This is a genomic window from Micromonospora sp. WMMD734 (assembly GCF_049178975.1).
In the GTDB taxonomy this organism is placed as follows: Bacteria; Actinomycetota; Actinomycetes; order Mycobacteriales; family Micromonosporaceae; genus Micromonospora; species Micromonospora wenchangensis.
Genome location: NZ_JBMHMK010000001.1, coordinates 1,319,961 through 1,781,333 on the forward strand (window position 1 = coordinate 1,319,961; position 461,373 = coordinate 1,781,333).

Below are 461,373 nucleotides of genomic sequence, written 5' to 3' on the forward strand. Positions count from 1 at the left end.
ACCTCATCGAGGTCGCCCGGGCGCACTACGGGAAGGGCGACAAGGAGACGACCGTGGCGACGCTCCGGCAGGCGTACGAGTCGGCCCCGGAGACGATCCGCTTCAACGGGTACGCCCGACAGATCACCCTGGACCTGCTCGACGGTCCACGTTCCACCCGCGATGAGGCCCGCGACCTGGCGGTGAAGGTCGGCCTCGTCCCGTGAACCGGGGGTAGGAACCCTACCCGTTCAGCACTGTCACCCTACGTAGCGTCTTCCGCGCGGGATGCGGCGGGCGGTGCGATTTCGCCTGGTCGCCGCGTCCCGCTCGGCATCGGGGCGAAGACTGCCCCGCTGATCCGGCGCGGCGGCCCTCCAGTACACCGTCGCGCCCTTTCCGAAGGGGACGCTCGTGGGTGACAAGGACAGTGATCGGGACGGAAGCCGGGGTGAGGAGATCCAGGCGGCGGAGCGGGAGGCGGCGCGGCAGCGGCTGCTCGCACAGGCCGAGGCGGACCGGATACCGGTGGAGGAGACGACCCGGGCGGTGCCGGATCGGCGGTGGCGTCGTGGACGGCAGTGAGGTGTTGCCGGTGGGTCGGCGGGTGGCGTACTGGCGGGGGCGGCGCAGGTTGTCGCAGCAGGTGTTCGCCGATCGGCTGGGCAAGTCGAAGAGCTGGGTGGACAAGGTGGAGCGGGGTGTCCGCACGTTGGACAAGGTGTCCACCCTCCAGGACATCGCCGGCGTCCTGCGGATCGACACGAGCGTGCTGCTCGGTCGGGACGTTCTGCCGGCCGAGGTGGCCGGGCAGGTCGAGGGGGTGGGGCGGGTCCGGGAGGCGTTGTCGACGTACGACGTCGTGGTGGGTCGGCCGGCGGCGCCGGGTCAGGCATCGTCAGCGGATCGGCTGGCGCGGGACGTCGCCCACGCCTGGGTGACGTTTCAGCATGCCCGCTATCTACAGGTGACCGGGATGCTCCCGGGCCTGTTGGTCGCCGCGCAGCGTGCCCATGCAGACGATCCGGTGGTGGGGCGGTCGGTATTGGTGCAGGCGTACCGGCTCACCGCGTCGTTGCTGGTCAAACTGGGTGAGGTGGATCTGGCGTGGTTGGCCGCCGACCGGGCGATGACCATCGCGGCCGGTGACGCGGTGCTGGTGGCCACCGCCACCGTGCAACTCGGCCAGGTGCTCCGAGCTTCGGGGCGGGCTCGGATGGCCAGGTCGACGGCGCTTGCTGCCGCGTACCGGATAGCCCCGCCCGACCTCGACGACGCGCCCGCTGCGGAGCTGTCGCTGTGCGGGACGCTTGTGGTGCAGGCGGCACTGGCCGCTGCCCGGGACGGCGACGATCGGGCCTCCGTCGACCTGCTCGACGAGGCCGCCGCGATGGCGGCCCGGGTCGGCGACGGGCACGACCACCATCGGACCGCGTTCGGGCCGGTCGCGGTGGATCTGGCCCGGGTCGCCGCCGCTCTCGACCTGGGCCACGCGGATGATGCGGTGGCGTGGCACGAGAAGACCGTCGCCCGTGACGCCTGGCGGTGGCTACCCGCCGAGCACCGCGCCGCGCACCTGCTCGACGCCGCCCGCGCCTACCTGCACGCCGGCGACCCGGGCAACGCCGCCCGCGCCCTGCTCGCCGCCGAGCGCACCGCACCCTACGAGGTACGCCACCGGCCCGCCGCCCGCGCGGTGCTCGCCCAACTCGTCCACGACCCGCACGCCCCCGCCACGATCGTCCAGCTCGCCGCCGCCCTCCGGGTGACCTGAGGATGACCGCCCCGTTGCTGTCGCTGGTCCAGATCCGCAACCGGCTGATCCTCCAGGCCCGCCACGCCGGGCGACTCACCGCCGAAGGGCGCTGCCCCCTGTGCGGGACGGTCAGGGACGGCGGCGCAGGGTCGGGTCGGTCAGGGCCGGCAGCCGGTAGCCGGCGTCGGCCGGGTTGACGTCGTGGCCGGGCCGGACCAGTTCGTCGATCCGGTCCAGCACGTCGGCCGGCAGCCCGGCCGGCTCCCCGGCGGGTAGTTGGCTGCGCAGCTGGGCGAGGGTACGCGGGCCGATGATGGCGCTGGTGACCGCCGGGTGGCTCAGCACGAAGCCGAGCGCCAGGTCGATCAGCGTCAGACCGCTCTCGTCGGCGAGGGTGGCCAGCTCGTCGACCAGGGCGAGCTTGCGGTCCCGGGCGGCGGCGTCGCGGAAGTCGAAGTGGTCGCCGTTGCGCCCGGCGCGGGAGTCCGCCGGTACGGCCGTCGACCGGTACTTGCCGGTCAGCCAGCCGCCGTTGAGCGGGCTGAACACCAGCACGCCGAGCCGGTACCGCTCGCTGGTGGGCAGAGCGGCGGCCTCGACACCCCGGGTGAGGACCGAGTAGCCGAGCTGTTCGGTGGTGAAGCGTTCCCGCTGCCGGCGTTCGGCCACCCACTGCGCCTCGACGAGCTGCTCGGCGGGGAACGCCGAGGTGCCGATCATCCGGACCTTGCCCTCCCGGACCAGGTCGGTCAGCGCGCCGAGGGTCTCGTCGACGTCGGTGAGCGGGTCGGGGCGGTGCACCTGGTAGAGGTCGATCCAGTCGGTGCCGAGCCGGCGCAGGCTGCCGTCGACCGCCTGCCGGATCCAGCGGCGGGAGTTGCCCCGGCGGTTGCGGTCGTCGCCCATCGGCTCGTGGAACTTGGTGGCCAGCACGACGTCGTCGCGCCGGCCGCGCAGCGCCCGGCCGAGGATCTCCTCGGACTCGCCGTGGGCGTACACGTCGGCGGTGTCGACCAGGTTGATCCCGGCGTCGAGCGCCTCGGCGACGATCCGGTGGCACTCCTGCTCGTCGGTGTTGCCCCAGGCGCCGAACATCATGGTGCCCAGGCAGAGGGTGCTCACCTCGACCCCGGTCCCACCCAGTCTGCGGTACTGCATGATCCGATCGTCCTCCCGTACGCGATGTGCCCCCACGCTGGCACGCGGGCCGGCCGACGGCACCGTCCCGGCGCGTCGAACCCGGCGTGCCGGCTTTGTGTCCCCGGCACATCGCCCCCGCCGGCAAAGAGTGAATAGGCTGGTGGACGCGATAGTGATGGACATTTCGGTACGGTGGAGGTAACAGTGGCGACCGGCCTGACCCAAGCCCGATGGACGCATGTGGCGTTGCCTACCGGCGACCTCGACAAGGCGATCTCGTTCTACACCACGCTCACCCCGCTGGTGGTGGTGGAGCGGTTCGCCGACGCCGACGGCGAGAGCGTCTGGCTCTCCAACGACAAGCAGGTCGAGACCCCGTTCGTGCTGGTGCTCGTCTCCTTCAACAAGGACAAGGGCGGCCAGCTCGGCCTGCTGCACCCGTTCGCGCACATCGGCATCGAGGTGCCGCAGCGTTCGGACGTCGACGAGATCGCCGGGCGGGCCCGCGAGCTGGGTTGCCTGCACTGGGAGCCGCGTCAGATGCCGCCGCCGGTCGGCTACATCTGCGCGCTGAAGGACCCCGACGGCAACGTCATCGAGATCTCCCACGACCAGCAGGTCTTCGACACCGTGCGGCGTCGGTGGGGGAGCTGACCGCAGCGTCCACCCGCGCCGCCGTGCAGCGGTACCTGGCGGCGCTGAACGCCCACGACGCCGATGCCGTGGCCGGCTGCGTGAGCGTCGACTTCGTCAACGAGCACACCGCCGCCCTCGGCCGGACGGTGGTCGGCCGGGCCCGCTACCGGGCCCGGCTCGACGGCTTCCTGGCCGAGTTCGTCGACCTGCGCTACGAGGTGGAGGAACTGCTCGCCGACGCCGACCGGGCGGCGGTGGCGTACCGGATGTCGTTCCGGCTGGCCTCGGCCGGCCGGGCCCCGGTGCGCATCCGTGGCGTGTTCCGGTTCCGGGTCGACGCCGACGGCCTGATCGCCCACCGGGTCGACTACTGGGACAGCGGCGAGGTGCACCGCCAGCTCGCAGGGGCACCCGAACCGCCGCCCGTCCCCGGTTCGGGGGCGGGCGGCCCGGCGTAGCCGGTTTCCGGATCCGGCGTGCGGTGGTGTCCGTGTCGCCGGATCCGGCCCGTGCTCGGTAGAGTTCGCCTTTCGGCGGACGGCGAGTGCGAGGTGGCGCGGTGACGGGCGGAGTCGACGAGTCGGCAGGTGACGCGCCGGCGATCCAGACCGTGCAGCGGGCCGCCACCATCCTCCAGGCGTTCTCCGTGGAGCGGCCCCGGCTCACCCTGGCCGAGCTGACCGCCGACCTGGCCGTCAGCCGGGCCACCGCGCACCGGTACGCCCGCGCGCTGCGGGCGGCCAACCTGCTGCGCTTCGACACGGCCACCGCCACCTACACGCTGGGTCCGCAGGTGCTGGCGATGGAGGCCGCCGCCCGCGCGGCGCTGCCCATCGTCACCGCCGCCGAACCGCACCTGGACCGGCTGACCCGGCTGACCAACCAGACCTCGGTGCTCAGCGTGTGGAACGGTGAGGCGCCCACGGTGGTCCGCTGCATGGACAACACCAGCGGCGACGTGCGGCTCAGTGTGCGCACCGGTTCGCCGTTGGATCTGTTGCGCTCGGCGCAGGGTCGGGTCTTCTGCGCCTACCTGTCGGCCGCCGAGGCGCCCGCGGTGGCCCGCCAGCTGCGGCTGTCGGCGGGCCTGCGGGCCGTCGTCGAGCAGGTCCGCCGGGACGGCTACGCGGCCAACTCGCCCGAGGATTTCGGGGTACGCGTGCTGGCCGCCCCGGTGTTCGAGCGGACCCAGGTGGTGGCCGCGCTGGCCGTGCTGGGCACCAGCACGGCGCTGTCCGGCGCGGTGGAGGCCGCGGCGGCGGACAGCCTGCGGCTGGTGGCCCGGGAGTTGTCCGAGGCGCTCGGCGCGGGCTGACCCCGACCGCCGGCCCGGTGACCCGACCGGCGTGCCGCGGTCGGGCTGCGGTGGCAGGTCAGCGGCTGCCGTTGCCGGCCGGGGGGTGCTGGCCGTTGCCGTTACCGGGCAGGTGGTGGCCGTTGCCGCCGCTGCCCAGTTCGGCGGTGACCAGGGCGGCGACGCGTTGCAGGGCGATGGCGAGTGTGCTGTCGGTGCCCTCGGGGACCGAGGTGGTGGTGCCGACGATGGCCATCGCGGCGATCAGGGTGCTGCCCCGGAAGATCGGCGCGGCGATGCTGCGGACCCCGTTGGCCGAGGGCGTGTTGGCCGAGATGCCGGTCCGTCGGATCTTCTCGACCTCCCGGCGCAGCTCGGCGGAGGCGGCGATCTCGTCGGCCAGCCCCGGCACGTCGGCCTCGGGGAGGAAGGCGCAGAACACCCGGCCCTGGGCGGATTCGGTGCGGGACAGCCGGGAGCCGGTCCGGACGCTGACCCGGATCACCCGGTCGGTGTTGTCGTCGGCGCGGACCACCACGGCGGTGTCGCCGTCCCAGACGCTGAGCACGACCGTCTCGTCGATCTCGCGGACCAGTTGCTGCATGCGCGGGCCGGCGATGCTGATCACCGGCATCGCCGCGCGGGCGGCGGCGGAGAGGGTCAGGATCTGCGGGCCGAGGGAGTAAAGTCCCTCCCGCTCGTCGTAGCGCAGCAGGTTGCTCTCCCGCAGCGCCTTGGTGTAGCGGTGCGCGGTGGCCTTGCTGGTGCCGAGGCTGGCGGTGAGTTCGTTGAGGCTCAGGCGCGGGCGGGCCGCGGTGAACGCATTGAGGATGACCGCCGCGCGCTGCACGGTCTGGATCGCCGGTGAGCTGGGGTCAGCGCTCTTGACCGGCGAAGGGGCATCGTCCGCCATCTGGATTCCTTTGTGCGCAGAGTGAGACAGTATCATGGCATATGACACGTCAGCCTGTCGATGCCTGCTGGTGGCGCACCGCGATGTCGGCGTACAACCGGGCGAAACGCACCAGTTCCGACAGGGCGTACCGGTCCCGTCGCGGGTCGGCCGGATCGGGCGGTAACGCCGGCGGACCCAGCCGTACGGTGGGCACCCCCCGGGCGCGCAGCACCACCCCGTCGGTCGACCCGGTCCACCCGCGCAGCGGCGCCGGTGGCCGGCCGTACGCGGCGAGCCAGGCGTCGCCGGCGTGCCGGCAGATCGGCGCGGTGGGCGGGGTGGCCGCGGACGGGTGGGCCGGATGTCCGGCCACGGCCAGCCCGCAGTCGGCCAGCGGGGTGTTGCGCAGCCGCCGGGTCAGGGTGGCCCGCAGCGCGTCGGTGATCTGCCGCGGATCGTCGCCGGGCACCGTGGTCAGGTAGAGGTGCAGGTCCAGCACCCCGGGCAGCAGGTCGGGCTTGCCCGGCTGGCCGGCGCGGACCGCCCCCAGGCCCAGTTCCGCCCCGACCTGGGCGTCCGGGTCGGCCCGCTGGGCCAGGTGGGCCCGGCGGAACTCCTCCAGCGCCTCGACCACCACGCCGAGGTGGGCGAGCAGCCCGCCGGGGGGTGTGGCGGTGTCCCGGAACAGCGCCGGGTGGAACCCGCTGGACAGGCGTACCCGCAGGAACATCGCCCCCGGTTCGGCGGTGAGGATGCCCGGTGGGCTGGTCTTGGCCACGATCGCGGCGGCCGGCCGTGGCCGCCCGCGCAGGTGGTGCAGGACCCCGCCGGTGGTGGGGGCCGGCGCGACGCCGTCCTCCGGGCCGGCGGTGAGGTCGTCGCGGTGGGTGCCGGTGGCGGCGAGCAGCAGGGTCAGCCGGTGCGGCCGGCCGGCGGCCCGCAGGGTCTCGGCAGCGGCGGCGTAGCCGACCAGGGCGGCGGCGGCCGCGGCCCGCGCCACCCCGAGGCCGAAGCCGCTGACCACCTCGTTGGCCGGGCCGGACAGTTCCAGCGCGGGGGCGGGGGTGCGCCGGCCGGTGATCGGGGCGTCGAAGTCGTTCCCGCCGGTCAGCGAGGTGTCCAGGTGCGAGTAGATCAACAGCTCGGGGTGGTCGCCCAGGTCGGTGCCGCCGACCAGGTTGGCGCTGTCGGGCGTGGTCGGGGTGCGCTCCAGCGGGTCGACCTGCCAGGACAGCTCCGGCCAGCGGGTGGCGGCCCAGTCGGCGACCCGCAGCGCGGTGGCCCGCTCCCGACCGTACGGGCTGGGCTGGGCGGTGAGCGCGGCCAGGGCGTCGACCAGGGTGGCCTCGTCGACCGCCCGCGCGGCGGCGTGGCGCAGGGGCGCCGGTACCTCGTCGTCCATCCGCTCCCTCTCGCCAGCGTGACTTCATTCAAGATGACGTCTCGTATGTTGACATACTCTGGGCCGGGTCTCTAGCGTGGCCTGACACCAAACGACATCGCCCCGCATCCGGCGACGTCGCGGAACGGGCCCGGCACCCGGATCGGCTGCCCGTCCGGACCTGCCGCTGCGGCGCGGATGCGGCCGGCCGACCGAACCGCAGGAGGACCGATGACCTACGTGGTCACCGACGAATGTGTGGACGTACAGGATCGGTCCTGCGTCGAGGAATGCCCGGTGGACTGCATCTACGAGGGCGACCGGATGATGTACATCAACCCGGACGAGTGCGTCGACTGCGGGCGCTGCGAGCCGGTCTGCCCGGTCACCTCGATCTTCCACCTCGACGACCTGCCCGCCGACCGCGCCCGGTTCGGGCCGATCAACGCCGAGTTCTTCACCGAGATCGGCACCCCGGGCGGCGCCCGCAAGATCGGCCGGGTCGGCCACGACCACCCGGCCATCGCGGAAAGCGCCGGCTGATGACCGAGCGGCACGAGGTCGACCTCGCGATCATCGGCGCCGGCCCGGCCGGCCTCTACGCCACCTACTACGCCGGCTTCCGCGGGATGAGCGTGGCGGTGATCGACTCGCTGCCCGAGGCCGGCGGGCAGATCGCCGCCCTCTACCCCGAGAAGGCGATCTACGACATCGCCGGGCTGCCCGCCGTCCGGGGCCAGGAACTCGTCGACGCCCTGCTCACCCAGGCCGCCACCGCCAAGCCGACGTTCCTGCTCGGGCAGAGCGCCATCGAGCTGACCTGCGCCGAGGACCACGTGCTCATCGGCACCGACAGCGGCACCCAGGTCCGGGCGGCGGCCGTGCTGCTGACCGCCGGCATCGGCACCTTCACCCCCCGGGAGCTGCCCGTCGGCAGCGACCACCTCGGCCGGGGCCTGCGCTACTTCGTCCCCCGGCTGGAGGAACTCGCCGGGCAGGACGTCGTCGTGGTCGGCGGTGGCGACTCCGCCGTCGACTGGGCGCTGGCCCTGGAGCCGTACGCCAGCAGCGTCACCCTGGTGCACCGGCGACCGCAGTTCCGCGCCCACGAACGCAGCGTCACCCAGCTGCACGAGTCGACCGTGCGGGTGCTCACCCCGTACGAGGTCAGCGGGATCGACGGGGAACAGCACGTCGAGGCGGTGCGGATCGCCGAGGTACGCGGCGAGGGCCGGCAGACCCTGCCCGCCCAGGCGGTGGTCGCCGCGCTCGGCTTCATCGCCGACCTGAGCGCGATGGAACGCTGGGGGCTGGAGATGCGTCGCCGCTACGTCGCCGTGGACCGGTCGATGCGGACCAACCTGCCCCGGGTCTTCGCCGCCGGCGACATCACCGACTACGACGGCAAGGTCCGGCTGATCTCGGTCGGCTTCGGTGAGGCCGCCGCCGCCGTCAACAACCTGGCCCCACTGGTCAACCCGGCGCTCGGCACCGTACCCGGCCACTCCTCGGACGCGGTATGACCGCCCCCGCGCCCACCGACGCGCACCTCGTCGTCACCCGGTACGGGCTGGGCCGGATCACCGGCGACGACGTCGAACTGCTCGACCTGCCCACCCCGGACGTGGCCGCCCTGCTGCGCGCCGGCCGGGGGTTCGCCCCCGCCGCCGAGGCCCGGGTCCGCCGCCGGCTACCGCTGGAGACCCTCGTCGGCGACCTGCGCCCGCCGCTGGCCGGGACCCGCGCGGTGTGGGGCGTCGGGCTGAACTACCACTGCAAGGCCCGCACCACCGGCCGGGCCCTGCCCACCCAGCCGGTGCTCTACCTGAAATCGCCGAGCGCCGGCTCCGGCCCCGGGGACACCGTGCCGCTGCCCGGCTCGGTGAGCAGCCAGCCCGACTACGAGGGCGAGGTCGCCCTGGTCGTCGGCGCCCGGATGCACCACACCCCGGCCGGGCAGGTCTGGGCGCACCTCGCCGCGATCACCGCCGCCAACGACCTGACCGCCCGGGACGTGATGGCCGCCACGGGCAATCCCACCCTGGCCAAGAGCTTCCCCGGGTTCGGTGCCCTGGGCGCCTCGGTGCTCGGCCTGGGCGCGGTCGCCGACCGCGACGCCATCGGCGTCCGCACCACGGTCAACGGCGAGCTGCGCCAGCAGGCCAGCACCGCCGACCTGATCTTCCCGGTGCCCGACCTGCTCGCCTGGATCACCAGGTACGTGGTGCTGGAGCCCGGTGACGTGGTGCTCACCGGCACCCCGACCGGCACCGGCCAGGACCGGGGTTGCTTCCTGCGCCCCGGCGACCAGGTGGAGGTGACCGTCGCCGGGGTGCTGCCCCTGCGTACCCGGTTCGGTGCCGAGAGCCCGGACCACCCCGCGCCGGCCGCCGTCGACGCGTCGACCCACTCGCTTCGCACAGAGAGCCCGATGTCATGAGTGAGAATTCCGAGCGGTACGACCTGGTGCTGGCCGGTGGCCAGGTGTTCGACGGTCAGACCGGAGCCAGCCAGGTCGCCGACGTCGCGGTGACCGGCGACCGGGTGGCCCGGATCGCGCCCGGCCTCGCCGCCGCCGCCGACCGGGTGGTCGACTGCGCCGGGCAGTACGTGCTGCCCGGCCTGGTCGAGGCGCACACCCACATCTTCGCCGAGGTCTCCAAGGTCGGGGCCCCGCCGGACGAGGCGCACCTGCACCGGGGCGTCGTCGCCGCCTGCGACGCCGGCACCGTCGGCGCGTCCACCTTCGCCGCGTTCGAGAAGTACGTCGCCGAGCCGGCCCGGATGCGGCTGGTGAACTTCCTCAACGTCTCGGTCCTCGGCCTGATCGACTTCCGGTTCGGTGAGCTGATCAACCCAGGCACGCTGGTCCCCGAGGACGCCCTGGCGGTGGCCGAGGCGAACCCGCACCGGGTGCGTGGGTTCAAGATCCGGCTCTCCGAGGACGTCGTCGGGCTGGACTGGCGTCCGCTGCTCAAGCGTTCCCTGGCGCTCGCCGCCGAGGCCGGCCTGCCGCTGATGATCCACATCGGGGAGACGCCGGAGCCGCTGCCGGTGATCCTGCCCCTGCTGCGCCCCGGCGACGTGGTGGCGCACTGCTACACCGGCAAGCCGTACGGCATCCTCAACGACGGCACCGTGCTGCCCGAGGTGTACGCCGCCCGCGAGCGCGGGGTGCTGTTCGAATCCGCCCACGGCAAGAGCAACCTCAGCTTTGCCGTCGCCCGTCCGGCGATCGAGCAGGGTTTCCTGCCCGACGTGGTCACCTCCGACACCAGCGCCCGCAACTGGCGCGGCCCGGTGTTCGACCTGGTCACCAGCATGGCCAAGCTGCGCGCGATGGGGATGACGCTGGAGCAGTTGGTGCCCCGGGTGACGACCGCGCCGGCCCGGCTGACCGGCCTGGACGCCGAGGGCTACGGCACCCTGGTCGAGGGCGGCCCGGCCCACGTCACCGTGCTGGCCGAGGCCGAGGAGGCGGTGCTCCCCGACGCCGCCGGCAACACGATCACCGCACCCCGGCTGGAGCCGAGCGTGGTGCTGCTCGGCGGCGAGCAGGTGCCGACCGTGCCGTGGCGCGGGCTGCCCGCCACCGGGGCGTGAGGCCCTGATGTCCGCCGTCGGGCCGGTGTCCGGCGAGCCGGGGCCGGCCCAGCCGACCCCGTCCACGTCCGTCGGGCAGACGCCGCCGACCTCCGTCGAGCCGACCCCGCCGGCCGGGGTGCACGGCCACCGCTCCCGGCTGCGGGCGACCCTGCGCGCCGGGGGTCAGCTCGCCGGCACCTTCGTCAAGCTGCCCGGCGGTGACGTGATCGCCCTGGCCGCCCGTTCCGGACTCGACTTCGTCGTGATCGACCTGGAGCACTCCGGCCTGGACGAGCGGATCGCCACCGACCAGCTCCGGCTCGCCGCCCTGGCCGGCCTGCCGGCGCTGGTCCGGGTGCCGGCCGTCGACCCCGGCCAGGTCAACCGGCTGCTGGAGGCCGGGGCCGTCGGGATCCAGCTGTCGACGGTGCGCCGCCGGGCCGACGTCGAGGCGCTGCGCTCGGCCAGCCGGTACGCCCCGCACGGGCGGCGCAGCATCAGCCTGGCGCACCCGTCGGCCGGGTACGGCGGCGACGGCCTGGACCGGTACCTCGCGGTGGAGGCCGAGCACCCGCCCGTACTGGTGGCCCAGATCGAGACGGCGACCACCGACGACCCGCTGCCCGCCCTGCTGGCCGGGGTGGACGTGGGTTTCGTCGGGACCACCGACCTGGCGGTGAGCCTGGGCCTGTCGACCACCGACGACCCGGGGCCGCTGCTGCGACGTACCGGGGACATCGCCGCCGCGGCCCGCACGACCGGGACCCACCTCGGCGGCTGGGTGCCCGAGCGGTCCGCCGCGGCGCTGGACCGCTGTGGCCTGACCGACGCGCGCTACCTGGTCGTCGGTTCGGACCTGCACCTGCTCGGCACCGGCCTGCGTCGGCTCGCCGCACCCCTCTGACCCGCCCGAGAAGGGACGCGTTCACATGCTCAACCCGCAGCTCTACCGCACCTCGGTCAACTGGGACGACATCCCGGCCACCGACGTCCGGCCCGGGGTGCGCCGCAAGGTGTACGCCACCGACGAGGTCCTCTTCGCCTGGCACGAACTGGCCGTCGGGATGGACCTCAACCCGCACCACCACGACGACTTCGACCAGCTGGTGCTGATCCTCGGCGGCCGGTGCAACTACTACGTCGACGGCGTGCCGCACCCGATGGGGCCGGGTTCGATGCTGCTGGTGCCGCGCGGCGCGGAGCACTACATCGAACCGACCGAGGGCCCGTGCATCAACGTGGACGTCTTCGCCCCGCCCCGGGCGGACTTCCTGCCGCACGCCTGGCGTCCCGGGCAGGGCTGACCGGCGATGACCGACATCGTGGTGGTGGGCAGCCTCAACGTGGACGTGGTGGTGCCGCTGCACGAGCTGCCCGCCCCCGGGCAGACGGTGCTCGGCGCGGCCGACCACCGGCGGGCCGGCGGCGGCAAGGGCGCCAACCAGGCCGTCGCCGCCGCCCGGCTGGGTCGCCGGGTGGCGATGGTCGGCGCGGTCGGCATCGACGCCGACGGCGACTGGCTGCTCGGGCTGATCGCCGCCGAGGGGGTGGCCACCGAGGCGGTGCTGCGCGCCCCCCGCCCGACCGGGCAGGCGATCGTGCTGGTCACCGCCGACGGCGACAGCACCATCGCGGTCAGTTCGGGGGCGAACATGTGGCTCGCCGCCGAGCATCTCGGCCCGCTGCGTGACCTGCTCGGGTCGGCGCGGGCGGTGCTGCTGCAACAGGAGGTCGACGCGGCGGTGGTGGCCGAGGCGGTCCGGCTGGCCGAGGGGCTGGTGGTGCTCAACCCGGCACCGGCCCGCCCGGTCGACCCGGCCACCCTGGCCCGGGTCGACGTGCTGGTGCCCAACCGGGGGGAGCTGGCCGCCCTGGCCGGCGCGCCACCGACGGACGCCGGGGCCGACGCGCTGGCCGCGATGGCCCGGTCGCTGGGCACCCGGGGGCCGGTGGTGGTGACCCTCGGCGGTGACGGCGCGCTGGTGGTGACCACCGACCGGCAGTGGCTGATCCCGGCGGAGCGGGTCGACGCGGTCGACGCCACCGGTGCCGGGGACACCTTCTGCGCCGCCCTGGCCGACGCGCTGCTCGACGGCGCGGCGATCGACGAGGCGGCCCGGTGGGCGAGCCGGGCGGCAGCGGTGACGGTCACCCGGCCCGGGGCGATGGAGGCCGCACCCCGTCGCGTCGAGGTGCCCGCCAGCGCCTGAACCCCACCCCGTCGGCCCGGCCGGGCAGCGCCACCCGGCCCGGCCGTCGCCGCCGCGGTCCCCGGTCCTGCCGCCCGTCGCATGCCGCCTGTCGGTGACGGTGCGGCCCGGCTCCGGCCGGCTGCGTCCGCTGCCCCCGGCCCGTCCCGGTCGGGGGCAGCGGCGTGGCGGCGACCCCTGCGCGCGTCGGTGCGCCGCCCGCCCCGGCCCGCGGCACACCGCCACGGGCCGGGACGCGTCGTCGGTCAGAAGTGGGCCGGGAAGTCGGCCTTGCGGATCAGGCAGTGGATGCCCTTCACCCCGTCGACGACCTGGCTCACCTCGAAGTCGGCGGCGGCGCTCAGGTAGGCCAGCGCGGTCTGCGGGGGCATGCCCTGGGTGCGGACGAGGAAGTCGACGGCGGCCCGGACGGCCCTCCGCATCGCCTCGTCGAGGTCGCCGTGCAGGCCGACCGGCAGCCAGTGGGTGGCGGTCTCGGCGAACGGCCCGTCGACGGCCCCGACCAGGCCACCGGCCTGTGCCCCGGGGATCACCGACAGCCGCAGGGTGGCCCGCAGTGGCGCCTCCAGGGCGGTCAGCGCCACCTCACCGTCGCCCTGGGCGTAGTGCGGGTCACCGGCGTAGAAGCCCGCCCCGGGCAGCTGCACCGGCAGGTAGAGGGTGGAGCCGACCTGGAGTTCGTTGATGTCGAGGTTGCCGCCGAACGCGCCGGGCGGCACCGAGTGCACCGGCTCGTCGGTGTCCACGGCGACGCCCATCAGGCCGAGGAAGGGGGCGAGCGGGAAGCGGGCCGCCCGGCCGTCGCCGTACGGCAGGGTGCCGAACAGCCGGCCGCCGTGGTGGATCACCTCGGTGAAGTGGCTGACGGTGCCGTACTCCCGGGGGCCGTCGCCCTCCGGGCCGGTGTCGGTGGGGGTGAGCGGGTACTCGCCGGGCAGCGCGCCGTAGCCGTGCCGGCTGCTGATGAAGCCGTACGGGGCGCGGACGAGCAGGTCGAGCACCTCGATCCGGAGCAGGTCGCCGGGTTCGGCTCCGGCCACCGTGATCGGGCCGGTGACCACGTGCGGGCCGTCGGCGTCGTAGTCGTGGGCGACGTCGGAGGCGGCCAGGTCGCGGGCGTCGGTGAGGACCCGGTCGGTGGGCACGTCGAACTGCTTGAGGAAGCCGACCGGGTCGCGGCCCTGGTCCTCCAGGATGCCCTCGTGGCTGAGCGTGTCGATGGTCACGGTCTCGCCGGAGTCGACCCGGAGCACGGGTTCGTGCCGCCGGTCGGGCAGCCGGCCCCACAGGCAGGTGTCCGGGGTGCTGGGCAGGTAGTGGGTTCCACCGATCGGGCCATCGTGCGGCTGGAGCATGACATCCTCCGGAAGGGGTGACACCGGCTGGCGGTGCGACGGGACGGCGCTGCCCGGTGCGGGTGGCCGGCGGCCGGCGACGGGATGCGCGGGCCGCGTCCAAGGGCCGGCGATCGGGGCGGGCGGATCGGCCGGGCCATGTCGGATGTAGGGGATCGTGACCGGCGAAGCAACAGTTGCGTGTTGCGTTCGTATTAACAGCGAGTAACCCGGTGTCGGAGTCTGCCCTGCTCTTGACAGTTGCCATGGCCGAGTAGCAGCATCGTGTAGCGAGATGCTGTCTCGCATGACGTAGAAGGCGGTGAGGTGATGGCGCAGCAGACGCCGGTACGTCCGCTCGGTGCAGCCGGCGCGATGATCGACGAGGACTGGGAGGCGCTGCGGTTCCGCGTGCACCGCTCGGCGTACCGCGACCCCGAGGTGTTCCGGACCGAGATCGACCGGATCTGGAATCACACCTGGCTCTATCTCGGCCACGAGACCGAGATCCCGAAGGCGGGTGACTTCAAGACCCGCACCCTCGGCGGTCGACCGCTGATCTTCTGCCGGGACGCCGGGGGCGAGGTGCGGGCCTTCTTCAACGCCTGCACCCACCGGGGCACCGTGCTGTGCCGGCACAGCGAGGGCAACACGAAGTTCTTCCAGTGCTTCTACCACGCCTGGGCGTTCAGCAACTCCGGCGAACTGGCCGCGCTGCCCGGCGACGACGCGTACCCCGACGACCCCGCCTTCCGGGCGTCGATGGCGCTGCGCCAGGTGCCCCGGCTCCAGATCCACGAGGGTTTCGTCTTCGTCGCCTTCGACGCGGACGTGCCCGACCTGCTGACCCACCTCGGACCGGCCGCGCACTACATGTCGCTGACCGCGAAGATCGGCGAGCACGGCATGACCACCCTGCCGGGCGTGCAGCTCTACAGCGTGAAGGGCAACTGGAAGCTCGCCGTCGAGAACGCGATGGACGGCTACCACTTCGCCCCCACCCACAACACCTTCGTCGGCTACCTGCGCGAGACCGGGTTCGCCGTCACCGACGACGACCAGTACGCCTACGACCTCGGCGGCGGCCACGGGCTGCTCGTGCTCACCGGGCACAACGGCCGGATCGGGATGGTCTGGGAGCCCCGCTTCGGCGACGAGGAGAAGACCCGCACCGTCGCCAAGCGCCGCGAGCTGGAGGCCCGTCTCGGCCCCGAACTCGCCGCCGAGGTGGCCGACGCCAGCCGCATCCTGTTCGTCTTCCCCAACCTGTTGCTGTTCGACCTGGAGGCGCTGACCATCAGGCAGCTCGAACCGGTCGCCGCCGACCGCACCGACGTGCGGGCGTGGCAGTTCGTCGAGGTCGGCGAGCCGGAGTCGGTCCGCGCGCTGCGGATCAAGACGATGGTCAGCTTCGTCGGGCCGGGCGGCCTGGCCACCCCCGACGACATCGAGGCGTACGAGGCGGTGCAGCGCGGCATCACCGCGACCGCCGACGCGGTCGACCCCGCCCACGACTGGAGCGACATGTCCCGGGGCATGGCCAACGAGAAGCAGGGCAACCAGGGCCGCTCGATCGACGAGGGCGCGATGCGCAGCTTCTGGCGACGCTGGGCCGAGAAGGTCGGGGCGAGCACCAGCGTGGCCGGCGACCCGCCGGCCGGTACGCCCGCCGCCGGACCCGCCGCGGGGGGTGCGGGCAAGTGAGCGTGTCGTCGACGACGGCCGGGAGCCGTGGGGGAGTGGTCAGTGTGGCATCGCGCGAGGTGACCCGGGCCGAGGTGGAGGAGTTCCTCTACCGGGAGGCCCAACTGCTCGACGAGTGGCGGCTCGACGAGTGGCTCACCCTGATCGAGCCGGGTGGCCGGTTGGAGGTCCCGACCACCGACTGGGCCGGCTGGGACGCCACCACCGCCGGGTACTTCGTGGCCGACGACTACGAGCTGATCCAGGCCCGGGTCAAGCGGCTCAAGAGCCGCAAGGCACACGCCGAGAACCCGCACTCGCGCACCCACCGGATGATCTCCAACGTGCTGCTGCTGGAGGCCGGCGCGGAGACCGTCTGGATCAGCGCCAACTTCATCATCCACCGCTACCGCGACAACGGCGCCTACACCTACGTCGGCCGCTACGAGCACGTGCTCAAGGTCGACCCGGACGGGCTGCGGTTCCGGCTGCGCCGGGCCGTGCCCGTGATGGAGTCGATGGACCCCGGCGCCCGACTCAGCTTCATCCTCTGAGCCGGCCGCCATGATCACCCACATGCTGGTCTTCCGGTTCCGCGACGACCTGCCGCCCGGCGCGGCCGAGTCCGTCCTGGCCGAGCTGGAGACCTTCCCGAGCCGGTATCCCGCGATGCGCAACTGGCGCAGCGGGGTCAACGTCAGCACCCGCGACACCAGCATGACCCACGGCTTCGTCGTGGAGTTCCCCACCGAGCAGGACCTGCTCGACTACCTGCACAGCGACTCGCACGAGCGGTTCGTCCGGGAACGCTGGCGGCCGGTCATCGAGCGTCAGGCCATCGTCAGTATCCCCACCGCCGGGGACGCCCAGCCCATCGAGAGGGGTCACAGATGACCACCGAGGCCACCGCCCGCCGCCGTGGGCCCTACGGCATGGAGTACGCCCGGATCGAGGTGCCCGACCTGGCCGCCTCCATCGAGTTCCTCCAGTACCACGTCGGGCTGCAACTGGAGCAGCACGACGACGAGTACGCGTTCCTGCGCGCCGACCTGGAACACCACAGCATCGAGCTGGTCGCCGCGCCGCAGCGTACCGAGTCGTGGACCACGGCGGTCGGGTTCAGCGTCGAGAACGACGCCGTCCTGGACGACCTGCGGGAGCGGGTCACCGCCGCCGGGCACGAGGTGTTCGAGCTGGCCGACCGGGTCAAGGGCCTGGTCCAGCGGGGCTTCGCCGTCCGCGACCCCAACGGGCTGATCGTCGAGCTGTTCACCGAGTTCCAGGAGTACGCCGAGCCGCCGCTGATCGAGCTGCGCCCGCTGGACCTGGTGCACCCGTTCCTCGCCACCGACAAGTACGACGAGACGCTGGCGTTCTACACCAAGGTGCTCGGCTTCCTGGAGTCCGACCACGTCGGCGACGTCACGGTCTTCCTGCGCAGCGAGGACCGCTACCACCACAGCCTGGCGATCCAGCGCAACAACGAGTTCTACGTCGCGCACCTGTGCTTCATGATGAAGAGCTTCGACCACGTGATGCGCGGCCGGGCACGGGCCCAGTACAAGCAGGTCCCGATCGCCTCCGACCTGGTCAACCACTCGGCGTCCACGTCGATCGCCTTCTACATGCACGACACCCGGCACGGGCCGCGCTACGAGCTGTGCGACAGGCACCGGGTGTTCACGCCGGAGGAGCACGAGACCCACCGGGCCCGCCGGATGGCGGTCGACCCGCGCAACATCGACGTGTGGCGGCCGGCTGCCGACGACTGGGCGCGTTTCTGACCCGCGCCCCCGTCAGGACCGGCCGGCGGACTGTCGTACCCGCCCGTCGGTGAGGGGCGCGAACGCGGGGTGGCCCGGTCAGGGGGCCACCCCGCCACCCCGTCCGGGCCCGGCACGTCCGGTGTCAGGTGTCCGGGCGTGTCCAGCCGCGTCCAGCATCCCCTTCCCGTCCCACTCCCCGTTGCGAGGATTGCCGTCCGGTCGGCCCATGGTCCGGCCGACGGATCCTCTCGTGATGGGAGTGGTGAATGTCAGAACGTGTCACCATCAGCCGGCCGGACAGGAAGAGACCGAGCCGTAGATCTCTGCTCGCCATGGCACTCGTCGCAGTGTCCTCGGTGGCCTTCGTCCCGACGGCCGCGGTGGCGGGTCCGGTCGACCGGCCCGCCGGCCCCGGGGGCGCGGCGGATCAGGCCCGCGCCGCCGGCCGGGCAACCCCGGCGTCCGCCGCTGCCGTCGCCGGGTCGGGCCGGGCGACCGGGGCGGCGGACATGGCCGCGGCGATCGCCGCACAGCGGGGCATCAGCCGCGACGCCGCCGAGAAGCTGCTGCGCGCCGAGGACGCCCACGTCCGGCTCGCCAACCGGTTGACCACCGAGCTGGGTGCCAGTTCGGGCGGGGCGTACCTGTCCGACGGCGCCCTCGTCGTCACCGTCACCGACGCCGCTGCCGCCGCGAAGGTGACCGCCGCCGGCGCGAAGGCGCGCCTCGTCGCCCGGGGCGAGCGGCAACTACGGACCATCCAGCGGACGCTGGAGGCCGCGGCGAGTGAACCCGGCACGACCTGGGGGGTGGACCCGGCGACCAACCAGGTGGTGGTGAGCCTGCCGACGGCGGGAGCGAAGAACGCCGTGCAACGCTCGGCGGCGCGCCGGTTCGGCACGGCGGTCCGGTTCGAGACCGGCGCCGGCCCGATCCAGCCGAACGTCGGGATCTCCAGCGGGGATTCGTTGGGTGGCTGCTCGGCCGGGTTCACCGCCACCGACTACACCTTCAACTACATCATCACCGCCGGCCACTGCACCCAGGGCTACCCGCACTGGACGCTGCCCAACGGGCAGGACGTCGGGCCGTCACTGGAGAGCAACTACCCGGAGAACGACTTCGGCCTCATCTGGATGAACGGTCCGTCGGTCTGGGCCACCGGCACCATCAACCTGTGGAACAACACCAGCCGCAGCATCCACGGCTGGGCGACGGCGGTGAGCGGACTGTCGGTCTGCAACTCGGGCCGGACCACCGGATTCCGGTGCGGTTCCGTGCTCAAGACCAACGTGACGGTCAACGGCGCGGGCGGCACCGTACGTCAGATGATCGAGACCAACATCTGCACCCTCGGCGGTGACAGTGGTGGGCCGCTCTTCGCCGGCAACACCGGGTACGGGCTGAACTCGCACGCCAACCGCAACGGCAACCAGTGCAACTCCTCGCCGCGCACCTGGCACCAGCCGGTGGGCGAGGCGATCACCACGTACCAGGTCGTCATCTACGGTGCGCCGTGACGTGCGGCGACGAGCAGAGGAGACAGCGATGAGAACCGCACTCACCCGGGCCGTACGCCTCACCGCCGCGGCCGTCACGGCGACGACGGTGGCCCTCACCGTGGCCGTCAGCCCCGCCCAGGCGGACCTCTGGCAGCACACGGACGGGTTCGAGAGCAACCCGGCGGCGGTGTGGGAGTTCCACCGCTCCGGTGCCGGCAGCGGAGCCTTCGAGCTGGGCGCGGGGAAGGCCCACTCCGGTGCGAACAACGCCATTCTCACGACGTCGGCCGGCGGCTGGTCCGGGGTGGGCAAGCTGCTCACCGTACGGCCGCGTACCGCCGGGCACAACACCACCTGCGGCGGCGGGTTCTTCGTCCAGGCGGTCAGCGGGCCGGCGGTGCTCAACGTCGAGGTGATCGATCCGGCGAGCTGGACGTACCTCGCGTTGCGTACCGTCCGGATCACCGACACCGTCTGGCGGCGGCACGACGTGGCCAGCTACGCCAACGGCCCGAGCCAGGTGTTCGTCCGGGTCTCCCTGCTCGGCGGCAGCGGCCCCGTACGGGTGGACGACATGGCGTTCCAGTGCACGTTCTTCAGTAACTGAGCAGGCCGACCATGGCGGGGCCGGCGCGCGTCGCGTCGGCCCCGCGACGTCCGCACGTCGCCGCGTACGCGATGACTTGACCTTGACATCAATGTCAGGGTTCTAGCATCGCCGGGTGCGTGAGGGGACCAGGGACATGCGGATCGGAGAACTCGCGCGCCGTTGCGGCGTCAGCACCCGCTCGGTGCGGTACTACGAGCAGCAGCACCTGATCGCCCCGGGCCGGGCCGCCAACGGCTATCGGGAGTACGACGAGTTGGCGGTGGTCAGGGTCCGGAACATCCACGAGCTGCTCGACTCCGGCCTCACCGTCGAGGACATTCGGCTCTCGATCGACAAGGGGTGCCTCGACGAGCCGTTGAGCACCCTGCCCCGGTGCCCCGACGCGCTGCGGATCGCCACCGACCGGCTCGGCGCCCTGGACCGACGGATCGCCGCTCTCCAGGACCTGCGCGGGCGGCTCGCCCGGCAGCTCCTGGCGACCAGGTCGGCGATGGCCCGCGCCGGGGAAACCGGGGCCGACGAGTGGCCACGATGAGATTCGGACTCTCCCTCGAGCCGCCGGTGTGGCCGGGCGACGCGGGTGCCGCCATGCTCCGGGCAGCGCGGGACGCCGAGCGGATCGGCCTGGATTACGTCCTGATGGCCAACCACGTGCTGAAGAACCCGCACGGCGCGGGCTTCGACCCGGTGGTCCTGCTGGCGGCGGTCGCCGGGGCGACGACCCACCTGGGGATCGCGACGAGCGTGCTTGTCCTGCCCTACTACCACCCGGTGGTGCTGGCCAACCAGCTTGCGACGCTGGACGTCGTGTCGGCGGGTCGACTGGCGGTCGCCGTCGGCACCGGATGGAACCCGCAGGAGTTCACCGCGCTGGGGGTGCCGCTCCGGTTACGTGGCCGGCGGACCGACGAGAGCCTGGAGGTCATGAAGGCACTGTGGGCCGGCACCACCGCAGACCTGGACGACCGGTTCGCCGGCCTGCGCGACGCCCGCATCGGCGTTCCCCCGTACCGGTCCGGAGGGCCACCGGTCTGGGTGGGTGGGCACAGCGACGCGGCGATCCGACGCGCGCTGCGGTTCGGCGTCGGCTGGCACGGCTCCGGCATCGACCACGAGGAGGCCCGCCACTTCCGGCGTCGGATCGAGGAACTGGCCGACGGCACGGGACGGGACCCGGCGACGATCGGGATCAGCACGGTCGGTTTCCTGGTGCCGCCGGGAATGTCGGCGGTCCGGCCCGCGCCGGGCCGGTTGCTCGGCGGCACCCACGCCAGCACCGAGGCGATCGTCGACGACCTGTGTCAGCTCGCCGACGCGGGGGTGGCGATGTGCTCGCTGTGGATGCCCATCGACGGTCGCCTGGTCGAGGCGGCGTTGGAGTGGCTCGCCGGCGAGATTCTGCCCCGGGTGCGGTGCCCGAGCGGGTCGGGCCCGCGCTAGCCGCCGCCCGGCGCAGGGGACCGGACGGCGGGCCCCGTCCGGCGTGCCGGGCCTCGTCGCCTCACGACAGCGGGACGACGTAGGAGTCGACCCGGGCGATCAGCCCGTCGCGGAAGGTGAACAGGTCGTTGAAGGCGAAGCGGAACGGCCCGTGGTCGACGCTGACTCCCCGGCCCTCGCCGGTGACGACGACGACCGGGCCGTCCTCGTGTACGCGGTGGACGTCGAGCGCCGGGCTGCCGGTGAACGCCGGGTTCTCGATCTCCCCGTCGAACTCCGCCCTGCCATGGGTGGTCCGGTGACCGTGGATGACCCACTCGACGTCGTCGGTGAGGGTCGCGAGGATGCGCGGGTGGTCGCTCGTCCGGAACCCGGCGAAGTATTCGGCGACGAGGTCACGTTGGGTCTGCGAGGTCATGGTTGCTCCGTCGTCACATGGTCTGGTGCAGGCGTCGGGCCGGGCTGGCGCAGGTGTGCGGCGAGGGCGTCGAGGATTGCGGCGAGCCCGTCGACCGCCCGGGCGGTGCGTAGCTCGGGGGGAAGTCGTCGCTGGTGGACGGTGAGGTCCGTACCGTCGGCGGTGGGGCGGAGGGTGACGATCGTGCGTAGGCCGGTGACCGGTTCGTCGAAGACGAGTTCGTGTGGTGCGGTGACGCGCACGTAGACGAACCGGAGCCGGTGGGTGCGGCCGTCCGGCGCGCGGGTGTCGAGCGCGAACTCTCCGCCGGGGCGCAGGTCGACGGTCACCGACCCGGACGGCACGGTGGCGTGCGAGCCGCCCCAGAAGGCAGTGATGCCGGCCGGCGAGGTGAACGCGGCCCAGACCCGCTCGGGCGGCGCGGCGAGCTGCCGTCGGGCGATCAGTTCGTCGCCCCGCAGGTGTGCGTCGGTCACCGGGCCGCCCCGTCGTCGGTGAGGTGGTGCTCCAGGGCGTCGAGCCGGTCGTTCCAGGTGCGCCGCTGCTCGTCGATCCAGGTGCCGAGCAGCGAGAGCTGATCCGTCCGGAGGCGGCAGGGGCGTCGGGTGCCCTCGCGTCGCTGCTCGACCAGGCCGCAGCGGCGCAGCACCCCGACGTGGTGCGAGATCGCCTGCGGGGTCAGCTCGAACGGCGCGGCGAGCTGTCCCACCGTGGCGTCCCCGTGGGCGAGGCGGGCCACCAGGGCGCGTCGGACCGGGTCGCCGAGCGCGGCGAAGGCCGCGTCGAGATCCGGACCGGGTGCCACGGGTATGGGGGCGGTGGACATGGCTCCACCATAATGCAAACGATGGCTTGCGCAAACGACTACTTGCTGATGGGTCGCCCGGGAGCAGCCGCGGGGACCCGGCGTCGTGTCGACCGGGCGAGCAGCAGCCCGACCGTGAGGACGGCGGCGGCGACCGGGAGACCCCAGGGCCGCCGGGTAGCCGCCACGGTGAACGCGAGCGGCCGACCGGGCGCCGCGATCCGGCCGTCCACCTCGTACCGGCCGTAGGGGGCCGCGCCGGTGGGCACCCGGACGTGGTACTCCCGGGTCTGCCCGGCGGCGATGCCGCCCAGCGTCGGGGCGGCCACGATGGTCCGGGCCCGTCCGGGCGGCCCGACGGTCAGCTCGAACGGCGGGTCGGTGACCTCCTCCTCGCCCGGGTTGTGCAGGGTGATGCGGACCGCGAGTTCACCCGGCAGGCCGAACCAGCCGCGCGGCCCGGAGCGGTCGTCGGCGTGCACCGCCACCAGGGTCAACCCGGCCGGGACGGCCGGCGCGACGGCCGGCGCGGTCACCCCGGCCAACGTCAGGTCGGCGACGGCGGTGGCCGTGCCCGTCGGCGTCCGGACCCGCAGCACGCACGGGCAGGCCACCGGCGGGGCGGCCACCAGCACCGGCAGGGTGGCCCGGCCGGACGGCGGCACCTGGCCGTGGGTGGCGGCCCCGGTCGCGCAGTCGAGCACGCCGCGCCGGGCGGCGTTGCCGCACACCTCGATCTGGACGGTGCCGGCGGGCCAGCCGTCGAGGCCGACCAGCACCCGCTGGCCGACCCGCAGCGTCCCTGCCGGCACGGTGACGCCGGGACCACCACCCGCCGGGGCGCCGGCCGCGACGCTCGCCCCCGGGGCCGGAGCCAGCGCGGCGGCTACCGCCAGCAGGGCGACGGCACGCAGCGGCCCGGTCACCGGGCGGGCGGGGCGTCGGGACGCGGGTCGACACCCGGAGCCGCCCCGGCGGCGGTAACCGGAGCCGGCCCGTCGGCGGCGGTGCCGGTCGCGGAGGTTGCGGCCGGTCGCGGGGTGTCGGCAGGGTCCGGGGTGGACGGTCGACCGGCGGCGGCAGCGGCCCGGCGTCGCCACCACCGTAGTCCGGCCCAGCCGGCCGCCCCGGCGAGCAGGGCCAGCAGCAGCCACGGCGGGGCCCACACCCCGGCGGTCCGGACCACCGGCGGCAGCGCGGTGTCCGTGGTGGTCGCCGCGATGTCGACCTCGGCGGTCAGCCGCAGCAGCGGAGGTACGCCGGTGATCCGTTCGGTGACCGTGAAGGTGGCCCCGGGCAGCAGTTCCGGCAGGTCGGTGGGGGAGGTGCGGGCCTGCTCCCGGCCGAAGGGCGCGCGCACGGTCACCGTGCCGCTGCCGCCGACCCGCACGTTGCCGTCGTTGCGCAGCCGGTAGCGGACCACCAGGTCGCCGCCGCCGAACGGGTTGACCGGGTTGTCGTAGGAGACGTCGACCGCCTCCACCGTGACGGCGGGCCGGACCGGGCCGGTGACCCGCAGGTAGACCCGGGCGGCGAGCCGCTGGTCGACCAGGACGCGCTGCCCGTCGGCGGTGGTCCGGATCCGGGCGACCGCACCGATCACCCCGCCGGTGTGGTCGCCCGGGGTGGCGTTGGCCGGCACGGTGAGCCGGAACGGGATGTCGACCCGCTTGCCCGCCGGAATCGTCCACTCGCGCCGTTCGACCCTGATCCAGGAGCCCACGTCGGTGGCCGGCCGGTCCGCCGGCAGCAGGGCGAACGCGCCGTCGGTGGAGGTGTAGGCGTCGGTGCCGTACACGTCGAAGGTGACCGGGCGGTCGCCGAGGTTGGTGATGCCGACGTGGTCGGTCAGGGTGCTGCCCGGGGCCAGGTCGTAGATGAAGTAGTTGCGCCCGGTCGGGCCCTTGGCGCTGGACGGTTGGACGGCCCAGCGCGCCGCTCCGGTCTGGCCGGCGGCGGCCGTCGGGCCGGGCGACGGGGCGGGCGCGGCGGGGGCCGGTGCTGGCGGGGCCATGGCCACGAGCAGCGTGACGGCGAGCACGGCGCTCGCCCGGGACAGGATGGTACGCAGGGACATGCCGGGCTCCGGGAACGTGATCGGGCCCGGTGGGGCGGGTGGCGAGCCCGCCCCACCGGGGTGGTGCCGGATCAGGAGAGGGTGAGGGTGAGCACCGCGCTGTAGTCGCCCGCCAGGGCGGACGCCGGAACCCCGAGTTGGAGTTCGGCGCCACAGGTGAAGGTGCCGTTGCTCGCGCCGGTCGCCGAGGTGCACAGCGCCCGAGCGGTGCCGAGACCGGCGCCGGGCGCGGCGGGCGCGCCCGGGGTGACCACGCCGGGGGTGCCGGCGAGGCCGTCGGTGCCGACGGTGGCGCTCGGCGTCCACCCGAGGTTGTCCGCGGCGATGGTGCCGCCGGTGGTCGAGGCGAAGTCGGAGACCTGCCCGACCAGGCTCCAGCCGGCGTTGGTGCCGCGCAGGTCGGCCACCGTGGCGGCGTTGAGCGCCCCGGTGGTGACCTGCCCGTTGCTGACCGCCGGCAGGGCGACCGTGGCGCCGGCCACGCCGAGGGTCAGCGCGCCACCGGTGACGGTGGCGGTGATCTGCTGGTCGGCGTCGCCGCCGCCGGCCGGCGTACGGGCGAAGGTCACCGGGGTGAAGGTGTCCTGGCTACGGTCGGCCGAGCCCCGGGCGGCAAAGGTGATCACGTAGCACTGCACGGCCGTGCAGTCGACCCGGGTGCCGGTGCGGTCGGTGTAGACCGCACTGATCGGCAGCGTGGTACGGAACGTGCCGTCGGCGTTGAGCCGGTCGCGGGCCTCCGTCGGCTCGTTCGTCTTGTTGACCCACTTGGTGACCTGCAGGACACCGGCGTTGGTCCAGTGCTCGTCGACCTTCGGGCCGAACGAGACGTAGATCCCCGCCGCCCCGTTGGCCTCCGGGTCGAAACCGCTGCCGCTGACCGTGATCGTCGCCCCGGCCGGGTCGAGCCCGGTGGCGGGGGTGACGCCGACGGCCGGTCCGGCCGGTTCGCCGCCGCCACCGGTGGAGAAGGTGAACGACAGCGGGTCGAGCGCGGTGCCGGCGGTGTAGAAGCCGTTGAACGCCGAGGCGCCCTCGGCGGTCAGCGTCGCCGCCAGGTCGGTCGCGGTCACCGTGCCGCCGCTGCCACCCGGGTTGTCGTCGCTTGTGGTGATGGTGGCGATGGTGGCCTGGCGGACCGAGACCGGCTCGGCCGCCGTGGTGGTGAGGTCGACGTCCGCCTTGACCGCGGCGGTGCCGCCGGTCACGACGATCGTCGGGTTGGCCAACGCGATGGTGAAGAAGTGCGCCGGGTACGAGAAGACGATCTTCCCGCCGTATGCGGCGTCGATGGCGTCGGTGTCGGCGTCGTACGTACCGCCCTTGGCGGGGAAGGTGAAGGTGCCGTCGCTGTTGATGCGGGCACCGTCGCTGGCGGCGATCGGCGGGTTGCCGTTGCCGGTGTTCACGTAGGCGCGGAAGGACGCCTTGAAACCCCAGGTCAGGCTGCCGGAGCTGAGCTCCGTCCCGGCGGCCTGGGCGGGGCTGACCCCGACGAGGACGGTCGACGCGCCGAGCAGGGCGACCGCCGCCCAGCGCAACGACCGCCACCGACCGGCATTGGTTCTGGATCTGACCATGGTGCTCCCTCTGTGGTGCCCAATACGGACAGTAGTTGAGGTTAGGCAAACCTAACCAACGAGGCACCCAGCGAGCGGCCGAAGATCTTGGGCCGAAGAACCCCTTGTGAACAGCAGATCAGTCGCTTAGGTTAGGCAAACCTTAACTACGGTCGGTGTGGCAGCCGGCCCGATCCGTCATGGGAGGAGCCTGATGCGGGCACTGCCTCGCGCCATCCTGGCCGCCGTAGCGGTCACTGTCAGTATCGGTGCGGCGTCGACACCGGCCCACGCCGGCACCGGCCGGGGCCCCGCCGGGCAGACCCTCACCGCCACCCCCAGCAGCGGGGTGTCCCGCACCGGGGCGACGGTGACCGTCAGCGGCAGCGGATACGACGTCACCAAGGGCATCTACGTCGCCTTCTGCGTGGACAACGGCGTCGGCGTCGCCCCCACCCCGTGCGGCGGCGGTGTCGACACCACCGGCAGCAGCGGCGCGTCGCACTGGATCTCGTCCAACCCACCCTCCTACGGGGAGGGACTGGCCGTCCCGTACGGCCCGGGCGGGTCATTCCGGGTGACCCTCACCGTGAGCCCCCGCATCGGTGACGTCGACTGCACCGTCCGCCGCTGTGTGGTCGCCTCCCGCGCCGACCACACCCGCACCGCCGACCGCTCCCAGGACGTCCGGGTGCCCGTCACCTTTGCCGCCGCCGCAGCGCCCGCACCGACCCGTACCCCGGCCGCCGCCCCGGCGACCACCGGCGGTGCCGCCCGGACCACCCCACCGGCGGCGACCCCGGCCGGCGCGTCCACCGGTGGCGCACCGGCGTCGGCCGCCACCGCGGTCGCCCCCGCCGGCACCGGTGGAACGGTCGGTCCGGCGGGCCCGGCCGATGCCGGTGACCAGGCGCAGGTGACCCGGGTCAGCACCGCCTCCGACACCGGCCGCTGGTGGCTCGTGGCGCTGGTCGTACCCCTGCTCGTCATGGCCCTGCTCGCCGGCCTGCGCCCGGCGTCGCCGACGCCGGGCCGCATCGTGACCCGGCGCGCGCTGCCGCTCGTCCTGGTGCTGCTCGCCGGGGCGCTGGTCGGCTGCACCGACCCGGCCGCCGAGGCCCGACCGGGCACACCGACCTCCTGTGGCCCGGTCACCGCCGCCGTGGGCGACACCGACGTCACCCCGCTGACCCCGCCGCCGGCCCCGGCCCTGCCGGCCACCGTCACCTCCACCGACGGCGTCGTCACCACGGTCACCGACGCCACCCGCATCCTGCCGGTCAACCTCTACGGGTCGATCGCCGAGATCGTGTTCAGCCTCGGCCTGGGCGGCAACGTCGTCGGCCGGGACACCTCCACCACCTTCCCGGCCGCCGCGCACCTGCCGGTGGTCACCCCGGCCGGGCACGACCTGTCCGCCGAGGCGGTGCTCGCGCTGGCCCCCACGGTGATCCTCGCCGACGACAGCATCGGTCCACCCGAGACGCTGCGGCAACTGCGCGCCGCCGGCATCCCGGTGGTCCTCGTCGCCGCCGAACAGCGCCTCGACGCCGTCCCCGGGCACGTACGGGCCATCGCGGCGGCGCTCGGTGTCGGCGCGGCCGGCGACCGGCTGGTCACCCGGATCGAGGCCGACATCGCCTCCGCCCGCGCCGGCGCGGGCGGAGGCACCGCCCCCCGGGTCGCCTTCCTCTACCTGCGCGGCACCGCCGGGGTCTACCTGATCGGCGGGCGGGGCGCCGGCAGCGACGCGATGATCGAGGCCGCCGGGGGAGTGGACGCCGGCAGCGCGATCGGCCTGGCGAAGTTCCGCCCGCTGACCAGCGAGGGCCTGATCAACGCCGCCCCGGACGTGATCCTGGTGATGAGCGGTGGGTTGGAGTCCGTCGGCGGCGTCGAGGGCCTGCTCAGGCTCCCCGGGGTGGGGCAGACCCCGGCCGGCGTCGCCCGCCGCGTCGTCGACATGGACGACGGCGTCCTGCTCAGCTTCGGCACCCGATCCGGGCAGGTGGTCCGGGCGCTCGCCGACGCGCTGCACTGCCGGGGCCCACAATGACCGTCACCGGCACCCGACCGGCCACCGGGGACACCGGAACCGGCCGCCCCCGCCGCACGCTCCGACGGGGGCCGGTCCTGCTCACCGGGCTCACCGTCGGGCTGCTGCTGGTCGCCCTGGTCGCCGCCGGCCGGGGACAGGTCGCCGTCGCCCCGACGGAGGTGCTCGGCTCGGTGCTGCACCGCCTCGGCCTGGACCTCGGCCCCCGGCCCGCCGCCGTGCACGGCGAGAGCGCACTGTGGCTGGTCCGCTTCCCCCGGGTCGCGCTCGCCGCCGTCGTCGGCGCGGCGCTCGGCTGCGCCGGTGCGGTCATGCAGGGGGTGTTCGGCAACCCGCTGGCCGAACCGGGCGTCATCGGCGTCTCGGCCGGCGCGGCGGTCGGTGCGGCGCTGGCCATCGTCACCGGCGTCACCGTCCTCGGTGGCTGGACGGTGCCCGCCGCCGCATTCGCCGGTGGCCTCGCCACGACCTGGCTGGTCTACCTGCTGGCCCGCTCCGGCGGCCGGACCGAGGTGGTGACCCTGGTCCTCACCGGGGTCGCGGTCAACGCCGTCGCCGGGGCCGCCATCGGGCTGCTGATGTTCGTCGCCGACGAGTCGGGCGTGCAGGCCATCGCCTTCTGGAACCTGGGCAGTCTGGCCCAGGCCAACTGGTCGGCGGTCGCGCTGGCCGCGCCCTGCCTCGCGGTGGGGCTGCTCGCCACCCTCGCCGACGCCCGCCGGCTCGACCTGCTCGCCCTGGGCGAGCGGTCCGCCCGGCACCTCGGGGTCGACGTGGAACGGCTGCGGGTCCGGATGATCGTGGTCACCGCGCTGCTCGGCGCGGCGGCGGTGGCCTTCACCGGCATCATCAGCTTCGTCGGCCTGGTCGTGCCGCACCTGGTCCGGATGGTCGCCGGCCCCGGACACCGGCTGCTGCTGCCGGCCAGCGCGCTCGGCGGGGCGATCGTCGTCGTCGCCGCCGACCTCGCCGCCCGAACCCTCGTCGACTACCAGGAGCTGCCGCTGGGAGTGCTCTCCGCGCTGGTCGGCGGCCCCGCCTTCTTCTGGCTGCTGCGCCGCACCCGGGACCGCGCCGGCGGTTGGGCGTGAGCGGCTCCGGCAACCCGACCCGCCCACCCGAGGGGAGACCGTGGTGAACGAACGTCGGCGACGGGGGCCGCTGCGGCTGCTCGGAGCCCGGCCGGCCCCCCGGGTGCCGACCGCTCCCGAGCCGGGCGGCACCCGGATCCGGGCCACCGGGGTCCGGGTCGAGCGCGCCGGCCGACCGGTCCTCGACCGGGTCGACCTCGCGGTCCGCGCCGGCGAACTGCACGCCCTGGTGGGGCCGAACGGCGCCGGCAAGTCCACCCTGCTGGCCGCCGTCAGCGGTGACCTGCCGCTCGCCGCCGGAACGGTCGAGGTCGACGGCCGGCCGCTGGCCGAGTGGTCGGCGGTGGAGCTGGCGATGCGCCGGGCGGTGCTGACCCAGCACAGTGTCCTGAGCTTCCCGTTCGGGGTGGTCGAGGTGGTCCGGATGGGTCGTTCTCCCTGGGCCGGTCGCCCGGAGGAGGCCCACGACGATGCGGTGGTCGCCGAGACCATGCGACGCTGTGACGTGATCCGGTTCGCCGCCCGTCCCTTCCCGTCGCTCTCCGGCGGCGAGCAGGCCCGGGTGGCGCTGGCCCGGGTGCTGGCCCAGCAGACCGGGGTACTGCTGCTCGACGAACCGACCGCCGCCCTCGACCTGCACCACCAGGAGTTGGTCATGCGTATCGCCCGGGAGCGGGCCGAGGCCGGCGACGCCGTCGTGGTGGTGCTGCACGACCTCGCCCTGGCCGGGGCGTACGCCGACCAGGTCACCCTGCTCGCCGACGGGCGGGTCCGGGCCGCCGGCCCTCCCGACACGGTGCTGACTGCGCCCCTGCTCAGCGAGGTCTACCGGCACGACATCGAGGTCGTGCCGCACCCCGACACCCGCCTGCCGCTGGTCGTGCCCCGCCGTCGGGGCCCGGCCCGCACCACCTGCGTCACGGAGGAATAGATGGACACCCCACCCCTGCCGTTCTCGGCCCGGCTGCGGGCCGCCACCGCGGGCGCGCACGCCGCCGCCGAGGGCCAGCGCTACGTCACCGCGCTGGTCGCCGGTGAGCTGGACCTCGCCGGTTACCTCGACCTGGTGGTCCAGCACCACGCCCTCTACCAGGCGTTGGAGTCGGCCGCCGAGGCGATGCGGGCAGACCCGGTCGCCGGGGATTTCGTCGACGACGCGTTGACCCGGCTGCCCGCCCTGGAGGCGGACCTCACCGAGCTGGCCGGGCCGGACTGGGCGCTGCACACCGCACCGCACCCGGCCACGGTGGCCTACGCCGAGCGCATCCGGGCGGTGGCCGGCACCTCCCCGGTCCACTTCGTCGCCCACCACTACACCCGCTATCTGGGCGACCTCTCCGGTGGCCTGTACATCGGCCGGGCGGTGGCCCGACGCTACGGGCTGACCGGGCAGGCGGGGACGGCCTTCTACACCTTCGCCCGGATCGACCGGCCGAAGGCGTACAAGGAGGCGTACCGGGCGCGGTTGGACGCACTGCGGCTGAGCCCGGCCGACGAGGCGGCGCTGCTCGACGAGGTGCTGCTGGCGTATCGGCACAACACGGCGGTGTTCGCGGCCCTGGCCCGGCACGTGCCGGACGGCCCGGAGATCACGGAGGCGGTGGCGTGACCGGGCAGCCGTTCGACGCCGACACGGTGGCGGCGGTCAGCCGGCACATGAACGACGATCACGCCGCCGACTCGCTGCTGATCTGCCGGACCCTCGGCGGCTGCCCGGACGCCACCCGGGCGCGGGTGACCGGGCTGGACGGCGACGGGATGGACTTCGCCGTCACCCTCGACGACATCGAGGTGCCGGTGCGGCTGCCGTTCGCCCACCGGCTCACCGAGCGGGCCGAGATCCGCCGCGAGGTGGTCCGGATGTACGAGCAGGCGTGCGCCGCGCTCGGCGTGCCACCGCGTCGCGCCGGCTGAACACCCGTCACGAGGGCCGGCCCCCGACGGGTCGGCCCCACGGGCGGGCCGATCCGGTCAGGTCGCGCCCAGGCGGGGCGGCCCCCTCGCGACGGGCGCGCAGGATGGGGATCGGCGCGGGTGCCTGACGGCTCAGGGGCGGGTCAACTGCTCCGGCAGCGGCTTGCGGTGCAGGATCACCAGCTCCCCGACGGCCCGGGTGAGGGCGACGTAGAGCCGGTTCATGCCCCGGGGTTCGGCGGCGACGATGTCGGCGGGTTCGACGAGCACCACCCGGTCGTACTCCAGGCCCTTGACCTGGCTGACCGGGACCGCGTGCAGGGCCTCGGCCAGGTGGTCGGGGGCGATGACGGTCCCGGTCTCCCCGGCCACGGCCCCGGCCAGGTCGTCGACCCGACGGATCTCCAACCTGCCGCCGGGCCGGAACGACCGGGTCGGTGCGATGCCGGGCGGCAGGGCCCGGGCCGCGAAGTCGGCGATGACCTCGGGCACCCGGTAACCGGTGGGCAGGTCCAGCGTCCGGGCGGTCCGCTTGCCGAGCCGCCGCACCAGCTCCGGCCACGAGCCGGCGGCGAGCGGATGGGTCGCCTGGCCGAGGTCGCCCACGATGGTCATCGAGGCGTACTCGGCCCGGCGGGCGATCATCCGGCACTCCATCGGCGACAGGTCCTGTGCCTCGTCGAGGATGACGTGCTGGTAGGCGTCCTCGACGGGCTCCTCGGCCTCGGCCACCGGCAGCGGCTCGGCCAGCACCGGAACGTAGCCCTCCTCGCCGTACGGGTCGACGCCGTCGATCCAGCCGACCACCTGGTGACCCTCGCGGAGGATGATCGCGGCGGCCCAGCGCTGGGCACCCCAGTGGCCGCTGTCCAGCGACTGCCCGGACTGCGCCATGGGGGTGGCCAGGCCGGGGGCGAAGAGCTGCCACCCGTCGGTGAGGCTCGGGCTCAGCACGAAGGTCTCCGCCAGCCGGACGCCGTTGCCCAGTTCCCGACGCTGCCACCCGGGTCGGACCTCGGCGACCTGTGGCGGCCGGCCCAGGATCGCGGCCAGCTCGTCGAGCAGCGGAACGTCGTCCACCGACCACTCGCCCCGCTGGGCGGGCAGGACGTCCTGCGGGGTCAGCGTCGGCCACCAGGCGGTCAGGAAGGCGTCGGGGACCTCCCGGCCGGGCAGCAGTTCCGCGAGCACCGTCGCGGCCTGCGGCCGGGCGGCGTTGGGGGTGATCCCGGCGGCCTCGCACCGGCGGCGGACCTCGCGGCGGGCCCGCGTCAGGTCGTCGGCGTCGAGACCCCACAGCCGGTCCGGCACGTTCGGCGGGGTGTCCCAGGCCAGGTCGGTCAGCACCCGCACCATCCGCAGGTCACCCTTGGTGCGGGCCACCTCGGCGCGGTCCCGCCGGGTCGCCACGACACCGTCGAACAGCTCACCGACGGCGCGCAGGTGGACGCTGTCCTCGCCGAGGCCGGGCAGCACCCGCCCGATGTACTCGGTGAACACGGTGGACGGGCCGACCACCAGCACCCGGCCGTCGGCGTACCTGCCCCGGTCGCGGTAGAGCAGGTAGGCCGCCCGGTGCAGGGCCACCTGCGTCTTGCCGGTCCCCGGACCGCCGGTGATCAGGGTGACGCCGTGGGTCGGCGCGCGGATCGCCTCGTCCTGCTCGCGTTGGATGGTCGAGACGATGTCGCGCATGTGTGCGCCGCGTTCCCGGGTCAGCGACGCGAGCAGGGCACCCTCGCCGACCACCCCGTCGACGGGCGTGGCCGACAACACCTCGTCGTCGAGGCCGACCACGGTACGCCCGGCGCAGGTGATCACGCGGCGACGGGTCACCCCGAGCGGCTCGCCGGGGGTGGCCCGGTAGAACGGGGCGGCGGCGGGGGCCCGCCAGTCCACCACCAGCGGTTCCCGGTCGGCGTCGCGGACCCCCAACCGACCGATGCGGTACGTCTCGTCGTCGTCGTAGTCGAGCCGGCCGAAGACGATCCCCTCCTCTTGGCCGTCGAGGTCGGACATCCGGGCGGCGGCGCCCAGCACCATGGCGTCCCGCTCGACCAGGCCGGTGGCCGGCCCGCCGCCGGCCCGCCGACGCCCCTCCTCGCCGAGCTGCCGGGCCTGCGCGCGCATGACCTCCAGGCGGGCGTACACCTGGTCGACCACCTGCTGTTCGATGGCGATCTGCCGGGTCGTCTCGGACACGGGCCCCCCGTTCCTCCCGCCGGGCCCCGCGGCCCGGACCGGTCGAGACTAGGCGCGGTACGGGGTGGCGAAAATCGTCATCCGGGACGATCCGGACGGCTTGCCCGGCCCATATGATGAAGGTGACGCACCCGGGAGGACGACGTCATCCGGTGCCGGTCGGGTCGGCACTCCGGCCGGACGGTCCTCCTCCCGGCCGGATTCCGTCCCCTACGCTCGCTCTCGCGCCGGACCTGGTGGCCGGGGAGCACACCTTGACCCGACGCGGGACGGCGTGCCGCCGCCCACCGTGGTCGCCGGCGGTCACGGGTACCGGGCGGGAGGCTGGGCATGGTGGTCACGGGTGGTCCGCAGGGCGGCGTGGCGGTGCCGGCGGGCACCCGCCGCAGCGGGGTGGCGGCCACCGTCGGCGCGGTGGTGGCGGTGCTGCTCCTGGTCGTGCTCGCCCTGGCGGTGGCGTTGGTCGGGATGTTCCTGCCGATGGCGGCCGACGGCTGCGGCACCGAGGGCACCGAGGGTCTGCTGATCTGCGGGCCCGCCGGTCAACTCGTGGTGCTGGTCGCTCCCACCGGGGGCGCCCTGCTCGGGGTGCTGCTCGCCCTGGTCGGTTTCCTGCCGATGCCGTTGCGGCGCCGGCGGGCCCTGTTCATCGGCGTCGGCTACCTGGTGGTGCTCGGCGGGCTGGGGGTGGCCTTCCTGGTGGCGTTCAGCGGGTGGTGACGGGTCACCGGGTCTTCTTCGTGGCCCGTTTGCGGGGCGGGGTCAGCAGGTCGGCGATCGCGGCGATGGTGGACGGCACCGTGCGGTAGTACGCCCAGACTCCCCGCTTCTCGCGTTCGATCAGCCCGGCCTCGGTGAGGATCCGCAGGTGGTGGCTCACCGTCGGCTGGGACAGCCCGAGCGGCGCGGTGAGGTCGGTGACGGACGCCTCGCCCTGCGGGGCGGACTGGATGAGACTGAGCAGTCGTAGGCGGGCAGGGTCGGCGAATGCCTTCAGCACTCCCGCGAGCCGTTCCGCATCGGCACGTTTGATCGGCTCACCGGTCAACGGTGAGACGGCAGGTGTATTCGTTTTCGCAGCTCCCACGTCCGCCATCATGGCAGCCGGAGTCAGGTCGGACCGGGGGATCGCCGATCGGCCGTGACGAATTTGGCGGATCGGGTGACAGCGGGCGGCGCGTCGGCCGACCCGCCGTGGCGGTGGGACGGCCGTCGGCGGGGCCGGTGGGCAGGATGCGCTCCCGCCCACCGGCCCCGCCGTTCGCCGTCGGGCCGGTGACCGGTCCGGGTCAGCGGGCGGTGCAGCTGGGGGTGAGCCCGGACCCGCTGCCGTTGCCCTGGAAACCGAACTCGGTGACCTGGCCGGGGGCGAGCTGACCGTTGTAGCTGACGTTGGTGAAGCGGACCGTCCCGGTGCTGCCGCTGGCGGTGGCGTTCCAGGTGTTGGTGACGCTCGCGCCGCCGGCCAGGGTGGTGCTGACCGTCCAGCCGGTGGTCCCGGCTGACCCGGCGGTCACCCGCAGGGAGGCGGTGAAGCCGCCGTTCCACTGGTTGACCGTCACGGTCGCGGTGCAGCCGCCACCGCCGGGCGGCGGCGTGGTCGGGGTCGCCGGGGGCGTGGTGGGCGTCGCGGGCGGGGTGGTGACCGGTGGCGTGGTGGTGGGGGGCGTGGTGCCGTCGAACTGGGTGAAGAAGCTCCACACCACCGGCCGGGTCCAGGACTTCTCGCCGGGCGCGTAGGGGTCGGCGGTGCCGTCCACGGCGTTGGGGGCGTGCCCGCCGTCGAACGGGGCCCAGGCGACCGGGTAGCCCGCCCGGCAGCCGGAGTAGTAGGTGACGGTGTGCGTCAGGCTGCCCTGCGCCGGCTCCGGGGGGTTCTGCGGGGTGCAGCCGTTGTTGCGGACGAACCGGTCGCGCAGCGACCGCCCGGTCGAGATGGGCAGCACGGTGTCCCGCAGGCCGTGGATGCCGATGTAGGCGATCGGCTGGGTGCCGCCGTTGCAGCCGCTGAGCTGGCCGCCGGAGTAGACGGCGACCGCGCGGAAGGCCGAGGCGCGGGCGCAGGCGATGGCGTAGCTCATCCCGCCGCCGTAGCTGAACCCCATGGCGAAGCGCTGGGTGGTCTCGACGCACAGGTCCGACTCGATCTGCCGCATCATGTCGTCGACGAAGGTCAGGTCCCGGTCGCCGGTGTTGGCCCAGCCGTTGCCGATGCCCTGTGGGGCGACGAAGATCGCGCTGTTGTTCGCCAGGGCGCGGATGCCGTAGTAGGACCAGGGATAGCCGCTCGTGCCGCCCGAGTCGACGTCGTTGGCGGTGCCGCCGTTCCAGTGGAACGCGAAGATCAACTTGTAGGGGCGGTTGCGGTCGTAGTTGTCGGGGATCCGCAGGATGAAGGTGCGGTTCTGGCCTCCGCTGGAGATCGTCCGGGTGCCGCTGGTCAGCGTCGGCGTCTTGCCGCACCCGGCGGTCGCCGCGAGCGGTCCGGCGTCCTTCGCCCAGGCGGCCGGCCCGGCCCCGGTGGTGATCGCGGCGCCGCCCAGCGCGAGGGCGAGCGTCGCCGTCGCCGCGACGACGCCGGCCACGAGTCGGTGTCTCGACATCAGGGGAACTCCTTCGACAGCAGCGTGGTGGTGGGGTGTGACCGGACGCCCGATTCCGGCCGCGACCCGGTGATCCCGGCCGTGCCGGCGGTTGCCACCGGCCGGGGCAGTTGATCAAATTCATCGATGATTACGAACGTAATCCGTATGACGTATGATGTCAACACATGGGCGGCCGCCGGTGCGTCCCGGAGGGGGTCCGGGCACGCCGGCCCGACCAGGGGAAACGCCGGGGTGCTCCACCGCAGGGGCCGGCGACGCGGAGCTGTCCGCGTCGCCGGCCCCTGCGCCGTTCGGTCCGCCAGGCGTCAGCCGTTCACCAGGTCAGCGGCAGGGTGTTGACGAACCGGGTGAGCGCGCCGGCGAGGAGCTGGTCGTCGCGGCGGGAGGGGTGCCAGTCGCAGCCGAGCTTGTCGAGCCCCAGCGCGTTGTCGTCGTAGTAGAGCGACCGGATCCGGGTGTCGCCCCGGCTGGCGCGGGTCTGCACGATCTGCTGCACGGAGCTGGCCAGCGCGGTGGTGGGGGACAGGTCGGGGTAGGTCAGCACGATGAACGTGTCGGGGCCGTACCGGCTGCGCAGCTTGTCGAGGAAGGCCAGGTAGGCGCTGCGGAAGTCGGCCGCGAGCTGGTCGACGGTGGCCCAGCGTTCGCCGGGGTTGAGCGCGGTGGAGAAGTCGTTGATGCCCAACCCGACCACCACCAGTTGCGGCTTCCAGGTGGCCGGTTTCTGCCACACCGTGCTGTTCCACAGGGCCTGCAGGTCGGTCTCGTAGTAGGTGCGGAAGTTGTCGGTGCCGCCACCGTTGTAGTTGCGCACCATGCCGAGGCCGGACCAGGCGGTGAGCTGGTAGTCGGCATTCAGGCTCTGTGCGGTGAGCGCGCCGAAGGTGACGTCGGCGTTGGAGTTGCGGGTGACCCCACCGTTGCCGGAACAGTCGCGGGTGGTCGACATGTTGCCGTAGCCGGCGGTCCACGAGTCGCCGATGAACTCGATCTGCCGGCTGCGCGGGGCGGGCCGGGTCAGGATCGCCCCGCCGGCGGCGGGGACGAGCCCACCGAACTCGCCGACGGCCCACGGGCTCTCGGTGCGCTTGACCAGTCGTACGGTGTGCTCGCGGTCGGCCAGGTTGCGCACCCAGTAGGTGGTCCGGCCCGGCGTGACCAGGGTGGCGACGGTCGCCCCGTCGACCTGCACGAGGTAGTCGTTCTGGGAGTCGTCGAGGACGATCCCGACCCCGGTGCCCCGGAACCGGCCCTCGAAGTAGATGCCGGGCCAGGTGTACTGCGCGCTGCTGCCGACCGCTCTGATCCGCCCCACCGTCGTCGTCTGGTCCAGCGCCCCGGTCCCCGGCGGCGGCGTGGTCGGGGGTGGGGTGGTGGGCGGTGGGGTGGTGGGCGGTGGCGTGGTCGGGGGTGCGGTGGTCGGCGGCGGCGTGGTGGTCGGTGGTGCGGTGGGCCCGGAGGTACGGCCGGTGCACGGCACCCCGTTGAGGGCGAAGTCGACGGGCGTCGGGTTCGCCACGTTGTTCCAGGACGCGCCGAAGCCGAACTGGGCGCTCGCCCCGGTGCCGAGGTTGCCGTTCCAGTCGACGTTGCCGACGGTGACCCGGCCGGCGGACTGGGTCGCCGTGCCGTTCCACCACTGGCTGATCACCTGCCCGGCGGTGAAGGTCCAGGTGAGCCGCCAGCCGGTGAGCGGGTCGCCGAGGTTGGTGACGTCGACGTTCGCGCCGAATCCGCCAGGCCACTGGCTCGTCACCGTGTAGGTGACCCGGCAGCCGGCCGCCGCCCGGGCGGGGACGGTGCCGGCGAGCGCGGCGGTGACGACGACGGTGGTGGCGGCGCACAGTGACACCGCCAGTCTGAACCGGGAACGCGTGGGTCCCATGGATGATCCTCCCGCAGGGGGTGGGGCGGCGACGACTGTCGGCCGCGTCGACGGGGCGGCTCCGCCGGCGGGAGGGATGGTCCCGCTCCGGGCGCTGATGGCCGCGCGGTGCTGAGGTGGGGTGCGGTGGACGGCGACACGCCGTCGGCCGACCCACCCCGGTCGTGTCGTACGGTGTCCCTCGGCCCGCAGCCAGCCCGGCTCCGCTGCGGATTATCTCTTCCGAATTTGACCTTCGTCAATTGGTTGGCTCGGACCCGGGGCGCACGCCGGGGGAATTCAATGACAATGTTCTATATTGACGTCCGGCGTCCAAGGGCGCAGGATCGCGGCACCACCACCGTGATCCGCCCTGGGAGGCGTCATGCCCCGTTCCCGCCGGCCGCTGTTGCGGACCGCCACCCGGATGCTCGCACTCGCCGCCGCCACCGCCGGTGTGCTCGGCGTCGCCGCGCCCGCCAGCGCCGCCGTCCCCACCGGACGCTACGTCGCACTCGGTGACTCGTACACGTCCGGCCCGCTGATCCCCACCCAGGTCGACCTGAACTGCCTGCGCTCCAACCGCAACTACCCGTCCCTGGTCGCCGCGTCCGCCGGCTCGTCCCCGTTGGTCGACGTGAGCTGCTCCGGGGCCACCACCGACGACATCCGCTACGGCGGCAACGGCTCGCTGGGCCGCCCGCTGCCCCCGCAACTCGACGCGGTCACCGCGGACACCGCCCTGGTGACGGTGCAGATCGGCGGCAACGACATCGGCTTCTCCAGCATCATCAGCGACTGCGCGCAGGCGAGCTTCAGCAGCCCGTTCGGCTCGCCGTGCAAGGACCTCTACACCGCCGGCGGCACCGACCAGTTGCAGGCCCGGATCACCGCCACCGCACCGAAGGTCGCCGCCGTGCTCCAGGGGGTCCGCCAGGCCGCGCCCGGCGCGCGGATCGTGGTGCTCGGCTATCCGGCGATCGTGCCGGACAGCGGATACGGCTGCTGGCCGCTGGTCCCGATCGCCTACCAGGACGTGCCCTACCTGCGGGGGGTCGCCAAGTCGCTCAACGCGATGCTGGCCGACGCCGCCGCGACGAACGACGCGGTCTACGCGGACGTCTACACCCCGTCGATCGGGCGGGACACCTGCAAGAGCAGCGGCACCCGGTGGGTGGAGGGCCTGGTGCCGGAGAACGCGGCGGCACCCTTCCACCCCAACGCCCGGGGCGAGCAGGGCATGGCCACCGCCGTGCTGGCCACGCTGGACAACTGACCCGACCTGGCGTGGCGGGGGACCCCCGGTCATGTCGCGTCCCGGTGCCGGGCCGATGTCATGACCGGGGGTCCCGTCGTTTCCGTGGGCCCGCTCAGGCCACCGTGCAGGTCTGGCCGTTGAGGGTGAACGCGGTCGGCTTGGCGTTGCTGCCGGACCAGCTGGAGAGGAACCCGAAGCCCACGCTTGCGCCGGGGCTGAGCAGGCCGTTCCAGCCGGCGCTGCTGGCGGTGACCTGCGCCCCGCTCTGGGTGTAGGTGACGCCCCACGACTGGCTGAGCTGCTGGCCGTTGGCGAACGACCAGCGCAGGCTCCAGCCGTTGACCGCCGTGGTGCCGGTGTTGCGGATCGTCACCTCGGCCTGGAACCCGTCCGGCCACTGGCTGGTGATCGCGTAGCTGACCTGGCAGGAGATGGCCGCCGGCGGCGGGGTGGTCGGGGCCGGGGTGGTCGACGTGGGCGTCGGGGTCGGCGGGGTGGTGGTCGGCGTCGGGGTGGGGGTGCTGGTCGTGCCGCTGACCCGGTAGACGACCGTCCCGTGGCCCGGCACGCTGGCCGAGATGGCCCCGGTGGTGGTGCTGGTCGTGTTGGTCCACGCGTCCCGCAGGGTGAACGAGCTGCCCGACAACCCGATGGCGGCGGCGGTGGTGGTGATGGTGGTGGTGGAGGTGCCTTGGTTGAACAGGGCGACGGCGACGTCGCCGTTGGTGAGTCGTTTGGCGAGGATGCGGCGGGTGCCGTCGAAGGAGATTTGGGTGGCTTGGAGGGCGAGGGGGTCTTGGCTGATGGTGATGAGGTTGGTGTTTTTGAGGATGGTTTGGGTGGCGGTGTTCATGTTTCGGAGGTCGTTGCCGGCGATGAGGGGTGAGGCGAGGATGGTCCAGAGGGCGAAGTGGGAGCGCATTTCGGTGTCGGTCATGCCGCCGCGGCCGACTTCCATCATGTCCATGTCGTTGAAGGCGCCGGGTTTGGCGCGGGCGGCGAGGGGGATGGTGACGTCGAGGATGTTTTGGATGCCCATGGGGTAGCCGTTGGTTTGGCCGCTGTTCCAGGTGTTGGTGATGTCTTCGGTGGTGCGCCACATGTTGGAGACGTCGCCCCAGTCGCGTTGGGGTCCGGTTTTGGAGTGGATGCTGTTGCTGTTGATGCTGAGGACGATGGGTCGGCCGGTGGCGGCGAGGCCGTCGCGCATTTTGGCGAAGGCGCGGGTTTGGTCGTCGATGGTGCCGGTGGGTGAGCACCAGTCGTATTTGAGGTAGTCGACGCCCCATGCGGCGAATTGGCGGGCGTCTTGGGCTTCGCGGCCTTGGCTGCCGGTGGCGCCGGGGTAGGAGTTGAAGTATTGGGCGCAGGTTTTGTCGAGGGGTGCTTGGTAGAGGCCGAATTTGAGGCCGCGGGCGTGGATGTAGTCGCCGAGGGCTTTCATGCCGGAGGGGAAGCGGGTGGGGTCGCCTTGGAGGTTGCCGGCGGAGTCGCGGTTGGGGTTCATCCAGCAGTCGTCGACGACGACGTATTGGTAGCCGGCGTCTTTCATGCCGGTGTTGACCATGGCGTCGGTCATCTGCCGGATCAGGGTTTCGTTGATGTTGCAGCCGAACGTGTTCCAGCTGTTCCAGCCCATCGGCGGCGTCCGCGCCACCCCATTGTCGAGGGCCAGTGCCGGGGAGGTCCGCAGCACCACCGCCGGGCCCGCCACCAGCAGCAGCCCCGCCGCCACGGCGGTCAGGAGCCGACGGCTACGGGTAGATGGTCTTCTCATGGTCTTCCGTCCGTTTCACTCGGGGATCGTGGGTGCCGGTCAGCTGGTGGTGCAGGTGAGGTTCGTCGGCGTGTTGTTGGTGCCGTTCACCGTGCCGATGAAGCCGAACGTGGTGGAGGCACCGGCGGCCAACGTCCCGTTGTAGTCGACGTTGCGGACCGTCACGTTCGCGCCGCTCTGGGTGTGTGACCCGCCCCAGATCTGGCTGATGGTCTGCCCGTTGGGGAACGTCCAGGACACCGTCCAACCACGGATCGCGGTCGCGCCGGCGGTCACCGTGACCTCCGCCTGGAAGCCACCCGACCACGAGCCCGTCACCGCGTACGTCGCCCGCGCCCCCGAGGGTGCGGGGGAGCTGGTGGTCGGCACCGGCGTCGTCGGGACCGGGGTCGTCGGCGCCGGCGTCGTCGGGGTCGGCGTGGGGGTGGCGGTGGGCGTGGCGGTCGGCGTCGGGGTCGGCGTCACGCCCGGCCGGGCCGCCCGGTAGGTGTGCCCGGCCTGGACGGCGAACTGGACGACGTCGGTCTCCGGACGGGTGGTGGCCGGCACGCTGCCGTCGGCGACATCGGTGATGGTGAAGCTGCCGGTGAACAGCCGGGACCGCACCCGCAGCGTGCCGTCGCGGTCGGCGCGGATGCCGATCTCGTCGGGCTGCCCGCTGCTCCACGCCACGCCGACGGTGTAGCCGCCGCGCCCGCGCAGACCCGCGACCTGCCCGGTGGGCCACGCGCTGGGCAGCGCGGGCAACACGTTCAGCTCACCGGTGTGGCTGTGCAGCAGCATCTCGGCGATGCCGGAGGTGGCGCCGAAGTTGCCGTCGATCTGGAACGGCGGGTGCAGGTCGAACATGTTCGGCGCGAGCCGGTCGGTGCGCACCAGGTCCTTGAACAGCTTGTGGGCGCGGGCACCGTCCTCCAGCCGGGCCCAGAAATTGATCTTCCAGGCGAGGGACCAGCCGGTCCCGTCGTCGCCCCGCAGCTCCAGGGTCTTGCGGGCGGCCTCGTACAGCGCCGGGGTGCCCCGCTTGGTGATCTGGTTGCTGGGGTGCAGGCCGTACAGGTGGGAGACGTGCCGGTGGTTCCGCTCGGTCTCCACCCAGTCGGCCAGCCACTCCTGCACGTTGCCCCGCGAGCCGACCCGGGTCGGGGGGAGCCGGTCCTTGGCGGTACGCACCTGCGACCGGAACGTGCTGTCCACATTCAGGATCTCGCTGGCACGGGCGGCGGCGTCGAAGAGGTCCCGCAGGATCTGGTTGTCCATCGTGGGGCCGGCGCAGACGCTGGCGTTCGAGTGGTGCGGCAGCTCCGGGGAGTTCGACGGGTTCGTCACCAGGTAGCCCAGTGACGGGTGGGCGACGAGCGTGTCGAGGAAGAACTGGGCGGCACCCTTGAGCGCCGGGTAGTTCGCCTGGAGGAAGCCCAGGTCGCCGGTGAACAGGTAGTGGTCCCAGATCAACGTGCCCAGCCACGCGCCGCCGGTCTGCCACATGCCCCACAGCGCCCCGTCCACCACCGATGCGCCCCGCCAGGCGTCGGTGTTGTGGTGGGTGACCCAGCCACCCGCGCCGTACTGCGCCTGGGCGACCCGGGCACCGGTCACCGTCAGGTCCTTGACCATGTCGAACACCGGCAGGAAACACTCGGACAGGTTGGTGGTGTCGGCCGGCCAGTAGTTCATCGGCAGGTTGGCGTTGATGGTGTATTTCGAGTCCCAGGACGGCGTCAGCGAGTCGTTCCAGATGCCCTGGAGGTTCGCCGGCTGGGTGCCCGGCCGCGAGGACGAGATCAGCAGGTACCTGCCGAACTGGAACAGCAGCGCGGCGAACTGCGGGTCGTTGCTGCTCGCGTGCTGCGCGATTCGCACGTCGGTGGGCTGGTCGGCCGCGGCCGTACGACCCAGGTTGATGTTCACCCGGTTGAACAGCGCCTGGTAGTCGGCCAGGTGCCGGCTGCGCAACTGCTCGATGGCCACACCCTTGGCGGCGTTGAGCCGGGTGCGGGCGATGCCCTGGTAGTCGCCGTTGACGGTGCGGTAGTTGACGTAGCTCGAGCCGATCGAGATCAGGATGGTGACGCTGGTGGCCCCGGAGACCCGCAGGGTGCCGCCGGAGCTGCTGACCGTGCCCCCGGTCGCGGCGGCGTTGGCCAGGGCCAGGAACCGCACCGAGCCGGTGACCCCCTCCTGGCTGCCGGAGATGCCGTCCAGCCCGATGGTGGCGGAGTCCGGGCTGGACACGGTGGTGCGCTGCGGACTGTCGAACGTGGCGGAGAACGTGATCGCGTTGGCCCGGTCGGCGGTCAACCGCACCACGATCACCTGGTCGGGTGCGCTGGCGAAGACCTCCCGCTGGTGCCGTACGCCATTGAGCACGTAGGTCGTGGTCACCGTGGCGGTGGTCAGGTCGAGGGTCCGGACGTACTGGCTGACCCCGCTGGCCGAGCCGAAGGCCAGCCGCAGGTTGCCCACCGTCTGGTACGCGAGCTGACCGCCCGGGTTGCCCATCATCGTCTGGTTGATCAGGTCCTGCGCCGAGGTCCACTGGTCGGCGAAGACCCGTCGTCGGATCTCGGCCAGGTTGGCCGCGCCCCGGGTGTTGGCCGAGTCGTACGGGCCTCCGGCCCAGACGGTGTCCTCGTTGAGCTGGAGGCGTTCGGTGTCGACGTTGCCGAACACCATCGCGCCGAGCCGGCCGTTACCGATCGGCAGCGCGCGCAACCAGTCGGTGCCGGCCCCTTCGTCGTACCACAGGGCCAGGTCGTTCGCGGCCAGCACCTGCGGTGGTGCGGCCGAACCGGCGCGGGCGGTGGCGGACCAGGCGACCGGAACCAGCGCGGCGCCGGCCCCCACCGCTCCGGCCTTGAGGACGTTCCTTCGGGTCACTTCAGACATGTTCTCTCCCAGGGGTGCGGATCAGAGCCGGGTACGGATGGGGGAGGGCGGCACTGGCGGCCGCCGCCGTGGACCCGGTGCCGGGGACACGGTCGACCGCCACCCGGCCCGGACCGGTGTTCCGGTCGGCCGCAGCGGAAACCCTGCTGTTATCGCTAACAGGCGCGGCCCGTCGCGCCCTGACGTCGGCATCCATGATTACCGTGACGGCGCGTCGAGCTCCCGGCGGCGCACCATCTCGCCACATATGGACTCTCGTGGATTCCTTGGGCTCCGTCAAGATATGACGGCCATGTTGCGCGAATGTTCCTGGCCCGGTCTGGAGGTCCGCGTCGTCGTCCGTCGGCTGCCCCGGGTGGTTGTCGGCGGGCGTCCGGAATGGTCCGACGGGCCGCCGTCCTAGTTCGGGTGTGCGGGCGGGATGCCAGCTCAGGACCGGTTCTCCGGCGGTGCCTGGCCACGGGGCGCAACGTCCGCGCGACCCTGGGCGGCGGTGCCGCCCTTGAATCGGCGGACGGCTTTCCGTAGCATCCGGGTTTGCGAAATGTTATCGCAAACATTTCTGGGCGCGGCAACCCGCCCCGGCGTCGTTCATCGTGCCTGTGCCTGTGCCGTCGAGGAGGTGCCGCGCGGTGTCCACCGGAGCGTCCTACCGCAACCCGGTCGTCCCCGGATTCCACCCCGACCCGAGCGTCTGCCGGGTCGGCGCGGACTACTACCTGGTCTGCTCCAGCTTCGAGTACTTCCCGGGCGTACCCCTGCTGCACAGCCGCGACCTGGTCACCTGGCGGCAGATCGGCAACATCCTGGACCGTCCCGGCCAGCTGGCGCTGCCCGCCGACACCGAGGCGTCCCGGGGCATCTTCGCGCCCACCCTGCGCCACCACGACGGCCGGTTCTGGCTGGTCACCACCAACGTCAGCCTGGGCCGGCACCTCATCGTCACCGCGCCGGAACCCACCGGCCCCTGGTCCGACCCGGTCTACCTCGACCTGCCGCACGTCGACCCCTCGCTGGCCTGGGACGACGACGGCACCTGCTGGCTGACCACCTCCGGCGTGGACGCCTACCGGATCGACCCGGAGGGCGGTCGGGTGCTGGAGGGGCCGATCCCCCTGTGGTCGGGCACCGGCGGCCAGTACCCGGAGGCCCCGCACCTCTACCGGATCGACGGCTGGTGGTACCTGCTGCTCTCCGAGGGCGGCACGCACACCGGCCACGCCGTCTCGGTCGCCCGCTCCCGCAGCCCGCGTGGCCCGTTCACCCCCGCGCCGGCCAACCCGATCCTCACCCACCGGGGCACCGACCTTCCGGTGCAGGCCACCGGGCACGGCGACCTGGTCCAGGCGCTCGACGGCAGCTGGTGGCTGGTCCTGCTCGGCATCCAGGCCCGGGGCCAGTGGCCGCCCTACCACGTCCTCGGCCGGGAGACCTTCCTCGCGCCGGTGCGCTGGGTCGACGGCTGGCCGGTCGTCGACCCGGTCCGGGAGGTCACCGCCGCGCCTCCCGGCAGCCCCCCGGCCGGTGCCGCCCCGGCCGGGCCGGACGCCTTCCACGACGACTTCGACGCGGCCGTCCTCGCGCCCGAGTGGATCTCGCCCCGCAGCCGCCCGGACGACTGCTGGTCGCTGACCGCCAGGCCGGGCTGGCTCACCCTGCACGCCGTGGGCGCGACCCTCGACCTCGCCGGTGCGACGATCGTGGCGCTGCGGCAGCGGTACCACGACAGCCGCACCAGCGTCCGGGTGGACCCGGGCACCGGTGTCGCCGGGCTCACCATCCGCATCGACGAGGCGCACCACTACGACCTGGAGGTTCGGGCCGGCACCGTCCGGGTGATCGGCCGGGTCGGGCCGTTCCGGCAGGTCTTCGCCACCCATGCCGTCCCGGACGGCCCGCTGGTGCTGACGGTCGCCACCCGTACCCACGACCTCTACCCGCCGACCGTGACCTCCGCCGCCGACCTGGCGGCCCGGACCGCGCCCCGGGGGGTACGCGCGGCGGGCTGCGACATGGTCACCTTCGAGGTGGCCGGCCCGGCCGGCCCCGTCGTACTGGCCGAACTCGACGGGCGCTACCTGTCCACCGAGGTCGCCGCCGGGTTCACCGGCCGGGTTATCGGCATGTACGTCACCGGGGGCAGCGCGGCGTTCGACTGGTTCAGCCACCGCCCGGCGGCACCGCCGCACTGAGCGGGAGCCGGTCCGGTCGGGGCCCTCGCCGGTGCGCCGGGCCGGGACGCCGGGACACGTAGACTTCCCTGCGTGATCGAGGAAGGTCGACGTCGCCGCTCCCGCAAGCCCCGGCGCGGCGACCTGCCCCTCGCCACGATCGCCGAACTCGCCGGGGTGTCCCCGCCGACGGTCTCCAAGGTGCTCAACGGCCGCCGGGGGGTGGGTGAGCAGACCCGGCAGCGGGTGGAGGCGTTGCTACGTGACCACGGCTACCGTCGCCGGCCGGCCGGAAGCTTCACGCCCTGCATCGAGGTGGTCTTCCACCAGATGCTCTCCTCGATCGCCATGCCGATCCTGCGCGGCGTCCAGGAGGTCGCCGGCCCCCGGGACCACACGGTCGGCTTCACCGACGTACGGCACTGGCTGCGGGCCGGGCAGCCCTGGGCGCAGGCGGTGCAGCTGCGCCAACCGGCCGCCGTGATCACGGTCTTCTCCCTGGTGACCGCCGAAGACGGGACGAGCTTCGCCGCCGCCGGCATACCGCTGGTGGCCGTCGACCCGGCCGACAACCTGTTCCCCGTCCCCGTCGTCGGGTCGGGCAACTGGAGCGGGGCGCTGTCGGCCACCCGCCATCTCGTCGACCTCGGCCACCGGCGGATCGGCGTGCTCACCGGCCCGGTCCGGGACCTGTCGGCGCGGGCCCGCCGCGACGGCTTCCGGGCCGCGCTGGACTATGCGGGCGTACCGTTCGACGAGCGCCTCGAACGCAGCGGCGTGTTCGCCTTCGAGGACGGCCTGCGGCTCGGTGGCGAGCTGCTCGCCGGGCCCGCGCCGCCCACCGCCGTGGTCTGCGGCAACGACCTTCAGGCGCTGGGTGTCTACGCGGCGGCCCGGGAGGCCGGCCTGCGGATTCCCGACGATCTCAGCGTCGTCGGCTTCGACGACGTCGACGAGGCGGCCTGGCTGGCGCCGCCGCTGACCACGGTGCGGCAGCCGTTCGGGGAGATCGGGGCCACCGCCGCCCGGCTGGCGCTGGCCCTGGCCGACGGCCAGCCGCTGGCGCAGGACCGGTACGAGCTCGGCACGTCGCTGGTGGTGCGGGGCAGCACCGCGCCACCCCGCCGCCGCTGAGCCCACCCGCCCACTCCCGTCACCATCCGGTCGCGCTGGGTGAGTCATGCGTCACCCAGGGGAGGGATGTCCGCCGCCACGCCGGCCGTAAACTTGATTTGCTCCAGAACAGCGGGCTAGGGTCGACCCATGACGGCCGAGCTCGAGGCACAGTTACGGGCGGCCTCGCTGCGCGTGACCCGGCCCCGACTCGCCGTGCTCGCCGCGCTGCGGGACCATCCGCACGTCGACACCGACACGGTGATCGCGCTGGTCCGGGCCGACCTGCCAACGGTTTCCCACCAGGCGGTCTACGACGTGCTGCGGGCGCTCACCGAGGCCGGCCTGGTGCGCCGCATCCAGCCGGGCCGGTCCACCGCGCGTTACGAGGCGCGGGTGGGGGACAACCACCACCACGTCGTCTGCCGTTCCTGCGGTGTGATCGCCGACGTCGACTGCGCCGTCGGTCACGTTCCGTGCCTCACCGCCTCCGACGACCACGGTTTCGTGGTCGACGAGGCGGAGGTCGTCTACTGGGGCACCTGCCCCGACTGCGCGGCCGACCGCATCTCCCAGTGATCCACCAGTTCGGAAGGAAGTACATGAGCGACACCCAGGACAACGCCCCCGCCAGCGCGCAGGGCGTGGACCAGAAGGCGGCGGCCGGCTGCCCGGTCGCGCACGACTCGGTCACCGCGCAGGGCAGCGAGAGCGAGAACCCGGCGATCGACTCGCCGACGCCGAAGACCGGCGGGCGTCCGCGTACCAACCGGGACTGGTGGCCCAACCAGCTCGACCTCTCGGTCCTGCACGCCCACTCGGCCAAGGGCAACCCGCTGGGGGAGGACTTCAGCTACGCCCGGGAGTTCGCCAAGCTCGACGTCGAGGCCCTCAAGCGGGACATCACCGAGGTGCTCACCACCTCGCAGGACTGGTGGCCGGCCGACTTCGGCCACTACGGCGGCCTGATGATCCGGATGAGCTGGCACGCCGCCGGCACGTACCGGATCGAGGACGGCCGTGGTGGCGCCGGCGACGGCGGGCAGCGGTTCGCGCCGCTGAACAGCTGGCCGGACAACGCCAACCTGGACAAGGCCCGCCGGCTGCTCTGGCCGGTCAAGCAGAAGTACGGCCAGCAGATCTCCTGGGCCGACCTGCTCGTGCTCGCCGGCAACGTGGCCCTGGAGTCGATGGGCTTCACGACCTTCGGCTTCGGCTTCGGCCGGCCGGACGTCTGGGAGCCCGAGGAGATCTTCTGGGGTCCGGAGGACACCTGGCTCGGCGACGAGCGCTACGCCTCGGAGACCGAGATGTCGGCCGGCGTCGGGGCGACCGAGATGGGCCTCATCTACGTCAACCCGGAGGGCCCGCGCGGCAACGCCGACCCGCTCGCGGCGGCGCACTTCATCCGGGAGACCTTCCGCCGGATGGCGATGAACGACGAGGAGACCGTCGCCCTCATCGCCGGCGGCCACACCTTCGGCAAGACCCACGGCGCGGGCGTCGCCGACGACCACGTCGGCCCCGAGCCCGAGGGCGCCCCGCTGGAGGCGCAGGGCCTGGGCTGGCTGAGCACCCACGGCAGCGGCAAGGGCGGCGACACCATCACCAGCGGTCTGGAGGTCACCTGGACCGACCGGCCGACGCAGTGGAGCAACCGCTTCTTCGAGATCCTCTTCGGCTACGAGTGGGAGCTGAGCACCAGCCCCGGCGGGGCCAAGCAGTGGGTCGCCAAGGACGCCGAGGCGATCATCCCGGACGCCCACGACCCGGCCAAGAAGCACAAGCCGACGATGCTCACCACCGACCTGTCGCTGCGCGTCGACCCGGCGTACGAGAAGATCTCGCGGCGCTTCCTGGAGCACCCCGACGAGTTCGCCCTGGCGTTCGCCAAGGCCTGGTACAAGCTGCTGCACCGCGACATGGGTCCGGTCAGCCGCTTCCTCGGCCCCTGGGTCGCCGAGCCGCAGCTCTGGCAGGACCCGGTGCCGGCCGTCGACCACGAGTTGGTGTCCGACGCCGACGTCGCCGCGCTCAAGGCGAAGGTGCTCGACTCCGGCCTGACCACCGCGCAGCTGGTCAGCACCGCCTGGGCCTCCGCCGCGAGCTTCCGGCACACCGACAAGCGCGGTGGCGCCAACGGCGCGCGGATCCGCCTCGAACCGCAGCGCAGCTGGGAGGTCAACCAGCCCGAGCAGCTCGCCACGGTGCTGGCGACCCTGGAGGGCATCCAGCGCGAGTTCAACGACGCCGGTGGGGCGAAGATCTCGCTGGCCGACCTGATCGTGCTGGCCGGCTCGGCCGCCGTCGAGCAGGCCGCCCGTGCCGCGGGTGTCGAGGTGACCGTGCCGTTCCGGCCGGGTCGCACCGACGCCAGCCAGGAGCAGACCGACGTCGAGTCGTTCGCCGTGCTGGAGCCGCGCGCCGACGGGTTCCGCAACTACCTGCGTCCGGGTGAGAAGACCCAGCCGGAGGTGCTGCTCGTCGACCGGGCGTACATGCTCAACCTGACCGCGCCGGAGATGACCGTCCTCGTCGGCGGCCTGCGGGCCCTCGGCAACAACGTGGGCGGCACGACGCACGGCGTGCTCACCGACCGGCCGGGCGTGCTCAGCAACGACTTCTTCGCCAACCTGCTGTCCCCGGGCACCCGGTGGAAGGCGTCGGAGTCCGAGGAGCACGTCTACGAGATCCGGGACCTGGCCACCGACGAGGTGAAGTGGACCGCCACCGCGGTCGACCTCATCTTCGGGTCCAACTCCCAGCTGCGCGCCCTCGCCGAGGTCTACGCCAGCCAGGACGCGGGCACCAAGTTCGTGACCGACTTCGTGGCGGCCTGGACGAAGGTCATGGAGCTGGACCGGTTCGACCTCTCCTGATCCGACCGTGCTGTGTGCGGGCCCCGGCCGACCGGCCGGGGCCCGCCCGGTTTCGGGAACGGGTGAACCCGGTTTCATATTGGACAAAAGCCACCAAAAGACCCTATAGTGTCGTCCGTGCATCTCCTGGCAGCCCTGGTCAGCCCGCTGTTGCTCGTGGGCGGTGTCGCACCGCCAGGCGCGGCGCCTGTCCCCCGTGTGCGGGCGATGGCGCTGGTGGTCGGGCTCGACATCACCGTGCCCCCTGCGGCGAGCCTCGGCGCGGGCCTGGTGGGGAGCACCCTCAGTGGTTCGTTGGGTACCGTCACCGTGACCGACACCCGGTCGGTCAACCCCAATACCTGGACGGCGACCGTGTCCGCCACGGCGTTCGTCACCGCCGGTGGTGGCGCGGGCAAGACCATCGCCACCGCGCAGGTCTCCTACTGGTCGGGCCCGGTGACCAAGCAGACCGGCGGCGGCACCAAGGTTCCGGGTCAGCTCACCGCCGCGCAGGCGGTGACGCTCACCGTGCCGCGGGTCGCGTTCACCAAGACCACGGGTAACGGGCACAACAGCGTGAGTTGGGCACCCACCCTCCGCGTGGCGATCCCGGTCGGGGTGGTGGTCGGCGTCTATTCCGGCACCATCACCCACTCTGTCGCCTAATGAGTGATTAGCGACGGATGAGAGATATGTGCTATTGCAGTGCTTAACGTGGTGGGCATGAAGAAGCCATTGCTCGCCCTGGCCGCCGGGGCAGCGGTGCTCGCCGTAGCATCGCCCGCCGCCGCCGCCCCGTCGGGCGACACCACCGTCACCTTCACCGTGTCGACCGCCAACCTGGACATCGCCGTCCCGCCGTCGGTGAACCTGGGCGCGTCCTTCGCCGGCTCCACCATCATCGGCTCGCTCGGCAACGTCACGGTCACCGACAGCCGGTCGGCGCTCTCGGCGACCTGGACCGCGTCGGTGACCAGCACCGCGTTCACCACCGGCGGAGGCTCCGGCGCGGAGACGATCCTGCCCAACCTGATGGACTACTGGTCCGGGCCGGCGCTGTCCACCACCGGCACCGGCACCTTCGTGCCCGGTCAGCCCACCGCGGCCGACGCGGTGACGCTGAACCTGCCCCGGACGGCGTTCTCCAAGACCTCCGGCAGCGGCAACAACTCGGCCACCTGGAATCCCACCCTCCGGATCACCATCCCGCCGTCGGCCGTCGGCGGCCTCTACACGGGGACGGTGACCCATTCGGTGGCCTGACCGACTCCGCGCTGCTGTCCTGGCCGTCACCGTCCTGGTGGCCGCCGGGACACCGGCGTCCGCCGCGTCGCCGTCGCCCCCGCCGAGCCCGAGTTTCAGCGGCCCGGCCGCCGCGGTGGGCATCCGGCTGCTCGACGCCCCGGTGAACCGGCGCGACGACAGCCGCGCGCACAAGTACATCGTCGACCACGTCCATCCCGGGACGACCGTCAAGCGGCGGATCGTGGTGGAGAACGTCTCGGAGATCGAGCGGAAGATCGCCGTCTACGCCGCCGCCGCCGAGGTCGACCGCACCGGCTTCGTCTTCGCGCCCGACCGGACGCCGAACGAGCTGAGCAGCTGGATCACCGTCGACCAGGGCGAGGTGGAGCTGGAGCCCGACGACGAGGCGGTGCTCACGGTGACGATCGCGGTGCCGGAGAAGGCGTCCGCCGGGGAGCGGTACGCGGTCATCTGGGCCGAGGTGTCCACCGTCGACGGCCAGAACGTGCGCAACATCGGCCGGGTCGGCATCCGGGTGTACCTGTCGGTCGGGCCGGGCGGCGAACCCCCGTCGGGCTTCGAGGTGACGGGGCTCGCCGGTCACCGGGAGGGCGACGGCGCGCCGGTGGTCACCGCCGAGGTGCGCAACACCGGGCGGCGGGCGCTCGACCTCGCCGGCCAGCTACGTCTCACCGACGGCCCGGGTGGGCTGTCGGTCGGGCCGGTCCGCGCCGAGGCCGACACGCTCGCCCTCGGTGCCACCACCACCGTGCGGGTGCTGCTGGACCCGAGGCTGCCCGACGGCCCGTGGAACGCCCGGCTCGACCTCGCCAGCGGCTGGACCAAGCGCACCGCGACCGGAACCGTCTCCTTCGGCGGGTCGACGGCCGCCGCCGCGACCAGTAGGGACCGTTCCGGGCTGGTGCTCACCGGCGGGCTCATCGCGTCGGCGTTGGTCCTGCTCCTGTTCACCGGGTTCGCCTTCCGTCGTCGGGGTCGTGCCCGGCATGCGCTGCCCGCCTGACCGGGCGCTGCGACAGCAAGAAAGTGCGTGGCACGTAATATTGCGTGCCACGCACTTTCGGCTATGCTGGGTGGGTGAGTGGGCTACGGGAGCGCAAGAAGGCCGAGACGCGGGCGGCGCTGAGCTGGGCGGCCATCCGGCTGACCGTCGCCCGGGGCTTCGACAACGTCCTGGTGGAGGACATCGCCCAGGCTGTAGGCGTGTCTCCGCGTACGTTCAACAACTACTTCTCCAGCAAGGCCGAGGCGATCGCCTTCCGCCACCTCGACCGCAGCCGGCAGGTGGCCGAGGAACTGCGCCGACGGCCGGCCGACGAACCCCTCTGGCCGGCGCTGATCGTGGCGACGCTGACCCGATTCGCCCCCGGCCCCGAGGTCACCGAGTCGCCGCCTCACCCACACGCCGAGTGGGTCGAGGGGCTCGCGGTGATGCTGGCCGAACCGGCGTTGCAGGGCGAGATGCTGCGCGCGGGCGCGATCGCCGAGGCCGACCTGGCCGCGGCCGTCGCCGAACGCACCGGCACCGACCCCGACCGCGACCTCTACCCCCACCTCGTGGCGGCCAGCGTGACCGCCGCCGTGAACGCGGCGATCCGGCACTACCTGCGTGCCGATCCGCCCGTTCCGATGCAGCGGTTGCTCCCCGACGCGCTGGCCCAACTCGCCGCCGGCCTGCCGGCGCCCACGCCGCGATGACCACATGTCCCCTGCGTCGCCCCGGCCGTGTCCCTGCCCTGTTCCCGTGCCGCCGCTTCCCGTGCCGCCGCTGACCGTGCATCCCTGACCGTGCATCCCTGACCGTGCGCCGGCTGGCCGGCCCGACCGCGCCGCCTGCCTCATCCGCGCACCGCGACGACCGCCGCGCTGAATCGCCTACGCCCGGCCCACCACGTCCACCCTCGCCCCCGTCGGGGGGTGTCCTGTCCTGCCCACGGTCCGCCGCCGCTGGCGAGCGGATCCACCCCATCCTGGAAAGGATCTTGCGATGATCGATGTCGTGATCGTCGGCGCCGGCCCGAACGGCCTCCTGCTCGCCACCGAACTGGCCCTGGCCGGCGTCCGACCCGTCGTGTGCGAGCGGCTGCCGGCACCCACCACCGAGCAGCGTGCCAACGGGCTGGTCGGGCAGGTGGTCCGGATGATCGACCGGCGGGGCCTGCACCACCGCCTCGTCGACGACCCGGCACCGCCGCAGCCCGCGCCCGGGTTCGTCTTCGGCGCGCTGCCGCTGGACCTGCGGGCTGTGCCGGACAACCCGCTGTACCTGCTCCAGGCCCCGCAGCGGCACCTGGAACGGGTACTCGCCGAACGGGCCGCCGAACTGGGCGTACAGGTCCGCCGGGGGCACGAGGTGACCGGGCTGACCCAGGAGGTCGACGACGTACGCGTGACGTTCTCCGACGGCACGACCCTGCGCTGCCGTTACCTGGTCGGCGCGGACGGCGGACACAGCATCGTCCGCCGGCTGGCCGGGATCGGCTTCCCCGGCGTGTCGACGGACCGCACCGTCTCCCGTACCGCCCAGGTCAGCCTGCCCGCGGAGCTGATCGACGCGGCGACCGGCGGCCTCGTGATCCCCGGGTACGGCACCGTCGCACCGTTCCAGCACACCCGTACCGAACGGGGACTGATCGCGTGGGCCCCCTTCACCGGGCGTCCGGCGGGCCTCAGCACGATCGAGTGGCCCGAGTCGACGCGGTTCGACGGGCCGCCGACCCTCGCCGAGTTGCGGGCCAGCGTCGCCCGGGTGCTCGGGGTCGACGTGCCGATCGACCCGCCGGCCGGCCCCGGGCCGCACCTGCTGCGCCGCCTGGTGGGTGGCAACACCCGGCTCGCCGAGCGGTACCGCGCCGGCCGGGTGCTGCTGCTCGGCGACGCCGCCCACGTGCACTCGGCGATCGGCGGGCCCGGACTCAACCTCGGCCTCCAGGACGCGGTGAACCTGGGCTGGAAGCTGGCCGCCCAGGTGCACGGCCGGGCCCCGGCCGGGCTGCTGGACTCCTACGAGGCGGAACGCCGGCCGGCCGCGCAGCGGGTCACCATGTCCACCCAGGCCCAGTCGGCGCTGATCGCCCCCGGCAGCGAGGTCACCGCGCTGCGGGTGCTCCTCGGTGAACTGCTCGACCGGCCGGAGAACGCGGCCCACGTCGCCGCCCTGCTGGCCGGGGCGGACGTCCGCTACCCGATGGGTGCCGCGGACGGGCCGCTGGTCGGCCGCTTCGCCCCCGACCTGGTGTGGCACACCGACGCCGGCCCGGTCCGGCTGGCCGAGCTGACCCGGACCGCCCGCCCGCTGCTGCTCGACCCCACCGGCGGTCACGCCGGAGCGGCCGGGCCGTGGCGGGACCGGGTCGACGTGCTCACCGGACGGTTCACGTCGGGCGGCGCGGCGGCCGACGCACCCGGCGACGACCTGCCGACCGCGCTGCTGCTGCGCCCGGACTGCCATGTGGCCTGGCAGTCCCCGACGGACCGGCCGGACGCCGACGGGTTGACCGCCGCGCTCGCCCGCTGGTTCGGCCCGCCGAGCGCCGACCGGGGGTGACGTGGTTCGGCCGGCCCGGCGGGGGAGGGGGCCGGGCCGGCCGACGCGGAGCGCGGGGTCAGTCCCGCTGGATGACCATCCCCGCGCCCACGGTGCGGTTGGTGGTCTCGTCGATGATGACGAAACCCCCTGTGGTGCGGTTGCGGTGGTAGTCGTCCACCAGCAACGGCACGGTGGTGCGCAGTCTGATCCGGCCGATCTCGTTGAGCGCGAGCGCGGTGCTGGTCTCGTCCCGGTGCAGGGTGTTGACGTCGAGCCGGTAGTGCAGCTCGCGGACGATGGCGCGTGCCGAACGGGTGGTGTGCTTGACGACGTACCGGCCGCCGATCTCCAGCGGGCGGGTCTCGTCCATCCAGCAGACCATCGCCTCGATGTCCTGGGCGACCGTGGGGGCGTTGTTCGGCCGGCAGATCATGTCGCCCCGGGAGACGTCGATCTCGTCGTCGAGGCGGACGGTGACCGACATCGGGGGGAACGCCTCGTCGACGGGGCCGTCGGCGGTGTCGATGGCGGCGATCCGGCTGGTGAACCCCGACGGCAGCACCATCACCTCGTCGCCGGGCTTGAGCACCCCGGAGGCGACCTGCCCGGCGTAACCCCGGTAGTCGGTCACCGTGGTCGACTGCGGGCGGATCACGTACTGCACCGGGAACCGGACGTCGACCAGGTTGCGGTCCGAGGCGATGTGCACGTGCTCCAGGTGGTGCAGCAGCGACGGGCCCTCATACCACGGCATGTTCTCCGACCGGGCGGCGATGTTGTCACCCTGGAGCGCCGACACCGGGATCACCGCGAGGTCGGGCACGTCGAGCTTGGCGGCGAAGGCGGTGAACTCGTCGGCGATGCGTTCGAAGACCTCCTGGGAGAAGTCGACCAGGTCCATCTTGTTGACGCACAGCACCAGGTGCGGCACCCGCAGCAGCGAGCACAGGAACGCGTGCCGCCGCGACTGCTCCACCAGCCCCTTACGGGCGTCCACCAGGACCAGGGTGAGGTCGGCGGTGGACGCGCCGGTGACCATGTTGCGGGTGTACTGGGTGTGCCCGGGGGTGTCGGCGATGATGAACTTCCGCCGGGGCGTGGCGAAGTAGCGGTACGCCACGTCGATGGTGATGCCCTGTTCCCGTTCGGCCCGCAGACCGTCGGTGAGCAACGCCAGGTTGGTGTACTCGTCGCCCCGGGCCGCGCTGACCGCCTCCACCGCGGCCAACTGGTCGGTGAACAACGACTTCGTGTCGTACAGCAGCCGCCCGATCAGGGTCGACTTCCCGTCGTCCACACTGCCCGCGGTGGCGAACCGCAACAGGTCCATCGGTCGGGCCTCGGCCGGGGAATCGGCCGGCGCCAGCATCTCGGTGCTCATCAGAAGTAGCCCTCCCGCTTGCGGTCCTCCATGGCGGCCTCGCTGACCCGGTCGTCGCCCCGGGTGGCACCCCGCTCGGTGATCCGGGTCGACGCGACCTCGTCGATCACCTTCTCCACCGTGTCCGCGTCGGAGCGGACGGCGGCGGTGCACGACGCGTCGCCGACGGTGCGGTAGCGCACCCTGGCGGTGAAGGGTTCCTCGCCCACGCGGGGGGTGAAGAACTCGTTGACGGCGTAGAGCATGCCGTCGCGTTCGATCACCTCGCGGTCGTGCGCGTAGTAGATCGACGGCAACGGCACCCGCTCCCGGGCGATGTAGTGCCAGATGTCCAACTCGGTCCAGTTCGACAACGGGAACACCCGGATCGACTCACCCGGATGATGCCGACCGTTGTACAACGACCACAACTCCGGCCGCTGGTTCTTCGGATCCCACTGCCCGAACTCGTCCCGGAACGAGAACACCCGCTCCTTCGCCCGCGCCTTCTCCTCGTCGCGCCGCGCCCCACCGAACAACGCGTCGAACCGGTGCTTCTCCACCGCGTCCAACAACACCGGCGTCTGGATCCGGTTGCGCATCCCGTCACCCGACTCACGGACCAGGCCCCGGGTCAGCGCCTCCGGCACGCTCGCCACGATCAGGTGCAGGTTCAGCTCGGTCACCCGCTGGTCGCGGTAGTCGAGCACCTCGGGGAAGTTGTGCCCGGTGTCCACGTGCATCACCGGGAACGGGATGCCGGCCGGGGCGAACGCCTTCTGCGCCAGCCGCAACATCACGATCGAGTCCTTGCCACCGGAGAAGAGCAGCACCGGCCGCTCCATCTCGGCGACCACCTCACGCATCACGAAGATGCTCTCCGCCTCCAACTCGTCGAGCTGGGAGACCTGGTACGCAGCCGATCCGCTGCTCATCGCGGGTCCTTTCCGGGGTGGGGGACGGGGGAACCGGAGGTGGCCGCCGTGCCGGCCAGTTGCCGCCGTAGCGCGGCGAGCAGCGGCGCGGCCAGCTCACCGCGACAGACCAGCAGGTCCGGCAGCCGGGGGTCGGCCTCGTTGTAGGTCAGCGCGGAGCCGTCGATGCGCGAGGCGTGGAAGCCGGCGGCGGTGGCCACCGCCACCGGTGCGGCGGAGTCCCACTCGTACTGGCCGCCCGCGTGGATGTAGGCGTCCACGTCACCGGTCACCACCGCCGCGATCTTCGCCCCCGCCGAACCCATCGGCACCAGTTCCGCGCCGACCTCGTCGGCCAGCGCGGCCAGGAAGGCGGGGGGACGGCTGCGGCTGGCCGCCAGCCGGATCACCCCGTCGGGCGGGGACGGCGCGACCGGTGGGGCGGTGGGGTCGTCGGTGCTCAGCACCCGGCTCTGCGCCGGCAACCCGACCGCACCGGCGACCAGGCCGTGCGGGGTCGCCGCGTCGCGGGCCCAGAGCGCCACGTGCACCGCCCAGTCGGCGCGCCCCTGCTCGGAGAACTCCCGGGTGCCGTCCAACGGGTCCACGATCCACACCCGGTCGGCGGTCCGCCGGGACACGCCCTCGCCGGTGTCCACCAACCGGGAACCGTCGTCCTCCTCGGAGAGCACCGCGTCGGCCGGCCGGCACCGGGCCAGCTCGGCCCGCAGGAAGTCGTGGGCGACCCGGTCGCCGGCGGCCTTCAGCGCGGCGGGATCGGCGTGACCGTGGTCGGCGCGTACCCGTAGCAGCAGTTCACCGGCGTGGGCGGCGAGCCGGCGGGCCAGCGCCACGTCGGATTCGGCGATGGTGGGGTCAACCATGGCAACTCCTCGACCTCTCGGATACGCGGGTGGTGCGGGTGCGGGTGGTCACTGGACGGCCCGGCGCGTGAAGCAGCGGACGCTGACCCAGGTCAGGACGACGGCCACCCCGGTCAGCACGGTCAGGCACACCCACGCCGACAGGTGCGGCACGTCGGGCAGCAACGCCCCGCGCACCCCCTCGGAGACGTAGGTCATCGGGTTGAGCGCGGTGACCACCTGGTACCAGGGCACCGACGACAGCCGGGGCCACGGGTAGTGGATGCAGCCGGTCCAGATGATCGGGGTGAGGATCACCGAGAAGGTCACGTTGATCCGCTGCACCGGCAGGGTGGTGGCCAGGCTCATCCCGATCGCCCCGCCGATCCACGCCCCGAGCAGCGCCACCACGAACGCCAGCGGCAGCCCCGCCGGCCGCCACGGCGCGGAACCGACCATCAGCGCGCCGAGCGGATAGATCAGCACGGCCGCGAGCAGCCCCCGGATGGTGGCGATCACCAGCTTGCCGATCGCCACGTACCCGGTCGGCAGCGGCGCCATCAGCCGGTCCTCGATCTCCATGGTGAAGCCGAACTCCTTCACCAGCGGCAGGGCCACGCTCTGCAACGCGGTGGTGAGGGCGGCCAGCGCGATGATGCCGGGCAGGAACACGTCGGCGAAGCCCCGCCCGACGAGGCCCTGGCTGCCCAGCACGGTGTCGAACACGAACAGCATGAACAGCGGTGTCAGCCCGACCTGGACCAGGATGACCCAGAGTTCCCGGCCGGTGACCATCAGGTCGCGGCGCAGCACCGCGGCGAACACCCGCCCGGTCCCGGGACGGGGGCGTGGCGCGGCCGTCGGGCGCAGCGGGGTCGGGGTGTCGAGAGCGGTCACCTCGGTTGCCTTCCGGTGAGTTCGATGAAGACGTCCTCCAGGCTGGGTTCGCCGACGTCGACGGCGTTGACCGCCGCCGAACGGGCGGCGAGCACGGTCACCGCCGGGCCGAGCAGCGTCGCGGGATCGCCGGCCAGGTGCAGGCGGATGCGCAGCCGACCGCGACCGCCGTTGCCGGCCGCCCCGCCGCCGCGCCCGAGCAGGCCCGCCCCGGCCAGGGCGGCCAGCCGGCCGGCACCGGGTGGCCCCCCGCCGGCGGCGAGCGCGGCGAGCATCCCGGCGCCGCCCGCCCCGACCCCGGCCAGCCCGGCCCCACCGAGGCCCGGCCGCCCACCGGCCGGCACGGTGGGCGTCGCCACCCGCTCCGCCTTGCGTACGCCGGGCAGCTCGCCCAGCGCGGCGCAGAGCGCGTCCGGGTCGTCCCCGCCGGCCGGGGTGACCGTGAGGTCGAGCAGCGCGTCCCCGGCGAGACCCCGGACCAGGGCGGTCGGGGTGTCCAGGGTGAGCAGCCGGCCGTGGTCGACGATGCCGACCCGGTCGACCACCCGGGCCGCCTCGTTCATCGCGTGGGTGGTCAGCACGATCGCCACCCCCCGCTGGCGCAGCTCGCGGAGCTGCCCCCAGATCAGCAGCCGGGTCTGCGGGTCGAGGGCGTTGGTCGGCTCGTCGAGGAAGAGCACCGCCGGCTCGTGGGTCAACGCGCGGGCGATCATCAACCGCTGCGCCATGCCCCCCGAGTACGCCTCGATCCGCCGGTCGGCCCGCTCGGTGAGGCCGAAGCGCTCCAGCAGCTCCGCCGCGCGGGCCTGCGCCTCCCGTCGCCGTACCCCGTGGTAGGTGGCGTGGTAGACGAGGTTCTGCCGGGGGGTCAGCGCCCGGTCCAGGTTGTTGTGCTGGGGCACCACGGCCAGGTGGGCGCGGGCGGCGGCCGGGTCCCGGCCCACGTCGACCCCGCAGACCACGGCCCGGCCCCCGGTGGCCCGCAGCCGGGTGGTCAGGATGCCGACGGTGGTGGACTTGCCGGCCCCGTTCGGCCCGAACAGCCCGAAGATCTCGCCCGGCGCGACGGTGAACGACAGTCCGTCGACCGCGTTGGTGTCGGCGCGGGGGTAGCGCTTGACGAGGTCGTCGACCTCGACCACGGCCGGCCCGTCTCTGCTGGGCATCTCAACTCCTGTCCTGAGGGGGTGCGCGGGTGCCGCCGGGGCCGGCGGCGGTGCCGTCAGCCGCCGGAAGGCTGGGGGTGCGCGGCGAAGAACCGCCAGATGGTGTCGGTGGCGTTCAGTGCGGTGGAGGGGGGATCGAGGTCGAGCAGCTTCTCCGCCCGGGGCGGGTTGGGTCGGCCGCCGGGCCACTGGTGTCCCGCGCCGGCGACGGTGATCAGCTCGACGGCGCGGCCCTGGGGGCAGCTCGCGGTGGACCTGGTGACCGGCCCGTCGGTGGTCACCTTCGGCGCGCCGCAGGAGTCGATGCTGCGCCACCGGGCGGCGAGCTCGGGGGTGGGCGGGCCGTCGATCTTCACCGGGTTACGTCCGGTGCCGCCGTTGTCGCGCCGGCCGGGCCCGCCGCCGTACGGCATGGTCTGGTCCTGCTGGCCGTGGATGTGCAGCACCGACACCGGTTTCGGGTCGGTGCACTGCCCGGTCAGCGTGCTCGCCACCGCCCCGATCGCGGCGAAGGTGGTGGTGTCGCAGACCAGCTTGTACGCCAGCAGCCCACCGTTGGAGATCCCGGTGACGTACCGGCGGGCCGGGTCGACCGGCAGCTCCCGACCGACGGTGGCGACCAGTTCGGTGATGAACCCGACGTCGTCGACACCGTCGCGGGCGGGGGCCCCGCAGCACTGTGGACCGATCGCCCAGGCCCGGTTCAGCCCGTCCGGGAAGAGCACCAGGAACCCGTCCCGGTCGGCCTGGCCGGTCCAGCCGTACGCCTGCTCGGCCTGCTCGCCGGTGCCGGCCGCGCCGTGCAGCATCACCACCAGCGGGACCCGCTTGCTCAGGTCGGCCGAGGCCGGCCGGTAGAGCCGGTAGCTGCGTTCCCGCCCGTCCACGGTGAGGGTGTGCGTGGAGCTGCCGACGGGCACGTCCGACGCCGGTCCCGCCGCGCCGGACGGTGCGCTGGCCGCCGGGCCGGTGGGGGAGCCGCTCTGGTCACGGCGGGGACTGCACCCGGCCGGGGCGGTCAGGGCGAGCAGCAGGGCGAGCGTTCCCGCGAGCCGGGCGGTGGACCGGCCGGTGCGGTGCCGCCCGACTTCAGGGCGAAAAACAGTAAAATGCATCATATCAATACTTTCGCCCGGTAATGTTCGAGCAACGTCAGGGACGCGCGAGGATTCGGCAAGGGGCACCCGGAACCGTCAGTGCCGGGACGGGGCGGGGCGGGGCAGGGCAGGCCGGGTCCGTCGGCCCGGCGACGACGCTGTCGCCGGGCCGACGTCCCCGCGCGCTCAGTAGCCCCGCAGCCGGATCAGCTCCCAACCACCCTCGGGCACGTCGTCCGTCGGGTCGGTCCGCAGGTTCATCGGGTTCGCCATGCCCAGGTACAGGGTCGGACCGTCGGCGACCATGTTGCGGATGCCGTAGTTCAGGTAGTTGCCCAACCCGGTGTTGTCCACCGTCGTCGCCGGCTTCGTCGGCGACGAGAAGGCGTACAGGTCACCGCCGTAGACCGCCTCCGGCAGGGCGCCCGCGCGCATCCCGGCCGCGTCCATCGGCGCGCGGGCCAGGTCGTCGGCCAGATCCGGCGACAGACCCAGCTCGGCGGCGGTCTCGTCGCCCAGCTCCTTGGCCAGGTAACTCCAGTCCATCGTGCCGACGTACAGCTTCCCGCCGGCCACCACCATCTTCCAGGTGTAGTTGTTGTACGGGTTGCCGAACCCGGGCGGCCCGAACTTCGGCGTCTGGTGCGTCGACTGCAACGCCCACGCCCCGGCCCCGCCGTTGGCCGCCGGGTCGTACGCCGGCAGCTCGGTCGCGCCGTACAGCAGCTCGACCTTCTCGAAGTGGGAACCGAAGTTACGGCCCCGGTAGATGCTGATCGACCGCTGGGTGTTCTGGATGGTGGCCTGGGCCGCCGCGTCGTCCGCCGGCGGGTACGTGGTCATGTGCAGGGTGGTCGCCTTCATCGGCACGTGCATCGTGCCCCAGTAGAGGAACCCGCCGTAGGAGGCCAGACCACCCAGGGCGTAGGCGCGGGCGACCACCGGGTCCGGCTCGTAGGACGACGCGCTCCACACCTGCTGCCAGCCGTCGGCGTCCTCCGGGTTCAGCCCCGGGGCCCCTGACGCCAGCAGCGGGCTCATCCACACCGCGGCGATGCTCGTGGTCGGCGCGGCGGCACCGGCGGTCGGTCCGGCCAGCTCGGCGTCCGAGCCCGGCCAGGTGGTCACGAACAAGCGCCCCTGGTGGACGGTGAGGTCGGCGGCCTGCGCCGGCAGGTTCGCCACCACCGTGAACGCGAACGGGTCGGACTTGCTCCCCGTCCAGCGCAGCACGTTGCCGCGCTCACCGCCGTTGGCCCCGACGCCCACCCCGGCGTACAGCGCGTCACCGGCCACCGTGAAGTGCCTGATGTTGCCGTACATCGGGAAGTTGCGGGAACCCAGGAACGCGCCGGTGTCGGTGTCGAAGGCGAACAGGTTGACGCTGGTGCCCAGCGCCGGGCCGCCCAGCAGGGCCACCCCGTTGAAGTTGCCCGCCGCCCGGATGCCCGCCGTGGTCTGCAACCGGTTCGCGTCGTCGGTGGAGGCCGCCTTCACCAGGTCGGTCTTCTCGGTCAGCCGGTTGGCGCGGGTGTCGTAGGTGTACAGCCGCGGCTGCCGGTGGTCGCCGAGGATGGGGGGCAGCTGCGGATTGCGCTTGGCCACCTGGCTCTCGCCGTACTCGCAGGCCCAGTCGTCGTTGACCGTCGGCGTGGTGTTGCGCAGGGCCCGTCCGCTGGTCAGGCAGTTGACGTTCGCTCCGGTGCCGAACCACAGCGTCTTGCCGGCCCGGGTCATCCCCCACAGGTACGCCTGGTTGACCTTGGCCTGGCCGGTGGCGCACGGCGGGCCGGCCGGATACGGCAGGCCGATCCCGGCGAAGCACTCGTCCGGCTGGGCCTTGGCGAGCAGTTGCGGGCTGGCCTGCTGCGCGCCGGCCACGCTGGCCGCGCTGCCGGGGTCGGCGGCGTCGAGTGGCGCGCCGAGCGCCGCCGAGGGTACCGCCAACACCGACCCGAGTCCGAGTACGGCGACGGCGGTCGACAACCGCCGTGCGGAGAACCGGAGTGGATTCACCAACAGTCTCTCTTTCGAAGGAAGGCGGACACCCGCCCCCGGGCCCGACGGAGGCGGACCCGGGGCGGGCAGGGACACACAGGGGCCGCTCAGACGGCGGCCGGCAACTTCCGGGAGGCCGGGGCGACGACCCGCGACGCCGTCCGCTCGGCCCACCCGGACGGGTCGGGGAAGTCCAGGAACCGGCCGAGGCCGGTCAGCTCGGCCACCGGGTCGGCGACCAGGTCCTCGTAGGACATCCGCAGCAGGTGATCCGGGGGCACGTCACGCAGCGCCTGGTCGGCCTGGCTGCTCATGAACGCGCACAACCCGAGGTAGCGGCGCAGGTCCGCACCCCGCTCGCGCAGCGCGTCGGGGGTCAGCCGGTCCGGCAGGTACGGCTTGAGGTCCTCCGGCACCGCCTGGTCGTCCTCGATCCGGAACGGGTCCAGGCCGCACTTGCCGAGGAACTCCACCCGCAGTTGCAGCAGCTGGAACGACGAGTGCCGGCTCATCGACCGGGCGGTGTCCTCCCAGCTGCGGGTCAGGTAGACGAACTTGCAGTCCGGAAAGCCCCGCAGCAGGTAGGGCGCCACGTGGCTGGAGCCGCCCGACCGCTCCACCCACCGGGTCTTGCCGGTCAGCACGGCGAGCAGGTCCAGGAAGTCGCGGTGGTGCTGGGTCACGGCCTGGTCGGGGAACTGCGGCACCCGCGCGGCGAGCTGGTCGAACAGCGCGTCCGGATCGGTGGTGAGCTTCGACAGGGTGATCGCCAGGATCCGGGGCAGCTCGGTCAGCCGGTCGCTCCAGCGGCCCGTCGCCGGGTAGCGGACCTCCTTCGGCGGCAGGCCGATCCGGAACAGGGTGGCCAGCTCCGCCTTGGGACTGGACAACACCTCCCAGTACTCGGCACCACTGATCACCTCGGCGCTGCGGGCCCACGGCGCCACCGACATGAAGAACTCCTGGGCCGACAGCGTGCCCGGCTCCTCGTGGATCAGGTCGGACAACAGCGTGGAACCGCACCGGCCGTTGCTGATGATGATCGACCGGCCGGTGATCGGGGTGTCCATCGGAAGACCTCCTGGATGTCGCGTCGTCATGCGGTGGTGGATTGGGTCACGTCGAGCGAGCAGGACTCGGCGAGCCAGGCGAAGACCAGCCGGCGGACCTCCTGCGGTTGGTCGATCAGCACCGTGTGCCGCTGGTCGGGCAGCACCTCGACCCGGGTCTGCGGCAGCAGGGCGCGGACCTCCGGGGCCAGCTCCACCACCGCCGAGTCACCGCCGTAGAGGCAGAGCACCGGGCAGCCGATCGCGGCCAACGCCTCGGCGGGCGGCAGCGGACTCGCCGGCAGTTCCTGCTCCAGCGTGGTGTCGGAGAGCATCCGGTGCGTCTCGGCGGCGCGTTGCGCGGCGACCCGACCCCGCCGCACCCCGATCTCGGTCACCGCCCCCTCGCGGGGCAGCCGGGCGGCGACACGGGCGAGCCGCTCGCGGACCCGACGCATCCACTGCGGGATCGGCGGCGCCGACTCGACAGTCACGATGCCGGCCACCCGCTCCGGGTGCCGGGCGGCGTACCCGAAGGCGATGGTGCCGCCGAACGAGTTGCCCAGCAACAGCAGCGGGCCGGTGACGTCCAGGGCGGCCAGCAGAGCCGTCAGGTCGTCGACGAAGTCGTCCAGGGCGTACCCGGTGGCGGGACGGTCGCTGCGCCCGTGACCGCGCAGGTCGTACAGCACGGTCGGGAAACCGGCCCGGGACAGCGGCTCGGCCAGGGTGAAGTACCAGCTCGCCATGGTGTCCGACGCCATCCCGTGGATCAGCACGGCGGTCGGCGTCGGCCCGGTCCGGCCGTCGACGGCCGGACCGGGGGGATCGAGCCGCTGCGTGTGCAGCGTGATCCCGTTCGCCCGGACCATGGTCACCGGCTGCCCGCCCCGACCTCGTCGGCCTGCGCCAGCGACTCGGCGATGTGGTTCACGAGCTGCCCGACCTTGAGTTCCCGGACGGTGTCCAGATCCAGCTTGGCGACGAAGTGGGCGAAGTTGACCGTGTCGCCGTAGCGGGTCTGGAGCCGGCCGGCGAGCGCGATGACGTCGATGCTCTCCATGCCCAGGTCCTCGGAGAACGTGGTGTCCATGGTGACCACCTGGTCGTCCGCGAAGTCGCCCAGCACGGCGTCGATCATCTCGGTGAGGTCGGCGAGGATGGTGTCCTGGGCCGAGGCCATGGGCGTTGCTCCTTCTGCTGATCGGATGGGTTGGGCGGTGCTGCGTGCCGGGTGCCGGCTCACGGCCGGGACACTCCGGGCGGGGTGGCGGGCGCGGGCTCCGGCCCCCAGGTCCAGGCGACGACGTACCGGCGCGGCGGCAGGTCCTCGGGGTTGGCGACGTCCCGGTGGCCGACCCGGTACGCCCGACCGCCGATCTCCACGGTCAGCCCCGAGTCGGTGGCCGAGTAGACCCGGAACCGGCGCGGCGAGCCGTCCAGTCCGGTGCCCTCGGCCTTGGCGACCGCCTCCTTGGCGGCCCAGAACCGGGTGAACCACAACCGTCGGGCCTCGACGTCCCCGCCGGCCAGCGAGGCCAGCAGGGTCAACTCGGCCGGGGTGAGGGCGAAGGTGAGGGTGCTCTCCGGGTGGTCGGTGACCTCCGCGACGTCGATGCCCACGCCGGGTCCCCCGGGCACCGCGTCGGGTGCCCGGCGCCTGGCGATCGCCACCCCGATCTCGGCGCAGTGCGCCAGGGAGACGTCGCAGTCGCCGAGCCCCCGGCCGGGCCGTCCGCGTACCCACGGCCGGCCGTTCGGGTCGTTGCCGACGGTCAGTTCGATCGGGTAGATGTCGGTGTGGCCGTCCTCCCACAGCCGGGCCCGCACCGCGTCCTTGGCGGCGATCCGGCCCAGCATCCACTGCTTGCGGGTCTTGGCCGGCTGCCGCTCGTAGTCGGCGTAGGCGGCCCCGCCGAGGATGCCCCGGGCGGCCATGCCCCGGGTGACCAGGTCGGTCCAGCAGTCGAACGCCATCGTCCAGCCCTCGGGCTGCAACAGCGACATCGGGTGCCGCTCGGGGAACCGCTCCGCCACCCGGGCCTGCGGGTGGCTGTCGAACCGGCGGTCCGTCGCGCCCTCGATCTCCGACCACACCCGCCCCTGGTAGCTGAGCTGGGTGTCGGCGACGAGTTTCCCGTCGTCGATGGCGCGGACCCGGGCGACGCACTCGAACGCCCGGCCGGCCGGCGGCGGCGGACCGTAGAACCGCACCTGGCCGAGCCCCACGGGCAACGCGACGGTGCGGAACGGCTGGGTGGTGATCAGCCAGTTGCCGATGAGCTGCAGGGCGTTGTCCAGCAGTGCCCCCGGTGGCACCGGCGCGGTGACGATGCCCCGTACGTGCATGTCGCCGAGCGCGTGCACCTCGGTCACGCCCTGGAACTGCGGGCCGTGGAACATCAGCCGCTCCGCGTACATCTCGGCGGCGCCGAGGGTCGGCGGGCGTTCGGTGGCCGGGTCGTGGGTCCAGACCGGCGGCGGCGGCGGGTACGCCGGGCCGACCTCGATCGTCGCCCGGGCGTACCCGGCGAAGGCGACCGCGTACCGGTTCTCCCCGGCGGTGCGGACCACGATCTCCACGTCGGTGGCCGGTTCGGCGATCAGCCATTTGTTGAACTTCGCGTCGTGCACCGCCACCACCGGGACGCCGGGCACGAGCTGCTCCACCGCCTCCATCATGTGTGCGACCAGGGCGGTCGCCGGCACCACCGGCCACCGGTCCTCCGGGTCCGGCCAGTCGTCGGGCTGCACGAAGAAGCAGTGGTCCAGCAGGTACGGCATGGTGTCCAGGGAGATCCGCCTGGTGATCCGGCCGACCTCCGTACCGGCCGCGCCGGTCGGGCGGACCGCCGTGGGCGGCGTCGCCGCCGGGGTGACGGTCGGCTTCGCCAACGGAGCGGTGGGGGTTGCCGCCCTGACGGGGGCGGCCGGCGTGGCGGGCCGGGCCGGGGTCGTGGTGCCGGCGGTGGCCGTGCCCCGGGTGTTCTCCTTCAGCAGGGCGGCGAGTTCGGCCGCCGCGCTGGAGCCGCCGGCGAGCCGGTGCAGCGCGTCCAGCGCGGCCGCCGGGTCGCCGGACGGCGCGGCGGCGGGCTTCGCCACGCCGGGCTGCCCGGCCGCCCGTGCGGCCGGCACCGACGCAGCGGCCGGCGGCGTGGCAGCCGGTGGCGCTGCGGCCGGTGGCGTCGTGGCCGGCACGCCGGTCGGCCCGGCGGCGGGCGTCGGCACGGTCGCCGCCCGGGTCACCGGGGGCGCTGCCGCGACCGGCGTCGACCCGGGCCGGCCGGGCCCGGCGACGACCGGCCGGGTGACGCCGTCGCCGGCGCCCGGCGTGGCCACCGAGCCGTCGGACACGGTGACCCCGAGCAGGCCGGCGGCGTCCGCGCCGAGGCGGACCAGCGGCCCACCGAGGTCGAGCTTCAACCGGGGGCCCTTGCGGACGCCGGCCTTCGCCGCGCCGTCGACACCACCCGTGGCCGGGGTACGGCCGGTCGGGGCCGCCGGTGCGGCGGTGGCCGGCGTGGACAGCGCGCCCAGGTCCGGTGCCGCCCCCTCAACCCACAGGGCGGTGGCGACCCGGCGCAACTGGTTGAGCCCGCTGCGGTGCGCGGTGTTCACCGGCATCGCCAGGTGCTCGCGTCCGCGCAGGTTGTCCCCGATCAGCGAGGCGAGCTGCCCCGCGCCGACCTGGAGGAACACCCGGAACCCGGCGGCGTACATGGCCTCGACGGTCTGCCGGAACCAGACCGGCTCCATCATGTGCCGCACGAAGATCCGGTTGACCTGCTCCTCGTCGGCGGGGAACGGCGCGTGCAGGGTCGCCGACCACACCGGCATCCGGGTCGGGTGCACCTCCCAGCGGCCCAGGGCGGCGCCGATCGAGGTGAGCCCGTCGGCGAAGGCGGGGGTGTGGAACGCCGACCGGAACGGCAGCTTCTGGCACAGGATGTTGCGGGTACGCAGCGCCTCGACGAGCCGGTCGACCTGCGGCTCCGGGCCGTTGACCACCGACTGCGCCGGGGCGTTGTCGTGTGACAGGACCACCCCCGGGTAGTCGCCGAGCAGCGGGGCGACCCGGTCCGCGCCGGCCCCGACGGCCGCGAAGACGTAGCCGGAGACCTCCACCGAGTCGGCGTTGAACAGGTCGAGGAACTCGTCCATGGCGGCGGTGCTGATCTGGCCGCTGACCGCGGCGGCGGTCCACTCGCCGATGCTGTGCCCGGCGACCGCGTCGGGTCGTACCTTGATCCGGGCCAGCGCCGTGTCGAGCAGCTTGCCCACCTCGATCAGGCCGGCGCCGTGCCGGCCCAGGTCGGCGGCGGACCACTCGCGGTCCGGCAGGCCGAAGTGGGCGGCCAGGTCGGCGGTGCGGGGGGCGAACTCCGCCTCCAGCCCGGGGAAGACGAAGGCGAGCTTGCCGGCCCCCGCGCCGAGCAGCGGCTGCGGGCTGAACCAGATGTCCCGCCCGCCCCGCCACGCCTGCCCCCGGGCCACCGTCTTGCGGGCCACCGCGAGCAGCTTGTCCGTCGGGTTGACGATGCCCAGCCGGGTCTGCGGCGGAGCCTCCCCGCCGGAGCGGGCGGCCAGCTCGACGCCGATGCGGCGTACCTCCTGGTCGTCGCGGTCCAGCAGGTCGGCGAGCCCGGCCGGGTCCGACGCGGCCAGCCAGAGCACCTGGTCCGGCTCGTCGACCACGGCCCGGCCGGCGGCCGGGGCGGTCAGCCCCACCACCGGCTCACCCACCGACACCGGGGCCTGCTCGATGATCAGGTGGGCGTTGATCCCGCCGAACCCGAACGCGTTGACCCCGGCCCGGCGCGGGCCGTCGCTCTCCCACGGGCGGGCGGTGTCGATCGGCGCGAACCGGGTCGCGGCCATCTCCTTGCGCGGCGTCTCGCAGTGCAGGGTGGGCGGGAGCACCCCCCGGTGCACCGCGAGCGCCGCCTTGATCAGGCCGGCCACCCCGGCGGCCGGCATGGTGTGCCCGATCATCGACTTCACCGAGCCGATCACCGGGCGCGGCCCGCCGGTGTACGGGCCGAACACCTGCGCCACCGTGGTCAGCTCGGCGGCGTCCCCGGTCGGGGTGCCGGTGCCGTGCGCCTCCAGCAGCCCCAGCGCGTCCGGGGCGGTCGGGTCGAGCCCGGCGGACTCCCAGGCCCGCCGGATCGCCAGCACCTGGCCGGAGACGGCCGGGTTGAACATGCTCGCCGACTTGCCGTCGCTGGACACCCCGCTGCCGCGGATCACCGCGTACACCCGGTCGCCGTCGCGCACCGCGTCGGCGTACCGCTTGAGCACCACCACGCCGGTGCCCTCGCCGATCAGCAGCCCGTCGGCGGCGGCGTCGAACGGCCGGATCTCGCCCCGCCGCGACAGCGCCCGGAGCTGGTTGAACACCGACCAGAAGCTGATGTCGTGCACGTGGTGCACGCCACCGGCGAGCACCGCGTCCAACCGGCCGTTGAGCAGTTCGGTGATGCCCTGGTCCACGGCGATCAGCGAGGAGGCGCAGGCGGCGTCGATGGTGTACGCCGGGCCGCGCAGGTCGAGCCGGTTGGCCACCCGGGAGGCGGCCAGGTTGGGCACCAGGCCGATCGTCCCCTCCGGCTGGTACGGCCCGAGCCGCTCGTCGAACTTCTTGCGCAGCAGCTCCAACCGGGCCGGGTCGACGTCGGGGATCAGCTCCCGCAGGATGCTGACCACCTGGCTGGACATCCGCACCCGCTGGGCGTAGCGGGCCTGGGCGGGGCTGAGGATGCCGCCCCGGCCGAGGATGACGCCGATCCGGTCGCGGGCCGGGAGCCGGTCCCCGCCGCCCGCGTCGTCGATCGCCGCGGCGGCCACCTCCAGCGTGATCAGCTGGTCCGGCTCGATGTCGCCCACCGAGGCGGGCATCACCCCGAACCGCAGCGGCTCGAAGGTGGCGAACTCGTCGACGAACCCGCCACGCCGGCAGTACATCCGGTCGGCCCGGTGGGACTGCTCCGGGTCGTAGAACTCCTCGTCCCAGCGGTGCGCGGGGACGTCGGTGATCGCGTCGACCCCGCCGATCAGGTTGCGCCAGTAGCTCTCCAGGTCACCGGCGGAGGGCATCAGGGCGGCCATCCCCACGATCGCGATCTGGCCGGGCGCAGCGGCGCCGTTGTTCATCGGTTCCTCCGACGGGTGGGGCGGGTGGGGGCGGGACGGCTCATCGACGCCCTCACCACCCGGAGGCGGTGTAGACGACCGAGGTGACCGACGCGTCGGCCCAGGCCAGCTCGCGCAGCAGGGCCAGCGCGCCCTCCTCCGGGTCGATCAGGCCGATGCCGCGCCGGGCGTACTCGCGGCTCAGTTCGGCGGTGACCATGCCGCCGTGGCCGGCACCGGGCGCCCACGGCCCCCAGTGGACGGTCACGGTGCGCACCCCGGTCCGGGCCGCGTAGCGGGTGCCGATGGCGTCCAGGGCGTCGTTGGCCGCCGCGTAGTCGGCCTGTCCCCGGTTGCCGTAGGCGGCGGCGATGCTGCCGAAGAAGACCAGGAACCGCGGCGCGCCGGGCAGCGCGTCGAGACCCGCCAGCAGCCCCCGGGCCCCGTCGACCTTGGTGTCGAAGACCCTGGTGAACGACGCCGGGTCCTTCTCGGCGATCAGCTTGTCCTCGATGATCCCGGCGGCGTAGACCACCCCGTCGAGGCGGCCGTACTCGGCGTGGATCGCGGCCAGCAGCGCGCGGGTCGCCGCCGCGTCCCGGACGTCCAAGGCGTGGTAGCGGACCTCGCCACCCAGCTCGGTCAGCTCGGCGATCGTGGCGGTCACCTCCCGGGCCGCCAGGACGGCCTGCGCGGTGCGGGAGATCTCGGCCGGCGAGGACAGCCCCCGCCGGGCCAGCACCCCGACCAGCGCGGCACGGTCGGTGGCGGCGGCCAGCTCCGGGTCCTCCGGGCCGGACGGCAGCGGGGTACGGCCGACCAGCTCGATGCGGCAGCCGCTGGCCGAGGCGAGCGCCCGGGCGAACCACGGGGTGATGCCCCGTGCCCCACCGATCAGCACCACCACCGAGTCGCGTTCCAACCCGATCGCGGCGGCCTCGGACACCCCGTCGCCGGCCGGTCCGGCACCGCCGGCGGCCAGCGCGCCCAGCTCGACCGGGACCAGGTCGGCGACGTAGCGACCGTCGCCACGCCTGGCGACCACCGGGGCGTCGGCGGCGGTGAGCAGTTCGTCGAGCAGTTGCCGGGCCAGCACCTCAGGCGTCGCCGCCGGGTCCACCGCCACGAACCGGGCGGTCAGCCCCGGGTATTCGCGGGCGATCGTGCGGAACAGGCCGGGCATGCCGTCGGCCGCGCCGGCGACGTCCTGCGCCCCGGCGGCGAGCAGCCAGCGCGGTCCGGCGGCCAGGGCCCGCTGCAACAGCGGGAACACGGCGGGCAGCAGCGGCTCGTCGAGGTTGGTCAACCCGTCGAGCACCAGCACCCCGTCGAAGCCCTGGTCGGCCTGCTCGCTGTCGAGCACGCCCAGCTGGCCGCCGGCGCCGTGCGCGCCGAGCAGCTCCGCCAGGTACGCCCCGACCGGTCCGCCCCCGGTGATCAGGAACCGCATCCCGGCGAGCGTGCCCGGGTCGACGCGTTGTCCGGGCTGGACGCTCTCCCGGGCGACCAGCCGCTTCGGCGCGATCCCCACCCCGACCTCGGTCGGTGCGGGCGACGCGGCGGGTGCGGCGGCCGGCGCGGCGACGCTCGCCGGCGGGGCGGCGGGCACGGCGGCCGGCGCGGCGACGGTCACCGTCGCGGTGACTGTCGTGTTCATCTTCTGGTCGAGCCAGGTGACCATGGCGCGGACGGTGCGGGCCTTGACGAGGTCTTCGAGTTCGCTTTCGTCGCCTTCGACGCTGAGGGAGAGGCGTTGGGCGACCTCGCCGGCGACTTCGGCGCGCTTGATGGAGTCGATGGAGAGGTCGGCTTCGAGGTCGAGGTCGAGTTCGATGAGGTCGACCGGGTAGCCGGTGCGCTCGCTGATCACGGTGAGGATGGCCTGCTGGAACTCCGCGAGGCTGGCCCCGGCGGGCGCGGCGGCCACGGCGGCGGGCACGGCGGCCACGGCCGGCGCGGCGGCCGGTGCCACCGTCGGGGCCGGGGCGAGCGCCAGCGGACCGGTCGTGCTGGCCGAGACGTGGACGGTGCCGCTCATCTTCTGGTCGAGCCAGGTGACCATGGCGCGGACGGTGCGGGCCTTGACGAGGTCTTCGAGTTCGCTTTCGTCGCCTTCGACGCTGAGGGAGAGGCGTTGGGCGACCTCGCCGGCGACTTCGGCGCGCTTGATGGAGTCGATGGAGAGGTCGGCTTCGAGGTCGAGGTCGGGCTCGATGAGGTCGACCGGGTAGCCGGTGCGCTCGCTGATCACCGCCAGGATCGCCTGTTGGAAGTCCGCTGCGGTGACGCCGATCTGGTCGCCCGACGGCAGCGCGGCGGTCAGCGTGGCGGTGGTGGTGACGGTGCCGCTCATCTTCTCGTCGAGCCAGGTGACCATGGCGCGGACGGTGCGGGCCTTGACGAGGTCTTCGAGTTCGCTTTCGTCGCCTTCGACGCTGAGGGAGAGGCGTTGGGCGACCTCGCCGGCGACTTCGGCGCGCTTGATGGAGTCGATGGAGAGGTCGGCTTCGAGGTCGAGGTCGAGTTCGATGAGGTCGACCGGGTAGCCGGTGCGCTCGCTGATCACCGCCAGGATCGCCTGCTGGAATTCGGCCATGCCCGGTCCGGCCGGTGCGGCGACCGGGGCGACGGGCGCGGCGACGGGAGCGGCGACGGGAGCGGCGACCGGCGCGGGGATCGCGACGGGACCGCCGACCGCGGGGGAGACCGGCATGACGTCCGGGGTGACCGGTCGGGGCCGGGCGACCGTCGGCGCGGGGGCGATGGCCAGCGCGGTGCCGCCGTTGGACCCGGCCACGGTGGGGGCCGGGGCGGGGCGCGGGGTGGCGGCGGGGGTCGGGGCCGGCGCGGGGGCGGCGGCGGGCAGCGACCGGGGGGCCGGGGCGGGCGTCGGCGTGGGTGCCGGCCCGGCGTACCCCTCGACCCGGTACGTCCCGGTGGGTTCCCCGGCGGGCCGGCTGCCCCCGTCCCCGGGGTCTCCGAGGAAGGCGAGCATCACGTCCCGCTGGGTGGCGATCATCTCCCGCGTGGTGCGCAGGTACTCGCTGAGCAGCTCGCCCCGGATGTCCCGGACGGTGGCCGGCGCGGGCTCGTCGACGGTCCGGACGTCCCGGACGGTCGACGGTGCGGGGCCGCTGACGGTGCCGGTGGCGGCGCCGGGGGTGGTGGCGGTGCCATTGGCAGGGGTCATCGACAACTCCTTGATCCGTCGGGGAGGGGTCATGCCACCGGGAAGACAGTTGCCGTGCTGGTCCCGGACGAGTTGGCCGTCGACCGTCCAGAGCGGACGACGGGTCGGTGCGGTGGTGGCGGTGCCGTCCGCGATCCGGCCGTGGAACAGCCAGTCGGTGCGGACCGGGGTGCCGGCGCAGGCCAGCTCGGCGACCGAGATCAGGAACCCGCGCAGGCCGTCGGCCGGGCCGCGTTCGCAGGCGACCGTCTGGTGCGGCCGGTCGCCGAGCACCGCCTGCACCAGCCGGCTGAGCACCTGGCCGGGGCCCACCTCGACGAACAGCCGGGCGCCCGCGGCGTACATTGCCTCGATCTGCTCGACGAAGCGCACCGGCGCGCCGATCTGCTCGGCGAGGTGGTGGCGGACCTGGCCGGCGTCGCCGGAGTACGGGGCGGCGGTCAGGTTCGACCAGACCGGGATGCGCGGCTCGCTGATCGACCTTTCGGCGAGCACCTCGGCGAAGGTCTCCACCGCGCCGGCCACCACCGGGCTGTGGAAGGCGCAGGCCACCGGGATGGCGCGGGCCGACAGGCCGGCCTCCTTGAGCGCGACCACCGCCGACTGCACCTTCGCCGTCGGGCCGGAGACCACCACCTGCTGCGGGGCGTTCCGGTTGGCCAGCACCACCTCGCTGGTCAGGCCGGCCCCGGCGAGCACCTGGGCGACCTGCTCGGCGCTGGCGGCGACCGCCGCCATGGTGCCCGGGTCCTCGCCGCAGGCGTCGAGGATGGCCGCCGCCCGCTGCCGGCTCAGGTCGAGCAGGGTGGCCGCGTCGAACGCCCCGGCGACGCAGAGCCCGACGAGTTCGCCGTAGCTGTGGCCGGCGGTCATGTCGGGTCGGACGCCGAGGCGGCGCAGCAGGTGGTCCACGGCGAGCCCACCGATGCCGAGCACGGGCTGGGCGGTCCGGGTGTCGCGTACCGCGTCCTCCTGGGCGCGGCGGGAGTCCGGGTCGAACGCGGCCGGCGGGAAGAGCAGCTCCGCGGCGGCCTTGTCGAGTTCGAGGTAGTGCCGCAGCTCGGGGAAGGTGACGAAGAGTTCCCCGAGGGCGCCGGGGCGTTGGCTGCCCTGGCCGGGGAAGAGGAACGCCACCTGGCCGGGCCCGACCGGGTCGACCCCGCTCGGCTGGACCAGGCCCCGGGCCGGGTCGTGCTCGCCGGCCAGCGCCCGGTGCAGCAGGGTCTCCAGTTCGGTCAGGTCACGGGCGACCACCGCGACCTGGGTCGTCCCGGGCCGGTTGGCGGCCTTGGCGGCGACCGAAGCGGCCAGCTCGGCCAGCCGTCCCGCCCGGTTGCCGGGCCCGTCGGCGGCCAGGCTCTCCAACAGCTGCCGGACGCCCTGGTGGGCGGCGGCCCGGTCGGTGCCCCGGAAGCAGAACAGTTCGGCCGGCCAGATCCGTTGCGCGTGCCGGGGTTCCGGCGCGTTGGCGTGGGCGCTGAGCACGACGTGGAAGTTGGTGCCGCCGAAGCCGAACGCGCTGACCCCGGCGATGCGCTCGGCGGCCGGCACCGGCCACGGGCGGGCCTCGGTGAAGAACGCGAACGGGCTCTGCTGCGGGTGCCAGGCCGGGTTGGGTCGTTCCAGGTGGATGGTGGGCGGCCGGATGCCGTGGTAGAGGGCGAGCGTCGCCTTGATCAGGCCGGCCAGCCCGGCGGCGCACTTGGTGTGCCCGATCTGGGACTTCACCGAGCCGAGCGCGCAGCTGCCCGGTTCGGCACCGGCCTCGACGAACATCTTGGTGAGCGTCTCCAGTTCGGTGCGGTCGCCGACCACCGTGCCGGTGCCGTGCGCCTCCACCAGCCCGACCTCCCGGGGGGAGATGCCGGTGCGGTGGTAGGCCCGGTCCAGGGCCCGCCGCTGCCCGTCGGGGCGCGGCGCGGTCAGGCCCAGGGCCCGCCCGTCGCTGGCCCCGCCGAGCCCCTTGATCACGCCGTAGATCCGGTCACCGTCGCGTTCGGCGTCGGCCAGCCGCTTGAGTACGACGCACGCGACGCCCTCACCGAGGGCGATCCCGTCACCGGTGCTGTCGAACGGGCGGGACCGTCCGGTGGGGGACAGCGCGTGCGCCGAGGTGAACATCAGGTAGTCGTTGACCCCGTTGTGCAGGTCGGCCCCGCCGCAGATCATCAGGTCGCTGTCACCGGCGACCAGTTCCTTGCAGGCGGCGTCCATCGCGGCCAGCGACGAGGCGCAGGCGGCGTCGATGGTGTAGTTCGGCCCGCCCAGGTCGAGCCGGTTGGCGACCCGGCCGGCGATCACGTTGGCCAGCACGCCGGGGAAGCTGTCCTCGGTGACCGTGGGCAGCAGCTCCTCCATCTGCTCGGGCACCTCGCCGAGGTACGCCGGCAGCATGGTGCGCAGGGTCTGCGCGTGGCCCATGTCGCTGCCGGCCTCCGCGCCGAACACGACGCCGGTGCGGGCGTGGTCCGCGCCGGGTGCGTCGTACGGGTAGCCGGCGTCGACCAGCGCCCGGTGGGAGACCTCCAGGGCGAGCAGCTGGGTCGGGTCGATGCTGCTCAACGCGGCCGGGGGGATGCCGTAGCCGATGGCGTCGAACGGGACCGGGTCGATGAACCCGCCCCACTTGGAGACGCTGATCCGGCCGGTCTGCCCCGGCCCGACCTCGGGGGCGTAGTAGTGCTCGGTGTCCCAACGTTGCGCCGGGACCTCGGTGACGGTGTCGACGCCGCTGAGCACCGTACGCCAGAAGCTGTCCAGGTCGGGGGAGCCGGGCAGCATGCAGGCCATCCCGACGATGGCGATGTCCAGCGGCGCGGGCGGCTCCGCGATCTCGACGGCCGGCGGCGTGAGCCGGGCCCGCAGCGCGTCGAGCCGGTCGGCGTGGAAGCCGCGGACCCGGGTGGTGACGTCGTCGTGCAGCTCGGCGACGGTGGTGGCGCGGTCGCGCAGCACGGCTACCTGGCCGGCCATGAACAGTCCCTCGCTGGCCTGGACGCTCTCGTCGACGGACTCGACGACGTCGCCCGAGCGGCGTAGGCCCTTGCTGGCGATCCGTAGCCGGCCGACGTTGAGCAGTTCCAGCTGCTCCCACACCTCGCGGTTCTCGGCCCCGGCACCTTCGAGCTGGGTGCGCAGCTGGTGGAAGTCGTCGACGAACGGGGTGTGCAGGCAGCGGGTGGCGTGTCCGGGGGCGGTCTCCAACAGCGCGGTGTGCTCTGCGGTGAGCGCCTCACGCTGGAACAACGGCTGGACCGCGCCGTGGGTCACGGCCTCGGCGGTGAACAGGTAGGCGGTGCCCATCAGCACGCCGATCCGGGCGCCCCGGCGGGCCAGCGGGGCGGCCATCGTGGCCACCATCGCCGCCGACCGGGCGTCGTGCACCCCACCGGCGAAGAAGATCTGCAGCTGGGCGCCGGCGGCGGGATCGGTGTCGAGGTACTCGTCGAGCACCGCCAGCTGGGCCTCCCACAGCGGGAAGCTCGCCCGGGGTCCGACGTGCCCGCCGCACTCGGCGCCCTCGAAGATGAACTTGCGGGCGCCGGAGCGCAGGAACTGGCGCAGCAGGCCGGGGGAGGGCACGTGCAGGAAGGTGCTGATCCCCTGCTCCTCCAGGGCGCGGGCCTGCGGCGGCCGGCCACCGGCGATGATCGCGCAGGCGGGCCGGATCTCCCGGATGACCTCCAGTTGGGCGGCGCGCAGCTCCTCGGGGGCGAAGCCGAGCACCCCGACGCCCCACGGGCGGTCGCCGAGCTGGGCGGCGGTCTCGGTGAGCATCCGGCGGCACTGGTCGGCCGAGTTGAGGGCGAGCGCGATGAACGGCAACGCGCCGCCGTCGGCGACGGCGGCGGCGAAGGACGCCTCGTCGCTGACCCGGGTCATCGGGCCCTGGGCGACGGGCACCCGTACCCCGAGGGCCTCGGCCAGGGGGGCGTGCGGCTGGAGCAGGTCGGCGGCGTCGGGGCCGTCGACGGCGTCGAGCATCGCCGCGCGCATGCCGCGTACGGCGGTGGCGGTGTCGGCCCAGCGGTCGGCGAAGGCCGCCGCCAGCCAGCCGTCCTGGCCGACCGGGAGCAGTTCGCTGTCGCCCTGGTGCGGGCCGCCCCGGCGGATGCCGCGTACGCCGTCGCGCAGCACGGTCTCCGAGCCGTCCATCCGCCTGATGACTGCCTGTACGTCGGCCGGCAGCTCCGATTCGGGCATCAGGGCGAGCTGGGTGTCCAGCACCACGCCGGCCGCGCCGCCGACCAGGCAGGCCCCGGCGGTCCGTGGGCCGATCCCGCCGGCCACCCAGACCGGCAGGTCCAGGGTGTCGTCGGCGACGAGCTGCTGGAGCAGGACGAAGGAGCTGAGTTCGCCGACCCGGCCGCCGCCCTCCATGCCGCGGGCGATCAGCCCGTGCGCGCCGGCCTGCGCCGCGGCGTGGGCCTCAGCCCGGCTGGTCACCTCCACCAGCACCCGGTGGTGGGCGGTGATGTCGGCCAGCGGCCACGGGCTCGTCGGCTCGACCACGATCAGGTCCACCCGGCCGTCGGCGGCGCGCTGCACCTCGGCGGGGGTGGCCCGGCAGCCGGCCGGGACCCGGACGCCGATCGGGGCGGACGACCAGCTGGCGGCGCGGGCGAGCGCCCGCAGCGACCAGTCGTCGCCGGTGGCCAGGTCGATGATGCCGCGCCCACCACCGGCTGCGGTGGCGGCCGTGATCCGTGGGCCGGGTTCCAGGACGCCGACGGGGTTGACGACCAGGATCAGGTCACGTGTGTACGGTGCGCTACTCATCGGGCTCCCACTTCGGTCGCGAAGGATCGCGTGCTGACTAGGGGATCTGCCGGCAGAGGGCCGGCGAGCGCGGTGCTGATTTGCCGCAGTCAATGTCGCGCTGCGTCACAATCTAACGGCTGCCAGTTACAGCCCGGTTAAATCCAACGATCATCGGGCTCTGGATGAAGATTTCCTACCAAGGCTACCGGATATGACGTCGGGTTAACCAGGGACGATGTTCTTCGATGTGACACCGCTGCCACCAGATCGTGGCACCGATGCTTGTCCAGTCATTTGCGGTTTTATTTCCAAACTGTTTTCTGCCAACGATGAAGTCCCTGGTAGTGGAAACCGATCCTTCCCGTATCCCACTATGTGGAACGGCCCTTGCCATCGATTGCGGTGTACATCAAAGATCCGTATTGGTATTCATGCCGTCATTGCCCATCGATTAGCTGTGGCATTCGTGAGGCGAGGTGGGATTGGTTTCCGATCTTTAGACTCCCTGGTGGGGCGCGGATAGGTCGCCGACCGTGCATCCGTCCCACCCGCCGCCGCTGACCTCGGCGGTGACCGCCGACCGGGCGACGAAGCCCCGCAGGCGTCACCGATAGCGGCTCTGGGCTGGCAAAACGCCACCCCATGACGACGGTTGACGTACTCCCTTAACGAACGTTTCACGCGCAGTCCGCCGGGTGGTCATACCTGCCCGCGGCGCGCGATCTGCGGGGGCGATTCCTCCGGCAGTACCGACCTCACACAGGCCGCGACCAGCCGGGACGGCCATCACCGCGACGATGGTCAGGCCCGGCGGGGCAGGCCTTCCCAATTCTCCTTCCGGATCGGCGGTAATTGTGCGTAGCCTGCTTCTTCTTGCCCTCGTCGGCCTCGGTGCGCAACTGGTCGACGGCAGTCTCGGGATGGCGTACGGCGTGACATCCACCACATTATTGCTGGCTCTCAACACAGGGGCGGCGAGCGCTTCGGCGACCGTCCACCTGGCTGAGATCGGCACCACCCTCGTCTCCGGCGCCGCCCACTGGCGGTTCGGCAACGTCGACTGGACGGTGGTCCGCCGGGTCGGCGTGCCGGGTGCGGTCGGGGCGTTCGCCGGGGCGACCTTCCTGTCCAGCCTCTCGACCGCGACCGCAGCCCCGATCATGTCGCTGATCCTGCTGGCCCTCGGCCTCTACGTGCTGATCCGGTTCACCGTCGCCGGCCTGCCCCGCGACCGGGTCGGCCTGCCCCTGCGCAAGCGCTTCCTCGGCCCGCTGGGACTCGTCGCCGGTTTCGTCGACGCCACCGGCGGCGGCGGTTGGGGGCCGGTCGGCACCCCGGCGATCCTGGCCAGCGGCCGACTGGAACCCCGCCGGGTGATCGGCTCGATCGACACCAGCGAGTTCCTGGTGGCGGTCGCCGCCAGCCTGGGCTTCCTGGTCGGCATCGGCTCGGAGAACATCAACTTCGGCTGGGTGGGCGCGCTGCTGCTCGGCGGCATGATCGCCGCGCCGATCGCCGCCTGGCTGGTGCGACTGGTCCCGCCCCGGGTGCTCGGCTCCGCCGTCGGCGGGGTCATCGTGCTGACCAACATCCGGACCCTGCTGCGCAGCGAGTGGATCGACGCTCCGGACGCCGTCCGGTACGCCTGCTACCTGGTCGTCGCGGTGCTCTGGGCGGCGTCGGTGACCTGGTCGCTGCGCCGGCACCTGGCCGACCGGCAGGCCACGCCGGTCGCCGTCGGGCCGGAGAACGGCACCGGGGAGCCCGCCACCGCGTCGAGTTGACAGCTCGGCCGACGGCTCCTCGACCTCCCGGCCCCCGGGCAGGTCGAGGAGCCGTCGGCGGCCCGCCCCGGGGGCAGCCGTGGCCTCAGCGCGCGGCGTGCTCGGTCCGGGGCCGGATCCGCCGGAGGACCTTCTCCGGACGGGTGTTCTGCGGAAAGCCGGTGAGGGGGACCATGCCGCGCGTGCCCCGGGTGGCCCTGCGGCACCGGGCCCGGCGGTGCCCGAACAGCCGGTCGCCGTCGGCAGGCCCGCGAGCGCCGGCGCACCCGTGGGTGGTGAGCGTCGTCGCCGTGCCGTCGGGCAGGATGGCGTGCACTGTCGTCAGTGGAGGGGGTGCCTGATGAAGCTGATGCGGGTCGGCCCGGCCGGCGCGGAACGGCCGGTGCTGTACGCCGACGGCCGGTACTTCGACCTGTCCGCACTCACCCCCGACATCGACGGCGCGTTCCTCGCCTCCGGTGGCCCGGACCGGATCCGGGCGGCCCGCGACCTGCCGGAGCTGGACGTCACCGGGCTGCGGGTCGGTCCGCCGGTGGCCCGCCCCGGCGTGGTGCTCTGCGTGGGGCAGAACTACGCCGCGCACGCCGCCGAGTCGGGCGTCGCTCCGCCCGGGACCCCGATCGTCTTCTACAAGGCGCCCAACACGGTGGTCGGCCCGTACGACGACGTGCTGGTGCCCCGGGGCGCCACCGCCACCGACTGGGAGGTGGAGCTGGCCGTGGTCATCGGCCGGCGGGCCCGCTACCTGGAGTCGCCCGCGCAGAGCCTGGCCCACGTCGCCGGCTACCTGGTCGCCAACGACGTGTCCGAACGCGACTTCCAACTGCGCGACTCCGGTGGCCAGTGGTCCAAGGGGAAGTCGTGCGAGACGTTCCAGCCGCTCGGCCCGTGGCTGGTCACCCCGGACGAGATCCCCGACGTGCAGGACCTCCGCCTGCGGTCCTGGGTCAACGGCGAGCCCCGGCAGGACTCGCGCACCGCAGACATGATCTTCGACGTGGCGTACCTGATCTGGCACCTGTCGCAGTACACGGTCCTCGACCCGGGCGACGTGGTCAACACCGGTACGCCGGAGGGGGTGGCCCTGTCCGGCCGGTTCCCCTACCTGCGCCCCGGTGACGTGGTGGAGGTCGAGGTGGAGGGCCTGGGCCGGCAGCGGGTCACCATGGCGGCGGCCTGACCGGCGACGGGTGAGCCGGCGGTCGGGACCCGGGGCCGCGGCCCCGGGTCAGCGGACCAGCCGCAGGCCGGACATGCCCCCGTCGACGGCCAGCGCGGTGCCGGTGGTCGCCCCGGAGACCGGGGAGGCCAGGAACGCCACCGCCTGGGCGACCTCGTCGGCGGTGACCAGCCGGCCGGTGGGCTGCCGGGCGGCCAGCCGTCGCTTCTCCGCCGCCGGGTCCTGCGCGTTGGCGAGCAGCCGGGCCACCCACGGGGTGTCCACCGTGCCCGGCGCCACCGTGCAGACCCGGATGCCGTCGCCCACCAGGTCGGCGGCCATCGCCAGGCTGAGCGCGTGCACCGCGCCCTTGGTGGCCGAGTAGACGGCCCGGTCGACCAGGCCCGCCGTCGCGGCGATCGAGGTGATGCTGACGATGGCGGCGCTGGTCGAGCGGCGCAGGTGCGGCAGGGCCGCCCGGCAGGCGCGGGCCACCCCGACGACGTTGACGTCCAGGCACCGGTGCCACTCGGCGTCGTCGGCGGCCTCCACCGCACCGACCGCGCTGACCGCCGCGCAGTTCACCAGCACGTCGAGACCGCCCAGGGTCGCCGCGACCCGGTCCATGGTCTGCTCCAGCGGGGCGGTGACGTCGGCGGTGAGCCGCAGGTGCGTCCCGCCGGTCCCGGGATCGCGGTCGAGCACAGCGACCCGGGCCCCGCGCGCGGCCAGCAGGTCGGCGACGGCCGCGCCGATGCCCGAACCACCCCCGGTCACGGCGGCCACCAGGCCGCGGAAATCCGTCATCTCGGCACCTCGTCGACGGGCGGTGGCGGCCGGGGGACGCCCACCCGCGCCCGACGCCCACCGGGCCGGCACGCCGCGACGGCCGCCGGGCCGCCGGCCCGCCCCCGCCGGTGCGCCAGGATGCCGCACCCCGCGCCGACTGCATAGATCATATAGAATCCGTCAATCACGTCCCGGGCTGGCGAGGGGGCGTGACGAGGGGGCACGGCGAGGAGGCAGGGCGAGGGGGCACGGTGCGCATCGCGTTGTTCGTCACCTGCCTCAACGATGCGTTCTTCCCCCGGGTCGGCATCGCCACCGTGACCCTGCTGGAGCGGCTCGGCCACACCGTCACCTTCCCCGTCGGGCAGAGCTGCTGCGGCCAGCTGCACGCCAACACCGGCCACCGCGCCCCGGCCCGTGACCTGGAACGGCACACCGAGGCGGCGTTCGCCGGACACGACGTCGTCGTCTCGCCGTCCGGCTCCTGCGTGGCGCACCTGCGGGCGCACACCCGGCTGCCGGTGCACGAGCTGTCCGAACTGCTGGTGGACGTGCTCGCGGTGACCGACGTGGGGGCCCGCTTCCCGCACCGGGTCACCTACCACCCGACCTGCCACGGGCTGCGGATGCTGCGGCTGGGCGACCGGCCGCTGCGGCTGCTCGCCGCCGTACGCGACCTGGAACTGCTGGCGCTGCCCGAACCGGAGCAGTGCTGCGGCTTCGGCGGCACCTTCGCGCTGAAGAACGCCGCCGTCTCCGCGGCGATGCTCGCCGACAAGTGCGCCCACGCGGTCGCCACCGGCGCCGACTACCTGGCCGCCGCCGACAGCTCCTGCCTGGCCCACATCGGCGGTGGCCTGGCCCGCCGCCCCGACGCCCCGCGACCCATCCACTACGCCGAGATCCTCGCCGCCACCGGGCCGGGGGTGACCGGATGACGCCCCCGGCCCGGCGGCGACTGCCCATCGTGGCGGCCACCCCGTTCCCCCGGGCGGCGGCCGGCGCGCTGCGCGACGCCCAGCTGCGGGCCACCCTGGGCCGGGCCACCCGCACCATCCGGGACAAGCGGGCCGCCGTGGTGGCCGAGGTGCCCGACTGGGAACGGCTGCGCGAGCGGGCCGCCCGGGTCAAGGACGACGTCATCGACCGGCTGCCCGAGCTGGTGGACCAGTTCGCGCGGGCGGCCACCGCCGCCGGGGCGAACGTGCACCACGCGGTGGACGCCACCGCCGCCAACGCGCTGGTCACCGAGCTGGTACGGGCACAGGGCGTCGACCGGGTGGTGAAGGTCAAGTCGATGGCGACCCAGGAGGTCGGCCTCAACGAGGCGCTCGCGGCGGTGGGTGTCACGGCGGTCGAGACCGACCTGGCCGAGCTGATCGTGCAACTCGCCGACGACACCCCGTCACACATCCTGGTTCCGGCGATCCACTACCACCGGGGGCAGATCCGCGAGCTGTTCGCCCGCCGGATGCCCGGCTTCACCGCCGACTCGGACGACCCGGCGGTGCTGGCCGGCGCCGCCCGGGAGTACCTGCGGCGTACCTTCCTGTCCGCCCGGGTCGCCATCTGCGGGGCCAACTTCGCGGTGGCGGAGACCGGCTCCCTGGTGGTCGTCGAGTCCGAGGGCAACGGGCGGATGTGCCTGACCCTGCCGGACACCCTGATCGCCGTGGTCGGGGTCGAGAAGCTGCTGCCCCGGTTCACCGACCTCGGCGACTTCCTGCGGCTGCTGCCACGCTCGTCGACAGGCGAGCGGATGAACCCGTACACCTCGATTTTCACCGGGGTGACGCCCGGCGACGGGCCGCGCCGGCTGCACGTCGTGCTGCTCGACAACGGTCGTCGCCGGATGGCGGCGGACCCGGTGGGTCGGGCGGCGTTGCGCTGCATCCGCTGCTCGGCCTGCCTGAACGTGTGCCCGGTGTACGAGCGGGTCGGCGGCCACGCCTACGGCTCGGTCTATCCCGGCCCGATCGGCGCGATCCTGTCGCCCCAGCTCACCGGGCAGGACGCCGGCCACAACGCGACCCTGCCCTACGCCTCGACGCTCTGCGGGGCCTGCTACGACGTCTGCCCCGTCAAGATCGACATTCCGGCGATCCTGGTGCACCTGCGCCAGACGGGGCCGAAGCCGGCAGCCGAACGCGCGGCGATGGCGTGGCTCGCCTGGACGATGCGCGACCGCCGACGGTGGCGGGCGGCGCTGCGCACGGCCCGCGCCGGTGGCCGGCCCCTGCGGGTGCTCAGCCGGCGGCACGGCGGGCGGCTGCGCCGGGCACCCTGGCCGCTGTCGGCCTGGACGGCGCACCGCGACGCCCCGCTGCCGGCCCCGGAGTCCTTCCGCGACTGGTGGCGTCGGACCCATGACTCCTGAGCTGGGTGCGCTCTTCGCCGCCCGCGCCGGTGACTACCGGGCCGGGGTGCACCGCTGCACCCCGACCGAGCTGCCCGACCTGCTCGCCACCCTGCTGGCCGGGGCCACCGCCGTGGTGCTGCCGCCCGCGACACCAGCGCAGTGGACCGCCCGGCTCGGCCCGCCCACCCTCCCCGGTGACCTGCTCACCGCCACCGAACTGGACGCGCCCGGCCTGGCCGTGCTCACCGGCTGCGCGCTCGCCGTCGCCGAGACCGGCACCCTGGTCCTCGACGGCGGCCCGGCGCAGGGCCGCCGGCTGCTCACCCTGGTCCCCGACCACCACGTCTGCGTGGTCCGGGCCGCGCAGATCGTGGCCGACGTGCCCGACCTGGTCGGCGCGCTGCCCGACCCCACCCGCCCGATCACGATGATCTCCGGCCCGTCCGCGACCAGCGACATCGAGCTGAGCCGGGTGGAGGGCGTGCACGGCCCGCGCCGCCTCGACATCGTCTGCCTGCCACCGGAGTAACCCACCCACCCGCCGGTCGGCCCGCCGTTGCGGCCGGGGTGCGCGCCCCGGCTACCCTCGCCGCCGTGGACGCTGTGGAGATCGAAGCACCCGTGGTCGCCGTGACCGTGTACCCGGACCGGGCCCGGGTCACCCGCCGGGCGAGCCTGCGGCTGGCCGCCGGTGAGCACCGGCTCCGGATCGCCCCGCTGCCGATGCGACTGCGCCGGGACTCGCTGCGCACCGGCGGCGCCGGCGCGGTCACCGTCCTCGGCGTGGAGGTGAGCACCTGGCGGCAGGCCCGCAGCACCGACGACCAGGTCGACGCGCTCACCCGGCGGGCCCGGGACCTGGCCGACGAACTCGCCGAGACCGACGACGCCGCCGAGGTCGAGACGCAGCGGCAACAGTTCCTCACCCGGCTGGCCGAGCGGGCCGGCGGCACGTACGCCCGCACGCTGGCCACCGGTGACACCGCCCCGACCGACGTGACGGCCTTCGCCGACGCGGTCGCCGCCCAGTTCACCGAATCCCACCGCCGCCGACGCGGGCTGGCCCGGCGGCGCACCGACCTGACCGAGGAGCTGTCGGCCGTGCAGCGGCAGCTGGCCGACGCGGGCGGCAAGCGGCAGCCGGACCGGCTGGCCGCCGACGTGACCGTGGCGGTGGACGCCGACGACACCACCGTGGACCTGGAGCTGACCTACCTGGTCGACGGGGCACGCTGGCAGTCCTCCTACGACCTGCGGCTGGTCGGGGACGCCATGACCGTCACCTGGTCGGCCCTGGTCACCCAGGACACCGGCGAGGACTGGCCGGAGTGCGCGCTGCAGCTCTCCACCGCCCGCCCGGCGGCGGCTGCCGGCGTACCGGAGTTGTCGCCCTGGTACCTCGACCGGGTCCGGCCGATGTCGGCGACGTCGGCGGCGGCGAGCTTCGGCGCGCCGCCACCGCCCGCGCCGGGCGTGGCCCCGGCCGGCGGCGGCGGGGTGGCCCGCGGGGGCGGGCCGCGCCCGGTGGTACGCGACAGCGTCGCCGAGATCGAGCAGGGCGTCACCGCCGCGACCTACCGGCCGGCCCGCCCGGTGGCGGTGCCCGCCGACGGCAGTGCCTACCGGGCCGTCATCGCCGTGCTGGACCTGCCGGTCCGTCTCGACCACGTGACCGTGCCGCTGCGGGCCGCCGAGGCGCACCTGCGGGCGACGGTCCGCAACACCTCCACGCACACCCTGCTGCCCGGCCCGGCGGCGGTGTTCCACGACGCCGACTTCGTCGCCACCACCAAGCTGCCGACCTGGGCGCCGGGCGAGGAGACCGAGGTGGCGCTCGGGGTGGACGACCGGGTCCGGGTGGAACGCGAGCTGACCCGGCGCTCCGACACCCGGGCCGCGCTCGGCTCCACCCGGCGGCGGGACGTGGAATACCGGATCAGCGTGGCCAACCACACCCCGCGACCGGCGACCGTGGAGGTCCACGACCAGCTGCCGGTCTCCCGCGACGAAGCGGTGACCGTCCGCGAGGCCACCGTCGTCCCGCCGCCGGACGAGCGCACCGAACTGGGCGAGCTGACCTGGCGGCTGCGGCTCGGGCCGGGGGAGGGTGGCGACATCACCCTCGGGTTCCGGGTCGAACTCGGCAAGGGCGTCGAGCTGGCCGGCTGGCGGGAGTGACCGTCGCTCACCCTGCGGCGGTCACCGCCAGGGTGGCGACCGACGGGTGGACGGGGCCCTCGGCGTCGTCGATCGCCACCGCCAACCCGCCGGTGGCCCCCGGCCCGGTGGGGGTGGGCACCCGCAGGGCCGGGCCGCCGTCGACCCGGGCCGCCGTCACGCCGTCGCGCACGGTGACCGTGACCCGGTGGCTGGCGGCCGGGTCCAGCGTGGCCTCGGCGACCACCCGGCCGGCACGCAGCACCGCCACCCGGCCATGGGTCACCCGGACCGACACCGTGGCGTCACCGTCCACCCCGACCAGCACTGTCACCGTGCCGCCGTCGGCGCGCAGGCCGCGCACCGTGGCGTCGGCCGTGTAGCCGGTCCAGTCCGCGCTGGCGTACGCGAGCAGGGTGCCGTAGGCACGGCGTGGGCTGTCGGCGGGGAACCGGCCGGCGGTCAGCGGGGACAGCTCGGTCATCGGCTCACCGTGCTGGTCACGCCAGTCCCAGGCGCGGGCGAACGGGTCGGTCACCACGGCGGGCACGGCCGTGCGTTCGACGACGGCGCTGACCAGTTCGGCGGCCGTGGTCCGGGCGTACACCTCGGCCCGCTCGACCTGCCCGTCGGCGGCCGACCGGCGGCTGCTCGGCTGCGGGGCGAGCGACTTGTTGGTCAGCGCGGCGACGAACCGCGTGGCGATCAGGTCGCGGCTGAACGCGGCGGCCTCCGGGTCGGTCGTCGCGTCGCCGATCTCGGAGAACGGGTACGCGAACAACTGCGGGCGGGGCAGCCGGTGGTCGGTGAACGCGGCGAACATCGCGTCGAAGTCGGCGGTCAACCGCTGCCGGTAACCGGCCAGGCTCTCCTGCGCCCCGGTGGCCGGTTCCCACCGTCGGTGGGTCAGCGGGGAGCCGAGCCGCCCCGGCGCGGTCTGCACCCGGGTGTGCAGGTCGTGCGTGTGCGCCTGGAAGTCCCACCGGCCGGAGCGCCGCATCCGGTCGATCTCGGCCCAGCTCAGGTAGTACGGCCGGTGGGTGCCCACCTGCCCGGTGATCAGGTAGGAGGCGGCCACCATCCGGTGTCGTTTCAGGATCGGGTCGGCGTACGACCACAGCCCCCGGGTGCCGTCGTCGAAGGTGAGGTAGACCGAGCGGGCCGGCACCTCGCCGCCGCGCAGGTAGTCGACGTACTGGGCCGAGGAGATCGTCCGGTAGCCGGCGGTGCGCAGGGCGGTGAGCTGGGCGTCGAACGCCTCCGGGGTGACCACGTAGTGCTCCCGGCCGGTCGGCCCGGTCGCCTCGGGGTCGTCGCCGTGCGGCCGGATGTCGTGGTACGCGACCACCACCGGCGCGGCCCGGTCCGGCAGCCGCCCGGCCGTCTCGGTGAAGCGGCTCAGGTCGGCGGGGTCGACCCGGGTGACCGGGGTGTCGTGCTGCCCGCTGACGTGGCGGCGCAGGTCGTCGAGGTACCAGGACACCCCGAAGGGCGCCGCCACCACCAGCAGGGTGACCAGCGACAGCAGCCCGCCGAGCGCGCGGGGCCACAGCCGGCTCACCGGAGCACCCCGCCCCGGGTGAACACCACCGCGTAGAGCAGCACCAGCGTCCCCGCTCCGGCGAGGGTGAGCGCGACCCGGGCCAGTCGGGTCAGCACCCGCCGCCCGGCGTTCACACCGTGCTCCGCGACCACACGCCACGCCGGATCGTCCCCACCGACCAGGGCAGCAGCCAGGACAACATGGTGGCGGACAGCACGCTCATCAACGGCCGGTACGCCCAGCGCGGGTCACCCGGGTTGTCCAGCCGGTAGGCCAGCCCCCACGCGGTGCCCTTGAGCAGCACCCCGCACAGGTAGAGCAACGGCACCGCCCACCAGCCGCGCAGCGGCGCCCAGACCAGGTGGGAGAAGGCCATCGCCGGGGCCAGCGCGACCCACAGCGCGTGCCCGTAGTAGAGCGCGGCCGGGCCGGCGCCCCGCCGCCACATGAACGTGCCGGTGAAGAAGAGGTTCCGCACGTAGCTCTTCTTCCAGCGGGTCTGCTGGCGCAGGAACGGCCGCAGCCGGGCCGGCACGGTGGTCCACACCTTCGCCGAGCGGACGTAGCCGACCCGCCAGGCGCGCGGCGGATGGTCCTCGTCGCGGACGAACGGCGAGTCGGCGAACCGCGCCTTGAGCCGGTCGCCGATCCAGCGTTGCCCCAGCACGTAGCCGGTGAGCTGCCGGTCGGTGGCGAACCGGAACTCGCCGCCGAGGAACCGGTCGGCCGCCCAGGCGGGCAGGTAGTTGAGCACCGCCTCCCGCCGGAACACCGCCAGCGGGCCGGAGACGCAGGTGACCGCGCCGAACGACGCCTCGGCCGCCTTGGAAACCCGGAACTGGCCCTCGTACCAGACATCCTGCACTCGGCTGAGCAGCGACTCGTCGGGGTTGAGCGCGCGGGCGTGGCCGCTGACCGCGCCGAGGTCCGGTCGCCGCAGCAGCGCCTCGACGCAGCGCCCCACCGCGTCCGGGGCGAGCACGCAGTCGGAGTCGGTGAAGGCGAGCACGTCGCCGGTGGCGTACCGGGCGGCGTGCACCAGGGCCCGCTTCTTGCCGACGTTGCGGGGCAGGTGCAGCACGGTGACCGGGAGTTCGGCGGCGAGCCGGTCGAGCACCTCGGCGGTGCCGTCGGTGGAGCCGTCGTCGACGACGATCACCTGCAACGGGCGGTGGTCGCTGCCGGTCATCGACCTGACGCACGCCTCGATGCCGTCGGCCTCGTCCTTGACGGCGACCAGCAGGCTGACCGTCGGGGCCGGCGGCAGCGGCGGGAACGCGGCGGCGTGCCGGGGCTGCGCCGGGGCCTCGGCGGGGTCGACGTAGCGGGCGTAGGCCAGGTAGAACACGGCGACGGTGGCGGTGAGCACGGCGAAGCCGTAGAACGCCAGCAGCGGGGCGTACGGCAGCTGGGGCAGCTGGCGGGCCAGCAGCACGATCAGCGGCAGCAGCGCGAGCACGGTGAGCAGCCGACGCAGGCCGCGCCGGACGGGGGCGGTCGCCGGCATCTCAGACGACCTCCCGCCGGGGCAGCCCGGCCAGCCGGTAGGTGGCGTCGAGCACCATCGGTTGCCCACGCAGCCACGCCTCGTCCAGGTCGGACTGGTGGGTGTGCACGACCACCAGGTCCCACTCCCGGTCGGCCGGGTCGGCCACCCGGTGCAGGGTGTGGCCGTCGGGGGTGCGGACGGTGTCGACGAGGTCGTCGACGAAGCCGACCTGCGCGCCGGCCCGGATCAGCTCACCGATGATCTCCAGCGCGGGGGACTCCCGGACGTCGGCGACCCCGGGCTTGTAGGTCACCCCGGCGAGCAGCACCCGGGCCCCGAGCAGGGGGCGGCCGGCCCCGGCGAGCAGTTCCCGGACCCGGTCGACGACCCGGCGGGGGCGGGCGGCGATCCCGCGCATCGCGGTCTCGATCAGTGGTGCCTCGCGGCGCTGGCCACGGACCTGCCAGAGCAGGTAGTGCGGGTCACACGGGATGCAGTGCCCGCCCACGCCGGGGCCGGGCTGGAAGGCCATGAAGCCGTACGGCTTGGTGTCCGCCCCGTCGATCACCTCGGTGACGTCCAGGTGCAGGTCCCGGCAGAGGTCGGCGAACTCGTTGGCCAGGGCGATGTTCACCGCCCGGAAGGTGTTCTCCAGCAGTTTGGTCATCTCGGCGGCCTCGGGTGAGCCGAGCCGGTGCACCAGCGGGGTGATCCGGGCCAGCGCGGCGGCGGCCCGCGCGGTGCACTCGCCGGTGGTGCCGCCGACCACCCGGGGGGTGAGTTCCTGCCGGTGCCGGTCGTTGCCGGGGTCGACCCGTTCCGGGGCGAACGCCACGAAGACCTCCTGCCCGACCCGCAGGCCCCGGGCGGCCAGCGGCTCGACCAGCAGTTCCCGGGTGGTGCCGACGTAGCTGGTGGAGGTGAGCACGATGGTCTGGCCGGGGCGGGCGTGGGCGACCACCGCCGCACAGGCCGTCCGCAACGCGGTGAGGTCGGGGGCGAGGTGCCGGTCCACCGGGGTGGGCACGCAGATCAGCACCGTGTCGGCGTCGGCGATCTCGGCGACCGCGGTGGTGAGGCGCAGCGCCGGGTCGGATGCCCGCAGCGTGTCGCGCAGCCGGTCCCGGTCGTCGTCGAGCAGGTCGGCCCGCCCGGCCCGGATGTCGTCGAGCCGGGCCGGGGAGATGTCCACCCCGGTGACCCGGGCACCGCCGGCGACCAGGGCCAGGCTGGTCGGCAGGCCCACGTAGCCGAGGCCCACCACGGCGGTACGCGCACCGGGTCCGGCGGCGACGGCGGCAGCCGGCTCCGGCGGGGCGACGGGGGAGGCGGGCGCGCTGGTCGGGAGGTCGGCCCGGGCGGCGGGCAGGAGCTGCGACATGGTCGGTGGCCCTCACGGAAGGTGAACAGTGGTGACCCCAGAGTGCCGACCCGGCCGCCCCGTCGACTGTCCGTCGAACAGCCGTCCGGCCGCGGAAAGGCTACGGTGGGTCACCGTCCGTTCGGTCAGTTTTCGGCGTCGCGGCAGCCCGGACGCGTGGTTGCCGCCCGGGTGTCCTGACTCGCGGTGGTCCCAGTCGCCCCACCAACCCCACAGGTCACGGTGCTGTCGGTGGTCGACGTCGAGTAAGAATCATCACTGGCGGTGAACCGCCGGCCGTGTTCCGCCGCCCTGCCCCGGCCGACGCGGCGGGCCGTTGTCGTGCCCCCGGCGGCCCCGGGGTGGTCCGTCGGTCGCGGTCCGCAAAGCCTTGCCGGTCGCGGGTGCGGACCGGTGCCGGGCGGGCGGGGTGGCGCGGTCCACCGGACACCTGCTGGCATGCCCATCGATGGTCACCGACGGTGAGGTCGTCGTGTCGTTGTCGGGGCCCCGCCGGGTGGCGGGACGACGCCCCGACTTTGTCGTCCGGGTGGGCTAGCCTCCGGTGTCTTCTTCCGTCGAGACGTGGGGAGTCCACATGGGATGGTCAGAGGTGTCGGGTGGCTACCAGGTCACTCTCCGCGACGGTGACGTCGTCGCCCGGAACGCCAAGGGGCGGGAACTGCGTTCCGTGCCGGCGTCCCTGCGCGACGATCCGACGGTGGTGGGGCTGCGGCAGCTCACCGAGTGGCTGACCCGGCACGAGACCCAGTGCCGCACCGACATCGAACGCTGGATGGTGCGCTCGCTGCCGGTGCCGGTCGCGGTCCTGACCGAGGTGTGGCCGGACGAGACGTGGCGCTCCGCGCTCACCGACCTGGTCGTCGCGGTGCTCGACGACGACGGCCGGCGCGACCCGGACGGCGTGGGGCTGCTCCGCGAGGTGGTCGACGGCCAGGTCGGTCTGGTCGACCTCGACGGCGACAGCGTCCGCCGCAGCGCGGACCGGGTGGTCATCCCCCACCCGGTCACCCTCGACGACCTCGACGACCTGCGGGAGTTCGCCGCGGAACTCCAGGTGCGACAGTCAGTCGACCAGCTCTTCCGGCAGACCTGGGTCCGGGGCGCGGACGTCGACGCGACGGCGACCCGCTACGGCGGCTACGCCGGCGGCCGGTACGACCAGCTCCGGCACCTGACCGCCCGCGCGACGTCGCTCGGCTACCCGGTACGCGGTGGCAACGCGGTGTGCCGGATCGTCGAGAACGGCGTCACCGTCGAGGCCCGGTCGTGGGTCGGCGCGGACGACCCCTACTACGAGACCGAGACCGGTGACCTCGTCTTCACCGACCGGCACGGCACCGCCCTACCGCTGGGCGCGGTCGGCCCGGTGGCCTGGTCGGAGGGAACCCGGATGGCCGCCGCGTTGTACGCCGGCCGGGTCGTGGCAGCAGAGCAGGAGGAGGACCGGTGAGCGTCGACGCGACGGACCTGTTGGAGGCGGGCGCCGTGCTGCCCGTCGGCACGGTGGTGGCCAAGGACGACACCACCGACACCCTGACCGCCCGCCGGTACACCCATCCCGTCCTCGCCGGACGGACCGTGGTCCGGCTGGTCAGCGACGCGCTGGGCGAGGCCGAGGACCTGTCCATGGAGTTCCTGGGCTTCGACCGGCCGCAGCGGGTGACCCCGGTCGGCGTGGTCCGCCAGCAGGCGCTCGGCTTCCCGGCCTGGGCCCTGGTCCACGACCCCGCCAACGGCCACCACGCGCTCGCCCTGGTCAAGGAGATCGAGCGGCTGGCCCGCATGGCGCGTTCCCGGGTCGGCCCGGCCAAGGACGGCTTCAACGCCCTCGGCGAGCGGCTGGCCCGGTCGGTGCCGCACTTCCTGCCGACGTTCTACGAGGAGGCCGGCCGGGCGTTCGTCGCCGCCGACAGCGTCACCCACGCGGCGACCATGTTCGGCAAGGCCCGCGACGCCGAACGCGCCTACGCCCTGACCATCGACGAGGACCGCCAGCACGCCGTGTTCCTGGAGTTCGCGCTGGCCGGGGCGTTGACCGCGAAGGCGCTCTCCGGCCATGCCCGGGACCTCGCGGCCCGGCGTACGCCCGCCGACGCGTACGCGATGTTCCTGCGGCTGTGCGTGGAGCGCACCCTGGGCGGCCTGCCGCCGTACGCGGCGATGCACACCGACCTGCGTCGACTGGCCCGCGCCGCGGGCCTCGACCCGGCCACCGAGGACGAGCGGGTGCTCGGCGAACTGCTGGCCGCGCCGGCCCTGCACCGGGCCCCGGAGGCGTTCTGGACGGCCTACCGGCAGCCACTGGCCCGGCTCGCCACGACCGACCCCGCGCTGCGCGGCCGGCTGCTCGGGCTCACCCCCCGCAACTGCGGCGACGACGTGTGGCTGGCGGTGCTGGAGGAGGCCGACGCCACCAGCGCGCTGACCGGGCCGGCTGGTGCCGTACCCGCCGAGGCCGAGTCGCCCGACGGGCCCGCCGGCTGGCTGCGCCGCTTCGACGAGCACCGGGAACGCCGCTCGTGGCGGGTCCGCAAGCGGCACCCCGGGCTGCTCGCCCTGGTGGAGCGGATGGCGGGACGACTCAAGGCCGACGGGGTGCCGGTCGCGCTCTGCCGCGCCCACGACGCCGTGGACCTCGACCTGCTCGACACCTGCCTCGCGCTGGGGGTGCCCGTCGCGGACCCGGCCGGCGACGTCCGGCACCGGCTGGACAACTGGTTCTCCGACGACACCGACGGCCGGCGTGACCTGGTCGCCGTCGCCGCCGACCCGCGGTTCCTGCCGGTGCTGGTCGAGGGCGTCGAACGGCGACTGCGCACCGGTGGGCGCGACCAGCACGACCCGACGCCCCGGGTACGCGAGATCGTCGCGGTGCCCGGCCTGCGGACCGCCCTGCGCAGCTGGCTGGACACCCTCGCCGACGCCGTCGGGCGACAGGGGCTGCCGACGCTCGACCAGCACCTCGACCGGGTCGGCACGGTCGCCTGCCCGACCGGCTTCGCCGTCAACCCCGACGCGGTACGCCGGCTCGTCGACCACGACCTCGGCCCGGTCCTCGGCCGTACGCTGCGCTCCGGTCTGCTCGACGAATACGGCTGGCCCGCCCTGGACACCGCCGCCGAACGGCTCACCGAGTCGACCGTGGACGTCGCGCTCACCGGGCAGTGGCCGTACCTGCTGCTGGTCACCGGCGACCTGGTGACGGTCGTCGGGCCGGACGGGGTGGAGCAGGAACACCTGATGCGGATCCCGGCCGGGGAGAACCGGTACCGCTGGCGGCTGGTGCTGCGCCACGTCGACGGGCAGCTGCTGGTCTGCTGGGACCGGGGCCGGGACCGGGCCGCCTACTGGAGCGGCACCCCGGACGACATCTTCACCCTCGCCGACGACGCCTTCACCACCTACCCGCAGCTGTCGCTGCCGCTGCCCGGCGGCGGGCGCACCATGGGCCGGCGTCCGTTGCGGGTCGGTGACCGGGCCGAGCGGACCGGCGGCCGGGTGATCAGCGACGGCGACACGTACTGGGTGCGCGCCGCCGACCACCCGATGGGCTGGCAGGAGTACGACCCCACGACGGGCGAGCGCGGACGGTTCTCCCGGCCGACGTTCTTCGAGGACGGCACCGTCGACGGTCGACCCCTCGACGTCGGGGCGTCCTGGCTGCGCCCCACCGGGTCGTCCGACAGCCCGCTGGGCCGCGCCGACGGGCTGGCCGGCTGGCGGGTCCGCCGCACGGCGGACGGCGGCTGGTCCGGTGAGGCCGTGAACGGGCGGTCCTTCGCCCTGCCGGCGGGTGCCGCCGACGGCAGGCTCGCGGCGGCGGTACGGTTCCCGGGCGCGGACACCACCTTCGGACTGCTGCACGGGGGCCGGGGCGCCAACGGCGAGCTGCTGATCGGCGCCGAGGACGGCTTCCTGCTCGGGCGCTACCAGTCCGGTGGTGAGCGGTCCGCCTTCGCCGCCGGCAGCCGGTTGGTGCCGCCGCCGGAGTACTGGCACTTCCTGCGCCCCCGCGACGAGGCCGGCTCGGCGGCGCTGCGCGGCGTCACCGACGCGCAGGCCGGCACCCTGCTGGCCGAGGCGGCCGGGCTGGACGCCGCCCAGGTACGTGCCCTGGTCGGCCGGCACCTGCCGCAGCTCACCGCACCCGCCCTCGTCGCCGGGGTCGCCGGGCTCGTCACCCGCGCCGCCGAGCAGGTGGCGCGGCTGCGCACGCTGGCCGCCGTGCTCGACGGCGAGCAGGACAACGCCCTGCCGGCGCAGGAGGCCCCGGCCGGGTCGCCGGCGGTCGACCGGCTGCTCTCCGAAGGGCTCGCCGGGCTGATCCGGTACTGCTACGCCGCCGAGGACAGCTCCCTGCGGCTGATCGCCAGCGCGGGTGCCGCGCTCACCGGCCCCGACCCGACGCCTGACGCCCGGATCCAACTCGACGGTGACCTCGACTGGTTCGACCTGCTGGGGGTGCTGCCGGCCGCGATGTACCGGGCGGTGGCCCCGATCTGTCTGTCCGAGGTCCGCGAGGCGCTGCTGACGATGCTGGAGGTGTGCGCCCGCTCCGGGCTCCTCGCCCCGGGCAGCCGGCTGCGGCGGGCCACCCTGGTCACCGACGCCCACCAGCCGGTCGACCAGGCCCGGGGGCAGGTGCTCACCGTGGACGGCCGGCGGCTGCTGGTGCTCGCCGTCGACACCGACGACCGGGAGGTCGACGTGCTCGACTGGACACCGACCGGACGGTTCTCGGCGGTGCCCGGCTTCCGGATCACCGAGGAGGAGATCCTGCCGACCGGTGACGTCACGCCGCAGCGGATCGACGCATTCGTCCGGCTCGCCCGGGCCAACGGGCCGCTGGAGTGGCAGCCCGAGTGGGCCCGCACCCTGTCCGACACGGCGGGCATGAGCCACGCCGAGGCGGTGCTGCTGCTGACGGGCCTGCCCCGGCTCGTGTGGGGGAAGGCCCCCGACGAACTGCTGACCATCCTCGAACTGCCCGACCCGGCGGCACCCGCCGCGGCGGCCCGGTTCTGGGGCACCGACGGTCGCGGTCGGCAGGCCTTCGGCAGGCTACTCGGGCAGCTGATCCCGCAGGACCCGGCGCAGCTGTGGGTCGACGGGCCCCGACAGGATCTGATCGTCGAGGAGTGGGTGCGGCGGCACGGGCCACGGCGGCCCGTGCCCGACGAGTTGATCGTCGCAGTGGACCGGGCCGAGGTGACCAGCCCGCTGCCGGCCTCGACGGTGCTCCACTGGGCCGCCAACGCGGCCACCGGCCGGTGGCTGGCCGGTGCCGGCACCGGCGTCGACGACGATGACGCGCTGATCGCGCTGACCAGGACACTGCCGTGGCTGGCGTACCACCTGGCCGTCGACGACCCGATCCGCTCGGCGCTGCCGGTCGCCGCCGACCTGGCCCGGCAGCGGCTGGCGGACCCCGACTTCACCCTCTTCATCGGGCACGTCGACGACGCCAGGCTGTCGGCGTTCACCGCCGCGTTCGGCCTGCCGGTGACGACCGGCCCGGCCGGCACCGAGGTCGGCCCGGTGCTGATCCCACCGACCGACCGCTGGCACCGCGTCCGGTTGTACCCGGCCCGGCTGTCCGGAACGGACGACCCGGCGCTGACCGTGCTGCGGGCCCGCCTCGACCACGTCAACGAGCAACTCCTCGCGGCCCTGGGGGCGTTGGTCGGCGGTCAGCTCACCGAGGTGGTGTCGCACGTCGTCCCGGCGATGGACGACGGCTTCGCACAGGACCCGACCCGGTCGGACCCGGACCTGGTCGCCACGGTCGCCTCGACGCTCGGGCTGGGCGGCGACGCCGCGGCGCTGTACCTGCAACTGCTCGCCCTGCCCGATCCGACCGACCGTAACGTGGCCCGGTGGACCGGCTGGAAGCCGGCCCGGCTCAAGGCCGCCCGCGCCGAGTTGGCCGCCACCGGGCACGTCGTGGCGGCGAAACGGCCCCGGGCCGGGCGGACGCTGTTCCTGCCCGGCGGCTGGTTGACGCTCAAGGCGCCGCTGCTGCCGCTGGAACGGTGGAAACTCCCGCTGCTGATCGGGGGCGAGGGCGGCGTGACCGCGCTGGGCATCGTCTCCCCGGTGGCTCCCCCGCCCCGGCTGTTCGCGCTCGCCTGGGCCCGGGTGTGCGCGGGCGACGCACCCCGCTTCGACGATCTCGTTACGGAAAGGCGCCGATGAGCACCACGACCACCCCGGCGGCCCGGCAGGTCCAGCCGGCCGAGCACGCCCACGCCGCCGAACTGGCGTTCCTCGCCGCGTACGACGACGGACCCCGGCCGCCGGGCTGGCGGTTGACCCCGCGCGCGGTCGTCACGTTCATCGTCGGCAGCGGCGGCGTCGCGCTGGAGCTGCCCCGGCAGGCCCGCCGCGACGAGCTGCCCCGCACGCTGACCGTGACCGCCAAGTTCGTCGGGGAACGGGCGTTGGTCGAACGCTGCGTCGTCACCCTCGCCGGGGAACGGGGCCTGCTGCTCGTCGGCGAACCGGGCACCGCGAAGTCGATGCTGTCGGAGCTGCTGTCCGCCGCGATCTGCGGCAGCAGCGAACTGGTCGTGCAGGGCACCGCCGGCACCACCGAGGACCAGCTCCGCTACGGCTGGAACTACGCGCTGCTGCTCGCGCACGGGCCGAGCGCCGCCGCGCTGGTGCCCTCGCCGATCCTGTCCGCGATGCGCACCGGCGCGGTGGCCCGGGTGGAGGAGATCACCCGCTGCCTGCCGGAGGTCCAGGACGCCCTGGTGTCCATCCTGTCCGACCGGCGGATCGCGGTGCCGGAGCTGTCCGGCACCGCCGACGCCACCGTCCCCGCCGCACCCGGGTTCACCCTGATCGCGACCGCCAACCTGCGCGACCGGGGAGTGTCGGAGATGTCGGCGGCGCTCAAGCGCCGGTTCAACTTCGAGACCGTCGGCCCGATCGGCGACCTGGCCCAGGAGATCGCCCTGGTGCAGCGGCAGGCCCGCGCCACGCTGGAGCGGGTGCACGCCCCGTTCGCCGTCGACGACGCCGTGCTGGAGGCGCTGGTCACCGCGTTCCGTGACCTGCGGGCCGGGCAGTCGGTCGAGGGTTGGGAGGTGGAGCGGCCGTCCACCGTGATGAGCACCGCCGAGGCGGTGGCGGTCGCGTCGTCGCTGGCGCTGGCGGCGGCCTACTTCCCCGGCGACCGGGACGTGGTGTCGCTGCTGCCCGGCCACCTGCTCGGGGTGGTCCGCAAGGACGACCCGGCCGACGGGGCCAAGCTGCTCGGCTACTGGGACGGCGCGGTGCGGCGGCGGGCCGAGGACGGCGCACGACTGTGGCGGCGGCTGTGGGAACTGCGCGATGTCCTCACCGACTGACCCGACCGCGCCCGCCGCCGGGGAGCCGACGGCGGTCGACCCCACGGTCGCGGTCGCCGCGCTGGCCGGGCACCGCCGGCCGTACCTGATCGGGGTACGGCACCACTCGCCCGCGCTGGCGGTGGCCCTGCCCCGGCTGCTGGCCGGATACCGCCCCGAGGTGCTGCTCCTGGAGCTCCCGCGGGAGCTGGGGCGGTGGCTGCCGTGGCTCGCCGACCCGGCGACCGCCGCCCCGGTGGCGCTGGCCGGGGTCCTCGGCGACGGCGGCGGGCCGGCGTTCTACCCGTTCGCCGACTTCTCCCCGGAGCTGGTCGCGGTGCGCTGGGCCGCCCGTAACGGGGTCCCGGTCGTACCGTGTGACCTGCCGCTGGCCGACCCGGCCTGGCGGCAGCGGGAGCCGGGTGCCGCCCCGACGCCGGGCCTGTCGTTCGCCGGCGCGCTGCGCGCCGCCGGCAGCGGGCGGGCCGACGAGGACCTGTGGGACCGGACGGTCGAGGCCCGCGCCCCGGGCGCCGACCCGGAGGCGGTACGCCGCGCGGCGCTCGCGGTCGGTTGGGCGCTGCGCGCCGACGCCGAGCGGGGGTCCGGGGTGTCCCCGCTCGATCTGCGCCGCGAGGCCCGGATGCGGCAGTGCCTGGCCGAGGCGGGACAGCGTCGGGTCGCCGCCCTGGTCGGCGCGTTCCACGCCCCGGCGTTGCTGGCCGGGGAGGAGGCCCCGGCCCCGGCCGACCCGACCGGGGCGTCGGAGGTGGTGACCTCGCTGGTGCCGTACACGTTCGGGCTGCTGGACGCCCGGTCGGGCTATCCGGCAGGCATCCGTGACCCGCAGTGGCAGCAGTCGGTCCTCACCGCCGACGGCGACCCGGCCGCCGTCGAGTCGGCGACGACGGACGCCGTGGTGGCGGTCTGCGCGGCGATCCGCCGGGCCGGTCACCCGGCCGGCCCGGGAGAGGCCCGGGAGGCCGTCCGGCTCGCGCTCGACCTGGCCCGGCTGCGCGGCCTGCCCGCGCCTGGCCGGGGCGAACTGGTCGAGGCGATCCAGAGCGTGCTGGCCCACGGCGAGGTGCTCGGCCGGGGCCGGGCGGTGGCCCACGCGATGGAACAGGTGCTCGTCGGGGACCGGCGCGGCGTGCTGGCCCCCGGCACCCCCCGCTCCGGGCTGGCCCCGGCGGTCCGTGAGCTGCTGGCCGGGCTGCGGCTGCCCGGTGCCGGCGACCCGGCCCGGGAGCTGCGGCTGGACCCGCTGCGCTCCGCCCTGGACCGGCGGCGGGAGGTCACCCTGCACCGGCTCCAGGTCTGCGACGTCGCGTACGCCGAACAGGTCGGCGGCACGGGCGTCGGCGGGGTCGACGCGGTCACCACCCGGTGGCGGGTGCAGTGGTCGCCCCGGACCGAGGCGACGATCGAGGTGGCCGGGCTGCGTGGGGTGACCCTCGGCCAGGCCGCCGAGGGCGCGCTGGTGCAGCGGCGACGGCGGGAACGCGCCGAGGACGGCCCGACCGTCGCCGCCGTGATCACCGGCCTGGCGGACGCCGCCCGGTGCGACCTGAGCGGGCTGGCGGCCCGCCGGCTCGCCGAGGTGGCGGTCACCGTGCCGGCCGAGGGCACCCTCGGTGAGCTGGTCACCGCGTTGGCGCTGCTCGACCGGCTGCGTCTCGGTCAGCTGCCGGGCGGTGCCGACTTGCCGCCGGACGAGCTGGGCCGGGTCGCCGAGGCGCTGGAGAGCGCGGCGGTCCGGCAGGTCGACGGGCTGACCGGCGCCCAGGACGTCGCTGACGCCGAGGCTTTGGCCACGCTCGCCCAGCGGGCCGACGCCGCCGGGGCGGGGCTGCGGCTGGCCGACTGCCTGGCCCGGCTCGCCGCCCGGGGCACCCCGCTGATGGCCGCCGCCGCCGGGGCGGTCCGGGTGCTGCTGGGCCTGCGGGAACCCGCCGCCTTCGGGCGACTCGTCGCGTCCTGGGTGGACACCGCGTCCACGCCCGCCGGCCGGCAGCAGCTCCAGGGCCACCTGACCGGGCTGCTGGTCGTCGCCGAACCGCTGCTGCGGGCCAGCGGCGAGGTGTTCGACGGGCTCCTGGAGCGGGTCGAGACCCTGCCCGACGAGGAGTTCCTCACCCGGTTGCCGGCGTTGCGCGCCGGCTTCCACGTGGTCAGCCCGGCCGGCCGGGACCGGCTGCTGGAGGTGGTCCGGGGGCGGCTCGACGACACCGGCCCGGACGCCGACATCGCGGTGCTCGACGATCCGGACGCCCTGCTGATCCGGTTGCGTGCCGACGCGGCGGGCCGCCTGGCGCTCCTGGCGCAGGGCCTGCTCGCCGCCGAGCCGCCGGACCCGTCGCCGGAGCCGCCGACGGCCGCCGACGCGACGCGCCCGGCCATCCGGTCCACCCCGGCCGGCGGGTTGTCGACGGTGGACCGGTGGCGACTGGTGCTCGGCCGGGAGTCGACTCGGGTCGGGCCGCGCGCCCGCCGGTACGCCACCGCCCTCGACGAGCTGTACGGGGCGGGCCGGGGCGAGGGGGCGGCGGCCGAGGCGGCCGGTCGCGCCGGTCGGGAGGCGTCCTTTCCCGGCGTACGGGAGTGGGCCGGGGAACTGTCCGCCCTGTTCGGCCCCGGGGTACGCGAGGAGGTGCTGGCCCGGGCGGTGGAGGCGGGCCGGCTGGACGCGGCCACCGAGCTGGACCCGGCGGCGGTCCGCCCGTCCGTCGAACTGCTCCGCGACCTGCTCACCCTCGCCGGTGGGCTGCCGGAGTCCACGGTGGCGCGGCTGCGCCCGCTGGTGGCCCGGATCGTGGCGGAGCTGACCCGGCAGTTGGCCGCCCGGCTGCGTCCGGCGCTGACCGGGTTGACCACCCCGCGTCCCACCTACCGGCCGGGCGGGCCGCTGGACCTGTCCCGGACGCTGCGGGCCAACCTGGCCACCGCCCGCCGTGACGGGCGGGGCCGGGTGACGCTGGTGCCGCAGCGGCCGGTGTTCCGCACCCGGGCCCGCCGGGGGGTGGACTGGCGGCTGGTGCTCGTCGTCGACGTCTCCGGGTCGATGGAGGAGTCGGTGATCTGGTCGGCGCTCACCGCCGCCGTGCTGGCCGGCGTTCCGGCGCTCAGCACCCACTTCGTCGCGTTCTCCACCGAGGTGGTGGACCTGACCGAGCGGGTCGACGACCCGTTGGCCCTGCTGCTGGAGGTCAGCGTCGGCGGGGGCACGCACATCGCGGCCGGGCTGCGTTACGCCCGGTCGCTGGTCACCGTTCCGCAGCGGACGATGGTGGTGGTGATCAGCGACTTCGAGGAGGGGTACCCGATGGGTGGTCTGCTGGCCGAGACCCGGGCACTGGTCGAGGCGGGCTGTCAGGTGCTGGGCTGCGCCAGCCTGGACGACACCGGCCGACCGCGGTACTCGGTGGCGGCGGCGGGTCAGCTGGTCGCGGCGGGGATGCCGGTGGCCGCGTTGAGCCCGTTGGAGCTGGCCCGGTGGGTCGGCGAGCAGGTGCGGCAGTGACCGGCCTGCCGCCGGTGACCGCCCCGGTGCTGGCCGAGGCGTTGGACGCGCTGCCCGCCCGGCTACGCCGCAAGGTCGACGACGCGGTCGTCCGGGCCGGCGGCTGGCCGGTGACCGGCATGGACGGCGGGGTGACGGTCCAGGTCGACGAGGCGACCACGGTAACCCTGGTGACGGTCGACGGGGTGGTGCGCCACGCCGCCGACGCCCGGTGCAGTTGTCTGCTCGCGCCGAACTGCCTGCACCGGATGGCGGTGCTCGCCCTGGCCCCGGTGGACGACGCGGCCCCGGTGCACGACGCGGCTCCGGTGCACGACGCGACCCCGGTGGATGACGCGGCTCCGGGGGAGGAGGCGGCTCCGGGGGACGGGGCGGCCCTGCCGCGGGCCGTCGACCCGGCCGCTGTCGACCCACCAACCGGGTCGACAGGTGCTGGGGTGCCGGCCGGTGCCGGGTCGCCGCCCGCACCCACCGGGCGGCAACGGGCCGCCGCCGACGGGTTGTGGCAGGTGGGCGTGGCGGTGCTCGCGGCGGGGACCGTCGGCTGCGGGGTGGTGCTGCGGACGGCCCTGCTGCGGGCGGTGCACGAGGCGCGGGCCAATGGCCTGCACCGCGCGGCGGCCTCCGGCACCCGGGTCGCGGCGGGGCTGCGGGCCGCCCGGGAGGGTGAACCCCAGCACCTGCTGGCCGATCTGACCGACGACCTGCGGGAGCTGCTGGCGGTGTCCCACCGGCTGCGTGGGGACGCGCCGGCCGGTGAGCTCGGCGCGTTGCTGGGCACCGCCCGGCGGGCCTACGACCCGCAGGCTGGCCTGCGACTGTACGGGCTCTGCACGGTCCCGGTGGTGGCCGATTCCGGGTACGCCGGGGTGGTCACCTACCTGGCCGACCGCGACTGTCGACTCTGGATGGTCGCTGACCTCGCCCCGGGGGACGTGGGCCGGGCCGCCGGTGCGGGTGACGCGACGGTGGCGGTGGGCGAGTCGGGGCTCAGCCACCGGCAGCTCACCCGGGCCGGGCTGGTGGTCTCCGGCGGCACCGCTTCGGAGTCGGGGCAGTTGGGTGCCGGCCGGGCGGTCCGCGCGGCCCGGGCCGCCGGGGTCGGCTGGGCCGACGAACCCCTCGCCGGGCTCTGGACGCAGCCCTTGCCCGACCAGGTCCGGCGGGCCTTCGGCGCGGTGGCCGTGCCGCTGCCGGAGCGGCCCGCCGGTGCCGACCTGCTCTTCCTGACCGTACGGGTGCTGGGCGGGCACGGGCACACCGTCCTGGTCGACACCGCCGACGGGGCGGTCCTCACGCTGACCGTCGCCGACGAGCACGCCGCCCTGCCGCACCGGGCCAACCTGCGCCTGCTGGGGCAGGCGGTGGGGGCGCGGCTGCGCCTGGTGGGTCGTCTGGATCCGACCCGCCGGGCGACCGTCCAGGCGCTCGCCGTGGGACCTGTCGACGGCGACGGGCCGGGGCTGGCCCTGCCGGAGAGCTGGGTGGGTCACGCCGACCTCGGCTACGACCGGCTGCACACGAGCCAGCTCAGGACGGCTGATGGCGCGGCGGCGGTGCCACCGCCCGACCGGCTTCCGGACGCTGCCGCTCCCCGTCCCCGGCTCGGCGATCCCGCCCTGGGGCTGCTGCGTCGGCAGGTGGAGCGGGTCGTCTCGGGTGGTCGGGCGATCCAGGCGTTGGCCGACCCGACGGAGCGGAGGCTGCGTTCGGCCCGCCTGGACCTGGGCGCGCACCTGCTCGCCGCGATGGGATCGGCGGCCCGGTCCCGGCCCCGGGACGCCTTCGGGCGGCTCACCGACGACGACGGGCAGGCGTTCGCCGAGTCCTGGCTGGCGTTGGCGGTCTACGAGGAGGCGGCGTCCCGGGCGTCGGCGGAGGCGTCCTGGCTGCCCTGACCGTCCGCGCCCGGGTGGCACACCGTCAGCGGGTGTCGACGCCCCGGCGCGGTGGAGCTGGCGGTCACCGGGTGCCCTGGCCGTGGTCCCCGGTGGGGTGAGGGCGTCCCTGAGGCCCGGCGGGACACCCTCACCCCGTCGGCCGGGGCGTCGCGCTCCATCGTCCGCGACGCCCCGGCCGGCTCAGGCCGGGCTGCCGGTGACCGTGCTCCCGGACTTCGTGATCCGGTACGTCTTCTGCGTGCCGCTCCAGAAGTGGAAGGTCAGCGTGACCTGGCCGTCGTTGACCTCGGCGAAGAACTCCGGCTTCAGCAGGATGGTGTTGGCGGTGTAGTCGGGCTGGAAGTGCGTCCAGAACTCCTTGTAGGAGGTCCAGTTGGCCGGTCCGGCGCCGCTGCCGTCGGCGTACTTGGCTTCCATGGTGGCGAGCTGGTCGCCCCGGAACTGGGTGGGGATGGCGAACGAGGCGGTCGTCCCGCTGGCCGCCGACTGGGTCGGCGGGTCGTAGGAGATGATGCTGATCTGCCAGGGCACGCCCTGGGAGAAGCGGGCCTCGATGGTGGCGTTGACCCCGGCGGCGCGGTTGCCGGCGAGCCGGGTCAGTGCCGACGCGGTCAGCGTCAGGGTGCTGCCGGAGACGGTGTAGTCGGTGCCGGCGACCAGGTTGGTGCTGCCCTGCCGCAGGCCCTGCAACGACGTGCCGTTGAGGTTGAGGGTGAGCGACTTGGCGGTGATGGTGCCGCTGCGCGGCAGGTAGACCTGGTCGGAGGAGGCGGTGGCCGAGCGGGTGGTCAGGTTCGCCTTCATCAGGTCGTAGATGCCCTGGTCCCGCCACTGCAACGTGGTGCGGTTGAGGAACGAGCCGGCGTCCCAGAGCATGGTGGTGAGGTTGCGGGTGCGGGCGTGGTAGCCGACCGCCTCGAAGAACTTCAGCAGTTCGCCGCGTTCGATGATGCCGGGCCGGGTGTAGTCGTAGCTGAGCAGCGCCCACTCCCCGATGATCACCGGGATGCCCCGGGCGACGAACGAGGCGCGGGCCCGCTCGAAGGTGCCGACCAGGTCCTGCTCGACGTTGCTGTCGTAGCGGGTGCCCCCGGCGATGTTCACGCTGAACGGCCAGTACCCGTAGAAGTGGATGGTCGCGGCGATGTTGGGGTCGTGCAGCTGGCTGATCGTGGTGTTCAGCGCGTCCATCCGGGCCTGCTCGCCGCTGGTGTGCAGGGTGGGCAGCACCAGCAGCCGGGTGGCGTTGCCGCCGCCGGACTGGCGGATCAGGCGGACGAACGCCAGGTGCAGCTCCCGCAGCACCTCGTCGCCCTGGGCGTCGTCGGCGGTGCCGTTGAACTGCGGCTCGTTGATGTTCTCGAACACCAGCTTGGCCGAGTGGTCGCGGAACGTGGTGGCGAGCTGGGTCCACAGCGCGGTGTACCTGTTCATGACCGTGGTGCGGTCGCCCGGGTAGCCGTTGAGCCACTGCCAGGAGTCGTGATGCAGGTTGATCATCACGTAGAAGCCCTCGGCCAGCGACCAGTCGACCACCTGGCGGACCCGGGCCAGCCAGACCGGGTCGATGGTGTACGTCGGGGCCGGCCCGGTGTGGTCGCTCCAGGTCACCGGCAGGCGGATGCTGCGGTAGCCCTGCGAGCGCACCTGCCGCAGCAGGGCCTGGGTGGTCAGCGGGTTGCCCCACGCGGTCTCGTCGGGGATCGCGTCGAGGGTGTTGCCCAGGTTCCAGCCGGGCTGCATCGCGGCCACCGCCGCCATCGGGTCGCCACCGGGTGACGGTGACGGCGAGGTCGTCGGCGAGACCGTCGGGGAGGGGGAGACCGTCGGGGACGGCGGCGCGGTGGTGCCGGTCGGCGTCGGCGTGCTCACGCTCCCGGTGCAGGCGACCCCGTTGAGGGTGAACGAGGTCGGTACCGGGTTGCTGCCCGTCCACGAACCGTTGAAGCCGAAGGAGACGGTGCCGTTGGTGGCGATCGTCGCGTTGTAGCTGAGGTTCTTCGCGGTGACCTGGTCGCCGGCGGCGGTGGTCGTCACGTTCCACGCCTGGGTGACGCGTTGGCCGGCCGGGAAGGTCCAGGCCAGGCTCCAACCGTTGACCGCGTCACCGAGGTTGGTGACCTGGACGTCGGCGGTGAAACCGCCCTGCCACTGGGCCGGCACGGTGTACGCCACCCGGCAGCCGGCGGCGGCCTGGGCGTTGCCGGCGACCATCAGGCCCGCCAGGAGCAGGGCGGCGAGGGTGCCGGCGAGCAGGCCGGCCCGCTGTCGCATTCGTCGGAGGTGCTGGGTACTCATCAGGGGAACTCCTCGCCGGGATGGCACACCTGTGGAGGGGGGTCGTCGAACGTCCGTCGGCCGGGCGGCCCGGCCGGAACGGAGCGGGTGCGGACGCTGCCCAGGACGTCCGCGATGAGTGGCGAGGCTCCCGCCTGGAAACGATCGGATGCTGATCCCGGAAAGTTTCCGCCGCAGACCTTACAAGTGTCGGTCGACGTGCGTCAATGACCGGGTCGGACCGTCCGCCAGGCCCGCCCGTCGGTCGTGACCTGCCGCTCTGTCCCGAGTGGACATCGAATGCTTTCCGTGGCCGATGGAAATTTTCCGCTCCGGTCCCGCCGCGCACCCGGAGGGCTGACGTCGGCGGTCGGGTTATCCTGGGCCCCCTGAACGATGCCGGCGGTCGGCGCGACGGTGCCGGCGGCCCGGTCGCGCGCAGCTGCCGGCGTGACCGGCAGCCACCGCCGGGGAGGAGGCCGGGTTGAGTCACGTCGAGTCGGGCGGTCCGGGCGGCGACCGGGCGTCGCTGGCCGTTCCCACCAGACCGGTGACGATCGCGGCGATCGCCGCGTCGGCCGGGGTGTCGGTGCCGACGGTGTCGAAAGTGATCAACGGCCGGTCCGGCGTCGCGGCGGACACCCGGGCCCGCGTCGAGGCGGCGATCAGCCGGCACGGCTACCGCAGGGCCACCCCGGTCACCCGCAGCAACATGCTGGAACTGGTCTTCGACGAGATCGAGGACATGTGGGGCCTGGAGATCATCCGGGGGGTCGAGCGGGTGGCCCGGCTACACCGCGTCGGAGTCGTCCTCACCGAGTTCGGGCCGCAGCGCAACGCGATCCGGTACTGGATCGACGACACTCTCGCCCGACGGCCGGACTGCCTGGTCATGGTGGCCCAACTCGACACGGAACAGCACCGGCTGCTGCGTGCCCGGGGCATCCCGTTCGTGGTCTTCGACCCCACCACCGAGCTGCCCGAGGACGTCCCGTTCGTCGGCGCGACGAACTGGGCCGGCGGCCGATCGGCCACCCGCCACCTGATCGGGCTCGGGCACCGGCGGATCGCGATGATCGCCGGGCCGGAACACGTCCTGTGCTGCCGGGCCCGGTTGGACGGCTACCGCTCCGCCCTGGAGGCCGCCGGGCTGCCGGTGGCGTCCGACCTGGTCCGGTACGCCGGCTTGACCGACGCCGAGGGCCGGGCCGCCGCCCTCGACCTGCTCCGTCGCCCCGACCGCCCGACGGCGGTGTGCACCGGCAACGACCTGCAGGCCGTCGGGGTCTACCAGGCCGCCCGCACGCTCGGGCTGCGGATCCCCGCCGACCTCAGCGTCGTCGGCTTCGACGACCTGCCGGTGGCCACCCTGGTCGACCCGGCGCTGACCACCGTGCACCAACCGCTGCGCGAGATGGCGGTCACCGCCACCGAACTGGCCCTCGCCCTCGGTCGGGGGGAACCGACCGGCCAGGTCCGTCTGGAACTGGCGACCACCCTCACCGTACGCCACAGCACCGCGCCACCGCCCGCCTGACCGGAGCCGGGTCGCCGCCGCCCGGGTCCACGACGGACCCCGGCCGGCGCGGGGCGTCACAGCCCGGCGCAGGGGCGCTCGTCGACCGTGCAGCCCTGCGGCGCCTTGGTGACCGGGTCGGCGGTGCGGACCTCGAAGCGGACGGCCTGCGTCCCGCCCGCCGCGACGGCCGGGCCGCTGAAGGTGACCGACTGCCCGTCCTGCCGCCAGTCGGCACCTGTCACCTCCGCCGCCGAACTGCCCGGGGGCAGCGTGACGACGACCGTCCACCCGGTGGCCCGCGTCCCGCCCGGGTTGGCGACCACCACCTCCCCGGTGTACCCGAAGACCCGGGTCGACACCGTCGCGTACCGGGCCTGCAACGGCTCCGCGACCGCCGGGGTCGGGGTGGGGGTGCGCGACGGGGTCGGTGACGGCGACCGGCCCGGCGTGGCGCTGCGCGACGGCGGGGTCGACGTCGGGCGTGCCGACGCGGCGGAGCGCGACGGTCCCGGCGTGGCGCTCGGACGTACCGACGGCGGCACCGGGGCCGCGACTGTCGGTTCCTCCCGATCCTGCGGCAGCAGGGCCCACCCGGCCAACCCGAGCGCCAGCACCGCCGCGCCCGACCCGACCACCACCCAGCCGGTGCGGCTCCGGGTCGACGGGCGGGCCACCTCGGCCATCAGCGCCACCGGCAGCACGGCCGTCGGCGCGGCGTTGTCCCGCCGCAGGTCGACCTCCCGGAAGGCCAGCCAGTCGAGCAGCGCGGGCAGGCGTCCGGCCAGCGCCTGCCGGTAACACTCCTCGCGGCGCGCGCCCTGCCCGACGGACCACCCGCCCTGCTGCACGGTCTCCCGGACGGTCACCCGGCAGCCCTCGCCGGTGGCGGTGACGACGCAGGTCAGCTCGGTGTGTCGGACCCCCTCGACACACCGTACGACGAGCAGTTCCGGCTCCCGCCGGCGAACGGCGGCGATCTCGACGTCGCCGTCGAAGCCGGGCAGCCCGGCGGTGCCCACCCGCCACCGGCCCGGCCGGTCGGGCACCGCCTCGGCCTCGGCGAACCAACGGGCCAGCAGCGCCGGATCGGTCACCGCGTGCCAGACCCGGTCAGCGGGGTGCAGCAGGTCGACCTGCGTGCCGATCTCGATCACGGCGAGAGACTCTACGGCCCGCCCGCTCCGCCGGTGAACCTGGTCGCCACGATCGACCCAGCTCACTGCGGTACGACTTGACGAAACACATGTTATCGCTCACAGTCGATGTCGAGGACCACCGCACCTGATGGCTCACCGGGCGAGCCGTGCTGGTCGAGCCTCGGATCGCGGCGTCCCCCCAGGGCATGTGGGACGTCGGGTCAGGACTTTCCATCAGCAGCTGCCGGCGACGGCGTGACCGACCCCGACCAGGGGTGGGGCGACTCCGTCGACGGCCGGCCCGGTCTCCTCGAAGGAGGATCATGGCGCCCTTTTCGGGAGGCGCTGCGCCGTTGCCCGCAGCCGGTGATCCTCGCGCCGACTTGGGCTGCGGCCCCGGCGTCGAGGTCACCGAGTTCGTCGGTCGGCACGGAACGCGACGCGGGCGTCACCGACGGTCCCTCGTCCGTGCCGGGTACGGCGGCCACGATGGTGCGTCCTGGCCGGCCGGACGGCGGACGCCGCAGGCCGGCACGGCCCACCGCACCGGGAACCGGGCACCTCAGCACCACCACCGCTGCACCCACCTCGAAAAGGATGCGACATGAGACCCAAGAGAGCCCTACTGGCCACGGCGACCCTCGCCGTGGCCGGCGCACTCACCGTCGGGATGACGTTGGCGATGGCCCCCGTGGCCAGCGCCGGGACGACCCTGCGGGCGGCGGCGGCCGAGAAGGGCCGCTACTTCGGCGCGGCTGTCGCGACGGGCAAGCTGTCCACCAGCACCTACACCACCGTGCTCAACCGTGAGTTCAACTCCGTCACGGCCGAGAACGAGATGAAGTGGGACGCCACCGAGCCGTCCCAGGGCCGGTTCAGCTACACCGGCGGCGACCGGCTGGTCAGTCACGCCCAGGCCAACGGCATGGGCGTGCGTGGCCACGCGCTGCTCTGGCACCAGCAGGAGCCGGGCTGGGCGCAGAGCATGTCGGGCAGCGCCCTGCGCAGCGCGATGATCAACCACGTCACCCAGGTGGCCACCCACTACCGGGGCAAGGTCTACGCCTGGGACGTGGTGAACGAGGCGTTCGCCGACGGTGGCAGCGGTGGGCGTCGTGACTCCAACCTGCAGCGCACCGGCAACGACTGGATCGAGGCGGCGTTCCGGGCCGCCCGCGCCGCCGACCCGGGCGCGAAGCTCTGCTACAACGACTACAACACCGACGGGATCAACGCGAAGTCGACCGGCATCTACAACATGGTGCGGGACTTCAAGTCCCGGGGCGTGCCGATCGACTGCGTCGGCTTCCAGTCCCACCTGGGCACCACGATCGCGGGCGACTACCAGGCCAACCTCCAGCGCTTCGCCGACCTGGGCGTGGACGTCCAGATCACCGAGCTGGACGTGATGACCGGCGGCAACCAGGCCAACATCTTCGGCACGGTCACCCGGGCCTGCATGGCCATCTCGCGGTGCACCAGCATCACCGTGTGGGGGGTGCGGGACTGCGACTCGTGGCGCGGCTCCGACAACGCCCTGCTGTTCGACTGCAACGGCAACAAGAAGCCGGCGTACGACTCGGTGCTGAACGCGCTCAACGCCGGTACGGGCATCCCGAACCCGACGACCACGCCGCCGAACCCGACCACGACGCCGCCGAACCCGACGACCACCCCACCGAACCCGACGACGCCGCCTCCGGGTGGGTCGGGGTGTTCGGCGTCGGTGTCGTTGAATTCGTGGACCGGTGGTTTCGTGGCCACGGTGAAGGTGACGGCGGGTTCGTCGGGTACGCGTGGGTGGACGGTGAGCATGACCCTGCCGGGTGGGTCGAGTGTGACCGGGACGTGGTCGGCGACGGCCAGTGGTAGTTCCGGGACGGTGCGGTTCACGAACGTGGACTACAACGGTGTGCTCGGTGCGGGTCAGTCGACCGAGTTCGGTTTCCAGGGCAACGGTAGCGGGGCGGGGATGACCCCCACCTGCACCGCCAGCTGAGCACCACCGCCAACTGAGTACCACCGCCGCCGGCCCGACCCGGGCGTACCGGGTCGGGCCGGCGGTGCATCACCACCACCCGCCGGCCGGCGCGTCGCGCCGCCGGACCATCGTCGGCCAGCCCCGGACCGGGCCAGTCCGGACCGCCGTCCCGCGCGTCGGAACAGCCCGCCGTCCGCCGCTGACCACCGATTCCGACAGAGGAACCGTCGATGAAACCCAGACTCGCACTGCTGGCCGCCGCGCTCGCCACCGCCCTGGCGACCGTCACGGCCGTGGTCACGGCCCCCAACCCGGCCTCGGCCGCGACGCTGACCCAGGTGACCAACTTCGGCACCAACCCGACCAACCTGCAGATGCACCTCTACGTGCCCGACCGGGTGGCCGCCCGGCCGGCGCTGCTGCTGGCCCTGCACTACTGCACCGGCAGCGGCCCGGCGCTGCACACCGGCTACGGGCTCAGCTCGCTGGCCGACCGCTACGGCTTCATCGTGATCTACCCGTCGGTGACCCGCAGCAGCAAGTGCTGGGACGTCTCCTCCCCGCAGGCGCTGCGGCGTAACGGCGGCAGCGACCCCGTCGGCCTCAAGTCGATGATCGACTACGTGCAGAGCCGCTACCCGGTCGACGCGAACCGGATCGGCGTCGCCGGGTTCTCCTCCGGCGCGATGATGACCAACGTGATGGCGGGGGTCTACCCGGACGTCTTCAACGCCGGCGTCAGCTCCTCCGGCGTCCCGTTCGGCTGCTTCGCCACCACCAACGGCTCGGAGTGGAACAGCGACTGCTCCGGCGGGCGGATCGTGAAGACTCCGCAACAGTGGGGTGACCTGGTCCGCAACGCCTACCCCGGCTACACCGGCAAGCGGCCCCGGATGCAGATCTGGCACGGCACCACCGACACCACGCTGAGCTACGTCAACTTCGGCGAGCAGGTCAAGCAGTGGACCAACGTGCTCGGTGTCTCGCAGACCCCCAGCTCCACCGACTACCCGCAGACCAGCGCCACCCGCACCCGCTACGGCGGCACCGGTGGCACGCCGCCGGTGGAGGCGATCAGCTTCCAGGGCTACGGCCACTCCATCCCGTTCGACGCCGCCCAGGCCGTCCGCTTCCTCGGCTTCGACAGCGCGAGCCCCACCACGCCGCCGCCGAACCCGACCACGACGCCGCCGAACCCGACGACGCCGCCGCCGAACCCGACCACGCCACCGCCGACGACTCCGCCGGCCACCGGCGGATGTTCGGCGTCGGTGTCGTTGAATTCGTGGACCGGTGGTTTCGTGGCCACGGTGAAGGTGACGGCGGGTTCGTCGGGTACGCGTGGGTGGACGGTGAGCATGACCCTGCCGGGTGGGTCGAGTGTGACCGGGACGTGGTCGGCGACGGCCAGTGGTAGTTCCGGGACGGTGCGGTTCACGAACGTGGACTACAACGGTGTGCTCGGTGCGGGTCAGTCGACCGAGTTCGGTTTCCAGGGCAACGGTAGCGGGGCGGGGATGACCCCCACCTGCACCGCCAGCTGACCGACGCGACCGACGGCTCCGGGCGGCGCACCCCCCGCAGAGGTGCCCGCCCGGAGCCCCGTCGCACCCGGAACACTCCGGGCGACCAGCGACAAGGCGCAGGGCCGGGGAGCGAACCCGACCCTGCGCCTCTGCTCACCGGCGCAGGCGTCCCTGCCGCGTCACACCGGCGTCCGTCGCCACTGCTGGTTGGCGCCGGTGCCGCAGGTCCACTGCACGACCTGCACCCCGTCGGTCAGCCCGGCGTTGAGCACGTCGAGACACTTGTTGCTGTGCCGGGCCACCAGCTGCACCCAGCCGTCACCGACGTCCTGGAGCCGCCACTGCTGGTTGGTGCCCCCGTTGCAGGTCCACTGCACCACCCGGGCGCCGTCGGCGGTCGTGCCGGCACCGCCGTAGACGTCGAGGCACTTTCCGCTGTTGACGCTGACCACCGTGGACCAGCCGCCGCCGACGTCGGAGAGCCGCCACCGCTGGTTGGCCTGACCGTTCGCGGCCCACTGCACGACGTTCGCGCCGTCGTTCGCGGCGGCGTTGCTGACGTCCAGCAGCTTCGCGCTGTGCCGGGCGGTCAACGTGGCGGTCGTCGGGGTCGGGGTGGTGGTCTGCGGGGTCAGCCGGTAGAGCCCGGCGCCGTGGGCGGGCAGCGAACGGCTGAACGTCCCCGTCGAGGTGCCCAGGGCCGCACCGGACCACAGATCGGTCGCGGTGGCCGAACCGATGCCCAGCTCGGCGAGGTTCAGCGACACGGTGGCCGTGGCACCCTCCCGGTTGAACAGTGCCACGTACCGGTCCGTGCTGTCCGGCACGTCGGCCACCCACACCTGCCGGGTGCCGCCGGTGAGCTGCCGGTTGTTGGCGCTGCGCTGGTCGACCGCCAGCACCGCGCTGTTGGTCATCAACGCCAGCTCCGCCGGCCGGTTCTCCACCAGGTTGCCGCCCCACATCAGCGGGGCCCGGTTGATCACCCACAGCGACATGAGGGTGCGCTGCTCGTCCGCGCTGAGGTTCGAGTAGCGCGGCGAGCCGACCGGGCCGTACTTCGACAGCCGGCCGATCGGGATCATGTCCGGATCGGGCCAGGCCCCCGTCCTGCGGTACGGCGTCCAGTTGCGCAACTGGTCGAACAGCGCGTCCACCGACGACCAGTTGTCCCACAGGTCGTTGACGATCCGCCACATGTGCGCGTTGCTCTGCACGTGCGGGCCGGCGGACAGTGGCGTCGCCCCCGGCGACAGGCTCAGCACCATCGGCCGGCCGCTGCGCCCGATCGCCGTCCGGTAGCCCTCGACCTCCGCCTGCCGGTACGTCGGCGCGGCGATGTCGTCGATCTTCACGAAGTCGACGCCCCACGCGGCCAGCAACTGGAACACCGAATCGAGGTACGCCTGCGCGCAGGGGTTGGCCATGTCCAGCCCCCACATCAGGTTGAGCCAGGCCGCGCTGTTGCCGGCGTCGATCTGGTTGGCCCGGCACGAGGTGCCCAGGATCGGCACGTTGTCGGCGACCGCCTGCCGGGGGATGCCCCGCATCAGGTGGACGCCGAACTTCAGCCCCTGGGCGTGCACGTGGTCGGCCAGCGGTTTGAACCCGTTGTCGCCGGCCGCCGACGGGAACCGGGTGGTGTCGGGCAGCAGCCGCCCGTTGGCGTCCATCCGCAGCCGGGGTTGCAGGTTGGCGTCCTGGTTGGGGCTGCCGTTGTGCTGCCCGGGGAAGTACCAGGCCCAGTCGACGACGATGTACTGCCAGCCGTACTGGCGCAGGTTCGCGCCCATGTAGTCGGCGTTGGCCCGGACGTCGGCCTCGGTGACGCTCCAGTTGAACGAGTCGTAGCTGTTCCACCCCATCGGCGGGGTGTCGGCCACGCCGTTGTCCCACGCCTGCGCCGGCCCGGGCCCGGTCGCGCCGACCAGGCCCGTCACGAGCAGGAGGGTGGTGGCGAGCAGGACGGCCACCCGTCGGGTCGCCGGAAGGACGACACGGTGCTGCATCGGACCTCCTCGACCATCGGGTCAGCGGTAGCCGGCGGCGGTGATGTTGGCCTGCACCGCGTTCTCGGTGGCGTCGGACGGGTAGCCGGCGACCATCGCCCCCTCGTAGAAGGTGCCGACGCTCTGGTTGGTGTTGTCGATGCAGCAGTCCCCGCCGCTGCCCAGGATGATCGCGCCCTGCTTGCGCATCGGGCTGTACCCGCGCGGCAGCGCGCCGTCGTAGAGGGTGTAGAGGCTGCCGGACTGGGCGTTGCTGCCCTTGATGGCGAACCGGGAGGTGCCGTTGTTCTTCAGGGTGGCGGTGACGAACTTGCTGGTGAAGGCCCGCTGGTTGGAGTTCCACGAGCTGCTGCCGCCGGGGTAGAGGCCGTACTCCAGGTCGGCCTGCACCCACGGGCCGGAGCCGGAGCAGCCGCCGAACCAGCAACTGGTGCCGAAGTAGATCGCGTCCATCGCACCCGCGCCGTCGGCCCGCCTGGTGGTCTCGCTGTTGCCGTAGTCGAAACAGCAGCCGCTGTTGACGTGGGTGCCACTGGTGACCATGTACATGCCCTCGGGCGCGGCACCGGTCGGCACCCCGGTCAGGTGCCCGTCACGCCAGTAGCTGCTCTTGCCGGGGATGTAGAGCGAGTAGACCTTGTCCCCGCCGACCGTCACCGACTCCTTGTTCGCGACCGCCGGCTGCACGGCGCCACCGACGCCGCCGGCACCCTGGTAACCGAGGTTGTTGCCGCGCCCGGACTGGTCGAAGATCATCGTGATGACGCAGGTGGTGTTCGCGCAGAAGCTGTCCTGGCTGGCGGCGTTGGCCCGCCCGCCCGGCGACAGCACCCCGATGTTGCGGGTGGTGTTGTCCGAGGACCGGCGCACCTGGTAGAGCGAGCCGTTGTAGGCAGCGTAGAGCGCCCGGGTGGTGCTGTGCGCCGCGATGCAGGCGGTGCCGCCGGCGGCGTAGATGTCACACGGTTGGCTGGTGGCGGGCGGCGGGGTGGTCGGTGGCGGGGTGGTGGGCGGCGGCGTCGTCGGCGGGGGCGTGGTCGGCGGGGGTCCGGTGGTCGGGTTCACCCCGCCGGTGCAGGTGGTGCCGTTGAGACTGAACGCGGTGGGGGCGGGGTTGCTGCCGGTCCACGCCCCGTTGAAGCCGAAGCTGGCACTGCCGTTGGTGGGGATCGCGCCGTTGTAGCTGGCGTTGGTGACGGTGACCTGGGCGCCGGCCTGGGTGTAACTGCCGTTCCAGAGCTGCGTGATCGTCTGCCCGGCGGCGTAGCTCCAGGTCAGCCGCCACCCGTCCACCGGGTCGCCGAGGTTGGTGATGGTGACGTTCGCGCCGAAGCCACCCTGCCACGACGAGCTGACGGTGTAGTTCACCTGGCAGCCGGCGGCGGCGGCCGAGGCCGAGGTCTGGGTGGCGGCGGCGGTGACGAGCAGGAGTGCGGTGGCGGTGGCGGCGACCAGCGCCGGCCGTCGGCGGAGGAATCGGTTTTCTCGCACGGGATCTCCTGGTGGTGGACGGATGGTGCGGTACGCCCCGGCGGCCGGGTCACCCTCCGCTGCCGCGCGGGGACGACGACGGGGTGACCCGGCCGTGGCGGGTCAGGCGGTCACGCAGGTCGCACCGTTGAGGGTGAACGTCGCGGGGGCGGCGGCGTTGCCGGTGTGGGTGGCCTGGAAGCCGATCGTCGTCGACGCCCCCGGGGCCAACGTGCCGTTGTAGCTGACGTTGGTGGCGGTGACCTGGCCGCTGCTCGGTGCGTAGCTGGCGTTCCAGCCGCCGGTGATGACCTGCCCGGCGGGCAGGGTGAACCCCAGGGACCAGCCGGTGAGCGTGGTGCTCGCGGTGTTGGTGATGGTGATGCTCGCGGTCAGCCCGTTGTTCCACGCGCTGATCGTGTCGCTGACCCGGCAGGCCCCCGACTGCGGCGACGACGTCGGCGTGGGCGTCGGCGTGGTGGTCGGCGTGGTGGTCGGGGTCGGCGTGGGTGTGGCCGTCGGCGTCGGGGTGGCCGTCGGCGTGGGGGTCACGGTGGGGGTGGGCGTCGGTGCGGTGCCGTCCAGGCCGAGGAAGGTGATGGCGTACCCGAGCTGGCCGGCCATCGGCAGTTGGTGACCCACCCCGGCGATGCTGATCCCCTCGACCGGGGACTGCGGGCCCGTCCCGCCGTACCGGGTGCGGGTCCAGGACGACTGTGGGCGGTCGGTGGCGGTGGGCGTGGTGCTCAACCCGTGCAGGTTGGTCCACTGCTTGATCTCTTCACCGAAGTTGGGGTACGCCAGGGTGGTGTCCGTGACGCCGTGCCACAGCTGCATCCGGGGATAGCGGCCGGTGTACCCGGGGTACATCGCGCGGGCCTGGTCGCCCCACTGCTGCGCCGTCTTGATCACGGTGCCACCGGAGCACCTGCTGTTCCACAGTGACCCGTCGGTGGTGGCGAAGCAGCCGGCCGGCACCCCGGAGAACGCCGACGCGGCGGAGAAGACGTCGGGGTACTGCGCGGCGAGCACGTTGGTCATCATCGCGCCGGAGGAGAAACCGGAGACCACGATCCGCGCCGGGTCGACGGCGTAGCGCTGGCGGGCGTACGCGACCATGGACATGATCCCGGTCGAGTCGCCGCCGCCGTTGCGGGTGAGCGCGGCGGGGGTGGAGACGTCGAAGCAGTTTCCGCTGCGGGTCGCCTCGGGCACCACGATGAGGTAGCCGTAGCGGTCGGCGGCGGTCACGTAGTCGTGCCCGTTGCCGTTGAAGATCCCGCTGGCCGAGCCGCCGCAGTAGTGCACCAGGAGCAGCAGCGCCGGTCGGGCCGCCAGGGTGTTCGGGGCGTACATGTACATGTTGAGGTTGGTGGGATTGTTGCCGAATCCCGTCACTCTGGTCAGGGTCGCCGCGCTCGCGGGCTGTGCGGTCACCAGGACGGTGGCTGCCGCGAGACCGAGGACGACGGCTGCCAGCGCTGCGCGCAGACTGCCCTTCATCGATGGCCTTTCTTCCAGGGTGGGAGCGCCGCGCCGGAGGTGTGCGGTACGGGCGTCACGCCGCCGTCGGCCGGACCCGGGATCGGAAGGAAGGTCACCGGGCGGTCCGAGGTCGTTCCCGAGAATTGACGATTGTCGTTACGTTAACGTTAACAGTGACCGCTGTCCATAGCTGGTGGGCGCGGTGCGGCGTCGGCCCGGTCGGGGCCGGAGGTGGCGGCGGTGACGACGGCGGCGCGGCCGACCGGTCACCCGGGTGGGGCGACGCTGTCCCGGGTGATCAGGGTAGGGGAGACGGTGCGCCGCAACCGATGGTCGACGCCCGCGTCGATCTGCGCGAGCAGCAGGTCGAGGCTGGCCTCCGCCACGGTGTCGAAGTCCGGCCGGACGGTGGTCAACGGCGGGATGAAGTATGCAGCGTCCGGCACGTCGTCGAAGCCGACCACGCTGACCTGCTCCGGCACCCGCCGGCCATGTTCGTGCAGCGCGTGCAGCACGCCCAGCGCGAGGTCGTCGTTGGCCGTGAAGATCGCGGTCACCTCCGGGGTCCGGGCCAGCATCTGCCCGCAGCGGTATCCCGAGGCGGCGGACCAGTCGGCCTGGAGCACCGGCGGGATCTCCGCGCCTGCCGCCTGCAGGGTCTCCCGCCACCCCACGATCCGCCCGGCACTGTCGAACCAGTCCGCCGGGCCCGACACGTGCCAGACCGTGCGGTGGCCCGCGTCGAGCAGGTGCCTGGTGGCCAGCCGGCCCCCCTCCACCTGGTCGATGGTGACCAGCGGCACCGGTCGCCGGGGATCACCGTCCACGGTGACCAGCGGAATGTCGGTGGGCAGGCACTCCAGCGCCTCACCGGCCGACTCGACCGGCGCGATCACCACGATCCCGGCGACCCGGTGGGCGAGGTGCCGCTCGACGACGGCGGTGATGGAGGTGCGGTCCAGGTTGCGCACGCTGCCCACACTGACCGCGAATCCCGCCTCGGCCGCGGCGAGTTCGAACGCGGACAGCAGGGAGGCCGGGCCGTAGAGTGTGGTGTTGAGCGCCACCACACCGAGCACCTGGGACCGCCCGGTGACCAGGGTGCGGGCCGCCCGGTTCGGCCGGTAGCCGAGTTCGCTGATCGCGGCCTGGACCCGCAGGCGGGTCTGTTCCCGTACGTGTGGATGGCCGTTGAGGACCCGCGACACGGTCTGGTGGGACACTCCGGCGAGGCGGGCCACGTCTCTCATCGCTGGAGCGCGCACAGTCATCCCACACCTCTCGGTCCGCCCCGCAGCCCGTTGCCGGCGCAGCGGCCCGGCCCGGCGTCCGGGCAGGGACGACGGACACGAGGCATGGGCGCACACGCCGTGGACAACGCTGGATCAGCGAGAGTCTACGCGGCGTGTCGCCCAGGAGGGGTCGGTGACGCGGCCGAGTGTCGTCCGCGTGCCGTGATATTCGTCATCACGGAACGCGGGCGGCGGGCGAACTGGCGGTGACGGCTGGCCTGGTCCCTCCCTGGGTCCTCGCGGGTGCCCGGCCCGCGTCGCGCCGGGCCGGGCGACCTGTGGTGCTGCGTGTCCTCGACAGGCGTGCCGGGGGCGCGTCGACGGTGCGCCACAGGTGGGGAAACCGCGCCCCGCCGACCTGCCGTATCGATCGGATCGGATGCTACTCGAAACCGTTCGGTAACGACAAGGACAGGTTTCTGCGATCCGCCCACGTCACCGGGCCGGCTCAGTTGCCGTGCGCGACGGCGGTGCTGTCCCGCACCACGAGCGTGGTCGCCAACTCCACCCGGGTCTGGGCGAGGCGCTCGTTGGCGGCCAGGGTCAGCACCATCCGGGCCGCGGCGGCGCCCATCTCGGTCAACGGCTGCCGCACCGAGGTCATCGGCGGCCCGCAGAACATGGTGTACGGGATGTCGTCGAAGCCCACCACGCTGAGGTCCCGGGGAATCCGTCGGCCGGCCAGCCGGGCCGCCTCGTAGACCCCGAGCGCCTGCAGGTCGTTGCCGCACACGATCGCGGTCGGCGCCGGGTCCTGCCGGAGCAGTTCCTGGCCGTGGTTGAGGCCGTCCTCGAAGGAGAACCAGTGGCCGTGGCGCAGCCAACGCGCGGGTAGTCCGACGCCGGCCGCCTCCAGGGCCGCCCGCGCGCCGTCCAGCCGGGCCTTGGCGCAGAGCCGTTCGGTCGGTCCGGAGATCACCCCGATCCGGCGGTGGCCGAGGTCGAGCAGGTGCCGGGCGGCCTCGAAGCCACCGCTCCAGTTGGTCGAGGTCACCGACGGGACGGCGTGCAGCGGCGGCTCTCCGGTGGGGTCGAGGACCACCAGCGGGATCGCGCTCGCCGCGAGCAGGGCGTGTTGTTCGGAGGTGAAGCCGAGGTGGACCGCGATCACCCCGGTCGGGCGGCGGGACAGCAGGTCACGGGCCCAGAACCGGCCCTCCGAGACCTGCCGGCGGGCGTCGGTGAAGCCGACGGCGAACCGGTGCGCCCCGGCCACCTGCTGCACGCCCTGCATGATGGTCACCGCCAGGTTGCTCTGCATGCCGTAGAAGACCACCTCGATGCTGGCGTGCGGGGTGCCCAGTTCCGGGCGGCGGTAGCCGTGCTCGCGCAACAGCGCCTCCACCCGGGCGCGGGTCTCCGCCGCGACCCCCGAGCGGCCGTTGAGGACCTTCGACACGGTGGGTGCCGACACGTCCGCCAGCTGGGCGATGGTGGTCAGCGTGGGTTCGCCCCGTCGGCGGCTGCGCCGCTGCGGCCCGGTCGCCCGACCTGTCACCGTGGTGGGGACGGGTACCGGGGCGTCGCGGGTGGGGTCGACGGGGACGGGCCGGGCGTCGCCGGCCGGGGTGGGCGGTGCCGGCGGACGCTCGTGTTGCCGCCGTACGGTGTCGAGCAGTCGACTGCGGACGGATTCGGCCTGCCGCGCGGCGGTCGGTCCGGCGGGCACCGTCTCGGTGAGGTGGCGTCGCCGCCCGGACACCGGATCGATGCCGGCGTACACCCGCACCCGCAGGGAGCCGCTGGGTAGCTCCTCGATCTCACCGCGGGCCCGTCGACCAGGTCTGGAGCCAAATGGCATGGAGCCATCGTATTCGATGTCAGGCGCGTCGATGGCTCCATGATGGCTCCATGACCACGGATGCCGCCGCAGTCTCCGTCCCGGCGGCGGAGCCGTGGGCCATGGATCGATCCATGGAAGCAGTTGAATACCTCGAAACGCTTCCGTAACATGAGGGGCCATTGTTAGCGCTCACACCGGGTGGTCGAGCGGACGGATTCCCGCGTCCCGCGCAGGCTCCGGCCGGGGCGGTGCCACTGATTGGAGACCTCGTGAAGCGATTCGTGCGGGCCCGGAACTGGGGGCGGGCGGCAGCGGCCGGCCTGCTCCTGGCGGGCGTCCTGGTGGGCGTACGCGCCCCGATGGCGCAGGCGTTGGACAACGGGGTGGCGCGGACGCCGCCGATGGGCTGGAACAGCTGGAACACGTTCGGCTGCAACATCAACGAAACCCTGATCCGGCAGATGACCGACGCCATGGTCAACACCGGCATGAAAGACGCCGGCTACCAATACGTCGTCGTCGACGACTGCTGGATGAACCCCAACCGCGACTCCGCCGGCAACCTCCAAGGCGACCCCACCCGCTTCCCCTCCGGCATGAAAGCCCTCGGCGACTACATCCACGCCCGCGGCCTCAAATTCGGCCTCTACCAAGCACCCCTCGACAAAACCTGCGCCCAATACTTCAACTCCTACCCCGGCGCCACCGGCAGCCAAGGCCGCGAAGCCCAAGACGCCCGCCAATTCGCCGCATGGGGCGTCGACTACCTCAAATACGACTGGTGCTCACCCACCGGCACCATCGACGACCAAACCCGCGCCTTCGCCAAAATGCGCGACGGCCTCGCCGCCACCGGCCGACCCATCGTCCTCAGCATCAACAGCAACAGCATCCACTCCAAAACCGGACCCCAACGCGACTGGGGCGACGTCTCCAACATGTGGCGCACCACCGAAGACATCACCAACACCTGGAACAGCGGCCAAACCAACGGCTACCCCATGGGCATCCAAAACATCCTCGACGTCACCATCCCCCTCGCCGCCCGCGCCAAACCCGGCGCCTTCAACGACATGGACATGATGGAAGTCGGCCGCGGCGGCATGACCGACACCGAAATGCGCTCCCACTTCGCCCTCTGGACCATCCTCGCCTCACCCCTCATCGCCGGCAACGACCTCCGAAACATGAACACGGCGACCCAGACGATCCTCAAGAACACCAACCTCATCGCCATCAGCCAAGACCCCCTCGCCCTCCAAGCCACCCAAATCTCCTTCGACGGCACCCGCCGCGTGCTGGCCAAACGACTCACCAACGGCGACGTCGCCGTCGCCCTGTTCAACCAAGGCACCTCAACCACCACCATCACCACCACCGCCGCCGCCATCGGCAAGTCCGGGTCCTCCTTCACCCTGGTCGACGCCTGGACCAATGCCAGCACCACCAGCACCGGCACCATCTCGGCCAGCGTGCCGTCGCACGGCACGGTGGTCTACCGGGTCAGCGGCGGTGGGACCGCCCCGCCGACGACGCCGCCGCCGTCCACGGCGAACGCGCTGTCCAGCGTCTCCTCGGGTCGCTGCCTGGACGTGCCGCAGAGCAACACCGCCAACGGCACCCAGCCGGTGATCTGGGACTGCAACGGGGCGGCCAACCAGCGCTGGACGGCCAACGGCCAGACCCTCCAGGCCCTCGGCAAGTGCCTGGACGCGCCGCTCAACGCGACCGCCGGCGCCAAGGCCCAGATCTGGGACTGCAACGGCGGCACCAACCAGCAGTGGACGTTCAACGCCAACGGCACGATCAGCAACGTGCAGTCCGGCCTGTGCCTCGACGTGAACAACAACGGCACGGCCAACGGCACCACCGTGCTCCTGTGGACCTGCACCGGAGCGTCCAACCAGCGGTGGAACCGGATCTGACCGGACGTCGTCGGCCACCCGGCACCCCGGGTGGCCGACGACCGGTGGTTGCCGGGCCCGGACGGTGTGGTGCGGGCACCGTCCGGGCCCGGTGCTCCGACGTCCCCCCGTCGAGGTGGCGGTGGGCGTCGGGTCCGCCCGGAAGGGACGACCGGGCGGTGGTCGGGAACCCTCAGCCGGTGGCGACGGGCGTGCCGACCGGGGTCAGCCCGGTGGCGGCCCGGTAGCGGACCGGGATCGGGTCGGTCAGCGCGCCGACGAACTCCCCGTCGACGTGGTCGAGGAACCCGATCAGGGACCAGTCGCCGGTGGGGCCGGCGACCAGCCGGGGCGCGTACAGGTGCGGGTGCGGGAACGGGCGGGCCGCGGCGACGTCCCACGGGCCGCGTACGTCGTGCCCCTCGACCGCCCAGATCCGGTGGCCGTCGCGGCGGGTGCCGGCGGCGTCGGTGGAGAACAGCAGCAGCGGTTGCCCGTCCACGACGGCGACCTGCGGTACCTCCAGGTGCCCGAACCCGGCGGGCACCGACAGCGGCGGCTGCACGGTCCAGTGCAGCAGGTCCGGTGAGGTGGCGTGCCCGACGACGCCCCGGGCCTCGGTCGGGCCGGTGTTCACCCGGGCGGTGATCAGCATGTGCCAGCCGTCGCCGTCCGGGTCGGGGAACACCCACGGGTCACGCCAGGCCTGCTCGTACCACAGCGTCCGGTCGAGCAGCTCGTACCAGGTGGGGTCGGCCTCGACCAGCGGTCCGGTGCCGTGCCGGTGCCAGGTGGTCAGGTCGTCGGAGACGGCCAGGCCGATCCGCTGCACCAGCCCGTCCTCGGCCCGACCGACCCCGGTGTAGAACAGGTACCACCGCCCGTCCGGGCCGCGCACCGTGCACCCCGTCCAGGTCGCGAGGTCGTCCCAGCTCGGCGCGTCGGCCGGCACGATCGCGTCGGCGACGAGCTGCCAGGTGCGCAGGTCCGTGGAGACGGCGTGGCCGATCGTGGCGCGGCGGTGCCGGCGGTGCGGGTCGTGCAGGGCGCGGGAGGCGCGCAGGAAGAACGCGTGCCACCGGTCGGTGTCGTCCCGGGCGTACCAGCTGTCCCACACCCAGTGGTCGGGTAGACGTAGCATGCCGGGGAAGCTAGCACTAAATCGTTTTAGCGGCCAGGTCGGCCCTCCTCCGACGACCCGCGCTGGCGTGGTCGACGGGCGGTGGGGGAGGGCTATCCGGCCGGGGCGGCCAGCGAGCGGCGGCGGCGCAGCGGCATGGGCACGAGCGACGGCGTGGCCCCGCCGCCGTCGAGCAGGATCTCGACCGCCCGCCGACCCATCTGCTCGTGCGGCAGCGCCGTGGTGGACAGGCCGGGCCGCAGCCAGGCGGCGATCGGGTCGTCGTCGAACGAGACCACCGAGATGTCGTCCGGGACGGTCAGCCCCGCCTCGGCGAGCGCCTGGTAGGCGCCGAAGGCCAGCCGGTCGTTCATGCAGATGATCGCGGTGGGCCGGGTCGGCCGGCCCAGCAGCGTCCGCATGGCGGCGTAACCGTGCTCGGGCAGCCACTCGGCGCAGAAGCACTCGGTCAGCAGGTCGGCCCCGGCGTCCTCCAGCGCCCGGTGGACGCCGCGCAGCCGGGCCCGCGCGGCGAGGGAGACCTCGGCGTCGTCCTCCTTGAGCCGGTTGCGGCCGATCAGTGCGATCCGGTCCCGGTGGCCGTGGTCGAGCAGGGCGGTGGCGACCGTACGGCCGGCCCGCTCGTCGTCGGGGAGCACACAGGGCAGGTCGTCGGGGCTGGTGGCGTTGAGCAGCACCACCGGGCCGCCGAGGATGGCCGGGGGCACGGTCAGCCGGCGGGTGGCCATCGCGGCGTAGATCACGCCGTCGACCTGCCGGTCGAGCATCGCCTCGATGGCGTACTGCTCGAAGGTGGCGTCGCCCTGCGTCTCGGTGATGAGCAGCACGTGGTCCCGCTCCCGGGCCGCGTCGAGCGCGCCCCGGATGAGGCCGCCGGCGAACCGGGTGGTGGCGACGATGTCGGAGACGAACGCGATGGTGGCGGTCTTGCGGGTACGCAGGCTGCGGGCCGCCAGGTTGGGCCGGTAGCCGAGTTCCTCGGCGGCGGCGAAGACGCGCTGGTGCGCCTCGGCCGACAGCCGGGTGCCCTCCCGGCCGTTGAGGACCATCGACGCGGCGGTCTTGGACAGCCCGGCCCGCCGCGCGACGTCGGCCAGGGTTGCTCTGTTGCGGCCCATCAGTCCTCCGAATCGCCGGCGGCATCGCGTCCGCCGCTCCCGCCCATCATGATGCGTGGTCCGACCCCGGCCCGGTGGCGGTGGTCACCCGGGGTGTGTGTCGGTCACCACCCGCGACGGCCGGTGGGGCGGGCGGCCGAGCGTGAACCGGATGTTTCCTGACCGTTGCCGTTTGCTTCTTGACAGCTCAGGTCGCCGCGCGCATGCTCTGCTAAATCAGTTTAGCGGCTACTTTTGGCAGGTCGGGTGGCACCCTCGGTGACCCTCGGCATGGTCATCGGTAACGACATCGCGTGCTGCGGCGGCACGCCGACGGCGACGTACTGTTGCGGCTGGTCACCCACCGTGACGGTCTGCCGACCCGGCCCGCACTGCCGCCGGGGCACGCACGGAAGAGTCGAGGAGTCCTCAATTGGCTACACCACTGGCAAGGTTCTCCCGCCGGACGGCGCTCCTGGCCCCCGTCCTGGCGTTGGGGCTGGCCGCGACGGCGTGCAGCGCCCCCGGGGCCGACGACGCGCCGAGCACCGGCGGCGACGCCACCGTCAGCACCGAGCTGGGCAGCGACCCGATCACCCTGGAGATGTACGCCGAGACCGGCTTCCCGCTGGCCAAGGCGCTGGCCGACGAGTTCACCAAGCAGCACCCGAACGTGAAGTTCAACATCCGCGAGGACCAGTTCACGGTGATCGTGGAGAACGCGCCCCGGGTGATGGCCTCGGACAACTCGCCCGACATCATCCGGCTCCCCACCATGGTCGACCTGGTCAAGGACGACCTGCTCAAGAACCTCGACCCGTACTTCGACGCGTACGGCTGGGACAAGTTCCCCGCCTCCCAGCTGGTGCAGCTGCGGGTCGGCGACGGCGGCACCACCCGGGGCACCGGGTCGCTGTGGGGGATGGGCCTCGGCTACAGCGTCACCGGGGTGTTCTACAACAAGAAGCTGGCCGAGCAGGTCGGGATGACCCAGCCGCCGGCCACCATCGCCGAGTTCGAGGAGCTGCTGGCCAAGGCCAAGTCCGCCGGGGTGCAGCCGATCATGCAGTTCAACAAGAACACCGCCGGCATCAACTTCCCGCACCAGGCGTTGCAGAACCAGTTCGGCGACCCGGCCCAGGTGGCCGACTGGATCTTCCAGAAGCCGGGCGCGACGTTCGACACCCCGGCCGCGCTCAAGGCCACCCAGACCATCCAGAAGTGGGCCCAGGCCGGCTACTTCCCGAAGGACGCCAACGCGCTGGACTACGCGAGCATGGTGGGCGAGTTCCAGAAGAACAACGGCCTGTTCATGTTCAACGGTGACTGGGAGTCGGCCAACCTCGACAAGACGATGCCGGGCAACGTCGGCTTCTTCCTGTTCCCGACCGAGTCGGCCGGCGGCAAGCACGTGGCGATGTCCGCCCCGAACACCTTCGGCATCGGCGCCAAGGCCAAGAACCCCGACGCCGCCGCGTACTTCCTGAACTGGGCGCACACCAACGCCACCGCCCGCGAGATCGCGGTCAAGATCGGCGGCTCCAGCCCCGGTGGCCCGAGCGACCTGCCCGTGCCCGCCGCCGCCCCCGGCACCGTGCTCGCCGAGACGCTCAAGGCCTCCCAGCAGCTCGGCGAGGAGAACGGCGCGGTGGACTTCACCGCCAACGCCACCGGTGGCATCTTCGCCGCGGCGATCACCCCCGAGATGCAGAAGCTGATCGCCGGTCAGCAGACCCCCGAGGGGTACGTGAAGGCGGTCCAGGCCGAGTACGCGAAGGAACTGTCCCGATGACGTCTGCCCTCGGCAGCGCACCGGCCGGGCGGGGCGGGCCGGTGTCCACACCGACCCGTCCCACCCGTCCCTCCGCCGCGCGGGCCCCCCGGAAACGGTGGGCCCGCGCGGGCGGGACGGGCTGGCTCTTCGTCCTGCCCGCCGTGCTGATGTACGCGGTGTTCGTGCTGCGCCCGCTCGCGCTCACCATCCAGTACTCGTTCTACAACTGGAACGGCATCGGGGTGGCCCGCTGGGCCGGGCTGGACAACTACCTCACCGTGTTCACCGACAGCGACCTGTTGAAGATCATCGGAAATGCGCTGGTCCTGATCGTCTTCTTCAGCTTCGTCCCGGTCGCGCTCGGCCTGCTGGTGGCCAGCCTGGTCCGCCGGATCACCACCGGCGCGTTCGGCACCGTCGTCCGCACGGTGCTGTTCCTGCCCCAGGTCATCCCGCTGGTCGCGGCGGGCATCGCGTGGAGCTGGCTGCTCTCGACGAACGGGCTGATCAACCAGGTGCTGCGTGCGGTCGGCCTGGGCGGGGTGGCCCGCGCCTGGCTCGGCGACTTCGACACCGCACTGCCCGCCGTCGGCGTGATCGGCGCCTGGGTCCTGCTCGGCCTCTGCACGATCCTGCTGGTCACCGGCATGAGCAAGATCGACCCCGCGCTGTACGAGGCGGCCCGCCTCGACGGTGCCGGCCCGGTCCGCGAGTTCTTCGCCGTCACCCTGCCCAGCCTGCGCCAGGAGATCGGCGTCTGCCTCACGGTGACCATCATCGCCGCCCTGGCCAGCTTCGACATCGTCTACATCTCGACCAGCGGCGGCCCCGGCCTGCAGACCACCGTGCCCGGCCTGGAGATCTACCGGCTGGCCTTCTCGCAGCGGCAGGTCGGTCTCGCCTCGGCGCTGGCCGTCGTGCTGATGCTGCTGGTGCTGCTCTGCGTGCTGCCGATCCAGCGACTGACCCGGGGGGACAAGTCATGAACCTGAGCCGGCGCGAGAACCTGACCGGCCGGGTCTTCCTGCTCGTCCTGGTCGTGGTCACCCTGCTGCCGTTCGTCAGCATGCTCTCCGCGGCGTTGCAGCCCCGGGGCACCGTGCCCAGCGGCCTGGCCTGGCCGTCGGACCCGCAGTGGAGCAACTTCGCCGACGCCTTCACGGTGGCGAACATGGGCGCGCTGCTGCGCTCCAGCCTGCTCATCGTGGCCGGGGTGGTGCCGGTCTCGGTGCTGATCGCCACCATGGCCGGCTTCGGGCTGGGCCAGCTCCGGGTCCCCGGCGGCCGGATCGTGTTCGCCCTGCTGCTGCTCGGCCTGACCCTGCCGTTCGAGGCGGTGGTCACCCCGCTGTACTACCAGATGCAGGATCTCGGCCTGCTCAACACCCGCTGGGCGATCATCCTGCCGTTGATCGGGCTCTACATGCCGTTCGCGGTGTTCTGGATGCGGGCCCACTTCAGCAACGTGCCGGTCGAGCTGTCCGAGGCGGCCCGGGTCGACGGCAGCACCACCTGGCAGCTGTTCTGGCGGGTCCAGGTGCCGCTCGCCCGGCCGGCCATCGCGTCGCTGACCATCCTGATGTTCCTCTGGACGTGGAACCAGTTCCTGCTGGCCATCGTCCTGGTCGACGACCCGGCCAAGCGGACGATGGCGGGTGCGCTCGGGGCGTTCCAGGGGCAGTGGGGCACCGACCTGGTGCTGCTGTGCGCCGGCTCGCTGCTGATCCTCACCCCGACCCTGATCGTCTTCCTGATCTTCCAGCGTCAGTTCATCAAGGCCCTGATCCAGGGCTCTCTGAAGGGATAGCAGTGGCCCCGCAGATCCACGGCGACGCCGACGAACGGTACGGGCGGGTGGCCGACGTCTTCCGCGAGAACTTCACCGACCGGGGGGAGGTCGGCGCGGCGGTCACCGTCTACGTCGGCGGCCGACGCGTCGTCGACCTGTACGGCGGGACCGCCGACCCGCGCACCGGCCGGCCCTGGACGGCCGACACCCCGGTCGTCGTCTACTCCTGCACCAAGGGCATCCTGGCGATCTGCGCCTACCTGCTGGTGCAGCAGGGCCGGCTCGACCTGGACGCGCCGGTCACCCGCTACTGGCCGGAGTTCGGCCAGCAGGGCAAGGCCGACATCCCGGTGCGCTGGCTGCTCACCCACCAGTCCGGCCTGCCCGCGCTCGACCGCCCGTTGACCCTCGACGAGGTGCTCGCCTGGGACCCGGTGATCACGGCGATCGAGGCCCAGGCCCCGCTGTGGGAGCCGGGCACCGCACACAGCTACCACCCGATGACCTACGGCTGGCTGATCGGCGAGGTGATCCACCGGATCACCGGCCAGCTTCCCGGCGCGTTCTTCCGGGACGCCCTGGCGACGCCGCTGGGCCTGCGCACCTGGCTCGGGCTGCCGGCCGCCGAACGCGACACGGTCGCCTGGAACATCGCCCCGCCGCCCGAGGCGGAGCCGTTCGTCGACCCGGTGGCCGACCGGGGGATCACCATGGGCGGCGCATTCGCCTTCCCCGCCGACGACGCCGGCCTGGTCAGCTTCAACGACCCCGCCATCCAGGCCGCCGGCATCCCGGGCGCGGGCGCGGTGAGCACCGCCGACGGGTTGGCCCGGCTCTACGCCGCCTGCGTGTCGCCGGTGGTGGGACCGCCCCTGCTCGACCCGGCGTCGATCGACGACGCGACCGTCGTACGGTCCCGGGGCCAGCAGCGGCACGGGCCGCCGGACACCGGCCAGCGCTGGGGCACCGGTTTCCTGCTGCACTCCCCGCCGGCCCGGCCGCTGCTGTCCGAGCGCAGCTTCGGCCACGACGGCGCGGGCGGCAACCTCGGCTTCGGCGACGACGCCCACCAGGTCGGCTTCGGCTACGTGGTGAACCAGATGCAGGGCATGGGTGACGAACGCGCCAACCGGCTGACCGCCGCCCTGCGGTCCTGCCTGGACGACTGACCGGCCGGACCCGACGCGTCGCGCCCCGGGCGTCCCGACGAGGGACACCCGGGGCGCGCTGCCGTCGGCCGCCGCGCCGGCTCAGCGGCCGGTGGGCGCCGGCTTGCGCTGGGCCAGCAGCCAGCGCAGGATGCGGCCGTCCTCGTAGGTGGGCCCGAACGCGGCGTGGTAGTCCGGGAGGGTGAACGCCGAGTCGGCGTACTCGGTGTAGCGGACCAGGTCGGCGATCTGCGCCGGGGTCCTGCCCCGGGACTCGTACGCCTGCCGCAGCGCGGTCGCGGAGTTGCGGGCGCCCGCGACGGGGAGCAGGTGGTCGTGCTCGCCGTGGGTGATCCAGACCGGTACCCCGGCGGCGGCGATCGCGGTGGCCTGGCCGGCGTCGACCGGGAAACCCCCGGTGACCAGCCCGCCGGCGAACAGGTCCGGCCGCTTGGCGAACGCCTCCCACAGCAGCTGCGAGCCGTACGACACGGTGGTCGCGTAGACCCGGCGGCGGTCCACGGCGTACTCGTCGACGAAGCTGTCGAGCAGCTTGACCAGCAGGTCGGCCTCGGCCACGCCGCCGACCCGCTGGTGCTGCGGGGCCAGCACGATCACGTCCTCGCGGCTGCCGGTCCAGCCCGGCTGCGACCAGGCGGTCGCCGGGATGTCGGCGGCGAGTTGGACGCCGAGGTTGTCGCCGTCCCAGCCCATCCCGTGACCGGGCAGGACGACCATCAGCGGGTAGCTGCGGCCCGGCCGGTAGTCGCGCGGCAGCCGGTAGTGGTAGGGCAGCACGGTGCCGGCGCTGACGAACGAGCCGGAGCGGAACGCGTCGACCTCGCGGTCGACAGGCGGCTCGGTGACCGGCCGGGACTCACCCGGGGTCGCCCTGGCCAGCACCGGGCCCCTGCCGAGGCCCCGGCCGGGCTGGGCGTGCACGTCCTTGCGCTGCACCACCCGGGTGGGCAGCTCGGGGTTGACCTTCACCGAGCAGAGGAACGTCGGGCACTTGGAGACGATGACCGTCCAGCCGCCGGGGTCGGCCGGGTCCAGCTCGACGATGACGTACCGGCCGGGGGCCGAGCGGTGGTCGGGGCGCAGGGCCGGCGCACTGTTGGTGTAGGTGCGGGTGACCGTGCGGTCGGCGAGCTTCGGCAGGTCCTCGATGGGGTTGAAGCGGAAGTTGTAGATCGTGTCGGCCACGGTGAAGGTGCCGTTGTCCAGGGTGCGGGGGTTGACCGTCGCGCCGTACTCGACGGCCACCGCGGAGACCTTCTGGCCGTAGGTGTAGACGGTGGTGATCGGGGTGATGCTGCGGATCGCGTCCCGGCCGCCGCGGTCGGCGTCGGGCGCGGCGTACGCGACGCCGGCGGGGGCGACCAGCACGAGTGTGGTGACGAGCGGGATCAGTCCGGTGCGCAGTCTCATCCGGGTCCTTTCCTGGGGACACGGCCGCCCGACGCCGGTTGGTCCGGCTCGCCGGTCGCCGGGTCGGGTCCGGCCCGGCGTCGACCGACTGTGCAGAAAGGACGGTCGCTAAACTGATTTAGCAGAGCATGGTCGTCGGCCCGCGTCGTGTCAATGGCGAGCCCGTAACAAGCCGGAAACCTGGCGTGACGATCGCGTCGACGTGCTCCGGCCCGGTGGCCGGCCTCCGGTGCGGGGTGCCGCGAACCGGTTCGCTGGCCAGGGCCCCGGCGGTCGGTCGGGCCCGGCGGACGGGTGATCCACGCGGTGTGCCCCGTTACGAGACCGTGACGTCCGGATTTCCGGGGGACTGTTGACGGCGGCGATGTGAGCGCTAACACTACCCCGAAAGGTGACAGGTGGTCCCCGCAGTCGGCGGGAGTTCCGGAGAGGAGAAACCTGTGCGCAGGAAATTCCTGGTCGCGCTCGGCGGCGCGGCACTGGCGTTCAGCCTGGCCGCGTGCAGCGGCGGGGGTGCCGGCAGCGGCGGTGACACCAGCGACAAGAAGCCCGCCGACCTGACCATCGGCGTCTCCATGCCGACCCAGACCTCGGAGCGGTGGATCGCCGACGGCAAGGCGGTCAAGGAGAAGCTGGAGGCCAAGGGCTACAAGGTCGACCTCCAGTACGCCGGCGACGACATCCCCACCCAGTCCCAGCAGGTCGACCAGATGATCACCCAGGGCGCGGACGTCCTGATCATCGCGGCGATCGACGGCACCGCGCTCAGCGGCCAGTTGGACGCCGCCGCCGCCGCGAAGATCCCGGTCATCTCCTACGACCGGCTGCTGCTGGGCAACAAGAACGTCGACTTCTACGTCAGCTTCGACAACTACAAGGTCGGCGTCGCCCAGGCGACCGCCCTGCTGGTCGGCCTCGGCCTGCAGACCAAGGACGGCGGCAAGGGCACCGCGACCGGCCCGTTCAACGTCGAGCTGTTCGCCGGCTCGCTGGACGACAACAACACCCAGTACTTCTGGGGCGGGGCGATGGACACCCTCAAGCCGTTCATGGACAACGGCACGCTGAAGGTCAAGTCCGGCCAGACCCGCATCGAGCAGGCGGCGATCCTGCGCTGGCAGCAGGAGACCGCGCAGAAGCGGATGGAGGACCTGCTCACCTCCGGCTACAACGACGGCACCGTGGTCAACGGGGTGCTGTCGCCGTACGACGGCATCTCCCGGGGCATCATCACCGCCCTGCAGAACGCCGGCTACGGCAAGGGTGCCAAGAAGCTGCCCGTGGTGACCGGTCAGGACGCCGAGATCGCCTCGGTCAAGCTGATCAACGACGGGGTGCAGAGCTCGACCGTCTTCAAGGACACCCGGCTGCTCGCCGAGCAGGCCGTCATCGCGGCCGAGGCGTTCCTGCAGGACAAGGAGCCGCAGGCCAACGACACCACGACCTACAACAACAAGGTCAAGGTCGTGCCGTCGTACCTGCTGCCGATCGAGACCGTCTACAAGGACGACATCACCAAGGTGCTCGTCGACTCCGGTTACTGGTCGGCCGACGAGGTCGCCGCCGGTCAGGCCAAGAAGTAAGTCGGTCGTCGGGCGCGGCGGTCACGGCCGCCGCGCCCGACGCATCGTGAGCCCGCCTCAGGCTTCGACGATCAGGACGCTGACCATGGACGACACCATCCTCGAGATGCGACGCATCACGAAGACCTTCCCCGGGGTGACCGCGCTGGCCGACGTCTCCCTCGCGGTGCGCCGGGGAGAGATCCACGCCATCTGCGGCGAGAACGGCGCCGGCAAGTCCACCCTGATGAAGGTGCTCTCCGGGGTGCACCCGACCGGGTCGTACGACGGCGAGATCGTGCTGGACGGCAAGCCGGTGCACTTCCGGGGCATCCGCGACAGCGAGTCCCAGGGCGTCGTCATCATCCACCAGGAACTCGCCCTGGTGCCGCACCTGTCGATCGCCGAGAACATCTTCCTCGGCAACGAGCGGCGCGGCCCGGGTGGCCTCATCGACTGGAACCGCGCCAACGCCGAGGCCGCCGAGCTGCTGGCCTCGGTGGGCCTGCACGAGAACCCGGTCACCCCGGTCATCCAGCTCGGCGTCGGCAAGCAGCAGTTGGTCGAGATCGCCAAGGCGCTGTCCAAGAAGGTCCGGCTGCTCATCCTGGACGAGCCGACCGCCGCGCTCAACGACATCGACTCCGCCCACCTGCTCGACCTGCTGCGCCGGCTGAAGGGTCAGGGCATCACCTGCATCCTGATCTCGCACAAGCTCAACGAGGTCACCGCGATCGCCGACGCGACCACGGTCATCCGGGACGGGCGCACCGTGGAGACCCTCTCGCTGGCCTCCGGGGAGGTCACCCAGGAGCGGATCATCCGGGGCATGGTCGGCCGGGACCTGGACAGCTTCTATCCCGACCGGGTCTCGTCACCGGGGGAGGAGGTGCTGCGCATCGAGAACTGGAGCGTGCGCCACCCCACCCAGGACCGGCTCGTCGTCGACGACGCCAGCCTGGACGTCCGCGCCGGTGAGGTGGTCGGCATCGCCGGGCTGATGGGCGCCGGGCGTACCGAGCTGGCGATGAGCGTGTTCGGCCGCTCGTACGGCCGGGACGTGCGGGGCCGGCTGTTCGTGCGGGGCCGGGAGGTCCGGGCGAACAGCGTCGCGGAGGCCATCGAGCACGGCATCGCCTACGTCACCGAGGACCGCAAACGGTTCGGTCTCAACCTCATCGACGACGTACGGCGCAACGTCTCCGCCGCCGCGCTGGGCCGGCTGGCCCGCCTCGGCTGGGTCAACGGCAACGAGGAGATCAAGGTCGCCGAGCAGAGCCGGCGCGACATGAACATCAAGACGACCAGCGTGATGGCCGTGGTGGGCAAGCTCTCCGGCGGCAACCAGCAGAAGGTCGTCCTGTCGAAGTGGCTGTTCACCAACCCCGACGTGCTGATCCTGGACGAGCCGACCCGGGGCATCGACGTCGGGGCGAAGTTCGAGATCTACACGATCGTCAACCGGCTCGTCGCCGAGGGCAAGGCGGTGATCCTGATCTCCTCGGAGCTGCCGGAGCTGCTCGGCATGTGCGACCGCATCTACACCCTCGCCGCCGGCCGGATCACCGGCCAGGTGCCGGTGGCCGAGGCGACCCAGGAGAACCTCATGGATCTGATGACGAAGGACAAGGAGCGCGTGGGATGACCAGCGTCAAGACCTCATCGCCGCCGTCCCCGCCGCCCACCGGGAAGAGCCCGGGCGTCGCCCTGCACGCCGGCACCAGCGACCTGCGGGCGCTGGTCATGAACAACCTGCGGCAGAGCGGCATCTACGTCGCCCTGGTCGTCATCGTCGGGCTCTTCGCCGTGCTCACCGACGGGGTGTCGCTGAGCCCCGGCAACATCACCAACATCGTGCTCCAGTACTCCTACATCCTGGTGCTGGCGATCGGCATGGTCATCATCATCATCGGCGGGCACATCGACCTGTCGGTGGGTTCGGTGGTGGCGTTGACCGGGGCGGTCTCCGCCGTACTGGTGATCCGGGAGGGCTTCCCCTGGTGGGTGGGCATCCTGGCCGCGGTGGCCGTCGGGGTCGCGGTCGGCGCGTGGCACGGCTTCTGGGTGGCGTACGCCGGCATCCCGGCCTTCATCGTGACGCTCGCCGGCATGCTGCTGTTCCGGGGCCTGACCCTGCGGGTGCTGGACAACATCTCGCTGTCCCCGTTCCCCGCCGACTACCAGCAGGTCGCGGCCGGGTTCCTCAACGGCCTGCTCGGCGGGGAGGGCTTCGACGCGTTCACCCTGCTGATCGGCGTGATCGCGGTGGCCGGTTACGCGGTGAGCGGCTTCCGGACCCGGGTGGCCCGGGTCCGCTACCAGCAGCCGGTGGAGTCGTTCCCGCTGTTCGTCGCCCGGGTGGTGCTGGTGGGCGCGGTCATCATGTACTTCGCCTGGCAGTTGGCGCACGCCCGGGGCCTGCCGATCGTCCTGATCATCCTGGCCGCGCTGGTGCTGGTCTACGGCCTGCTCACCCGGCGTACCGTCTTCGGCCGGCAGGTCTACGCGATCGGCGGCAACCTCTCGGCGGCGATGCTGTCCGGGGTCAAGGTGCGCACGGTCAACTTCTGGATGTTCGTCAACATGGGCTTCCTGGCGGCGGTGGCCGGGGTGATCTACTCCTCGCGCTCCAACGGCGCACAGCCCGCCGCCGGCAACATGTTCGAGCTCGACGCGATCGCCGCCGCGTTCATCGGCGGCGCGGCGGTCACCGGCGGGGTCGGCACCGTGGTCGGCGCGATGGTCGGCGGTCTGATCATGGCGGTGATGAGCAACGGGATGCAGCTCATGGGCATCGACCAGTCCATCCAGTCGGTGGTCAAGGGCCTTGTGCTGCTCGTCGCCGTGGCCTTCGACGTCTACAACAAGCGTCGCGCCGGCGCCTCCCGCTGACCGGTGCCGCGGCACCCGCCGCGTCGTACCCCCTCGCCCGGACATCCCGGGTCGGGTCGGACAGTTCCGACCCGACCCGGGATGTCGGCATTTGCGCTAGTCGATCGTGTCCGCGCTGTTTCAGCTTGACGAGCATCATGTTATCGCTCACAGTCTATGGATAGCTGAAGCCGTTCCCGCAGCGGCTGGTCGGCAGCCCCGACCCATCGCTGCGCCGCGTCGGGCGCCATCGCGGACGCGCCGCCGAGTGAACGTTGACATCGGCAGGCTTCGAACAATGCGACGACGGTGGCCCCGGGCCGGACCCGGGGCCACCGTCGATCGACCGTTGGTGAGGGAGGGTCATGGTAGCCATGGGACAGGTGCCGGTCACGGTCCGGCGACGGCGCGGCTGGTGGTCACGGGTCGTCGCCGCGCTGATGACGCTGCTGGTCGGCGGTGGGCTCGTCGTGGTCCAGTCGACCGGGGCGGCGGCGGCCACGGTGGACACCACCGCCTGGTACGTGCTGGTCAACCGCAACAGCGGCAAGGCGCTGGACGTGTACAACTTCGCCACCAACGACGGCGCGCGGATCACCCAGTGGACCCGTGGCGACGGCACCAACCAGCAGTGGCAGTTCGTCGACTCCGGCGGCGGCTACTACCGGTTGAAGTCGCGGCTGTCGGGCAAGGTCCTCGACGTCTACAACCTCTCCACCGCCGACGGCGCGTCGATCGTGCAGTGGACCGACGGCAACGGCACCAACCAGCAGTTCCGGCTGGCCGACTCGGCCGACGGCTACGTCCGGCTGCTCAACCGCAACAGCGGCAAGGCCGTCGAGGTGCAGAACGCCTCCACCGCCGACGGCGGCAACATCGTCCAGTACACCGACTGGGGCGGCACCAACCAACAGTGGCAGCTCGTCCGGGTCGACGGCGGCACCACCCCGACCACGCCGCCGCCCACCACACCCCCGGCGAGCGGCTCGTTCACCAACCCGGTGGTGTGGCAGGACTTCGCCGACGTCGACATCATCCGGGTCGGCGACGCGTTCTACCTGTCCGCCTCGACCATGCACTACTCGCCCGGCGCCCCGATCCTGCGCTCGTACGACCTGGTCAACTGGGAGTTCGCCGGTCACTCGGTGCCCAGGCTGGACTTCGGTGCCAAATATGACATGTCCGGCGCTCGGGCGTACGTCAACGGGATCTGGGCGTCGACGCTGAACTACCGCCCGAGCAACCGCACCTACTACTGGGCCGGCTGCATCGACTTCGCCAAGACCTACATCTACACCGCCACCGCCGTCGACGGGGCCTGGAACCAGCACTCCACCATCAACAAGTGCTACTACGACGCCGGCATGCTGGTCGACGACAACGACACCATGTACGTCGCCTACGGCAACACCCAGATCAGCGTGGCGCAGCTGTCGGCGGACGGCAAGAGCGAGGTCCGCAGCCAGCAGGTGTTCTCCACCCCGTCGAGCGTGGGCACCCTGGAGGGGGCCCGGTTCTACAAGCGCAACGGCAGCTACTACATCTGGCTCACCCGGCCGGCCAACGGGCAGTACGTGCTGAAGTCGTCGAGCCCGTTCGGCCCGTACGAGATGCGTCAGGTGCTGCTCAACATGCCGGGCCCGATCTCCGGCGGCGGCGTGCCGCACCAGGGCGGCCTGGTGCAGACCCCGGCCGGCCAGTGGTACTACATGTCGTTCGTCGACGCCTACCCCGGTGGGCGGGTACCGGCGCTGGCCCCGATCACCTGGACCGCCGACGGCTGGCCGCAGATCCAGACGGTCAACGGCGGCTGGGGCGCCTCGTACCCGAACCCGCTGCCGACCCGACCGGTCAAGCCGCTGACCGGCACCGACACCTTCAGCGGCAGCACCCTCGGCCCGCAGTGGGAGTGGAACCACAACCCGGACAACACCAAGTGGTCGGTCAACAACGGCCTGCGCCTGCAGACCGCCACCGTCACCAACGACCTGTACAGCGCCCGGAACACGGTCACCCACCGGATCCAGGGGCCGACCTCCACCGCCACCGTCGAACTCGACTACTCGGCGCTGCGCGACGGCGACCGGACCGGGCTGGCGGTGCTCCGCAACTCGTCGGCCTGGATCGGCGTCCGGCGCGACAACGGGGCCACCCGGGTGTCGATGACCAACAACCTCACCATGGACGGCAGTTGGCGGACCACCAACACCGGCACCGAGATAGCATCCGCCCCGGTCAGCGGAGGCCGGATCTGGCTGCGGGCCACCGCCGACATCCGTCCCGGCTCCGGTCGGCAGGCCCGGTTCTCCTACAGCACCGACGGGGTCACCTTCACCGCGCTGGGCAACGCGCTGACCCTCGACAGCACCTGGCAGTTCTTCATGGGCTACCGGTTCGCCCTGTTCAACCACGCCACCCAGGCCCTCGGCGGCACCAGCACGATCCGTCAGTTCCAGCTCAGCACCCCCTGACCCGACCCGGGGCGCGGCAGCGGAGCAACCGGGCCGCCCGTACCGTCGGCACCGCCACGCGGGCCGGTCGGTGCGGGTGGCCCGCCGCGTCGGGCCGTCGGCCGGCACGCACACGACGGGGCCGCCCCCTCGCAGGGGCGGCCCCGTCCGCTGCACCGCCGGTCCCGCACCGTCTCGCCAGCGGTGCGGGACCGGCGGTGGTCCCTACGGGTTGGCGACGAACCGCCAGCGGTTGTCCGCGCTGCCGTTGTCGGAGTCCTGCACGGCCTGCGCCCCCTGGGCGGTCGAGCCGTTGAGGATGCCGAGCAGCTTCCCGCTGTTGACGTTACGGATCTTGTAGGTGCCGTCACCCTGGCTCAGCAGGGTCCACCGGTGGTCGGCGGTGCCGTTGTCCGCCCACTGCAGCACGCGGGCGTTGTCGGCGGTGGACATGTTCTCCACGCCGAGGACCTTGCCGCTGTTGACGTTGCGGAACCGGACCGCGTCGCCGTCGGTCACCACCACCCAGTTGTGGTCGGCGGTGCCGGTGTCACCCCACTGCAGGGCCAGCCCGCCGTCGGCGGTGGACATGTTCTGGATGCCGAGAACCAGGCCACTGCCCACGTTGACGATCCGGGTGCTGCCGCCGGTGCTGCCGCCACTGGTGCTCCAGTAGACGGTGTAGTTGAAGCCGTGCGCGTCGTAGAACGGCCCGAGGTTGACCGTGGAGCCGTTCGCGGTGGCGGTGAACGCCAGGGTGCTGGTGCTCGTCCGGGTCACCGACGAGGTGTTCAACGACGGCAGGGCGCTCAGGCCGGTGTTGCCGTAGTTGCCGGCGAGCACCGCCGGGCCGTACGTGAGGGCCGCGACGTTGGCGTTGTCGTTGCTCGGCTGCACGACGACCTTCATCGGCAGCCGTACGGTGACGGTGTCCCCGGCCGCCCAGGTGCGGGTGACCGTGGCGTAGCTGCCGGGGGTGGTGGCGACGCCCTGCGTCTCGCCGTTGACGGCGATCGTCGCGCCGGTGGCCCAGGCCGGGATCCGGACCCGGATGCTCCACGAGCCGCTCATCGACCCGGAGAGGGTGAGCGTGCTGGTGTCGCTGGCCGGGTAGCTGGTGCTCTGGGTGACCGTGATCCCGCGCTGCGACCAGGTCAGCACCGACGGCACGAACAGGTTCACCGTCAACGTGGTGTCGTTGTAGAAGTAGATCGAGTCCATCAGCTTGGTGTTCGCCTCGATGCCGGTGCCCTGACAGCACCAGAACGAGTTGTAGTCGGTGCTCCAGGTGCCGCCGCCCCAGGCCGGGCCGACGCCCCGGCGGCCACCCGGCTTGAGCGGGGTGAAGTAGGTGACGTGGCCGTGGCCGTCGGCCGGGTTCTGCGCGCCGACGACGTGGTTGAGCAGGGCACGCTCGTAGAAGTCGAAGTACGCGACCCGGTTCGGGTCGAGCAGCCACAGCTCCCGGGTCAGCTTGAGCATGTTGTGGGTGTTGCAGTGCTCGCAGGTGTCGTTGGTCAGGTACCCGGCGATCGCGTTCGGCGGCCGGAAGTGCTCGGCCTGGCTGTTGCCGCCGATGACGTAGCTGTGCGCGTTGACGGTCATGTTCCACGCGTTGCCGGCGATGTCCCGGTACCGGGTGGTGCCGGTCGCCTTGAACTCCCGCGCCGCGCCGATCCACTTGGGCACCTGGGTGTTGGCGTGCTTGCCGTTGAGCTGGTCGGAGTTGCTGGCGAGCGGGTTGAACACGCCCGCGTGGTCGAACCGCTGGGCGACGGTGAGCCAGCGCCCGTCGCCGGTGTGCTGGTAGATGTCGGTCAGCGCCTCGTTCATGCCGCCGAACTCGGTCTCCAGCATCGCCTGCATCTGGTTGTAGCTCAGCCGCGACGTGCGGGTGTCGACCCAGCCGGCCAGCGCCAGCAGCACCGTGCGGGCCTGCGTGTTGCCGATGTAGCGCCACACGTCGAGCAACCCCATGAGGGTCTTGTGGATGCAGTAGTAGGGCACGTTGCCGTTGGACAGCGTCCGGGCCTCCAGCGCCGCGAAGTCCGACTCGGGGAAGCCGGACAGGTAACCCGCGGTGAACCCGGCCGCGCCGTTGTTGGCCTGACACTTCGCCAGCTCGGCCACCATGTAGTTGGCCTTGTCCCGGCAGGTGGTGTCGCCCAGCACCGCGTACGCCTGCGCCCAGGCGGTGAGGAAGTGCCCCTGCATGTGGGTGCGGAACGGGAAGGACGGCGCGTCCCAGCCCCCGTTGGTCGCGGCCCCGTTGGTGCCCAGCCGGTGGTTGGCCCGGAAGTTGTAGAGCATCCGGTCGACGTCGACGAACCGCAGGTAGCTCAGCGTCCGGTTCTGGTTGTCCAGCAGCCGGCCGGCGGTCAACCGGACCTGACCCAGCTCGAACGGGTACGCCGAGACGCCCAGGTCGGCGCGGACCGGGGGGACCACCAGTGCCGCACCGGCCGGCCCGGACCCGAGCAGGGTGCCACCTGCGGCGGAGGCGAGCGCGGTGGCGCCGGCGGCCTGGAGAAGCTGGCGTCGGTTGAGGGACGGGACGGACATGGGAACCTCCAGCGGACCGGATCACGGGCGAGCGCCCGTCCGGATGGTCGTACGGACGGTGGTGTCGGGTGGTGGGTGCCGGCCCGCCCCGGTGGGGCGGAGCGGGCCGGCGGAACGGTCAGCCGCGCGGCGGGGTCACGCGGGGGTACAGGTCAGGTCGGTCGGTGGCTGGTTGCTGCCGGTGGTCGAGCTGATGTAGCCGACGGTGGTGGAGCCACCCGCCCCGAGCTGCCCGTTGTAGGCGGCGTTGGTGACGGTCACCTGGTTGCCCTGCTGGGTCAGGGTGCCGTTCCACGCCTGGGCCACCGTCTGCCCGCTGGGCAGGGTGAACGACACCCGCCAGCCGGTGATCGGGGTGGACCCGTTGGTGATGGTCAGCTTGCCCTCGAAGCCGCCCTGCCAGGTGTTGACCACGGTGTTGGTGGCCGTGCAGGCCGTTCCGGAGGGGGTCGTCGGAGCCGGCGTCGTCGGGGCCGGGGTCGTCGGGGTGGGGGTGGGGGTCGCGGTGGGCGTCGTGGTGGGCGTCGTGGTCGGGGTGGGCGTCGGCGTGGTGCCACCGCCGCTGAACTGCCACCAGTTGACGTTGAACAGGGTGCCGCTGCCGCCGGTGAACCGCAGGTACATGTCGTGGGTGCCGGTCGCGCCGGACACCGGACAGGAGACGGTCTGCCAGTTCTGCCAGCCACCGGTGACCGGCACGGAGCAACTGGCCACCCGGGTGCCGGTGGCGCTGTCCAGCCGGACCTCGATGGTGCCGCCGCTGCCGGCCGAGGCCACCCGGGCGTTGAAGGACGTCGCGCCGGAGCCGAAGCCGACCCCCTTGACCTTGATGTAGTCGCCGTTCTCGATGAAGCCGACGTTCATCCCGCCCTCGCTGGACGCCTCCGTCTCGATCCCGGAGCCCCAGGCGATGGTCTCGGCCTCCTGCCGCACGTACGGGTTGAGGGTGCCGATCTGCGGCGCACCGGTGCTGGTCATGTTGATCGTCGGGATGGTGCCGTTGGCGCCGTAGCTGAACTTCTCCACCGCGACCGACCGGGTGTAGCCGCCACCGCCGGGCAGCGCGCCGTTGTGGTAGAAGAAGTACGACCCGCCGTTGAAGTCGACGATCCCGGCGTGGTTGGTGAAGCTGCCGCCCTGCCGGGGCATGACCGTGCCCCGGTAGGTCCACGGCCCGGTGGGTCCGGGCGCCGTGGAGTAGCCGATGAACTCCGAGCAGCACTCGGCGGCGAACACGTTGTAGTAGGTCCCGTTGCGCTTGAAGACCCAGGGGCCCTCCTCGTAGAGGGTGGGGCGGGTGGCGTTGCCGTTACGGGTGCCGTATCCGGCGGTGGTCAGCGGGATCTTGGTGACACTGCCGGAGTACGAGATCATGTCGGCGTTCAGCTTGACGTACCACAGGTTGGGGTTGCCCCAGTAGAGGTACGCCTGCCCGTCGTCGTCGATGAAGACGGTGGGGTCGATCTCGCCGTTGGCCGCCAGCGGCCGGCCGATGGCGTCCCGGAACGGGCCGGTGGGGCTGTCGCTGACCGCCACCCCGATGGCCATCGAGTTGGTCGACTTCGCGGTCACCGGCACGTACCAGTAGAACTTGCCGTTGCGGGCGATGACCTGGCCGGCCCAGGCGTCGGCCTTGGCCCAGCTGAAGGTAGCGACGTTGAGCGGCGAGCCGTGGTCGGTCCAGTTGACCATGTCGGCGGAGGACCAGACCCGCCACTCCTTCATGGTGAACCAGGTCGAGCCGTCCTCGTCGTGGCCGGTGTAGAGGTACACCCGTCCGTTGTGCACCAGCGGGGCCGGGTCGGCGGTGTAGATGTGCTGGACGATGGGGTTGTCGGCCTTGGCGGTGCCGGCCGGGAGCAGGGTCGAGACCAGGAGCAGGGCCGCCAGCCAGGCGAGGGTACGCCGAAGTCGGGTCAGCGGTGGCAGTGCGGGTTTCACCAGTACCTCCCAGTGTGGGCGATGCGTGTCGTGGGGCGTCACGCCTCGGTGGCCTCCCCGGACTCCGCCGACGCTCCGGCCCTGCGCCGGTGCTGTCGGAACTCGTCCGGGTTGCCCGCCGTGCGGGTACGCAGGTGTGGCGTCACGGTCGGCGATCGCGCTCCCGGCCGGCCGGCTACGGCACTGCGGTCGGCGCGCGGTCGCGTCAGGACCCCACGGTGGCGGTGGACGACGTGCGCCGGGGGATCCGGGTACGTCGAGGTGTCGATGCGACCCGGCGGCGTGCAGCGTCCACGGAGGTGCCCGGAGGTGTCCCACCGACGTCGCCCGTGCCCGCACTCCGCTCCGCCGCCCGGATTCCGGGGGTGGAGCGGGGGAGACGTGCCCTTCGCTCCCGCGGCCGACGGTATCTTGTTATCGTTAACACCCGCAAGCCATTGACGTTCGTTGGTTACCTCGGCGTCATCGCGGACGCCCCGCCGGGGCCGGTCCGCCGCAACGACGGGTTGGTCCACCCGCCGCCGGGGGTCAGCGCACCAGCCGCCCGGTGTCCGGCCCGCCGCGCCGGACCAGCCAGGCCTCGGTGATGTGGGTGACCATGGCCTCGGCCGCGCCGTCCGGGTCATGGGCCGCGATGCGCTCGTAGATCCGCCGGTGCCCCCGGTTGGACGCCACGCACAGCGCCCGCTCGGACCGGCCCATGTAGCGGGCGGTGTTGACCACCTGGCTCTCCAGCGACCGCACCACGCCCCGGGCGATCCGGTTGCCGGACGCCTGCATGATCACGTCGTGAAACGCCCGGTCGTGCTCGTGGTAGGCGACCTGGTCGTCGACGAGTTCGTCCATCCGGTCGACCAGGGCGCGCAGCCGGTCGACGGTCTCCTGGTCGGCCAGCCGGGCGGTGACGTTGGCCATGTCGGACTCCAGCACCCGCCGGGTGGCCACCAGGTCGTCGAGAATGGTCAGGCTGTCGTCCTCGGCGATGGTCGCGGCGAGCACGAGCTCGTCGAGCATGTCCCACATCGACGGCGGGGTGACGATGGTGCCGCTGCCCTGGCGGACCTGCACCAGGCCCTTCTCCTGGAGGATCTTGACCGCCTCCCGGACGACCGTGCGGCTGACCGAGAACGCCTCGCACAGCGCCGGCTCGGGAGGCAGCGGGGCGCCGGGCGGGTGAACTCCGCGTACGATGCGTTCCACCAGTTCCGCGGTGACCGCCGTGGCGAGGTTGGCCGGTCGTCGGGCCCAGCTCGGTGGCGTCGACGCGTTCAGGGTTGCCTCCCGTGCCGTCATGTCCCCTCCAGTGACTCCCGCGGACCGCGCCACGACCTGACTGCCGCGAATTCTACGTCCCACTGTTGACGTCATACGTCATACGAGTTACTTTCTCGTCAATTCATGCGTCTCGATCAGCGCAATCGACCGAGTTCGAAGGTGAGCAGCGATGAAGCAGCGAGCAGTGTGGTCGGCCGTCCTCGTCGCGGCGCTGGCGCTGGCCGGCTGCGGCAGCGCCGGCGGAACCCGATCCCCGTCCGGCGGGGCGGACGGGAAACTGGTGGTCTGGGACTGGAAGTCCGGCGAGGCGTCCTCAGCCGCGTACCTGCAGAAGGCGAAGGCCGACTTCGCCCGCAAGCACCCCGGCGTCACCGTCGAGTTCGTCGCCCAGCCCTTCGAGCAGTACTACACGCTGCTCGGCACGGCGATCCAGGCCGGCAAGGGTCCGGACGTGATCCTGTTCAACGGCGGTGGCCAGCTCCGGGACCGGGCCGACGCCCTGCTGCCCCTCGACGAATACCTGGCCGAGGACCGGCAGCGGCTCGCCGGCTGGGAGGCGTTCAGCAAGGACGGCAAGACCTACGCCGGCCCGGTCACGTTGCAGGGCCACCCGATCTACTACAACCGGACCCTCTACGCCAAGGCCGGCCTCGACCCCGCCAAGCCGGCCACCACCTGGCCGGAGTTCGTCGCCAACTGCGCCACCCTCACCCAGCGGACCGGCACGAAGTGCCTGGCCCTCGGCAACAAGGAGGGCTTCGGCATCCAGTTCTTCCTCTCCGCCTTCGGCACCGGCGTGCTCACCCCGCAGGAGCAGGACGCCTGGATCGCCGGCAAGCGGGACTGGACCTCCCCCCACGTCAAGCGGATCTTCGCGCTTTGGAAGGAGACCCAGGACGCGAAGCTGAACAGCGACGGGGCGAACTCGACGGCCATGTTCAACGACGCCTTCGCGATCTTCCAGGCCGCGAAGGCGGCCCACGTCATCGGCCTGATGTCGGACGTGGGGCACTGGAAGGACTTCAGCGAGTTCGTCCCGGCCGAGAATCTGGGCGTGATGCGCGCCCCGGTCGTCGAGCCCGGTGCCACCCCGAACCTGCCCTTCGACGGCGGCATCGGGTACGGCGTCGCCAGGTGGACGAAGGACCCGAAGGTCGCCGCCGACCTGGTGCGCTCGCTGACCTCGACCGACGCGCTGAAGTCGTTCTACGCCGACGCCGGTGCGATCGCCGCCGACACCACCATCGACGTGTCCCAGGGCGGCCCGGCGGTGGCCACCATCGTCGCCGACCTCAAGGCCGGCAAACCCGCCCTGCACGTGGCGCTGTCCTCGAAGACCCTGGACCTGATGGGCCGGCTCTCCCAGCAGCTGTTGAGCGGCTCGGTCACCGTCGACGAGGCGGTGAAGCAGCTGGCCGCCTCCGACCAGGCCGGCTGAACCGTGCCGGTCGACGAGGTGACACCGGCGCTCCGCCCGGCCCCCACCGGCCCGCCGCGACGGGCCGCGCCCGGGTCGCGGGCCACCCCGCCGCACGGTCGCGGCGGCCGACGTTCCGAGCGTCTCGCCCCCTACGTGCTGCTCGCCCCGGCCCTGCTGATCCTGCTGCTGCTGCGGTTCTGGCCGCTGCTGCTCGGGGTCAACTTCTCCTTCACCGGCGACGGCGACCGCGACGGGCTGGCGGTGGGGCTGGACAACTACCGGGAGCTGTTCGGGGATCCCCTGTTCCGGGGCGCGCTGCGCAACGTCGGGCTGCTCGTGCTGCTGCTGCCGGTGGCGGTGGCGATTCCCGGCCTGCTGGCCACCTTCATCTACCTGCGGGTCCCCGGGCACCGGCTGTACCGCAGCGTCTACTTCTTCCCGGCCGTGCTGTCGCCGGTCATCGTCGGGGCCATCTTCAACCTGCTGCTCGCCTTCGACGGCCCGCTCAACGCCGTGCTCGGCGGGGCCGGCCTCGGGCCGGTGGACTGGCTGGGCGACCCGGACGTGGCCATGTTCGTGGTGGTCGGGGTGCACGTCTGGGCGACCTTCGGGATGGCGCTGGTGGTGTTCCTCGCCGGCTTCGCCACCCTGGACGCCTCCCTGCTGGACGCCGCCCGGGTGGACGGCGCGTCACTGCCGCAGACCATCAGGCACGTGATCGTGCCCAGCCTCTCCCGCACCATCCAGTTCGTCGTCGTCACCACGATGATCGGGATGCTGACCTCCATGTTCGGCCTGCTCTACGTGATGACCAGCGGCGGCCCGGAGGGCTCCACCTACCTGCCGGAGTACTACATCTGGATCCAGCAGGGGCAGCTGAACCGGCCGGCGCTCGCCTCGGCCGCCTCGACGGTGCTCTTCCTCATCATGCTCGTGGTGGGGCTGTTGCAGATCAGCCTGCTCCGGCGGGCGGTGAGGGAGGCGTGATGTCCCATATGCGGTGGGGGCGGTGGCTGCTCGCCCTCCCGATGGCCGTGCTGGCCCTGGCGACCGTCTACCCGCTGGCGTTCACCCTCAACGTGGCCATGAAGACCCGCCGCGAGTACGTCCTCGACCGGTTCTCCCTGGCCGACGCCCTGCGCTTCGAGAACATCGGCGCGGCGTGGAACAGCGTGGGGATGGCCCGCTACCTGGCCAACTCGGTGGGCGTGGTGACGGCCTCGGTGCTCCTGCTGCTGCTGTTCGGCTCGATGGCCGGTTTCGCGTTGAGCCAGCTCCGGTTCCGGGGCTCGTCGGTGCTCTTCCTGTGCTGCCTCGCGGCGCTGTTCGTGCCGTTCCAGGTGATCATGGTGCCGCTGGCCCGGGTGATGGCCGACGCCGGCCTGGTCGACACCTACCCGGGGCTCGTGCTGGCCTACGTGGCGCAGTTCCTGCCGTTCACGATCTTTCTGATGACCAGCTACTACAAGACCATCCCGACCGAGATCATCGATGCGGCCCGGATCGACGGCAACAGCGTCTACGGGGTCTACCGGCGGATCATGCTGCCGCTGGGCACCCCGGCGCTGCTGTCGGTCGGCATCCTCGACGCCCTGTTCTGCTGGAACGACGTGCTGATCGCGTTGCTGCTGATGCCCTCGGCCGAACACCGCACGCTGATGGTCGGGGTCACCTCGCTGCGCGGCCAGTACTCCGACGACATCCCCACCTTCGCCTCCGGGGTGCTGATCGCCGCGGTGCCCGTCCTGGTGATCTACCTCTTCCTCCAGCGCCAGATCGCCGACGGTGTGGCCGCCGGCGCCACGAAGGGCTGACATGCGGATCACCGGATACCGGACCCTGACCACCGTGCAGGACTGGGGGCGGCCCGTCGGCGACGCCAACGGCGTGTTCGCCGACGGGGTGACCGCCGTGCCGATCGTCCTGGTCGAAACCGACGAGGGCATCACCGGCGTCGGCCTCGGACCGCACACCGACCTCGAACGGATCTTCGCCGCGATCGACGGGGAGGACCCCCGCGCGGTGACCACCCTCTACGACCGGATGCTGCGGCAGACCTTCAAGGCGGGCCACGCCGGCTCGGTGTTCGGCACCATCGGGGCGCTGGACACCGCGCTGTGGGACATCAAGGCCCAGGCGGCGGGGCAACCCCTGTGGCGGTTGCTCGGCGGGCGCGACCGGCGGGTGCCCGCCTACGCCTCCGGCCTGGACATCGGCCTGGACGACGACGCGCTCGCCGCCACCTACGAGCTGTACGCCCGGCACGGGCTGCGGGCCGCCAAGCTCAAGGGCGGCCTCGACATCGAACGGGACCGGCACCGGTTGCACGTGGTCCGGGAGGTGCTGACCGAGGCCGGCCGGGGGCAGCGGCCGGGCCTGATGCTCGACGTGAACGAGGCGTGGACCCGCAAGCAGGCCGTCCGGCACGTCGGCGAACTCGAACGCACCCTGGACCTCGTCTGGATCGAGGAACCCGTCCGCCGGTGGGACGCCGAGGGCCTGGCCGTGGTCGGGCGCGGGATCCGGGCGTCGGTGGCCACCGGGGAGAACCTCACCGGCCTGGAGCAGTACCGGCCGCTGATCGCCGCGGCGGCGGTCGACGTCGTACAGATGGCCGCGGTGTGGGGGGTCACCCACTTCCTGCGGGTGTCCGCCCTGGCGCACGCCTACGACCTGCCGGTCAGTCCGATCGGCAACCACCCCGTCGGCCTGCTGCACGCCGCCACGTCGGTGCCCAACCACATGGTCAGCGAGTTGCAGGACCTCCACCCGCCGGTCGGGATCACCCGCGACCTGCACGTCGAGGACGGCGCGTTCGTCCTCGGCGACACGCCGGGGCTGGGCGTCACGGTCTGCGAGGAGGAGATCGGCAGCTACCCGCGCCGCTCCGACGTACCGACGCCGGACGGTCCCAACGTACGGCCGGAACGGGCCGGCCGTCGGCTGCTGGCCGGGCCCGACCCGGCCGCCATCCCGGCCGGGCGGTACGGCACACCGCTGCCCGACGCCCCGACGCACCACCACGACGGCCTGCCGTCAGCCGTCCCGCACTGACCCGACCGCGAGGGAGCACGTATGAAGGCAGTGGTCTACCGCAGCGCCAGGCACCTGGAGGTGCAGCGACGCGCGCCGGAGCCACCGGGGCCGGGACAGCTGCGGATCGCGGTGGCCTACACCGGGATCTGCGGCACCGACCTGCACGTCTACCACGGGGACATGGATGCCCGGGTGGGCCCGCCGGCGGTGATCGGGCACGAGATGTCCGGCCGGGTGGCCGAGGTGGGTGAGGGCGTCACCGGCTTCGCCGTGGGCCAGCCCGTCACCGTGATGCCGACCCGGTTCTGCGGCCGGTGCGCCGCCTGCCGGCGGGGCACCGCGCACGTCTGCCACGCCATGGACTTCCTCGGGGTGGACTCGCCGGGCGCGATGCAGTCCTCCTGGACCGTCCCGGCCGACCTGGTGGTGCCGCTCCCCGACGACCTGCCGCTGGACCGGGCCGCCCTGGTCGAGCCGGTCGCGGTGGCCGTGCACGACGTGCGGCGGGGCCGGGTGACCGACGCCGACCAGGTGGTGGTCGTCGGCGGCGGGCCGATCGGTGTGCTCGTCGCCACCGTCGCCCGGCACCGGGGCGCGCGGGTCCTGCTCGTCGAACCGGACCCGTTCCGTAGGTCGGTGGCCGCCGGGATCGGGATCGACGCGGTCGACCCGGCCGGCACCGACGTGGTGGCGCTGGTCGACGAACGTACCGACGGCGCGGGCGCGGACGTGGCCTTCGAGGTGTCCGGGTCCGCCGCCGGGGTCGGCACCGCCGTCGACGTGCTGACCACCCGGGGCCGGCTGGTCATGGTGGCGATCCACCCGCAGCCCCGGCCGGTGAACCTGCACCGGGTCTTCTGGCGCGAGCTGGAACTGCTCGGCGCACGGCTCTACCAGCGCGAGGACATGGTGGAGGCGGTCCGGCTGGTCGCCTCCGCAGTGGTGCCGGCCGGGCAGCTCATCTCCCGGGTGGTGCCCGTCGAGGCGGCGGCCTCGGCGTTCACCGCCCTGGAAGAGGGCGGCGGCGTGCTGAAGGTGCTGCTCGACTGGCAGGAGGCCGACCGGTGAACGCCCTGTTCGACCTGTCCGGCCGCACGGCCGTGGTGACCGGCGCGCGCCGGGGCATCGGGCTGGCCATGGCCGAGGCGCTGGCCGTCGCCGGCGCCGACATCGTCGGCGTCTCGGCGAACATGGAGGCCACCGGCAGCGAGGTGGAGCAGCGGGTACGCGCGGCGGGCCGCTCGTTCACCGCGCTGCGTGCCGACCTGGCCGACCGGGCCGCGGTCCGCCGGCTCGTCGCCGACCTGCACGACCTCGGCCCGGTCGACATCCTGGTCAACAACGGCGGCACGATCGCCCGCACCCCGGCCGCCGAGCACTCCGACGAGATGTGGGACCACGTCATCGAGGTGAACCTGACCAGCCAGTTCGTGCTGAGTCGGGAGATCGGCCGGGCGATGGTGGCCCGGGGCCGGGGAAAGATCATTTTCACCGCGTCGCTGCTCAGCTTCCAGGGCGGCATCACCGTCCCCGGCTACGCCGCCGCGAAGTCCGGCCTCGCCGGGCTGACCAGGGCGCTGTCCAACGAGTGGGCGGCGCACGGGGTCAACGTCAACGCCATCGCCCCCGGCTACATCGCCACCGACAACACCCGGGCGCTACGCGAGGACCCGGAACGCGACCGGGCCATCCTGACCCGCATCCCGGCCGGCCGGTGGGGGGACGCCGACGACCTCGCCGGCGCGGCGGTGTTCCTGGCCGCCCCGGCCTCGGACTACGTCAACGGCATCGTCCTGCCCGTCGACGGCGGATGGCTGGGTCGATGAGCGCGCCACCGGGCACCGTCGACGCCCACCACCACCTCTGGGTCCGGGCCCGGCACCCGCAGCCCTGGATCGACCCGGCCACCATGGCCGCCATCGACGCCGACTTCACCCCGGACGACCTGGCGCGGGTCACCCGCGCCGCCGGGGTCACCGAGACCGTGCTGGTGCAGGCCAACTCCACCGAGGCCGAGACGGTGGACCTGCTCGGCATCGCCGCCGACCACCCGCTCGTCCGGGGGGTCGTCGGCTGGCTGGACGTCACGACGCCGGACGTCGCCGACCGGCTGGCCCGGCTGCGCGCGACCCGCGGCGGCCACCTGCTGGTCGGCGTCCGCTACAGCGTGCAGGACGAGCCCGACCCGGGGTTCCTCGACCGGGCCGACGTACGGCGGGGGATCACCGCGGTGGGTGCCGCCGGTCTCGCCTTCGACCTGCTGGTCCGGCAGCACCACCTGGGCGCGGCCGGCCGGCTGGCCCGCGACCTGCCCGAGGTGCGGTTCGTCCTGGACCATCTCGGCAAGCCCGCCCTCGGCGGGACGGACCTCGACGACTGGGCCCGCGACCTGCGCGCCCTGGCCGCCCCGGCCAACACCACGGCGAAACTCTCCGGCCTGGTCACCGAGGTGCACCGGGCACCCTGGACACCGCAGGACCTGCGCCCGGCCGTCGAACACGCCCTCGACGCGTTCGGCCCGGACCGGCTGATGTTCGGCTCCGACTGGCCGGTCTGCCTGCTCGCCAGCGGGTACGACAGGTGGGTCGACACGTTGGCCGAGCTGCTCGACCCGCTCGGCGACGATGAGCGGGCGGCGATCTGGCGGCACACCGCCCGGCGGGCCTACCGACTGGAGGAGCCGTCGTGAGGGCCCGCCCCCTGCCGCGCCGACCGGCGGTACGCCTCACCGGGCTGGGCTTCGGCGCGGCGCAGGCCGGCAACCTCTACCGGGCCACCAACGACGAGGAGTTCGCCGCCGCCGTCGACACCGCCTGGGCGGGTGGCCTGCGCTACTACGACACCGCGCCGCACTACGGGCTCGGGCTGTCCGAACGGCGCATCGGCGCGGCGCTGCGGACCCGGCCGCGCGACGAGTACGTGGTGTCGACGAAGGTCGGGCGGTTGCTCGTACCGTCGCCGCAGGACGCGCACCGGCGCGACCCGGAAGGCTTCGACGTGCCCGCCGACCACCGGCGGGTCTGGGACTTCAGCCGCGACGGCGTGCTGCGCTCGCTGGAGTCCAGCCTGGCCCGCACCGGCCTGGACCGGATCGACGTCGTCTACCTGCACGACCCGGACGACCACTGGGAACAGGCCGCCACCGAGGCGGTGCCCGCCCTGGTGGAGCTGCGCGACCAGGGCGTGGTGGGGGCCATCGGGGCCGGCATGAACCAGTCCCACCTGCTCACCCGGTTCGTCGAGGAGACCGACGTCGACGTGGTGATGTGCGCCGGCCGGTACACCCTGCTCGAACAGCCGGCGCTGGCCGACCTGCTGCCCGCCGCCCAACGCCGGGGCGTCGGCGTGGTGGTCGCCGGGGTCTACAACTCCGGGCTGCTGTCGCAGGACCGGCCCCCGGCCGACGCCACCTACAACTACCAGCAGGCCCCACCGGAGCTGATCGACCGGGCCCACCGGATCGCCGACGTCTGCCAGGCGTACGGCGTCACCCTGCCGCAGGCGGCGCTCGCCTTCGTCCGTTCCCATCCCGCGGTCGTCTCGACGGTCGTCGGCCTGCGTAACCGCGCGCAGGTCACGCAGACGCTGACCCGCGCGGACGCCGACGTCCCGGCGGCGCTGTGGCCGGCGCTGCGGGACGTCGGGCTGCTCACCCCGGCCGCCGCATGATTCCACCGCGACGCCGGGCACCCCACCACCCCACCACGATTGGAGTCCCACCCGTGTCCGTCCCGACACCACCCGCCCGGCGCGGGCCGGTGCTGGCCGGCCTGGCCGCCACGGCGCTCGCCGCCACGGTCGCCGTGCTCGCCCCGGCCGGTCCCGCCCTCGCCGCCACCACCACCCTCTACGCGTCCCCCGCCGGCAGCGGCACCGCCTGCTCCACCAGCCAGCCCTGCTCGCTGACCGAGGCGCAGAACGCGGTCCGGTCCCGCACCGCCGGGATGTCCGGCGACATCGTCGTCGAGCTGGCCGACGGCGTCTACCGGCTGGCCGCGCCGCTGCGGTTCACCGCCGCCGACTCCGGCACCAACGGCTACACCGTCACCTGGCGGGCCGCCGCGTCCGCCCGCCCGCAGATCAGCGGGGCGCGCGCCGTCACCGGCTGGTCGCAGGTCGACGCCGGCCGCAACATCTGGCGGGCGAACGTGCCCGCCGGGCTGGACAGCCGGCAGCTCTACGTCAACGGCGCGGTCGCCACCCGGGCCCGCACCGCCGTCAACCGGGCCGACTTCACGTTCACCACCAGCGGCATGCGGTTCAGCAACGGCGCGTTGAGCTACCTCAACAACCTGGGTAACCAGAACCGGGTCGAGGTGGAGAGCGTCGGCTCGTTCACCGACCGGTACTCACCGGTGCAGAGCATCAGCGGGAACTTCCTCACGATGCAGCAGCCGGCCTGGAACAACAACACCTTCGGCTTCGACACCCTCTCCAAGCCGCACCGCGCCGGCCCGTTCTACCTGGCCAACGCGTACGAGTTCCTGGACAGCCCGGGGGAGTGGTACCTGAACCCGGGCAGTGGGCAGCTCAACTACATCCCGCTGGCCGGGCAGAACATGAACAGCGTCAGCGTGGAGCTGCCGCAGTTGCAGTCCCTGGTCAACGTGGGCGGCACGTACGACGCCCCGGCGCACCACATCGCGTTCAGCGGGATCACCTTCACCGGCACGAGCTGGCTCGGCCCGAGCAGCAGCAACGGCTTCGCCGACCAGCAGACCGGCGCGCACATCACCGGCACCTGGGCCCGCCCGGCCGACGCGCTGACCTCCTGCCAGGAGGGCTGCCCGCTGTTCGAGGCGACCCGGCCGAACTGGAACCAGATGCCGGCCGCCGTGCAGGTCTCCGCCGCCAACACCATCACCTTCAGCGACTCCCAGTTCGTCAACCTCGGGCAGACCGCCATCGGCATCGGCAACGACGCCAACGCGCACGCCAGCGGGGTCGGCCTGGGGGCCAGCAACATCACCGTCACCCGTTCCGAGATCGCCCGCAGCTCGGCCGGCGGCGTGGTGGTCGGCGGGGTACGCGCCGACGCCCACCACCCGGGCGACCAGCGGATGGTCAACCGGAACATCACCATCAGCAACAACCGGGTGCACGACCTCGGTCTGGAGTACCGGGGCGTGGTGTCGATCCTGACCACGTACGTCAACACCTCGCTGGTGTCGCACAACGAGGTCTACAACATGCCGTACACCGGGCTGTCGGTCGGGTACGGCTGGGGCGCCAACGACGCGGGCGGCAGCAACCACTACGCCAACCGTGGGCTGTACAACTACCAGCCGCGCTACTCGACGGCCACCACTGCGGCCAACAACCAGGTCGTCGGCAACTACGTGCACGACGTGATGCAGCAGATGACCGACGGCGGCTGCATCTACACGCTGTCGGCCAACCCGGGTGGCAGCATCACCGAGAACCACTGCCTGCGGACCAACGGCTGGTTCGGGCTCTACTTCGACGAGGGCTCCCGCTACTACACCGCCCGCAGCAACGTGTTCGCCAGCACCGGCACCTGGGCCACCGCCAACTACTGGTACGCCGAGAACATGGGCAACTTCACCGTCACCAACAACTGGTCGACCAACAACAGCACCAACGTGACCAACGGTGACCGGGGCAACGTGGTCAACAACAACACGGTGGTCAGCAACAACAACTGGCCGTCGGGCGCGCAGACCGTCATCGCCAATGCGGGCGTGCAGGGCACGAGCAACCCGCCGGCGCAGGGTGTGCAGATCGTCGGCGGGCAGTCCGGCAGGTGCGCCGAGATCGGCGGTTCCAGCACGACCAACGGCACCCAGGCCCAGCTCTGGGACTGCACCGGCGCGGCCAACCAGCGGTTCACCCAGACCACCGGCCGGCAGCTCATGGTCTACGGCTCCAAGTGCCTGGACGCCTCCGGGCAGGGCACCGGCAACGGCACCCAGGTGGTGATCTGGGACTGCAACGGGCAGGCCAACCAGCAGTGGGCGGTCAACGCCAACGGCACGATCACCGGCGTGCAGTCCGGCCTGTGCCTGGACGCCAACGGCGCCGGCACGGCCAACGGCACCAAGTTGATCCTCTGGGCCTGCAACGGCGGCACCAACCAGCAGTGGAGCCTGCGCGGTTGAGCGTCGGCGGGGGTGCCGGGCCGCCCCGGCACCCCCGCCCCGGCGGGTCGGCCCGCCGGAGGGTCGCGGGGTCAGCCGGTACGGCGGCGGCAGCGGGTCAGTTCCGCGCGCAGTTCCCGGCGCAGCGACCGGTCCACGCCCGGCCGGGTGAGCGCGTCGGCGAAGTCCCGGGCGGCCTCGTCGAAGCGGCCGAGCCGGGCCAGCGCGGTGCCCCGGTTGTAGCGGGGCACCGGTGCCGTGGACAGCGCCACCGCCCGGTCCAGGTCGGTCACGGCGGCAGCGACCTCCCCCCGGTCGAACCGTACGGTGGCCCGGTTGGTCCACGCCTCGACCAGTTCCGGATCGCCGGCCAACGCGCGGCTGAACAGCTCCTCGGCCCCGGCCGGGTCACCGCGCTCGGAGCGGATCAGCCCGAGCGTGCACAGCAGGGCCGGCTCGTCCGGGGCCAGTGCCAGCCCGGCCCGCGCACCCGCCTCGGCGGCATCGGGCGCACCCTGCTCCAGATGCAGGTTGACCAGGGCGATCCGGGCGTCGAGGTGCCCGGGGTCGATGGCGAGCACCCGGCCCAGGTCGTCCCGGGCCCGTCCGGTGCGGCCCCGTTCCTGGTACAGCACCGCCCGGTTGTAGTACGCCTCCGGCAGGTGCGGGCCGAGCCGGATCGCGCTGCCGTGGTCCCTGATCGCGGCCCGGTGCCGTCCGGCCGCCCGGTGCAGGGCGGCCCGGTCCACGTAGTACTCGCAGTTGTCGGGATCGTGGCCGATCACCGTGTCGAGTTCGGCCAGGGCCCGTTGCGGGTCGCCCAGCGCCAGGTGGACCTGGGCCCGGTTGTGCCGTAGCCGGGCCACGTCCTGCGGGCGTTCCCCGGGGGCGAGCACCGCCGTCAGCCGGGACAGCCCGTCGTCGATCAGGCGCAGCGCGCGTTCCGGTTCGCCCTCCCGGCTGTCCAGCAGGGCCACGCCCTGCTCGTAGAAGACGGTGGACAGCACCCGCTGCCGGGGGTCGGGCAGCGTCCTGGCGAGCCGGAGCGCCTGCGCCAGCCAGTGTCGGGCCCGCGCCGGATCCTGCGCGTCGGCGGGCAGGTGCCTGGCGTACAACATGGCGGTGGCGTACGCGGCGGACATGGTGATCTTCGGATCGTCGGTGACGGTCCGGGTCTCGTGGTAGAGGTCGAGCGCCTCGGTCGCCCGGTCCAGCGCCGCCAGGGCGGTGGCCAGGCCGGTGGTGAACGCCCACCAGTGCCGCAGGTCGTCGTGCGGGGTGACCAGGGTGCGTCCGTGCCGGGCGGTGCGGGCCGCATGGTGGTAGAAGCCCGCGGCCAGGCTCTCGCCCAGCACGGTGCGTACGGCCTCCGGTCCGGGCTCGGCCGGTGCTCGGGCCGGGCCGTCGTCGCGCAGGTCCAGCCGTACCCGGTCGGTGTCGAGTCGTCCGGCCAGCGTGTCCAGGAGTTCCCTGGTGGTCTCGTCGGCCGCGCCGACGTGGCCGAACCGGAGGGTGACCGGCCGGCGCAGGGTGTCGGCCCAGTCCGCCACGAACTCGGTCGCGCCGTAGGCCAGGGCGGCGGTGCGCCGGGCGGGGTGGAACCGGATCGGTGCCTCGTCGGCGGCGGTGCGCCGGCCGGGGGCGCGTTGCGGCGCGATGGCCGCCAATTCGACCCGGTGCCGGGCGGCCAGCCGGCGGCGGTCGGCGGCGATCCGGCGGAGCAGGTCGGCGACCCCGGCGTACGGCCCGAGGTCGCGGTGGCAGTCGTAGCGTGGGGACCCGTCGCTCACGGGTGGCCCGTTCCCGCCGAGGGCGGGCGCCCGGGGGCGCCCGCCGGGCCGGCAGTTACCAGCACCACTCGATCCAGAGCCGGCGGGCGCCGGACACCAGGCGCAGGGCGCTCGTACGACGGACGGTCATCTTCTTCATGGGCACCTCCGTGGTCATCCACTCCGGACGGGGCAGAGCCTAGTGCCGATCTTCAAAAATGCGAAGGGTGCTCGTGAACGCGGGTCCGCGCCCAGCCGGCGGCGGGTCGGCGTCGCCACTAGGATCGGTACCGAGGTGAACGAGGCATGAGACTCGGACTGCACTACTGGAACTACTCGACCCCGACCGATCCGGCAGCGATCGCGCCGACCCTGATCGAGACGGCCACCGTCGCCGAGCAGGCCGGTGTCGCATCGTTCACGGTGATGGACCACTACTTCCAGATGGAGGCCATGGCCCCGGCCGAGGAGCCGATGCTGGAGGCGTACACGACGTTGGGTTTCGTCGCGGCGCGGACCTCGCGGATGACGCTCGGCGTGCTGGTCACCGGCGTGATGTACCGCTACCCGGGGCTGCTCGCCAAGATCGTGACCACCCTGGACGTGCTCTCCGGCGGCCGGGCCCGGCTCGGCATCGGCGCGTCCTGGTACGAGCGTGAACAGCGCGGCCTCGGGGTGCCGGTGGTGCCGGTGGCCGAGCGGTTCGAACGGCTTGAGGAGACGCTGCTGATCTGCCGGCAGATGTGGAGCGACGACAACGGGCCGTTCGAGGGCCGGCACTACCGGTTGGCCGAGACGCTCAACGCGCCGCAGCCGCTGCAACGGCCCCACCCGCCGGTCATGATCGGCGGCGGCGGCGAGAAGAAGACCCTGCTGCTGGTGGCCCGCTACGCCGATGCCTGCAACCTGTTCGGCAGCAGCCCGGCCGAGGTGGCACACAAGCTGGACGTGCTGCGTGGGCACTGCGCCGCCGAGGGCCGCGACTACGACACCATCGACAAGACGGTCGTCGTGATGCGACCGCCGCTGGACGACCCGGACGCGTTCCTCGCCGAGGTGGCCGAGTACGCCGCGCTCGGGGTGACCGAGGTCCAGGTCACCCCGGACCGGCACCCGGTGGAGTTCACCCAGCGGGTCGCCGCCGAGGTGCTGCCGCAACTGGCCGCCATCGGCTGACCGGCCGACCCGCACGTCGCCGTCCGCCCCGCCACCGGTCGGTGGCGGGGCGGACGGGCGACGGTCACTGGGCGAGCCGGGCCACCTCGTCGGCGGTGAGCCGCAGGCCGGCGGGGGCGGCGCTGCGGGCCGCCGGGGCCGCCGGCGGGTCGGCCGGCCGGCGCAGGTGCCAGTCGGTGACCGCCTGGTAGGCGGCGACCACCGACAACAACCGGTCCTCGCCGTACGGCAGGCCGCCGAGGATGGTGCCGACCGGCAGGCCCGCGCCGGTGAACCCGATCGGGAAGCCGATCTCCGGCAGGCCGAGGATGTCGAACGGCACCGGCCCGGTCTGCACCACCACGTCGCAGTGCGCGAAGAGCTGGTCCAGCACCCGTTCCATCAGCAGCAGCTTGGCCCGCTGGCCGGTGATGAACTCGCCACCGCCCAGCAGCGCCCCCTGCAACCAGCCGGTCACCGACACCCCGAAGCCCCGCAGGTCGGTACGCAGATAGGGCAGGAACGGCTCGGTGCGCTCCGGCAGCCGTACGTTGTTGAACGCGCTGCCGGTGAGCAGTTCCCACTCGTCGGGCAGTGGCACGTCGACCACTGTCGCGCCGGGGATCGCGGCGAGTTTCGCCAGGTACGCCTGCCGGGCCACGGCGGTCTCCGAGGTGCCGGCGGTGAAGCCGGGCAGCACCCCGATCCGGGTCTTCCACCGCAGCTTGAGCGTGCCGCCCTGGTAGGTCGGGGTGGCCGCGTCGATCAGCTTCGGCACCGCGGGCAGGCCCTGGCTGCGCGGGTCGGCCGGGTCCTCGCCGGCCATCGCGGTGAGCATGATGGCCGCGTCCTTGGCGTCGCGGGCCAGTGGACCGGGGTGGTCGCGGGTGTAGCTGAGCGGGATGATCCCGTGCAGCGACACCCGTCCCATGGTCGGCTTGAGCCCGGTGAGGTTCTGCGCGTTGGACGGCGCGGTGATCGAGCCGCCGGTCTGGGTGCCGGTGCCGCAGGTGGCGAGCCGTCCCGCCACGGCGGTGGCGGTTCCGGTGGACGACCCGCCGGGGTCGGTGGCGGGGTTGGTGGGGGTCCAGGCGTTGACCGTGGTGACCACGCCGGCGGGGGTGGTGGCCCGGGTGGTGGCCAGCGGGCCCATCTGCGTCTTGCCCAGCACGATCGCCCCGCCGCCGGTGACCAGCCGGGTCACCGCCGTGGCGTCGTACGGGGGCCGGAAGTCGGCGAACAGGTAGGAACTGGCGGTGGTCGGCACCCCAGCGGTGAAGTAGTTGTCCTTGATGGCCAACGGGATGCCGTGCAGCGCGCCCCGGCTCGGCTTGCGGGCCATCGCGCGGGCCGCCTTGACCGCCTGCTCGGCGAGCACCAGGTTGAACGCCTGGTAGGTCGCCTCGTAGCGGGAGATCCGGGCCAGGTACGCCTCGACCAGCTTCTCCGGGGTGAGCTTGCCGGCCCGGATCAGCCAGGCCGCCTCGGCGATGGTCAGTTCGGTCGGGTCGGCCACCGCCTCCGGGCGCGGCTTGACGTAGGCGTTGGGTACGGCCAGCGCCGGGTTGTAGCGGCCGGGCGGCGCGACCGCCACGCGGGTGACGCCGGCCGCCGAGGCGACGGCGGGCAGCGCGACGACGCCACCGACCGCCGAGGCGGTGGCCAGCGCGGCGGTCCGGGCGAGGAAGGCGCGACGGTCGACGCCGCGGTCGGCAGGTGCTGTGCTCATCACTTCCGCCATTCCGTGCTGATCGAGGGGTAGAGCATCGGCGCGGGCTGCTGGGACAGCGCCCGGGCCACGGCCGGGTCGGTGCCGGCCGGGGCGGGCGGCTGGTAGGCGGCGAGGGTGCCGACGGTGCCGCGGACGAAGGAGCGCAGCGAGGCCAACACGGAGTCCCGGCCGGGGGAGCCGGTCTGCGGGTCGGCGGCGGTGCCGGGGGGAAGCTGGTCGAGGTCGATGCCGAGCGACGCGAGCCGGGCGCGGATGAGGACGTCCAGTTCCGCGTCGGTCGGTGGGGTGGGGGCCATGACGCTCCTTGTGGGGTGGGCGACGATGACCCACTGTCGAGCCGGATCGTGTCGCGGGCGTGACAAGTTGATCTCGCCGTCGTGAAGCCACGCAGGTCAATGCCCCTGTATGGGCCGCGACAGTGGACGGCCGGGCCGGCACAGCGGGGCCACGACACCGGTCGACGTTGGCTAGGGTTCTCGGGTCGCGCGACCGCGTCCCGGAGGAGAACATGCTCGCCCCACTGCGGTACGCCGCCTTCCGCCGTCTGGCCGTCGGCCGGTTGGTCAACATGGTGGGCAACGCGGTCGCCCCGGTCGCGCTGGCCTTCGCCGTGCTCGACCTGACCGGTTCGGTCCGCGACCTGGGGCTGGTCGTCGGTGCCCGCTCGCTGATGAACGTGCTGTTCGTGCTCTTCGGCGGCGTGCTCGCCGACCGGGTGCCCCGCCGGCTGGTGCTGGTCGGCTCCAACCTGCTCGGTGCGGTGACCCAGGCGGCGGTGGCCGCCCTGGTGCTCACCGGCACGGCGACGATCCCGCTGCTGCTGGCGCTCGGCGCGGCCAACGGGGTGGTGAGCGCCCTGGCCCAGCCCGCCTCGGCCGCCGCGACCCCGCAGACCGTCCCGGCGGAGCTGATCCAGCCGGCCAACGCGATCATCCGGCTCGGGATGAACGCCGGCATGATCGGCGGTACGGCGCTCGGCGGCCTGCTGGTCGCCATGGTCGGCCCCGGCTGGGGGCTCGCCGTCGACGCGGTCACCTTCGCCGTCGCGGCCGTCGCCTTCGCCGGGGTCCGGGTGCCCGCCGCGCGCGGTGCCGCCGCCCGCACCGGCGTCGTCGCCGACCTGCGGGAGGGGTGGACCGAGTTCGTCGCCCGGACCTGGGTGTGGGTGGTGGTGCTCGGGTTCATGGTGCTCAACGCGGCCCTCGCCGGGGGATGAGCGTGCTCGGCCCGGCCGTCGCCGACGTGACGATCGGCCGCAGCGCCTGGGGCCTGGTGCTGGCGGCGCAGACCGTCGGGATGGTCGTCGGCGGCGTCGTCGCACTGCGGCTTCGGGTACGCCGGCTGCTGCTGCTCGGGGTGGTGTGCATGGTCGCCGAGTCGTTGCTGCTGCTGGCGCTGGCGCTGACCCCGACGCTGGTGGCGCTGCTGGCCGCCGCGCTGGTGGTCGGGATCGCCGTGGAACAGTTCGCGGTGGCCTGGGACACGTCGATCGCCCGGCACGTCCCGGCCGACCGGTTGGCCCGGGTCTACTCGTACGACATGTTGGGCTCGTTCGTGGCCATCCCGCTGGGACAGGTGGCGGTCGGGCCGGCCGCCGCGCTGGTCGGCACCCGCGACACCCTGCTGATCCTCGCGGCGCTGGTGGTGCTCTCCGTGCTCGGGATGGTGTCCAGCCGGGCGGTCCGCCGGCTGGAGGCGTCGACGCCCGGGGCCTGACCGTGCGGCGGCGCGGCCGGCGATGACGTCAGGCCCGCACGGGAGCTGGCCGGTGGACCGGCGCGTGGTCGGACGTTTCCCGCAGCCGGTGCCCGGCTGGACCGCTCCCCGGTGGCGTGCCACCTGCCCCGGCCGGGCGGCGGCGGCCGGGCGGGTGTCGGCGGCAGCGGGGCCAGTGCCGGTCGGCGGTACGCCGGACCGGGCACCACCGCGTGGTGGACCGGATCGTGCCGGCTCGACAGTTACGCAGCGCATTCCCGTTCGACTATGCGGAAAGGGCAGAACGTCAGATCAATTGCCCGCCGGAGTCGCCACGGCCACAATCGAACCGGCTGGCAACCGTCGGGTGGTGGGCCGTGCGCGCCGGTCGCCGCCCGCGTCGTGGGGCCGTGCGAGGACCACCGGGCGCGCGGGATCGGTGCGGACCCGGATACGGCCGGCGTGCTTGACCCCTCTGAAAGGGGAAACTAAACTCCGGCCGTTAACGTTCACAATTATCGAAGTCGATATGTTCTGTCGAAACGCCGACGGTGACGTCCAGGTCATCCCCGTGCCGGCGTAGCAGATCGGTGCCGACCGGCTTCGATGGAACCGGCAGGGCGCGTACCACCACCACCAGGAGGACGAAAGAAATGACGCAGGATCAGAATGGGCCGGCGGCCGGCGAGCGGAAAACACTGAGCCGTCGCGTAGTCCTGACCACGCTGGGCGCGCTGCCCGTCGCGGCGGCCACGGCGGCCCTGGGGGCCACGGAGGCCTCGGCCGCCCCGGCCAGCATCAACCTGTCGGCGTCCCGGCAGACGATCAAGGGCTACGGCGCGATGACCCACGCCGGCTGGATCGGCGACCTGACCGCCGCCCAGCGGGAGACGGCGTTCGGCACCGGCGAGGGCCGGCTCGGCTTCTCCGTGCTGCGCATCCCGGTCGGCGAGAGCCAGGCGGACTGGAGTCGTGACCTGGCCACGGCCAAGCGCGCGGCCGAACTCGGGGTGACCGTCTTCGCCTCGCCGTGGAACCCCCCGGCCAGCATGATCGAGACGTTCACCCGGGGCAGCCAGACCAACGCCAAGCGCCTGCGGGCCAGCTCCTACGCCGCGTACGCGCAGTACCTGAACGACTTCACCGTGTACATGCGCAACAACGGCGTCAACCTCTACGCCATCTCCGTGCAGAACGAGCCCGACTACGCCCACGACTGGACGTGGTGGACCTCCGCCGAGATCGTCAAGTTCCTCAAGGAGAACTCCGGGGTGATCAGCACCCGGGTGATGGCGCCGGAGTCCTTCCAGTACGTCAAGTCGATGTCGGACCCGATCCTCAACGACGCCACCGCGCTGGCCAACGTCGACATCATCGGGGCCCACCTCTACGGCACCTCGTACTCGAACTTTCCGTACCCGCTGTTCAAGCAGAAGGGCGCGGGCAAGGAACTGTGGATGACCGAGGTGTACTACCCGAACAGCAACGCGAACTCGGGTGACGCCTGGCCGGAGGCGCTCGACGTCGGCGAGCACATCCACCGGTCCATGGTCGACGCCGAGTTCCAGACGTACGTCTGGTGGTATCTGCGGCGCAGCTACGGCCCCATGCGCGAGGACGGCCAGATCAGCAAGCGGGGCGCGATCATGGCCCAGTACGCCCGGTTCGTGCGGCCCGGATACGTCCGGGTCGACGCCACGGCCAACCCGGCGTCGAACGTCTACGTCTCGGCCTACCGCAGCGGCAACACCGTGGTCATCGTCGCGGTCAACAAGAACACCTCGGCGGTGAGCCAGCAGTTCACCCTCTCCGGCACCACCGCGTCGGGCAGCGTGCAGAACTGGCTGACCGACGGCAGCCGCAACGTGGCCCCGCAGAGCGCGCTGACCATGTCCAACGGCTCGCTGACCGTCAACCTGCCGGCGCGCAGCGTGATGACGTTCGTGACCAGCATCAACGGCACCACGCCGACCCCCACCCCGACCGTGACGCCGACGGCCACCCCGACCCCGACCCCGACCCCGACGCCCACCCCGACCCCCACGGCGGGCGGCAGCGGACCCCGGGTCGGCTACACGATGAACAGCTGGGACTCCGGCTTCACCGCCAGCATCAGCATCACCAACACCGGCACCTCGACGATCGACGGCTGGACGTTGGTGTTCACCCTGCCGTCGGGCCAGTCCATCACGTCGGCCTGGAGCGCCACCATCTCGCCCACCAGCGGACAGGTGAGCGCCCGCAACGTCAGCTACAACGGCACGATCGCCCCCGGTGCCACCGTCGAGATCGGCTTCCAGGCCAACCACACCGGCAACACCGCCAAACCGACCGCGTTCACCCTCAACGGCATCCCCTGCACGGTCGTCTGACCGGTCGACCGGAGCAATCCCCGTACGGCCGCCGCGGACACCGCGGCGGCCGTACCCGTTGCGGATGCTTGCTCCTCACGCGGCGTGAGGGCCGATAGTCGGTGCCGTGGACGAACATCTGACCGTGGGACGGGTGGCGGAACTGGCCGGGGTCACCGTCCGGACGCTGCACCACTACGACGAGATCGGCCTGCTCACGCCGTCCGGGCGTACGGCGGCGGGACACCGCGCGTACTCGCCTGCCGACGTCCGGCGGCTGCGTGAGGTGCTCGGCTACCGGCGGCTCGGGTTCGGGCTCCGGCAGATCGCCGACCTGGTGGACGACCCGGCGACCGACCCCGTGGCGCACCTGTGCCGGCTGCGCGGTCTGCTGACCGACCAGCGCGACCGGGCCGCCGCCCTGGTCGCGGCGATCGACCGGGAGTTGCAGGCGCGGGCGCTGGGGATCGCCACCACGCCGGAGGAGCAGCTACGGGTCTTCGGCGGCCGGTTGTACGACACCATCGGCAGCGCCTACCCGGCGACCCGGCGCACCGACCCCCGGATCGCAGCCCGCATCCGGGCGGCGTTGGGTGACGCCCGGACCGTGCTCAACGTCGGGGCCGGCACCGGCTCCTACGAACCCGGCGACCGCGTGGTGACGGCGGTGGAACCCTCGGCGGTGATGCGGGCGCTGCGTCCGGCCGACGCCGCGCCGTGCGTGGCCGCCACGGCGGGGGACCTGCCGTTCGCCGACGGCTCCTTCGACGCGGCGATGGCGGTCAGCACCGTCCACCACTGGCCGGACCCGGTCGCCGGGCTGCGGGAGATGCGCCGGGTGGCCCGGCGGGTGGTGGTGTTCACCTACGACGCCGACGGCGTCGGCTGGCGGGAGCGGTTCTGGCTGACCCGCGACTACCTGCCGGAGTTCGCCGGCCTGCTGGTCGACTGGCCCCCGCTGGGTGAGCTGACCGCCGCGATCGGTGGTCGCGCCGAGCCGGTGGACGTCCCGTGGGACTGCGCCGACGGCCTGTTCGAGGCGTACTGGCGGCGGCCGGAGGCGTACCTGGACGAGCGGGTGCGGCGCGCGGTGTCGGTGTGGACCCGGGTCGGGCCGCAGGCGGAACGGCGGGCCGTCGGGATGCTGCGGGAGGATCTGGCCTCGGGCCGGTGGGCGCGACGCAACGGGGACCTGCTGCGCCGCGACACCGCGGAGCTGGGCCTGCGCCTGCTCGTGGCCTGAGCGGCCCGGCTGCTCGCCGTCGACCTGCGGCCCCCCGCCACGGTCAGTCCTGGCGGGTGGGTCGGATGGTCAGGTCACCGATCTCGACGTCGTCGGGCTGGTCGATGGCGAAGGCGATCGCGCGGGCGACCGCGCCGGGGTCGAGGCCGATCTCGGCCATGGTCTGCTGCACCTGCTCGCGGACCGTGGGGTCGTCGATGGCCTGGTCGACGAGCTCGGTGCGGACGTAACCGGGGGAGATCGAGGTCGTCCGCAGCGCTCCACCGGTGCTCTCCTGCCGCAGACCCTCCAGCAGGGTGCGCACCGCGTTCTTCGTCCCGGCGTACACCGCCTGGGTGGGAGTGATCTTCAGGCCGGAGGTCGACACGACCGTGACGAGGTGACCGCTGCCCTGCTGGGTGAAGACGGGCAGGGCGGCGGCGATCCCGTGCAGGATGCCCTTGACGTTCACGTCGACCATCGCCGACCAGCCCTCGACGTCCAGCTCGGCCAGGGTGCTGAGCCGGCTGATCCCGGCGTTGCCCACCAGGACGTCCAGTCGACCGAACCGCTCGACGGCGAGGTCGACCAGGGTCCGCAGGTCGTCCGGGGCGGTGACGTCCACCCGGGCGGCGACGGCCCTGCCGCCTGCGGTTTCGATCTCGGCGACCAGGTGGTCGAGCCGGTCGGTGCGGCGGGCGCCGAGGACGACGGATGCGCCGAGCGCGGCGAGGTGGCGGGCCGTCGCCGCGCCGATGCCACTGCTGGCGCCGGTGATCGCGACGACCTTTCCGGGGATGGTCATGCTGCTCCTCGGGTAGAGTGGACACATGTCCGGTTACTCCGACGAGCTTAGCGGACACGTGTCCGCTTCTGTCAAGGGCGCGGCGGCGTCTGCTGCCCAGGGCACGGCGGCGTCTGCTGCCCAGGGCACGGCGGCGGCCCGTGCCGACGCGCGGCGCAACCGCGACCGCATCCTGCGCGCGGCCCGCGACCTGGTGCACGAACCGGGCGAGCTGAAACTCAACGCGGTGGCGAAGGCCTGCGGCATCGGGCAGGGCACCCTGTACCGGCACTTCCCCACCCGGGAGGACCTGCTGGTCGAGGTGTACCGGCACGAGGTCGACGCCTTGGTCGCCGCGGCCCCGCAGCTGCTGGCCACCCACCCGCCGGTGGCGGCGTTGGCGGCCTGGTTCGACCGGGTGGCCGGCTACGCCCGGGTCAAACGGGACGTGTTCGCCGCCGTCGAGGCGGCGACCTGGCGTGACCTCGCCGCGCACAGTCTCGGCCCGATCGGCGAAGCGGTGGAACTGCTGCTCGCCGCCGGCCGCTCGGCCGGCAGCATCCGCGCCGACGCCGAGGCCCGGGACGTCATCGTGCTGATCAGTTGGCTGTCCCGACTGGACGACACCGAGCTGGACAGCCGGGGGCCGCGCCTGCTGGCCATCCTCGTCGACGGCCTCCGCGCCCCCGGTGGGATTGTCACCGGCAGCGGCTAGCCTGCCGGCATGGCGAGCGCTGAACTGGACGAGTTGATCGTCGCCGACGCGGGCGCGCTGCGTGCCTGGCTGTCGGCCCACCACGACACCTCACCCGGGGTGTGGCTCGCCCTGACCCGCAAGGGCGGCACGGTCACCACCCTGACCTGGCAGCAGGCGGTCGACGAGGGGCTGTGCTTCGGCTGGATCGACGGGCAGGCCCGCAAGCGGGACGAGGCGAGCTCCTGGATCAGGTTCACCCCCCGCCGGGCCCGCAGCATCTGGTCGCAACGCAACGTCGCCAATGTGGCCCGGCTGGAGCAGCAGGGCCGGATGCAGCCCCCGGGCCGGGCCGCGGTGGAGGCCGCCAAAGCGGACGGGCGGTGGGCCGCGGCCTACGCCCCGCCGTCGGAGGTCGAGGTGCCCGCCGACCTGCTCACCGCGGTCGCTGCCGATCCCGCCGCGCAGGCCATGTTCGACGTGCTCACCCGGACCAACCTGTTCGCGCTCGTGCACCGGCTCAACGCGGTGAAGCGGGCGCAGACCCGGGAGCGGAAGATCGTCGAGTTCGTCGCCATGCTGGCCCGTCACGAGACGCCCCACCCGCAGCGGGCCCGGCCACCACAGTCCCCGTGACCCGGGTGCCGCCCGACGGGCCTACCGGGACGGCGCGGGCCAGGCGTCGGCGCGCAGGGCGTAGGTGTAGCCGTCCACCCAGCCCCGTTCGGCGTGCCACGAGTCACCGACGCCGTGCTGTTCGCGGCGCATGCCGACCTTCTCCAGCACCCGGACCGAGGCGAGGTTGTCGGCGAAGCACCCGGCGGTGATCCGGCGAACGCCCAACCGGGTGAACGCGTGCGCCACCATCGCGGTGACCGCCTCGGTGGCGTAGCCCCGGCCACCGTGGGCCGGGTCGAAGATGTAGCCGAGGTGGGCCTCGGTGCGGGTCGGCATGCCCGGCTGCCCCATCCCGTCCAGCACGTCGAGCGAGACCGTGCCGATCACCAGACCGTCCAGGACGACCGCCCGGCTGTGGTCGTCGGGGTCGTCGGCCGCGCGCCGCCAGGCCGCCCGGAACGCCGCCGGCGCCACCTCGGTCCGCAGCAGCCAGTACGTCACCTCGGGCAGGTTGCGGTATTCGAGGATGCGGTCGACGTCGCCGTCCTGCACCGGGCGCAGACTCAGGCGGGACGTTCGCAGCGTGGTGCCGTCCATGCGGCCGGACTTTAACCCATCGGGTGCGCCGCGGTTCCTCGCCGTCGGCAGCCCGGGTGCCCGTCGGCTGGGCGACCCCTGAGCTGCGCGCCCGGCCGGGTCGGTGGCGGCCGGGCGTGTTTGGATGGTCCGGTGGAGCTGACTGTGACAGACGCGCCGGACCGGGAGCGGTTCGAGGCGCGCGACGAGACCGGGGCGCTGGCCGGGCTGGTCACCTACCAGTTGACCGGTGCCATCATCGCCTACACGCACACGGAGGTCGACCCGGCGTTCGAGGGGCGGGGCGTCGGCTCGACGCTGGCCCGTGCGGTCATGGACGACGCCCGCGCCCGGGGCCGTACGGTGGTGCCGATCTGCCCGTTCCTCGCCGACTGGCTGAGCCGGCACCCGGAGTACGCGGACATCGTGGCCCGCTCCACCCGCCGGATCAGGTAGCCCGGCGGCCCGGGGCGGCGGGCTCCCGGGAGGTGAGCGGGCGTGCGCGCAGCGCATCGGCGGACGACACATCCTTGACGGCGTCTGATTGTTGCGTTGACAATTCCAGCCTGTTAACGCTCACAACGCCGAGGAATCCCCCATGCCCTCCGCAGTTCCCCGGAACCCCCACCCCACCCCCCACCGCACCCGTACGGTCGTCGCCGCCACCGTGCTCACCCTCCTCGCCGCGCTGGCCCCCGCCACCGCGGCCCCGGCCGCCGCCGCCGACGTCACCGACGGGCTGCTGCTGCGCTACGACCTCGACCAGCGCACCGGTACCACCGTCGTCGACACCTCCGGCCACGGCAACGACGGCACCCTGGTCGGCGGCGGCACCTGGACCGGCACCGACGGGCTGCTGCTCGACGGCGTCGACGACCACGTCAAACTGCCTGACAACCTGCTGGCCGGCCGCTCCTCGCTCACCGTGGCGGTGGACGTCCTGGTCGACCCGGCCCAGCAGACCCCGTACTTCCTGTGGGGCCTGGGCAACCCGGCCACCTCCGCCACCGGCACCGGCTACCTGTTCGCCAGCGGCGACGCGTTCCGCGCCGGCATCACCACCACCAACTGGGCCGGCGAGAAGGTCACCGGCACCGGCGGCAACCTGACCCGGGGGGTGTGGAAGTCGGTCGTCTACACCCAGACCGGCACCACCGGCACCCTCTACGCCGACGGCGTGCAGGTGGCCCGCAACACCGCCGTCACCGTGCCGCCCAGCGCCGTCGGCAACGGCGTCACCACCGCCAACAACCTGGGCCGGTCGAACTACGCCACCGACCGGTTCCTCAAGGGACGGGTGGCGAACTTCCGGATCTACGACCGCGCCCTCACCGCCGCCGAGGTCGCGGTGGTCGCGCAACCCGGGGAGTCCGACCAGACCCGGGCCGAGGCGGCCGCCGCCGCGCTGACCCTGGTGCACGCCGACGACGTGCGTGGCAACCTGACCATGCCCACCACCGGGCGCTACGACGCGACGGTCCGCTGGCGTTCGGCCCGACCGGAGGTGGTCACCGCCGACGGCGTGGTGCGTCGTCCCGCGCACGGCGCGGGCGACACGACGGTGCCGGTGACCGCCACGGTCACCGTCGGCGCCGCCACCGTCGAGCGGACCATCACGCTGACCGTCCGTGAGCTGCCGGCCCCCGCGCCGTACGCCGGCTACGCGTTCAGCTACTTCACCGGCAACTCGATCGCCGGTGAGAAGATCTACTTCGCCGCCAGTCGGGGCAACAACGCCCTGCAGTGGACGGAGGTCAACGGCGGCCAGCCGAAACTGGAGTCCACCCACGGCACGCTGGGGCTGCGCGACCCGTTCCTGATCCGCAGCCCGGAGGGGGACCGGTTCTTCCTGATCGCCACCGACCTGTCGATCGGCCGTAACGGCGACTGGGACGCCGCCCAGCGCCGGGGCAGCCGCTACCTGGAGGTGTGGGAGTCCACCGACCTGGTCAACTGGTCGGCGCAGCGGCACGTCGAGGTCTCCCCGCCGACCGCCGGCAACACCTGGGCGCCGGAGGCGTACTGGGATGCCGAGCGCGGCGAGTACCTGGTCTTCTGGGCCTCGAAGCTGTTCGCGGAGAACGACCCGGACCACACCGGCAACACGTACAACCGGATGCTGGCCGCCACCACCCGCGACTTCGTCACGTTCAGCCCGGCGACCATCTGGCAGGACCGGGGCGAGTCGCGGATCGACTCCACGATGATTCGCGAGGGCGACACCTACTACCGGTTCACCAAGGACGAGGGCGGCGGCGGCACCGGCTGCTCCGACATCATCCAGGAGAAGTCCCCCTCGCTGACCGCCGTGGACCTGCCCGGAGAGCCTTCGTGGACGATGCTCGACTCGTGCATCGGCCGTGACGCCGGCACCTCCGCGGTGGAGGGACCCACCGTGTTCAAGGCCAACCCCGGCGACACCTCCGGCTCGCGGTACTACCTGTTCGTCGACGAGTACGGCGGCCGGGGCTACATCCCGCTGGGCACCGACGATCTGGCCAGGCCGAACTGGAAGGTGCCGGCGTCCTACCGGCTGCCGGCCAGCCCCCGGCACGGCACCGTCATCCCGGTCACCCGCGCCGAACTCGACGCGCTCACCGACGCCCCACCCCCGGTGGCGGCCAACGCCGACGGGGTGGTGGCCCACTACCGGCTCGACCAGGCCGGCGGCGGCACGGTCACCGACGACTCCGGCAACGGCCACCACGCCACCCTGGCCGGTGACGTCCGCTGGGACGCCGGCAGCCTCACCCTCGGCGGCACCAACGGCCACGTCGACCTGCCCGACAACATCATGTCCGGACTGGACGAGATCACCGTGTCGATGGACGTGAACATCGCCGCCGACCAGGCCACCCCGTACTTCGTGTGGGGGCTCGGCAACACCGACGCAGGCGGCGTCGGCAACGGCTACCTGTTCACCACCGGCAACGACTACCGCACCTCGATCAGCCTGGGCAACTGGACCGGCGAACAGGCCGTCACCGGCGGCCGGGCGCTGCCCCGAGGGGTGTGGAAGACCCTGACGTACACCCTGAACCGGGCCGGCACCGCCCGGATCTACCTGGACGGGGTGCGGGTGGCCGAGAAGACCGGGCTGACCGTCGCGCCCGGCGACATCGGCGGCGGCCGGACCACCGCCAACTACCTGGGCCGCTCCCAGTACGCCAGCGACCGCTACCTCAAGGGCCGCATCCGCGACTTCTCCCTCTACAACCGGGCGCTCAGCGACGCCGAGGTGGCCGCGTTGGGCAGCAACGGCACCAGCGTCGTCGCCGTCGAACTCGACAGCCTCAAGGTGCCGGCCATCGTGGACGCCGCCAGCGGCACAATCACCCTGCCGGTCCGGCCGGGCACCGACCTGACCAGCCTCGCCCCGCGCTACCTGGTCGCGCCCACCTCGACGGTCAGGCCCGCCGGGCCGCGTAACTACACCCGACCGGTGACGGTCACCGTCACCAGCGCCGCCGGGGCCAGCCGGGCCTGGACGGTGCGGGCGGTGCCGATGAACACCCCGGTGCTGCCCGGCTTCACCGCCGACCCGAACATCGTCCGGTTCGGCGACACCTACTACATCTACGGCACCACCGACGGCTTCCCCGGCTGGGGCAGCTCGACGTTCACCGTGTGGTCCAGCCGCAACCTGGTCGACTGGACCGGCCACGACACCATTCTCGACCTCGGGCCGGACGTCAGCTGGGCGGACACCAACGCCTGGGCGCCGGCCGCGATCGAGAAGAACGGGAAGTACTACCTGTACTTCTCGGCCCAGCAGAACATCGGCGTCGCGGTGGCCGACTCGCCACTCGGGCCGTTCGTCGACCCGCTCGGCCGGCCCCTGGTGAGCAAGGCCGACTACGGCAACGCCCAGCAGATCGACCCGGCCGTCTTCACCGACGACGACGGGAAGAGCTACCTGTACTGGGGCAACGGCACCCCGTACGTGGTCCCGCTCAACGACGACATGATCTCCTACGACGTCGCCCGGCGGGTCCGGCTGACCGGCCTCACCGACTTCCGCGAGGGCCTGTTCCTGCACAAGCGCAACGGGGTGTACTACCTCTCCTGGTCGATCGACGACACCGGCAGCGAGAACTACCGGGTCGGCTACGGCACCGGCGTCAGCCCGCTCGGGCCGTTCACCAGCCGGGGGGAGATCCTCGGCAAGGACCCGGCCCAGGGCATCCTGGGCACCGGGCACCACTCGATCGTCCAGGTGCCCGGCACCGACGACTGGTACGTGGCGTACCACCGGTTCGCCATCCCGGGTGGCGACGGCACCCACCGGGAGACCACCATCGACCGGTTGTACTTCGCCGCCGACGGCACCATCACGCCGGTGGTGCCCACGCTCAGCGGCGTCGAACCGCTGCGCTACCGGGGCGGGCAGCCCCGGCTGCGGATCACCGACCCGGGCACCGACGGCTGGTACGGCGCGAACGCCGCCCTCACCCTGGCCCACGGCGAACTGATCAGGCTGGTGGAGTACCAGATCGACGGGGGCGGCTGGTTCCCGTACCGGGAGCCGGTGGCCCTGCCGGCCGGCCGGCACACGATCGAGTACCGGGCCCAGGGGGTCAACCTGCTCTGGAGCACACCCTGGGCGACGTCGGTGCAGGTGGACGGGGTCGCCCCGACCGCCGGGGCGACGCTTGTCGACCGGACGCTCGTGGTCACCGGCCGGGACGCCGACTCCGGGGTGGCCCGGGTGGAGTACCGGCTCGACGGTGGGGAGTGGACCACCTGGACCGGGCCGGTGCCGCTGGACGACCTGGCCCACGGGGTCCGTTACCGCGCGGTCGACGTGGCCGGCAACGTCGGTGAGGTGGCCGTGCTGCGGGTGCCGGCGGTCCGGTAGCCGCGGCCGGACGCGCCGCCCGACCATGTGTCGGGCGGCGCGTCCGCGTCCCGGGGTCGCCGGTCCGCGGTCACCGCGATCCGGGGACCGGGGTCACTTGCGCTCTGCCGACCAGGTCCCGGTCTGGCCGGTGGGGGTGGACATGGTGCCCTTCATCGTGGTGCCGTCGACCGTGGCGAGGTAGGTGGCGGTGCCGATGAGCCAACTCGCGGTCGGCGGCGTGCTGGTGTACGGCCCGGAGATCACGTTCCCGTTGGAATCGGTGAGATAGACCCGCCCGTCGGTCTTGAACGTCCAGGGCTCGCTGACCTCGCAGGTGAAGTTCTTCCAGCAGTAGGTGACCTTCCAGACGCCCAGCGGGCTGGAGATGACCACGGGCAGGGACCAGGCCGGGTCGTCGGTGATCTTGTCGAACCACGTCCGGGGCGCCCAGTTCCAGGACGGCTGGGCGGGGAAACCCACCCCGTACGCGGTCAGGATGCGGTAGGTGTGGTCCATGCAGTTGTTGGTGGCCGCCGCGTAGCCGCCGCCGCTGACCGCGAGGGCCTCGGCCGCCGCGGCGGCCGGCTGCCGGCTGGCCACGGTGGTGCAGGTGTACTCGTCGTACCCGCGTGTCTTCATCGCGTTGACCATCGAGGTGAACGAGCCCGACTCCTTCCAGTAGCCGATGTCGCCGCCGGCCGGCACGTACGGGCTGCTGCTCGGGTTCTCGGTCGCCCCGTAGGTGTACGTCGTGGTCGACGACTGGTAGCCCCAGCCGGTGTGGCCCAACCCGTGGGCCCCGCTGACCCGGACGAACACGCACGCCTTGCCGGCCACCGCCGGAACGGGTGTCGCGGCGGCCGGCGTCACCGCCACCAGGGCCGCGCCCAGGGCCAGTACGAGGGCCGACAGCAGGGCCGCGCCCCGGGCGGGCCAGCCGCCGGGCCGCGCAGTCGATGGTCGCATCATCAGGTCTCCGTCCACAGGGGTGGGAATCGATGCGCCTGACCGTAGGCACGGGCGGCGGCGGGCACATCGGACCACGGGCCGCCCGCCGGGTCCGCCCACGGTACGAGGGGCCGCCCTACCGGGGTGGCGGCCGGCCGGCGACCAGCCCGTGTTCGTAGGCGAAGATGACCGCCTGGACCCGGTCGCGCAGCCCGAGCTTGGCGAAGATCGCGCCGATGTGGGTCTTGACGGTCCGCTCGCCGACCCGCAGCTCCCGCGCGAGCTCCGCGTTGGTCAGCCCGGCCGCCACCAGACCCAGTACCTGCCGTTCGCGGGGGGTCAACCGCGACAGCGCCGGCGGCGCCGGTCGGGCCCGGCCGAGCAGGTGGCCGAAACTGTCGATCAGACGACGGGTGACCTGCGGTGAGAGCACCGCCTCCCCGGCGGCGACGCTGCGGATCGCCCGGACGAGGTCCTCCGACGGGCCGTCCTTGAGCAGGAAGCCACTGGCCCCGGCGTGCAGTGCGGCGGCGACGTACTCGTCGAGCCCGAAGGTGCTCAGGATCAGCACCCGGGTCGTCGCCAGTTCCGGGAGCGCGGTGATCAGCCGGGTGGCCTCGATCCCGTCGACCCGGGGCATCCGGATGTCCATCACCAGCACGTCGGGGCGCAGCCGACGGGCCAGCAGCAGCGCGCCCGCACCGTCGTCCCCGGTGCCGACGACAGTGATGCCGGGCTCGGCGTCGAGCATCGCCGCGAAGGCGTCCCGCAGCAGCGGCTGGTCGTCGACGACGACGACCCGTACCGCCGCCGGCCCGCCGGCCTCCGGGTGGCCGTCAGCCATGGCCGGCGCTCCCGTCCGACGGGGTCGGCAGCGGCAGGTGGGCGACGACCTCGAAGCCCCCCGGCGGGGTCGGCCCGGCCCGCACCGTGCCGCCCAGCTGGGTCACCCGGTCCCGCATCCCGGCCAGTCCCCGTCCGGTGCCGGGGTCGGGCGGGAGCGGCCCGGGGACCGCCGGCTCGTCGACGACCCGGATGGTGAGCCGGCCCGGCTCGTACGCGAGGGTGAGCCCCACCCGGGCCTGCGGCCCGGCGTGCCGCAGCGTGTTGGTCAGCGCCTCTTGCACGACGCGGTAGGCCGGCGCGGCGACCGCGGGCGGCAGCGGAACCGGTACGCCGCGGGTGCGCAGGTCCACGCAGAGCCCGGCGGCCCGGGTCCGGTCGAGCAGGCCGGCGAGATCGGCGTCGAGCACCGGCTGCGGGGCCGGTTCCACGTCGATCACCGCGAGCATCCGCCGCATCTCCGTCATCGCCTGCCGGCCGGTGGCGCAGATCGACTCCAGGGTTCCCGCCGTCCGGGGCGACAGGGTCGACGCCTCCCCGCGCCGGGTGGTGTCCGCCTGCACCACCATCAGGGTGACGTGGTGCGAGACGACGTCGTGCAGGTCCCGGGCCAGCCGCAGGCGCTCCGCGGCGGCGGCCTCCCGGACCAGGCTCTCCCGCTGCTGGGTCAGCCGCGCCTCGCGCTCGCGGACGGTCGCGACGCGCGCCTCGGCGCCCCGCCGGTGCTGGTTGCCCAACGCCCAGACGATGGCGAACAACACGTAGTTGCGGAGCACCTCCTCGGGGTGGGCCACGTCGAGGCCGGGCAGCAGGGCGGTGGGCACCACCAGCAGGGCGACGCCGTTGGCGGTCCGGGCGACGGGTGCGGGAGACAGCGCGCCGACCGTCCACACGGCGATGAGGACCGCGAGGAAGTCGGGGACCGCGGTGCCGGTCAGCGGCCGGTGCAGCACCGTCACCAGCGAGACGACCGCCAGCACGGTCGCCGGCCGACGCCGCCGCAGGGCCAGGGGTACGGTGCCGGCGACGACCAGCAGCACGGCCACCGGGTCGGGTGGCCAGCGGGCGCCGACGCCGATGAAACCCAACCGGGGCACGGCCAGCGCCAACAGGAACAGGGCCAGGACCGTGTCGGTCACGTCGGGATGCCGGCCGAGCCACGCCCACCACCGTGTTGTCGACCTCGACAGCCGGGCCACGGTGACGGGCCGGCCCAGCGGTGTACGTCGCACCCGACCATGATGCGTCAGGAGCGTGGGGGTGTCGCCGCCCCGGGCGCGGTGCCCGCACCCGTCGTTCCGGGCCGGGGCACGATGCGACTTTGTCATCTCACATGCCGGTTGGCAGGGTGGACAGGCGTCCAGACACCTCCCGTTCGACAGATGTCGATGCGCCGGAAGTCCGTTCATGATGTCGGACCCGCGCCCGGTGGATCTCCTCCGCGCCGGCCACCCAGCGTGCCGCAGTCGTTAGGCCGGTGGCGTCCCCGGCGGCGTGGGGCCCGGGACCGTCGGCGTTGTGGGCAACCGGCTCCCCGGGGTGGCCCGGGGTCGGCCCGGCGGCGGCCGGATCGCGGCCGGCGAGCAGCCGCGACCACCTGTGGACCTGGCCGGCCCAGGAGTCACCAGCCGGCAGCAGGTGCAGGTGGAAGCGGGGGTGGCGGGTCAACCAGCCCCGGACCGCCGGGGCGTCGTGCACCGCCGGGTCGTCGGCGACCAGGTGCACCTCCAGGTCGACGGGCACCGCCCGGTCCACCGTCACCAGGAACCGCCGGTACGCCCCGGCGTGCCAGGGCCGGTCCGGGTCGGCCCCGGCGGTGGCCACGAGCTGCTCCGGCCGGGGCGCTGCGGGCACCGGCCGGTACCCCGGTGGCGGGCCGGCGGCCGGCGGCCCACCACCCCGATCGACCGGGTGGCCGGTCGCCGGCCGGTCGTCGCGGGGGGTGGCGCACAGCGCCAGGGTCCGCCCCGGATGCTGGCGGTAGAGCCCGACCAGGGCCACCACCCGGGCGACGAACCCCGGGTCGGTGGCCAGGGTCAGGCCGTCCTGGAGGTGGGGGCGCAGGTCGAACCGACGCCAGATCCGACCGACCGTGGACGCCGACAGCCCGCTGTACGTGGCCATCGATGCCCGGGACCAGCGTCGCGCCGGGGCGGGGGTGGCGTCGAGGGTGGCCGCGACCACCCCGTCCACCTGCTCCGGCCGGACCGAGCGGGGCCGGCCGGCACGCGGGTCGTCGGCGAGCCCCGGCAGCCGCGCGGCGGCGAACCGGGAACGCCATTTTCCGACCGTCGCTGGTGAAACGTTCAACCGGGTCGCGACCTCGATATTCGTGGCCCCCTCGGCGCAGGCCAAAACGATTCGGCAGCGAATGGCGAACGACTGTGTCGAGTGTGCCGCGCGGGCCCCCTTCGTGAGCTGTTCCCGTTCCTCGTCGGTGAGCACCAGCCTGGCCTTCGGTCGCCCCTTCCCCATGCCACGATCCTATCCGGATATGACATGGACTATTGGCGTGTGACGATGGTGGGAGCGCTTGCCGCCGATTGCCCGGACGCTTGCCCTGGACGGTTCACGACGCGACTGAGTATGGTCCCGACGAGTCCCGGACTTGGGGGAAGGGACCGCTACCGCAACGTTGCCGTGGCCCGTGTGGTGATCTGACATGGGGGGACCGCTTCAGTGACCACGACCGATCTGCACGAGAACATGACGTCGATCTGCGCCGAAGTCCTCCACCGGGCCACCGTCGGCCCTGACGACGACCTCGTCGAGCTCGGCATGGACTCGGTGGGCGCGGTGGAGATCGTGACCCGGGTCGAGGCGGCGTACGGGGTGGACGTGGTCGACGTCATCTTCGACACGCCCACGGTCAACCGGCTCTGCGCGGTCGTGGAATCCGCCGCCGTCCGCGACGAGTCGCATGCCTAGTCCGCTGGCCGAGCCGAACCTCACCGACACGGCGAACCTGCTGGACCTCGTCACCCAGGCCGCGGCGGCCTACGGCGACGACCCGTACCTGCTCCCGGCGGAACCCGGGGGCCGGGAGATCAGCTTCACCGACGTGCTGACCTTCACCCGGGGCTGCGCGGCGCTGCTCGACGAGCACCGGGTGCCGCCGGGCGGCCGGGTGGCCGTGGTGCTGCACAACTCGTCACTGGCCGCGCTGCTGTTCCTCGGCGTCATCGCCGCCGGGCGGATGCTGGTGCCGCTGAACCCGAAGTCCGGCCCGGCCGAACTGGACACCCTGCTCGCCCACGCCGACGTCGCGTTGGTGCTTGGCCCGTCGGCGACGGCCGCGAAGGCGTCGCCGGGCCGGCGCTGGCTGACCGTGGACGACGCGGAGGGGTTCCTCGCCACGGTCCTCGACCGGGGTGTCGCCTACCGGGGGGAACTGGTTGCGCCGCCGGACGGCGGGGCGGCCGACGCCGAGATCGTCTACACCTCGGGTTCCACCGGCGCGGCCAAGGGCGTCGTGCTGTCGCACCGCGCCCTGCTGGCCAACTCGCTGGCGATGGTGAAGTGGGCCGACGCGGGCCGCGACGACGTCTACCTCAACGTCATCCCGATGCTGCACGTCGGCGGGCAGGGCCTGCCCACGCTGACCCCGCTGTGGTCCGGCGGGCGCACGGTCTGCGTCCGCTCGGAGGTGGCGCTGGCCCGGTTCTGGAACTACGTGGACCGGCACCGCCCGACCTGGACCCTGGTGGTCAACGCCTACCTCGCACACCTGGTCGAGCGACCGCAGCGGCCGGCCGACAGCCGGCTCAAGGGCGTCCTCGCCGGGGGCTCGGCGCTCAGCCCCGACCTGATCCACCGGTTCGAGAGCACCTTCGGCATCCCGGTGTTCCAGGTGTACGGGATGACCGAGATGACCTCGCTGACCGTGGTGGAACCCCGGGACCGCCGGCCGGGGGACCGGCGCACCGCCGGCCTGCCGGTGCCGTTCGCCCAGGTCCGGGTCGTCGACGGGGACGGCCTGGACGTCGCGCCGGGGGAGAGCGGGGAGGTCCTGCTGCGCGGCCCGAGCATCTTCACCCGGTACGAGGCCGCGCCCGAGTTGACCGCCGGCCGGCTGGTCGACGGCTGGGTGCGCAGCGGCGACCTCGGCCACCTCGACGACCGTGGCGAACTGACCATCGTGGACCGGATGGACAGCATGGTCATCGTCAGCGGCGAGAACGTCTACCCGGCCGAGATCGAGAACGTCGTGCCGCAGCTCGCCGGGATCGCCGACGCGGTGGTCGCCGCGCTGCCGCACCCGGTGACCGGGGTGGAGCTGGTGCTGGTCTACACCCTGCTGCCCGGTGCGGTCGCCCGGGAGGACGAATGGCGTGCGCTGCTGCTCAAGCAGCTCAGCGCGTTCAAGGTGCCGCGCCGGTTCGTCCCGCTGGCGCAGCTCGGGGTCGACAGTTTTCCGCGTACCCCGCTCGGCAAGATCCAGCGGTCGGACGTGCGGGGGCTGGCGGTCAAGAACCTGACCTGAGTCACCGTCGGTGACGGACGAGGAGGAACGGGGGGATTTGCCAGGAGATCGGTCCACCGGGGGCACCTCCGGGTCCGTCGTCGTACCGGGTAAGTGTCGGTGCCCCCTTTTCCCTAATTTGCGGGTGTCAATGCCAACAGGAGGCGAGCTGCGTTATGCCGGTGGAGATCTTTGACGACGAAGAAGTGGTGGTACGTACCCCCGACGAGCTGAAGCGCATGCCCCGGGCCTACCAGAAGGCGCTGATCAGCCAGATCATGATCAACACGGAGGGTGAACTCTCCGGCGGAGACGACTACACCATGATGTTCCTGCCGCTGGCGCCCAACGCCGAGGAGCGTCAGGTGTGCGCGGAACGGGCCGCCGAGGAGTACGACCACTACAAGATCGGTAAGCGGGTGCTGGCCGAGATCGGCATCGACACCTCGCACATGGAGTCCCAGTCCATCGAGGAGCGTCGGCTCTTCGCCGACAAGCGGCTGCACCAGTGCACCACCTGGGCCGAGCGCGGGATCTACTCGTACATCGGCGAGGAGAGCGCGCTGATCATGATCAAGGAGTTCGCCCAGGGCAGCTACAAGCCGTGGGCGGACGCGGTCCGGACGATCATCCTGGACGAGAAGATCCACATCGCGCACGGGGCCCGGGTCTGCCGCAACCTCGCCGCCACCGAGGAGGGCCGCGAGCAGTTGCAGGCCGCGCTGGACCGGCTCTGGCCGGTCTTCCGCGACCTGTTCGGCACCCCGGAGTCCGAACGGTCCAAGCGGGCGGTCCGCTACGGCCTGCGGCGCACCACCAACGGTGAGGCGTTGCAGCAGTGGGAGAACACCGTCATCCCCCGGATCCACGCGCTGGGGCTCGTCGTCCCCGCCGTGACCACCTGAGAGGACGCCCCGCCCATGCCCACCCCCATCGCGATCAATCCCCGTCCGCTGTCCCGGCGGGAGGCCAAGGTCCGCCTGGCGTCCCTGCTGGCCGACCGGCCCGACCTGGCCGCGCGGTTGCAGGTCGTACGGGACATGGGCCGCCGGGTCAGCGCGACCGAGGTGCACCTCACCACCACCTGCAACATCCGGTGCAAGGGGTGCTGGTACTTCGAGGGCGGCTTCGACGCGGCCGTCCCGGAGACCTCCGACCCGGCGCTGATCTCCCGGTTCGTGGACTCGCTCGTGGCCCGGGGCGTCACCCAGGCGACCCTGATCGGCGGCGAGCCGACCCTGGTGCTGCCCCGGGTCGTGCCGTTCGTCGAGCGGCTGCCGTACGTGACCATCTCCACCAACGGCATCCGGCCGCTGCCCATGGTCGGCTTCGAGCAGGTCGCGGTCGCCATCAGCCTGTTCGGTGGCGGCCCGCTCGACGACGCGCTGCGCGGCTACCGGGTCAACGGCTCGTCGTTCTCCGGCCTCTTCGAGACCGCCCTCGGGCACTACCGCAACGACCCCCGGGTGATCTTCGTGTACGCCCTGTCGGAGGAGGGCCTGCAGTACGTCGAGCCGACCGTGCGGGCCATCCAGGACAACGGCAACCAGGTCACCTTCAACTTCTACTCCGCCCACGGCAGCGACCACGCCCTGCGGATCGAGAACGAGCAGCGCACCCTCGCCGAGGCGCTACGGGTCAAACAGGCGTACCCGGAGACGGTGGTCTGCCACCCGTACTTCATCGAGTCGCTGATCACCGGCCGCACCCACTGGGACGGCCAGTTCGGCTACGACGTCTGCCCCAGCATCAGCGTGGACCACCCGGACCACGCCGAGCGGATCCGCAACGGCAACCCGGTCCTGGACGGCTTCGCCGTCTACGGCGCCGACTACCAGACCCTCCAGTTCTGCTGCACCTCCGGCAACTGCGCGGACTGCCGGGACAGCCAGGGCGTCTACAGCTGGCTGCTGGTCAGCATGAACCGGTTCCTCGACGACACCGGCCGGCTGGAGACCTGGCTGGAGCTGGCCGAGAGCTACTGGCGTCAGTGGTACTGGGCGCAACGGCACCACACCAACTTCGCCCGCCGCGCCCCGTTGACGGCCTAGCCGATTCCCCTGCGAGACACAAGGAGCATCCGGATGACTTCTCCATCGACCGAGATCACCGCCCCCGCCGTCGAGGAGCGCCTGCGCGCCGAACTGATCGACCTCGGCGTCGAGGACGACGCGATCAGCACCGACGCCAAGTTCGACGCCCTGGACATCGACTCGCTCGACGTCGCCGACCTGATGGCCATGGTCGTCAAGGAGTACGGGGTGGAGATCCCGCGCAGCGAACTCGCGGACGTCACCATCGGTCAACTCGTCGAGCGGATCGTGGCGGGCGCGTCGAGTTGAGCTCGTTGCTGAGCCTGGACAAGCGCACCTACCTGGTCACCGGGGTCCTCAACAACGAGTCCATCGCCTGGCACGTGGCGGCGGCCCTGCAACGCGAGGGTTGCGAGGTCATCCTCACCTCGTACGGGCGGGTCGGCCGGATCACCCGCCGGGTGGCCGAGCTGCTGCCGTCCCGCCCCGAGGTGCTCGACCTGGACGTGATGTCCGACGCGAGCGTCGAGGAGCTGGCGGAGCGGATCGGCAGCCGATGGGGCCAGCTCGACGGGGTGCTGCACAGCATCGCCGCCGCCCCGCCGGACGCGTTGGGGGCCGGGTTCGTCACCGCTGCGGCCGGCGGGGTGCTCGACGGGTTCCGCGCCTCGGCGTACTCGTTCCAGCAGCTCACCACCGCGCTGTCGCCGCTGCTGAGCCAGGCCCCCGGCGGTGGCGCGGTGGTCGGGCTGACCGTCGACTCGACCCGGGCGCTGCCCGGATACGGGTGGATGGGGGTCTACAAGTCGGCGCTGGAGGCGGTCTGCCGCTACCTGGCGATGCACCTCGGCCCGACCGGGATCCGGGTCAACCTGGTCGCCGCCGGGCCGGTCGAGACCGTGTCGGCGCGCGGGGTACGCACCTTCTCCGCTCTGGCCGACCAGTACGAGCAGTGGGCACCGCTGGGCTGGGACCGGGCCGACCCGGCCCGGGTGGTCGGTGCGGTGCTGTTCCTGCTGTCGGACCTGTCCCGGTACACCACCGGGCAGGTGGTGCACGCCGACGGCGGCATGCACGCCGTCTTCGGCGGCGTCCCGGCCCCCGGCCCGGCTGCCACCCCCGGCCCCGCTGCGGAGCCGGGGCCGGGGCCGGACCCGGCTCCGGCGACACCGCCGCCACCAGACACCGCCGGCTGACACACACTGCGGGGAGGGACTGTGCGTCTCGTCATCAAGGGCACGGCCGAGCCACTCGTGGGCGAGTTCGACGTCCCGGCGTCGAAGTACCACGCGCACCGGGCGCTGATGCTCGCGTCGCTGGCCGACGGGACCAGTCGCATCCACGGGGCCTGCCACGCCGGCCACGTGCAGCACACCATCCGGGCGTTGCGGGACCTCGGCACGGCCGTCACCGTCGAGGACGACGCGTTCGTGGTCCGTGGCGGCCGGTACCGCCCGGTGCGTCCGGAGGTCTCCGTCGGCAGCTCGGGCACCACGCTCTACTTCCTGACCGGGCTCGCCGCCCTGGCCGAGACCCCGGTCGGCATCACCGGGCAGAAGTACTTCCGGCGGCGGCCGATCCGGCCGCTGCTCGACGCCCTCGCGGGCATCGGCGTGCAGATCACCTCCACCGGCGGGCTGCTGCCGATCCGGGTCGCCGCCCACCCGCCGACCGGTGGCCGGGTGCGGATCCCCGGCACGCTCTCCCAGTGGATCTCCAGCCTGCTGCTGGTCAGCCCGTTCGCCACCGGCCCCACCGTGGTCGAGGTGACGGGCGAGTTCAACGAACGGTCCTACGTCGACCTGACGGTGGCGATGATGCGCCAGTTCGGGCTGCACGTGCAGGTCAGCGCGGACGGCCGCCGGTACGACATCGAACCCGGTCAGCGGCCCACCCCGGCGGTGGTCCGGCTGCCGCCGGACGTCGGTGCCGCCGCGTTCGGCCTGGCCGCGACCGCCCTGCACCCGTCCGACGTGCTGTTCCGGGGGTTGCCGGCGGTCCCCGCCGACCAGCTGGACCACCCGGAGGCGCACCTGCTGGACAGCCTCACCACCATGGGCGTGCCGCTGACCCGCGACCCGGCGACCGGCTGGATCAGGGTGCGCCACGACGGGCTGCGGCTGGCCCCGGTGCGGGTGGACTGCCGAGCGGTGCCCGACATGCTGCCGGTGCTCAGCGTCCTCGGCTCCCACGCGCACGGCACCACGGTGCTCGACCACGTGGCCCACGTACGACTCAAGGAGTCCGACCGGGTCACCGCGATGTTGCAACTCAACCGGATGGGCGGCCGGCTGCGGCTCGACGGCGACCGGCTCGTCTGCGAGGGCGTCGGCCAGTTGCGCGAGGCCGACCTGTCCTCGTTCAACGACCACCGGGTGCTGATGGCGCTGGCGGTGGCCGCCTCCCGGGCCATCGGTGAGAGCCGGCTGACCTACCCGAACGCCCACCGGATCTCGTTCCCGCAGTTCCTCGACCAGATGAACGGCGTCGGCCTCAACATGTCGGTCGACCGGGCCCGCGCCCGCCGGCTGCCCCGGCCCACCGACCCGCGCCCCGCCGGTCGACGGGCGGCCGGCACGACCGGCACCCGTCCGTCGCCGGGCCGCTCCGCCGGCCCGGCCGTGCCGACGGCCGCCCCGCCGACGTCTGCCGAACTGCCCACGCCTGCCGAACTGGCCACGCCTGCCGAACTGGCCGCCATCCCGGTGGCCGAGCTGGTCCGTCGGCACGCGCAGGCACGCGGCGACGACGCGGCCGTGCTCGAGGCGGCCTCTCCCGGCCGGGCCGGGGTCACCACGAGCTGGCGCGACCTGGACCGGGCCGCCGACCGGGCCGCGTCGCTGCTGCGGGAGCTGGGCGTGGGCCCCGGCGACGTGGTCGCCTGGCAGCTGCCCAACTGGTCGGAGTTCGTGGTGCTCACGCTGGCCGCCACCCGGATCGGGGCGGTCTGCTGCCCGCTGATGCCGTTCTTCCGGGAACGGGAGGTGAGCCGGCTGCTACGCCGTTCCCGGGCCCGGGTGCTGGTGGTCCCCGACCGGTTCCGGGGTCGCGCGTACCTCGCCGAGACCGCGGCGATGCTGGCCGGCCCGGACGCCCCGGGCGTGGCCCACGTCCTCGTCGTCGCCGGCCACCCCACCCCGGACGGCCACCCCACCCCGGACGGCCACCCCACCTCGGACGGCCGAGCCCCGGTGGACGGCGCACCCACGCCGGCGGGCACCGCCGGCCTGCCGGCGGACACCACACGCCTACGGTGGCAGTGGTTCGGCCCGGCGCTGGCCCGGCAGCGGCCCGACGACGCGGCGGCCGCCGGCCGGCCCGACCCGGCGGCCCTGGCCCAGCTGATGTTCACCTCCGGCACGTCGGGCGAGCCGAAGGGCGTGCTGCACCGCGTCGACACGCTCACCCGGGCCGCCGCCATGCAGGCCCGGCACCTCGGCCTGACCGCCGCCGACCGGCTGTTCGTCCCGTCACCGCTGGCCCACCAGACCGGTTTCCTGTACGGCATGTGGCTGGGGTTCACCATCGGCGCGCCCGTGGTGCTGCAACCGATCTGGGACGGCCGGACCGCGCTGGAGACGTTGCACCACACCCGGGCCACCTTCGTCCAGGCGGCCACCCCCTTCCTCGCCGACCTCGTCGAGGCGGTGGAGACGGGCGGGCAGCCGCCGCCGGCGCTGCGGGTCTTCGTCGCCACCGGCGCGGCGGTGCCCCGTAACCTCGCCGAGCACGCCACCCGGACCCTCGGCGCGGCGGTCTGCGGGGCCTGGGGCTCGACCGAATCGTGCCTCGGCACGCTCAGCGCGCCGACCGACGCGCCCGCACACGCCTGGGGCACCGACGGACGGGCGCTGCAGGGGGTCCGGGTCAGGGTGACCGACGACGCCGGCACCGTGCTCGGCCCCGGCACGGAGGGCAACTTCGAGGTCGCCGGGGACTGCCTGTTCGCCGGGTACCTCGACCGCCCGGACCTGACCGCGGCGGCGCTCACCCCGGATGGCTGGTACCGCAGCGGCGACCTGGCCACCATCGACGACGCCGGCTACCTGCGGATCACCGGCCGGGTGACCGACGTGATCAACCGGGGCGGCGAGAAGATCCCGGTGGCCGAGGTGGAGCAGCTGCTGCACACCCACCCCGCCGTGCGTGAGGTGGCGATCGTGGCGATGCCCGACCCCCGCCTCGGCGAACGGGCCTGCGCGTTCGTGGTGACCCGCGCGGAACTCACCTTCGCCGGGATGCAGCGGTTCCTCGACGACCACAAGGTCGCCAAGCAGTACTGGCCCGAGCGGCTGGAGACGGTGGCCGCGCTGCCCCGCAACGTGGTCGGCAAGGTGCAGAAGTTCGTGTTGCGTGACCAGATCAGCGCAACGATCGGCGAGGAGGCAGAGTGACCCAGGCCGATGACACGTCGTTCGCGACGTTGGCCCGCGAGGTCGAGGCGTTCGTCCGGGGCCCCGGCGAGGAGTACGCGGCGGCGATCGAACGCGACCGCAACGTCCCCGCGCAGCTCTGGACGGACCTGCGCGACCGGGGCTACCTGCGGCTCGCCGCGCCGGTCGACTACGGCGGGGCCGGCCTGTCCTTCACCCAGTACCTGCACCTGCTCGAACTGTTCTCGATGTCGCACGCCTCGCTGCGGATGATCGTGCACGTCTGCAACGGGGTGTGGCGCTCCATCGACCAGTTCGCCTCCGACGAGCAGCGCAAGAAGTTCGTGCTGCCGCAGGTCGCCGGGGACCTGCGGGTCGCGTTCACGCTCACCGAACCCACCGCCGGCACCGGGGCCGACCTGCGCGCCAGCGTCGTACGCGACGGCGACACCTACCTGCTCAGCGGCGAGAAGCACCTGATCACCTTCGGGGTGAGCTGCGACTACTGGCTGCTGTTCGCCAGGCTGGACGGCAGCACCGGCAAGGACGGCACGGTGGCGCTGATGGTCGACCGGCACGTCGAGGGCGTCCGGGTCGAACCGATGCCCGACACCATGGGCGTACGCGGCACCGACCACGCGCACCTGATCTTCGACCGGGCGCCGGTGCCGGTGGCCAACCGGCTCGGCGGGGAGGGTGACGGATTGGCCGTCGCGCTCGGCGGCTTCCTCACCCCGAGCCGGATCGGCGTCGCGATGACCTGTGTGGGGCTGGCCCGCCGGGCGCAGGAGCTGGCGGTCGAGCACGCCCGCGACCGGGTCACCTTCGGCAAGCCGCTGACCGCCCGGCAGGCGGTGGCGTTCGCGCTCGCCGAGAACGCCGCCGACATCGAGGCCGCCCGGCAGCTCACCCTGCACGCCGCCCGCCGCTGGGAGGCCGGGGAGAGCGACGCCGGGGCGCTGTCCTCGATGGCCAAGCTGGTCGCGGTGGACATGCTGACCCGGGTCACCGACAAGGCGTTGCAGGCGCACGGCGGCATCGGCTACTGGGAGGGCAGCACCATCGAACGGGTCTACCGCGACGCCCGTGCGCAGCGCTTCGAAGAGGGCACCAACGAGATCCAGAAGACCGTGATCGCCCGGGAGATCCTGGCGGCCGGCCGGTGACCGCCTTCCAGGGCCGTACCGCGCTGATCACCGGCAGCTCCCGGGGCATCGGGCGGGCGCTGGCGCTCACCCTGGCCCGGGGCGGCGGCTCGGTGGTGGTCAACTACAAGAAGAACGCCGAACTGGCCGAGCAGGTCCGCAAGGAGATCACCCAGCTCGGCGGGCGGGCCGTCACCGTGGCCGCCGACATGGAGCAACCCGAGGAGATCGAACGGCTCTTCGCGGTGGCCGCGCAGGAGTTCGGCACCCTCGACTACTTCGTGTGCAACGCGGCGGCCAGCTCGTTCAAGAACATCATGGACCTCAAGCCGCACCACCTCGACCGGTCGTACGCGATGAACATGCGCTCGTTCGTGCTCGGCGCGCAGCAGGCGGTGCGGCTGATGCCCGACGGCGGCCGGATCGTCGCGCTGTCCAGCTACGGCAGCATCCGCGCCTACCCGACGTACGCGAACCTGGGCGCGGCCAAGGCGGCGATCGAGTCATGGGTGCGGTACATGGCCGTGGAGTTCGCCGGACGCGGCATCAACGTCAACGCGGTCAACGGCGGCATCATCGAGACCGAGTCGTCAGGCTACTTCTACGACGTGCCCGGGATGGCCCCGCTGTCCGGGGTGCTGCCGCTGATCCCCAAGCAGCGGATGGGCACCGCCCAGGAGGTCGCCGACGTGATCGCCTTCCTGCTCTCCCCGGCCGCCGAGTACGTCACCGGGCAGACCCTGGTGGTCGACGGTGGACTGTCGATCGTCTCACCGCCGTTCAGCCGGGACCTGAGTGGTCCGCTGACATGACGGCCGGACTGGAGCGGGTGCTGCGGCCCGGCCGGATCGGCCGGTTGGTGCTGCCGCACCGGATCGTGATGGGGGCGATGCACCTGGGCTGGGACCACCGCGACGACGGCGGCCGGTCACTGGCCGCGTTCTACCTGGCCCGGGTGCGCGGCGGCGCCGGGCTGATGGTCACCGGCGGCGCGGCGGTCGACCCGGCCGGCGTCGACGTGCCGAGCTCCGGGGTGCTCGACGACACCGCCTTCCGGGCCCGGCTGCGCCGGGTCGCGGGGGAGGTCGGCGCGGCCGGCGGTCTGCTCGCCCTCCAGCTCTTCCACGCCGGCCGGTACGCCCGGCCGGCCGCCGGCGGCCCGCACCCGGTCGCCCCGTCGGCGGTGCCCAGCCGGATCTCACCGCTCACCCCGGCCGCGCTGTCCACCGACGCGGTCGCCCGCATCGTCGAAGACTTCGCCCGGGGCGCGTCGCACGCGCGTGACCTCGGGTTCAGCGCCGTGGAGATCATGGGTTCCGAGGGGTACCTGATCGACCAGTTTCTCTCCCCGCTGACCAACCGGCGCGACGACGAGTGGGGCGGCGACCCGCAGCGCCGGATGCGGTTCGGGGTGGCCGTGGTGGCGGCGGTGCGGGCCGCCGTGGGCCCCGACTTCCCGGTCGTGATGCGGATGACCGGCGACGACCTGCTGCCCGGCGGCACGGACCGGGACACCGTGACGGCGTACGCCCGCGCGCTCGCCGCCGCCGGCGCCGACGCGCTCAACGTCGGGGTCGGCTGGCACGAGTCGCCGGTGCCGACGGTGCAGGCGCTGGTGCCGCCGGGGCACTGGGTGCCGGTCGCGGCTGCGGTCAAGGCGGCGGTGGGCGTGTTGCCCGTGCTGGCCAGCAACCGGATCAACCGGCTGGCCCAGGCCGAGGCGGTGCTCGCCGCCACCCCGCTGGACCTGATCTCGATGGCCCGGCCGTTCCTGGCCGACCCGGCCCTGGTCGAGCGCAGCCGCCACGGCCGGCCGGTGAACGTCTGCGTGGCCTGCAACCAGGCGTGCATCGACAGGTCGCTGGTGGGTGCGGCGGTGTCCTGCATGGTCAACCCGATCGTCGGCCGGGAGGCCGACCCGGTGCCGCCGGACGGGCCCCCACCGCGCGTCGACCCGGCGGTGCGGGCCGGGTCGACGCCGGTGGGCGGGCCCCGCACGGTGGCCGTGCTCGGTGCCGGCCCGGCCGGGCTGCGCGCCGCCCACGACCTGGCCCTGGCCGGGCACCGGGTCACGGTCTACGAGGCCGACGGGGAGCCCGGTGGCCAGTTCCGGTTGGCCTGCCGGGTGCCGGGCAAGGCCGACTACGCCGAGGCGATCCGGTTTCTCACCGCCGAGCTGACCCGGCTCGGCGGGCGGCTGCACACCGGCCGGCGGATCACCGACGCCGACGAGGACCTGCTGCGTCGTCACGACGGGGTGATCGTCGCCACCGGGGTGTTGCCGCGCCGCATCGACCTGCCCGGTGACGGGCTGCCGCACGTCCGCGACTACGGCTCGGCCTTCGCCGACGACGCGCTCGGGCGGCGGGTCGTCGTGATCGGCGGCGGCGGCATCGCCGTGGACCTCGCTCACCTGGCCAGCCAGCATCCGGACCGGCAGGTCACCGTCCTGCTGCGCGGCGGGCGGCTCGGCCCCCGGATGGGGCGTTCCACCCGCTGGGCGGTGCTGGCCGAGCTGCGCCACCGGGGGGTCCAGGTGGTGACGGGCGTGCGGGACCTGCGGATCGACCCCGACGCCGTACGCCTGGTCGACGGCACCGCAGCGGCCCGGTCCGTACCCGCCGACACGGTGGTGGTCGCCGCCGGCCAACTGCCCGCCGACGCCCTGGTGCACACCGTACGCCGGGCCGGCGTGTGGCACCGGGTGGTCGGCGGGGCCCGGGACACCACCGGGCTGGACGCGGTCCGGGCGTTCGCCGAGGGACACGACGCCGCGTTGGCGTTCCAGCGGGCCGTGCGGACCCGGCGGGTGGGGGAGCCGGCATGACCGAGGACGCGACGACGGCCGGCGTCGTGGCCGGGGTGGTCCGCCGGACCGCGGTGGACCGGTGGCGCATCGTCACCCTGCTGCCCCGGGCGGGCGTCCCGGCGGTGGCCGCCGCCGTACTGGTGAACCTGCTGCTCGCCGCCGCGCCTGTGCTGTTCGTCGTCGCGACGAGCCGGATGATCGGCTGGCTGCCGCAGGCGGTCCGCGACGGCGTCGAGTCACCGGCCTTCGGGCACCTGGTGACCGCCTTCGTGGTGGCCGCCGGGGCGCTCAGCGCCCAGCAGTTGCTGGCCCAGCTCCAGGTCACCACCGGCCTGCTGGTGCAGCGTCGGATCGACGGCGCGGTGGCCGACGAGCTGATGGCGGCCGCGCTGGGCAGCACCGGCACCGCCCCGCTGGAGGACCAGACGCTGCTCGAACAGCTCACCGAGGCGTCCCGCGAGGTCGAGCACGGCATCCAGAGCCCGGGGGCGGCGGGCGCCGGGATGCTGGCCCTGCTCGCCCGCTACGGGCAACTCCTCGGGTACGCGGTGGTCGTCGGGGCCGCCTTCGCCTGGCCGGCGGGGGTCGGTCTGCTCGTCGCCGTGCTCGCGTTCCGGCACGGCCAACGCGGCGGCCTGCGCCGCTACGCGGCGATCTACGGGTCGGTCGTGGCCCGGGTCCGCCGGTTGACCTACTTCCGGGGCGTGGCGATGGGCGGGCCGGCCGCCAAGGAGATCCGCATCTTCGGGTTGCTGCCGTGGCTGCGTGAGCAGTACCGGCAGGCGTACCTGGACTGGATGCGTCCGGTGTGGGCGCAACGGCGGCGGGTCTACCTGCGGCCGTACTTCCTCTACACGGCCGTCGGGTTGACGGTCCTCGTCGCGGTCCTCGCCGCGCTGGGGCTGGCCGGCGGGCAGGGCCAGGTGGGGCTGACCCGGCTGGCGCTGGTGATCCAGGCGGTACTGGCGGCGGTGCAGCTCGGCGAGTTCTATCCCGAGGCCGACGTGCAGACCCAGTTCGGCATGAACGCCTACCGGGCCGTCGGCGAGTTCCGGGCCGGGATGCGCGACCGGACGTCCCCCGACGACGGCCCGACCGACGACGATCCGGCCGACGCCGACCCGGAACCGGCGGCGGGTGCGGAGCGCGCCCCGGCGGCGGACATCCGGTTCGAGGGGGTGTCGTTCCGCTACCCGCACGGCGCGACGCCGGTCTTCACCGACCTGGATCTCACCCTGCCGGCGGGGGCCTGCACCGCCATCGTCGGGCTCAACGGAGCGGGCAAGACCACGCTGGTCAAGCTGCTGTCCCGGCTGGCGCTGCCGGACGCGGGCCGGATCACCGTGGGCGGCCGGCCGATCGACGCGCTCCCGGCGGCCCGCTGGCGACGCGACCTCGCCGTCATCTTCCAGGACTACCTGCGGTATGCCACGAGCGCGGCGGACAACATCGCGCTGGGGGCGGTCCGGCACGCCGACGACCGGGACGGCATCCGGGCCGCCGCCGAGGCCGCCGGCATTCTCGCCACCCTCGACGCGCTGCCGCGTGGGTTGGACACCCCGCTGAGCGGGCAGCTGCGCGACGGGGTGGACCTGTCCGGCGGGCAGTGGCAGCGGGTGGCCATCGCACGGGCGTTGTTCGCCCTCCGGCACGGCGCGTCGGTGCTGGTCCTCGACGAGCCGACAGCCAGTCTGGACGTCCGGGCCGAGGCCCGGTTCTTCGACGAGATCATCGCCGCCACCCCGGGGGTCACCACGATCCTGATCTCGCACCGGTTCGCCACCGTCCGCCGGGCGGACCACATCGTCGTGCTGGCCGAGGGGCGGGTGGCCGAGCAGGGCTCGCACGCGGAACTGCTCGACCGGGGCGGCCGGTACGCCAGGCTGTTCACCCTCCAGGCGGAACGCTTCGCCACCCCCGCCGCCGACACCCCGCCGCCGGACCGTTCCGACGCCGGCCCTGCGCCGGACGATCCCGGCACCGGTGCGCCGGTCGACGGACCGGACGGCGGCGCGGTGGACATCGGGTCGACGCGGAGCGTCAGGTGAACCGGGGCGTGCTCTCCGCCGGCTGGGCGCTGTGGCGCACGTCGCTGCGCCAGGACCGGCGCAAGGCGCTCACCGCGCTGGTCCTGGTCGTCGCGGGTGCGGTGGCGTGGCCGCTGGTGGCGGTGCTGCTGCGGGTGCTCTTCGACGCGGTCACCGCCGGCCGGTCGGTCGCCGCGAGTCTCGCCGGGGTGGGCGTGGCGGTCGGCCTGATCGCCGGGTTGACCCTCGGTCACTTCGCCCACATCGCCTACTTCGAACTCGCCGAACTCGACGTCCTGCACGTGCACCAGGAGTTGATGGACGCCACCAACGGCACGCCGGGGATGGCGCATTTCGAGCGGTCCGCGTTCGCCGACAAGATCACTGTGTTGGAGCAGGACGTCGAGCAGCTCCGGGTCGGCCTACAGGCCGTGCTGACCGGCGTCGGCCTGGCCGTGGCGATGGCATTGACGACGGTGGTGCTGGCCGTGCTCCATCCACTGTTGTTGCTGTTGCCGCTGGCCGCCGTGCCGCCGTTGCTGGCCGGGCGGTGGGCGGAGCGGACGGTGGACCGGGCCCGGGAGGCGGGAGCCGAGTCCACCCGCCGGGCGGCCGGGCTGTTCCGGCTGGCCACCGACGCCGCCGCCGGCAAGGAGCTGCGCATCTTCGGGCTCACCGGGGAGGTGCGGCGGCGGCACCGCGGGCACTGGCAGGACGCCACCCGACGGCTGTGGCGGGCCCAGCTGGTGGCGAGCCTGGTCCGGATGACCGGGCAGTTGGCGTTCGCCGCCGGTTACGTGCTGGCGGTGCTGCTGATCCTGCGCGACGCCGTCGCCGGCCGTCGCGGGGTGGGTGACGTGATCCTGGTCGTGACCATCGCCGCCCAGGTCAACCAGCAGGTCGCCGGAGCGGTGGGGGTGTTGCAGGACCTCCAGCGGCTGCGCAGCGTCTACCACCGGCTCGACGAGGTGCACGACCTGGTCCGCACCGCCGACCGGCACCCGACGCCCGGCGACCCGACGCCCGGTCACACCGCCGCCGGGCCGACCGTCGGTGCCGGGTCGACAGCCGCTCTCGGGTCGGTCGCCGCCGGTGCGCCGCCGGCCCGGCTGCGGGAGGGTATCCGGCTGGCCGGGGTCACGCTGTGCTACCCCGGCGGCGCGGAACCGGTGGTCGACGGTCTCGACCTGCATCTGCCGGCCGGTGCCACGGTCGCCGTGGTCGGCGAGAACGGCGCCGGCAAGACCACAGTGGTCAAGCTGCTCTGCGGCCTGCTGACGCCGACGTCCGGCCGGATCCTCGTCGACGGCGTCGAGCTGGCCGCGTTGTCCCTGCCGGCCTGGCGTGCGCGGATCGCCGCCGGCTTCCAGGACTTCGTCCGCTTCGAGCTGCCGGCCCGGCAGGCCGTGGGCGTCGGCGACCTGCCCCGCCGCGACGACGACCAGGCGGTCCGTACGGCGCTGGGCCGGGCCGGCACCGACGACCTGGTCGGGCAGCTCGACGAGGGACTCGACACCCCACTGGGCCGCAGCCACACCGACGGGGCGGAACTGTCCGGCGGCCAGTGGCAGAAGCTCGCCCTCGGCCGGGCGTTCATGCGCGACGACCCGCTGCTGGTGGTGCTGGACGAGCCGACCGCCGCGCTCGACGCGGAGGCCGAGTACGCCCTGTTCGCCCGCTACCGCGAGCAGGCGCGGGAGGTGGCCGCCCGGACCGGTGCGATCAGTGTGTTCGTGTCCCACCGGTTCTCCACCGTGCAACTGGCCGACCTGATCGTGGTGCTCGCCGACGGCGCTGTCGCCGAGGCCGGCAGCCACGCCGACCTGCTCGCCGCCGGGGGTCAGTATGCCGAGATGTTCGAGCTCCAGGCCAGGGCGTACCGGTGACCGGCCCCCAACGATTGCGGAGGACATGGCAGTGACCAGCGCGACACGGACCGACGAGTTCGACCCCTTCTCGCCCGAGTCCATGGATGACCCGTACCCCGCCTACGCCGAGCTGCTGCGCGCCGAGGAGCCGCTGTACCTGGCCCAGCGCGACATGTGGCTGGTGATCCGCTACGAGCACGTCCGGTTGGCGGCGAAGAACCACGCAGGCCTGTCCTCGGCCGACGGGATCGCCTACCACCGCTCCACGTTGCCCGTGCTGTTCGGGCTCGACCAGCCGGACCATACCCGGCTACGCGCCCTGATCCGGCACGACTTCTCCCCGCGCGGGGTGCAGTTCTGGCGGCCGTTCATCGAGCGGGTCTGCGGCGACCTGCTCGACGAGGCCGTGGCCACCGGCGACATCGACCTGGTCCAGCAGGCGATCATCCTGCAACCGGTGAAGGTCATCACCACCATCGTCGGGGTGCCCGACGACAACCTGGCCAAGCTCAAGCTCACCGCCGGTGTGCTGGAGAGCTTCATCGCCAACGCGAAGGTCGGCGAGGACGCCCCGCAGGACCCGGACGAGAACGCGTTGCGGTTGCAGGCCGCGAAGGCGGCGCTGTCATCGGTCGCCGGACTCTCCGGCTACCTGGGCAACCTGCTCACCCGGCGGCGCGACGAGCCGGCCCGCGACGACGTGGTGTCGAAGCTGTTCGCCGCCGCGGCCACCGGCGGGGTGACCGAGAACGAGATCCTCTGGCTGTGCCTCACCCTGCTGGTCGGCGGGCAGGAGACGATGACCCACTTCCTGGGCAACATGCTCGACGCGCTGCTCAACCACCCCGACCAGTTGCGCCTGGTCCGCGAGCGGCCGGAGCTGATCGGGCCGACGATCGAGGAGACCGCCCGGTTCTATCCGCCGGTGCAGAACGTCTTCCGCACCGCCACGACCGACGTGGTGGTCGGCAACACGACCATCCCGCAGGGCGCCCGGGTAGAGCTGTCGTTCGCCGCCGGCAACCGGGACCCGCGCAAGTTCCCCGACCCGAACGACTACCGGATCGACCGGGTGACCGACGGTCACCTCGGCTTCGGGGCGGGCATCCACACCTGCGTCGGCGCGCACCTGGCCCGCCTGCAGGCCACCACGTTCCTGCGGATGCTGCTCGACCGCACCGACGACATCGAACTCATCGGTGAGCTGGTCAAGGTCAAGAGCCCGGCGTTCCGCGGGCTCGACCACCTGCCGCTGCGGTTGACGCCGAGGTCGTCCGGCCCGTTCGCGCCGGCGGCGCGGGCGTAGTGGGCACCGGGGAGGGGGACGGGGTGACCGACAGCAGCACCGACACCAGCACCGACGCCGGCGCGTTCAGTCTGGCGTTCACCGGGGAAGGGGCCGGTGCCGGGCCGCTGACCTGGGCACAGAGCGTCATGTGGGGGCCGATGCAGTGGTTCGGCAAGGAGGCGAACCAGTTCAACATCGGCCGGGCCCTGGTGTTGCCCGCACCGGTCGCGCCGGACCGGTTGACCGTCGTCCTGCGGGACCTGGTCGAGACGCACCAGACCCTGCGGACCCGGTACGTCCAGCGGGCCGACGGGCCGCGCCAGGAGGTCGCCGCGAGTGGGGCGTACGACGTGGTGGTGGTCGACGACCAGGGCGACCCGGCCCGGGTCGGTGACGAGTTGGTCGCCACGCTGAGTGAGGCGGCGTTCGACCACGAGGCGCAGTGGCCGCTGCGGGTCGGCTGCGCCCGCGACCGGGCCGGGCGGATCAGCGCGGTCGCCCTCGTCGGATCCCACCTGGCGTTCGACGGCTGGGCTTTCACCACCCTCACCGGCCTGCTGCTCGACCGGCTCACCGGGCCGCCGTCGACCCCCGCCGCGCCGCCGTCGGGTCAGGCCGCGCCATCGCCGGCCCCCGCCGCGCCGCCGGCACCCCACCGGCCGGCCGGTGGGGTGCCACAGCCGTTGACGCAGGCCGCCTTCCAGCAGTCGCCGGCCGGGCAGCAGACCAGCCGGCTGGGGCTGCGGCACTGGGAGCAGGGGCTGTCGGTCGCGCCGGCCTCGATGTTCGACCTGCCGACCGCGCCGACGGGCGGCCAGCCCGTCGAACGGCACCTGCTGGACTCGGCGGCGGTCACCGCGGCGGCGACCGCGCTGGCCACCCGGACCCGCACGTCGTTCTCGACCGTGCTGCTCGCCCTGACCACCCTGATCCTGACCGCCTACAACGGGCACCACACCGCCGTGTTCAAGCTGATCGCCGGCAACCGGCTGGACCGCGACAGCCGCGACCTGATCGCCCTGAACACCCTGGACGCACTCCTGGTCCACCGGGTCGACGACGACGTCGACCTGCTCACCGCGATCCGGAACCTGCACCGGCCGGCGTTCGACGCGTACCGGCGGGCCCAGTGCGACCCGGCCGAGGTGCGCCGGGTGGTCGAGCGGGTCGGCCGGCGACGCGGGGTGGCGTTCGACCTGTCCGCCTACTTCAACAACGGGCACCGGGGCAGCGACTGGGCCACGACCGACCCGGACCCGGGGCCGGACCGGCTCGCCGTGCTGCGCCGCGACTCCCACTACTCCCGACTGGAGCCGCTGTCCAAGAGCGACATGAGGTTCTACGTCGCCGCCAGCAACCTGGGCGACGGCCGGTGCCGGCTCGGGCTGCTGGTCGACACGGCGTACCTGCCGGGGGCGCTCGGCGAGACCGTCATCCGGGGGATCGAGACGCTGCTGTGCGACGCGGTCGCCGAGGAGGTGCGGGTCGCCGAGATCGCCGGGCGGATCGGCCTGACCCCGGCCCGCCGGGGCAGCGACTGGGTGTCCACCCCGGCCGGTTGGGTCCGCCCGCAGGCGGTGGCGGACCTGGTCGGCGAGGTGGCCGGGGGCGTCCCCGCGGCGGCCCTCGTCGACCCGGCGGGCGACGGCGGGGTGACGGTGTACGTGGCCGCCTCCGAACGCTCGCCGCGGGAACTGCACCGGCGGGTCCTCGACGCGCTGCCCGGCCGACCCGGGGTGGCCGCGCCGGCCGGGTACGTGGTCTGCCGGTCCGTGCCGCCCGCCGGGGCCGGGCCGGACGCGTGGCGGGACGTGCCGGTGCTGGCCCGGGGATCGGGGCGCGATGCGTAGCGCGGCGGGCGGGTCACCGGATGCCGTGGACGGATGCCGGGCGTCGATGGTGACTGATAGTGTTCTATCGGTCGTTCGGTGGCGGGAGAACGGAGCCGGGGCGCGATGCTGGGGGGCGACGGCGAGATGATGACCGACGACGTCGTCATCACCGGGATCGGTGCCGTCACGCCGCTCGGCCTCGACCGCGACAGCACCTGGCAGGGTCTGCTCGCCGGCAAGTCCGGCGTCGGTCCGGTCACCGCCTTCGACGCGAGCGCGCTGCCCACCCGGATCGCCGCCGAGGTGCGCGGCTTCGAGCCGGCCGAACACTTCACCGGCAAGCAGCTGCGGCGGATGGCCCGGTTCAGCCAGTTCGCGGTGGTAGCCACCCGCGAGGCGGTCGCCGACGCCGGGCTCACCGTCGACGCCGGCAACGCCGCCCGGGTCGGCGTGGTGGTCAACGCCGCGGTCGCCGGCTTCGACACCGTCGAGGCCACCGTACGCGGACTGCTCGCCCCCGACCCGACCGCACCCCTGTCGCACTTCGTGCCGTCCTCGCTGACCAACATGCCGGCCTGCGAGGTCGCCATCGAGGTGGGCGCGCACGGGCCGGTCAACGCCAGCGCGCTGGCCTGCGCCAGTGGCGCGTACGCGCTGCTCGACGCCCGCCGGTTGATCCTGTCCGGGGAGGCCGACGTGGTCATCTGCGGCGGCACCGACGCGGCGGTCACCCCGGCCATGTTCGCCGGCCTGGTGAGCATGGGGGCGATGTCCCAGCGCAACGACGACCCGACCGGTGCGAGCCGGCCCTTCGCCGCCGACCGGGACGGCTTCGTCTTCGGCGAGGGCGCGGTGATCCTGGTGCTGGAGTCCGCCGCGCACGCCCGCCGCCGGGGCGTCACCCCGTACGCGACCGTCGCCGGTGGTGCGCTGACCAGCGACGCCTTCCACGTCAGCGCCCCCCGCCCCGGCGGGGTGTTCGCCGCCGAGGCGATCCGGCAGGCCCTCGACCGGTCCGGGGTCCACCCCGACGAGGTCGACTACATCTGCGCCCACGGCACCTCGACGAAGGCCAACGACCTGACCGAGACGGTCGCCATCCGGGCGGCCCTCGGGGCGGCGGCCGACCGGGTCGCGGTCAGCGCACCCAAGTCGATGCTCGGGCACCTGATCGGCGCGGCGGGCGCCCTCGGCGCGATGGTGTGCGCCCTGGCGATCCGTGAGGGCGTCGTCCCGCCGACGGTCAACCTGCACCAGCCCGATCCGGAGTGCGATCTGGACTACGTGCCCCACCAGGCCCGGGAGATGCCGGTACGGGCGGCGCTCACCAACGCCTTCGGCTTCGGCGGGCAGAACTGCGTCGTCGTGTTCACCGATACCCCGTCGCGAGGAGAGTCCGGATGACCGCGCAGTTCCCGCTGATCCCCACCGACCACCCCACCCCGCCGCAGACCCGGGAGGAGATCCTCGCCGACCCGGGTTTCGGCCGCTACTTCACCGATCACATGGCCACCGCGGTGTGGTCGCCCGACGCCGGCTGGCACGACCACCGGGTGGGCGCGCTGGAGCCGTTCACCATGCACCCCGGCGCGGCGGTCCTGCACTACGCGCAGGAGATCCTCGAGGGGCTCAAGGCGTTCCGGCACGCCGACGGCAGCGTCTGGCTGTTCCGCCCGGAACTCAACGCCCGCCGGTTCGCCGCGTCGGCCCGCCGGATGGTCCTGCCGGAGCTGGACGAGGAGACCTTCGTCGAGAGCGTGGCCGCGCTGGTCCGCGCCGACGAGGCGTGGGTCCCGCCGTACGGCGGTGAGCAGAGCCTCTACCTGCGCCCGTTCATGTTCGCCTCGGAGGCGTTCCTCGGGGTGCGTCCCGCCCAGCACGTCACCTACTGCGTGCTGGCCTGCCCGGCCGGGTCGTACTTCCCCAACGGGGTTACCGGCGTCACGCTCTGGGTCAGCACCACCTACAGCCGGGCCTCGATCGGCGGCACCGGCGCGGCCAAGTGCGGCGGCAACTACGCGGCCAGCCTCGCCCCGCAGCGGGAGGCCCTGGGCCACGGCTGCGAGCAGGTGCTCTACCTGGGCGGCGAGGGGCGACGCAGCATCGACGAGTCGGGCACCATGAACGTCTTCTTCGTCACCCGCGACCACCAGCTGCTCACCCCCGGCCTGGGCACCATCCTCGACGGGGTGACCCGCGACAGTGTGCTGACCCTCGCCGCCGAGCACGGCCTGGAGCCGGTGCAGCGCACCATCGACCTGGACGAGATGCGTGCCGGGTTCGCGGACGGGTCGATGACCGAGGCGTTCGCGGCCGGCACGGCGGCGGTGATCACGCCGATCGTCGGGCTCAAGAGCGACGACTTCGCCCTCACCATCGGCGACGGGGCACCGGGCAAGTACACCCAGCAGTTCCGGGATCGGCTGCTCGACATCCAGACCGGCCGGGCTGACGACCCCCACGGCTGGATGCGCCGGGTGCTGTAGTGCCCACCCCGATCGCGGTCGTCGGAATGGCGGTCCGCGCGCCCGGCGGGGTGTCGAGCCCCGACGCGTACTGGTCGGCGCTCGTCGCCGGCCGGGACCTCACCGGCGAGCTGCCCGACGACCGTCGGGCCGGGTTCGGCACGCAGTGGGACGGCATGGTCACCCGGGGCGGCTACCTCGACGCCGTGTTCGACTTCGACGCGAAGTTCTTCGGCATCTCGCCCCGGGAGGCCCGGGTCCTCGATCCGCAGCACCGGCTGCTGCTGGAGGTGGTCTGGGAGGCGTTCGAGGACGCCGCGATCCCGGTCGCCACCGTGGCCGCCGGCACCGGGGTCTTCGTCGGGGTGACCGGCCGGGACTACCGGCAGTGGCTGACCGGGGACCCGAACTCGTACTGGACGATCGGCAACGGGCACAGCTTCACCGCCGGGCGGGTCGCGTACACCCTGGGGTTGCAGGGGCCGGTGTTCGCGCTGGACACGGCCTGCTCGTCGTCGCTGGTGGCGGTGCACACGGCGGCGCGGGCGCTGGCGGCGGGTGACTGTGACGCGGCGGTCGCCGGCGGGGTCAACCTGATCCTCGCCCCGAGCACCACCCGGTCGGTGGCGCAGACCGGGGCGCTGTCGCCGGACGGCCGGTCGCGTCCGTTCGACGCCGGGGCCAACGGGTTCGTCAGGGGTGAGGGCTGCGCGATGCTGCTGCTCAAGCGGCTGGCCGACGCGCAGCGCGACGGTGACCGGGTGCTCGCGGTGCTGCGCGGCACCGGGATCAACCACGACGGCCGGACGGCGACGTTCACCACCCCGAACGTGGCGGCCCAGGCGGGGCTGATCGACACGGTGCTGGCCGCCGCCGGGATCGCCCCCGGTGAGGTCGGCTACCACGAGGCGCACGGCACCGGGACCCCGCTGGGTGACCCGGCCGAGATGTCGGCGGTCGCGGCGGCGCTCGGTCGCGCCGACGGCGCGCCGCTGCACGTGGGTTCGGTAAAGGGCAACATCGGCCACACCGAGTCCGCCGCCGGGGTGCTCGGGCTGGTGAAGGCGGTGCTCTGCCTGCATCGGCGCACGATCGTCCCGCAGGCCAACTTCCGTACCCTCAACCCGCGCATCGACCTCACCGGCACCGGCATCGAGATCCCGGTCGCCCCGCTCGCCTGGGACGACCGGTTCGGGGCCTGCGCGTCGACCAGTTCGTACGGGATGAGCGGCACGAACGCGTTCGCGGTGCTGTCGCCCGCGCCGCCGGTGCCGCCGGCCGTGCCGGCACCGGTGGACGGGTTCCCGGTGTCGGCGGCCACCGGGCCGGCGCTGGCCGAGCTGGCCCGCCGCTACGCCGACCGGCTGGCCGGGTTGCCGGCGGCGGACTTCCCGGCGTTCGCCGGCACCGCCGCGGCGGGACGGACCCGGCTGGCGCACGCGGTGTGGGTGCGGGCGTCCGGCCCGGTGCGGGCGGCCGAGGCGCTGACGGCGGTGGCCGCCGGCACCGCCCACCCGGACGTGCGGGTGCTCGGTGCGGACGATCCGCTGCCGACGCCGAAGCACCGGGTGGTGGCAGCGCTGCCGACCTACCCGTGGCAGCGGCGCACCCACGTGGTGGACCGCCCGGACTGAGCCGGGCCGGTGCCCCGGTCGCCTGGTGAACCGGCCGGCTTACGGTGGGTCAGCCGCCGGCCCGGACGGCGTGGTCGGCGCGCAGGGCTGCCCGGGTGGCCCGCGACGGCAGCGCGAAGTGCAGGGTGGACGCGGCCACCAGCGCGCCCCGGCGGTCGCTGGCGCGGGCGTCCACCACCGCCGACCGGCTGGCCAGCTTGATCACCTCGGCGGTGACCCGCAGTTCGCCGGGCTCGGCGGGTTCGAGGAAGCTGATGCTGCTGTGCGCCAGCACCATCGCCGGTGTCGGGCCGATCAGCACGGTGACCGCGACGAAGCCGGTGAGGTCCATCGCCCAGAACATGGCCGGCCCGGAGATCGTGCCGTCGAGGCGCAGTTCGAGGCAGTCGGGGCCGGTCACCGCGACGACCCGGTCGTCGTCGACCGACTCCAGGCGCAGGCGTTCGGCACCGGAAATGACCTCGGCGAGCCAGGCCCGCGCCTCATCGACCGACATCACAGCGCGGCTAGGCATGGACGCCACTATAGGCGATGACCGGGTAGCGCTCCGTCCTACGTGATCACCCTGGCGTACCGGATCCACCACCCGGACGCCCCGCCGGGCCACCCCGGGTGGGGTGGCCCGGCGGGCGGTGGTCACTCCAGCACGAACGTGGCCTCGGCGTTGCCGGTGGCGTCGGTGACGGTCCGCAGGTAGAGCAGCCCGTTGCTGTGCCGCAGGTACTGGCCGGGGTAGTTGACCGCCTCGAACGACACCCCGGCGGCGTTGGACAGGCCGGGCCGCTGCACGAAGCTGGCGTCGGCGCGGTACGTCGACGACGCGTCGTCCCGCTCGACCCACACCTCCCAGTTGCGGTGCCGCAGGTGGTAGCCCGGGAAGTTGGTGGACTCCAGGGAGACCGTGTTGCCCCCGGCCAGGCCGGGCACCAGGCGGAACTGCGAGTCGGCGAGGTTGGTCACGTTCGCCTCCAGTCGGGCCCGGTACTCCCAGTGCCGGACGAACCGGTCGGGCAGGTTGTCCGACCGCAGCCGGACCGGGGTGGCCCCGTCGGGCACCGGGATGCCGAAGTTCGGGGTGCCGTCGGCGTTCCAGTAGACCTTCTGGATGCGGGTCCGCCGATTGGGGTCGCGCAACGGGTCACCGCTGATGTCCCGGTAGTTGCGGTCGTGGTAGACGAGGATGTCGCTCTGCCCGTCCTCGGAGACGGTGAACGAGTTGTGCCCCGGCCCCCACTGGCCGGTCGCGGCGTTGCTGGTGAAGACCGGCTGCGGCGACTTCACCCAGGACGACGCCCGGAGCAGGTCGCTGCCCGCCGAGGCGGTCAACATACCGAGGCAGTAGTTGGCGTCGGTCGCGCTCGCCGAGTAGGTGAGGAAGATCCGGCCGTTGCGTTGCAGCACGGTCGGTCCCTCGTTGACCTTCACCCCGCCGCGCATCTCCCAGTCCAGGGTGGGCACGGCGATCCGGGTGGGGGAGCCGCTGAGCGTCCACGGGTTGGCCATCCGGGCGATGTAGAGGTTCGAGTTCGTGGCGATGCCCGGCTCGGCCTGCGCCCAGATCAGGTAGCGCACCCCGTTGCTGACGAACGTCGACGCGTCCAGCGCGAAGGTCTCCCAGGGGGTACGGATCTGCCCCTTCTCGGCCCAGCTCGCGGTCAGCGGGTTCGCCCCGGTGCCCTCCAGGACGTACATCCGGATCGCCCAGACGTTGTCGGTGGCACCGGCGGCGAAGTAGACGTACCAGCGGCCGTCGATGAAGTGGATCTCCGGGGCCCAGATGTGCGCGCCCATGATGCCGCTGGTGTGCCGCCACCAGATGACGGTTTCGGGGGCGGTGGACAGGCCCTGGAGGGTGGTGGCCCGGCGCAGCACGATCCGGTCGTATTCGGGGGCGGTGGCAGTCAGGTAGTAGTAGCCGTCGGTGTGCCTGACGATGTGCGGGTCGGCGCGCTGCGCGACCAGCGGGTTGGTGGCCCGTACGGCGGGGGCGGCCCCGGCCGGGGCGGCGGCGCTCAGCAGGCCGGCCAGCAGGGCCAGCACGAGCAGCGCCGCCGTCCGGGTCCGGCCGGGACGGCGGCCGGGCGGCGGGGCGGTGCGGGGTGCGGTGGTGGGCGGGACCGCCGACCGGGGGTCGGGTGAGGCGGACATGCGGTGCTCCTGTCGGGGTGGGGGATATGCCTCGCCGGCCGACCACGGGGGTGGTCGGCCGGCGAGGGGGACGGGTGTTACGACTTGGCCAGGTCGAACTTCCGGACGGTCACCGCGCCACCGAGGGAACTGGTGGCGTAGTTGAACATGGCGAACCGGTAGCCCATGAAGAACTGCCAGGCGTTGTTGAGGGTGAACGCCGGGCCGAGCGAGGTGAAGTTGACCCCGTCGGTGCTGTAGGAGAAGCGGGCCTGCCGGCCGGAGCCGGGGGAGATGTCCGCGCTGACCCGCAGCCAGATCCTGCCGCCGGAGATGCCGGCCCCGGCGACCTCGGTGCCGGTGCTGGTGGTGTTCCAGTTGCTGTCCATGGTCAGGTTGTTGACCATGGCGACCCGGGTCGCGCCGTTGTCACGGCGGACGCCGATCCAGGCCGACTGGTCGCGCAGCATCGCCAGGCCGCTGCGGTCACCGTCGCGCATGGTGGAGTAGTCGAGTTCGATGGTGGCGGTGGACCGGGGACCCTGGATCCGGTGGGTCAACGTGTTGCGCGCGTTGTACAGGTCGTTGGTCACCGTCGCGGTCTGCAACCGTAGCCCGTCGTTGACCGACCACTTGGTGTTGTCCGGGTTGTGGTTCCACTCGTACTGCGGGCCGAGTGTGGTGCCGGCGAAGGTGTCGGTCCCGATCATGGGTTTGACCTGGCGTGGTGGCCGGGGCACGTTCGGGTACGGGTACGACGCACCCCAGGTGTTGTTGACCAGCTGGAGGACGGGCCAGCCGCTGGAGTTCCAGGTGACCGGGGCGAGCACCGGCACCCGGCCACCGGGGTAGGCGTCCACGAACCCCATGTAGTACCAGTCCCCGTTCTGGGTCTGCACCATGCCGCCCTGGTGTGGCACGCCGCCGCCGGCGATCGGTCCGGGCAGGTTCAGCAGCACCTGCTGCATGGTGTACGGCCCCCACGGGCTGGACGCCTTGAGGATGTACTGACCGTTGGCCGGCCGGGTGAGGAAGATGTAGTAGCTGCCGTTGCGCTTGTAGAACCGGGCCCCCTCCAGGGTGCCCACGCTCGACGGGGTGGTGAACACCTGCTGCGAGCGGACCTGGGTCTTCCCGTCGGCGGAGAGCTGGGCGACGCTGATGTTCGTGTTGCCGTACGCCACGTACATGGTGTCGTTGTCGTCGACCAGCAGACCGGCGTCGTAGTAGCACTGGTCGAGCGTGGTGTGCCTGGTCCACGGTCCCTCGGCCGACGGCGCGGTGTAGATGTAGGTCTTGCTGAAGTCGATGCAGCCGCCCCAGTAGAACGTCTTGTTGCTCTTGCGGTAGCCCAGGAACGACGCCCAGATGCCCCGGACGTAGCCGCGCCCGGCGGTCATGTCGTACTTCTGGCCGAAGTCCAGCTTGGGCACCGAGTGCCCGGCGAACTCCCAGTTGACCATGTCGTAGGAGCGCAGCACGGGCGCGCCCGGGGAGTAGTGCATGGTCGACGCCGAGTAGTAGTAGGTGTCGTCGACCCGCAGGATGTCGATGTCGGCGAAGTCCTGCCAGAGCACCGGGTTGCTGAAGGTCGACGACGGCGGCCACTGGCCCGGCGGGGTGGTCGGCGGCGGCGTGGTGGGGGGCGGTGTGGTCGGCGGTGGGGTGGTGGGCGGCGGTGTGGTGGGGGGCGGCGTGGTCGGCGGTGGGGTGGTCGGTGGCGGCGTGGTGGGCGGCGGGGTGGTCGTGCCACCGGTGCAGGCGACGCCGTTGAGGGTGAAGCTCGTCGGCTTCGGGTTGCTGCCGTTCCACGAGCCGTTGAACCCGAACGACACGTTGGCGCCGGTGGCGATGGTGCCGTTGTAGCTGACGTTGCGGGCGGTCACCTGCGCCCCCGACTGGGTGACGGTGGCGTTCCACGCCTGGGTGACCTGTTGCCCGGCCGCGTACGACCAGGTCAGGGTCCAGCCGTCGATGGGGTCACCGAGATTGGTGATGGCCACGTTCGCACCGAAGCCACCACCCCACTCGGACGAGACGGTGTAGTCGACCGTGCAGCCGGCCGCTGCGGCCTCGGCCGGCAGGGCGACGGCTGTGCCGGCGGCGATCAGAGCGGCGGCCATGGCCAGCCGGGCCGGCAACTTTCTGTTCAATGGCATGCGGTACTCCTACTGGGGGTGGTGGGAGCCGGAGGTCGGAAGGCGTCCGGTGCCGGGGTGCGGGCACCCCGGCACCGGACGGCGGTCAGGCGACCGTGCAGGCGGTGCCGTTGAGCGTGAACGAGGACGGTCGGGCCGTGTCGCCGGTGTGGGTGGCCTGGAAGCCGATGTCGACCGAGGTGTTCGGCGCGATCGTGCCGTTGTAGGACACGTTGCGGGCGGTCACCGCCCCGCTGGTCGGGGTGTAGGTGGCGTTCCAGCCGCTGGTGATGGTCTGCCCACCGGGCAGGGTGAACGCCAGCGCCCAGCCGTTGACCGCCGTGCCGCTGGTGTTGGTGACGCTGATCGAGGCGGTGAGACCGGAGTTCCAGGAGTTCACCGTGTACGCGACCCGGCAACCCGCCGACGGCGGGGGCGTGGTCGGCGGGGGCGTGGTGGGTGGCGGCGTGGTCGGCGGGGGCGTGGTGGGCGGCGGGGTGGTCGGCGGGGTGGTCGGCGTGTTGCCGCCGAGGCTGCCGGGCACCGCCCGCAGGGCGTTGTACCAGGTGGTGGCCATCTTGCGGTAGCCGGTGGCGTTCGGGTGGATGCCGTCGGCCAGGTCGGCCGTGCCCACCGCGCTGAACATGTCCACCAGGTGCACCCGCTTGCCGGCGTTGACCTTGCTCTGCACGATCCCGGGGATCGCGGCGTTGAACGTGCGGACCGCCGACTCGGTGCCGTTGCGCGGGATGATCGTGGCGACGAAGACGTCCGCGTTCGGCGCGGTGCTGGTGATCTTGTCGATCAGGGTGGAGAGCCGGGTCGGCGCACCGGAGGCGTTGTACATGTCGTTGGTGCCGATGTGCAGCAGCACCGTGCGCGGAGTGGTGTTGCGCAGCCAGTTCACCACGTTGGCGTCGATCTGGGCGATGGTCCAGCCGGAGTGGCCCTCGTGGTCGTGGTCGCCCAGGTTGGACGGCCCGTTGAACATCGAGCCGACGAAGTCGACCCGGTAGCCGTCGGCGACCATCCGCTGCCACAGCTCGATGCGGTAGCCGCCGGGGACGTTGAAGCCGTCGGTGATCGAGTCGCCGAGGGGCATCACCCGTACCCCGCCGTTGGATTCGGCGCTGGCGGGTGCGGTCACCACCGACCCGGTGGCGACCGCGGCCACCAGGGCGGCGGTGGCCAGGCCCAGCAGACGCAGGCCGCGGCGCATGGTGGGCAGCCGTCGGCCGGTGGGTGCGGTACGGACAGGGTGGGGGTGGTCGGATCGGGGTGGCCCGGCGTTCGGGCAGCTCGTGCCGCTCATGGAAACTCCCTGGGGTGGCGCGCGGAGCGCGGTGCGGACGTGCAGCACGGCGACCGTCCCGGGATGTCGCCGTCTCGTCCGGCTCGTGGACAAGGGGTGTGCCGGCACGGGTGGCGGACGACCTCCACGCGAACGGACCGACCGCCGTGTCCCCGGCGGATTCCCTGGAGCTGACGGGCGGAGGTGCTGCCACGCGCGTCGACCGGGAACCCGGACCGCGTCACCGGCGGTGGACGCCATGTGTGCCGGTGGCCACCGACCCCCGCAGGTGGACGAACCCCAGCAGGTGGACGAACCGGTGACCACGGCCGAAGCGTGCCCTGCGCTCCCGCCGCGATGCACCATATCGTGTTATCGCTAACATCGGCAACAGATCGGTGCGCGACGATGCCCGGGTGAACTACCGGCCGGTCACCGCCCGGCGGTCACCGCGTCGCGTCGTCGGTGGCTGGGCGCAGCAGTGGGTCGAGCCAGCGCAGTTGCCGTTCGACCTGCCACGCCTCACCGCCCTCGTGGCCGTTGAACGGGTAGGTGTGCAGCTCCCGTGGCGGTGTCCCCTCCCGGCCGTTCGCCGCGCCGTACTGGTTGTAGGCGGCGAAGCCGGTGCTCGGCGGGCAGACGTTGTCACGCAGGCCGATGCCGAAGTGCGCGGGTGCGGTGGCGCGCCGGGCGAAGGTCACCCCGTCGACATAGGACAGCGTGTGCCGCACGGCCTCCTCGACCTGCCGGTGCACCGCCAGGTACCTGGCGATCTCGCCGTACGGGGCGGCGTCGGTCAGCTCGATCCCGCGTTGGACGTCACACAGGAACGGCGCGGTGCTCAGCAGCGCGGCGAGGTCGTCGCACAGGCCGGCCACGGCCAGGGCGAGCCCGCCACCCTGGCTGTTGCCGAGGGCGGCCACCCGGGCCGGGTCCACCCCGGGCAGTGCGCGGACGGCGTCGACCGCGCGGACCGCATCGGTGATCAGCCGGCGGTAGTGGTAGTCGTGCGGGGCGAGGATGCCCCAGGTGGCGGGCCACGGGCCGCCGGGTGCGCCGTGCGGGTCGGGGGTGTCGCCCGCGCCGTGCAGCCCGGACTGACCCCGGTTGTCCATCAGCAGGTGCGCGTACCCGGCTGCCGGCCAGGTCAGCCGCTCGTGCGGCAGGCCCCGGCCACGTCCGTAGCCGGCGTACTCGACCACGGCGGGCAGCACGGCGTCGACCCCGGCCGGGCGGGTGTACCAGGCCCGCACCGGGTCGCCGGCGAAGCCGGCGAAGGTGACGTCCCAGGTGTCGACCAGACGCAGGTCGGTCCGGTGCGGGCGGACGTCGACCAGCACCGGCCGGCCGCGCGCCGCGTCGAGCGTGTCCCGCCAGAACCGGTCGAAGTCGGCCGGTTCGACGACGGTCGGCGCGTAGCGCCGCAGGTCCTGGATGGATGCCATGGGTTCCTCGGGTGCTCAGGGACGGGTGGTGGCGGGTGGGGCGGTGCTCTCCCGGACGACCAGCTCGGTCACCAGGTCGATCCGGCTGGTCGCCACCGTCGCGCCCCGGGCCAGCTCCAGCAGCATCTGGGTGGCGGTGCCGGCCATGTCCCGCAGGGGCTGGTGCACGGTGGTCAGCGGCGGGTCGGTCCAGCCGGCGACCGGCAGGTCGTCGTACCCGATCACCGAGAGGTCGTCGGGGACCCGCAGGCCGAGCCGGCGGGCGGCCCGGAGCACGCCGATGGCCTGCAGGTCCGAGCCGGCGAAGATCGCGGTCGGCCGGTCGGGCCCGGCGAGCAACTCCAGGCCGTGGGCGTGCCCGCCGTCGACGTAGAAGCTGCCGTAGCGCACCAGGTCGACGTCCACGGGCAGGCCGATCTCGTCGTGGGCGGAGCGGAAGCCGGCGGCGCGGGCCTGGCTGCACAGCACGTCGCGGGGCCCGGAGATGACGGCGATCCGTCGGTGGCCCAGCTCCAGCAGGTGCCGGGTGGCCAGCAGGCCGCCGTTCCAGTTGTTGGAGCCGACCGTCGGCACCGACGCCGAGGTGGCGCTGTCGGTGTCGACGACCACGAACGGGATGCGGTGTTCGGTCAGCATGAGCTGCTGCGGCGGGGTCGGGTGGCAGAGCACGAAGAGCAGGCCCAGCGGACGCCTGGCGACCAGGGCGTCCAGCCGACGGGGCGCGGGCCGGTGTGCCCCGTCGAGCTGGGAGATGGCGATGCCCAGCCCGGCGGCGGAGGCCACCGCCTCGACCCCGCTCATGATCTCCATCGCCCAACCGGAGTTGAACTCGTGGAAGACCAGGTCGATCTGGTCGATCCCGGGCGACTGCCGGCGGATGCGGCGGCGGTAGCGGTGGCGCTCCAGGCTCTCCTCGACCCGCGCCCGGGTCTCGGCGGCGACGTCCGCCCGCCCGTTGAGCACCTTCGAGACGGTCGCCACGGAGACGCCGACCTCCTCGGCGATGGTGGCGATCGTGGCCGAGGCCTGTGGGGTGAGCGGGCGGGACGCGGTCATCGAAGCCTCACCAGGCACGTCCGAAAGTTTCGGAGAACTCTAGCACGTCCGGTTCGAAACCGGGATTCGACAGTGCCCGAAGATTTTGACGGGGGTGAATGTCCTTTCCGGGACCAGTGCGGTCAGATATCCCAATTGAGGACCTTGACATGCGCCAGCAATGCCTCCTAAGTTGCCCGAAAAAGGTAACGCGCTGTTTACGAAATTTTCGAACCCCCCGCCGTCGCGTGGTGCCTGTTCCGGCGGGCGCGGGTGGGGAGTGTCGAAGGTGAGGGGTGTGGCATGAGAAGTCAGGTGCCCGTCGACGACGGTCCGGCATCCCGCGGAACCCAACCGTGGCGGGACCCCCGACGCTCACCCGCGCAACGGGCCGACGCACTGGTTCCGCTCATGTCGCTGGAAGAGAAGATCGCCCAACTCGTCGGCGTCTGGGTCGGCGCGGAAGCCTCCGGCGAGGGGGTCGCCCCGCACCAGGCCGACATGATCGACGGCGCACCACCGTGGAGTGAGATCATCCGGCACGGGCTCGGCCAGCTGACCCGCCCGTTCGGCACCGCACCCGTCGACCCCGTGGCCGGGGCCCGCTCGCTGGCCGCCTCCCAGGCGCAGATCGCCGCCGCGAGCCGGTTCGGCATTCCGGCCCAGGTGCACGAGGAGTGCCTCACCGGCTTCGCCGCCTGGCGGGCCACGGTCTATCCCACCCCGCTGGGCTGGGGCGCCTCCTTCGACCCGGAACTGGTCGAGGAGATGGCCGGCCGGATCGGCCGTTCGATGCGGGCCGCCGGCGTCCACCAGGGACTCGCCCCGGTGCTCGACGTCACCCGCGACTACCGCTGGGGGCGTACCGAGGAGACCATCGGGGAGGACCCCTACCTGGTCGGGACCACCGGGGCGGCGTACGTGCGAGGGCTGGAACGCGCGGGTATCGTCGCCACCCTCAAACACTTCGCCGGCTACTCCGCCTCCCGGGGCGGCCGCAACCTCGCCCCGGTGTCGATGGGCCCCCGGGAACTGGCCGACGTCATCCTCCCGCCGTTCGAGATGGCCCTGCGCCTCGGCGGGGCCCGCTCGGTGATGAACTCGTACGCCGAGATCGACGGCCTGCCCGCCGCCGCCGACGAGGGACTGCTGACCGGGCTGCTGCGCGAGGAGTGGGGCTTCACCGGCACCGTCGTCGCCGACTACTTCGCGGTGCGCTTCCTGGAGACCCTGCACGGGGTGGCCGGCGACGCCGCCGACGCCGCCCGGCTCGCCCTGCGCGCCGGCATCGACGTGGAACTGCCCACCGTGGACGCGTTCGGCGAACCGCTGGTGGCCGCCGTGCGCTCCGGCGCGGTCGACGAGGCGCTGATCGACCGGGCGCTGCGCCGGGTGCTGATCCAGAAGATCGAACTCGGGCTGCTCGACGAGGACTGGCAGGAACTGCCCGAGGACGCGGCGAACCTGCGGCTCGACGACGAGACCAGCCGGGACGTCGCCCTGCGGCTGGCCCGTGAGTCGGTGGTGCTGTTGCGCAACGACGGCGTGCTGCCGCTGGCCCCCGGCCGGCGGGTCGCCCTGGTCGGCCCGGTCGCCGACGACCCGATGGCGCTGCTCGGCTGCTACTCCTTCCCCAACCACGTCGGGGTCCGCCACCCGGAGCACGGGCTGGGCCTGGAGATCCCCTCGCTGCGCGACGAACTCACCCGGCTGGTGCCCGGCCTCGTGCACGAGCCGGGCTGCGCGATCACCGGCGACGACACCTCGGGCATCGCGGCGGCGGTCACCGCCGCGGCGCAGGCCGACGTCTGCGTGCTCGCCGTCGGTGACCGCGCCGGCATGTTCGGCCGGGGCACCTCCGGCGAGGGCTGCGACGCGCCCGACCTGCGACTGCCCGGCGTCCAGGCCGACCTGGTCCGGGCCGTCCTCGACACCGGCACCCCGGTGGTGCTGGTGCTGATGACCGGCCGGCCCTACGCCCTCGGCCCCGACCACGAGCGCGCCGCGGCCGTCGTGCAGGCGTTCTTCCTCGGCCAGCGCGGCGGGCAGGCGCTCGCCGAGGTGCTCACCGGCGCGGTGAACCCGTCCGGCCGACTGCCGGTCAGCGTCCCGCGCGACGCCGGGGGCCTGCCCGGCACCTACCTGACCCCGCCGCTGGGCCGCCGCTCCGAGGTGTCCTCGATCGACCCCACCCCGGCGTACCCGTTCGGCCACGGGCTGGGCTACACCACCTTCGCGTGGTCCGACCCGGTGGTGTCCGACGCCGGGGAGACCGGCGGGCCGCCGGCCTGGCCGGTCGACGGCGAGACGACGGTACGGATCACCGTGCGCAACACCGGCGACCGGCCCGGCACCGAGGTGGTGCAGCTCTACCTGCACGACCCGGTGGCGCAGACCACCCGACCCGTGGTCCGGCTGGTCGGCTACGCCCGGGTGCCGCTGGACCCCGGCACGGCGGCGCGGGTCAGCTTCACCGTGCCCGCCGACGTCGCCTCGTTCACCGGGCGCGACGGCCGGCGCATCGTCGAACCCGGCGACGTCGAACTGCGCTTCGGCCGCTCCAGCGGCGACCCGGCGGCGACCCTGCCGCTGCGCCTGACCGGTGCCGAGCGGCAGGTCGGCGCGCGACGACACCTGCTCACCGCGGTACGGGTCGAGCCCGCCGGCACCGACCCGCAGGCCGGATAGGAGGCCGAGGATGACATCCCCGACGCTACGGCCGCCGCCACCGGCCACGGCGACACCCACCCCGGTCCGGCGTCGCCGGCATCCCTGGCGGCGGGCCCTGCGCCGGGACTGGCAGCTCTACTCGCTGGCCGTCCTGCCGCTGCTGTTCTTCCTGGTCTTCCGCTATCTGCCGATGATCGGCAACGTGATCGCGTTCCGCCGGTTCAGCCCCGGCGGCAGCGTCTTCGGCGAGTACTGGGTGGGCCTGCGGTACTTCCGGCTGTTCCTGGCCGACCCGACCTTCTGGCAGGTGTTCACCAACACCCTGGTGCTGGGAATGCTGACCCTGCTGTTCTGCTTCCCGCTGCCGATCGTGCTGGCGCTGCTGCTCAACGAGGTCCGGGCGCGTCGGCTCAAGCGGTTCGTCCAGTCGGTGTCCTACCTGCCGCACTTCCTGTCCATCGTGATCGTCGCGGCGATGGTGATGCAGCTGCTGTCGATGGACGGCTCGGTCAACCAGCTGGTCCGGGTGCTCGGCGGGGAGGGCGTGCCGTTCCTGCAGCAGCCGGGATGGTTCCGCGCCGTCTACGTCTCCTCGGAGGTCTGGCAGACCGTCGGCTGGGGGACGATCCTCTATCTGGCGGCGCTCACCACCATCGACGAGAACCTGTACGAGGCGGCCCGCATCGACGGGGCCAACCGCTGGCGGCAGACCTGGCACGTCACGCTGCCCGGGATCCGACCGACGATGGTGACGCTGCTGATCCTCAACATCGGCACCTTCATGGCCGTCGGGTTCGAGAAGATCCTGCTGCTGTACAACCCGCTGACGTACCCGACCGCCGACGTGATCTCCACGTACCTGTTCCGGTTGGGCTTCGAGTCCAGCAACTTCAGCTACGCCGCCGCGATCGGCCTGTTCGAGGCGGTGATCGGGTTGATCCTGGTGCTGGGTGCCAACACCATCTCCCGCCGTACGGTGGGGACGAGCCTGTGGTGACCGTGGCCCCCGGCACGGCCGGCCCGAAGACCCCGGCGGCCCGCCCTGCGTCGCGCCGCCGCCGGGGCATCCGCCCGACCCGGGGCTACCGGGTCTTCCAGGCGGTCAACGCCGTGGTGCTGACCCTCGTGGTGGTCGTGACGCTGTACCCGTTCGTCAACATCGTGGCCCGGTCGCTCAGCGACGAGGCGCCGATCATCGCGGGGAAGGTCAACCTCGTCCCGCAGGGCTTCAACCTCACCGCCTACCGGCTGGTGATGTCCGACCCGATGTTCTGGACGAACTACCGCAACACCGTGGTCTACACCGTCGTCGCCACCGCGATCTCGATCGTGCTGACCACCTGCTACGCGTATGTGCTGTCCAAGCACCAGCTCAAGGGGCGGGGGGTGCTCGTCGGGATCGCCGTGTTCACCATGTTCTTCTCCGGCGGGCTGATCCCCAACTACGTGCTGGTCACCAGCCTGGGCATGAAGAACAGCATCTGGGCGGTGGTGCTGCCCAACGCGATCAACGTGTTCAACCTGCTGGTGATGAAGGCGTTCTTCGAGAGCCTGCCGGTGGAGTTGGAGGAGGCCGCCGCCGTCGACGGGCTCAGCACGTACGCCACCCTGCTGCGGATCGTGCTGCCGCTGTCCAAGGCGATCATCGCCACGATGGTGCTGTTCTATGCGGTGTCCTTCTGGAACTCCTGGTTCACCGCGTTCCTCTACCTCGACCAGCAGGAGCTGTTCCCGGTCACGGTCTATCTGCGCAACCTCATCGCCGGGGCGACCGGGGCGCAGTCCGCCGGCGGGGTCGCCGAGTCCGACGCGGTGCAGGCGGCGGCGACCATCCAGGCCGTGACCATCGTGCTCACCACCCTGCCGATCCTCGCGGTCTACCCCTTCATCCAGCGGTTCTTCGTGTCCGGCGTGATGCTCGGCGCGGTCAAGGGGTAGCCCGGCCGACCGCTCCACCCCGCCCACCCCACCATCCGACCGAAAGGACGAGCCATGTTCCACAGGACGCGGCGCCGCGTGGCGATAGCCGCTGCCGGGCTGCTCACCCTCACCCTCGTCGGGGCCTGTTCCGACGACGCCCCGGACGCCAAGGACCTCGACGGCAACCGGGCCGGCGCGATGGCCGACTACGGGATCGACAAGCAGTTCACGGCCACCGAGCCGCTCTCCTTCCCCATCCTCTACAACAACCACCCGAACTATCCGCTCAAGGACGACTGGCTGTTCTGGTCGGAGCTGACCAAGCGGACGAACGTCAAGCTCGAACCGGTGGCCGTGCCGCTGAGCGACTACGAGCAGAAGCGCAGCCTGCTGATCGGTGCCGGCGACGCCCCGCTGATCATCCCGAAGACGTACCACCCGGCGGAGAACGCCTTCGTCTCCTCCGGCGCGATCCTGCCGGTGAGCGACTACCTGGACCTGATGCCCAACCTCAAGGACAAGATCGCCAAGTGGAACCTCCAACCGGAGTTCGACACGCTGCGACAGTCCGACGGTAAGTTCTACCTCCTGCCCGGCCTGCACGAGAAGCCGTGGGCGGAGTACTCGATCGCGATGCGCACCGACATCCTGGAGCAGCTCAACCTCCAGGTCCCCAAGACCTGGGATGAGCTGTACACGGTGCTCAAGGCGATGAAAGCGCGCTACCCCGACACCTACCCGTACTCGGACCGGTGGAGCAAGCCGAACCCGGGCGGGGAACTGCTGAGCATCGTCGGCGCCGCGCACGGCATCCGGACCGGCTGGAGCTGGAACCCCGCCACCTGGGACCCGGCGGCCAAGAAGTTCGTCTACACCGGTGCCACCGAGCAGTACAAGCAGGTGATCGTCTACCTCAACAAGCTGGTGGCCGAGAAGCTGCTCGACCCGGAGAGCTTCACCCAGACCGATGACCAGGCCCGGCAGAAGCTCGCCAACGGCAAGTCCTTCGTGATCGGCAGCAACGCCCAGACCCTGGTCAACGACTACCGCCCCGACCTGGCCAAGACCCTGCCGAACGCCAAGCTGACGAAGATCCCGCTGCCGGTCGGCCCGGCCGGCGAGATCAACCCGGCCAGCCGGTTGGAGAACGGCGTCATGATCTCCAAGAAGGCCCGGGACAGCAAGAACTTCGTGGCGATGATGCAGTTCATCGACTGGCTGTACTACTCCGACGCCGGTCAGGAGTTCGCCAAGTGGGGCGTTGAGGGCACCACCTTCAGCAAGGACGCCGCCGGCAAGTACACCCTCAACCCCGACGTCGACATGATCGGGCTCAACCCCAAGGGCAGCAAGCACCTGCAGAAGGACTTCGGCTTCGGCAACGGGGTGTTCGCCTACGGCGGCAAGCTCGACCTGGTGCAGTCGTTCTTCTCCCCGGAGGAGATGGAGTTCCAGAAGGTGATGAACGCCCGCACGCCGCTGCCGGTGGACCCGCCGGCCCCGCTCACCGACGAGGAGCGGGAGCAGGCGTCGCTGTGGGAGACCCCGCTGAAGGACCACGTCGTGCAGAACACGCTCAAGTTCATCCTCGGCCAGCGCCCCCTCACCGAGTGGGACGCCTACCTCGGCGAGCTGAAGGCCAAGAACGCCGACCAGTACATCGGCCTGGTCAACAAGGCACACGAGCGGTTCGAGAAGGACAACGGCTGACCGACCCGGCCCGCCGGGACCCGCAGCGGGTCCCGGCGGGCCGGGCACCGGACCGGCGAGCACCGGAGGACACCACGATGCGGATCACCGTTCCCGCCCGACCCGTGGGGCGGCTCACCGACGCCTGGCGGCGGTGTGTCGGCACCGGGCGATTCGAGTTGGCCCTGCGCCGCGACTACCAGGACTCGCTGGCCCTGATCCAGCAGGACATCGGGTTCCGGCACATCCGGGGGCACGGCCTGCTCAGCGACGGCGTCGGCGTCCACCGCCCCTACCGGCACGGCGGCGAACGTCTGGTGCACCACTCCTTCACCTACGTCGACCAGGTCGTCGACGCCTACCTCGGGTTGGGCATCCGACCCTTCGTGGAGCTGGGCTTCATGCCCGAGGCGTTGGCCTCCGGCGAGCAGACGGTGTTCTGGTGGCAGGGCAACGTCACCCCGCCCCGCTGCTGGTCGGAGTGGGCCGACCTGGTCCGCGCCACGGTGGCGCACCTGGTCGACAGGTACGGCCTCGACGAGGTGCGCAGCTGGCCGATCGAGGTGTGGAACGAGCCGAACCTGCCCGACTTCTGGCAGGGCGCCGACCGCGACGCCTACCACCGCCTCTACGAGGTCACCGCGCACGCGGTCAAGGAGGTCGACGCCGGGTTGCAGGTCGGCGGCCCGGCCATCTCACCCGGCGCGGACGACTGGTGGGCACCCTTCGCCGACTTCGTCACCACGCACGACGTGCCTGTCGACTTCGTCAGCCGGCACGCCTACACCTCCGGCCCCGCCCAGCACGTGCCGTTCGGCACCCACCAGACGCTGTCCCCGGCGTCGTCGCTGCTGGAACAGTTCGCCGCCCCGCGCCGGCACCTGTACGGCACCGCGCTGGCCGACCTGCCGGTACACATCACCGAGTTCAACTCCTCCTACCGGCCGGACAACCCGATCCACGACACGGCCTTCCACGCGGCCTACCTCGCCCCGGTGCTGGCGGCCGGCGGCGACCTGGTCGACTCCTTCTCGTACTGGACGTTCAGCGACGTGTTCGAGGAGGTGGGGGTGCCGACCGCGCTGTTCCACGGCGGGTTCGGCCTGCTCACCCACCGCCAGATCAAGAAACCCACCTACCACCTGTACGCGTTCCTGGCCCGGCTCGGGGGCGACGTGCTCGCCCGGGGCGCGGACCACCTGGTCACCCGGCACCCCGACGGACGGGTCGCCATCCTGGCCTGGGCGCCGGTGGACGTGACCGGCCTGCACCCGGTGCCCGACAGACATCCGCTGGCGCTGTCGGTGCCGGTGGCGTCGGCCACGACGACGGGCGGGGAGGCCACCTCGGCCTTCCTGCTCCGCTCCTCGGTCAGCGAGGACGCCGGCAACGCCTGGACGGCCTGGAGCGAGATGGGCCGCCCCCGGTCGCCCCGCCCCGGGCAGCTCGACACCCTGCGGGAGGCCGCCGAGCCGGCCCGCTCACACCGCGCCCTGCCGGTCACCGCCGGCCGGGTCGACCTCGACCTCGACCTGGCCCGGCACGAGGTCACCCTCGTCGAGTTGGCGGCGGTACGCGACGAGACCCCGCCGTGGTGGGACGGTGCCCGGCTGCTCGGCGGCCCGCCGTCGACCGACCGGGACGAGCGGCCGTGAGCGCGCAGACCTGGCGGGAGGTCGGCGACGGCCCGTTGTCGCGGGCCGCCGCCACGGTGTACACCGTGCTCGTCGTCGGGTCGCTGCTGATCCTCACCACTCTGCCCGGACTGGTCCCGGTGCTCCTGCTCAGCCGTGACGCGAGCAACCTGCCGCTGGTGGCGCTCTGCCTGCTCCCGGTCGGTCCGGCCGTCTCCGCCGCCCTGTACGCCCTGCACCACCAGCGCCCCGACCTGACCGACCTGCGGCCCGCCGCCCGGTTCCGGCAGGGCTACCGGGCCAACCTCGCGCAGGCGCTGCGGATCTGGGTGCCGCTGCTGCTCTGGCTGACCGTCATCGCGGTCAACCTCACCCACCTGCCGGTCGCCGCTGTCCCCACCGGATGGGCGGTGCCGCTGCTCGCGGTCGGGGTGGCGGTCACCCTGGTCGGCGGCAACGCGCTGGTGATCGCCTCGCTGTTCACCTTCCGCACCCGGGACGTGCTCCGGCTGGCGCTGTACTTCCTGGTCCGTACGCCCACCGTCACCGTCGGCACCGCCCTGCTGCTGGCCGCCGCCGGGGCGCTGACCGTGCTCGTCTCCGAGGCGCTGCCGGTGCTGCTGGCCGGCCCGTTCGTCCTGGCGTACCTGCGGGTCGCCACCCCGATGACCGACCTCGTGCGGAAGGAATTCACCCGATGACCAGCCCCGCCACCGCCCCTGTCACCGCGACCGACCCGGCGTCCCCGCCGCCGCACCCGGCGTGGCTGCCGCCGGAGGCGTTCCGGGCGATCGGCGCGCGTCGGGTGCTGGTGCACGGCGAGGGTCCGCCCGTCGACACGGTCCACGACGAGGTGGCCCGCGCCTGCGCCCGGTACGGCGGCCGGGTGGAGCGCACCGCCGCCGGGCCGGTCGACCTGGTGCTCGCCCTGCGCGACTCGGGACCACTGCCCGAGGTGGTGCCGCCCGCCGCGAGGACGGCCCCGGACCCCGACGGCGGGTCGCCGGGCGACGAGGGCTTCCTGCTGACCCGCTCCGACGGCGTCACGATCGTGCTGGCCGACGCCCCGGTCGGACTGCTCTACGGGCTGTTCCACCTGGTCCGCCTCGGCGAGGCCGCGTTCACCGGGGAGCAGCCGGCGCGCACCCACCGGCCCGCGCTGCGCCGCCGGATGCTCGACCACTGGGACAACGTGGCGGTGCATCCGGTGATGGGGCAGGTGGAGCGGGGCTACGCCGGCGGGTCGATCTTCTGGCGGGACGGCCGGCCGCGCGGCGACCGGGAACGGCTGCGGGCGTACGGGCGGCTGCTCGCCTCCACCGGGGTCAACGCGATCTCGGTGAACAACGTCAACGTCGGCCCCACCGAGGCGCTGCTGCTCACCGAGCGGCTCGACGACGTGGCCGAGATCGCCGACCTGCTGCGCCCGTACGGCGTCCGGGTGCACCTGTCGGTGACCTTCGCCGCCCCCGTGCTCCTCGGCGGCCTGTCCACCGCCGACCCGCTCGACGACGGGGTGCGCGACTGGTGGGAGAGCACCACCCGCCGGGTCTACGCGCGCATCCCCGACTTCGGCGGGTACGTGGTGAAGGCCGACTCGGAGGGGCAGCCCGGCCCGTTCAGCTACGGCCGCGACCACGCCGACGGGGCCAACCTGCTGGCCGCCGCGCTCGCCCCGCACGGGGGAGTGGTGCACTGGCGGGCGTTCGTCTACGACCACCGGCAGGACTGGCGGGACCGCACGACCGACCGGGCCCGCGCCGCGTACGACCACTTCGCCCCGCTGGACGGGCGGTTCGCCGACAACGTCGTGCTCCAGGTGAAGTTCGGCCCGGTCGACTTCCAGCCCCGCGAGCCGGTCTCGCCGGTGATCGCCGCCATGCCGGCCACCCGGCTGGCGGTGGAGTTGCAGGTGACCCAGGAGTACACCGGCCAGCAGTGGCACGCCTGCTACCTCGCCCCGTGGTGGCACGAGGTGCTGGCGTTCCGGCTTTGGGGGCCGGGGGAGCGCAGCGTCGCCGACGTGCTGGCCGACGTGCCCGGTCCGGGACCCCGCCGGGGCGGCGACCTGGTCGCCGTGGCCAACGTGGGCGACGACCCGTTCTGGTGCGGGCACCCGCTGGCCCAGGCCAACCTGTACGCCTTCGGCCGGCTGGCCTGGGACCCGCGGCTCGACCCGACGGCGCTCCTCGACGAGTGGATCGACCTGACCTTCCCGGCGTCGACGGTCGGTGACCCGACCCTGGTCCGCGAGACGCTGCACGCGGTGCTGGACGACTCGTGGCGCATCTACGAGCGGTACACCGCCCCGTTGGGTGTCGGCTTCATGGTCAACCCGGCCGGCCACTACGGGCCGGGGGTCGACGGCTACGAGTACAGCCGGTGGGGCACCTACCACTTCGCCGACCGCGACGGCGTCGGGGTGGACCGGACCCGGGCGACCGGCACCGGCATGACCGGCCAGTACCCGCCGCCCTGGTCGCAGGTGTACGAGTCGCTGGAGCAGTGCCCGGACGAGCTGCTGCTCTTCTTCCACCACGTGCCGTACTCCCACGTGCTGCACAGCGGCAGCACGGTCATCCAGCACATCTACGACACCCACTTCGCCGGGGTGGCGGAGGTGGAGGCGATGCGGGACCGGTGGGCCGGGCTGGCCGGGGTGATCGACCCGGCGGTGCACGAGCGGGTCACCGAGCGTCTCGCCGAGCAGCTACGTTGCGCGACCGAGTGGCGGGACCAGGTCAACACGTACTTCTTCCGCAAGTCCGGGGTGCCCGACGCCCGGGGCCGCCGCATCCACTGACCGCCCGCCGCGTCTCGTTCCGGCGTGGACCGACCCGCCGGGACGTGGCACGATCACGAGGGTGACCGGCAGATCCGCCTCCGACCAGCACCTGCGCGACCTGGCCCGGCTGCGTCGGGTGCGGGACCGGATCGACCGCGAGTACGCCAGGCCGTTGGACGTCGAGGCGCTCGCCCGGGGGGTGCACATGTCGGCGGGTCACCTGAGCCGGCAGTTCCGCCGCGCCTACGGCGAAGCACCCTACTCGTATCTGATGACCCGGCGGATCGAGCGGGCGATGGCGCTGCTGCGCCGGGGCGACCTGAGCGTGACCGAGGTCTGCTTCGCGGTCGGCTGCGCCTCCCTGGGCACCTTCAGCACCAGGTTCACCGAGCTGGTCGGCATGCCGCCGAGCAGCTACCGGGCGCTGGCGGCGCAGGGGTCGGCCCAGTTGCCGCCGTGCCTGACCAGACAGGTGGCCCGGCCGGTCAGGAATCGAGAAGCACCCGCCCCGGTCATCACCTAGCGTGAGCGGCATGGATCTCACCATCGACACCTGCGTCCTGCCGCACGACGACCCGGACGCCTCGCTGGCCTTCTACCGCGACATCCTCGGCTTCGAGGTCCGCAACGACGTCGGCGGGGGGAAGATGCGCTGGATCACCGTCGGGCCACCCGGCCAGCCCGGCACGTCGATCCTGCTGGCCCCGCCGGCGGTCGACCCCGGAATCACCGACGAGGAACGTCGGACCATTGCCGAGATGATGGCCAAGGGCACCTACGGCTGGCTCATGCTGGCCACCCCCGACCTCGACGCCACCTTCGACAAGGTGCAGGCCGGCGCCGCCGAGGTCGTCCAGGAGCCGATCGACCAGCCGTACGGGGTGCGCGACTGCGCCTTCCGCGACCCGGCCGGCAACCTGATCCGGGTCAAGGAGCTGCGCTGACCCCCGCCCGGCCGGTGGGGTGGCCGGTCAGCAGTAGGTCCAGTCGCCCCACTGGTCGGTCGGCACGTTGCAGGTGCTGCCGCGGGCCCAGGTCCCGTTCGAGTAGTAGAAGTTGACGGTCACGAACCCGCGCCACCACCACCCGTAGAGCTGACCGTAGCCGGACGAGTCGAGCGGGATCGAAGGGGAGTAGACCCAGTCGCCCGACTGGTTGTATCCCTCCAGGTAGACGAATCCGTAGGCCGGGCCGCTGTAGTTGAAGGCGATCTGCTGGCCGTTCGAGCCGGCCACCGCCGCCGGGGCGGCGGCCGTGACGGCGACCACCGTGACGGCCGTACCGACAGCGATCCTGCCGATTCTCGTCGGTATCCGCATGTTCACCTCTTCTGACCGGGGCGTCGACGTGGCTGGTGGCGACTGGAGGGACACGGGTCGGTCTCCTGCTGCCGGAGGGAGCGGCGGTCGCCGTCAGAAGCAGGAGGTCCAGTCCGAACCGCTCTGCTCGGTCGGTACCCAGCAGGTACGGCTGTCCCGGCTGGTCCCGTCGGCGTAGTAGAAGTGCACCGTGACCCACCCCTTCCACCACCAGTCGCTCAACGCCCCGTAGCCGGTGGCACCGAGGTAGATCGACGGGGAGGTCACGTACTGCCCGTTGTTGTTGGTGCCCTCAAGGGTGGCGCGGCCCCAGGCGGGACCCCAGTCGAAGTAGACCTGTTGCCCGTTCGAGCCGGCCCGGGCCGGCGTCGCGGCGGACAGGCCACCGGCCACACCGACCGCCATCGCGACGGTCGTGGCGAGGAGCCGGCCCGTCCGCGCCCGGCCCGCGGCGGTCCGTGCTGTCGTCATGGCATCAACCTCATTCCACCGTGTCCATCCGTGTACGTACGGTAGACCTTGGCGGGTCGGATGCCCAGACGTCCCGGCCCTTCCCGTGCTCACCAGGGGTGGACGGTGCCGTCCTCCAGCCGGTTGACCGGCAGGTACGCCGGGGCGTACGGGTAGCGGGCCGCCGCCTGTTCGTCGATGTCCACGCCGAGGCCGGGGGTCTCCGCCGGGTGCAGGTAGCCGTCGGCGTAGTGGTAGCCGTGCGGGAAGACCTCGTCGGTGGCGTCGGTGTGCCGCATGTACTCCTGGAGGCCGAAGTTGGGGATGGCCAGGTCGAGGTGGAGGGCGGCGGCCATGCAGACCGGGGAGAGGTCGGTGGCCCCGTGCGAGCCGCTGCGCACGTGGTGCAGCGCCGCCAGGTCGAAGATGCGCCGCAGGTGGGTGATGCCGCCGGCGTGCACCACCGTGGTGCGGATGTAGTCGATGAGCTGCTCCCGGATGAGCTGGGCGGCGTCCCAGACGGTGTTGAACACCTCGCCGACGGCGACCGGGGTGGTGGTGTGTTGGCGGATCAGCCGGAACCCCTCCGGCAGTTCGGCGGGGACCGGGTCCTCCATCCAGGTCAGCGCGTACGGTTCCAGGCTCTTGCCGAGCCGGGCGGCCTCGATCGGGCTGAGCCGGTGGTGCACGTCGTGCAGCAGCCGCAGGGTGGGGCCGAACTCGTCGCGTACCCGGGCGAAGACCGTCGGGACGTGCGCCAGGTAGCGCGCGGTCGACCAGGTGGCCTCGCTGGGCAGGGCCGCGTCGGCCGGCTCGTAGAACATCTTGTCGGCGCTGACCCCGTAGGTCTTCGGCAGGCCGGGCACGCCGCACTGCACCCGGACCGCCCGGTAGCCGAGGTCGACGTAGCGGGCGACCTCGGCCAGCACGTCCTCGACGGTCTCGCCGTTGGCGTGCCCGTAGACGGTGACCCCGTCGCGGGACCGGCCGCCGAGCAGCTGGTAGACCGGCAGGCCGGCGACCTTGCCCTTGATGTCCCACAGCGCGGTGTCCACGGCGGCGATCGCGCTCATCGTCACCGGTCCGCGCCGCCAGTAGGCGCCCTGGTAGAGGTACTGCCAGGTGTCCTCGATCCGGGCCGGGTCGCGCCCGATCAGCAGGGGCGCGACGTGGTCGCGCAGGTAGGACGCGACGGCCAGTTCCCGGCCGTTGAGGGTGGCGTCCCCGACGCCGGTGACGCCCTCGTCGGTGACGATCTTCAGGGTGACGAAGTTGCGGCCCGGACAGGTGACGATGACCCGGGCGTCGACGATCCTCATGCGGCCTCCTCCGGATGGCGACGAAGGCCGTCTGGTCCGTCTCGGGCGGACGAGGGCCGTGGTCCGTCGCGCGGGCACGGCAGGTGGGCGCGACGACGCCGGGGGACCGGTCGTCGCCGGTCCGGCCCGGCTCCGGGCCCGCGCGGTCGCCCCGAAGTCTGGAACCGCCCGCGCAGGCGTGTCAAGGGTCGGCCCGACCGAACGGATGTGACCGCTCACCTGTTCCGCGTATGTCGGCTGCTCGATGGCTGGTCGGAGCGGTGATCGTGGATGCCGTGCCGGGGCCGCTCAGGATGGTTACGGCAGTGTTACATGGATGCGCCTTGACGGATTCCATGTGAGCGCTAACACTTGCCCCCAACGATTGAACGGAGAACGGCATGGATGCAGGCGCGAAGCCGCAGGACCGGTACGTCGTCGGCGTCGACTACGGCACGCTGTCGGGTCGGGCGCTGGTGGTGCGGGTCGGCGACGGCGCCGAGCTGGGCACGGCGGTGCACGAGTACCGCCACGCGGTGATGGAGACGACGCTCGCCGTCGACGGCCAGCCCCTGCCGGCCGACTGGGCGTTGCAGGACCCGGACGACTACCGCGACGTGCTGCGTGAGGCGGTGCCCGCCGCGCTCGCCGCGAGCGGCGTCGACCCGGCCCAGGTGGTCGCCATCGGCATCGACTTCACCGCCTGCACCGTGCTGCCCACCCTGGCCGACGGCACGCCGCTGTGCGAGCTGCCCGACCTGCGTACCCGCCCGCACGCCTGGGTGAAGCTGTGGAAGCACCACGCCGCCCAGCCGCAGGCCGACCGGATCAACGAGCTGGCCCACTCCCGGGGCGAGTCCTGGATCGGCCGTTACGGCGGCAAGATCTCCGCCGAGTGGCAGTACGCCAAGGGGCTGCAACTGCTGGAGGAGGACCCGGAGGTCTACGCCCGCGCCGAGCGCTGGATCGAGGCCGCCGACTGGATCGTCTGGCAGCTGTGCGGCGTCGAGACCCGCAACGTCTGCACCGCCGGCTACAAGGGGCTGCTCCAGGACGGCCACTACCCGTCCCCGGCGTACCTGTCCGCGTTGAACCCCGGCTTCGCCGACTTCGTCGCCAAGATCGACGGACCGTTGGCGCAGCTCGGCGCGCGGGCCGGTGGGCTCACCGCGCAGGCCGCCGCCTGGACCGGGCTGCCGGAGGGGATCGCGGTCGCCGTCGGCAACGTCGACGCCCACGTCACCGCCGCCGCCGCGCAGGCGCTGACCCCCGGCCGGCTGGTCGCCATCATGGGCACCTCCACCTGCCACGTGGTCAACGGTACCGAGCGGGCCGAGGTGGCCGGCATGTGCGGCGTGGTCGACGGCGGGATCAGCGCCGGTTCCTGGGGCTACGAGGCCGGCCAGAGCGGCGTCGGCGACATCTTCGGCTGGTACGTCAAGCACGCCGCCCCCGCCGGCTTCGCCTCCCACGAGGAGCTGACCGCCGCCGCCGCGGCCCAGCCCGTCGGCGCACACGGCCTGGTCGCCCTGGACTGGTGGAACGGCAACCGCTCGCTGCTGGTCAACCACGACCTCAGCGGGGTGCTCGTCGGGCTCACCCTGGCCACCCGCCCGCCGGACGTCTACCGCGCGCTGCTGGAGTCCACCGCATACGGCACCCGCATGATCATCGAGGCGTTCGCCGAGGCGGGCGTCCCGGTCGACGAGCTGATCGTGGCCGGCGGGCTCACCAACAACAGCCTGCTGATGCAGATCTACGCCGACGTGACCCGGCGTCCGCTGGGCATCATCGGCTCGGCGCAGGGCCCGGCCCTCGGGTCGGCGATCCACGCGGCGGTCGCGGCCGGAGCGTACCCCGACGTGCCGACCGCCTCGGCGGCGATGGGCCGGGTCGACCGCGAGGTCTACCGGCCCGACCCGGAGCGCGCCGACGCCTACGACGCGCTCTACGCCGAGTACCGCCGGTTGCACGACCACTTCGGCCGGGGTGGCGACGACGTGCTGCTGCGGCTGCGGGCGATCCGCAACGCCGCCCGCCGTCCGTCCGTCGCGCCCACCACCGAACCGACCACCGACCCCCTGGAGGTGCCGGCATGACCCTCGACCTCGACGCCGAGGTGGCCCGGCTGCGCGAGCAGGTGGCCACCCTGCACGGCGAGCTGGTGCGCTACAACCTGGTGGCCTGGACGGCCGGCAACGTCTCGGCCCGGGTGCCCGGCCGGGAGCTGATGGTGATCAAGCCGAGCGGGGTGTCCTACGACGACCTGCGGCCCGACAACATGATCGTCTGCGACCTCGACGGCGTCGTGGTCGACGGCGACCTCTCGCCGTCCAGCGACACCGCCGCCCACGCCTACGTCTACCGGGCGATGCCCGAGGTCGGCGGCGTGGTGCACACCCACAGCGGGTACGCCACCGCCTGGGCCGCCTGCGGCGAGGCGATCCCGTGCAACCTCACCGCCCAGGCCGACGAGTTCGGCGGCGAGATCCCGGTCGGTCCGTTCGCGCTCATCGGCGGGGACGACATCGGCAAGGGCATCGTGGCGACCCTGTCCGGGCACCGCTCACCGGCGGTGCTGATGCGCAACCACGGCGTGTTCACCATCGGCCGGGACGCCCGCGCCGCGGTGAAGGCCGCCGTGATGTGCGAGGACGTGGCCCGCACCGCCCACCTGGCCCGGACGCTCGGCACCCCGGTGCCGATGGCCCAGGCCGACATCGATTCCCTCTACGACCGCTACCAGAACGTCTACGGGCAGTCGGGGCCGTAACGCCCGACCGTCCGTCCTCGCCACCGGCCCGCCCCGGCGGACCGGTCGATCCACCGCAACCCGATGCTCCACCCCTGGAAGGTCCGGTCCGTCCGGCGTGCCGTGCCGGCCGGTTCTTCCGCGCACGCACCATCCCCCACCTCATCCCCGTACAAGGAGTCTTCACATGGCGAAGACCGGTATTACCCTCACCCGGCGCGGCCTCGGCGCGATTCTCGCCGCCGGCCTGCTGGCCGGCGGCCTCGCCGCCTGCGGCAACAGCGACACCGGCGGTGACAGCGACTCTAGCGGCGGCGGCAGCGGCAAGCTGGTCATCGGCTTCTCGCAGGTCGGCGCGGAGAGCGGCTGGCGCACGGCGAACACCAACTCGATCAAGGAGTCGGCCACCGAGGCCGGCTACGAGCTGAAGTTCGACGACGCGCAGGGCAAGCAGGAGAACCAGATCAAGGCGATCCGCAACTTCATCCAGCAGAAGGTCGACGTGATCGCCTTCTCGCCGGTGGTGGAGTCGGGTTGGGACACCGTGCTCAAGGAGGCCAAGGACGCCAAGATCCCGGTGATCCTGACCGACCGGGCCGTGGACTCGGCCGACAAGAGCCTCTACAAGACCTTCATCGGCTCGGACTTCGTCAAGGAGGGCCGGCTCGCCGGCGAGTGGCTGGTCAAGGAGAAGGCGTCCGCGGCCGGCCCGGTGAACATCGTCGAGCTGCAGGGCACCACCGGTTCGGCCCCGGCCAACGACCGCAAGAAGGGCTTCGCCGAGGCGATCGCCGCCAACCCGAACCTGAAGGTCGTCGCGTCGCAGAGCGGTGACTTCACCCGGGCCGGCGGCAAGCAGGTCATGGAGCAGTTCCTCAAGGCCAACCCGAAGATCGACGTGCTCTTCGCGCACAACGACGACATGGGCCTGGGCGCGCTGGAGGCGATCACCGCGGCGGGCAAGACGCCCGGCAAGGACATCACCATCATCACCATCGACGCGGTCAAGGACGGCATGCAGGCGCTGGCCGACGGCAAGTTCAACTTCATCGCGGAGTGCAGCCCGCTGCTCGGCCCGCAGCTGATGGACCTGGCCAAGAAGGTCAAGGCCGGCGAGGAGGTCCCCGCCCGGGTCGAGACCGAGGAGACCACCTTCACCCAGGAGCAGGCCAAGGCGGCCCTGCCCAACCGGAAGTACTGATCCGACCGGAGGCCGCCGCGTTCGGCGCGGCGGCCTCCGCTTCCGACGAAAGGTTCGGTGGGATGTCGGAGAGGCATCCGGTCCTGACGATGACCGCGATCAGCAAGATATTCCCCGGGGTCCGCGCCCTCGACGGCGTCGACCTGCGGCTCTTCCCCGGTGAGGTGCACGCCCTGATGGGCGAGAACGGCGCCGGGAAGTCAACCCTCATCAAAGTGCTGACCGGCGTCTACGGCACCGATTCCGGCACCATCACCCTCGACGGCGCGGAGGTTTCCTTCTCCGGCCCGATGCAGGCCACCGCCGCCGGGGTGAGCACCGTCTACCAGGAGGTCAACCTCCTGCCCAACCTGTCGGTGGCGGAGAACATCTACATCGGCCGGGAGCCGCGCCGCCTCGGCGCGGTCAACTGGCGCGAGATGCGCCGCCGGGCCAGGGACCTGCTCGCCCGCATCGACCTGCACATCGACGTCACCGAACTGCTCGGCAACTACTCGCTGGCCGTGCAGCAGATGGTCGCTATCGCCCGCGCGGTCGACATCCGGGCCCGGGTGCTGATCCTCGACGAGCCGACCTCCAGCCTGGACGCCGACGAGGTGGCCCAGCTGATGCGGATCATGCGGCAGTTGCGTGACGACGGCATCGCGATCATCTTCGTCACCCACTTCCTCGACCAGGTCTACGCCATCGCCGACCGGATCACCGTGCTGCGCAACGGCCGGCTCGTCGGCGAGTACCTGACCAGCGAACTGCCGCAGATCGCGCTGGTGGAGAAGATGATCGGCAAGGAACTGGACGCCCTGGAACGCCTCGACGAGGCGACCAGCGGCGAGGACCGGGCGGCCCTGGAGTCGGGCACCCCGCTGGTGGCGGCCGACGGGCTCGGCCGATCCGGTTCCGTCGCCCCGTTCAGCCTCACCATCCACCAGGGCGAGGTGGTCGGCCTGGCCGGGCTGCTCGGCTCGGGGCGTACCGAGGTGGCCCGGCTGTTCTTCGGCGCGGACCGCGCCGACGCCGGCCGTCTCGCCGTGGACGGCACCCCGGTGACGATCCGTAACCCGGTGGCCGCCATCGACCGGGACATCGCGTTCTGCTCCGAGAACCGCCGCACCGAGGGTCTGGTCGGCGAGCTGTCGGTGCGGGAGAACATCATCCTGGCGATGCAGGCGGCCCGGGGCTGGCTGCGGCCGGTACCCCGCCGCCGGCAGGACGAACTGGTCCAGCACTGGATCACGGCGTTGAGCATCCGGCCGGCCGATCCGGAGATGCCGGTGCGCAACCTGTCCGGCGGCAACCAGCAGAAGGTGCTGCTGGCCCGCTGGCTGATCACCGAACCCCGGCTGCTGATCCTCGACGAACCGACCCGGGGCATCGACATCGGCGCCAAGACCGAGATCCAGCGCCTGGTGGCGCAGCTGTCCGACGGCGGGATGGCGGTGTTGTTCATCTCCGCCGAGCTGGAGGAGGTGCTGCGGCTCAGCCACAAGGTCGCCGTCATGCGGGACCGGCAGCTGGTCACCGAACTCACCAACGACGACACCCTCGATGCCGCCCGCGTCATGCAGGTCATCGCCAGCGGCAGCTCCCAGGAAGGGTCGGTGCCGGCATGAGCACCGTACGGGCCCGCGCTGCGGGCGTCACCGGCCACCGGCTGTTCTGGCCGCTCGTGGTGCTGGTGCTGCTGCTGGTGGCGAACGCGATCTACCGGCCGAGTTTCCTGTCGGTCGAGCTGAAGAACGGCCACCTCTACGGCAGCCTGATCGACATCGTCCGGCTCAGCGCGCCGCTGATCCTGGTCGCCCTGGGCATGTCCCTGGTGATCGCCACCGGCGGCATCGACCTGTCGGTGGGCGCGGTGGCGGCGGTCGCCGGCGCGGTCGCCTGCCTCTACATCAGCGAGCAGCCCGACCAGAACAGCCTGGGCGTGGTGCTCACCGCGGTGGCCCTCGGCTTCGGGGTGGCCCTGCTGCTCGGGGCCTGGAACGGCATCCTGGTCGCCGGCATCGGCATCCAACCGATCATCGCCACGCTGATCCTGATGGTGGCTGGCCGGGGCCTGGCCCAGCTGATCGCCGAGGGGCAGATCATCACCATCAACAGCGGGCCGTACAAGGTGATCGGGGTCGGTCACCTGCTGACCCTGCCGTTCGCCATCGTCATCGCCCTCGCGGTGACGGTGCTGGTGGCGGTGCTGACCCGGCGTACCGCGCTCGGCATGATCATCGAGTCGGTCGGCGGGAACGCCGAGGCCAGCCGGCTGGCCGGCATCCGCTCCCGCCGGATCACCTTCCTGGTGTACGTGGTGAGCGCCGCCTGCGCCGCCATCGCCGGGTTCATGATGACGGCCAACGTCTCCAGCGCCGACGGTAACGCGGTGGGCCTCTGGGTCGAGCTGGACGCCATCCTGGCCGTGGTCATCGGCGGCACCGCGCTGGCCGGCGGCCGGTTCTACCTCGGTGGCACCGTGGTCGGCGCGCTGCTCATCCAGACCCTGACCACCTCGGTCTACGCCATGAACATCGACCCGCAGACGTCCCTGCTGTTCAAGGCGGTCGTGGTGATCGTGGTCTGTCTCATCCAGGCCCCGGCCTTCCGGGCGCGGTTCCGCCGTCGGCGCAGCGTCCCGGTCACGCCGGTGGAGCCGGTCGGCACAGAGAAGGAGCAGGTTCCGGCATGACCACGACCCCGTTGGCCGCTTCTCCGGGCCGTGCCTGGTGGCGGGTGCCACCCCGGCACGTGCCGGTGCTCGCCACCGCAGCCCTGCTGCTGGTGATGTATTCCATCGGTGTTTCGCAGTACCAGGCGTTCTCCAACATCCAGGTCGTCTTCAACGTCTTCATCGACAACGGCTTCCTGCTGGTCGTCGCGGTCGGGATGACCTTCGTGATCCTCACCGGCGGCATCGACCTGTCGGTCGGGTCGGTGGTGGCGATGACCGCGATGGTGTCGGCCTCGTTGCTGGGCAACGGCCTGCACCCCGCCCTGGTGCTGGTGATCGCGCTGCTGATCGGCCCGGTCCTCGGGTTCGCGATGGGCTGCGTGATCCATTTCTTCGACATCCAACCCTTCATCGTCACGCTCGCCGGGATGTTCTTCGCCCGGGGCGTGTGCACCTGGATCAGCACCACCTCGATCCCGATCACCGACGGCTTCTGGACCAGCGCCGCCCAGCACCGCATCCACCTCGGCGAGAACTTCGTCTCGGTCGGCGCGTTGATCGCCGTTGCGGTGGTGGCCGTGGCGGCGGCCGTGCTGGCGTACACCCGGCTGGGCCGCAACGTGTACGCCGTCGGCGGCAACCAGCAGTCCGCGCTGCTGATGGGCCTGCCGGTGGGCCGTACGAAGATCGCGGTCTACACGATCAGCGGGCTCTGCTCGGCGATCGGCGGCATCCTGCTCTCCTTCTACACCCTCTCCGGCGCGCCGCTGATCGCGGTGGGCATGGAGCTGGACGTGATCGCGGCGGTCGTCATCGGCGGCACCCTGCTCACCGGCGGGTCCGGCTACATCTTCGGCACCCTGCTCGGGGTGCTGGTGCTCAGCATCATCCAGACGTTGATCACCTTCGACGGCACCCTCAACTCGTGGTGGACCAAGATCGTCATTGGTGGCCTGCTGTTCGTGTTCATCCTGCTCCAACGCCTCGTCGGCATCCGCACCAAGTAACCCTCGCCAGCCCCACCGGAAGGCAACGCCCATGACCAACCCATCCCCGGTCGCCGAGGTCTGGTTCCTCACCGGCAGCCAGGGCCTGTACGGCCCGGAGACCCTGCGCCAGGTGGCCGAGCAGTCCCGGCGGATCGCCGAACGACTCGACGCCGACCCGGCCGTCCCGGCCCGGGTGGTCTGGAAGCCGGTGCTGACCTCCAGCACCGAGATCCTCGCCGTCTGCCGCGACGCCGCCGTGCAGGGCGCGGTCGGGGTGATCGCCTGGATGCACACGTTCTCCCCGGCCAAGATGTGGATCTCCGGGCTGGACGCGCTGCGCACCCCGCTGCTGCACCTGCACACCCAGGCCAACGTGGAACTGCCCTGGTCCGAGATCGACATGGACTTCATGAACCTCAACCAGGCTGCCCACGGCGACCGGGAGTTCGGGTACGTCCAGACCCGGCTCGGCGTCGCCCGCAAGACCGTCGCCGGGCACGTCAGCGACCCCAAGGTGGCCGCCCGGATCGGCGCGTGGACCCGGGCCGCGATCGGGCACGCCGAGATGCGGTCGCTGCGGCTGGCCCGCTTCGGCGACAACATGCGCGACGTGGCGGTCACCGAGGGCGACAAGGTCGAGGCCGAGCTGCGCTTCGGTGTCTCGGTGAACACCTACGGGGTCAACGACCTGGTCGACGCCGTCGACGCGGTCGCCGACGCCCGCATCGACGACCTGGTCAAGGAGTACGACGACAGCTACCGGCTGGTCGACACGCTGCGCCCCGGCGGGGACCGGCACGACTCGCTGCGCTACGCCGCCCGGATCGAGGCGGGGCTGCGCGACTTCCTCGATGCCGGCGGGTTCCGCGCCTTCACCACCAACTTCGAGGACCTCGGCGGGCTGCGGCAGCTGCCCGGCCTCGCGGTGCAGCGGCTGATGGCCGACGGGTACGGCTTCGGCGGCGAGGGCGACTGGAAGACCTCGGTGCTGGTGCGCACGCTCAAGTCGATGGCCGTCGGCACCACCGGTGGCACCTCGTTCATGGAGGACTACACCTACGACCTGACCCCGGGCCGGGAACTGGTGCTCGGGGCGCACATGCTGGAGGTCTGCCCGACCATCGCGGCGGCCACCCCGAACGTCGAGATCCACCCGCTGGGCATCGGCGGCCGGGAGGACCCCGTCCGGATGGTCTTCGACGCCCAACCCGGCCCGGCGGTGGTGCTCGGCCTGGCCGACATGGGGGAGCGGTTCCGGCTGGTCGCCAACGAGATCGACGTGGTCGCCCCGCCGTACCCGCTGCCGAAGCTGCCGGTGGCGCGGGCGGTGTGGCGGCCCCGGCCGGACCTGGCCGCGTCGGCGGAGGCCTGGCTCACCGCCGGCGCCCCGCACCACACGGTGCTGTCCCAGGCCGTCGGGGTCGAGGAACTGCACGACCTCGCCGAGATGGTCAGCACCGAGTTGGTCGTCATCGACGCCGACACCACCCCCCGCCGGTTCGCCGACGAGCTGCGCTGGAACCAGGCCTACTACCGCCTGGCCCGGGGTTTCTGAGCCGCCATGGGCCAGCAACGGCCCGAACGCGCCGCGGTGATGAGCGACGTCGCGCAACTCGCCGGGGTGTCGCACCAGACCGTGTCCCGGGTGCTCAACAACCACCCGAGCGTTCGGCCGGAGACCCGGGAGCGGGTGCTGCGTGCCGTGCACCAGCTCAACTACCGGCCCAACGCCCTGGCCCGGGGGTTGGCCGGCAGGCGCTCCCGGGTCATCGGTGTGGTCAGCTTCGACACCATCCTGTTCGGCCCGGCGGCCACCCTGCTGGGCATCGAACGGGCGGCCCGCGCCGCCGGGTACGGCATCAGCATCGTCACCCTGGAACGGCTGGACCGGAGCGGGATGCGCTCGGCCATCGACGCGCTGACCGAGCAGTCGGTGGCCGGCGTCGTCGTCATCACCCCGATGATGACGGCGTCGGTCGCCGTGCACGGCCTGCCCACCGGGGTACCCGCCGTGGTGGTCGAGGCCAGCGGGGAGCGCGGTGAACTGCCGAGCATCTCCGTCGACCAGGTGGCCGGGGCCCGGCTGGCGGTGCGGCACCTGCTCGACCTCGGCCACGAGACGGTCTGGCACATCGCCGGCCCCCGGGACTGGCTGGAGGCCCGGGACCGGGTCGACGGGTGGCGGCAGACCCTGGAGCAGGCGGGCCGCCGCGTGCCCCCGGTCATCGTCGGCGACTGGAGCCCCCGGGCCGGCTACGAGCTGGGGCAGTCCCTGGTCGAGCGCCCCGACGTGACGGCGGTGTTCTGCGCCAACGACCACCAGGCACTCGGCCTGCTGCGTGCCCTGCACCAGCGGGGCGCGCGGATTCCCGAGGACGTCAGCGTCGTCGGCTTCGACGACATCCCCGAGGCCGAGTACCTCTCCCCGCCGCTGACCACCGTGCGGCAGGACTTCGACGAGGTCGGCCGCCGGTGCGTCGCGGCGCTGCTGGAACTCTTCGACGGCACCGGCGTGGGCACCCCCCGCCCCCAGGTCGAGCCGGAGCTCGTGGTCCGCGCGAGCAGCGGCAACCGCCGGCCCTGACCCGCCCGCCCGCCTGGGCGGGCCCCTTCGGCTGCGCGGTGCCGCCCCGCGACCCGTACCCGGTGGTGGCAGGCCGCCCCTGAGTCGGACCGGTGGGTCGTCCCGGTGGCGTCAACGGGCGGCGGCCCGGGTCTGCCCGCCGGTGACGGCGGGGTGACGTGCGCTGCGACAGGGTCGGACGGCGACGGCCGGTGCGGGTGCCGGCGGTCGGGACCCTCGTCTCGGGCAGGCCGTCAAGGGAGACCCCATGATCAGGACAATGCTCCGGGTCCGCGCGCGCCCCGGCGCCGAACAGCGCGTCCGGTCGGCATGGCGGACGGCCGCGGCGCAGATCGGCACGCTGCCCGGCAACCTGCGCCGGGAGCTGTTCCTCGACGCCAACGACCCGCACACGTTCGTGCTCGCCACCGAGTGGGTCGACGACGACGCCCTACACGACTACGAGAACGGCCCGGTGGCCGCCCGGCTCGCCGACGCGCTGCGCGACGGGTGTGAACCGGCCACCGCCGACGACCACCTGATGATGCGCGACGAGCCGGACGGGCACCCGACGATCCTGGTGGACGTCGAGGTCACTGTGCCCGCCGACCGGCTCGCCGAGTTCCACCGGGGCCACGCCGAGGTGACCGCCCGGATGGCCGCCGTCCCCGGCTACCTGCGTGAGGACCTGCTGCGCGAGCCCGACTCGGGCGTCCACCACATCTTCGCCGAGTGGCGTACCGAGGCGGAGTTCCACCGCTGGGTCGCCAACCCGGCCCACGCGCGGGAGGAGGCCGGGCCGATCGCGTCGTTCCTGCTCGACTTCCGCCGCCGACTGTTCCACCTCGCGACCCGTCCCGGCGACGACCGGGCAGCCAGCACCGGTAGGGAGACCGACGTGCACACGACAACTGACGTACTCATCGTCGGGGCGGGGCCGACCGGGCTGACCGCCGCCGTCGAGCTGGCCCGGCGCGGCATCGACTGCCGGGTGGTGGAGAAGTCGGTGGCCCCGCCCGGCCAGGCCGACAAGGCGATCGGGGTGCACTGCCGCACCATGGAGATCTGGGCGGAGCAGGGCATCGTGCGGGAGGCGATGGACGCCGGGATCTGGCTCACCGGCAACGTGGTGTTCGTCAACGGCACCCAGACCCACCGGATGAGCTGGGAACTGCCCGGCCTGCCGTACGCGCACCTGGGCCTGCCCCAGTACGAGACCGAGCGCATCCTCACCGAACGGCTGGCCACCCTCGGCGTCCGGCCGCAACGCGGCGCGGAGCTGACCGGGTTCACCCAGGGCTCGGACGGCGTGCTGGCCAGCCTCACCCTCGCCGACGGCAGCATCCGCACCGTCCGGGCGAAGTACCTGATCGGTGCCGACGGCGCGCACAGCCGGGTCCGTCACCTGCTCGGGTTGACGTTCTCCGGCGGGTTGGGCCGGTTCCCGCAGCTGTTCATGCTCGCCGACGTCGACGTGAACTGGGACATGCCGCCGGGGCACCTGCTGCGGTTCCTGCACGAGACCGACGGCCGGATGGACGGCATGCTGGTCTGCGTACCGCTGCGCGGAGCGGGCCGGTACCGGATCGCGACCCTCGCGCCGCCCCGGTTCTTCGCCCAGACCGGCGGCCGGGACGCCCCGCCCGGGTTCAGCGAGGAGTTGGCCGAGCCGACCCTCGACGACGTGCAGGCGGCGCTGGACCGGTTGGCCCCGCACGGTACCCGGGCGGCGAACCTGCGCTGGTCGTCGGTGTTCCGGATCAGTCACGGCATCGTCGACAGGTACGGCCACGGCCGGGTCTTCGTCGCCGGGGACGCGGCCCACCTGCACCCCCCGGCCGGCGGACAGGGGATGAACACCGGCATCCAGGACGCCTGGAACCTGGCCTGGAAGGTGGCGCTGGCGGTACGCGGGGTCGCCGCCCCCGGCCTGCTCGACAGCTACGAGGCCGAACGCCGCCCGGAGGGCGAGGAGATCGTCGGCCGCGCGGTACGGATGGCGTTCACCGACGAACTGGACCGCGCCGACCTGGAGCGGCAGTTCCTCCAGGAGATGTCGCTGCTCCTCAGCTATGCCGACAGTCCACTGGTCGGCGAGTGCGTCACCGATCCGGACGGGCTGCGCGCCGGCCCGCGCCCCGGCGACCGCGCACCCGACCTGGGCGGGTTGCGGCGGCAGGGGGTGGGGCACCCGTTGCGCCTGCGCGACCTGACCGCCGGCACCCGGCACACCCTGCTGCTCTACGCCGACGCCTCGGCCGATCCGGCGGCGGTGGCCGCCGTGCCGGGGCTCTGCGCCGACGTGCGCGCCCTGAGCCGGGGCGAGGTCGACGCCTACCTGCTGCTCAGCCCGGACGCCGACGATCCGGGACTGCTCGCGCCGCCGGTGGTGCGCGACGCCGGGGACGAGTTCCGTACCCGGTACGGGGTGACCGGTACCGCCCTGTACCTGATCCGCCCGGACGGGCACGTCGGCTTCCGCAGCCAGCCGTTCGACGCCGACGCCCTGCGCAAGAACCTGCACCTGGTCTTCGGTGGTACGCGATGAGGCCCGTACGCACGGTGCTCGCCATGCGTACCCGGGAGGGCTGCGCGGAGCGGTTCGAGGCGGAGTGGCTCTCGGCGGCGGAGCAGATCCGGCAACTCGACGGGTGCCTGCGCCAGGACCTCGTCCGGGACGCCGACGACCCGCGCAGCTACCTGGTCATCAGCGACTGGGCGGACCGGGAACGGCTCGACGCCTTCGGCCGCAGCGAGCACCGCGACCGGCTGCTGCGGGTGGTCCGCGACCTGCGGGAATCCGCCGAACGACACACCTACCAGGTGCTGCACAGCATGCCCAGCGCGCCCGAGGAGACCAGATGACCGAGCCGGTGCCCGCCGCACAGCTCTACACCGAGCAGTTCGCCGTCGACCCGTACCCGTCCTTCGCCCGGCTGCGCGCGGACGCGCCGGTCTGCCCGGTCAGCTCACCCCGGTTCGACTCGTACCTGCTGACCCGGTTCGACGACGCGCGCACGGCGTTGACCGACCCCCGGCTGTCCAAGGACCTCTACGGCCCCGGGCAGCACTACCTGCAACTCTTCGGGCCGAACTCCGAGGCGCTGAACCGCAACATGCTCAACTCGGACCCGCCGGAGCACACCCGGCTGCGCCGGTTGGTGTCGCAGGCGTTCGCGCCCCGCCGGATCGAGGCGCTGCGCCCCCGGGTACGGCAGATCGTCGACGACCTGATCGACGGGTTCGTCGCCCAGGGGCGGGCCGAGCTGATGCACGACTTCGCGATCCCGCTGCCGATGGTGGTGATCTGCGAACTGCTCGGGGTGCCCCGGACCGACCAGGAGCGGGTGCTGGACTGGACGCAGGTGATCCGTACCTCCGGGTCGTCGCGGCGACCGCCGGAGCAGGAGCGGGCGGCGGTCGGCGAGGCACAGGTGCGGCTGCACCACTACCTGGCGGAGCTGGTGGCCGCCAAGCGGACCACCCCGGCCGACGACATGATCAGCGCGTTGATCGACGCCTGCGACCAGGACGGCAGGCTGTCCGAGGCGGAGCTGGTCACCACCACCTTCCTGCTGTTGTTCGCCGGGCACCAGACCACCGCCGACTTCCTGGGCAACGCGACGGTGGCCCTGCTGACCCATCCCGACCAGCTCGACCTGCTGCGGAACACCCCGGAGCTGCTGCCCTCGGCGATCGAGGAGTTGCTGCGTTTCGACGGCCCGCTACCGGTGGCCAGTCCCCGGGTCGCCACCGAGGATGTCGAGTACGGCGGGGTGCGCATCCCGGCCGGGTCGATCGTCGGTGTCGTGCTCAACGCGGCCAACCACGATCCGGCGCACTTCGTCGACCCGGACCGGCTGGACCTGCGCCGGGTCCGGGGGCCGCACCTGGGTTTCGGCCACGGCGTGCACTACTGCCTCGGTGTCTCGCTGGCCCGGATGGAGGCCCAGCTCGGCCTGGCGGCGCTGCTGCGCCGGCTGCCCGGGTTGCGCCTGGCCGTGCCGCCGGCAGAGTTGCGCCGGTTGCCGGCGGCGTCGCCGTTCCGGGGTCTGTTGGAGCTGCCGGTCCGGTTCGCCGCGTCCGCCCCGCCGGTGTCACCTCCGCCGGCCAGTCGTCCCCGCCCCACCGAGCCGACCCGTACCGTCTGATCCCCGAGGAGTTCCGATGACCTTCCGCAACCTGATCGTCTGTCGCATGGTGCCGGGCAGCGAGCAGACCGTCGCCGACGTGTTCGGGTACTACGACCGGACCACCCGCCCGCAGGACCTGGGCGTGGTCGGGCGGACCCTGCTGTCCTTCCACGGCCTCTACCTCCACCTGATCGAGCGGAACGCGGACCCGAAGGTGACCGGGCAGACCCGGGGCCTGCCCGCCTTCCAGCAGATCGCCGAGCAGATCGCCCCGTACGTGACGCCCTACCCGAGGGACTGGAGGAACCCGTCGGACTCGGTGGCGAAGGAGTTCTACTCCTGGACGCCGGACGAGCCGCCGGCCGCCGGGGGTGAGCCGAGCCGGACGGTGATCGTGGCCCGGATCAAGCCCGGCGCGGAACCCACCGTGGCGCAGATCTTCGCCGAGTCCGACGCCGGTGAGCTGCCCACCCTGATGGGGGTCACCGGTCGGTGGCTGTACTCCATCGACGACGTCTACCTGCACGTGCTGGAGCGCACCGGGGAGGCGTTCGACGGGGCCGTGCGGCAGGGCCACGACCAGCCGGCGTTCGCCAAGATCATGGACGATCTCAGCCCGTACATCAGCCCGTTCGACCCGGACACCTGGGGCAGCCCGCTGGACGCGGTGGCGACGGAGTTCTACCGGTGGCGGGCCGAGGACTGAGCCGGTCGACCGGCGGGGGCCCGGTGGCGCGGGCCCCCGCCGGTGTGCCCGTCAGCCGGTGGGCAGGGTCGCCCAGCCCCGGTTGAAGGTCAGGCTGTCGTCGTCCGGCCGGTAGTTGCGTTCGATGTTGCCGGCGGCGTCCACCGAGAACCAGTGGATCTTGGTGCCGACCGGGACGGTCAACGTCTCGGCCCCCTCCCGGATACCCGCCGAGGCGTACAGGGTGGATGCGAACGTCGGCTTGCTGCCGTCGAGGGTGTAGAACACCGCCGCCGGCTCGCTGACGTCGAACCGGACGCTGACCGAGCCCTCGGTGGCGCTCGGCGTGACCGACAGGGTGCTGGTCGGCCGCTTCTTGTCCTTGTCGTAGTCCCGGGCCACCCGCAGCAGCTCGACCAGGCCGTTGCTGAACTCCATGGTCTCCTGGTGCGCCTCGTCCCAGGTGGGCTGGAAGCTGGTGCCGACCTCGAAGTTCCAGGCGTAGATGCCGTACTTGTACCAGAGCATGTCGCCGGAGTTACCCGCCGCCGAGTACAGCACGTCGGAGATCGGGCCGGTGCGGGCCGGGGTGACCGCCATGTTGCGGTGCCGCTTGATCGCGGTGAGGATGCGCGACGACGCGCCCCAGAAGAACGACTCCTCGGCCAGCGTCGGCCGGGGCGCGGAGATCCGGCCCGGGGTGGCGTACGCGCCCGGCGACCACATGAAGTAGTTGCCGGAGGAGTGCAGGTTCATCGAGAACTTCATGTTGGGCCGCTGGGCCAGCCAGTCGACGTTGCGGTTCTCCGGCTCGGACAGCTCGCTCGGCCCGGCGTAGGTGTCGCCGGTGCAGCTCGCCGACGCCCCCGAGTAGCCGTCGAAGAGGCTGTACTCGGTGTAGTTGCGGTTGTTGTCCACCCCCCACGAGTTGCGGGCCAGCGCGTCGGTGGCACCGCCCGGCGCGCAGTGGTTGGTCATGTTGCGCCGCTGCGAGGCGTAGTCGTAGAACGAGTAGTGCCCGCCGTCCGGGTTGATCGACGGCACGATCCAGATGTCCAGGGTGCGCAGCAGCTGCTTGGTGTTCTCGTCGGTGGCGTGGTTGCGCAGCAGCCGCTCGGCGGTCTCGACGGCCACCAGCGGCGGAACCCACTCCCGGGCGTGTTCCTGCGCGTAGGCCAGCACACCGGTGCGGGAGCCGTCGCGGTACTTGCCGATCCGGATGGCGTACACCGGGTGCGGGTCGCGGGAGACCCCGGCCGGCGCCTTGAGGTTGTCCGACAGCGGCGTCGGCGCGACCGGCGCGACCACCCCGGCACCCGCGTCCCCCCGATAGGTGTACGCGGTGACCAGCGCGCCCGCCTCGGCGGTCAGCGCCGCGGCGACCTGGGCGGCGGTGCTGGTCACCGCCCCGGCGGCGTCGGTGGCCAGGCTGACCCGGATCGCCTTGCCGGTCACCGTGACCGTGAGCGGCCGGTCGGCCGCGCCCGGGTCGGCCAGCTCGACGGTGATGTCGTTGCCGCCCTCGTGTCCCCAGGCGAGCGAGTCGACGGCGACCCGGGTGGCGGTGGTCCCACCGAGCACCACCTGCGCCTTACGCCGGTACCCGTTGGTCTGGTACGGCAGCTTCACCACCTCGGCGAGCTGCGGGTAGGCGTCGGCCAGCTGCTTGATCCGGTCGTACAGCTCGGTCGGGGTGAGGTAGCTGGTGACGAAGTCCTTCTGGTAGCCGGGGCCCTCCGGGCTGTCGGCCGGGATCGGCAGCCACTCGGCGACCTCGGCGACCGCCACGTCGCCGGTGGGGCTGGTGATCTGGATGCGCTGCGGCCGGGCGGTGACGGCGGCGGCGCCCCGGTGGTAGAGGTAGACCCCGGCGTCGACGAACCGGGAGATGGTCTGGGTCCCGCCGGAGCCGATCTCGGTGCCGGGGCCGCTGTCGCGGGCCACGGTCAACGTGCTGGTGGAGGTCTGCCCCTGGGCCCACTTCGCCTCCACCGAGAGCACCTGGTTGGTGCCGGAGGTGTAGTAGTCGGCCCGGATGATCTTCACGTCGGAGGCGGCGGCGCTGCGCTGCAGGGTCGCCGTGTACGCCCGGTTGTCGGCCCGGTGCGCGGCGATCGTCGCCTCGCGCTCGCTGATCCGCTGCGCGGAGTCGGCGGCGGCGTGCAGCACGGCACCGACCCGGTAGCCCATCCGCTTCAGCGCGGCGACCTCGGTCGGGGTGACCACGGCGTGCACCACGATGCCCGCCTCGGTCGGGGTGACGTGGTGGTCGAGGTCGACACCGGTGGCGACCAGCGCGTCGAGCTGGGCGGTGCCGGCGACGGTCACCTCCACCACGTCGGCCTGCTCGTCGGCGGAGCGTTCGAGCACGACCGGGGCGTCGGCCTCCCGGTCGGGCGGGGCTGCGGTGCCGGCCGTGGCCGGGCCGGCGAGCAGCAGCAACGCCACGCCGGCGGCCGTCGCGGCGGGTAACCGCCGCCAACGGTGGGGGAGCGCGGAACGGGACATCTCGGGCCACCTTTCCTGGGGGTACGAGCCGGGCCGACGGCGCGCGGCAGCGCCCGCCGTCGGGCGGGGTCGGGAACGGGGGAGGTCGGACGCCGACAGTCGGGCGACGGCGGGCGGCCGAGTCGCGACGTCGACCCGGCGACGTCGGGGGACACGTGGTGTCTCCCGGACGCGCGGGGCGACGGACCGGCGCCGATCCGGTCTGCGTGACGGGCGTGGGGCGTACCTGGTTACGGTCGGTCGTGGGGGCGTTGCCGATCGGTGCGCCCATCCTGGCCGTACCCGCTCGGATCTGTCAATGATCTGTCCCGACGGACACGGACTGTCACAACGGGTGTCCTCTCCCGACGGTCGACGCGATGCCCCCGCGCCGCCTCAGGACGCCGACCGGTAGTGGCCGGTGAGCCGGCCCAGCTTCATCGCCAGGTGCAGGCACAGCCGCTCGTTGCCGTCCTTGAGGTCGGTGCCGGCGAGCTGCTCGACCCGTTGCAGCCGGTAGTAGAGGGTGGTCCGGTGCAGCCGCAGCTTCTCGGCGGTGGCGTGGGCGTTGCCGGCCAGGTCGAGGTACGCCTCCAGGGTCTCCAACAGCACCTGGTGGGCGTCGTCGCGCAGCAGCCGCTCCAGCCCGGGATGCACCCCGGCGACGTCGAGGTGCCGGGCGTCGAGCTGGGACAACACCCGGTAGATGCCCAGGCCGGCCCAGGAGATCACCGGACCCAGCGCCGGCAGCTGCACCCCCACCCGGGCCGCCTGCACCGCCTCCCGGTAGGACTGCACCGCGTCGACCAGCCCCGGGCGGGCCTGACCGATCCCGGTCACCGTGCGCTCCACCGAGGACAACCCCCGGGTCGCCTGCCGTAGCGCCTCGTCGAGGTGCCCGGCGACGGCCTCCGGGCTGGGCCGGCCGGCGATCCGGCCGCCGCAGATCAGCAGCACCCCGTGGTCGGGCCAGACCATGTGCAGCGACTCCCGGACGCCGAGCCAGCGGCGGGTCGCCACCAGCGCCTGCTCCAGCGCGATCCGGGCCACCTCGTCGGGGTGCCGCCCGTCGGCGGGGGCGAGCTGGGCCACCACCGCCGTGGTGGGGCCGTCACCGGCGACGGTGCCCTCCTCCAGCAGCGCCCGGACGGCGTGCGCGCGGGCCTGCGGGCTCTGGACCAGCAGCGTCCGGGTGGCCTCGGACTCCCGCTGCGAGGCCAGCTCGCCGAGCAGGTTCTCCCGGTAGAGGGCCAGCGACAGGTCGGTGAAGGCACCGGTCGCGGTGGCGATGTCGGCGTCGGTCATCGACCCGTCGTCGTCGATGAACCAGACGAAGCCGAGCAGCAGGTCGTCGTGCCAGATCGGCACACAGACCCGGGGGAGCAGGTCGAGGTCGACGTCGGCCGGGGTACGCACCGGCTCACGGGCGGTGAGCACGCCCATCCGACGGAACCAGGCGATCACCTCAGGGGTGGTCTGCCGGCGCAGGATCGACATCCGGCGTACCTCGTCCATCGGACCGTCGTGTTCGCTGTAGACGACCACCCGCTGCCGCCGGTCCTCGATGAGGGCGGGACGACCCACCCGCGCGGCGACGGCGTCGACTATGCGTTGAAGCTCACCGTGCATGGATCTCCCCTGGTTGGCTGCGCGGCAGGGGTGCGACAGCCGGTGCCCTACCCTGTGCGGCCGGTGGGCCTGTGCGCAAGGTCCACCGGGGATCTACCGACAAAAGGACGGCCCCCACGGCGACTGTTCCGGCAATTGTCCGAAGCACCGTGATGATCGACGATCGTAAGGTTCCGGTGCGGTGGGCAGCGGGCCGCCGGCGCGCAGGAGGGAACGCCCGAGTGACAGCTGGTAGGCCCTGGCGGGGGGTGCTGGTCGCCATCACGACGCCGTTCCGCGACGACCTCGGCGTCGACTTCGACCGCCTCCAGGAACACGTGCGCTGGTTGGCCGGGACGGGCTGCCACGGGGTGACCCCGTGCGCGTCGGTGGGGGAGTACCGGGCCCTGTCCGACGACGAGCGGGCCGACGTGGTGCGGGCGACGGTGCAGGCCGCGCCGCCCGGCTGCGCGGTGCTGCCCGGGGTCGGCGGGTACGGCAGCCGGCAGTCCCGCCGCTGGGCGGAGCAGGCCGCCGCCGCCGGGGCGCACGGGGTGCTCGCCCCACCCCCGGACGGCTATCCCGCGGGCGACGCCGACGTGGTCGCCCACTACCGGGAGGTCACCGCCGTCGGTCTGCCGGTGGTGGCGCACAACGACCCGTACGACACCCGGGTGGACCTGACGCCGGAGCTGCTGGCCCGGGTGGCTGAGACCGACGGGATCGTCGCGGTCGAGGAGTTCTCCGGCGACGTGCGCCGGGTGCACCGGATCAGGGACCTCTGCCCGCACGTGGACGTGTTGGCCGGCGCGGACGACGTGCTGCTGGAACTGGTGCTGTGCGGGGCCCGGGGCTGGGTGTCCGGCCTGTCCAACGCGCTTCCCGGGCCGGCCCTGCGGCTGTACGACCTGTGCGCCGCCGGTGACCTGGCCCGCGCGTTGCCGCTCTACGCCGAGCTGCACCCGGCCTTCGGCTGGGGCTCCCGGCCGGAGGCGGTGCAGGCGATCAAACTGGCGATGGACTGCGCCGGGCGGTTCGGTGGCGGGTGCCGGCCGCCGCGCGGCCCACTGCCGCCGCCGGCCGCCGCCCGGCTGCGCCGGGACCTGGTCCGGGCCCTGTCGGTCGCCGTCGATCCGGTCACCGACGGTCGGCACCGCTGAACCCGGCGGCCGGACGTGACCCGTCGCGGGTCCTTCAGGTGTCGGAAGCCGCCGGGCCACCTGCCGACATCTGCACGGTGACCGGCCCCGGCCCGTCCTCCTAGATTCGCTGCGCGGCCCAGTGACAGGTGTCCCGGCAGCCACCCCCCGCCGACACCGGACCGGACGCCGTGTCCCTCCCGACGAGAGGTGAACCTGTGCACCGTGCTACCCGCAACAAACCCCGACTGAGGCGTTCCGTGTTGGCCGCGGTCCTGACCGGCACGCTCGTGGTGACCGGCGCGGCGCAGGCCGCCGCGGCCCCGGCCAACCCGGCCGGCGGCACCGCCCCGTTCCAGGTCCTCGACCCGCAGGCCTGGCAGAACCCCGACACCATGACCTGGGACGACTATCAGGCCGTGCCCGGCAAGAACTGGGCCGACCCGAGCGTGCGGGGCTCCATCCGCAACTTCAAGATCGCTCTGGTCGCGCTCGACTATCCGGACCAGACGTTCGCGGTCTCCCAGCGGGCCCGCTCGACGGTCTTCGGCAACCCCCAGTCGGTCGCGGCCAACATCCCCCGCGCCGACGTGCCGAAGTTCTACCAGGACTTCCTCAACACCCCGAACACCCTGAACAAGGGGCACACCCTGCACGAGTACTGGATGCAGGACTCCAACGGGCGCTACGGCGTGGACCTGGCCGGGTTCGGGCCGTACCAGATGCCGGCGAAGTCGTACCAGTACGGGCTGGACAACAGCTTCAACCCGGGCGCCTGCCCGAGCGGGGACGCCTGCAACAAGAACATCCGCACCGACGGGCTGGGCGCCTGGCGGGCGGCGGTCGGTGACGAGGTCGCCAACCAGTACGAGCTGGTCTTCATCCTCAGCGCCGGGCAGGACGAGTCGTCCACCTGGCAGGAGTTCGGGCAGATGATCTTCCAGAACAAGGAGGACGTGCCGGACTCCTGGGGCCCGCCGGACCCCAACCTGCCGAACTGGGCCAAGACCCGCTACGTCGAGTGGACCTCGTGGAAGGCGGCGGCGACCCTGTGGCCCAACGCCGGTTCCGGCTCCTCCACCCAGGGGGAGAGCTCCGGCATGGGGGTCTACGCCCACGAGCTGACCCACCTGCTCGGCATCGGCGACAACTACAACAACCCGTACGGCGAGCCGTTACGCCGGGCGTACACCGGCATCTGGAGCATGATGTCGCGCGGGTCGTTCAACGGACCCGGTGGCCCGCACACCCGCTGGCAGATCCCGCCGACCAACGGCGGCTCGATGGGCTCGCTGCACACCGTGCGGGACAAGCTCAAGATCGGCCTGCTCGGTGAGGAGCACGTGCTGCGGCTGTCCCGGGAGGCGCTGGCCTCGTCCGGAATGGTCACCGCCCAGGTGACCGCCCGCGCGGTCGACGCCGGCCCGAAGGGGCTGACCGGCGTGAACATCGCCCTGAACAAGGACCTCTCGCCGGCCTGCACGGTGGCCACGAACCCGCTGTGCGACGGCGGGAGCTTCAACAACTACACCGTCGAGGTCGTCGACCGGATGGGGGCGGACTCGTTCACCCCGGACCGGGGCGTGCTGCTGAGCAAGACCAAGAACGCCGACAGCGCGCCGTTCCAGTGGGTGGTGGACGCCAACCCGCAGGACATCGACATGATCGACTTCTACCGGCCGGACGGCACCCCGCAGAAGATCACCATGGGTGACTACCGGCAGCTCTCCGACGCGCTGTTCCACGCCGGGGCGGACACCGGCAGCCAGTACGAGTACGTCGACGAGGCCAACCGGCTGCACTTCTACGTCATCGACCTCAAGCGGGACGCGGCCGGCTCGCTGTCGTACACGGTGGCGGTGCGGTCGCTGGACGGCACCGGTGGCCCGAGCACCCACGGCGTGTCCCTGGGCAAGGGTGAGGTGACCAGCACCGGTAAGCCCACCAACCGGGGCGTGACCTGCTCGTTCGAGCTGACCAACAGCGGCACCTACTCCGCTGGCGGCCAGCAGCACCCGGAGGACGCCACCGCGTACCTGAAGTCGGACGTCTACCGGCTCTCGGCGGAGGTGGCCGGCAAGGGCTGGCGGACCTGGCTGCCCAACGCCCTGGCCACCGCCCAGTTCGGCAAGTCCACCACCGTCCGGGTGTCGGTGGGGGCCACCGCCGCCGCGGCGGACACCGGCTTCGTCAAGCTCACCGCGACCTCGGAGAGCGACCCGTCGAAGACGGTGACCAAGCAGTGCCGGGTGGAGAAGTCCTGACCGGAATCGACCGACGCCGTGGGTCCGTGGTGGCGCAGGCCGCCACGGACCCACGGCACGGGTGGGGAGGAGACCACGTGCGGCTGACCACGAGCGCCCGCCACGGCGTCGGCGCGCTGGCGATCCTGCTGCTGGCCGGGGCCGCCGGCTGCGGTGGTCCCGACACCGGCCCGGAGGCGGTCACCCCGACCACCGTCCGGGTGCTGGTGCGCGACATCAACATCCGGGCCGAGGGCGTGGACTGCGCCGGCACCGGACCGTACCTCTACTTCCACCACCGGGCGCCGTTCCGGGTGCTCGACCCCGACGGGGCGCCCCTGGTGACCGGGACGCTGCCGGCGGGCACGGCGGTCGCCGCGTTCGACGAGGACCTCGAGGTGGAACGGGTGCCGACGTACTGCGAGTTCGCGGTGCCGGTGCGGGTGCCGCAGCGGGCCGGCTACCGGCTGGAGGTGGCCGGCCGGCCCGCGCTCGACCTGACCCCGGACACCAGTGATGGTCCGGCGCTGGTCGCGGTGGTGCCGGCATGAGGCGGCTGCTCGCGTCGCTGCTGGCGGTGCTGGCGCTGGCCGGCTGCACCACCCGCCCGGTTGACGGGCCCGCCCCGGCGGCGCTCGCCGGGGGCGCCGCGACGCTGCCCGGACCGGTCCCCGCGGACCTGGCGCTGCGCCCGCCGCCCGGCGACGCGCCGGCCGCCCCGGCGTTCACCGGTGGGCTGACCGACGGCACCCCGCTCACCGCCGCCCGGCTCTGGGCCGACCGCCCGGTGGTGTTCACCTTCTTCAGCTCCTGGTGCACCACCTGCGCCGACCGGCAGGACGCGCTGAGCGAGCTGGCCCGGCGGTACCGGGACCGGGTGGTCTTCGTCGGCGTGGCCGGCGTCGACCAGGCCGACGAGTTGCAGGACTACCTGCGGACGCACCGGGTGGAGTATCCCGTCGTGGTGGACGAACAGCAGACCATCTGGCGGTCGTACGCGGTACGGGAGCCACCGGCCGTCGTGCTGGTCGCCAAGGGTGGCGCGGTGCTGCGCGGCTGGCCGGGCGGGCTGGACGCGGCGGCGCTGGAGCAGCGGCTCGGGGAACTGGTGCTGGCCGGTTCCGGGTAGCGCGGCGACGGACGGGTGTGCCGACCGGTGCCGTGCCCGGTACGGGACGGCCGGTGGGCGCGTGTCGGGCGTGCTGTCGATTCGATCGCGGGTCGACGGCGCGCCCCGCGTCGTGTCCGCCTGCCGGCGTCCGGGGCGTCGTCGGTGTTCGTGCTGGTGAGGGCTGGGGGGATCGACCGGAGAGCCGGGTCCGGGCGACCGTTCGGGCATCGGCTCCGACCGACAGGAACTTTTGTTCGCACGAACAAAAGTTTCTCCGTTGGAGGTCTATCTTTAGCCGTCAGCCACCGTTAGTGTCCGGTTCACAGACGTAACACGGTTGACATCCCCCCTTGACCGAGCAGTCATCCACCGGGCCACGCGTATTCGGCGGCGCAGGTCCTTCGACCCTCCCAGCAGGACTCGCACGTCTCAGTGGCCCGTCAGGGCCACCCTCGAAAGGTGGAATTTGTGAACGAGGATCAGCGCCGTATGGCCAACGACCCCCAGTACCGCACCCAGGTCACCCGCCGTCGGCTGCTGGCCGCGTCGGCCGGCGCCGCCGCCGTGCTCGGCGCGGCCGGCCTGCCGGTGCTCCAGACCAAGGGCCCGGCCCGCGCGGACGGCAAGTGGCAGGTCGACCCGCTCATCCCGGCGCAGAACCGGGGCATCATCCTCTACAGCGTCCGGGACCGGATCTCCGCCGCCCCCGACGACAGCGGCGTGCCCTACGGCTTCGAGCGGGTGCTGGCCAGCCTGGCCGAGATGGGCTACAAGGAGATCGAGTTCGCCGGCTACAACCAGCACACCTCGATCCTGGGCCGGCAGATCACCCCGACCGAGATCCGCAAGATCCTGGACGACAACGGGCTGGTCGCCAACGGCACCCACACGTCGATCAACGCGGCCACGTTCCAGCAGCAGCTGGACATCGCCGAGGAACTCGGCATGAAGAACATCGGCACCGGCAGCGACCCGACCAACAGCGCCTACCAGTCCGACTGGGACGCCGCGGCCGACCTGTGGAACGAGCTCGGCCGGCAGGCCAAGGAGCGCAAGATGCGCCTCTACACCCACAACCACGACGTGGCCTACTCGTTCCTGCTCGACAGCGGCCCGCTGGACGCCAACGGCAAGCCGACCCGCTCCTCCGGCGTGCGTCGCCTGGAGTACTTCTTCGCCAAGACCGACCCGAAGTACGTCTACTTCGAGTGCGACATCTACTGGGCGTACGTGGCCCGGTTCAAGCACACCAAATACACCAACTCGGCCGGCCAGCAGAAGACCTCGCTGTTCGACCCGATCCTGAACGTGGCCCGGCGCACCAAGCGGTTCCCGCTCTTCCACGCCAAGGACGGCAACCGCAACTCCGCGCTGGCCAACGGCTACGAGATGATCCCGCTCGGTGAGGGCGACATCAACTTCCAGCAGTTCTTCGAGACCATCGGCGAGTCCGACTTCCACCACGCCAACTGGGAGATGGACACCGCCCCCGGCGGCGCCGCCAACCCGGGCCAGTCGCTGGACTTCGCCCGGCTCAGCTACGCCAACATGGCCGACCTGACCATCTACCACCAGAGCTGACCCGACCGGCGGCCGGTAGCCGGCCGCACCCGGGCACCGACCGGCGGTCGCACCACCGCCGGCGGCACCGGTGGTGGCGGTCGCGTCCCCCGACGCGACCGCCGCCACCCGGGCCCGCCCCGAGGAGTCCGGGCCGCCAGGCGGCCCCGGACGCCACCGGGCGTACCGCCCCGGCGGGCCCCCCACCACGTGATCTCTTCCGACCCGTGACCCCGGGCCGCGCTGCCGCGCGCCCCCGGCACGGGCCCTGGCCGTACGCAGCTCTCCGGTCGGCGAACCGCACGGGGTCGGGACGGCGTCGTCCCGTCCCCACCGGAGAGCGAGACGCAGCACCGCACCACCCGGGTGGTCCCGGCACCCGCCCGGTACAGGCAGCACATCGTCCCCCACCGGAGGAACCAGATGGCAAGATCGGTACACCGATGGCTCGCCGCGCTCGCAGGGGTCGGGATCGTCGTCCCGCTCGCCGCGACCGCCCCGGCGTTGGCCCAGCCGGCCCAGGACCCGACAAGCGTCCTGGTGTTCACCAAGACCGACGGTGAGCGTCACCCGTCGATCGACAAGGGCGTCAACGCGATCCGCACCCTGGGCAAGGGCAACGGCTTCACCGTCGACGTCACCCAGAACTCGACCGCCTTCTCCGACGACAACCTGGCCAGCTACGGCGCGGTCGTCTTCCTCAACACCACAGGTGACGTGCTCAACGGCGGCCAGGAGGCGGCCTTCGAGCGCTACATCCGCAACGGCGGCGGCTACCTCGGCGTGCACGCCGCGGTCGAGGCCGAGCCGTCGTGGACGTTCTACCGCGACATCGTCGGCACCACCGCCGCCGGCACGGCGTCGAGCGGGGCGGCCAGCATCGACGTGGCCGACCGGGCGCACCCGGCGAGCAAGCCGCTCGCTCGGCAGCTCACCCTCGACGACCAGTGGTACAACTTCACCACCAACGTCCGGGGCACCGCGCACGTGCTGGCCACCGTGGACGAGAAGAGCTTCACCGGCGGCACCATGGGCTACGACCACCCGATCTCCTGGTGCAAGGACTTCCAGGGCGGCCGGTCGTTCTACACCGGACTCGGCGACTCCGCCGACACGTACGCCAACGGCGCGTTCCGCAAGCACCTGCTCGGCGCGATCCAGTGGTCGGCCGGCATGGTCGAGGGCGACTGCGGTGCCACCGTCAAGGCCAACTATGAGAAGGTCATCCTCAACGACGAGCCGGGCGAGCCGATGACCCTGTCGGTGCTGCCCGACGGTCGGGTGCTGCACAACACCCGGGCCGGCGAGATCCGGCTCTACGACCCGAAGACCGGTGCCAGCCCGGTCATCACCACCATCCCGGTGTACCAGCACGACGAGGACGGCCTCCAGTCGGTCACCGTCGGCCCGGACTTCGCCACCGACAAGTGGGTGTACGTCTACTACGCGCCCAAGCTCGACACCCCGATCACCGACGCGCCGGTGACCAGCACCGACCCGAGCGCCTGGGACGCCTACAAGGGGCACAACCAGCTCTCCCGGTTCAAGTGGGTCGAGGAGCCGACGCCGCACCTGGACCTGGCGAGCGAGCAGAAGATCATGAAGGTCGACACCGACCGGGGCGTCTGCTGCCACGTCGCCGGTGAGATCAAGTTCGACGGCAAGGGCCTGCTCTACCTGGTCACCGGGGACGACACCAACGCCGGTGGCTCGGACGGGTTCACCCCGATCAACGAGTCGCCGACCCAGGGGCCGGGCTACGACGCCCAGCGTTCCGCCGGCAACACCAACGACCTGCGGGGCAAGGTGCTGCGGATCAAGGTGAAGGCCGACGGGTCGTACAGCATCCCGGCCGGCAACCTGTTCCCCGAGGCCGAGGACCGGGATAACAAGACCCGCCCGGAGATCTTCCTGATGGGTCTGCGCAACCCGTTCCGCTTCGACGTGGACTCCCGGGGCTTCGTCTACATCGGTGACTACTCGCCGGACTCGCAGGTGCCGAACGCGGCCCGGGGGCCGGAGGGCACCGGCCGGTGGATCTCCACCAACAAGGCCGGCAACTACGGCTGGCCGTACTGCTACTCGCCGACCCTGCCGTACATCGACTACGACTTCGTCACCAAGCAGTCGAAGGGGGCGTTCAACTGCGCCGCACCGGTGAACGACTCGCCGCGCAACACCGGCCGGCAGGTTCTCCCGCCGGTGCAGGACCCGCAGCTCAACTACACCTTCCGGGCCACCACCACCTGCGCCGAGGCGTACCTGAGCACCCCGCCCGGCACCTGTGAGTTCCAGTGGCCGGTGCTCGGCACCGGTGGCGTCGGCCCGATGGGCGGCCCGGTCTACAAGTACGACGCCGCGCTGGCCTCGGACACCAAGTTCCCGGAGTACTACAACGACGCGGTCGTCTTCGGGGAGTTCACCCGGGACAAGATCTTCATGATGCGCACCAACGGCAGCGGCAAGCTGGTCGGGGTGGAGCAGTTCCTGCCGGGCTTCGTCTTCGACAACCCGATGGACATGGAGTTCGGCCCGGACGGCAACCTCTACCTGCTGGAGTACGGCGACGGCTTCTTCCGGGCCAACCCGGACGCCGCGCTGTCGGTGATCCGCTACGCCAAGGGCACCCGGGCACCGGTGGCCGAGCTGAAGGCCAGCCCGACCTCCGGCCAGGCGCCGCTGACCGTGCAGTTCTCCGCCGAGGGCTCCTACGACGCGGACCCGGGCGAGACCATCACCTACGCCTGGGACTTCGACGGCAACGGCACCACCGACTCGACCGACCGGGACGCGTCGCACACCTACACCACCAACGGGGTCTTCACCGCCAAGCTGACGGTCACCGACACCAGCGGCAAGACGGCGGTGCTCACCCGCGAGATCACCGTGGGCAACACCGCGCCCACCGTGAAGGTCACCTCGCCGCTGTCCGGCACCTTCTTCAACTGGGGTGACACCGTGCCGTGGACGGTCACCGTGACCGACCCCGAGGACGGCCCGATCGACTGCAGCCGGGTCACGGTCTCGTTCGTGCTCGGCCACGACACCCACGGTCACGGCATGAGCGACGCCAACGGCTGCTCGGGCTCGTTCGAGACCCCGGCCGACGGGGCCGACCACGCCGGTGGCTACCTGTACGGCGCGATCAGCGCCACCTACACCGACAAGGGTGCCAACGGCCAGCCGGCGCTGTCTGCGCTGGACCAGATCGTCCTGCAGACCTTCCGGCAGCAGGCCGAGTTCGCCCAGGTCCAGCAGGGCGTCACCCTGGCCAACACGACCGACGCCGGTGGCGGCCAGCACGTGGCCGGCATCGACAACGGTGACCACATCGCGCTCGACCCGATCAACCTGGGCGGGATCGACAAGATCACCTTCCGGTACGCCGGTGGCTCCACGGCCACCGTCGGAACCCCGCGCGGCATCGTCGAGCTGCGGCTCGACTCGCCGACCGGTGAGCTGGTGACCAGCGCGACGCTCAACGCGACCGCCGGCACCAGCGCCTGGGCCAGCCAGACCTTCCCGGTCAGCCAGGCGGCCGGCACGCACGCGCTCTACCTGGTCTTCAAGCCCGTCTCCGGCGGACCCACGACCAGTTTGTTCAACCTCAACTGGGTGGAGTTCGGCGGCCCGACCTCCTGACGTCACCCTCCGGTCGCCGGGAGGACGGAGACTCCGTCCTCCCGGCGTCGTATCGGCACCGGGTGGCCACCGTCGGTCGACCGGTCGACACCGTCGGTGTCCGGCCCGGCCGACGCCGTCGATGTCCGGCCAGGTCTGACTGACCGGCCAGTGGCCGACCGATCAACGATGATCTAGCGTCCCGTGCGCCGGGGGTCGCGCCACCGCCCCGGTGGTCAGCGAAAACGAGGGGGGACAGTGCCGTTCCGTAACGACGCCGCCGACCGGGGAGAGCAACTACGCCCCGACCGCTCGGGGCCGAGCCTGACCCGCCCGCCGGCCTGGCGTCCCCTGCGCGTGGCGATGATCGGCCAGAAGGGCGTGCCGGCCACCTACGGGGGGATCGAACGGCACGTCGAGGAGGTGGCCAGCCGGCTGGCCGGACTCGGCCACGAGGTGACCGTCTACTGCCGGGACAGCTACGGCGCGGTGGAGGCGATTCGGCACCGGGGCATCCGGCTGCGGCGGGCCCGCACCGTGCCCAGCAAGCACCTCGACGCCATCGTGCACTCGGCCACCTCCACCCTGGCGGCGCTGACCGAACGCCCCGACATCGTGCACTACCACGGTCTCGGCCCGGTGCTGACCGCGCCGCTGGCCCGCTACGCCTCCCGCGCCCGGGTGGTGCTCACCGTGCACGGGCTGGACAACCAGCGCGACAAGTGGGGCCGGGCGGCGCGGGCCGTGCTCGGCACCGCGTACCGGCTCAGCGGGCACCTGCCCGACGCCCGGGTGACCGTGTCCCGGGGCCTCGCGGAGCACTACACCACCCGGTTCGGCCGGCCCGCCCGCTACATCCCCAACGGGGTGGCCGCCCCCACCCACCGGCCGCCGGGCGAACTGTCCCGCTTCGGCCTGCGCCCCGGCGGCTACCTGCTGCTGGTCGGCCGGCTCGTCCCCGAGAAGGCCGCCGACCTGCTGGTGCGGGCCTTCCGACGACTCCCCACCGACCTGCGGCTGGCCATCGTCGGCGGCTCCGCGTTCACCGACGGCTACGTCGCCCGGCTCCGCGCGGCCGCCGGTGACGACCCGCGCATCGTGTTCACCGACTTCGTCTACGGCGACGTGCTCGCCGAGCTGTACTCGCACGCGGCGGCGTTCGTGCAGCCGTCCCGCCTGGAGGGGCTGCCGCTGACCCTGCTGGAGGCCGCCTCGTACGGGCTGCCGGTGGTGGCCAGCGACATCGAACCGCACCGCGAGGTGCTCGACCGCGACGGGCCGGGGCAGCGGCTGTTCCGCGACGGTGACGTCGACGACCTGCTGCGGGCGCTGGGCACGGTGACCGTCGACCTACCTGCCGAACGGGCCGGCGCGGCCCTGCTGCGCGACCGGGTGCTCGCCGAGTACAGCTGGGACGCCGCCGCCCGGGAGCTGGAAAAACTCTACTTCTCGCTGGCCCTGCGCGCCCCCCGCCCCGGGGAACCGGACGTTGGGTCGCCCACGGTCGGCGTAACGGCCCATGTCCCCCGACCTCGGCGACCGTTAGATTAGGCCGTTCTCCCGGCCGTCGGCGGCGACCGGCAACAGTTCCCTGGAAACGAGTGGTCGGCGAGCGGTGGACGGACAGCGACACGGCACGGAGGGTGACCTCGCCCTGCCCGGGGGCGGGCGACGACGGTGGGCCGCCGGTGATCCGACCGCCCGCCTGTTGACCGTCGGCGCGGCCCTGCTGTGCGCCGTGGTGGCGCTCGGCGTCGGCCTGACCGCCTCCGGTGGTGGCCGGGTCGGCGCGGTGCTGCCCCTGGTGGTCCTCGCCGGACTGGCCGTCGGGGTGCTCGCGCTCACCCGGTTCGCGGCGTACGTGCTGCTGATGCTGGCGGTCCGCTCCTGCGTCGACCTGTTCAAGCTCAGCGGCCCGACCGCCGGCCGGGCCGACGGTGCCGGGGCGACCCGGGCGATGGACCCGTCGACGATCCTCGCGGTGCTGTTCCTGCTCGCCGCCGGTCTCTGGCTCGCCGCCCAGCTCCGCCAGCGGGGCCGGCTGCGCGGCTCGCCGCTCGGCGTGGCGATGCTGCTGGTCGGGGCCACCTGCCTGGTCAGTGCGGCCGGGGCCGCCCAGCCGGTGCCCAGCGCCCTGGAGGCGCTGCGGATCGGCACCGTGGTGGTGATGTTCGTGGTCCTGGAGCAGTTGATGCCGGACCTGCCGGCCGTGCGCCGGGTGCTGCTCGCCGCGTACGTCTCGCTGGCGCTGGCGGTCGGCTACACCGCCGTGCTGTCCCTGCTCGGCCACCCCCCGGCCGAGATCAAGGGGGACTTCACCCGGATCAGCGGCCCGTTCAGCCAGTCCACCACGTTCGGCCGCTACCTGATGTTCATGGTGATCTTCGGGTTCGGCATCCACCGCTACCTGAGCCGCCGGTTGCGCCTCGGCCTCGGCGTGCTGCTCGCCGCGTCGCTGCTGTTCCTGCTGCTCACCAACACCCGCAGCGCGATCCTCGGGGCGGGGTTGGGCCTGCTGGTGGTGGCGGTGTTGCACCGCAGCCGGCGGATGCTGGTGGCGCTCTGCCTGGTCGCGGTGGCCGGGGTGGCGCTGCTGCCGAGCGTGGCGCACCGCTTCGGTCAGCTCGCCGACGACACCGCCGTCGGCGGCGGCCCGACCGGCAACACCCTCGCCTGGCGGGTCGGCTACTGGTCGGAGATCGTGTCGCTGGCCAACCGCAACCCGGTCACCGGGATCGGCCCCAACATGACCAAGTTCGAGGCCGACGAGGCGAAGAAGCCGCACAACGACTTCCTGCGCGCCTATGTCGAGACCGGGCTGGCCGGGCTGCTGGCGTACCTGGCGATGATGGCGCTGTGCCTGCACACCGGGCTCAACGCGCTGCGCCGCGCCCCACCGGGGAGCCTCGGCCGGGGGATCGCGGTCGGGTTCCTGGGCTGCGCGGTCGCCTTCGTCGCGGTCAGCGCGGCGTCCAACGTGATCTCGAACGTGGTCACCCTGTGGTATTTCGCGGCGTTCGCCGCGGCAGCCGGCGCGGTCGCCCGGGGGCTACCGGCCGAGCCGTCCCGGGCGGCGACGCCCCGACCGGTGACGACCGGGTGGCACAACAGATGAAGGATCAAGCAGTGGGGAGCAGCAGGGTGGAGATCGTCGACTATCTGCGGGTCGCGCGGCGTCGACTCTGGCTGCTGGTGGGCATTCCGCTGGTGGCCGGGGCGGCAGCCGCGCTGGTCGTCCTGCTCGGCCCGCAGCAGTACGCGGCCACCTCGTACGTCGCCGCGCCCGCCCTGGTCGGCGGCAGCGCGGCCCAGCAGTACACCGGCACGCAGGCGGCCAACCAGTTCGCGGCGGCCTTCGCCGCGGCGGTGACCTCCCCACAGGTGGTCGACCAGGTGGCCGCCGACACGGGGGTCTCCGCCGACGCGCTACGCGACGGCCTGGCAGTCAAGCAGGTCGGGGCGAGTAGTCAGCTCACCGTCACCTACACCGCCACCGACCGGTCCACCGTCGCCTCGGTGCTCGCCGCGACCGGCAAGCGGGCCCTGGCCTTCCTGTTCGCCAGCCAGGTCGGCATCGCCACCGACGAGGTGAAGACGGCCACCGACGAGCTGACCACCGCCACCCGGGCGATCAACGACTGGGAGAAGGCCAACAAGGTCAGCCAGCCCGACAAGCTCTACCAGTCGACCCTGCAGGAGATCGCCAGCCTGCGGCAGCAGCAGTTGCAGATGAAGGCGGTCGGCAACAGCCGGGGCGCCGACGCCGCCGCGGACTCGATCAGCGCCGGGCAGAAGCGGCTCGACGAACTCGGCCCGAAGCTGCCCGACTACCAGGCGTTGCTCGCCCAACGCGACAGCGCCACCAGCGCGTTGGCCTCGGCCCGGCAGGGGCTGCAACAGGCCCGCGCCCAGTCCCAGGCCGCCGACCCGGAGAAGGTGACGAGCGTCGGCGAGGTGCAGCCGGTCTCCCGGGTCAAGGCGCTCGTCGCCCTGGTGCTCCCGGTGTCCGGTGCCGGCCTGCTGCTGGCCGTGCTGCTGGTGGCGGTGCTGGAGTGGCTGCCGCGCAGCCGCCGGGCCGGTCAGCAGCCGGCGGTCGGCCGGGCCGCCCCGGCGCTGACCGGCGGGCGGCGCGGCGGCGACGACACGGTGGTGCTGCCGGTCGTCACCTCGACCGTGCCCGAGCAGCACCGACGCCGGTAGGTGGCGGTGGCGCACGCGTCCGCGCAGGGCGACAGGCACGTCCGGGGAATGGCCCGCGGCGGCGGGCTCAACCTGCTCGGCGCCCTGCTCAGCCAGGCGGCGGTCTTCCTGATCATGCTGCTGCTGGCCCGGCTGCTGGGCCTCCGGGAGGTCGGCCGGTACGCCCAGTGCTACGCGGTGCTGTCGCTGGCCGGGCTGCTGTCGCTGTCCGGGTTCCGGGCCGGCCTCACCCGGTTCGTGGCGGTGCACCTGGCCGACGACGACGCCCCGGCGCTGCGCGGCACCGTCCGGTTGGGACTGGCCGTCTCGGCCGGCTCGTCGGTCGTCCTGGCCGGGGCGCTGGCGGCCGGCGCACCCTGGCTGGCCGACCGGCTGCACGACCCGGGGCTGGTCACCGGGCTACGGCTGGTCGCGCTGACCCTGCCCGCCTCGACGGTCTGCGAGGCGGCCCTCGCGGCGACCCGGGGCTGGCGGACGCAGCGGCCGTACACCTTCATCGGCCAGCTCTACGAGCCGGGCACCCGGCTGCTGCTCACCGCGCTCGCCCTGGTCACCGGGGCCGGGCTGACCGGGGCGTTCTGGGCGCTGGTGGTGGCCGGCTGGTCGGCCGCCCTGCTCGCCCTGCTGGCCCTGGCCCGGCTGGTCCGCCGGGTGCCGTCGGCCCGCCCGGTGCACCGGCCGGGGGAGCTGTTCCGCTTCTCCACGGTCAGCTGGGTGTCGTCGCTGTCGTCGACCGGGCTGATCTGGGTCGACACCCTGCTGCTGGGTTTCTTCGCCAACCCGGACATCGGCGTCTACAACGTCGCCACCCGGCTGGTCACCGTGGCCATCTTCGTGCTCGCCCCGGTCAACGCGGCGTTCGGCCCGTACCTGGCGCACCTGCACCACCGGGGTGACCTCGACGACGTCCGCCGGGTCTACGCGGTGGCCACCGGCTGGGTGGTGCGGCTGTCGCTGCCGGCGTTCGTGGCGCTGCTGGTCCTCCCCGGCGACCTGCTGCGGGTCTTCGGCGGCGAGGTCGCCACCGGCGCGGCGGTCACCGTGATCCTCGCCCTCGGCCAGCTCGTCAACGCGGCCACCGGCCCGTGCGGCACGGTGCTGAACATGTCCGGCCGGGTGGCCCTCAACATGGCCGACAACCTGGTCGCCCTGGTGCTCAACGTGCTGCTCAACCTGTGGCTCATCCCCGCGTACGGGATCGTCGGCGCGGCGGCGGCGTGGAGCGCCTCGCTGATCGTGGTCAACATCGCCCGGGTGGTGCAGGTCCGCCACCTGACCGGCGCGCTGCCGTTCACCGTCGGGATGGCCAAGGGGCTCGCCGCCGGGGTGGCCGCGCTGGCCGCCGGGCTGCTGGTGCACTGGCTGGTGCCGGGCTGGCCGTGGCGGCCGGCCGCCGGACTGACCGCGATCGTCGCCGTCTACCTGGGAACCGTGCTGGCGCTGGGGCTCAGTCGGGAGGATCTGATGGTGCTGCGTACCCTGGCCCGCCGCCGCCGTGGCGGACCGGCCGCCGCCGGGGACGCCCCGCCGGCCGGCCCGTCCGACGACGGTCCGCTCCCCTCCGGGGCGGGCGGGGGCGGTCGGGACACCGCCGGCCGGGTGGTGTCGCGGTGAGCGCGGGGCCGCGCCGGGCCACCGTGGACCGGCTGCGCCGGCTGGTACGCGGCACCCGCGCCTGGTCCCGGGCGGCGCTGCCCGGTCGGGTCGGCGCGCTGCCCGACTTCCTGATCATCGGTGGGCAGCGGTGCGGCACCACCTCGCTGCACCACTACCTCGCCGCACATCCCGACGTGCGGGCCGCCACCGGCAAGGAACTCCAGTTCTTCAGCCTGCACTTCGGCCGGGGAACCCGCTGGTACCGGGCGCACTTCCCACCGGCCGCCCCGGGCCGGCGCAGCTTCGAGGCCAGCCCCTACTACCTGTTCCACCCCAGCGTCCCGGCCCGGGTGGCGGCGACGCTGCCCGACGCCCGGTTCGTGGCGCTGCTGCGCGACCCGGTCGAGCGGGCCTACTCGCACTACCTGCACACCCGCTCGTACGGGCTGGAGCCGTTGGGCTTCGCCGAGGCGCTCGCCGCCGAACCGGGGCGGCTGGCCGGGGCGCTGGCCGACGGGCCGGACACCCCGGCGGCGCACCACGCGCTGCGGAATTTCTCCTACGCCGCCCGGGGCCGCTACGCCGAGCAGCTCGACCGCTGGTACGCCCACCTGCCCGCCGAGCGGCTGCACGTGATCCGCAGCGAGGACCTGTACGCCGACCCGGCGGCCAGCTATGCGGGCGTGCTGCGGTTCCTCGGGCTGGCCCCGTACACCCCGGCGGAGTTCGCCCGGCACACCCGCCGGGCGGACACCGGCCCGTCGCAGCTCACCCCGGCGCTACGGGCCGAACTGGCCGCCGGGTTCGCCCCGCACAACGCCCGCCTCGCCGACCTGCTCGGCTGGCCCCGCACCTGGTGAGCGCGCGGGCCACGCCCGTCAACAGTCCGCAGCGGCGTGACGGGGGTGGCCCGCTTCGGCAGGACCAGGATCGATTCGACGTCCGGTTACCTGGTCAGCTGGTGACGGTTCGCTGGCTGGAGAGCCGGTGGGCAAGGTCGATGGCCATCTGCTCCTGTCGCCAGGTGCCCCAGATCCGGTGGTGGGCGGCCACCTCGGCGCGTACGTCGGCTGAGGCGTCATCGCGCGCCTTGGTGCAGTAGGCGACGTTGACCAGTCGGGACTCTTCGCCGATCCGGCGGGCTTCTGCCAAGCCGAGCAGGGCGATCCCGGTGACAGCGAGTGCTCTGATCTGATCGGTGGACAGGGCCGCAGCACTGGCATGTGGGCCGGCGGTGTGGATGGCGACGGCCAGTTCGCCCTGGGACAGCGCAGCCACCAGGGCTGCCTCATCGATGGCTGAGGCGGACGGATCAGAGGGAACGGTAGGCTGGACAGGCATCGTGGTCCTTTCGCAGAGGGTCGATGCAGCTGGCCTCGGCGGGCCGCAATCCCGTCGAGGCCTTCTTCTTTTACTCCCGCAACCGTCAGGCAGGGGAGGAACAGCAGTTCGAGGTGCCATCACGGTATGCAAGGGCACTTGCGTCGGTCAAGGCCCCTAGCGATGGGTTAGGCTTCGTGTCGTGTCGCCCGAACGAAGCGGCGAGCGGGAGATGCCTGTGAAGATCAGCCATTCCGGAGTAGCGCAGATCCGTGACCCGGGAGCGAGGGCACGCAAAGCCGGCGAGCTTATCGACGAGCACCAGGCGGCGGTCAACGAGTTGTCCAGGTTGCGCCGCGCGGCGCTGGACGAGATGGTGTCACAGGGCATGACCCATACCCAGATCGCCGAAGTCGTCGGTATGACCCGCGCTCGGGTGGGCCAACTCCTGTCCTCGGGACCGCGCCCGGAGCGGACGGTGCTCGGCACCGGAGAGTTGACCATCGCCGTAGGCGGTAAATTCGAGGCTGGCAAGAAGGATCCGTACGCTGTGGTCTCAGCCGAGATGCTCGCCGCGTACGAGAAGCTGTCCGCTCTTGCCCGGGGTCTTGGTCTGACGTCCGGGTACGAGGTGGTCCCTCCGCCTGGCATGGTCGACCTCAACCGTGCCAACCTCATCGTGATAGGCAGCCCTCGGATACTGCCGTTCGTCGGTCAGGTGGTCGCCGCCGACGCCATGTTCGGATTCTGCGCGGACGACGACGGTCATTACCTGGTGAATCACCGGACCGGTGAGGCGTTTCGCTCGCCGTCCGACTCCGGTGAACCAGTCGATTACGGCTACCTCGGTCGACTTCCCCGGCCTGACGGGCGCGGCACGTTCCTGTATCTCGCCGGCATTCACGCGATGGGCACTCTCGGTGTCGCCCACTACCTGCACGACCACCTCGACGAGTTGTACCGAGAGGTGAAGAACCGGCGCTTCTCCCTCCTGGTTGCCTGCACCTACGAACCGCGAAAGCGGACGATCGAGAAGGTCGAGGCCCTGACGCCGGTCCACCGGGTGGAAGGGGCACCGTGATGCGCGTCTGCGCCGCCTCGGAGGCAGGCGATCCGACGGTGCCCAACGAGGACTGGGCTCTCGCCGGAGAGAATCTGATCGTCGTGCTCGACGGGGCGACCGTCCGGACCGGCACCGGCTGCGAGCACAGCGTCACCTGGTACGCCGCGAAACTCGGCTCGGCGCTCGCCGGCCTCGCGGTGGATCGGGACACCCACCTGGTCGACGCCCTGGCCCAGGGCATCCGCGCCGTCGCCGACCAGCATCGGCATCGGTGCGACCTCGACCACCCGGGCACACCATCCGCCGCGACCGCGGTGCTGCGGCCCCGCGACGGCTCACTGGAGTTCCTGGTGCTCGGTGACGTGACCGTCGTCGTCGACACCGCCGACGGGATCCGGGTCGTCACGGACGACCGGGTGGACAGGACCGCGCGTGCCGAACGGGAGGAGGCGGACCGTCACCCGTTCGGCTCGGCGGCGAAGCGGGCCGCGCTGCTGCGGATGAAGCATGCTGAACTGGCTGCCCGAAACCGACCTGGGGGCTACTGGGTGGCGGCCGCCGACCCGGACGCCGCCAGCCATGCGATCACCGGCGGGGTGCCGCTCGACAGCGTACGGCGGTTGGCGGTGTTGACCGACGGTGCCGCCCGGTCGGTGGCGCTGTTCGGCCTGTCGACCTGGGTCGACGTTCTGGACGCCCTGGATCGGGACGGCCCGGTGGCGCTGATTCGTCGGGTGCGTGCCGTCGAGGCGGCGGATCCGTCGTGCCTGCGCTGGGCACGCAACAAGTGCAGCGACGACGCCACCGCCGTCTATGCCACCCGGACCGGTGACCCGCTCGGCTGGCCCGCACCTGATGAACGGCCGCCGGGCCACCGCCCAGCACCATGATCGGATGGCGTTCTGGTAGACGACACGCCGAGGATACTGCGCAAAACTGCAATCTGATCATGGTGCCCCCACGGTCACCACCCGCAGCCCGGCGAGCGACCGGCCCGGCGAGCGACTGGCCCGGCCCGCGCGGCGGGTGGGGGCAGATCAGCGGATCGGGGCGAGGACCGCGGCCGGGTCGCCCTTGGCCCGTAGCAGCACCGGGCTGGGGCCGATCGGCAGCGCGCCGGTGCGGGCGGCCGGGTCGGCACCGACCGGGCCACCGGTCACCCCGGCCGTGGCCGGCAGCGACACGGTGCCGGCGGAGGTCGACCAGACCACCAGGGTGCTCTCCGCACCCCGCCGGAACGCCACCCCGGTCAGTCCCTTGGCGTTCACCGGCTCGACCGTCGCGTCCCGGGCCGCCGCCGCCAGGGCGGCCATCATCGCGCCGGCCTGCCGCTGGGTGCCGTCCGGGTCGAGCAGCCCGTAGCGGACCTCCGCGCCGGCCCGGTTGTTCGGGTTGTACGCCAGCGGCAGCCAGAGCACCTCGCGGACGCCCCCGGCGACCAGCATGCTGACCACCTTGACCATCTCGTCGCCCCGGCCCGCCGCGTCGTCGCCGCCATCCTTCCAGAACTGGCCGACCTCCCACGCCTGCACCGGCACCCCGGCCGGGGTCTCCGCCCGCAGGTAGTCCAGCAGCGCCGGCACCCCGGAGAAGTGCTCGTAGAAGTGCAGCTGCCGGACGTCGACCACCCGGTCGTCGAGCAGCTTCTCGGTGACCGCGAGGTAGGCCAGGTTGCGGGAGTTCTGCGCGTTGTCCAACGCGGCACGCAGCGCCGTCGGGTCGTTCACCGCCGGGATCAGCCGCCCCCGGGTGCCGATCCGCCGCTGGAAGTACGCCTGGTAGGCGGCGACGGCCTGGTCGGGCTGACCGGCGCGCAGCAGCCGGTCGGCGACCCCCATCCCGTACGCCACACTGCTCATGCCGGAGTCGACCACCTTGGCCTTCGGGTCGGCCGACCGGATCGCCTCGGCGGCGGCGGTGACCAGCCGGCGGTAGTCCTCGGGGCTGCCCGCCCAGTACTGCTGGGCGTTGACCTCGTTCTCGATGGCGTACTCACCGACGCCGTACGGGGCGTACCGCTGCACCAGCGTACGGACGAAGTTCTGGTAGGCGGCCAGGTCCTGCGGCATCGCCGACTCGGTCTTGTTGGCCTGGCCCCTGGTGAACTTCGCCGTCCCGCCGGTCGCCCAGCACACCCCGGTACGGATCTTCAGGTGCAGGGTGATGCCGAGGGCGCGGCTGCGTTCGGCGATCTGGTCCACCGCCGCGAAGTCCGGGCTGCCCTGGGTCTTCTCGATGTCGCACCAGCTCAGCTCGTGGTACGTCGTCGAGCCGGTGAGCTTCTCCAGGTAGGGCACGAACTGGTCGTGCCGGGAGAAGTCCCAGTGCGCGCCGAACGGGTTGCGGACCGCCTCGCCCGCCGGCGGCGTACCGCTGGCACCGGCGGACGGGGCGGCCGACGGCGCGGTCGCCGACGGGGCCGGCCCGGGGGCGGGATCGTCCGAACAGGCCGCCGAAGCGACCAGGGCGAACAGCACCGCCCCGGCGACCAGCACCCGTCGCCCGGCCCGGCGGGCCACCGGCGACCCGGCCCGGCGGTTCACCGGTAGCCCAGTTCGCGCAGGGTGGCACCGGAGAAGACCCGGACCAGCACCCGCAGGAAGGGGTCCAGCTCCCGGCGGTAGGTGCCGACCCGGGAGCCGTAGATCGGCGCGTCGGTGCCGGCGGCGGCCCGCCGTCGCTCCGCCTCGGCGGTGTACTTGCCCGCCACGTCGTGCTGCTTGCCGTCGTAGTCGAGCACGCCAGCCTCCCAGGGTTCGCCGAGGAACTCGAACAGGCCCCGCATGGCCTTCTCCGGGTCGGTGACCGTCTCCTCGTAGCGCAGTTCGTGGTAGCGGTCGGCCGGCAGCCGGGCCCCGGCGGCGCGGGCGATCCTGATGTAGCGCGGCCACTTCACCACGCACTTGACCGCCGACCAGTAGCCGAACCGTTTGCGGTGCGACACCACCACGTCCCGGCCGTCCCGCACGACGTGCACGAACTGCGCGTCGGGGAAGACCTCGGCCAGGAAGTCGATGGAGAGCGCGTACAGCGGCGTCTTGTCGGCCCAGCGGGTCTTGCCCCGGGATTGGGCGTAGTCGGCCTGGATGCCGCCGAAGAAGTCGGCGATGCGACCCAGCCAGTATTCCCGGGGGAACCCGAAGCGGGACAGCCGCTCCCAGTCCCGCCCGACGATGCGTTGCATGTCGGCCAGGAACCGGGTCTCCGGGCCGCAGCTGACCCGGGAGTGCGAGTCGAGCACCAGCCGTAGCATGGTGGTACCGGAACGCTGGCAGCCGACCAGGAAGATCGGCCCCTGCGGGCGGCCCGGCCCGGGGGTGGGCGGCGTGGTCTGCGGGTCAGCCATGCTCCACCACCCCCTGCCGGCCGGCCAGCGCGTCCAACCGGCCGGTCAGCTCGGTGCACAACGCCCGCACCCGGGGGTCGATCTCCAGCCGGGGCCGCGCCGGGCTGCGCGCGCCGACGTGCGCGTGCAGCACCGGGTCGTACGGCAGGTCGAGGAAGGCGCACAGCCGCCGGGTGTACCCCGCCGGGTCGGCGACCAGCGCGTCGTACGAGCAGAGCAGGGTGTCCGGGCGGTCGGCCAGCCCGAGGGAGAAGTACAACGAGTTGCGCACGTACCAGAACAGGGCGGCGGCGGTGTGCGGGGTCATCCGGTCGTAGTCGAAGCCGGCGACCAGGTCCCGCGTCGGCGCGTCCAGACGCTGCCCCTGCCAGCGGTCGGAGATGGTGCCGTCGGCGACCGCCCGCAACGCCCGCAGGTTGGCGTCGCCGAACTTCGCCACCTCGGAGCGGGCCCGGTCGTCGACGTCGCGGTACGCCCACACCGCCCGCCCCGGCGTGACCCCGGGCAGGTCGAGCAGCTCGTCCACGCGGTGCGTGTCGCACAGCGGCTTGACCAGCACGTACCGGTGCCGGCTGCGGCGGATGACGGCGGTCAGCACCGGGTCGGGGCGTAACCGGAAGCGGTGGAACACGGCCCGGTCGTTCTCGTTGCGGACCTCCACCGACGGGTCGGCGTCCAGCCCCCGGGTGAGCATGTTGGTGCCGGAGCGTTGCAGGCCCACCAGGTAGACCGGGACGGCCCGGCCGGGCGGCCCGGGATGCGTCCGCCGCCACCGCCACTTGGCCAGCGCGGTGCGGGTCCGTTCGACCGGGTCGAGCCGGTCCTCCTCGATCAGCCGCCGGATGCCCTCGGTGCGTGCCCAGCGCAGGTGCCGGCGGACCCGACGGGCGGTGTACGCCAGCGCCGAGGGCTCGTCGGGGTGGGGCACCGGGTCCTCCTCGGGCACGTCGGGCGGGGTGGGGCACACGGTACCGGCAGATCATCGCGGCTGGCCACGTGGCCGTGTGGTCAGCCGGCGATGGGCCGTGTGGCTACTTGGGGATCATGAACTGGACTCACGACACCGGTGGCGCATACGGTGGGGCCCCTGGTCACCGCTGCTGTCCGGGGCGACCACCCCACCCCGCGACCCCCGACGGACCCCAGCAGCCACCTCCGGAGCAGGCCGATGCGTGTCCTCCACGTCAACAAGTTCCTCTACCGGCGCGGCGGCGCCGAGGGCTACCTGCTCGACGTCGCCGAGCTGCAACGGGGCGACGGCGACGAGGTGGCGTTCTTCGGCATGACCCACCCGGACAACGACGCCCCCACCCCGTACGCCAGGCACTTCCCGTCGCACGTGGAGCTGGACCCGACGCCGCGCGGCGCGGGCGCCCGGGCGGCGGTCGCGGCCCGGATGATCTGGTCGCCGGCCAGCCGGCGGGGCCTGGCCCGGGTGCTCGACGAGTTCCGGCCCGACGTGGTCCACCTGCACAACATCTACCACCAGCTCTCCCCGTCGGTGCTGGCCGCGGTACGGGCCGCCCGGGTGCCGGCGGTGATGACCCTGCACGACTACAAACTGGCCTGCCCCAGCTACCAGATGCTCGACCGGGGGACGGTCTGCGACGCGTGCGTCACCGGCGGCCCGCTGCGCGCGGCCCGCCGCCGCTGCAAGGACGGTTCGCTGGGGGCCAGCTCGCTGCTCGCCGTCGAGTCGTGGCTGCACCGCGCCACCCGGGCGTACGGGCCGGTGCAGGCGTTCGTCAGCCCCAGCCGGTTCCTGGCCGACGTGATGGGCCGGGCCGGGGTCTTCCCCGACCGGATGCACGTGGTGTCGCACTTCGTCGACGTCGCCGCGACGACGGTGAAGACGGCCCCCGGCGGGCCGGTGGTCTTCGCCGGTCGGCTGGCCGCCGAGAAGGGTGTCGACGTGCTGATCGAGGCGCTCACCCGGCTGCCCGACGACGTCGTGCTGGAGGTGGCCGGGGACGGTCCGGCCCGCGCCGGGCTGACCGAGCTGGCCCGGCGGCGGGCCCCCGGCCGGGTCCGCTTCCACGGCCGGCTGGACAAGGCCCGGCTGCACGAGCTGGTCCGCTCGGCCACGGTGGTGGCGGTGCCGTCGCGGTGGAACGAGAACCAGCCGATGGCGGTGCTGGAGGCGTACGGCTGCGGGGTGCCGGTGGTCGCCTCCGACCTGGGTGGCCTGCCGGAGCTGGTCACCGCCGGGGTGGATGGCGAGGTGGTGCCCGCCGACGATCCGGTGGCGCTGGCCGACGGGCTGCACCGGGTGCTGGCCGACCCGGCTCGGGCGTACCGGATGGGGCGGGCCGGGCGGGCGCGGGTGGAGCGGGACTTCTCCCCGCAGGCGCACCTGACCCGGTTGCGGGAGGTCTACGCGAGCGCCGCGCGGGCCGTGCGGGAGCCGGTGTGAACCCCCCGGTGCGGGTGCTCTACCTGGCCGGCAGCGGACGCAGCGGCAGCACCCTGGTCACCACGGTCCTCGGGCAGTACCCGGGGGTCTTCGCCGCCGGGGAGCTGCGCTACCTGTGGCAGCGCGGCGAGGTGGAGAACCGGCCCTGCGGCTGCGGCCGGCCGCTGCGGGACTGCCCGCTGTGGGGCGAGGTGCGCCGGGAGTTGCCGACCGACCGGGCCGCCGCGATCGCCGCCGGGCTGCGCGGCCGGCTGCGGATGCGCGGCCTGCCGGCGCTGCTGCGCCGGCACCGGCGCGGCGTCCGGCCGGTGCCCGCACACCCCGACGACGCGGCGCTGGCCGATTTGTACGCCGCCGTGGCCCGGCACACCGGGGCCCGGGTGGTGGTCGACTCGTCGAAGCTGCCCCCGTACGGCGCGTTGCTCGGCGCGCTGCCCGGCGTCGAGCTGCGGGTGCTGCACCTGGTCCGTGACCCCCGGGCCACCGCCTTCTCCTGGCGTCGCCGCCGGGGCCTGGACGGCGACACCGACCCCGAACTGATGAGCCGACCGCCGGTGTGGAAGGCCGCCCTGCTCTGGCTGGTCTGGAACACGGTGACCGTCCGGCTGTGGGCCGACCGCGCCCCGGCGGGCTACCTGCGGGTGCGCTACGAGGACCTGACCGCCGACCCGGAGCCGACGCTGCGCCGGATCCTCGGGTTCGCCGGGGTCGACGCCGACGGCGGCCCGTTCACCGGCCCGGCGACGGTCCGGCTCACGCCGACGCACTCGGTGGCCGGCAACCCGTCGCGGCACCGGACCGGCCCGGTGCCGGTCACCGCCGACGTGCAGTGGCGGCGCGACCTGTCCCGCTGGTCGTACGCGCTGGTCACCGTACTGACCGCGCCGGGGCTGCGCCGGTTCGGCTACCCGTGGCGGCGGGACGTCCCGGCGTCGACGGCGCCCGCCCGGATGACGGCGGCCGGAGCGCGGGCGGGGGCCGAGGGTTCTGTGGGCGTCGGGCGGGCGGGATCGACCGGGCACGAGGAGGGCTGAGCGATGTTGGCGGTGGTGGTGGGCACCGGGCGGTGCGGGTCGACGCTGGTGCAGGAGCTGCTGTCCCGGCACCCCGGGGTCGGGTTCGTCTCCGGGGTCGACGACAAGCTGTCCCGGCTCAACCTGGCCGGCCGGTTCAACGGCCCGCTGTACCGGCGTTCCGCGCCCCGCCCGGCGGGCATGACGTCGCTGCGGCACAGCCGCCGGCTGCTGGAGAAGGGCCGGCTGCGGGTCGCCCCGTCGGAGGCGTACCACCTGCTGGACCGGCACGTGGTGGCCGGTTTCTCCCGGCCGTGCCGGGACCTGACCGCCGACGACCTCACCCCCTACCTGCGGGGGCGGCTGCGGGCCTTCTTCGACGCCCGGATCGCCAGGCAGGGCTGCCGGCTGCTGCTGCACCACGTGACCGGCTGGCCGCGCACGGGTTTCCTCCGGGCCGGCTACCCGCAGCTGCGGGTGGTCAACGTGGTCCGCGACGGTCGGGCGGTGACCAACTCCTGGCTCCAGATGGGCTGGTGGGACGGCTGGCGTGGGCCGGAGAACTGGTTCCTCGGGCCACTGCCGACCGACCTTCGCCGGGAGTGGGAGGAGTACGACAGATCGTTCCCGGTGCTCGCCGCGCTGGGCTGGAAGCTGCTGATGGACTCCTTCGCCGAGGCCCGCGCCGCGCACCCCGAGGGGCAGTGGCTCGACGTGCGCTACGAGGACCTGCTCGCCGACCCGCGTGCCGAGGTGGCCCGGATGCTCGACTTCCTCGGCCTGGACTGGTCACCGGCGTTCGAGAAGGGTTTCGGGCGCTACCGGTTCCACGCCGGGCGGCAGGCCGCCTACCACGAGGAGTTGGGCGACGCGCAGCTCGCCGCCGTGGAGCGGGTGCTGGACAAGCCGCTGCGGCAGTGGGGTTACCGGGACTGACCGTCCCGTCGGCCGCCCCGCCCGCCCGGCCGGTGTCGTCGGGGCGGCCGGGGCAAAGTTCCTACAGGTGCAGGTGGTGGTGCCGGTCGGTCGGCCCATAACGTGCGCGGTCTCGGGAGATTCAAGGAGACCGCATGGCTGGATTGGGAACACCCCTTCGCGTCGGGGTGGCCGCACTGTCCGCGATGGTGCTCGCCGCCCTGGGCGCGGCACCACAGGCGCAGGCGGCGCAGGACGTACCGACGATCGTGGTCCAGGACGGGGTCACCCAGCCGGTGTTCGGCTACGGCGACGCCATCCGGGAGCGCCTGTTCATCGACTCCACCTTCGACAGCGACAACGACGGCCTGCGCGACATCATCGCGTTCGACCTGATGCGACCGGCGGCCACCGCGAACGGGCTCAAGGTGCCGGTGATCATGGACGCCAGCCCGTACTACTCGACGGTCTGCCGGGGCAACGAGTCCGAGTGCAAGGCCGACCTGGACGGTGACGGCCTGCTCGACAAGTGGCCGCTGTTCTACGACAACTACTTCGTGCCGCGCGGCTACGCGGTGATCCTGCTGGACATGGTGGGCACCAACAACTCCACCGGCTGCCCCACCACCAACGCCAACCAGGACAATCTCAGCGCCAAGCAGGCGATCAACTGGCTCAACGGCCGGGCCACCGCGCGTAACGCCGCCGGCCAGGTCGTCACCGCCGACTGGCACAACGGCAAGTCGGGCATGATCGGCAAGTCGTACGACGGCTCGCTGGCCATGGCGACGGCGGTGACCGGCGTCAAGGGCCTGACCACGGTGGTGCCGATCAGCGGCCCCACCGAGTACTACGACTACGTGCGCAGCAACGGGGTGGTCACCCGGGGCAACAGCTACGTGGCGTCGCTGGCCAACACGGTCACCAACCCGGAGCGGCGGGACTACTGCAAGCCGGTGCGCGATGCGATGGCCGCCGCCGACGGCGACGAGACCGGTGACTACACCGCCTTCTGGAACGAGCGCAGCTACGTCAAGAAGGTCCCCAACATGACCGCCAGCGTGCTGCTCTACCACGGTCTCAACGACGACAACGTCCGCGCGGACCACTTCAGCAAGTTCTGGTACGCCCTGGCGGAGAACAACATCCAGCGCAAGCTGTGGCTCTCCCAGGAGGGGCACGTCGACCCGTTCGACTCGCGGCGGGCGGTCTGGGTGTCCACCCTGCACCGGTGGTTCGACTTCTGGCTGCACGGGATCGCCAACGGCATCATGGACGAGCCCCGGGTGGACCTGGAGCGGGCCGCCGACGTGTGGGAGACCCACGCCGACTGGCCGATCCCCGGCAAGGCCGACACCGAGGTGTTCCTGCAGCCCGGCACCACCGGGGCGGGTGGCCTGAAGCTGGTGCCGACGGCCAAGCCGGCGACCGGCGCGTTCCAGGACAGCCGTACCCAGAGCCAGAACACCATGATCCTCAACCCGGACACGGTGCAGCCGAACCGGCTGGCGTTCCTGTCCGCGCCGCTGACCGCGCCCCTGCACATCTCGGGCACGCCGACGGTGCAGCTGCGGGCCTCGGCCGACCAGACCGACACCAACTTCGGGGCGATCCTGGTCGACTACGGCACCGACGAGCGGGTGGCGCACCGGGCGTCCGGTGAGGGCATCATCACCCTGACCACCGAGGACTGCTGGGGGCTGAACAGCCCGACCGACGACGGCTGCTACAAGCAGACCGCCAAGCGGGTCGCCACCGCCGACTACGAGCTGGTCACCAAGGGCATCATGGACGCCCAGAACCGGCAGTCGATCCGGACCGCCGTGCCGCTGGTGGTGGGGGAGTCGTACAACTTCACCTTCCCGCTGCTGCCGGAGGACTACGTGTTCAAGCCGGGTCACCGGATCGGCGTGATCATCGTGGCCAGCTACCCGCAGTACTCCAGCCAGGCGGACACCACCGCCGCGAACATCAAGGTCGCCCTGAAGAGCAGCAAGATCGTTCTTCCGGTGGTCGGCGGCACCGCCGCCGCGCACGCGGCCGGTTTCTGACCGACCCCCGGGTGGCCGCCGACGCAGCACCGCTGCGCCGACGGCCACCCGGCCCGGTCACCCCACGCTGCAGGGGGTGCCGTTGAGCACGAAACCGGTGGGCGGGACGTTCGGGCCGCTGTAGGCCCCGACGAAGCCGGCGGTGGTGCTGCCACCGGCGGCGATCCGCCGGTTGTCGTCGGTGCCGGCGACCGTCACGGTACGCCCGGTCTGGGTCCAGGTGGCGCTCCAGCCGCTGCTCACCTGCTGCCAACCGGTCGGCCAGGTGAAGGTCAACGTCCAGCCGTCGACGGGGTTCGCCCCGTTGTTGACGATCTCGACGTTGCCGACCCAGCCGTTGCCCCAGTCACTGGCGGTGGTGAGCCGGACGGTGCAGCCGCTGTCGGCCGGGCCGGCGGTGGTGAAGGTGACCGGCGACGACGACCACGACACCTTCCCGGCGGTGTCCCGGGTCAGCACGTTGAGCGTGTACCGGGTGCCGGGGACGAGGTTGTCCACGGTGAACGAGGTGCCGGCCGTCTCGCCGAGCTGCTCGCTGACCGTGCCGTTCTGCCGGTACACCTCGTACTTGGCGATCGGGGCGCCCTTCGGCGGGGCCGGCGACCAGGAGATCGTCGCCGACCGGTCGGTCACCCCGCTCGCCGTGGGCTGCCCCGGCGGTGCCGGGTGCGCGGTGACCGGGGACGAGGGCCGCAGCACCAGCGTGGTTAGCGAGTACGCCGGCAGCGTCGCGCTGCCCGCGCTGCCGGACTGCCCGGTGACCACGCCGGATGCCCCGTTGGTCAGCGAGTACGTGGTCGGCGCGGCAGCCGACGGGGTGAAGCCGGCGTAGTCGATGGTGACCGGACGGGCGTTGGCCGGGTCCTTGTTGACCAGCAGCACCGCGAGATCCCCGTCGGCCCGCCGCACGGCGTGCGCGGTGACCAGCGGCTCGTCGGTGGCGGCCCGGACGAACTGGTCACCCGGCCGGGCGAACAGGTTCATCATCGACAGCGCGTGGTACGGCGCGAACGGGGTGTTCAGCGGCGGCTCGCACACCGAGTTGTCGGCGGTGCACCCGCCGCTGGACAGCAGCCCGAAGTCGCCGTAGTCGGTCTGCCCGGCGACCTCGGTGACGGTGCCGATGCCGTTGTGCACGTTCCACCACTGGACCGTGAAGACGCCGTTCTCCAGCAGGTCGCTGTAGGCGTCGGCGAGGAACAGCGCGCCCGGCTGGGTGTTCTGCCCGGTGCCGACGTTGAGCTCGGTGAAGCTGATGCCGATCCGGGCGGCGTTCGGGCCGGCGTACCGGGCGAGCTGGTCGCGCAGCAGGTGGGCCGCCTCGTCGATGTGGGCCGTCCGGGAAAGCGACTCGGCGGCGGTGCCACCGGGGTACCAGTGCACGTCCACGAAGTCGATCTTCGGGCCGGCGATGGAGAGCACGGTCCGGTTCCACGGGCCCGGGTCACTGCCGGCGGTGATCCCGTCCGGCCAGTTCCCCGGCATGGTCAGCACCGCGCCGACCTTGACCGTCGGGTCGACCGCCTTCATCGCGTCGGCGTAGTCGACCACCAGCCGGGCGTACTGGCTGGCGCTCTTGTCGGGGTGGTCGTCGGCCTCCCAGGCGGAGCCGTAGTGGCCGTTGCCGTAGTTCTCGTTGCCGACCGTCCACCACTTCGCGCCGTACCCCTTGGTGACGTTGGCGTAGCGCACCCAGTCGGCGGCCTCGGCGGGGGTGCCGGTGCCGTAGTTCGCGATGATCATCGGTTGTGCGCCGACCCGCCGGGCGGCGGCCATGAAGGTGTCGAAATCGGTGTTCGGCGCGACGTACCCGCCGGGCGCGGTGTGGTCGCGCCAGTGGTAGATGTCGGCGTACGAGCCGCCCGGGTAGCGCATCATCCGCACCCCGGCGGCCTTGAGCAGGTCCGACGTCTCGTTCGTGCCGAGCTGGGAGTCCCAGATGGCGTGGTTGACGCCCAACGCGGTGTCCGGCACGGTGGCCAGCCCGGCGTTGGCGTTGACGGTCACCGCCACCGGGTCCGCCGCCGCGTCGGCGGGCGACGGGCCGGTCACGGCGAGCCCACCGGTGGCGAGCAGCAGGCTCGCGGCGAGCGCCGTCACGCGCCCCGGGCCGCGACGCGACGGGCGCGACGGTGGGGCGGAAGCTGTGTTCATACGGGATTCCTTCGTGGGTCACCACAGCACACCGCCCGGCCGGTCGGGGTTGCGTCGCCCACGAGGGCGTCGAGACGGCGGGCGGGACTGGTGGACGGGAGTGCTGGCGTCGTTCCGTCGTGCTCGTCGCCGTCCCCCGGAAACCCAGCGGCTCCCGGTTGCCCTGGACGACTGTCAGCCCCACGCGCGGCACGTCATCGACGCATCAGAATCCCACGACGATCGTGGCGAATTCAAGCGCTCCCCGCCCCGCCGGGTGCCGGTACGGCTCACCGCCGGGCGGCCACCCTCGCCGCGACCCCGGCAGCCCGCACCACCGCGGCCATCCGGCGGGGCCGGGAGACGACCGCCGGCCGGGTACGCAGGCAGTCGTGCACCACGTCGGCGGCCCGCTCCACGCTCAGCAGCATCGGCTTGACCGGCGACTTCGCCATCTTGGTGTCGACGAACCCGAACCGCACGACGGTCACCCGCACCCCGTGCGGGCGCAGCGCGCCCCGCAACCCCACCAGGTACGACGTCAACCCCGCCTTGGCGGCGGCATACCCGGGGGCCTGGGCCGACGGGGCGACGTCGGCGAGGCTGGACAGGCCGACGAGGTGACCGCCGCCCCCGGCCACCATCGCCGGCACGACCACCTCCACGGTGCGCGCCGCACCGATCAGGTTGACCTCCAGCGCCCTGGTCTGCGCCGCCAGGTCACCGAGGTCGAAGAACTCACCGACCCCCGCCGCGTAGACGCACACGTCCACCCCGCCGAGCCGGTCGACCGCCCCGGCCAGCACCGTGCGGTAGGTGTCGCCGGTGACGTCGGCGACGTGGTGGGTGTAGCCGGTGTCGGTCAGGTCGCTGGCGCTGCGGGACAGCCCGGCGACGGTCCAGCCGGCCGCCACCAGTTGCCGGGTGAGGGCCAGCCCGACTCCGTCGCTGTTGCCCACCACGATCGCCCGTCGCCCCTGCGTGTCCATGCCCCGGACCCTAGCCGCCACCGTCCGGCCCGGGGCTCCGCACCTCACCGTCCGCCCGGACCCGCACCTCACCGTCCGGCCCGGGACGCGACGCCGCCCCGCCCACCGGGTCGGTGGACGGGGCGGCGTCGCAGCGGCAGCCGTCAGGGCTGGCCCTGGTAGACCTCGTCGTCGGCGCCCCGGACGAACAGCCGGACCAGACCGCCGTAGACGCTTCCCGCCGGGGCGGAGATCGTCGCGCCGGGGCCGTCGATCGTGCTCCAGGCCGTCCACGCGCCGGAGTCCTGGAGGTACCAGGCGGTACGCAGGTCGTCGCCGCCGGTACGGACGAAGACGTGCAGCCCGCCACCGTAGACCAGGGCGGCCGGCGCGGACGCCGCACGTGCGGTGCCGGGCACGTCGCTCCACCCCGACCAGGCCCCGGTGGTCAGCGAGTACCGGTTGGTGCGCACGTTGCCGTTCGTGCCCCGGACGAAGACGTGCAGGTCACCGCCGTAGATGGCGGCGGACGGGGCCGAGTTGGCGCCGGTCGGGCCGGCGAGGGTGGCCCAGCCGGACCAGGTGGCGGTGCCCAACGTGTACCGGTTGGTACGGACCTTGCCGTTCGCGCCCCGGACGAACAGGTGCAGGTCACCGCCGTAGACGGCGGCGGACGGGGCCGACGACGCGGACGTGGTGCCACCGATCGTGCTCCAGCCGGACCAGGTTCCGGTGTCCAGGGCGTACCGGTTGGTGCGGACCTTCTGGTCGGACTGCACGAACACGTGCAGCTCCCCGCCGTAGACGGCGGTCGCCGGTGCCGAGGTCGCCATGGCGTCACCGGGGACGGTGGACCAGCCGGACCAGGCGTCGGTGTTGGTGTCGTACCTGTCGACCCGCACCTGCCCGTCCGGGCCCTGCACGAAGACGTGCAGGTCACCGCCGTAGGTGGCGGTGGCGGGCGCGGATTGGGCCTGCGCCGTGCCCGGCACCGGCGTCCAGCCCGCCGCGCGGGCGGCCGAGGGCCGGGCGGCCGCTGCGGCGGGGGCCGCCGGGTGGCTGGCCGCCGGCACGGCGACGGCCGGGGTGGCGACGAGCGTGACCGCGCCCAGGCCGAGAGCGAACGCGGGCAACCGGCGGCGTACCAGTTTCATCGATGGAGTCAGACGCATAACGCTCCCTTGTGGACGACCGGTGGTGACGACGGCGCGGTCGGCTTGCGGCTGGTCCACCGGGCTGCACACCCCGCCCGTTGCGGCGCGGCCGGCGACCCCGGCCCGCGACCCCAGCTGACCCCCCGTCGCGGTCACCCTATCGATCCGCCCGTACCCCCACATCCACCGAACCACCCCACCCCCACCCGTCCGCGCGGCAACCGGACCGGCCGGTCGGACAGGGCGGGGGAGCGGCGGTGATCAAGAGGTTGGCGTCACGAGAACCGATCAGGGTGACGCAAAGCTCTTGATCACCGCCAGTGGATGTCCGTCAGACGACCGCGCAGGGGGAGCCGTTGAGGGTGAAGAAGGCCGGCTTCGCGGTGTCGCCGGTGTGGTTGGCCTGGAAACCGATGGTGACCGAGCCGCCCGGCGGGATCGAGCCGTTGTAGGAGACGTTGGTGGCGGTGACCGCCCCACTGGTCGGCGAGTAGGTCGCGTTCCAGCCGCCGGTGATGGTCTGCCCGGCGGGCAGGGTGAACGCCAGGTTCCAGCCGGTGACCCCGGTGTCCCTGAGGGTGGTGATCGTGATCGAGGTGGTCAGGCCGGTGTTCCAGGCGTTCACGGTGTAGGCGATCCGGCACTCGGCCCCCGGGCCCGGCGTGGTGGGCGTGGGCGGGAACGGCGTCGGCGGCGTGGTCGTCGGCACCGGCGGCGTCGTCGTGGGCGGCGGAGTGGTCGGCGGCGGGGTGGTGGGCGGCGGGGTGGTGGGCGGCGGGGTGGTGGGCGGCGGGGTCGTGGTGGGGGGCGGGGTCGTGGTCGGCGGGGCGTCCAGGCCGAAGAAGCGGATCGCCTGGGCGGCGTCGACCGGCAGGTTGTGGGTGACGCCCTGCATGCTGATCGCCTCGACCGGCGCGGTGCCGCCGCTACCGCCGTACCGGGTGCGGGTGTAGCCGGCCTGCGGGGAGTCGGTGTACGTCGGCGTCTGGCCCAGCCCCTGGACGTTCGTCCACTGCTTGACCTCCTCGCCGAAGTTCGGGTAGCGCAGCGTCTCGTCGTTGGTGCCGTGCCACAACTGCATCCGGGGCCGCTTGCCGGTGTACCCCGGGTAGGCGTTGCGGACCAGGTCGCCCCACTGCTGTGCGGTCTTGGTGACCTGCCCGTTGGCGCACTGGCTGTTCCACTCCGAGCCGTCGGTGGTGGCGAAGCAGCCGAACGGCACCCCGGCGAAGGCCGCGCCCGCCGCGAACACGTCCGGGTAGTCACCGAGCAGCACGTTGGTCATCATCGCCCCGGACGAGGTGCCGGTGGCGAAGATCCGGTTCGGGTCGACGGGGTACCGGGCCCGGACGTAGTCGACCATCGACTTGATGCCCACCGGGTCGCTGCCCCCGTCGCGGCGCAGCGCCTGCGGGGAGGAGACGTCGAAGCACTTGCTGCTGCGGGTCACCGAGGGGTAGATGACGATGTAGCCGTACCGGTCGGCCAGCGCCGCGTACTGGGTGCCGGAGTAGAACGCCGGGCCGCTGCCGGTGCAGTAGTGCACCGCCACCAGCAGGCCCGGCCGGGCCGCCACGGTGTTCGGCACGTACAGGTACATCTGGAGGTTGCTCGGGTTGGCCCCGAAGTTGGTCACCTGGGTCAGCGTCGCCGCCGACGCGGGGGTGGGGGCGGCGATCGCGGCCAGCGCGGTGAGCGCGGCGGCGACCAGGGCGGTGCCGAACAGTTTGATCCTGGGTCTCACGGGTTCCTCCGGAAGATCGCGGATACGCAGCTCTGCCGATCGAGGCTGCCCGGCGCTCGATCATGTCCGGCTCAGGAACATCCATGAGTATCGTTAGCCCGCCGCCGGCTTGGCAAGGCGGCCCGTCCCACCGGAACTTCCGGTCCCCGGGCGGCGTGGACACCGGCGTCCGGCGGGGCCGGCCCGGTGGATAATGGCCCCCATGCGTGGTCCTGCGATGACGGACGTGGCCCGCCTCGCGGGAGTCTCCCACCAGACGGTCTCCCGGGTGCTCAACGACCACCCGAACGTGCGGGAACAGACCCGGGTCCGGGTCCGCGCGGCGATCGCCGAGCTGGGCTACCGACCGAACCGGGCGGCCCGGGCGCTGGTCACCGGCCGCTCCCAGCTGATCGGGGTGGTCGCCCAGAACAGCACCCTCTACGGGCCGGCGTCGCTGCTGGCCGCCCTGGAGCAGGCCGCCGCGTCGGCCGGCTTCGCGGTCAGCGTGGGCAGTGTCAGCACCCTCGACCGGCGGTCCATCTCCGCCGCCGTGGAGCGGCACCTCGACCACCGGGTCGCCGGCATCGTGGTGATCGCCCCGGTGGCCTCCGCCGACGAGGCGCTCGACCACCTGCCGCACGGGGTGCCGCTGGTCACCGTCGACGGCGATCCGGCCCGAGAGGCGGCGCTGGTCACCGTCGACCAGGCGGCCGGGGCCGGGCTGGCCACCCGGCACCTGCTGGACGCCGGGCACCGCACGGTGTGGCACGTCTCCGGCCCGGCGGACTGGTTCGACAGCGCCGGGCGGGTCGAGGGCTGGCGGTCGGCGCTGCGGGCGGCCGGCGCGGAGGTGCCGCCGGTGCTGTCGGCCGACTGGAGCGCGGCGTCCGGCTACCGCTGCGGGCAGATGCTGGCCCGGATGCCGGAGGTGACGGCGATCTTCGCGGCCAACGACCACCTTGCGCTCGGGGTGCTGCGGGCGTTGAGTGAGCGAGGGCGTCGGGTGCCGGACGAGATCAGCGTGGTCGGCTTCGACGACGTGCCGGAGGCGGCGTACTTCATCCCGCCGTTGACCACCGTGCGGCCGGACTTCGACGCGGTGGCCCGCGCCGGCCTGGCGATGCTGCTACGCCAGATCGAGGCCGGCCCGGGTGTGGTGGAGCGCCACACCATCGCCCCCACCCTGGTCCACCGAGCCAGCGTCGCCCCCCCACCCCCCACCTAACCCCCCGCCCACCCCCACCCCACCCCTCGCTTGCGTGGGTTGATCAAGAGGTTTGCGTCAGCCGGAAGATCATCGGTGACGCAAACCTCTTGATCGACAGGGTCGGCGCGGCGGACGCCGGGCGGGCACGGGGCAGGGGTGGGGTGGGGTGGGTCAGTTGTAGGGCATGGTGGGGAACCAGCCGACGCCGAAGATCGACGGCACCCGCAGGTCCCAGTAGACGACGGTGAACACGCCGAGCGCGACCAGCAGGGTCCCGGTCACCAGCGCCGAGCGGGCCGGATCGGTCATCCAGCGCAGGAAACCACCCCGGGTGACCAGCACGATGACGACGAAGAGCAGCGTGACCACGACGATGTTGCCCAGCGACTGGAGGGTGAACGCCGCCGCACCGTACACCGGGTTGCCGGTCTCCACCGCCCAGTGGAACAGCTTGTTGAACAGCGGATACGGCCGCCCGATCAGGAAACCGCCGATCAGCGCCCCGATCAGCACCACCCGGGCCACCGGCCGGCGGGCGAACACGTCGGGCACCAACCCGAGGGCGCTGAGCCCGAGCAGGGCCAGCACCAGGCCGATCACCCCGAACACCACCGACGACTGGATCAGCCGTACCGGCATGCCGCCGACCGTGTCGGTGGACAGTTGCGGCAGACCGTCGCCGATCAGCACCCCCACCGCGCCGTACGTGGCGGAGACCGCGACCATCCCCAGCGCCAACCAGCCCACCGGCCGCAGCAGCGACCGCAGGTGGTGACGCAGCTGGTTCGAGGTCCCCGCCTGGCTCAACGGCCCGACCGAGGCGACCATCGCGATGTTGCAGGCGGTGAAGGTGCCGGCGAACCCGGAGACGAAGGCGAACAGCAGGCCCGCTCCGGTGCCGCCGATCGCCGTCGCCTTCGCGTCGTGGCCGAGCAGGTTGTTGGCCACCGTGTCACCGATGACCGAGTCGACGAACTCGAACGACCAGAGCACCGCCAGCAGCACGCCGGCGACGGCACTGACCAGCGCGGCGGTGCCGTGCCGGGTGGGTGCCGGTGATGCCAGTCGCACCGGCGTCGGCGACCCCGGCAGGCTGGGGGACTCGGGATTTTCTCGTAGGGCCATCGTGCCTCGTCTCTGCCGATCCGGGCGGGTCCACGGTCAACCGCAGGCCACCCGACCGGGCCGATGACCCGACCGGGCCGGGCACCCGACCCGTGGGGTCCGCGGGCTCTGACGGGTGACGCCGTACCCGCCGGGCAGCGACCGCCGCCCGCTCACAGCATGCCGAGGTGTACCCCTGCGGTCTTATCCGTGCGTGCTGATTTCGGCGGGCCGGGGCAGCGCCCGGGAGCCGGTCAACACCCGCGCCACCACCGACGGGACGAGCAGCCGGTGCGGCGGGTCGACCAGGTTGAGCACCCGCAGGAACGCCGCGCCCAGCACCGGGTCGGCGGTGGCGGCGGCGTGCAGCCGGTGCACGTAGGCGTTGGTCAGCCGGACCTGCGGCGACCGTGGGCCGGGGACCCCGGGGAACCGCAGGTCGGTGCCGACCGCGATGGACCACGGCATGTCGATCACCCGGGCGGCGCGCCGGAAGAACCGCCGGGCCGGGGCGGACGGCCCGGCGGGCAGCAGCCGGGCCAGCTCGACCGCCTGCAACGCGGCGACCGTGATGCCCTGCCCGTAGATCGGGTTGAAGCTGCACAACGCGTCGCCGAAGACCAGGTATCCGGCGGGGAAGTCGCGCAGCCGCTCGTAGCGGCGGCGGACGCTGGCCGGGAAGCGCATCCGGGCCGGCGTGCCGAGCGGGCGGGCCTGCCGCAGCAGCGCGCCGATCTCCGGTGCCGGCAGGCTGTCGGCGTAGGCGAGCAGACCGGCGTCGTCGAGCGGCGGTTCCTCGCCGAACATCCCACTGAGCGCCACCGCGAACCGGTCCTGTTCCTGCACCGCCACGATCCCGCCCCGGGAGCGGCCGGGCACCGCGTTGGTGAGGACGCCGAGCAGCCCGTCGAGCTGCTGCGGTTGACGTTGGTAGAGCCTGGTGACGTAGGTCAGCCCGACCGGCACCTGTTCCTCCGGTGCGGGGCGGTAACCGAGTTCCGCCAGCCACACCGGGCTCCGGGTGCCCCGCCCCCCGGCGTCGACCACCAGTTCGGCGGAGAGCTCCCGGGTGGTGGAGGGGCCGTCGGCCCGGCGGTGCACGCGTACGCCGGTGACGCGTCGCCGGTCCGGCGTGGTGGTCAGGCCGGTGACCTCGTGGCCGGGCAGGACGGTCACCCCGGGCAACGCGGTCACCCGGTTGCGGATGACCTGCTCCAGCAGGGGGCGGCCCACCCCGACGGCCAGCAGCCCGGACGTCGCCTGCCGCATCCGGTAGCCGTCGTTGTACCAGCGCACCTGGCCGTGCAGGTCGACCAGAGGAGCGCCGAGCGCGGTCAGCTCCCCGGTGACCCCGGGCAGCAGCTCCTCCAGCACCTGTCGACCCCGGTCCAGCAGCACGTGCAGCTGCCGGCCCTGCGGCACCCCGCGGCGGCTGGCGGCCTGCTCGGGCAGGGGGTCCCGGTCGACCAGGGTGACCCGGCCGTAGGTCGCGCTGAGCACGCGGGCGGCCAGCAACCCGCCGATGCTCGCGCCGACCACCACCGCACCGTCGGTCGCCATGTTCTGACTCTAGGTGTACGGGTGCCGCCCTGTCGTCTCGTAACGTGCGCAACATCGACCATTGACGTGGTCTGGCTGCCGGGACCGCCCGGTCTACTACCGGGCCTACCGTGACCCGGCCGACCGGACGGCCGGCTACGAGTACTACCGCGCCTTCGACACCGACATCGCCGACAACCGGGCCCAGGCCCCGGCCAAACCGGTGACCCTGCCGGTGCTGGCGAGGGGTGCGGCGTTCTCCTTCGGCCCCGGGGTGGCCGCCTCCTACCGACAGGTCGGCACCGACGTGCGGCAGGTCGTCGTACCGGACTCGGGCCACTGGGTTCCGGAGGAGAATCCGCAGTTCCTCGTCGACTGCACCAGGCTGTTCCTCGGCCTGCCGGGTGCGCCCGCCCCGCCTCCGGCGCTCGCCGGCTGCGCCGCCTGAGCCACCGCCGCCTGAGCCACTGCCGGCCACGCCTGGTCCGTCGTCGGATGCCCCGTACCCCCCGCGGGGCACCCGGCGACGGGCCGCCCGGGTCAGGCCAGCGCGTCGAGCGCGGCCAGGTCCGCCGGGGTCAGCCGTAGCCGGGCGGCCGCCATGTTCTCCTCCAGGTGCCGTACCGAGCTGGTGCCGGGAATGACCAGCATCGTCGGCGAGTGGGCCAGCAGCCAGGCGATGGCGATCTGCGCGCGGGTGACGCCGTGCCGGTCGGCGACCCCGTCGACGGTACGCCGTTGCGCGGCGCTGAAGTCGGGCCCGAGCGGCAGCGGCGGCCGCCCGTGCCGGGCACCGAGCATCCCCGCCCCCAGCGGGAAGTACGGCACGAAGGCGATGTCCTCCTCGACGCACCGCCGCAGCACGTCGTGGCACTCCCGGTCGAGCAGGTGGAACCGGTTCTGCACGGCTGCGATCGGGATCGTCGCCCGCGCCTGGTCGAGCTGCCTGACGGTGACGCCGCTGAGCCCGACGGCGCCGATCAGGCCCTCGTCGCGCAGCCGCACCATCATCGCGAACGACTCGGAGAACCGGACGTCGCCCGGGCGCAGCAGCCCGTCCCCGCCGACGCGCAGGTAGACCAGTTCCAACCGGTCCCGGCCCAACCGGCGCAGGTTCTCCTGCACCTGCCGGCGCAGCTGGTCGGGCGCCCCGGCGGGCACGAAGTCGCCCCACCTGTCGCGCACCACCCCGATCTTGGTGCCGATCACCAGGTCGTCGGGGTACGGGTGCAGGGCCTCGCGGATCAGGTCGTTGGCCACGTGCGGGCCGTAGAAGTCGCTGGTGTCGAGGTAGTTGACCCCCAGCTCGACCGCCCGGCGCAGCACGGCCAGCGCGCCCGCGTGGTCGTCCGAGGGGCCGAAGGAGCCGGGGCCGGGCAGTTGCATGGTGCCGAAGCCCAACCGGTTGACGCTCAGCTCGTCGCCGAGCCGGAGCCGGCCGGCCTCCGGCGCGAGCCTGTCCGACAGTGTCACCCTTGCTCCCCTCGGGGGGACGCCGCACCCCGCGACGCCCGTGTGTGCGGGCTGCCCGCCCGGCGGGGGACACCCGCCGTCCGTCGGCCATCCTCGCGGACAACGAGGACGGCATCGCGCAGGTCGACGCAGCGTGTCGCCGCTCGGGTCACCCTGGGTGAGTGCGGGTGCGGTACGGGTGGCTCAGGTCAGCGCAGCGGGCGCGGTCCGAAGTCGAGTGCCCGGTCCACGCCGATGTGGAAGAACCAGCAGGCGGCCACGAGCGCCAGCGGCGTCCACCCGGCCGCGTCGAGGGCGTGCGCGAGGCCGTACCCGGCGAGCAGGACGAACGGGGCGACGTAGGTGTGCCCCAGGTTGTAGACGACCGCGCCGACGTGGTGGTCGACGGCGTAGCCGAGCATCGACAGGTCGAAGACGAGGAACAGGGCGAACAGCCACCACCAGGCGAAGCCGGTCAGCACGACGAGGACGACGGCCGCCACGGCGACGGCCGCACCCTCGACACGGTAGAGGACGGGCACCGGGGTGGCCGGTGGTGGGGTGCGGGCGGGCCCGGCCCTCATCGGCCCTTCCAGTTCTCCAGGGCGGACACGACGCTGTCGACGGCCCGTTCGTAGCTGCGTTCCAGGTCGGCGGAGAGCGCGAACGCACCGGCAGTCTCCAGACTGACGAAGCCGTGGATGACCGTGCGCAGCAGCCTGGTGGCGTCGACCGCGTCGTCGCCGAGCAGCCGGTAGCCGGCGAGCACCCGGTAGACCACCTGGACGGCGGCGTCGCTGACCTGCTGGTCCTCGGCGTCGGCGGGGTCCGGCGCCCGTACGGTCATCGGGTACTGCACCGGGTTCTGCCGCGCCCAGCTGCGGTAGGCGGTGGCGAGGCTGCGGACCGCGTCGTCGCGGGCCCGGCCGACGCACGCCTCGGCGAGCGTCGCGGACAGGTCCGCCTTGGCGCGGAGCATGATGCCCCGGCGGAGTCCCGGGAGGCCGTCGATGTGCTTGTAGAGCGACGGGACGCGGACGCCGAGGCTCTCGGCGAGCGCGGCGAGGGTCAGCTCGTCGTGCGGGCGCGCTTCGAGCAGGTACGCGCCGCGTGCGACGACCGCGTCGGTGGTGAGGCCGGCCCTAGGCACGGGTGCTGATCCGGGTGAGGAAGTCGAGCACCGCGCCGGTGGTCCGTTCGGGCTGCTGAGACTGCGGGTAGTGGCCGGCGTCGGGCACCATGACCACCTCGCCGTGCAGGGTCTCGCCGATCCATGCCGCCTCGGCCGCCGGGTCGGTGAAGTCGGGGTCGCGTTCACCCATGACGACCAGCACCGGGGTGTCCACCTCGGTGAGTCGTGCCTCGGCGGGCCGGTGGTCGGTCTGCCGCGCGGTGCGGGAGAACGCCGCGCCGTGGCCGGGCTGGCGGAGCTTGGCGACGACGGCCGCCCGGTACTCGGCGAAGTCGGCCGGTTTGGCACCGGCGTAGAGGGTGGGCAGGTAGGCCTTCCAGACGGCTGCCACCCAGAGCGGGGACGTCAACAGGTGGAACAGGGCCCGCATGCCGGGGGCCTGTCGGGGGTTTCGGACGAACGGCCCGATGAGCACGAGCCCGCGGACCTGCCCGGGGTGCTCGGCGGCGACGATGACCCCGGCGCCGGCGGCCAGCGAGTTGCCCACGATGACGGCCGGCCGGCCGAGCTCGTCGATCAGGGCGCTGACGTCGGAGGCGGTCTCGGGGTCGCCGTAGGAGGCGAAGGTGGTGTCGCTGTCGCCGTGGCCGCGCAGGTCGGTGGTGGCCACCGTGTAGCCGGCGGCGGCCAGGGCCGGGGCGAGGAACCGGTACGACGAGCGCAGCTCCGCCATGCCGGGGACGAGCACCACGAGGGGGCCGTCGCCCTGGAGGTCGTAGGCGATTCGGCCCTCGGGGCGGTGCAGGTAGCGGGTGGGTGGGCGGGCGCTGCTGCGGGCGTCGGTCATGACGCTAGCCTAGCTAGCTCAAAAGCTAATCGCAATAGCTTTCCCGGGTGGGGTGACCTCCGACGCCCGCTCCCACCAGGGGATCACGTCGCACCGGGCCGGCGTGCGGGAATCGGCGACCCCCGCACGCCCGCAGGCTCTCGAACCGGACCGACGGCACGACGACCACCGGACCCCCCGGACGGTCGGCGACGGGTCACAACCGGACCAGACCACCATCGGCCATGATCGTCTGCCCGGTGACGAAGGCGGCGTCGTCGCTGGCCAGGAAGGCCACCGTGCCGACCACGTCCTGCGCCTCACCGGGCCGCTTGATCGCCTGCATCGCCGCCACGTGCTCCTGCGCCGCGCCGGCCATCGGACTCTCCGCCAGCCCGGGGGTACGCGACAGCGTCGGCCCGACCGCGTTGACCGTGATGCCGTACGAGGCGACGTCGCTGGCGAGCGCCCGGGTGAACCCGATCACCCCCATCTTGCTGGCCATGTAGTGGGTGAACCCGGGTAGCGCCAGGCCGACCGAGTTGGAGGTGAGGTTGACGATCCGCCCCCACCGCACCCGGCACATGTGGTCCAGCACCGCCTTGGTCATCAGGAACTGTGAGTCGAGGTTGACCGCCAGCACCCGCCGCCACGCCTCGTACTCCAGCTTGAAGATGTTCTTGGCCGGATAGATGCCGGCGTTGTTGACCAGGACGTGGCAGCCGCCCATCCCCGCGGTGATCTCCGCGCCGATCCGGGCCACGTCGTCGGGGTCCGAGACGTCCCCGGTGATGCCGAGGGCCTTGCGCCCCTCACCCTCCACCAGCGCCACCGTCTCGACCGGGTCGGCCAGATCCACCGCCACCACGTCCATGCCCCGGCGGGCCAGGCCCTGACAGATCGCCTGCCCGATGCCCCGCCCCCCGCCGGTCACCACGGCGATCCGGGTATCCGTGTCGGCCATCAGCCCCACCCCTTCGCCGTGGCGTCCTGCTCGTCGACGACCGCCCGGGACCGCCCGGTGGCCAGCCGCAGCGCACCCGACGGGCAGAGGTCGACCGCGACCCGCGCCTGCCCGGCGTCGTCCGGTTGCCGGCGCAGCAGCACCCGGCCGTCCTCGCTCTGGTCGAACAGTTCCGGGGTGGACAGCACGCACTGCCCGGCGCCGATGCACAGGCCCCGGCTCACCACCAGCGTCGTCGGTTCCTCGGTGCCCACCTGGTCGCCCCCACTCACCGCAGCCTCCCTCACCAGGTCACCGGCAGCCGGTCCAGGCCGTAGATGTTCGACTCCTTGCGGAACGGCAGGCCGTCGAGCTCCTCGGCCAGCCGCAGCCCGGGGATCCGGGCGAACAGGGTACGGAACACGATCTCCAGCTCGGCGCGGGCCAGGTTCTGCCCGATGCACTGGTGGATGCCGTAGCCGAAGGCCATGTGGTGCCGGGCCCCCCGGCGGACGTCCAGCACCTCGGCGTCGGGGAACACGTCGCTGTCCCAGTTCGCCGAGGCGAACGACAACAGCAACCCGTCACCGGCCCGGACGGTCACCCCGCCGACCTCGATGTCGGCGGTCGCCACCCGGGGCAGCGCGTCCACGACCGTGAAGTAGCGCAGCAACTCCTCCACCGCCAGGCCCATCGCCGCCGGGTCACCGGTGACCTCGGCGAGCTGGTCGGGGTTCTCCAACAGTCCGGCCACCCCGAGGGAGATCATGCTGGCGGTGGTCTCGAAACCGGCCACCAGCAGCAGCATCGCCAACCCGACGAGCATGTCGTGGTCGAACAGCGGGGTCTGCCGGTTCTGCACCACCAGCCGACCCAGCAGGTCGTCGGTCGGCTCGGCCTCCTTCGCGCTGACCAGCCGGTCCACGTAGGCCCGCAACTCGCTGCTGGTCTGCTGCCGCTGCTCGGCGGAGACCGTCCGGCGCAACTGGGCGTCGGCGCTGCGGACGATCAGGTCGCGGTCCTCGTACGGCATGCCGAGCAGCTTGGTGATCATCGAGGCGGGGACCGGCAGCGCCAACGCGGCGACCAGGTCCACCGGTTTCGGCCCGGCCAGGATCGCGTCGATGCACTCGTCGACGGTGCGCTGGATGTGCGGACGCATCTCCTGCGCCCGGCGCAGCGTGAAGTCACCGATCAGCATCCGCCGCTGCGGGCCGTGCTCCGGCTGGTCGAGCCCGATCAGTGAGCGGCCGACCGCGGCGATGTTGCGTCGGGTCTGCGGGGTCACCGGCTCGGTCAACGGCAGGTTCGGGTGGAACCGGTTGGCGCTCACCCGCGGATCGGTCAACAACCGACGGACGTCGGCGTAGCGGGTGACCAGCCAGGCGAGCTGCCCGTCCGGCACCCGGACCCGGCTGACCGGCGCCTCGGCGCGCAATCCGACGTACTCGGGGGCGGGGGCGAACGGGCAGGTCCGGGGCATCGGGAAGTCGGGTGTCTCCCCGGTGGACGCCGCATCGGCGGCGTATGTGCTGTTGACGGTCATCACGGTCCTCTCGGTGTGTGGGTCGGTGGCCCCGGACGGCGGCCCGGCCCCCGGAACCGACCCGGAACCCGGCGTCGACCGGGGACGCGTCGGGGTGGCACGGGCCGGCTCATCCCGGGTGCCGGGCGAGGTGGGCGAGCAGCGCCGCGGAGAGCCGGTCCGGCACCTCCTCGGGCACCCAGTGCGACACCCCGTCGAAGGTGAGGAACTCGTACGGGCCCTTCACCCAGGCGCCGGTGCCGTGCGCGGCGACCGGGCCGACGCCGATGTCGTCGCTGCCCCAGACGTACAGCGTCGGCACCTCGACCGGCCCGGCCTCGACGTCCTCCGGCCGGGTCGCCCGGTACCAGTTCAGCGCGGCGGTCAACGCGCCGGGCGCGGTCAACCGGTCCAGGTACGTGGCCAGCTTCACCGGCCCCGCCGCGCCCAGCATCCGGCGCAGGAACGCGGCGTCGTCGGCCAGCAGCATCCCCTCGGCCTGCCCCGGCTGCCGGAACATCGCCAGGTACGCCGAGCGGCGCTGCTGGTCGACGTCGGTGGCCAGCGCGTCGGCGAACGGCCGGGGATGCGGCACCGACACGGCGGTGAAGGTGCGCAGCAGCTCCGGGTGCCGGTCGGCCACCGCCCAGCCGATCGCCGCCCCCCAGTCGTGCCCGACCAGGTCGAACCGGTCCCAGCCGAGCTGCCCGGCGAGCGCGACGACGTCGGCGACCAGGGTGTCCATCCGGTACGCGTCGACCTCGTCGGGGCGCACCCCGGGGGAGTAGCCGCGCTGGTCGGGCGCGACGGCGTGGTAACCGGCCGCACCCAGCGCCGCGAGCTGGTGCTCCCACTCGACGGCACCCTGCGGGAAACCGTGCAGCAGCAGCACCCCCCGGCCGTCGGCGGGACCGGCGCTCAACGCGTCGAAGGTGCCGGCGTCGGTGGTCAACCGCAGCGACCCGGTCATACCGGCCGCCCGGCCCGCGCGGCGGCCACGTCCCGGTACTGGTCGACCAACCGGTGCAGCGCCGGGACCAGGTCGTTCGGGGTGGGCAGGCCGGCCACCTGGGTCCGCAGCCGTTCGGCGTTCGCCTTGAACGACGGGTCCTTGAGTACCCGGGCCAGATCCTCGGCGAGGGCCTCGGAGGTGAGGTGGTCGGCGTCGGCGACGAACCGGCCGGCGCCCTGCTGTTGCAGGCCGTTGGCGTGGGCCAGCGGCCCCCACCACTGGAACCCCCAGTGCGTCCCCGGAATGATCAACTGCGGAACGGCCTGCTCGATGGCGGTGGCGAAGGTGCCCGCCCCGCCGTGGTGCACGATCGCCGCGCAGCTCGGCAGCAGCATCGCCAGCGGCACGAAGTCGACCACCCGGACGTTGTCCGGCAGCTTCGGGATCGTGGCGAGCTGCTTGGCGTTGAACGTGGCGATCACCTCGGCGTCCAGCCCGCTCACCGCGTCCAGCAGGTCGGCGGCCGGAGCCTCCGTGCCGCGCCCGTTGCGGTGCGACTCGCCGAGGGTGAGGCAGATCCGGGGCCGCTGCTGCGGCTCGCGCAACCAGTCGGGGATCCGGGCCGGCGGGTTCACCGCGATGTGCCGCACCGGCACCAGGTGCAACCCGTCGGGCTGGTACTGCCACGGCGGCATCGGGTCGATGGTGAAGTGCCCGACGGCGACGTCCTCGTCGAACCGGGTGCCGTAGCCGCCCAGCACCCGGTCCAGCCAGTCGCGCAACGGGTCACCCTGGTCCCGGGCGGCGCGGCGCAACTGGGTGATCCCGTCCGGGCCCATCATCATCCGGGCGTGCGGCACCCCGCAGACGGTGGCGGCGGCCGGCGCGGCGTACACCATGGAGTCCCAGACCACCAGGTCGGGCCGCCACGAGGCGATCAGCGCGACCAGGTCGGCGATCATCTCGTCGGTGGAGAACAACGCGAAACCCCAGGACGCCCGGGACAGCTTCTCCAGCGGATTGTCCCGGGGGAAGTCCTGCTGCAACGGCATCTCCTGGCGTTCACCGGGCGCCATCACCACCGGGGGCGCCTCGCCGGGGCGTACCCCGGGGTAGAAGGCCGGCATCTCCGTGCGCGTCCGACCCACCTCGACCGGGACGAACCCGGCCGCGATGATGGCGTCGGCGATCTCGGGCTGGCTGGCGACGCGGACGTCGTGTCCGGCCGTGCGCAGCGCCCACGCCAACGGCGTCATGATGTGCAGGTGCGCCTTGTTGGCGTGCGGCACGAAGAGCACTCTCATCCGGTCTCCTCAGCTCGGTGTGGCTCGGCAGGGCGGAGGGTGACCGGCACCCGGGCACGGTGCTGCGCCCCCCGTCGACCTCCTCCCCACCATGATCTCGGCCCCGGCGGGCCCGGACATCTCCATACATGCCCTTTCGTCGGCGGCGACCGGGCATCGTCGAAGTAGGCAACCCCCACTGAGCTGTCCATACTCGACGCACAGGCGGCCCCGTCCGACGCACCGGCCGCCCGCCGGTCGGATGCCCGACCCGCCGGTGTCGCCACCGTTGCGGTCACGCCGCACCCCGCCGCCCGGCCACCGCCCCGCCCGGCCCCTCCCTGCCCGTACGACGAAAGGGACACCCATGTTCGCCGACGCCGACCCCGCCCTGATGGAACCCCGCGACTTCGCCCGACTGGTCACCGCCACCCCGGTCGACGAACTGCGCCGGGTGATGGGCGGCCCGCACCGCCGCACCATCCTCGACGGCATCTTCGTCCGGATGCCGACCCTGTTCCGCGCCGACCGGGCCGGCAGCACCGAGGCCGTCCTGCACTGGAGCGTCGGCGACCGGCGCGAGGGCACGGTGGACACCTACGAGATGGTCATCGCCGGAGGTGAGTGCGTGCTGTCGGAGCGGCCGGACCGCGAACCCCGGCTCACCCTGACCCTCAGCGACATCGACTTCCTGAAACTGGTCAGCAGCAACGCCAACCCGGTCACCATGTTCGTGCTGGGCCGGATGAAGGCCAAGGGCGACCGGGGGCTGGCCATGCGCATCCCCACCCTGTTCGACATTCCGAAGCCCTGACCGGACACGGGGGCGGGGGCGCACCCGGTGCGCCCCCGCCCCCGTGTCACCCCCCACCCGCCCCCGTCGACGGGCGGCGGGTGGCCGGGCCGCCCCACCGGCCCGGCCGGTGGGTCAGCCGGCGAGCCGGCGGCCGACGTCCTCGCGGAGCTGCTTCTTGTTCACCTTGCCGACCGCCGTGAACGGCAGCTCGTCGACGGTCACCAGCAGCTCCGGCAGCTTGAACGCGGCCACCCCGGCCCGCTGCATCACCGCCCGTACGTCCTGCAGGGCCACCGTCCGGCCGGGCTGCGGCACCACGTAGAGGCAGACCCGCTCACCCAGCTCGGCGTCCGGCATGGCGACCGCGGCGGCCAGGCTCACCGTGTCGAGCTGGTAGGCGAAGTTCTCCACCTCCTCGGCGGAGATCTTCTCGCCACCCCGGTTGATCAGGTCCTTGTCCCGACCCTCGATGACCAGGTTCCCGTCGGGCCGCAGCCGGACGATGTCCCCGGTGTTGTACCAGCCGTCGACGAACGCGCGCGCGGTCAGCTCCGGCGACCGGTAGTAGCCGCGCGGCGTGTACGGCCCCCGGGTCAGCAGCACCCCCGGCTCGCCGGGCGGCACCGGCCGGCCCTCCTCGTCGACCAGCCGCAGCTCGTCGTCGGGGCAGATCGGCCGGCCCTGGCTGTGGCACACCACGTCCTGCGGGTCGTCCGGGCGGGTCAGGCAGAGCAGCCCCTCCGCCATGCCGTAGACCTGCTGGAGATCGCAGCCGAGCACCGGCGTCACCCGCTGGGCCACCTGGTCGGCCAACCGGGAGCCGGCGACCTGGACCCGGCGCAGCGAGCTGAGGTCCCGGTCCGGGTCCTTCTCCCGGTACTCCAGCCAGCGCTGCACCGCGGCGGGCACCAGCGAGGTGAAGGTGGCCCGTTCCCGCTGCACCGCCTCGAACGCCCGCTCCGGCGCGGGCGACGGCAGGATCACCACCCGGCCGCCGGCCAGCAGCGTGCCCAGGATGCCCGGCCCGGCCATCGGATAACCGTGCGCCAGCGGCAGCACCGCCAGGTAGACAGTCGTCGCGTCCACCTCGGACAGTTCGGCGGCACGACGCATCATGTAGCCGTAGTCGTCGTGGGTCCGGGCGATCAGCTTCGGCACCCCGGTGGTGCCGCCGGAGAGCAGGAACAGGGCGACCGCCGAACCGGCGGGCGCGGCGGCGTCGAGCGCCGACCGGGCCGCCGCCGGATCGTCCGCCGGCCGGCACAGCCGCCGCAGGTCGACACTGTCCGCGCGGACGTCCGCCCCGGCGACCAGCACGTGCCGCAGGGTCGGCGCGTCGGCGGCCACCCCGTGGGCCAGCGCCTGGTGGTCGAACTCCTTCAACACATCCGGTACGACCAGCGCCCGCGCCCCGGTCAACGCCACGATCGCGGCGATCTCCTGCCGCCGGTGCGCCGGCAGCGCCATCACCGGGACCGCGCCCAGCCGGAAACAGGCCACCGTCAGCACGACGAACTCCCAGCAGTTGGGCAGCTGCACCACCACCCGGTCGTCGGGACGTATCCCCAGGTCCCGCAGGCGCTCGGCGGCACCGTCGGCGCGGGCGGTCAGCTCGGCGAAGGTGAGGCGTACCGGGCCGTCGACCAGGCACGTGGCGGTGGGGTCGGCGTCGGCGGCGGCGTACAGGTACGCCCCGAGCGGCCGGCCCGCCCAGTAGCCCTGGTCGGTGTACCGCGCCACCAGCTCCGGCGGCCACGGCACGGTCCCGTCGAGGGTAGGTCGGGTCGCTTCTGCGGACATGTCGGGCCCTCCCGATCCGATCGGTCGACACGGCGCACCGGCGTCGGAGCCCGGGCGGCGCGACGCGAAATCGTGTGTCGAACTCGCGGGGAAACCGTACGGAGGCGTGCCGCCGAGTTCCTTCTCCCGCATTGCGCTATTGCCCGCCCCGGCATTAGCGGAGGTCACCGCCGGTCCTGCGGGCCGTCCGCCGGCCGGGACGATCGCACTCAGGAAGGTGCCCCCCCGATCGGCCAAGGAACAGGATGTTTCGCAGTTGAGGTCAGCGTCCGGACCTGACCGTCACCGCGACATTTCCGAAGGACAGCGACCACCGCATCCGGCTGTGTTCCGGATGCGGTCGGCGATGTGGAGAGGAGCCTGGACGTGAGCCAGGATGGGGAATTTTCTGACGCCGTGGCCATTGTCGGAATGAGCTGCCGGTTCGCCCCTGACCTTGACTCGTTGGAGAAGTTCTGGGCATTTCTCATCGGTGGTCGACATGCCGTGAGCGCCATGCCCGACAAGCGGTGGGAACCGTACGCCTCGACCAGCCCCCAGGCCACCGCGATCCTGCGGAAGACGACCCGGCTGGGCTCATTCCTCGACGACATCGAGGGATTCGACGCGGACTTCTTCGGCATCTCTCCCCGGGAGGCGGACTTCCTCGACCCGCAGCAGCGGATCGTGTTGGAGTTGGCCTGGGAGGCGCTGGGCAACGCGGGTGTGCCGCCGTTGTCGCTGCGCGGTTCGGACGCCGGTGTCTTCGTGGCGGCCAATTCCAACGACTACGGCCGTCGGCTGCTGGAGGACATCCCGCGCACCGGCGCCTGGGCGGTCAACGGCACCACCTACTACGGCATCGCCAACCGCATCTCGTACTTCCTGGACCTGCGCGGGCCCAGCATGGCGGTGGACACCGCCTGCGCCGGTTCGCTCACCGCGCTGCACCTGGCCTGCCAGAGCCTGCGCGAGGGCGAGATCCCGTTGGCCGTCGTCGGTGGGGTCAACATCATGGCCAGCCCGACCCTGTTCGTCGCCCTGGACGCGGCCGGGGCGACCGCCCCGGACGGGCGCAGCAAGGCGTTCGCCGCCGACGCCGACGGCTACGGCCGGGGTGAGGGTGCCGGCGTGGTGGTGCTCAAGCGGCTGGCCGACGCCCGCCGCGACGGCGACGAGGTGCTCGCGCTGATCCCCGGCAGCGGGGTGTTCCAGGACGGCCGTTCCGACGGCATGATGGCGCCCAACGGCTCGGCCCAGGAGCACATGCTCCGGGTGGCCTACGAGCGGGCCGGCATCGACCCGGGGTCGGTGCACTACGTCGAGGCGCACGGCACCGGCACCCCGGTCGGCGACCGGGAGGAGGCCAAGGCGCTGGCCGCCGTCTTCGGCGCCGGGCGGCCCGCCGACGAGCCGTGCCTGGTCGGCTCGGTGAAACCCAACATCGGTCACGTCGAGGCGGGCTCGGGCATCGCCGGTGTGATCAAGGCGGTGCTGGCGCTGCGGCACGCGGAGATCCCGCCGAGCCTGCACCGCGAGCCGAACCCGGACTTCGACTGGGCCGGTTCCGGGCTGCGCCTGATCGGTGAGCGGTCGCCCTGGCCGGCCGGTGACGGTCCGCGTCGGGCCGGCGTGTCCAGCTACGGCGTCGGCGGCTCCATCTCGCACGTCATCCTCCAGGAGGCGCCGCCCGCCCCGACCGCCGCCGCCGGGGCCACGGCCACCGACGCGGCGGCCGGCACGGTGTCGGTCGAGACCACCGCCGGCACCCGGGCGTCGGTGTACCCGCTCTCGGCGATGTCCGAGGCCGGGGTGGCGGCGCTGGCGGCGCGGACCGCCGACTGGCTGACGGAGCACCCGGGGGCGTCCCTGCCGTCGGTGGGGCACACCCTGGCGCACCGCCGCTCGCACCTGCCGCAGCGGACCGCCGTGCTGGCCGCCTCGCCCGGGGAACTCGTCGAGCGGCTGCGGGAGGTGGCCGACGGCCGTACCACCCCGCAGGTCGCCCGGGGCCGGACGGTGGCCGACCCGGCCCCGGTGGTCTGGGTCTTCTCCGGGCACGGCGCGCAGTGGACGGGCATGGGCCGGCAGTTGCTGCGCGACGAGCCGGTCTTCGCCGCCGCCGTGGACGCGCTGGCCGAGGTGTTCCGCGAGGAACTCGGCTGGACCCCGCGCGAGGCGCTCACCGCCGGTGGGCCGTGGACCGGCGTCGAGGTGCAGGCGTTGACCTTCGCCACCCAGGTCGCCCTGGCGCAGACCTGGCGGTCCCGGGGGCTCACCCCGGCCGCCGTGATCGGGCACTCGGTGGGGGAGATCGCCGCCGCGGCCGTCGCCGGCAGCCTGGACGTGCTGGCCGCCGCCCGGTTCGCCTGCCGGCGGGCGCGCGCCCTGGAGCGCCTTCAGGGCCAGGGCGGGATGGCCATGGTCGGGCTCGGCTTCGACGAGGCCCGGCAGCGGCTCGCCGGTCAGGTCGGCGTGGTCGCCGCCATCTCGGCCAGCCCCACCTCCACCGTGCTCTCCGGGGACCGGGAGGCCGTCGAGCAGATCGTGACGCACTGGCGCGAGGAGGGGGTGGCGGTGTGGCGGGTCGACACCGACATCGCATTCCACAGCCCGCACGTGGACGCGGCGGTGGCCGAGGTCGCCGCGGCGGCCGGCGCGCTGCACCCCGAGACGCCCCGCACCCCCCTCTACAGCACCGCGCTGACCGACCCCCGGTCGACCGCGGCGCGCGACGGCGCGTACTGGGTGGCGAACCTGCGTGAGCCGGTGCGCTTCACCGCCGCGGTGACGGCGGCGGTCACCGACGGGTACCGGGTCTTCCTGGAGGTCTCCACCCACCCGGTGGTCACCCACTCCATCGGGGAGACCCTCGCCCACCTCGGTGTCGAGGACGCCACCGTCGTGCACAGCCTGCGCCGTGACACCGACGAGGACAACGCCCTGCTGGCCGGCCTGGCCCGGCTGTACTGCGCGGGCGCGGCGGTGGACTGGGCGCGGCTGCACCCGACCGGCTCGCTGCTGCCGATGCCCTCGGTGGCCTGGCAGCACCGGCCGTACTGGATCTTCCCGGAGGCCCGGGTCGAGTCCGGTCCCGGCGGTGGGCACGACCCGGAACGGCACAGCCTGCTCGGCGGCCGGATGACGGTCTCCGGCGCACCGCCCCGGCAGGTCTGGCAGACCTACCTGGACATGTCCTCGCGGCCCTACCCGCTCGACCACGAGGTGGTCGACGTCGAGATCACCCCGGCCGCCGTGCTGATCAACAGCTTCGCCCTGGCCGCCGGGGAGGACGGCCGACTGCCCGCGCTGGCCGACATCGTGCTGCGGACGCCGCTGGCCGTCGCGCCGCCCCGGGTGGTGCAGATCGTGCTGTCGGAGAACACCGCCCGGCTGGCCACCCGGGTCGCCCCGCAGGACGGCGCCCCCGTCGTCGACGACGAGGAGTACGAGTGGATCACCCACTCGACGGCGACCATCGACTGGAGCACCGAACTGGTCGACGGCCGGGTGGACGCCGACGAGGTGCGGGCCCGGTGCCCGCAGGAGTGGTCCTGGCAGCGGGTCGACGAAATGTTCCGCCGGATGGGCGTCGGTGGCTACGCGTTCCCCTGGGACGTGGTGGAGTTGCGCCGCAACGACGAGGAGCAACTCGCCGACATCGTCATCGTGCCGCCGCCGGCGCAGACCGCCACCAGTTGGGCGCACGTCATCGACGGCGCGCTGACCATCAGCGCGGTGCTGGTCACCCCGGAGTACGCCAGGCACCAGTGGATGTCCTCGCACATCGAGTCGGTGGTCTTCAAGGGGGAACCACCGGCCCACATCACCGTCCACTCGGTGCGCTCCCCGCGCTCGCCGCAGGACACCGTCGACGTGCAGGTGGCCAACGAGCACGGCGAGGTCGTCTGCCAGGTGCGCGGCCTGCGGTTCTCCGCCATCTCGGACACCGACAGCGCGGTGGCCGCCCCCCGCGAGCTGGTGCACGAGGCGGTCTGGCGGCCGCTGGACCTCGACGTCGACGGCACCGCCACCGACCTGTCCCGGGTGGTCGTCGTCGGTGACGACGCCGCCGCCGGTGACCTGGCCGGGGCGCTGGCCGACGCCGGGCTGCCGACGGTGCGGGTGGACGGCCCGGACGAGCTGGCCACGGTCGGTCTCACCCCGCGCGACGCGGTCCTGGTCGCGCCGGGCGTCGGTACCGCCGACGAGTCGGCCGAGCAGGCCGCCGAGCGGTGCGGCTGGACGTTGATCCGCAGCGCCCAGGTGTTGATCGAGGTGCAGGCGGCCGGGGGTGACCCGGCGGCGCCGCAGCCCCGGCTGTGGTGCCTGACCCGGGGTGTCCGGCAGGCGGTGGGGGAGCGGTCGCTGGCCCACGCGCCGCTGTGGGGCATCGCGCGGATCTTCGCCGGGGAGCACCCGGACCTGTGGGGCGGGGTCGTCGACCTCGCCGACGACGCCGACGTCCCCGCCGCCGTGGTCGCGACGGTGCTGCGCCGGCTCACCGGCGACGAGGACATCGTCTCCGTCGACGGTGGCGGTGCGGTGGCGGTGCAGCGGCTCGCCCAGGTCGAGCGGCCCGCCGACGGCACCGCGTTGCAGTGCCGGCCGACCGACACCTACCTGATCACCGGTGGGCTCGGCGCGCTCGGGCTGATGGTGGCCCGGTGGCTGGCCGACCGGGGGGCGAGGCGCATCCTGCTCGCCGGCCGCCGGGGTCTGCCGCCGCGCGCCGACTGGGACGGCGACCACGACGTGCGGACCCGCCGGCAGATCGACGGGGTGCTGGAACTGGAGGCGCTCGGGGTGACCGTCCGGACCCTGGCGTTGGACATCACCGACCCGGTGGAGGTCGCGGCGGCGCTCGACCCGGCCTCGCACGGCATGCCTGCGGTACGCGGCATCGTGCACGCCGCCGGCGTGGTGCGCGACGCGATGGTGGACAAGGTGGACCGCGAGGGGCTGCACGACGTCCTCGGGCCCAAGGTGAACGGGGCGATGGTGCTGCACCGCCTCTTCCCCCCGGGCACGCTGGACTTCTTCGTGATGTTCTCGTCCTGCGGGCAGTTCACCAGGCTGACCGGGCAGACCACCTACGCGGCGGCCAACTCGTTCCTGGACGCCCTCGCGGCGCACCGGCACGCCGACGGCCACACCGAGACGACCAGCCTCGGCTGGACGTCCTGGCGCGGGGTGGGCATGTCCGAGTCGATCTCGTCGACCATGCTGGAGGCCAACTCGCGCGGCCTGGACGCGATCTCGGTGACCGAGGCGTTCCGGGCCTGGGCCTTCGCCGACCGGTTCCACAGCCCGTACCATGCGGTCCTGCGGGTGCTGGCGCCGACGACCAACGCCCCCCGGCTGCCGATGCTGCGGGAGCTGACCGCGACCCGTTCGACCACCGAGGCCGGCACCGGCCAGACGTTCAGCGTCGACTGGGCCGACACCCCGGAGCAGGAGCTGCGCGAACTGGTCACCGCCGACGTGCGGGAGCAGGCCGCCGCCGAGCTGAGCCTGGCCGCCGAGGACCTGGAGCTGCGTCGGCCGCTGGTCGAGCTGGGGGTGGACTCGGTGATGACGGTGGCGCTGCGGGTGCGTCTGCAGGGCCGCTACGGCCTGGAACTGCCGCCGAACATCCTGTGGAACAAGCCGACCATCGCCGCCCTGGCCGACCACATCGTCGACAGTCTGCGCCCCGCGGAGCCGGCCGACGACGACCCGGCCGACGACCCGGCCGCGCTGCGGGTGGGCTGACCCCCACCTGCGGCGATCCCGCCGTACCCCGGCCGGTGCACCCACCGGCCGGGGTACGGCATTCCCCTGTCCGGCCGACGGAAACGGATTCTCGGAAACGGTCTTCGACATCGCAATCGGGGAGATGTCAGCGCTGTCGCACCGCCGGAGGATAGGGGACGGACGGACCGTTCGGGGGTGAATGTGTCCACTGTCCGCAGTAGTCACAGGAGAGGAAGCGACCACGATGTCCACTGGTACCCAGGTGGCTCCGGCCATTGACGGAGAAAAGGCGCTCGACGCGTATTACGGGTCGTTCACCAGCGCTCAGGAAAAGGAGGTCCTCACCGTTCCGTTGCGGCTGGTTGAGGCCTGGTCCCGCAACGACGCCGCCGGGGTGGCGAATGCGTTCACCGAGGACGGCGTGATGATCCTGCCCGGGGACGTGTTCAAGAAGGGCCGCGACGAGATCCGCGCGTTCATGGCCGCCGCGTACGCCGGGCCGTTCAAGGGCACCGGCGTCACCGGCCGGCCGGTCGACGTGCGGATCATCGCCGACGACGCCGCCCTGATCCGTACCCACGGTGGCATCCTCGCCGCCGGCCAGACGGAGATCGCGGAGGAGTTGGCCGTGCGCTCCACCTGGGTCGTCGTCAAGCGGGACGGCCAGTGGCAGCTCGCCGGCTACCAGAACAGCCCGCGCGGCGCCGGCGCGACGCTGCGCTGGTGACCGGGCATCCACTCGGACAGGAGGAGGCAGCATGAGCACCGAGGGCGCGTCGCTCGTGGCCGGCGCCAAGCAGTGGGCCTCGTACTACGGTGACTTCCCCAACGGGGTGGAAGGGGCGGTGCTGACCGCGCCGCTGCGCTGCCGGGCGGCGTGGGACGCCAACGACGCCGAGGGGTTCGCCTCCCTCTTCATCGACAACGGCAGCATGCTCGTCGGCGACAACCAGCTGATGAGCCGCGACGAGATCCGGACGTACCTCGGCGAGCTGTTCGCCGGACCGTACAAGGGCTCCCGGCTGACCCTGGAGTTCAGCGAGATCCAGGTCGTCTCGGAGTCGATGGCGCTGGCCGTCAGCGTCGGCGGGGTCGTCTACGCCGACGCCGACGCCCTCGCTCCGGCCGACAACCTCCGGATCATGTGGGTCGTCGTCAAGCGGGACGGCGACTGGCGGATCGCCTCCTACCAGAGCAGCCCGATCACCGGCTGAACCCGGCTCCGGCCAGAGCCGGAGCGGGCAGCGGGCCGGCCAGGGCCGGAACGACGAAGGGGTCGTTCCGGCCCTGGACGACGAGAGGAGAAGAGGGACCGATGACCACGACCATGGCACCCTGGGGGGACGCCTCGGCGCTGCTGGCCGCCGCCGGCGTCCCCGAGGACCCGTCCTACTACCGGGGGTACACCGACGCCGACGAGCGGGCGGTGTTGACGGTGGCCATGCGCATCCAGGCGGCCTGGGCGGCCAACGACGCCGACATGTTCGCCGACGTGTTCACCGACAACGGCAGCCTGTTGATGCGCGACGAGCAGCTCACCAGCCGGGAGGAGATCCGGGCGTACATGTCCCGGGGCTTCGCCGGGCCGCTGCGGGGCGCCCGGGTGAAGGGTTGGCCGGTCGAGGTCACCTTCCTCACCGACGACGTCGCCCTGGTGGTGACCGAGGGCGGCATCATCATGGCCGGCCAGGACGACATCGCGCCGGAGAACTTCATCCGGGCCACCTGGGTGATGCTGCGCCAACCCGACGGCCAGCTCCGGCTGGTCTCGCACCAGAGCAGCCCGATCAGGGGCTGACGCCGGCGCGGTCGACGACGACCGCCCGACCGCCGGGGTCGTGGTGACGACGGGATGCCGATCACGGTCACCACGGCCTCGGGGCACGCCCGGTGGGGACCGCCCGGTCCCCGCCGGTGGCGCGGTGACCCGCGACGACAACCGAGAACCTGACCTTGGAGGGTGCAGTGGTGTACGACTACGTCATCGTCGGCGCGGGATCAGCGGGGTGTGTCCTGGCCGCCCGGCTCACCGAGGACCCCGACGTCACGGTGTGCCTGATCGAGGCGGGTCCCCGGGACACCGCCGACAACATCCACGTCCCGGTGGCCTTCGGCACCCTGTTCCGCACCGCCCTGGACTGGGACTACGACACCCACGAGGAGCCGGCGCTGGGCCGGCGGCGGGTCTACCTGCCCCGGGGCCGGGTGCTGGGCGGCACCAGTTCGATCAACACGATGGTCTACATCCGGGGCGCGCGTGGCGACTTCGACGGCTGGGCGCAGCCCGGCTGGGACTTCGACGACCTGCTGCCGTACTTCAAGCGGTCCGAGGACAACGAGCGTGGGGCGTCGGTCTACCACGGGGTCGACGGGCCGTTGGCGGTCTCCGAGGGGCGGGCCAACAACCCGATGTCGTCGGCGTTCGTCCAGGCGGCCACCGAGGCCGGCTACGCGGTCAACGACGACTTCAACGGCGCCACCCAGGAGGGCTTCGGCTTCTTCCAGCTCACCCAGCGCGACGGCCGTCGGGAGAGCACCGCGACCGCGTTCCTGCACCCCGTCCTGGACCGGCCCAACCTGACCGTGGAGACCAACGTCCACGTGCACCGGGTGCTGATCGAGAACGGCCGGGCGGTCGGGGTGACCGGCACCCGGCTGGACGACACGCTGACCGTCAGTGCGTCGCGGGAGGTCATCCTCGCTGCCGGGGCGTACAACTCGCCGCAGCTGCTGATGCTCTCCGGGGTCGGCCCGGCCCCGCTGCTCGGCGCGCTCGGCGTGCCGGTGCTGCTGGACCAACCGCAGGTGGGGCAGAACCTCCAGGACCACGCGCTGATCCCGCTGGTCTACACCCACTCGCAGCCGATCAGCCTGCTCGCCGCCAACCAGCCCGAGCACCTGCAGCGCTTCATGGCCGAGGGCCGTGGCCCGATGACGGCCAACGGGCCGGAGGCCGGCGGCTTCGTGCGGACCCGCGACGACCTGACCGCCCCGGACGCGGAGTTCCTGGCCGCGCCGGTGATGTTCGCCGACAGCGGGCTGGGCACCCCCACCCACCACTCGATCTCGTACGGCCCGTCGATGATCGCCCCGCGCAGCCGGGGGTACGTGCTGCTCGCCTCGGCCGACCCGACCGCCAAGCCGAAGATCGTGCACAACTACTTCCAGGACGAGCGCGACCTCGACGACGCGGTGGCGGCGACCCGGATCGGCATCCGGATCGCGCAGCAGAAGGCGCTGGCCCCGTACACCGAGGGGCAGTTCGCCCCGCCGGCCTCGGACTCCGACGAGGACCTGCGGCACTACGTCAGGCAGTACGCGCACTCGATCTTCCACCCGGCGGGCACCTGCGCGATGGGCACCGTGGTCGACGAGCAGTTGCGGGTCAACGGGCTGGAGGGGCTGCGGGTGGTCGACGCCAGCGTCATGCCCACCCTGGTCCGGGGCAACCCGAACGCCGCCGTGATCGCCATCGCGGAGAAGGCGGCGGACCTGATCGCCGGGGTCGCGCCGCTGCCCCGGCAGGCCGAGGCGGTCGCCCGGTGACCGCCTGCCCCGTTGTTCGTCCCGGTGGACGGCGTCCCGTCCGTCGACCGTACCCGTGCACAGGAGGAGTGAGATGACCAGCGCGACCGAGGCCCCCCCGAGGGACGAACTGGTACGCCGCGCCAGCGGGCTGGTGCCGCTGCTGCGCCAGCACGCGAGCTGGCAGGAGGAGAACCGGCGGCTGCACGACGAGACGGTCGAGGCGTTGGCCGACGCCGGCCTGTTCCGGATGCGGGTGCCGCGCCGCTACGGCGGGTACGAGTCGGACACCCGCACCCTGCACGAGGTGATGGTGGAGTTGGGCCGGGGCGACGGGTCGGTGGCCTGGACGGCGTCGGTGTGGGCGATCCCCGGCTGGATGGTCGGGATGTTCCCCGACGCGGTGCAGGACGAGGTCTACGCCACCCCCGACGTGCGGATCTGCGGGACGTTGAGCCCGTCGGCCAGCGGCACCCCGAAGCCCGGCGGCGGGATGGTGCTCAACGGCAGCTGGAGTTTCATCAGCGGCGCCCTGCACAGCCACTGGCAGGAGGTCATCGCGATGGCCCCCGCCCCGGACGGGGTGAACCAGTGGCCGGTGATGGCCCTGGTGCCGCTGTCCGACCTGGAGATCGTCGACGACTGGTACACCGCCGGCCTGCAGGGCTCGGGCAGCATCACCACGGTGGCCCGGGACGTGTTCGTGCCGCAGGAGCGGATCGTGCCGATGCCCGCGGTGCTCCAGGGGCAGAGCGCCTCGGCGCTCAACCGGGACCTGCCGATGTACCGTAACCCGCTGCTCGGGGTGGCGAACGCCTCCTCGGCCGGCACGGTGATCGGGCTGGCCCGGGCGGCCCGGGAGTTCTTCCTGGAGCGGCTGGACCGCAAGATCACCTACACCGACTACGCGACGCAGCGGGAGGCTCCGGTCACCCACCTCCAGCTCGCCGAGGCGACCATGAAGATCGACGAGGCCGAGTTCCACGCCCAGCGGATCACCGACCTGGTCGACACCAAGGGCGTCAGCGGTGAGCCGTGGACGCTGGAGGAGCGGGCCCGCACCCGGGCCGACATCGGGGCGATCTGCCAGCTCGGCCGGGCCGCGGTGGACCTGCTCGGGATGGCCAGTGGTGGCTCGTCGATCCTGCGCCAGGCCCCGATGCAGCGGGTGGTCCGGGACATGTACGCGGTCAACCTGCACGCGCTGATGGTCCCGTCGACGAACCTCGAACTCTACGGGCGGGTGCTCTGCGGGCTGGAGCCCAACTCGCCGTACATCTGAGTGTTGTCCGCCGGACGCGGCGGACGGTGGGAAGAAACGGACCCGCGGCACCGACCGGTGCCGCGGGTCCGCCCGCATGTGCGGTTCGTCACATGTCGGGGCCACCGGCGCCGAGCACCGGACGGACCTCGACCAGGCCGAAGTTGGCCTCCGGGATCCGGGCGGCGTGCCCGACCGCCTGCTCGATGGTGTCGCACTCGATCAGGTAGATCCCGGCGACGTACTCCTTGACCTCGGGGAACGGGCCGTCGGTGGTGCTGATCTTGCCGTCGCGGACCAGGACCTTCTTGGCCTGACCCTGGTCGGCCAGGGCCTCGGAGACGATCAGCTCGCCCGACTCGGCCAGATCCTCCACCAGCGACATGTGCGCCTTGAAGCCCATCTCCCGCTCGGTGTCGGACATGTTCTGCCAGGCGTCCCGGGTCTGCTGGTTGTGGCTGATCATGATCAGGTACTTCATGGGTGCCTCCTGAAGGCTCGAACTATTTGCTTACCCGTATGTCGAAACCAACGAGCCAGCTTCGACATCCAGGCAGAAGCGCACGTGACGTGCGCCGATGTCGAGGAGGGCACCATGAGCACCGGTACCACACCGAGTTCGGACGAGGCGCTGGACGCGTCCGCGGACCGGCCGGACCCCCGTCGGTGGAAGGCGCTGGCGCTGCTCGGCTTCGTCCAGTTCATGTTCGTCATCGACATGACCGTGGTCAGCGTCGCGCTGCCGCGCATCCAGGGCGAGCTCGACATGTCCCGGACCGGGTTGGCCTGGGTCGTCAACGGCTACGTGCTGATGGCCGGCGGGCTGCTGCTGTTCGGCGGCCGGCTCGCCGACCTGTTCGGCCGGCGGCGGATCTTCGTCACCGGCGTGGTCATCTTCGCCATCGCCTCGGTCATCTCCGGGGCCGCGATGACCCCCGAGATGCTCATCTACAGCCGTTTCCTCCAGGGCATCGGTGAGGCGCTGGCCGCCCCGGCCGCGCTCGGCATCGTCTTCCTGCTCTTCTCGGCACCGGCCGACCGGGTCAAGGCGGTCGGCATCTGGGGTGGCCTGTCCGGCCTGGCCGGCACCCTCGGCCCGGTCGTCGGCGGGCTCATCGTCGCCGACGCCAGCTGGCGCTGGATCTTCTACGTCAACGTCCCGGTCGCGGTGATCGCGCTGGCCCTGGTGGGTCGGCTGGTCGGCGAGAGCCGGATGGAGCGCACCGGGCAGAAGTTCAACTTCGCCGGCGTGCTGACCGCCACGGCGGGTCTGGTGGCCATCGTCTACGGCCTGCTCCAGGCCGCCGAGCGGTCCTGGCTCTCGCCGCAGGTGCTGCTGCCGCTCCTCGGCGGGCTGGTGCTGATCGGGCTGATGCTGCTGATCGAGTCGCGGGCCGCCGCGCCGCTGATCCCGCTGCGCTTCTTCACCAACCGCACCCGCGCGGTGGGCTACCTGGTCGGCCTGACCCTCTCCTGCGCCTTCTTCGGCTTCACCTTCCTGACCACCCTCTTCGAGCAGCAGGTGCTCGGCTACTCGCCGCTCAAGGGCGGCCTCTCCTTCATCCCGGTGGGCCTGGGCATCGCCTTCGGCGTCGGGCTGTCCACCGGCATGATCCCGAAGTTCGGTGTCAAGCCGGTGATCATCGTGGGTCTGCTCGGCGTGACCGCCGGTCTGCTGCTGCTCAGCGGGATCTCCGTGGACACCCACTACGCCAGCGGCATCCTGCCCGGCATGGTGGTGCTGGGCCTGTTCTTCGGCCTGGCGATGCCCGGCACCGCCAACACCGCCCTCTACAAGGTGGGCACCCAGGACACCGGGCTCGCCTCCGCCATGCAGAACGTGATGCAGCAGGTCGGTGGCGCGCTCGGCCTGTCGGTCCTGGTGGCGCTGGCCCTGCGGCTCGGTGGGGACCGGCTCGCCGAGGGGGTGGAGGCGAGGGCCGCCGCCACCGAGGGCTACGTGCTGTCGTACCGGGTGTCGGCGGTGCTGCTCGTGGTCGTCGCCGTCACCGTGCTCCTGCTGCTGGACAAGATCGGCCTGCAGGGCGACTGGGCGGAGCCGGCCGCCCAGACCGACGCCGGGTCGGCCACCGCTGACACCCCGTCGGATGACCCCGGTGCCGTCGGCACCTCCGTCGACGACCGGTCCAGCGCCCCGCACAAACGCTGACCGGTCGGCGTCCGGGCCGTTGCCGCAGCCCGGACGTCGTATCCGTCCCGACCTGACCCACCCCCCAGGGTCTGTGCGGGACGTGCCGGCCGGCCCTCCCTCGGGCCGGCCGGCACCCGGGGCGGTCGGCCCGCCCCGGCGCGCCACCCGGACCGTCCCCCCGGTCCGGGCCGGAGAAGCCTGCCGTCCCCCCGGCAGGCGTCAGCCCCGCCGGATCCCCCTTCCGGCGGGGCTGACTCGGCCCGCGCGACCAGCACGTCGCGCGGCCCGGCGAGCGTGGGGCGCAGGTCAGCGGGCGGCAGCCTGCGGCACGGCCGCCTCGGTGGCCGGCTTCTCGTCCCGGCGGCGTCGTCGGCCGTTGAGCAGGGCACCGATGAACGTGTACCGGACCAGGTAGCGGTAACTGAGCAGGGTGACCGGGTAGGTGACCAACAGGATGGCCGGGAACTTGACGAACCACGGCACCGCCACCTGCGACACCGCCGCCTGCAGCGCCATCACCAGCGGGAGGTGGACGACATAGACCCAGTACGACGCGTCGGCCACGTACCGGATCGACGGGTTCGGCCGGGACAGGTGCCGCATCGCCGCCCCGATCAGGCCCATCGTCCAGGCCCAGACGGCGAGCGTGTAGACCACCGCGTAGCCGACCTTGTGCCAGCCCAGCGCCTCGGGCTCGGTGTCCGGGGTGAGCCCGACCATCGCCAGCGCCACGCCGGTCAGCACGACCGCCGCCACCAGGTTGCGGGGGTACCGCCGTTCCCACACCCGGATCACGTCCACCTGGCGGTTGAGCAGCCAGCCGAAACCGAACGCGCATCCGTAGGCGACCAGACCCACCGGGTTGGGGATCAGCCCGTTCTCGGCCGGCGGCACGCCGTACCAGAGCAGCCAGTCCTGCTTGAGCAGGAAGGCGACGCAGAGCGGGGCACCGACGACCAGCGGGGTGAGGTCACGGGCGACGACGCCCCGGACGATCGGGTCGACCAGCCCGCTGCGCCGGCTGCCGTCCGGGTCGACCAGGTTGACCACCGCGCGGACGGCCAGCGCCAGTACGTAGAGGACCAGCAGCCAGTAGAGGAACCACAGATGGGTCAGCGGGAACGTGCTCGGGGTCATCGGGGTGGCCCCCGGGACCTCCTCACCGGCCAGGTTCGCCGCGATGATGATCGCCACCACGGTGGAGAACATCACCACCGGCCAGAAGATCGCCAGCGGGGCGAGGATGCGCACGGCCCGGTTGCGGACGAACCCGCCGGTGCCACGCCGGTGCAGCAGCAACCGGGCGAAGAAGCCGGCGATCAGGAAGAACAGCGTCATCCGGAACACGTGGATGACGAAGTAGGTGCCGTTCATCACCGGGCTCGTCGACACGTCCCCCACCACCCAGGTGCGGGGCTCCAGGAAGGACAGTGTCGTGTGCAGGACGACGCCGAGGAGCAGGGCTCCGGCGCGTACCGCGTCGAGGGCGTGCAGTCGTTCGGAGGCGCTCGTGGCGGCGCCGGGGACAGGGGTCGAGGGGATGGCCATCTTCTGCTCTCCACTACCCGCGGTCTCGGGTCCGTCCCGATTCCGCGCGTTCGTCGGGCGTCGGGAATGGGCGGCGCCGGCCGGTCCGGACATGGTGGTGCGCGTACCGGCCCGACCGGCCGGACGGCACTGAGGGAGTTGCCGTCGACCGCTACCTGGAGGCTATAAAAAATAGACGAGCATGGTCATCCGCACTTGCGGCGAAATTGTTTCATCCTTTGGTTGCCGGCATCGGCCTTTCGGCCTTCCCGGCTGATTTGTCGTTGTCGCAAGTCGATTCCGACGGGCTGTGCGGGCATTGCGCCCCACCATTTGTCGGCGGATCAGGAGCGCTGGGTGGCGCGCAGCCGCAGGAACCGTTGCTCGGGGACGCTGAGGGTGGACCGGGCGGCCAGCAGGTAGTACCGCCGGGCCTCGTCCCGGTCGCCGAGCAGGTCGAGCAGGTGCGCCCGGACCACGTGCACCCGGTGGTTGCCGGCCAGCACCGGGTCGGCCTCGGCGGCGGCCAGCTCGGCGAGCGCGGCCCGCGGTCCGTCCACCATGGCGACCGCCACGATCCGGTTGAGCGCGACCATCGGACCGGGCGCGATGCGGCGCAGGAGGTTGTAGAGGCCGAGGATCTGCGGCCAGTCGGTCTCCTCGGCCCGGGCCGCCTCGTCGTGCACCGCGGCGATCGCCGCCTGCACCTGGTACGGGCCGACCGGTGCGCTGGCCAGGGTCCGGGTGATCAGCGCGACCCCCTCGGCGATCGCCCGCCCGTCCCATCGGGACCTGTCCTGCTCGGCCAGCGGGATCAGCGCTCCGTCCGACGCCGTCCGGGCCGGCCGGCGGGCGTCGGTGAGCAGCATCAACGCCAGTAGCCCGGTGACCTCCGGGTCGTCGGGCAGGTGTTCGTGCAACTGGCGGGTCAGCCGGATCGCCTCGGCGGTCAGCTCGATCCGGTTGAGTGCCGGCCCCGAGCTGGCCGTGTAGCCCTCGTTGAAGATCAGGTAGAGGACCTCCATCACGGCGGCCACCCGCGCCGGGCGTTCCTGCGGGGCGGGCATCCGGAACTCGATGCCGCTGGCCCGGATGCGCTGCTTGGCCCGACTGATCCGCTGCGCGACGGTGGACTCCGGCACCAGGAAGGCGCGGGCGATCTCGGCGGTGCTCAGCCCGCCGACCGCCCGCAGGGTGAGCGCCACCTGGGAGGCCCGGGTCAGCGCCGGATGGCAGCAGAGCATCAGCAGGGTCAGCGTGTCGTCGACAGCGGAGACCGGGCCGGGCTCCGGGCCGGTCAGCGCCGCCACCGCCCGTTCCCGGCGACGGCGGGCGGCGTCGTTGCGCCACAGTTCCGTCCAGCGGCGGGACGCCACAGTGGTCAGCCAGCCCCGGGGGTTGGCCGGCAGCCCCTCCTCGGGCCACTGCACGGCCGCCGCGAGCAGCGCCTCCTGCACGGCGTCCTCGCAGGTGTCGAAGCCGCCGTGCAGACGTACCAGGGTGGAGAGCACCTGCGGCGCGTGTTCGCGCAGCAGGTCCTCGACCTCCGTGGTAACTGTCACGCGTCCGCCCGGGGGGCGTCGAGGACCGGGCGCACCTCGACCAGGCCGAGCTGCGCCTCGGGAATCCGGGCCGCGTGCGCCACCGCCTGCTCGATGCTTGCGCACTCCACCAGGTAGAAGCCGGCCAGGTACTCCTTCACCTCGGGGAAGGGGCCGTCGGTGGCCGTCGTGCGGCCGCGCTCGACCCGGACCCGCCGGGCGGTGGACGGGTCGGCCAACGCCTCGGAGACGATGAGCTCACCGGTCGCGGCCAGCTCGTCGACGAGGGCGGTGTGCGCCTTGACGCCCAACTCCCGTTCGGCGTCGGACATGCCCTGCCACGCGTCACGAGCCTGTTCGTTGTGGCTGATCAGGATCAGATACTTCACCGCACCTCCAAGGTCGGAGATGATTGTCCCACCAGTGGGTCGAAACGGCACCGCCGCTTCGACACAATACAGAACCGCAGCTCAGGGTGGGTAGTTCGGCGCGGCGGCCGGTTGCCGCGTCGCTTTTGTCGGTGGGCTCGTGGCATCGGGTCGGGCGGGTCGGTGGCCGACGAAATGGAATTCGTCTTTGCGACATCGGGTGTTTCCCGACGCTCACCCCCGGTCGGCGACGAACTCCACGATCGACGTTCCGACATAGTCGATCATCTCATCGGTGAGCGCCGGGTAGACGCCGACCCACAGCGTCTGCTCGGTGACGATGTCGCTGTTGGTCAGGTCGCCCACCACCCGGTAGTGCTGGTTCAGGTAGGCCGGGTGCCGGGTCAGGTTGCCGGCGAACAGCTGCCGGGTGCCGATCCGCCGGTCCTCCAGGAACGCCACCAGCTCGGACCGGCTGAACGGCGCGCCCGGCTCGACGGTGATGACGAACCCGAACCAGCTCGGCTCGCTGTTCTCGGTGGCCTCGGGCAGCAGCAGGTGCGGCACCCCGTCGAGCCGCTCGCGCAGCCGACGCCAGTTGCGCCGGCGCAGCGCGGTGAACTCGTCCAGCTTGGCCAGCTGGGTCAGCCCCAGCGCGGCCTGCAGGTCGGTGGCCTTCAGGTTGTACCCGACGTGCGAGTAGATGTACTTGTGGTCGTAGCCCTGGGGGAGCGTGCCGAGCTGGTACTTGAACCGCTTCAGGCAGGTGTTCGACTCGCCGGGCGGGCACCAGCAGTCCCGACCCCAGTCGCGCAGCGACTCGACGATCCGGGCCAGCGCCAGGTTCGAGGTGAGCACGCAGCCGCCCTCGCCCATGGTCAGGTGGTGGGCGGGATAGAAGCTGACCGTGGACAGGTCGCCGAACGTGCCGGTCAGCGCACCGTCGTAGGTGGAGCCCACCGCGTCACAGTTGTCCTCCACGAAGAACAGGTCGTGCGCGTCGGCCAGCTCGGCCATCTCCCGCGCCGGATACGGGTTGCCCAGCGTGTGGGCCAGGATGATCGCGCGGGTCTTCGGGCCGATCGCCGCGGCGACCCGCTCCACCGTGGTGTTGTAGGTGCCCAGGTCGATGTCGACGAAGACCGGCACCAGCCCGTTCTGCAGGATCGGGTTGACCGTGGTGGGGAACCCGGCGGCCACCGTGACCACCTCGTCGCCGGGGCGCAGCTGCCGGTCCTCCAACAGGTCCGAGGTGAGCGCGCTGACCGCCAGCAGGTTCGCCGACGAGCCGGAGTTGGTCAGGTGGGCCTTGCGGCGGTGCAGCTTGCGGGCGAACTCCGACTCGAACCTGCGGGCCAGCGGGCCGGCCGCAATCCGCATGTCCAGCGCGGCCTCCACCAGCGCCACCCGGTCCTCGGCGTCGAGCAGCGCCCCGGAGGGCCAGATCTCGGTCACCCCCGGGATGAACGGCTGGTTGGGCTGCCCGTCCTGGTGGAACTTGCGGACCTCGTCGAGCAGCAGCGCTCTACGGTCACTCATGCCCCGATTCCTCCTCATGATCGCGACAGGTGTGCGTACCGGTGGCGGGGCCGGACCGTCCGTGGCCCGCGCCGGTGACCACCGGGGACGCGTGCTGGCGGGCGGTGCTCACGGCCGCCACCGGACGGATGACCCGCCGACCGCCGCCGGCGTGGGCGGTGTTCCGCCGACCAGCCGTTCCAACGCTTCGACGGTCTCGGCCGGCGACGGCTGTGCCGCGACCTCCCGGGCCACCGCCGCGGCCGCGGCCGCGAACCGGGCCTGGCCCAGTACCAGGTCCGCCGCGTCGGCCACCGCTCGCGGGGTCGCCACGTCCAGCCGGACGGCCACCCCCACGCCGGCGGCGGCGATCGCCTCCGCGTTCTCCAGCGCGTCGTCGAACTTGGGCAGCACGATCTGTGGGCAGCCCGCGGCCAGCGCGGTCAGGGCCGAACCCTGCCCGCCGTGGTGGATCAGCAGTCGGCACGTCGCCACCAGCTCCGACAACGGAATCCGGCCGGCGTGGCGGACCGCCGCCGGCAGCGGCGGCAGCTCCCGGGCGGCCTCGTCGTCGATGGCGAGGACCAGCTCGGCGTCGAGGGTGGCCAGCTCCTCGACCAGGCCGGTGAGCAGGCCACCCATCCCGCCGCCGGTCAGCTGCGGCAGGACGGTGCCCATGGTCAGCCCGATCCGGGGCCGCGACGACGGGTCGAGCAGCCACGTCGGCACCCGGGCGGCGCCGTTGTAGGGCACCGGCCGCAGCCCGAGGTGCGCCCGCGCGTGCGGCAGTCGCAGGCTGGGCGGCCACGGATCGAGCACCAGGTCGGCCCGGGGCAGCCGGGTCAACCCGAGCCGGTGCAGGTCACCCCGGAGCACCGTCTCGGCGGCGGCCCGGTACTCGACGAGTTCCGCGACCCCCCAGTGCAGCTCGACGTACGGGACGCCCTCGGCACGGGCGGCCACCGGACCGGCGTACTCGGAGCGCTCGGCGAGCACCAGGTCCGGTCGCCAGGACCGGACGGTGGCCAGGGTGCCGGCGAGGTTCCGCGACGCCATTGTCGCGAAAACCTCGCCGTGTCCGTAGGGGTCGTCCTCGATGCCGTGCGGCGAATCCGGCCGCATCAGGTCACGGACGTCCATCCCCGGCCCGCTGGAGACCGCCGGCAGGCCCGCCTGGGTCACCGTCGGCACGAAGTGCTCGGTGCACGCGACCAGCACCTCGTGCCCCGCCGCCCGCAACGCCCAGGCGAGCGGCACGAGCGGGAAGAGATGACCGTGCATCGGTGCGCTGGTGATCAGCACGCGCATCTGCGGCTCCGACGGCTATGGCGCCGCCGGAATGCGCGGCGACGGATACCGGCACTGACTGTTACCAATAGCGGTACTGCCTATGACCAATTGATCGTTGCAGAGGCGGGGGAGGCGGACACCTCCGAGCGTGCCGTCTGGCCGCTCAGCCGGCCGGCCGGACCGTCACCACGCTCGGCAGGCCGTTGTCCGCCGCCGCCTCCAACGGGGCGACCCGGGAGCCGGTCACCGCGATGCCGTCCATCCGGACCACCGGGGCGAACCAGGCCAGTTCGGTCAGCCGGGCCACCGCCTGCTGGAACAGCCCCGCCTGGGTGGCCGGGTCCGGCTCGGCGATCGCCCGGTCCAACGCCTGCCGCAGCTGGGCGTCGTCGGTGGCGTACGGGTTGAACGGGTTGGCGACCGGGCGCATGAAGTCCAGCGAGGACAGATAGGTCGGCAGGTTGCCGTAGCCGAACGCGGTGACCGGGAACTTGCGCGACATCACGTGCTCCAGCCACTGCGGCACCTGGGTGTCGGTGGTCAGCTCCACGGTCACCCCGATCTTCTTCCACTGCCCGGCCACCACCTGCGCCACGGCGGCGATGCCCGGGGTGTGCGCCTCCGCCTTGACGGTGAAGCCGTTCGGGTAACCCGCCTCGGCGAGCAGCGCCTTGGCCCGGTCCGGGTCGTACGGGTAGCGGTCGTCCAGGGCCGCCTGGTAGCCGTCGAAGCCGGGGGCGGCGATCTGGCTGGTCGGGTGGGCGAACTCGCCGAAGATCGTCGTGGCGATCGTGGCCCGGTCGATGGCGTGGTTCAACGCCTGACGCACCCGCACGTCGCGCAGCGGCGCGGCGACCGTGCCGTCGCGGTCGGCGAGCACCATGCCGAGCACCGCCACGCTGGCCGTGATGTGCTTGAGCCCGGCGGCGGCGACCGCCGGTCCGGCGTCGGCGTTCAGCGCGGCGTAGTCGATCTGGCCCGCCTGGATGGCCTGCACGGTGGCGTTCGCGTCCGGCAGCACCCGGACCACGACCTTCTTCCAGTGCTGCCCCTCCTTGTTCCAGTACCGGGGGTTGGGCAGGTAGGTGTAGTGGTCGCCGGCCACGGTGCCGGCCGGGTCGAGCTGGTAGGGGCCGGCGCCGAAGGTGCGCTGGGCGAGCTGCCCCGGGTCGGTCAGCCCGGCGGGGGAGACCACCGAACCGGAGAGGATCGCCTGGCTGAACAGCTGCCGCATGACCGGGTTCGGACTGCTGTTGGTGACCACCACGGTGGCCGCGTCGGGCGCGGTGATGCTGGCGATGGTGGCCGCCCAGGTCTTCGCCTTCGGGCTGACCGTCCGCATGTACTCCAACGACCTGACCACCGCCGGGGCGTCCAGCGGGGTGCCGTCGGCGAAGGTCAGCCCCGGGCGCAGCTTGAGCTGGAAGACCTTGTTCTGCCGGTCGACGTAGCCGAACGACTCGGCCAGCTCGCCGGTGAACGTCCGGTCGGCGTTCATCCGGATCAGCGGGGCGTACGCCAGCGCCACTGTCGGAATGTTGTTCAGGTCGATGTTGGCCTTGTACGGGTCGAGCGTCGGCGGGGCCGCCACCGCCATGGTCAGGACGGCGTCGTCACCGCCGCCCCCCTCCTCGGCGGTGCCGGAACAGGCGGTCAGCGAGCCGACCGTGAGCAGCGCGGCGGCGACCAGGAGACGTACCTGGTGGACGCTCCGGCGCGGACGATGCGCGAACATGGCCATCCTTTCCCGGCGGGTGCCGGTGTCGAGGGGGTGCGGGTGTGGACGGTGCGAGATGCGGTCAGGGTGGCGGTGAGACGCCCGCCGGGGCCGCCGGCGCGGGGTGTGCCGCCGACGCCAGGTCGGCGTGCCGCAGGCAGGCGCTCAGCGCGCCGGTGGCCGTCGGTGCCAGCGGCGGGCGCTGCCGGGTGCAGGCGTCGATCCGGTACGGGCAGCGGGCCGCGAACCGGCACCCGCCGTCCCCGCCCACCCCGGCGTCGGACGTCGGGCCGGCCGGCTGTTGCCGGCCGGCGGCGGCGAGCGCGGCGCGGGCCGGACCCGGGTCCGGCACCGGCGCGGCGGCCAGCAGGGCCCGGGTGTACGGGTGCGCGGGCCGCCGGTACACCGCGTCGGCGGGGCCGGACTCGACGACCTGCCCCCGGTAGAGCACCACGATCCGGTGCGACAGGTGCCGCACCACCGCCAGGTCGTGGGCGATGAACAGGTGCCCGAACCCGAGGTCGGCCTGCAGGTCGGCGAGCAGGTTGATGATCTGCGCCCGGACGGACAGGTCCAACGCGGACACCGGCTCGTCGGTGACCAGCAGGCGGGGGGTGCCGACCAGCGCCCGCGCCAGGGCGATGCGCTGCCGCTGCCCGCCGGAGAACTGGCCGGGGTAGCGGTGCGCCGCCTCCGCCGGCAGGCCCACCCGCAGCAGCGCCTCGACGACCAGCGCCCGACGCCGGGCCGGGTCGAGACCCCGCCGGTTGAGCAGCGGCTCGACCAGGCAGTCGCCGATCCGGCGGGCCGGGTTGAGCGAGCTGAACGGGTCCTGGAACACCAGCTGCACGTCGTGGCTGAGCGCCCGCCGCTGCCGCCGCCCGGCGTGCGTGACGTCCACCCCGTCGACGCCGATCCGGCCGTCGGTCACCGGGGTCAGGCCCAGGATCGCGCGGGCGATCGTCGACTTGCCCGAGCCGGACTCCCCGACCAGGCCGACCGTCTCACCGGCGGCCACCGTCAGGCTCACCCCGTCCACCACCCGCGTCGCCGACCGGCGGCGTCCGAGGTCGACCACCAGGTCGTCCACCGTCAGCAACGGCCGCCCGGTCACGCCGCCACCCGGCTCTCGTCGGGCCGTACGCAGCGCACGGCGTGCGCCGGTGCGGTCCGGTCCAGCGGCACCGGGGCCCGCCGGCAGGGCTCGACGGCCAGCGGGCAGCGCGGCGCGAACCGGCACCCCGTCGGCCAGTTCCCGGGGGCCGGGACCGTGCCGGCGATGGTGGGCAGCCGGCCCGCCCCGGACGCCCGGTGCGGATCGGCCGCCAGCAGCCCCCTGGTGTACGGGTGCCGGGGACGGGCGAACAGCTCGGTCACCGGGCAGGACTCGACGACCTGACCGGCGTACATCACCACCGCCCGGTCGCACAGCGCCGCCACCACCCCCAGGTCGTGGGTCACCAGCAGCACGGCGAGCCGCCGTTCCCGGCTGGTCCGGGCCAGCAGGGCCAGGATCTCGGCCTGCCGGGTGACGTCCAGCGCGGTGGTCGGCTCGTCGGCGATCAGCAGTTCCGGGTCGCCGGCCAGGGCGAAGGCGATCGCCACCCGCTGGGCCATCCCCCCGGACAACTGGTGCGGATACCGACGCGCGGTGCTATCCGGCTCGGGCAGGCCGACGTCGCGCAGCAGCGCCACCACCCGTTCGCGGGCGGCCCGTCGGCCCGCGCCGGTGTGCCGCCGGACCGCCTCGGCGAGTTGGACCCCGACGCGCAGGGTCGGGTCCAGGCTGACCATCGGGTCCTGGGCGACGTAACCGATCCGCCGGCCCCGCACGGTGCGCCACTGCCGGTCGGTGGCCCGCACCAGGTCGAGGCCGGCGAAGTGGCAGCTGCCGGTGACCCGGCCGTCGCCCGGCGGCAGCCCGAGCACGCTCAGCGCGGTGACCGTCTTGCCGCAGCCCGACTCGCCGACCAGACCGACGATCTCCCCGGGGGCGATGTCGAGGTCGACGTCGCTGACCACGGTGGTGCCGTCCGGGGTGGCCGCGTCGGGACGGCCGGGGAGCCGGACCGACAACCCGCGTACCGACAGCAGGGCGTCGGGGGCGGGTGACGCCGGGACGGCCGTAGGCGCGGCCGGGGTGACGCCCACCCGGTGCCGGCCGGTCCGACCGGGGCGCCGCCGTCGGCGGGCCAGCTTCGTCGTCGACCAGGCGGCGGTCGTGCCGTCGCGGGCGGCATCGCCGAGTAGCACGAAGGAGAGTACGGTCAACGCGACCGCCAGCCCCGGCGGGACCAGGGCCCACGGATGCCGGACGATCACCATCCGCGCCTCGTCGATCATGCCGCCCCAGCTCGGCTCCGGCGGCGGTGGGCCGAAGCCGAGGAACGCCAGGCTCGCCTGCATCACCAGGGCGACCGCCGCGACCAGGGACGCCTGGACGATGACCAGGCCGCGCAGCCGGGGCAGCACGTGCCGGCGCAGGATCTGCGGGGCGGAGAGCCCGGCCAGCCGGGCCGCCGCGATGAACAGTTCCTCCCGGGTGGACCGGGTGGCGGCCCGGACCACCCGGATCAGGCCGGAGGAGAGCAACAGCCCGAAGGTCAGCATGGCGATCGTGACGTCACCCGGGAAGACGGCCACCACCACCAGCAGGATCACGATGGCCGGCAACGAGAACAGCAGGTCGGCCAGCCGGCCGACCAGGGCGTCGACCAGCCCGCCGAGGTAGCCGGCGAGCAGGCCCAGGCCCACCCCGACCACGGTGGCCGTCAGCACCGCCACCAGCACCCCCCACAGGGTGCCCGCCGCGCCGTACGCGAGCCGGCTGAGCAGGTCCTGGCCGAGCCGGTCGGTGCCCAGCGGGTGCGCGGCCGACGGCCCACCCAGGGCGGCCGGCAGGTCCTGCTCGACCGGGTCGCGGCCGGTGACCAGCTCGGGGTGCAGCGCGCAGGCCAGCGCCAGCAGCAGCCACAGCACGGCGAGCAGCACCAGCGGCCGCCGCAGCAACCGCGTCGCCAGCGCCGCCGGCCGGCTCACCGGGCCCCCACCCGGGGGTCCAGCCACGCCTGCGCCAGATCGGCGAGCAGCCCGATGACCACGACGATCAGGGTGTAGCAGACCACCGCCCCCTGGAGCACCGGAATGTCGTGCTGGGCGGCGGCGAGCGCGGCTCCGGAGCCCAGGCCGGGCAGGCCGAAGATGTTCTCGATCAGCACGGTCGCGCCGAGCAGACTGGCGGAGATCACCCCGAGCAGCGCGACCACCGGCACCGCCGCGGTGCGCAACGCGTGCCGGTAGACGATCGACCGGGTGGACAACCCGTTGGCCTGCATCACCCGGACGAAGTCGCGGCTCAGCACGTCCAGCATGGAGTCGCGGGTCTGTTTGGCCACCGCGGTGACCGCCGCCAGCGACGTCGCGGCCACCGGCAACGCCAGCGACTGCAGCCACTGCACCGGGGACTCCCCGAACGGCGCGTAGCCGGTGGCCGGGAAGAGCCGCCACCGCACCGCCAGCCAGGTGATCAGCACCAGGGCCAGCCAGAATCCGGGTACGGCGAGCCCCACCACCGAGGCCACGTCGACCAGCCGCCCGAGCGGTCCACCCCGGACGGCGCTGAGCACGCCGAGGGCGGTGCCGAGCACGCCGACGGTCAGCGTGGCCAGCAGGATCAGTGACAGCGTCGGCGCCAACCGGCTGGCGATCAGCGGGCCGACCGCCGTGCCGGTGCCCACCGACCGGCCCAGGTCGCCGTGCACGGCGTCGGTCAGCCAGCTGAGGTACTGCACGGTCAGCGGGCGGTCCAGCCCCATCTGCCGGTGCAGGGCCTCGACCTGCTCGGGCGGGGCCAGCGGGCCGAGCACCGTACGGGCCGGGTCACCGGGCACCAACGAGATCAGCAGGAAGCACAGGACCGACACGACGAACAGCAGTGGCCCGGTCCAGGCCAGGCGGCGCAGGACTAGCCGGACCATGGCCGCCGGTGGCCGTCCGCACCGACGCCTCGACGGACGCCGATCCCCCCTGTGGTCGTACGGCCGGCCGGGTCGCCGGCGTCGTCGAGTCTGATGGCGTCACGCTCCAGCCGTCGGTGGTCAGGGACGACCCGCCGACGTCCGTGATCAGCGGCGCGTCAGGGGCCGTGTCCACGCTGGCAGAGCGGAGGTACCGTTGTCTTCCGCAGACGTGCTCACCCGGTGGGCTTCCCGGCACCGCCACCGGTGTGCGATAGAACTTCCATCACGAGCATGTCCCAGGTGGCGCGGGGCGGCATCTGGTGGCCCACCCCCTGCAACGGCAACAGCCGGGCGACGGGCAGTTCGGCGGCCAACGCCTCCCCGTGCCCGTACGGGAAGAGCGGGTCCTCGGTGCCGTGCACCACCAGGGCCGGCACGGTGATGCCGGGCAGCGCGTCACGGTACTCCGCCCCGCCGTCGATCGACCAGTGGTTGGCCAGGCTGGCCCGGATGTCGACGGTACGCGCCACCGCCCGTGCCACGAGTTCCCGCAGCTCCGCTCCGGCCAGTGGGACGCTGCCCGTCAACGGTCGCTGGCCGGCGGCGATGTGCTCCACGACGGAGTCCGGGTCGGCCCAGTCCGGGTCGGGCCGGGACTTCCCGAAGCTCGCCATCAGCGCCTGCGTCATCGGCGGCAGGTCGGGGTAGGGGCGCTTGCCGATCCGTAGGGCGGGGCTGGTCGAACTCAACGTCAGCGAGGCGACCCGATCCTGGTGCTCCACGGCGAGCCGCTGGGCGATCGCGCCGCCCATCGAGATGCCCCAGACGTGGGCCGCCCCGAGGTCGAGCCGGTCGATCAGGGCGGCGGCGTCGGCGACCAGGTCGTCGAAGTGGTAGTCGGGGGCGCCGGCCGGCCAGCCGGTGGACCGGCCGGTGTCGCGGTGGTCGTAGCGCACCACGTACCGGCCGCCGTCGGCGAGTCGCCGGCACAGCCCGTCGGCCCACCAGTCCATCGAGTTCGACGCCCCGCTGACCAGCAGCAACGCCGGATGTCCCGGCGAGCCGAAGGTGTCGACGCAGATCCGCACGCCGTTGGCGGGGACGTGTCGTTCCGTCCCCGCCAACAGGTCCTCGTCGCCAACGGTCCGATGTGTACTCAAGACGGTCTCCTCATGCCCTCGGACCACGCGCGGGAATTCCGCGACCACCGCCGGTCACCATGCGGGATGATTATCCGCCCCACCGCCTGAGCAAACCGCGTAAAACGCCGGCTATGCCACGAGATGTTCCACCGAGTGGAGAAGCTCGTCGAGGTCGTCGGTGACCACCCTCCCGTCCCGCCAGCGGGCCAACGGGTCCGTCCGTACCGCCGCCCGCAGCCGCTCGGCCCGCTGCACCGTCGGCTCCGGGTCCGCCCCGTCCCCGGCCCGGTGGGCCAGCGCCGCGTCGATCCGGTCCAACCGCGCCCCGGCGGTCTCCCACACCGCCTCCGCCGCCGTGACCACCTCGGCGACCCCCCGGAACAGCTCGTCCATCCGGGCCACCGCCGCCGCCACGGTCAACTCCACTCGGCCGTCGTCAGTGATCCGCCGCCGCGCCAGCGGCGGCGGCGGGCCGGTGACCACCACCGACGCCTGGTCGAGCAGGGCACTGACCCGGGCCAGCTCCGCCCCGGACGGCTGCCCGGGGCCGGCGAACGGCCGGACCACCTCGTCGACCACCGCCGAGTAGGCGTGGTAGACCGTCCACAACTGCGCCAGATCCGCCCGCGCGGCGGCCCACCGACGGGCCGACTCCCCGGTCAGCTCGGCGGCGGCCAACAGATGCCGGTCCAGGTGCCGTTCCAGGTCCACCAGGTTGGCCTGGATGGCGTCCCGGTCGGTGACCGCCGCCGCCACCGCCGCCCCGGCCTGCGGCGGGGACAGCACGTCGACGGTGGCGGTGGCCAGCAGCGGAGCCCGCAGCAGCGCCGGTGGTCGCGGCGTCGGCCGCCGTCGCCGGGCCAGCGCGGCGTCCACCCGGGCGGCGAGCGGCTGCTCGACCAGCCGGTGGCTGAGCGTGGCCAGCAGCACCGCGCCGAGCAGGGTCACCGTCTCGAGCTCCCAGAACCCGGCCGTGCCGTACAACTCGCGGATCGGGCGGACGGCACCGCTGAACACGGCCCCCGGCTGGAGGTAGAAGTGCATCACCGCGAAGTGCCACAGGTAGACGCCGTAGGAGACCTTGCCGAGGTGGACCACCGGGCGGGCGGTCAGCACCGCGTCCACCATCCGGGTCCGGGCCGCGCCCGGCGACACCAGCGGCAGCGACGCGAACAACCCGAACAGGGCCACCATCAGGTACGTCATGAACAGGCCACTGGTCGAGTAGATCGCGTCCATTCCGATCACACTGAACGGACGGGCGCAGTTGACCAGGTAGACCGCGACCGCGGCGACCCAGAACAGCCCCGGGCGCAGCGCGGCGAGCCGCAGCAGCCGGGGCGTGTCCCCGGGCGACACCTGCGACAACGCCAGCAGCACGGCCAGCCCGAGGCCGATGCCGATGGTCGGCGCGAACCCCTGCGGCCACCAGAACACCATCCGGTTGTCCCAGCCGTTGCCCTTGACGAAGAACAGCCAGCCGATCCCGATGGCGATCAGCACCGGCACCGGGAGCAGCAGCCGCCGGGCCCGCGCCACCGGGGTCGCGCCCCGGGCGGCGAAGCGGTGGCTCGCCCAGGCGATCAGCGGCAGCGCCAGGTACCACTGCACCATGCTCGGCACCGTCCAGCTGACCTCCATCCCGTTGATGAAGTGCGGCGCGAACGGGCTCGGCGAGTAGATCTGCAACAGCAGCAGCGGACGCAGCACGTACCAGGGGCCGTCGATGGCGTCCCGGTTCAACGCCACCAGCACCACCAGGTACATCAGGTAGTACGCCGGCAGCAGCCGCATCAGCCGACGGACCATCGTCGCGCCCTGCGGCGGGCGCGGCCGGCCCGCGATGATCGCCCGGGCCAGCGGCAGGTACAGGTAGAGCGCGGGCAGGACGAAGAACACCCCGATGAACGAGGGCAGCCCGCTGACGAAGAACCCGCCGAGGAAGTTGCTCGGCGGTCGGGGCGCACCCAGCGCCTTGGTGCCCAGCAGCCCGGAGAACATCGCCACGTGCACGGTCAGCAGCGCCAACGCCGCCAACCCGCGGATGCCGAAGATCGCCGGGTCCCGGTCACCGCCCGTACGGCCCGTGGCGGCCGTGGCCCCGCCGCTGTCCCTGGTCGTCACGCTCACGTACTCGTCCTTTCGGTCCGGCCGGCGGTGCGCCGACCGGGATCCGGCCGGGACCCACGGCACGCGGGATGGTCGTCGCCGGCGTCCTGCGGGCCGGGAGGTCAGCGGATGACGGACCGCACGAACCGCAGCGTCGTACGCACCTCGGGGCTCTCCGCCAACTCCACCGCCCGCTTCAGCTCAGGCACCCGGTCGAGGACCAGGTCCCGCAGCCGGCGCAGCTCGGCGGAGTTGATGCTGAAGGTCGTGGTCCCGTCCTCGTTCTCGGTCACCTGCGGCACGTGTCCGCCTCCTCGTCTCGGCCGTCCGCGCGGCGCCGGGTGCCGGCACCGCGCCGTCGGGGCCGCGGCTGTCGGCGGCACCCGTCGTACCCGGTTCGAGGATGGAACCGCCGAGGTGGGGGGTCATCTCCGAGCGTGCTCAGCCCGCTCGGGCCGACCCCGCCGGCCGGCCGACCCGCGCCGCGCCGACCGGCCGCGCCGCCCGTGGGCCGGTGACCGTCCGCATTGGGCACGTTCGAGGACGTGCCGCCCCCTCGTCCTCTGCTTCCATGGGCAGCACACCTGGCGAGCCGCACGCCCGGCGGTGTGCGTGGCGGGGCGCTACCCGTCCCCGCCCCGCGTGGGCCGCCGACCGAGTTCAGGGAGGCACCGCAGATGGGCGACCACGTCGCAGCGAGCAGTACCGCGCGAAGCGGTGGGGTGATCGACCGGCTACGCGCCGCCTTCGGCGGCGGGCCACAGGCCCCGGTGACGCCCCGCATCCTGGGCGACCGGGCGGTGGTGGCCGGCGGCAGCATCGCCGGCACGCTGGCCGCCCGGGTGCTGTCCGACTGGTACCGGGAGGTCGTCGTGGTGGACCGCGACGAGGTGCTCGGGGTCACCGGGATGCGCAAGGGCGCGTCGCACGCCGTGCACGCGCACGGGCTGCACGCCCGGGGTTACCTGATCCTGTCCGATCTCTTCCCCGGCCTGCTCGACGACGCCAAGGAGCTGGGCCTGCCGGTCCGCGACTTCGGGCTGATGCGGTGGTACTTCAACGCCCGCCCGATCGCCCGTACCGAGACCGGGCTGCTCTCCGTGGCCGGCAACCGGCCGGTGCTGGAGAACTACCTGCGTTCCCGGGTGGCCGGGCTGCCCAACGTGACCTACCGGCAGCACACCGACGTGCTGGGTCTGGTGGCCACCGCGGACCGGGGCCGGGTCACCGGGGTCCGCATCCAGCAGCGCACCCCGGGCAGCCCCGAGGAGCGAATCGACGCCGACCTGGTGGTCGACGCCACCGGCCGGGGCTCCCGGCTGCCCGTCTGGCTGGCCGAGCTGGGCTACGAACGGCCGGTCGAGGAGCGGATGACGATCGGGCTGGCGTACACCACCCGCACCTACCGGCGGCGGCCCGGCACCTTCGACGGGCCGGTCGCGATCAACCCGGTGGCCTCGCCCGAGCACCCCCGGGGGGCGTTCTTCGGGCAGACCGCCACCGGTGACTTCCGGCTCAGCCTCACCGGCATTCTCGGCGACCACCCGCCGACCGACCCGGCGGGCTTCGAGGAGTACGTCCGGACCCTGCCGGTGGCCGACATCCACCAGGCGGTCCGCGACGCCGACCCGACCGGCGACGCGGTGTCGTTCACCTTCCCGGCCAGCGTCTGGCGGCACTACGAGCGGCTGTCCCGGTTCCCCGCCGGGCTGGCCGTGCTCGGCGACGCGGTGTGCAGCTTCAACCCGGTCTACGGCCAGGGGATGACCGCCGCGGCGATGCAGGTGACCGCGCTGCGCCGGTTCCTCGACCGGCAGCCCGGCGTCGACGGCCGCTCCTACCTGCGGGACGTGGCCCGGCTGATGCGCCACCCGTGGCAGCTGTCCACCCGTACCGACCTGGACTTCCCCGGGGTGGGGCCGCGGTCGCTGCCGATCCGGCTGCACAACGCCTACCTGGTCCGCCTCCAGTACGCGATGACCAAGGACCCCGAGGTGACCCGGGCCTACATGCGGGTCGCCGGCCTGGTCGACCCGCCGCGCATGCTGTGGCGGCTACCGCTGGTGCTCAGGGTGCTCCGGCTGGCCCGGGACATGCCGGCCACCTCGCCGGTCCCCGAGCCCGCCCCCACCCCCGCCGCCGGGCCGGTCCCGACGCCCGCGCCGGCCGCCGCGCCGGCCTCCGGGGTGGGGGACGAGCCGGCGGGCCCGGTGGACGCCGGGCAGCGCTCCGGGTCCTGACCGGACTCGGACTGACCGGCGGCGGGGCGTAACGACCTGCCGGGGTCCACCCGGGCGTCGGCGTCGCCGTGGCACGCCGGGACGGTCACCGCGCCGACCGGCACGGGGGCGCGGTTTGACCCGGCCCGTTCTGCCCGGGCGGCAGCCGCCGGGCCGGCTGCCGGCCCGGCCGATGAGGGCGGAGCCCGGGGACACCGCGCGGACCGGAGCCCGGGACGGCAGCCGGAGCCGGCGCGGGAACCGGCTCCGGCTGCGCCCCGCCGATGCTCCGGGCCTCGTCGCCCGGCGGGGTCTGCCGCTGCGCCGGGTGGACCGCGTGGTCGCGTGCCGTGGTGCTGGCGCTGATGCGAGGGAGAATGCCGGCGCGGTGGCCGCGAGCAGCGGCGTGCCGGGCGTCGGCACCCGGAACCGCACCCCGGCGGGGCGGCGGGAAGCCCGCAGCGGGAGCGTCCTGTACGGAGGTGTCGTGCCCCGCAGGCATAGCGGTGACCGCTGGGCATACGGCTGCCGGAGAAACCGTCACCCGGCCGGCTTCCGCACCGGTCCGCGTGGGGCCACCCGCATCCTGCGCGGGGTCGGGCCCGCATCCTGCGCGGGGTCGGGGCCGGGGGGAAGGCCGGCGGGCGACGAGGCGACGGGACCGGGCCCCGGTCAGCCGGTCGGCTCCATCGCGTCCGGGACGCCGGCCAGCGCGGGGCCGTAGCGGCGGGCCGCCGTCAGGGCCGCCCAGGCGGTGACCGCGACCAGGGCGTCGTCACCGGGATGGTGCGCCCGGAAGTCCGCCACCACGGCGTCGGTCACCTGGTAGGAGGCGAACGCCGTGAGCAGGGCGAGCCGTCCCGCCGGGCGGTGCGCCGGGGACAGCGCGGTGACCGCGTCGTCCACCCAGGGGCGGGCGCTGACGCCGGTCGGGCCCTCCTGCGGGTCGGCACAACGGGCGACGACCAGCTCCCGTACCCCGGCGGGCACCACCTGCCGGCCGGCGTCCCCGATCGCGGCGTAGCTGCGCGCCATCGCCTCGGCGAGCACCGTCGGGCCCGCCCAGGCCAGGTCGGCCGGCGGCGCGACCTCGGGCAGCAGCGCCAACGCCGCCCCCGGCGGGCGGGGACGGCGGGCCAGCGCGCCCATCACCCGGGCCGCCGTGCGGTGCACCATGCCCCGGGCCACCGACGGGGTGTCGGGCAGCGGTGAGTCCCGCAGGAAGACGTTGACCATCCGGTTGAGGTAGTGGAAGACCACCGCCACCCCGACCAGCTCCGGCAGTTGCTCAGGCGGCGCCGGTGGCGGCCCGGCCGGCCCGTGCGGGGAGGGCCGCCGCGCCCACCGCGACAGCGGACCCCACTCGCCGTCGTCGAGCCGGTCCACCGCCGGGCCGGCCCCGTCGAGTGTCGGCAGCAGGCCGATCAGGGTCGCCCCGTGCACGTCGACGCAGTACGGGCAGCGGTTCGCCATGGACACCGCCGCCGCCACCGCCTCCTTCGCCGGCCGCCCCGCCGCACCGGTGGCCACCAGGGTCTCCCGCAGCATCGCCCAGCTCGCCGCCAGCACCTGCGGGGCGGGGGAGTGCAGCGCCACCGGTGGCGCGAGCATGCCGAAATCCTGCTCCACCTGGGCGTACACCCGGGCGACGAGGCCCTCCGCGCGGTACGGGTCGACCGGGCGAACGTGCCGTACGTGGGCGAGGACGGTGCGCCGGGTGGCGCGGGCCAACAGGGTCCCCACGGTCATCCCCTTCCAGGTCAGGGCGGTCCCCCGGCCGGATGCCGGGGGACCGTGGTCGGGGTCAGCGAGCCTGGAGCACGGCGCGTCGGCCGGCGGTCGCGCCGTCCGGCGCGGGTGCGCCGTAGGTGACGGCGATCCCGCGTTCCCGGGCGGCCCGGACGATGCCCGGCACGGCCCGTTCGGCCAGCGCGCTGATCGTCAGGGCCGGGTTGACGGTGAGCGCGCCGGGCACCGCCGACCCGTCGGTGACGAAGATGCCCGGGTGCCCGCGCAGCTCGTGCCGGTCGTCCAGGGCGGAGGTCGCCGGGTCGTCACCGATGCGGCACGACGCCAGCGGGTGCACGGTGTACGCGCCCACCAGGTCGTTGGTCCACGGCATCACCTTCGCCAGGCCGTCACGTTCGACGATGTCCTTGACGTCGGCGTCGGAGAGGTTCCAGCCCCGCCAGGTGTTGGCGGTGGGCTGGTAGCGCAGCGGGCCGTGCCCCAGCATCTGCTGGGAGAACCGGTGCGCGTTGCCGGTCTCCGGCGGCGGCCCGAACACGCCCTCGTTGTCGTCCTCGGACATGGTGAAGACGGTCAGCCAGGACTTGAAGTGCCGCATCAGCTCCTTCTTCTCCACCCCGAACCAGCTCGGCCCGGTCGCGTCGGGCACCTGGGCGAGGATGGTGCCCAGGCCGGGCGGGAAGTAGAGCTGCTCCAGCGAGTACCGCTCGTACTCGGGCAGGCTGGCGTCGAGCTTGTCCCAGCTGGCGACCGTCGGGCCCCGGCCGATCTGGTACGCCTCGTAGGCGACGCCGTCACCCCGGTCCAGGCCCAGCACCTCACGGACCCGGTCCTCGTCGAACACGGCGGTGTTGAGCCGTTCCCCGTTGCCGGAGAAGTAGCGGCCGACGGCCCTCGGCATCGGGCCCAGCGTCGGCTCGGACCGTTGCAGGATGACCGGGGTGGCCCCGGCGCCGGCCGCGACGATGACGATCTTGGCATCGATGGTTCCGGTGTCGTGCAGGACCCGGTAGTCCTCGTCGTCGACGATCCGGTAGTGCACCCGGTAGCCGCCGTCGTCGGTGCGGGACAGGTGCTGCACCTCGTGCAGCGGCCGGATCGTCGCCCCGTGGGCCAGCGCCGCCGGCAGGTAGTTCAACAGCAGCGACCGTTTGGCGTCGAAGCGGCAGCCGGCCATCATCCAGTTGCAGTTGGTGCACTTGTCCAGGTCGATGGCCGACGGCACCGGGTTGGCCGTGCGGCCGGCGTGGGCGCACGCCGCCGCCCACAACCCACCGGGGTACGGCACCTGGTCCCAGCTCTGGCTGGTCACCGGCAACGCCTCGACCACCCGGTCGTACCACGGGTCGAGGGTGTCCCGGTTGATCGCGGCCGGCCACATGCGCCGGCCGATCGAGCCGTGCCGTTCGAAGACGAACCGGGGCGCCCGGGGCATGGTGGCGAAGTAGACGACGCTGCCGCCGCCCACGCAGTTGCCGCTGAGCACGCTCATCCCGTCCCCGACGACGAAGTCGAACGCCCGGGTGTACGACGAGCCCAGCTCGAAGTCGTGGTCGAACTCCTGGCTGGACAGCCACGGCCCGCGTTCCAGGATCACCACCTTCGCGCCTCCGGCGGCCAGGTGGTAGGCGGTGATCGCGCCACCGAAACCACTGCCGATGATCAGGACGTCGGTGCTCTCGGTGCTGCTCATGCCGGGCTCCCGGTGGGGGTCGTGTCGGGGTGCAGGGGGGCCAGGGGACGGCCGTAGGAGTAGTTCGGGTAGCGCCACAACCCGTCGACGTCGGGCCGGTGGTAGCCGAGGTGCAGCAGGCCGGGGTGCCCGTCGGCGAGCGCCGCCACGGTGGGCAGGTGCGCCGCGCTGTCGAAGGCCATGTTGCTGAACAGCGCCAGGCCGACCCACATCTGCTTCTCCGGGTGCTCCGGGTCGGTCAGCCGGCGGACCAGTTCGGTGCGGTGCTCGAACGGCAGGGCCACGAACGCCGGCAGCGTCGGGTCCAGCGCGACGCCCTGCTCGGCGGCGTACTCACCGGCGTGCATGTCGAGGGTGACGGCCAGCCCGTCGAGCGAGTCGGCCAGGCCGCCGGCCGGCAGTTCCAGCAGCTCCAGCGCCCCGGCGGCGACCGCGCCGCCACCGGGGGCGGCACCCGCCACGACCCGGTCGTCCGGGCTTCTCTTCTCGCCCGGGACAATGGTGTCGGCGAAGGCCTCGATGGTCATTGTCCGCGCTACGTCTGCGTCGGTGGTATCGGACTGCACGACGCCTCCTGTCCGGTGCGAAATTGTTCCGGGAGAAACTGCGGTGATGCGTTCACCGTGGGTCGCGCGAATGTCGGTGCCACCCGGTGGCGGTGGCATCCGGGCACCGTTGCTGCACGATTCCGTTGCCGCACATCGTGCACGCACCGGGCCCACCGAAACACCTTCCGAAGTGCGCTGGCCACCCCGTCGTGACCCCGGCCGCCGCCGGGCGGCCGGTGGAGGCGGCCCGGCGGCGGCCGGTGGCGGTCAACCCGGTGGACGCACCTGCGCACGCCCGGAGAAGCGGGAGCGCCACCGTGGCCCGGACGATGGGTGGACCCGTGACCGGCGTGCGCCCGCAGGTGCCCCGGCGGGTCCCCGCCCGTTGCCCGACGGCACCGACCGTCAGGCGTCCCCCCAGGGAGATGGCCATGCCGACCACCCTCGGTTCGCTCCGCAGGCTGCTGCTCACCCCGTCCCTGGCCGAGGTGACCTTCGCCCGGCGCGGCTTCCCCGTCGTCGATTCGGCGGCCACCCGGCGTCTGGAGGCCATCCCGCAGACGGTGATCTGCGGTTTCGAGTGGGCGATCGACGCCCGCGACCAGTGGGAGGTGGAACGACGCCTGGAACTGGTCGACGTCGAGCTGCGCGGGTTCGCCTACGAGGGGGCCACGATGGCCTTCACGGTCCGTGACGCGATGGCCGGTGGACGCGGCCACCGGACCCGGGACCTGCTGCGCGGGCGGGCCGAACGGCACACCTTCCTCACCTACATCGGGATCGGCTTCGCGATGGCCAGGCTGCCCCGTCCCCTGTGGCGGCGGGTCCTGCCCGACCTGACCGGCATGCGGTACTACCCGACGATGAGCTGGCTGGCCGTCGACGGGTACGGCTTCGACCGGGCCTACTTCGACACCGACCAGTGGGTACGGCAGCAGTACCGCCCCGCGGCGTACCCCTGGCAGGGGCATCCCGACTACTTCGCGCGCGCCTGCGACCAGGGTGTCGGTCGGGCCCTGTGGTTCATCCACGGTGCCCAGCCGGCCCAGGTGGCGAGCGCCGTGGAGCGGTTCGACAGGTCCCGGCGTCCCGACCTGTGGAGCGGCGTCGGACTGGCGGCCACGTTCGCCGGGGGCTGCGACGCGGCCGGCCTGGCCACGTTGGCTCGGCTCAGCGGCGTCGACCGTCCGCACCTCGGCCAGGGGGCGGTGTTCGCCGCGAAGGCCCGCGACTACTCGGGTCACATCCCCGGGCACACCGGGGTGGCCCTGCACGCCCTCGCCGGAATGTCGGTGGAGCACGCCTCCGTACTGGCCGACGACGTGGCGGTGGACACCGCCGCCGGGCCGGACCTGCCGGCGTACGAGCTGTGGCGGGCCCGGGTGCGCGACCGGGTGCCGGTCGCCGACCCGGCGACCCCGGCCTGAACCGGTCGGCGGACAGCCGGCGGCCCCCGTCCCGCTCCGGGACGGGGGCCGCCGACCGTCACGCCGCGACGCTGTCGAACTGGCCAGGGGTGCGGCCGGGACCGGCCGGGCCGCGGTAGGCCTGCGCCAGGTCCAGCCAGCGGTCGGCCTCCGCCCCGACGGCGGTCAGCGCCAGGTCGGCGCGGTGCCGGCGGCGGGTGACCAGCAGGCACAGGTCGGCCGCCGGGCCGGTGATCCGCTCGGTCGCGTCCGCCGGGCCGAACTCCCAGACCTCCCCGCCGGAGGGCGCGGTGATCTCGAACCGCAGCGCGACGTCCGGGGTGTCCAACCCCCGGGCCTGGTAGCCGAAGTCCCAGGTGCGGACGGCGAAGTCGACCAGGTGCCGCAGCCGGTCGGTACGTTCGGGGCGGATCCCGAGCGCGTCGGCGATGTCCTGGCCGTGGCCGAACAGCTCCATCATGCCGGCGGCGGCCAGCACCGGCGCGGGCAGCGGCCGGACCAGCCAGGGCACCGTCTGCCCGGCCGGCACCGCGGCCAGGGCCTGCTCGGCGGTGGCCCGTTCCTCGCGCCATTTGGCCAGCAGCGCCGGTGGCGCAGCGGACAGGTACGGCGAGAGCGCGGTACGGACGTTGCGGTTGAAGTCGGGCCCGAACTGCTGGGCGAGTGCGAGGAACCCCGCCGGGTCCGCCGCGGCCAGGCCGGCGAGCCGGAAGGTGGCCGCCAGATGGGCGATCTGGTGGGCGATGGTCCACTCCGGCGCGGGGGTGTCCAGCGCCCACTGTGCGTCGTCGAGGCCGGCCACCATCCGGTCGACGGCGTCACCCTCCAGGGTCAGGTCGACGAAGACGTCGTTTCGTGCGCTCACGCGTCTGTCCTCTCGCTCGTCAGCAGGGGCGAGCGTGGCCCGGCGCGTCCGAGGGCACCGGTTGCCACGCACGACGCCGATCCCGTCGCCGCCTGACGCGCGGGGCGGCAGGTGGCCGGGCCCACGTCGACGGCGTCACGTCAGCACCAGCAGCATGCGGGCCGGGCGCGGGCGCTGTCTTCTCTCGTCATGCGCTGGCGGCCCACCACCGTCGTGGGTTGCGCACCGTGGAAGAACCGTCGACCGGGCCGACCGGCGCATGCTGACCACGATGGGCCCGGCCGTCGACGTCCGGCGAACCCCGGCAGGTACGCGGGCCCGCCAGGGGGAGAGCTCATGGTCGCCGCACGGGTCGCGTCCTCGGTGGTACGCCGGCAGGTCAGGTACGTCACGCCGGTGCCGGCCGGGACCGCCCGGGGACTGGTGGCCGACGTCTACGCCCAGGCGGAGCGGGAACAGAAACTGGTGGTGCCGCCCGTGCTGCTGCACTCCCCGGCGCCACCGGTGCTCGCCGCGTACTGGATGTTGATGCGGGAGCCGCTCGTGGCGGGACGGACGGTGGACCGCCGCACCAAGGAGGCGGTGGCCGCCGGGGTCTCGGTGGCGAACACCTGCCCGTACTGCGTGGACATGCACAGCATCAGCCTGTACGACCTGGCCACCGAGGACGACGCGGAGGCCGTCGCCGACGACCGGATCGTGGACCTGCGGGACCCGGCGGTCCGGGCGGTGGCCGGCTGGGCCCGGCACGCCCACGCCACCGCCACCGCGCCCCCGTTCCCGGCGGCGCACGCCCCGGAGTTGGTCGGCGTGGTGGTCGCCTTCCACTACCTGGCCCGGGTGGTCAACGTGTTCCTGCCCGACCACCTGCTGCCGGCCGGGCTGACCGGTGCGGCCCGACGCCGGTTCAAGCGGGCCGTCGGCCGGCTGCTGCGGCCCACCCTGCGGGGCGCGCCCCGGCCGGGACGGTCACTGGCGCTGCTGCCGGCGGCGACGCTGCCGGACGACGCCGGATGGGCCGCCGCCGACCCGGTGATCGCCGGTGCGGTGGCCCGCGCCTACCGGGCGTTCGACCGGGCCGGCGAGGAGGCGGTGCCGGCGGCGGTCCGGGCCCTGCTGCGCGAGCGGCTCGACCGGTGGGACGGGTCGTCACCGGGCCCCGGCCGGGACTGGTACGACGACGCCTGCGCCGGGCTGCCCGGGCCGGACCGGGCGGCGGGCCGGCTGGCGTTGCTGACCGCGTTCGCCTCCTACCGGGTCGACGACGAGGTGGTCGGCGCGTTCCGGGGCACCGCGCCGACCGACCGGGCGCTGGTGCAGGCGGTCGCCTGGGCGGCGTACGTGGCGGCCCGGGAGGTCGGCCGGCGCTGCCTGCGCCCGGCTGCCCGGTGAACCAGCCGGTCAATTACCGGGCCCGGTGGGTAATGCACCGGTGGCGCACCTTAGAAGTAGACGATCTGTTTCGCCGCTGAAAACATAACTTCGGGAGGCATCCCTCCTGACGTGCGAGAAGATAGGGGGACGCCCGGTGTCGAATCCATTCCTGAGACTGCGGCGACGCATTATCACGCCATCGTCGTCGGAGACCAAAGTCGACGTTCGCGGTTTCCACCGAAAGAATCCGGCAGCCGTCGAACTGTTGGAAACCGTCGGCGAGTCATTTCTGACCGGGTACGCCGCGGCCGCCGAGGCGCGGACCCCCGCCGACGCGGAGCCGGCGCTGGAGACGGTGCGTCCGCAGTTCCGGGGCTTCGCCTACGAGGGGGCCGCGATGGCCCTCGCCGTGCTGGACGCCCTGCCCGGCGGCCGGTCGGACCGGGTGCAGACGTTCCTGGCCGGCCGGGGTGCCGACCACGTCTACATGGCCTACGTGGGGGTCGGCTGGGCGATGGCCCGGTTGCCCCGGTTCCGCTGGTCGAAGCTGTACGCCCCGGACCCGTTGCTGCGCTGGCTGGTGCTCGACGGCTACGGTTTCCACCAGGCGTACTTCCACACCCGCCGGTACGTGCACGAGCAGTACCAGGAGCAGGACTTCCCGTGGCCGGCCGACGGCCCCCGCTGGTACGCCCGCCGCGCCATCGACCAGGGCATCGGCCGGGCGATGTGGTTCGTCGGCGGCACCGACGCCGGGGTGGTCGCCGACCTGATCGACCGGTTCCCGGCCGAGCGTCGCAGCGACCTGTACGGCGGCGCTGGCCTCGCGGCCACGTACGCCGGGGGCGCCGACGCCGACGAACTGCGCCTCTTCCTCGACCGGGCCGGCAAGCACCGCGCCGAGGTCGCCCAGGGCAGCGCGTTCGCCGCGACCGCCCGGCTCACCGCCGGCCTGGAGACCCCGCACACCGGCCTGGCCACCTCGGTGCTGGCCGGTGCCACCCCGGTGGAAGCGAACCGGATCTGCGACGAGCAGCGGCCGACCGGCGACAGCCCGTTGGAGCCCGGCTACGAGATCTGGCGTCGGGCCATCGCCGACGAACTGCGGATACGCGGAAGGCGCTGACGGGACGTCCTGTCCCCATCCCTCCCGTCCCGCCGATCGCCGGGTGGTCCCGGCGCAGCCTCCCTCCCCACACCTGCCCACGCCTCGGCAGGCGCCTCGCCACGCCCGTGGCGACCCGAACGGTAAGGAGATCGTGCCCGCATGACCAGGATCGCCATCGTTGGCATGGCGTGCCGATACCCGGACGCCACCTCGCCCCGAGAACTGTGGGAGAACGCCCTCGCCGGTCGCCGGGCCTTCCGCGCGCTGCCCGACGTCCGCATGCGGTTGGCGGACTACTGGGACGCGGACCCGAGCGCCCCGGACCGGTTCTACGCCCGCACCGCCGCCGTCATCGAGGGGTACGAGTTCGACCGGCTCGCCTACAAGATCGCCGGCAGCACGTACCGCTCCACCGACCTGACCCACTGGCTCGCCCTGGACATGGCCGCCAAGGCGTTGGGCGACGCCGGCTTCCCGGCGGGGGAGGGGCTGCCGCGTGACCGCACCGGTGTGGTCGTGGGCAACACCCTCACCGGGGAGTTCGCCCGCGCCAACGTGCTGCGGCTGCGCTGGCCGTTCGTCCGTCGTACGGTCGCCACCGCGCTGCACCAGCAGGGCTGGGAGGACGACCGGTTGGCGACCTTCCTCGACGAGCTGGAGGACCGCTACAAGGCGCCCTTCCCGGAGATCGACGAGGACACCCTCGCCGGCGGCCTGTCCAACACCATCGCCGGGCGGATCTGCAACTACTTCGACCTCAACGGCGGCGGGTACACCGTCGACGGCGCCTGCTCGTCGTCGTTGCTGTCGGTCGCCACCGCCTGCCGGGCCCTGCTCGACAACGACCTCGACGTCGCGGTGGCCGGCGGGGTGGACCTGTCGATCGACCCGTTCGAGATCGTCGGCTTCGCCAAGACCGGCGCGTTGGCCCGCGACGAGATGCGGGTCTACGACAGGCACTCCAACGGCTTCTGGCCGGGGGAGGGGTGCGGGATGGTGGTGCTGATGCGGGAGGCCGACGCGCTCGCCGCCGGCCACCGCAGCTACGCCACCATCGCCGGCTGGGGCATCTCCTCCGACGGCAAGGGCGGCATCACCCGTCCCGAGGTCAACGGCTACCAGCTCGCCCTGCGCCGGGCGTACGAGCGGGCCGGGTTCGGCATCGAGTCGGTGCCGCTGTTCGAGGGGCACGGCACCGGCACGGCGGTCGGGGACGCCACCGAGCTGACCGCCCTGTCGCAGGCCCGCCGGGAGGCCGACCCGACCGCACCGCCCGCCGTGATCAGCTCCATCAAGGGCATGATCGGGCACACCAAGGCAGCGGCCGGGGTGGCCGGCCTGATCAAGGCGGCGCTGGCCGTGCACCACCAGGTGCTGCCGCCCGCGCTCGGCTGTGTCGACCCGCACGAACTGCTCACCCGCGACGACGCGACGCTGCGGGTGCTGCGGACGGCCGAACCGTGGCCGGACGGCCAGCCGGTACGCGCCGGCATCACCGCGATGGGGTTCGGCGGCATCAACACCCACGTGGTGCTGGACCAGGCCGGCACCGCCCGCCGGGTCGCCTTCGACACCCGGACCGCCCGGCTCGCCACCTCCGTGCAGGACGCTGAGCTGTTCCTGGTCGACGGTGCGTCCCGCGACGAGGTGCGCCAGCGGCTCCAGGAACTGCTCGACTACGTGCCGACCCTGGCCCAGGGGCAGCTCGCCGACGTGGCGGCCACCCTGCACGACCAGCTCGCCGACCGGCCGTACCGGGCGGCGGTGGTGGTGTCCTCGCCGACCGACGCGCAGCAGCGGCTGCGGCGGCTGTGCGAGCTGATCGACTCCGGTGAGACCCGGCTGGTCGACGGCGACGGGCGCAGCTTCCTCGGTCACGTCGGCGGCGTCGGCCGGATCGGCTACCTCTTCCCCGGCCAGGGTGCCGGCCGGGGCACCAGCGGCGGGGCGCTGCGTCGCCGGCTCGCCGAGGTGGACCAGGTGTTCCGCCGGGCCGACCTGCCCGTGGCCGGGGACATGGTGGCCACCGCGCTGGCCCAGCCGCGCATCGTCACCGGCTCCCGGGCCGGCCTGGCCGCCCTGGATCTGCTGGGGTTGGACGCGACCGTCGCGGTCGGGCACAGCCTCGGTGAGCTGTCCGCCCTGCACTGGGCCGGCGCGATCGACGACGAGACGCTGCTGCGGGTGACCCGGGCGCGAGGCGCGACGATGACCGAGCACAGCTCCTCCGGGGTGATGGCCAGCGTCAACGCCGGACCGGAACGGGTCTCCGCGCTGGTGGCCGGCGTACCCGTGGTGATCGCCGGCTACAACGGCCCGGAACAGACGGTGGTGGCCGGCACCGAGGAGGCGGTCCGGGCGGCGCTCGACCTGGCTGCCGGGGCGGGCCTCGGCGCGTCCCTGCTGCGGGTCTCGCACGCCTTCCACTCGCCGCTGGTGGCGCCGGCGGCGGACGCGTTCGCCGGGCACCTGGCCCGGGAGTCCTTCGGCCCGGTCCGCCGGCGGGTGGTCTCCACGGTGACCGGCGAGACCCTGCCCGCCGAGACGGACCTGCGGGCGCTGCTGCACCGCCAGATCACCGACCCGGTGCTGTTCGCCCAGGCGGTGGCACTGGCCGCCAAGGACATCGACCTCTTCGTGGAGGTCGGTCCGGGTCGCATCCTCAGTGGCCTGGCCGGGGCGATCACCGACGTGCCGGCGGTGGCCCTGGACACCGACGACGAGTCGCTGCGCGGGCTGCTGCGGGTGGCCGCCGCCGCGTTCGTGGTGGGTGCCGCGCACGACTATCCGGCGCTGTTCGACGACCGGCTGCGCCGACCGCTGCACCTCGGGGCCGAGCAGCACTTCTTCGCCAGCCCCTGCGAGCAGGCCCCGCTGGTGGACCTGCCGGAGGCGACCCGGGCGGAACGCCCCGCCCCGACCGACGCCGACGGGCCGGTCGACGGCGAGTCCACGGTGCAGATGCTGCGCCGGCTGGCCGCCGAGCGGGCCGAACTGCCGCTGACCATGGTGCACGGCGAGAGCCGGCTCCTCGACGACCTGCACCTCAGCTCGATCACCGTCGGGCAGATCATCAACGAGGCGTCCCGGCTGGTGAACGTGCCACCGGCGCAGGCCCCGACGAACTTCGCCACCGCCACCGTCGCGGAACTCGCGGTGGCGCTCGACGAGCTGTCCGCGACCGGCCAGGCCGGTGACCACGACCGGACGCCCGCCGTCACCGGCGCGGCGGCCTGGACCCGCGCCTTCGCCGTCGACGGTGAGCCGGCCGGGCCGCCGGTTCCGACCGGCGGTGGCGTCCCCGGCCGGTGGCAGGTCTTCGCCCCCGACGGGCACCCGTTGGCCGCGCCGCTGCGGCACGCCCTGGAACGGGCCGCCGTCGACTCCGGCGTGCTGGTGTGCCTGCCGGCCGAGTGCGCCGAGGAGCACCTCGAACTGGCCCTGGCCGGCGCGAAGGAGGCCCTGGCCGGGCCGGCCGGCACCCGCTTCGTGCTGGTCCAGCGGGGGCGGGGCGCGACCGGGGTGGCCAAGACCCTGCGCCTGGAGGCCCCGCAGCTGCGGGTGACCGTGGTGGACACCCCGGCCGGGCCGGAGGCCGTCGACCGGGTCGTCGCCGAGGTCGGCGCGACCACCGGATACCAGGAGAGCCACTACGACGACGCCGGGGCCCGGCGACTGCCGGTGCTGCGGGCGCTGCCGGTACGCGCGGCACAGCCCCACCCGCCCCTGGACGACACCGACGTGCTGCTGGTCACCGGGGGTGGCAAGGGCATCACCGCCGAGTGCGCCCTGGCCGTGGCGCAGCGGACCGGTGCCGCGTTGGGGCTGCTCGGGCGTTCCGACCCGGCGCAGGACACCGAACTGGCGGACAACCTGCGCCGGATGACCGCCCACGGGGTACGCGTGCACTACGCCCGCGCCGACGTCACCGACGCCGCCCAGGTCGCCGACGCGGTCGCCGGGGTGCGGGCGGCGCTGGGCCCGGTGACCGCGGTGCTGCACGGCGCGGGCCGCAACGAGCCGGCCGCGCTGACCGCCCTGGACGCGGCGGCGCTGCGGCGGACCTTCGCCCCGAAGCTGGACGGCCTGCGCGCGGTGCTCGCCGCGGTCGACCCGGGGCAGCTGCGTCTGCTGGTCACCTTCGGCAGCATCATCGGCCGGGCCGGCCTGCGCGGCGAGGCGCATTACGCCACCGCCAACGACTGGCTGGCCGGGCTCACCGAGGAGACCGGCCGCCGGTTCCCGAACTGCCGGGCGCTGTGCCTGGAGTGGTCGGTCTGGTCCGGGGTGGGGATGGGCGAACGACTGTCGGTGGTGGAGTCACTGAGCCGCGAGGGGGTCGTCCCGATCAGCCCCGACCAGGGCGTCGAGGTGCTGCTGCGGCTGCTCGACGACCCGGACGTGCCGCCCGTGGTGGTGGTCAGCGGCCGGGCCGAGGGGATGGACACCCTGCGCTACGACCGGCCGCCGCTGCCGCTGCTGCGCTTCGTGGACAAGCCGCTGGCGTACTACCCGGGGGTGGAACTGGTCTGCGAGGTCGAGCTGACCGCCGGCGCCGACCGGTACCTCGCCGACCACCTGCTCGACGGGAACCTGCTCTTCCCGGCGGTGTTCGGGATGGAGGCGATGACGCAGGTCGCGGTCGCGGTCACCGGCCGCTCCACGGTGCCGGTGGTCGAGCAGGTGGAGTTCCCCCGGCCGATCGTGGTGCCGCCCGACGGCAGCACCGTCATCCGGGTGGCGGCCACCGTCACCGACGACGCCGTCGTCCAGGTGGCGATCCGCAGCGCCGAGACCGGGTACGCCACCGACCACTTCCGGGCCCGGCTGCGGTTCACCGACACCGTCGTCCCCGACGGCCCGCCCGGACGCACCGACCCGGGTCTGCCGCAGGTGCCGCTGGCACCCGAGCGGGACCTGTACGGCGAGTGGCTGTTCCAGGGCGGCCGGTTCCAGCGGCTGCGCCGGTTCCACCGGGCCGCCGCCCGCGACGTCGACGCCGAGGTGGCCGTCGGTGGCGGCGACGCCTGGTTCGCCGGCTTCCTCCCCGCCGACCTGCTGCTCGGCGACCCGGGCACCCGGGACGCATTCATGCACGGCAACCAGGTCTGCGTACCCGACGCCACCCTGCTGCCGGTGGGCGTGGAGCGGATCTGGCCGGCCGGGGCGCGGATGTCCGGCACCGGCACGGTGCGCTGCTGCGCCACCGAACGCAGCCGCGACGGCGACACCTACGTCTACGACATCGCGGTCCGCGACGAGTCCGGGGCGGTCGTCGAACGCTGGGAGGGCCTGCGGTTGCAGGCGGTCCGGCACCGGGGGGGCCGCGGGCCGTGGCTGCCGGTGCTGCTCGGCTCGCACCTGGAGCGGGGGCTCGGCGACGTGCTCGGTGCCCGGGTCGCGGTCACCGTGGAACCCGACGGGCCGGGGGAGACCCCCCGCCGGGAGCGGACCGCCGTCGCCGTCGGCCGGGCCCTCGGCGCCCCCCACGAGGTGCGGTACCGCCCGGACGGCCGGCCGGAGGTCGACGGCGACCGGGCCGTCTCGGCGGCGCACGGCGCGGGGGTGACCCTGGCCGTCGCGGCCACCGGGACGGTCGGCTGCGACGTCGAGCCGGTGGCCGACCGGTCGACGGCGGACTGGGCGGGCCTGCTGGGCGTCCACGCCGGACTGGCCGCGCTGATCGCCGGGGACCGGGACGAGAGCGCGCACACCGCGGCGACCCGGGTGTGGGGCGCGGTGGAGTGCCTGCGCAAGGTGGGCCTGCCGGCGGACTCGCCGCTGACCCTGACGCCCGGCGGTCCCGACGGCTGGGTGGTCCTGGCCTCGGGTCCGCTGCGCGTCGCCACGTTCGCCACGAGCCTGGTGGACATCCCGCAACCGGTGGTGTTCACCGTGCTCACCGACGGGTGGAGTTGAGCATGGACAAGTACTTCGAGTACCCGCACACGGTGGGTTTCGAGGAGACCAACATCGTCGGCAACGTCTACTACGTCAACTACCTGCGCTGGCAGGGACGGTGCCGGGAGATGTTCCTCAAGCAGCACGCCCCGGACGTGCTGGCCGACCTCCAGGACGACCTGAAGCTGTTCACCCTGAAGGTCGACTGCGAGTTCTTCGCCGAGATCACCGCCTTCGACGAGTTGTCGATCCGGATGCGCCTGGTCGACCTGGTGCAGACCCAGCTGGAGTTCAGCTTCGACTACGTACGCCTCGACCCGGGCGGCGGCGAGACGCTGGTCGCCCGGGGGCGGCAGCGGGTGGCCTGTATGCGCGGGCCGAACAACCGGACCGCGCCGACCCGGGTGCCGGAGGCGCTGACCCGGGCGTTGGCGCCCTACACGGCCACCGTCCGGGCCCAGTGACGGCGAGGAGACCACCATGGACAAGCCCCTTGGCGACGACGAGCCGGCGGTCGACCCGGCGGCGCTGCGGCGGGCCTTCGCCGCCTTCGCCACCGGCGTCACCGTGGTCACCGTCGGGGGTCGATCCCCGCACGGGATGACCGCGAACGCCTTCACCTCGGTGTCGCTGGACCCGCCGCTGCTGCTGGTCTGCGTGGACCGGGAGGCGGTCATGCACCGGCACCTGGTGGCCGCCGGCAGCTTCGCCGTGTCGGTGCTCGCCGCCGACCAGGAGCACGTGGCGCGGCACTTCGCCGACCGCCGCCGGCCGCTCGGTGCCGCCCAGTTCGACGTCGTCGACTGGCAGCCCGGCCGGTTGACCGGAGCGCCGCTGATCACCGGGGCGCTGGCCTCCTTCGAGTGCGCCCTGTGGCGCGACTACGAGGGCGGCGACCACACCATCTTCGTCGGCCGGCTGCTGTCGGCCGAGAAACGTCACGAGGAGGACGCGGTGCTGTTCCTGCACGGTCGGTTCCGGCAGATCACCCCGATGCCCAGCGGAGTGGTCCGATGACCACCGTCGCGCCCCGGGTCGTCCCCCGGGGGCCGACCGGGGTGGCGATGCTGGGCACCCTGTGGAAGCTCGGCCGGGACCGGCTCGGGCTGATGCGCTCCGCCGCCGAGACCTACGGCGACGCGGTGCGCCTCGGCCCGGGGCGGGGGCTGCACTTCTTCAACCACCCCGACCACGCCAAGCACGTGCTGGCCGACAACAGCCAGAATTACCACAAGGGCATCGGGCTGATGCACGCCCGCCGGGCGCTCGGCGACGGGCTGCTGACCAGCGAGGGTGAGCTGTGGCGGGAGCAGCGCCGGGTGATCCAGCCGGTGTTCCAGGCCCGCCGCATCGCCCAGCAGGCCGGGATCGTCGCCGAGGAGGCCGCGCGGCTGGTCGACCGGCTGGAGACGTACGACGGCGGCGAGCCGGTCGACATCCTGCGGGAGATGACCGGGCTCACCCTGGGGGTGCTCGGGCGGACCCTGCTCGACGCCGACCTGAGCGGCTTCCGGTCCCTCGGGGCGGCCTTCGAGTCCATGCAGGACCAGGCGATGTTCGAGATGGCGTCGATGAACCTGGTGCCGATGTGGGTGCCGCTGCCGCAGCAGATGCGGTTCCGGCGGGCCCGTCGGGAACTGGCGGGGATCGTCGACGAGTTGGCCGTGCGGCGGCGGTCCCGGCCGGGCCACGAGGACCAGGACGACGCGTTGTCGCGGTTGCTGGCCTCGACCCGGCGGGAGACCGACCCGGCGGTGGGCCGGCGGCGGCTGCGCGACGAGCTGACCACCCTGCTGCTGGCCGGGCACGAGACCACCGCCAGCACCCTCGGCTGGACCTTCCACCTGCTCGACCGGCACCCGCAGGTCTGGGACCGGGTGCGGGCCGAGGCGCTGGAGGTGCTGGGTGACCGGTCGCCGACCTACGAGGACCTGCCCCGGATGACGTACACCTCGATGGTGCTCAGTGAGGCGATGCGCCTCTACCCTCCGGTGTGGATGCTGTCCCGCCGGGCGCAGGAGGCCGACGAGGTCGGCGGCTACGCGGTGCCCGCCGGCACCGACGTGCTGATCTGCCCGTACACCCTGCACCGGCACCGGGCCTACTGGGACGACCCGGACCGGTTCGACCCGGAGCGGTTCTCGCCGTCGGCGTCGGCCGACCGGCCGCGCTACGCGTACGTGCCGTTCGGCGCGGGGCCGCGGTTCTGCGTCGGCAACCACCTCGGGTTGATGGAGGCGGTCTTCGTGGTGGCGATGGTGAGCCGCCGGCTGCGGCTGCACACCCCGGCCGGGCACCGGGTGGTGCCCGAGCCCATGCTGTCGCTGCGGATCCGCGGCGGCCTGCCGATGACGGTACGGGCCCTGACGTGACCCCCGGACCCCAGGCACGAAGCGGGGTTCAGCAACATCGAATAACCTGCGAGCAGGCCGCACTGGTTACTATTGCGCTGAGCAACTCTCAGGTTGCTCATCGTGCTGGGGGAGGTGCGATGAGTCCCGGATGCGCGGCGACCACCCCGGCCGGTACGGCCCGAGGTGCCCGCCCTGCCCATGGAGCCGCCGTCGTGCCGACGGGTGGTTCCGCAGCCGTCATCGCGGATGCGCCGACGGCCTTCACCCGCCGTGCTGCCCGGCGTCCGCTGTCCACGGCGGTGCCACCGCCGTTACGTTCGGGCCGACCGCAGCCGGGCGGCGGAGCCCCGCCGCAGACGGCGTCCGGCGGTGGCCACCGGGACCCTGGGGGGACGGATGCGCATCTCAGATCTGGCCAGGATCAGTGGTGTTCCACTTCCGACGATCAAGTTCTACATCCGGGAGCGCCTGCTGCCACCGGGTCGGCCCACCGCACGTAACCAGGCGGAGTACGGCGAGGAGCACCTCGCCCGGCTCCAGCTGATCCGGGTGCTGGCCGGCATCGGGCGACTGAGCCTGTCCTCGGTACGCCGGGTGCTGGCCGCCCTCGACGACAAGGGACTGGCGTTGGGCGCGCAGTGCCGGGCCACCATCTGGGCGCTCTTTCCCGACCAGCCCGAGGAGGACGACGCGCCCGACGTCGGCCCGGCCCGGGTCCAGGTCGATGCGTTCATCGACCGGCTCGGCTGGGAGGTCGACGTCGCCTCGCCGGGCCGCGACACCCTGGCCCACGTGCTGACCGCGTTGCAGCGGTTGGACGCCGACTGCGACATCGACGTGTTCAGCGAGCACGCCGAGAGCGCGCAGCGGATCGTGACGCACGAGTTCCAGCACGAGTCGGCGCACTCCGCCACCGCGATGGCGGTCTGGAACGTGCTGTCCGAGGTGGCCTTCGAGGCGATGCGCCGGATGGCCCAGGAGAGTCACCTGGCGCGCTGCTGCGCCACGTCGGCGGAGCGGCCGGCCGGCGCCTGAGCACCCGCTCAAGGTAGATCCGGCACGTTCGAAGACGACAACCACCGCTGCGGGTTCCAGCCTGGAGGGACGGCGTGCTGCCGTCCCCCGGCCCGCTGCGGTGCCGGTGTCCGTCGACCGATGGGGGAGACCACCCGACATGTCGAACCAAGCCGTATCCCACCAGCCCCGATCGGGCCCGCTCGGCCTGCTCAACGGCCCCTATCACCGGATGGCGCTGAACCTGTACATGCTCGTGGTGCTGGCACACTGGGCCGAGCACCTCGCCCAGGCGTTCCAGATCTGGGTGCTGGGCTGGCCGGTCCCGCAGTCGCGCGGGGTGCTGGGGATGGCCGTGCCGTGGCTGGTCACCTCCGAGTGGCTGCACTACGGGTACGCCATCGTGATGCTGATCGGGCTGGCCCTGCTGCGTCCCGGCTTCGTCGGCCGGGCCCGCACCTGGTGGACGGTCGCCCTGGTGATCCAGTTCTGGCACCACATCGAGCACCTGCTGCTGCTGCTCCAGGCGCAGACGGGCAACTTCCTGTTCGACCGTCCGGCACCGACCAGCATTCTCCAGCTGGTCGTGCCCCGGGTCGAGCTGCACCTGTTCTACAACACGGTCGTCTTCCTGCCGATGGTGGTCGCGATGTACCTGCACCTGCGACCGAACGCCGCCGAGCGGGCCACGATGGCCTGCACCTGCGCTCCCCGTTCGGTCAGGGCGCTCACGCCGGCATGACCACCGCCGGACAGGACGGCCGCCGTCGTGGCTTCTTCGGGCCGCGTACGGCGGCCGTCGCCGTGGTGCTGGTGACCGTGGCCACCGCGCTGTGGCTGCGTTCGCCGTCCACCCCCGGGCCGGCCGAGACGGTCGACGCCGTGGTGGTGCCGGCGGACGGCAGCCGACTGGCCACCGGGCCGACCGAGGTACGGCTGCGGCTGCCCGGTCCTCCGGACCCGGACGAGGCACACGTGTCGTTGACCCCGGCGCAGGGCCCGCAGGTGGCCACCGGCGCGTCCCGGCGCGACGGGACCGAGCTGGTGGTGTCGGTGCCCGCCCTGCCGCAGGGCAGCTACACGGTCGCCTACCACGTGTGGCTCGCCGACGGGCGGCAGAGCACCGGGCGTAGCGTGTTCGCCGTCGGCGCCGCGCCGTTGCTGCCGCCGGCGGACGTCGCGCCCGCCACCGGACACCAGCATGTCGGCACCGACCCCCTGGACGGTCTGCTGCTGGTGCTGGACCTGGGGCTGCTGGTCGCCCTGTCGGTGATCCTGCTGCGTCGGCCGAAGGTCGCCTCCGATCCGGAGGACCCGCCGGAGCACTGACCCGTCCGGACGCGTTGCGGGGCACGGACCCGTCCCGCCGCCGGCCCCGCCCGATCCCCGGGCGGGGCCGGCCCGTCCGGAGGGCATCCTTCCCGTGGCCCGTGGCCCGTGGCCCGTGGCCCGTGGCCCGTGGCCCGTGGCCTGCCGGCTGCCCGTCGCCGCCGCCTGTCGCCCGGTGGTTCGGGCCGGCGGGACCTGGCGGTCGCCCGGGGGACACCGGCCGACCCGGCCGGGCGGCGGACACGACGGGGCGGCGTACCCCACCCGCTGGTGGGGTACGCCGCCGTCCGTGTGGTGTGGGCCGGGTCAGGCCGCCTCGACCCGGTAGCCGACCTGGTCGAGCGCCATCCGGCGGATGTCGAGCAGGGCGAGCAGCACCGGCGGGTCGATGGAGCGGGCCGGCTTGAGGTGCATGTCGATCGGGGGGACCACCTGGTCGCGGCGGACGACGATCGGCCCGTGCGAGCCGACGAAGATGTGGTCGGGGTCCAGGTCGTGGGCGTCGGTCAGGGAGCCGTCGGGGCGTACCGACTGCACGAGCAGGTACCAGTGGCCCTCCGGGACCGTCTCCAACTCGAACGCGCCGGCGCCGTTGAGCACCGCGCACCGGACGGGCCGCCCCTCGGGCAGCGGGTCGGGGAAGAGCCCGACGAAGACGAAACCGAGATCCTCCTGATCGGGGCCGGCCACGGTGCCCCGGATGGTCGAGGTGCGTCCCCCCGAGGCACCCCTGGTCTCGTCCTGCGGAATGCGCGTGCTGAAGCCCCGGTAGCGCCGGTAGGCGGTGGGGGACATGCCGACGCTGCGGGTGAACCGTGAGCTGAACGTGCCGACGCTGTTGTAGCCGACGCGCAGGCTGATGTCGGCGACGTTCAGGGTGGTGGAGACCAGCAGGTGCTTGGCCTCCTGGAGGCGGATGGCGGAGAGGAAGCGACCGGGCGAGACGCCGGTGACCCGGCGGAAGATCCTTGAGAAGTGGAACTTGCTGAACATCGCGGCACGGGCCATGTCGTCGATGGTGATCGGCTCGGCGATGTTGTCCCGCATCGTGACGATGGCTCGCTCCACCGCCCGTTCAATGACGTCTTCCACGGTCTCCCCCAGGGTGCTCGATTCGTCGGCCGCTGGCATCCTCCGGGCACGGCTGTGGCGACTGCGTGCGTACGGTGTCTATGCCGGCTGATTGATGGAGCCTTTAGTCTCGATCAATGCATAAACGCGGATGCGGCCGTCGAAATTGCCTCTGGCCGTTGTGGCCGAGTTGATGCTAGCGCGACCAAAGATAGGCGGCAATGAGCGGCGGGGCCGGCAACATGGATAGTCGTGCTATCGATCCCTCCCCTATTTGCCAGTGGAGATCCTCGCTATCCGTCGGGTGGTCCTCGGCCTCATCGGCGCAGCGTGCGGCCTTTTTTCGGGGGAGGTGACGGTTGGTGACCGGGGTGTTGCGCGGTGATTCGTCCGATCTGGCAGGTGGGCCGGGCGTGCCCGGCTCTGCGGGGAAGAAAGACGGCAAAGACCATTAAGCGGTAGCTATCACCACGGCTGAGGCCAGGTCAGGTGAGGGTTCAGGAGAGCAAAGTCAGAGAACTTTGACGCATCGCGACCGCTGCCGGACGCGCTGTGACGGTGTGATCGATGTGCCGACGGCTGCCCCGCAGTGGGTGGAGAGCAAGCCATGAGAAGACTCCATTCGGCTTCTGGCTGACGATGTTCGTGGCCCCTGAAAGGGCGAGAGTCATCTGATCGGTGGCTTAAGAGTTGGTTATTCACCCCGCCGCGGAGGGTGGTAATCATCAGTATCTCCAGCCGTTCGGTGGCGCTTCCGAGTGACCAGTCAACGGGCGAACGACGCGCCCACGAAATCGTAGGGGGACTGTTGCCGTCTCAATCTGCCGGCTTCCTTCGCCGCGCAACTCCCGCAGCCTTTGTGCTCGTTCTGCTGAGCATTCTCTTCGTCGTGGCACAGCGCCCGGAGGCGTCCGCAGCCGAGCGGTCGGAGCTGGCCGCACGGTTCCAGTTCGCCGAACTGCCCATCGCGCTGCCACCCGCACCCACCGCCCGCGCGGTCCGCGAGGTGAACCCGGAGTACGAGCACATCAAGTCCTGGGTCTCCTCGGTCGGGGCGGCGATCGCCCTCAACGACCTGGACGGCAACGGCGTGGCCGACGACCTGTGCCTGGTCGACACCCGCAGCGACACCGCCGTGGTGACCCCGGCGCCTGACAGCGGGGACCGTTACCAGCCCTTCGTCCTCGACCCCCGCCCGCTGCCCACCGACACCACGATGGCGCCGATGGGGTGCGTGCCCGGCGACTACAACCTCGACGGCCGCACCGACCTGCTGGTCTACTACTGGGGCCGGACCCCGGTGCTGTTCCTGCACCGGGCCAGCGCCACCGACCTGCGGCTGGGCAGCTACGCGCCGACCGAGCTCATCCCCACCCAGCCCGGTCCGGGCAACCGCTACCAGGGCGCGCTGTGGAACACCAACGCGGTGGCGGTCGCCGACTTCGACGGCGACGGCCGCCCGGACATCGGCGTGTTCAACTACTTCCCCGACACCCAGGTGCTCGACCCGGACGGGCAGCCGAACGTCCAGATGAACGCCTCCATGTCGCACGCGCGCAACGCCGGCGGGGCGCACATGCTGCGGTGGGACGCGGCCACCGGCGGTGACCAGCCGTCGATCCGGTACGTCGAGCAGAAGGCGGTCCCCGGGCCGGCCTCCACCGGCTGGACCCTCGGGGCGGGCTCCGCCGACATCGACGGTGACCTGCTGCCCGAGCTGTACCTGGCCAACGATTTCGGCCACGACCACCTGCTGCACAACGTCTCGACCCCGGGCCGGATCAGGTTCGCCGAGGTCCACGGCCGCCGGGGCGCGTTCACCCCGAAGTCGATGGTGCTCGGTCAGGACTCCTTCAAGGGCATGTCGATCGACTTCGGTGACCTCGACAACCGGGGCAGGTTCGACATGTTCGTCAGCAACATCACCAGCTCCTGGGGCCTGGAGGAGAGCAACTTCGTCTGGATGAACAACGCCGGCAGCCCGCAGGACGCACGGGACAAGCTCACCCGCGGGGTGGCCCCGTACGACAACAAGGCGTCCAAGCTGAACATGGCCTGGACCGGCTGGGGCTGGGACGCCAAGATGGCCGACTTCGACAACAACGGCTCCCTGGAGGTGGTGCAGGCCGACGGATTCGTCAAGGGCACCACCAGCCGGTGGGCCTGGCTCCAGGAGTTGGCGATGTCCAACGACCTGATGCTGCGCAACCCGGCGATGTGGCCGAAGGCGGAGCCGGGCGACGACATCGCCGGCAACGACAAGCTGGCGTTCTGGGTGCGGCAGGGCAAGACGTTCGTCAACCTCAACGCCGAACTCGGCCTCGACGTGCCCATCCCGACCCGGGGCGTCGCGGTGGCCGACACCAACGCCGACGGTGTGCAGGACTTCGCGGTCGCCCGCCAGTGGGGACCGCCGGCCTTCTACCGCAACACCGCCTCGTCCCCCGGCGGTTTCCTCGGGCTGCGCCTGCACCGGCCGACGGTCGGCGGCGCGGCCGACGCCCGGACGCCCGCCTACGGCGCCCAGGTCAAGATCCGTACCGCCGACGGGCTCACCCAGATCGCCCAGCTCGACGGCGGCGGTGGTCACTCGGGCAAGCGCAGCTTCGACGTCTTCTTCGGGCTGGGCTCCGCCGGGGACCGTCCGGTGTCGGCCGAGGTGTGCTGGCGTGACCTGACCGGTGCGACCCACAAGCAGACCCTCTCGCTCACCTCCGGTTGGCACGACCTGATGCTGACCGCCGACGCCCAGGAGATCACCCGATGACTGACGTCAGACAGGAAGACGTGACCGACGCCGCGGTGCGTACGGTCCCGGGCGGGGTCCGGTCCGTCGACCCGGCGGCCCCGCCCACGGCCCGACCGGCGGTGCCCCGGGTGGACGCGAAGGACCCGCGCTACCTGGCGCTGCGCAACTTCGCCATGTCGATGTCGATCTTCAACATCATCGGCTACACCCTGCTCGGTTTCGAACAGCCGTGGACCTGGCCGTTCTTCGCCCTGCTGGTCGGCTACACCGCCGAGATCGGAATCGAGATGGTGTCGGCGTGGGCCGGCAAGCGGCGGCCCGCGTTCAGTGGCAACGGGGTCTGGGGGATGTACACCTTCCTGCTGCCCACCCACATCACCGCGCTGGCGGCGAACATGCTGCTCTACGCCAACGACCGGTTCTGGCCGGTGGCGTTCGCCGTGGTCGTCGCGATCGGGGCCAAGACCGCCCTGCGGGCACCGGTCAACGGCCGGATGCGGCACTTCATGAACCCGTCGAACTTCGGGATCACGGTGACGCTGCTGGCCTTCTCCTGGGTCAACATCGCGCCGCCCTACCAGTTCACCGAGAACGTGCCGGACGCGATCAGCATCATGGTCCCGCTGGTCATCATCACCGCCGGCACGGTGCTCAACGCCATGCTGACCCGCAAGGTGCTGCTGATCGTCGGCTGGCTCGGCGGGTTCGTCATCCAGGCGGTGGTCCGCGCGCTGGTGCTGGACGTGGCGATCTGGGCGGCGCTGGTGCCGATGACCGGGGTGGCCTTCGTCCTGTTCACCAACTACATGATCACCGACCCGGGCACGACGCCGTCGCGGGGCCGCAACCAGTTCATGTTCGGTTCGGCGGTGGCCGGGGTCTACGGGGTGCTGGTCGCGTTCAACGTGGTCTACACGCTGTTCTTCGCCGTGACCATCGTCTGTGCCGTCCGGGGCCTGATGTGGTGGGGCATCTGGTGGCGCGACCGCGGTCGCGAGCGTCGTCGGGAGTCGGTGCCGGTCAGTCCGGCGGCACCGGCGCTTGCCCGCTGACCTGGTCCACGACCACGTGGGGCCGTCCCGTCGGGGCGGCCCCACGCCCGTGTCCGGTGTCGCGGGTGCGCCGCGCCGGTCTCCGGGACGCCGTCGGTCGGTGCGCCGGTCAGCCGGTGCGCAGCAGTGCCGGCAGCCCGGCGGCGTGCACCACGGGCGGATCGAAGGTGCGCATGGGGCGCAGGGTGAGGTCGGCCCGGACCGACCGGGAGTGCCCGCCGACCGTCACCGGGCCGTGGTGCCCGACCAGCAGCGGGCGGGTGCCGGTGGCCAACCGGCGGCGGTACACCGCGTGGGCCAGGACGAACCAGGTGCCCGGGGGCACCGGCCCCAGCAGGTACGGTCCGGGGCCGGGCAGCACCGTGGAGCTGACCGGCCTGCCCTGCTGGATGCGTTCCGGGAACAGCCCCACGAAGATCCAGTCGGGCGCCTCCCCGGGCAGCGCCCGGACCTGCCCGCGTACCGTCGGCCCGGTGGTGTCGGCCGGGTCGGGGCGGATCGGGCACAGCGCCCGGTACGGGTCCTCCCGTCCCGGGCTGCGGCCGAGGCGGCGGTAGGTGGAGGGGGAGAGGCCGACGCTGGAGCTGAACCGGGCGCTGAACGTGCCGACACTGGTATAGCCGACGTGGTGACTGATGTCGGTGACGCTCCACGAGGTGGCCAGCAACAGGTGCTTGGCGCGCTGGAATCGGATCGCCGAGAGAAAGCGTCCCGGTGACACTCCGGTTACCCTGTGGAACACCCGGCAGAAGTGGTACTTGCTCAGCAGGGCGGTCCGCGCCATCTCGTCCACGCTGAATTGCTTACCTAGATTCTGGTGCATTTCGGCGATGACCCGCCGGACCGCCCTGCTGCTGTGGTCTTCCATCGTGCCCCCGGCGAGCGTAATGGTGGGTGCTGGTCTCCTACGACGTGAATCGCCTGTCTGGGCTGCGACGATGCAGCGTCGTTCCGGCTCCGCGACGTCCCCCGGGGCGGCACCGGCAACTGGTGGATTGATGGCAGGAAAAGTGCTTTGTCGGTTTTGTCGAATCAGCTGACCTCAATGCTAGGGCACCCTCAATGCATGGTCAACGGCGCGCAATCCGAATGGCGCTAACAGCTGCCTTTTCCGGATGCGTACCCCTCGTCTAGCCGGTGATGATTGCGGCCATGGCCCGATGCGCCCGGGTCGGGGAATGATGTCGGAAAAGCGATACCCACGGTTCACCCGTCGCCGGACGTCGATTCGACCGTTGACCTGGGCAACGACGAAGATGCGCCCGGCCCGCCGCCGGGGTCACGATGGGAGGCGTCCCGGAATGGGGAACACGATGGCCGACAACGCCGACGACGACGAGGCCCGCCCCGGGCCCGGACGCCCCCGTACCACCCGGCCGGCCGGCGTGGCCGCGACGCCCTCCGCCCTGGATGCCTGGGGACGGGCGAACCGGCGTGGGCAGTGCGACTGGTCGGAGCCGGACACCGAGCCGCACCTCATCCGCGGACTCGACTGAACCGGCCCGACCGCCGCGGCGGCCTCGACGGCCGGAGGAGGGAAGGACCCGTGAAGGGGATCGTCCTGGCGGGAGGGTCGGGCACCCGGCTGTACCCGATGACCGTGCCGGTGTCCAAACAGCTCCTGCCCGTCGGCGACAAGCCCATGATCTACTACCCGTTGTCGGTGCTCATGCTGGCCGGTATCCGGGACATCCTGGTCATCGCCAAGCCGGCCGACCTGCCGCAGTTCCGGCTGCTGCTCGGCGACGGCTCCCGGCTCGGCCTGGCCATCTCCTACGCCGCGCAACCCGAGCCACGCGGCATCGCCGAGGCGTTCCTGATCGGCGCGGACCACGTCGCCGGCCACCCCAGCGCGCTGATCCTGGGCGACAACATCTTCCACGGCACCGCGTTCTCCCGGCTGCTGCGCGAGGAGACCGCCGCGGTCAGCGGCTGCACCCTGTTCGGCTACCCGGTCCACGACCCGCAGCGCTACGGCGTCGGCGTCACCGGCCCCGACGGCACCCTGCGCGACATCCAGGAGAAACCGTCCCGCCCGCACTCCAACCGCGCCATCACCGGCCTGTACCTCTACGACCACGAGGTCGTCGACATCGCCAAGAACATCAGGCCGTCCCGACGGGGAGAACTGGAGATCACCGACGTCAACCGGGTCTACGTCGACCGGGGCCGGGCCCGCCTGGTCGACCTCGGGCGCGGCTTCGCCTGGCTGGACACCGGCACCCCGGAGTCACTGCTACAGGCCAGCGTCTACGTGCAGACCATGCAGGAACGCCAGGGCGTCCGGATCGCCTGCCTGGAGGAGACGGCGCTGCGGATGGGCTACATCGACGCGGCGGCCTGCCACCGGCTCGGCGCCGCCATGGCCGGCTCCGACTACGGCCGCTACGTGATGGACATCGCCGAGGAGTTCGGCGCCTGACCCGTGCGGTGCCGCCCGTGCGGTCCGCCGTCGCGCCGCAGGCCCGCCGCGCGCCGCCGTCAGCCGGTGGCCAACGGCAGCCGGACGACGAACCGGCAGCCCTCGGCGACGTTGTGCACGTCCACCCGGCCGCCGTGCGCCTCGACCAGCCCGCGCACGATGGCCAGCCCCAACCCGCCGGACCCGGCCAGCGGCCCGCTGCCCGCGTGCGGGGTGCGCGCCGGCTCGCCCCGGAACGCCACGTCGAACAGCCGGGGCAGGTCGGCCTCCGGGATGCCGCCGCAGGTGTCGGCGACGGCCAGCCAGGCGACGTCACCGTCGCGCCCGGCGTTGACCCGTACCGTGCCGTCGGCCGGCGTGTACCGCACCGCGTTGAGCAGCAGGTTGCCCACCACCCGGCTCAACTCGCGCTCGCTGGCGGCCACCGTCGGCCAGCCCGAGGCGGCGGACACCAGCCGGATGCGGCGGGCGGCGGCCAGCGGCGCGGTGCCGGCCAGCGCGTCGGAGACCACGTCACCCAGCGGCACCGCCGACAGCGACAGCCGCAGCGCCCCGGCGTTGATCCGGGACAGTTCGAACAGGTCGTCGACCAGCCGGGTCATCCGGTCGGTCTCCACCCGGATGCGGCGGTGGTACTCGTCGACCGTGTCCGGGTCGGCGACCACCCGGTCCTCCAGCGCCTCCGCCATCGCCCGCAGCCCGGCCAGCGGGGTCCGCAGGTCGTGCGAGACCCAGGCGACCAGGTCCCGCCGCCCCTTCTCGATCCGCCGTTCCCGGGCCCGCGCCTGGTCGGCCCAGACCGCCGCCGAGGCGAGTCGCCTGGCGAACAGCCAGCCGACCGCGAGGCTGACCAGGGCCGCCGCCGAGACGGTGATCAACACCACCTCCAGGTCGTGCGGGGAGAGGAACATCGCCTCGGCGATCACCGCCACCCCGGCCACCACCGCGCCCACCGTCATCGCCAGCAGCACCGTGACGTGCACGGTGATGGACCGGCCGCGCAGCAGCCGCAGCACCCCGGCACCGAGCAGCCCCACCCCGCCCGCCGCGACCAGCGCCGCCCCGAAGATCAGCGCCAGGTCAGTCATCGACCGGCTCGTACCGGTAGCCGACACCCCAGACCGTGACGATGCGGCGCGGGTTGGCCGGGTCGTCCTCGATCTTCTCCCGCAGCCGGCGCACGTGCACGGTCACCGTGGACTGGTCGCCGAACCGCCACCCCCAGACCCGTTCCAGCAGCTCGGCCCGGGACAGCGCCCGGGTGGGATGCTGCATGAGGTGGGCGAGCAGGTCGAACTCGCGCAGGGTCAGGGCCAGCTCCCGCCCGTGCAGCCGGGCCACCCGGGGGCCGGTCGCCACGGTCAACCCGCCGTCGTCGAGCACCCGCGCCGCCGCCGTGACCGGCTCACCGCCGGCCCGGCGCAGCACCGATCGGACCCGCAGCACCAGCTCCCGGGGGGAGAACGGCTTGCTCAGGTAGTCGTCCGCGCCCAGTTGCAGGCCGAGGATCCGGTCCGCCTCGTCGCCCCGGGCGGTCAACATCACGATGGGTACGCCGTCCGGCCGCTGCCGCAGCCGCCGGCACACCTCCAACCCGTCGAGCACCGGCAGCATCACGTCCAGGACCACCAGCTGCGGCGGCGCGGCGGCCACGGCGGCCAGCGCGGCGGCCCCGTCCCCGACGTGGTCCACCTGGTAGCCGGCGTGCTCCAGATAGCGGCACACCACGTCGCTGACCGTCCGGTCGTCGTCGACCACCAGCACCCGCTGCGCCACCGGCACCTCCCTGTCGTGCCGGTCAGCGTAGCCCCGCGCACCCCGGCCCGGCCCGCCGCAAACCTTGCCAGAGGCTTACGGTCGGCGCGGCTCAGGCCGCCCGGCGGTCCCGGGCCTGCGCACCGTACGGCTGCGCCGCGACCGGGCGGGCCTCGTCGAGGTCGTCGAGCCGCAACCGCCACCGGGACCGCCCGGTGCGCCGCCCCTGCGGCGGGCCGGCCGGACGCGGACCCAGCCGGTACAACAGCACCGTGATCAGGTAGCCACCGACCAGGAACCCGTGACTGACCAGCCGGGGCACCGCCACCTGCGCGGTGACCAGATCGTTGATCGACAGCAGGACCAGGGTGGCGACAAAGGCGCTGAGCATCGGCAACAACCCGGCCGGCGGGGTACGCCGCAGCGCGACGAACAGGAAACCGGCGCCCACCGCCACGTTCCACGCCGCCGACTCGTGCCACAGGTGCTGCCCCGCCGGGTGCAGGTGCTCGGCGTTGACACCCTGACCCACCTGGGCCAACCCGAGGGCGAGCTGGACCGCGCCGAGCAGGCCCAGCGCCGTCCGCAACCCGGTGACCAGCCCACCGCGCCACCGCACGACGCGCCGGGGCGTCGGTGGCGGCACGGCGGCGAGGATCGCCCCGGTCAGGTCCGGTGCCGTCGTCACCACCCGGGTCCGGGCCCGCCGGGTCACCATCGCGGCGACCCCGTGCCAGGCACGGCAGTCCGCGCAGCCGTCGAGGTGCGCCTGCACCGCCACCCGCTCCTCGGCGGTCTCCTCCCCGTCGAGCTGGGCCGACAGGATCTCCCGCCACGATGCGCACCCCATCGGGCGATTGTCGCTCATCCCGGCACCCCGCCGGCGCAGCGCTCCGACAGGGCGTACCGCGTCAGCACCACGTCGCCGATCTGGCGTACCTCGGCGACCCGGGCCCGCCGGCCCGGATGCCACGGGAACGCGCCGTCACCGACGAACCGGGGGGCCCGTCGGTCGCCGACGAAGAACGGGGCGACCACGAGGTGCAGCTCGTCAGCGAGGCCGGCGGTCAGGAACTGGGCGTGCACCGCCGCGCCGCCCTCCACCATCAACCGCCCCACCCCCCGGCCGGCCAGGTCGGCCAGCACCCGGGCCGGGTCCAACGGGTCACCGGCGTCGACCACCGTGGCCAGCCCGGCCAGCAGCTCGGTGGTCGTGTCCACCGCCGGTGAGGCGCAGTAGACGACCTTCTCGGCGTCCCCGACGGTGAAGAAGCGGGCCTGCGGGTCCAGCAGCCCCCGGGCGGTCATCGTCACCTTCACCGGCGACGGCGGCAACCCGGCGGCCTGCCGGGCGGCCCGCAGCCGCGCCGAGCGGACCACCAGCCGGGGATCGTCGGCCCGGATCGTGCCCGCCCCGACCAGGATCGCGTCACAACCGGCCCGGACGGCGTCGATGCGCTCCATGTCCTCGGCATTGGACAGCAGCAGCCGCTCCTGCGTGGCGTCGTCGATGTAGCCGTCGATCGACGTGGCGCAGCTCAACAGCACGTACGGCCGCCCGGTCGACGCCGGCACGGCGGTGGCTGTTGTCGCCGGCACGGCGGTGGCCGCCGTCCCGGCCGGTACGACACCCATCTCAGTTCAACGACGGCAGGTCGACGGCCCGGGCGGCGGCCCGGCTGGCCTTCGCCGCCAGGTAGTCGGCGTTGGCGGGGGAGAGGAACACCCCGGTCGGCACCACCTCGGCGACCGTCACCCCCAGCCGGGTCAACTGCTCGGCCTTGTCCGGGTTGCTGCTCAGCAGCACCAGCTCCGGCACCTCCAGCACCGCCAGCATCTGTGCGGCGGCCCGGTAGTCCCGTTCGTCCTCGTCGTGCCCGAGCGCCACGTTCGCCTCGTAGGTGTCCAACCCGGCGTCCTGCAGGGCGTACGCGTCCAGCTTCGGGTAGAGGCCGATGCCGCGCCCCTCCTGCCGCAGGTAGAGCAGGAAACCCCCGGCGTCGGAGATCCGCTGGACCGCCTCGCGCAGTTGCGGGCCGCAGTCGCAGCGCTGGCTGCCGAAGACGTCCCCGGTCAGGCACTCGCTGTGCGGGCGGACCAGCGGCGCCGCCCCGCCCGCCGCGTGCCGGCGCAGCGCGCCCGCCCAGTCGCCCAGCCCGAACGCCAGGTGCTCCCGCCCGTCCACCAGCCCGTCGAAGGAGAAGACCCGGGCCGTGGTGGCGTACCCGTCGGGGAACCGCAGCGGGACGGTGACCTGTGTCCGGACCGTCGCGGCCGGCAGTGCGTCGTACATGTGTCTCCTCTGTCAGGCGCTGCCGGCGAGCCCGGCAGCGGGTACCGGTGAGGAACCACCCTGGCTTCCCACCGTACGGTCACCCGGTCGTCCACGCAGCGCGGACGGGCGACCCCGCAGCACCAGCACGGCGGCGCCCGGCAGGGCCGCCACCAGCACCAGTGCTCCGTACACCAGGGCGGTCGCCACCCCCTCGGCGGCACCGAGGCCGGCGGCCCCGAACGCCCAGGCGGCGACGCCCTCGCGCGGGCCGAAACCCGCCATGTTGGCGGGCAGGCCCATCGCCAACAATGCCAGCAGGGTCAGCGGCACCAGCACCGACAACGGCGCGGTGACCCCCGCCACCCGGGCCGCGAGCACGAACGTGCCCAGGTGGCAGCCCACCACCACGGTCGAGGTCAGCAGCACCCCCGGCCCGGTCCGCCGGCCCAGCAGCCCGGCCCGCACGTCGGCGACGGCGGCGCGCACCGCGCGGGCCCGCCGCGACGGCCCCGACCGGGGCAGCGCCCGCACCAGCACCACCAGCACCAGGCCCACCGCCACCGCCACCGCCGTCACCGTCGGCAGGTACGGCCGCACCGGCGACGGCAACGCCAGCAGCAGCGCCACCGCCAGCACCACCTGGACCAGCTGCCCGGCGGTCCGTTCCCAGACCACCGCCCGCACCGCCCGGCCCAGGTCACCGGCCTCCCGGCCGTGCCGTACCGCCCGGTGCACGTCGCCGAGCACCCCGCCGGGCAGCGTCGCGTTGAGGAAGACCGCCCGGTAGCAGTCGGCCACCGCCGTGCCCAGCGGCAGCCGGACGCCGAGCGCCTCGGCGACCAGCCGCCACCGCCACGCGCAACCGACCGCGGCCAGCGCGCCCAGGGCCAGCGCGGCCAGCACCGCCGGGGCGTCGATCCGGCGCAACCCGGCCAGGGCCGGGCCGGTGCCCAGCCACCACAGCAGCGCGCCGACCAGGGCCACCCCGCCCAGATTGCTCACCCAGGCCCAGGCCGTACGGGCACGGGCGGGTGACGTGCCGGTGGCATCGGATGACACGCGGTTCCTCCTCCGGAGATCCTGTCCCTTCTCACGTACCGGCCGGCGAACCGGTTCATTCCACCCCGGCGAGCAGGTCCTCGTGGCCGACGGTGACGGTGAGCCGACCGGCCGCCGCCTCGGCCCGCCGCCACCTGGCGTACCCGGCGGTCCGGTCGGCCAGGTCGGGGCGCTGCTCGACGGCCGCCTCCAGCCAGCCGTCGAACCACTCCACGATCAGCTCCGCCTGCCCCGGCCCGAGCCGCCACGGGGTCTCCCGCACGGTCACCGGCATCCCGTGCCCGGCGAACTCGGCGACGGTCGCCCCGGCGGCGTCCGGGCCGAGCAGCACCCGGCCGTCGACCGTACGCCGCTGGTGGGCGTCGAAGGCGGCGGCGATCTCGGCGTCCAGCGGGTCGGCGGGGTCGAACCGGACCCGACCGACCACCGAGAGTACGAACAGGCTCGGGCAGCCGACCCCGACGCAGGCGGCCACGATCCGGGCGATCTCGTCGGCGGTGAGCATGTCCAGCAGCGCCGACGCGGTGACCAGGTCCGCGTCGGCCAGGTCGGCGGCGGTCAGCCGGGTGATGTCGCCCCGCCGGGTGGTCACCTCCACCGGGCTGCCGTCGGCGGCCACCGGCACCACCGCGCCGGCCCGCTCCAGCAGCCCCGGGTCCCGGTCGTGCAGCACCCAACGCTGCGGGCCGGGCAGCAGCGGGGCCAGCCAGCGCAGCATCGACCCGGTGCCGCTGCCCAGGTCGTGCACCACCCACGGCCGGTCCCCACGCAGCGCCGTGACGGACCCGACGCCGGCCACCAGCATCCCGGGCCTGCCCTCACCGGCCGGCGACAGGTCCGACGCCCCGGCACCGGCGGCCGGTCCGGTGCCGGTGAGCCGGGCGCGGAGCAGGTCGACCAGCTCCCCGCTGCGGGCGTCGGCGTCGGCGGGTTCCCGCAGCCGCAGCCAGTCGGCGAACGGTTCGGTGGCGTACGCGGTCATGTCCTCACTCCGTCCAGCACCTGGCAGATCGTCGTCACGGTGCCCGGCCACCCGGGCAGGTCGGCCCGCCGGCCCCGGGCCGCGTGGCGCAGCCGGTCCCGCAGGTCGGCCGAGTGCAGCCAGCGGCGCAGGGCGCCGGCCAGGGCCACCGGGTCGCCCGGCGGCACCAGCACGCCGGGCGCGGTGCCGTCACCGGCCCGGCCCAGCGCCTCCGGCACCCCGCCGACCGTGCTGCCCAGCACCGGGATCCCCCGGGCCAGGGCCTCGACCACCACCATCCCGTAGGTCTCGGCCCGCGACGGCAGGACCAGCAGATCCGCCCCGGCGTACGCCGCGTTCAACGCCGGCCCGGTCAGCGGGCCGTGCCAGCGCACCCGTCCGGTGAGCCCCTCCCGGTCCACCCGCTGCCGCAACCCGGCCACGAAGGCCGGGTCACGGTCCAGCGCGCCGACGCAGTCCAGCGTCCACGGCCGGTCGACCAGCCCGGTCAGCGCGTCGAGCAGCACGTCGTGCCCCTTGACCGGGGTGACCGCCGCGACGCAGAGCAGCGCCGTGCCGGCGGCCGTGCCGGGGGCGACGTCGGCCGGGTCGACCCCGGGGACCGCCACCGTCACCCGGTCCGGCGAAACCGGATGCCTGGCCAGCAGCAACTCCCGGGTCCAGCCGCTGGTGGTGACGAGCGCATCGGCCAGCGGCAGGGCGCGGGCCTCGGCGTCGTCGCCGAGCGGCATGTGCACCAGCACCACCTGACGCAGCCGGCCCGCCTGCGCCGCCAGCAGCTCCGGCACGGTCGAGGCGACCAGCCCGTCGTAGAGCACCGCAGCCCCGTCGGGCAGGGCCGCGAGCAGCCCGGCCAGCCGCGCCCGCGCCGCCTCGTCGGGGTGCGGCCAGTTCCCGGGTACGCCGTGCTCGCGCACCGTCCAGCCGGCCGCCGCCAGCCCGGCGCAGACCCGCCTGTCGTACGCGTTGCCGCCGCTGGGGGTGGCCGGGTCGTCGATGTCGCCGGGCAGGACGACGTGCACCGCCCGCACGGGCTACAACGACCGCTCGTAGCTGGCCCAGGCGATGTGCGACTCGTGCAGGGTGACCGTGAGCCCGGCCAGCTCCCGGGCACCCGCGCCGAGCCCACCGGCGTGTACCCGGTCGGCGAGCCGGTCGGCGATGGCCCGGCACAGCACCTCGGTGGTGGTGTTCTGCCCGGCGAACGCCGGCTCGTCGTCGAGGTTGCGGTACGTCAGGTCGGCCAGCACCGCCTTCAGCTCGTCGGTCGCCCGGCCGATGTCCACCACGATGCCGTCGTCGTCGAGTTCGGTGCGGCGGAAGGTGGCGTCGACGACGAAGGTCGCCCCGTGCAGCTTCTGCGCCGGCCCGAACACCTCCCCCCGGAAGCTGTGGGCGATCATGATGTGGTCCCGTACGGTCACGCTGAACACGGCGTCTCCTCGTCGTAGGTGATCAGATGGCACAGCGCGGGGAGGTCCCCCGAGGCCAGCCGGGGAAGCACCGCCGGCAGCTCCGCGAAGCGGGACCGCCCGGTCAGCAGCGCGTCGAACACCGGGTCGGCGAGCAGCTCCAGGGCCAGGGTCAGCCGGTCGGCGAAGCTCCGCCGGGACGCCCGCGCGGGGGACACCGTGCCGACCTGGCTGCTGCGGACCGTCAACCGGCCGGCGTGGAACGCCCCACCGAGTGACAGCTCCACCGGCCGGTCGCCGTACCAGCTCAGCTCGACCACGGTGCCCTCCGGGGCGAGCAGGTCCAGGCTGCGTTGCAACCCGGCGGCGGTGGCGCTGGCGTGCACCACCAGGTCCCGGCCCCCGGTCGCCGTCGCAGGCAGGGCGAAGTCGACGCCCAGCGCCGCGGCGACCGCCGCCCGCGCCGGATCGGCGTCGACCAGTTCCACCCGTACCCCGGGGAAGCGGGCCAGCAGGGCCGCCACGCTGCACCCCACCATGCCGCCGCCGACCACGCTGACCCGGTCGCCGACCAGCGGGGCGGCGTCCCACAGCGCGTTGACCGCCGTCTCCACCGTGCCGGCGAGCACCGCGCGGGCCGCCGGCACGTCGTCCGGCACCGGGGTCACCGCCGACGCCGGCACCACGTACGCGCTCTGGTGCGGATGCAGGCAGAACACCGTCCGGCCGCGCAGTGCCGCCGGGCCGGCCTCGACCACCCCGACGCTGAGGTAGCCGTACTTGACCGGGGCGGGAAAGTCGCCCTCCTGGAACGGGGCGCGCATCGCCGTGTACTGGCTCGGTGGCACACTGCCGGTGAACACCAGCGTCTCGGTGCCGCGACTCACCCCGGAGTAGCGGCTGCGGACCAGCACCTCGTCGGGGCCGGGCGTGGGCAGGGTCACCGGCCGCAGCTCACCGACGCCGGGGGAGCGGAGCCAGAAGGCCCGGGCATCGTGGATCACGCGGGTTTTCTCCTCTTCTGCCGGCGGAACCGAACGAAACGGCCGCGTCCTGCGTACCCACTGCCGAGGTCGTCGATCATAAACACGGAGGCAGGGTGTCCAGGGTTCGAACCGGTCCGGTGCTCGGCCTGACCGCACAGACCGTCCTGCTGGCCGGGCTGGCCGCGACCGTCGGGCTCGACGTCGCCGGCTGGCTGGCCGGCCTCGGCTACGGCGTGGTCACCTGCGTCGCGTTGCAGCGCGGCCTGCGCCACCGGGTCGTCGACCGGCTCGGGCCGGCCGACCGGGTGACGCTCACCCGGGGGGTGCTGGTCGGCGGGGTGACCGCCCTGGTCGTCACCGGGTTCTCCGGTCCGACCCCGCTGTCGGTGCTGGTGCCGATGACGGCGGTGGCGCTGGCCCTGGACGCGGTGGACGGCTGGGTGGCCCGGCGCACCGGCACGGCCAGCGCGCTCGGCGCGCGCTTCGACATGGAGGTCGACGCGTTCCTGATCCTGGTGCTCAGCGTCCAGGTGACGCCGGTGGTGGGGCCGTGGGTGCTCGCCATCGGCGGCCTGCGCTACGCCTTCGTCGTCGCCGGCTGGCTGCTGCCCTGGATGCGGGGGACGCTGCCGCCCCGTTTCTGGCGCAAGGTGGTCGCCGCCACCCAGGGGGTGCTGCTGCTCGTCGTCGCCGCCGACGTGCTGGCCCGGCCGGTGACCGCCGTGCTGGCCGCGGTGGCGTTGGCGCTGCTGGTCGAGTCGTTCGGCCACGACGTCGGCTGGCTGTGGTGGCACCGGTCGACCCGGCCCGCCCGGGTCGCCGCGCCGACGCCGGTCGCGGCACTGCCGGGCGTCGCGCCGCTGCCGGCTGTCGCGGCGCTGCCGTCCGTACCATCGGTGCGGCCCCGGGTCGATTCGATCACCGACCGGTCGTTCGTCGCCCACCAGCCGGTCTGAGCCGGCCCGCCGACCCGGCCGCGCGCCGGGACCCTCCCCAGGAAGGACCATCCGGAGTGTCGTTGTTGTCACGCCTGCGTCGCCCGAGCACGGCAGCCGAGCCCACCGGCCCTTCCGGGTCCGACGCGCCTGCCGGGCCCGCCGACGGGGCCGACGCCGCCGGCCCGCCGCCGCCGGCCGGGGCGGGCCGGGGACGGTGGCGTACGGTCGCCGGGCGGGTGACCACCGTGCTGGCCGGGCTGCTGGTCCTGGCGGTGCTGACCGCGCCGGGCCGGTTCGACCAGCTCACCCCGATGGCGTTCCTGCGGGTGCCGGTCGAGGCGCTGGTCGCCGCCGCCCTGCTGCTGGCGCTGCCCGGCCGGGCCCGGCGACCGGTCGCGGTGGCGGTCGGGGTGGCGCTGGGGCTGGTGGCCGTCGTCAAGGTGCTCGACCTGGGCATGTCGGCCAGCTTCGCCCGCCCGTTCGACCTGGTCCTCGACTGGGTGCTGCTCGACGACGGCTACGCCTTCGTCACCGACTCGGTGGGCTCCGGCGGCGCGGTCGCCGCCGCCGTCGGCCTGGTCGCCCTGGTGGTGGCCCTGCTGGTGCTCACCACCCGGTCGGTGCTGCGGCTGACCCGGCTGACGACCGGGCACCGCCGGACCGCCGTACGGGTGGTGGCCGGGCTGACCGCCGTCTGGGTGGCCGCCGCGACGCTCGGGGTGCCGGTCGCCGACTCGGGCACGGCGACCCTGGTCGGGCAGCACGTCGGCCAGGCCGGTGCGGGCCTGCGGGACCGGCGGGAGTTCGCCGACCAGGTGGCCCGGGACGCCTACCGGGACACCCCGGGCGACCAGCTGCTCACCGCGCTGCGCGGCAAGGACGTGCTGCTGGCCTTCGTGGAGAGCTACGGCCGCGACGCCGTCGAGGACCCGGAGTTCGCCGGTGGGGTCGGCGCGGTGCTCGACGGGGGCACGAAGCGGCTGGCCAAAGCCGGGTTCACCGCCCGCAGCGGCTTCCTCACCTCGCCCACCTTCGGCGGGGGGAGCTGGCTGGCCCACGACACGCTGCTGTCCGGGCTGTGGATCGACAACCAGCAGCGCCACGACAGCCTGCTGGCCAGCGACCGGCTGACCCTCAACAAGGCGTTCCGGCGGGCCGGCTGGCAGACCGTCGGGGTGATGCCGGCGGCCACCTCACCCTGGCCGGAGGGGGCGTTCTTCGGCTACGACCGCTACCACGACGCGGCGGGGCTGGACTACCGGGGCCCGCAGTTCAGCTACGCCCCGATGCCCGACCAGTACACCCTGGCGACGTTCCAGCGCCGGGAGCGGACCCCGGGCCACGCCCCGATCATGGCGCAGATCCCGCTGGTCTCCAGCCACTCCCCGTGGGGGGCGATCCCCCGGATGCTCGACTGGGAGCACGTCGGTGACGGCTCGATCTACCGCCGGCCGACGTCGGTGGCGTTCAACCCGAAGGACGTGGTGGGGCGCAGCACCACCGAGGTGCGCACCGGCTACCGGCGGGCCGTCGAGTACTCGCTGAACAGCCTGATCTCCTACGTCGAGACGTACGGCGACGACGACACGGTGCTGGTCTTCCTCGGTGACCACCAGCCGTCCCCGCTGGTCACCGGCCCGAACGCGAGCCGGGACGTGCCGATCACCGTGCTCGCCCGCGACCCGGCGGTGCTGGCCCGGGTGTCCGGCTGGGGCTGGCAGGAGGGACTGCGTCCCGGCCCGGACGCCCCGGTGTGGCCGATGGACACGTTCCGCGACCGGTTCCTCGCCGCGTTCGGCCCACAGCCGCCCGCCCACGTCGCCGCGCCGCGCTGAGGTCCCGCGCTGACCGTCCGGTGACGCCGGACGGTCAGCGTTTCGCGGCCAACCGCACCGCGTTGCACACGTCGACCACGCCGGGCACCTGCCAGGCCACCTGGCCGGCGAGCTGCCGGGCGTCGACGTCGGGGGCGATCCCGCCGAGGATCGCCACCCGGTTCTGCACGGTGACGGTGATCCGCCGGGCCCGCAGGCCGACCCCGCTGACGATCCGGTACGCCACCTCGGCGGCCAGCCGGACGTCCTCGCCGGGCGGGCCGGGCGGGTCGGGCTGCGGACGGAACCAGCTCTCGTCGGGCAGCGGCCACGGCATCACCACGCCGTGCTCCTCTCCCGGGGCCGTTCGGTCGCGTCGGACCGGGACCAGTCCACCGCCGCCCGGCGGGTGTCGAAGACCGGGAACACCCGGTCCAGCCGCATGGTGTGCAGCACGGTGCGGACAAACCGGGACGGCCCGGCGAGGCTGAGTTGCCGGTCCCGCTGCCGGGCGTCCTGCCGGGCCCGGACCAGTTCCCCGAGCGCGGTGGAGTCGATCAGGTGCACCCGGGCCAGGTCCACCACCACGTGCCGGTCGGCCCCGACGGCCTCGGTCAGCGCGCCGTGCAGGGCATCGCCGGTGGCGAGGTCCAGGTCACCGGCGGCGGTGACGACCGCGACCTCGTCGAGGTGCTCGACGCCCAGCACGCCGAGCGGGTCGCCGCGGCGCGGGGCACGCGTGGGTGCCGGGCCCGGTTCGGGGGCCAGGTCGCAGCGGGGGCAGCGGTGCGGCCCGGTGGCGAACGGCGAACCCGTCCAGCCCTGCTCGGCCACGAACGTCCAGACCACCTCGGCGTCGGGCAGGACGCAGGCCGGGCCGCTCGCCACCGCCCCGCAGCTGTCACAGATCAGCGTCATCAGCGGTTCGTCAGGTACGACGGTCATCGGATCTCCTCCTCGAGGATGGCCGTGGCTCTCCGGTGGTCGTGGCCCGGTGCGCGGTGGTCGACCGGAGACCCCGCGCGCCGGACCACGACCGGTTCCGGTGGGTCAGGGCTCGGTCCGGCCGCCGGCGGTGCCGACGACCAGCGCCACGGCGACCCCGGCCAGGCCGACCTGCACGATCAGCTGTCGGAGCGTGAAACCGTCGCTGTCGATGCCCACCAGCCGGCTGACGATGGTGCCGAGCAGCGCGGCGACCAGGCCGACGGCGAGGGTGAGCCAGAGCGGGACCTGCGTACGGCCACCGGCGACGAGCCGGCCCAGCGCGCCGATGACGAGCCCGACGACGACGGCGGCGACGATCCCGGGCACGCTCACCGGCTGTGCTCCCGGACCCGGCGTGGGGCGGGCTGCCGGTGGGCGGCGGACGGGACCGGCCCGCCGTCCACCCGCGGGGCCCGTGGGGTGGTGACCATCGGCAGCACCCGGGACACCCGGGCGGCGCTGAGCACGCGCAACGCCCGGGCGCTCGGGTCGCGCAGGGTCAGCACGCCGCCGTGGCGGGCCAGTTCCCGGTGCACGTCGAGCAGTAGCCCGATCGCGGCGGCGTCGAGATGCCGGCACTCGGACAGGTCCACCACCACGTGGGCCGGGCGCAACGCGACGAGCCGGTCGAAGACCTGCCGGGACCGGGCCAGCGCGGCCAGGTCCAGGTCGTCGGTGACGCACACCTCCACCAGCGGTACGGTGCATTCCGGGCGGGACGCTCCCACGACTCGTCCTCCTTCCACGCTCGCTGTCCGGCCCCAGCCTCCGGGGCGAGGTTGGCGACCGCCGCGCGGACGTATGTCAGTTGCGTGACAAATCCCGCGTTGGCCGTGCCCGGTTCGTCATCGTCGCCGCCCACCGGGCACGATTTCCCGATGGCGGGCGTACTGGTGATCGAGGACGACGACCGGATCCGTCTGGCGCTGCTGCTGGCCCTGGAGGACGAGGGCTACCTGGCGCGCGGGGCGGCCACGGCCGAGGAGGGGTTGCGGGCGCAGCGGCAGGACACCGCCGACTACGTGCTGGTCGACCTGATGTTGCCCGGCCTGGACGGGTTCGAGTGCATCAGGCAGTTGCGCCGCGACGACGACGTGCCGATCGTGGTGGTCAGCGCCCGCGACGACACCCACGACATCGTCGCCGCGTTGGAGGCGGGTGCGGACGACTACCTGGTCAAGCCGGTGGCCATCAAGGAACTCTCGGCCCGGTTGCGGGCGCTGCGCCGCCGGGGCCGGACCGCCGTCGTGCCGTCGGCGGCGGTGCCGGTGCTGGTCTTCGGCGCGTTGGAGATCAGCCCGGAGGCCGGCGAGGTGCGCCGGTCGGGACGGCCGGTGCCGGTGACCCGCACCGAGTTCCGGTTGCTCTGCGAGCTGGCCGAGCACGCCGGCCGGGTGCTGTCCCGCCAGCAGCTGCTCAGCCGGGTGTGGGGCTACGAGACCGGCGACGAGCGGCTGGTCGACGTGCACGTGGGCCGGCTGCGGCAGAAGATCGAGGCCGATCCGGCGAACCCCCGGCACCTGGTCACCCTGCGGGGCCTCGGCTACAAGCTGCAACGATGAGGCGGCTCGGCCTGCGGGCCCGGGTCACCGCCGCGTTCGCGATCGGGGCGTTGCTGCTGTCGGCGCTGATGGCGCTGATCTCGTACGAGCTGGTGCGCCGCTCGCTGCTCGACGAGCGGGAGCGTACGGCGCTGCGGGCGGCGTACTTCGACGCGGCGGTGGTCCGCGCCGGCCTGGACACCGACACCCCGGACGTCTACGAGGTGCTGCGCACCCTGGACACCGGGGGCAGCCGCCGGGCCCTGGTGCACCGCGACGGCCGCTGGTACGCCCGCACCGCCGACGAGGGGCCCTCCGGTGCGGTGCCGGCCGGGCTGATGGCGATGGTCGCCGACGGTGAACCGGCGGTGCAGCGGGTCCGCGTCGACGGGCAGCCGGCGCTGCTGGTCGGGGTGCCGCTGGCCGACGCGACCGGCTACTACGAGATCACCTCGCTGCGGGAGCTGGAGCAGACCTTCCAGGTGCTGGCGTTGGCGCTGACCGTGGTGGCGGTCACCGTCGCCGGCTCCGGCGCGGCGCTGGGCTGGTACGCCACCCGGCACGGGCTGCGGCCGTTGACGGCGGTGGCCGACGCCGCCGAGAAGATCGCGGCGGGGGACGTGACCGCCCGGCTCGCCCCCGGCACCGACCCGGACCTGGCCCGGCTGTCCACCTCGTTCAACCGGATGGTCGACCAGGTGGCGGTCCGCATCGAACGGGACCGGCGGTTCGCCGCCGACGTCGCCCACGAGCTGCGGTCGCCGTTGCAGACGCTGGCGGCGGCGGCGAGCGTGCTGTCCCGGCGGCGCGAGGGCCTGGACGACCGGACGGCCACCGCCGCCGGCCTGGTCAGCGAGGAGATCACCCGGTTCCAGCAGTTGGTCAACGACCTGATCGAGCTGGCCCGCAGTGACCGGCCGGCGCAGCGCGAGGAGGTCGACGTGGTGGCGCTGGCCCGGGACGTGTGCCGGGGGCGGGGCCTGCCCGGTTCCCTGGTGGAGGCCGGGCCGCCCGCCCCGGGACACTGGTCGGTCGACCCCCGCCGGCTGGAGCAGTTGCTGGTCAACCTGCTGGACAACGCGGTCCGTTACGGCGGCGGCCCGGTCGCGGTGCGGCTGTGGCTCTCCGACGGCACCGGGGTGGTCGAGGTCGACGACGCCGGCCCGGGGGTGCCGGTGGCCGACCGGGAGGTGGTCTTCGACCGGTTCGTCCGGGGGCGGGCCGCGCACGACCGGGCCGGCGGCGACGGGACCGGCCTGGGCCTGGCACTGGTCGCCCAGCACGCCGCCGCCCACGGCGGCCGGGCCAGCGTGTCCGACCGGCCGGGCGGCGGCGCCCGGTTCCGGGTGGAGCTGCCGGGGAGCCGGCCGTGACCCGCCGGATAGCGTCGACGCTGCTGGTGGCACTGCTGCTCGCCGGCTGCGGGGTGCCGGCCGATGAGCGGCCCCGGGCGGTCCAACCGCCGTTCGGTCCGCCAGCCGCACCGGCCGCGAGCAGTGCCCCGGGCCGGGTGGAGCAGGCGTTCTGCCTGGTCCGTGGTGGTCAACTGGTGCGTACGGTCCGGCAGGTCGACGCGGCCGGCGGGGTGGACGGGCACCTGCGCCGCCTGCTGGAAGGCCCCACCCGGGCCGAACGGGCGGTCGGCCTGGGCACCGCCCTGCCCGGCGCGGTGCACGTGCTCGGCGTCCGGGTGGTCGACGGGCGGGCCCAGGTGGAGGTGGAGCCACCGGGGGAGGAATCCGGTCGCAGCGACGAGGTGCTCGCCTACGGGCAGATCGTCTGCACCCTGGACAGCCGTTCCGACGTCGCCGGGGTGTCGTTCCTACTCCGCGGCCGGCCGCTGGAGGTGCCCCGCGCCGACGGCTCGCTGTCGGCCGGGCCGCTGACCGCCGCCGACTACCCGGCGCTCACCGGCCCGGACTGACGCCCACGCCGGGCCCGGGGCACCACCAGCGGGGTGCCCGTCTCCGGGTCCTCGACGATCCGGCAGGGCAGCCCGAACACCTCCTCGACGAGGGCGGCGGTGACCACCTCACGCGGGTCGCCCTGGGCCACCACCCGGCCGTCGCGCATGGCGATCAGGTGGGTGGCCCAGCGCGCGGCGTGGTGCAGGTCGTGCAGCACCGCGACCAGGGTCCGGCCCTGTTCCTCGTGCAGCCGGGCGCACAGGTCGAGCACCTCGATCTGGTGCGCGACGTCCAGGTAGGTGGTGGGTTCGTCGAGCAGCAGCAGGGAGGTCTGCTGGGCCAGCGCCATCGCGATCCAGACCCGCTGCCGCTGCCCGCCGGAGAGTTCGTCGACGGGCCGCGCGGCCAGCTCGGTGACGCCGGTGGCGGCCATCGACTCGGCCACCACCCGCTCGTCCTCGGTCGACCACTGCCGCAGCAGCCCCTGGTGCGGGTAGCGGCCCCGGGCGACCAGGTCGGCCACGGTGATGCCCTCCGGCGCGACCGACGTCTGCGGCAGCAGGCCGAGGGTGCGGGCCACCTCCCGGGACCGCATCGTGTGGATGTCCCGGCCGTCGAGCAGCACCGTGCCGGCGGTCGGCCGCAGCGTCCGTGCCAGGGCCCGCAGCAGGGTGGACTTGCCGCAGGCGTTGGGGCCGATCACCACCGTGAACGACCGGTCCGGCACGGCCACCGTCAGGTCCCGGGCCACCACCCGCCGCTCGTAGGCCAGGGTCATCCCGACCCCGCCGAGTCGACTCGTCACCGTGTCCTCCTCAGATCCGTGCCGCGCGACGGCGCGCGGCGAGCAGCCACACCAGGTAGGCCCCGCCGATCAACCCGGTGACCACCCCGACGGGCAGTTGGTGGCCCTCGATGGTCCGCTGGGCGGCCAGGTCGGCGGCGAGCAGCAGCACCGCCCCGGTGCCGGTGGCGGCTGCCAGGTTCGGTCCGGGCGTCCGGGTGAGCCGGCGGGCCAGGTGCGGCGCGACCAGGGCCACGAAGGACACCGGTCCGGCGGCGGCCGCCGCCCCGGCGGCGAGCAGCACCGCCGCGCCGAGCAGCAGTTGCCGTACCAGCGACACCGGCACGCCGAGCGCGGTGGCGGTGTCGTCTCCCAGTTCGATCAGGTTCAGTGCGCGGGCGGTGCCGGCCACCACCGGCGTGAGTAGCGCCAGCAGGCCGAGCAGCGGGACGGCCTGCGCCCAGTCCCGCCCGTCGAGGCTGCCGGTGAGCCAGAGCACGGCGCGGGCCGCGTCCATCAGCGGGGCCCGGGTGAGCAGCCACCCGTTGACGCCGGTGAGGATCGCCGTGGTGCCGATGCCGACCAGCACCAGCCGGTAGCCGTGCACGCCGTGCCGGCCGGCCACCGTCCACAGCAGCAGGCCGGTGGCGAGGCCGCCGAGCAGCGCCGCGCCGGACAGCAGCAGGGTGCCGCCCCCGGTCACCACCACGATCAGCGCGCCGGTCGACGCGCCCTGGGTGACACCGAGCACGTCGGGGCTGCCCAGCGGGTTGCGGACCAGTGACTGGAGGATCGCGCCGGACAGCGCCAGCGCCGCGCCGACGCCGAGCGCGGTCACCAGCCGGGGCAGCCGCAGCTCGCCGACGATGAAGTTCTCGGCGACGGTGCCGCCGCCGGTCAGGGTACGCAGCACATCGGCGGTGCCCATCGGGTAGTCGCCGCCGCCGATCGCGAGCACCCCGAGGACGACGGTCAGGGCGGCGGTGCCCAGCCCGACGGCCACGCTGCGGCCGCGCCAGCGTACCGAGCGGGTGCCGATCCGCACCGCCCGGGCCAGTGGCCGGGCCGGTGCGGCGGCGGGGCGGGTGTGGCTCACCTGCGGGCCACCAGACGCAGGAACAGCGGCCCGCCGAGCACGGCGGTGACCAGGCCGACCTGGAGTTCCCCGGGTCGGCCGAGGACCCGGCCGAGCACGTCGGCGCCGAGTAGCAGCACCGGGGCGAGCACCGCCGCGTAGGGCAGCAGCCAGCGCAGGTCGGGGCCGGTCAGCGCGCGGACCAGGTGGGGGACGAGCAGCCCGACGAAGACGATCGGTCCGCAGGCGGCGGTGGCCGCGCCGCAGAGCAGGGTGACCGCGGTGACCGTGCCGGCCCTGATCAGTGCGGGGCTGGCGCCCAGCGCGCGGGCCGCGTCGTCGCCGAGGGCCAGGGCGTTGAGCGGGCGGGCCCCGGCCACCCCGACCAGCAGGCCGGCCAGGATGAACGGGGCCACCGTGGCGACGGTGGTGAAATCGGCGGTGGCCAGCGAGCCGACCGTCCAGAACCGCAGCCGGTCCAGCGAGGCCGCGTCGAGCAGCATGACGGCGCTGACGAACGAGTAGAGCACCGCGTTGAGGGCGGCCCCGGCCAGCGCGAGCCGTTCCGGGGTGGCCTGTCGGCCGCCGCCGACGGCGTGCACCGCCACCGTGACGATCACCGCGCCGAGCAGGGCGAACCAGATCCAGCCGCGGACGGTGGCGATGCCGAGCAGGGCGGTGGCGGTGGCCACGGCGGCGGACGCGCCGGCGTTGATGCCGAGCAGGCCGGGGTCGGCGAGCGGGTTGCGGGTGAGCGCCTGCATCAGCGCGCCGGCCACCCCGAGGGCGGCCCCGGCGAGCAGCCCGAGCAGGGTACGCGGCAGCCGCATCTGCTGCACCACCGCGTGTTCGGGGGCGTCGGGGGAGAACAGGCCGTGCCACACCTCGACGAGGGTGAGCTGTTTCGCGCCGACGGCGATGCTGAGCACCGTCACGGCGACGAGCAGCAGCAGGCCGGTGCCGAGTCCGGCGGCCCGGACGCCGATGCGCCGGCGGGTCGGTGTCCGGGCCGCCGCGGCGGTGGGTGAGGATAGGGTGGCGGACAGTGTCGGCTCCAGGGGCGAAGAGCGGCGTGCACCGGGTTGACAGTGATTTAGGTTAGGTTAGCCTAACTGGGCTGTCGCGGATCGTCACGGTCCGCACCGGATCGAAAGACATCGCATGTTGCCTTCCTCGTCCTCACCCCGTCTCTCCCGCCGGGGGCTGCTCGCCGCCGGTGGGGGTGCAGCCCTGACCGCGCTCCTCGCCGCCTGCGGCGGGGGCGACGACCCGGCGGAGCCCGCCGGCAACGGCCCGGCCGGCCCGTGGAGTTTCACCGACGACCGCCAGCGCAAGGTCGAGACGGCCAGCACGCCGACCCGGGTGGTCGCCTTCACCGGGGTGGCCGCCGCGCTGGTCGACTTCGGACTCGACTCCGCGCTCGTCGGGGTGTTCGGCGAGACCACCCGCACCGACGGCTCCCGCGAGCCGCAGGCCGGTGACCTCGACGTCGACAAGGTCACCGTGCTGGGCAACGTCTGGGGTGAGTTCAACGTGGAGAAGTACGCCGCGCTGCGCCCCGAACTGCTGGTCACCCACATGTACGACCCGGACGCCCTGTGGTACGTCCCCGACGAGAGCCGCGACAAGATCCTCCAGCTCGCGCCCAGCGTGGCGATCGCCACCGCGCGTACCCCGATGACCCGCCCGATCGAGCGGTACGCCGAACTGGCCCGCTCGCTCGGCGCGGACCTGTCCGCCGCGAAGGTCACCACGGCCAAGGCCCGCTTCGAGGCCGCCGCCGAGCAGGTGCGGGCGGCGGTCAAGGCCAACCCGGGCATCCGGGTGATGGCCTCCTCGGGCAGCCCCGACCTGTTCTACGTCTCCAACCCGAAGGTCAGCACCGACCTGATGTACTTCGCCGAGCTGGGCGTGGACATCGTGGTGCCCACCAAGCTGGAGGCCGGCGACTACTTCGAGGCGCTGAGCTGGGAGAACGCCGGCAAGTTCCCGGCCGACCTGATCCTGCTGGACAACCGTTCCACCGCGTTGCAGCCCAGGGACCTCGCGGCCAAGCCCACCTGGGCGCAGCTGCCGGCGGTCCGGGCCAACCAGGTGACCCCGTGGGACGCGGTGCCCCGGTTCTCGTACGCGGGGGCGGCCCCGCTGCTGGAGAACCTGGCCGCCGCGATCCGTTCCGCCAAGCGCCTCGGCTGACTGCCGGCCGGCGGCCGTCCAGATCGGACCGGAGTCCGGCGGGCCGCAGCCGGCAGGACACGCCGGGTCCCCCTCACCGGTCCGGTGCGCCAGCCGCCGGGGGCGAGGGGGACGGCGATCGACGGTTCAGGCCGCCTCGACGGTACGCGCGCGGCGCGCGGGTCGGCCGGGCTGCTCCCGTACGGTGCGCCTGTCGTCGACGACGCCTGTCGTCACGTCGCCGGCCATGGTCAGCGCCCGGTGGGCGTTGCGGGCGGCGTCGCAGGGCCACTCCTGGTGTTCGCAGAGCAGGTTGTCGCACCGCCCGGACTGGTCGGGGTGGTGCGCGTCGATCACGTCGAGGGCCATCCGCCACAGGAGCGGATCGGTGACCCCGGCGGGAACGGCGGCTCGGGTATGTCGCTGCGGGCGGTCGGTGTCGGGCACGGTCTCCCCCTTTGTCGGTACCGAAGAAGAGTCTCCACCCCGCGCGCAAGCGAAACCAACCGCCCCGGGTGGGGATGACCACCGCCACGCTGCGGATCTGTCCGACAGCGTGACCGTTCGTGCCCCCATTCCGGGTAAGTCCGTGCGTTGCGTTCGCGGGAAAAGACGGTGGGTGCGGGCGGGCCGGCCGGGGGAGGATGCCGGCATGCTGTTGATCGTCCCGGCCGACCCGCTGCGTCCCCGTCGACCGGACCCGCACTTCGCGGCGGAGGCGCAGGCGGCCCGGGAGGCCGGGCACCCGGTCGCCGTCGTCGACCACGACGCCCTCGCGGCGGGGCGGGACGTCACCCGGGCGGTCGCCGGGGTGCCCGCCGCCGACGACGCGGTCTACCGGGGCTGGATGCTCTCCGCCACCCGGTACGCCGGCTTCGCCGAGGCGCTGCGCGCCCGGCAGGTCACCCTGCGCACCGACCCCGACCGGTACCGCCGCGCCCACGAGCTGCCCGGGTGGTACGCCACGGCGGCGGCGCTCACCCCGGAGTCCCGCTGGACGGTCGGCGTCGACCGGGCCGACTTCGACCGGGTCCGCACGGCGCTGGGCAGCGGCCCGGCGGTGCTGCGGGACTGGACCAAATCCGCCAAGCACCACTGGCACGAGGCGTGTTTCGTGCCGGAGCTGACCGACGGTGACGCCGCCTGGCGGGTCGCGACCCGGCTGCGCGAACTGCGCGACGACGACGTCGCCGGTGGTTTCGTGCTGCGCCGCTTCGAACCCCTGGCCGGCGTCGAGATCCGCACCTGGTGGGTCGACGGCCGCTGCGTGCTCACTGGACCGCACCCGGACACCCCGACGGAGCTGCCCGACGTGCCGGCGGACCTCGGGCCGCTGGCTGCCGTGGTGGCGGCGCTCGACCTGCCCTTCGTCACCGCCGACCTGGCATGGCGGGCCGACGGCCGGTGGCGGCTGGTGGAGATCGGCGACGGTCAGGTCAGCGACCGCCCGTCCACGATGGCCCCGCAGGCACTGATCGCCGCCCTCGGCTGAGCCGGGGCGGCCCGACCCGGCGGCCCGCCCAGCCGGTGGTGATCAACAGCAGGGCCGCGAGGTAGGTGGTCATCACCCACAGCCCGTGGCCGGGCAGCCGGACGCCCGTCGCCTCGACCCCGATCAGCAGGTCGGACAGGAGGAACAGCGCGCCCCCGGCGGCCACCCGCCGGGACACCCCCCAGCCGGCGGCGGCCATCAGGGTCAACGCCAGGCTGTAGCCGAGCACCGGTAGCCGCAGGTCGCCCAGCCGGCCCCCGAGCAGCGCGTTCGCCGCCGCCCACAGGGCCAGGTAGCCGGCGACGGCCGGCGCGGGTGGCCGCCGGTGCCGCAGGAACGCGGTCAGGAACGCCAGCTGGGTGCCGAGGAAGCACCCCATCCCGAGCAGGAACGCGGTGCTGCCGGGTACCAGCAGCGCCACGTCACCGGCGGTCGCGCAGACCAGCCCGGTCGCCACCGGGTCCCACCGCCGGCTGACGGCGAGCAGCCAGCCGAGCAGCAGCGGGGCGAGCAGCGGCTTGGCCGCCCACTGCACGGCCGGCGCGTCGAGGGCGACCCCCATCAGCTCGACGGCGGCGGCCAGCCCGAACGACCCGAGCCACCACCGGCCGACCACGCCGGACGCCGGCCGGCCCAGGCCGGCGCGGGTGCTGTTCATCGGGTGGGCTGCCAGCCGGGGCGGCCGAGAACGTGCCCGAGCCGGTGCCGCCACGAACCGGCCCGCCGGACGTCGGCCCAGATCGCGGCGTACTCGTGGGTGGCCACCCGCAGCGGGTTGTAGGTGCCGATGTTCGTCGTCAGCCCGTACCGGACTGCGGTGTCCTCCGGGGCGAAGCTGCCGAAGAGGCGGTCCCAGACGATCAGGATGCCGCCGTAGTTGCGGTCCAGGTACTCGCGGTTCGCGCCGTGGTGCACCCGGTGGTGCGACGGGGTGTTGAAGAACCACTCCACCGGCCGGGGCAGCCGGTCGATCCGCTCGGTGTGCAGGAAGAACTGGTAGAGCAGGCTGACCGACTGCTGGAGGAAGATCATCCAGGGTGGGATGCCGAGCAGCGCCAGCGGCAGCCAGAACGGCAGCGAGGTCATCGGCGTCCAGCTCTGCCGCAGCGCGGTGGAGAGGTTGAAGTGGGTGCTGGAGTGGTGCACCACGTGACTGGCCCAGAACAGGCGTACCTCGTGGTGGGTGCGGTGGAACCAGTAGTAGGCCAGGTCGTCGGCGACGAACAGCAGCACCCAGGTCCCGACGCTGGTGGGGGAGAGCTGCACCGGCGCGACCGTCCACAGCGCGACGTAGAGGCCGACGGTGAGCAGTTTCCACGGGAAGCCGATCAGTTGGCTGCCGGCGCCCATGGTGAGGCTGGTGGTGGTGTCCCGCCGCTCGTAGCCGCGTTCGTCGTCGTCCGGCGCGAACCGGTACGACCACGCCTCGACGGCGATGAGCAGCAGGAACGCCGGTACGGCGTAGAGCACGGCGGGGATCATGTGCGACGTTCCCTTCCGGGGGACGGGCGACGGGGGTGGACGCCCGGGACGGGTCGGCGGGTGGGGTGGTGCGGGTCAACCGGTGGGGGATGCCCGCCGGTCAGCCGGTCGGGCTGGTGAGGGACGCGGTGAGCAGGGTGTGCGCCTCGGTGGCGGCGTCGTCGCCCCGGCCCTCGGCGATCGCGGCGGCCAGCCGGCGGTGCCCGGCGACGTCCAGCAGTTCGGCCGCGCGTCGGGCCGGCGGCACCTCGCCGACGGCCAGCGCCCCGGCCACCAGGCTGTTGAACGAGAGCAGGTAGGCAGTGTTGCCGCTGCCGGTGACGATGTGCCGCCACAGCGCGATGTTCGCCTCGGCCATCGCGGACAGGTCGGGGGCGAGCGCGGCGAACCCCTCGACGGTGTCGACCACGACCCGGCGTACCGCTGCGGGGGCCCGCACCGCGCAGCGTCGGGCCGCGTCGACCCCGACGCAGGCGCGCATCTCGAGCATGTCCCGGACCAGGTGCTCCACCGGCAGCACGTCGCCGGACTGGGCGAGGGACAGGGCGAGGTCGAGGCCGGCGTGCACCCGCCAGTCCAGCACCCGGGTGACGCCGCCCTGGCTGACCCGCAGCAGCCCGAGCTGCTGGAGCCGACGCAACGCCTCCCGGACGGCGTGCCGGTTGACCGCGAACGCGGTGGCGAGTTCGCGTTCCCCCGGCAGCGGGTCACCCGGGGCGTGCCGCCCGCTGACGATGGCGTCACGGAGCTGGCCGAAGACGTGGTCGGAGACGGAGCTGCGGGGTGCGGGGACGAAGGTCACGGCAGCAGTCTGGCGGCACACCGGTCAACCCGTCAACTGGTTGGACCAGTTGCGTCGGAAAAAGACGGCGGCCGGGTCGGGTGACCCGGCCGCCGTCCGACGGACCCACCGTGACCCCCGCCGGAGTGCGCCCGGCAGCGGCCGTCCGGACCTCAGCCCCGGCCGCGCTCCCGGCGGTAGCGGCGGATCAGCGCGGCGGTGGAGGAGTCCACGTCGGCCAGGTCCGGCGCGTCACCGGTCAGCTTCGGGGCGAGCTGGTTGGCCATCACCTTGCCCAGCTCCACCCCCCACTGGTCGAACGGGTTGATGTCCCACACCACGCCGCAGGTGAACACGATGTGCTCGTAGAGCGCGATGAGCTGGCCCAGCGTCGACGGGGTGAGCTTCGGCGCGATGATCGAGGTGGTCGGGTGGTTGCCCGGCATCACCCGGTGCGGCACCACGTCGGCGGCCGTCCCCTCCGCCTCGACCTGCTCCTTGGTCCGGCCGAAGGCCAGCGCGGCGGTCTGCGCGAAGAAGTTCGACATGAACAGGTCGTGCATCTCGCCCAGGTCGTGGTTGGGCTGGCTGAACGCGATGAAGTCCGCCGGGATCAGCACGGTGCCCTGGTGGATGAGCTGGTAGAAGGCGTGCTGGCCGTTGGTGCCCGGCTCGCCCCAGAAGATCTCCCCGGTCGGGTGGTCCACCGGAGTGCCGTCCAGGGTCACCGACTTGCCGTTGCTCTCCATGGTGAGCTGTTGCAGGTACGCCGGGAACCGGTGCAGGTACTGCGAGTAGGGCAGCACGGCGTGGGTCTGCGCGCCGAGGAAGTCGACGTACCAGACGTTGAGCAGGCCCAGCAGCGCCGGTAGGTTCCGCTCCACCGGCGTGGTGCGGAAGTGCTCGTCGACGGCGTGGTAGCCGGCCAGCAGCTCGCGGAACCGGTCCGGCCCGACCGACAGCATCACCGACAGCCCGACCGCCGACGGCAGCGAGTACCGGCCACCCACCCAGTCCCAGAAGCCGAACATGTTCTCCGGGTCGATGCCGAAGTCGGCCACCCGGCCCGCGTTGGTGCTCACCGCCACGAAGTGCTTCGCGATCGCCGCGTCGTCGTCGGCGTCCAAGCCCGACAGCAGCCACGTCTTGGCCTGCTCGGCGTTGGCCAGCGTCTCCTGCGTGGAGAAGGTCTTCGACACCACCACGAACAGGGTGCTCGCCGGGTCCAGGTCGTGGGTCTTGTCGTGGATGTCGGTCGGGTCGATGTTGGAGACGAACCGGCAGGCGATCCCGCCGTCCCGGTACGCCTTGAGCGCCTCGTACGCCATTACCGGCCCGAGGTCGGAACCGCCGATGCCGATGTTGACCACCGTGCTGATCCGCTCGCCGGTGTGCCCGCGCCACTGCCCGGAGCGGACCCGGTCGCTGAACGCGGCCATCCGGTCCAGCACCCGGTGCACGTCGGCGACCACGTCCTGACCGTCGACGGTCAACGCGGCGTCGCGCGGCAGCCGCAGCGCGGTGTGCAGCACGGCCCGGTCCTCGGTGGAGTTGATGTGTTCCCCGGCGAACATGGCGGCGATCCGGTCGGTCAGCCCGACCCGCCCGGCCAGCGCGGTGAGCAGCCCGAACGTCTCGTCGGTGACGAGGTTCTTGCTGTAGTCGACGTGCAGGTCGGCGACCTCGCCGGTGAGCCGCTCACCCCGTTGCCGGTCGGCCGCGAACAGCTCCCGCAGGTGGGTGCCGCGCATCGTCTCGGCGTGCTTGCGCAGCGCCTGCCATTCGTCGGTGGTGGTCACACTCGCAGCCATCGGGTCGATCTTCTCCTTCACGACGGTCGTCGGCGCGTGGTGCCGCCGACGGTTCGCGTCCCAGCCTGCCACCCGGGGCGCGGTCACGCGACGCGACCCGGCGCGGCGGGCGGCGCGGCGTGCCCCGCGACACGCCAATGCGACAGGTGTACGACACGCCGCCACGGCGAGACAGCCCGCCGTCGCCGACAGTAGGCTCGCCCCTGCCCCGCCCCCTTCGGTCCGGGAGGAACCATGGCGACGGTGACCGGTCCCCGCCGGGCGGCCGGCGCGGACGAGCCCGCCGAGCATGACGCCGCCGACGCCGGGCTCGACCTGCCGGAGCTGGCCGACGGCGCCTGGATGCACCACGCCACCACGTTCGCGCACACCAGCTTCCGCGCGGTGGCCCGCCGGCTGCCCCGGCTGGTGCGCGAGGCCGTCGCCCTGGGCTGGGCCACCAGCCGGCGCGACACCCTCGCCGCGATCGGGCTGAACCTGGCCGCCGGGGTGATGACCACCCTCGGCCTGCTCGCCACCACCGGCGTCCTGCGGGAGTTGTTCGCCGCCGGCCCGACGCCGGACCGGGTCCGGGCCGCGCTGCCCGCGCTGGCGCTGGCCGCGGCGGCGGTGGCCGCCAAGGGCACCCTGACCGTCACCGCCGGCTGGGCGCAGGCCCGGCTGATCCCGCAGATCACCTACGCGGTGGAGCTGCGGCTGTTCGAGACCACCACGGCGGTCGAGCTGGCCGCCTTCGACGACGCCGGCTTCGCCGAGGAGATGGACCGGGTCCGCGACCGGGGCACGGCCGAGGCGGCGTCCATCGTCGACCATACGGTCAACCTGCTCACCGGGGTGGTGGGCGTGCTGGCCACCGCCGCCGCGGTGACCGTGATCCAGCCGTTGCTGCTGCCGTGCCTGCTGCTCGCCGCGGTGCCCGAGGCGGTCACCGCGGTCCGGATGGCCCGCCGGCAGTACCTGGACATGCTGGCCCGGATCAACCGGCGTCGCCGGATGTGGATGCTGGCCAACCTGATGGCCAACCGGCACACCGCCGCCGAGGTGCGGGCCTACCAGATGCGCGACTTCCTGCTCACCGAGTTCCGCCGGATGATGAGCGCCGAGACGGCCGCGCTGCTGCGGTTGGCCCGCGCGCAGAGCCGGACCCGGGCCGTCGGGATGTCCGTCGGCGGGGTCGCCGCCTTCGCGGTCTACGCCGTGCTCGGTGGGTTGCTGCTCGCCGGCCTGGTTGCGTTGGCCGCGGCGGCGACCGCGCTGCTCGCCCTCCAGTCGGCCCGCAGCAGCCTCGCCCTCGCCGTCTTCGCCACCAACAACCTCTACGAGGACGCCCTCTACTACCAGGACTACCGGGACTTCCTCGACCGGGCCGAGGGCCGGACCGCCACCGGGCCGCAGCGACCCGCCACCGGCTTCGACACCATCGAGCTGGACCGGGTGAGCCTGCGCTACCCGGACACCGACTCCCCGGCCGTCGACGAGGTCAGTCTCACCGTCCGGCGGGGCGAGGTGGTCGCGCTGGTCGGGGAGAACGGCTCCGGCAAGACCACCCTGGCCAAGTTGATCGCCGGCCTCTACCGGCCCACCGGCGGGGCGATCCGCTGGGACGGCGTCGACGTGGCCGAGCTGGACCCGGCGTCGACCGCCGCCCAGGTGGCGGTGATGACCCAGGAGTGGTGGAAGTTCCCGTTCACCGCCGCGCAGAACATCCGCATCGGCCGGTACGACCGGGCCCCGGACGAGGCCGGGCCCACCGTCGAGGACGCCGCCCGGTCGGCCGCCGCGCACGACATGATCGCCGGCCTGCCGTTCGGCTACGACACCCTGCTGGCGCGGGAGTTCAAGAACGGCCACGACCTCTCCGGCGGGCAGTGGCAGCGGCTGGTGGCCGCGCGTGGCCTCTACCGGAACGCCCGCCTGCTGATCTGCGACGAACCGTCGGCCGCCCTCGACGCCCGCGCCGAACACGCGCTCTTCGAGCAGCTGCGGCGGCGGCCCGACCGCACGGTCGTGCTGATCACCCACCGGCTGGCCAACGTCCGGCACGCCGACCAGATCTTCGTGATGGACCGTGGCCGGCTGGTGCAGCAGGGCGACCACGACACGTTGATGGCCGCCGACGGGCCCTACCGGGAGCTGTTCGCGTTGCAGGCCAGCGGCTACCTCGCCGCCACCGACTAGCGGCGGCTCCGGCGAGGACGCGACCAAGGCATCGACGTTCGTTGAACTCTTGGAGATGTTTCGATAGCGTCACCCGGGTAACCGCTGGACCTCGGCGGTGGCGGCTGGGCGACGACGCGGGCGGGTGTGGCCTCCGGGCGACCACACCGCCTCCCCGGGCCGGCCACCGCACTCGGGCGAAAGGTCGGACGGTGCACCCCCACCGTCGTGAAAGGCTTCTGCCATGACACGTGTGTCCGCCCGCGGCAGCGGGCGTCGGACGACACCACCGCGGCTGCGTGCCGCACTGCTCTCGATCGCCACCGGCGTGGTCGCCGTCGGCACCACCGTCGCCCTCGCCGCCAGTGCCAGCGCCGGCACCACCCTCGGTGCCGCCGCCGCCGAGACGGGCCGCTACTTCGGCGCCGCGGTGGCGGTGAACAGGCTCTCCGACGCCGTCTACGTCGGCATCCTGAACCGTGAGTTCACCTCGGTGACCGCCGAGAACGAGATGAAGTGGGACGCCACCGAGCCCAGCCCGAACCAGTTCACCTACGCCGGCGGCGACAAGCTGGTCAGCCACGCCGAGGCCAACGGGATGCGGGTCCGTGGCCACACGCTGGCCTGGCACCAGCAGCAACCACGCTGGACGGCGGTCCTGTCCGGCACCGCGCTGCGCAACGCCATGCTCAACCACGTCACCCAGGTCGCCACCCATTACCGGGGCAGGATCGACGCGTGGAACGTGGTGAACGAGGCGTTCGCCGACGGTGGCAGCGGTGGGCGTCGTGACTCCAACCTGCAGCGCACCGGCAACGACTGGATCGAGGCGGCGTTCCGGGCCGCCCGCGCCGCCGACCCGGGCGCGACGCTCTGCTACAACGACTACAACACCGACGGGCAGAACCCGAAGAGCAACGCCGTGTACGCCATGGTCCAGGACTTCAGGGCCCGGGGCGTGCCGATCGACTGCGTCGGCTTCCAGTCCCACGTCACCGCCCAGTCGCCGGTGCCGTCGGACTACCAGGCCAACCTCCAGCGTTTCGTCGACCTCGGCGTCGAGGTGCAGATCACCGAGCTGGACGTCGAGGGCTCCGGCAGTGCCCAGGCCGACAGCTACTCCCGCGTGGTCAGGGCCTGCCTGGCGATCTCCCGCTGCACCGGCATCACCGTCTCCGGCATCCGGGACACCGACTCGTGGCGGGCCAGCGTCACCCCGCTGCTCTTCGACGGCAACGGCAACAGGAAGGCCGCGTACACCTCCACGCTGGACGCGCTCAACGCGGGCGGCACCACCGTCCCGCCGACCACCCCGCCGCCGACCACGACCCCGCCGCCTCCTACCACGAGCCCGCCGCCCGGTGGTGACTGCGCCGCGTCGGTGTCGGTGAACGCCTGGTCCGGCGGCTTCGTGGCCACCGTCACGGTCACCGCCGGTCCGGCCGGGCTCGACGGGTGGGTGGTCGACCTGGCCCTGCCGTCGGGCGTCACCGTCACCAACGCGTGGAGCGCGCAGAACGCCGGCACCTCCGGTGACGTCAGCTTCCGCAACGTCAGCTACAACAGCGCCGTCGGCGCGGGGGCCGGCACCGAGTTCGGTTTCCAGGGCACCGGCAACGGTCCCATCGGCACGGCGACCTGCGCCCGCGCCTGAGCGGACCCCACCCCGGCGCGACGGCGACGACCGTCGCGCCGGGGTGGTCCGGCCGCCCGTCGCACCCGGGCGGCCGAGGTCGCGTGGCCGCTTCGCGGGTGGAGAAGTTGGGGTCGGGCGTCCGGCGGGTGATCGGGATCTCCGGTGGTCAGACGGCGGGTACGCCGAGGCGGTCGAGCAGCCGGCGACGCAACGCGCCGAAGGCGGGCTGTTCCGGGGAGCGGGCGGGGCGGTCGGCGGCGTGCCCGGCGGGGCCGAGGTCGACGACGATCTCCTCGGCGATGACGCCCCCGTCGAGCAGCAGGATGCGGTCGGCGAGCAGCAGCGCCTCCTCGACGTCGTGGGTGACCAGCAGTGCGGCGAAGCCGTGCTCGGCGCGCAGCCGCCGCAGCAGGGACTGCATCCGCAGCCGGGTCAGCGCGTCGAGCGCCCCGAACGGCTCGTCGAGCAGCAGCAGGTCCGGCTCGCGGACGAGCGCGCGGGCCACCGCGACCCGCTGCGCCTGACCGCCGGACAGTTCCGCCGGCCAGGCCCGGCGGCGGTCGGCCAGCCCCACCTCGGTCAGCGCCCGGTCCACCCGGGCGCGCACGTCGGGGCCGGTCAGCCCCAGCGCGACGTTGTCGCCGACCCGCTTCCAGGGCAGCAGCCGGTGTTCCTGGAAGACCACGGCGGCGGTGCCCCGCACCCGGGTCTCGCCGGTGGCGTCGGCGTCCAGGCCGGCGAGGATCCGCAGCAGGGTGCTCTTGCCGGAGCCGCTGCCGCCGAGCAGCGCCACCACCTCACCGGCGGCGATGGCCAGGTCGATCCCGGCGAGCACCGGCCGGCCGTCGAAGGCCCGCCGCACCGCGCGGGCGGTGAGCACCGCCGCCGCGCCGGCCGGGCCGGTCGTCCCGCCGGTCACCGCGTCGTACGGGCCGGTCACCGCGCGTGCGGCGTCGTCCGCCCCGCCGGTCAGGTCGCGCGCAGGCCGCGTCGCCATGTCAGGGTCCTCCTCTCCAGGATCCGCAGGGCGAGGTCGGACAGCAGCCCGAGCAGCGCATAGATGACCAGACCGAGCACCACCACGTCGGTCTGGCTGAACTCCCGGGCCTCCATCATCAGGAAACCGACGCCGGTCTGGGCGTTGACCTGCTCGCCGACGACGAGGCTGAGCCAGGCCGCCCCGATCGCCAGCCGCAGCCCGAGGAACAGCGACGGCAACGCCCCGGGCAGCACCACGTGCCGCAGCCGCGCGGCCGGTCCCAGGCCGCAGGTGCGGGCCGCCTCGACGAGCCGTTCGTCGATGTCCCGGATGCCGGCGTAGGTGTTGAAGTAGATCGGGAAGAACACCCCGAGCGCGACCAGGGTGATCTTCAACGACTCGCCGATCCCCACCCAGATGATCAGCAGTGGGACGAGCCCCAGGTGGGGCAGCATCCGGGCCATCTGCACCGGCGGGTCGACCAGGTCGTCACCGAGCCGGAGCAGGCCGGCGGCGGCACCGAGCACCAGCGCCAGCATCCCGCCGAGCAGCAGCCCGATGCCGGCCCGGGTGAGCGAGTCGAGCAGGTGGACGCCGAGGGTCCCGTCGCCGGCCAGCCGTACGCCGGTGGTGAGCACCCGGCTCGGTGCGGGCAGCTTGTCCTCGGCGAGCAGCCCGGCGCGGGCGGCGGCCTCCCACCCGGCGACGAGCAGGACCGGGCTGACCAGTCGCCACCAGCGCCGCCCGGCCCGACGGCGCGGGCCGGCGTCGGGTGGGGCCGGGACGGCGGCCGGTGGCGCGGTGACCACCACGGTGGTGCTCACTGGAACACCGCGCTGAACCGGTCGTCCACCCGACCGGCGATGTCGACCGGGCCGGGGACGAGGTCGAGGGTCGTGAAGCCGTCCGCGATGGCCTGGAGTTCGACGCCGACGGCGGGGGTGACCGGGGCCAGCGGGCGGGCGCTGCGGGCCAGCGCCCGGGTGGTGACGTCCAGCGGGATCTTCAGCTCGGGGGCGAGCACCGTGGCGCGTTCGGCCGGGTTGGCGATGCCCCAGTCGGTGACCTTCCGGTACGCGGTGAGGAAGGCGCGGACGTCGTCGGTGCGGTCCCGGACCACCTCGGGGGAGGCCAGCACGTACTCCCGGTTGCTGGCCAGGCCGGTGGCGTCGGCGAGGACCTTCACCCCGGGCTGTTCGGCGAGGGCGAAGTACGGGTCCCAGATGATCCAGGCGTCGACCTGGCCGTTGTCGAAAGCGGGTCGTCCCTCAGCCGGCTTGAGGTACTTGACGTTGATGTCCTTCAGCGTCATGTTGTTCGCCGCCAGTAGCCGGACCAGCAGCCAGTGCACGTTGCTGCCCTTGTTCAGCGCCACGGTCCGGCCGCGCAGGTCGGCGAAGGTCCTCAGGCCGCTGTTCTGCTTGACCAGCACCGCCTCGCCCTGCGGGATCGGGGCCGAGGTGCCGATCACCGAGAAGGGGATCTTCGCGGCGGCGGCGAAGACCGGGGGTGCCTCGCCGACCTGTCCGATGTCGATCGCGCCGGCCTTGAGCGCCTCGGTCAGGGCCGGGCCGCTCTCGAACAGCGACCACTGCGCGTCGGGTGCGGCGTTGCGGGCCTTGACCAGGCTCAGGCCGCCGAAGCGTTGGTAGCCGATGCGCAGCGGGCCCTTGCCGGCCTGCGCGTCGGCGGCGTCGTCGGCGCAGCCGGTGACCCCGCCGACGGCGACCAGGGACAGGGCGGTGAACAGGGTGGTGGCCAGCCGGCGCAGGCTCCTCGGCGGGGTGGGCATGTCGGCTCCTCGGGAGTGGACGGTGTGCTCGCGACGCCGCAGGTCGGCGGCGCGCAGTAACCTACCAAGCCGATAGGTTTTATGGGTAGCCTGTCGTGGTCGTCGTCCCATCCCTCAGGAGGACCCCCGATGTCGCTGACCTTCCACTGGTTCCTGCCCACCTACGGCGACAGCCGCGACATCGTCGGCGGCGGCCACGGCGTCGCGGTCGGCACCGCCGGTGGGGCCCGCCCCGCCACCGTCGCCTACCTCGGGCAGATCGCCCGCAGCGCCGAGCAGCTCGGCTTCGTCGGTGCGCTCACCCCGACCGGGGCGTGGTGCGAGGACGCCTGGCTGGCCACCGCCATGCTGGCCGAGGTCACCGAACGGCTGAAGTTCCTGGTCGCGTTCCGCCCCGGGCTGCTCTCACCCACCCTCGCCGCCCAGATGGCCGCCACCTTCCAGCGCCTGTCCGGCGGCCGGCTGCTGCTCAACGTGGTCACCGGTGGGGAATCCACCGAGCAGCGCGCCTACGGCGACTTCCTCGACAAGGACGCCCGATACGCCCGCACCGACGAGTTCCTGCACGTCGTGCGGTCACTGTGGCGGGGCGAGACCGTCGACCACGCCGGGGAACACCTGCGGGTCGAGGGTGCCCGGCTGGCCCGGCTGCCCGACCCGGTGCCCCCGGTCTACTTCGGTGGCTCGTCCACCGCCGCCGGCCCGGTGGCTGTCCGGCACAGCGACGTCTACCTGACCTGGGGCGAGCCGCCCGCCCAGGTGGCCGGCAAACTCGACCGGATCCGCGCCCTCGCCGCCGACGCCGGCCGGTCACCGCGCTTCGGTATCCGCCTGCACGTCATCGCGAGGGACACCGCCGAGGCGGCGTGGGCGCAGGCCGGGCGGCTGCTCGACGGTATCGACGAGGCTGACATCCGGGCCGCCCAGGAGGGGCTGCGGCGCAGCGAGTCCGAGGGGCAGCGCCGGATGCTCGCCCTGCACGGCGGCAGCCGCGACGGGCTGCAGGTCGCCCCGAACCTCTGGGCCGGGGTGGGGCTGGTCCGGGGCGGGGCCGGCACCGCCCTGGTGGGCAGCCACACCGAGGTCGCCGACCGGATCGCCGAGTACCACGCGCTCGGCATCGACGAGTTCATCCTCTCCGGCCACCCGCACCTGGAGGAGGCGTACTGGTTCGGCGAGGGGGTGCTGCCGATCCTGCGGGCCCGGGGCCTGTGGCGGCATCCGGCGGGCGACCCGGTGACCGAGGCGACGGCGAGCATCCCGTTCGCCCCCCAGCCGGCCCGCGTCTGACCCGACCCGCCGTCTGACCCGACCCGCCGTCTGACCCGACGCCGCCGGCTGATCCGACCCGCCGGCCGGCCGGGCGCGTCGGGTCGGTGCCGGCCGGCGAGGAGGGGGGCGTTCCGCCCGCGTGGCGGTCAGGACCCGGTCGTCGCGGCGCGCTCGCGGTTGGCGCGGATCTCGTCGTGGTGGTCGGCGGCCCAGCCGATCAGCGAGGTGACGATCTCGTGCAGGCCGCGGCCCAGCGGGGCGAGGGCGTACTCGACGCGCGGCGGGACCTCGGCGTAGGCGGTGCGGGTGATCAGGCCGTCCTGCCCGAGCTGGCGAAGGGTGAGGCTGAGCATGCGCTGTGAAATGCCGGGGACCTGCCGTTGCAGGTCGGTGTAGCGCAGCGGTCCGGACTCCAGGACCGCGATGATCAGCAGGCTCCACTTGTCGCCGACGCGGTCGAGGGTCTGGCGGATGAAGTCCATGTGCTCGGCAGGGATGGCCGCGCAGGGCCCGATCGCCGCCGCCCCCGCCGTCGCCTCTGTTCCGTCGGCCAACTCCATGACGCACATTCCTCTCCGGCACGCACACCGGTGTGCCTTTTGTACCGCCTCCCATGCTGGCCTACCGTTGCGCTACGCACAACTCGTAGGAAAAGGAGGTACGCGATGAAAGTGGATATTTGGTCCGAGGTGACCTGCCCCTGGTGCGGCCTCGGGAACCACCGGGTGACCAAGGCCGTCGAGCGGTTCGAGCATGCGGACGAGGTGGAACTGGTCCACCACTCGTTCCCGCTCAGCGGCAGCTTCCCCGAGGGGGAGACCTTCCCCGTCCGCGAGGCCCTGCTCCGCCGGCACGGTGTCGGCGGCAGCCAGGCCGAGACCTCGACCCGGCGGATCGAGAAGCTCGCCGCGAGCGAGGGGCTGACCCCGTACCAGGTGCTGGACAACACGGTGGGCAACACCGACCTGGCGCACGAGTTCCTCGCCCACGCCAGCGCCCAGGGCAGGAACCGCGAGGCCTGGGACGCGGTCTTCACCGCCTACTTCGGCCGGGCCGAGCCGGTCTTCTCCTCCGACGACCTACTGGGGCTGGCCGACGAACTCGGCCTGGACCGCGAGCAGACCCGCCAGGCCCTCACCGACCGCCGCTACCGCCGGCAGGTCCGCGACGACGCAGCCCGCGCCCGACGCCTGGGGGCGACCGGCGCGCCGTTCATCGTCGTCGACGACCGCTACGGCGTGTCTGGTGCCCAGGACAGCGACAGCCTCCTTGAACTGCTGCGCACGGTCTGGAACGACAGTCACCCCCGCACCGGTCGCGCCGGTGACGATCCGGTCTGCGGATCGGACGGCTGCGCCGTCCCCCAGCGCGCCTGATCCCGGCTGCCCCACCGCGCGGGCTCTGCCCTGACCGGTCGACCGACCGCCTGACCCACCCGGAACCGAGCGAAAGGCATCTGATCACCATGAGCACGAACCTCCTGGTCCTCGGCGGCAGCGGCCGCACCGGCGCTCACGTGCTGGCGTACGCGGCTGGGCGCGGCCACCGCGTCCGCGCGCTCGTCCGCGACCCCGACCGGGTGCAGGCACCGGCCGGCGTCGAGCTGATCCGGGGCACCCCGGCGGCCATCGACGACATCCGCCGGGCCGCCGAGGGCGTCGAGGGGGTGATCAGCGTGCTGAACAACGCCCGCGCCTCCGACAACCCGTGGGCCAGGCCGGTCAGCCCGCCGATGTTCATGACCACCGCCGCCCGCCACACCCTCACCGTCATGGGCGAGCAGGGCATCCGCCGGATCGTGTTGACGTCCACGCAGGGCGCGGGCGACGACTGGGCCCGGCTCAACCCGCTGGTCAGGGCGTTCATCAGGCTGTCGAACATCAGGACGGGCTTCGAGGACCACACCGGTGTCGAGCGGGTCGTCCGCGCCGCGTCCTGCATCGACTGGACCCTGGCCCGCGCCGTGACCCTGACCGACAAGCCTGCCGGTGGTCCCGTACGGGCCGCCGAGGCCGGCACCGAGAAGCCCGGCGCGCGGATCAACCGCGCCGACCTCGCCCGGTTCCTCGTCCGGACGATCGAGGACGACGCGTGGATCCGCGCAGCGCCCCTGGTCTGGAACACCCCCGGCTGACCCGTCCCGTCAGGATGCGGGTGGTCCCGCCATCAGCCGGGGCGCTCCGCCTCAGGTGCTGGCCAGGAAGTCGGCCAGCACCCGGGTGTGGGTGGAGAAGGCCAGCTCGACCGGCTCGGTGAGGACCAGCCACTCGGTGGCCTCCTCGGTCGGGGTCGACGGGGGGAGCTGCGCGGCCGGCCGCTCCGGCAGCACCCCGAAGATCATCATGGTGCCGCCGTGCGGGGCGCCGTGCACCGCGAACAGCCGGGCCCGCTGCGCCTCGTCGACCAGCCCCGTCTCCTCACGCAGCTCCCGGACCAGCGCCTCGGACCACTCCTCGCCGTACTCGACGAAGCCGCCGGGCAGGGCGAGTTGCCCCCGGGCCGGTTCGATGTCCCGGCGTACCACCACCAGGCCGAGCCCGGCGTCGGTGCGGACCGGCAGCAGCGCCACCGCGACCGGGGTGGGGTTGCGCCACACCGTCTGGCCGCAGGCCACGCAGAGCCGGGGCCAGCCGGCGTCCGGCGGGTAGGCCGCCCCGCAGTAGTGACAGTGCGCGTACGGCAGGACGGTCATGCCGCCGCACGTTACCGCCCCCGGGCCGCCCGGCTCAGGGCAGGTCCGCTGTCGACCCGGCGGGCCGCCCGGGGTCGGACGGCCGCTCGTCGCGCAGCATCTCCCGGGCCTCCATCAGGGCGAACCCGAGCAGGTTGAGCCCACGCCAGCGGGCCGGGTCCTCGGCGCGCGGGTCGTCGGGAGCCAGCCCGACCCCCCACACCCGGTCGACCGGGCTGGCCTCCACCAGCACCCGGTCCCCGGTGCCCAGCAGGTACGCCCGCAGGTCGGCGTGCTGGCCGAACTTGGCCAGGCTGCCGGCCAGCACGACGGCGTACCGCTCGGCCTCCCACACCGCCTGGTCGAACCCGCGCACCTGGCGGCCGACCGCCTTGGCCTGCTGCGGGTGGCCGGCGGCGAGCACCCGCTCGCCGGCCTCGGCGTCGTCGAACAGCAGCGCCTTGCGCCACATCATCCAGTGCTCGGCGGTGGCGAAGCGCCGCCCGTCGACGGTGAACGACGCCGGCCACCACTGGCTCAGGCAGCTGCGGCCCACGCTGCCGTCCCGCTGCGGCCGGTGCCCCCAGAAGCAGAGGTAGCGCACCCGCCGCCCGGCGCGGTGCAGGGCGAGGACGTCTTCGGCGCGGCGCATCGACATACCGCCCAGTCTGACCGCCGGCACCGGCAGCACGCACCTGGGTTACGCCGGGCCGGGCGACCCGGCGCGACCCGTACCGTCAGGCCGGCGGCGCGCCGGTGTACGCGGCGATGGTGCGGGCGGCGGCGGCCCGGGCGGCCTGCGGGTCGGTGCCGGCGGCGATGTCGGCCTCGGCCCACGCCTCGCCGCTGAGCGTCATGAAGCGTCGCCCGTCCTCGGAGCCGATCCACTCGGCGGCCTGGTCGGGGGTGACGCCGCCACCGTCGGCGTCGAGGTGGCTGGCCAGACCGAGCAGGCCGGAGTCCCAGCCGACGCCGACCGCGCCGGGGCCGTACTCGGTCCACCGGACGTCGTCGACGTGGGCGACGTGTTCCAGGGTGAACCGGGTCCGCTCGTCGGCCTCCGGGGTGAGGTGGACCTCGATCCAGCTGATCTCGTCGCCCATCTCCCAGGTGGCGGCGAAGCTCTTCGGCGGGTCGCAGCGCTGCACCACGCCACCGGCGTTGCCCTCGAACTGGTAACGGCCGTGCAGCCGCAGGTCGCCCGAGATCGGTAGGAACCAGCGCGGGATGCGGTCGGCGTTGGTGCAGGCGTCCCAGAGGTCGTCCAGCGTCGTCGGGTACGTCTGGCTGATGGTCAGCACCCGCGCCTCACCCGCTTCGAGGCTGCGGCTGCCCACGGTGCGTCGTACGGCGCTGATCTGGTGGCTGGTCTCGATCATGAAGTGCTCCGGTGCTCGGTCGGGTCGTCGGTCGTGGTGTGCGCCCGCCGTTCGCGCCGACCCCGGGCGATCTCGGTGGCCAGGGCGTCCAGGGCCGGCGTCCAGAACCGGCGGAACCCCTCCAGCCACCTGTCGACCTCCCGCAGCGGGGCGGGATCGACCGCGTAGAGCCGACGGGCGCCCTGCGGGCGGACCGTGGCGAACCCGTTGTCCCGCAACACCTTGAGGTGCTGCGAGACGGCGGGCTGGGTGATCCCGAACTCCTCCTGGATGACCGCGCAGACCCCACCGGCGCTCCGCTCGCCCTGCGCGAGCAGTTCGAGGATGCGCCGGCGCACCGGGTCGCCGAGGACGTCGAAGGCGTGCACGGTCCCCTTTGTATCAGGCATCACTTATATAAGCAATCAGCCAAGTCGAGCGGCGACCGCGGAGCGTAGCTCGGGCAGCCGGTCGTGCAGCAGTCCAGGGCACTGGGTGCTGGCGAAGTCCTTGTGGCCGTAGATCTGGCTGGCCGGGATGCCGTACTGCTGGCAGGTGAACGCGCAGAACACCACCAGGCTGTCCCACAGCGCCTGCGGCGGCTGCACGTCGACGTAGATCCCGTCGTTCTCGATCCCGATGGCCTGGCTGTTCTGCCCCACGCAGTGCGCGCCCTGCACCATGGTCTGCCCGTGCAGCAGCGCGTACAGGCTGCCGTGCCGGCCCTCGGTGAGGTGGCCGCCCCGGCTGTTGGTGAAGTGCTGCCCGGAATCCAACCAGCCGTTGCCGTCCATGTGCAGGTCCTGGATCTCCCGCGAGTTGGCGTACGCGTGGGCCAGGCTGTAGTCGGTCGAGTTCGGGAACGCGGTGTGGTGCACGATGATCTTGTTGGGTCGGCTGCCGACCACGCTCACCGGCGACGACGGCGGCCGGGCCCCCCAGGTCGCGCAGTTGGCGATCACCGGCTGGTCCACCCGACCGAGGGTGACCCGGCCGCCGGCCGACGTGCCGCCGGTGGTCAGGGTCGGGTCGACGGGGGAGCGGCCCACCGTGGCGGCGCTTGCGGCGGATCCGCCGAACGGGGTCGGCGCGAACGCCCCGGCGGTGCCGAGCAGGACCGCGCCGCGCAGCACGCTGCGCCGGGACACGGGTACGGACATGGCAGGCTCCTCGGGTGCTCCGGGGGTGGGCGGGGTCAGCAGGGGCCGTTGCAGGCCAGCACCCGGAGCCGGTCGAGGGTGCCGTTCCAGACGTTCTGGTCGCCCGGGAAGACGCCCGACGACGCCCACTGCCAGAAGGAGTACGTGGCCCAGCCGGCCGGCAGGGTGCCCACCGTGCCGGCGTACCGGGCGAGCCAGAGCGGGTTGGTGGCGGCGAACCCGCTGTAGTTGCCGGTGCAGGTGGTCCACCAGTCGGTGGTGGTGTAGATCGTCGCCCAGCGCCCGGTGCGGGCGTAGTACTGGTTGACGAAGGAGGTGATCCAGCTGCGCATCGCGCTCTGGCTCAGCCCGTAGCAGGTCGCGCCGTAGGGGTTGTACTCGATGTCGAGCGCGCCGGGCAGTGTCCGGCCGTCCTTCGACCAGCCGCCGCCGTGGTCGACGAAGTAGTTGGCCTGGGCGGCGCCGGTCGAGGTGTCCGGCCGGGCGAAGTGGTACGAACCCCGGATCATCCCGACGGTGTACGACCCGTTGTACTGCTGGGCAAAGTACGGGTTGGTGTAGTAGGTGCCCTCGGTGGCCTTCACGTAGGCGAACCGGGCACCGTTGTTCCAGGCGGCGGACCAGTTGACGTTGCCCTGATAGCTGGAGACGTCCATGCCGGGCAGGCCGGCCGGGGCGGCGGCGGCCGGGGTGGCGACGCCGAGGGTGGCGGCGGCGACCATGGTGGCGGTCGCCAGCAGCGTGCCCGTGACCGTACGGAGACGGTTCATCCTTCCTCCCTGGGGGATGCCGCATGGTTACGGCGGGAGCGACGAAAGGAACTGTCAGGTATTAGGTCATGACCGGAGATAGTTTTCAATAGATTGAATCAAGATTATCTATTCCTGCACGTGCCGTTGCCGGCTGCGCTCCCGACAATCCGGTTCGGGCGGGCCGACCGGTCCCCGGGTCAGGCGGCATGGTGGGCGAGGACCTCGGCCGCCGCCCGTTCGCCGGCCAGCACCGCGCCCTCCAGGTAACCGGCCCAGCGGGTCGCCGTCTCGGTGCCCGCCCAGTACACCCGCCCCACCGGCCGGCGCAGCTCGGGACCGTTGTCCCGCCACGGCCGGCCCTGCGCGGCCGAAGGGAACGTGGTCAGCCCGTGCTCGGCCACCAGGGCGGCCATCCGTTCCTGGGTCGGGCCGATCCACTGCGCGCCCAGGTCCAGCGCCGTGCCGTCGTCCAGCCGTCGGGTCGCCACTCGCCCCCCGACCCGGTCCCGCGCCTCCAGCACCACCACCCGCGCCCCACCCCGGCACAACGCCGCCGCCGCGGCGAGCCCCGAGAACCCCGCACCGACCACCACCACCCGCACGACCGGACATACCCTGCCCCCGACCCGCTACGCCCAGCCCAGCCCAGCCCAGCCCAGCCCAGCCCAGCCCAGCCCAGCCCAGCCCAGCCCAGCCCAGCCCAGCCCAGCCCAGCCCAGCCCAGCCCAGCCCAGCCCAGCCCAGCCCAGCCCAGCCCAGCCCATGATCAAATTGCCGAAATGCAGACGACACGCCGGGGAGAGTGCAACAAATCGCAATACGATCTTGGGACTCCATAGCAGGGTTCCGATGGACCTGGGGGTTGTCCACAAGGGGGGTCGGCGTCCACAGGGAGAGGGTGGAAGGTGGAGGTGGTGCGGGTCGGGAGGGCAGCCTCGGGACATGAACCCGGTCCTGCGATCCCTCGTCGAGCAGGGCGGTGGCGTGCTGACCCGACGAGCGGCGGTGCAGGTGGTTCCACCCTGGGTGCTCGCCCACGCTGATCGCGTCGGCCAACTCCGACAGGTCCTGCCCGGCGTCTACGTCGACGCCGCCGTCGTTCCCGCCGCTGCCCACCCGGCTGGTGGTTCGACCTTTCCACTGCTCGACGTGGCCCATCGCATCCGTGCGGCGCTCGCCTGGGCGCAGGGGCGCGCGGCGCTGGGTAGCCTCACCGCGCTGGCCGCGTGGGGTGTGCGCGGCCAGCCGGCCGGGGAACCGGTGTGCCTGAACGTGGTCGCCGGCTCCGGGCTCCGCACCCGGGCGCACCTGAAGATCCACCATCGAGAGGGTTTCGCCCTGGTCCCACCCCAGGTGCTGATTCGGGGTGGTCGTCCGGTGGTGCGGTTGGAGCGGGCGTTGGTCGACGCCTGGCCGCTGCTGCCCGTGCCGGATCGCCCCGCCCCGGTGATCAGGGCCGTCAACGACCGGCTCACCACCCCGGCACGGATCGCGTCGGCGCTCGCCGCCGTGCCGAGGCTGACCGGCCGTGCGCAGCTGCGTACCCTGCTCGACCGACTCGCCGCCGGATGCCGCAGTCCGCTGGAGATCTGGGGACACGACCACGTCTTCACCGGCCCCGGGATGCCCGCGTTCCGCAGGCAGGCCCGGATCGTCGTCGGCCGCCGCACCATGTACCTCGACGTGTACGCCGAGCGGGAGCGGGTGGACATCGAACTCGACGGCGCGACGACCCACGGCGATCCCCGCCAACGCGAGATCGACCTGCGCCGGGACGCCCTGCTGGCCACCGTCGGCATCCTGGTGGTGCGCTTCGCCCGCCACCGCCTGATCCACGAGCCCGACGCGGTCCGCCACGAGGTACGCGCCATCCTCGCCACCCGCCGCGATGCGGCTGCTAGGTGACCGGCGCGCCGGCCGATGACTCACGCGTCGCCGGGCCAGCCCGCGCCGCCGCTGGTCGGCGGACCGGCCCCGACTCCCTGGCCCGCGGGCTCCCGGATCGCGGGCCCTCCCCCAGCATCCGACATGCGGGGAACCTGGTCGAGCTGCCGGCCGAGTAGCGGCCGAAGCGCGAGTCGGGCAGGGCTGGGCCAGGCAGGGCGGGGTCGGCCGCTACTCGGGCTGGGCTGGGTCGGCCGGGCTGGATCGGCAGGGCTGGGCCGGGTGGGGCTGGGTCGGCCGCCACTTGGTCGGGCAGGGTCGGTGGGCCGGGTCGAGCTGGGCAGGGCGTGTCGGGGTCGGGTGGAGCGGGTGACGCGGGGCGCAGTCAGTCGCGCAGGGTGCGCAGGATGCGGGTGAGGTCGGCGTGGTCGGTGAGGGAGAGGTGACCGAAGAAGCGTTCCGCTTCGGCGCTGCGGGCCGTCCGGATGGCCGCGCCGACCCGGGTTCCCTCGTCGGTCGGCGCGACCAGGGTCGCCCGCCGGTCGGCCGGGTCGGGGTGGCGCGCGACGAGCCCGCGTTCCTCCAGGCCGTCGACGACCTCGGTGGTGGAGCGGGGCGCGATGTGCAGGTGCTCGGCGAGCGCGCTGAGCCGCATCGCGCCGTGCCGGGTCAGCACCGCGAGGGCGCGGGCGTGGCCGGGGTTGACGTCCCAGGGTTCGAGGGTACGTCGGGACTGGTGACGCAGCCGACGGGCCACCGCCCAGAACAGCTCGGCCAGGCTCTCCTCGGCCGGGTCGGTCGGTGGCCCGGCGCAGCGTGCGGCCGGATCGGTTGGCGGGTCGGATGTCGCGCCGGTCACCGGAATACGGTAGCAGGAGTCGCTGTTGTTCCCTCATGATGAGGTAACCTCAGTAAACATCCCCGGACGGAAGAAGGACCCCCTTGGACACCACGCCAACCCACCGGGAGGGCCGCGGCGGCGCCCCCCGGACCGTCAGTGCCGCCGAGAAGTCCCAGGCCCGCAACGTCTCGCTGCGCCGCATCGGCCGGCTGTTCACCGCGTACCGTGGTCAGTTGGCCGTGGTCACCGCGATCATCGTGGTGTCGTCGGTGGTCGCGATGGCCTCGCCGTTCCTGCTGCGGGCGGTGATCGACCGGGCCCTGCCGGAGCGCGACCTGACCCTGCTGGTCTGGCTGGTCGCCGGCATGATCGCCGTGGCCGCGGTGACCGCCGTGCTCGGCGTGGCGCAGACCTGGATCTCCACCCGGGTCGGGCAGTTGGTGATGCACCGGCTGCGCACCGACGTCTTCGCCCACCTGCACCGGCAGTCGATCGCGTTCTTCACCCGCACCCGCACCGGTGAGGTGCAGTCGCGGATCACCAACGACATCGGCGGCATGCAGACCGTGGTCACCTCCACCGCCACCTCGATCGCGTCCAACCTGACCACGGTGGTCGCCACGCTGGTCGCCATGGTGGCGCTGTCCTGGCGGCTCACCCTCGTCTCGCTGGTGGTGCTGCCGCCGGCCATCTGGCTCACCCGCCGGGTCGCCGCGATGCGCCGCGAGATCACCGCGCAGCGCCAGCGGGAGTTGGCCGACCTCAACGTCACCATCGAGGAGGGGCTGTCGATCAGCGGCGTGCAGCTCAGCAAGACCCTCGGCGCGGGTGGCACGCTGATCGACCGGTTCACCGCCAGCTCGGCCCGGCTGGTCGACCTGGAGCTGCGCTCGGAGCTGGCCGGCCGGTGGCGGATGGCCACCATGACGATCATCTTCGCCGCCATCCCGGCGGTCATCTATCTCGGCGCGGGGCTGCCCGGCACCGCCGGCACGCTCAGCATCGGCACCCTGGTCGCCTTCACCGCCCTGCAGGGCGGGCTGTTCCGGCCGCTGATGGGGCTGCTCAACGTGGGCGTCACGCTGACCGCCTCGCTGGCGCTGTTCGCCCGGATCTTCGAATACCTCGACCTGCCGGTGGAGGTGGACGATCCGGCCCGGCCGGTGCCCATCGACCCGGCCCGGGTGCGCGGTCACCTGCGCGTCGAGGACGTCACCTTCAGCTACCCGGGCAGCGACACCGCCGCCGTCGCCGGGATCAGCCTCGACGTCCCGGCCGGCACCAGCCTCGCCCTGGTCGGCGAGACCGGCTCCGGCAAGAGCACCCTCGCCGCCCTGGTCAGCCGGCTGCACGACCCCGACGCCGGCCGGATCACCATCGACGGCGTCGACCTGCGCGACCTGCGGCTGACCGACCTGGCCGCCGTCGTGGGCGTGGTCAGCCAGGAGACCTACCTGCTGCACACCACGATCCGGGAAAACCTGCGGTACGCGCGCCCCGACGCCACCGACGCCCAGCTGGAAGAGGCCGCCCGCGCCGCGCAGATCCACGACCTGATCGCCGCCCTGCCCGACGGGTACGACACGGTCGTCGGCTCCCGGGGCCACCGCTTCTCCGGCGGCGAGAAACAGCGCCTGGCGATCGCTCGTACGCTGCTGCGCGACCCCCGGGTGCTGGTGCTCGACGAGGCGACCAGCGCGCTGGACACCGAGACCGAACGGGCCGTGCAACGGGCCTTCGACACCCTCGCCGAGGGTCGTACGGTGATCACCATCGCGCACCGGCTCTCCACGGTGCGCCACGCCGACCAGATCGCGGTGCTCGACCACGGCCGGATCGTCGAGTCCGGCACCCACGAGACGCTGCTGGCCCGCGCCGGCCGGTACGCCACCCTGGCCGGCTGACCCGGGCGGGCAGGGCCGTGACCAGGAGCGGCCCGGTGGGGTAGAGAAACCCGATCTGCAAGACGCGAGTCGCCGATCATCGGTGACTAGAGTGACGCTGTGCAAAATGGTGTGCGGGCCCAGGTGCCGGTGCTGTACGTGGCGGACGCCGACGCGGCCCGACAGTTCTACGAGAACTTCGGCTACACCGAGATCCGGGCCGGCGGCGACGGTGGATCGCGCTGGTCGTACCTGCGGTGCGGGGAGTTGACGCTGCTCCTGGCGGCGGTCACCCCGCGCCTGGTCACCGTGGAGTTGCCGCTGCTGGTCTACCTGTACGTCGACGACCTGACGGCGACCGCCGAACGGCTCACCGCCGCCGGGCACCATGTCGAGAAGGCCGGCTACCCGCGGCACGCGCCGGGCGGCGAGTGCCGGGTCACCGACCCCGACGGCAACGTGGTCGCCTTCGGGCAGCGGCAGGCCGTACCGCAGCAGGAGCGTGACCCGCAGGCGGGCGGCGAGGCGCGGTTCTCGCTGATCCGGGAGGCCGCCGAGGCGGTCGGCCGGCGCGGCGGCGCACCCGCCCGCTGCCAGATCGGCGGCCGGCGCGGCGAGCCCTGCCCCGAACCGGCCGAGGTCAAGCTCGCCGACTCGTGGGGCGACACGGCGTGGGGCTGCATGGCACATGCCGACGAGACGCTGCTGACGGCGCGCGGCGCGTTCCTGGCCACCGAGGACGGAATGGGCCTGGGCCCGTTCCTGCGCGCCCGCCAGGGTCAGCCGGAACGGTATCCTGCCGAGGACGCGGCCGACGCCTGACCGCCGGATGCCGACCAGGGGAGTGCCCGCCGGAGAGCCGCCCTCACCGACGGGCCCCGTCGGGCCCGGCCGCCTGGCGGTCGGCGCGCCTGCCGACGCCCGGTGGGCCGGCGGTGTGTCGAGCGGCGTGGGTCTGTGGTGCCACAGCGCGTCGCCCCACCCCGGTCACCGATGGGGGTGAGCCAGTGGTGCGTCGACCGCCCCGGGGTGGTGATGTCGTGGCGGCGGGCCGCAGGCCGGCGAGTCGGACGAAGACCTCCCGTTTGGCGGTGGCCTCGCCGCGCCGGTCGAGCACGTAGCCGGTGAGCCAGACCCATCCGTCGTAGGTCGGCCGGTCGGACACCGACACCACCCGCAGCCGCAGGGCACGTTCCCCGGCGAACTGCACCGAGGCGGCCCGGTCGACGATCAGCAGGTCGCCGGGGCGGGGCGTTCGTTCACCAGTGCCCGCCGTTCGTGGGCGGGCAGTCCCGCGCGTGCCGGCTCTGCCAGTCGCGCAGGGCCCGCTTGAGCCGGTCGTTCTCCTGGGCGAGGGCGCGGATCTCCTGGTGCAGGGCGGCCAGTTCGTCGGCCAGCCGGGACTGGAACCGGCGTACCTCGGCGGGGTCGACACCGCGTCGGCGGGGCGGGAACTCGTGGGTGCGTACCTCGTGGGGGGTCAGTAGGGCCGGGTGACCGGTCCCGTAGGGCTGGCCACCGCGATACACCTGGGCCACGGGGGTCCTTTCCGGTGCTGGAGGGCGGAGGGGTCCTTTCGGCGGTGCTGGAGGGCGGGTCGTCCGCAGCCGGCTGCGGACGACCCGCCCGCTCGGCGGTCGCAGCCCACTTCGGCGGTACGACGACAGGGCAGCCGGACGGGGTCGGGGCGGGCGCACACCCGCCCCGACCGGGGGAAACCCCTCTCTCGTTGCCACGCGAGGGGAGAGGCATGAATCAACTTAGCTGTCCCAGTCATCTGAGTCAAACATAGAGTTGTTGGAGGGTGTCCTTGCGTGATCGAATTGGCGTGCCACGCAGGGGGAGTCATGCCGATCACCGCCGACTACATCCGCATCGCCGATGAGATCGTCGCCGACGTGAGAGCGAAGAAGCTCGCGCCGGGGGAGAAGCTGCCCTCGATCTCGGAGCTTGCCGTGCTGTACAAGGTCAGTCCGTCGACGGTCAAACAGGTCTACGTCCGGCTGGAAGCGCTGCGGGTGATCTGGCGGCACCAGGGCAAGGGCGTCTTCGTCAACGACCCGAAGCTCTGGATGCGCGAACCCTGACCCGCCTCCCTGGCCCGCCGCCCTGCTCCGCTCCGCCCGATTCGATCTGCCCGGGTGATCAAGAAGTTTGTGTCAATTCTGATCTCCCTGATGACGCGAACCTCTTGATCGCCGGGCGCATGGCGGGTTCGCGCGCCCTGTAAGTCGTCCACGCCTCACTTTCACCTGGCGGCGCTTGCCCGCCCCGGGCGGCGTGCCCGGTGATCAAGAAACTTGCGTCGTTCGGGAGGTCGAGCTTGATCGCACGGCCTCCACGTGTCGCCCCCGTGGACGCCACCCCCTTTGTGGGCAGGCCCCACGTGCTCCGGGGCTCTGCCACGAAGCGCCAAGATCGTATTGCGATTTGTCGCACCCTGCTCGGCGTGTCGTCTGCATTTCGGCAACTTGATCATGGGTGGGGCTGGTTGAGCTGTGCAGGCGTCTTGATCAGCGGGGCGGAGTCGAGAAGGAGTCGGGAAAGTGGGGGGAGCCGTGGGGGGTCTGGGGGCGTCCAAGGGGTATGACGAGTTTTCGAGGTGTGTGGGTGGCGGTCGTGCCGGTGCTTCTGCTCACTGCTGCCTGTGCGGGGCAGGACGGGGCGGGCGTCGCGCCCGATGCGGCCCCGACTTCTCTTCCCGCCAACGTGCCGGTGCTGCGGATCGACCAGACGGGCGGCTTCGTGCGGCCCGAGACGAACGTGACCCGACTGCCGTCCGTCAGCGTCTACGCCGACGGACGGGTGATCACGCAGGGGCCGACCGTCCTCAGTTATCCGGGACCGGCGCTGCCCAACGTCCAGGTCCGTACGGTCAGCACGGCCGAGGTGGCGAAGCTGGTCGAGCAGGCCCGCGCGGCCGGGGTGGGCAGTGCGGTCGACGTGGGCACGCCGAAGATCACCGACGTGACCACCACCCGGTTCACCATCCGGGGAACGGTCGGCAGCGAGCAGCTGGAGGTCTACGCCCTGGGCGAGGCGACCGGTCCCGAGGCCGGCCTGACCCCCGCCCAGCAGGCCGCCCGGGAGAAACTGCGGACCTTCGCCGACAAGCTGACCGACCCGGGGAACGCGGCGACGCAGCCGTACCAGCCGATCGCCATCGCGGCGGTGGCCGGGCCGTGGGTCGCCACACCGGAGACCGCGAAGCAGCCCAGGATGGAGTGGCCCGGCCCGGTGCTGCCCGGGGCCAGCCTCGGCGAGGGTCTCGACCTGGGTTGTGTGACGGTCACCGGTGCTGCCGTGCAGCAGTTGATCGCCACCGCCGGCAAGGCCAACGCCGCTACCCCGTGGACCTCCGGTGGGAAGCCGTGGACGGTCACCCTCCGCCCGCTGCTGCCCGACGAGACCGACTGCGCCAGCCTCACCGCCGACCGCTGAACCACGCCCGGCCGGTCGACCTGACGACGCGTCCGACCGGCCGGGCGTGGACTGCGGACGATCCGTCGTCGGTGACGCCCGGTGGTCGTCGCCGTGCTCGGCCGGGCACTTGTTTCCATAGGCAACCATCACTACATTGGGTTCGGGTGCCGCTGGGTTGCCGGGCGGCTGTTTGGCCTGAGCCGGGCTGTTGTCCACGCGCCGACACGGCGCGTCGACGCGCGAGCGACGTCACTGCTCCCGCGCCGTCGGTCCACACCGACGGCCAGCCGGAAGGACCCCTGTGAGGATCTCCCGTACCCGTATCACCGCCGTCGTGGCCGCCACCGCCACGGTGGCCGCGGCCGTCACCACCGTGCTCGCCGGCACCGCCTCGGCGGCCCAGGGCTGCCGGATCGACTACCAGCCCAACGAGTGGAGCGGCGGCTTCACCGCCAACGTCCGGGTCTCCCCGGGCGACACCGCCCTGAGCGGTTGGACCGTCACCTGGTCCTACCCGGGCGGGCAGCGGATCACCGGTGGCTGGAACGCCACGGTCAGCCAGGCCGGCACGACGGTCACCGCCCGCAACGCCGCCTGGAACGGCAGCGTCCCGGCCGGTGGTTCCACCGAGTTCGGCGTCCAGGGCACCAGCACCTCGGGTTCCGCCGCGCCGACCGGGTTCACGCTCAACGGCGTACCGTGCAACGGCGCTCCGCCGCCGACCACCACGCCTCCGCCCACCACGCCGCCGCCCACGACCCCGCCGCCCACGACGCCTCCGCCCACGACCCCGCCGCCGACCACGCCTCCGCCGACTACGCCTCCGCCCACCACCCCGCCCCCCACGACCCCGCCGCCGACCACGCCGCCGCCGGCCGGGTGTGCCGGTGCGGTGCTCTGTGACGGCTTCGAGAACCAGACCGGCTCGACGCCGTCCGGCGACTGGAGCGTGGTCAACCCGGACTGCTCCGGGACGGGACGGGCCTCGGTGGACACGGCGACCACGCACAGCGGCAGCCGCTCGCTGCGCATCGACGGCGCGCAGGGCTACTGCAACCACGTCTTCGTGCGCTCCACCAAGGATCTCAGCGCGGTCGGCACCGTCCGGTACGGCCGGATCTGGCTGCGCCACACCACCGCCCTGCCGACCCAGCACGTCACCATGATGGCGATGACCGACGCCGCCGACGGCAACAAGGACCTGCGGATGGGCGGCCAGAACGCCGCGTTGCAGTGGAACCGGGCCTCCGACGACGCGACCCTGCCCGAGCAGAGCCCGTCCGGGGTGGCGCTGAGCGTGCCGCTGCCCACCGGCCGGTGGACGTGCCTGGAATTCATGGTCGACGGCAACCAGGGGCAGTTGCGCACCTGGCTGGACGGGGTCGCCGTCACCGGGCTGACCGCCGACGGGACGCCCACCCACGACATCGACAGCCAGTGGTACAACCGCACCTGGCGTCCCCGGCTGACCGACCTGAAGCTGGGTTGGGAAAGCTACGGCGAGGGCGCGGACACCCTCTGGTACGACGACGTCGCCCTGGGGGCCAGCCGGATCGGCTGCTGACCCGACCGGGACCGGGTGGCCGACCGGGCCGCCCGGTCCCGCGTGCACCGGGCATTTCAGCCGGCGGTGGCGTGCCGATCATGGTGCGTTCATCCACGGTTGCCAGGCTGACCTCTGGTCGGCGGGGCTCGCCTCCCGCCAGAATGTGGCTGATCGGGACAACCATTTCGATCGATGCATTCCTGTCGGCCCCCGCGACCCGGAGGACCCGTTGAGCACTCCCGCGAACCCCGTCACCCCCGCCACCGCCCCGACCCCGCGCCGCCGCGCCCGCCGTCTGCCGGGCATCCTCGCGCTGCTGACCGCCCTGGTCGCCACGCTGCTCGTCGGACCGTCCGTGGTGACTCCGAGGCTGACCGACTCCGCGTCGGCGGCGGTCTACGGCTCCTGCACGATGTCCCGCTGCGCGGACGCCCGTACCGCCCGCTCCGGCTGGTCGGCCAAGGGATTCCCGACCAGCCGGGGCTGGTACAGCTGGAGCGGCGGCCTGTCGAACTTCGCCGGCGGCCAGTTCTACAACTACGAGGGGCAGCTGCCCGCCGGTGCCACCTACTACGAGTACGACGTCTACCCGCGGGTCTCCGGCGCGGCGCGCGACGCGTACCGCATCGTGGTGAACAAGAGCAGCGGGGCGACCTGGTTCTCTCCCGACCACTACGCGAACTTCTACCGGATCTGACCGAGGACCACCCGGGGCGGGCCGGTCCGCCGGCCCGCCCCGTCGAGCAGGAGGATGCACCATGACCGGACAGCGCCAGCCGGGCTGGCTACGGGTGACCGACGAGGCCCGGCCGTCGGGGCATCCGACGCCGTCGGTCACCGTGGCCGGGGCGGCGGCCCGTACCCGCCCCGCGCTGTTCGACGCGCTCGCCGACGTGCTCGACCTGCCCGGCTACTTCGGTCGTACCTGGGATGCGCTCGCCGACGTGCTGGCCGACCGGCTCGACGCCGGACCGCTCACCCTGGAGGTGACCGACGCCGGCCTGCTGCTGGCCGACGAGCCGCCCGGTCAGCTCGGGACGCTGCTCGACGTGGTCGGCGGGGTGTCGGCCGGTGCCCGGGAGCCGGTCTGCCTGCTGCTGCGTGACACCCCGCAGCGACTGCCCGAGCTGCGGCACCGGCTGCACGCCGTCCTCGGTGGCGGCGGGGTGGCCGTCCCACCCGGCGGCGCGGTGCGCTGAGCGTCCGTGCCGCCACCCGGCCCGCCGTCGCGTCCACCCGTCGTCGCGGCCCCGCCCCCGGCCCGGCGTCACCGGTCCACCGTCGCGACGGGGCGGGGTCAGTTGGGCTGGTCGAGGATTGCGCTGAACCGCTCCTCGGCCAGGTCGAGCTGGGCGAAGATGTGCCGTTTCACCGGTGCCGACAGCGGGGTGTCCGGCCTGGCGATCAGCTCCCGGTAGACCGGCACCAGCGGCCGGTACTTCGCCGCCGAGCGGGCCACCTTCGGTCCGACGGCGTAGACCACGCCCACCCCGTTGTCGGTGAAGTCGGAGATCTTGATGACCCGGGCCCAGGGTTCCCGGTCCAGGCTGGCCGCCACGTGCTCGCGGTACTGCACGTGCGGGTCCCGCTCCGGGTCGTACACCGGGTTGGTGACCGCGGCGACCAGCCGGGCCACCCGGTCGCCGAACCGGCCGGCCAGCGCGGCCAGCGCCGCCGCCGTCGGGTCGGCCGCGCCCGCGCCGGCCAGTTCGCCCGGGTGGTCCTCCACCGCGTCGTGCAGCAGTCCGGCGACGATCACGTCGGGGTCGCGCACCTGGTAGTGGTGCATCATCCGGATCGCCACCCGCAGCAGGTGGTTGAGGTACGGCTCGCGGGACCGCCGGTCGTCGCGGTGCAGCTCGGCGGCCAGGTCGAGGGCTTCGACCAGCCGCTCCCGGTCGGCCGTGGCGAAGGCCGGCAACTCCAGCCGGAACCGGGCCAGCAGGCCCGGTTCGCCGTGCAGCTCGGTGATCGCGTGCATCGGCATGGTGGCGAGGTACGGCGGGAACTCCATCGCCTACTTATAGCCGATCTTCACTGTCGGTCCGACCCCGTCGTCGGGCATGTGACGGCCTCATTGCCGGCCGGAAAGGTGCTTGACCAGGCGAACTGTCGTCCCGTCGGGGCCGCCGTCGAGCTGTGCCTCGTCCATCAAGCGGGTCATGATCAGTCGTCCCCGGCCCCGGTCGCGTCCCTGCGACGGGCCCGCGCGCCAGCCGCCGGCGTCGTGGATCTCGACCTCCAGCCGCCCGGCGCGCAGCCGGGCCGACACGGTGACGCTCGTCCCGGGCGCGAACCGGCAGCCGTGCTCGATGGCGTTGGCGCACGCCTCCCCGACGGCGATCAGCACCACCTCCACGTCGGCCTCGTCGACCCCGGCCCCGGTGAGCCACGCCCGCAGCGCCTCGCGGGCGGGGGAGAGCTGGGCCGGATCGGCGGCCAGTGTCGTCCGGAACGCCGACGGCGCGCCGTCGGCGGTGATACCGGCCGACGCTGCCGGGTCGACGTGCGGTGCCGGGCCGGCCGCCGGATCGGGCCGGTCCGCCCCGACGTCGCGTCCACCGGCCACCCGGGTCCACCTCCCGCTGATCATCGTCGTCCGGGGTCGGCAGCCCGACCGTACCCGGGCCATTCTCCCTGTCCCGGCCCGCCGCCGGGCACCGCCCCTGGGCGCAACGCCCGGCGGCGGGGCTAGGAGGCCAGCCGCTCGCCGGGGCCGGGCACGACGAGCCCGGTGTCGGACTGGTTGATCTCCGACCAGACGGCGTCGAGGGAGAGGCCGAGGACGTCGGCGAGCACCGCGATGGTCGGGAACGCGGGGGTGGCCACCCGGCCGGACTCGATCTTCCGCAGGGTCTCCGGTGACAGCCCGGCGGCCAGCGCGGTGCCGAGCATCGACCGTTGTCCCCGGGCGCGACGCAGCAGGGCGCCGAGGCGTCGCCCGCGGGCGACCTCTGCGGGGGTGAGCGGCAGCCTGACCATGGCTGCGATTCTAGTACCGGGATAACATGGCCGGGATAATTATTGGTGGTCCACGGAAGGCGCCGCATGATCGAGATCCTGAGCCCCACCGACGTGCGGCGCGCACGGGACACCGGCGCGCTGGTCGCCGAGATCCTCCAGACACTCAGGAGCCGCAGCGTGGTCGGCACCAACCTGCTGGAGATCGACGCCTGGGCGCAGCGCATGATCGTCGACGCCGGGGCGACGTCCTGCTACGTCGACTATGCGCCGTCCTTCGGCCGCGGACCCTTCGGCCACTACATCTGCACCTCGGTCAACGACGCGGTGTTGCACGGGCTGCCGTACGACTACCACCTCGCCGACGGCGACCTGCTCTCCCTCGACCTCGCCGTCTCCCTCGGCGGGGTGGTCGCCGACTCGGCGATCAGCTTCCTGGTGGGCGACATCCGCCCCCCGGAGAGCGTCGCGCTGATCGACGCCACCGAGCGGGCGCTGCGCGCCGGGATCGCCGCCGCCGGCCCCGGCGCACGCGTCGGTGACCTCTCGCACGCCATCGGCACGGTCCTGCACGCGGCGGGATACCCGGTCAACACCGAGTTCGGCGGACACGGCGTCGGGTCGACCATGCACCAGGACCCGCACGTGTCGAACTCCGGCCGGCCCGGTCGCGGCTACCGGCTGCGTCCCGGGCTGCTGCTGGCCCTGGAACCCTGGATCATGGCCGACACCGCCACCCTCGTCACCGACGCCGACGGCTGGACGCTGCGCAGCGCCACCGGCTGCCGCACGGCGCACAGCGAACACACCATCGCCATCACCCCCGAGGGCGCGGAGGTGCTCACCCTGCCGAGGTGACCCCGGTCGGACCGCGCCGACGGACGGCGCGGCCCGACGCAGGCTGCTCACAACGGCAGTCGGCCGGCCCCGACGAACGGCCCCACCACCAGCGGCACCAGCGGCGCGGGCACCGGCTGCGCCGCGCGCAGGGTCGGCGTCCACCCGGCGTCGCCGCCCAGGTCCGGGTCGTGGGTCACGTTGTACGCGGCCACCAGGTCGACCGGACGGGGCAGCGCGCCGTGCGCGTCCACCCAGTTGCCCCGGGTGGTGACGGCGGTGCCACCCCAGTCGTAGAGCAGGTTGCCGGGGGCGATGCCGGCACCGAGGGTGAAGAAGTTGTTCTCCACGTACGCGGCGGACTGCACGCCCACCCCGATCGCGTACACGAAGTCGTCGCCGGCCAGCCGGTACCAGTTGTTGTAGACGTCGACCTGACCGAAGCGGACCCGGGGCAGCCGCTGGAGCACCCGGTCGAACAGGTTGTGGTGCAGCGTCACCTTCAACCTGCCGACGTCCGGCCCGACGGTGTTGGACGAGCCGATCAGCATCAGCTTGTCCCGCCCGGAGAACCGGTTGTACGAGGCGGTCACCAGGCTGGCCGTGTGGGTGACGTCCAACGACCCGTCGTGCACCTGGTAGGGCCGGCCGAAGTACACCGGCTGGGCGCTGTCCGGGTTGTCGCCGTCGGTGAAGGTGTTGTGGTCGACCCAGACGTGCTCGCTGCGGCGTACCGAGATCTGGTCGTACTGGGAGTTCCAGTTGCCGGTCGCGCCGTCGGTGGGGGACCAGGCCGGGAAGCAGTCCCGGGCGTCGTCGAAGGTCAGGTTGCGGACGATCACGTTGCTCGCCCCGTCGATCATCAGGGTCAGCCCGGTGAGGACCGCCCCGCGCCGCCCCACGATGGTGGTGTTGGGGCCGACGTTGATCTGCGTCTGCCGGGTCTGGTTGGCCACCGACCGCACCCGGGCCGCCTCCAACGCCCCGGTCGGCGGCACCATCCCCCACACCGCCGGGTCGTACGCGGCCAGGTAGGCGGGCAGGCTGTACTCCGGGTCGGCCAGGTCGGCGCAGCCGAGCAGGTGACCGTCGTCGGCGGCGAACCCGTCGACGGTGCCGTCGACGACGATCACCTTCGGGGTGGCGTTGCTCTTGTTGGTGGCGTTGTCGCCGCCCAGCGCCCGGACCAGGTCGGCCCGGCTGCGCACCAGGTGGACCTGATCCGGGGCGGCCGTCGCGCCGCCGGTGGTGCCGGGGCCCTCGGCCGCCCAGCCGTCGCCGGCCGGCAGGGTCTGCCTGGCGATCCGTTCGACCGCCCGGGGTGGCCCGTCGGGTGGCGCGGCGGACGCGGCGGTCCCCGAACTCAGCAGGAGGGTGAGGGCGACCAGGGCCGCCCCGGTGGTGCGTGGACGCATGGGACTCTCCCGAAGGGTGGTGGTGGGTGGCGGGTCAGTCGTCCTGGGCCGCCAGGGGGATACGCGCCGGCGGCACCGCCCACGGCACCGCCAGTTCCGACAGCAGCGCCCCCTGCCCGGCGGCCCGGCGCAGCGCCGCGTTGATCCCGGGCACCGTCACCACCCGTTCCGGCCCGCTGCCGGTGACCGTGACCAGGTCACCGTCGAGCAGGGTCGGCTCGGGGGCGCGTTGCACCTGTTCCAGCACGGCGGTGAACGGCGCGGTGCGGGCCAGCGGGGCGATCAGCGGGGTGCCGGTCGGGTCGGCGCGGTGGGCGAGCAGGTTCTCCAGCAGCCCCCGCCGCCCCGGCACCTGCCGGGGGTGCGGGTCGCCGGGCAGCAGCAGCCGGTCGGTGGGGTACTCCAGCACCGCCCGCCCGGCGGTGCCGGTCACGATCACCTCACCGGCGACGAAGTCCTCCCCGGCCAGGGTCACCGCCGCCACGATCGGCGGCCCGTCCGGGGTGACGATGCGCAGGGTGGCGGTGTCGTCCACCTCGATCGGCCGGACCCGGTAGCGCTCCAGCTCGATGCGGGACGGCCGGACCGGCCCGCCGGTCACCGTCTGGGCGACCGCCAGGCACTGCATCACCGCGTGCGCCAGCGGATTGGCCAGCGCCCCGTCGAGCACCGGCCGGCCGTGCAGGCTGCGCCGGCCGGCCCACGGCGAGCGGGCGTAGTAGCCGTCGGGACGTTGCCAGCAGGCGACCGTGCCGATGCCGGTGACGGTGCCCAGCCGGCCCTGCCCGAGGGCGGCCGACAGCTGCGCCAGCGCCATCGAGCCGAGCGCCTGGAAGCCGACCTGGCAGGCCCGGCCGGTCGCGGCCAGCTCCCCGGCCAGCGTGCGGTGTTCGGCGGTGGACAGCACCGGCGGCTTCTCCAGCAGCAGGTCCGCGTCGGCGGCGAGCACGTCCAGGGCGATCGGCAGGTGGGTGTGCGGCGGGGTGCAGACGATCACCACGTCGGGGCGGGCGGCGGTGAGCATCTCCCGGTGGTCGGTGTGCACCGTGGTTCCGGGCGGCACCGGCGCGGCCGGCTCGTCCTCGATCGGCCGCACGTCCACCAGCGCCACCAGCCGCAGCCGTCCCGCCGCGTGCAGCGGGGCGACACTGCGCCGGTGCCAGCGGCCGTGGCCGTTCGCGCCGACGATCGCCACCCGGGGCACGGCCGTGGCGTCGGGCCCGGCCGGGCTGGCCGACGGGGCCCCGGTCGGGGTGGCCGGCATGCCCCGGGCGGCGGCGGGCCCGTCGACGGCGGCCGGCGGCACCGGGGCGGTCACGCCGCACCGGCCAGGACCGCCGCCACCGGGTGGGTACGCAACGCGCCCAACCAACCGGCGACGTCGGCGCGGAACCCGTCGTCGTCGGCGAGCACGGCCGGGAAGACCTCGGACAGGGCGAACACCGCCCCGACCGTGCCGGCGGGGGTGCCGTCGGCGGCGGCGAGCGCGGCGGTGATCCGCCCGGCCAGCGGGTCGTCCAGCGGCAGCACCGTGCCGTCGTCGGCCCGCCCGTCGAGGAACCGCAGCCAGGCTGCCACGACCAGCGCCGACCAGTACGCCGGCCGGCCCTGCGCGCGCAGGTCGGCGGCGGTGTGCAGGACCCGCTGCGGCAGCTTCTGCGAGCCGTCCATGGCCACCTGGAGGGTGCGGTGCCGGATCGCCGGGTTGGCGAACCGGGCCAGCACCTCGTCGCCGTAGTCGGTGACCCGTACCCCCTCGGGTGGGGTGAAGCTTTCGGCCACGTCGTCGGCGACGAACCGGCGCAGCACGTCGGTCAGGCCGGGCAGCGCCAGCGCGTCCGCGATCGTCTCGTGGCCGGCCACCGCCCCCAGGTAGGCCACCGCCGAGTGGACGCCGTTGAGGCCGCGCAGCTTCAGCCGCTCCCACGGGCCGGCGTCGGTGGTGAGCACCGCGCCGGCCTGCTCCCACCGGGGCCGGCCGCCGGGGAAGTCGTCCTCGACGACCCACTTCAGGTACGGCTCGGCGGCCACCGCCGCCAGGTCGGTGACCCCCAGCGCGGCGCGGGCCACCGCCAGCGTCGCGTCGGTGCTGGCCGGAACGATCCGGTCCACCATCGTGCCGGGGAAGCTGACCTGCCCGGCGAGGGCGTCCTGGACGGCGTCCGGGACCCCGGCCAGGGCGAGTGACTGCTGCACCAGGCCGCGCAGCCGACGCCCGTTGGACGGCAGGTTGTCGCAGCTGACCAGCGCGATCGGCCCCGCCTGGGCGGTGGCGCGGGCGAGCAGACCACGGACCAGCAGACCGGGCACGGTGACCGGGGGCCGGTCGGTGGTCAGGTCGAGGGTCAGCTCGTCGTCGGCGCGCAACACGCCGGAGACCGGGTCGAGCCGGTACGCCTTCTCGGTCACCGTCAGCGTCACCACCCGGATCGCCGGGTCGGCGAGCAACGCGACCACCGCCGCCGGGTCGCTGGCGGCGTGCCGGACCCCGGCCAGCGCGCCGACCACCCGGGTGGCCGACCGGTCGGCGGCCAGCGTGGTGACGCTGAACAGGGCGTCCTGCGCGGCGAGCGCCTCGACCAGCGTGGTGCTGCGCGGGGCGACGCCGACGATGCCCCAGTCACCGCCGGCCGCGTCGATCGCCGCCTCGGTGCAGACCGCCTGGTGGGCCCGGTGGAACGCGCCGAGTCCCAGGTGGACGATGCCGGCCGGCACGGTGCCCGGCCGGACCAGCGGTCGGCTCTGCTCGGGCAGCCGGTGCAGGGTGGCCAGGCCCAGCCGGTCGGTGTCCACGGTCACCGCCACACCGGGCCGTCCGGGAAGCGGAACCGCGCGACCGACTCGGGGCGCATGGTGGCGCTGTAGCCGGGGGCGGTGGGCAGCAGGTACCGGCCGCCCCGGGTGCGGACCGGGTCGACGAAGTGCTCGTGCAGGTGGTCGACGTACTCGACCATCCGTCCGTCCAGGCTGGTGCCGACCCGCAGGTAGTCGAAGATCGCCAGGTGCTGTACGTACTCGCAGAGGCCGACACCGCCGGCGTGCGGGCAGACCGGCACCCCGAACTTCGCCGCCAGCAGGATCTCGGCCAGCACCTCGTTGACCCCGGCGACCCGGCAGGCGTCGATCTGCATCACGCCGATCGCCTCGGCCTGGAGCAGCTGCTTGAAGATCACCCGGTTGGCGGCCACCTCGCCGGTGGCGACCCGGCACCGGCCGTCGGTCAGCCCGGTCACCGCGCGGGCGATCCGGGCGTGGCCGAGGATGTCGTCGGCGTGCGTCGGCTCCTCGATCCAGTACGGGTCGACCTCGGCCAGCGCGGTCATGTTGGTGATCGCCTCGTCGACGTCCCAGACCTGGTTGGCGTCCATCATCAGCAGCGCGTCCGGGCCGATCTCGGCCCGGATGATCCTTGCCCGGCGCAGGTCGTCGGCGGGCGGGCCGCCGACCTTCATCTTCATCGCCCGCCACCCCTGGGCGTACGCCTCGCGGGTCAGCGCCCGCACCTTGTCGTCCGGATACCCCAGCCACCCCACCGACGTGGTGTACGACGGGAAACCGTCCTGCTCCAGCACGGCGAGCCGGTCCGCCGCCCCGACCAGCCCCTTGTCGAGCAGAGTGGCCGCCTCGTCGGGGGTGAGCGCGTCGGTGATGTGGTGGAAGTCGATGTTGGCGACCAGCTCGTCGGTGGACAGCTCGGCGAGGTAGCGCCACATCGGCTTGCCGGCGAGCTTGGCCCGTAGGTCCCAGACCGCGTTGACCAGCGCGCCGGCGGCCATGTGGATGACCCCCTTCTCCGGCCCCAGCCAGCGCAGCTGCACGTCGGCGGTGAGCGACCGCCAGAACGCCACCGGTTCGGCGGCGATCTCGGCGACGGTGCGTCCCCGGACGTGGTGGGCGAGGGCCTCGATCGCCGCGCAGGTGATCTCGTTGCCCCGGCCGTTGGTGAAGGTGAACCCGGCGCCCGTCGGCCCGTCGTCGGTGCGCAGCTCGACGTAGCTGGCCGAGTAGTCACCCCGGTTGATCGCGTCGGAGCCGTCGCCGGCCGCCGCCGTCGGGAACCGGACGTCGTGCACGTCGACGTCGGTGATCCTGGTGCTCATGCGGACTCCCCGAACTTGAAGACCTTCTTGGGCAACCGGTACGCCAGGTCGACGACCGTCTCGGCGGCCTCGTCCTCGCTCAGCCGGTGCTCGGCGACGAGGCGGGCCAGGAAACCGGCGTCGATCCGGCGGGCCACGTCGTGGCGGACCGGGATGGAGCAGAACGCGCGGGTGTCGTCGACGAACCCGGCGGTGTTGTAGAACCCGGCGGACTCGGTGACCGCCTCCCGGAACCGGCGCAGCACCTCCGGGGAGTCCAGGAACCACCAGGGTGCGCCGAGGTAGAGCGCGGCGTAGCCGCCGGCCAGCGGGGCCAGTTCCCGGGTGAACGTGTACTCGTCGAGGGTGTAGAGCACCACCCGCAGGCGGGGGTCGTTGCCGTACGCGTCGAGCAGCGGGGCCAGCGCGTGCACGTACTCGGTGGCGTGCGGGACGTCCCCGCCGACGTCGCGGCCGTGGGTGGCGTACAGCTTGCGGTTGTGGTTGCGCACCGCGCCGGGGTGCAGTTGCAGCACCAGCCCGTCGTCGAGGGACATCCGGGCGAACTCCACCAGCATGTGCGCCCGGAACGCCTCGGCGTCGGCGGCGTCGGCCAGGCCGCGCCGGCCCCGGTCGTAGAGCCGCGCGGCCTCGTCGGCGTCGAGCATGAGCGTCCGGGCGGTGGGGTGGCCGTGGTCGGAGGAGGTCGCGCCGGCCGCGACGAACGCCGCCCGACGGGCCCGCAGCGCGTCCAGGTAGCCGGCGTACGTGCCGGTGTCGACGCCGGCCACCTCGCCGAGCCGGGCCACGTTGTCGGCCCAGCCGTCGAACTCCATGTCCACGACGTTGTCGGGGCGGAACGTGGTGACCACCCGGCCGCCCGGACCGCCCCAGCCGTCGGCGGCGAGCTTGGCATGCGCGGCGAGGTCGTCCAGCGGGGACTCGGTGGTGGCGAGCACCTCGATGCGGAACCGGGTGAACAGCGCCCGGGGCCGGAACTGCGGCTCGGCGAGCCGGGCGGCCAGCGCGTCGTAGACGGTGTCGGCGGTGGCCGGGCTGAGCGCGGTGTCCACCCCGAACACGTCGGTGAAGGTGCGTTCCAGCCACAGCCGCGACGGGGTGCCCCGGAACAGGTGCCAGTGGTCGGCGAAGCGCCGCCAGATGGTCCGGCCGTCGGTCTCCACCGGGCTGCCGTCGACGCTGGGCACCCCCAGCTCGGCCGGCGGCACCCCCTGGCTGAGCAGCATCCGGGTGAGGTAGTGGTCGGGCACGATCAGCAGCCGGGCCGGGTCCGGGAAGGGGCGGTCCTCGGCCAGCAGCGCCGGGTCGACGTGCCCGTGCGGCGAGATGATCGGCTGCGGGCCGGCGAGGGCGTACAGCTCGCGGGCGATGGCCCGGACGCCCGGGTCGGTCGGCAGGAGCAGGTCGGGAGAGGTCGGCACGTCGGGGGACTCCTCGGGTGCGGGCGGAGGGTCGGCGGTTCGGGGGGCGGGGCCGGCCCGGTCAGGGCAGGGTGAGCAGGTCGGCGACGCGGACCGGTGCGCCGGTGTCGAAGGAGCGGTTGGCGGCCAGCCCGGTGAGCAGGGCCAGCGCCCCGTCGCGGGCGGTGGCGGCCCGGCCCAGCGGGTCCGGCTCGCCGCCGAAGATCACCCGGGTCATCCGGACGTCCGCGCCGCCGTGGCCCTGCCGGGTGTAGCCCTCGACCGGGATCCGGGTGGGCGGGGCCCAGAACGGGCGCAGGGTGAGGGTGGCCTCGCCGTTCTCGGCGGCGGCCTCGTCGCCGTGCAGGGCGGCGCCCTTGAGCGCCCCGGCGGCGGCCGGGCTGACGAAGTCGCTCTCGGTGACCTCCAGTTCGAGCCGGCCCCGGCTGCCGTTGACCATCACCCGGTAGCCCTCCCAGGGGGCGTACGCGGTGAGGTGGTAGGTCATCGTCGCGCCGGTGGAGTAGCGGGCCAGCACCGCCATGTCGTCCTCGATGCTCACCCCGGGGGCGAAGACGTTCTGGTCGCGGTGGTAGCCGTCCTCGGCCTCGGCGTCGAGGTACAGCTCCCGCAGCCGGGGGTGTTCGGCCATCCGTAGGGCGAACGGGTCGTCGTCGGCGGCGGGGGAGTCGTGCGCCCGGTCGTAGTCGCGGGCGTAGCCGTGCCGGCGGCCCGCGTCGCCGTAGAAGAACAGCCGGCCGGCGGCGTACACCTCGACGGGGGTGGCGTCGAGCCACCAGTTGACCAGGTCGAAGTGGTGGCTGGCCTTGTGCACCATCAGCCCGCCGGAGCTGGCCTTGTCCCGGTGCCAGCGGCGGAAGTAGTCCGCGCCGTGCCGTACGTCGAGCAGCCACTCGAAGTGCACCGAGCCGATCTCGCCGACCGCGCCGTCGGCGAGCAGCCTTCTGACCTGCTCGTGCAGCGGGTTGTAGCGGTAGTTGAAGGCGACGGTGACCTGCCGGCCGGTCTCGGCGACCGCGTCGAGGATGCGCCGGCAGCGGGCCGCGTCGACGGTCATCGGTTTCTCGGTGACCACGTCGCAACCGGCGCGCAGGGCCGCCACGATGTACTCGTCGTGGGTGACGTCCACGCTGGTCACCAGCACCACGTCGACGCGTTCCTTGGCGAGCATGGCGGTGAAGTCGGCGGCCGGGTACGTCGGCACGGCCGGCTGGCCCAGCTCGGTCAGCCACCGGTTGTGGGCGTCCATCCGGGTCTGGTTGACGTCGGCGAAGGCGACCAGCTCGGCGGTGTCGGCGTGCGCGGTGACCAGGGCCCGGACGAACATCTCCGCCCGCGCCCCGGTGCCGACGAGGGCGTGCCGTCGACGCGGCGTGGCTGGTGGTGACATCCGTGGACCTCCCGTGGCTGCAAAGGTTTGCAGTGAAGAAACCACGCCGATGAAGAGCACGTCAACGATCGATGCCAATCCCGTGGCATAGATACCGTTTCATGCGCTTAAGGGGGCATGGCAGGAGCCCTCCTGCAATCGACCTGTAACAAACTCCCGTTGACAGTGGAGCAACCGTTTGCATTAATTGGCGACACCCACGTGACCCCGACCACACCATCGACGAGAGGGCCGCCCGTGCCAGCCACCATCCGCGACGTCGCGCGGGCCTCGGGCGTGCACATCTCCACGGTGTCCCGCACCTTCTCGGCGCCGCACCTGGTCAACCCGGAGACCCGGGGCCGGGTGCTGGCCTGCGCCGAGGACCTCGGCTACCGGCCCAACCGGGCCGCCCGCGCCCTGATCACCGGCCGCACCCACAACATCGGTCTGATCATCGCGGACATCGCCAACCCGTTCTTCCCGCCGCTGATCAAGGCGGCCGAGGGGCAGGCCCGGCACCGCGACTACCACGTCTTCGTGGCCGACACCAACGAGGACCCGGCCGCCGAGGAGGAGTTGGTCCACGCGCTGGCCAAGCAGGTCGACGGGGTGCTGCTGTGCAGCCCCCGGATGAGCAACGGCCTGATCGAGCAGGTCAGCCGGGAGGTGCCGGTGGTGGTGATAAACCGGCAGGTCACCGGCCTGCCCTGCGTGATGATGGACGTCGGCCAGGGGGCGCGCACGGCGATCGAGCACCTGCTCGGCCTCGGCCACCGGCGGCTCGCCCTGCTCGGCGGGCCGCGCGGCTCCTGGACCAACCAGCAGATGCGCCGGGCGGCCGGTGCCGCCGCCCGCTCCGGCGGGGCCGAGCTGACCGTGCTCGGGCCCAACCCGCCCACCGAGACCGGCGGCGGCGCACTGGCCGCCCAGGTACGCGACAGCGGCGTCACCGCCGTGCTCGCCTACAACGACCTGATGGCGATCGGGTTGATCGAGGGGCTCGACCACCTCGGCATCCGGGTGCCGCAGGACGTCAGCGTGGTCGGCGTCGACGACATCACGCTGAGCCGACTCACCCGCCCCAAGTTGACGACGGTGGCCACGCCAACCGCGGCCGCCGGCCGGACGGCCGTCGACATGCTGCTGCAACACGACTCCGACCCGCGCCCGCGCGGCGCGGGTCGGGCAGCGGCCGTCGGCGACCGTCGTACCACCGCACAGGTAATGCTCCAGACCGAACTGGTCATTCGCGACTCGACCGGACCCGTACCCGGTCGATCCCGTCCCGGATCCGTTCCGGATGGCCCGGGCCCGCATCGCCTTGCGGACCCGGGCGGCCCGACCGTGACCACCGGTGGCGTCGTCGCCTCCTAGCCCGAGGAGTGAGCGCATGCACCCCGCAACGTCCCCCACCGCCGGCACGCCGGCCGAACCGCACCACCGTACCCCCGTGCCCCGTCGTCGATTCCTGCGCGGCCTGGTCGCCACCGCCGTCGCCGTACCGCTGATGTTCGGCGCGGCGGCCTGCGGCGACGACGACGCCGGCGCCGACGGCCAGGTCAAGCTCTCCGTCTTCTGGTGGGGCGGTGAGGCGCGGGCCAAGCTCACCGAGGACGCCCTCGCCCTCTACACCAAGAAGCACCCGAACGTGACGTTCGAGAAGACCTGGCAGGCCAACCAGGGCTACTTCGACAAGCTGGCCACCCTCACCGCCGGCGGCAACCCGCCCGACCTGTTCCAGATCGACGACAACTACCTGGCCGAGTACGCCGGCCGCAGCACCGTGCTCGACCTCAAGAGCTACCAGGACTCCGGCAAGCTCGACGTGTCGAAGTTCCCCAAGAGCCTGCTGGAGTACGGCGTCGTCGACGGCAAGCTGGCCGGGGTGGCCGCCGGCGAGAACACCCAGGGCCTGGTCTACAACAAGACCCTGCTGGCCAAGAACGCCCTGCCCGAGCCGACCACCGGCCAGAGCTGGGAGGAGCACATCGCCTGGGCCGAGCAGGTGGCCAAGAAGGCCAAGGTCCCCGGCACCCAGGACCCGAGCGCCGACTACAAGGCGTTCTGGGTGTGGCTGCGCCAGCAGGGCAAGGACCTCTACAACGGCAACGACCTCGGCTTCACCGCCGAGGACGTGACGACGTGGTTCGAGCTGTGGAAGGGTGCCCGGGACCGGGGTGCCACCCCCACCCCCGACGTGATCCATGAGGGCAACGCCAGCGACGTGACCAAGCAGCTGGTGGTCACCGGCAAGGCCGCGACCTCCTGGGTTTGGGTCAACCAGATGCCTGACCTGAAGAAGAACACCAAGGACGAACTGGGTGTGGTGGCGTACCCGGGTGACCCGAGCGCCCAGTGGGCCCGCGCCTCGATGTACTGGTCGGTGTTCAAGGGCAGCAAGCACCGGGACACCGCCGTCGACGTGATCAACTTCCTGGCCAACGATCCGGAGGCGGCGGCGCTGCTCGGCACCGACCGGGGGCTGCCGTCGAACATGGACCTGCGGGCCACGGTCAGCGAGACGGTGACCGACCCGGCGATGAAGCAGTCCATCCAGGTCGAGACCGAGCTGGCGCAGAAGTTCGGCCAGTCGCCGCAGGTGCCCATCAAGGGACACAGCAAGGTCAAGTCCGAGCTGGTCAAGGCCGCCGAGAACGTCCAGTACCAGCGGGCCAGCCCGGCGCAGGCGGCGGAGCAGTTCATCGCCGCCTGCAAGTCCGCGATCGCCTGACCGACCCGTCGCGGACGACGAAAGGAGCCGGCCCGTGGCCCTCACCACGGCGCCCGGCCGGACCGGACGCACCGGTTCCGCCCGCCCCCGCGCCAACCGGCGTCGGGGCGGGCGGGACCGGCACGCCGAAGGACTGGCGGGCTACGTATTCCTCTCGCCCTGGCTCATCGGACTGATGGGCGTCACGGCGATCCCCATGCTGCTCTCGCTCTGGCTGAGCTTCACCAACTACGACATCCTCACCCCGCTGTCCGAGGTGCAGTGGGTGGGGCTGGCCAACTACGAGCGGATGTTCACCGCCGACCCGTCGTACTGGCACGCGGTCCGGGTCACGGTGACCTTCGCCCTGGTGGCCGTCCCGCTGAAGCTGGCCACAGCCCTCGGGGTGGCGCTGCTGCTCAACAAGGCGTGGCGCGGGGTGGGCCTGTTCCGGGCGCTGTTCTACCTGCCGTCGCTGCTCGGTGGCAGCGTCGCGCTGGCCATCGTCTGGGTCAACATGTTCAACCGGGACGGCGCGTTCAACTCGTTCCTCGCGCTGTTCGGCATCGAGGGACTGCCCTGGGTCAGTGACCCGGACTGGGCGTTGCAGACCCTGATGGTGCTGGCCATCTGGCAGTTCGGCGCGCCCATGGTGATCTTCCTGGCCGGGCTCAAGCAGGTGCCCACCGAACTGTACGAGGCCGCCTCCGTCGACGGCGCCGGCCGGTGGTCGCAGTTCTGGCACGTCACCCTGCCGATGCTCTCCCCGGTCATCTTCTTCAACCTGGTGCTGGAGACCATCAACGGGTTCCAGGGTTTCACCGCCGCCTTCGTGCTCAGCAACGGCACCGGCGGGCCGGTCGACTCCACCCTGATGTACACCCTGAAGCTCTACATCTCGGGCTTCACCGACCTGGAGATGGGCTACGCCTCCGCGATGGCCTGGGTGTTCCTGATCGCGATCGGCCTGATCACCGTGGTCTTCTTCAGCACCGGGCGGTTCTGGGTGCACTACTCCGACGGGGAGAAGTGATGGTGGCGGTGACCTCGACGGCGCGGCGGCCCGGCCGTCGCCGGCAGGGCGGCCGGCAGGCCGTACGGCTGCTGGTGCTGATCGTGATCGTGGCGGTGGTGCTCTACCCGCTGCTGTGGATGCTGGGCACCTCGGTCAAGTCGCAGGAAGAGATCGTCAACAACATCGGCCTGCTGCCCGAGCGGTTCACCCCGGGCAACTACACCGCCGGCTGGGGCAACTTCGACCTCAGCTTCGGCACGTTCTTCCTCAACAGCGCCATGGTCAGCCTGTTGACCGTGGTCGGCAACGCGGTCTCCTGCCTGCTCGCCGCGTACGCCCTGGCCCGGTTGCGGTTCCGGCTGCGGGGGGTCTGGTTCGCCGTCATGATCGGCACCCTGCTGCTCCCCGGCCACGTGCTGATCGTGCCGCAGTACATCCTGTTCCGCAGCCTCGGCCTGGTCGGCGGGGAATGGCCGTACCTGCCGCTGCTCATCCCGCAGTTCCTGGCCACCGAGGCGTTCTTCGTGTTCCTGATGGTGCAGTTCATGCGGGGCATCCCGCGCGAACTCGACGAGGCCGCCAAGATCGACGGGGCCAGCCCGTACGGCATCTTCCGGCACGTCATCCTGCCGCTGAGCCGCCCCGCGCTGGTCACCACCGCGATCTTCTCGTTCATCTGGACCTGGAACGACTTCTTCCGGCAACTGGTCTTCCTGTCCAGCCTGGACGACTACACCGTGCCCGTCGCGCTGACCCTGTTCATCGACTCCACCAGCCAGAGCGCGGTCGGCCCGATGTTCGCCATGTCGGTGCTGTCGCTGCTGCCGGTGTTCCTGTTCTTCCTGGCCTTCCAGCGGATGCTGGTCGAGGGCATCAACACCAGCGGACTGAAGGGATGACCGCCGCCCCGCTGGCACAGCAGGACGCCGTACCGGCCCGCCGGGACTGGCGCGACACCCTGCGCGACGCCACCGACCTGGCGCTGCTCGGGTTCGCGGTGACGCTGGCCGCGCTGCCGGTGCTCACCCTCGCGCCGGCCCTGGCCACCGCCAGCGCCGCCGTGCACGACCGGTTGACCCTCGGTGGCTGGCCGGACCTGCGCACCACGCTGGCCCGGTTCGGCCGGGCCCTGCCCTCCGGGCTGGCCGCCAGCGCCGTCGGGCTGGCCGTCGCCGCCGCGCTCGGCGTCGACCTGGTCGCGCTGGCCACCGGTCGGGTGCCCGGAGGCGGCGTCGCGCTGGCCGGCACCGCCGTGGTCACCGCCGCCCTGGCCGGGTACGCCGGGCTGACCGTGGTGGCGATCGGTCGTACCGGCGGGCGGGGCTGGCGGGGCGCCGCCCGGGTCGCCGCCCGGACCGGCCTGGCCCGGCCGGGGACCTGGGCGGCGGCCGGCGGGGTCTGCGCGGTGGCCGCTCTGTTGGGGATACTGGTCACCCCGGTGGCGGTGCCGATCCTGGCCGGCTACGCGCTGGCCGCCCTGCACGCGGTCGCCGCCCGCCGGCCCACCGCCCGGATGGAGGCACCGTGACCGGTCACCCCCACCCCGCCCCGACCGGTCCCGGCCCGGCCCCGACCCGCGCCGCCCCGGACCCGGCCGGCGGCGATCCCCGGTCGCACGTCGACGGCGATCCCCGGCTGCACGTTGGCGACGTCGAGGTGGCCCGGTACGTGCTGCGTCCCGACCTGGACCCCCGGCACGGCCCCCGGCCCTACCTGCACCCGGTACGGACACTGGCCGGCACCCCGGTCACCGACGCCCTGCCCGCCGACCACGTCTGGCACCTCGGGGCGTCGCTCGCCGTGCAGGACGTCGACGGCACCAACCTGTGGGGCGGCCGGACGTACGTCCGGGACGCCGGCTACACCTGGCGCGACGACCATGGCGTCATCGCGCACACGCACTGGCGGGAGCGCGCACCGGACCGGCTGGCACACGTGTTGCAGTGGCGCGACCGCGACGGCGGGGTGCTGCTCACCGAGCACCGCCGGCTCGCCGCGACCCCGGTGACCGCGGACGCCTGGGCGCTCGACGTCGACTACACCCTCACCGCCCCGGCCGGGCGTGACGTCCACCTGGGCAGCCCCGCCACCAACGGTCGGCCCGGCGGGGCCGGCTACGGCGGCTTCTTCTGGCGGGCCGTCGCCGACGGCGAGTCGGTCACGTTCACCGCCGACGCCGACGGCGAGCAGGCCGCCAACGGCAGCGCCGCCCGCTGGGTCGCGCTCACCGGCGTCGCGCCGGGCGGTGGGGCGTACACCCTGGTCTTCACCGGGCTGGGGCTCGGCGACAGGTGGTTCGTGCGGACGGCGATGTACCCGGGTGTCTGCGTGGCCTTCGCCTTCGACCGCCCGGCGGTGGTGCCCGGCGACGGCCGGCGGACCGGCCGGCACCGGGTGCTGGTCGCCGACGGGGTACGCGACCGGGCCGGCGTCACCGCCCTGCTCGCCGCCGCGGAGCCGGGGTGACCGGCGCGACGCCGCCCGGCCCGGAGGTGGCCACCGTCGGCGAGTCGATGGTGGTGCTCGGCCCCGACCCGACGGGGCCGCTGGACCGGGCCGACCGGCTGGGTGTCTCGGTCGGCGGCGCGGAGTCCAACGTGGCCTGCGCGCTCGCCGCGCTCGGCCACCGGACGGCCTGGGTCAGCCGGGTCGGCGACGACCCGTTCGGCCGGCGGGTCCGGCGGCACGTCGCCGCCACCGGGGTGGACACCAGCCTGGTCACCGTCGACCCGGCCGCCCCGACCGGCGTCTACCTCAAGGACCCGACGCCCGACGGCACCGCCGTGCACTACTACCGCTCCGGGTCGGCGGCCTCCCGCCTGCACCCGGGGGTGCTGGACGAGCCGGCGCTGGCCGGGGTCCGGCTGCTGCACCTGTCCGGGGTGACCGCCGCCCTCTCGCCGTCCTGCGCGGCCCTGGTCCGCCGGGCGGTCACCGACCGGCCGCTGCCTGCCGCCCGGGTCACCTTCGACGTCAACCACCGGGCCCGGCTCTGGTCGGCGGCGACCGCCGCACCGGTGCTGCGCGGGCTCGCCGACGCCGCCGACGTGGTCCTGGTCGGCCTCGACGAGGCGCACACCCTGTGGGGCGTCACCGAGCCGGCCGCCGTGCGCGACCTGCTGCCCGGCCCGGAGTTGGTGGTGGTCAAGGACGCCGCCGTCGGGGCCACCGCGTTGCCCCGCGGCGCGGCGGCCGTCTTCGTACCGGCACTGCGGGTGCCGGTGCACGAGCCGGTCGGGGCCGGCGACGCCTTCGCCGCCGGCCTGCTGTCGGGGCTGCTGCGTGGCCTCGACCTGGACCGCTGCCTGCGGCTCGGGCATCTCTGCGCGGCCCCCGCCCTGACCGTCGCCGGGGACACCGCCCCGCCGCCGCGGCGGGCGGTGGCCGATCGGCTCCTCGCGCTGCCGGCGTCGGACTGGGCGAGCCTGGACCTGGTCGCCGCCGGCCTGCTCCCCACCCCCGCCACCGGAAGGAACGGTCGATGACCGCGCACGACTTCGCACCCCTGTTCGGCACCGCACGGGTGATGGTGATCCTGCGGGACCTGCCGCCGACGGAGACCGTCCGGCTCGCCGAACGGGCCTGGAACCTCGGCATCGACGTGGTCGAGGTGCCGATCCGCACCCCGGACGCCATCCTGTCCCTGCGGGCTGCGGTGGAGGCCGGCAAGGACCGGGGCCGCCGGGTCGGGGCCGGCACGGTGCGCACCCCGGCCCAGGTACGGCAGGCCGCCAGCGCCGGCGCGGCGTTCACCGTCGCCCCCGGGCTGGACCTGGCGGTGGCCGACGCGGCGGTCAGCTACGGCATCCCGCACCTGCCCGGGGTGGCCACCCCCACCGAGGCGCAGCTCGCGCTCGACCACGGGCTGATCTGGCTCAAGGCGTTCCCGGCGGTCAGTCTCGGTCCCCGGTGGTTTACGGCGATGGCCGGCCCGCTGCCGGAACTACGGTTCGTGGCGACCGGGGGGATCGACGCGGGCAACGCCGCCGACTTCCTCGCCGCCGGGGTGCGGGTGGTGGCGGTGGGGTCGGCGCTGTCCGACCCCCGGCAGATCGACCGGCTCGCCGAGCTGGCCGCCACGCCGGCCTGAGCTGCGGCGTGCCGGCCCTCGACCCGCGACGGGCCGCAGGGGCGACGAGGCGCGACGTCGTGCCGGGGGCCGCCGGTCAGGCCGGGGCGGGGCCGAGGCTGTCCCGGACGACCAGGGTGGCCGGCAGCACCTCGACCCGGGACCGGTCGGCAGGCGGCCCCAGGGCCAGGGTCATCGCCCGCGCGCCCAGCTCCACCAGCGGCAGCCGGACGGTGGTCAGCGCGGGGGTGACGTCGGCGGCGACCGGCATGTCGTCGAAGCCCACCACCGAGACCTGGCCGGGGACCGACACGTCGCGGGCGCGCAGCAGGGTCAGCGCGCCGACGGCCATCGAGTCGTTCAACGCCACCAGGGCGGTCAGTCCGGGGACGGCGTCGAGCAGTTCACCGGCCGCGCGGGCACCCCCGTCACGGTCGAAGTCGGCGTAGCGGATCCGATCCTCGGGCAGCGGGTGGCCGCCCTCGGCGAGCGCGGCACGCAGCCCGTCGAGCCGGTCGGTGATCGTGGTCAGCACCTGTGGGCCGGCGACCACGCCGATCCGGGTGTGCCCCCGGCGCAGCAGTTCCGCGCCGAGCAGCCGGCCGCCCTCGGTGTTGGCCGGCATCACCGCGTCTCCGGGGTGCTCGTGCCGGCCGACGACCGCCACCCGGCCGCCGGTGGCCTCGTAGGCGGCCAGCTTCTCGGCGAGCCGGGCGGTGAAGGTGGCGTCGTGGTAGCCGGAGCCGGCCAGCACGATCGCGGCGACCTGCTGGGCGCGCAGCAGCTCCACGTACTCCAGCTCGCGTTCCGGGTCGCGGTAGCTGTTGCAGATGATGACCAGCCGGCCGTGGTCGGTGGCGACCCGTTGCAGCCCCCGGGTCAGCTCGGCGAAGTACGGGTCGGAGACGTCGTGTACCACCACGCCGACCACGCTGCGCTGCGGCCGGGCCAGCAGTTGGGCGTGTGCGTTGGGCACGTAGCGCAGGTCGGCGACGGCCCGCAGCACCCGTTCGCGCAGCTCGTCGGCGACCGGCTTGCTGCTGCCGTTGATCACCCGGGAGGCGGTGGCGGGGGAGACCCCGGCGCGGCGGGCGACATCGGCCAGCGTCGCCATGGGCACCCCCGAAAGTGTCCGGGCCCGGTCGGGGCCGCGCGGTAGCGGACAGGTTACCGCAACGGGCGACGGCGGCCTCTTGCCCGTGGTGGAGCGGCCACCTAGGCTGCTAGGAAAGCGCTTACCTATGTGATGTGCAAAGGGGAAGGACGACCATGACCCGAAGGTCGATCGGCATCATCGTCAACGGCGTCACCGGTCGGATGGGCTACCGCCAGCACCTGGTCCGCTCCCTGCTCGCCCTGCGCGAACAGGGCGGCCTGGCGCTGGGCGACGGCACCCGGATCTGGCCCGAGCCGATCCTGGTCGGCCGGGACGAGACCCGGCTCCGGGCGGTCGCGCAACGGCACGGCCTCACCGACTGGACCACCGACCTCGCCGCCGCCCTCGCCCGCGAGGACGTGGAGATCTACTTCGACGCCCAGGTGACCCAGCAGCGGGAGAAGGCCATCCGCCAGGCCATCGACGCCGGCAAGCACATCTACACCGAGAAGCCGCTCGCCGAGTCCAGCGCCGCCGCGTGGGAACTGGTCCGCGCCGCCGACGCCGCAGGCATCCGCACCGGCGTCGTCCAGGACAAACTCTTCCTCCCCGGGCTGCGCAAACTCAAGCGGCTGATCGACGGCGGGTTCTTCGGCCGCATCCTGTCCGTGCGCGGCGAGTTCGGCTACTGGGTCTTCGAGGGGGACTGGCAGCCCGCCCAACGCCCCTCCTGGAACTACCGCGCCGAGGACGGCGGCGGCATCGTGATGGACATGTTCCCGCACTGGCAGTACGTGCTGGAGGAACTGTTCGCCCCGGTCCGGGCGGTCACCTGCGTGGCCGCCACGCACGTCCCGCAGCGCGTCGACGAGGCCGGCCGGCCCTACCCCGCCACCGCCGACGACGCCGCGTACGGGATCTTCGAACTCGACGGCGGGATCATCGCCGCGCTCAACTCGTCGTGGACCACCCGGGTGCACCGCGACGAACTGGTCGAGTTCCACGTCGACGGCACCGAGGGCAGCGCCGTCGCCGGCCTGCGCCGCTGCCGGATCCAACACCGGGCGGTCACCCCCAAACCGGTGTGGAACCCCGACCTGCCCGCCACCGAGGACTTCCGGGCCCAGTGGACCGAGGTGCCCGACAACGAGGAGTTCGACAACGGCTTCAAGGTGCAGTGGGAGGCGTTCCTGCGGCACGTCGTCACCGGCTCCCCGTTCAGCTGGGACTTCCTGGCCGGCGCACGCGGCGTGCAACTGGCCGAGCTGGGGCTGCGCTCGGCCCGGGAGGGCCGCCGGGTCGAGGTGCCGGAGCTGTCCCGGTGACCGCCGTCGTCCGGCTGCCCGACGGCGGCACCCACCGGCTGCGCGGGGGCGCGGGCCACGAGCGCCCCGCCGGCCCATCAACCACCCGGATGGCGTACGCCGCCGCGCACGTCGTCGCCGACCCGCGTGCGGAGAACGTCCCGGGCGCCCCGGCCGCCGTCGACTGGGACACCACCCTCGCCTTCCGCCGGCACCTCTGGTCGTACGGGCTGGGGGTGGCCGAGGCGATGGACACCGCCCAGCGCGGCGCGGGCCTGGACTACCCGGCCACCCGGGAGCTGATCCGGCGCAGCGCCGCCGAGGCCGGTGCGGTCGGCGGCCGGATCGTCGCCGGGGTCGCCACCGACCAGCTCCCACCCGGCCCGGCCACGGTGGACCAGGTGACCCGGGCGTACGCCGAACAGCTCGCCGACGTCACCGCCGCCGACGCCCGCCCGGTGCTGATGTGCAGCCGTCACCTGGCCGCCGCCGCCACCGGCCCCGACGACTACCTGCGGGTGTACGACGACCTGCTCACCGCCGCCGACCAGCCGGTGGTGCTGCACTGGCTCGGCGACATGTTCGACCCGGCGCTGGCCGGCTACTGGGGCTCGACCGACCTCGACGAGGCCACCGAGACGGTGCTGCACCTGATCAAACAGCACCAGCGCAGGGTCGACGGGATCAAGGTGTCCCTGCTCGACGCCGACCGGGAGGTCGCGCTGCGCCGCCGCCTGCCCGCCGGGGTACGCCTCTACACCGGCGACGACTTCCACTACCCGGAGCTGATCCGGGGCGACGGGCAGGGCCACTCCGACGCCCTGCTCGGGGTCTTCGCCGCCATCGCGCCGGCCGCCGCCGCCGCGCTCGCCGCCCTCGACGCCGGTGACCTGGACCGTTACGACGCGGCGTTCGCCCCGACCCTGCCGCTGGCCCGGCACCTGTTCGCCGCGCCGACCTGGTTCTACAAGACCGGCATCGTGTTCCTGGCCTGGCTGGCCGGGCACCAGGAGCACTTCACCATGCTGGCCGGGCAGCAGTCCGGCCGGTCCCCGGCCCACCTGGCCCGGCTGCTCGTCCTCGCCGACGCCGCCGGGCTGCTGCCCGACGCCGACCTGGCCGCCGCGCGGGCCCGGGCCTATTTCACCGTGGCCGGGGTGGCCCAGTGACCGCCGCCCGCACGCCGTCCGACGACCCGGCCCGGGTGGTGGTGACGCCGGGGTTGGAACGGTTCTCGTTCAACCAGGCCACCGCCCAGCACTGGCCGCTGCGGGAGGCCGTCGCCGGCTGCGTGGCGGCCGGGGTGCCCGGCATCGGCCTGTGGCGGGAACCCGTCCAGGAGTACGGGGTCGACCGGGCCGCCCGGCTGGTCCGCGCCGCCGGGCTGACCGTCACCTCACTGTGCCGGGGCGGGTTCTTCACCGCACCCGACTGGTGGGACGAGAACCGGCGGGCGATCGAGGAGGCGGCCACCCTCGGCACCCGCGAGCTGGTGCTGGTCTCCGGTGGGCTGCCGTCGGGCAGTCGTGACGTCGACGGGGCCCGCCGGCAGGTCGCCGACGCCGTCGCTGCGCTCGCCGACGAGGCCGCGGCGGCCGGGGTACGGCTCGCCATCGAACCGCTGCACCCGATGTTCAGCGCCGACAGGTGCGTCATCGCCACCCTCGGCCAGGCGCTCGACATCGCCGAACGGTTCGACCCCGCCGTGGTCGGCGTGGTGGTGGACACCTACCACGTCTGGTGGGACGACACGGTCTACGCACAGATCGCCCGCGCCGGCAAAAGGATCGCCGCGTTCCAGGCGGCGGACTGGGTGACCCCGCTGCCGGAGGGGGTGCTGCTCGGCCGGGCGCTGCCCGGGGCGGGCTGTGTGGAGCTGCGCCGGCTGCGCGAGGCGGTCGACGCCGCCGGGTACGCCGGGCCGGTCGAGGTCGAGGTGTTCCAGGCGGCGCTCTGGTCCCGCCCCGGCCCGGACATCCTCGCCGCCACCATCGATGCCTACCGGGGGCACGTGTCCTGAGCGGGCCTCCGGTGGACCCTGAGCGGGCCCGCCGTGGGGTCCCGTCGGCCTGCCGGACGGAGGGAAGGCGATACCGCGGTGGACTGATATGCCTGTCCGTCATGAATATGACGGACAGGCATATCAGTCGGTGGCACATCATGTCCCACCCCGCCGCAGCCCAGCGGCGCGACCAGCCGGCGGCCGGGCCGAGTCACCGGACGGTGGCGGTGGCGCGGACGGCCTTGACGACGGCGGGGATGGAGCCGACCAGCAGGACCAGGCCCCAGACGAGGGCCACGACGGCGAAGACCAGCGCGCCGACGTCGTCGAGGATGCTGACCAGGATCACCGGGACCAGCCGGTGCAGGAACTCCAGCAGCACCGTGCAGACCAGGGTGGTCAGCGCCAGCAGGACGAGTCCCTTGTTCTGCAGGAACCGGGGCTGGGCGAGCAGCAGCAGCCCGGCCCAGACCAGCTTCAACGCCAGCACCAGGCCGAGCAGCAGGCTGGCCTCGCCGACCGGGAAGAATCCCCACAGCGCCAGGTAGGCCAGCGTGCCGAAGGGCACGGCCAGCAACAGCGACACCATCACCGTCAGCTCGACGAAGACGGTCACCAGCAGCACCAGCGACGCCAGGATCAGCAGGACGGCGAAGACCAGGGTGGCCACCCCCTGCACCCGGCCCTGCACCCGGTCGGAGAGCAGCAGGCTCAGGCAGAACAGGCCGGTCGTCCAGAGCGCCACCACGTCGACCAGCGCCAGATAGCCGGTGCCCCGGCCGGAGGGCTCACTGATCCGCCCCACCTCGCCGACGTCCACACCCAGGTCCCGGGCACCGCTGAGCAGCGCCCCGCCCGCGTCGCCGCCGCCGGTGAGCAGCGACGAACCCCACTCCAGTCCCACCACCAGCGTTATCGCCAGCAGCGCCAACAGCAGGAACGGTTTACGCAGCTCACCCATGCCGGGTCACCTCCCGGCCCGGCGTCACCGCGAACCGGGGCACCGACCGACGGCGGGTCACGAGGTGGCGATGGTGACGGTGCACGAGACACCTCCCGGGCAGCCCAGGCCGACCTCGGTGGCCCGGTCGACGGCGATCGTCGCGACGGCGTCACCCCCGTCGGCGGGCGTGACGTCGTCGCGGATGGTCAGGTCGGCGTCGCTCGGCGCGGGGGCGGTGACCGCGAAGGCCGCCCCGCTGCGCAGCACCAGGGTGCGCAGCCCGCCGGGGTCGTCCACCCGCAGCGCGCAGCCGCCGACGAAGGAGAGCACGTCGCCGGTACGGTCGCAGTCGGCCCGTACCGTCGCCGGGTCCACGGTGGCGCCGTTCCCACCGAGCCGGCCCAGCCAGCCCGGCGCACCGGGGTCGGCCGGATCACCGCGACCGGCGTGACCCAGCCCGAGCGCGCCGACGAACCCGGCGACCAGCAGCACGGCGACCATCACCAGCAGCAGTTTCTGCCGGCCGGTCACGGCCGGCCCGTCGGCTCGGGCAGCTCGGTGAACCGGACCCGGTCCACCCCGGCGAAGTACCGCTCGGTGCCCTGGGTCCGGCCGACCGCGATCAGGGTCAGGGTGTGCGTGCCCCGGCCGAGCCGTACCGTGCCGACCTCCTCGACGTCGCGCAGCGCGGGCTGCTTCGAGAAGCCGAGGAAGGTACCGCCCACCTGTATGCCGTCGATCTGCCAGATGGTGTTGGCGTAGTCCGCCGAGGTGGTCCGGGACGCGGCGAACGACCAGGTGGCGTCCACCGGCAGGGTGACGGTGAGACTGACCCGGTCACCCGCCGCCAGCCCCTGGAGGAACAGTTGCCGGCCACCGGAGAAGGCCAGCCCGCAGCAGTCGGGCTGCTCCACCACCTTCACCGCGGCGCCCGCCGGTGACTCCGTCTTCGCCCCGGCCAACAGGGTCTCCGCCTCCACCGTCACCACCCGGGCGGCGGCCGGTGGTGGGGCGGCGTCCGGGCGGCTGAGCAGGTAACCGACCACCGCGCCGACCAGCACCACCAGCGCCACCGCCGCCGCGATCCACGGCCACGGGGCCCGCCGGGGCGGGGCGACCGCCCTGACCTCGTACGTCACCCGGCCGCTGGCCCGGGAGCTCTCCTCCGGCGCGGTGTTCGCCGAGTAGGCGAAGCCGGTCATGTCGTACCGGCGGGGTGCGGTGCCGGCCGGGACCGCCAGGCGGACCAGGAACGACACCGAGTTCTGCCCCGGCACCACCCGTTGCGGTTCGGCCACCGTGAACCAGCCCCGTTGGCTGCCCTCGCCCGGCGCGACGTCGAAGACCACGGTGTCCGGCGCGCCGCCGGGATTGGAGACGGTGAAGGTCAGCTCGCCCCGGTTGGCCGGGTCGAGGGTGAACTGCTCGGCGGCGGCGACGACGGCCCATTCGGTGGTCATGACGGCTCCTCAGACGACGGTCCGGGCGGGGGAGGGGAACCCGGGGCGGAGCCGTCGGCGAGGACGACCTCGGCGGTCACCGCCGCCGGTTTCTCCGCCGCGACGATCCGGGTCACCACGGTCAGCAGCCCGGCCGCCGCCTGCGGCACCCGGACGACCAGGTGGAACGGCCGGTCGGCCGGCTCGTCCAGGACGAACCCGGTGACCCCGGTGGCCAGTTCCAGCGCGGTCCGCATCCCGTACGGGGTGCCCCGCCAGCGGGCCAGCAGCGCGCCGTGCGCGACCAGGTCGCGTAGCCGGCCCACGGGCAGCGGCGGCGGGGCGTCCGGCCGGGGCGGGCCGAGCACGTGGTCCATCGCCACCCAGCGGGTCAGGTAGCCGGCGAACCCGGCCGGCGTGCGGTACGGGTCGAACAGCACGTCCACGTCGGCGAGCAGCGCCTCGTCCGGGGCGTGCAGCGTCTCCATCACGTCCAGCAGGGCGGCCAGGACGCTGCCCGGCCCGGCGGCCCGCTGGTAGGCCGCCGGCAGCAGCCGTTCAATCGCGGCCCGGCGCATCGTGCCCCACCACCTCGATGTCGTGCCCGCCGGAGCAGAGCAGCCAGGTGTCGGGGACGGTCACCACGTCGGCGGTGGCCTGGTTGGCGCTGGGTGTCCAGTCGACGGCGTCGCCGCTGCGGTACACCCCGCGTTCGCCGCCGGCCAGGATCAACCGGGCGCCGCCGGTACCGGTGGCGCTGCCGGCGATCGCGTCCACCGGCACGAACCGGGTCCGGTCGCGCAGCGGCAGGCCGCAGTTGACCACCACCGGCTGCCACTGCGGCTGCGCGGCCAGGGTGTCGAGGCGGACCACCCCGCCGCTCTGCGTGGCCGCCACCGCCAGGGTGCCGACGAAGGCGAGGTCCCGGCAGGTGCCGCCGACCCAGCCGGCCTGCACCTGCTGCCACTTCACGTCGGACTCGAACAGCCGGGTACGGTGGCAGCCCTGCCCCGGTTTCTTCGGGTCCGGTTCGCCCGCGCCCGCCCACAGCAGGGTGGCCGGGCCGTCGTACTGCACGGCGAGCACCCGGTTGTCCACGTTGGCCAGGCCGACGTGGGTGAAGCTGCCGGGGCGGCCACCGGCGGTGGACAGGTAGACGCCGAAACCCGCCTGCGCCGCGACCGCCACCCCCGGCGCGCCCCGCTCCGAGACGAACGCGCGGACGGCGTAGAAGCCCCGGTCGGCGTCGGCCGGGTCGACCAGGATCTGCAACGGCACCGCCCCGGGCAGCAGCGACACCTCGTACAGGCCGGTGTCGGTGGCCAGCAGCAGCGCGCCCGCACCGTCCCGGTCGATCCAGGCCAGGTCGGTGATCCGGGAGTCCAGGCCGGTCAACGCCGACCAGGTCTCGCCGAGGTCGGTGCTCAGGTGCACCCGGGAGCCGCCTGCGGCCCGGGTGGTCACCACCGCCACCGCGCCGGGTCGGGCCAGCACCCCGGGACGCACCGGAGCCGGGGCGGGGGCGACCCGCAGCACCGTCTCGTCGTCGTCGAACCGGCCCGCCGGTTCCCAGCCCACCCCCGCGTTGGACGAGCGGAACAGCACCGGGCCCCGGCCGGCGTACCAGGTGCCGGGCTGGTACTGGTCGACGGCGACGGCGCGGACCTGCGCGTCGGGTGCCTCGTCCACCACGAACCGGACCGACTCGACGTAGCGCACCCCCGGCTCGGCGTGCTCCAGCATCCGGTACACGTTGGACGCGCGGAGCGGCTCACCGAACGCCCAGCCGGTCGGGTTCAGCGCGGTGGGCAGCGGGCTGAGCGTCTGGTGCAGCCGGTCGTGGATGCGCCGGCGGACCGCCTCGACGTCCTCCTCCGGCCGGACCACCACCCGGGCCCGGATCGACACCGCCTTGTAGCGGGCCCAGCCGGCCCGGCAGCTGGTGCCCAACGCCCGCCGTCGGTCCAGGTCCGCCTCCACCCGGCGGCGGGACTCCTCCACCTCGTGCGCGCGCAGCACCGTCACCGGCAGCCGGCCACCTGGCCGGGCCTCGTCCGGCACGTACGGCACCAGCACCACCTCGACCTCACCGGGGCGGGCGAAGCTGTACACCGCCGACCGGGTGAACGCCCGCGCCCGGGACACCCCGCCGGAGCCGGCGGCGAGGATCTCGAAGTCCCGGGCGGTGACCGCGCGTTGCTGGGCGAAGAACTCGTACGGGCCCCGGACCAGCGCCGATTCGAGGCTCTCCAGCTCCCGTCCGCCACCTGCCGGTGCCGGGTTCTCCGTCCGTACCCCGGGCAGCGGGTCCCGCAGGGTGGTCAGGGTGCCGGCGGCGACGTTGCCGGTCCGGCCACCGCCGGCCCGGTACCACAGCCGTATCCGCGCCCCGGCCGGCGGCACCGCCGCGACGGTGACCGGCCCACCGCCCGCCCGTGTGCCGGCGGGCCCCGGGACGCCCGGTCCCACGTCGGCCGGTGCCGGGCCGGGCGGGTCGGCGGCGGGTGGGCGCAGGTCCAGCGCCGGGGCGAAGGTGACCAGCCCCGAGCAGCGGTCCACCAGGTAGACCTTGGCCTGCGGGCCGACCCCGGCGAAGCTGTCCACCGGCCGCCACACCTCGTACGTGGCCCCCTCGTGTTCCCGGGCCACCGCGCCCAGCTCCACCGAGCCGGCCGGCACCTCCACCCCGAGCAGCAGGTCCCGCGGCTCGGCGGTACGCGCCAGCGGCGACCGGGCGGCCCGCAGCGCCTGCCCCGGCTGGCCGGTGCCGACGCCCAGCAGTTCCGCCTCGACCGGTTCACAGTGGTGCATCCGGACGGTCACCTCGTCGGCGTCCGCCGGCAGCAGCGCCGGCTCGGTGGTGACGAAGACGACGGGCCTGGGGTCGACGCCCCGGGCCGCGGCGACCCGGGTGCCCGCCGGGATCCGCACCGCCGCCCGGTCACCGCCGGTCCGGACGAACCGGACGTCGGCCCAGGCCGCCGTCGGGGCGTGCCGGGTGACCCCGAGCAGGTTCAGGAACTGCACGTACGCCTTCTCCGGCAACTGGTTCAGCCGGAAGATCATCACCTCGGTGAGGTGCGCGAACGCCTCCACCAGGGCGATGCCCGGATCGTGTGCGGACAGGTCGGTCCAACCGGGGCAGGACTGCCGGATGCGGTCCCGGGCCTCGGTGACCAGATCGAGGAAGGTGCGGTCGTCGAGGTGCGGCACGGGCAGCGTCATGACCCGTCCCCCTCGGTCGGCCGACCGGCGGCCCGGTGCGCGGGCGGGTCGGCGTCGGCGGGGAGCAGGTCGACGGAGAGGACCAGCTGACCGGGGGAGAGGCTGGCCCGCACCCGGTAGTCCAACCTGATCACCAGCCGCCACGGGTCGTCCGGGTCGGGGCCGGCGTCCACGTCGATCACCTCGATCCGGGGCTCCCACCGGCGGATCGCCTGCCGTACGTAGTGGATGGCCAGCCCGGCGGTGGTCTCGTCGTTCGGCGCGAACACCAGCCGGTGCAGCCGGGAGCCGTACCCGGGGCGCATCAGCCGCTCGCCCGGCGTGGTGGACAGCAGCAGGTACAACGCCTGGCGTACCGTCTCGTCGCCGTCGGTCACGGCGAGCCCGCCGGTCGCGGTCAGTGCCAGGCCCCCGGCGCGGCCGGCGTCGAAGCCGGCCCCGACGAACCGCAACGCCCTCATCGGTCGGCCTCCACCAGGCGCTGCCGGGCGTCGTGCACGGTGTGCCGGACCAGGTTCGGCGGGGTGCCGTCGGTGAACCCGGCCAGGTGCGACAGCACGATCCGCCGCCCGTCGACCCGCAGCCAGCCGCTGTAGCCGACCCGCACCGCGAGGGTCTTCGCGCACGGTTTGACCGTCGGCCCGTAGTTGGGGCAGGCCACGATGTCCCGCCCCACCGGGTCGTCGTCGACCAGCACCGGCGTCCCGGCGACGGTCAGCCAGCCCTGCGACGCCCGGTTGGTGACCCGGCCGTCGTGGTCGCAGGCGATCAGCGAGTCGAGGGTGATCCAGCGCATCAGGCACCTCCGGAGTGGGCGCGGGCGAGCGTGCCGGCCTGTTGCCTGGCGGTCGCCGCGTCCTCGGTCGCGTCGGCGTGCAGGAAGTCGACGCTGCGGGCCCGCACCACCAGCGCCCGGCCCGGCGCGGAGAGCACCAGGTCGGTCGCGGCGTGCAGGGTGGTCAACTCGGGGGTCAGCTCCAGGAAACTGCCGACGTCGGTGGCCAGCCGCAGCGTGCGCGCCGCGTCGTCGACCACGATGGTCTGACCGCTGCCGGTCCGCACCGACCAGCGGCCCGCCCGTCCGTCGGCCACCCCCGCGTCGTACGGGGTGACGGTGCCGAACAGCGAGCCCAGCACCACCCCGGCGACCGGGTCACCACCCGGCAGGGCCAGCAGCACCGTGTCGTCCGGGTCGGGCAACGCCACGATGCCCTTGTCCCGTCCGGCCCCCGGGCAGAGCACGGCCAGCCAGCCGGCGTCCAGGTCGCCGTACCCGGGCAGCCGCACCCGGACCCGGCCGAGCCGCTGCGGGTCGTCGACGGCGGTGACCACCCCGAGGGTGACCACCGCCCCGCCGGCCGTGACGTGCGGCGGGGCGGGCGGCGGGGCGGTGGCGAACCGGGTGAGGTGGCCGCTGCCGTCGACGGTGTGCACCACCTCGGTGAGGACGTACACCCCGGCCAGGTCGTCGGCCACCCCGCCCAGCGTGACCCGCCGGCCGGGACGCAACGCCGGGTCACCCGCGGCGACGCCCTCGGCGGTGACCAGCGCGGCCACCCGGTCGTCCAGGCCGGCCTGGGCGAGCGCGGCCAACTCGTCGTCGCTGCGGCCGGGCTGGTCCAGCAGGGTCCGTACGCCGTCCGCGCCGACCGCCGCCGGATCCGGGCGCAACGGCACCCGCCGGCCGCTGCGCGCGGCGTCGACCCGGTGGCCGAGCGGCTCGGCCCGCTGCGGATGCCAGCCCAGCGCGGCGCTGCCCCCGGCGGCCCGGTCCAGGTTGGCGGCCAACCGCACCGAGTGCAGCGTCCGGCCCAGGGTCAGCGGCACCGGCTGGCCGTGCCCGTCCAGGGTGACCAGCCGTACCCGGTCACCGTCGACGGCCAGGTGCAGACCGGCCCGGCCGGCCACCTCCCGCAGCAGCTCCAGGTCGCTGTGCCGGTGCTGGAGCAGCCGGTCCAGCCGGGGCCCGTCGACCTCGGCATCGACGGCGAGTCCCACCGCGCCACACAGCTCCCGGGCCAGGTCGGCGGCGGTGACCGCCTCGAAGACCCGTAACTGCTGCCGCTTGCGCAGCCGGTGCAGCAGGTCGTAGCCGCGCCAGCGGGACAGGGCGGTGCCGTCGGCGGCGTACTCCACCTCGACGCAGGTGACCTCCCCGGTGAACAGCAGGTCGTCGCCGAGCCGGACGGTGAGCGTCGCGCCGGTCGGCACCGCCGGACCGGGACCGGGACCCCGCGCCCCCGGGCCGGGGTCGGCGGCGTACACCACCTCGCACTGGGTGGGCTGGTCGAGGCGGGCGGCCACCCGCACCGACCGGATCCGGCGGTCCGCCGCGCCGCCCAGCGGCACGCCGTCGAGGGACACCGACGGGCGGGCGCTCACCGCAGACCCCCGTCGGCCGGCGCCGGGCCGGTCCCGCCCGCGCCTGCCACCGCCGGTGCCGGGGCGGGCTGCGGCGCGGTGGGCGGGGGCACCGCGAGGGCGGTCCCGGCCGGCACACCGAACGGGTCGGTGATCCGGTTGTGCTCGGCGAGCAGCCGCCAGCGCAGCGGCGAGCCGAGCGCGTCGTGGGCGAGCAGGTCGAAGCGCACCCCGGAGTAGCCGGGCGTGGCCGTACCGTCCCCGGCCGCCACCACCGCCTGCCCGGGGGGTGTCCCGGGCGGGGTGGCGGCGGCCAACTCCTCGGCGAAGCCCTGCTGCGCCTCGTCGGCCGACTCGGCCACCCGCAGCAGCTTCATCCGCAGCCACGAGCGGCGGGGCGAACCGGTACGGGTGAACACGTCGAACCGTTCGGCGACGGCCACCACCACCCCGGGCACGTTCCACGTCTTGCCCCAGACCAGCCGGACCAGCGGCGGGCGCTGCCAGCCGTGTGCCACGGCGGAGTTCTCGGCCAGCATCCACAGTGGCCGGGTAAGGATCCGCACGTCCCCGGGCCGGGTCGGCCCCTCCACCAGGTCGGTGTCGAAGAGCAGGTCCAGCACCAGTTCGGTACGACCGCCGCCGGTGAAGGCCAGTGGGTCGTCGGCCAGCCCGATCCCGGTGAGCCGCCCCTCGGCGCTGCCCTGCGGCCGTACCCCGGCGATCCGGGTGACCTGAACGGTCTGCGGGTTGAGCAGGCAGTCGATCCGTACACCTGAGTCGTCGACCAGGAAGGCGACCCGTTCCATCAGTACCCCCGCTGTTCGGCGTCGAGCCTGGCGTCCCGGGCGTCGTCCCGGGCGGTCCCCGTCGGCCGTCGCCACGGCCCGTCGTCGGGCAGGGCCGGCCACGGGTCACCGGCCGGGACCGGCACGTCCTGCGGCCACCGGGTCGCGGTGGCCCGCCGGGTCACGGTGCCGCGCCCGGTTGCGCCGCCGGCGGGGCCCGGGTGGGTCCCGCCACCGCGCCAGCCGCCGGGGTCCGGGTCACCCGTCCGGCCGGGGTCCGGGCGGCCCCAGCCGGCCGGGCGGCCGGGTGCCGCGTCGCCGGCCGCCGCCACCGCGTCGGTCCGTCGACCGTCGACCGGCCGTCGCCCGGTGCTGGTTGCGGCCTCCGCCGCCCGACCGGGTTCGGGGCGGTCCGGCCACCCCCGACCGGGGGCCGGCGACGGTACGTCCGGGGTCCGGTACCGCCCGCCGCCCGGTAGGGGCGTACCCCGGTCGACGTCGGAAGGCGGACGGTGCCCCGCCCACCCGCGTGGATCAGACGCCTGCGCCCCGGGTGCGGCGGCCCACCCCGGGTCGCGTCCCGTCCCCGACCTCGGGCCGATCTCCGTCACCGGCTGCGGACCGGCCCCCGTCGCCAGTTCCGCACCGGCCCCCGTCGTCGGCTCCGGGCGGGGTCGTGTCGTCGGGGGGCGGGGCGGGGTGGTCCGTCGCCGGCCGGGTCGGCGCAGCCACCCGAGCCCGGCACGTGCCGTCCACTCCGGACCGGGTGGCGTCGCCACCCCGGTGGGCCGCGCTTGCGGGCTTGGCCGGGCCGTCGCCGCCGGATCCGGGTCGTGCGCCGTCGCCGGGTCCGGGTCGTGCCCCGGAGGCTGATGCACAGGGTGCGCCGTCGTCGGATGCGCCGTCGCCGGGTCCGGGTCGTGCACCATCGGCGGGTGCACGCGGTGGCCCGCCGATCCGATGGTCGGGGTGGCCGCCGTCGGGCCGCCGGATCGGGGGAGGTGGGTGCCGGTCACCGGGCTCGGCACCGGCGACGACCCCCACGGCGCGGTAGGCGGGGCGGGGGCGGGCGGCGGCACCGCGACGGGCGGGTGTGCGGGGTGCCGGTCGGCGGTGGGGGCACCGGGGTCGGGCGGGGGCTCGGCGGACGCCGGGGTGGGCTGTCCGCGTACCCCCGGATGGGATGCGGGCCACGGGCCGGCGGCCGACGGCGGGCCCGGCGGGTCGGCGGCCGGCCCGACCAGGTCGTGCAGCAGGCCGGGGGCGTGCGCGGCGACCGTCCGCAGCCAGTGGTCCGGTGGCTGCCCCGGCCCGCGCGGCAACCAGTGGTCCGGTGGCCGGGCCGGCCCGCCCGGCACCGGGGCCGGCCCGGCCCACCGGGCGGCGGGGTCGGTGCCGGTGAACGGCGTGGCCGGGGCGGTCGGCTGGGCGGCCGGTGCGGGGGCCACCGCGTCGGCGGCGGCCCGCAGCCGGGTGGCCAGCCAGTCACGCGGTCGTGGACGCCGCGGCACTGCCGTCCTCCAACTCCAGCCCCTCGTACGCCAGGGTCAGCGCCACGATCGCGATCTCCTGGGACAGGGTGTGCAGGTGGGCACCCCGCCACCGCATCGGCCACGCGTTGATCAGGTTCCAGCGCAGCACCTCGGCGGTGCCGGCGGCGTCCAGCAGCACCACGGACACGTTGCGGCGGCTCACCGTCCCGGTCGCCGCGCCGTGCACCCAGTCCCACAGCTCACGCGAGGGGGTGAGGCCGAAGTGCAGGGTCACCGGCGCGTAGTCGACCTGCCCCGGGACCGACCGGACCCGGTCGTTGCCGGCCTCCCGGTAGGACAGCCGGCCGATCGTCATCTCCAGGCCGCTGACCTCGGTGAAGTGCCCGTTGGTGATGCCGTTGATGAGCAGTTTGAAGTGGTACGCCCGGTACGGGTCGACCGGGGCGCCGGGTTGCGGGGTGGCCGGGGTCGGCATGTCAGCCTCCGATCGTCTCGGTGTCGGTGCCGCCGGCCCACTGGCTCAGCTTGAACACCACGAACTCCGCCGGCTTGACCACCGCGATGCCGATGTGCGCGACCACCATCCCGGCGTCGCGGACGTCGACCGGGTTGGTCTCCTCGTCGCACTTGACGAAGAACGCCTCCTCGGGGGTACGCCCGAGCAGCGCCCCGTCGCGCCACACCCGGGTCAGGAACGCGCCGATGTCGCGGCGGATGGACCGCCACAGCGAGTAGTCGTTGGGCTCGAACACCATCCACCTGGTGCCGTTGGCGATCGCCTGCTCGATGGAGATCGACAACCTGCGGACGTTGAGGTAGCGCCACTCGCTGGCCTCGGCGGCCAGGGTCCGGGCCCCCCACACCCGGATGCCCTCCCCGGCGAAGTACCTGATCACGTTGACCCCCCTGGGATTGAGCACGTCGTGCTCCGCACGGGTGACCAGGTACTCCAGGTCGACCGCGCCGCGGACCGGCTCGTTGGCGGGGGCCTTGTGCACGCCGCGCAGCGCGTCGGTACGGGCCCAGATGCCGGCCATGTGACCGCTCGGCGGGGTGAGCACCAGCTCGCCGGTGAGCGGGTCACGCACCCGCAGCCAGGGGAAGTAGTAGGTGCCGTAGTCGGACTGCCGGGCCCGGTGGGCGGTGCCGGTGTCGGCGTCGGCCGGCTCGCCGGCCTTGCCGTCGGCCGGTTTTCCGTCGCCGGGCTTGCCGGCGCGCGCGGGGGTGGCCACCCGGGTCAGCGTCGAGATGTCCTCGATGCCGGGCGGCGGGTCGCAGATCGCCACCATGGTGCGCAACCGCTCGGCCATGCTCAGCAGCGCCTCGTGCGACACCGGGTCGTGGAAGCCGGGCGCGGCGAGGATGGCCACCTCGTCGATGGCCTCCACCAGTTGCAGCCCGGTGCGCCGCTGCCCGGTGCCGGTGAGTCGGCCGTCGACGCCGACGTTGACCACCCAGCAGCGGCTGCCGCCGTTGTCGAGGAAACCGAAGACCGCCCGGGCCAGCGGGGTGCTCTCCAGGTCGTCACCGGCGGCGTACAGCCGCACGAACTCCGACCAGCTGGTGACGGCCAGTGCCCGGTCGACGTGCGCGCCCCGGTCGGGAGCGACCCCGACGAACGCGGCGACGGCCATCCCGACCGGCCCGATCGGCCGGGCGGCGCTGGGCACCTCCTCGACGTAGATGCCGGGGGAGAAGTAGTGGGGCATCGGTCCTCCTGTACGCCGGGCCGGCTCAGCGGGCCGGGGGTTCGCAGACGATGACGATGTCCGCGTCGGCCGGGTCGACCTCGGCGGTGAGGGTGCGGCCCCGGCCGACCAGGCGCAGCCGGACCGGACGGCCGGGATGCTCCGGGTCGTGCGGGACCCCGGCGAGCCGGAACCGTCCGCCGGAGTCGGTGTGGGTGGCGTACGGGGTGCCGGCCAGTTCCACCCGCAGCGCCGCCAGGGGCTGCCGCTGCGGGCCGACCACCCGGCCGACGAGGTCACGCAGGGCCAGCCGGTGCAGCCGCAGCGGGTGCAGCACCGGTGGCGCGACCGGCGGCGTGGCGGTCACCTGGGCCGGCACGTCGACCAGCAGCGCCGGCCGGGGGGCGACGCCCAGCGTCACCCACAGCGCCGGGTCGCCGGCCTCCAGCACCAGTTCCGGTTCGCCGGCCGTGGCGGCGGCGGTCAGCACCCGGTCCAGCCCGGCCAGCGCGGCCGGGCCGGCGGCGGCGACCAGGTAGCGGATCGTGAACCGGTACGGCGCGGGCGTGCCGGTTCCCCGGGTCTGCCGGGCCGGCCGCAGGGCCAGCGGCCACAGGGTCAGCCCGACGCCCCCGTCGGCGGGCGGGCCGACCGGGACGTCCTGCCCGGCGGCCCCGGCCAGCCAGGCGGCCAGCTCGGCGGTGGCCGTCTCGACCGGCCCCGGCCCGTCGCCGGTCATCGCGGCGGCGTCCCCTGGACGCGGTACGCGATGGCCTCGTTCCACACGTGCGGGTAGACGCCGATCTCGAAGTACCTGGTGAACCGGTTGATCGGGGCGTTGGCGTGGTCGTGCCAGAGCAGCCACACCGGGGCGATGGTGAACAGCACGTAGTTGAGCGCGACCAGCGGCAGGTAGAGCGGGCCGAGCAGCCGGGCCTGCAGGATGTGCACGTCCTCGTGGCGTTGGATGCCGGGGCCGGAACCGGCGCAGACCGTGCCGATGGTGGTGGCGTACCGGGGGGACACTCCCTCGACCAGGTTGACCCGGCAGCTGTGCTGCGAGGTGGGCCGGTCCAACGAATGGCCGACGACCAGGTGCAGGGCGAGGTAGAGCGCCCCGGCGGCGGTGTTCGGCAGGCTCCAGGTGTGGTCGACGACGAACAGCGCCACCCCCCGGGCGTCCGGGCCGTACACCCGGGCGGCGGCGACCGACCAGCCGAACGGGACGCCGACCAGCAGGCCGACGACCGCGCCGACCAGCAGCCCCACCGGGCCACCGACGGCCAGCCCGAGCGCCGCCCCGCCCAGGACGTGGACGGCGGCGCTGACGATTCCGTAGACCATGACGCGCCTCCTCAGACCCAGGAACGGACGAATCGGGGCTGCCGGCCCTGGGCGAGCTGGCCGCCGGTGGCCTGGGTGGGCTGCCGGTTGCCGGGCGGTAGCTGGTTGACGCCCAGCGCGGCGGAGAAGATGACCAGGCCGTTGAAGAACGCGATCAGCCACTTCTCGCCGCCCGCGTCGGTGGCGAACGCCGCGGTGGCGTACGACAGGAGCAGCGCCACGCCCAGGGCGATCCACTTGCGGGCCTTGTCGCTGTTCGGGCCGAGCAGGCCGCCGATGACGTTGGCGGTGAGCAGGGTGGCGGCGCTGGCACCGGCCACGGTGCCGAGGGCGGCCCAGCTGAAGAGATCGTTCACGGCGATCCCCCTTCGGGTGGTGCGGGACGGGTGGGGGCGGGCGGGGTGGCGGCGGTGCCGCCCCGACGGCGCAGCAGGACGGCGGTGACCCCGCCGGCCAGCAGGAGCAGGACCAGGACCCCCACGGACACCGGCAGCCACGGGAAGCCACCCGGGTCGTCCGTGCCGCCCGCGGCGGCCGGGCTGGCCGACGGGGTGGGGCGCGGCGGGGCCTCGGCGATCGCCCGCAGTTCGGCCGGTTTGGGCTCGTTGGCGACGACCTTCCAGGTGACCGAGCGCCCGGTGAGGGTGCCGTTGGAATCGATCACCCGACCGGGAAAGGTCACCGAGATCTCGAACGACATGAGATCCAGGAACCGCTGCTGGTTCTGGGGATCCTGTTCGGCCACCTTCCCGCCGTATTTCTTGGGGTCGAGTGGCAGGCTGAACCGGTAGAGATCGCCGTCGCGGCCGAGCTTCACGCTCTCGCTCGTGAAGCTTTTCAGCGGGGTGCGCCGATAAGTGATCTGGGCGCCGTAGAAACGATCGTCCTCGTAGACGGTCTCTTCGCCGGCGGGCAGGGCGGGGATGTTCTCCCGCAGTTCGGCGTAGGCGACCGCGAGGTTCTTGTTGCGGCTGCTGAGCACCGACTTTTCGGCGGTGAGCAGCAGCTGCCCGTCGACGGTGTCGTCGGCGTTGACGGTCAGCCCCAGGTTGAGCTGCATACATCCGGCGAGCAGGGTCAGCAGGGCCAGGCACACCGTGAGCCGTACCGCCCTGCCGTGTCCGCGTCCGGTTCTCATGGGCACATTGTGTGTGATCCACTTCACACCGGGCAGTCGGCGATCGGTCAGATGGCTGTCTCCGATCTTACCGATCCGCTTATCGGTCCGGCCGGTACGGAATGCGCCGACACTCGATATTCTGGACGGTCGACGTCCATTGTCGACCATTGTGGACGTCTGTCACGTCCCATTTCCGGGCCCGCTAGATCTGCGTTAAATCTCGGCGGCGACGGAAAACGAACACGCCGGCGGCAGCCTGGGGACATGCATGCCGACGCCGAACAGGCAAGCCCGACCGAACGCAGCCGCCATGACCCACGATGGCCCGCTGCCACTCCCGCCCGACCCCGAGCCGCCGCCGACCGCACCCCCACCCCGGGTGCGACGCCGGGCATCCTCGCCACCGGTGCCTGCCTGCCCGAGCAGGTGGTGACCAACGCGTCGCTGGCCGCGGCGCTCGGCGTCACGGCCGACTGGATCGTCGACCGGACCGGGGTCCACGAACGGCGGGCCGCCGCGCCCGGGGAGGCCACCTCCGACCTGGCCACCCACGCCGCCCGGCAGGCCCTCGACCGGGCCGGCGTCGACGCCGCCGAGGTCGGCCTGATCATCCTGGGCACCTCCACCCCGGACCTGCCGCTGCCCGCCACCGCCTGCCGGGTGCAGGCCAACCTCGGCGCGTGGGGCGCGTACGCGATGGACCTGGACGCCGTCTGCACCGGCTTCGTCTACGCCCTGGACGTCGCCCACAAGATCATGCGGTGCGACCCGACCATCAGGTACGCCGTGGTGATCGGCGCGGACACCTACTCGCGCATCCTCGACTACACCGACCGGCGCACCTCGGTGCTCTTCGGCGACGGCGCGGGCGCGGTGGTGCTGGGCCGCTCGGCCGACGCCGCCGGCATCGCGTACACCCGGCTGGGCAGCGACGGCCGGCAGCACGACCTGGTCCGGATCCCCGCCGGTGGCAGCCGCGCCCCGGCCAGCACCGCCACCGTCGCCCACGGCGGGCACCACTTCACGATGGACGGCCGGGCGGTGCGCGCGTTCGCCGAACGCAAGCTGCCGGAACTCGTCGCCGACGCCACCGCCGCCTGCGGGCTGACCGTCGCCGACCTCGACCTGCTCGTCCCGCACCAGGCCAACGTGCGGCTGCTGCGCGAGGTGACCAAGGAACTCGGCTTCGTCGCCGACCAGGTGGCGATCAGCGGCACCCACTACGGCAACACCGGTGCCGCGTCCGTGCCGGTCACCCTCGACGCGGCGATCGACGCCGGCCGGGTCCGCCCCGGGGCCCGGGTCCTACTCGCCGCCTTCGGCGGGGGGATGACCTGGGGCAGCGCCCTGATCACCTGGCCCGGCGGTACGGCCGGCCAGCCGACCCACGAGGAGCCACCGGCATGAGCATCCTGTCCGACTACGCCAAGCGCACCCCCGGCTCGAAGGAACACTTCGCCCGGGCCGGCGCGATGATCCCGGCCGGGGCGACCCGCAGCCTCAACTCCTGGCCGCCGTACCCGGTCTACCTGGACCGGGGGGTCGGCGGCACGGTCTGGGACGTCGACGGCAACGTCTACCGCGACTTCCTGGCCAACTACACCGGCCTGCCGCTGGGCTACGCCGACCCGGACGTCACCGCCGCCATCCGGGAGCAGCTGCCGCACGGCACCTCGCACTCGTTCTCCCGCACCCTGGAGGCCGAGCTGGCGGCGCTGCTGGTGGCGCGGGTGCCGAGCCTGGAGCGGGTCCGGTTCACCGGCTCCGGCACCGAGGCGGTGATGTTCGCGCTGCGCCTGGCGCGGGCGTTCACCGGCCGCCCGCTGGTCGCCAAGGCCGAGGGCGGCTACCACGGCACCACCGACGACGTGATGATCAGCGTACGGCCACCGGCCGACCTCGCCGGTGACGTCAGGTCACCCGCCTCCGTGCCGGAGATGCGCGGCATCCCCGCCTCCCGCACCCGGGAGACCCTGGTGGTGCCGTTCAACGACGTCACCGCGTCGCAGCAGGTCCTGCGCGCCCACGCCGACCGGGTGGCGGCGCTGGTGCTGGAACCGGTGCTCGGCGTCGGCGGGATGATCCCGGCCACCGCCGAGTACCTGACCGCGATGCGGGCCACCTGCGACGAACTGGGCATCCTGCTGGTCTTCGACGAGGTGATCACGCTGCGGCTGGCGTACGGCGGCGCGCAGCAGGCGTACGGCGTCACCCCCGACCTGACCACCATGGGCAAGATCATCGGCGGTGGTCTGCCGATCGGCGCGTACGGCGGCCGGGCCGACATCATGGGGCTGCTCGAACCCCAGGGCGGCACCGACGTGTACGACTCCCGCTCCGGCGGCCCGGCGCTCTACCAGGGCGGCACGTTCACCGGCAACGCGCTCAGCGTCGCCGCCGGCATCGTCACCCTCGGCAAGCTCGACGCGGCCACCATCGACGCGCTCAACCGCACCGGCGACCTGCTGCGCCGCGAACTGACCGGGGTGTTCGCCGATGCGTCGGTCGACGCCGTCGTCACCGGCGTCGGGTCCCTGTTCAACATCCACGTCGGCCCGCGCCGGGTCGAGGTGTTCCGGGACGTCCGCGCCGTCGACGCCGCCCGCCAACAGGCCTTCTTCCTGGGCCTGCTCAACCACGGCGTGATCATCGCCCCCCGGGGCATGGGCTGCGTCACCACCTGCACCACCGGAGACGACGTCGCGGCCTTCACCGCCGCCGTCCGGCTCACCCTGCACGACATCACCGAGGCCGGCTGAGAGGGCACGACGATGCAGATCACCTGGACGCAGGAGCAACACGCCCGCCGGGAACGGTTCCGCCGCTTCGCCGCGACGACCGTCGCCCCCGGCACCGCCGAGCGCGACCGCGCCGGGGTCTTCGACACCAAGTCCTGGCAGGCGCTGGCCGACGAGGGATTCTGGACCGCCCACCTGCCCCGCGAGCACGGCGGCGACGGGGGCACCCTGTGGGACTTCCTGGCCGGCCTGGAAGGGCTCGCCCAGGGCGCCGACGACTCCGGTTTCGTACTGTCCGCCGTCGCCCACGCCGGCCTGCTGCACGTACTGTGCGAACACGGCACCCCCGAACAGCGCCGCCGGCTGCTCCCGGCGCTGGCCGGCGGCGCGGTGGGCGCCACCGCCGCCACCGAACCGGCCGGCGGCTCCCACGTCGCCGCCGTCGGCACCCGGGCCAGCGTGCACGGCGTCGACGACTGGCGGCTCACCGGGCACAAGGCACACATCACCAACGCGCCCGTCGCCGACCACCTGCTGATCGTCGGCCGGCTCGACGGCATCGGCAGCCGGGACATCACCCTGTTCGTGCTGGACCGCGACCGGCCCGGTGTCGACACCGGAGCAGCCGAGGACCTGCTCGGCCAGCGGACGAGCCCCACCGGGCCGATCATCCTGGACGGGGTGCCGGTCGGCCCGGCCGACGTCGTCGGGCCACCCGGCGACGGGCTCGCCACCCTCTACTCGTTCCTGGCCTTCGACCGTCTCATGTACGGCGTCGTTGTCGCCGCCCAACTGGAGGCACTGCTCCCCGTGGTGCTGCGCCGCTGTGCCGAACGCCGGGCGTTCGGCGTCCCCATCGGCGAGCACGAGTTCATCCAGGACAAGGTCGTCGGCATCCGGACCACCATCGAGTCGGCCCGGCACCTCGCCTACGCCGCCGCCGACGCGCTGGTCCGCGGCGACGACTCCTACAGCGCGCTCGCCTCCTGCGCCAAGCTGGCCGCCTCCGAGGGCGCGGTCCGGTCCACCGTGGAACTGGTGCAGATCTTCGGGCACGCCGGCTACGACCGTACCGGCGGCATCGAGCGGCACCTGCGCGACGCCGTGGCCATCCGGATCGCCGGCGGCACCACCGAGATGCAGAAGAAGAACATCTACAAGGACGTGGTACGCCGCTACGCCGCCCCGCTCGACGTACCGGTGGTGCCGGCGTGACCGCCCCGACGGGCCCCGGCCGGGTGACCGGGCCCGACGCCGCTGGCGCGACGGGCGCTGCCGGTGCGGGGGAGGGGCGTCGGGTCGAGGGGGAGCGGACCCGGGTGGTCCGCGAGGAGGACTGCGCCACCCGGTGGGGCAACGAGGGCCTGCTGGTCCTGTCCACCCCGGCCATGCTGGGCCTGATGGAACAGACCTGCGTGGAGGTGCTCGCACCGGTGCTGGCGGCCGGCGAGATGACCGTGGGCGTCGGCGTGACCCTGACCCACGCGGCGGCGGCCGGCTGTGGCGAGCCGGTCACCTACCGGGTCGCCCTCACCGTCGCGGGCCGTGACGTCGACGTCGACTTCACCGTGGTCGGCCCGACCGGGACGGTCCTCGGTCACGGCTCCCACCGACGTCGGGTCGTCGACCGGGACGCCTTCCTCCGCCGACTGGCACCCCCCAACAGCTAGCCCCCGAGACCCAGGCGCGTCCCCACCGACCCCGCGCCCGTCCCCGCCCCCTTGCTCGCGTGATCAAGAGGTTTGCGTCACCGCCCCGGCATTTCCTGACGTAAACCTCTTGATCACGCGGGCGGTTCGATCATGCGGGCGCGGGGGGGATGGTGGGGTAACGGAGGTGGTGGTGGTGACTACTGTTCGTCTCTGGTGGACGGCGCTGTGGAAGGGCGGGTCGGTGGCGACGTCGCAGGTGGACCTCTCGGGTCGGGCCGGCACACCCCTGCGGGCGATCCTGCGTTCGCCGGGTTGGGTGGGCTGGGCGGTCGCCACCTTCGGGGCCCGGCTGCCGGTGGCGATGGCCCCGCTGGCGCTGGTCTTCGCCGGCCGGGCGCTCAGCGACGGCTACCTGCTCAGCGGCCTGCTGGTCGGCGCGCACACCATCGGTGAGGCGGTCGCGGCACCGGCTGCCGGGGCATTGATCGACAGGTGGGACCCGCGTCGCGTCCTGGCCGGGTGCCTGGCCGCCGAGGCGCTGCTCTTCCTGGCCGCCGCCGTGGTGGTCGGCACCGGTGGCGGCACGGCGCTGCTGGTCGTCCTCGTCGCGTTGGCCGGTGCGGTGCCGGCCGGCGCCCCGGGCGGCCTGCGGTCGATGCTCACCCACCTGGTCGACGCGGCCGTGCTGCCCCGGGCGCTGTCCCTGGACACGGTGCTCAACCAGGTCTGCTGGGGACTCGGGCCGGTGCTGGTCGGGGTGACCGTCGCCGCCGTCTCGCCCGCCGCCGGTGTGGGCCTGACCGCGTTGCCCGCCGCGATCGCCGCCGGGGCGGCCCTGCGCCTGCCCGACCCGACGTCGGCCCGGCCCGCCACCGGGCGCAGCCGGGTCCTGCCGGTGCTGCGCCTGCTGGCCCGCACCCTGGCGTTGACCGCCGCGCTGCGGGTCCTGCTCGGGGTGCTGACGGTCGCGGCGGTACCGCTGTTCAGCGGTAGCGGGCAGGCGTCGCTCGCCGGGCTGGCCCTCGCCGCGTACGCGATCGGGACCGGCCTCGGCAGCGTCCTCTACAGCCTGCGCGGCTGGCCGGGCGGGTACCAGCGGCAGGCCGACGTCGCCCTGTTGGTGCTGGGTCTGGTGGTCGCGCTCGCGGTGGTCGCGCGACCGCACGCCGTCGCGCTGCTCGCCCTGTACGCCGTCGCCGGGTTCTTCGAGGGGCCGACCGTGCTGGCCCGGTCGCTGCACCTGGAACGGGTCCTGCCGGCGGACCGCCGGGCCACCGGTTTCTCCCTCCAGTACGCGGCGATCGGTTGGGGTTTCGCCGTGGGCAGCATGCTGCTGGCGCCCCTGTTGACCCGCTGGGGTGCGGCGACGGTGGTCACCGGGGCAGGGTTGGCGGTGGCGGCGCTCGCCCTCGCGGCGACGCTGCTGCCGTCGCGCCCCGACCGGGGCCGGTGACCCCTTCACCGGTACGTCGACCCTTCACCGGTACGCCGACCCGGACCATCCGGCCACGGCGGACCGGCGGACCGGCGGCTCGCTGAGCGCCGGGTCGCCGTCGAGCACCTGCCGGTGCAGCCGCTGCAACTCCGGCCCCGGCTCGATGCCCACGCCGTCGGCCAGGGTCTGGCGCAGGTCGCGGTACACCGCGAGGGCGTCGGCCCGGCGGCCGACCTGGCACAGCGCCCGCATCTGCATGTCGCGCAGGCGTTCCCGCTCGGGGTGGAGGGTGACCAGCGCGGCCAACTCCTCGACGGCCTCGTCGTACCAGCCGAGACGCAGGTAGGCGTCGGCCCGCATCTCGATGGCGAGCAGCCGCCGCTCACCCAGCCGCCGGGTCTCGGCCAGGATCGAGGGAGACGGGTCGACGTCGGCGAGCGGGTCCCCCCGCCAGGCGGCCAACGCCTCCGACAGGGCCCGTACCGCCTCGTCGAGCCGGCCCGCCGCGAAGGCGGCACGACCCCGTACCACGTTGGCGTCGAAGAGATGACTGTCGACGTCGCCGCGCGCCAACCGTAGTTTGTAGCCACCCGGGCCGGTGACGATGGCCCGCCCCACCGACGGGGGCAGACTGCGCCGGAGGCGGAAGACGTACTGCCGGATCAGATTGCTGGCCGAGGCGGGTGGTTCGTCGGGCCACACCTCCCGGGCCAGGCGTTCCACCGGGATGAGCACATTTCCGTTGACTGTCAGAACCGCCATCAGATTGCGTTGCTTGGGAGCATTTATGCAGTAGTTCTGCCCGGGAAGTATCACATATGTTCCGAGTATGCCGAACTTCACGAATCCCCCACGATGCGCATGCCCCCGTACCGTCATTCCCCGTTGGTAATTGAAGCTAGTCGATCAATAATGACGGTGCCGCGCCATCTCCGTTCGGCTGCGCCGCCGGGGTAAGGAGCACATCGCGCTTGTGGCCGTGACGAAAGCGGTGTGAGATCAGCGGTGGGACGTCCGGCCCGGACGGGACACACCGGGCCCGGGAAAACGGCCACACCAGGAAAGCGACCCCAGGGGAAGAGGACCGCGCGCCGTGAACGCCGCCACCGAGAACCGAACCGTCGCACCCCGGGTGGTACGGGCCGCCCGTACCGGGGTCGCGGTGGTCTTCGCCCTCAACGGCCTCGCCGTGGCGACCTGGTTCTCCCGGGTCCCGGCGGTCCGCGACGCGCTCGGCCTCAGCGCCGGCCGGCTCGGCCTGCTGCTGCTGGCCATGTCCGGCGGCGCGGTGCTGGCGCTGACCAGCGCCGGCCTGGTGACCCAGCGGCTCGGCCCGGCCCGCACCGTCGTCGCCTCGACCGTGCTGGTGGCGGTGGGGCTGGCCGGGGTGGGGGTCGCCGCCCCGCTCGGCTCGCTGCCCGGCGTCGCGGTCGGCCTGTTCGCCCTCGGCTACGGCTCCGGCACCTGCGACGTGGGGATGAACGTCGAGGGCGCGGCGGTGGAGAAACGGCTCGGCCGCACCATCCTGCCCCGCTTCCACGCCGCCTGGAGCCTCGGTTCGGTGGCCGGTGCCGGGCTGGGCGCGGGCGCGGCTCGGCTCGGTGTGCCGATCACCGTACATCTGACGGTGCTGGCGGTGGTGGTGTTCGGCGGCACCGTGCTCGGTGCGCGCAACTTCCTGCCCACCCCGGCCGCCTCGACCGCCGACGGTGCCGCGTCGACCCGCCGGAGTGGCCTGCTCGCGGCCTGGCGGGAGCCGCGCACCCTGCTCATCGGCGCGCTGGTGCTGGTGATGGCATTCACCGAGGGCAGCGCCAACGACTGGCTGGCGGTCGCCTTCGTCGACGGTTACGGGGTCAGCGAGGCCGCCGGGGCCGCCGTCTTCGGGGTCTTCGTCGCCGGCATGACCATCGGCCGGACCGTCGGCACCGTGGCCATCGACCGCTGGGGCCGGGTGCCGGTGCTGATCGGCACGATCCTGCTGGCCGCCGCCGGCTCCCTGCTGGCGGTGCTGGCCGGCTCCGGTCCGCTCGCCGTCGTCGGGGTGGTCCTCTGGGGACTCGGCGCGTCGCTCGGCTTCCCGGTCGGGATGAGCGCCGCCGCCGACGACGAGGAACACGCCCCCGCCCGGGTCAGCGTCGTCGCGGTGCTCGGCTACACGTCGTTCCTGGCCAGCCCGCCGCTGCTCGGCCTGCTCGGCGACCACGTCGGCATCCTGCACGCGCTGCTGGTGGTGCCGCTGCTGCTGATCCCGACGCTAGGCCTGGTGCCGGCGACCCGTCCACCGGCCGGTGTCGGACCGTCGGCACCCACCGGTCCAGTACAGAAAAACTAACAGTCCCCGACCCGTTCCGGTATCGGGTGCGCGGCCGTTACGCCGGGCCGCCGCCGCTGGCTAGGGTCGCCGGATGCCAACCGAGATCACCGCCGCAGCGGCGGGCCGCTGGACCCTGGGCGACCGCACCGTGCACCGGATGGGCTTCGGCTCGATGCGGCTCACCGCCCACCCCGACCGGGAGCGGGCGCTGCGGGTGCTGCGCCGGGCCGTCGAGCTGGGGATCGACCACATCGACACCGCCGCCTTCTACGTCTCGCCGGGCGGCACCCTCAAGGTCGGCACCGGCCCCGCCCGGTACGCCACCGAGCTGATCCGCGCCGCGCTCGCCCCGTACCCGCAGGGGTTGGTCATCGCCACCAAGGTCGGCTTCCGGGACGACCCGACGACCGGGACACACGAGGAGGCCGGCCCGGCGCAGTTGCGCGCCCAGGTGGAGGAGAACCTGCGCCGGCTGGGTCGCGACCACCTCGACCTGGTCAACCTGCGGATCGTCAAACGACCCGCGCCGGACTCCGTGGCCGAACGCTTCGGTGCGCTGGCCGAGTTGCGCGACGCCGGCCTGATCCGGCACCTGGGTCTGTCCAACGTCCGCCTCGACCACCTCGACGAGGCGCAGACCATCGCCCCGGTGGTCTGCGTGCAGAACAACTACGCCCTGGACAACCGCGGCGACCAGGACGCCATGGTCCGCGAGTGCGCTGCCCGGGGGATCGCCTACGTGCCGTTCTTCTCCCTGACCGGTGGCAACCGCGAAGGTGGGGCCCGCACCGACCACGGTGCGGCGGTACGCGCCGTCGCCCGTGCCCACGACGCCACCCCGCAACAGGTACGCCTCGCCTGGACGCTGCACCAGGGCCCGCACGTGCTGGCCATCCCCGGCACCGGCGACCCGGCCCACCTGGCCGAGAACGTCGCCGCCGGGGCGCTGCGGCTCACCCCCGACGAGCTGGCCGCCCTCGACCGGGCGTGAACGGGCCGCTCAGCCGGCTGTCACCGGGTTCGCAGCGCCCTTCCAGGTGGGGGTGGTCCACTGGAGGGACGCCGAGGAGAGGAACGGGCAGATGGGCTGGTTCAGCCGACGGACCCGGGCTGACGAGGGCATCCCGACCAAGCTCGACCGGGAGGCCACCCGGGACGACCTGACCGCGTTGGCGGACTTCGTGGCCGCCCACCGGGGGGTGGAGTTCTATCTCGAACCCGAGACGACCGCCACCGACACCACCGTGGTGGCGATCGCGCACGACGGGGAGTGGATCCGCCGCCGCACCGGCTCCCCGCGGACGGCGGCGAAGCTGGCCCACCGGCACGCGGTGCCCCTGTACGAGGCGGCCAAGACCGGGTACCCGGAGCGGATGCGGGCCTGGAACCGGGCCCACCCCGAGCGCCGCCTGCGCTGACTGTCCACCAGCCGTGCGTGGGGTGCGGCGGGGTCGTGGGGTGCGGCGGGGTCGTGGGGGTGCTGCGGGTCCGTGGGGTGCGGCCAGGGTGGCGACGGCCTGTGCTGGCCGCGTGCGCCGGCCTGCGGTCCGCCGGCCACTCGGTGTGGGTATGTCGATGCGGGTCCTTTCGAGCTGATGACGATGACGGATCGGGGCCTGCCGGGTGTGCCGACCCGCACCGCCGTGACGGGATGGCCGGCGGTGTCGGTGCGGGGTGACGCAGCGTCGGGACGGGGTGACCGGTGGCGTCGGAGCGGCGCGGCCCGAGGCATCGGGCCGGGGCCGCGCTGCGGCGGCGGTGGGGTGGCCGGGGCTATCCGCCCGACCACCGTCCGGTCGGACCCGACCATGCCGGTCCGAGTCGTTGACGTCATCAGCTCGACAGCGTGTGAAAGAGGTATCCCGACCGCCAGGGGCCGGCCAGCCACCGGGGACGATCCACCGGGGACGGGCCGTCTGGGTGCGGGCCGTCCGGGTGCGGGCCGCGCCCCGTTGGACGAGCGCGAACCATCGCCGTCGGCCTCACCATGGGGGCCGACCGGTGCCGTCGTGGGGCCGGTGGCCGCCGTTGACCTCGGGGTGAGGAGTGTGGCAGCATTCGCGGCCTGACGGCAGTGAAGGAAGTCGGTGCGATTCCGACGCGGTCCCGCCACTGTCACCGGGGAGCGATCCCCCCTCGTGGGTCACGACCGTGCGTGCACGGTTGGAAGGCCGGGGGTGAGCGTCGATCCGGGAGCCAGGATACTTCGGCCGTCGGAGAACCCCAGGGCGTGGACACCCGAGGAGGACCCGATGACGCGCAGCGTCACTGCCGACCCGATCACGGTCGGTGATTTCCGCATCACTGTCGAGCCCGCGCCGCCGCGTGCTCCCGCCGCTCCCACCGTCGCCGGCCGTCGCCGGGGCGGTCGGCCTGCCACGTACCGCTGACGGCCGGTCCGGGTGCCCCGCCGTCGGCGGGGTCGTCGACCTCCGCCGCCGCTGACCGGCGTCCCTCCCGCCCCGCTCGGCCCGGCCCCGTGGTCGAGCCGGACGTCACTCTCCGGAGCTGCACGTGCGCATCCTGCTGCTGTCCACCGCCGACACCGATCTGCTCGCCGCCCGCGCCAGTGCCGCCGACTACCGCCTCGCCAACCCCACCCGGGTCGACGTGGCCGCCGTACCGGCCCTGCTCGACGGGGTCGACCTGGCCGTCGTACGGCTGCTCGGCGGGCGGCAGGCGTGGCCGGACGGCCTCGCGGCGGTGCTCGGCTCAGGGGTCCCCACGATCGTGCTCGGCGGCGAGGCGGTGCCTGACGCGGAGCTGATGGCGGCGTCCACGGTGGCCTCCGGGGTGGCCACCGAAGCGCTGTCCTACCTGGTGGAGGGAGGCGCGGAGAACCTCGCCCAGCTGGCGCGGTTCCTGTCCGACACGGTCCTGCTCACCGGGGAGGGCTTCGACCCGCCCACCCCCACCCCGCCGTACGGCATCCTCGACCGGCGCCGCCCGACCGCCCACGCAGACCCGACCGCCCAGTCAGACCCGACCGACCAGGCGGATCAGGCGGCCGGACCGGACGGGCGGCAGGGCGGCGGTGGGCGGCCCACGGTGGGGATCGTGTTCTACCGGGCGCACGCGTTGGCCGGCAACACCGGTTTCGTGCAGACCCTGGCCGACGCGGTCGACACGGCCGGCGGCGAACCGCTGCCGATCTTCTGCGGCTCGCTGCGCGGGCTCACCCCGGGCGACGGGCCGCTGGACCTCTTCGCCCGCTGCGACGCGCTCGTCGTCACCGTCCTCGCCGCCGGCGGGACGGTCGCCGCCGACGCCTCCGGCGGGGGCGACGAGGACGCCTGGGACGTCGGCGCGCTCGCCGCCCTCGACGTGCCGGTGATCCAGGCGCTCTGCCTGACCAGCACCCGGGAGCAGTGGGCGGCAAGCGACGCCGGGCTGTCCCCGCTGGACGCGGCCATGCAGGTGGCCATCCCCGAGTTCGACGGCCGGATCGTCACCGTGCCGTTCTCGTTCAAACGCATCGACGCCGACGGGCTGTCGGTCTACGCCGCCGACGCCGAGCGGGCCGCCCGGGTCGCCGGGATCGCCGTCCGGCAGGCCCGGCTGCGCCACCTGCCCAACGCCGACAAGCGGGTGGCGATCGTGCTCAGCTCCTACCCGACGAAGCACTCCCGGGTCGGTAACGCCGTCGGCCTGGACACCCCCGCCTCGGCGGTCCGCCTGCTCGCCGCCCTCGCCGCCGAGGGGTACCACCTCGGCGACGCGCCACCACCCACCGACGGGGACGCGCTGATCCACGCGCTGATCGCCGCCGGGGGCCACGACGTCGAGTGGCTCACCCCGGAACAGTTGTCCGCGGCCGAGGCCCGGGTGCCGGGGGAGACCTACCGGCGCTGGTTCGACCAGGTGCCGGCCGACCTGCGGGACCGGATGCGGGAACACTGGGGTGAGCCACCCGGTCAGCTCTACACCGACGACGGGGACATCGTCCTGGCCGGGCTGCGGTTCGGCAACGTCACCCTGCTGATCCAGCCGCCGCGCGGCTTCGGCGAGAACCCGATCGCCATCTACCACGACCCCGACCTGCCGCCCAGCCACCACTATCTCGCCGCGTACCGGTGGCTGGCCGCGCCGGTCGACGACGGCGGCTTCGGCGCGGACGCGGTGGTGCACCTCGGCAAGCACGGCACCCTGGAGTGGCTGCCCGGCAAGGGCCTCGGCCTGGCTGCCGACTGCGCCCCCGACGCCGTCCTCGGTGACCTGCCGCTGGTCTACCCGTTCATCGTCAACGACCCCGGCGAGGGCACCCAGGCCAAGCGGCGGGCGCACGCCGTCGTCGTCGACCACCTGGTGCCCCCGATGGCCCGCGCCGAGACCTACGGCGAGCTGGCGAAACTCGAACAACTGCTGGACGAGTACGCCACCGTGCAGGCGCTCGACCCGGCGAAGGTGCCGGTGGTCCGGGGGCAGATCTGGGAGCTGGTGCGCGCCGCCGAACTCCACCACGACCTGCACACCGAGGCGATGCCGGCCGCCGACGACTTCGACGACTTCGTGCTGCACCTCGACGGCTACCTGTGCGAGGTCAAGGACGTGCAGATCCGCGACGGGCTGCACGTCCTGGCCGGGGTGCCCACCGGTGAGGCCCGGGTCAACCTCGTCCTGGCCGTGCTGCGCGCCCCGCAGGTGTGGGGCGGCAGCCGGGCCCTGCCCGGCCTGCGGCAGGCCCTCGCCGCCGGCTACGGCCTCGACGAGCAGGCGTTGCTCGCCGAGCCCGGGGCCCGGGTGGCGGTGCCGGCGGCGCTGACCGACGTCGTCGACGGGCCGGCGGTCACCGCTGCCGACGCGGTGGACCTGATCGAGGCGCTGGCCCGGCGGCTCGTCCTGGGCATGGAGACCCTCGGCTGGGACGCCGACCGGGCCGACGCGGTGGTCACCGAGGTGACCGGTGACGGCTGCCCCGACGCCGTCGAGGTGCTCCGGTTCGCCGCCCGCGAGGTGGTGCCCCGGCTGGACCGCACCACCGACGAGATCACCCACACCCTCGGCGCGCTCGCCGGCCGGTTCGTGCCGCCCGGACCGTCCGGGTCGCCCACCCGGGGCCTGGTCAACGTGCTGCCCACCGGCCGAAACTTCTACTCCGTCGACCCGAAGGCGATCCCCAGCCGCAACGCCTGGGACGTCGGGGTGGCGCTGGCCGACTCGCTGCTCGCCCGCTACCTCGCCGACACCGGGGAGTATCCGCGGTCGGTCGGGCTGACCGTGTGGGGCACCAGCGCCATGCGTACCCAGGGCGACGACATCGCCGAGGTGCTGGCTCTGCTCGGCTGCCGTCCGGTGTGGGACGACAGGTCGCGGCGGGTCACCGGCGTCGAGGTCGTGCCGGTGGCGGAACTGGGCCGGCCCCGGGTCGACGTCACGGTCCGCATCTCCGGCTTCTTCCGCGACGCGTTCCCGCACGTCGTCGCCCTCCTCGACGACGCGGTACGGCTGGTCGCCGCCCTCGACGAGCCGGCCGGGGACAACTACCTGCGCGCGCACGTGGCCGCCGACCTCGCCACCCACGGCGACGAGCGGCGGGCCACCGCCCGGATCTTCGGCTCCAAGCCCGGGGCGTACGGGGCGGGGCTGCTGCCACTGATCGACGCCCGCAACTGGCGCACCGACGCCGACCTCGCCGAGGTGTACGCCGTCTGGGGCGGCTACGCCTACGGCCGGGGCCTGGACGGGCGGGAGGCGCGGGCCGACATGGAACGCTCCTTCGCCCGGATCGCGGTGGCGGCGAAGAACCAGGACACCCGCGAGCACGACATCGTCGACTCCGACGACTACTTCCAGTACCACGGTGGGATGGTGGCGATGGTGCGGCACCTCACCGGGGCCGCTCCGGCCGCGTACGTGGGCGACTCGGCGATGCCGCACGACGTGCGTACCCGCACCCTCGGTGAGGAGACCCGGCGGGTGTTCCGGGCCCGGGTGGTCAACCCGAAGTGGATCGCGGCGATGCGCCGGCACGGCTACAAGGGCGCGTTCGAGCTGGCCGCCACCGTGGACTACCTGTTCGGCTACGACGCCACCGCCGGGGTCGTCGACGACTGGATGTACGAGCGCCTCGCCGAGGCGTACCTGTTCGACGGGCAGACCCGCGAGTTCCTGGAGCGGTCCAACCCGTGGGCGCTGCGCGGCATCACCGAACGGCTCCTGGAGGCCGCCGACCGGGGCCTGTGGGCGGCTCCCGAGCCCGCCACCCTGGACCGGCTGCGGGAGACGTACCTGGCCACCGAGGGCGACCTGGAGGAGCGACAGTGAGCGCGAGGAGTGAGCCGGGTCTGCGAGCCCCGCAGTCGCGAACCGAGGCCAGCTCAGTGAGCGGGTTTCCCTTCTCGGCCGTGCTCGGCATGGACGACATGCGGCTGGCGCTGCTGCTCAACGCGGTCAGCCCGGCGATCGGCGGGGTGCTGGTGCGGGGCGAGAAGGGCACCGCCAAGTCGACCGCCGTGCGGGCGTTGGCCGCGTTGCTCCCGCCGGTGGACCGGGTCGCCGGGTGCCGGTTCGGCTGTGACCCGGCCGCCCCCGACCCGACCTGCCCGGACGGCCCGCACCCGGGTGCGGGCGGGCACGAGGATCCGGCCGCCGGGCCGGTCGAGCGCCGCCCGGCCCGGCTGGTGGAACTGCCGGTCGGCGCCGCCGAGGACCGGGTGGTCGGCTCGCTCGACCTGGAGAAGGCCCTCGCCGAGGGGGTACGTGCCTTCGAGCCGGGCCTGCTCGCCGCCGCCCACCGGGGGGTGCTCTACGTCGACGAGGTGAACCTGCTCCACGACCACCTGGTCGACCTGCTCCTGGACGCCGCCGCGATGGGCCGCTGCCACGTCGAACGGGAGGGTGTGTCGGTCAGTCACGCCGCCCGGTTCCTGCTGGTGGGCACGATGAACCCGGAGGAGGGTGAGCTGCGTCCGCAGCTGCTCGACCGGTTCGGGCTGACCGTCGAGGTGGCGGCCAGCCGGGACCCGGCCGTCCGGGTGGAGGTGGTGCGCCGTCGGCTCGCCGCCGACGCCGACCCGGTCGGGTTCGCCGCCCGGTGGGCCGCCGCCGACGCCGAGGTCGCCGCCCGGGTGGCCGCCGCCCGGGGCCGGCTCGACGGGGTGCTGCTGCCCGACGCCGCGTTGCGGCAGATCGCCGAGGTCTGCGCCGCGTTCGACGTGGACGGGATGCGCGCCGACATCGTCACCGCCCGGACCGCCGTCGCGCACGCGGCCTGGCAGGGCCGGGACCGGGTGACCGCCGACGACGTCCGGGTCGCCGCCCGGCTCGCTCTGCCGCACCGCCGTCGCCGTGACCCGTTCGACACCCCGGGCCTGGACGAGAAGCGCCTCGATGAGGCGTTGCAGCGGGCCCGCGACGAGCATCCCGACGACGATCCGCCGGACACCGGGCCGGCCGGTCCGGGTGACCCGACCGGCGGGCCGGACGGTGCCGGCCCCGGTGGGTCGGGCGGCCCCTCGGCGGGCGGCCCCGGCGACGGGTCGGGCCCGCAGTCACCCGACGACGCCGGTGGGCCGCAGGATGACACCGGCGGGCCGCAGGACGCCGATGGTCCGCCGGGCCACGACGAGCATTCGCGCGCCCGGACCGGTCCGGCCTTCCCACAGTCCGGGGACGACCGGTGGCCGGACCGCATCGACGACGGCGGGCCGGACGACGACGGCGGGCCCCGCGCCGACGGCCGGTCGGGACGCCCCGACGACGGGTCGGCCGAGCACGCCGGCACCCGTCCCGGGCGACCCGACCAGGGCGGCACCACCAACCCGGGTGACCCGGCGGGCGTCGGCTCGGTGGCCGTACCGCAGCGGGGGTTGACGGCCCGGTTGTTCACCGCGCCGGGGGTGGGTGACGGGGTGCCCGGCCGGCGTTCCCGGGCGCGGACCGGGCGCGGGCGGACCACCGGGGCCCGGGTGCCCACCGGTCGGCCGGCGGCGGTGCACCTGCCGGCGACCCTGCGCGCCGCCGCCCCGCACCAGGCCGGGCGGGGCCGGTGCGGCGGCCCGCTGCTGCTGCGCCCCGACGACCTGCGGGAGGCGGTCCGGGAGGGCCGCGAGGGCAACCTGGTGCTGTTCGTCGTCGACGCCAGCGGCTCGATGGGCGCGCGGCAGCGGATGTCGGCGGTCAAGGGTGCGGTGCTGGCCCTGCTCACCGACGCCTACCAGCGGCGGGACACGGTGGCGGTGGTCGCCTTCCGGGGTACCGGGGCGCAGGTGCTGCTGCCGGCGACCTCGTCGGTGCTGGCCGCGTCGGCCCGGCTGGCCGAGTTGCCCACCGGCGGGCGTACCCCGCTGGCGGAGGGGCTGCTCGCCGCCGCCGACCTGCTGCGGGTGCAGCGGCTGCGGGACCCGCGACGGCGTCCGCTGGTGCTGGTCGTCACCGACGGCCGGGCCACCGCCGGGCACCGGCCGCTGGACCGGTCGGCACGCGCGGCGGCCGTGCTCGCGGCCACCGGCGCGCCCTGCGTCGTGGTGGACTGTGAGTCCGGCCCGGTCCGGCTGCACCTGGCCCACCGGCTGGCCGGTCAGCTGGGCGCGGCCCACCACCGCCTGGACACGGTCACCGCCGACCCGCTGGCCGGGCTCGCCACCGTCGGAGCGAATCGGAGCGTGCGCTGATGCCGCAGGGAAAGCCGGAACACGTCCCCGCCGACGGGTTGACCACCCGGCAGCGACGGCACCGCCCGTTGACCATCGTGCACACCGGGCAGATGAAGGGGAAGTCGACGGCCGCGTTCGGGTTGGCGCTGCGGGCCTGGACGGCCGGGCTGCCGATCGGGGTGTTCCAGTTCGTCAAGAGCGCCAAGTGGCGGGTCGGCGAGGAGAACGCCTTCCGGGCCCTGGGCCAGGTGCACGCCGACACCGGGCAGGGTGCGCCGGTGGCCTGGCACAAGATGGGCGAGGGCTGGTCGTGGATCCAGCGCGGCGGCGACGCCGACCACGCCGCCGACGCCCTGGAGGGCTGGCGGCAGATCCAGCGCGACCTGGCCACCCAGCGCTACGGCTTGTACGTCCTGGACGAGTTCACCTACCCGATGAAGTGGGGCTGGGTGGACGTCGACGAGGTGGTCGACACCCTCACCCACCGGCCCGGCTTCCAACACGTGGTGATCACCGGCCGGGACGCCGACCCGCGGCTGGTCGAGGCGGCCGACCTGGTCGCCGAGCTGACCAAGGTCAAGCACCCGATGGACGCCGGCCAGAAGGGCCAGAAGGGCATCGAGTGGTGACCGGACCGAGCCGCCGCACCGACCAGCGCCGCCCGCCGGGCAACGCGCCGGCCGGTCACCCGGGTGGCACCGCGCCCGGCGTGCCGCCGTCGGCCCCACCGACCGGCCCGTGGGTGCTGCCCCGGCTGGTGGTCGCCGCCCCGGCCAGCGGGCACGGCAAGACCACGGTCGCCACCGGGCTGCTCGCCGCGCTGCGCCGTCGGGGTCTCACGGTCAGCCCGCACAAGGTCGGCCCCGACTACATCGACCCCGGCTACCATGCGCTCGCCGCCGGCCGTCCCGGCCGCAACCTCGACCCGTGGCTGGTCGGGGAAGAGCTGATCGCCCCGCTGCTGCGGCACGGCGCGAGCGTCCCCACCCCCGCCGACGTCGCCGTGGTCGAAGGGGTGATGGGGCTGCACGACGGGGCGGTCGGCCGGGGCGGCTACGCCTCCACGGCGCACGTCGCCACGCTGATCGACGCGCCGGTGCTGCTGGTCCTGGACACCACCGCGCAGGGCCGCTCGGCCGCCGCGCTGGTGCTCGGCATGCGCGCCTTCGACCCGGCGGTACGCGTCGGCGGGGTGATCCTCAACCGGGTCGGCTCGCCCCGGCACGAGTCCCTGTTGCGCGACGCGCTCGCCGAGGTGGGCGTACCGGTGCTGGGGGCGGTGACCCGGGCCGTCGAGGTGGCCGCGCCGGCCCGGCACCTGGGGCTGGTGCCGGTCGCCGAACGGGCACCGGAGTCACTGGCCGTCGTCGACGCGCTCGCCGGGCTCGTCGCGTCCACCGTCGACCTCGACGCCGTGCTCGACCTGGCCCGCAGCGCCCCACCGTTGACCGTGGACGCCTGGGACCCGGGCACCGCCGTCGGCGGCCCGGCCGGCGGGGGCCGTCCGGTCGTCGCGGTCGCCGCCGGAGCGGCCTTCACCTTCTCGTACGCCGAGACGGCCGAACTGCTCACCGCCGCCGGCGCGACCGTGGCCCCGTTCGACCCGCTGCGTGACCCGGTCCTGCCCGCCGGCACCCGGGCGGTGGTCATCGGTGGCGGCTTCCCCGAGGTGCACGTCGAGGCGTTGAGCGCCAACACCGGGCTCCGTGCCGAGCTGGCCGGCTTCACCGGGCCGGTGGTCGCCGAGTGCGCCGGGCTGCTCTACCTCGGCCGATCCCTGGACGGGGTGCCGATGTGCGGGCGGCTCGACCACCACGCCCGGATGTCCGGCCGGCTCACCCTCGGCTACCGCGACGCGGTCGCCGCCACCGACTCCCCGGTCCACGCCGCCGGCGACCGGGTACGCGGCCACGAGTTCCACCGCACCGTCACCGACCCCGGGCACGGCGACCGGCCCGCCTGGCACTGGGACGACACCGCCCACGGGTTCGTCACCGGGCAGGTGCACGCCTCCTACCTGCACACCCACTGGGCGGGTCACCCCCGGGCCGCCCGCCGGCTGGTCGAGGCGGCGGCCCGGTGACCGGCCTCGGTGCGGACCACCCGCCCGTCGCCGCCACGGGCCGGGACGCGCCGGCCGGCCCCGCCACGCTGACCGGGGTGGGGGTCGGACCGGGGGACCCGGAACTGCTCACCCTCAAGGCGGTGCGGGTGCTGGCCGAGGCCGACCTGGTGGTCGTACCGGTGCTGGACCGGCTGGCGGCGGACCCGGCGACGCCCCCCGGCCGGGCCGAGACGACGGTCCGTGCGCACGTGCCGGCGGACCGGCTGCGCCGACTGCCGTTCGCCCTGGAGGACCGGGGCGGGGTGACCGCGCGCCGGGAGGCCGCCTGGGACGCCGCCGCCCGCGCCGTCGTCGACGCGTTCGACGCCGGGGCCCGCTCGGTCGCGTTCGCCACCATCGGCGACCCCAACGTCTACTCCACCTTCACCTACCTGGCCGACGGGGTCCGCGCGCTACGGCCGGCGGTGGGGCTGCGCACGGTGCCCGGGGTGACCGCCATGCAGGAGCTGGCCGCGCGCAGCGGCGTCCCGCTGTGCCAGGGGCGGGAGCCGCTGACCCTGCTGCCGGCCACCGCCGGCGCGGCACCGGTCGCCGACGCCCTCGCCGGGCCCGGCACCGTGGTGGTCTACAAGGGCTGGCGACGGCACCGGGAACTCGTCGACGAGCTGCGCCGGTACGACCGGCTCGACGACGCGGTGCTCGGCTGCGGCCTCGGCCTGCCCGACGAGCGGATCGGGCCGGTCGGCCCGGACGACGAGCTGCCCTACCTGTCGACGCTGCTGGTCCCGGCCCGCCGGGACCGGCGGGGAGGAAAACTGTGACGTCCACCGGAAAGGTGTGGTTCGTGGGGGCCGGGCCCGGCGCCGCCGACCTGCTCACCCTGCGCGCCGCCCGGGTGATCGCCGACGCCGACGTGGTGATCTGGGCGGCCAGCCTGGTGCACGCCGACGTGCTGGCCCACGCCCGCCCCGACGCCGAGATCGTCGACTCGTCGCAGCTGCCCATCGAGGGGGTGCTGCCGCTGTACCGGCGGGCCGCCGCCGACGGGCTCACCGTGGCCCGGATCCATTCGGGCGACCCGGCGCTGTGGGGTGCCGTGCAGGAGCAGCTCGACCTGTGCCGGGCCCTCGACCTGGCCGTGGAGATCGTCCCCGGGGTGTCCTCGTTCACCGCCGTCGCCGCCATCGTCGGCCGGGAACTGACCATCCCCGAGGTGGCCCAGTCGGTGATCCTCACCCGGCTGGAGGGCGGCAAGACGCCGATGCCGGCGGGGGAGCGGGTCCGCGACTTCGCCCGGCACGGCACCACCATGGCGCTGTTCCTGTCCGCCGCCCGCGCCGGGCAGGCCCAGACCGAACTGCTCGCCGGCGGCTACCCGGCCGACACCCCGGTCGTGGTGGCCTACCAGGCGACCTGGCCGGACGAACTGGTGGTGCGGTGCGCCCTCGGCGACCTGGCGGCCACCGTCAAGGAACACCGGTTGTGGAAGCACACCCTGTTCCTGGTCGGGCCGGCGCTGGCCGCCACCGGCACCCGGTCGCACCTCTACCACCCCGGGCACTTCCACACCTTCCGCCGGGCCGAGCCGGCCGCCCGCGCCGAGCTGCGCCGGTCCCGCGCCGCCGTGGAGGACGCCACCCCGTGACGTACGCCGAGCCGCCGCTGCGCGAGCCGGACCTGCCGCGTACCGCGAAGGTCCGGCCGGTGGCGTTGCGTACCGGCTGGACCACCGGCGCGTGCGCGACGGCGGCGGCGAAGGCGGCGGTGACCGCCCTGGTCACCGGCGTGCCCCCGGGGGAGGTGGAGATCGGGCTGCCCGCCGGCCGGCGGGTGACCTTCGCGGTGGCCCGCTGCGACCTGACCGCCCGGCCCGAACCGACGGCGGAGGCGGTGGTGGTCAAGGACGCCGGGGACGACCCGGACGTCACCCACGGCGCGCACCTCACCGCGACCGTCGGTTGGCGGCCCCGGCCCGGCCTGGAACTCGCCGGTGGGGACGGCGTCGGCACCGTCACCCGCCCCGGGCTCGGCCTCGCCGTCGGCGGCCCGGCCATCAACGACACCCCCCGCCGGATGATCGGCCAGGCCGTCGCCGAGGTGGTCGACCTGGCGGAGGTGGGTGTCCGGGTGGTGATCAGCGTGCCGGGCGGTGAGGTGATGGCCCGCAAGACCACCAACCGGCGGCTCGGCATCGTCGGCGGCATCTCGATCCTCGGCACCACCGGCGTCGTCAGGCCGTTCTCCACCGCCTCCTGGCGGGCCAGCGTGGTGCAGGCGGTGCACGTGATGGCCGCCCAGGGGCAGCGGACCGTGGTGCTGTGCACCGGCGGGCGCACCGAACGGGCCGCCCGCGCGTTGCTGCCGGAGCTGCCCGAGGTGTGTTTCGTCGAGGTCGGCGACTTCACCGGCGCGGCCGTCACCGCCGCCGTGGGCGACGCGATGACCGGGGTGGTCTTCGTCGGGATGGCCGGCAAGCTGGCCAAACTCGCCGCCGGCATCCTGATGACCCACTACACCCGGTCGAAGGTGGACCTGTCGCTGCTCGGCGCGGTCACCGCCGAGGCCGGTGGCGACGCCGACCTGGTGGCGGCGGTGACGGCGGCGAACACCGGCCGGCACGCCTACGAGCTGTGGGAGGCCGCCGGGCTGCTGCGCCCCGCCGGTGACCTGCTCTGCGCCCGGGTCCGCCAGGTGCTGCGCCGCTTCGCCGGGCCGACGCTCACCGTCGACGTGGCGATGGTCGACTTCACCGGCGAGCGCCTGGTCGCTTCCTCCGGCCGGTGGCCGGCGTGACGCGCCCGCAGCCGCTCCCCGGCCCGGCCCCGGTCGTCGGGGTGCCGGAGCCGGTCGTGGTGCTGGGGATGGACGCGGCCGGCCGGCCACTGCCGCCACCGGCGCTCGCCGCCCTGGCCGGGGCCGGGCTGGTCGTCGGGGCGGCCCGGCACCTGGCCGCCGTGCCGGTGCCGGCCGGCGTCGACACCGTCACCCTCGGCCCGCTCGCCCCGGCGCTGGCGCGACTCGCCGCCGCGCAGGCCGCCGGGGTTGCGGCCGTGGTGCTGGCCAGCGGCGACCCCGGCCTGTTCGGCGTGGTACGCCGGCTGCGCGCCGCCGGGCTGCCGGTCCGGGTGCTGCCGGCGGTGTCCAGCGTGGCCGCCGCGTTCGCCCGCGCCGGGCTCGACTGGGACGGCGCGGTGGTGGTCACCGCCCACGGCCGGGAGTTGGGCCCCGCGCTGAATGCCTGCCGGGCACTGCCCGCCGTCGCCGTGCTGACCGCGCCGGACGCCGGGGCCGCCGAGCTCGGGGCCGGGCTGGCCGGCTGGTCCCGCCACCTGCTGGTGGCCGAGCACCTCGGCACCCCCACCGAGCGGGTCACCCGGGTCACCCCGGAGCAGGCCGCCGGCCGCCGCTGGGCCGACCCGCACGTCGTGCTCAGCCTCGCCGCTGCGGCCGACGACGCCGGTACGACGCCTGCCGGCGCGGCCGACGATCCCGGTGCGACGCCCGCCGGTGCGGGTGGTGCGGCCGGGTGCGGTGGCACTGTCGGGCCGGTGCGCCGCGACAACCAGCCGGCCGCCGCGCCCGCCGGGGGCTGGGCGCTGCCCGAGTCCGCGTACCGGCACCGGGACTCGATGATCACGAAGGCCGAGGTGCGGGCGCTGGCCGTCGCCCGGTTGCGGCCCCGGCTCGGTCGACTGGTCTGGGACGTCGGCGCGGGCAGCGGCTCGGTCGGCATCGAGTGCGCGCTGCTCGGCGCGGCGGTGATCGCCGTGGAACGGGATCCCACCGCACCGGTCGCCGGCAACGCCGCCCGGCACGGCGTCGACGTCCGGGTGGTGACCGGTGACGCGCCGGCCGTCCTGGCCGGGTTGCCCGATCCGGACGCCGTCTTCGTCGGCGGTGGCGGGACCGACGTGCTGACCGCCGTCGCCGACCGCCACCCCGACCGGGTGGTGGTCACCCTGGCCGCCCTGGACCGGGTGGCCCCGGCCGTGCACCTGCTGCGCGCCGCCGGCTACACGGTGACCGGCAGCCAGCTCGCCGCCGCCCGCCTCGCCGACCTGCCCGGCGGGTCCGTCCGACTCGCGGCCACCAACCCGGTGGTCGTCCTCACCGGGGAGCGCCCGTGACCACCACCGCACCACACCGGCACCGGGACACCCCCGGCACCGGCCCGCACCGGGTCGGGCTCGTCGCGGCCACCGCCGCCGGCCGCCGGCACGCCCGGACCCTGGCCGCCGCCTGGCCGCACGCCCGGCTGGTCGAGGCCGACGGGGTCGCCGACGCGCTGCGGACCGCCTGGACGACGTGCGACGCGGTGGTGGTGTTCCTGGCCACCGGCGCGGTGGTCCGGGTGCTGGCGCCGCTGCTCGGCGACAAGCGCACCGATCCGGCGGTGGTGGTGGTCGACGAGGCCGCCCGGCACGCCGTCGCCCTGCTCGGCGGACACGCCGGGGGCGCGAACCCGCTCGCCGCCGAGGTGGCCGCGCTGCTCGACGCCCGGCCGGTGGTCACCACCGCCACCGACGCGGTCGACCTGCCCGGCCTGGACACCCTCGGCTGGCCGGTCGAGGGTGCGGTGGCCGCGGTGTCCCGGGCGATCCTCGACGGCGAGCCGGTCCGGCTGGTCGCCGACGCGGTGTGGCCGTTGCCCGCCCTGCCGCCCAACGTCCACCCCGGACCGCCCACCGGGGAACACCCGCAGGACGGGTACCGGGTGCTGGTGACCGACCGCATCGTGCCGGTCGACGACCGGACCGTCGTGCTGCGACCCCCGTCCCTGGTCGCCGGGGTCGGCTCCAGCCGGGGGGTGGCCGCCGCCGAGGTCGACGCGCTGCTGCACCGGGCGCTCGCCGATGCCGGGTTGAGCCCGGCCAGCCTGCGCTGCCTGGCCAGCGTCGACGTGAAGGCCGACGAGGAGGGCATCCGGGCCACCGCCGACGCGCTCGGCGTACCGCTGCGGACCTGGCCGGCGGCGGAGCTTTCGGCGGTGGACGTGCCGCACCCCAGCGAGGTCGTCCGGGCCGCCGTCGGCACGCCCAGCGTCGCCGAGGCGGCGGCGTTGCGCGACGGCGGCACCCTGCTGGTGCCCAAGACCGCCTCGGCGATGGCCACCGTCGCGGTCGCCCGGCACACCCCGCGTGGCCGGCTGGCGATCGTCGGCCTGGGCCCCGGCGCGGCCGACCTGCGTACCCCGCGCGCCGTGGCCGAGTTGCGCCGGGCCGCCGTGGTCGTCGGTCTCGACCAGTACGTCGACCAGGTCCGTGACCTGCTGCGACCGGGCACCCGGGTGCTCGCCAGCGGGCTCGGCGCGGAGGAGGAACGGGCCCGTAGCGCCGTCGCCGAGGCCACCGCCGGGCACGCCGTCGCGCTGGTCGGTTCCGGCGACGCCGGGGTGTACGCGATGGCCAGCCCCGCCCTGGAGTACGCCGACGAGCGGATCGACGTGGTCGGGGTGCCCGGGGTGACCGCCGCGCTGGCCGCCGCCGCCCTGCTCGGTGCGCCGATCGGCCACGACCACGTCTACCTGAGCCTGTCCGACCTGCACACCCCGTGGGCGGTGATCGAACGGCGGGTCGCCGCCGCCGCCGAGGCGGACCTGGTGGCGCTGCTCTACAACCCGCGTAGCCGGGCCCGGGACTGGCAGCTCGGCGCGGTGCTGGCGACGTTCGCCGCGCACCGCCCGCCGCAGACCCCGGTCGGGGTGGTCCGCAACGCCAGCCGCCCCGACGAGCAGGTCCACCTGGCCACCCTGGCCACCTTCGACCCGAGCGTGGTCGACATGTACGGGCTGGTGGTGGTGGGCAGCTCGCAGACCCGGCTGGTCGGTGGCCGGATGGTCACCCCCCGGGGCTACCGGTGGCGCGGATGACCCCCGCGGTGCCGGTGCCCGCCCCGGTCGGGGTGCTGCCGCCGGTGGTGATCGACGCCTGCCAGGGCTGCGGGGCCTGCCTGCTGACCTGCCCCACCCACGCGATCCGCCCGGTGCCCGGGGGCCTGACCGTCCGGGCCGACCGCTGCACCGGCTGCCTGGAGTGCCTGGAGATCTGCCCGGTGGACGCGATCCGGGTCGCCACCGACCGTCGAGGAGCACCATGACCAGCATCCACCCGGCCAGCCGCCGGCCCACCCCGGGAGGTGCGCGGTGAGCCGGGTCGTCCACCCCATCGAACAGCAGTCGTACCGGATCCTGCGGGAACGGGTCGACCTGGGCGGCCTGCCGCCGCTGACCCGGGCGGTCGTCGAGCGGGTGGTGCACGCCAGCGCCGACCTCGACTACGTCACCGACCTGGTCTGCGACGAGGCGGCGTTGGCCGGCGGGCTGGCCGCGCTGCGGTCCGGGGCACCGATCGTCACCGACGTGGCGATGGTGGCCGCCGGGATCACCGCCGCCGGCCGGGAGATCGTCTGCCCGGTCGCCGAACCGGCCGCCGCCGCGCTGGCCCGGCAGACGGGTCTGACCCGGTCGGCGGCGGCGGTGCGGATCGCGCTGGACCGGGTCGGTCCGGGTGCGGTCTGGGTGGTCGGCTGCGCGCCGACGGCACTGGTCGAACTGATCGGCGTGGCCGCCGACCCGGCGCTGGTGGTCGGGTTGCCGGTGGGCTTCGTCGGGGCCGCCGAGTCCAAGGCGGCGTTGCGGGCCAGTGGCCTGCCCGCCGTGTCCAACATCGGCGAGAAGGGTGGCTCGGCGGTCGCCGCCGCCGCCCTCAACGCCCTGCTCTACCTGGAGGAAACATGACCGCACTGGTCATCGTCGGGCACGGTACGCGCAGCGCGGCCGGGGTCGACCAATTCGCCGCGCTCGTCGAGCGGGTGCGGGACCGGGCGGGGGCCGCCGTCGGCGACGTCGAGGGCGGGTTCATCGAGCTGTCCCGCCCGCCGCTGACCGACGCGGTGACCGCGCTGGTCGCGAAGGGTCACCGGGCGCTCGTCGCGTTGCCGCTGGTGCTCACGGCCGCCGGTCACGGCAAGGGGGACATCCCGGCCGCGATGGCCCGCGAGCAGGAGCGCCACACCGGTCTGACCTACCGGTACGGGCGACCGCTCGGCCCGCATCCGCTGCTGCACAGCGTGCTGGAGGAACGGATCGACGCGGCGCTGGCCGGGGCCGACCGGGCCGGCACCTCGGTGGCGCTGATCGGGCGGGGCGCGACCGACCCGGACGCCAACGCCGAGGTGGCGAAGGTGGCCCGGCTGCTGTGGGAGGGGCGCGGCTACGCCGGCGTGGAACCGGGGTTCATCTCGCTGGCCGAGCCCTCCGTGCCGGCGGTGCTCGACCGGTTGCGCCGGCTCGGCGCCCGCCGGATCGTGGTCGCCCCGTACTTCCTGTTCGCCGGAGTGCTGCCGGACCGGATCGTGGCCCAGTCGCAGGCGTACGCGGCCGACCATCCCGACCTCGACGTCCGGGTCGCCGACCTGATCGGCGACTGCGACGCCCTGGCCGACCTGGTGCTGGAGCGGCACGCCGAGGCGGTGCGGGGGGACATCCGGATGAACTGCGACACCTGCGCGTACCGGGTGCTGATGCCGGGCTTCGCCGACAAGGTGGGCCGCCCGCAGACCCCGCACGACCACCCCGACGACCCGGTCGACGGCCACGGCCACCACCATCACGGCCACGGCGGGCACGGCCACGGCGGGCACGGCGGCCACGGCGGGCACGGCGGCCACGGCCACGACGGCCACGACCACGACCACGTGCCCGGTCCGGGGCGGGCCGCGACCCCGGTCCGCTGAGGGGGCCGCCGGTCAGCCGGTCAGCGCGCCGGTCAGGGCGAAGCCGAGCGTCGCCGCGCCCAGCCCGGCGAGCACGCTGACCAGGACGTTGGCCAGCGCGTACCGGCGGTCGCCGGCCCGGGCCAGGCGTACCGTCTCGTAGCCGAAGGTGGACCAGGTGGTCAGCGCGCCGCAGAAGCCGGTGCCGACCAGCGCGGTCACCGTCGGTCCGGCGGGCACCCCGGCCACCGCGCCGAGCAGCAGCGACCCGGCGACGTTGACGGTCAGCGTCCCCCACGGGAACCGGGAGTCGTGCCGGGCCTGCACGGCCCGGTCGGTGAGGTAGCGCAGCGGCGCGCCCAGCGCCGCGCCGAGCGCGATCAGCAGCACGGTCACCGGGCCTCCCGCCGGCCGGTCCGCCCCGCCGCCGGGCCGCCCGGCCCGCCGCCGGGGCGGCGTCGGTCGGCGCGGTCCAGCAGCCGGCCCGCCAGGGCGTCACCGGCGGCGACGGCCGTGAGCCCACCGACCAGGGTGGCGGCCAGGTAGGCCAGCGCCGTCGTGGCGGCCCCGGCGGCCAGCGCCAGGTGCACGTCCATGGCGTACGCGGAGAAGGTGGTGAACCCGCCGAGCACGCCCACCCCGAGCAGCGGCCGGACCAGCGGGCCGGCCCGCCGTCGGCCGAGCACCGCCATCAGCGCCCCGATCAGCAGGCACCCGGTGACGTTGACGGTGAAGGTGGACCAGGGGAAACCGGTCGGGGAGTGCGGCAGGGCGGCCTGCACCCCGGCGCGGGCGAGCGCCCCGAGCGCCCCACCTGCGGCGACCACGCCCAGCACGGCGGCCGGGTGCGCGGCCAGCTCGCCCCGGTCGGCCGGGACCCGCAGGTCGACGTCGGGATCGACGCGCCGCGACGACGGTGACGTCACCGGGACCTCCCACCAGTTCGGGAGCACTGGCAGGGACCGTTGGCGCGTCCGCGCGGTTCTCCCGGTCGGGCCGGGACGGCGGGCCCCACCGCCGACTCGTCCGTGAGCATAGCCCGGCCGGCCCGGGTGCCGTGGCGGGTGCCCGCCGACGGCGTACGGTCGGCGGGGCGGCCGGTGGTCGTCGTGCCCCGATCGTCAGCGGCGCGACGGTCGGCGTGCCCCGATCGTCAGCGTGCCCCGACCGTCTCAGGAGGAGCAGTGCCGGAGCGTAGCCCGTACCCCCGTGAAGCGGACCTCGCCGGGGGGACCGACGGCGCTGCGGTGCCGCCGGCCCGGACCGCGGCCCACGACATGTTCGACGCCGACGTGGCGTCCCGGGGGCTCGGCATCGAGTTGGTCCATGCCGCCGACGGCACGGCGGTGGCCCGGATGCGGGTGACCGCCGGGATGCTCAACGGTCACCGCATCGGCCACGGCGGGTTCGTCTTCCTGCTCGCCGACACCGCCTTCGCGCTGGCCTGCAACACGCACGGCCCGGCCACCGTCGCGGCCGGCGGCGAGATCAGCTTCCTGCGCCCGGTCCGCGAGGGCGACCTGCTGACCGCGTCCGCCACCGAACGCGTCAGCTACGGCCGCAGCGGCATCTACGACGTCACCGTCACCCGTGACGGCGAGGTGGTGGCCGAGTTCCGGGGGCGCAGCCGCACCCTCGCCCGCCCCGCGACGACTGACGGGGTTTGCCGGGCGTCCGACGGGAAACAGGGTCGGTAGGGGACGGTCCGCTGTGCACCGTCCATGCACGACGGCCGCCGATCGCAGTGATTTCCGGTATTTCGCCCTGCTTTGGCTGGTTTTTATTGACATCGCCCTGCCCGGCGGAGAAGACTCGCCCTTCTGATCTGCCAGGCGACGAAGGGTGACCGAGTCCATGACCAGATCGACGATCGTCGCGGCGGTGCTCGCCGTCGCCCTGACCGCGCTGGCCGGCTGCGACGCCGGTGAGAGCGTCGACGTCGACGGCGGGTCCACCGCCGGAGGATCGACGGGCGGCACGCTCACCGCCGCCATCGGCGGCGAACCCGACCAGCTCGACCCGCACAAGACGTCGGCCTACCACAGCTTCCAGGTGCTGGAGAACGTCTACGACACCCTGGTCGAGCCGGACGCCGACCTGAAGATGGGGCCCGCGCTGGCCACGAAGTGGACCACCAGCAGCGACCAGCTCACCTGGACGTTCACCCTCCGCGAGGGGGTGCGGTTCTCCGACGGGTCGCCACTGACCGCGCAGGACGTCGTCTACTCCTACCGGCGGATCATCGACGAGAAGCTGAACGCGGCGTACCGGTTCACCACCGTCAAGACCGTGACCGCACCCGACCCGGCCACCGTGGTGCTCACGCTGACCGCGCCCACCCCCAACCTGCTGGCCAACCTCGGCGGCTTCAAGGCCGTCGCGATCGTCCAGAAGTCCAACGTGGAGTCGGGTGCGATCACGACCCGGCCGGTGGGCAGCGGCCCGTTCGCCGTCGCCGCCTACACCTCCGGCGACACCATCAAACTGACCCGCAACGACGCCTACTGGGGGCCGAAACCGAAGCTCGACGGGGTCACCTTCACCTTCGTCAAGGACCCGACGGTGGCCCTGCAGAACCTGCGCGGCGGCGAGGTGCAGTGGACCGACAACCTGCCGCCCCAGCAGGTGCCTGCCCTCAAGGAGGACGGCGCGGTGACCGTCGCCACCACCCCCTCGACCGACTACTGGTACCTGGCCCTCAACGAGGCACGCAAGCCGTACGACGACGTGAACGTGCGCCGTGCCGTCGCGTTCGCCCTGGACCGGGAGGCGATCACCAAGGCCGCCAAGTTCGGCCAGGCCACCGCCAACCAGACCGCCATCCCCAAGGGCAGCGCCTGGTACTACGACTACGCGCCGTACCGGCACGACCCGCAGCAGGCCCGGCAACTGCTCGGCGGGGCCGGCGTCACCGGCCGCACCATGGACCTGATGGTCACCAGCGAGTACCCGGAGACGGTCACCGCCGCCCAGGTGATCGCCGCCCAGCTCGCCGAGGTCGGGATCAACGTCAAGATCCGTACCCTGGACTTCGCCCAGTGGCTCGACGAGCAGGGCAAGGGCAACTTCGACGCGTTCCTGCTCGGCTGGCTGGGCAACCTCGACCCGGACGAGTTCTACTACGCCCAGCACCGCACCGGCGGCACGTTCAACTTCCACAAGTACAGCAACCCCGCCGTCGACAC

General features: G+C 73.4%; 380 protein-coding genes, 1 pseudogene and 1 riboswitch (2 of these 382 running past the window's edge). Of the genes and pseudogenes, 212 read left to right on the forward strand and 169 right to left on the reverse strand.

The window, feature by feature from the left end; genetic code table 11:
• The 3 genes from ACN267_RS05445 to ACN267_RS05455 form a co-directional block, all read left to right on the forward strand.
• Positions 1–206, forward strand: the 3' end of a protein-coding gene (locus tag ACN267_RS05445) for a helix-turn-helix domain-containing protein (RefSeq protein ID WP_421488089.1). Its footprint begins 1,006 nt before the window's first position; the window shows 206 of its 1,212 coding nt (coding positions 1,007–1,212); the start codon falls outside the window, past its left edge; it ends in the stop codon at positions 204–206.
• Positions 207–393: 187 nt separating this feature from the next.
• The gene (locus ACN267_RS05450) at positions 394–564 is read left to right on the forward strand and encodes a hypothetical protein (RefSeq protein ID WP_421488090.1); all 171 of its coding nucleotides are present in this window, start codon (positions 394–396) and stop codon (positions 562–564) included.
• Positions 551–1,753: a helix-turn-helix domain-containing protein gene (locus ACN267_RS05455; RefSeq protein ID WP_421488091.1), complete on the forward strand. Its 1,203-nt coding sequence runs from the start codon at positions 551–553 to the stop codon at positions 1,751–1,753. The genes ACN267_RS05450 and ACN267_RS05455 overlap by 14 nt, the downstream gene beginning before the upstream one ends.
• Positions 1,754–1,864: 111 nt before the next feature.
• Here ACN267_RS05455 and ACN267_RS05460 read toward each other — a convergent pair whose 3' ends face one another.
• On the reverse strand, positions 1,865–2,893 hold the full coding sequence (locus tag ACN267_RS05460; RefSeq protein ID WP_421488092.1) for an aldo/keto reductase: 1,029 nt from the start codon (positions 2,891–2,893) through the stop codon (positions 1,865–1,867).
• A gap of 222 nt (positions 2,894–3,115) precedes the next feature.
• Between ACN267_RS05460 and ACN267_RS05465 the strand changes: the two genes are divergently transcribed.
• From ACN267_RS05465 to ACN267_RS05475, 3 genes are all read left to right on the forward strand, one after another.
• Positions 3,116–3,529 carry a VOC family protein gene (locus ACN267_RS05465; RefSeq protein ID WP_240762839.1) on the forward strand — a complete coding sequence of 138 codons (414 nt, stop codon included), beginning with the start codon at positions 3,116–3,118 and terminating at the stop codon, positions 3,527–3,529.
• Entirely contained in the window at positions 3,517–3,969 is a 453-nt protein-coding gene (locus ACN267_RS05470) for a nuclear transport factor 2 family protein (protein WP_245855058.1), read from the forward strand. Before ACN267_RS05465 ends, ACN267_RS05470 begins: the two co-directional genes overlap by 13 nt.
• 101 nt (positions 3,970–4,070) lie before the next feature.
• On the forward strand, positions 4,071–4,826 hold the full coding sequence (locus ACN267_RS05475; RefSeq protein ID WP_204961601.1) for an IclR family transcriptional regulator: 756 nt from the start codon (positions 4,071–4,073) through the stop codon (positions 4,824–4,826).
• A 58-nt stretch (positions 4,827–4,884) separates the two neighbouring features.
• On the opposite strand, the gene ACN267_RS05480 is transcribed toward ACN267_RS05475, so the two are convergent.
• Positions 4,885–5,718, reverse strand: coding sequence for an IclR family transcriptional regulator (locus ACN267_RS05480; RefSeq protein WP_421488093.1), 834 nt, complete (start codon positions 5,716–5,718; stop codon positions 4,885–4,887).
• Positions 5,719–5,767: 49 nt separating this feature from the next.
• Positions 5,768–7,102, reverse strand: coding sequence for a hypothetical protein (locus tag ACN267_RS05485; RefSeq protein WP_421488094.1), 1,335 nt, complete (start codon positions 7,100–7,102; stop codon positions 5,768–5,770).
• A gap of 210 nt (positions 7,103–7,312) precedes the next feature.
• On the opposite strand from ACN267_RS05485, the gene fdxA reads away from it, so the two are divergent.
• Genes fdxA through ACN267_RS05520 form a run of 7 tightly spaced genes read left to right on the forward strand, consistent with a single transcriptional unit; the run spans position 7,313 to position 12,876 of the window.
• Positions 7,313–7,624 carry a ferredoxin gene (gene fdxA, locus ACN267_RS05490; protein WP_067309107.1) on the forward strand — a complete coding sequence of 104 codons (312 nt, stop codon included), beginning with the start codon at positions 7,313–7,315 and terminating at the stop codon, positions 7,622–7,624.
• Positions 7,624–8,604: an NAD(P)/FAD-dependent oxidoreductase gene (locus tag ACN267_RS05495; RefSeq protein ID WP_204961605.1), complete on the forward strand. Its 981-nt coding sequence runs from the start codon at positions 7,624–7,626 to the stop codon at positions 8,602–8,604. Before fdxA ends, ACN267_RS05495 begins: the two co-directional genes overlap by 1 nt.
• Complete coding sequence (locus ACN267_RS05500) at positions 8,601–9,521, forward strand: fumarylacetoacetate hydrolase family protein (RefSeq protein WP_204961606.1); 921 nt, start codon at positions 8,601–8,603, stop codon at positions 9,519–9,521. The genes ACN267_RS05495 and ACN267_RS05500 overlap by 4 nt, the downstream gene beginning before the upstream one ends.
• Positions 9,518–10,684, forward strand: coding sequence for a hypothetical protein (locus ACN267_RS05505; protein ID WP_204961607.1), 1,167 nt, complete (start codon positions 9,518–9,520; stop codon positions 10,682–10,684). The genes ACN267_RS05500 and ACN267_RS05505 overlap by 4 nt, the downstream gene beginning before the upstream one ends.
• A 7-nt stretch (positions 10,685–10,691) precedes the next feature.
• The gene (locus ACN267_RS05510; protein ID WP_421488095.1) at positions 10,692–11,570 is read left to right on the forward strand and encodes an HpcH/HpaI aldolase family protein; all 879 of its coding nucleotides are present in this window, start codon (positions 10,692–10,694) and stop codon (positions 11,568–11,570) included.
• A gap of 25 nt (positions 11,571–11,595) precedes the next feature.
• Positions 11,596–11,970 (forward strand): cupin domain-containing protein, encoded by a 375-nt coding sequence (locus tag ACN267_RS05515; RefSeq protein ID WP_088647236.1) that lies wholly within the window; start codon positions 11,596–11,598, stop codon positions 11,968–11,970.
• A gap of 6 nt (positions 11,971–11,976) precedes the next feature.
• Positions 11,977–12,876, forward strand: coding sequence for a ribokinase (locus ACN267_RS05520; protein ID WP_281896536.1), 900 nt, complete (start codon positions 11,977–11,979; stop codon positions 12,874–12,876).
• A 245-nt stretch (positions 12,877–13,121) separates the two neighbouring features.
• Here the strand turns inward: ACN267_RS05520 and ACN267_RS05525 are convergent, their stop codons facing one another.
• A complete protein-coding gene (locus ACN267_RS05525; RefSeq protein WP_421488096.1) occupies positions 13,122–14,231 on the reverse strand; it encodes an acetamidase/formamidase family protein in 1,110 nt (369 codons plus the stop codon).
• Positions 14,232–14,540: 309 nt separating this feature from the next.
• On the opposite strand from ACN267_RS05525, the gene ACN267_RS05530 reads away from it, so the two are divergent.
• The 8 genes from ACN267_RS05530 to ACN267_RS05565 all read left to right on the forward strand — a co-directional run bounded on the left by ACN267_RS05530 (position 14,541) and on the right by ACN267_RS05565 (position 21,211).
• Positions 14,541–15,914 (forward strand): aromatic ring-hydroxylating oxygenase subunit alpha, encoded by a 1,374-nt coding sequence (locus ACN267_RS05530; protein WP_281896541.1) that lies wholly within the window; start codon positions 14,541–14,543, stop codon positions 15,912–15,914.
• Between the two features lie 44 nt (positions 15,915–15,958).
• A complete protein-coding gene (locus ACN267_RS05535; protein ID WP_204961612.1) occupies positions 15,959–16,447 on the forward strand; it encodes an aromatic-ring-hydroxylating dioxygenase subunit beta in 489 nt (162 codons plus the stop codon).
• A 10-nt stretch (positions 16,448–16,457) separates the two neighbouring features.
• Positions 16,458–16,787 carry a Dabb family protein gene (locus tag ACN267_RS05540; protein WP_145919475.1) on the forward strand — a complete coding sequence of 110 codons (330 nt, stop codon included), beginning with the start codon at positions 16,458–16,460 and terminating at the stop codon, positions 16,785–16,787.
• Positions 16,784–17,677 carry a VOC family protein gene (locus ACN267_RS05545; protein ID WP_088647651.1) on the forward strand — a complete coding sequence of 298 codons (894 nt, stop codon included), beginning with the start codon at positions 16,784–16,786 and terminating at the stop codon, positions 17,675–17,677. The genes ACN267_RS05540 and ACN267_RS05545 overlap by 4 nt, the downstream gene beginning before the upstream one ends.
• A gap of 314 nt (positions 17,678–17,991) precedes the next feature.
• Positions 17,992–19,179: a S1 family peptidase gene (locus ACN267_RS05550; RefSeq protein WP_421488097.1), complete on the forward strand. Its 1,188-nt coding sequence runs from the start codon at positions 17,992–17,994 to the stop codon at positions 19,177–19,179.
• 28 nt (positions 19,180–19,207) lie between these two features.
• Positions 19,208–19,768, forward strand: coding sequence for a hypothetical protein (locus ACN267_RS05555; RefSeq protein ID WP_421488098.1), 561 nt, complete (start codon positions 19,208–19,210; stop codon positions 19,766–19,768).
• A 115-nt stretch (positions 19,769–19,883) separates the two neighbouring features.
• The gene (locus ACN267_RS05560; RefSeq protein ID WP_421488099.1) at positions 19,884–20,306 is read left to right on the forward strand and encodes a MerR family transcriptional regulator; all 423 of its coding nucleotides are present in this window, start codon (positions 19,884–19,886) and stop codon (positions 20,304–20,306) included.
• 53 nt (positions 20,307–20,359) lie between these two features.
• Positions 20,360–21,211, forward strand: coding sequence for a TIGR03619 family F420-dependent LLM class oxidoreductase (locus ACN267_RS05565; protein ID WP_421488100.1), 852 nt, complete (start codon positions 20,360–20,362; stop codon positions 21,209–21,211).
• Between the two features lie 61 nt (positions 21,212–21,272).
• Here ACN267_RS05565 and ACN267_RS05570 read toward each other — a convergent pair whose 3' ends face one another.
• The 6 genes from ACN267_RS05570 to ACN267_RS05595 form a co-directional block, all read right to left on the reverse strand.
• Positions 21,273–21,629 (reverse strand): nuclear transport factor 2 family protein, encoded by a 357-nt coding sequence (locus tag ACN267_RS05570; RefSeq protein WP_421488101.1) that lies wholly within the window; start codon positions 21,627–21,629, stop codon positions 21,273–21,275.
• On the reverse strand, positions 21,626–22,105 hold the full coding sequence (locus tag ACN267_RS05575; RefSeq protein WP_421488102.1) for an SRPBCC family protein: 480 nt from the start codon (positions 22,103–22,105) through the stop codon (positions 21,626–21,628). The genes ACN267_RS05570 and ACN267_RS05575 overlap by 4 nt, the downstream gene beginning before the upstream one ends.
• On the reverse strand, positions 22,102–22,455 hold the full coding sequence (locus ACN267_RS05580; protein WP_421488103.1) for an ArsR/SmtB family transcription factor: 354 nt from the start codon (positions 22,453–22,455) through the stop codon (positions 22,102–22,104). The genes ACN267_RS05575 and ACN267_RS05580 overlap by 4 nt, the downstream gene beginning before the upstream one ends.
• Before the next feature lie 38 nt (positions 22,456–22,493).
• Positions 22,494–23,360, reverse strand: a complete 867-nt coding sequence (locus tag ACN267_RS05585; RefSeq protein ID WP_421488104.1) for a hypothetical protein — start codon at positions 23,358–23,360, stop codon at positions 22,494–22,496.
• A complete protein-coding gene (locus ACN267_RS05590) occupies positions 23,357–24,511 on the reverse strand; it encodes a WxL protein peptidoglycan domain-containing protein (RefSeq protein WP_421488105.1) in 1,155 nt (384 codons plus the stop codon). Before ACN267_RS05590 ends, ACN267_RS05585 begins: the two co-directional genes overlap by 4 nt.
• Positions 24,512–24,582: 71 nt before the next feature.
• The gene (locus ACN267_RS05595) at positions 24,583–26,091 is read right to left on the reverse strand and encodes an HtaA domain-containing protein (RefSeq protein WP_421488106.1); all 1,509 of its coding nucleotides are present in this window, start codon (positions 26,089–26,091) and stop codon (positions 24,583–24,585) included.
• Between the two features lie 193 nt (positions 26,092–26,284).
• On the opposite strand from ACN267_RS05595, the gene ACN267_RS05600 reads away from it, so the two are divergent.
• From ACN267_RS05600 to ACN267_RS05620, 5 genes are read left to right on the forward strand one after another with little or no spacing between them, the layout of a single operon-like run.
• A complete protein-coding gene (locus ACN267_RS05600; protein ID WP_421488107.1) occupies positions 26,285–28,126 on the forward strand; it encodes a heme/hemin ABC transporter substrate-binding protein in 1,842 nt (613 codons plus the stop codon).
• Entirely contained in the window at positions 28,123–29,217 is a 1,095-nt protein-coding gene (locus tag ACN267_RS05605) for a FecCD family ABC transporter permease (protein ID WP_281896566.1), read from the forward strand. The genes ACN267_RS05600 and ACN267_RS05605 overlap by 4 nt, the downstream gene beginning before the upstream one ends.
• A 43-nt stretch (positions 29,218–29,260) precedes the next feature.
• Positions 29,261–30,148, forward strand: a complete 888-nt coding sequence (locus ACN267_RS05610; RefSeq protein WP_281896568.1) for a heme ABC transporter ATP-binding protein — start codon at positions 29,261–29,263, stop codon at positions 30,146–30,148.
• The gene (locus ACN267_RS05615; RefSeq protein ID WP_239486332.1) at positions 30,149–30,826 is read left to right on the forward strand and encodes a heme oxygenase (biliverdin-producing); all 678 of its coding nucleotides are present in this window, start codon (positions 30,149–30,151) and stop codon (positions 30,824–30,826) included.
• The gene (locus tag ACN267_RS05620; RefSeq protein ID WP_281896572.1) at positions 30,823–31,131 is read left to right on the forward strand and encodes a DUF2470 domain-containing protein; all 309 of its coding nucleotides are present in this window, start codon (positions 30,823–30,825) and stop codon (positions 31,129–31,131) included. Before ACN267_RS05615 ends, ACN267_RS05620 begins: the two co-directional genes overlap by 4 nt.
• Positions 31,132–31,263: 132 nt before the next feature.
• On the opposite strand, the gene ACN267_RS05625 is transcribed toward ACN267_RS05620, so the two are convergent.
• Positions 31,264–33,333: a HelD family protein gene (locus tag ACN267_RS05625; protein WP_421488108.1), complete on the reverse strand. Its 2,070-nt coding sequence runs from the start codon at positions 33,331–33,333 to the stop codon at positions 31,264–31,266.
• Positions 33,334–33,663: 330 nt separating this feature from the next.
• Between ACN267_RS05625 and ACN267_RS05630 the strand changes: the two genes are divergently transcribed.
• Positions 33,664–34,053, forward strand: coding sequence for a hypothetical protein (locus ACN267_RS05630; RefSeq protein ID WP_421488109.1), 390 nt, complete (start codon positions 33,664–33,666; stop codon positions 34,051–34,053).
• A 4-nt stretch (positions 34,054–34,057) separates the two neighbouring features.
• Here the strand turns inward: ACN267_RS05630 and ACN267_RS05635 are convergent, their stop codons facing one another.
• The 3 genes from ACN267_RS05635 to ACN267_RS05645 form a co-directional block, all read right to left on the reverse strand.
• Positions 34,058–34,429 (reverse strand): ArsR/SmtB family transcription factor, encoded by a 372-nt coding sequence (locus ACN267_RS05635; protein WP_088647720.1) that lies wholly within the window; start codon positions 34,427–34,429, stop codon positions 34,058–34,060.
• 193 nt (positions 34,430–34,622) lie between these two features.
• Complete coding sequence (locus ACN267_RS05640) at positions 34,623–35,936, reverse strand: cellulose binding domain-containing protein (protein WP_204961624.1); 1,314 nt, start codon at positions 35,934–35,936, stop codon at positions 34,623–34,625.
• A gap of 316 nt (positions 35,937–36,252) precedes the next feature.
• The gene (locus tag ACN267_RS05645) at positions 36,253–37,824 is read right to left on the reverse strand and encodes a cellulose binding domain-containing protein (RefSeq protein WP_421488110.1); all 1,572 of its coding nucleotides are present in this window, start codon (positions 37,822–37,824) and stop codon (positions 36,253–36,255) included.
• Between the two features lie 364 nt (positions 37,825–38,188).
• Here ACN267_RS05645 and ACN267_RS05650 point away from each other — a divergent pair, with 364 nt between their 5' ends.
• The gene (locus ACN267_RS05650) at positions 38,189–39,079 is read left to right on the forward strand and encodes an SGNH/GDSL hydrolase family protein (RefSeq protein WP_204961626.1); all 891 of its coding nucleotides are present in this window, start codon (positions 38,189–38,191) and stop codon (positions 39,077–39,079) included.
• 94 nt (positions 39,080–39,173) lie between these two features.
• Here ACN267_RS05650 and ACN267_RS05655 read toward each other — a convergent pair whose 3' ends face one another.
• The gene (locus ACN267_RS05655) at positions 39,174–40,838 is read right to left on the reverse strand and encodes a cellulose binding domain-containing protein (protein ID WP_421488111.1); all 1,665 of its coding nucleotides are present in this window, start codon (positions 40,836–40,838) and stop codon (positions 39,174–39,176) included.
• Positions 40,839–40,877: 39 nt separating this feature from the next.
• Complete coding sequence (locus ACN267_RS05660) at positions 40,878–43,727, reverse strand: glycosyl hydrolase family 95 catalytic domain-containing protein (protein WP_421488112.1); 2,850 nt, start codon at positions 43,725–43,727, stop codon at positions 40,878–40,880.
• Between the two features lie 632 nt (positions 43,728–44,359).
• Here ACN267_RS05660 and ACN267_RS05665 point away from each other — a divergent pair.
• From ACN267_RS05665 to ACN267_RS05705, 9 genes are all read left to right on the forward strand, one after another.
• Positions 44,360–45,919 carry a glycoside hydrolase family 43 protein gene (locus ACN267_RS05665; protein ID WP_421488113.1) on the forward strand — a complete coding sequence of 520 codons (1,560 nt, stop codon included), beginning with the start codon at positions 44,360–44,362 and terminating at the stop codon, positions 45,917–45,919.
• Between the two features lie 72 nt (positions 45,920–45,991).
• Positions 45,992–47,032, forward strand: coding sequence for a LacI family DNA-binding transcriptional regulator (locus ACN267_RS05670; RefSeq protein WP_281896590.1), 1,041 nt, complete (start codon positions 45,992–45,994; stop codon positions 47,030–47,032).
• 129 nt (positions 47,033–47,161) lie between these two features.
• Positions 47,162–47,590, forward strand: a complete 429-nt coding sequence (locus tag ACN267_RS05675; protein WP_204962147.1) for a Fur family transcriptional regulator — start codon at positions 47,162–47,164, stop codon at positions 47,588–47,590.
• A 23-nt stretch (positions 47,591–47,613) separates the two neighbouring features.
• Positions 47,614–49,890 (forward strand): catalase/peroxidase HPI, encoded by a 2,277-nt coding sequence (gene katG, locus ACN267_RS05680; RefSeq protein WP_421488114.1) that lies wholly within the window; start codon positions 47,614–47,616, stop codon positions 49,888–49,890.
• Between the two features lie 117 nt (positions 49,891–50,007).
• Entirely contained in the window at positions 50,008–50,538 is a 531-nt protein-coding gene (locus tag ACN267_RS05685; protein ID WP_421488115.1) for a hypothetical protein, read from the forward strand.
• Positions 50,539–50,595: 57 nt separating this feature from the next.
• Positions 50,596–51,135: a hypothetical protein gene (locus tag ACN267_RS05690; protein ID WP_421488116.1), complete on the forward strand. Its 540-nt coding sequence runs from the start codon at positions 50,596–50,598 to the stop codon at positions 51,133–51,135.
• 37 nt (positions 51,136–51,172) lie between these two features.
• Complete coding sequence (locus ACN267_RS05695; RefSeq protein WP_421488117.1) at positions 51,173–52,141, forward strand: hypothetical protein; 969 nt, start codon at positions 51,173–51,175, stop codon at positions 52,139–52,141.
• 74 nt (positions 52,142–52,215) lie between these two features.
• A complete protein-coding gene (locus ACN267_RS05700; protein WP_421488118.1) occupies positions 52,216–52,836 on the forward strand; it encodes a TetR family transcriptional regulator in 621 nt (206 codons plus the stop codon).
• 289 nt (positions 52,837–53,125) lie between these two features.
• Entirely contained in the window at positions 53,126–54,685 is a 1,560-nt protein-coding gene (locus ACN267_RS05705; RefSeq protein WP_421488119.1) for an FAD-dependent monooxygenase, read from the forward strand.
• A gap of 58 nt (positions 54,686–54,743) precedes the next feature.
• Here ACN267_RS05705 and ACN267_RS05710 read toward each other — a convergent pair whose 3' ends face one another.
• The 12 genes from ACN267_RS05710 to ACN267_RS05765 all read right to left on the reverse strand — a co-directional run bounded on the left by ACN267_RS05710 (position 54,744) and on the right by ACN267_RS05765 (position 78,112).
• A complete protein-coding gene (locus tag ACN267_RS05710) occupies positions 54,744–56,048 on the reverse strand; it encodes a sulfate adenylyltransferase subunit 1 (RefSeq protein ID WP_281896604.1) in 1,305 nt (434 codons plus the stop codon).
• Positions 56,048–56,962 (reverse strand): sulfate adenylyltransferase subunit CysD, encoded by a 915-nt coding sequence (gene cysD / locus ACN267_RS05715; RefSeq protein WP_421488120.1) that lies wholly within the window; start codon positions 56,960–56,962, stop codon positions 56,048–56,050. The genes ACN267_RS05710 and cysD overlap by 1 nt, the downstream gene beginning before the upstream one ends.
• Positions 56,959–57,825 carry a 3'(2'),5'-bisphosphate nucleotidase CysQ gene (locus ACN267_RS05720; protein ID WP_421488121.1) on the reverse strand — a complete coding sequence of 289 codons (867 nt, stop codon included), beginning with the start codon at positions 57,823–57,825 and terminating at the stop codon, positions 56,959–56,961. Before ACN267_RS05720 ends, cysD begins: the two co-directional genes overlap by 4 nt.
• Positions 57,826–57,873: 48 nt before the next feature.
• Entirely contained in the window at positions 57,874–58,701 is an 828-nt protein-coding gene (locus ACN267_RS05725; RefSeq protein WP_281896609.1) for an ABC transporter permease, read from the reverse strand.
• On the reverse strand, positions 58,698–59,867 hold the full coding sequence (locus tag ACN267_RS05730) for an ABC transporter ATP-binding protein (protein ID WP_281896610.1): 1,170 nt from the start codon (positions 59,865–59,867) through the stop codon (positions 58,698–58,700). The genes ACN267_RS05725 and ACN267_RS05730 overlap by 4 nt, the downstream gene beginning before the upstream one ends.
• Before the next feature lie 56 nt (positions 59,868–59,923).
• Entirely contained in the window at positions 59,924–60,982 is a 1,059-nt protein-coding gene (locus ACN267_RS05735; protein ID WP_239486487.1) for an alpha/beta hydrolase family esterase, read from the reverse strand.
• Positions 60,983–61,150: 168 nt separating this feature from the next.
• Complete coding sequence (locus tag ACN267_RS05740; RefSeq protein ID WP_307821496.1) at positions 61,151–62,980, reverse strand: hypothetical protein; 1,830 nt, start codon at positions 62,978–62,980, stop codon at positions 61,151–61,153.
• 89 nt (positions 62,981–63,069) lie between these two features.
• Positions 63,070–64,032 carry a sulfotransferase domain-containing protein gene (locus ACN267_RS05745; protein ID WP_204961990.1) on the reverse strand — a complete coding sequence of 321 codons (963 nt, stop codon included), beginning with the start codon at positions 64,030–64,032 and terminating at the stop codon, positions 63,070–63,072.
• A 26-nt stretch (positions 64,033–64,058) separates the two neighbouring features.
• Positions 64,059–64,883: an alpha/beta fold hydrolase gene (locus ACN267_RS05750; protein ID WP_239486494.1), complete on the reverse strand. Its 825-nt coding sequence runs from the start codon at positions 64,881–64,883 to the stop codon at positions 64,059–64,061.
• A 2-nt stretch (positions 64,884–64,885) separates the two neighbouring features.
• Entirely contained in the window at positions 64,886–65,194 is a 309-nt protein-coding gene (locus ACN267_RS05755) for an acyl carrier protein (RefSeq protein WP_088647663.1), read from the reverse strand.
• A gap of 59 nt (positions 65,195–65,253) precedes the next feature.
• Positions 65,254–70,164 carry a beta-ketoacyl synthase N-terminal-like domain-containing protein gene (locus tag ACN267_RS05760; RefSeq protein ID WP_421488122.1) on the reverse strand — a complete coding sequence of 1,637 codons (4,911 nt, stop codon included), beginning with the start codon at positions 70,162–70,164 and terminating at the stop codon, positions 65,254–65,256.
• Positions 70,165–70,216: 52 nt separating this feature from the next.
• Positions 70,217–78,112 (reverse strand): SDR family NAD(P)-dependent oxidoreductase, encoded by a 7,896-nt coding sequence (locus ACN267_RS05765; protein ID WP_421488123.1) that lies wholly within the window; start codon positions 78,110–78,112, stop codon positions 70,217–70,219.
• Between the two features lie 836 nt (positions 78,113–78,948).
• Here ACN267_RS05765 and ACN267_RS05770 point away from each other — a divergent pair.
• Complete coding sequence (locus tag ACN267_RS05770) at positions 78,949–79,878, forward strand: sulfite exporter TauE/SafE family protein (RefSeq protein ID WP_204961987.1); 930 nt, start codon at positions 78,949–78,951, stop codon at positions 79,876–79,878.
• Positions 79,879–80,218: 340 nt separating this feature from the next.
• Entirely contained in the window at positions 80,219–81,058 is an 840-nt protein-coding gene (locus ACN267_RS05775; protein ID WP_204961986.1) for a fumarylacetoacetate hydrolase family protein, read from the forward strand.
• 48 nt (positions 81,059–81,106) lie between these two features.
• Here ACN267_RS05775 and ACN267_RS05780 read toward each other — a convergent pair whose 3' ends face one another.
• Positions 81,107–81,844: an SDR family NAD(P)-dependent oxidoreductase gene (locus tag ACN267_RS05780; RefSeq protein ID WP_421488124.1), complete on the reverse strand. Its 738-nt coding sequence runs from the start codon at positions 81,842–81,844 to the stop codon at positions 81,107–81,109.
• A 233-nt stretch (positions 81,845–82,077) separates the two neighbouring features.
• Here ACN267_RS05780 and ACN267_RS05785 point away from each other — a divergent pair, with 233 nt between their 5' ends.
• The 4 genes from ACN267_RS05785 to ACN267_RS05800 all read left to right on the forward strand — a co-directional run bounded on the left by ACN267_RS05785 (position 82,078) and on the right by ACN267_RS05800 (position 86,363).
• Complete coding sequence (locus ACN267_RS05785) at positions 82,078–82,764, forward strand: (Fe-S)-binding protein (protein WP_204961984.1); 687 nt, start codon at positions 82,078–82,080, stop codon at positions 82,762–82,764.
• Complete coding sequence (locus ACN267_RS05790) at positions 82,761–84,203, forward strand: lactate utilization protein B (RefSeq protein ID WP_421488125.1); 1,443 nt, start codon at positions 82,761–82,763, stop codon at positions 84,201–84,203. Before ACN267_RS05785 ends, ACN267_RS05790 begins: the two co-directional genes overlap by 4 nt.
• Positions 84,193–84,714 (forward strand): LutC/YkgG family protein, encoded by a 522-nt coding sequence (locus ACN267_RS05795; RefSeq protein WP_204961982.1) that lies wholly within the window; start codon positions 84,193–84,195, stop codon positions 84,712–84,714. The genes ACN267_RS05790 and ACN267_RS05795 overlap by 11 nt, the downstream gene beginning before the upstream one ends.
• Positions 84,715–84,779: 65 nt before the next feature.
• A complete protein-coding gene (locus ACN267_RS05800) occupies positions 84,780–86,363 on the forward strand; it encodes a DUF4139 domain-containing protein (RefSeq protein WP_421488126.1) in 1,584 nt (527 codons plus the stop codon).
• Between the two features lie 7 nt (positions 86,364–86,370).
• On the opposite strand, the gene ACN267_RS05805 is transcribed toward ACN267_RS05800, so the two are convergent.
• From ACN267_RS05805 to ACN267_RS05815, 3 genes are all read right to left on the reverse strand, one after another.
• Positions 86,371–87,903 carry a polysaccharide deacetylase family protein gene (locus ACN267_RS05805; RefSeq protein ID WP_281896628.1) on the reverse strand — a complete coding sequence of 511 codons (1,533 nt, stop codon included), beginning with the start codon at positions 87,901–87,903 and terminating at the stop codon, positions 86,371–86,373.
• Between the two features lie 112 nt (positions 87,904–88,015).
• On the reverse strand, positions 88,016–89,392 hold the full coding sequence (locus tag ACN267_RS05810; RefSeq protein ID WP_204961979.1) for a glycosyltransferase family 2 protein: 1,377 nt from the start codon (positions 89,390–89,392) through the stop codon (positions 88,016–88,018).
• A 1-nt stretch (position 89,393) separates the two neighbouring features.
• On the reverse strand, positions 89,394–90,755 hold the full coding sequence (locus tag ACN267_RS05815) for a nucleotide sugar dehydrogenase (RefSeq protein ID WP_204961978.1): 1,362 nt from the start codon (positions 90,753–90,755) through the stop codon (positions 89,394–89,396).
• Between the two features lie 577 nt (positions 90,756–91,332).
• On the opposite strand from ACN267_RS05815, the gene ACN267_RS05820 reads away from it, so the two are divergent.
• From ACN267_RS05820 to ACN267_RS05840, 5 genes are read left to right on the forward strand one after another with little or no spacing between them, the layout of a single operon-like run.
• A complete protein-coding gene (locus ACN267_RS05820) occupies positions 91,333–92,208 on the forward strand; it encodes a DUF4132 domain-containing protein (protein WP_204961977.1) in 876 nt (291 codons plus the stop codon).
• Entirely contained in the window at positions 92,205–96,953 is a 4,749-nt protein-coding gene (locus ACN267_RS05825; protein WP_421488127.1) for a hypothetical protein, read from the forward strand. The genes ACN267_RS05820 and ACN267_RS05825 overlap by 4 nt, the downstream gene beginning before the upstream one ends.
• Positions 96,950–98,113 carry an ATP-binding protein gene (locus tag ACN267_RS05830; RefSeq protein ID WP_421488128.1) on the forward strand — a complete coding sequence of 388 codons (1,164 nt, stop codon included), beginning with the start codon at positions 96,950–96,952 and terminating at the stop codon, positions 98,111–98,113. Before ACN267_RS05825 ends, ACN267_RS05830 begins: the two co-directional genes overlap by 4 nt.
• Positions 98,097–101,612, forward strand: coding sequence for a vWA domain-containing protein (locus ACN267_RS05835; RefSeq protein WP_421488129.1), 3,516 nt, complete (start codon positions 98,097–98,099; stop codon positions 101,610–101,612). Before ACN267_RS05830 ends, ACN267_RS05835 begins: the two co-directional genes overlap by 17 nt.
• Positions 101,609–103,510 carry a hypothetical protein gene (locus tag ACN267_RS05840; RefSeq protein WP_421488130.1) on the forward strand — a complete coding sequence of 634 codons (1,902 nt, stop codon included), beginning with the start codon at positions 101,609–101,611 and terminating at the stop codon, positions 103,508–103,510. The genes ACN267_RS05835 and ACN267_RS05840 overlap by 4 nt, the downstream gene beginning before the upstream one ends.
• A 183-nt stretch (positions 103,511–103,693) precedes the next feature.
• Here ACN267_RS05840 and ACN267_RS05845 read toward each other — a convergent pair whose 3' ends face one another.
• A complete protein-coding gene (locus ACN267_RS05845) occupies positions 103,694–105,811 on the reverse strand; it encodes a cellulase family glycosylhydrolase (RefSeq protein ID WP_421488131.1) in 2,118 nt (705 codons plus the stop codon).
• Between the two features lie 463 nt (positions 105,812–106,274).
• On the opposite strand from ACN267_RS05845, the gene ACN267_RS05850 reads away from it, so the two are divergent.
• A complete protein-coding gene (locus ACN267_RS05850; RefSeq protein ID WP_421488132.1) occupies positions 106,275–107,327 on the forward strand; it encodes a LacI family DNA-binding transcriptional regulator in 1,053 nt (350 codons plus the stop codon).
• 56 nt (positions 107,328–107,383) lie between these two features.
• On the opposite strand, the gene ACN267_RS05855 is transcribed toward ACN267_RS05850, so the two are convergent.
• Complete coding sequence (locus tag ACN267_RS05855; RefSeq protein ID WP_421488133.1) at positions 107,384–108,463, reverse strand: SRPBCC family protein; 1,080 nt, start codon at positions 108,461–108,463, stop codon at positions 107,384–107,386.
• A gap of 586 nt (positions 108,464–109,049) precedes the next feature.
• On the opposite strand from ACN267_RS05855, the gene ACN267_RS05860 reads away from it, so the two are divergent.
• Together ACN267_RS05860 and ACN267_RS05865 are read left to right on the forward strand one after the other, a co-directional pair.
• Positions 109,050–110,444, forward strand: coding sequence for an endo-1,4-beta-xylanase (locus tag ACN267_RS05860; protein WP_204961970.1), 1,395 nt, complete (start codon positions 109,050–109,052; stop codon positions 110,442–110,444).
• Positions 110,445–110,656: 212 nt separating this feature from the next.
• Positions 110,657–111,970 (forward strand): PHB depolymerase family esterase, encoded by a 1,314-nt coding sequence (locus tag ACN267_RS05865; protein WP_204961969.1) that lies wholly within the window; start codon positions 110,657–110,659, stop codon positions 111,968–111,970.
• 161 nt (positions 111,971–112,131) lie between these two features.
• Here the strand turns inward: ACN267_RS05865 and ACN267_RS05870 are convergent, their stop codons facing one another.
• The 5 genes from ACN267_RS05870 to ACN267_RS05890 all read right to left on the reverse strand — a co-directional run bounded on the left by ACN267_RS05870 (position 112,132) and on the right by ACN267_RS05890 (position 120,009).
• Complete coding sequence (locus ACN267_RS05870; RefSeq protein ID WP_421488134.1) at positions 112,132–113,961, reverse strand: alpha-galactosidase; 1,830 nt, start codon at positions 113,959–113,961, stop codon at positions 112,132–112,134.
• 21 nt (positions 113,962–113,982) lie between these two features.
• Entirely contained in the window at positions 113,983–115,452 is a 1,470-nt protein-coding gene (locus tag ACN267_RS05875) for an arabinofuranosidase catalytic domain-containing protein (RefSeq protein WP_421488135.1), read from the reverse strand.
• A gap of 102 nt (positions 115,453–115,554) precedes the next feature.
• Entirely contained in the window at positions 115,555–116,934 is a 1,380-nt protein-coding gene (locus ACN267_RS05880; RefSeq protein ID WP_421488136.1) for a PHB depolymerase family esterase, read from the reverse strand.
• Positions 116,935–117,182: 248 nt separating this feature from the next.
• Positions 117,183–118,166 (reverse strand): LacI family DNA-binding transcriptional regulator, encoded by a 984-nt coding sequence (locus tag ACN267_RS05885; RefSeq protein ID WP_204961965.1) that lies wholly within the window; start codon positions 118,164–118,166, stop codon positions 117,183–117,185.
• A gap of 490 nt (positions 118,167–118,656) precedes the next feature.
• Entirely contained in the window at positions 118,657–120,009 is a 1,353-nt protein-coding gene (locus ACN267_RS05890; RefSeq protein WP_421488137.1) for a LacI family DNA-binding transcriptional regulator, read from the reverse strand.
• Between the two features lie 341 nt (positions 120,010–120,350).
• Between ACN267_RS05890 and ACN267_RS05895 the strand changes: the two genes are divergently transcribed.
• Entirely contained in the window at positions 120,351–121,916 is a 1,566-nt protein-coding gene (locus ACN267_RS05895) for a glycoside hydrolase family 27 protein (RefSeq protein WP_421490389.1), read from the forward strand.
• Between the two features lie 172 nt (positions 121,917–122,088).
• Here ACN267_RS05895 and ACN267_RS05900 read toward each other — a convergent pair whose 3' ends face one another.
• Positions 122,089–123,036 carry a family 43 glycosylhydrolase gene (locus ACN267_RS05900; protein ID WP_204960355.1) on the reverse strand — a complete coding sequence of 316 codons (948 nt, stop codon included), beginning with the start codon at positions 123,034–123,036 and terminating at the stop codon, positions 122,089–122,091.
• Positions 123,037–123,128: 92 nt separating this feature from the next.
• Positions 123,129–124,154, reverse strand: a complete 1,026-nt coding sequence (locus ACN267_RS05905) for a LacI family DNA-binding transcriptional regulator (RefSeq protein WP_204960356.1) — start codon at positions 124,152–124,154, stop codon at positions 123,129–123,131.
• Between the two features lie 412 nt (positions 124,155–124,566).
• Between ACN267_RS05905 and ACN267_RS05910 the strand changes: the two genes are divergently transcribed.
• From ACN267_RS05910 to ACN267_RS05925, 4 genes are read left to right on the forward strand one after another with little or no spacing between them, the layout of a single operon-like run.
• The gene (locus ACN267_RS05910; RefSeq protein WP_281896666.1) at positions 124,567–125,925 is read left to right on the forward strand and encodes an ABC transporter substrate-binding protein; all 1,359 of its coding nucleotides are present in this window, start codon (positions 124,567–124,569) and stop codon (positions 125,923–125,925) included.
• Positions 125,922–126,893, forward strand: coding sequence for a carbohydrate ABC transporter permease (locus ACN267_RS05915; RefSeq protein WP_204960358.1), 972 nt, complete (start codon positions 125,922–125,924; stop codon positions 126,891–126,893). The genes ACN267_RS05910 and ACN267_RS05915 overlap by 4 nt, the downstream gene beginning before the upstream one ends.
• On the forward strand, positions 126,890–127,714 hold the full coding sequence (locus ACN267_RS05920; protein WP_421488138.1) for a carbohydrate ABC transporter permease: 825 nt from the start codon (positions 126,890–126,892) through the stop codon (positions 127,712–127,714). Before ACN267_RS05915 ends, ACN267_RS05920 begins: the two co-directional genes overlap by 4 nt.
• A gap of 2 nt (positions 127,715–127,716) precedes the next feature.
• On the forward strand, positions 127,717–128,865 hold the full coding sequence (locus tag ACN267_RS05925) for a serine hydrolase domain-containing protein (protein WP_421488139.1): 1,149 nt from the start codon (positions 127,717–127,719) through the stop codon (positions 128,863–128,865).
• 81 nt (positions 128,866–128,946) lie between these two features.
• Here the strand turns inward: ACN267_RS05925 and ACN267_RS05930 are convergent, their stop codons facing one another.
• Positions 128,947–130,275: a hypothetical protein gene (locus tag ACN267_RS05930; RefSeq protein ID WP_281896671.1), complete on the reverse strand. Its 1,329-nt coding sequence runs from the start codon at positions 130,273–130,275 to the stop codon at positions 128,947–128,949.
• Positions 130,276–130,715: 440 nt separating this feature from the next.
• On the opposite strand from ACN267_RS05930, the gene chvE reads away from it, so the two are divergent.
• The 4 genes from chvE (at position 130,716) to ACN267_RS05950 (ending at position 137,179) form a co-directional block, all read left to right on the forward strand.
• Positions 130,716–131,858 carry a multiple monosaccharide ABC transporter substrate-binding protein gene (gene chvE / locus ACN267_RS05935; RefSeq protein ID WP_204960361.1) on the forward strand — a complete coding sequence of 381 codons (1,143 nt, stop codon included), beginning with the start codon at positions 130,716–130,718 and terminating at the stop codon, positions 131,856–131,858.
• 85 nt (positions 131,859–131,943) lie between these two features.
• Positions 131,944–133,482, forward strand: coding sequence for a multiple monosaccharide ABC transporter ATP-binding protein (gene mmsA / locus ACN267_RS05940; RefSeq protein ID WP_204960362.1), 1,539 nt, complete (start codon positions 131,944–131,946; stop codon positions 133,480–133,482).
• Positions 133,479–134,729, forward strand: a complete 1,251-nt coding sequence (gene mmsB, locus ACN267_RS05945; RefSeq protein ID WP_204960363.1) for a multiple monosaccharide ABC transporter permease — start codon at positions 133,479–133,481, stop codon at positions 134,727–134,729. The genes mmsA and mmsB overlap by 4 nt, the downstream gene beginning before the upstream one ends.
• 344 nt (positions 134,730–135,073) lie before the next feature.
• Entirely contained in the window at positions 135,074–137,179 is a 2,106-nt protein-coding gene (locus ACN267_RS05950; RefSeq protein WP_421488140.1) for a family 43 glycosylhydrolase, read from the forward strand.
• Between the two features lie 204 nt (positions 137,180–137,383).
• On the opposite strand, the gene ACN267_RS05955 is transcribed toward ACN267_RS05950, so the two are convergent.
• The 3 genes from ACN267_RS05955 to ACN267_RS05965 all read right to left on the reverse strand — a co-directional run bounded on the left by ACN267_RS05955 (position 137,384) and on the right by ACN267_RS05965 (position 142,954).
• Complete coding sequence (locus ACN267_RS05955) at positions 137,384–139,720, reverse strand: beta-L-arabinofuranosidase domain-containing protein (RefSeq protein ID WP_204960365.1); 2,337 nt, start codon at positions 139,718–139,720, stop codon at positions 137,384–137,386.
• 135 nt (positions 139,721–139,855) lie between these two features.
• Positions 139,856–141,661 carry a family 43 glycosylhydrolase gene (locus tag ACN267_RS05960; protein WP_281896681.1) on the reverse strand — a complete coding sequence of 602 codons (1,806 nt, stop codon included), beginning with the start codon at positions 141,659–141,661 and terminating at the stop codon, positions 139,856–139,858.
• Between the two features lie 528 nt (positions 141,662–142,189).
• Complete coding sequence (locus ACN267_RS05965) at positions 142,190–142,954, reverse strand: FadR/GntR family transcriptional regulator (RefSeq protein ID WP_421488141.1); 765 nt, start codon at positions 142,952–142,954, stop codon at positions 142,190–142,192.
• A gap of 151 nt (positions 142,955–143,105) precedes the next feature.
• Here ACN267_RS05965 and ACN267_RS05970 point away from each other — a divergent pair, with 151 nt between their 5' ends.
• From ACN267_RS05970 to ACN267_RS06010, 9 genes are read left to right on the forward strand one after another with little or no spacing between them, the layout of a single operon-like run.
• Positions 143,106–144,374, forward strand: coding sequence for an ABC transporter substrate-binding protein (locus ACN267_RS05970; protein WP_204960367.1), 1,269 nt, complete (start codon positions 143,106–143,108; stop codon positions 144,372–144,374).
• A gap of 18 nt (positions 144,375–144,392) precedes the next feature.
• A complete protein-coding gene (locus ACN267_RS05975; RefSeq protein ID WP_307821386.1) occupies positions 144,393–145,343 on the forward strand; it encodes a sugar ABC transporter permease in 951 nt (316 codons plus the stop codon).
• Positions 145,343–146,170, forward strand: a complete 828-nt coding sequence (locus tag ACN267_RS05980; protein WP_281896692.1) for a carbohydrate ABC transporter permease — start codon at positions 145,343–145,345, stop codon at positions 146,168–146,170. Before ACN267_RS05975 ends, ACN267_RS05980 begins: the two co-directional genes overlap by 1 nt.
• Before the next feature lies 1 nt (position 146,171).
• The gene (locus tag ACN267_RS05985) at positions 146,172–147,410 is read left to right on the forward strand and encodes a mandelate racemase/muconate lactonizing enzyme family protein (protein WP_204960369.1); all 1,239 of its coding nucleotides are present in this window, start codon (positions 146,172–146,174) and stop codon (positions 147,408–147,410) included.
• 21 nt (positions 147,411–147,431) lie between these two features.
• Positions 147,432–148,460 carry a zinc-dependent alcohol dehydrogenase gene (locus ACN267_RS05990; protein WP_421488142.1) on the forward strand — a complete coding sequence of 343 codons (1,029 nt, stop codon included), beginning with the start codon at positions 147,432–147,434 and terminating at the stop codon, positions 148,458–148,460.
• On the forward strand, positions 148,457–149,218 hold the full coding sequence (locus ACN267_RS05995; RefSeq protein ID WP_421488143.1) for an SDR family NAD(P)-dependent oxidoreductase: 762 nt from the start codon (positions 148,457–148,459) through the stop codon (positions 149,216–149,218). Before ACN267_RS05990 ends, ACN267_RS05995 begins: the two co-directional genes overlap by 4 nt.
• Positions 149,215–150,081, forward strand: a complete 867-nt coding sequence (locus tag ACN267_RS06000) for an amidohydrolase family protein (RefSeq protein ID WP_421488144.1) — start codon at positions 149,215–149,217, stop codon at positions 150,079–150,081. The genes ACN267_RS05995 and ACN267_RS06000 overlap by 4 nt, the downstream gene beginning before the upstream one ends.
• Entirely contained in the window at positions 150,078–151,061 is a 984-nt protein-coding gene (locus ACN267_RS06005; RefSeq protein WP_421488145.1) for an aldo/keto reductase, read from the forward strand. Before ACN267_RS06000 ends, ACN267_RS06005 begins: the two co-directional genes overlap by 4 nt.
• Positions 151,062–151,114: 53 nt before the next feature.
• Positions 151,115–153,511, forward strand: a complete 2,397-nt coding sequence (locus tag ACN267_RS06010; protein WP_421488146.1) for an RICIN domain-containing protein — start codon at positions 151,115–151,117, stop codon at positions 153,509–153,511.
• Positions 153,512–153,582: 71 nt separating this feature from the next.
• Here ACN267_RS06010 and ACN267_RS06015 read toward each other — a convergent pair whose 3' ends face one another.
• On the reverse strand, positions 153,583–155,280 hold the full coding sequence (locus ACN267_RS06015) for a tetratricopeptide repeat protein (RefSeq protein ID WP_421488147.1): 1,698 nt from the start codon (positions 155,278–155,280) through the stop codon (positions 153,583–153,585).
• A gap of 285 nt (positions 155,281–155,565) precedes the next feature.
• Between ACN267_RS06015 and ACN267_RS06020 the strand changes: the two genes are divergently transcribed.
• Positions 155,566–156,435 (forward strand): LLM class F420-dependent oxidoreductase, encoded by an 870-nt coding sequence (locus ACN267_RS06020; RefSeq protein WP_204960376.1) that lies wholly within the window; start codon positions 155,566–155,568, stop codon positions 156,433–156,435.
• A gap of 64 nt (positions 156,436–156,499) precedes the next feature.
• Here ACN267_RS06020 and ACN267_RS06025 read toward each other — a convergent pair whose 3' ends face one another.
• Both ACN267_RS06025 and ACN267_RS06030 read right to left on the reverse strand, forming a co-directional pair.
• Positions 156,500–158,143 carry an amidase gene (locus tag ACN267_RS06025; RefSeq protein WP_281896711.1) on the reverse strand — a complete coding sequence of 548 codons (1,644 nt, stop codon included), beginning with the start codon at positions 158,141–158,143 and terminating at the stop codon, positions 156,500–156,502.
• A complete protein-coding gene (locus ACN267_RS06030; RefSeq protein ID WP_204960378.1) occupies positions 158,143–158,442 on the reverse strand; it encodes a hypothetical protein in 300 nt (99 codons plus the stop codon). The genes ACN267_RS06025 and ACN267_RS06030 overlap by 1 nt, the downstream gene beginning before the upstream one ends.
• Positions 158,443–158,654: 212 nt before the next feature.
• Here ACN267_RS06030 and ACN267_RS06035 point away from each other — a divergent pair, with 212 nt between their 5' ends.
• From ACN267_RS06035 to ACN267_RS06050, 4 genes are all read left to right on the forward strand, one after another.
• Positions 158,655–159,362 (forward strand): MFS transporter, encoded by a 708-nt coding sequence (locus tag ACN267_RS06035; RefSeq protein WP_421488148.1) that lies wholly within the window; start codon positions 158,655–158,657, stop codon positions 159,360–159,362.
• Positions 159,359–159,862, forward strand: a complete 504-nt coding sequence (locus tag ACN267_RS06040; RefSeq protein WP_421488149.1) for a hypothetical protein — start codon at positions 159,359–159,361, stop codon at positions 159,860–159,862. Before ACN267_RS06035 ends, ACN267_RS06040 begins: the two co-directional genes overlap by 4 nt.
• Before the next feature lie 632 nt (positions 159,863–160,494).
• Positions 160,495–162,213 carry a cellulose binding domain-containing protein gene (locus tag ACN267_RS06045; RefSeq protein WP_204960380.1) on the forward strand — a complete coding sequence of 573 codons (1,719 nt, stop codon included), beginning with the start codon at positions 160,495–160,497 and terminating at the stop codon, positions 162,211–162,213.
• Positions 162,214–162,319: 106 nt separating this feature from the next.
• Complete coding sequence (locus ACN267_RS06050; protein ID WP_421488150.1) at positions 162,320–163,435, forward strand: MerR family transcriptional regulator; 1,116 nt, start codon at positions 162,320–162,322, stop codon at positions 163,433–163,435.
• 43 nt (positions 163,436–163,478) lie between these two features.
• Here ACN267_RS06050 and ACN267_RS06055 read toward each other — a convergent pair whose 3' ends face one another.
• Positions 163,479–164,219: an SDR family oxidoreductase gene (locus ACN267_RS06055; RefSeq protein ID WP_421488151.1), complete on the reverse strand. Its 741-nt coding sequence runs from the start codon at positions 164,217–164,219 to the stop codon at positions 163,479–163,481.
• Positions 164,220–164,244: 25 nt separating this feature from the next.
• On the opposite strand from ACN267_RS06055, the gene ACN267_RS06060 reads away from it, so the two are divergent.
• Positions 164,245–164,913: a TetR/AcrR family transcriptional regulator gene (locus tag ACN267_RS06060; RefSeq protein ID WP_421488152.1), complete on the forward strand. Its 669-nt coding sequence runs from the start codon at positions 164,245–164,247 to the stop codon at positions 164,911–164,913.
• 9 nt (positions 164,914–164,922) lie between these two features.
• A complete protein-coding gene (locus tag ACN267_RS06065; RefSeq protein WP_421488153.1) occupies positions 164,923–165,528 on the forward strand; it encodes a YdeI/OmpD-associated family protein in 606 nt (201 codons plus the stop codon).
• A gap of 21 nt (positions 165,529–165,549) precedes the next feature.
• On the opposite strand, the gene ACN267_RS06070 is transcribed toward ACN267_RS06065, so the two are convergent.
• A complete protein-coding gene (locus ACN267_RS06070; RefSeq protein WP_204960385.1) occupies positions 165,550–166,107 on the reverse strand; it encodes a GNAT family N-acetyltransferase in 558 nt (185 codons plus the stop codon).
• Positions 166,108–166,251: 144 nt separating this feature from the next.
• Between ACN267_RS06070 and ACN267_RS06075 the strand changes: the two genes are divergently transcribed.
• Positions 166,252–166,542 carry a GNAT family N-acetyltransferase gene (locus ACN267_RS06075; RefSeq protein WP_281896728.1) on the forward strand — a complete coding sequence of 97 codons (291 nt, stop codon included), beginning with the start codon at positions 166,252–166,254 and terminating at the stop codon, positions 166,540–166,542.
• A gap of 142 nt (positions 166,543–166,684) precedes the next feature.
• The gene (locus ACN267_RS06080; RefSeq protein ID WP_421488154.1) at positions 166,685–170,944 is read left to right on the forward strand and encodes a family 43 glycosylhydrolase; all 4,260 of its coding nucleotides are present in this window, start codon (positions 166,685–166,687) and stop codon (positions 170,942–170,944) included.
• 93 nt (positions 170,945–171,037) lie between these two features.
• Here ACN267_RS06080 and ACN267_RS06085 read toward each other — a convergent pair whose 3' ends face one another.
• The 4 genes from ACN267_RS06085 to ACN267_RS06100 form a co-directional block, all read right to left on the reverse strand.
• The gene (locus tag ACN267_RS06085; RefSeq protein WP_421488155.1) at positions 171,038–171,892 is read right to left on the reverse strand and encodes a hypothetical protein; all 855 of its coding nucleotides are present in this window, start codon (positions 171,890–171,892) and stop codon (positions 171,038–171,040) included.
• A 118-nt stretch (positions 171,893–172,010) separates the two neighbouring features.
• A complete protein-coding gene (locus tag ACN267_RS06090; protein ID WP_281896734.1) occupies positions 172,011–172,718 on the reverse strand; it encodes a response regulator in 708 nt (235 codons plus the stop codon).
• Positions 172,711–174,126: a sensor histidine kinase gene (locus ACN267_RS06095; protein WP_421488156.1), complete on the reverse strand. Its 1,416-nt coding sequence runs from the start codon at positions 174,124–174,126 to the stop codon at positions 172,711–172,713. The genes ACN267_RS06090 and ACN267_RS06095 overlap by 8 nt, the downstream gene beginning before the upstream one ends.
• Positions 174,047–175,192 (reverse strand): helix-turn-helix domain-containing protein, encoded by a 1,146-nt coding sequence (locus tag ACN267_RS06100; RefSeq protein ID WP_421488157.1) that lies wholly within the window; start codon positions 175,190–175,192, stop codon positions 174,047–174,049. Before ACN267_RS06100 ends, ACN267_RS06095 begins: the two co-directional genes overlap by 80 nt.
• Before the next feature lie 204 nt (positions 175,193–175,396).
• On the opposite strand from ACN267_RS06100, the gene ACN267_RS06105 reads away from it, so the two are divergent.
• The 17 genes from ACN267_RS06105 (at position 175,397) to ACN267_RS06185 (ending at position 198,653) form a co-directional block, all read left to right on the forward strand.
• A complete protein-coding gene (locus ACN267_RS06105) occupies positions 175,397–175,645 on the forward strand; it encodes an acyl carrier protein (protein WP_204960392.1) in 249 nt (82 codons plus the stop codon).
• Entirely contained in the window at positions 175,638–177,200 is a 1,563-nt protein-coding gene (locus ACN267_RS06110; protein WP_204960393.1) for a class I adenylate-forming enzyme family protein, read from the forward strand. Before ACN267_RS06105 ends, ACN267_RS06110 begins: the two co-directional genes overlap by 8 nt.
• A 161-nt stretch (positions 177,201–177,361) precedes the next feature.
• A complete protein-coding gene (locus ACN267_RS06115; protein ID WP_204960394.1) occupies positions 177,362–178,084 on the forward strand; it encodes a Phenylacetic acid catabolic protein in 723 nt (240 codons plus the stop codon).
• 15 nt (positions 178,085–178,099) lie between these two features.
• Positions 178,100–179,230: a radical SAM protein gene (locus ACN267_RS06120; protein ID WP_204960395.1), complete on the forward strand. Its 1,131-nt coding sequence runs from the start codon at positions 178,100–178,102 to the stop codon at positions 179,228–179,230.
• Positions 179,231–179,263: 33 nt separating this feature from the next.
• Entirely contained in the window at positions 179,264–179,521 is a 258-nt protein-coding gene (locus ACN267_RS06125; RefSeq protein WP_421488158.1) for an acyl carrier protein, read from the forward strand.
• Positions 179,518–180,408, forward strand: a complete 891-nt coding sequence (locus ACN267_RS06130; protein ID WP_239485944.1) for an SDR family oxidoreductase — start codon at positions 179,518–179,520, stop codon at positions 180,406–180,408. Before ACN267_RS06125 ends, ACN267_RS06130 begins: the two co-directional genes overlap by 4 nt.
• A 21-nt stretch (positions 180,409–180,429) precedes the next feature.
• Entirely contained in the window at positions 180,430–183,606 is a 3,177-nt protein-coding gene (gene aroA, locus ACN267_RS06135) for a 3-phosphoshikimate 1-carboxyvinyltransferase (RefSeq protein WP_421488159.1), read from the forward strand.
• The gene (locus tag ACN267_RS06140) at positions 183,603–184,751 is read left to right on the forward strand and encodes an acyl-CoA dehydrogenase family protein (protein ID WP_204960398.1); all 1,149 of its coding nucleotides are present in this window, start codon (positions 183,603–183,605) and stop codon (positions 184,749–184,751) included. Before aroA ends, ACN267_RS06140 begins: the two co-directional genes overlap by 4 nt.
• Positions 184,748–185,542: an SDR family oxidoreductase gene (locus tag ACN267_RS06145; RefSeq protein ID WP_204960399.1), complete on the forward strand. Its 795-nt coding sequence runs from the start codon at positions 184,748–184,750 to the stop codon at positions 185,540–185,542. The genes ACN267_RS06140 and ACN267_RS06145 overlap by 4 nt, the downstream gene beginning before the upstream one ends.
• Positions 185,539–187,557 (forward strand): FAD-dependent oxidoreductase, encoded by a 2,019-nt coding sequence (locus ACN267_RS06150; RefSeq protein WP_421488160.1) that lies wholly within the window; start codon positions 185,539–185,541, stop codon positions 187,555–187,557. The genes ACN267_RS06145 and ACN267_RS06150 overlap by 4 nt, the downstream gene beginning before the upstream one ends.
• On the forward strand, positions 187,554–189,587 hold the full coding sequence (locus tag ACN267_RS06155; protein WP_204960401.1) for an ABC transporter ATP-binding protein: 2,034 nt from the start codon (positions 187,554–187,556) through the stop codon (positions 189,585–189,587). Before ACN267_RS06150 ends, ACN267_RS06155 begins: the two co-directional genes overlap by 4 nt.
• A complete protein-coding gene (locus ACN267_RS06160; RefSeq protein ID WP_421488161.1) occupies positions 189,584–191,452 on the forward strand; it encodes an ABC transporter ATP-binding protein in 1,869 nt (622 codons plus the stop codon). The genes ACN267_RS06155 and ACN267_RS06160 overlap by 4 nt, the downstream gene beginning before the upstream one ends.
• A 31-nt stretch (positions 191,453–191,483) precedes the next feature.
• Positions 191,484–192,740 carry a cytochrome P450 gene (locus tag ACN267_RS06165; RefSeq protein WP_204960402.1) on the forward strand — a complete coding sequence of 419 codons (1,257 nt, stop codon included), beginning with the start codon at positions 191,484–191,486 and terminating at the stop codon, positions 192,738–192,740.
• 23 nt (positions 192,741–192,763) lie between these two features.
• Complete coding sequence (locus ACN267_RS06170; protein ID WP_421488162.1) at positions 192,764–194,572, forward strand: hypothetical protein; 1,809 nt, start codon at positions 192,764–192,766, stop codon at positions 194,570–194,572.
• Between the two features lie 105 nt (positions 194,573–194,677).
• Complete coding sequence (gene fabF, locus ACN267_RS06175; protein ID WP_421488163.1) at positions 194,678–195,958, forward strand: beta-ketoacyl-ACP synthase II; 1,281 nt, start codon at positions 194,678–194,680, stop codon at positions 195,956–195,958.
• On the forward strand, positions 195,955–197,040 hold the full coding sequence (locus tag ACN267_RS06180; protein WP_204960404.1) for a branched-chain amino acid aminotransferase: 1,086 nt from the start codon (positions 195,955–195,957) through the stop codon (positions 197,038–197,040). The genes fabF and ACN267_RS06180 overlap by 4 nt, the downstream gene beginning before the upstream one ends.
• Entirely contained in the window at positions 197,040–198,653 is a 1,614-nt protein-coding gene (locus ACN267_RS06185; RefSeq protein ID WP_421488164.1) for a polyketide synthase, read from the forward strand. Before ACN267_RS06180 ends, ACN267_RS06185 begins: the two co-directional genes overlap by 1 nt.
• Positions 198,654–198,702: 49 nt before the next feature.
• Here ACN267_RS06185 and ACN267_RS06190 read toward each other — a convergent pair whose 3' ends face one another.
• From ACN267_RS06190 to ACN267_RS06215, 6 genes are all read right to left on the reverse strand, one after another.
• Entirely contained in the window at positions 198,703–199,167 is a 465-nt protein-coding gene (locus ACN267_RS06190) for a PaaI family thioesterase (RefSeq protein WP_204960405.1), read from the reverse strand.
• A 122-nt stretch (positions 199,168–199,289) separates the two neighbouring features.
• Entirely contained in the window at positions 199,290–200,801 is a 1,512-nt protein-coding gene (locus ACN267_RS06195; protein ID WP_421488165.1) for a family 43 glycosylhydrolase, read from the reverse strand.
• Positions 200,802–200,878: 77 nt separating this feature from the next.
• Positions 200,879–202,939 carry a family 43 glycosylhydrolase gene (locus ACN267_RS06200; protein ID WP_281896780.1) on the reverse strand — a complete coding sequence of 687 codons (2,061 nt, stop codon included), beginning with the start codon at positions 202,937–202,939 and terminating at the stop codon, positions 200,879–200,881.
• Positions 202,940–203,024: 85 nt separating this feature from the next.
• Complete coding sequence (locus ACN267_RS06205; protein WP_204960733.1) at positions 203,025–204,137, reverse strand: cellulose binding domain-containing protein; 1,113 nt, start codon at positions 204,135–204,137, stop codon at positions 203,025–203,027.
• A 518-nt stretch (positions 204,138–204,655) separates the two neighbouring features.
• Positions 204,656–205,654, reverse strand: a complete 999-nt coding sequence (locus ACN267_RS06210) for an acetylxylan esterase (RefSeq protein ID WP_204960407.1) — start codon at positions 205,652–205,654, stop codon at positions 204,656–204,658.
• A 15-nt stretch (positions 205,655–205,669) separates the two neighbouring features.
• On the reverse strand, positions 205,670–206,710 hold the full coding sequence (locus tag ACN267_RS06215) for a LacI family DNA-binding transcriptional regulator (RefSeq protein WP_204960408.1): 1,041 nt from the start codon (positions 206,708–206,710) through the stop codon (positions 205,670–205,672).
• A gap of 390 nt (positions 206,711–207,100) precedes the next feature.
• On the opposite strand from ACN267_RS06215, the gene ACN267_RS06220 reads away from it, so the two are divergent.
• From ACN267_RS06220 to ACN267_RS06260, 9 genes are all read left to right on the forward strand, one after another.
• Positions 207,101–209,377 carry a glycoside hydrolase family 3 N-terminal domain-containing protein gene (locus ACN267_RS06220; protein WP_281896786.1) on the forward strand — a complete coding sequence of 759 codons (2,277 nt, stop codon included), beginning with the start codon at positions 207,101–207,103 and terminating at the stop codon, positions 209,375–209,377.
• A 10-nt stretch (positions 209,378–209,387) separates the two neighbouring features.
• Positions 209,388–210,356 (forward strand): ABC transporter permease, encoded by a 969-nt coding sequence (locus ACN267_RS06225; RefSeq protein WP_204960410.1) that lies wholly within the window; start codon positions 209,388–209,390, stop codon positions 210,354–210,356.
• Positions 210,353–211,297 carry a carbohydrate ABC transporter permease gene (locus ACN267_RS06230; RefSeq protein ID WP_239485947.1) on the forward strand — a complete coding sequence of 315 codons (945 nt, stop codon included), beginning with the start codon at positions 210,353–210,355 and terminating at the stop codon, positions 211,295–211,297. Before ACN267_RS06225 ends, ACN267_RS06230 begins: the two co-directional genes overlap by 4 nt.
• Before the next feature lie 78 nt (positions 211,298–211,375).
• Positions 211,376–212,989: an extracellular solute-binding protein gene (locus tag ACN267_RS06235; RefSeq protein WP_281896792.1), complete on the forward strand. Its 1,614-nt coding sequence runs from the start codon at positions 211,376–211,378 to the stop codon at positions 212,987–212,989.
• Positions 212,990–213,066: 77 nt separating this feature from the next.
• Positions 213,067–214,623 (forward strand): GH39 family glycosyl hydrolase, encoded by a 1,557-nt coding sequence (locus ACN267_RS06240; RefSeq protein WP_421488166.1) that lies wholly within the window; start codon positions 213,067–213,069, stop codon positions 214,621–214,623.
• Positions 214,620–215,303, forward strand: coding sequence for a DUF624 domain-containing protein (locus ACN267_RS06245; RefSeq protein ID WP_281896798.1), 684 nt, complete (start codon positions 214,620–214,622; stop codon positions 215,301–215,303). Before ACN267_RS06240 ends, ACN267_RS06245 begins: the two co-directional genes overlap by 4 nt.
• Complete coding sequence (locus ACN267_RS06250; RefSeq protein ID WP_421488167.1) at positions 215,300–217,405, forward strand: alpha-glucuronidase; 2,106 nt, start codon at positions 215,300–215,302, stop codon at positions 217,403–217,405. Before ACN267_RS06245 ends, ACN267_RS06250 begins: the two co-directional genes overlap by 4 nt.
• Before the next feature lie 61 nt (positions 217,406–217,466).
• Complete coding sequence (locus ACN267_RS06255; RefSeq protein WP_204960415.1) at positions 217,467–217,910, forward strand: helix-turn-helix transcriptional regulator; 444 nt, start codon at positions 217,467–217,469, stop codon at positions 217,908–217,910.
• 10 nt (positions 217,911–217,920) lie between these two features.
• Positions 217,921–218,331 carry a VOC family protein gene (locus ACN267_RS06260; RefSeq protein ID WP_204960416.1) on the forward strand — a complete coding sequence of 137 codons (411 nt, stop codon included), beginning with the start codon at positions 217,921–217,923 and terminating at the stop codon, positions 218,329–218,331.
• A gap of 27 nt (positions 218,332–218,358) precedes the next feature.
• On the opposite strand, the gene ACN267_RS06265 is transcribed toward ACN267_RS06260, so the two are convergent.
• The 3 genes from ACN267_RS06265 to manD form a co-directional block, all read right to left on the reverse strand.
• The gene (locus ACN267_RS06265; protein ID WP_204960417.1) at positions 218,359–218,655 is read right to left on the reverse strand and encodes a hypothetical protein; all 297 of its coding nucleotides are present in this window, start codon (positions 218,653–218,655) and stop codon (positions 218,359–218,361) included.
• Positions 218,656–218,799: 144 nt separating this feature from the next.
• Entirely contained in the window at positions 218,800–219,177 is a 378-nt protein-coding gene (locus ACN267_RS06270; protein ID WP_204960418.1) for a hypothetical protein, read from the reverse strand.
• Between the two features lie 89 nt (positions 219,178–219,266).
• On the reverse strand, positions 219,267–220,475 hold the full coding sequence (manD, locus tag ACN267_RS06275) for a D-mannonate dehydratase ManD (RefSeq protein ID WP_421488168.1): 1,209 nt from the start codon (positions 220,473–220,475) through the stop codon (positions 219,267–219,269).
• A 380-nt stretch (positions 220,476–220,855) separates the two neighbouring features.
• Between manD and araB the strand changes: the two genes are divergently transcribed.
• From araB to ACN267_RS06335, 12 genes are all read left to right on the forward strand, one after another.
• The gene (gene araB / locus ACN267_RS06280; protein WP_421488169.1) at positions 220,856–222,553 is read left to right on the forward strand and encodes a ribulokinase; all 1,698 of its coding nucleotides are present in this window, start codon (positions 220,856–220,858) and stop codon (positions 222,551–222,553) included.
• Complete coding sequence (locus ACN267_RS06285) at positions 222,550–223,227, forward strand: L-ribulose-5-phosphate 4-epimerase (RefSeq protein WP_088644181.1); 678 nt, start codon at positions 222,550–222,552, stop codon at positions 223,225–223,227. Before araB ends, ACN267_RS06285 begins: the two co-directional genes overlap by 4 nt.
• A 166-nt stretch (positions 223,228–223,393) precedes the next feature.
• The gene (locus ACN267_RS06290; RefSeq protein ID WP_204960421.1) at positions 223,394–224,407 is read left to right on the forward strand and encodes an ABC transporter substrate-binding protein; all 1,014 of its coding nucleotides are present in this window, start codon (positions 223,394–223,396) and stop codon (positions 224,405–224,407) included.
• A 62-nt stretch (positions 224,408–224,469) separates the two neighbouring features.
• A complete protein-coding gene (locus ACN267_RS06295) occupies positions 224,470–226,017 on the forward strand; it encodes a sugar ABC transporter ATP-binding protein (protein WP_204960422.1) in 1,548 nt (515 codons plus the stop codon).
• Positions 226,014–227,084 (forward strand): ABC transporter permease, encoded by a 1,071-nt coding sequence (locus tag ACN267_RS06300; protein ID WP_145919611.1) that lies wholly within the window; start codon positions 226,014–226,016, stop codon positions 227,082–227,084. The genes ACN267_RS06295 and ACN267_RS06300 overlap by 4 nt, the downstream gene beginning before the upstream one ends.
• Positions 227,081–228,073: a galactofuranose ABC transporter, permease protein YjfF gene (gene yjfF / locus ACN267_RS06305; protein WP_204960423.1), complete on the forward strand. Its 993-nt coding sequence runs from the start codon at positions 227,081–227,083 to the stop codon at positions 228,071–228,073. Before ACN267_RS06300 ends, yjfF begins: the two co-directional genes overlap by 4 nt.
• A 31-nt stretch (positions 228,074–228,104) precedes the next feature.
• Positions 228,105–229,610, forward strand: a complete 1,506-nt coding sequence (gene araA / locus ACN267_RS06310; RefSeq protein WP_204960424.1) for an L-arabinose isomerase — start codon at positions 228,105–228,107, stop codon at positions 229,608–229,610.
• Between the two features lie 6 nt (positions 229,611–229,616).
• The gene (locus ACN267_RS06315; protein ID WP_239485948.1) at positions 229,617–230,639 is read left to right on the forward strand and encodes a LacI family DNA-binding transcriptional regulator; all 1,023 of its coding nucleotides are present in this window, start codon (positions 229,617–229,619) and stop codon (positions 230,637–230,639) included.
• Between the two features lie 247 nt (positions 230,640–230,886).
• The gene (locus tag ACN267_RS06320) at positions 230,887–233,166 is read left to right on the forward strand and encodes an FAD-dependent oxidoreductase (RefSeq protein WP_421488170.1); all 2,280 of its coding nucleotides are present in this window, start codon (positions 230,887–230,889) and stop codon (positions 233,164–233,166) included.
• Positions 233,163–233,483: a putative quinol monooxygenase gene (locus ACN267_RS06325; RefSeq protein ID WP_204960426.1), complete on the forward strand. Its 321-nt coding sequence runs from the start codon at positions 233,163–233,165 to the stop codon at positions 233,481–233,483. Before ACN267_RS06320 ends, ACN267_RS06325 begins: the two co-directional genes overlap by 4 nt.
• Entirely contained in the window at positions 233,480–234,769 is a 1,290-nt protein-coding gene (locus ACN267_RS06330) for a cytochrome P450 family protein (protein WP_204960427.1), read from the forward strand. The genes ACN267_RS06325 and ACN267_RS06330 overlap by 4 nt, the downstream gene beginning before the upstream one ends.
• A gap of 16 nt (positions 234,770–234,785) precedes the next feature.
• A complete protein-coding gene (locus ACN267_RS06335) occupies positions 234,786–235,457 on the forward strand; it encodes a TcmI family type II polyketide cyclase (RefSeq protein WP_204960428.1) in 672 nt (223 codons plus the stop codon).
• Between the two features lie 51 nt (positions 235,458–235,508).
• Here the strand turns inward: ACN267_RS06335 and ACN267_RS06340 are convergent, their stop codons facing one another.
• Positions 235,509–237,944, reverse strand: a complete 2,436-nt coding sequence (locus ACN267_RS06340) for a M14 family metallopeptidase (RefSeq protein ID WP_204960429.1) — start codon at positions 237,942–237,944, stop codon at positions 235,509–235,511.
• A gap of 375 nt (positions 237,945–238,319) precedes the next feature.
• Entirely contained in the window at positions 238,320–239,552 is a 1,233-nt protein-coding gene (locus ACN267_RS06345) for a PucR family transcriptional regulator (protein ID WP_204960430.1), read from the reverse strand.
• A gap of 221 nt (positions 239,553–239,773) precedes the next feature.
• On the opposite strand from ACN267_RS06345, the gene ACN267_RS06350 reads away from it, so the two are divergent.
• From ACN267_RS06350 to ACN267_RS06400, 11 genes are all read left to right on the forward strand, one after another.
• Complete coding sequence (locus ACN267_RS06350) at positions 239,774–240,691, forward strand: dihydrodipicolinate synthase family protein (protein ID WP_281896834.1); 918 nt, start codon at positions 239,774–239,776, stop codon at positions 240,689–240,691.
• 239 nt (positions 240,692–240,930) lie between these two features.
• Positions 240,931–242,934 carry a M6 family metalloprotease domain-containing protein gene (locus tag ACN267_RS06355; RefSeq protein ID WP_281896837.1) on the forward strand — a complete coding sequence of 668 codons (2,004 nt, stop codon included), beginning with the start codon at positions 240,931–240,933 and terminating at the stop codon, positions 242,932–242,934.
• A 77-nt stretch (positions 242,935–243,011) separates the two neighbouring features.
• Complete coding sequence (locus ACN267_RS06360) at positions 243,012–243,464, forward strand: hypothetical protein (protein ID WP_421488171.1); 453 nt, start codon at positions 243,012–243,014, stop codon at positions 243,462–243,464.
• Entirely contained in the window at positions 243,461–244,042 is a 582-nt protein-coding gene (locus ACN267_RS06365; RefSeq protein ID WP_204960433.1) for a TlpA family protein disulfide reductase, read from the forward strand. The genes ACN267_RS06360 and ACN267_RS06365 overlap by 4 nt, the downstream gene beginning before the upstream one ends.
• Before the next feature lie 450 nt (positions 244,043–244,492).
• Positions 244,493–245,605, forward strand: coding sequence for a sugar phosphate isomerase/epimerase family protein (locus tag ACN267_RS06370; RefSeq protein ID WP_281896842.1), 1,113 nt, complete (start codon positions 244,493–244,495; stop codon positions 245,603–245,605).
• Positions 245,606–246,007: 402 nt separating this feature from the next.
• Entirely contained in the window at positions 246,008–249,226 is a 3,219-nt protein-coding gene (locus tag ACN267_RS06375; protein ID WP_421488172.1) for a ThuA domain-containing protein, read from the forward strand.
• Between the two features lie 237 nt (positions 249,227–249,463).
• A complete protein-coding gene (locus tag ACN267_RS06380; RefSeq protein WP_421488173.1) occupies positions 249,464–250,756 on the forward strand; it encodes a glycosyltransferase family 4 protein in 1,293 nt (430 codons plus the stop codon).
• A 64-nt stretch (positions 250,757–250,820) separates the two neighbouring features.
• Positions 250,821–252,320, forward strand: a complete 1,500-nt coding sequence (locus ACN267_RS06385) for an O-antigen ligase family protein (RefSeq protein ID WP_421488174.1) — start codon at positions 250,821–250,823, stop codon at positions 252,318–252,320.
• A gap of 11 nt (positions 252,321–252,331) precedes the next feature.
• Positions 252,332–253,405, forward strand: coding sequence for a Wzz/FepE/Etk N-terminal domain-containing protein (locus ACN267_RS06390; protein WP_204960437.1), 1,074 nt, complete (start codon positions 252,332–252,334; stop codon positions 253,403–253,405).
• Between the two features lie 6 nt (positions 253,406–253,411).
• Positions 253,412–255,019 (forward strand): oligosaccharide flippase family protein, encoded by a 1,608-nt coding sequence (locus ACN267_RS06395; protein ID WP_421488175.1) that lies wholly within the window; start codon positions 253,412–253,414, stop codon positions 255,017–255,019.
• Positions 255,016–255,861, forward strand: a complete 846-nt coding sequence (locus tag ACN267_RS06400) for a sulfotransferase family protein (RefSeq protein WP_421488176.1) — start codon at positions 255,016–255,018, stop codon at positions 255,859–255,861. Before ACN267_RS06395 ends, ACN267_RS06400 begins: the two co-directional genes overlap by 4 nt.
• Before the next feature lie 94 nt (positions 255,862–255,955).
• Here ACN267_RS06400 and ACN267_RS06405 read toward each other — a convergent pair whose 3' ends face one another.
• Complete coding sequence (locus ACN267_RS06405) at positions 255,956–256,279, reverse strand: hypothetical protein (RefSeq protein ID WP_421488177.1); 324 nt, start codon at positions 256,277–256,279, stop codon at positions 255,956–255,958.
• Positions 256,280–256,523: 244 nt separating this feature from the next.
• On the opposite strand from ACN267_RS06405, the gene ACN267_RS06410 reads away from it, so the two are divergent.
• Entirely contained in the window at positions 256,524–257,402 is an 879-nt protein-coding gene (locus ACN267_RS06410) for a sigma-70 family RNA polymerase sigma factor (protein WP_421488178.1), read from the forward strand.
• Positions 257,402–258,274 carry a protein phosphatase 2C domain-containing protein gene (locus ACN267_RS06415; protein WP_421488179.1) on the forward strand — a complete coding sequence of 291 codons (873 nt, stop codon included), beginning with the start codon at positions 257,402–257,404 and terminating at the stop codon, positions 258,272–258,274. The genes ACN267_RS06410 and ACN267_RS06415 overlap by 1 nt, the downstream gene beginning before the upstream one ends.
• A 147-nt stretch (positions 258,275–258,421) precedes the next feature.
• Here ACN267_RS06415 and ACN267_RS06420 read toward each other — a convergent pair whose 3' ends face one another.
• From ACN267_RS06420 to ACN267_RS06430, 3 genes are read right to left on the reverse strand one after another with little or no spacing between them, the layout of a single operon-like run.
• Positions 258,422–259,927 (reverse strand): hypothetical protein, encoded by a 1,506-nt coding sequence (locus ACN267_RS06420; RefSeq protein ID WP_421488180.1) that lies wholly within the window; start codon positions 259,925–259,927, stop codon positions 258,422–258,424.
• Positions 259,924–260,730, reverse strand: a complete 807-nt coding sequence (locus ACN267_RS06425; protein WP_421488181.1) for a sulfotransferase family protein — start codon at positions 260,728–260,730, stop codon at positions 259,924–259,926. Before ACN267_RS06425 ends, ACN267_RS06420 begins: the two co-directional genes overlap by 4 nt.
• The gene (locus tag ACN267_RS06430; RefSeq protein WP_421488182.1) at positions 260,723–261,658 is read right to left on the reverse strand and encodes a hypothetical protein; all 936 of its coding nucleotides are present in this window, start codon (positions 261,656–261,658) and stop codon (positions 260,723–260,725) included. The genes ACN267_RS06425 and ACN267_RS06430 overlap by 8 nt, the downstream gene beginning before the upstream one ends.
• Positions 261,659–261,898: 240 nt before the next feature.
• On the opposite strand from ACN267_RS06430, the gene ACN267_RS06435 reads away from it, so the two are divergent.
• The 4 genes from ACN267_RS06435 (at position 261,899) to ACN267_RS06450 (ending at position 267,122) form a co-directional block, all read left to right on the forward strand.
• The gene (locus ACN267_RS06435; RefSeq protein WP_421488183.1) at positions 261,899–263,143 is read left to right on the forward strand and encodes a glycosyltransferase; all 1,245 of its coding nucleotides are present in this window, start codon (positions 261,899–261,901) and stop codon (positions 263,141–263,143) included.
• Positions 263,140–264,177, forward strand: coding sequence for a sulfotransferase family protein (locus tag ACN267_RS06440; protein WP_281896863.1), 1,038 nt, complete (start codon positions 263,140–263,142; stop codon positions 264,175–264,177). The genes ACN267_RS06435 and ACN267_RS06440 overlap by 4 nt, the downstream gene beginning before the upstream one ends.
• A 3-nt stretch (positions 264,178–264,180) precedes the next feature.
• Positions 264,181–265,092, forward strand: coding sequence for a sulfotransferase family protein (locus ACN267_RS06445; protein ID WP_204960445.1), 912 nt, complete (start codon positions 264,181–264,183; stop codon positions 265,090–265,092).
• A gap of 134 nt (positions 265,093–265,226) precedes the next feature.
• Positions 265,227–267,122: a CocE/NonD family hydrolase gene (locus ACN267_RS06450; RefSeq protein ID WP_421488184.1), complete on the forward strand. Its 1,896-nt coding sequence runs from the start codon at positions 265,227–265,229 to the stop codon at positions 267,120–267,122.
• Positions 267,123–267,179: 57 nt separating this feature from the next.
• Here the strand turns inward: ACN267_RS06450 and ACN267_RS06455 are convergent, their stop codons facing one another.
• From ACN267_RS06455 to ACN267_RS06470, 4 genes are all read right to left on the reverse strand, one after another.
• The gene (locus tag ACN267_RS06455) at positions 267,180–269,276 is read right to left on the reverse strand and encodes a cellulose binding domain-containing protein (protein ID WP_421488185.1); all 2,097 of its coding nucleotides are present in this window, start codon (positions 269,274–269,276) and stop codon (positions 267,180–267,182) included.
• Between the two features lie 269 nt (positions 269,277–269,545).
• Positions 269,546–270,244 (reverse strand): SDR family NAD(P)-dependent oxidoreductase, encoded by a 699-nt coding sequence (locus ACN267_RS06460; protein WP_421488186.1) that lies wholly within the window; start codon positions 270,242–270,244, stop codon positions 269,546–269,548.
• A 143-nt stretch (positions 270,245–270,387) separates the two neighbouring features.
• Complete coding sequence (locus tag ACN267_RS06465) at positions 270,388–271,395, reverse strand: hypothetical protein (RefSeq protein WP_421488187.1); 1,008 nt, start codon at positions 271,393–271,395, stop codon at positions 270,388–270,390.
• A 313-nt stretch (positions 271,396–271,708) separates the two neighbouring features.
• Complete coding sequence (locus ACN267_RS06470) at positions 271,709–273,121, reverse strand: PHB depolymerase family esterase (protein WP_421488188.1); 1,413 nt, start codon at positions 273,119–273,121, stop codon at positions 271,709–271,711.
• A gap of 202 nt (positions 273,122–273,323) precedes the next feature.
• Here ACN267_RS06470 and ACN267_RS06475 point away from each other — a divergent pair, with 202 nt between their 5' ends.
• Complete coding sequence (locus tag ACN267_RS06475) at positions 273,324–274,328, forward strand: LacI family DNA-binding transcriptional regulator (protein ID WP_281896878.1); 1,005 nt, start codon at positions 273,324–273,326, stop codon at positions 274,326–274,328.
• A gap of 153 nt (positions 274,329–274,481) precedes the next feature.
• Here the strand turns inward: ACN267_RS06475 and ACN267_RS06480 are convergent, their stop codons facing one another.
• Together ACN267_RS06480 and ACN267_RS06485 are read right to left on the reverse strand one after the other, a co-directional pair.
• The gene (locus ACN267_RS06480; RefSeq protein ID WP_421488189.1) at positions 274,482–275,435 is read right to left on the reverse strand and encodes a hypothetical protein; all 954 of its coding nucleotides are present in this window, start codon (positions 275,433–275,435) and stop codon (positions 274,482–274,484) included.
• 183 nt (positions 275,436–275,618) lie between these two features.
• Positions 275,619–276,974: an FAD-dependent oxidoreductase gene (locus ACN267_RS06485; protein ID WP_281896882.1), complete on the reverse strand. Its 1,356-nt coding sequence runs from the start codon at positions 276,972–276,974 to the stop codon at positions 275,619–275,621.
• A 61-nt stretch (positions 276,975–277,035) separates the two neighbouring features.
• Between ACN267_RS06485 and ACN267_RS06490 the strand changes: the two genes are divergently transcribed.
• Entirely contained in the window at positions 277,036–277,401 is a 366-nt protein-coding gene (locus tag ACN267_RS06490) for an alpha/beta fold hydrolase (RefSeq protein ID WP_421488190.1), read from the forward strand.
• Between the two features lie 92 nt (positions 277,402–277,493).
• On the opposite strand, the gene ACN267_RS06495 is transcribed toward ACN267_RS06490, so the two are convergent.
• From ACN267_RS06495 to ACN267_RS06535, 9 genes are all read right to left on the reverse strand, one after another.
• Positions 277,494–278,426 carry an aldo/keto reductase gene (locus ACN267_RS06495; RefSeq protein ID WP_421488191.1) on the reverse strand — a complete coding sequence of 311 codons (933 nt, stop codon included), beginning with the start codon at positions 278,424–278,426 and terminating at the stop codon, positions 277,494–277,496.
• 188 nt (positions 278,427–278,614) lie between these two features.
• Entirely contained in the window at positions 278,615–278,989 is a 375-nt protein-coding gene (locus ACN267_RS06500; RefSeq protein WP_204960453.1) for a DUF4260 family protein, read from the reverse strand.
• Positions 278,986–279,555: a TetR/AcrR family transcriptional regulator gene (locus tag ACN267_RS06505; protein ID WP_204960454.1), complete on the reverse strand. Its 570-nt coding sequence runs from the start codon at positions 279,553–279,555 to the stop codon at positions 278,986–278,988. The genes ACN267_RS06500 and ACN267_RS06505 overlap by 4 nt, the downstream gene beginning before the upstream one ends.
• Entirely contained in the window at positions 279,548–280,384 is an 837-nt protein-coding gene (locus tag ACN267_RS06510) for an alpha/beta fold hydrolase (protein ID WP_204960455.1), read from the reverse strand. Before ACN267_RS06510 ends, ACN267_RS06505 begins: the two co-directional genes overlap by 8 nt.
• A gap of 196 nt (positions 280,385–280,580) precedes the next feature.
• Positions 280,581–281,327: an SDR family NAD(P)-dependent oxidoreductase gene (locus tag ACN267_RS06515; protein ID WP_204960456.1), complete on the reverse strand. Its 747-nt coding sequence runs from the start codon at positions 281,325–281,327 to the stop codon at positions 280,581–280,583.
• Positions 281,327–281,581 (reverse strand): ferredoxin, encoded by a 255-nt coding sequence (locus ACN267_RS06520; protein WP_372446011.1) that lies wholly within the window; start codon positions 281,579–281,581, stop codon positions 281,327–281,329. Before ACN267_RS06520 ends, ACN267_RS06515 begins: the two co-directional genes overlap by 1 nt.
• A 29-nt stretch (positions 281,582–281,610) precedes the next feature.
• Entirely contained in the window at positions 281,611–282,852 is a 1,242-nt protein-coding gene (locus ACN267_RS06525; protein ID WP_204960457.1) for a cytochrome P450, read from the reverse strand.
• Positions 282,853–282,961: 109 nt separating this feature from the next.
• Positions 282,962–283,789 (reverse strand): alpha/beta fold hydrolase, encoded by an 828-nt coding sequence (locus tag ACN267_RS06530; protein ID WP_374760084.1) that lies wholly within the window; start codon positions 283,787–283,789, stop codon positions 282,962–282,964.
• Positions 283,790–283,797: 8 nt separating this feature from the next.
• The gene (locus ACN267_RS06535) at positions 283,798–285,087 is read right to left on the reverse strand and encodes a nucleotide disphospho-sugar-binding domain-containing protein (RefSeq protein ID WP_204960459.1); all 1,290 of its coding nucleotides are present in this window, start codon (positions 285,085–285,087) and stop codon (positions 283,798–283,800) included.
• Between the two features lie 346 nt (positions 285,088–285,433).
• Here ACN267_RS06535 and ACN267_RS06540 point away from each other — a divergent pair, with 346 nt between their 5' ends.
• Positions 285,434–285,880, forward strand: coding sequence for an SCP2 sterol-binding domain-containing protein (locus tag ACN267_RS06540; protein WP_204960460.1), 447 nt, complete (start codon positions 285,434–285,436; stop codon positions 285,878–285,880).
• Between the two features lie 114 nt (positions 285,881–285,994).
• Here the strand turns inward: ACN267_RS06540 and ACN267_RS06545 are convergent, their stop codons facing one another.
• Positions 285,995–287,662 carry a (2,3-dihydroxybenzoyl)adenylate synthase gene (locus tag ACN267_RS06545; RefSeq protein WP_421488192.1) on the reverse strand — a complete coding sequence of 556 codons (1,668 nt, stop codon included), beginning with the start codon at positions 287,660–287,662 and terminating at the stop codon, positions 285,995–285,997.
• Positions 287,663–288,058: 396 nt separating this feature from the next.
• Between ACN267_RS06545 and ACN267_RS06550 the strand changes: the two genes are divergently transcribed.
• From ACN267_RS06550 to ACN267_RS06575, 6 genes are all read left to right on the forward strand, one after another.
• A complete protein-coding gene (locus ACN267_RS06550) occupies positions 288,059–293,395 on the forward strand; it encodes a type I polyketide synthase (protein WP_421488193.1) in 5,337 nt (1,778 codons plus the stop codon).
• Between the two features lie 226 nt (positions 293,396–293,621).
• Positions 293,622–294,104, forward strand: coding sequence for an SgcJ/EcaC family oxidoreductase (locus tag ACN267_RS06555; protein ID WP_204960463.1), 483 nt, complete (start codon positions 293,622–293,624; stop codon positions 294,102–294,104).
• Positions 294,105–294,135: 31 nt separating this feature from the next.
• Positions 294,136–294,591: an SgcJ/EcaC family oxidoreductase gene (locus tag ACN267_RS06560; RefSeq protein ID WP_204960464.1), complete on the forward strand. Its 456-nt coding sequence runs from the start codon at positions 294,136–294,138 to the stop codon at positions 294,589–294,591.
• A gap of 101 nt (positions 294,592–294,692) precedes the next feature.
• Complete coding sequence (locus ACN267_RS06565; RefSeq protein ID WP_204960465.1) at positions 294,693–295,175, forward strand: SgcJ/EcaC family oxidoreductase; 483 nt, start codon at positions 294,693–294,695, stop codon at positions 295,173–295,175.
• A 170-nt stretch (positions 295,176–295,345) separates the two neighbouring features.
• Complete coding sequence (locus tag ACN267_RS06570; protein ID WP_204960466.1) at positions 295,346–296,923, forward strand: GMC family oxidoreductase; 1,578 nt, start codon at positions 295,346–295,348, stop codon at positions 296,921–296,923.
• Positions 296,924–296,996: 73 nt separating this feature from the next.
• Complete coding sequence (locus ACN267_RS06575; protein ID WP_204960467.1) at positions 296,997–298,184, forward strand: acyl-CoA dehydrogenase family protein; 1,188 nt, start codon at positions 296,997–296,999, stop codon at positions 298,182–298,184.
• 88 nt (positions 298,185–298,272) lie between these two features.
• Here ACN267_RS06575 and ACN267_RS06580 read toward each other — a convergent pair whose 3' ends face one another.
• Positions 298,273–298,644 (reverse strand): YciI family protein, encoded by a 372-nt coding sequence (locus ACN267_RS06580; protein ID WP_204960468.1) that lies wholly within the window; start codon positions 298,642–298,644, stop codon positions 298,273–298,275.
• 114 nt (positions 298,645–298,758) lie between these two features.
• Between ACN267_RS06580 and ACN267_RS06585 the strand changes: the two genes are divergently transcribed.
• Positions 298,759–300,333 carry a DHA2 family efflux MFS transporter permease subunit gene (locus ACN267_RS06585; RefSeq protein WP_281896902.1) on the forward strand — a complete coding sequence of 525 codons (1,575 nt, stop codon included), beginning with the start codon at positions 298,759–298,761 and terminating at the stop codon, positions 300,331–300,333.
• Between the two features lie 288 nt (positions 300,334–300,621).
• Here the strand turns inward: ACN267_RS06585 and ACN267_RS06590 are convergent, their stop codons facing one another.
• The 12 genes from ACN267_RS06590 to ACN267_RS06645 form a co-directional block, all read right to left on the reverse strand.
• Complete coding sequence (locus ACN267_RS06590) at positions 300,622–301,863, reverse strand: acyltransferase family protein (RefSeq protein ID WP_281896905.1); 1,242 nt, start codon at positions 301,861–301,863, stop codon at positions 300,622–300,624.
• A 323-nt stretch (positions 301,864–302,186) separates the two neighbouring features.
• A complete protein-coding gene (locus tag ACN267_RS06595; protein WP_204960471.1) occupies positions 302,187–303,404 on the reverse strand; it encodes an RNA polymerase sigma factor in 1,218 nt (405 codons plus the stop codon).
• Positions 303,401–303,772 (reverse strand): YciI family protein, encoded by a 372-nt coding sequence (locus tag ACN267_RS06600; protein ID WP_204960472.1) that lies wholly within the window; start codon positions 303,770–303,772, stop codon positions 303,401–303,403. The genes ACN267_RS06595 and ACN267_RS06600 overlap by 4 nt, the downstream gene beginning before the upstream one ends.
• Before the next feature lie 213 nt (positions 303,773–303,985).
• Positions 303,986–305,290, reverse strand: a complete 1,305-nt coding sequence (gene rfbH / locus ACN267_RS06605) for a lipopolysaccharide biosynthesis protein RfbH (RefSeq protein ID WP_204960473.1) — start codon at positions 305,288–305,290, stop codon at positions 303,986–303,988.
• Between the two features lie 108 nt (positions 305,291–305,398).
• Positions 305,399–306,577: a nucleotide disphospho-sugar-binding domain-containing protein gene (locus ACN267_RS06610; RefSeq protein WP_204960474.1), complete on the reverse strand. Its 1,179-nt coding sequence runs from the start codon at positions 306,575–306,577 to the stop codon at positions 305,399–305,401.
• 145 nt (positions 306,578–306,722) lie between these two features.
• Positions 306,723–308,294, reverse strand: coding sequence for an ABC transporter substrate-binding protein (locus ACN267_RS06615; RefSeq protein ID WP_421488194.1), 1,572 nt, complete (start codon positions 308,292–308,294; stop codon positions 306,723–306,725).
• A gap of 64 nt (positions 308,295–308,358) precedes the next feature.
• Entirely contained in the window at positions 308,359–309,390 is a 1,032-nt protein-coding gene (locus ACN267_RS06620; protein ID WP_281896911.1) for an oligopeptide/dipeptide ABC transporter ATP-binding protein, read from the reverse strand.
• Positions 309,387–311,315: a dipeptide/oligopeptide/nickel ABC transporter permease/ATP-binding protein gene (locus ACN267_RS06625; RefSeq protein WP_421488195.1), complete on the reverse strand. Its 1,929-nt coding sequence runs from the start codon at positions 311,313–311,315 to the stop codon at positions 309,387–309,389. Before ACN267_RS06625 ends, ACN267_RS06620 begins: the two co-directional genes overlap by 4 nt.
• Positions 311,312–312,253: an ABC transporter permease gene (locus ACN267_RS06630; protein ID WP_421488196.1), complete on the reverse strand. Its 942-nt coding sequence runs from the start codon at positions 312,251–312,253 to the stop codon at positions 311,312–311,314. Before ACN267_RS06630 ends, ACN267_RS06625 begins: the two co-directional genes overlap by 4 nt.
• Before the next feature lie 215 nt (positions 312,254–312,468).
• The gene (locus ACN267_RS06635; RefSeq protein WP_204960479.1) at positions 312,469–313,395 is read right to left on the reverse strand and encodes an alpha/beta fold hydrolase; all 927 of its coding nucleotides are present in this window, start codon (positions 313,393–313,395) and stop codon (positions 312,469–312,471) included.
• A 111-nt stretch (positions 313,396–313,506) separates the two neighbouring features.
• The gene (locus tag ACN267_RS06640) at positions 313,507–315,507 is read right to left on the reverse strand and encodes an acyltransferase family protein (RefSeq protein ID WP_204960480.1); all 2,001 of its coding nucleotides are present in this window, start codon (positions 315,505–315,507) and stop codon (positions 313,507–313,509) included.
• Positions 315,508–315,608: 101 nt separating this feature from the next.
• On the reverse strand, positions 315,609–315,788 hold the full coding sequence (locus tag ACN267_RS06645) for a hypothetical protein (RefSeq protein ID WP_204960481.1): 180 nt from the start codon (positions 315,786–315,788) through the stop codon (positions 315,609–315,611).
• A gap of 375 nt (positions 315,789–316,163) precedes the next feature.
• Here ACN267_RS06645 and ACN267_RS06650 point away from each other — a divergent pair, with 375 nt between their 5' ends.
• Positions 316,164–317,726: an FAD-dependent oxidoreductase gene (locus ACN267_RS06650; protein WP_204960482.1), complete on the forward strand. Its 1,563-nt coding sequence runs from the start codon at positions 316,164–316,166 to the stop codon at positions 317,724–317,726.
• A gap of 651 nt (positions 317,727–318,377) precedes the next feature.
• Here ACN267_RS06650 and ACN267_RS06655 read toward each other — a convergent pair.
• The 3 genes from ACN267_RS06655 to ACN267_RS06665 form a co-directional block, all read right to left on the reverse strand.
• A complete protein-coding gene (locus tag ACN267_RS06655; protein WP_307821393.1) occupies positions 318,378–319,448 on the reverse strand; it encodes a carboxymuconolactone decarboxylase family protein in 1,071 nt (356 codons plus the stop codon).
• Between the two features lie 61 nt (positions 319,449–319,509).
• The gene (locus ACN267_RS06660) at positions 319,510–321,147 is read right to left on the reverse strand and encodes an FAD-dependent oxidoreductase (RefSeq protein WP_204960484.1); all 1,638 of its coding nucleotides are present in this window, start codon (positions 321,145–321,147) and stop codon (positions 319,510–319,512) included.
• Positions 321,144–321,713, reverse strand: coding sequence for a DUF5987 family protein (locus ACN267_RS06665; RefSeq protein WP_204960485.1), 570 nt, complete (start codon positions 321,711–321,713; stop codon positions 321,144–321,146). Before ACN267_RS06665 ends, ACN267_RS06660 begins: the two co-directional genes overlap by 4 nt.
• A 413-nt stretch (positions 321,714–322,126) precedes the next feature.
• On the opposite strand from ACN267_RS06665, the gene ACN267_RS06670 reads away from it, so the two are divergent.
• Complete coding sequence (locus ACN267_RS06670) at positions 322,127–323,122, forward strand: DUF1702 family protein (RefSeq protein ID WP_421488197.1); 996 nt, start codon at positions 322,127–322,129, stop codon at positions 323,120–323,122.
• 58 nt (positions 323,123–323,180) lie between these two features.
• Here the strand turns inward: ACN267_RS06670 and ACN267_RS06675 are convergent, their stop codons facing one another.
• Positions 323,181–323,927 (reverse strand): TIGR03084 family metal-binding protein, encoded by a 747-nt coding sequence (locus tag ACN267_RS06675; RefSeq protein WP_239486007.1) that lies wholly within the window; start codon positions 323,925–323,927, stop codon positions 323,181–323,183.
• Between the two features lie 396 nt (positions 323,928–324,323).
• Here ACN267_RS06675 and ACN267_RS06680 point away from each other — a divergent pair, with 396 nt between their 5' ends.
• The 9 genes from ACN267_RS06680 (at position 324,324) to ACN267_RS06720 (ending at position 337,067) form a co-directional block, all read left to right on the forward strand.
• Complete coding sequence (locus tag ACN267_RS06680) at positions 324,324–325,379, forward strand: carboxymuconolactone decarboxylase family protein (protein ID WP_204960488.1); 1,056 nt, start codon at positions 324,324–324,326, stop codon at positions 325,377–325,379.
• Positions 325,380–325,515: 136 nt separating this feature from the next.
• Positions 325,516–326,487, forward strand: a complete 972-nt coding sequence (locus tag ACN267_RS06685; RefSeq protein ID WP_372446006.1) for a DUF1702 family protein — start codon at positions 325,516–325,518, stop codon at positions 326,485–326,487.
• A gap of 141 nt (positions 326,488–326,628) precedes the next feature.
• Positions 326,629–332,388: an SDR family NAD(P)-dependent oxidoreductase gene (locus ACN267_RS06690; RefSeq protein ID WP_421488198.1), complete on the forward strand. Its 5,760-nt coding sequence runs from the start codon at positions 326,629–326,631 to the stop codon at positions 332,386–332,388.
• Positions 332,389–332,390: 2 nt separating this feature from the next.
• A complete protein-coding gene (locus tag ACN267_RS06695) occupies positions 332,391–332,834 on the forward strand; it encodes an acyl-CoA thioesterase (protein WP_091242950.1) in 444 nt (147 codons plus the stop codon).
• A gap of 16 nt (positions 332,835–332,850) precedes the next feature.
• Positions 332,851–333,387, forward strand: coding sequence for a flavin reductase family protein (locus ACN267_RS06700; RefSeq protein ID WP_204960490.1), 537 nt, complete (start codon positions 332,851–332,853; stop codon positions 333,385–333,387).
• Positions 333,384–334,742 carry a cytochrome P450 gene (locus ACN267_RS06705; RefSeq protein WP_421488199.1) on the forward strand — a complete coding sequence of 453 codons (1,359 nt, stop codon included), beginning with the start codon at positions 333,384–333,386 and terminating at the stop codon, positions 334,740–334,742. Before ACN267_RS06700 ends, ACN267_RS06705 begins: the two co-directional genes overlap by 4 nt.
• A 378-nt stretch (positions 334,743–335,120) precedes the next feature.
• On the forward strand, positions 335,121–335,759 hold the full coding sequence (locus ACN267_RS06710) for a MerR family transcriptional regulator (protein WP_204960492.1): 639 nt from the start codon (positions 335,121–335,123) through the stop codon (positions 335,757–335,759).
• Between the two features lie 139 nt (positions 335,760–335,898).
• The gene (locus ACN267_RS06715) at positions 335,899–336,480 is read left to right on the forward strand and encodes a hypothetical protein (protein WP_204960493.1); all 582 of its coding nucleotides are present in this window, start codon (positions 335,899–335,901) and stop codon (positions 336,478–336,480) included.
• Complete coding sequence (locus ACN267_RS06720; RefSeq protein WP_204960494.1) at positions 336,477–337,067, forward strand: copper resistance CopC family protein; 591 nt, start codon at positions 336,477–336,479, stop codon at positions 337,065–337,067. Before ACN267_RS06715 ends, ACN267_RS06720 begins: the two co-directional genes overlap by 4 nt.
• 306 nt (positions 337,068–337,373) lie before the next feature.
• Here ACN267_RS06720 and ACN267_RS06725 read toward each other — a convergent pair whose 3' ends face one another.
• Positions 337,374–338,159, reverse strand: coding sequence for a helix-turn-helix domain-containing protein (locus tag ACN267_RS06725; protein WP_204960495.1), 786 nt, complete (start codon positions 338,157–338,159; stop codon positions 337,374–337,376).
• 838 nt (positions 338,160–338,997) lie between these two features.
• On the opposite strand from ACN267_RS06725, the gene ACN267_RS06730 reads away from it, so the two are divergent.
• Together ACN267_RS06730 and ACN267_RS06735 are read left to right on the forward strand one after the other, a co-directional pair.
• Positions 338,998–340,905: a CRTAC1 family protein gene (locus tag ACN267_RS06730; protein WP_204960496.1), complete on the forward strand. Its 1,908-nt coding sequence runs from the start codon at positions 338,998–339,000 to the stop codon at positions 340,903–340,905.
• Positions 340,902–341,939, forward strand: coding sequence for an enediyne biosynthesis protein (locus ACN267_RS06735; RefSeq protein WP_421488200.1), 1,038 nt, complete (start codon positions 340,902–340,904; stop codon positions 341,937–341,939). The genes ACN267_RS06730 and ACN267_RS06735 overlap by 4 nt, the downstream gene beginning before the upstream one ends.
• A 109-nt stretch (positions 341,940–342,048) precedes the next feature.
• Here the strand turns inward: ACN267_RS06735 and ACN267_RS06740 are convergent, their stop codons facing one another.
• Positions 342,049–342,807, reverse strand: coding sequence for a helix-turn-helix domain-containing protein (locus ACN267_RS06740; protein WP_204960498.1), 759 nt, complete (start codon positions 342,805–342,807; stop codon positions 342,049–342,051).
• Positions 342,808–343,240: 433 nt separating this feature from the next.
• Here ACN267_RS06740 and ACN267_RS06745 point away from each other — a divergent pair, with 433 nt between their 5' ends.
• Complete coding sequence (locus ACN267_RS06745; protein ID WP_204960499.1) at positions 343,241–343,435, forward strand: hypothetical protein; 195 nt, start codon at positions 343,241–343,243, stop codon at positions 343,433–343,435.
• A gap of 50 nt (positions 343,436–343,485) precedes the next feature.
• Entirely contained in the window at positions 343,486–344,361 is an 876-nt protein-coding gene (gene rfbA / locus ACN267_RS06750) for a glucose-1-phosphate thymidylyltransferase RfbA (protein WP_421488201.1), read from the forward strand.
• Positions 344,362–344,420: 59 nt separating this feature from the next.
• Here rfbA and ACN267_RS06755 read toward each other — a convergent pair whose 3' ends face one another.
• From ACN267_RS06755 to ACN267_RS06800, 10 genes are all read right to left on the reverse strand, one after another.
• On the reverse strand, positions 344,421–345,449 hold the full coding sequence (locus ACN267_RS06755; protein ID WP_204960501.1) for a sensor histidine kinase: 1,029 nt from the start codon (positions 345,447–345,449) through the stop codon (positions 344,421–344,423).
• On the reverse strand, positions 345,442–346,137 hold the full coding sequence (locus ACN267_RS06760; RefSeq protein ID WP_204960502.1) for a response regulator transcription factor: 696 nt from the start codon (positions 346,135–346,137) through the stop codon (positions 345,442–345,444). The genes ACN267_RS06755 and ACN267_RS06760 overlap by 8 nt, the downstream gene beginning before the upstream one ends.
• A gap of 91 nt (positions 346,138–346,228) precedes the next feature.
• Positions 346,229–346,966: a zf-HC2 domain-containing protein gene (locus ACN267_RS06765; RefSeq protein WP_204960743.1), complete on the reverse strand. Its 738-nt coding sequence runs from the start codon at positions 346,964–346,966 to the stop codon at positions 346,229–346,231.
• A gap of 14 nt (positions 346,967–346,980) precedes the next feature.
• On the reverse strand, positions 346,981–347,751 hold the full coding sequence (locus ACN267_RS06770; RefSeq protein ID WP_204960503.1) for a RibD family protein: 771 nt from the start codon (positions 347,749–347,751) through the stop codon (positions 346,981–346,983).
• A gap of 1 nt (position 347,752) precedes the next feature.
• Entirely contained in the window at positions 347,753–348,409 is a 657-nt protein-coding gene (locus ACN267_RS06775; RefSeq protein ID WP_204960504.1) for a GTP cyclohydrolase II, read from the reverse strand.
• 12 nt (positions 348,410–348,421) lie between these two features.
• Positions 348,422–349,450: a lysylphosphatidylglycerol synthase domain-containing protein gene (locus ACN267_RS06780; protein ID WP_204960505.1), complete on the reverse strand. Its 1,029-nt coding sequence runs from the start codon at positions 349,448–349,450 to the stop codon at positions 348,422–348,424.
• Positions 349,451–349,505: 55 nt separating this feature from the next.
• On the reverse strand, positions 349,506–350,432 hold the full coding sequence (locus ACN267_RS06785; protein WP_421488202.1) for a class I SAM-dependent methyltransferase: 927 nt from the start codon (positions 350,430–350,432) through the stop codon (positions 349,506–349,508).
• Positions 350,429–351,463 carry a glycosyltransferase family 4 protein gene (locus ACN267_RS06790; protein WP_421488203.1) on the reverse strand — a complete coding sequence of 345 codons (1,035 nt, stop codon included), beginning with the start codon at positions 351,461–351,463 and terminating at the stop codon, positions 350,429–350,431. Before ACN267_RS06790 ends, ACN267_RS06785 begins: the two co-directional genes overlap by 4 nt.
• 3 nt (positions 351,464–351,466) lie before the next feature.
• Positions 351,467–351,865 (reverse strand): 6-pyruvoyl trahydropterin synthase family protein, encoded by a 399-nt coding sequence (locus tag ACN267_RS06795; protein WP_204960507.1) that lies wholly within the window; start codon positions 351,863–351,865, stop codon positions 351,467–351,469.
• Positions 351,853–352,848, reverse strand: a complete 996-nt coding sequence (locus tag ACN267_RS06800; protein WP_421488204.1) for a zinc-dependent alcohol dehydrogenase — start codon at positions 352,846–352,848, stop codon at positions 351,853–351,855. Before ACN267_RS06800 ends, ACN267_RS06795 begins: the two co-directional genes overlap by 13 nt.
• Positions 352,849–352,943: 95 nt before the next feature.
• Here ACN267_RS06800 and ACN267_RS06805 point away from each other — a divergent pair, with 95 nt between their 5' ends.
• Positions 352,944–353,786 carry a CDP-alcohol phosphatidyltransferase family protein gene (locus ACN267_RS06805; RefSeq protein WP_421488205.1) on the forward strand — a complete coding sequence of 281 codons (843 nt, stop codon included), beginning with the start codon at positions 352,944–352,946 and terminating at the stop codon, positions 353,784–353,786.
• 56 nt (positions 353,787–353,842) lie between these two features.
• Positions 353,843–355,603: a sulfatase-like hydrolase/transferase gene (locus tag ACN267_RS06810; protein WP_372446007.1), complete on the forward strand. Its 1,761-nt coding sequence runs from the start codon at positions 353,843–353,845 to the stop codon at positions 355,601–355,603.
• A gap of 34 nt (positions 355,604–355,637) precedes the next feature.
• On the opposite strand, the gene ACN267_RS06815 is transcribed toward ACN267_RS06810, so the two are convergent.
• The 4 genes from ACN267_RS06815 to ACN267_RS06830 all read right to left on the reverse strand — a co-directional run bounded on the left by ACN267_RS06815 (position 355,638) and on the right by ACN267_RS06830 (position 357,297).
• Positions 355,638–355,925 carry a BON domain-containing protein gene (locus ACN267_RS06815; protein WP_421488206.1) on the reverse strand — a complete coding sequence of 96 codons (288 nt, stop codon included), beginning with the start codon at positions 355,923–355,925 and terminating at the stop codon, positions 355,638–355,640.
• Positions 355,919–356,527: an STAS domain-containing protein gene (locus ACN267_RS06820; RefSeq protein ID WP_204960511.1), complete on the reverse strand. Its 609-nt coding sequence runs from the start codon at positions 356,525–356,527 to the stop codon at positions 355,919–355,921. Before ACN267_RS06820 ends, ACN267_RS06815 begins: the two co-directional genes overlap by 7 nt.
• Before the next feature lie 105 nt (positions 356,528–356,632).
• Positions 356,633–356,902, reverse strand: a complete 270-nt coding sequence (locus tag ACN267_RS06825; protein ID WP_204960512.1) for a GlsB/YeaQ/YmgE family stress response membrane protein — start codon at positions 356,900–356,902, stop codon at positions 356,633–356,635.
• Positions 356,899–357,297: an STAS domain-containing protein gene (locus tag ACN267_RS06830; RefSeq protein WP_204960513.1), complete on the reverse strand. Its 399-nt coding sequence runs from the start codon at positions 357,295–357,297 to the stop codon at positions 356,899–356,901. The genes ACN267_RS06825 and ACN267_RS06830 overlap by 4 nt, the downstream gene beginning before the upstream one ends.
• A gap of 150 nt (positions 357,298–357,447) precedes the next feature.
• Here ACN267_RS06830 and ACN267_RS06835 point away from each other — a divergent pair, with 150 nt between their 5' ends.
• Genes ACN267_RS06835 through ACN267_RS06845 form a run of 3 tightly spaced genes read left to right on the forward strand, consistent with a single transcriptional unit; the run spans position 357,448 to position 360,034 of the window.
• On the forward strand, positions 357,448–358,131 hold the full coding sequence (locus ACN267_RS06835; RefSeq protein ID WP_204960514.1) for a response regulator transcription factor: 684 nt from the start codon (positions 357,448–357,450) through the stop codon (positions 358,129–358,131).
• Positions 358,128–359,483, forward strand: a complete 1,356-nt coding sequence (locus ACN267_RS06840) for a sensor histidine kinase (RefSeq protein ID WP_204960515.1) — start codon at positions 358,128–358,130, stop codon at positions 359,481–359,483. Before ACN267_RS06835 ends, ACN267_RS06840 begins: the two co-directional genes overlap by 4 nt.
• Complete coding sequence (locus ACN267_RS06845; protein WP_421488207.1) at positions 359,480–360,034, forward strand: GerMN domain-containing protein; 555 nt, start codon at positions 359,480–359,482, stop codon at positions 360,032–360,034. Before ACN267_RS06840 ends, ACN267_RS06845 begins: the two co-directional genes overlap by 4 nt.
• Here the strand turns inward: ACN267_RS06845 and ACN267_RS06850 are convergent.
• Genes ACN267_RS06850 through ACN267_RS06860 form a run of 3 tightly spaced genes read right to left on the reverse strand, consistent with a single transcriptional unit; the run spans position 360,007 to position 362,934 of the window.
• Positions 360,007–360,795: an ABC transporter ATP-binding protein gene (locus ACN267_RS06850; protein WP_204960746.1), complete on the reverse strand. Its 789-nt coding sequence runs from the start codon at positions 360,793–360,795 to the stop codon at positions 360,007–360,009. The genes ACN267_RS06845 and ACN267_RS06850 overlap by 28 nt on opposite strands.
• A 37-nt stretch (positions 360,796–360,832) precedes the next feature.
• On the reverse strand, positions 360,833–361,858 hold the full coding sequence (locus tag ACN267_RS06855; protein WP_421490390.1) for a FecCD family ABC transporter permease: 1,026 nt from the start codon (positions 361,856–361,858) through the stop codon (positions 360,833–360,835).
• Positions 361,859–361,893: 35 nt separating this feature from the next.
• The gene (locus ACN267_RS06860) at positions 361,894–362,934 is read right to left on the reverse strand and encodes a FecCD family ABC transporter permease (RefSeq protein WP_421490391.1); all 1,041 of its coding nucleotides are present in this window, start codon (positions 362,932–362,934) and stop codon (positions 361,894–361,896) included.
• 103 nt (positions 362,935–363,037) lie between these two features.
• Between ACN267_RS06860 and ACN267_RS06865 the strand changes: the two genes are divergently transcribed.
• Positions 363,038–364,072 (forward strand): ABC transporter substrate-binding protein, encoded by a 1,035-nt coding sequence (locus tag ACN267_RS06865; RefSeq protein WP_421488208.1) that lies wholly within the window; start codon positions 363,038–363,040, stop codon positions 364,070–364,072.
• 126 nt (positions 364,073–364,198) lie between these two features.
• Here the strand turns inward: ACN267_RS06865 and ACN267_RS06870 are convergent, their stop codons facing one another.
• Complete coding sequence (locus ACN267_RS06870) at positions 364,199–364,498, reverse strand: hypothetical protein (protein WP_421488209.1); 300 nt, start codon at positions 364,496–364,498, stop codon at positions 364,199–364,201.
• A 205-nt stretch (positions 364,499–364,703) separates the two neighbouring features.
• Here ACN267_RS06870 and ACN267_RS06875 point away from each other — a divergent pair, with 205 nt between their 5' ends.
• Positions 364,704–365,543, forward strand: a complete 840-nt coding sequence (locus tag ACN267_RS06875) for an ATP-grasp domain-containing protein (RefSeq protein WP_421488210.1) — start codon at positions 364,704–364,706, stop codon at positions 365,541–365,543.
• Here ACN267_RS06875 and ACN267_RS06880 read toward each other — a convergent pair.
• The 4 genes from ACN267_RS06880 to pgi all read right to left on the reverse strand — a co-directional run bounded on the left by ACN267_RS06880 (position 365,488) and on the right by pgi (position 369,617).
• The gene (locus ACN267_RS06880; protein ID WP_421488211.1) at positions 365,488–366,201 is read right to left on the reverse strand and encodes a lysoplasmalogenase; all 714 of its coding nucleotides are present in this window, start codon (positions 366,199–366,201) and stop codon (positions 365,488–365,490) included. The genes ACN267_RS06875 and ACN267_RS06880 overlap by 56 nt on opposite strands.
• Entirely contained in the window at positions 366,198–367,025 is an 828-nt protein-coding gene (locus ACN267_RS06885) for a sterol desaturase family protein (RefSeq protein WP_421488212.1), read from the reverse strand. The genes ACN267_RS06880 and ACN267_RS06885 overlap by 4 nt, the downstream gene beginning before the upstream one ends.
• Positions 367,026–367,125: 100 nt before the next feature.
• Positions 367,126–367,827 carry a FadR/GntR family transcriptional regulator gene (locus ACN267_RS06890; RefSeq protein WP_204960522.1) on the reverse strand — a complete coding sequence of 234 codons (702 nt, stop codon included), beginning with the start codon at positions 367,825–367,827 and terminating at the stop codon, positions 367,126–367,128.
• Positions 367,828–367,979: 152 nt separating this feature from the next.
• Positions 367,980–369,617, reverse strand: coding sequence for a glucose-6-phosphate isomerase (pgi, locus tag ACN267_RS06895; RefSeq protein WP_204960523.1), 1,638 nt, complete (start codon positions 369,615–369,617; stop codon positions 367,980–367,982).
• Between the two features lie 234 nt (positions 369,618–369,851).
• On the opposite strand from pgi, the gene ACN267_RS06900 reads away from it, so the two are divergent.
• Positions 369,852–371,795 carry an ABC transporter ATP-binding protein gene (locus ACN267_RS06900; RefSeq protein WP_281896974.1) on the forward strand — a complete coding sequence of 648 codons (1,944 nt, stop codon included), beginning with the start codon at positions 369,852–369,854 and terminating at the stop codon, positions 371,793–371,795.
• A 223-nt stretch (positions 371,796–372,018) separates the two neighbouring features.
• Positions 372,019–373,428, forward strand: a complete 1,410-nt coding sequence (locus tag ACN267_RS06905; protein WP_421488213.1) for an endo-1,4-beta-xylanase — start codon at positions 372,019–372,021, stop codon at positions 373,426–373,428.
• 148 nt (positions 373,429–373,576) lie between these two features.
• Here ACN267_RS06905 and ACN267_RS06910 read toward each other — a convergent pair whose 3' ends face one another.
• Genes ACN267_RS06910 through ACN267_RS06920 form a run of 3 tightly spaced genes read right to left on the reverse strand, consistent with a single transcriptional unit; the run spans position 373,577 to position 376,181 of the window.
• Entirely contained in the window at positions 373,577–374,407 is an 831-nt protein-coding gene (locus ACN267_RS06910) for an ABC transporter ATP-binding protein (protein ID WP_421488214.1), read from the reverse strand.
• On the reverse strand, positions 374,380–375,213 hold the full coding sequence (locus ACN267_RS06915; protein WP_421488215.1) for an ABC transporter permease: 834 nt from the start codon (positions 375,211–375,213) through the stop codon (positions 374,380–374,382). Before ACN267_RS06915 ends, ACN267_RS06910 begins: the two co-directional genes overlap by 28 nt.
• A complete protein-coding gene (locus ACN267_RS06920; protein WP_204960528.1) occupies positions 375,210–376,181 on the reverse strand; it encodes an aliphatic sulfonate ABC transporter substrate-binding protein in 972 nt (323 codons plus the stop codon). The genes ACN267_RS06915 and ACN267_RS06920 overlap by 4 nt, the downstream gene beginning before the upstream one ends.
• A gap of 129 nt (positions 376,182–376,310) precedes the next feature.
• Here ACN267_RS06920 and ACN267_RS06925 point away from each other — a divergent pair, with 129 nt between their 5' ends.
• Positions 376,311–377,471: an LLM class flavin-dependent oxidoreductase gene (locus ACN267_RS06925; protein WP_421488216.1), complete on the forward strand. Its 1,161-nt coding sequence runs from the start codon at positions 376,311–376,313 to the stop codon at positions 377,469–377,471.
• 128 nt (positions 377,472–377,599) lie between these two features.
• Here the strand turns inward: ACN267_RS06925 and ACN267_RS06930 are convergent, their stop codons facing one another.
• On the reverse strand, positions 377,600–378,013 hold the full coding sequence (locus ACN267_RS06930) for a winged helix-turn-helix transcriptional regulator (protein ID WP_204960530.1): 414 nt from the start codon (positions 378,011–378,013) through the stop codon (positions 377,600–377,602).
• 105 nt (positions 378,014–378,118) lie between these two features.
• On the opposite strand from ACN267_RS06930, the gene ACN267_RS06935 reads away from it, so the two are divergent.
• Together ACN267_RS06935 and ACN267_RS06940 are read left to right on the forward strand one after the other, a co-directional pair.
• On the forward strand, positions 378,119–378,829 hold the full coding sequence (locus ACN267_RS06935) for a DsbA family oxidoreductase (RefSeq protein ID WP_421488217.1): 711 nt from the start codon (positions 378,119–378,121) through the stop codon (positions 378,827–378,829).
• Between the two features lie 89 nt (positions 378,830–378,918).
• On the forward strand, positions 378,919–379,587 hold the full coding sequence (locus tag ACN267_RS06940; RefSeq protein WP_421488218.1) for an NAD(P)-dependent oxidoreductase: 669 nt from the start codon (positions 378,919–378,921) through the stop codon (positions 379,585–379,587).
• A 51-nt stretch (positions 379,588–379,638) separates the two neighbouring features.
• Here the strand turns inward: ACN267_RS06940 and ACN267_RS06945 are convergent, their stop codons facing one another.
• From ACN267_RS06945 to ACN267_RS06975, 7 genes are all read right to left on the reverse strand, one after another.
• Positions 379,639–380,145, reverse strand: a complete 507-nt coding sequence (locus ACN267_RS06945; protein ID WP_204960533.1) for an NUDIX domain-containing protein — start codon at positions 380,143–380,145, stop codon at positions 379,639–379,641.
• 34 nt (positions 380,146–380,179) lie between these two features.
• Positions 380,180–380,782 carry an NADAR family protein gene (locus ACN267_RS06950; protein WP_421488219.1) on the reverse strand — a complete coding sequence of 201 codons (603 nt, stop codon included), beginning with the start codon at positions 380,780–380,782 and terminating at the stop codon, positions 380,180–380,182.
• A 79-nt stretch (positions 380,783–380,861) separates the two neighbouring features.
• Positions 380,862–381,503 (reverse strand): SRPBCC family protein, encoded by a 642-nt coding sequence (locus ACN267_RS06955; RefSeq protein ID WP_421488220.1) that lies wholly within the window; start codon positions 381,501–381,503, stop codon positions 380,862–380,864.
• The gene (locus ACN267_RS06960; RefSeq protein WP_204922997.1) at positions 381,500–381,871 is read right to left on the reverse strand and encodes an ArsR/SmtB family transcription factor; all 372 of its coding nucleotides are present in this window, start codon (positions 381,869–381,871) and stop codon (positions 381,500–381,502) included. The genes ACN267_RS06955 and ACN267_RS06960 overlap by 4 nt, the downstream gene beginning before the upstream one ends.
• Positions 381,872–381,907: 36 nt before the next feature.
• Positions 381,908–382,642 (reverse strand): peptidoglycan recognition protein family protein, encoded by a 735-nt coding sequence (locus ACN267_RS06965; RefSeq protein WP_204960536.1) that lies wholly within the window; start codon positions 382,640–382,642, stop codon positions 381,908–381,910.
• 35 nt (positions 382,643–382,677) lie between these two features.
• Positions 382,678–383,412, reverse strand: a complete 735-nt coding sequence (locus ACN267_RS06970; protein WP_204960537.1) for a lysozyme — start codon at positions 383,410–383,412, stop codon at positions 382,678–382,680.
• A gap of 179 nt (positions 383,413–383,591) precedes the next feature.
• A complete protein-coding gene (locus ACN267_RS06975; RefSeq protein ID WP_421488221.1) occupies positions 383,592–383,996 on the reverse strand; it encodes an FAD-dependent oxidoreductase in 405 nt (134 codons plus the stop codon).
• Between the two features lie 340 nt (positions 383,997–384,336).
• Between ACN267_RS06975 and ACN267_RS06980 the strand changes: the two genes are divergently transcribed.
• Positions 384,337–385,299 (forward strand): endonuclease domain-containing protein, encoded by a 963-nt coding sequence (locus tag ACN267_RS06980; RefSeq protein ID WP_421488222.1) that lies wholly within the window; start codon positions 384,337–384,339, stop codon positions 385,297–385,299.
• A 364-nt stretch (positions 385,300–385,663) separates the two neighbouring features.
• On the opposite strand, the gene ACN267_RS06985 is transcribed toward ACN267_RS06980, so the two are convergent.
• The gene (locus ACN267_RS06985) at positions 385,664–386,056 is read right to left on the reverse strand and encodes a MarR family winged helix-turn-helix transcriptional regulator (RefSeq protein ID WP_421490392.1); all 393 of its coding nucleotides are present in this window, start codon (positions 386,054–386,056) and stop codon (positions 385,664–385,666) included.
• A gap of 164 nt (positions 386,057–386,220) precedes the next feature.
• On the opposite strand from ACN267_RS06985, the gene ACN267_RS06990 reads away from it, so the two are divergent.
• Positions 386,221–388,023 (forward strand): ABC transporter ATP-binding protein, encoded by a 1,803-nt coding sequence (locus ACN267_RS06990; protein WP_421488223.1) that lies wholly within the window; start codon positions 386,221–386,223, stop codon positions 388,021–388,023.
• 99 nt (positions 388,024–388,122) lie between these two features.
• Positions 388,123–388,824, forward strand: coding sequence for a VOC family protein (locus ACN267_RS06995; protein ID WP_421488224.1), 702 nt, complete (start codon positions 388,123–388,125; stop codon positions 388,822–388,824).
• Between the two features lie 43 nt (positions 388,825–388,867).
• Here ACN267_RS06995 and ACN267_RS07000 read toward each other — a convergent pair whose 3' ends face one another.
• Positions 388,868–389,212 (reverse strand): hypothetical protein, encoded by a 345-nt coding sequence (locus ACN267_RS07000; RefSeq protein ID WP_421488225.1) that lies wholly within the window; start codon positions 389,210–389,212, stop codon positions 388,868–388,870.
• A 49-nt stretch (positions 389,213–389,261) separates the two neighbouring features.
• On the reverse strand, positions 389,262–389,540 hold the full coding sequence (locus tag ACN267_RS07005; RefSeq protein ID WP_357765364.1) for a DivIVA domain-containing protein: 279 nt from the start codon (positions 389,538–389,540) through the stop codon (positions 389,262–389,264).
• A 309-nt stretch (positions 389,541–389,849) separates the two neighbouring features.
• Between ACN267_RS07005 and ACN267_RS07010 the strand changes: the two genes are divergently transcribed.
• The 5 genes from ACN267_RS07010 (at position 389,850) to ACN267_RS07030 (ending at position 394,170) form a co-directional block, all read left to right on the forward strand.
• Entirely contained in the window at positions 389,850–390,089 is a 240-nt protein-coding gene (locus ACN267_RS07010; RefSeq protein ID WP_204922989.1) for a winged helix-turn-helix domain-containing protein, read from the forward strand.
• Positions 390,090–390,588: 499 nt separating this feature from the next.
• Positions 390,589–391,443 carry a hypothetical protein gene (locus ACN267_RS07015; protein ID WP_421488226.1) on the forward strand — a complete coding sequence of 285 codons (855 nt, stop codon included), beginning with the start codon at positions 390,589–390,591 and terminating at the stop codon, positions 391,441–391,443.
• 283 nt (positions 391,444–391,726) lie between these two features.
• Positions 391,727–392,989 (forward strand): cellulose-binding domain-containing protein, encoded by a 1,263-nt coding sequence (locus tag ACN267_RS07020; RefSeq protein WP_307821397.1) that lies wholly within the window; start codon positions 391,727–391,729, stop codon positions 392,987–392,989.
• Between the two features lie 277 nt (positions 392,990–393,266).
• Entirely contained in the window at positions 393,267–393,668 is a 402-nt protein-coding gene (locus tag ACN267_RS07025; protein WP_308447890.1) for a ribonuclease domain-containing protein, read from the forward strand.
• 61 nt (positions 393,669–393,729) lie between these two features.
• Positions 393,730–394,170 (forward strand): barstar family protein, encoded by a 441-nt coding sequence (locus tag ACN267_RS07030; protein WP_204960544.1) that lies wholly within the window; start codon positions 393,730–393,732, stop codon positions 394,168–394,170.
• A gap of 98 nt (positions 394,171–394,268) precedes the next feature.
• Here ACN267_RS07030 and ACN267_RS07035 read toward each other — a convergent pair whose 3' ends face one another.
• The 3 genes from ACN267_RS07035 to ACN267_RS07045 all read right to left on the reverse strand — a co-directional run bounded on the left by ACN267_RS07035 (position 394,269) and on the right by ACN267_RS07045 (position 395,953).
• On the reverse strand, positions 394,269–394,985 hold the full coding sequence (locus tag ACN267_RS07035) for an HD domain-containing protein (protein ID WP_204960545.1): 717 nt from the start codon (positions 394,983–394,985) through the stop codon (positions 394,269–394,271).
• Positions 394,986–395,045: 60 nt separating this feature from the next.
• A complete protein-coding gene (locus ACN267_RS07040) occupies positions 395,046–395,540 on the reverse strand; it encodes an ATP-binding protein (protein WP_281897014.1) in 495 nt (164 codons plus the stop codon).
• Positions 395,541–395,662: 122 nt separating this feature from the next.
• Entirely contained in the window at positions 395,663–395,953 is a 291-nt protein-coding gene (locus ACN267_RS07045; RefSeq protein ID WP_204960547.1) for a helix-turn-helix domain-containing protein, read from the reverse strand.
• A 66-nt stretch (positions 395,954–396,019) separates the two neighbouring features.
• On the opposite strand from ACN267_RS07045, the gene map reads away from it, so the two are divergent.
• Positions 396,020–396,790 carry a type I methionyl aminopeptidase gene (gene map / locus ACN267_RS07050; protein ID WP_281897016.1) on the forward strand — a complete coding sequence of 257 codons (771 nt, stop codon included), beginning with the start codon at positions 396,020–396,022 and terminating at the stop codon, positions 396,788–396,790.
• Positions 396,791–396,837: 47 nt separating this feature from the next.
• On the opposite strand, the gene ACN267_RS07055 is transcribed toward map, so the two are convergent.
• From ACN267_RS07055 to ACN267_RS07080, 6 genes are all read right to left on the reverse strand, one after another.
• On the reverse strand, positions 396,838–398,184 hold the full coding sequence (locus ACN267_RS07055) for a pectate lyase family protein (RefSeq protein ID WP_421488227.1): 1,347 nt from the start codon (positions 398,182–398,184) through the stop codon (positions 396,838–396,840).
• Positions 398,185–398,218: 34 nt separating this feature from the next.
• Positions 398,219–399,502 (reverse strand): Gfo/Idh/MocA family protein, encoded by a 1,284-nt coding sequence (locus tag ACN267_RS07060; protein WP_421488228.1) that lies wholly within the window; start codon positions 399,500–399,502, stop codon positions 398,219–398,221.
• On the reverse strand, positions 399,499–400,989 hold the full coding sequence (locus tag ACN267_RS07065; RefSeq protein ID WP_421488229.1) for a mannitol dehydrogenase family protein: 1,491 nt from the start codon (positions 400,987–400,989) through the stop codon (positions 399,499–399,501). Before ACN267_RS07065 ends, ACN267_RS07060 begins: the two co-directional genes overlap by 4 nt.
• Positions 400,980–402,284, reverse strand: coding sequence for an enolase C-terminal domain-like protein (locus tag ACN267_RS07070; protein ID WP_281897027.1), 1,305 nt, complete (start codon positions 402,282–402,284; stop codon positions 400,980–400,982). The genes ACN267_RS07065 and ACN267_RS07070 overlap by 10 nt, the downstream gene beginning before the upstream one ends.
• Positions 402,281–403,705, reverse strand: coding sequence for a glucuronate isomerase (uxaC, locus tag ACN267_RS07075; RefSeq protein ID WP_281897028.1), 1,425 nt, complete (start codon positions 403,703–403,705; stop codon positions 402,281–402,283). The genes ACN267_RS07070 and uxaC overlap by 4 nt, the downstream gene beginning before the upstream one ends.
• A gap of 61 nt (positions 403,706–403,766) precedes the next feature.
• The gene (locus tag ACN267_RS07080) at positions 403,767–405,095 is read right to left on the reverse strand and encodes a Gfo/Idh/MocA family protein (RefSeq protein WP_421488230.1); all 1,329 of its coding nucleotides are present in this window, start codon (positions 405,093–405,095) and stop codon (positions 403,767–403,769) included.
• Positions 405,096–405,332: 237 nt separating this feature from the next.
• Between ACN267_RS07080 and ACN267_RS07085 the strand changes: the two genes are divergently transcribed.
• Genes ACN267_RS07085 through ACN267_RS07120 form a run of 8 tightly spaced genes read left to right on the forward strand, consistent with a single transcriptional unit; the run spans position 405,333 to position 412,892 of the window.
• Positions 405,333–406,451, forward strand: coding sequence for a LacI family DNA-binding transcriptional regulator (locus ACN267_RS07085; RefSeq protein WP_204960554.1), 1,119 nt, complete (start codon positions 405,333–405,335; stop codon positions 406,449–406,451).
• Positions 406,452–406,467: 16 nt separating this feature from the next.
• Positions 406,468–407,808 (forward strand): ABC transporter substrate-binding protein, encoded by a 1,341-nt coding sequence (locus ACN267_RS07090; protein WP_204960555.1) that lies wholly within the window; start codon positions 406,468–406,470, stop codon positions 407,806–407,808.
• Positions 407,809–407,842: 34 nt separating this feature from the next.
• Positions 407,843–408,820 (forward strand): carbohydrate ABC transporter permease, encoded by a 978-nt coding sequence (locus ACN267_RS07095; RefSeq protein WP_421488231.1) that lies wholly within the window; start codon positions 407,843–407,845, stop codon positions 408,818–408,820.
• Positions 408,820–409,701: a carbohydrate ABC transporter permease gene (locus ACN267_RS07100; RefSeq protein ID WP_421488232.1), complete on the forward strand. Its 882-nt coding sequence runs from the start codon at positions 408,820–408,822 to the stop codon at positions 409,699–409,701. Before ACN267_RS07095 ends, ACN267_RS07100 begins: the two co-directional genes overlap by 1 nt.
• Positions 409,698–410,330: a hypothetical protein gene (locus ACN267_RS07105; protein ID WP_421488233.1), complete on the forward strand. Its 633-nt coding sequence runs from the start codon at positions 409,698–409,700 to the stop codon at positions 410,328–410,330. Before ACN267_RS07100 ends, ACN267_RS07105 begins: the two co-directional genes overlap by 4 nt.
• The gene (locus ACN267_RS07110) at positions 410,327–411,268 is read left to right on the forward strand and encodes a PmoA family protein (protein ID WP_421488234.1); all 942 of its coding nucleotides are present in this window, start codon (positions 410,327–410,329) and stop codon (positions 411,266–411,268) included. The genes ACN267_RS07105 and ACN267_RS07110 overlap by 4 nt, the downstream gene beginning before the upstream one ends.
• A complete protein-coding gene (locus ACN267_RS07115) occupies positions 411,265–412,287 on the forward strand; it encodes a sugar kinase (RefSeq protein ID WP_421488235.1) in 1,023 nt (340 codons plus the stop codon). The genes ACN267_RS07110 and ACN267_RS07115 overlap by 4 nt, the downstream gene beginning before the upstream one ends.
• A complete protein-coding gene (locus ACN267_RS07120) occupies positions 412,284–412,892 on the forward strand; it encodes a bifunctional 4-hydroxy-2-oxoglutarate aldolase/2-dehydro-3-deoxy-phosphogluconate aldolase (RefSeq protein WP_204960559.1) in 609 nt (202 codons plus the stop codon). Before ACN267_RS07115 ends, ACN267_RS07120 begins: the two co-directional genes overlap by 4 nt.
• 76 nt (positions 412,893–412,968) lie before the next feature.
• Here ACN267_RS07120 and ACN267_RS07125 read toward each other — a convergent pair whose 3' ends face one another.
• Positions 412,969–413,985, reverse strand: a complete 1,017-nt coding sequence (locus ACN267_RS07125) for a LacI family DNA-binding transcriptional regulator (RefSeq protein ID WP_204960755.1) — start codon at positions 413,983–413,985, stop codon at positions 412,969–412,971.
• A gap of 155 nt (positions 413,986–414,140) precedes the next feature.
• Between ACN267_RS07125 and ACN267_RS07130 the strand changes: the two genes are divergently transcribed.
• Genes ACN267_RS07130 through ACN267_RS07140 form a run of 3 tightly spaced genes read left to right on the forward strand, consistent with a single transcriptional unit; the run spans position 414,141 to position 417,291 of the window.
• Complete coding sequence (locus ACN267_RS07130) at positions 414,141–415,292, forward strand: Gfo/Idh/MocA family protein (protein ID WP_421488236.1); 1,152 nt, start codon at positions 414,141–414,143, stop codon at positions 415,290–415,292.
• Positions 415,289–416,440, forward strand: a complete 1,152-nt coding sequence (locus tag ACN267_RS07135; protein ID WP_204960561.1) for a dihydrodipicolinate synthase family protein — start codon at positions 415,289–415,291, stop codon at positions 416,438–416,440. The genes ACN267_RS07130 and ACN267_RS07135 overlap by 4 nt, the downstream gene beginning before the upstream one ends.
• 53 nt (positions 416,441–416,493) lie before the next feature.
• Positions 416,494–417,291: a sugar phosphate isomerase/epimerase family protein gene (locus ACN267_RS07140; protein ID WP_204960756.1), complete on the forward strand. Its 798-nt coding sequence runs from the start codon at positions 416,494–416,496 to the stop codon at positions 417,289–417,291.
• Between the two features lie 193 nt (positions 417,292–417,484).
• On the opposite strand, the gene ACN267_RS07145 is transcribed toward ACN267_RS07140, so the two are convergent.
• The 16 genes from ACN267_RS07145 to ACN267_RS07220 are packed head-to-tail and all read right to left on the reverse strand — an operon-like array spanning position 417,485 to position 431,692.
• On the reverse strand, positions 417,485–418,234 hold the full coding sequence (locus tag ACN267_RS07145) for a hypothetical protein (RefSeq protein ID WP_421488237.1): 750 nt from the start codon (positions 418,232–418,234) through the stop codon (positions 417,485–417,487).
• Positions 418,235–418,291: 57 nt separating this feature from the next.
• Positions 418,292–418,747 carry a hypothetical protein gene (locus tag ACN267_RS07150; protein ID WP_421488238.1) on the reverse strand — a complete coding sequence of 152 codons (456 nt, stop codon included), beginning with the start codon at positions 418,745–418,747 and terminating at the stop codon, positions 418,292–418,294.
• On the reverse strand, positions 418,744–419,676 hold the full coding sequence (locus tag ACN267_RS07155) for a hypothetical protein (RefSeq protein WP_204960564.1): 933 nt from the start codon (positions 419,674–419,676) through the stop codon (positions 418,744–418,746). The genes ACN267_RS07150 and ACN267_RS07155 overlap by 4 nt, the downstream gene beginning before the upstream one ends.
• Positions 419,673–420,233, reverse strand: a complete 561-nt coding sequence (locus ACN267_RS07160) for a phage tail protein (protein ID WP_204960565.1) — start codon at positions 420,231–420,233, stop codon at positions 419,673–419,675. Before ACN267_RS07160 ends, ACN267_RS07155 begins: the two co-directional genes overlap by 4 nt.
• On the reverse strand, positions 420,214–422,880 hold the full coding sequence (locus tag ACN267_RS07165; protein WP_421488239.1) for a putative baseplate assembly protein: 2,667 nt from the start codon (positions 422,878–422,880) through the stop codon (positions 420,214–420,216). Before ACN267_RS07165 ends, ACN267_RS07160 begins: the two co-directional genes overlap by 20 nt.
• Positions 422,877–423,341: a GPW/gp25 family protein gene (locus ACN267_RS07170; RefSeq protein ID WP_204960567.1), complete on the reverse strand. Its 465-nt coding sequence runs from the start codon at positions 423,339–423,341 to the stop codon at positions 422,877–422,879. The genes ACN267_RS07165 and ACN267_RS07170 overlap by 4 nt, the downstream gene beginning before the upstream one ends.
• A complete protein-coding gene (locus ACN267_RS07175; protein WP_204960568.1) occupies positions 423,338–423,676 on the reverse strand; it encodes a hypothetical protein in 339 nt (112 codons plus the stop codon). Before ACN267_RS07175 ends, ACN267_RS07170 begins: the two co-directional genes overlap by 4 nt.
• Positions 423,676–425,262, reverse strand: coding sequence for a phage baseplate assembly protein V (locus ACN267_RS07180; protein ID WP_421488240.1), 1,587 nt, complete (start codon positions 425,260–425,262; stop codon positions 423,676–423,678). The genes ACN267_RS07175 and ACN267_RS07180 overlap by 1 nt, the downstream gene beginning before the upstream one ends.
• The gene (locus ACN267_RS07185) at positions 425,259–426,050 is read right to left on the reverse strand and encodes a hypothetical protein (RefSeq protein ID WP_281897057.1); all 792 of its coding nucleotides are present in this window, start codon (positions 426,048–426,050) and stop codon (positions 425,259–425,261) included. The genes ACN267_RS07180 and ACN267_RS07185 overlap by 4 nt, the downstream gene beginning before the upstream one ends.
• Positions 426,050–427,540 (reverse strand): hypothetical protein, encoded by a 1,491-nt coding sequence (locus ACN267_RS07190; RefSeq protein WP_421488241.1) that lies wholly within the window; start codon positions 427,538–427,540, stop codon positions 426,050–426,052. Before ACN267_RS07190 ends, ACN267_RS07185 begins: the two co-directional genes overlap by 1 nt.
• The gene (locus ACN267_RS07195) at positions 427,515–427,997 is read right to left on the reverse strand and encodes a phage tail protein (RefSeq protein ID WP_204960571.1); all 483 of its coding nucleotides are present in this window, start codon (positions 427,995–427,997) and stop codon (positions 427,515–427,517) included. Before ACN267_RS07195 ends, ACN267_RS07190 begins: the two co-directional genes overlap by 26 nt.
• 1 nt (position 427,998) lies before the next feature.
• Positions 427,999–429,231, reverse strand: coding sequence for a phage tail sheath family protein (locus ACN267_RS07200; protein WP_204960572.1), 1,233 nt, complete (start codon positions 429,229–429,231; stop codon positions 427,999–428,001).
• Between the two features lie 25 nt (positions 429,232–429,256).
• Positions 429,257–429,949, reverse strand: coding sequence for a carboxypeptidase regulatory-like domain-containing protein (locus tag ACN267_RS07205; RefSeq protein WP_421488242.1), 693 nt, complete (start codon positions 429,947–429,949; stop codon positions 429,257–429,259).
• Positions 429,946–430,554 carry a glycine zipper family protein gene (locus tag ACN267_RS07210; RefSeq protein WP_204960574.1) on the reverse strand — a complete coding sequence of 203 codons (609 nt, stop codon included), beginning with the start codon at positions 430,552–430,554 and terminating at the stop codon, positions 429,946–429,948. The genes ACN267_RS07205 and ACN267_RS07210 overlap by 4 nt, the downstream gene beginning before the upstream one ends.
• 11 nt (positions 430,555–430,565) lie before the next feature.
• Positions 430,566–430,910: a hypothetical protein gene (locus ACN267_RS07215; RefSeq protein WP_204960575.1), complete on the reverse strand. Its 345-nt coding sequence runs from the start codon at positions 430,908–430,910 to the stop codon at positions 430,566–430,568.
• Complete coding sequence (locus ACN267_RS07220) at positions 430,907–431,692, reverse strand: LppM family (lipo)protein (RefSeq protein ID WP_239485958.1); 786 nt, start codon at positions 431,690–431,692, stop codon at positions 430,907–430,909. The genes ACN267_RS07215 and ACN267_RS07220 overlap by 4 nt, the downstream gene beginning before the upstream one ends.
• Before the next feature lie 246 nt (positions 431,693–431,938).
• Here ACN267_RS07220 and ACN267_RS07225 point away from each other — a divergent pair, with 246 nt between their 5' ends.
• The 5 genes from ACN267_RS07225 (at position 431,939) to ACN267_RS07245 (ending at position 437,517) form a co-directional block, all read left to right on the forward strand.
• Positions 431,939–433,081, forward strand: coding sequence for a 3-oxoacyl-ACP synthase III family protein (locus ACN267_RS07225; protein WP_204960576.1), 1,143 nt, complete (start codon positions 431,939–431,941; stop codon positions 433,079–433,081).
• Positions 433,078–434,433 carry an aspartate aminotransferase family protein gene (locus ACN267_RS07230; protein WP_204960577.1) on the forward strand — a complete coding sequence of 452 codons (1,356 nt, stop codon included), beginning with the start codon at positions 433,078–433,080 and terminating at the stop codon, positions 434,431–434,433. Before ACN267_RS07225 ends, ACN267_RS07230 begins: the two co-directional genes overlap by 4 nt.
• A gap of 12 nt (positions 434,434–434,445) precedes the next feature.
• On the forward strand, positions 434,446–435,627 hold the full coding sequence (locus ACN267_RS07235) for an acyl-CoA dehydrogenase family protein (RefSeq protein WP_204960578.1): 1,182 nt from the start codon (positions 434,446–434,448) through the stop codon (positions 435,625–435,627).
• On the forward strand, positions 435,624–436,082 hold the full coding sequence (locus ACN267_RS07240) for a thioesterase family protein (RefSeq protein WP_204960579.1): 459 nt from the start codon (positions 435,624–435,626) through the stop codon (positions 436,080–436,082). The genes ACN267_RS07235 and ACN267_RS07240 overlap by 4 nt, the downstream gene beginning before the upstream one ends.
• A gap of 175 nt (positions 436,083–436,257) precedes the next feature.
• The gene (locus tag ACN267_RS07245; protein WP_421488243.1) at positions 436,258–437,517 is read left to right on the forward strand and encodes an MFS transporter; all 1,260 of its coding nucleotides are present in this window, start codon (positions 436,258–436,260) and stop codon (positions 437,515–437,517) included.
• 24 nt (positions 437,518–437,541) lie between these two features.
• Here ACN267_RS07245 and ACN267_RS07250 read toward each other — a convergent pair whose 3' ends face one another.
• On the reverse strand, positions 437,542–438,378 hold the full coding sequence (locus tag ACN267_RS07250) for an AfsR/SARP family transcriptional regulator (protein ID WP_255554024.1): 837 nt from the start codon (positions 438,376–438,378) through the stop codon (positions 437,542–437,544).
• A gap of 214 nt (positions 438,379–438,592) precedes the next feature.
• On the opposite strand from ACN267_RS07250, the gene ACN267_RS07255 reads away from it, so the two are divergent.
• From ACN267_RS07255 to ACN267_RS07325, 15 genes and pseudogenes are all read left to right on the forward strand, one after another.
• Entirely contained in the window at positions 438,593–439,834 is a 1,242-nt protein-coding gene (locus ACN267_RS07255) for an MFS transporter (RefSeq protein ID WP_281897078.1), read from the forward strand.
• Positions 439,835–439,907: 73 nt separating this feature from the next.
• Positions 439,908–440,807, forward strand: coding sequence for an aldo/keto reductase (locus tag ACN267_RS07260; RefSeq protein ID WP_204960583.1), 900 nt, complete (start codon positions 439,908–439,910; stop codon positions 440,805–440,807).
• 91 nt (positions 440,808–440,898) lie between these two features.
• A complete protein-coding gene (locus ACN267_RS07265) occupies positions 440,899–441,234 on the forward strand; it encodes a hypothetical protein (protein ID WP_088646738.1) in 336 nt (111 codons plus the stop codon).
• Positions 441,235–441,893: 659 nt separating this feature from the next.
• Positions 441,894–442,023, forward strand: a riboswitch (cobalamin riboswitch).
• A 307-nt stretch (positions 442,024–442,330) separates the two neighbouring features.
• Complete coding sequence (cobN, locus tag ACN267_RS07270; RefSeq protein WP_421488244.1) at positions 442,331–446,080, forward strand: cobaltochelatase subunit CobN; 3,750 nt, start codon at positions 442,331–442,333, stop codon at positions 446,078–446,080.
• Positions 446,077–448,428, forward strand: a complete 2,352-nt coding sequence (locus ACN267_RS07275) for a VWA domain-containing protein (protein WP_421488245.1) — start codon at positions 446,077–446,079, stop codon at positions 448,426–448,428. Before cobN ends, ACN267_RS07275 begins: the two co-directional genes overlap by 4 nt.
• Positions 448,428–449,039 carry a cob(I)yrinic acid a,c-diamide adenosyltransferase gene (gene cobO, locus ACN267_RS07280; protein WP_204960586.1) on the forward strand — a complete coding sequence of 204 codons (612 nt, stop codon included), beginning with the start codon at positions 448,428–448,430 and terminating at the stop codon, positions 449,037–449,039. The genes ACN267_RS07275 and cobO overlap by 1 nt, the downstream gene beginning before the upstream one ends.
• A gap of 80 nt (positions 449,040–449,119) precedes the next feature.
• Positions 449,120–450,493: a cobyrinate a,c-diamide synthase gene (locus ACN267_RS07285; RefSeq protein ID WP_421490393.1), complete on the forward strand. Its 1,374-nt coding sequence runs from the start codon at positions 449,120–449,122 to the stop codon at positions 450,491–450,493.
• Between the two features lie 68 nt (positions 450,494–450,561).
• The gene (cobI, locus tag ACN267_RS07290) at positions 450,562–451,296 is read left to right on the forward strand and encodes a precorrin-2 C(20)-methyltransferase (protein ID WP_421490394.1); all 735 of its coding nucleotides are present in this window, start codon (positions 450,562–450,564) and stop codon (positions 451,294–451,296) included.
• Entirely contained in the window at positions 451,293–452,120 is an 828-nt protein-coding gene (gene cobM, locus ACN267_RS07295) for a precorrin-4 C(11)-methyltransferase (protein WP_088646742.1), read from the forward strand. Before cobI ends, cobM begins: the two co-directional genes overlap by 4 nt.
• Complete coding sequence (locus ACN267_RS07300; RefSeq protein ID WP_421488246.1) at positions 452,117–453,268, forward strand: cobalt-precorrin-5B (C(1))-methyltransferase; 1,152 nt, start codon at positions 452,117–452,119, stop codon at positions 453,266–453,268. The genes cobM and ACN267_RS07300 overlap by 4 nt, the downstream gene beginning before the upstream one ends.
• A complete protein-coding gene (gene cbiE, locus ACN267_RS07305; protein WP_421488247.1) occupies positions 453,265–454,602 on the forward strand; it encodes a precorrin-6y C5,15-methyltransferase (decarboxylating) subunit CbiE in 1,338 nt (445 codons plus the stop codon). The genes ACN267_RS07300 and cbiE overlap by 4 nt, the downstream gene beginning before the upstream one ends.
• Positions 454,599–456,344: a precorrin-3B C(17)-methyltransferase gene (cobJ, locus tag ACN267_RS07310; RefSeq protein ID WP_421488248.1), complete on the forward strand. Its 1,746-nt coding sequence runs from the start codon at positions 454,599–454,601 to the stop codon at positions 456,342–456,344. Before cbiE ends, cobJ begins: the two co-directional genes overlap by 4 nt.
• Positions 456,341–456,571, forward strand: a complete 231-nt coding sequence (locus ACN267_RS07315) for a DUF362 domain-containing protein (RefSeq protein WP_421488249.1) — start codon at positions 456,341–456,343, stop codon at positions 456,569–456,571. The genes cobJ and ACN267_RS07315 overlap by 4 nt, the downstream gene beginning before the upstream one ends.
• 46 nt (positions 456,572–456,617) lie before the next feature.
• Positions 456,618–457,211 (forward strand): precorrin-8X methylmutase, encoded by a 594-nt coding sequence (locus ACN267_RS07320; protein WP_421488250.1) that lies wholly within the window; start codon positions 456,618–456,620, stop codon positions 457,209–457,211.
• Positions 457,208–458,092 (forward strand): annotated as a pseudogene (locus tag ACN267_RS07325) (sirohydrochlorin chelatase); the annotation flags it as partial. The gene ACN267_RS07320 and the pseudogene ACN267_RS07325, both read left to right, overlap by 4 nt.
• A gap of 129 nt (positions 458,093–458,221) precedes the next feature.
• On the opposite strand, the gene crcB reads toward ACN267_RS07325, so the two are convergent.
• A complete protein-coding gene (crcB, locus tag ACN267_RS07330; RefSeq protein WP_421488251.1) occupies positions 458,222–458,584 on the reverse strand; it encodes a fluoride efflux transporter CrcB in 363 nt (120 codons plus the stop codon).
• Positions 458,581–459,114 (reverse strand): FluC/FEX family fluoride channel, encoded by a 534-nt coding sequence (locus tag ACN267_RS07335; RefSeq protein WP_204960593.1) that lies wholly within the window; start codon positions 459,112–459,114, stop codon positions 458,581–458,583. Before ACN267_RS07335 ends, crcB begins: the two co-directional genes overlap by 4 nt.
• A 258-nt stretch (positions 459,115–459,372) precedes the next feature.
• On the opposite strand from ACN267_RS07335, the gene paaI reads away from it, so the two are divergent.
• On the forward strand, positions 459,373–459,885 hold the full coding sequence (gene paaI / locus ACN267_RS07340; RefSeq protein WP_421488252.1) for a hydroxyphenylacetyl-CoA thioesterase PaaI: 513 nt from the start codon (positions 459,373–459,375) through the stop codon (positions 459,883–459,885).
• 157 nt (positions 459,886–460,042) lie between these two features.
• Positions 460,043–461,373: the 5' portion of an ABC transporter substrate-binding protein gene (locus tag ACN267_RS07345; RefSeq protein WP_281897100.1), read on the forward strand. Its footprint extends 205 nt past the window's final position; only the first 1,331 of its 1,536 coding nucleotides appear in the window; its start codon is at positions 460,043–460,045; the stop codon falls past the right edge of the window.

Bases quoted from the DNA above. Each gene is read 5' to 3' on its own strand.
- ACN267_RS05460 (WP_421488092.1), bottom strand. From the start codon at position 2,893: ATGCAGTACCGCAGACTGGGTGGGACCGGGGTCGAGGTGAGCACCCTC.
- ACN267_RS05480 (WP_421488093.1), bottom strand. From the start codon at position 5,718: ATGGCGGACGATGCCCCTTCGCCGGTCAAGAGCGCTGACCCCAGCTCA.
- ACN267_RS05485 (WP_421488094.1), bottom strand. From the start codon at position 7,102: ATGGACGACGAGGTACCGGCGCCCCTGCGCCACGCCGCCGCGCGGGCG.
- fdxA (WP_067309107.1), top strand. From the start codon at position 7,313: ATGACCTACGTGGTCACCGACGAATGTGTGGACGTACAGGATCGGTCC.
- ACN267_RS05495 (WP_204961605.1), top strand. From the start codon at position 7,624: ATGACCGAGCGGCACGAGGTCGACCTCGCGATCATCGGCGCCGGCCCG.
- ACN267_RS05500 (WP_204961606.1), top strand. From the start codon at position 8,601: ATGACCGCCCCCGCGCCCACCGACGCGCACCTCGTCGTCACCCGGTAC.
- ACN267_RS05505 (WP_204961607.1), top strand. From the start codon at position 9,518: ATGAGTGAGAATTCCGAGCGGTACGACCTGGTGCTGGCCGGTGGCCAG.
- ACN267_RS05510 (WP_421488095.1), top strand. From the start codon at position 10,692: ATGTCCGCCGTCGGGCCGGTGTCCGGCGAGCCGGGGCCGGCCCAGCCG.
- ACN267_RS05515 (WP_088647236.1), top strand. From the start codon at position 11,596: ATGCTCAACCCGCAGCTCTACCGCACCTCGGTCAACTGGGACGACATC.
- ACN267_RS05520 (WP_281896536.1), top strand. From the start codon at position 11,977: ATGACCGACATCGTGGTGGTGGGCAGCCTCAACGTGGACGTGGTGGTG.
- ACN267_RS05525 (WP_421488096.1), bottom strand. From the start codon at position 14,231: ATGCTCCAGCCGCACGATGGCCCGATCGGTGGAACCCACTACCTGCCC.
- ACN267_RS05530 (WP_281896541.1), top strand. From the start codon at position 14,541: ATGGCGCAGCAGACGCCGGTACGTCCGCTCGGTGCAGCCGGCGCGATG.
- ACN267_RS05540 (WP_145919475.1), top strand. From the start codon at position 16,458: ATGATCACCCACATGCTGGTCTTCCGGTTCCGCGACGACCTGCCGCCC.
- ACN267_RS05545 (WP_088647651.1), top strand. From the start codon at position 16,784: ATGACCACCGAGGCCACCGCCCGCCGCCGTGGGCCCTACGGCATGGAG.
- ACN267_RS05550 (WP_421488097.1), top strand. From the start codon at position 17,992: ATGGCACTCGTCGCAGTGTCCTCGGTGGCCTTCGTCCCGACGGCCGCG.
- ACN267_RS05555 (WP_421488098.1), top strand. From the start codon at position 19,208: ATGAGAACCGCACTCACCCGGGCCGTACGCCTCACCGCCGCGGCCGTC.
- ACN267_RS05565 (WP_421488100.1), top strand. From the start codon at position 20,360: ATGCTCCGGGCAGCGCGGGACGCCGAGCGGATCGGCCTGGATTACGTC.
- ACN267_RS05570 (WP_421488101.1), bottom strand. From the start codon at position 21,629: ATGACCTCGCAGACCCAACGTGACCTCGTCGCCGAATACTTCGCCGGG.
- ACN267_RS05580 (WP_421488103.1), bottom strand. From the start codon at position 22,455: ATGTCCACCGCCCCCATACCCGTGGCACCCGGTCCGGATCTCGACGCG.
- ACN267_RS05590 (WP_421488105.1), bottom strand. From the start codon at position 24,511: ATGTCCCTGCGTACCATCCTGTCCCGGGCGAGCGCCGTGCTCGCCGTC.
- ACN267_RS05595 (WP_421488106.1), bottom strand. From the start codon at position 26,091: ATGGTCAGATCCAGAACCAATGCCGGTCGGTGGCGGTCGTTGCGCTGG.
- ACN267_RS05600 (WP_421488107.1), top strand. From the start codon at position 26,285: ATGCGGGCACTGCCTCGCGCCATCCTGGCCGCCGTAGCGGTCACTGTC.
- ACN267_RS05605 (WP_281896566.1), top strand. From the start codon at position 28,123: ATGACCGTCACCGGCACCCGACCGGCCACCGGGGACACCGGAACCGGC.
- ACN267_RS05615 (WP_239486332.1), top strand. From the start codon at position 30,149: ATGGACACCCCACCCCTGCCGTTCTCGGCCCGGCTGCGGGCCGCCACC.
- ACN267_RS05630 (WP_421488109.1), top strand. From the start codon at position 33,664: ATGGTGGTCACGGGTGGTCCGCAGGGCGGCGTGGCGGTGCCGGCGGGC.
- ACN267_RS05635 (WP_088647720.1), bottom strand. From the start codon at position 34,429: ATGGCGGACGTGGGAGCTGCGAAAACGAATACACCTGCCGTCTCACCG.
- ACN267_RS05640 (WP_204961624.1), bottom strand. From the start codon at position 35,936: ATGTCGAGACACCGACTCGTGGCCGGCGTCGTCGCGGCGACGGCGACG.
- ACN267_RS05645 (WP_421488110.1), bottom strand. From the start codon at position 37,824: ATGGGACCCACGCGTTCCCGGTTCAGACTGGCGGTGTCACTGTGCGCC.
- ACN267_RS05650 (WP_204961626.1), top strand. From the start codon at position 38,189: ATGCCCCGTTCCCGCCGGCCGCTGTTGCGGACCGCCACCCGGATGCTC.
- ACN267_RS05655 (WP_421488111.1), bottom strand. From the start codon at position 40,838: ATGAGAAGACCATCTACCCGTAGCCGTCGGCTCCTGACCGCCGTGGCG.
- ACN267_RS05660 (WP_421488112.1), bottom strand. From the start codon at position 43,727: ATGTCTGAAGTGACCCGAAGGAACGTCCTCAAGGCCGGAGCGGTGGGG.
- ACN267_RS05675 (WP_204962147.1), top strand. From the start codon at position 47,162: ATGACGGCCGAGCTCGAGGCACAGTTACGGGCGGCCTCGCTGCGCGTG.
- katG (WP_421488114.1), top strand. From the start codon at position 47,614: ATGAGCGACACCCAGGACAACGCCCCCGCCAGCGCGCAGGGCGTGGAC.
- ACN267_RS05690 (WP_421488116.1), top strand. From the start codon at position 50,596: ATGAAGAAGCCATTGCTCGCCCTGGCCGCCGGGGCAGCGGTGCTCGCC.
- ACN267_RS05705 (WP_421488119.1), top strand. From the start codon at position 53,126: ATGATCGATGTCGTGATCGTCGGCGCCGGCCCGAACGGCCTCCTGCTC.
- ACN267_RS05710 (WP_281896604.1), bottom strand. From the start codon at position 56,048: ATGAGCACCGAGATGCTGGCGCCGGCCGATTCCCCGGCCGAGGCCCGA.
- cysD (WP_421488120.1), bottom strand. From the start codon at position 56,962: ATGAGCAGCGGATCGGCTGCGTACCAGGTCTCCCAGCTCGACGAGTTG.
- ACN267_RS05720 (WP_421488121.1), bottom strand. From the start codon at position 57,825: ATGGTTGACCCCACCATCGCCGAATCCGACGTGGCGCTGGCCCGCCGG.
- ACN267_RS05730 (WP_281896610.1), bottom strand. From the start codon at position 59,867: ATGCCCAGCAGAGACGGGCCGGCCGTGGTCGAGGTCGACGACCTCGTC.
- ACN267_RS05735 (WP_239486487.1), bottom strand. From the start codon at position 60,982: ATGCATTTTACTGTTTTTCGCCCTGAAGTCGGGCGGCACCGCACCGGC.
- ACN267_RS05745 (WP_204961990.1), bottom strand. From the start codon at position 64,032: ATGGACACCCCGATCACCGGCCGGTCGATCATCATCAGCAACGGCCGG.
- ACN267_RS05750 (WP_239486494.1), bottom strand. From the start codon at position 64,883: ATGGTCCGGGCGAACGGGATCACGCTGCACACGCAGCGGCTCGATCCC.
- ACN267_RS05755 (WP_088647663.1), bottom strand. From the start codon at position 65,194: ATGGCCTCGGCCCAGGACACCATCCTCGCCGACCTCACCGAGATGATC.
- ACN267_RS05760 (WP_421488122.1), bottom strand. From the start codon at position 70,164: ATGAACAACGGCGCCGCTGCGCCCGGCCAGATCGCGATCGTGGGGATG.
- ACN267_RS05765 (WP_421488123.1), bottom strand. From the start codon at position 78,112: ATGAGTAGCGCACCGTACACACGTGACCTGATCCTGGTCGTCAACCCC.
- ACN267_RS05775 (WP_204961986.1), top strand. From the start codon at position 80,219: ATGAAGCTGATGCGGGTCGGCCCGGCCGGCGCGGAACGGCCGGTGCTG.
- ACN267_RS05780 (WP_421488124.1), bottom strand. From the start codon at position 81,844: ATGACGGATTTCCGCGGCCTGGTGGCCGCCGTGACCGGGGGTGGTTCG.
- ACN267_RS05790 (WP_421488125.1), top strand. From the start codon at position 82,761: ATGACGCCCCCGGCCCGGCGGCGACTGCCCATCGTGGCGGCCACCCCG.
- ACN267_RS05795 (WP_204961982.1), top strand. From the start codon at position 84,193: ATGACTCCTGAGCTGGGTGCGCTCTTCGCCGCCCGCGCCGGTGACTAC.
- ACN267_RS05810 (WP_204961979.1), bottom strand. From the start codon at position 89,392: ATGCCGGCGACCGCCCCCGTCCGGCGCGGCCTGCGTCGGCTGCTCACC.
- ACN267_RS05815 (WP_204961978.1), bottom strand. From the start codon at position 90,755: ATGTCGCAGCTCCTGCCCGCCGCCCGGGCCGACCTCCCGACCAGCGCG.
- ACN267_RS05820 (WP_204961977.1), top strand. From the start codon at position 91,333: ATGGGATGGTCAGAGGTGTCGGGTGGCTACCAGGTCACTCTCCGCGAC.
- ACN267_RS05830 (WP_421488128.1), top strand. From the start codon at position 96,950: ATGAGCACCACGACCACCCCGGCGGCCCGGCAGGTCCAGCCGGCCGAG.
- ACN267_RS05835 (WP_421488129.1), top strand. From the start codon at position 98,097: ATGTCCTCACCGACTGACCCGACCGCGCCCGCCGCCGGGGAGCCGACG.
- ACN267_RS05845 (WP_421488131.1), bottom strand. From the start codon at position 105,811: ATGAGTACCCAGCACCTCCGACGAATGCGACAGCGGGCCGGCCTGCTC.
- ACN267_RS05860 (WP_204961970.1), top strand. From the start codon at position 109,050: ATGAGACCCAAGAGAGCCCTACTGGCCACGGCGACCCTCGCCGTGGCC.
- ACN267_RS05865 (WP_204961969.1), top strand. From the start codon at position 110,657: ATGAAACCCAGACTCGCACTGCTGGCCGCCGCGCTCGCCACCGCCCTG.
- ACN267_RS05870 (WP_421488134.1), bottom strand. From the start codon at position 113,961: ATGCAGCACCGTGTCGTCCTTCCGGCGACCCGACGGGTGGCCGTCCTG.
- ACN267_RS05880 (WP_421488136.1), bottom strand. From the start codon at position 116,934: ATGAAGGGCAGTCTGCGCGCAGCGCTGGCAGCCGTCGTCCTCGGTCTC.
- ACN267_RS05885 (WP_204961965.1), bottom strand. From the start codon at position 118,166: ATGAGAGACGTGGCCCGCCTCGCCGGAGTGTCCCACCAGACCGTGTCG.
- ACN267_RS05890 (WP_421488137.1), bottom strand. From the start codon at position 120,009: ATGCCATTTGGCTCCAGACCTGGTCGACGGGCCCGCGGTGAGATCGAG.
- ACN267_RS05895 (WP_421490389.1), top strand. From the start codon at position 120,351: ATGGCGCAGGCGTTGGACAACGGGGTGGCGCGGACGCCGCCGATGGGC.
- ACN267_RS05900 (WP_204960355.1), bottom strand. From the start codon at position 123,036: ATGCTACGTCTACCCGACCACTGGGTGTGGGACAGCTGGTACGCCCGG.
- ACN267_RS05905 (WP_204960356.1), bottom strand. From the start codon at position 124,154: ATGGGCCGCAACAGAGCAACCCTGGCCGACGTCGCGCGGCGGGCCGGG.
- ACN267_RS05915 (WP_204960358.1), top strand. From the start codon at position 125,922: ATGACGTCTGCCCTCGGCAGCGCACCGGCCGGGCGGGGCGGGCCGGTG.
- ACN267_RS05920 (WP_421488138.1), top strand. From the start codon at position 126,890: ATGAACCTGAGCCGGCGCGAGAACCTGACCGGCCGGGTCTTCCTGCTC.
- ACN267_RS05930 (WP_281896671.1), bottom strand. From the start codon at position 130,275: ATGAGACTGCGCACCGGACTGATCCCGCTCGTCACCACACTCGTGCTG.
- mmsA (WP_204960362.1), top strand. From the start codon at position 131,944: ATGGACGACACCATCCTCGAGATGCGACGCATCACGAAGACCTTCCCC.
- mmsB (WP_204960363.1), top strand. From the start codon at position 133,479: ATGACCAGCGTCAAGACCTCATCGCCGCCGTCCCCGCCGCCCACCGGG.
- ACN267_RS05950 (WP_421488140.1), top strand. From the start codon at position 135,074: ATGGTAGCCATGGGACAGGTGCCGGTCACGGTCCGGCGACGGCGCGGC.
- ACN267_RS05955 (WP_204960365.1), bottom strand. From the start codon at position 139,720: ATGTCCGTCCCGTCCCTCAACCGACGCCAGCTTCTCCAGGCCGCCGGC.
- ACN267_RS05965 (WP_421488141.1), bottom strand. From the start codon at position 142,954: ATGACGGCACGGGAGGCAACCCTGAACGCGTCGACGCCACCGAGCTGG.
- ACN267_RS05970 (WP_204960367.1), top strand. From the start codon at position 143,106: ATGAAGCAGCGAGCAGTGTGGTCGGCCGTCCTCGTCGCGGCGCTGGCG.
- ACN267_RS05980 (WP_281896692.1), top strand. From the start codon at position 145,343: ATGTCCCATATGCGGTGGGGGCGGTGGCTGCTCGCCCTCCCGATGGCC.
- ACN267_RS05985 (WP_204960369.1), top strand. From the start codon at position 146,172: ATGCGGATCACCGGATACCGGACCCTGACCACCGTGCAGGACTGGGGG.
- ACN267_RS05990 (WP_421488142.1), top strand. From the start codon at position 147,432: ATGAAGGCAGTGGTCTACCGCAGCGCCAGGCACCTGGAGGTGCAGCGA.
- ACN267_RS06000 (WP_421488144.1), top strand. From the start codon at position 149,215: ATGAGCGCGCCACCGGGCACCGTCGACGCCCACCACCACCTCTGGGTC.
- ACN267_RS06020 (WP_204960376.1), top strand. From the start codon at position 155,566: ATGAGACTCGGACTGCACTACTGGAACTACTCGACCCCGACCGATCCG.
- ACN267_RS06025 (WP_281896711.1), bottom strand. From the start codon at position 158,143: ATGAGCACAGCACCTGCCGACCGCGGCGTCGACCGTCGCGCCTTCCTC.
- ACN267_RS06030 (WP_204960378.1), bottom strand. From the start codon at position 158,442: ATGGCCCCCACCCCACCGACCGACGCGGAACTGGACGTCCTCATCCGC.
- ACN267_RS06035 (WP_421488148.1), top strand. From the start codon at position 158,655: ATGCTCGCCCCACTGCGGTACGCCGCCTTCCGCCGTCTGGCCGTCGGC.
- ACN267_RS06040 (WP_421488149.1), top strand. From the start codon at position 159,359: ATGAGCGTGCTCGGCCCGGCCGTCGCCGACGTGACGATCGGCCGCAGC.
- ACN267_RS06045 (WP_204960380.1), top strand. From the start codon at position 160,495: ATGACGCAGGATCAGAATGGGCCGGCGGCCGGCGAGCGGAAAACACTG.
- ACN267_RS06055 (WP_421488151.1), bottom strand. From the start codon at position 164,219: ATGACCATCCCCGGAAAGGTCGTCGCGATCACCGGCGCCAGCAGTGGC.
- ACN267_RS06060 (WP_421488152.1), top strand. From the start codon at position 164,245: ATGTCCGGTTACTCCGACGAGCTTAGCGGACACGTGTCCGCTTCTGTC.
- ACN267_RS06065 (WP_421488153.1), top strand. From the start codon at position 164,923: ATGGCGAGCGCTGAACTGGACGAGTTGATCGTCGCCGACGCGGGCGCG.
- ACN267_RS06070 (WP_204960385.1), bottom strand. From the start codon at position 166,107: ATGGACGGCACCACGCTGCGAACGTCCCGCCTGAGTCTGCGCCCGGTG.
- ACN267_RS06080 (WP_421488154.1), top strand. From the start codon at position 166,685: ATGCCCTCCGCAGTTCCCCGGAACCCCCACCCCACCCCCCACCGCACC.
- ACN267_RS06085 (WP_421488155.1), bottom strand. From the start codon at position 171,892: ATGCGACCATCGACTGCGCGGCCCGGCGGCTGGCCCGCCCGGGGCGCG.
- ACN267_RS06090 (WP_281896734.1), bottom strand. From the start codon at position 172,718: ATGGCTGACGGCCACCCGGAGGCCGGCGGGCCGGCGGCGGTACGGGTC.
- ACN267_RS06095 (WP_421488156.1), bottom strand. From the start codon at position 174,126: ATGAACGGACTTCCGGCGCATCGACATCTGTCGAACGGGAGGTGTCTG.
- ACN267_RS06100 (WP_421488157.1), bottom strand. From the start codon at position 175,192: ATGGGGAAGGGGCGACCGAAGGCCAGGCTGGTGCTCACCGACGAGGAA.
- ACN267_RS06110 (WP_204960393.1), top strand. From the start codon at position 175,638: ATGCCTAGTCCGCTGGCCGAGCCGAACCTCACCGACACGGCGAACCTG.
- ACN267_RS06120 (WP_204960395.1), top strand. From the start codon at position 178,100: ATGCCCACCCCCATCGCGATCAATCCCCGTCCGCTGTCCCGGCGGGAG.
- ACN267_RS06125 (WP_421488158.1), top strand. From the start codon at position 179,264: ATGACTTCTCCATCGACCGAGATCACCGCCCCCGCCGTCGAGGAGCGC.
- ACN267_RS06150 (WP_421488160.1), top strand. From the start codon at position 185,539: ATGACGGCCGGACTGGAGCGGGTGCTGCGGCCCGGCCGGATCGGCCGG.
- ACN267_RS06155 (WP_204960401.1), top strand. From the start codon at position 187,554: ATGACCGAGGACGCGACGACGGCCGGCGTCGTGGCCGGGGTGGTCCGC.
- fabF (WP_421488163.1), top strand. From the start codon at position 194,678: ATGCTGGGGGGCGACGGCGAGATGATGACCGACGACGTCGTCATCACC.
- ACN267_RS06180 (WP_204960404.1), top strand. From the start codon at position 195,955: ATGACCGCGCAGTTCCCGCTGATCCCCACCGACCACCCCACCCCGCCG.
- ACN267_RS06190 (WP_204960405.1), bottom strand. From the start codon at position 199,167: ATGCCTAGCCGCGCTGTGATGTCGGTCGATGAGGCGCGGGCCTGGCTC.
- ACN267_RS06195 (WP_421488165.1), bottom strand. From the start codon at position 200,801: ATGTCCGCCTCACCCGACCCCCGGTCGGCGGTCCCGCCCACCACCGCA.
- ACN267_RS06200 (WP_281896780.1), bottom strand. From the start codon at position 202,939: ATGCCATTGAACAGAAAGTTGCCGGCCCGGCTGGCCATGGCCGCCGCT.
- ACN267_RS06205 (WP_204960733.1), bottom strand. From the start codon at position 204,137: ATGCGCCGCGGCCTGCGTCTGCTGGGCCTGGCCACCGCCGCCCTGGTG.
- ACN267_RS06210 (WP_204960407.1), bottom strand. From the start codon at position 205,654: ATGGCATCCATCCAGGACCTGCGGCGCTACGCGCCGACCGTCGTCGAA.
- ACN267_RS06215 (WP_204960408.1), bottom strand. From the start codon at position 206,710: ATGACCGCGTCCCGCCCGCTCACCCCACAGGCCTCGGCCACGATCGCC.
- ACN267_RS06220 (WP_281896786.1), top strand. From the start codon at position 207,101: ATGTCGCTGGAAGAGAAGATCGCCCAACTCGTCGGCGTCTGGGTCGGC.
- ACN267_RS06225 (WP_204960410.1), top strand. From the start codon at position 209,388: ATGACATCCCCGACGCTACGGCCGCCGCCACCGGCCACGGCGACACCC.
- ACN267_RS06240 (WP_421488166.1), top strand. From the start codon at position 213,067: ATGCGGATCACCGTTCCCGCCCGACCCGTGGGGCGGCTCACCGACGCC.
- ACN267_RS06250 (WP_421488167.1), top strand. From the start codon at position 215,300: ATGACCAGCCCCGCCACCGCCCCTGTCACCGCGACCGACCCGGCGTCC.
- ACN267_RS06260 (WP_204960416.1), top strand. From the start codon at position 217,921: ATGGATCTCACCATCGACACCTGCGTCCTGCCGCACGACGACCCGGAC.
- ACN267_RS06270 (WP_204960418.1), bottom strand. From the start codon at position 219,177: ATGACGACAGCACGGACCGCCGCGGGCCGGGCGCGGACGGGCCGGCTC.
- manD (WP_421488168.1), bottom strand. From the start codon at position 220,475: ATGAGGATCGTCGACGCCCGGGTCATCGTCACCTGTCCGGGCCGCAAC.
- araB (WP_421488169.1), top strand. From the start codon at position 220,856: ATGGATGCAGGCGCGAAGCCGCAGGACCGGTACGTCGTCGGCGTCGAC.
- ACN267_RS06285 (WP_088644181.1), top strand. From the start codon at position 222,550: ATGACCCTCGACCTCGACGCCGAGGTGGCCCGGCTGCGCGAGCAGGTG.
- ACN267_RS06290 (WP_204960421.1), top strand. From the start codon at position 223,394: ATGGCGAAGACCGGTATTACCCTCACCCGGCGCGGCCTCGGCGCGATT.
- ACN267_RS06295 (WP_204960422.1), top strand. From the start codon at position 224,470: ATGTCGGAGAGGCATCCGGTCCTGACGATGACCGCGATCAGCAAGATA.
- ACN267_RS06300 (WP_145919611.1), top strand. From the start codon at position 226,014: ATGAGCACCGTACGGGCCCGCGCTGCGGGCGTCACCGGCCACCGGCTG.
- yjfF (WP_204960423.1), top strand. From the start codon at position 227,081: ATGACCACGACCCCGTTGGCCGCTTCTCCGGGCCGTGCCTGGTGGCGG.
- araA (WP_204960424.1), top strand. From the start codon at position 228,105: ATGACCAACCCATCCCCGGTCGCCGAGGTCTGGTTCCTCACCGGCAGC.
- ACN267_RS06315 (WP_239485948.1), top strand. From the start codon at position 229,617: ATGGGCCAGCAACGGCCCGAACGCGCCGCGGTGATGAGCGACGTCGCG.
- ACN267_RS06320 (WP_421488170.1), top strand. From the start codon at position 230,887: ATGATCAGGACAATGCTCCGGGTCCGCGCGCGCCCCGGCGCCGAACAG.
- ACN267_RS06325 (WP_204960426.1), top strand. From the start codon at position 233,163: ATGAGGCCCGTACGCACGGTGCTCGCCATGCGTACCCGGGAGGGCTGC.
- ACN267_RS06330 (WP_204960427.1), top strand. From the start codon at position 233,480: ATGACCGAGCCGGTGCCCGCCGCACAGCTCTACACCGAGCAGTTCGCC.
- ACN267_RS06335 (WP_204960428.1), top strand. From the start codon at position 234,786: ATGACCTTCCGCAACCTGATCGTCTGTCGCATGGTGCCGGGCAGCGAG.
- ACN267_RS06340 (WP_204960429.1), bottom strand. From the start codon at position 237,944: ATGTCCCGTTCCGCGCTCCCCCACCGTTGGCGGCGGTTACCCGCCGCG.
- ACN267_RS06345 (WP_204960430.1), bottom strand. From the start codon at position 239,552: ATGCACGGTGAGCTTCAACGCATAGTCGACGCCGTCGCCGCGCGGGTG.
- ACN267_RS06365 (WP_204960433.1), top strand. From the start codon at position 243,461: ATGAGGCGGCTGCTCGCGTCGCTGCTGGCGGTGCTGGCGCTGGCCGGC.
- ACN267_RS06375 (WP_421488172.1), top strand. From the start codon at position 246,008: ATGGCAAGATCGGTACACCGATGGCTCGCCGCGCTCGCAGGGGTCGGG.
- ACN267_RS06415 (WP_421488179.1), top strand. From the start codon at position 257,402: ATGCGCGTCTGCGCCGCCTCGGAGGCAGGCGATCCGACGGTGCCCAAC.
- ACN267_RS06425 (WP_421488181.1), bottom strand. From the start codon at position 260,730: ATGGCTGACCCGCAGACCACGCCGCCCACCCCCGGGCCGGGCCGCCCG.
- ACN267_RS06435 (WP_421488183.1), top strand. From the start codon at position 261,899: ATGCGTGTCCTCCACGTCAACAAGTTCCTCTACCGGCGCGGCGGCGCC.
- ACN267_RS06445 (WP_204960445.1), top strand. From the start codon at position 264,181: ATGTTGGCGGTGGTGGTGGGCACCGGGCGGTGCGGGTCGACGCTGGTG.
- ACN267_RS06450 (WP_421488184.1), top strand. From the start codon at position 265,227: ATGGCTGGATTGGGAACACCCCTTCGCGTCGGGGTGGCCGCACTGTCC.
- ACN267_RS06455 (WP_421488185.1), bottom strand. From the start codon at position 269,276: ATGAACACAGCTTCCGCCCCACCGTCGCGCCCGTCGCGTCGCGGCCCG.
- ACN267_RS06460 (WP_421488186.1), bottom strand. From the start codon at position 270,244: ATGGACACGCAGGGGCGACGGGCGATCGTGGTGGGCAACAGCGACGGA.
- ACN267_RS06465 (WP_421488187.1), bottom strand. From the start codon at position 271,395: ATGCGTCTGACTCCATCGATGAAACTGGTACGCCGCCGGTTGCCCGCG.
- ACN267_RS06475 (WP_281896878.1), top strand. From the start codon at position 273,324: ATGCGTGGTCCTGCGATGACGGACGTGGCCCGCCTCGCGGGAGTCTCC.
- ACN267_RS06480 (WP_421488189.1), bottom strand. From the start codon at position 275,435: ATGGCCCTACGAGAAAATCCCGAGTCCCCCAGCCTGCCGGGGTCGCCG.
- ACN267_RS06485 (WP_281896882.1), bottom strand. From the start codon at position 276,974: ATGGCGACCGACGGTGCGGTGGTGGTCGGCGCGAGCATCGGCGGGTTG.
- ACN267_RS06500 (WP_204960453.1), bottom strand. From the start codon at position 278,989: ATGAGGGCCGGGCCCGCCCGCACCCCACCACCGGCCACCCCGGTGCCC.
- ACN267_RS06510 (WP_204960455.1), bottom strand. From the start codon at position 280,384: ATGACCGACGCCCGCAGCAGCGCCCGCCCACCCACCCGCTACCTGCAC.
- ACN267_RS06515 (WP_204960456.1), bottom strand. From the start codon at position 281,327: ATGGCCGACACGGATACCCGGATCGCCGTGGTGACCGGCGGGGGGCGG.
- ACN267_RS06525 (WP_204960457.1), bottom strand. From the start codon at position 282,852: ATGACCGTCAACAGCACATACGCCGCCGATGCGGCGTCCACCGGGGAG.
- ACN267_RS06535 (WP_204960459.1), bottom strand. From the start codon at position 285,087: ATGAGAGTGCTCTTCGTGCCGCACGCCAACAAGGCGCACCTGCACATC.
- ACN267_RS06540 (WP_204960460.1), top strand. From the start codon at position 285,434: ATGTTCGCCGACGCCGACCCCGCCCTGATGGAACCCCGCGACTTCGCC.
- ACN267_RS06545 (WP_421488192.1), bottom strand. From the start codon at position 287,662: ATGTCCGCAGAAGCGACCCGACCTACCCTCGACGGGACCGTGCCGTGG.
- ACN267_RS06555 (WP_204960463.1), top strand. From the start codon at position 293,622: ATGTCCACTGGTACCCAGGTGGCTCCGGCCATTGACGGAGAAAAGGCG.
- ACN267_RS06560 (WP_204960464.1), top strand. From the start codon at position 294,136: ATGAGCACCGAGGGCGCGTCGCTCGTGGCCGGCGCCAAGCAGTGGGCC.
- ACN267_RS06565 (WP_204960465.1), top strand. From the start codon at position 294,693: ATGACCACGACCATGGCACCCTGGGGGGACGCCTCGGCGCTGCTGGCC.
- ACN267_RS06575 (WP_204960467.1), top strand. From the start codon at position 296,997: ATGACCAGCGCGACCGAGGCCCCCCCGAGGGACGAACTGGTACGCCGC.
- ACN267_RS06580 (WP_204960468.1), bottom strand. From the start codon at position 298,644: ATGAAGTACCTGATCATGATCAGCCACAACCAGCAGACCCGGGACGCC.
- ACN267_RS06585 (WP_281896902.1), top strand. From the start codon at position 298,759: ATGAGCACCGGTACCACACCGAGTTCGGACGAGGCGCTGGACGCGTCC.
- ACN267_RS06590 (WP_281896905.1), bottom strand. From the start codon at position 301,863: ATGGCCATCCCCTCGACCCCTGTCCCCGGCGCCGCCACGAGCGCCTCC.
- rfbH (WP_204960473.1), bottom strand. From the start codon at position 305,290: ATGAGTGACCGTAGAGCGCTGCTGCTCGACGAGGTCCGCAAGTTCCAC.
- ACN267_RS06610 (WP_204960474.1), bottom strand. From the start codon at position 306,577: ATGCGCGTGCTGATCACCAGCGCACCGATGCACGGTCATCTCTTCCCG.
- ACN267_RS06615 (WP_421488194.1), bottom strand. From the start codon at position 308,294: ATGTTCGCGCATCGTCCGCGCCGGAGCGTCCACCAGGTACGTCTCCTG.
- ACN267_RS06630 (WP_421488196.1), bottom strand. From the start codon at position 312,253: ATGGTCCGGCTAGTCCTGCGCCGCCTGGCCTGGACCGGGCCACTGCTG.
- ACN267_RS06650 (WP_204960482.1), top strand. From the start codon at position 316,164: ATGGGCGACCACGTCGCAGCGAGCAGTACCGCGCGAAGCGGTGGGGTG.
- ACN267_RS06660 (WP_204960484.1), bottom strand. From the start codon at position 321,147: ATGAGCAGCACCGAGAGCACCGACGTCCTGATCATCGGCAGTGGTTTC.
- ACN267_RS06670 (WP_421488197.1), top strand. From the start codon at position 322,127: ATGCCGACCACCCTCGGTTCGCTCCGCAGGCTGCTGCTCACCCCGTCC.
- ACN267_RS06675 (WP_239486007.1), bottom strand. From the start codon at position 323,927: ATGGTGGCCGGCCTCGACGACGCACAGTGGGCGCTGGACACCCCCGCG.
- ACN267_RS06680 (WP_204960488.1), top strand. From the start codon at position 324,324: ATGGTCGCCGCACGGGTCGCGTCCTCGGTGGTACGCCGGCAGGTCAGG.
- ACN267_RS06690 (WP_421488198.1), top strand. From the start codon at position 326,629: ATGACCAGGATCGCCATCGTTGGCATGGCGTGCCGATACCCGGACGCC.
- ACN267_RS06695 (WP_091242950.1), top strand. From the start codon at position 332,391: ATGGACAAGTACTTCGAGTACCCGCACACGGTGGGTTTCGAGGAGACC.
- ACN267_RS06700 (WP_204960490.1), top strand. From the start codon at position 332,851: ATGGACAAGCCCCTTGGCGACGACGAGCCGGCGGTCGACCCGGCGGCG.
- ACN267_RS06705 (WP_421488199.1), top strand. From the start codon at position 333,384: ATGACCACCGTCGCGCCCCGGGTCGTCCCCCGGGGGCCGACCGGGGTG.
- ACN267_RS06710 (WP_204960492.1), top strand. From the start codon at position 335,121: ATGCGCATCTCAGATCTGGCCAGGATCAGTGGTGTTCCACTTCCGACG.
- ACN267_RS06715 (WP_204960493.1), top strand. From the start codon at position 335,899: ATGTCGAACCAAGCCGTATCCCACCAGCCCCGATCGGGCCCGCTCGGC.
- ACN267_RS06720 (WP_204960494.1), top strand. From the start codon at position 336,477: ATGACCACCGCCGGACAGGACGGCCGCCGTCGTGGCTTCTTCGGGCCG.
- ACN267_RS06735 (WP_421488200.1), top strand. From the start codon at position 340,902: ATGACTGACGTCAGACAGGAAGACGTGACCGACGCCGCGGTGCGTACG.
- ACN267_RS06740 (WP_204960498.1), bottom strand. From the start codon at position 342,807: ATGGAAGACCACAGCAGCAGGGCGGTCCGGCGGGTCATCGCCGAAATG.
- ACN267_RS06745 (WP_204960499.1), top strand. From the start codon at position 343,241: ATGGGGAACACGATGGCCGACAACGCCGACGACGACGAGGCCCGCCCC.
- ACN267_RS06755 (WP_204960501.1), bottom strand. From the start codon at position 345,449: ATGACTGACCTGGCGCTGATCTTCGGGGCGGCGCTGGTCGCGGCGGGC.
- ACN267_RS06765 (WP_204960743.1), bottom strand. From the start codon at position 346,966: ATGGGGTGCGCATCGTGGCGGGAGATCCTGTCGGCCCAGCTCGACGGG.
- ACN267_RS06770 (WP_204960503.1), bottom strand. From the start codon at position 347,751: ATGGGTGTCGTACCGGCCGGGACGGCGGCCACCGCCGTGCCGGCGACA.
- ACN267_RS06775 (WP_204960504.1), bottom strand. From the start codon at position 348,409: ATGTACGACGCACTGCCGGCCGCGACGGTCCGGACACAGGTCACCGTC.
- ACN267_RS06785 (WP_421488202.1), bottom strand. From the start codon at position 350,432: ATGACCGCGTACGCCACCGAACCGTTCGCCGACTGGCTGCGGCTGCGG.
- ACN267_RS06820 (WP_204960511.1), bottom strand. From the start codon at position 356,527: ATGACCGTCGTACCTGACGAACCGCTGATGACGCTGATCTGTGACAGC.
- ACN267_RS06835 (WP_204960514.1), top strand. From the start codon at position 357,448: ATGGCGGGCGTACTGGTGATCGAGGACGACGACCGGATCCGTCTGGCG.
- ACN267_RS06840 (WP_204960515.1), top strand. From the start codon at position 358,128: ATGAGGCGGCTCGGCCTGCGGGCCCGGGTCACCGCCGCGTTCGCGATC.
- ACN267_RS06850 (WP_204960746.1), bottom strand. From the start codon at position 360,795: ATGACCCTGGCCTACGAGCGGCGGGTGGTGGCCCGGGACCTGACGGTG.
- ACN267_RS06865 (WP_421488208.1), top strand. From the start codon at position 363,038: ATGTTGCCTTCCTCGTCCTCACCCCGTCTCTCCCGCCGGGGGCTGCTC.
- ACN267_RS06875 (WP_421488210.1), top strand. From the start codon at position 364,704: ATGCTGTTGATCGTCCCGGCCGACCCGCTGCGTCCCCGTCGACCGGAC.
- ACN267_RS06880 (WP_421488211.1), bottom strand. From the start codon at position 366,201: ATGAACAGCACCCGCGCCGGCCTGGGCCGGCCGGCGTCCGGCGTGGTC.
- ACN267_RS06885 (WP_421488212.1), bottom strand. From the start codon at position 367,025: ATGATCCCCGCCGTGCTCTACGCCGTACCGGCGTTCCTGCTGCTCATC.
- pgi (WP_204960523.1), bottom strand. From the start codon at position 369,617: ATGGCTGCGAGTGTGACCACCACCGACGAATGGCAGGCGCTGCGCAAG.
- ACN267_RS06900 (WP_281896974.1), top strand. From the start codon at position 369,852: ATGGCGACGGTGACCGGTCCCCGCCGGGCGGCCGGCGCGGACGAGCCC.
- ACN267_RS06905 (WP_421488213.1), top strand. From the start codon at position 372,019: ATGACACGTGTGTCCGCCCGCGGCAGCGGGCGTCGGACGACACCACCG.
- ACN267_RS06910 (WP_421488214.1), bottom strand. From the start codon at position 374,407: ATGGCGACGCGGCCTGCGCGCGACCTGACCGGCGGGGCGGACGACGCC.
- ACN267_RS06920 (WP_204960528.1), bottom strand. From the start codon at position 376,181: ATGCCCACCCCGCCGAGGAGCCTGCGCCGGCTGGCCACCACCCTGTTC.
- ACN267_RS06925 (WP_421488216.1), top strand. From the start codon at position 376,311: ATGTCGCTGACCTTCCACTGGTTCCTGCCCACCTACGGCGACAGCCGC.
- ACN267_RS06930 (WP_204960530.1), bottom strand. From the start codon at position 378,013: ATGGAGTTGGCCGACGGAACAGAGGCGACGGCGGGGGCGGCGGCGATC.
- ACN267_RS06935 (WP_421488217.1), top strand. From the start codon at position 378,119: ATGAAAGTGGATATTTGGTCCGAGGTGACCTGCCCCTGGTGCGGCCTC.
- ACN267_RS06940 (WP_421488218.1), top strand. From the start codon at position 378,919: ATGAGCACGAACCTCCTGGTCCTCGGCGGCAGCGGCCGCACCGGCGCT.
- ACN267_RS06945 (WP_204960533.1), bottom strand. From the start codon at position 380,145: ATGACCGTCCTGCCGTACGCGCACTGTCACTACTGCGGGGCGGCCTAC.
- ACN267_RS06950 (WP_421488219.1), bottom strand. From the start codon at position 380,782: ATGTCGATGCGCCGCGCCGAAGACGTCCTCGCCCTGCACCGCGCCGGG.
- ACN267_RS06955 (WP_421488220.1), bottom strand. From the start codon at position 381,503: ATGATCGAGACCAGCCACCAGATCAGCGCCGTACGACGCACCGTGGGC.
- ACN267_RS06965 (WP_204960536.1), bottom strand. From the start codon at position 382,642: ATGTCCGTACCCGTGTCCCGGCGCAGCGTGCTGCGCGGCGCGGTCCTG.
- ACN267_RS06970 (WP_204960537.1), bottom strand. From the start codon at position 383,412: ATGAACCGTCTCCGTACGGTCACGGGCACGCTGCTGGCGACCGCCACC.
- ACN267_RS06980 (WP_421488222.1), top strand. From the start codon at position 384,337: ATGAACCCGGTCCTGCGATCCCTCGTCGAGCAGGGCGGTGGCGTGCTG.
- ACN267_RS07010 (WP_204922989.1), top strand. From the start codon at position 389,850: ATGCCGATCACCGCCGACTACATCCGCATCGCCGATGAGATCGTCGCC.
- ACN267_RS07015 (WP_421488226.1), top strand. From the start codon at position 390,589: ATGACGAGTTTTCGAGGTGTGTGGGTGGCGGTCGTGCCGGTGCTTCTG.
- ACN267_RS07030 (WP_204960544.1), top strand. From the start codon at position 393,730: ATGACCGGACAGCGCCAGCCGGGCTGGCTACGGGTGACCGACGAGGCC.
- ACN267_RS07035 (WP_204960545.1), bottom strand. From the start codon at position 394,985: ATGGAGTTCCCGCCGTACCTCGCCACCATGCCGATGCACGCGATCACC.
- ACN267_RS07045 (WP_204960547.1), bottom strand. From the start codon at position 395,953: ATGGTCAGGCTGCCGCTCACCCCCGCAGAGGTCGCCCGCGGGCGACGC.
- map (WP_281897016.1), top strand. From the start codon at position 396,020: ATGATCGAGATCCTGAGCCCCACCGACGTGCGGCGCGCACGGGACACC.
- ACN267_RS07055 (WP_421488227.1), bottom strand. From the start codon at position 398,184: ATGCGTCCACGCACCACCGGGGCGGCCCTGGTCGCCCTCACCCTCCTG.
- ACN267_RS07070 (WP_281897027.1), bottom strand. From the start codon at position 402,284: ATGAGCACCAGGATCACCGACGTCGACGTGCACGACGTCCGGTTCCCG.
- ACN267_RS07080 (WP_421488230.1), bottom strand. From the start codon at position 405,095: ATGTCACCACCAGCCACGCCGCGTCGACGGCACGCCCTCGTCGGCACC.
- ACN267_RS07090 (WP_204960555.1), top strand. From the start codon at position 406,468: ATGCACCCCGCAACGTCCCCCACCGCCGGCACGCCGGCCGAACCGCAC.
- ACN267_RS07100 (WP_421488232.1), top strand. From the start codon at position 408,820: ATGGTGGCGGTGACCTCGACGGCGCGGCGGCCCGGCCGTCGCCGGCAG.
- ACN267_RS07105 (WP_421488233.1), top strand. From the start codon at position 409,698: ATGACCGCCGCCCCGCTGGCACAGCAGGACGCCGTACCGGCCCGCCGG.
- ACN267_RS07120 (WP_204960559.1), top strand. From the start codon at position 412,284: ATGACCGCGCACGACTTCGCACCCCTGTTCGGCACCGCACGGGTGATG.
- ACN267_RS07125 (WP_204960755.1), bottom strand. From the start codon at position 413,985: ATGGCGACGCTGGCCGATGTCGCCCGCCGCGCCGGGGTCTCCCCCGCC.
- ACN267_RS07130 (WP_421488236.1), top strand. From the start codon at position 414,141: ATGACCCGAAGGTCGATCGGCATCATCGTCAACGGCGTCACCGGTCGG.
- ACN267_RS07145 (WP_421488237.1), bottom strand. From the start codon at position 418,234: ATGGGTGAGCTGCGTAAACCGTTCCTGCTGTTGGCGCTGCTGGCGATA.
- ACN267_RS07155 (WP_204960564.1), bottom strand. From the start codon at position 419,676: ATGACCACCGAATGGGCCGTCGTCGCCGCCGCCGAGCAGTTCACCCTC.
- ACN267_RS07160 (WP_204960565.1), bottom strand. From the start codon at position 420,233: ATGCGCCGGGCCGCGATTGAACGGCTGCTGCCGGCGGCCTACCAGCGG.
- ACN267_RS07165 (WP_421488239.1), bottom strand. From the start codon at position 422,880: ATGACGCTGCCCGTGCCGCACCTCGACGACCGCACCTTCCTCGATCTG.
- ACN267_RS07170 (WP_204960567.1), bottom strand. From the start codon at position 423,341: ATGAGGGCGTTGCGGTTCGTCGGGGCCGGCTTCGACGCCGGCCGCGCC.
- ACN267_RS07175 (WP_204960568.1), bottom strand. From the start codon at position 423,676: ATGCGCTGGATCACCCTCGACTCGCTGATCGCCTGCGACCACGACGGC.
- ACN267_RS07185 (WP_281897057.1), bottom strand. From the start codon at position 426,050: ATGGAACGGGTCGCCTTCCTGGTCGACGACTCAGGTGTACGGATCGAC.
- ACN267_RS07195 (WP_204960571.1), bottom strand. From the start codon at position 427,997: ATGCCGACCCCGGCCACCCCGCAACCCGGCGCCCCGGTCGACCCGTAC.
- ACN267_RS07200 (WP_204960572.1), bottom strand. From the start codon at position 429,231: ATGCCCCACTACTTCTCCCCCGGCATCTACGTCGAGGAGGTGCCCAGC.
- ACN267_RS07205 (WP_421488242.1), bottom strand. From the start codon at position 429,949: ATGACCGGCGACGGGCCGGGGCCGGTCGAGACGGCCACCGCCGAGCTG.
- ACN267_RS07210 (WP_204960574.1), bottom strand. From the start codon at position 430,554: ATGGTCTACGGAATCGTCAGCGCCGCCGTCCACGTCCTGGGCGGGGCG.
- ACN267_RS07220 (WP_239485958.1), bottom strand. From the start codon at position 431,692: ATGAGAACCGGACGCGGACACGGCAGGGCGGTACGGCTCACGGTGTGC.
- ACN267_RS07225 (WP_204960576.1), top strand. From the start codon at position 431,939: ATGCATGCCGACGCCGAACAGGCAAGCCCGACCGAACGCAGCCGCCAT.
- ACN267_RS07230 (WP_204960577.1), top strand. From the start codon at position 433,078: ATGAGCATCCTGTCCGACTACGCCAAGCGCACCCCCGGCTCGAAGGAA.
- ACN267_RS07235 (WP_204960578.1), top strand. From the start codon at position 434,446: ATGCAGATCACCTGGACGCAGGAGCAACACGCCCGCCGGGAACGGTTC.
- ACN267_RS07250 (WP_255554024.1), bottom strand. From the start codon at position 438,378: ATGACGGTACGGGGGCATGCGCATCGTGGGGGATTCGTGAAGTTCGGC.
- ACN267_RS07260 (WP_204960583.1), top strand. From the start codon at position 439,908: ATGCCAACCGAGATCACCGCCGCAGCGGCGGGCCGCTGGACCCTGGGC.
- ACN267_RS07265 (WP_088646738.1), top strand. From the start codon at position 440,899: ATGGGCTGGTTCAGCCGACGGACCCGGGCTGACGAGGGCATCCCGACC.
- cobO (WP_204960586.1), top strand. From the start codon at position 448,428: ATGCCGCAGGGAAAGCCGGAACACGTCCCCGCCGACGGGTTGACCACC.
- ACN267_RS07315 (WP_421488249.1), top strand. From the start codon at position 456,341: ATGACCCCCGCGGTGCCGGTGCCCGCCCCGGTCGGGGTGCTGCCGCCG.